Annotated in this window: 434 protein-coding genes, 3 tRNA genes, 1 other RNA gene, 7 pseudogenes, 3 riboswitches and 5 other annotated features (2 of these 453 cut by a window edge); of the genes and pseudogenes, 362 read left to right on the top strand and 83 right to left on the bottom strand. The window is 46.9% G+C overall.

Going from position 1 to position 461,373, the window contains the following annotated elements; all coding sequences use genetic code 11:
• The 8 genes from U2H13_RS13560 to U2H13_RS13525 form a co-directional block, all read left to right on the top strand.
• Positions 1 to 240, top strand: partial view of a TetR/AcrR family transcriptional regulator gene (locus U2H13_RS13560; RefSeq protein WP_007408119.1) — the end only. The gene continues 345 nt to the left of window position 1, outside the view; only the last 240 of its 585 coding nucleotides appear in the window; the start codon falls outside the window, past its left edge; its stop codon occupies positions 238 to 240.
• Positions 241 to 253: 13 nt separating this feature from the next.
• Positions 254 to 1,033: an enoyl-CoA hydratase gene (locus U2H13_RS13555; protein WP_017418311.1), complete on the top strand. Its 780-nt coding sequence runs from the start codon at positions 254 to 256 to the stop codon at positions 1,031 to 1,033.
• Between the two features lie 13 nt (positions 1,034 to 1,046).
• Positions 1,047 to 1,820, top strand: a complete 774-nt coding sequence (locus tag U2H13_RS13550) for an electron transfer flavoprotein subunit beta/FixA family protein (protein WP_007408121.1) — start codon at positions 1,047 to 1,049, stop codon at positions 1,818 to 1,820.
• Between the two features lie 31 nt (positions 1,821 to 1,851).
• Positions 1,852 to 2,829: an electron transfer flavoprotein subunit alpha/FixB family protein gene (locus tag U2H13_RS13545; protein ID WP_021494410.1), complete on the top strand. Its 978-nt coding sequence runs from the start codon at positions 1,852 to 1,854 to the stop codon at positions 2,827 to 2,829.
• Positions 2,830 to 3,042: 213 nt separating this feature from the next.
• Positions 3,043 to 4,533 (top strand): alpha-N-arabinofuranosidase, encoded by a 1,491-nt coding sequence (locus tag U2H13_RS13540; protein ID WP_376700500.1) that lies wholly within the window; start codon positions 3,043 to 3,045, stop codon positions 4,531 to 4,533.
• Between the two features lie 152 nt (positions 4,534 to 4,685).
• Positions 4,686 to 5,000, top strand: coding sequence for a thioredoxin (gene trxA / locus U2H13_RS13535; protein ID WP_003152560.1), 315 nt, complete (start codon positions 4,686 to 4,688; stop codon positions 4,998 to 5,000).
• Positions 5,001 to 5,142: 142 nt separating this feature from the next.
• On the top strand, positions 5,143 to 6,915 hold the full coding sequence (uvrC, locus tag U2H13_RS13530) for an excinuclease ABC subunit UvrC (protein ID WP_376700499.1): 1,773 nt from the start codon (positions 5,143 to 5,145) through the stop codon (positions 6,913 to 6,915).
• A 61-nt stretch (positions 6,916 to 6,976) separates the two neighbouring features.
• Positions 6,977 to 7,156, top strand: a riboswitch (Lysine riboswitch).
• A 125-nt stretch (positions 7,157 to 7,281) separates the two neighbouring features.
• Positions 7,282 to 8,511: an aspartate kinase gene (locus U2H13_RS13525; protein WP_017418306.1), complete on the top strand. Its 1,230-nt coding sequence runs from the start codon at positions 7,282 to 7,284 to the stop codon at positions 8,509 to 8,511.
• A 46-nt stretch (positions 8,512 to 8,557) separates the two neighbouring features.
• On the opposite strand, the gene U2H13_RS13520 is transcribed toward U2H13_RS13525, so the two are convergent.
• Positions 8,558 to 9,004, bottom strand: coding sequence for a YslB family protein (locus tag U2H13_RS13520; RefSeq protein ID WP_376700498.1), 447 nt, complete (start codon positions 9,002 to 9,004; stop codon positions 8,558 to 8,560).
• A 296-nt stretch (positions 9,005 to 9,300) separates the two neighbouring features.
• Here U2H13_RS13520 and sdhC point away from each other — a divergent pair, with 296 nt between their 5' ends.
• From sdhC to U2H13_RS13425, 19 genes and pseudogenes are all read left to right on the top strand, one after another.
• On the top strand, positions 9,301 to 9,909 hold the full coding sequence (sdhC, locus tag U2H13_RS13515) for a succinate dehydrogenase cytochrome B558 (protein WP_003152571.1): 609 nt from the start codon (positions 9,301 to 9,303) through the stop codon (positions 9,907 to 9,909).
• Positions 9,910 to 9,942: 33 nt separating this feature from the next.
• Positions 9,943 to 11,703, top strand: a complete 1,761-nt coding sequence (gene sdhA / locus U2H13_RS13510; RefSeq protein ID WP_121984342.1) for a succinate dehydrogenase flavoprotein subunit — start codon at positions 9,943 to 9,945, stop codon at positions 11,701 to 11,703.
• Positions 11,704 to 11,705: 2 nt separating this feature from the next.
• Complete coding sequence (sdhB, locus tag U2H13_RS13505) at positions 11,706 to 12,464, top strand: succinate dehydrogenase iron-sulfur subunit (RefSeq protein ID WP_003152575.1); 759 nt, start codon at positions 11,706 to 11,708, stop codon at positions 12,462 to 12,464.
• A gap of 59 nt (positions 12,465 to 12,523) precedes the next feature.
• A complete protein-coding gene (locus tag U2H13_RS13500) occupies positions 12,524 to 12,961 on the top strand; it encodes a thioesterase family protein (protein ID WP_012118126.1) in 438 nt (145 codons plus the stop codon).
• Positions 12,962 to 13,081: 120 nt separating this feature from the next.
• Positions 13,082 to 13,306, top strand: a complete 225-nt coding sequence (gene gerE / locus U2H13_RS13495) for a spore germination transcription factor GerE (RefSeq protein ID WP_003152579.1) — start codon at positions 13,082 to 13,084, stop codon at positions 13,304 to 13,306.
• A gap of 186 nt (positions 13,307 to 13,492) precedes the next feature.
• Complete coding sequence (locus U2H13_RS13490) at positions 13,493 to 13,933, top strand: MarR family winged helix-turn-helix transcriptional regulator (protein WP_014418574.1); 441 nt, start codon at positions 13,493 to 13,495, stop codon at positions 13,931 to 13,933.
• Between the two features lie 7 nt (positions 13,934 to 13,940).
• Entirely contained in the window at positions 13,941 to 14,759 is an 819-nt protein-coding gene (racE, locus tag U2H13_RS13485; protein WP_012118125.1) for a glutamate racemase, read from the top strand.
• A 105-nt stretch (positions 14,760 to 14,864) separates the two neighbouring features.
• Complete coding sequence (locus U2H13_RS13480; RefSeq protein WP_014418573.1) at positions 14,865 to 15,950, top strand: GerMN domain-containing protein; 1,086 nt, start codon at positions 14,865 to 14,867, stop codon at positions 15,948 to 15,950.
• 109 nt (positions 15,951 to 16,059) lie between these two features.
• On the top strand, positions 16,060 to 16,797 hold the full coding sequence (gene rph / locus U2H13_RS13475; protein ID WP_007612934.1) for a ribonuclease PH: 738 nt from the start codon (positions 16,060 to 16,062) through the stop codon (positions 16,795 to 16,797).
• 11 nt (positions 16,798 to 16,808) lie between these two features.
• On the top strand, positions 16,809 to 17,405 hold the full coding sequence (locus U2H13_RS13470; protein ID WP_088005422.1) for an XTP/dITP diphosphatase: 597 nt from the start codon (positions 16,809 to 16,811) through the stop codon (positions 17,403 to 17,405).
• A 15-nt stretch (positions 17,406 to 17,420) separates the two neighbouring features.
• Positions 17,421 to 17,930, top strand: coding sequence for a YfcE family phosphodiesterase (locus tag U2H13_RS13465; RefSeq protein WP_007408135.1), 510 nt, complete (start codon positions 17,421 to 17,423; stop codon positions 17,928 to 17,930).
• A gap of 112 nt (positions 17,931 to 18,042) precedes the next feature.
• A tRNA-Arg gene (locus U2H13_RS13460) sits at positions 18,043 to 18,116 on the top strand.
• Positions 18,117 to 18,240: 124 nt separating this feature from the next.
• Positions 18,241 to 18,314, top strand: a tRNA-Arg gene (locus tag U2H13_RS13455).
• Between the two features lie 190 nt (positions 18,315 to 18,504).
• A complete protein-coding gene (locus tag U2H13_RS13450; RefSeq protein WP_053573147.1) occupies positions 18,505 to 18,753 on the top strand; it encodes a hypothetical protein in 249 nt (82 codons plus the stop codon).
• 210 nt (positions 18,754 to 18,963) lie between these two features.
• Positions 18,964 to 22,170, top strand: coding sequence for a type I restriction-modification system endonuclease (hsdR, locus tag U2H13_RS13445; protein WP_061860770.1), 3,207 nt, complete (start codon positions 18,964 to 18,966; stop codon positions 22,168 to 22,170).
• Positions 22,171 to 22,302: 132 nt separating this feature from the next.
• Complete coding sequence (locus U2H13_RS13440) at positions 22,303 to 23,733, top strand: N-6 DNA methylase (RefSeq protein WP_376700497.1); 1,431 nt, start codon at positions 22,303 to 22,305, stop codon at positions 23,731 to 23,733.
• Positions 23,730 to 25,190, top strand: a complete 1,461-nt coding sequence (locus U2H13_RS13435; protein ID WP_376700496.1) for a restriction endonuclease subunit S — start codon at positions 23,730 to 23,732, stop codon at positions 25,188 to 25,190. Before U2H13_RS13440 ends, U2H13_RS13435 begins: the two co-directional genes overlap by 4 nt.
• A 446-nt stretch (positions 25,191 to 25,636) precedes the next feature.
• A pseudogene (locus tag U2H13_RS13430) lies at positions 25,637 to 26,237 on the top strand (recombinase family protein).
• A 731-nt stretch (positions 26,238 to 26,968) separates the two neighbouring features.
• On the top strand, positions 26,969 to 27,154 hold the full coding sequence (locus U2H13_RS13425; protein WP_007408136.1) for a hypothetical protein: 186 nt from the start codon (positions 26,969 to 26,971) through the stop codon (positions 27,152 to 27,154).
• A gap of 39 nt (positions 27,155 to 27,193) precedes the next feature.
• Here the strand turns inward: U2H13_RS13425 and U2H13_RS13420 are convergent, their stop codons facing one another.
• Complete coding sequence (locus tag U2H13_RS13420; protein WP_029973361.1) at positions 27,194 to 27,544, bottom strand: hypothetical protein; 351 nt, start codon at positions 27,542 to 27,544, stop codon at positions 27,194 to 27,196.
• A gap of 422 nt (positions 27,545 to 27,966) precedes the next feature.
• Positions 27,967 to 28,218, top strand: a binding site (T-box leader).
• 119 nt (positions 28,219 to 28,337) lie between these two features.
• Here U2H13_RS13420 and ilvB point away from each other — a divergent pair.
• The 13 genes from ilvB (at position 28,338) to yihA (ending at position 45,435) form a co-directional block, all read left to right on the top strand.
• Entirely contained in the window at positions 28,338 to 30,062 is a 1,725-nt protein-coding gene (gene ilvB / locus U2H13_RS13415) for an acetolactate synthase large subunit (protein WP_376700495.1), read from the top strand.
• Positions 30,059 to 30,577, top strand: a complete 519-nt coding sequence (gene ilvN, locus U2H13_RS13410; RefSeq protein WP_003152598.1) for an acetolactate synthase small subunit — start codon at positions 30,059 to 30,061, stop codon at positions 30,575 to 30,577. The genes ilvB and ilvN overlap by 4 nt, the downstream gene beginning before the upstream one ends.
• A gap of 22 nt (positions 30,578 to 30,599) precedes the next feature.
• The gene (gene ilvC, locus U2H13_RS13405) at positions 30,600 to 31,628 is read left to right on the top strand and encodes a ketol-acid reductoisomerase (protein WP_014418562.1); all 1,029 of its coding nucleotides are present in this window, start codon (positions 30,600 to 30,602) and stop codon (positions 31,626 to 31,628) included.
• Entirely contained in the window at positions 31,615 to 33,171 is a 1,557-nt protein-coding gene (locus U2H13_RS13400; RefSeq protein WP_032870763.1) for a 2-isopropylmalate synthase, read from the top strand. Before ilvC ends, U2H13_RS13400 begins: the two co-directional genes overlap by 14 nt.
• A 20-nt stretch (positions 33,172 to 33,191) precedes the next feature.
• A complete protein-coding gene (gene leuB, locus U2H13_RS13395; RefSeq protein WP_014418560.1) occupies positions 33,192 to 34,289 on the top strand; it encodes a 3-isopropylmalate dehydrogenase in 1,098 nt (365 codons plus the stop codon).
• Positions 34,290 to 34,338: 49 nt separating this feature from the next.
• On the top strand, positions 34,339 to 35,757 hold the full coding sequence (gene leuC, locus U2H13_RS13390) for a 3-isopropylmalate dehydratase large subunit (protein WP_014418559.1): 1,419 nt from the start codon (positions 34,339 to 34,341) through the stop codon (positions 35,755 to 35,757).
• Positions 35,758 to 35,772: 15 nt separating this feature from the next.
• On the top strand, positions 35,773 to 36,372 hold the full coding sequence (gene leuD, locus U2H13_RS13385) for a 3-isopropylmalate dehydratase small subunit (RefSeq protein ID WP_109567096.1): 600 nt from the start codon (positions 35,773 to 35,775) through the stop codon (positions 36,370 to 36,372).
• Positions 36,373 to 36,489: 117 nt separating this feature from the next.
• Positions 36,490 to 37,494, top strand: coding sequence for a DNA damage checkpoint antagonist DdcA (ddcA, locus tag U2H13_RS13380; RefSeq protein WP_021494396.1), 1,005 nt, complete (start codon positions 36,490 to 36,492; stop codon positions 37,492 to 37,494).
• Positions 37,495 to 37,710: 216 nt separating this feature from the next.
• Positions 37,711 to 38,985, top strand: coding sequence for a trigger factor (gene tig, locus U2H13_RS13375; protein WP_003152618.1), 1,275 nt, complete (start codon positions 37,711 to 37,713; stop codon positions 38,983 to 38,985).
• 271 nt (positions 38,986 to 39,256) lie between these two features.
• On the top strand, positions 39,257 to 40,519 hold the full coding sequence (clpX, locus tag U2H13_RS13370) for an ATP-dependent protease ATP-binding subunit ClpX (protein WP_003152620.1): 1,263 nt from the start codon (positions 39,257 to 39,259) through the stop codon (positions 40,517 to 40,519).
• Between the two features lie 150 nt (positions 40,520 to 40,669).
• Complete coding sequence (gene lonB / locus U2H13_RS13365) at positions 40,670 to 42,328, top strand: ATP-dependent protease LonB (RefSeq protein WP_007612897.1); 1,659 nt, start codon at positions 40,670 to 40,672, stop codon at positions 42,326 to 42,328.
• 198 nt (positions 42,329 to 42,526) lie between these two features.
• Positions 42,527 to 44,851, top strand: a complete 2,325-nt coding sequence (lon, locus tag U2H13_RS13360; RefSeq protein WP_014418556.1) for an endopeptidase La — start codon at positions 42,527 to 42,529, stop codon at positions 44,849 to 44,851.
• On the top strand, positions 44,848 to 45,435 hold the full coding sequence (yihA, locus tag U2H13_RS13355) for a ribosome biogenesis GTP-binding protein YihA/YsxC (RefSeq protein WP_003152626.1): 588 nt from the start codon (positions 44,848 to 44,850) through the stop codon (positions 45,433 to 45,435). The genes lon and yihA overlap by 4 nt, the downstream gene beginning before the upstream one ends.
• Before the next feature lie 32 nt (positions 45,436 to 45,467).
• On the opposite strand, the gene U2H13_RS13350 is transcribed toward yihA, so the two are convergent.
• On the bottom strand, positions 45,468 to 45,959 hold the full coding sequence (locus U2H13_RS13350) for a hypothetical protein (RefSeq protein ID WP_017418292.1): 492 nt from the start codon (positions 45,957 to 45,959) through the stop codon (positions 45,468 to 45,470).
• A 193-nt stretch (positions 45,960 to 46,152) separates the two neighbouring features.
• Here U2H13_RS13350 and hemA point away from each other — a divergent pair, with 193 nt between their 5' ends.
• The 8 genes from hemA to ysxE all read left to right on the top strand — a co-directional run bounded on the left by hemA (position 46,153) and on the right by ysxE (position 55,431).
• A complete protein-coding gene (hemA, locus tag U2H13_RS13345) occupies positions 46,153 to 47,520 on the top strand; it encodes a glutamyl-tRNA reductase (RefSeq protein ID WP_003152628.1) in 1,368 nt (455 codons plus the stop codon).
• Positions 47,521 to 47,527: 7 nt separating this feature from the next.
• Positions 47,528 to 48,358 carry a cytochrome c biogenesis protein gene (locus U2H13_RS13340; protein WP_007408154.1) on the top strand — a complete coding sequence of 277 codons (831 nt, stop codon included), beginning with the start codon at positions 47,528 to 47,530 and terminating at the stop codon, positions 48,356 to 48,358.
• 34 nt (positions 48,359 to 48,392) lie between these two features.
• Positions 48,393 to 49,334 carry a hydroxymethylbilane synthase gene (gene hemC, locus U2H13_RS13335; protein WP_012118114.1) on the top strand — a complete coding sequence of 314 codons (942 nt, stop codon included), beginning with the start codon at positions 48,393 to 48,395 and terminating at the stop codon, positions 49,332 to 49,334.
• Positions 49,324 to 50,103 carry a uroporphyrinogen-III synthase gene (locus tag U2H13_RS13330; protein ID WP_014418554.1) on the top strand — a complete coding sequence of 260 codons (780 nt, stop codon included), beginning with the start codon at positions 49,324 to 49,326 and terminating at the stop codon, positions 50,101 to 50,103. Before hemC ends, U2H13_RS13330 begins: the two co-directional genes overlap by 11 nt.
• A gap of 5 nt (positions 50,104 to 50,108) precedes the next feature.
• A complete protein-coding gene (gene hemB, locus U2H13_RS13325) occupies positions 50,109 to 51,083 on the top strand; it encodes a porphobilinogen synthase (RefSeq protein ID WP_029973366.1) in 975 nt (324 codons plus the stop codon).
• A gap of 28 nt (positions 51,084 to 51,111) precedes the next feature.
• Positions 51,112 to 52,401, top strand: coding sequence for a glutamate-1-semialdehyde 2,1-aminomutase (gene hemL, locus U2H13_RS13320; RefSeq protein WP_021494394.1), 1,290 nt, complete (start codon positions 51,112 to 51,114; stop codon positions 52,399 to 52,401).
• Positions 52,402 to 52,533: 132 nt separating this feature from the next.
• Positions 52,534 to 54,375 carry a LysM peptidoglycan-binding domain-containing protein gene (locus U2H13_RS13315; RefSeq protein WP_376700494.1) on the top strand — a complete coding sequence of 614 codons (1,842 nt, stop codon included), beginning with the start codon at positions 52,534 to 52,536 and terminating at the stop codon, positions 54,373 to 54,375.
• Between the two features lie 33 nt (positions 54,376 to 54,408).
• Positions 54,409 to 55,431 carry a spore coat protein YsxE gene (gene ysxE, locus U2H13_RS13310; protein WP_138093663.1) on the top strand — a complete coding sequence of 341 codons (1,023 nt, stop codon included), beginning with the start codon at positions 54,409 to 54,411 and terminating at the stop codon, positions 55,429 to 55,431.
• Between the two features lie 13 nt (positions 55,432 to 55,444).
• On the opposite strand, the gene U2H13_RS13305 is transcribed toward ysxE, so the two are convergent.
• On the bottom strand, positions 55,445 to 55,636 hold the full coding sequence (locus U2H13_RS13305; protein WP_003152639.1) for a hypothetical protein: 192 nt from the start codon (positions 55,634 to 55,636) through the stop codon (positions 55,445 to 55,447).
• Positions 55,637 to 55,808: 172 nt separating this feature from the next.
• Positions 55,809 to 56,030 (top strand) — a binding site (T-box leader).
• Positions 56,031 to 56,088: 58 nt separating this feature from the next.
• Between U2H13_RS13305 and U2H13_RS13300 the strand changes: the two genes are divergently transcribed.
• The 20 genes from U2H13_RS13300 (at position 56,089) to pheA (ending at position 74,060) form a co-directional block, all read left to right on the top strand.
• On the top strand, positions 56,089 to 58,731 hold the full coding sequence (locus U2H13_RS13300; RefSeq protein ID WP_022552877.1) for a valine--tRNA ligase: 2,643 nt from the start codon (positions 56,089 to 56,091) through the stop codon (positions 58,729 to 58,731).
• A 58-nt stretch (positions 58,732 to 58,789) separates the two neighbouring features.
• Positions 58,790 to 60,082: a bifunctional folylpolyglutamate synthase/dihydrofolate synthase gene (locus U2H13_RS13295; protein ID WP_376700493.1), complete on the top strand. Its 1,293-nt coding sequence runs from the start codon at positions 58,790 to 58,792 to the stop codon at positions 60,080 to 60,082.
• 139 nt (positions 60,083 to 60,221) lie between these two features.
• Positions 60,222 to 60,974 carry an A24 family peptidase gene (locus U2H13_RS13290; RefSeq protein ID WP_094296064.1) on the top strand — a complete coding sequence of 251 codons (753 nt, stop codon included), beginning with the start codon at positions 60,222 to 60,224 and terminating at the stop codon, positions 60,972 to 60,974.
• A 126-nt stretch (positions 60,975 to 61,100) separates the two neighbouring features.
• Positions 61,101 to 62,102 (top strand): SPOR domain-containing protein, encoded by a 1,002-nt coding sequence (locus tag U2H13_RS13285; RefSeq protein ID WP_065180394.1) that lies wholly within the window; start codon positions 61,101 to 61,103, stop codon positions 62,100 to 62,102.
• A 140-nt stretch (positions 62,103 to 62,242) separates the two neighbouring features.
• Positions 62,243 to 62,812, top strand: coding sequence for a nucleoside triphosphate pyrophosphatase (locus U2H13_RS13280; protein WP_012118105.1), 570 nt, complete (start codon positions 62,243 to 62,245; stop codon positions 62,810 to 62,812).
• A gap of 31 nt (positions 62,813 to 62,843) precedes the next feature.
• Complete coding sequence (radC, locus tag U2H13_RS13275) at positions 62,844 to 63,539, top strand: DNA repair protein RadC (RefSeq protein ID WP_007408165.1); 696 nt, start codon at positions 62,844 to 62,846, stop codon at positions 63,537 to 63,539.
• 91 nt (positions 63,540 to 63,630) lie between these two features.
• Entirely contained in the window at positions 63,631 to 64,644 is a 1,014-nt protein-coding gene (gene mreB, locus U2H13_RS13270; protein WP_003152647.1) for a cell shape-determining protein MreB, read from the top strand.
• Between the two features lie 30 nt (positions 64,645 to 64,674).
• Positions 64,675 to 65,538, top strand: coding sequence for a rod shape-determining protein MreC (mreC, locus tag U2H13_RS13265; RefSeq protein WP_007408166.1), 864 nt, complete (start codon positions 64,675 to 64,677; stop codon positions 65,536 to 65,538).
• Entirely contained in the window at positions 65,535 to 66,053 is a 519-nt protein-coding gene (gene mreD, locus U2H13_RS13260; RefSeq protein WP_003152650.1) for a rod shape-determining protein MreD, read from the top strand. The genes mreC and mreD overlap by 4 nt, the downstream gene beginning before the upstream one ends.
• A 53-nt stretch (positions 66,054 to 66,106) precedes the next feature.
• Positions 66,107 to 66,787 (top strand): septum site-determining protein MinC, encoded by a 681-nt coding sequence (gene minC, locus U2H13_RS13255; protein ID WP_003152653.1) that lies wholly within the window; start codon positions 66,107 to 66,109, stop codon positions 66,785 to 66,787.
• Between the two features lie 2 nt (positions 66,788 to 66,789).
• A complete protein-coding gene (gene minD / locus U2H13_RS13250; RefSeq protein WP_003152655.1) occupies positions 66,790 to 67,593 on the top strand; it encodes a septum site-determining protein MinD in 804 nt (267 codons plus the stop codon).
• 127 nt (positions 67,594 to 67,720) lie between these two features.
• Positions 67,721 to 68,524, top strand: a complete 804-nt coding sequence (locus tag U2H13_RS13245) for a M23 family metallopeptidase (RefSeq protein ID WP_007408168.1) — start codon at positions 67,721 to 67,723, stop codon at positions 68,522 to 68,524.
• Entirely contained in the window at positions 68,517 to 69,383 is an 867-nt protein-coding gene (locus tag U2H13_RS13240) for a M50 family metallopeptidase (RefSeq protein WP_017418245.1), read from the top strand. The genes U2H13_RS13245 and U2H13_RS13240 overlap by 8 nt, the downstream gene beginning before the upstream one ends.
• Before the next feature lie 58 nt (positions 69,384 to 69,441).
• Positions 69,442 to 69,515 (top strand) — a sequence feature (ribosomal protein L21 leader region).
• 13 nt (positions 69,516 to 69,528) lie between these two features.
• A complete protein-coding gene (rplU, locus tag U2H13_RS13235; RefSeq protein WP_003152660.1) occupies positions 69,529 to 69,837 on the top strand; it encodes a 50S ribosomal protein L21 in 309 nt (102 codons plus the stop codon).
• 2 nt (positions 69,838 to 69,839) lie between these two features.
• Positions 69,840 to 70,181: a ribosomal-processing cysteine protease Prp gene (locus U2H13_RS13230; protein WP_012118103.1), complete on the top strand. Its 342-nt coding sequence runs from the start codon at positions 69,840 to 69,842 to the stop codon at positions 70,179 to 70,181.
• A gap of 12 nt (positions 70,182 to 70,193) precedes the next feature.
• Positions 70,194 to 70,478 carry a 50S ribosomal protein L27 gene (gene rpmA / locus U2H13_RS13225; protein ID WP_003152662.1) on the top strand — a complete coding sequence of 95 codons (285 nt, stop codon included), beginning with the start codon at positions 70,194 to 70,196 and terminating at the stop codon, positions 70,476 to 70,478.
• A 317-nt stretch (positions 70,479 to 70,795) separates the two neighbouring features.
• The gene (locus U2H13_RS13220) at positions 70,796 to 71,374 is read left to right on the top strand and encodes a sporulation initiation phosphotransferase B (RefSeq protein WP_014418543.1); all 579 of its coding nucleotides are present in this window, start codon (positions 70,796 to 70,798) and stop codon (positions 71,372 to 71,374) included.
• Between the two features lie 31 nt (positions 71,375 to 71,405).
• Positions 71,406 to 72,692: a GTPase ObgE gene (gene obgE / locus U2H13_RS13215; protein ID WP_007408172.1), complete on the top strand. Its 1,287-nt coding sequence runs from the start codon at positions 71,406 to 71,408 to the stop codon at positions 72,690 to 72,692.
• A gap of 53 nt (positions 72,693 to 72,745) precedes the next feature.
• Positions 72,746 to 73,189: a transcriptional regulator ThrR gene (gene thrR / locus U2H13_RS13210; protein ID WP_007408173.1), complete on the top strand. Its 444-nt coding sequence runs from the start codon at positions 72,746 to 72,748 to the stop codon at positions 73,187 to 73,189.
• A gap of 13 nt (positions 73,190 to 73,202) precedes the next feature.
• Positions 73,203 to 74,060, top strand: a complete 858-nt coding sequence (gene pheA, locus U2H13_RS13205) for a prephenate dehydratase (protein WP_003152668.1) — start codon at positions 73,203 to 73,205, stop codon at positions 74,058 to 74,060.
• A 25-nt stretch (positions 74,061 to 74,085) separates the two neighbouring features.
• Here pheA and U2H13_RS13200 read toward each other — a convergent pair whose 3' ends face one another.
• Entirely contained in the window at positions 74,086 to 74,628 is a 543-nt protein-coding gene (locus U2H13_RS13200) for a transcription repressor NadR (protein WP_014418541.1), read from the bottom strand.
• On the bottom strand, positions 74,625 to 75,776 hold the full coding sequence (locus U2H13_RS13195) for an IscS subfamily cysteine desulfurase (protein ID WP_109567093.1): 1,152 nt from the start codon (positions 75,774 to 75,776) through the stop codon (positions 74,625 to 74,627). Before U2H13_RS13195 ends, U2H13_RS13200 begins: the two co-directional genes overlap by 4 nt.
• 106 nt (positions 75,777 to 75,882) lie before the next feature.
• Between U2H13_RS13195 and nadB the strand changes: the two genes are divergently transcribed.
• The 13 genes from nadB (at position 75,883) to yajC (ending at position 86,801) form a co-directional block, all read left to right on the top strand.
• The gene (nadB, locus tag U2H13_RS13190) at positions 75,883 to 77,448 is read left to right on the top strand and encodes an L-aspartate oxidase (RefSeq protein WP_095061085.1); all 1,566 of its coding nucleotides are present in this window, start codon (positions 75,883 to 75,885) and stop codon (positions 77,446 to 77,448) included.
• Positions 77,430 to 78,278, top strand: coding sequence for a carboxylating nicotinate-nucleotide diphosphorylase (gene nadC, locus U2H13_RS13185; RefSeq protein WP_095061083.1), 849 nt, complete (start codon positions 77,430 to 77,432; stop codon positions 78,276 to 78,278). Before nadB ends, nadC begins: the two co-directional genes overlap by 19 nt.
• A gap of 1 nt (position 78,279) precedes the next feature.
• Positions 78,280 to 79,383 carry a quinolinate synthase NadA gene (gene nadA / locus U2H13_RS13180; protein ID WP_095061081.1) on the top strand — a complete coding sequence of 368 codons (1,104 nt, stop codon included), beginning with the start codon at positions 78,280 to 78,282 and terminating at the stop codon, positions 79,381 to 79,383.
• A gap of 126 nt (positions 79,384 to 79,509) precedes the next feature.
• Positions 79,510 to 80,700, top strand: a complete 1,191-nt coding sequence (gene safA / locus U2H13_RS13175; RefSeq protein ID WP_121984350.1) for a spore coat assembly protein SafA — start codon at positions 79,510 to 79,512, stop codon at positions 80,698 to 80,700.
• Positions 80,701 to 80,847: 147 nt separating this feature from the next.
• Entirely contained in the window at positions 80,848 to 81,441 is a 594-nt protein-coding gene (locus U2H13_RS13170; RefSeq protein ID WP_014721606.1) for a YhcN/YlaJ family sporulation lipoprotein, read from the top strand.
• A 132-nt stretch (positions 81,442 to 81,573) separates the two neighbouring features.
• Positions 81,574 to 81,693 carry a hypothetical protein gene (locus tag U2H13_RS13165; protein ID WP_007612850.1) on the top strand — a complete coding sequence of 40 codons (120 nt, stop codon included), beginning with the start codon at positions 81,574 to 81,576 and terminating at the stop codon, positions 81,691 to 81,693.
• A gap of 132 nt (positions 81,694 to 81,825) precedes the next feature.
• Positions 81,826 to 82,335, top strand: a complete 510-nt coding sequence (locus tag U2H13_RS13160; protein ID WP_012118093.1) for an intercompartmental signaling factor BofC — start codon at positions 81,826 to 81,828, stop codon at positions 82,333 to 82,335.
• A 134-nt stretch (positions 82,336 to 82,469) separates the two neighbouring features.
• Positions 82,470 to 83,075 carry a Holliday junction branch migration protein RuvA gene (gene ruvA, locus U2H13_RS13155; RefSeq protein WP_021494387.1) on the top strand — a complete coding sequence of 202 codons (606 nt, stop codon included), beginning with the start codon at positions 82,470 to 82,472 and terminating at the stop codon, positions 83,073 to 83,075.
• A gap of 10 nt (positions 83,076 to 83,085) precedes the next feature.
• Positions 83,086 to 84,090, top strand: a complete 1,005-nt coding sequence (gene ruvB, locus U2H13_RS13150) for a Holliday junction branch migration DNA helicase RuvB (protein WP_007408185.1) — start codon at positions 83,086 to 83,088, stop codon at positions 84,088 to 84,090.
• Complete coding sequence (locus U2H13_RS13145) at positions 84,083 to 84,283, top strand: DUF2905 domain-containing protein (RefSeq protein ID WP_003152687.1); 201 nt, start codon at positions 84,083 to 84,085, stop codon at positions 84,281 to 84,283. Before ruvB ends, U2H13_RS13145 begins: the two co-directional genes overlap by 8 nt.
• A 25-nt stretch (positions 84,284 to 84,308) precedes the next feature.
• Entirely contained in the window at positions 84,309 to 85,337 is a 1,029-nt protein-coding gene (gene queA, locus U2H13_RS13140) for a tRNA preQ1(34) S-adenosylmethionine ribosyltransferase-isomerase QueA (RefSeq protein ID WP_017418236.1), read from the top strand.
• Between the two features lie 27 nt (positions 85,338 to 85,364).
• Complete coding sequence (gene tgt, locus U2H13_RS13135; RefSeq protein WP_014305500.1) at positions 85,365 to 86,510, top strand: tRNA guanosine(34) transglycosylase Tgt; 1,146 nt, start codon at positions 85,365 to 85,367, stop codon at positions 86,508 to 86,510.
• A 30-nt stretch (positions 86,511 to 86,540) separates the two neighbouring features.
• The gene (gene yajC, locus U2H13_RS13130) at positions 86,541 to 86,801 is read left to right on the top strand and encodes a preprotein translocase subunit YajC (RefSeq protein WP_007408187.1); all 261 of its coding nucleotides are present in this window, start codon (positions 86,541 to 86,543) and stop codon (positions 86,799 to 86,801) included.
• Positions 86,802 to 86,852: 51 nt separating this feature from the next.
• Here yajC and U2H13_RS13125 read toward each other — a convergent pair whose 3' ends face one another.
• A complete protein-coding gene (locus U2H13_RS13125) occupies positions 86,853 to 87,239 on the bottom strand; it encodes a TIGR04086 family membrane protein (RefSeq protein ID WP_003152697.1) in 387 nt (128 codons plus the stop codon).
• A 167-nt stretch (positions 87,240 to 87,406) separates the two neighbouring features.
• On the opposite strand from U2H13_RS13125, the gene U2H13_RS13120 reads away from it, so the two are divergent.
• The gene (locus U2H13_RS13120; protein ID WP_003152699.1) at positions 87,407 to 88,063 is read left to right on the top strand and encodes a DUF421 domain-containing protein; all 657 of its coding nucleotides are present in this window, start codon (positions 87,407 to 87,409) and stop codon (positions 88,061 to 88,063) included.
• Positions 88,064 to 88,070: 7 nt separating this feature from the next.
• Here the strand turns inward: U2H13_RS13120 and spoVB are convergent, their stop codons facing one another.
• Positions 88,071 to 89,627: a stage V sporulation protein B gene (gene spoVB / locus U2H13_RS13115; protein ID WP_154817584.1), complete on the bottom strand. Its 1,557-nt coding sequence runs from the start codon at positions 89,625 to 89,627 to the stop codon at positions 88,071 to 88,073.
• 115 nt (positions 89,628 to 89,742) lie between these two features.
• Between spoVB and U2H13_RS13110 the strand changes: the two genes are divergently transcribed.
• From U2H13_RS13110 to dtd, 8 genes are all read left to right on the top strand, one after another.
• Positions 89,743 to 90,039, top strand: coding sequence for a post-transcriptional regulator (locus U2H13_RS13110; RefSeq protein WP_021494385.1), 297 nt, complete (start codon positions 89,743 to 89,745; stop codon positions 90,037 to 90,039).
• A gap of 36 nt (positions 90,040 to 90,075) precedes the next feature.
• Positions 90,076 to 92,295 carry a protein translocase subunit SecDF gene (secDF, locus tag U2H13_RS13105; protein WP_021494384.1) on the top strand — a complete coding sequence of 740 codons (2,220 nt, stop codon included), beginning with the start codon at positions 90,076 to 90,078 and terminating at the stop codon, positions 92,293 to 92,295.
• A gap of 131 nt (positions 92,296 to 92,426) precedes the next feature.
• Complete coding sequence (locus U2H13_RS13100) at positions 92,427 to 92,924, top strand: cation:proton antiporter regulatory subunit (protein ID WP_014418529.1); 498 nt, start codon at positions 92,427 to 92,429, stop codon at positions 92,922 to 92,924.
• Between the two features lie 63 nt (positions 92,925 to 92,987).
• A complete protein-coding gene (locus tag U2H13_RS13095; RefSeq protein ID WP_014418528.1) occupies positions 92,988 to 93,314 on the top strand; it encodes a lipopolysaccharide assembly LapA domain-containing protein in 327 nt (108 codons plus the stop codon).
• Positions 93,315 to 93,369: 55 nt separating this feature from the next.
• Entirely contained in the window at positions 93,370 to 95,730 is a 2,361-nt protein-coding gene (recJ, locus tag U2H13_RS13090; protein ID WP_100261918.1) for a single-stranded-DNA-specific exonuclease RecJ, read from the top strand.
• A gap of 5 nt (positions 95,731 to 95,735) precedes the next feature.
• Entirely contained in the window at positions 95,736 to 96,248 is a 513-nt protein-coding gene (locus U2H13_RS13085; protein ID WP_003152714.1) for an adenine phosphoribosyltransferase, read from the top strand.
• 157 nt (positions 96,249 to 96,405) lie between these two features.
• Positions 96,406 to 98,610: a GTP diphosphokinase gene (gene relA / locus U2H13_RS13080; RefSeq protein WP_003152716.1), complete on the top strand. Its 2,205-nt coding sequence runs from the start codon at positions 96,406 to 96,408 to the stop codon at positions 98,608 to 98,610.
• Positions 98,611 to 98,622: 12 nt separating this feature from the next.
• Complete coding sequence (gene dtd / locus U2H13_RS13075; protein ID WP_007408194.1) at positions 98,623 to 99,066, top strand: D-aminoacyl-tRNA deacylase; 444 nt, start codon at positions 98,623 to 98,625, stop codon at positions 99,064 to 99,066.
• A gap of 26 nt (positions 99,067 to 99,092) precedes the next feature.
• On the opposite strand, the gene U2H13_RS13070 is transcribed toward dtd, so the two are convergent.
• Positions 99,093 to 100,655 (bottom strand): SH3 domain-containing protein, encoded by a 1,563-nt coding sequence (locus U2H13_RS13070; RefSeq protein WP_326362900.1) that lies wholly within the window; start codon positions 100,653 to 100,655, stop codon positions 99,093 to 99,095.
• 130 nt (positions 100,656 to 100,785) lie between these two features.
• Between U2H13_RS13070 and U2H13_RS13065 the strand changes: the two genes are divergently transcribed.
• The 5 genes from U2H13_RS13065 to U2H13_RS13045 all read left to right on the top strand — a co-directional run bounded on the left by U2H13_RS13065 (position 100,786) and on the right by U2H13_RS13045 (position 105,471).
• Entirely contained in the window at positions 100,786 to 100,956 is a 171-nt protein-coding gene (locus U2H13_RS13065; protein WP_094247699.1) for a YrzK family protein, read from the top strand.
• 60 nt (positions 100,957 to 101,016) lie between these two features.
• Positions 101,017 to 101,249 (top strand) — a binding site (T-box leader).
• 63 nt (positions 101,250 to 101,312) lie between these two features.
• A complete protein-coding gene (hisS, locus tag U2H13_RS13060; protein WP_003152726.1) occupies positions 101,313 to 102,587 on the top strand; it encodes a histidine--tRNA ligase in 1,275 nt (424 codons plus the stop codon).
• A gap of 14 nt (positions 102,588 to 102,601) precedes the next feature.
• The gene (gene aspS / locus U2H13_RS13055; protein ID WP_376700492.1) at positions 102,602 to 104,380 is read left to right on the top strand and encodes an aspartate--tRNA ligase; all 1,779 of its coding nucleotides are present in this window, start codon (positions 102,602 to 102,604) and stop codon (positions 104,378 to 104,380) included.
• 62 nt (positions 104,381 to 104,442) lie between these two features.
• A non-coding RNA gene (ssrS, locus tag U2H13_RS13050) (6S RNA) lies at positions 104,443 to 104,635 on the top strand.
• Positions 104,636 to 104,706: 71 nt separating this feature from the next.
• Positions 104,707 to 105,471, top strand: a complete 765-nt coding sequence (locus tag U2H13_RS13045) for a ThiF family adenylyltransferase (protein WP_003152728.1) — start codon at positions 104,707 to 104,709, stop codon at positions 105,469 to 105,471.
• Between the two features lie 114 nt (positions 105,472 to 105,585).
• Here the strand turns inward: U2H13_RS13045 and U2H13_RS13040 are convergent, their stop codons facing one another.
• Positions 105,586 to 106,854 carry a replication-associated recombination protein A gene (locus U2H13_RS13040; protein ID WP_167408933.1) on the bottom strand — a complete coding sequence of 423 codons (1,269 nt, stop codon included), beginning with the start codon at positions 106,852 to 106,854 and terminating at the stop codon, positions 105,586 to 105,588.
• 194 nt (positions 106,855 to 107,048) lie between these two features.
• Here U2H13_RS13040 and cymR point away from each other — a divergent pair, with 194 nt between their 5' ends.
• From cymR to U2H13_RS13000, 8 genes are all read left to right on the top strand, one after another.
• Positions 107,049 to 107,465 carry a cysteine metabolism transcriptional regulator CymR gene (cymR, locus tag U2H13_RS13035; protein WP_003152730.1) on the top strand — a complete coding sequence of 139 codons (417 nt, stop codon included), beginning with the start codon at positions 107,049 to 107,051 and terminating at the stop codon, positions 107,463 to 107,465.
• Between the two features lie 18 nt (positions 107,466 to 107,483).
• Complete coding sequence (locus U2H13_RS13030) at positions 107,484 to 108,623, top strand: cysteine desulfurase family protein (RefSeq protein WP_007612815.1); 1,140 nt, start codon at positions 107,484 to 107,486, stop codon at positions 108,621 to 108,623.
• A 36-nt stretch (positions 108,624 to 108,659) separates the two neighbouring features.
• Positions 108,660 to 109,775 (top strand): tRNA 2-thiouridine(34) synthase MnmA, encoded by a 1,116-nt coding sequence (gene mnmA / locus U2H13_RS13025; protein WP_058906210.1) that lies wholly within the window; start codon positions 108,660 to 108,662, stop codon positions 109,773 to 109,775.
• Positions 109,776 to 109,862: 87 nt separating this feature from the next.
• Entirely contained in the window at positions 109,863 to 110,483 is a 621-nt protein-coding gene (locus U2H13_RS13020) for a lipopolysaccharide assembly protein LapB (protein ID WP_088005508.1), read from the top strand.
• Between the two features lie 18 nt (positions 110,484 to 110,501).
• Entirely contained in the window at positions 110,502 to 112,880 is a 2,379-nt protein-coding gene (locus U2H13_RS13015; protein ID WP_071391562.1) for an ATP-dependent RecD-like DNA helicase, read from the top strand.
• A 118-nt stretch (positions 112,881 to 112,998) separates the two neighbouring features.
• The gene (locus U2H13_RS13010) at positions 112,999 to 113,457 is read left to right on the top strand and encodes a PRC-barrel domain-containing protein (RefSeq protein ID WP_017418223.1); all 459 of its coding nucleotides are present in this window, start codon (positions 112,999 to 113,001) and stop codon (positions 113,455 to 113,457) included.
• A gap of 12 nt (positions 113,458 to 113,469) precedes the next feature.
• Positions 113,470 to 113,661, top strand: coding sequence for a hypothetical protein (locus tag U2H13_RS13005; protein ID WP_003152738.1), 192 nt, complete (start codon positions 113,470 to 113,472; stop codon positions 113,659 to 113,661).
• Positions 113,662 to 113,682: 21 nt separating this feature from the next.
• A complete protein-coding gene (locus U2H13_RS13000; RefSeq protein ID WP_003152741.1) occupies positions 113,683 to 113,814 on the top strand; it encodes a YrzQ family protein in 132 nt (43 codons plus the stop codon).
• A 35-nt stretch (positions 113,815 to 113,849) separates the two neighbouring features.
• Here U2H13_RS13000 and U2H13_RS12995 read toward each other — a convergent pair whose 3' ends face one another.
• The 4 genes from U2H13_RS12995 to U2H13_RS12980 are packed head-to-tail and all read right to left on the bottom strand — an operon-like array spanning position 113,850 to position 116,808.
• Positions 113,850 to 114,506 carry an amino acid ABC transporter permease gene (locus tag U2H13_RS12995; protein WP_015417903.1) on the bottom strand — a complete coding sequence of 219 codons (657 nt, stop codon included), beginning with the start codon at positions 114,504 to 114,506 and terminating at the stop codon, positions 113,850 to 113,852.
• Positions 114,507 to 114,524: 18 nt separating this feature from the next.
• A complete protein-coding gene (locus tag U2H13_RS12990) occupies positions 114,525 to 115,175 on the bottom strand; it encodes an amino acid ABC transporter permease (protein ID WP_003152744.1) in 651 nt (216 codons plus the stop codon).
• 56 nt (positions 115,176 to 115,231) lie between these two features.
• Complete coding sequence (locus U2H13_RS12985) at positions 115,232 to 116,059, bottom strand: transporter substrate-binding domain-containing protein (protein WP_121984354.1); 828 nt, start codon at positions 116,057 to 116,059, stop codon at positions 115,232 to 115,234.
• 20 nt (positions 116,060 to 116,079) lie between these two features.
• Positions 116,080 to 116,808, bottom strand: coding sequence for an amino acid ABC transporter ATP-binding protein (locus U2H13_RS12980; RefSeq protein WP_003152746.1), 729 nt, complete (start codon positions 116,806 to 116,808; stop codon positions 116,080 to 116,082).
• Between the two features lie 218 nt (positions 116,809 to 117,026).
• On the opposite strand from U2H13_RS12980, the gene U2H13_RS12975 reads away from it, so the two are divergent.
• The 13 genes from U2H13_RS12975 to U2H13_RS12915 all read left to right on the top strand — a co-directional run bounded on the left by U2H13_RS12975 (position 117,027) and on the right by U2H13_RS12915 (position 130,311).
• Positions 117,027 to 118,088, top strand: coding sequence for an AI-2E family transporter (locus U2H13_RS12975; protein WP_014418518.1), 1,062 nt, complete (start codon positions 117,027 to 117,029; stop codon positions 118,086 to 118,088).
• Positions 118,089 to 118,131: 43 nt separating this feature from the next.
• Positions 118,132 to 118,339: a binding site (T-box leader), on the top strand.
• A gap of 80 nt (positions 118,340 to 118,419) precedes the next feature.
• Positions 118,420 to 121,056, top strand: coding sequence for an alanine--tRNA ligase (gene alaS / locus U2H13_RS12970; protein ID WP_121984355.1), 2,637 nt, complete (start codon positions 118,420 to 118,422; stop codon positions 121,054 to 121,056).
• An 84-nt stretch (positions 121,057 to 121,140) separates the two neighbouring features.
• Positions 121,141 to 121,407: an IreB family regulatory phosphoprotein gene (locus U2H13_RS12965; protein WP_003152749.1), complete on the top strand. Its 267-nt coding sequence runs from the start codon at positions 121,141 to 121,143 to the stop codon at positions 121,405 to 121,407.
• Between the two features lie 8 nt (positions 121,408 to 121,415).
• The gene (gene ruvX / locus U2H13_RS12960; RefSeq protein WP_003152750.1) at positions 121,416 to 121,832 is read left to right on the top strand and encodes a Holliday junction resolvase RuvX; all 417 of its coding nucleotides are present in this window, start codon (positions 121,416 to 121,418) and stop codon (positions 121,830 to 121,832) included.
• Between the two features lie 12 nt (positions 121,833 to 121,844).
• Complete coding sequence (locus U2H13_RS12955) at positions 121,845 to 122,126, top strand: DUF1292 domain-containing protein (RefSeq protein ID WP_003152751.1); 282 nt, start codon at positions 121,845 to 121,847, stop codon at positions 122,124 to 122,126.
• A 110-nt stretch (positions 122,127 to 122,236) separates the two neighbouring features.
• Positions 122,237 to 123,328, top strand: a complete 1,092-nt coding sequence (mltG, locus tag U2H13_RS12950) for an endolytic transglycosylase MltG (protein WP_121984356.1) — start codon at positions 122,237 to 122,239, stop codon at positions 123,326 to 123,328.
• 151 nt (positions 123,329 to 123,479) lie between these two features.
• Positions 123,480 to 124,133 carry an O-methyltransferase gene (locus U2H13_RS12945; RefSeq protein WP_003152755.1) on the top strand — a complete coding sequence of 218 codons (654 nt, stop codon included), beginning with the start codon at positions 123,480 to 123,482 and terminating at the stop codon, positions 124,131 to 124,133.
• Between the two features lie 6 nt (positions 124,134 to 124,139).
• Positions 124,140 to 125,069, top strand: coding sequence for a peptidase U32 family protein (locus U2H13_RS12940; RefSeq protein ID WP_233662338.1), 930 nt, complete (start codon positions 124,140 to 124,142; stop codon positions 125,067 to 125,069).
• Between the two features lie 17 nt (positions 125,070 to 125,086).
• Positions 125,087 to 126,355: a U32 family peptidase gene (locus U2H13_RS12935; protein ID WP_003152759.1), complete on the top strand. Its 1,269-nt coding sequence runs from the start codon at positions 125,087 to 125,089 to the stop codon at positions 126,353 to 126,355.
• Between the two features lie 6 nt (positions 126,356 to 126,361).
• The gene (gene udk / locus U2H13_RS12930) at positions 126,362 to 126,997 is read left to right on the top strand and encodes a uridine kinase (RefSeq protein WP_003152763.1); all 636 of its coding nucleotides are present in this window, start codon (positions 126,362 to 126,364) and stop codon (positions 126,995 to 126,997) included.
• Between the two features lie 253 nt (positions 126,998 to 127,250).
• The gene (gene greA / locus U2H13_RS12925) at positions 127,251 to 127,724 is read left to right on the top strand and encodes a transcription elongation factor GreA (protein WP_121984357.1); all 474 of its coding nucleotides are present in this window, start codon (positions 127,251 to 127,253) and stop codon (positions 127,722 to 127,724) included.
• Between the two features lie 52 nt (positions 127,725 to 127,776).
• Positions 127,777 to 129,531 (top strand): penicillin-binding protein 2, encoded by a 1,755-nt coding sequence (locus tag U2H13_RS12920; RefSeq protein WP_121984358.1) that lies wholly within the window; start codon positions 127,777 to 127,779, stop codon positions 129,529 to 129,531.
• A 63-nt stretch (positions 129,532 to 129,594) separates the two neighbouring features.
• A complete protein-coding gene (locus U2H13_RS12915; RefSeq protein WP_121984359.1) occupies positions 129,595 to 130,311 on the top strand; it encodes a YrrS family protein in 717 nt (238 codons plus the stop codon).
• A gap of 39 nt (positions 130,312 to 130,350) precedes the next feature.
• Here U2H13_RS12915 and U2H13_RS12910 read toward each other — a convergent pair whose 3' ends face one another.
• Positions 130,351 to 130,554 carry a YrzA family protein gene (locus tag U2H13_RS12910; protein ID WP_003152771.1) on the bottom strand — a complete coding sequence of 68 codons (204 nt, stop codon included), beginning with the start codon at positions 130,552 to 130,554 and terminating at the stop codon, positions 130,351 to 130,353.
• A 183-nt stretch (positions 130,555 to 130,737) separates the two neighbouring features.
• Here U2H13_RS12910 and U2H13_RS12905 point away from each other — a divergent pair, with 183 nt between their 5' ends.
• The 5 genes from U2H13_RS12905 to U2H13_RS12885 all read left to right on the top strand — a co-directional run bounded on the left by U2H13_RS12905 (position 130,738) and on the right by U2H13_RS12885 (position 134,524).
• Positions 130,738 to 131,379, top strand: coding sequence for a class I SAM-dependent methyltransferase (locus tag U2H13_RS12905; protein WP_021494370.1), 642 nt, complete (start codon positions 130,738 to 130,740; stop codon positions 131,377 to 131,379).
• A gap of 20 nt (positions 131,380 to 131,399) precedes the next feature.
• Entirely contained in the window at positions 131,400 to 132,095 is a 696-nt protein-coding gene (gene mtnN, locus U2H13_RS12900) for a 5'-methylthioadenosine/S-adenosylhomocysteine nucleosidase (RefSeq protein ID WP_003152774.1), read from the top strand.
• A gap of 47 nt (positions 132,096 to 132,142) precedes the next feature.
• Positions 132,143 to 133,066, top strand: a complete 924-nt coding sequence (locus U2H13_RS12895) for an O-acetylserine dependent cystathionine beta-synthase (RefSeq protein WP_061862423.1) — start codon at positions 132,143 to 132,145, stop codon at positions 133,064 to 133,066.
• A gap of 1 nt (position 133,067) precedes the next feature.
• A complete protein-coding gene (locus U2H13_RS12890) occupies positions 133,068 to 134,210 on the top strand; it encodes a bifunctional cystathionine gamma-lyase/homocysteine desulfhydrase (RefSeq protein WP_022552901.1) in 1,143 nt (380 codons plus the stop codon).
• Between the two features lie 83 nt (positions 134,211 to 134,293).
• Entirely contained in the window at positions 134,294 to 134,524 is a 231-nt protein-coding gene (locus U2H13_RS12885; protein ID WP_012118061.1) for a YrhC family protein, read from the top strand.
• A 40-nt stretch (positions 134,525 to 134,564) separates the two neighbouring features.
• On the opposite strand, the gene U2H13_RS12880 is transcribed toward U2H13_RS12885, so the two are convergent.
• Complete coding sequence (locus U2H13_RS12880; protein WP_121984362.1) at positions 134,565 to 135,056, bottom strand: DUF1641 domain-containing protein; 492 nt, start codon at positions 135,054 to 135,056, stop codon at positions 134,565 to 134,567.
• A 17-nt stretch (positions 135,057 to 135,073) separates the two neighbouring features.
• Positions 135,074 to 138,016: a formate dehydrogenase subunit alpha gene (gene fdhF / locus U2H13_RS12875; protein WP_376700491.1), complete on the bottom strand. Its 2,943-nt coding sequence runs from the start codon at positions 138,014 to 138,016 to the stop codon at positions 135,074 to 135,076.
• A 306-nt stretch (positions 138,017 to 138,322) separates the two neighbouring features.
• On the opposite strand from fdhF, the gene U2H13_RS12870 reads away from it, so the two are divergent.
• The 7 genes from U2H13_RS12870 to U2H13_RS12840 all read left to right on the top strand — a co-directional run bounded on the left by U2H13_RS12870 (position 138,323) and on the right by U2H13_RS12840 (position 145,293).
• The gene (locus U2H13_RS12870) at positions 138,323 to 138,691 is read left to right on the top strand and encodes a DUF2294 domain-containing protein (protein WP_121984363.1); all 369 of its coding nucleotides are present in this window, start codon (positions 138,323 to 138,325) and stop codon (positions 138,689 to 138,691) included.
• 264 nt (positions 138,692 to 138,955) lie between these two features.
• The gene (locus U2H13_RS12865; protein WP_007408225.1) at positions 138,956 to 139,756 is read left to right on the top strand and encodes a formate/nitrite transporter family protein; all 801 of its coding nucleotides are present in this window, start codon (positions 138,956 to 138,958) and stop codon (positions 139,754 to 139,756) included.
• A 389-nt stretch (positions 139,757 to 140,145) separates the two neighbouring features.
• The gene (locus U2H13_RS12860; RefSeq protein ID WP_003152787.1) at positions 140,146 to 140,286 is read left to right on the top strand and encodes a YrzI family small protein; all 141 of its coding nucleotides are present in this window, start codon (positions 140,146 to 140,148) and stop codon (positions 140,284 to 140,286) included.
• Between the two features lie 173 nt (positions 140,287 to 140,459).
• Positions 140,460 to 140,615: a hypothetical protein gene (locus U2H13_RS12855; RefSeq protein WP_162988639.1), complete on the top strand. Its 156-nt coding sequence runs from the start codon at positions 140,460 to 140,462 to the stop codon at positions 140,613 to 140,615.
• 173 nt (positions 140,616 to 140,788) lie between these two features.
• The gene (locus U2H13_RS12850; protein WP_376700490.1) at positions 140,789 to 141,328 is read left to right on the top strand and encodes a class I SAM-dependent methyltransferase; all 540 of its coding nucleotides are present in this window, start codon (positions 140,789 to 140,791) and stop codon (positions 141,326 to 141,328) included.
• Positions 141,329 to 141,537: 209 nt separating this feature from the next.
• Entirely contained in the window at positions 141,538 to 142,104 is a 567-nt protein-coding gene (locus tag U2H13_RS12845) for a TetR/AcrR family transcriptional regulator (RefSeq protein ID WP_060562659.1), read from the top strand.
• A 27-nt stretch (positions 142,105 to 142,131) separates the two neighbouring features.
• Positions 142,132 to 145,293 (top strand): bifunctional cytochrome P450/NADPH--P450 reductase, encoded by a 3,162-nt coding sequence (locus U2H13_RS12840; RefSeq protein ID WP_376700489.1) that lies wholly within the window; start codon positions 142,132 to 142,134, stop codon positions 145,291 to 145,293.
• A gap of 149 nt (positions 145,294 to 145,442) precedes the next feature.
• Here U2H13_RS12840 and U2H13_RS12835 read toward each other — a convergent pair whose 3' ends face one another.
• Positions 145,443 to 146,651: an MFS transporter gene (locus tag U2H13_RS12835; protein ID WP_070082149.1), complete on the bottom strand. Its 1,209-nt coding sequence runs from the start codon at positions 146,649 to 146,651 to the stop codon at positions 145,443 to 145,445.
• A 124-nt stretch (positions 146,652 to 146,775) separates the two neighbouring features.
• On the opposite strand from U2H13_RS12835, the gene U2H13_RS12830 reads away from it, so the two are divergent.
• The 6 genes from U2H13_RS12830 (at position 146,776) to manA (ending at position 154,423) form a co-directional block, all read left to right on the top strand.
• Complete coding sequence (locus U2H13_RS12830; protein WP_014305476.1) at positions 146,776 to 147,660, top strand: LysR family transcriptional regulator; 885 nt, start codon at positions 146,776 to 146,778, stop codon at positions 147,658 to 147,660.
• A gap of 67 nt (positions 147,661 to 147,727) precedes the next feature.
• Positions 147,728 to 148,210: a Cys-tRNA(Pro) deacylase gene (ybaK, locus tag U2H13_RS12825; protein ID WP_013352996.1), complete on the top strand. Its 483-nt coding sequence runs from the start codon at positions 147,728 to 147,730 to the stop codon at positions 148,208 to 148,210.
• Between the two features lie 46 nt (positions 148,211 to 148,256).
• On the top strand, positions 148,257 to 149,174 hold the full coding sequence (locus tag U2H13_RS12820) for an MBL fold metallo-hydrolase (RefSeq protein WP_121984367.1): 918 nt from the start codon (positions 148,257 to 148,259) through the stop codon (positions 149,172 to 149,174).
• Positions 149,175 to 149,397: 223 nt separating this feature from the next.
• Positions 149,398 to 151,350 carry a BglG family transcription antiterminator gene (locus tag U2H13_RS12815; RefSeq protein ID WP_121984368.1) on the top strand — a complete coding sequence of 651 codons (1,953 nt, stop codon included), beginning with the start codon at positions 149,398 to 149,400 and terminating at the stop codon, positions 151,348 to 151,350.
• A 152-nt stretch (positions 151,351 to 151,502) separates the two neighbouring features.
• A complete protein-coding gene (locus U2H13_RS12810) occupies positions 151,503 to 153,461 on the top strand; it encodes a fructose-specific PTS transporter subunit EIIC (protein ID WP_014418450.1) in 1,959 nt (652 codons plus the stop codon).
• A 14-nt stretch (positions 153,462 to 153,475) separates the two neighbouring features.
• A complete protein-coding gene (manA, locus tag U2H13_RS12805) occupies positions 153,476 to 154,423 on the top strand; it encodes a mannose-6-phosphate isomerase, class I (RefSeq protein ID WP_017418205.1) in 948 nt (315 codons plus the stop codon).
• A 95-nt stretch (positions 154,424 to 154,518) separates the two neighbouring features.
• Here manA and U2H13_RS12800 read toward each other — a convergent pair whose 3' ends face one another.
• On the bottom strand, positions 154,519 to 155,244 hold the full coding sequence (locus U2H13_RS12800) for a MurR/RpiR family transcriptional regulator (protein ID WP_007612737.1): 726 nt from the start codon (positions 155,242 to 155,244) through the stop codon (positions 154,519 to 154,521).
• 236 nt (positions 155,245 to 155,480) lie between these two features.
• On the opposite strand from U2H13_RS12800, the gene U2H13_RS12795 reads away from it, so the two are divergent.
• The 9 genes from U2H13_RS12795 (at position 155,481) to U2H13_RS12755 (ending at position 161,624) form a co-directional block, all read left to right on the top strand.
• Complete coding sequence (locus tag U2H13_RS12795; protein ID WP_025649662.1) at positions 155,481 to 156,293, top strand: Cof-type HAD-IIB family hydrolase; 813 nt, start codon at positions 155,481 to 155,483, stop codon at positions 156,291 to 156,293.
• 32 nt (positions 156,294 to 156,325) lie between these two features.
• The gene (locus U2H13_RS12790) at positions 156,326 to 157,129 is read left to right on the top strand and encodes an HAD-IIB family hydrolase (RefSeq protein ID WP_167408928.1); all 804 of its coding nucleotides are present in this window, start codon (positions 156,326 to 156,328) and stop codon (positions 157,127 to 157,129) included.
• Between the two features lie 145 nt (positions 157,130 to 157,274).
• Positions 157,275 to 157,628: a DUF2651 family protein gene (locus tag U2H13_RS12785; RefSeq protein WP_376700487.1), complete on the top strand. Its 354-nt coding sequence runs from the start codon at positions 157,275 to 157,277 to the stop codon at positions 157,626 to 157,628.
• A 217-nt stretch (positions 157,629 to 157,845) separates the two neighbouring features.
• Positions 157,846 to 158,346, top strand: a complete 501-nt coding sequence (locus tag U2H13_RS12780) for a DinB family protein (protein ID WP_003152812.1) — start codon at positions 157,846 to 157,848, stop codon at positions 158,344 to 158,346.
• A gap of 159 nt (positions 158,347 to 158,505) precedes the next feature.
• Complete coding sequence (gene satA, locus U2H13_RS12775) at positions 158,506 to 159,027, top strand: streptothricin N-acetyltransferase SatA (RefSeq protein WP_174747246.1); 522 nt, start codon at positions 158,506 to 158,508, stop codon at positions 159,025 to 159,027.
• A 94-nt stretch (positions 159,028 to 159,121) separates the two neighbouring features.
• Positions 159,122 to 159,202, top strand: coding sequence for a tetracycline resistance efflux system leader peptide (locus tag U2H13_RS12770; protein WP_106080199.1), 81 nt, complete (start codon positions 159,122 to 159,124; stop codon positions 159,200 to 159,202).
• A 33-nt stretch (positions 159,203 to 159,235) separates the two neighbouring features.
• Positions 159,236 to 160,612: a Tet(L)/Tet(K)/Tet(45) family tetracycline efflux MFS transporter gene (tet, locus tag U2H13_RS12765; RefSeq protein WP_022552921.1), complete on the top strand. Its 1,377-nt coding sequence runs from the start codon at positions 159,236 to 159,238 to the stop codon at positions 160,610 to 160,612.
• A 97-nt stretch (positions 160,613 to 160,709) separates the two neighbouring features.
• Positions 160,710 to 160,928, top strand: coding sequence for a hypothetical protein (locus tag U2H13_RS12760; RefSeq protein ID WP_376700486.1), 219 nt, complete (start codon positions 160,710 to 160,712; stop codon positions 160,926 to 160,928).
• A 159-nt stretch (positions 160,929 to 161,087) separates the two neighbouring features.
• The gene (locus U2H13_RS12755) at positions 161,088 to 161,624 is read left to right on the top strand and encodes an AAA family ATPase (RefSeq protein ID WP_014305463.1); all 537 of its coding nucleotides are present in this window, start codon (positions 161,088 to 161,090) and stop codon (positions 161,622 to 161,624) included.
• A gap of 474 nt (positions 161,625 to 162,098) precedes the next feature.
• Here U2H13_RS12755 and U2H13_RS12750 read toward each other — a convergent pair whose 3' ends face one another.
• The 3 genes and pseudogenes from U2H13_RS12750 to U2H13_RS12740 all read right to left on the bottom strand — a co-directional run bounded on the left by U2H13_RS12750 (position 162,099) and on the right by U2H13_RS12740 (position 164,353).
• A complete protein-coding gene (locus tag U2H13_RS12750; protein ID WP_376700485.1) occupies positions 162,099 to 162,656 on the bottom strand; it encodes a GNAT family N-acetyltransferase in 558 nt (185 codons plus the stop codon).
• A 316-nt stretch (positions 162,657 to 162,972) separates the two neighbouring features.
• A pseudogene (locus U2H13_RS12745) lies at positions 162,973 to 163,217 on the bottom strand (hypothetical protein).
• Positions 163,136 to 164,353, bottom strand: a complete 1,218-nt coding sequence (locus tag U2H13_RS12740) for a DUF418 domain-containing protein (RefSeq protein WP_017418195.1) — start codon at positions 164,351 to 164,353, stop codon at positions 163,136 to 163,138. Before U2H13_RS12740 ends, U2H13_RS12745 begins: the two are co-directional and overlap by 82 nt.
• Before the next feature lie 267 nt (positions 164,354 to 164,620).
• Between U2H13_RS12740 and yrkP the strand changes: the two genes are divergently transcribed.
• The 3 genes from yrkP to psiE are packed head-to-tail and all read left to right on the top strand — an operon-like array spanning position 164,621 to position 167,063.
• A complete protein-coding gene (gene yrkP / locus U2H13_RS12735; protein WP_121984376.1) occupies positions 164,621 to 165,316 on the top strand; it encodes a two-component response regulator YrkP in 696 nt (231 codons plus the stop codon).
• Positions 165,303 to 166,601, top strand: coding sequence for a two-component system sensor histidine kinase YrkQ (gene yrkQ, locus U2H13_RS12730; protein ID WP_376700484.1), 1,299 nt, complete (start codon positions 165,303 to 165,305; stop codon positions 166,599 to 166,601). Before yrkP ends, yrkQ begins: the two co-directional genes overlap by 14 nt.
• A gap of 45 nt (positions 166,602 to 166,646) precedes the next feature.
• Positions 166,647 to 167,063: a phosphate-starvation-inducible protein PsiE gene (gene psiE / locus U2H13_RS12725; RefSeq protein ID WP_012118039.1), complete on the top strand. Its 417-nt coding sequence runs from the start codon at positions 166,647 to 166,649 to the stop codon at positions 167,061 to 167,063.
• A 498-nt stretch (positions 167,064 to 167,561) separates the two neighbouring features.
• Here psiE and U2H13_RS12720 read toward each other — a convergent pair whose 3' ends face one another.
• Complete coding sequence (locus tag U2H13_RS12720) at positions 167,562 to 168,818, bottom strand: APC family permease (RefSeq protein ID WP_022552926.1); 1,257 nt, start codon at positions 168,816 to 168,818, stop codon at positions 167,562 to 167,564.
• 131 nt (positions 168,819 to 168,949) lie between these two features.
• Between U2H13_RS12720 and U2H13_RS12715 the strand changes: the two genes are divergently transcribed.
• The gene (locus tag U2H13_RS12715) at positions 168,950 to 169,849 is read left to right on the top strand and encodes a LysR family transcriptional regulator (RefSeq protein WP_376700810.1); all 900 of its coding nucleotides are present in this window, start codon (positions 168,950 to 168,952) and stop codon (positions 169,847 to 169,849) included.
• A 98-nt stretch (positions 169,850 to 169,947) separates the two neighbouring features.
• On the opposite strand, the gene U2H13_RS12710 is transcribed toward U2H13_RS12715, so the two are convergent.
• From U2H13_RS12710 to sigK, 4 genes are all read right to left on the bottom strand, one after another.
• Complete coding sequence (locus U2H13_RS12710; protein WP_376700483.1) at positions 169,948 to 170,820, bottom strand: GyrI-like domain-containing protein; 873 nt, start codon at positions 170,818 to 170,820, stop codon at positions 169,948 to 169,950.
• Between the two features lie 553 nt (positions 170,821 to 171,373).
• A complete protein-coding gene (locus U2H13_RS12705) occupies positions 171,374 to 171,901 on the bottom strand; it encodes a PadR family transcriptional regulator (RefSeq protein ID WP_121984379.1) in 528 nt (175 codons plus the stop codon).
• Positions 171,898 to 172,740 carry a sialate O-acetylesterase gene (locus U2H13_RS12700; RefSeq protein WP_121984380.1) on the bottom strand — a complete coding sequence of 281 codons (843 nt, stop codon included), beginning with the start codon at positions 172,738 to 172,740 and terminating at the stop codon, positions 171,898 to 171,900. The genes U2H13_RS12705 and U2H13_RS12700 overlap by 4 nt, the downstream gene beginning before the upstream one ends.
• Positions 172,741 to 173,216: 476 nt before the next feature.
• Positions 173,217 to 173,939 (bottom strand): RNA polymerase sporulation sigma factor SigK, encoded by a 723-nt coding sequence (gene sigK, locus U2H13_RS12695; RefSeq protein ID WP_007408248.1) that lies wholly within the window; start codon positions 173,937 to 173,939, stop codon positions 173,217 to 173,219.
• 458 nt (positions 173,940 to 174,397) lie between these two features.
• Between sigK and U2H13_RS12690 the strand changes: the two genes are divergently transcribed.
• On the top strand, positions 174,398 to 175,654 hold the full coding sequence (locus U2H13_RS12690) for an MFS transporter (RefSeq protein ID WP_154817570.1): 1,257 nt from the start codon (positions 174,398 to 174,400) through the stop codon (positions 175,652 to 175,654).
• A 211-nt stretch (positions 175,655 to 175,865) separates the two neighbouring features.
• Here the strand turns inward: U2H13_RS12690 and U2H13_RS12685 are convergent, their stop codons facing one another.
• Complete coding sequence (locus U2H13_RS12685) at positions 175,866 to 176,492, bottom strand: TVP38/TMEM64 family protein (protein ID WP_103526738.1); 627 nt, start codon at positions 176,490 to 176,492, stop codon at positions 175,866 to 175,868.
• A gap of 234 nt (positions 176,493 to 176,726) precedes the next feature.
• Here U2H13_RS12685 and U2H13_RS12680 point away from each other — a divergent pair, with 234 nt between their 5' ends.
• From U2H13_RS12680 to U2H13_RS12670, 3 genes are all read left to right on the top strand, one after another.
• Complete coding sequence (locus tag U2H13_RS12680; protein WP_007612700.1) at positions 176,727 to 177,461, top strand: polysaccharide deacetylase family protein; 735 nt, start codon at positions 176,727 to 176,729, stop codon at positions 177,459 to 177,461.
• Between the two features lie 69 nt (positions 177,462 to 177,530).
• Positions 177,531 to 178,262, top strand: a complete 732-nt coding sequence (locus U2H13_RS12675; RefSeq protein ID WP_022552932.1) for an SGNH/GDSL hydrolase family protein — start codon at positions 177,531 to 177,533, stop codon at positions 178,260 to 178,262.
• Between the two features lie 74 nt (positions 178,263 to 178,336).
• Positions 178,337 to 178,471 carry a hypothetical protein gene (locus U2H13_RS12670; protein ID WP_258570278.1) on the top strand — a complete coding sequence of 45 codons (135 nt, stop codon included), beginning with the start codon at positions 178,337 to 178,339 and terminating at the stop codon, positions 178,469 to 178,471.
• A 132-nt stretch (positions 178,472 to 178,603) separates the two neighbouring features.
• Here the strand turns inward: U2H13_RS12670 and U2H13_RS12665 are convergent, their stop codons facing one another.
• On the bottom strand, positions 178,604 to 178,744 hold the full coding sequence (locus U2H13_RS12665) for a sporulation histidine kinase inhibitor Sda (protein ID WP_003152850.1): 141 nt from the start codon (positions 178,742 to 178,744) through the stop codon (positions 178,604 to 178,606).
• 357 nt (positions 178,745 to 179,101) lie between these two features.
• Here U2H13_RS12665 and U2H13_RS12660 point away from each other — a divergent pair, with 357 nt between their 5' ends.
• From U2H13_RS12660 to U2H13_RS12625, 8 genes are read left to right on the top strand one after another with little or no spacing between them, the layout of a single operon-like run.
• Entirely contained in the window at positions 179,102 to 179,620 is a 519-nt protein-coding gene (locus U2H13_RS12660) for a YqeG family HAD IIIA-type phosphatase (protein ID WP_007408254.1), read from the top strand.
• Positions 179,621 to 179,622: 2 nt separating this feature from the next.
• The gene (yqeH, locus tag U2H13_RS12655) at positions 179,623 to 180,723 is read left to right on the top strand and encodes a ribosome biogenesis GTPase YqeH (RefSeq protein ID WP_376700482.1); all 1,101 of its coding nucleotides are present in this window, start codon (positions 179,623 to 179,625) and stop codon (positions 180,721 to 180,723) included.
• 19 nt (positions 180,724 to 180,742) lie between these two features.
• Positions 180,743 to 181,585 carry a shikimate dehydrogenase gene (aroE, locus tag U2H13_RS12650; protein ID WP_015417858.1) on the top strand — a complete coding sequence of 281 codons (843 nt, stop codon included), beginning with the start codon at positions 180,743 to 180,745 and terminating at the stop codon, positions 181,583 to 181,585.
• Entirely contained in the window at positions 181,579 to 181,869 is a 291-nt protein-coding gene (gene yhbY / locus U2H13_RS12645) for a ribosome assembly RNA-binding protein YhbY (RefSeq protein ID WP_003152858.1), read from the top strand. Before aroE ends, yhbY begins: the two co-directional genes overlap by 7 nt.
• A gap of 10 nt (positions 181,870 to 181,879) precedes the next feature.
• Positions 181,880 to 182,449: a nicotinate-nucleotide adenylyltransferase gene (locus U2H13_RS12640; RefSeq protein WP_007408258.1), complete on the top strand. Its 570-nt coding sequence runs from the start codon at positions 181,880 to 181,882 to the stop codon at positions 182,447 to 182,449.
• Positions 182,439 to 183,020, top strand: coding sequence for a bis(5'-nucleosyl)-tetraphosphatase (symmetrical) YqeK (yqeK, locus tag U2H13_RS12635; protein WP_376700481.1), 582 nt, complete (start codon positions 182,439 to 182,441; stop codon positions 183,018 to 183,020). Before U2H13_RS12640 ends, yqeK begins: the two co-directional genes overlap by 11 nt.
• The gene (gene rsfS, locus U2H13_RS12630) at positions 183,017 to 183,373 is read left to right on the top strand and encodes a ribosome silencing factor (protein ID WP_003152864.1); all 357 of its coding nucleotides are present in this window, start codon (positions 183,017 to 183,019) and stop codon (positions 183,371 to 183,373) included. Before yqeK ends, rsfS begins: the two co-directional genes overlap by 4 nt.
• A complete protein-coding gene (locus tag U2H13_RS12625) occupies positions 183,370 to 184,107 on the top strand; it encodes a class I SAM-dependent methyltransferase (protein WP_167408922.1) in 738 nt (245 codons plus the stop codon). Before rsfS ends, U2H13_RS12625 begins: the two co-directional genes overlap by 4 nt.
• Before the next feature lie 68 nt (positions 184,108 to 184,175).
• On the opposite strand, the gene comER is transcribed toward U2H13_RS12625, so the two are convergent.
• Positions 184,176 to 184,997 (bottom strand): late competence protein ComER, encoded by an 822-nt coding sequence (gene comER, locus U2H13_RS12620; RefSeq protein ID WP_015240246.1) that lies wholly within the window; start codon positions 184,995 to 184,997, stop codon positions 184,176 to 184,178.
• A 58-nt stretch (positions 184,998 to 185,055) separates the two neighbouring features.
• On the opposite strand from comER, the gene U2H13_RS12615 reads away from it, so the two are divergent.
• The 3 genes from U2H13_RS12615 to U2H13_RS12605 all read left to right on the top strand — a co-directional run bounded on the left by U2H13_RS12615 (position 185,056) and on the right by U2H13_RS12605 (position 188,658).
• A complete protein-coding gene (locus U2H13_RS12615) occupies positions 185,056 to 185,670 on the top strand; it encodes a helix-hairpin-helix domain-containing protein (RefSeq protein WP_376700480.1) in 615 nt (204 codons plus the stop codon).
• 66 nt (positions 185,671 to 185,736) lie between these two features.
• Positions 185,737 to 186,306, top strand: a complete 570-nt coding sequence (locus U2H13_RS12610; RefSeq protein ID WP_003152868.1) for a ComE operon protein 2 — start codon at positions 185,737 to 185,739, stop codon at positions 186,304 to 186,306.
• Entirely contained in the window at positions 186,307 to 188,658 is a 2,352-nt protein-coding gene (locus tag U2H13_RS12605; protein WP_376700479.1) for a DNA internalization-related competence protein ComEC/Rec2, read from the top strand.
• An 18-nt stretch (positions 188,659 to 188,676) separates the two neighbouring features.
• Here U2H13_RS12605 and U2H13_RS12600 read toward each other — a convergent pair whose 3' ends face one another.
• Positions 188,677 to 188,811, bottom strand: coding sequence for a YqzM family protein (locus tag U2H13_RS12600; RefSeq protein WP_003152870.1), 135 nt, complete (start codon positions 188,809 to 188,811; stop codon positions 188,677 to 188,679).
• A gap of 40 nt (positions 188,812 to 188,851) precedes the next feature.
• Between U2H13_RS12600 and U2H13_RS12595 the strand changes: the two are divergent.
• Positions 188,852 to 189,003 (top strand): annotated as a pseudogene (locus U2H13_RS12595) (hypothetical protein).
• A gap of 39 nt (positions 189,004 to 189,042) precedes the next feature.
• A pseudogene (holA, locus tag U2H13_RS12590) lies at positions 189,043 to 190,138 on the top strand (DNA polymerase III subunit delta).
• On the opposite strand, the gene rpsT reads toward holA, so the two are convergent.
• Positions 190,101 to 190,367, bottom strand: a complete 267-nt coding sequence (gene rpsT, locus U2H13_RS12585; protein ID WP_003152876.1) for a 30S ribosomal protein S20 — start codon at positions 190,365 to 190,367, stop codon at positions 190,101 to 190,103. The pseudogene holA and the gene rpsT overlap by 38 nt on opposite strands.
• Positions 190,368 to 190,569: 202 nt before the next feature.
• On the opposite strand from rpsT, the gene gpr reads away from it, so the two are divergent.
• From gpr to mtaB, 12 genes are all read left to right on the top strand, one after another.
• Entirely contained in the window at positions 190,570 to 191,676 is a 1,107-nt protein-coding gene (gpr, locus tag U2H13_RS12580) for a GPR endopeptidase (RefSeq protein ID WP_014418417.1), read from the top strand.
• A gap of 67 nt (positions 191,677 to 191,743) precedes the next feature.
• Positions 191,744 to 192,937: a stage II sporulation protein P gene (gene spoIIP, locus U2H13_RS12575; protein WP_222884996.1), complete on the top strand. Its 1,194-nt coding sequence runs from the start codon at positions 191,744 to 191,746 to the stop codon at positions 192,935 to 192,937.
• A 16-nt stretch (positions 192,938 to 192,953) separates the two neighbouring features.
• Positions 192,954 to 193,292, top strand: a complete 339-nt coding sequence (locus U2H13_RS12570) for a YqxA family protein (RefSeq protein WP_007408270.1) — start codon at positions 192,954 to 192,956, stop codon at positions 193,290 to 193,292.
• Positions 193,293 to 193,424: 132 nt separating this feature from the next.
• Positions 193,425 to 195,260, top strand: a complete 1,836-nt coding sequence (lepA, locus tag U2H13_RS12565; RefSeq protein WP_014418416.1) for a translation elongation factor 4 — start codon at positions 193,425 to 193,427, stop codon at positions 195,258 to 195,260.
• A 59-nt stretch (positions 195,261 to 195,319) separates the two neighbouring features.
• Positions 195,320 to 196,459, top strand: a complete 1,140-nt coding sequence (gene hemW / locus U2H13_RS12560) for a radical SAM family heme chaperone HemW (RefSeq protein WP_012118022.1) — start codon at positions 195,320 to 195,322, stop codon at positions 196,457 to 196,459.
• An 80-nt stretch (positions 196,460 to 196,539) separates the two neighbouring features.
• Positions 196,540 to 197,571: a heat-inducible transcriptional repressor HrcA gene (gene hrcA, locus U2H13_RS12555; protein ID WP_003152889.1), complete on the top strand. Its 1,032-nt coding sequence runs from the start codon at positions 196,540 to 196,542 to the stop codon at positions 197,569 to 197,571.
• 59 nt (positions 197,572 to 197,630) lie between these two features.
• Positions 197,631 to 198,206 (top strand): nucleotide exchange factor GrpE, encoded by a 576-nt coding sequence (gene grpE / locus U2H13_RS12550; RefSeq protein WP_003152892.1) that lies wholly within the window; start codon positions 197,631 to 197,633, stop codon positions 198,204 to 198,206.
• Positions 198,207 to 198,230: 24 nt separating this feature from the next.
• Positions 198,231 to 200,069 carry a molecular chaperone DnaK gene (gene dnaK / locus U2H13_RS12545; protein ID WP_007408273.1) on the top strand — a complete coding sequence of 613 codons (1,839 nt, stop codon included), beginning with the start codon at positions 198,231 to 198,233 and terminating at the stop codon, positions 200,067 to 200,069.
• A gap of 185 nt (positions 200,070 to 200,254) precedes the next feature.
• A complete protein-coding gene (gene dnaJ / locus U2H13_RS12540; protein ID WP_003152895.1) occupies positions 200,255 to 201,382 on the top strand; it encodes a molecular chaperone DnaJ in 1,128 nt (375 codons plus the stop codon).
• 23 nt (positions 201,383 to 201,405) lie between these two features.
• Positions 201,406 to 202,341, top strand: coding sequence for a 50S ribosomal protein L11 methyltransferase (gene prmA, locus U2H13_RS12535; protein ID WP_014418413.1), 936 nt, complete (start codon positions 201,406 to 201,408; stop codon positions 202,339 to 202,341).
• 22 nt (positions 202,342 to 202,363) lie between these two features.
• Entirely contained in the window at positions 202,364 to 203,134 is a 771-nt protein-coding gene (locus tag U2H13_RS12530) for a 16S rRNA (uracil(1498)-N(3))-methyltransferase (RefSeq protein WP_007408275.1), read from the top strand.
• The gene (mtaB, locus tag U2H13_RS12525) at positions 203,134 to 204,489 is read left to right on the top strand and encodes a tRNA (N(6)-L-threonylcarbamoyladenosine(37)-C(2))-methylthiotransferase MtaB (protein WP_110124265.1); all 1,356 of its coding nucleotides are present in this window, start codon (positions 203,134 to 203,136) and stop codon (positions 204,487 to 204,489) included. The genes U2H13_RS12530 and mtaB overlap by 1 nt, the downstream gene beginning before the upstream one ends.
• A 37-nt stretch (positions 204,490 to 204,526) precedes the next feature.
• Here the strand turns inward: mtaB and U2H13_RS12520 are convergent, their stop codons facing one another.
• Positions 204,527 to 205,453: a Na/Pi symporter gene (locus U2H13_RS12520; RefSeq protein WP_376700478.1), complete on the bottom strand. Its 927-nt coding sequence runs from the start codon at positions 205,451 to 205,453 to the stop codon at positions 204,527 to 204,529.
• Between the two features lie 171 nt (positions 205,454 to 205,624).
• Here U2H13_RS12520 and rpsU point away from each other — a divergent pair, with 171 nt between their 5' ends.
• The 25 genes and pseudogenes from rpsU to U2H13_RS12395 all read left to right on the top strand — a co-directional run bounded on the left by rpsU (position 205,625) and on the right by U2H13_RS12395 (position 228,609).
• A complete protein-coding gene (gene rpsU / locus U2H13_RS12515; RefSeq protein WP_003152957.1) occupies positions 205,625 to 205,798 on the top strand; it encodes a 30S ribosomal protein S21 in 174 nt (57 codons plus the stop codon).
• A 14-nt stretch (positions 205,799 to 205,812) separates the two neighbouring features.
• Positions 205,813 to 206,259, top strand: coding sequence for a GatB/YqeY domain-containing protein (locus tag U2H13_RS12510; protein ID WP_003152958.1), 447 nt, complete (start codon positions 205,813 to 205,815; stop codon positions 206,257 to 206,259).
• Positions 206,260 to 206,381: 122 nt separating this feature from the next.
• Complete coding sequence (locus U2H13_RS12505; protein WP_021494330.1) at positions 206,382 to 207,698, top strand: nodulation protein NfeD; 1,317 nt, start codon at positions 206,382 to 206,384, stop codon at positions 207,696 to 207,698.
• A 24-nt stretch (positions 207,699 to 207,722) separates the two neighbouring features.
• A complete protein-coding gene (gene floA, locus U2H13_RS12500; RefSeq protein WP_014418409.1) occupies positions 207,723 to 208,715 on the top strand; it encodes a flotillin-like protein FloA in 993 nt (330 codons plus the stop codon).
• A 27-nt stretch (positions 208,716 to 208,742) separates the two neighbouring features.
• A complete protein-coding gene (locus tag U2H13_RS12495; protein WP_007408281.1) occupies positions 208,743 to 209,177 on the top strand; it encodes a hypothetical protein in 435 nt (144 codons plus the stop codon).
• Between the two features lie 56 nt (positions 209,178 to 209,233).
• The gene (yqfC, locus tag U2H13_RS12490) at positions 209,234 to 209,515 is read left to right on the top strand and encodes a sporulation protein YqfC (protein WP_003152966.1); all 282 of its coding nucleotides are present in this window, start codon (positions 209,234 to 209,236) and stop codon (positions 209,513 to 209,515) included.
• Between the two features lie 17 nt (positions 209,516 to 209,532).
• A pseudogene (gene yqfD / locus U2H13_RS12485) lies at positions 209,533 to 210,757 on the top strand (sporulation protein YqfD).
• Complete coding sequence (locus U2H13_RS12480; protein WP_007408283.1) at positions 210,721 to 211,680, top strand: PhoH family protein; 960 nt, start codon at positions 210,721 to 210,723, stop codon at positions 211,678 to 211,680. The pseudogene yqfD and the gene U2H13_RS12480 overlap by 37 nt, the downstream one beginning before the upstream one ends.
• 80 nt (positions 211,681 to 211,760) lie before the next feature.
• The gene (locus tag U2H13_RS12475; protein ID WP_053284931.1) at positions 211,761 to 213,893 is read left to right on the top strand and encodes an HD family phosphohydrolase; all 2,133 of its coding nucleotides are present in this window, start codon (positions 211,761 to 211,763) and stop codon (positions 213,891 to 213,893) included.
• Positions 213,894 to 214,367: an rRNA maturation RNase YbeY gene (gene ybeY / locus U2H13_RS12470; RefSeq protein ID WP_053284930.1), complete on the top strand. Its 474-nt coding sequence runs from the start codon at positions 213,894 to 213,896 to the stop codon at positions 214,365 to 214,367.
• The gene (locus U2H13_RS12465) at positions 214,348 to 214,722 is read left to right on the top strand and encodes a diacylglycerol kinase family protein (protein WP_003152974.1); all 375 of its coding nucleotides are present in this window, start codon (positions 214,348 to 214,350) and stop codon (positions 214,720 to 214,722) included. The genes ybeY and U2H13_RS12465 overlap by 20 nt, the downstream gene beginning before the upstream one ends.
• Positions 214,723 to 214,845: 123 nt before the next feature.
• Positions 214,846 to 215,256 carry a cytidine deaminase gene (locus U2H13_RS12460; protein ID WP_003152976.1) on the top strand — a complete coding sequence of 137 codons (411 nt, stop codon included), beginning with the start codon at positions 214,846 to 214,848 and terminating at the stop codon, positions 215,254 to 215,256.
• Complete coding sequence (gene era, locus U2H13_RS12455; protein ID WP_007408285.1) at positions 215,237 to 216,142, top strand: GTPase Era; 906 nt, start codon at positions 215,237 to 215,239, stop codon at positions 216,140 to 216,142. The genes U2H13_RS12460 and era overlap by 20 nt, the downstream gene beginning before the upstream one ends.
• Before the next feature lie 155 nt (positions 216,143 to 216,297).
• On the top strand, positions 216,298 to 216,441 hold the full coding sequence (locus tag U2H13_RS12450; RefSeq protein WP_007408286.1) for a YqzL family protein: 144 nt from the start codon (positions 216,298 to 216,300) through the stop codon (positions 216,439 to 216,441).
• Between the two features lie 36 nt (positions 216,442 to 216,477).
• Complete coding sequence (recO, locus tag U2H13_RS12445; RefSeq protein ID WP_007408287.1) at positions 216,478 to 217,245, top strand: DNA repair protein RecO; 768 nt, start codon at positions 216,478 to 216,480, stop codon at positions 217,243 to 217,245.
• A gap of 301 nt (positions 217,246 to 217,546) precedes the next feature.
• Entirely contained in the window at positions 217,547 to 218,434 is an 888-nt protein-coding gene (gene glyQ, locus U2H13_RS12440; RefSeq protein ID WP_003152984.1) for a glycine--tRNA ligase subunit alpha, read from the top strand.
• The gene (glyS, locus tag U2H13_RS12435) at positions 218,427 to 220,466 is read left to right on the top strand and encodes a glycine--tRNA ligase subunit beta (protein WP_232489625.1); all 2,040 of its coding nucleotides are present in this window, start codon (positions 218,427 to 218,429) and stop codon (positions 220,464 to 220,466) included. The genes glyQ and glyS overlap by 8 nt, the downstream gene beginning before the upstream one ends.
• A gap of 100 nt (positions 220,467 to 220,566) precedes the next feature.
• Complete coding sequence (gene ccpN, locus U2H13_RS12430) at positions 220,567 to 221,205, top strand: transcriptional regulator CcpN (RefSeq protein ID WP_003152989.1); 639 nt, start codon at positions 220,567 to 220,569, stop codon at positions 221,203 to 221,205.
• A 25-nt stretch (positions 221,206 to 221,230) separates the two neighbouring features.
• Positions 221,231 to 222,043, top strand: coding sequence for a pyruvate, water dikinase regulatory protein (locus U2H13_RS12425; protein ID WP_003152991.1), 813 nt, complete (start codon positions 221,231 to 221,233; stop codon positions 222,041 to 222,043).
• Positions 222,044 to 222,298: 255 nt separating this feature from the next.
• Positions 222,299 to 222,805 carry a YaiI/YqxD family protein gene (locus U2H13_RS12420; protein WP_014418404.1) on the top strand — a complete coding sequence of 169 codons (507 nt, stop codon included), beginning with the start codon at positions 222,299 to 222,301 and terminating at the stop codon, positions 222,803 to 222,805.
• A gap of 21 nt (positions 222,806 to 222,826) precedes the next feature.
• Complete coding sequence (gene dnaG / locus U2H13_RS12415) at positions 222,827 to 224,638, top strand: DNA primase (RefSeq protein WP_007408290.1); 1,812 nt, start codon at positions 222,827 to 222,829, stop codon at positions 224,636 to 224,638.
• 192 nt (positions 224,639 to 224,830) lie between these two features.
• Entirely contained in the window at positions 224,831 to 225,952 is a 1,122-nt protein-coding gene (rpoD, locus tag U2H13_RS12410) for an RNA polymerase sigma factor RpoD (protein ID WP_003152998.1), read from the top strand.
• A 350-nt stretch (positions 225,953 to 226,302) separates the two neighbouring features.
• On the top strand, positions 226,303 to 226,665 hold the full coding sequence (gene cccA / locus U2H13_RS12405; protein WP_003152999.1) for a cytochrome c550: 363 nt from the start codon (positions 226,303 to 226,305) through the stop codon (positions 226,663 to 226,665).
• 125 nt (positions 226,666 to 226,790) lie between these two features.
• Complete coding sequence (locus U2H13_RS12400) at positions 226,791 to 227,495, top strand: tRNA (adenine(22)-N(1))-methyltransferase TrmK (protein WP_038460841.1); 705 nt, start codon at positions 226,791 to 226,793, stop codon at positions 227,493 to 227,495.
• On the top strand, positions 227,488 to 228,609 hold the full coding sequence (locus U2H13_RS12395; RefSeq protein WP_015240228.1) for a Nif3-like dinuclear metal center hexameric protein: 1,122 nt from the start codon (positions 227,488 to 227,490) through the stop codon (positions 228,607 to 228,609). The genes U2H13_RS12400 and U2H13_RS12395 overlap by 8 nt, the downstream gene beginning before the upstream one ends.
• A 20-nt stretch (positions 228,610 to 228,629) precedes the next feature.
• Here the strand turns inward: U2H13_RS12395 and U2H13_RS12390 are convergent, their stop codons facing one another.
• Both U2H13_RS12390 and vrrA read right to left on the bottom strand, forming a co-directional pair.
• Positions 228,630 to 229,574: a 4-hydroxy-3-methylbut-2-enyl diphosphate reductase gene (locus U2H13_RS12390; RefSeq protein WP_029973409.1), complete on the bottom strand. Its 945-nt coding sequence runs from the start codon at positions 229,572 to 229,574 to the stop codon at positions 228,630 to 228,632.
• A 122-nt stretch (positions 229,575 to 229,696) separates the two neighbouring features.
• Positions 229,697 to 230,371 carry a VrrA/YqfQ family protein gene (gene vrrA, locus U2H13_RS12385; protein WP_121984386.1) on the bottom strand — a complete coding sequence of 225 codons (675 nt, stop codon included), beginning with the start codon at positions 230,369 to 230,371 and terminating at the stop codon, positions 229,697 to 229,699.
• Positions 230,372 to 230,536: 165 nt separating this feature from the next.
• Between vrrA and U2H13_RS12380 the strand changes: the two genes are divergently transcribed.
• Both U2H13_RS12380 and U2H13_RS12375 read left to right on the top strand, forming a co-directional pair.
• Positions 230,537 to 231,853: a DEAD/DEAH box helicase gene (locus U2H13_RS12380; RefSeq protein WP_121984387.1), complete on the top strand. Its 1,317-nt coding sequence runs from the start codon at positions 230,537 to 230,539 to the stop codon at positions 231,851 to 231,853.
• Positions 231,854 to 231,863: 10 nt separating this feature from the next.
• Positions 231,864 to 232,757, top strand: a complete 894-nt coding sequence (locus tag U2H13_RS12375) for a deoxyribonuclease IV (RefSeq protein WP_014418398.1) — start codon at positions 231,864 to 231,866, stop codon at positions 232,755 to 232,757.
• A 32-nt stretch (positions 232,758 to 232,789) separates the two neighbouring features.
• On the opposite strand, the gene U2H13_RS12370 is transcribed toward U2H13_RS12375, so the two are convergent.
• Positions 232,790 to 233,044, bottom strand: coding sequence for a DUF2624 domain-containing protein (locus U2H13_RS12370; RefSeq protein WP_014418397.1), 255 nt, complete (start codon positions 233,042 to 233,044; stop codon positions 232,790 to 232,792).
• Between the two features lie 118 nt (positions 233,045 to 233,162).
• Here U2H13_RS12370 and U2H13_RS12365 point away from each other — a divergent pair, with 118 nt between their 5' ends.
• Positions 233,163 to 234,044: a YitT family protein gene (locus U2H13_RS12365; protein ID WP_007408296.1), complete on the top strand. Its 882-nt coding sequence runs from the start codon at positions 233,163 to 233,165 to the stop codon at positions 234,042 to 234,044.
• A gap of 123 nt (positions 234,045 to 234,167) precedes the next feature.
• Positions 234,168 to 234,578: a Fur family transcriptional regulator gene (locus tag U2H13_RS12360; RefSeq protein WP_003153018.1), complete on the top strand. Its 411-nt coding sequence runs from the start codon at positions 234,168 to 234,170 to the stop codon at positions 234,576 to 234,578.
• Between the two features lie 31 nt (positions 234,579 to 234,609).
• On the opposite strand, the gene U2H13_RS12355 is transcribed toward U2H13_RS12360, so the two are convergent.
• A complete protein-coding gene (locus tag U2H13_RS12355; protein ID WP_007408297.1) occupies positions 234,610 to 235,191 on the bottom strand; it encodes a nucleotidase in 582 nt (193 codons plus the stop codon).
• Between the two features lie 132 nt (positions 235,192 to 235,323).
• Here U2H13_RS12355 and U2H13_RS12350 point away from each other — a divergent pair, with 132 nt between their 5' ends.
• Positions 235,324 to 235,701, top strand: coding sequence for a DUF308 domain-containing protein (locus U2H13_RS12350; RefSeq protein WP_089072446.1), 378 nt, complete (start codon positions 235,324 to 235,326; stop codon positions 235,699 to 235,701).
• A 33-nt stretch (positions 235,702 to 235,734) separates the two neighbouring features.
• On the opposite strand, the gene ispG is transcribed toward U2H13_RS12350, so the two are convergent.
• The 3 genes from ispG to U2H13_RS12335 form a co-directional block, all read right to left on the bottom strand.
• Positions 235,735 to 236,853, bottom strand: coding sequence for a flavodoxin-dependent (E)-4-hydroxy-3-methylbut-2-enyl-diphosphate synthase (gene ispG / locus U2H13_RS12345; protein WP_169510269.1), 1,119 nt, complete (start codon positions 236,851 to 236,853; stop codon positions 235,735 to 235,737).
• 132 nt (positions 236,854 to 236,985) lie between these two features.
• Complete coding sequence (locus U2H13_RS12340; protein ID WP_095061023.1) at positions 236,986 to 237,288, bottom strand: LysM domain-containing protein; 303 nt, start codon at positions 237,286 to 237,288, stop codon at positions 236,986 to 236,988.
• Between the two features lie 91 nt (positions 237,289 to 237,379).
• Positions 237,380 to 238,144 (bottom strand): DUF1189 domain-containing protein, encoded by a 765-nt coding sequence (locus U2H13_RS12335; RefSeq protein WP_014418394.1) that lies wholly within the window; start codon positions 238,142 to 238,144, stop codon positions 237,380 to 237,382.
• A 158-nt stretch (positions 238,145 to 238,302) separates the two neighbouring features.
• Here U2H13_RS12335 and U2H13_RS12330 point away from each other — a divergent pair, with 158 nt between their 5' ends.
• From U2H13_RS12330 to pstB (U2H13_RS12290), 9 genes are all read left to right on the top strand, one after another.
• Entirely contained in the window at positions 238,303 to 238,785 is a 483-nt protein-coding gene (locus U2H13_RS12330; protein ID WP_014418393.1) for a DUF456 domain-containing protein, read from the top strand.
• A gap of 165 nt (positions 238,786 to 238,950) precedes the next feature.
• Positions 238,951 to 239,556, top strand: a complete 606-nt coding sequence (gene sodA, locus U2H13_RS12325) for a superoxide dismutase SodA (RefSeq protein ID WP_003153025.1) — start codon at positions 238,951 to 238,953, stop codon at positions 239,554 to 239,556.
• A gap of 117 nt (positions 239,557 to 239,673) precedes the next feature.
• Positions 239,674 to 240,963: an MFS transporter gene (locus tag U2H13_RS12320; protein WP_012118002.1), complete on the top strand. Its 1,290-nt coding sequence runs from the start codon at positions 239,674 to 239,676 to the stop codon at positions 240,961 to 240,963.
• 101 nt (positions 240,964 to 241,064) lie between these two features.
• Positions 241,065 to 243,212: a penicillin-binding protein 2 gene (locus U2H13_RS12315; RefSeq protein WP_022552950.1), complete on the top strand. Its 2,148-nt coding sequence runs from the start codon at positions 241,065 to 241,067 to the stop codon at positions 243,210 to 243,212.
• A gap of 155 nt (positions 243,213 to 243,367) precedes the next feature.
• Complete coding sequence (locus tag U2H13_RS12310) at positions 243,368 to 244,270, top strand: phosphate ABC transporter substrate-binding protein (protein ID WP_007408304.1); 903 nt, start codon at positions 243,368 to 243,370, stop codon at positions 244,268 to 244,270.
• A 48-nt stretch (positions 244,271 to 244,318) separates the two neighbouring features.
• The gene (pstC, locus tag U2H13_RS12305; protein ID WP_179156083.1) at positions 244,319 to 245,248 is read left to right on the top strand and encodes a phosphate ABC transporter permease subunit PstC; all 930 of its coding nucleotides are present in this window, start codon (positions 244,319 to 244,321) and stop codon (positions 245,246 to 245,248) included.
• A complete protein-coding gene (gene pstA, locus U2H13_RS12300; RefSeq protein WP_007408306.1) occupies positions 245,248 to 246,132 on the top strand; it encodes a phosphate ABC transporter permease PstA in 885 nt (294 codons plus the stop codon). Before pstC ends, pstA begins: the two co-directional genes overlap by 1 nt.
• 18 nt (positions 246,133 to 246,150) lie before the next feature.
• Positions 246,151 to 246,957, top strand: coding sequence for a phosphate ABC transporter ATP-binding protein PstB (gene pstB, locus U2H13_RS12295; protein WP_014418390.1), 807 nt, complete (start codon positions 246,151 to 246,153; stop codon positions 246,955 to 246,957).
• Positions 246,958 to 246,968: 11 nt separating this feature from the next.
• The gene (gene pstB / locus U2H13_RS12290; RefSeq protein ID WP_014418389.1) at positions 246,969 to 247,751 is read left to right on the top strand and encodes a phosphate ABC transporter ATP-binding protein PstB; all 783 of its coding nucleotides are present in this window, start codon (positions 246,969 to 246,971) and stop codon (positions 247,749 to 247,751) included.
• Positions 247,752 to 247,850: 99 nt separating this feature from the next.
• On the opposite strand, the gene U2H13_RS12285 is transcribed toward pstB (U2H13_RS12290), so the two are convergent.
• Together U2H13_RS12285 and U2H13_RS12280 are read right to left on the bottom strand one after the other, a co-directional pair.
• Positions 247,851 to 248,315, bottom strand: coding sequence for an endolytic transglycosylase MltG (locus U2H13_RS12285; protein ID WP_022552954.1), 465 nt, complete (start codon positions 248,313 to 248,315; stop codon positions 247,851 to 247,853).
• Positions 248,312 to 248,665, bottom strand: coding sequence for a hypothetical protein (locus tag U2H13_RS12280; RefSeq protein WP_003153047.1), 354 nt, complete (start codon positions 248,663 to 248,665; stop codon positions 248,312 to 248,314). The genes U2H13_RS12285 and U2H13_RS12280 overlap by 4 nt, the downstream gene beginning before the upstream one ends.
• 346 nt (positions 248,666 to 249,011) lie before the next feature.
• On the opposite strand from U2H13_RS12280, the gene rpmG (U2H13_RS12275) reads away from it, so the two are divergent.
• From rpmG (U2H13_RS12275) to U2H13_RS12265, 3 genes are all read left to right on the top strand, one after another.
• Positions 249,012 to 249,161 carry a 50S ribosomal protein L33 gene (rpmG, locus tag U2H13_RS12275; RefSeq protein WP_003153056.1) on the top strand — a complete coding sequence of 50 codons (150 nt, stop codon included), beginning with the start codon at positions 249,012 to 249,014 and terminating at the stop codon, positions 249,159 to 249,161.
• A gap of 78 nt (positions 249,162 to 249,239) precedes the next feature.
• Complete coding sequence (locus tag U2H13_RS12270; protein ID WP_017418150.1) at positions 249,240 to 249,794, top strand: 5-formyltetrahydrofolate cyclo-ligase; 555 nt, start codon at positions 249,240 to 249,242, stop codon at positions 249,792 to 249,794.
• Between the two features lie 70 nt (positions 249,795 to 249,864).
• Positions 249,865 to 250,038 carry a hypothetical protein gene (locus U2H13_RS12265; protein WP_094296041.1) on the top strand — a complete coding sequence of 58 codons (174 nt, stop codon included), beginning with the start codon at positions 249,865 to 249,867 and terminating at the stop codon, positions 250,036 to 250,038.
• 75 nt (positions 250,039 to 250,113) lie between these two features.
• On the opposite strand, the gene nhaC (U2H13_RS12260) is transcribed toward U2H13_RS12265, so the two are convergent.
• A complete protein-coding gene (gene nhaC, locus U2H13_RS12260) occupies positions 250,114 to 251,478 on the bottom strand; it encodes a Na+/H+ antiporter NhaC (protein ID WP_076983733.1) in 1,365 nt (454 codons plus the stop codon).
• Between the two features lie 197 nt (positions 251,479 to 251,675).
• On the opposite strand from nhaC (U2H13_RS12260), the gene U2H13_RS12255 reads away from it, so the two are divergent.
• The 5 genes from U2H13_RS12255 (at position 251,676) to U2H13_RS12235 (ending at position 255,522) form a co-directional block, all read left to right on the top strand.
• Positions 251,676 to 251,885 carry a YqgQ family protein gene (locus U2H13_RS12255; protein ID WP_007408313.1) on the top strand — a complete coding sequence of 70 codons (210 nt, stop codon included), beginning with the start codon at positions 251,676 to 251,678 and terminating at the stop codon, positions 251,883 to 251,885.
• A 34-nt stretch (positions 251,886 to 251,919) separates the two neighbouring features.
• A complete protein-coding gene (gene glcK / locus U2H13_RS12250) occupies positions 251,920 to 252,882 on the top strand; it encodes a glucose kinase GlcK (RefSeq protein ID WP_014418385.1) in 963 nt (320 codons plus the stop codon).
• An 82-nt stretch (positions 252,883 to 252,964) separates the two neighbouring features.
• Entirely contained in the window at positions 252,965 to 254,092 is a 1,128-nt protein-coding gene (locus tag U2H13_RS12245; protein WP_154817568.1) for a M14 family metallocarboxypeptidase, read from the top strand.
• Between the two features lie 72 nt (positions 254,093 to 254,164).
• Positions 254,165 to 255,202 carry a hypothetical protein gene (locus U2H13_RS12240; protein WP_154817567.1) on the top strand — a complete coding sequence of 346 codons (1,038 nt, stop codon included), beginning with the start codon at positions 254,165 to 254,167 and terminating at the stop codon, positions 255,200 to 255,202.
• A gap of 5 nt (positions 255,203 to 255,207) precedes the next feature.
• Positions 255,208 to 255,522, top strand: coding sequence for an MTH1187 family thiamine-binding protein (locus U2H13_RS12235; RefSeq protein WP_003153073.1), 315 nt, complete (start codon positions 255,208 to 255,210; stop codon positions 255,520 to 255,522).
• 32 nt (positions 255,523 to 255,554) lie between these two features.
• On the opposite strand, the gene U2H13_RS12230 is transcribed toward U2H13_RS12235, so the two are convergent.
• On the bottom strand, positions 255,555 to 255,728 hold the full coding sequence (locus U2H13_RS12230) for a DUF2759 domain-containing protein (RefSeq protein ID WP_003153076.1): 174 nt from the start codon (positions 255,726 to 255,728) through the stop codon (positions 255,555 to 255,557).
• Between the two features lie 154 nt (positions 255,729 to 255,882).
• Between U2H13_RS12230 and U2H13_RS12225 the strand changes: the two genes are divergently transcribed.
• Positions 255,883 to 256,521, top strand: a complete 639-nt coding sequence (locus U2H13_RS12225) for an MBL fold metallo-hydrolase (RefSeq protein WP_160216926.1) — start codon at positions 255,883 to 255,885, stop codon at positions 256,519 to 256,521.
• A 38-nt stretch (positions 256,522 to 256,559) separates the two neighbouring features.
• Here the strand turns inward: U2H13_RS12225 and U2H13_RS12220 are convergent, their stop codons facing one another.
• Complete coding sequence (locus U2H13_RS12220) at positions 256,560 to 256,805, bottom strand: DUF2626 domain-containing protein (protein WP_003153078.1); 246 nt, start codon at positions 256,803 to 256,805, stop codon at positions 256,560 to 256,562.
• 236 nt (positions 256,806 to 257,041) lie between these two features.
• On the opposite strand from U2H13_RS12220, the gene U2H13_RS12215 reads away from it, so the two are divergent.
• Positions 257,042 to 257,422: a Spx/MgsR family RNA polymerase-binding regulatory protein gene (locus tag U2H13_RS12215; protein WP_003153079.1), complete on the top strand. Its 381-nt coding sequence runs from the start codon at positions 257,042 to 257,044 to the stop codon at positions 257,420 to 257,422.
• Positions 257,423 to 257,486: 64 nt separating this feature from the next.
• Here the strand turns inward: U2H13_RS12215 and U2H13_RS12210 are convergent.
• Positions 257,487 to 257,557, bottom strand: a tRNA-Gln gene (locus U2H13_RS12210).
• Between the two features lie 71 nt (positions 257,558 to 257,628).
• Between U2H13_RS12210 and U2H13_RS12205 the strand changes: the two genes are divergently transcribed.
• A complete protein-coding gene (locus U2H13_RS12205) occupies positions 257,629 to 258,459 on the top strand; it encodes an STAS domain-containing protein (RefSeq protein ID WP_021494316.1) in 831 nt (276 codons plus the stop codon).
• 37 nt (positions 258,460 to 258,496) lie between these two features.
• Here U2H13_RS12205 and U2H13_RS12200 read toward each other — a convergent pair whose 3' ends face one another.
• Complete coding sequence (locus U2H13_RS12200; protein WP_029973873.1) at positions 258,497 to 259,798, bottom strand: hemolysin family protein; 1,302 nt, start codon at positions 259,796 to 259,798, stop codon at positions 258,497 to 258,499.
• Positions 259,799 to 259,943: 145 nt separating this feature from the next.
• Here U2H13_RS12200 and U2H13_RS12195 point away from each other — a divergent pair, with 145 nt between their 5' ends.
• From U2H13_RS12195 to U2H13_RS12155, 9 genes are all read left to right on the top strand, one after another.
• On the top strand, positions 259,944 to 260,894 hold the full coding sequence (locus tag U2H13_RS12195; RefSeq protein WP_014418379.1) for a magnesium transporter CorA family protein: 951 nt from the start codon (positions 259,944 to 259,946) through the stop codon (positions 260,892 to 260,894).
• A 192-nt stretch (positions 260,895 to 261,086) separates the two neighbouring features.
• On the top strand, positions 261,087 to 262,157 hold the full coding sequence (gene comGA, locus U2H13_RS12190; RefSeq protein ID WP_014418378.1) for a competence type IV pilus ATPase ComGA: 1,071 nt from the start codon (positions 261,087 to 261,089) through the stop codon (positions 262,155 to 262,157).
• Positions 262,144 to 263,181 (top strand): competence type IV pilus assembly protein ComGB, encoded by a 1,038-nt coding sequence (comGB, locus tag U2H13_RS12185; protein WP_088461121.1) that lies wholly within the window; start codon positions 262,144 to 262,146, stop codon positions 263,179 to 263,181. Before comGA ends, comGB begins: the two co-directional genes overlap by 14 nt.
• Positions 263,182 to 263,185: 4 nt before the next feature.
• Positions 263,186 to 263,494, top strand: a complete 309-nt coding sequence (gene comGC, locus U2H13_RS12180) for a competence type IV pilus major pilin ComGC (RefSeq protein ID WP_014418376.1) — start codon at positions 263,186 to 263,188, stop codon at positions 263,492 to 263,494.
• The gene (gene comGD, locus U2H13_RS12175) at positions 263,484 to 263,921 is read left to right on the top strand and encodes a competence type IV pilus minor pilin ComGD (protein ID WP_095061019.1); all 438 of its coding nucleotides are present in this window, start codon (positions 263,484 to 263,486) and stop codon (positions 263,919 to 263,921) included. Before comGC ends, comGD begins: the two co-directional genes overlap by 11 nt.
• Positions 263,905 to 264,219, top strand: a complete 315-nt coding sequence (gene comGE / locus U2H13_RS12170) for a competence type IV pilus minor pilin ComGE (RefSeq protein WP_017418140.1) — start codon at positions 263,905 to 263,907, stop codon at positions 264,217 to 264,219. The genes comGD and comGE overlap by 17 nt, the downstream gene beginning before the upstream one ends.
• Positions 264,220 to 264,232: 13 nt before the next feature.
• The gene (gene comGF / locus U2H13_RS12165) at positions 264,233 to 264,628 is read left to right on the top strand and encodes a competence type IV pilus minor pilin ComGF (protein ID WP_025649850.1); all 396 of its coding nucleotides are present in this window, start codon (positions 264,233 to 264,235) and stop codon (positions 264,626 to 264,628) included.
• Positions 264,629 to 265,006, top strand: a complete 378-nt coding sequence (comGG, locus tag U2H13_RS12160; RefSeq protein ID WP_017418138.1) for a competence type IV pilus minor pilin ComGG — start codon at positions 264,629 to 264,631, stop codon at positions 265,004 to 265,006.
• A 56-nt stretch (positions 265,007 to 265,062) separates the two neighbouring features.
• Complete coding sequence (locus U2H13_RS12155) at positions 265,063 to 265,242, top strand: YqzE family protein (RefSeq protein WP_003153093.1); 180 nt, start codon at positions 265,063 to 265,065, stop codon at positions 265,240 to 265,242.
• Positions 265,243 to 265,282: 40 nt separating this feature from the next.
• Here U2H13_RS12155 and U2H13_RS12150 read toward each other — a convergent pair whose 3' ends face one another.
• Positions 265,283 to 265,612 carry a DUF3889 domain-containing protein gene (locus U2H13_RS12150; protein WP_012117979.1) on the bottom strand — a complete coding sequence of 110 codons (330 nt, stop codon included), beginning with the start codon at positions 265,610 to 265,612 and terminating at the stop codon, positions 265,283 to 265,285.
• Between the two features lie 258 nt (positions 265,613 to 265,870).
• Between U2H13_RS12150 and tapA the strand changes: the two genes are divergently transcribed.
• The 3 genes from tapA to tasA all read left to right on the top strand — a co-directional run bounded on the left by tapA (position 265,871) and on the right by tasA (position 267,948).
• Positions 265,871 to 266,542, top strand: coding sequence for an amyloid fiber anchoring/assembly protein TapA (gene tapA, locus U2H13_RS12145; RefSeq protein WP_025649852.1), 672 nt, complete (start codon positions 265,871 to 265,873; stop codon positions 266,540 to 266,542).
• Positions 266,514 to 267,098, top strand: a complete 585-nt coding sequence (gene sipW / locus U2H13_RS12140) for a signal peptidase I SipW (RefSeq protein ID WP_012117977.1) — start codon at positions 266,514 to 266,516, stop codon at positions 267,096 to 267,098. The genes tapA and sipW overlap by 29 nt, the downstream gene beginning before the upstream one ends.
• A 64-nt stretch (positions 267,099 to 267,162) precedes the next feature.
• Entirely contained in the window at positions 267,163 to 267,948 is a 786-nt protein-coding gene (gene tasA / locus U2H13_RS12135; protein WP_007408329.1) for a biofilm matrix protein TasA, read from the top strand.
• A 47-nt stretch (positions 267,949 to 267,995) separates the two neighbouring features.
• On the opposite strand, the gene sinR is transcribed toward tasA, so the two are convergent.
• The 4 genes from sinR to U2H13_RS12115 all read right to left on the bottom strand — a co-directional run bounded on the left by sinR (position 267,996) and on the right by U2H13_RS12115 (position 271,201).
• Positions 267,996 to 268,331: a transcriptional regulator SinR gene (sinR, locus tag U2H13_RS12130; protein WP_003153104.1), complete on the bottom strand. Its 336-nt coding sequence runs from the start codon at positions 268,329 to 268,331 to the stop codon at positions 267,996 to 267,998.
• Between the two features lie 33 nt (positions 268,332 to 268,364).
• Positions 268,365 to 268,538, bottom strand: a complete 174-nt coding sequence (gene sinI, locus U2H13_RS12125) for an anti-repressor SinI (protein ID WP_014418369.1) — start codon at positions 268,536 to 268,538, stop codon at positions 268,365 to 268,367.
• Between the two features lie 176 nt (positions 268,539 to 268,714).
• The gene (locus U2H13_RS12120) at positions 268,715 to 269,509 is read right to left on the bottom strand and encodes a YqhG family protein (protein ID WP_014418368.1); all 795 of its coding nucleotides are present in this window, start codon (positions 269,507 to 269,509) and stop codon (positions 268,715 to 268,717) included.
• Between the two features lie 21 nt (positions 269,510 to 269,530).
• On the bottom strand, positions 269,531 to 271,201 hold the full coding sequence (locus U2H13_RS12115; protein ID WP_021494309.1) for a DEAD/DEAH box helicase: 1,671 nt from the start codon (positions 271,199 to 271,201) through the stop codon (positions 269,531 to 269,533).
• A gap of 144 nt (positions 271,202 to 271,345) precedes the next feature.
• Positions 271,346 to 271,446, top strand: a riboswitch (glycine riboswitch).
• A 178-nt stretch (positions 271,447 to 271,624) separates the two neighbouring features.
• Here U2H13_RS12115 and gcvT point away from each other — a divergent pair.
• The 3 genes from gcvT to gcvPB are packed head-to-tail and all read left to right on the top strand — an operon-like array spanning position 271,625 to position 275,554.
• Complete coding sequence (gene gcvT, locus U2H13_RS12110) at positions 271,625 to 272,725, top strand: glycine cleavage system aminomethyltransferase GcvT (protein WP_061890721.1); 1,101 nt, start codon at positions 271,625 to 271,627, stop codon at positions 272,723 to 272,725.
• Positions 272,726 to 272,739: 14 nt separating this feature from the next.
• Entirely contained in the window at positions 272,740 to 274,086 is a 1,347-nt protein-coding gene (gcvPA, locus tag U2H13_RS12105; RefSeq protein ID WP_103526759.1) for an aminomethyl-transferring glycine dehydrogenase subunit GcvPA, read from the top strand.
• A complete protein-coding gene (gcvPB, locus tag U2H13_RS12100) occupies positions 274,079 to 275,554 on the top strand; it encodes an aminomethyl-transferring glycine dehydrogenase subunit GcvPB (protein ID WP_014418364.1) in 1,476 nt (491 codons plus the stop codon). The genes gcvPA and gcvPB overlap by 8 nt, the downstream gene beginning before the upstream one ends.
• 52 nt (positions 275,555 to 275,606) lie before the next feature.
• Here gcvPB and U2H13_RS12095 read toward each other — a convergent pair whose 3' ends face one another.
• On the bottom strand, positions 275,607 to 275,987 hold the full coding sequence (locus U2H13_RS12095) for a rhodanese-like domain-containing protein (RefSeq protein ID WP_007408335.1): 381 nt from the start codon (positions 275,985 to 275,987) through the stop codon (positions 275,607 to 275,609).
• Positions 275,988 to 276,182: 195 nt separating this feature from the next.
• Between U2H13_RS12095 and U2H13_RS12090 the strand changes: the two genes are divergently transcribed.
• The 3 genes from U2H13_RS12090 to U2H13_RS12080 all read left to right on the top strand — a co-directional run bounded on the left by U2H13_RS12090 (position 276,183) and on the right by U2H13_RS12080 (position 278,537).
• Positions 276,183 to 277,019, top strand: a complete 837-nt coding sequence (locus tag U2H13_RS12090) for a biotin/lipoate A/B protein ligase family protein (RefSeq protein WP_003153114.1) — start codon at positions 276,183 to 276,185, stop codon at positions 277,017 to 277,019.
• Between the two features lie 99 nt (positions 277,020 to 277,118).
• Positions 277,119 to 277,547: a transcriptional regulator MntR gene (mntR, locus tag U2H13_RS12085; RefSeq protein WP_007408338.1), complete on the top strand. Its 429-nt coding sequence runs from the start codon at positions 277,119 to 277,121 to the stop codon at positions 277,545 to 277,547.
• Positions 277,548 to 277,661: 114 nt separating this feature from the next.
• Positions 277,662 to 278,537: a patatin-like phospholipase family protein gene (locus U2H13_RS12080; RefSeq protein ID WP_003153118.1), complete on the top strand. Its 876-nt coding sequence runs from the start codon at positions 277,662 to 277,664 to the stop codon at positions 278,535 to 278,537.
• Here the strand turns inward: U2H13_RS12080 and U2H13_RS12075 are convergent.
• Positions 278,534 to 278,929, bottom strand: a complete 396-nt coding sequence (locus tag U2H13_RS12075; RefSeq protein WP_007408340.1) for an SA1362 family protein — start codon at positions 278,927 to 278,929, stop codon at positions 278,534 to 278,536. The two genes, U2H13_RS12080 and U2H13_RS12075, sit on opposite strands and share 4 nt — an antisense overlap.
• Positions 278,930 to 278,963: 34 nt before the next feature.
• Positions 278,964 to 279,920, bottom strand: coding sequence for a DUF1385 domain-containing protein (locus tag U2H13_RS12070; protein WP_003153120.1), 957 nt, complete (start codon positions 279,918 to 279,920; stop codon positions 278,964 to 278,966).
• A gap of 221 nt (positions 279,921 to 280,141) precedes the next feature.
• Between U2H13_RS12070 and U2H13_RS12065 the strand changes: the two genes are divergently transcribed.
• From U2H13_RS12065 to spo0A, 26 genes are all read left to right on the top strand, one after another.
• Positions 280,142 to 280,672 (top strand): YqhR family membrane protein, encoded by a 531-nt coding sequence (locus U2H13_RS12065; protein ID WP_014418362.1) that lies wholly within the window; start codon positions 280,142 to 280,144, stop codon positions 280,670 to 280,672.
• Positions 280,673 to 280,803: 131 nt separating this feature from the next.
• Entirely contained in the window at positions 280,804 to 281,865 is a 1,062-nt protein-coding gene (locus tag U2H13_RS12060) for a Xaa-Pro peptidase family protein (protein ID WP_007612522.1), read from the top strand.
• Between the two features lie 24 nt (positions 281,866 to 281,889).
• Positions 281,890 to 282,447 carry an elongation factor P gene (efp, locus tag U2H13_RS12055; protein WP_003153123.1) on the top strand — a complete coding sequence of 186 codons (558 nt, stop codon included), beginning with the start codon at positions 281,890 to 281,892 and terminating at the stop codon, positions 282,445 to 282,447.
• Positions 282,448 to 282,593: 146 nt separating this feature from the next.
• Positions 282,594 to 282,875 carry a YqhV family protein gene (locus U2H13_RS12050; protein ID WP_003153124.1) on the top strand — a complete coding sequence of 94 codons (282 nt, stop codon included), beginning with the start codon at positions 282,594 to 282,596 and terminating at the stop codon, positions 282,873 to 282,875.
• A gap of 77 nt (positions 282,876 to 282,952) precedes the next feature.
• Entirely contained in the window at positions 282,953 to 283,876 is a 924-nt protein-coding gene (spoIIIAA, locus tag U2H13_RS12045) for a stage III sporulation protein AA (protein WP_012117969.1), read from the top strand.
• Positions 283,870 to 284,385, top strand: coding sequence for a stage III sporulation protein SpoIIIAB (spoIIIAB, locus tag U2H13_RS12040; RefSeq protein ID WP_007408343.1), 516 nt, complete (start codon positions 283,870 to 283,872; stop codon positions 284,383 to 284,385). The genes spoIIIAA and spoIIIAB overlap by 7 nt, the downstream gene beginning before the upstream one ends.
• Positions 284,386 to 284,407: 22 nt before the next feature.
• The gene (gene spoIIIAC, locus U2H13_RS12035; RefSeq protein WP_003153142.1) at positions 284,408 to 284,614 is read left to right on the top strand and encodes a stage III sporulation protein AC; all 207 of its coding nucleotides are present in this window, start codon (positions 284,408 to 284,410) and stop codon (positions 284,612 to 284,614) included.
• A 12-nt stretch (positions 284,615 to 284,626) separates the two neighbouring features.
• Positions 284,627 to 285,016, top strand: a complete 390-nt coding sequence (spoIIIAD, locus tag U2H13_RS12030) for a stage III sporulation protein AD (protein WP_071392571.1) — start codon at positions 284,627 to 284,629, stop codon at positions 285,014 to 285,016.
• Between the two features lie 32 nt (positions 285,017 to 285,048).
• Positions 285,049 to 286,257: a stage III sporulation protein AE gene (gene spoIIIAE, locus U2H13_RS12025; RefSeq protein WP_003153145.1), complete on the top strand. Its 1,209-nt coding sequence runs from the start codon at positions 285,049 to 285,051 to the stop codon at positions 286,255 to 286,257.
• Between the two features lie 16 nt (positions 286,258 to 286,273).
• Positions 286,274 to 286,894, top strand: a complete 621-nt coding sequence (spoIIIAF, locus tag U2H13_RS12020; protein ID WP_003153146.1) for a stage III sporulation protein AF — start codon at positions 286,274 to 286,276, stop codon at positions 286,892 to 286,894.
• Positions 286,887 to 287,579: a stage III sporulation protein AG gene (spoIIIAG, locus tag U2H13_RS12015; protein WP_014418358.1), complete on the top strand. Its 693-nt coding sequence runs from the start codon at positions 286,887 to 286,889 to the stop codon at positions 287,577 to 287,579. The genes spoIIIAF and spoIIIAG overlap by 8 nt, the downstream gene beginning before the upstream one ends.
• 3 nt (positions 287,580 to 287,582) lie before the next feature.
• Complete coding sequence (locus U2H13_RS12010) at positions 287,583 to 288,233, top strand: SpoIIIAH-like family protein (RefSeq protein ID WP_007408346.1); 651 nt, start codon at positions 287,583 to 287,585, stop codon at positions 288,231 to 288,233.
• 153 nt (positions 288,234 to 288,386) lie between these two features.
• The gene (gene accB / locus U2H13_RS12005) at positions 288,387 to 288,866 is read left to right on the top strand and encodes an acetyl-CoA carboxylase biotin carboxyl carrier protein (RefSeq protein ID WP_007612510.1); all 480 of its coding nucleotides are present in this window, start codon (positions 288,387 to 288,389) and stop codon (positions 288,864 to 288,866) included.
• Between the two features lie 14 nt (positions 288,867 to 288,880).
• On the top strand, positions 288,881 to 290,233 hold the full coding sequence (accC, locus tag U2H13_RS12000; RefSeq protein WP_007408348.1) for an acetyl-CoA carboxylase biotin carboxylase subunit: 1,353 nt from the start codon (positions 288,881 to 288,883) through the stop codon (positions 290,231 to 290,233).
• A 21-nt stretch (positions 290,234 to 290,254) separates the two neighbouring features.
• Entirely contained in the window at positions 290,255 to 290,662 is a 408-nt protein-coding gene (locus tag U2H13_RS11995; RefSeq protein ID WP_003153156.1) for an Asp23/Gls24 family envelope stress response protein, read from the top strand.
• A 264-nt stretch (positions 290,663 to 290,926) separates the two neighbouring features.
• Positions 290,927 to 291,319, top strand: a complete 393-nt coding sequence (gene nusB, locus U2H13_RS11990) for a transcription antitermination factor NusB (protein ID WP_007408349.1) — start codon at positions 290,927 to 290,929, stop codon at positions 291,317 to 291,319.
• A gap of 11 nt (positions 291,320 to 291,330) precedes the next feature.
• On the top strand, positions 291,331 to 292,182 hold the full coding sequence (gene folD / locus U2H13_RS11985) for a bifunctional methylenetetrahydrofolate dehydrogenase/methenyltetrahydrofolate cyclohydrolase FolD (RefSeq protein WP_007408350.1): 852 nt from the start codon (positions 291,331 to 291,333) through the stop codon (positions 292,180 to 292,182).
• A gap of 123 nt (positions 292,183 to 292,305) precedes the next feature.
• Positions 292,306 to 293,652 carry an exodeoxyribonuclease VII large subunit gene (xseA, locus tag U2H13_RS11980; protein WP_109567070.1) on the top strand — a complete coding sequence of 449 codons (1,347 nt, stop codon included), beginning with the start codon at positions 292,306 to 292,308 and terminating at the stop codon, positions 293,650 to 293,652.
• On the top strand, positions 293,649 to 293,903 hold the full coding sequence (locus U2H13_RS11975) for an exodeoxyribonuclease VII small subunit (RefSeq protein WP_007408352.1): 255 nt from the start codon (positions 293,649 to 293,651) through the stop codon (positions 293,901 to 293,903). The genes xseA and U2H13_RS11975 overlap by 4 nt, the downstream gene beginning before the upstream one ends.
• Positions 293,893 to 294,783 (top strand): polyprenyl synthetase family protein, encoded by an 891-nt coding sequence (locus U2H13_RS11970; protein ID WP_007408353.1) that lies wholly within the window; start codon positions 293,893 to 293,895, stop codon positions 294,781 to 294,783. Before U2H13_RS11975 ends, U2H13_RS11970 begins: the two co-directional genes overlap by 11 nt.
• Before the next feature lie 143 nt (positions 294,784 to 294,926).
• Positions 294,927 to 296,828, top strand: coding sequence for a 1-deoxy-D-xylulose-5-phosphate synthase (gene dxs / locus U2H13_RS11965; protein ID WP_160216924.1), 1,902 nt, complete (start codon positions 294,927 to 294,929; stop codon positions 296,826 to 296,828).
• A complete protein-coding gene (locus U2H13_RS11960; RefSeq protein ID WP_021494303.1) occupies positions 296,825 to 297,670 on the top strand; it encodes a TlyA family RNA methyltransferase in 846 nt (281 codons plus the stop codon). The genes dxs and U2H13_RS11960 overlap by 4 nt, the downstream gene beginning before the upstream one ends.
• Before the next feature lie 96 nt (positions 297,671 to 297,766).
• Complete coding sequence (gene ahrC / locus U2H13_RS11955) at positions 297,767 to 298,216, top strand: transcriptional regulator AhrC/ArgR (protein WP_003153173.1); 450 nt, start codon at positions 297,767 to 297,769, stop codon at positions 298,214 to 298,216.
• Positions 298,217 to 298,247: 31 nt separating this feature from the next.
• Positions 298,248 to 299,978: a DNA repair protein RecN gene (gene recN / locus U2H13_RS11950; RefSeq protein ID WP_007408359.1), complete on the top strand. Its 1,731-nt coding sequence runs from the start codon at positions 298,248 to 298,250 to the stop codon at positions 299,976 to 299,978.
• 163 nt (positions 299,979 to 300,141) lie between these two features.
• Complete coding sequence (gene spoIVB, locus U2H13_RS11945) at positions 300,142 to 301,422, top strand: SpoIVB peptidase (protein ID WP_007408360.1); 1,281 nt, start codon at positions 300,142 to 300,144, stop codon at positions 301,420 to 301,422.
• A gap of 280 nt (positions 301,423 to 301,702) precedes the next feature.
• Positions 301,703 to 302,503 carry a sporulation transcription factor Spo0A gene (gene spo0A / locus U2H13_RS11940; protein WP_003153177.1) on the top strand — a complete coding sequence of 267 codons (801 nt, stop codon included), beginning with the start codon at positions 301,703 to 301,705 and terminating at the stop codon, positions 302,501 to 302,503.
• Positions 302,504 to 302,650: 147 nt separating this feature from the next.
• Here spo0A and alr read toward each other — a convergent pair whose 3' ends face one another.
• From alr to U2H13_RS11910, 6 genes are all read right to left on the bottom strand, one after another.
• Positions 302,651 to 303,832, bottom strand: a complete 1,182-nt coding sequence (alr, locus tag U2H13_RS11935; RefSeq protein WP_021494302.1) for an alanine racemase — start codon at positions 303,830 to 303,832, stop codon at positions 302,651 to 302,653.
• Positions 303,833 to 304,006: 174 nt separating this feature from the next.
• On the bottom strand, positions 304,007 to 304,219 hold the full coding sequence (locus tag U2H13_RS11930; protein WP_014418351.1) for a spore germination protein: 213 nt from the start codon (positions 304,217 to 304,219) through the stop codon (positions 304,007 to 304,009).
• Between the two features lie 124 nt (positions 304,220 to 304,343).
• Positions 304,344 to 304,556, bottom strand: coding sequence for a spore germination protein (locus U2H13_RS11925; RefSeq protein ID WP_029973891.1), 213 nt, complete (start codon positions 304,554 to 304,556; stop codon positions 304,344 to 304,346).
• Between the two features lie 126 nt (positions 304,557 to 304,682).
• Positions 304,683 to 305,801, bottom strand: a complete 1,119-nt coding sequence (locus U2H13_RS11920; protein WP_025649857.1) for an NADH-dependent flavin oxidoreductase — start codon at positions 305,799 to 305,801, stop codon at positions 304,683 to 304,685.
• 93 nt (positions 305,802 to 305,894) lie between these two features.
• Entirely contained in the window at positions 305,895 to 306,032 is a 138-nt protein-coding gene (locus U2H13_RS11915) for a hypothetical protein (RefSeq protein WP_014470646.1), read from the bottom strand.
• Positions 306,033 to 306,328: 296 nt separating this feature from the next.
• Positions 306,329 to 306,961 carry a helix-turn-helix domain-containing protein gene (locus U2H13_RS11910; RefSeq protein ID WP_014418348.1) on the bottom strand — a complete coding sequence of 211 codons (633 nt, stop codon included), beginning with the start codon at positions 306,959 to 306,961 and terminating at the stop codon, positions 306,329 to 306,331.
• Positions 306,962 to 307,107: 146 nt separating this feature from the next.
• Here U2H13_RS11910 and ytaF point away from each other — a divergent pair, with 146 nt between their 5' ends.
• From ytaF to prpB, 10 genes are all read left to right on the top strand, one after another.
• Positions 307,108 to 307,731: a sporulation membrane protein YtaF gene (ytaF, locus tag U2H13_RS11905; protein ID WP_017418120.1), complete on the top strand. Its 624-nt coding sequence runs from the start codon at positions 307,108 to 307,110 to the stop codon at positions 307,729 to 307,731.
• Positions 307,732 to 308,040: 309 nt separating this feature from the next.
• The gene (locus U2H13_RS11900; protein ID WP_014721488.1) at positions 308,041 to 308,358 is read left to right on the top strand and encodes a hypothetical protein; all 318 of its coding nucleotides are present in this window, start codon (positions 308,041 to 308,043) and stop codon (positions 308,356 to 308,358) included.
• Between the two features lie 19 nt (positions 308,359 to 308,377).
• The gene (locus U2H13_RS11895) at positions 308,378 to 309,004 is read left to right on the top strand and encodes an N-acetylmuramoyl-L-alanine amidase (RefSeq protein ID WP_007612483.1); all 627 of its coding nucleotides are present in this window, start codon (positions 308,378 to 308,380) and stop codon (positions 309,002 to 309,004) included.
• Between the two features lie 87 nt (positions 309,005 to 309,091).
• Positions 309,092 to 309,829, top strand: a complete 738-nt coding sequence (locus U2H13_RS11890) for a glycerophosphodiester phosphodiesterase (RefSeq protein WP_014418346.1) — start codon at positions 309,092 to 309,094, stop codon at positions 309,827 to 309,829.
• A 141-nt stretch (positions 309,830 to 309,970) separates the two neighbouring features.
• Positions 309,971 to 311,152 (top strand): acetyl-CoA C-acetyltransferase, encoded by a 1,182-nt coding sequence (locus tag U2H13_RS11885; RefSeq protein ID WP_154817559.1) that lies wholly within the window; start codon positions 309,971 to 309,973, stop codon positions 311,150 to 311,152.
• A gap of 19 nt (positions 311,153 to 311,171) precedes the next feature.
• On the top strand, positions 311,172 to 312,023 hold the full coding sequence (locus U2H13_RS11880) for a 3-hydroxybutyryl-CoA dehydrogenase (RefSeq protein ID WP_014721486.1): 852 nt from the start codon (positions 311,172 to 311,174) through the stop codon (positions 312,021 to 312,023).
• Between the two features lie 29 nt (positions 312,024 to 312,052).
• Positions 312,053 to 313,186: an acyl-CoA dehydrogenase gene (locus U2H13_RS11875; RefSeq protein WP_376700477.1), complete on the top strand. Its 1,134-nt coding sequence runs from the start codon at positions 312,053 to 312,055 to the stop codon at positions 313,184 to 313,186.
• 23 nt (positions 313,187 to 313,209) lie between these two features.
• Complete coding sequence (gene mmgD, locus U2H13_RS11870) at positions 313,210 to 314,307, top strand: citrate synthase (protein ID WP_007612474.1); 1,098 nt, start codon at positions 313,210 to 313,212, stop codon at positions 314,305 to 314,307.
• A gap of 25 nt (positions 314,308 to 314,332) precedes the next feature.
• Complete coding sequence (locus U2H13_RS11865) at positions 314,333 to 315,760, top strand: bifunctional 2-methylcitrate dehydratase/aconitate hydratase (RefSeq protein WP_162495990.1); 1,428 nt, start codon at positions 314,333 to 314,335, stop codon at positions 315,758 to 315,760.
• 18 nt (positions 315,761 to 315,778) lie between these two features.
• Entirely contained in the window at positions 315,779 to 316,684 is a 906-nt protein-coding gene (prpB, locus tag U2H13_RS11860; protein ID WP_154817557.1) for a methylisocitrate lyase, read from the top strand.
• 29 nt (positions 316,685 to 316,713) lie between these two features.
• Here the strand turns inward: prpB and U2H13_RS11855 are convergent, their stop codons facing one another.
• Complete coding sequence (locus U2H13_RS11855) at positions 316,714 to 316,956, bottom strand: DUF2627 domain-containing protein (protein WP_014418340.1); 243 nt, start codon at positions 316,954 to 316,956, stop codon at positions 316,714 to 316,716.
• A gap of 153 nt (positions 316,957 to 317,109) precedes the next feature.
• On the opposite strand from U2H13_RS11855, the gene U2H13_RS11850 reads away from it, so the two are divergent.
• The 8 genes from U2H13_RS11850 to U2H13_RS11815 all read left to right on the top strand — a co-directional run bounded on the left by U2H13_RS11850 (position 317,110) and on the right by U2H13_RS11815 (position 327,142).
• Positions 317,110 to 319,179: a sigma 54-interacting transcriptional regulator gene (locus U2H13_RS11850; RefSeq protein ID WP_376700476.1), complete on the top strand. Its 2,070-nt coding sequence runs from the start codon at positions 317,110 to 317,112 to the stop codon at positions 319,177 to 319,179.
• Positions 319,180 to 319,301: 122 nt separating this feature from the next.
• Positions 319,302 to 320,195 (top strand): phosphate butyryltransferase, encoded by an 894-nt coding sequence (gene yqiS / locus U2H13_RS11845; RefSeq protein WP_014418338.1) that lies wholly within the window; start codon positions 319,302 to 319,304, stop codon positions 320,193 to 320,195.
• Positions 320,196 to 320,208: 13 nt separating this feature from the next.
• Entirely contained in the window at positions 320,209 to 321,303 is a 1,095-nt protein-coding gene (bcd, locus tag U2H13_RS11840; RefSeq protein WP_007612452.1) for a branched-chain amino acid dehydrogenase, read from the top strand.
• 17 nt (positions 321,304 to 321,320) lie between these two features.
• A complete protein-coding gene (gene buk / locus U2H13_RS11835) occupies positions 321,321 to 322,436 on the top strand; it encodes a butyrate kinase (protein WP_014721483.1) in 1,116 nt (371 codons plus the stop codon).
• Positions 322,426 to 323,847 carry a dihydrolipoyl dehydrogenase gene (lpdA, locus tag U2H13_RS11830; RefSeq protein WP_014418337.1) on the top strand — a complete coding sequence of 474 codons (1,422 nt, stop codon included), beginning with the start codon at positions 322,426 to 322,428 and terminating at the stop codon, positions 323,845 to 323,847. The genes buk and lpdA overlap by 11 nt, the downstream gene beginning before the upstream one ends.
• Before the next feature lie 22 nt (positions 323,848 to 323,869).
• Positions 323,870 to 324,862, top strand: a complete 993-nt coding sequence (locus U2H13_RS11825) for a thiamine pyrophosphate-dependent dehydrogenase E1 component subunit alpha (protein WP_032874085.1) — start codon at positions 323,870 to 323,872, stop codon at positions 324,860 to 324,862.
• Positions 324,863 to 324,874: 12 nt separating this feature from the next.
• A complete protein-coding gene (bfmBAB, locus tag U2H13_RS11820) occupies positions 324,875 to 325,858 on the top strand; it encodes a 3-methyl-2-oxobutanoate dehydrogenase subunit beta (protein ID WP_014418335.1) in 984 nt (327 codons plus the stop codon).
• Positions 325,859 to 325,879: 21 nt separating this feature from the next.
• On the top strand, positions 325,880 to 327,142 hold the full coding sequence (locus tag U2H13_RS11815) for a dihydrolipoamide acetyltransferase family protein (protein ID WP_128496714.1): 1,263 nt from the start codon (positions 325,880 to 325,882) through the stop codon (positions 327,140 to 327,142).
• A 43-nt stretch (positions 327,143 to 327,185) separates the two neighbouring features.
• Here U2H13_RS11815 and U2H13_RS11810 read toward each other — a convergent pair whose 3' ends face one another.
• Complete coding sequence (locus tag U2H13_RS11810) at positions 327,186 to 328,082, bottom strand: YegS/Rv2252/BmrU family lipid kinase (RefSeq protein WP_022552989.1); 897 nt, start codon at positions 328,080 to 328,082, stop codon at positions 327,186 to 327,188.
• A 178-nt stretch (positions 328,083 to 328,260) separates the two neighbouring features.
• Between U2H13_RS11810 and brxB the strand changes: the two genes are divergently transcribed.
• From brxB to U2H13_RS11780, 6 genes are all read left to right on the top strand, one after another.
• Complete coding sequence (gene brxB, locus U2H13_RS11805; RefSeq protein ID WP_015417784.1) at positions 328,261 to 328,698, top strand: bacilliredoxin BrxB; 438 nt, start codon at positions 328,261 to 328,263, stop codon at positions 328,696 to 328,698.
• Between the two features lie 245 nt (positions 328,699 to 328,943).
• Positions 328,944 to 329,711, top strand: coding sequence for a transporter substrate-binding domain-containing protein (locus U2H13_RS11800; protein ID WP_015240174.1), 768 nt, complete (start codon positions 328,944 to 328,946; stop codon positions 329,709 to 329,711).
• Positions 329,712 to 329,772: 61 nt separating this feature from the next.
• On the top strand, positions 329,773 to 330,432 hold the full coding sequence (locus U2H13_RS11795; RefSeq protein ID WP_003153227.1) for an amino acid ABC transporter permease: 660 nt from the start codon (positions 329,773 to 329,775) through the stop codon (positions 330,430 to 330,432).
• Positions 330,425 to 331,147, top strand: coding sequence for an amino acid ABC transporter ATP-binding protein (locus tag U2H13_RS11790; RefSeq protein WP_094296026.1), 723 nt, complete (start codon positions 330,425 to 330,427; stop codon positions 331,145 to 331,147). Before U2H13_RS11795 ends, U2H13_RS11790 begins: the two co-directional genes overlap by 8 nt.
• Before the next feature lie 76 nt (positions 331,148 to 331,223).
• Positions 331,224 to 332,177, top strand: a complete 954-nt coding sequence (locus U2H13_RS11785) for an aromatic acid exporter family protein (RefSeq protein ID WP_029326084.1) — start codon at positions 331,224 to 331,226, stop codon at positions 332,175 to 332,177.
• A gap of 69 nt (positions 332,178 to 332,246) precedes the next feature.
• The gene (locus U2H13_RS11780; protein WP_017418105.1) at positions 332,247 to 332,777 is read left to right on the top strand and encodes a L,D-transpeptidase; all 531 of its coding nucleotides are present in this window, start codon (positions 332,247 to 332,249) and stop codon (positions 332,775 to 332,777) included.
• Between the two features lie 13 nt (positions 332,778 to 332,790).
• On the opposite strand, the gene prli42 is transcribed toward U2H13_RS11780, so the two are convergent.
• Positions 332,791 to 332,886 (bottom strand): stressosome-associated protein Prli42, encoded by a 96-nt coding sequence (gene prli42 / locus U2H13_RS11775; RefSeq protein WP_007408390.1) that lies wholly within the window; start codon positions 332,884 to 332,886, stop codon positions 332,791 to 332,793.
• 93 nt (positions 332,887 to 332,979) lie between these two features.
• On the opposite strand from prli42, the gene mce reads away from it, so the two are divergent.
• From mce to U2H13_RS11760, 3 genes are read left to right on the top strand one after another with little or no spacing between them, the layout of a single operon-like run.
• The gene (mce, locus tag U2H13_RS11770; RefSeq protein WP_376700475.1) at positions 332,980 to 333,408 is read left to right on the top strand and encodes a methylmalonyl-CoA epimerase; all 429 of its coding nucleotides are present in this window, start codon (positions 332,980 to 332,982) and stop codon (positions 333,406 to 333,408) included.
• Entirely contained in the window at positions 333,395 to 334,918 is a 1,524-nt protein-coding gene (locus U2H13_RS11765; RefSeq protein ID WP_376700474.1) for an acyl-CoA carboxylase subunit beta, read from the top strand. The genes mce and U2H13_RS11765 overlap by 14 nt, the downstream gene beginning before the upstream one ends.
• Before the next feature lie 16 nt (positions 334,919 to 334,934).
• The gene (locus tag U2H13_RS11760; protein WP_376700473.1) at positions 334,935 to 336,050 is read left to right on the top strand and encodes a M20/M25/M40 family metallo-hydrolase; all 1,116 of its coding nucleotides are present in this window, start codon (positions 334,935 to 334,937) and stop codon (positions 336,048 to 336,050) included.
• A gap of 113 nt (positions 336,051 to 336,163) precedes the next feature.
• On the opposite strand, the gene U2H13_RS11755 is transcribed toward U2H13_RS11760, so the two are convergent.
• Entirely contained in the window at positions 336,164 to 337,000 is an 837-nt protein-coding gene (locus U2H13_RS11755) for a membrane protein insertase YidC (protein WP_376700472.1), read from the bottom strand.
• Positions 337,001 to 337,032: 32 nt separating this feature from the next.
• Positions 337,033 to 337,314 (bottom strand): hypothetical protein, encoded by a 282-nt coding sequence (locus tag U2H13_RS11750; RefSeq protein WP_014418326.1) that lies wholly within the window; start codon positions 337,312 to 337,314, stop codon positions 337,033 to 337,035.
• Positions 337,315 to 337,389: 75 nt separating this feature from the next.
• Between U2H13_RS11750 and U2H13_RS11745 the strand changes: the two genes are divergently transcribed.
• Together U2H13_RS11745 and gndA are read left to right on the top strand one after the other, a co-directional pair.
• Positions 337,390 to 338,637, top strand: a complete 1,248-nt coding sequence (locus tag U2H13_RS11745) for a DNA polymerase IV (protein WP_376700471.1) — start codon at positions 337,390 to 337,392, stop codon at positions 338,635 to 338,637.
• A 108-nt stretch (positions 338,638 to 338,745) separates the two neighbouring features.
• On the top strand, positions 338,746 to 340,155 hold the full coding sequence (gene gndA, locus U2H13_RS11740; protein ID WP_003153241.1) for an NADP-dependent phosphogluconate dehydrogenase: 1,410 nt from the start codon (positions 338,746 to 338,748) through the stop codon (positions 340,153 to 340,155).
• A 91-nt stretch (positions 340,156 to 340,246) separates the two neighbouring features.
• Here gndA and zwf read toward each other — a convergent pair whose 3' ends face one another.
• On the bottom strand, positions 340,247 to 341,716 hold the full coding sequence (gene zwf, locus U2H13_RS11735; protein WP_017418102.1) for a glucose-6-phosphate dehydrogenase: 1,470 nt from the start codon (positions 341,714 to 341,716) through the stop codon (positions 340,247 to 340,249).
• Between the two features lie 208 nt (positions 341,717 to 341,924).
• On the opposite strand from zwf, the gene rnz reads away from it, so the two are divergent.
• Positions 341,925 to 342,851: a ribonuclease Z gene (rnz, locus tag U2H13_RS11730; protein WP_017418101.1), complete on the top strand. Its 927-nt coding sequence runs from the start codon at positions 341,925 to 341,927 to the stop codon at positions 342,849 to 342,851.
• Between the two features lie 78 nt (positions 342,852 to 342,929).
• Entirely contained in the window at positions 342,930 to 343,079 is a 150-nt protein-coding gene (gene rpmG / locus U2H13_RS11725) for a 50S ribosomal protein L33 (RefSeq protein WP_003153246.1), read from the top strand.
• A 49-nt stretch (positions 343,080 to 343,128) separates the two neighbouring features.
• Here rpmG (U2H13_RS11725) and U2H13_RS11720 read toward each other — a convergent pair whose 3' ends face one another.
• The 3 genes from U2H13_RS11720 to U2H13_RS11710 form a co-directional block, all read right to left on the bottom strand.
• Positions 343,129 to 343,902 (bottom strand): alpha/beta fold hydrolase, encoded by a 774-nt coding sequence (locus tag U2H13_RS11720; protein ID WP_021494285.1) that lies wholly within the window; start codon positions 343,900 to 343,902, stop codon positions 343,129 to 343,131.
• A gap of 113 nt (positions 343,903 to 344,015) precedes the next feature.
• A complete protein-coding gene (gene namA, locus U2H13_RS11715) occupies positions 344,016 to 345,032 on the bottom strand; it encodes an NADPH dehydrogenase NamA (protein ID WP_003153250.1) in 1,017 nt (338 codons plus the stop codon).
• Positions 345,033 to 345,170: 138 nt separating this feature from the next.
• Positions 345,171 to 345,494 (bottom strand): GlpM family protein, encoded by a 324-nt coding sequence (locus tag U2H13_RS11710; RefSeq protein ID WP_053284913.1) that lies wholly within the window; start codon positions 345,492 to 345,494, stop codon positions 345,171 to 345,173.
• Positions 345,495 to 345,632: 138 nt separating this feature from the next.
• Here U2H13_RS11710 and U2H13_RS11705 point away from each other — a divergent pair, with 138 nt between their 5' ends.
• The gene (locus U2H13_RS11705; RefSeq protein ID WP_012117931.1) at positions 345,633 to 346,511 is read left to right on the top strand and encodes a LysR family transcriptional regulator; all 879 of its coding nucleotides are present in this window, start codon (positions 345,633 to 345,635) and stop codon (positions 346,509 to 346,511) included.
• A 75-nt stretch (positions 346,512 to 346,586) separates the two neighbouring features.
• On the opposite strand, the gene U2H13_RS11700 is transcribed toward U2H13_RS11705, so the two are convergent.
• Both U2H13_RS11700 and loaP read right to left on the bottom strand, forming a co-directional pair.
• Positions 346,587 to 346,820, bottom strand: coding sequence for a cupin domain-containing protein (locus U2H13_RS11700; protein WP_014721476.1), 234 nt, complete (start codon positions 346,818 to 346,820; stop codon positions 346,587 to 346,589).
• Positions 346,821 to 346,855: 35 nt separating this feature from the next.
• Positions 346,856 to 347,386, bottom strand: coding sequence for an antiterminator LoaP (gene loaP / locus U2H13_RS11695; RefSeq protein WP_022552995.1), 531 nt, complete (start codon positions 347,384 to 347,386; stop codon positions 346,856 to 346,858).
• Between the two features lie 734 nt (positions 347,387 to 348,120).
• On the opposite strand from loaP, the gene fabD reads away from it, so the two are divergent.
• From fabD to U2H13_RS11620, 15 genes are all read left to right on the top strand, one after another.
• On the top strand, positions 348,121 to 350,379 hold the full coding sequence (fabD, locus tag U2H13_RS11690; protein WP_121984399.1) for an ACP S-malonyltransferase: 2,259 nt from the start codon (positions 348,121 to 348,123) through the stop codon (positions 350,377 to 350,379).
• A gap of 40 nt (positions 350,380 to 350,419) precedes the next feature.
• Positions 350,420 to 351,400, top strand: coding sequence for an LnmK family bifunctional acyltransferase/decarboxylase (locus U2H13_RS11685; protein ID WP_014418317.1), 981 nt, complete (start codon positions 350,420 to 350,422; stop codon positions 351,398 to 351,400).
• Positions 351,401 to 351,424: 24 nt separating this feature from the next.
• The gene (locus tag U2H13_RS11680; protein WP_003153264.1) at positions 351,425 to 351,697 is read left to right on the top strand and encodes an acyl carrier protein; all 273 of its coding nucleotides are present in this window, start codon (positions 351,425 to 351,427) and stop codon (positions 351,695 to 351,697) included.
• Positions 351,694 to 353,058, top strand: coding sequence for a fatty acid--CoA ligase family protein (locus U2H13_RS11675; protein ID WP_121984400.1), 1,365 nt, complete (start codon positions 351,694 to 351,696; stop codon positions 353,056 to 353,058). Before U2H13_RS11680 ends, U2H13_RS11675 begins: the two co-directional genes overlap by 4 nt.
• A 14-nt stretch (positions 353,059 to 353,072) precedes the next feature.
• Complete coding sequence (locus U2H13_RS11670; protein ID WP_029973905.1) at positions 353,073 to 353,810, top strand: SDR family oxidoreductase; 738 nt, start codon at positions 353,073 to 353,075, stop codon at positions 353,808 to 353,810.
• A gap of 39 nt (positions 353,811 to 353,849) precedes the next feature.
• A complete protein-coding gene (locus U2H13_RS11665) occupies positions 353,850 to 366,443 on the top strand; it encodes an SDR family NAD(P)-dependent oxidoreductase (RefSeq protein WP_376700470.1) in 12,594 nt (4,197 codons plus the stop codon).
• Between the two features lie 18 nt (positions 366,444 to 366,461).
• Positions 366,462 to 372,758, top strand: coding sequence for a beta-ketoacyl synthase N-terminal-like domain-containing protein (locus U2H13_RS11660; RefSeq protein WP_376700469.1), 6,297 nt, complete (start codon positions 366,462 to 366,464; stop codon positions 372,756 to 372,758).
• Between the two features lie 39 nt (positions 372,759 to 372,797).
• Complete coding sequence (locus U2H13_RS11655; RefSeq protein WP_376700468.1) at positions 372,798 to 378,524, top strand: type I polyketide synthase; 5,727 nt, start codon at positions 372,798 to 372,800, stop codon at positions 378,522 to 378,524.
• 51 nt (positions 378,525 to 378,575) lie between these two features.
• On the top strand, positions 378,576 to 394,187 hold the full coding sequence (locus tag U2H13_RS11650; RefSeq protein WP_376700467.1) for an SDR family NAD(P)-dependent oxidoreductase: 15,612 nt from the start codon (positions 378,576 to 378,578) through the stop codon (positions 394,185 to 394,187).
• 4 nt (positions 394,188 to 394,191) lie between these two features.
• Entirely contained in the window at positions 394,192 to 401,910 is a 7,719-nt protein-coding gene (locus U2H13_RS11645; RefSeq protein WP_376700466.1) for an SDR family NAD(P)-dependent oxidoreductase, read from the top strand.
• 22 nt (positions 401,911 to 401,932) lie between these two features.
• Positions 401,933 to 408,088, top strand: a complete 6,156-nt coding sequence (locus U2H13_RS11640; RefSeq protein ID WP_376700465.1) for a type I polyketide synthase — start codon at positions 401,933 to 401,935, stop codon at positions 408,086 to 408,088.
• Complete coding sequence (locus U2H13_RS11635; protein ID WP_376700464.1) at positions 408,085 to 414,300, top strand: beta-ketoacyl synthase N-terminal-like domain-containing protein; 6,216 nt, start codon at positions 408,085 to 408,087, stop codon at positions 414,298 to 414,300. The genes U2H13_RS11640 and U2H13_RS11635 overlap by 4 nt, the downstream gene beginning before the upstream one ends.
• An 81-nt stretch (positions 414,301 to 414,381) precedes the next feature.
• Positions 414,382 to 415,536 (top strand): cytochrome P450, encoded by a 1,155-nt coding sequence (locus tag U2H13_RS11630; RefSeq protein ID WP_029973625.1) that lies wholly within the window; start codon positions 414,382 to 414,384, stop codon positions 415,534 to 415,536.
• Between the two features lie 57 nt (positions 415,537 to 415,593).
• Entirely contained in the window at positions 415,594 to 416,841 is a 1,248-nt protein-coding gene (locus U2H13_RS11625) for a hydroxymethylglutaryl-CoA synthase family protein (protein WP_160216910.1), read from the top strand.
• A 59-nt stretch (positions 416,842 to 416,900) separates the two neighbouring features.
• The gene (locus tag U2H13_RS11620) at positions 416,901 to 417,647 is read left to right on the top strand and encodes a polyketide synthase (RefSeq protein WP_022553005.1); all 747 of its coding nucleotides are present in this window, start codon (positions 416,901 to 416,903) and stop codon (positions 417,645 to 417,647) included.
• 36 nt (positions 417,648 to 417,683) lie between these two features.
• Here U2H13_RS11620 and proC read toward each other — a convergent pair whose 3' ends face one another.
• Positions 417,684 to 418,523 carry a pyrroline-5-carboxylate reductase gene (gene proC / locus U2H13_RS11615; RefSeq protein ID WP_021494272.1) on the bottom strand — a complete coding sequence of 280 codons (840 nt, stop codon included), beginning with the start codon at positions 418,521 to 418,523 and terminating at the stop codon, positions 417,684 to 417,686.
• 386 nt (positions 418,524 to 418,909) lie between these two features.
• Between proC and U2H13_RS11610 the strand changes: the two genes are divergently transcribed.
• The 5 genes from U2H13_RS11610 to U2H13_RS11590 all read left to right on the top strand — a co-directional run bounded on the left by U2H13_RS11610 (position 418,910) and on the right by U2H13_RS11590 (position 423,468).
• Positions 418,910 to 419,869, top strand: a complete 960-nt coding sequence (locus tag U2H13_RS11610; protein WP_160216909.1) for an MBL fold metallo-hydrolase — start codon at positions 418,910 to 418,912, stop codon at positions 419,867 to 419,869.
• A gap of 7 nt (positions 419,870 to 419,876) precedes the next feature.
• Positions 419,877 to 420,653 (top strand): SDR family oxidoreductase, encoded by a 777-nt coding sequence (locus U2H13_RS11605; protein ID WP_017418085.1) that lies wholly within the window; start codon positions 419,877 to 419,879, stop codon positions 420,651 to 420,653.
• Positions 420,654 to 420,669: 16 nt separating this feature from the next.
• Positions 420,670 to 422,019: a D-serine ammonia-lyase gene (dsdA, locus tag U2H13_RS11600; RefSeq protein ID WP_160216908.1), complete on the top strand. Its 1,350-nt coding sequence runs from the start codon at positions 420,670 to 420,672 to the stop codon at positions 422,017 to 422,019.
• A 75-nt stretch (positions 422,020 to 422,094) separates the two neighbouring features.
• Entirely contained in the window at positions 422,095 to 423,054 is a 960-nt protein-coding gene (coaA, locus tag U2H13_RS11595; RefSeq protein WP_003153290.1) for a type I pantothenate kinase, read from the top strand.
• A gap of 24 nt (positions 423,055 to 423,078) precedes the next feature.
• The gene (locus U2H13_RS11590; protein ID WP_029973629.1) at positions 423,079 to 423,468 is read left to right on the top strand and encodes a VOC family protein; all 390 of its coding nucleotides are present in this window, start codon (positions 423,079 to 423,081) and stop codon (positions 423,466 to 423,468) included.
• Position 423,469: 1 nt separating this feature from the next.
• Here the strand turns inward: U2H13_RS11590 and U2H13_RS11585 are convergent, their stop codons facing one another.
• From U2H13_RS11585 to U2H13_RS11565, 5 genes and pseudogenes are all read right to left on the bottom strand, one after another.
• Positions 423,470 to 423,637, bottom strand: coding sequence for a DUF4083 family protein (locus U2H13_RS11585; protein ID WP_007409388.1), 168 nt, complete (start codon positions 423,635 to 423,637; stop codon positions 423,470 to 423,472).
• A gap of 91 nt (positions 423,638 to 423,728) precedes the next feature.
• Positions 423,729 to 424,801, bottom strand: a pseudogene (locus tag U2H13_RS11580) (AI-2E family transporter).
• Positions 424,802 to 424,874: 73 nt separating this feature from the next.
• Positions 424,875 to 425,081 carry a YqzH family protein gene (locus tag U2H13_RS11575; RefSeq protein ID WP_003153294.1) on the bottom strand — a complete coding sequence of 69 codons (207 nt, stop codon included), beginning with the start codon at positions 425,079 to 425,081 and terminating at the stop codon, positions 424,875 to 424,877.
• A gap of 100 nt (positions 425,082 to 425,181) precedes the next feature.
• Positions 425,182 to 425,526 (bottom strand): YolD-like family protein, encoded by a 345-nt coding sequence (locus U2H13_RS11570; RefSeq protein ID WP_017418082.1) that lies wholly within the window; start codon positions 425,524 to 425,526, stop codon positions 425,182 to 425,184.
• A 15-nt stretch (positions 425,527 to 425,541) separates the two neighbouring features.
• On the bottom strand, positions 425,542 to 426,768 hold the full coding sequence (locus U2H13_RS11565; protein ID WP_103526777.1) for a DNA polymerase IV: 1,227 nt from the start codon (positions 426,766 to 426,768) through the stop codon (positions 425,542 to 425,544).
• 215 nt (positions 426,769 to 426,983) lie between these two features.
• Here U2H13_RS11565 and U2H13_RS11560 point away from each other — a divergent pair, with 215 nt between their 5' ends.
• From U2H13_RS11560 to U2H13_RS11540, 5 genes are all read left to right on the top strand, one after another.
• The gene (locus U2H13_RS11560) at positions 426,984 to 427,454 is read left to right on the top strand and encodes a GNAT family N-acetyltransferase (protein ID WP_007612374.1); all 471 of its coding nucleotides are present in this window, start codon (positions 426,984 to 426,986) and stop codon (positions 427,452 to 427,454) included.
• A gap of 12 nt (positions 427,455 to 427,466) precedes the next feature.
• Positions 427,467 to 427,811, top strand: coding sequence for an antibiotic biosynthesis monooxygenase (locus U2H13_RS11555; RefSeq protein WP_007409393.1), 345 nt, complete (start codon positions 427,467 to 427,469; stop codon positions 427,809 to 427,811).
• Complete coding sequence (locus U2H13_RS11550) at positions 427,808 to 428,776, top strand: GNAT family N-acetyltransferase (RefSeq protein WP_022553008.1); 969 nt, start codon at positions 427,808 to 427,810, stop codon at positions 428,774 to 428,776. Before U2H13_RS11555 ends, U2H13_RS11550 begins: the two co-directional genes overlap by 4 nt.
• Before the next feature lie 71 nt (positions 428,777 to 428,847).
• Positions 428,848 to 429,210, top strand: a complete 363-nt coding sequence (locus U2H13_RS11545) for an iron-sulfur cluster biosynthesis family protein (protein WP_014305346.1) — start codon at positions 428,848 to 428,850, stop codon at positions 429,208 to 429,210.
• Positions 429,185 to 429,424 carry a DUF2552 family protein gene (locus U2H13_RS11540; RefSeq protein WP_003153307.1) on the top strand — a complete coding sequence of 80 codons (240 nt, stop codon included), beginning with the start codon at positions 429,185 to 429,187 and terminating at the stop codon, positions 429,422 to 429,424. The genes U2H13_RS11545 and U2H13_RS11540 overlap by 26 nt, the downstream gene beginning before the upstream one ends.
• Positions 429,425 to 429,463: 39 nt before the next feature.
• Here U2H13_RS11540 and U2H13_RS11535 read toward each other — a convergent pair whose 3' ends face one another.
• Positions 429,464 to 430,378, bottom strand: a complete 915-nt coding sequence (locus U2H13_RS11535) for an alpha/beta hydrolase (RefSeq protein WP_025649815.1) — start codon at positions 430,376 to 430,378, stop codon at positions 429,464 to 429,466.
• A 122-nt stretch (positions 430,379 to 430,500) separates the two neighbouring features.
• Here U2H13_RS11535 and U2H13_RS11530 point away from each other — a divergent pair, with 122 nt between their 5' ends.
• A complete protein-coding gene (locus U2H13_RS11530) occupies positions 430,501 to 430,725 on the top strand; it encodes a YqkE family protein (protein WP_007409396.1) in 225 nt (74 codons plus the stop codon).
• A 32-nt stretch (positions 430,726 to 430,757) separates the two neighbouring features.
• Here U2H13_RS11530 and U2H13_RS11525 read toward each other — a convergent pair whose 3' ends face one another.
• Entirely contained in the window at positions 430,758 to 431,678 is a 921-nt protein-coding gene (locus U2H13_RS11525) for an aldo/keto reductase (RefSeq protein WP_072177712.1), read from the bottom strand.
• Positions 431,679 to 431,740: 62 nt separating this feature from the next.
• A complete protein-coding gene (mciZ, locus tag U2H13_RS11520; RefSeq protein ID WP_003153315.1) occupies positions 431,741 to 431,863 on the bottom strand; it encodes a Z-ring formation inhibitor MciZ in 123 nt (40 codons plus the stop codon).
• 78 nt (positions 431,864 to 431,941) lie between these two features.
• Here mciZ and U2H13_RS11515 point away from each other — a divergent pair, with 78 nt between their 5' ends.
• Together U2H13_RS11515 and U2H13_RS11510 are read left to right on the top strand one after the other, a co-directional pair.
• Positions 431,942 to 432,496 carry an NUDIX hydrolase gene (locus tag U2H13_RS11515; protein WP_003153317.1) on the top strand — a complete coding sequence of 185 codons (555 nt, stop codon included), beginning with the start codon at positions 431,942 to 431,944 and terminating at the stop codon, positions 432,494 to 432,496.
• Positions 432,496 to 433,660, top strand: a pseudogene (locus U2H13_RS11510) (TIGR00375 family protein). Before U2H13_RS11515 ends, U2H13_RS11510 begins: the two are co-directional and overlap by 1 nt.
• A 10-nt stretch (positions 433,661 to 433,670) precedes the next feature.
• Here U2H13_RS11510 and U2H13_RS11505 read toward each other — a convergent pair.
• Positions 433,671 to 434,024 carry a helix-turn-helix domain-containing protein gene (locus U2H13_RS11505; RefSeq protein ID WP_021494262.1) on the bottom strand — a complete coding sequence of 118 codons (354 nt, stop codon included), beginning with the start codon at positions 434,022 to 434,024 and terminating at the stop codon, positions 433,671 to 433,673.
• 176 nt (positions 434,025 to 434,200) lie between these two features.
• Between U2H13_RS11505 and U2H13_RS11500 the strand changes: the two genes are divergently transcribed.
• From U2H13_RS11500 to lysA, 24 genes are all read left to right on the top strand, one after another.
• Positions 434,201 to 435,190 (top strand): type I asparaginase, encoded by a 990-nt coding sequence (locus tag U2H13_RS11500; RefSeq protein ID WP_003153321.1) that lies wholly within the window; start codon positions 434,201 to 434,203, stop codon positions 435,188 to 435,190.
• 37 nt (positions 435,191 to 435,227) lie between these two features.
• Positions 435,228 to 436,655 carry an aspartate ammonia-lyase gene (gene aspA, locus U2H13_RS11495; protein WP_376700463.1) on the top strand — a complete coding sequence of 476 codons (1,428 nt, stop codon included), beginning with the start codon at positions 435,228 to 435,230 and terminating at the stop codon, positions 436,653 to 436,655.
• A gap of 141 nt (positions 436,656 to 436,796) precedes the next feature.
• A complete protein-coding gene (gene nhaC / locus U2H13_RS11490) occupies positions 436,797 to 438,203 on the top strand; it encodes a Na+/H+ antiporter NhaC (protein WP_017418075.1) in 1,407 nt (468 codons plus the stop codon).
• 12 nt (positions 438,204 to 438,215) lie between these two features.
• Positions 438,216 to 439,529, top strand: coding sequence for an NAD-dependent malic enzyme (locus U2H13_RS11485; protein ID WP_007409402.1), 1,314 nt, complete (start codon positions 438,216 to 438,218; stop codon positions 439,527 to 439,529).
• 110 nt (positions 439,530 to 439,639) lie between these two features.
• The gene (locus U2H13_RS11480) at positions 439,640 to 439,930 is read left to right on the top strand and encodes a hypothetical protein (RefSeq protein ID WP_003153325.1); all 291 of its coding nucleotides are present in this window, start codon (positions 439,640 to 439,642) and stop codon (positions 439,928 to 439,930) included.
• A 56-nt stretch (positions 439,931 to 439,986) separates the two neighbouring features.
• Complete coding sequence (locus U2H13_RS11475) at positions 439,987 to 440,214, top strand: hypothetical protein (RefSeq protein ID WP_012117898.1); 228 nt, start codon at positions 439,987 to 439,989, stop codon at positions 440,212 to 440,214.
• Positions 440,215 to 440,290: 76 nt separating this feature from the next.
• Positions 440,291 to 440,935, top strand: a complete 645-nt coding sequence (gene spoIIM / locus U2H13_RS11470) for a stage II sporulation protein M (protein WP_007409404.1) — start codon at positions 440,291 to 440,293, stop codon at positions 440,933 to 440,935.
• Positions 440,936 to 441,047: 112 nt separating this feature from the next.
• On the top strand, positions 441,048 to 441,497 hold the full coding sequence (fur, locus tag U2H13_RS11465) for a ferric iron uptake transcriptional regulator (RefSeq protein ID WP_003153330.1): 450 nt from the start codon (positions 441,048 to 441,050) through the stop codon (positions 441,495 to 441,497).
• Positions 441,498 to 441,611: 114 nt separating this feature from the next.
• Complete coding sequence (locus U2H13_RS11460) at positions 441,612 to 441,839, top strand: YqzK family protein (RefSeq protein WP_003153331.1); 228 nt, start codon at positions 441,612 to 441,614, stop codon at positions 441,837 to 441,839.
• Positions 441,840 to 441,846: 7 nt separating this feature from the next.
• Complete coding sequence (xerD, locus tag U2H13_RS11455) at positions 441,847 to 442,737, top strand: site-specific tyrosine recombinase XerD (protein ID WP_007612347.1); 891 nt, start codon at positions 441,847 to 441,849, stop codon at positions 442,735 to 442,737.
• Positions 442,738 to 442,906: 169 nt separating this feature from the next.
• The gene (gene deoB / locus U2H13_RS11450; RefSeq protein ID WP_015417748.1) at positions 442,907 to 444,091 is read left to right on the top strand and encodes a phosphopentomutase; all 1,185 of its coding nucleotides are present in this window, start codon (positions 442,907 to 442,909) and stop codon (positions 444,089 to 444,091) included.
• A gap of 11 nt (positions 444,092 to 444,102) precedes the next feature.
• Entirely contained in the window at positions 444,103 to 444,921 is an 819-nt protein-coding gene (locus tag U2H13_RS11445; protein WP_007612343.1) for a purine-nucleoside phosphorylase, read from the top strand.
• A 136-nt stretch (positions 444,922 to 445,057) separates the two neighbouring features.
• Positions 445,058 to 446,227, top strand: coding sequence for a D-alanyl-D-alanine carboxypeptidase family protein (locus U2H13_RS11440; protein ID WP_021494259.1), 1,170 nt, complete (start codon positions 445,058 to 445,060; stop codon positions 446,225 to 446,227).
• A gap of 95 nt (positions 446,228 to 446,322) precedes the next feature.
• Complete coding sequence (gene spoIIAA / locus U2H13_RS11435; RefSeq protein WP_007409411.1) at positions 446,323 to 446,676, top strand: anti-sigma F factor antagonist; 354 nt, start codon at positions 446,323 to 446,325, stop codon at positions 446,674 to 446,676.
• Positions 446,673 to 447,113, top strand: coding sequence for an anti-sigma F factor (gene spoIIAB / locus U2H13_RS11430; RefSeq protein WP_003153347.1), 441 nt, complete (start codon positions 446,673 to 446,675; stop codon positions 447,111 to 447,113). Before spoIIAA ends, spoIIAB begins: the two co-directional genes overlap by 4 nt.
• Positions 447,114 to 447,124: 11 nt before the next feature.
• Positions 447,125 to 447,892 carry an RNA polymerase sporulation sigma factor SigF gene (sigF, locus tag U2H13_RS11425; protein ID WP_003153348.1) on the top strand — a complete coding sequence of 256 codons (768 nt, stop codon included), beginning with the start codon at positions 447,125 to 447,127 and terminating at the stop codon, positions 447,890 to 447,892.
• Between the two features lie 126 nt (positions 447,893 to 448,018).
• Complete coding sequence (locus U2H13_RS11420) at positions 448,019 to 448,639, top strand: stage V sporulation protein AA (protein ID WP_021494257.1); 621 nt, start codon at positions 448,019 to 448,021, stop codon at positions 448,637 to 448,639.
• Complete coding sequence (locus tag U2H13_RS11415; RefSeq protein ID WP_014418289.1) at positions 448,629 to 449,054, top strand: stage V sporulation protein AB; 426 nt, start codon at positions 448,629 to 448,631, stop codon at positions 449,052 to 449,054. Before U2H13_RS11420 ends, U2H13_RS11415 begins: the two co-directional genes overlap by 11 nt.
• A gap of 12 nt (positions 449,055 to 449,066) precedes the next feature.
• Positions 449,067 to 449,519, top strand: coding sequence for a stage V sporulation protein AC (gene spoVAC / locus U2H13_RS11410; protein WP_007612334.1), 453 nt, complete (start codon positions 449,067 to 449,069; stop codon positions 449,517 to 449,519).
• An 11-nt stretch (positions 449,520 to 449,530) separates the two neighbouring features.
• Entirely contained in the window at positions 449,531 to 450,547 is a 1,017-nt protein-coding gene (gene spoVAD / locus U2H13_RS11405) for a stage V sporulation protein AD (RefSeq protein ID WP_014418288.1), read from the top strand.
• Positions 450,548 to 450,898 (top strand): stage V sporulation protein AE, encoded by a 351-nt coding sequence (gene spoVAE / locus U2H13_RS11400; RefSeq protein ID WP_007409415.1) that lies wholly within the window; start codon positions 450,548 to 450,550, stop codon positions 450,896 to 450,898.
• 3 nt (positions 450,899 to 450,901) lie between these two features.
• The gene (locus U2H13_RS11395) at positions 450,902 to 451,510 is read left to right on the top strand and encodes a stage V sporulation protein AE (protein WP_087920769.1); all 609 of its coding nucleotides are present in this window, start codon (positions 450,902 to 450,904) and stop codon (positions 451,508 to 451,510) included.
• Positions 451,464 to 452,945 (top strand): spore germination protein, encoded by a 1,482-nt coding sequence (locus tag U2H13_RS11390; protein WP_017418066.1) that lies wholly within the window; start codon positions 451,464 to 451,466, stop codon positions 452,943 to 452,945. The genes U2H13_RS11395 and U2H13_RS11390 overlap by 47 nt, the downstream gene beginning before the upstream one ends.
• 124 nt (positions 452,946 to 453,069) lie before the next feature.
• A complete protein-coding gene (lysA, locus tag U2H13_RS11385; RefSeq protein WP_012117893.1) occupies positions 453,070 to 454,389 on the top strand; it encodes a diaminopimelate decarboxylase in 1,320 nt (439 codons plus the stop codon).
• Between the two features lie 44 nt (positions 454,390 to 454,433).
• Here the strand turns inward: lysA and U2H13_RS11380 are convergent, their stop codons facing one another.
• Positions 454,434 to 455,333 carry a DUF1002 domain-containing protein gene (locus U2H13_RS11380; RefSeq protein ID WP_014418285.1) on the bottom strand — a complete coding sequence of 300 codons (900 nt, stop codon included), beginning with the start codon at positions 455,331 to 455,333 and terminating at the stop codon, positions 454,434 to 454,436.
• 284 nt (positions 455,334 to 455,617) lie between these two features.
• Here U2H13_RS11380 and U2H13_RS11375 point away from each other — a divergent pair, with 284 nt between their 5' ends.
• The 8 genes from U2H13_RS11375 to ribE (U2H13_RS11340) all read left to right on the top strand — a co-directional run.
• The gene (locus U2H13_RS11375; RefSeq protein ID WP_003153363.1) at positions 455,618 to 456,049 is read left to right on the top strand and encodes a peptidylprolyl isomerase; all 432 of its coding nucleotides are present in this window, start codon (positions 455,618 to 455,620) and stop codon (positions 456,047 to 456,049) included.
• A gap of 149 nt (positions 456,050 to 456,198) precedes the next feature.
• Positions 456,199 to 456,690 (top strand): CcdC protein domain-containing protein, encoded by a 492-nt coding sequence (locus U2H13_RS11370; RefSeq protein WP_376700462.1) that lies wholly within the window; start codon positions 456,199 to 456,201, stop codon positions 456,688 to 456,690.
• A gap of 80 nt (positions 456,691 to 456,770) precedes the next feature.
• On the top strand, positions 456,771 to 457,346 hold the full coding sequence (lepB, locus tag U2H13_RS11365) for a signal peptidase I (protein WP_024085545.1): 576 nt from the start codon (positions 456,771 to 456,773) through the stop codon (positions 457,344 to 457,346).
• Positions 457,347 to 457,593: 247 nt separating this feature from the next.
• The gene (locus U2H13_RS11360; RefSeq protein ID WP_003153366.1) at positions 457,594 to 457,938 is read left to right on the top strand and encodes a hypothetical protein; all 345 of its coding nucleotides are present in this window, start codon (positions 457,594 to 457,596) and stop codon (positions 457,936 to 457,938) included.
• A gap of 119 nt (positions 457,939 to 458,057) precedes the next feature.
• Positions 458,058 to 458,204, top strand: a riboswitch (FMN riboswitch).
• 131 nt (positions 458,205 to 458,335) lie between these two features.
• Positions 458,336 to 459,451: a bifunctional diaminohydroxyphosphoribosylaminopyrimidine deaminase/5-amino-6-(5-phosphoribosylamino)uracil reductase RibD gene (gene ribD, locus U2H13_RS11355; RefSeq protein WP_376700461.1), complete on the top strand. Its 1,116-nt coding sequence runs from the start codon at positions 458,336 to 458,338 to the stop codon at positions 459,449 to 459,451.
• Positions 459,432 to 460,079, top strand: coding sequence for a riboflavin synthase (ribE, locus tag U2H13_RS11350; RefSeq protein ID WP_121984464.1), 648 nt, complete (start codon positions 459,432 to 459,434; stop codon positions 460,077 to 460,079). The genes ribD and ribE (U2H13_RS11350) overlap by 20 nt, the downstream gene beginning before the upstream one ends.
• A gap of 14 nt (positions 460,080 to 460,093) precedes the next feature.
• The gene (locus U2H13_RS11345) at positions 460,094 to 461,290 is read left to right on the top strand and encodes a bifunctional 3,4-dihydroxy-2-butanone-4-phosphate synthase/GTP cyclohydrolase II (protein WP_071391671.1); all 1,197 of its coding nucleotides are present in this window, start codon (positions 460,094 to 460,096) and stop codon (positions 461,288 to 461,290) included.
• Between the two features lie 32 nt (positions 461,291 to 461,322).
• Positions 461,323 to 461,373 carry the 5' end (the start) of a 6,7-dimethyl-8-ribityllumazine synthase gene (ribE, locus tag U2H13_RS11340; RefSeq protein WP_003153372.1) on the top strand. It continues 414 nt past the right edge of the window, so the window shows 51 of its 465 coding nt (coding positions 1-51); it begins with the start codon at positions 461,323 to 461,325; its stop codon lies off the right edge, out of view.

Here is a 461,373-nt window from a genome sequence, read left to right as displayed (position 1 = left end):
CGCCTGAAAATCAATGATATTTTAAAAGGTTATTTAAACATGCTGGACACCATTTTGACCGAAGGAATCAAGTCGGGGGAATGGAAAGACAATCTCGACGTCCGCCTCGCCCGGCAGATGATATTCGGGACGATAGATGAAACAGTGACAACATGGGTGATGAACGATCAGAAATATGATCTTCCGGATTTGTCAGACAAGGTATTGGAGCTGTTGGTGTCAGGGATTCATCAAAACTAAAGGGGGTTGACGGATGAACAGCCTTTCGATGGCGGTAGAACAATCTGTTGCGGTGATCACCATTAATCATCAGCCGGCCAACGCGCTGTCCGGTGCGGTTTTAGATGAGTTGTCCGGTCTGTTCGACCGGTGTGAAACAGATGACAGCGTCAGAAGTATCATTATTCGCGGTGAGGGAAAATTTTTCTCGGCGGGCGCCGATATAAAGGAATTTACGTCGCTTGAAAATCTTGAGCAATCTTCTGCCATGGCGGATAAAGGCCAGCAGCTGATGGAAAGAATTGAAGGGTTTCCGAAGCCCGTTATCGCAGCGATTCACGGCGCTGCGTTCGGCGGCGGTCTTGAGCTAGCCATGGCCTGCCATATCAGAATCGCTACATTGGATGCAAAGCTCGGCCTGCCCGAGCTGAATCTCGGCATTATTCCGGGCTTTGCCGGGACGCAGCGGCTTCCCCGGTACGTCGGTACGGCGAAAGCGCTTGAAATGATCGGCACTTCAGAACCTGTGACCGGAGAAGAAGCGCTCAGCCTCGGCCTTGTCACGATAGGCGCCGAACATGAGGAAGAGCTGCTGCAAAAAGCGAAAACGCTCGCGGGCAAGTTTGCGGAAAAAAGCCCGCAGTCAATGGCTTATCTGCTTGAGCTCCTTTATTCAAACAAGATCTATTCTTATGACGGCGGCTTAAAGCTTGAAGCAAAGCGCTTTGGGGAAGCATTTGCATCAGATGACGCAAAAGAAGGCATTCAGGCATTTCTCGAAAAAAGAAAGCCTCAATTCGGTGGGCGAAGATAAAGGGGATAAGAATATGAATCTATTTGTACTGATGAAACGGACGTTTGACACAGAAGAGAAAATCGTCATTGAAGCAGGAAAGATTCAGGAGGACGGGGCCGAATTTATCATTAATCCGTATGATGAATACGCCATTGAAGAAGCCATTCAGCTGAAGGAAGAGCACGGCGGAACCGTTACCGCTGTAACCGTCGGCGGAGAAGATGCGGAGAAAGAACTGAGAACCGCCCTTGCGATGGGCTGTGACCAGGCGGTGTTAATCAATATTGAAGATGATCTGAGCGATCCTGACCAATACTCCATTTCAACTATCTTATATCATTATTTCAAGGATCGCGAATATGATCTGATTCTCGGAGGAAATGTCGCGATTGACGGCGGTTCCGGCCAAGTGGCTCCAAGGCTTGCCGAACTGCTAAACATTCCTTGCGTCACAACGATTACAAAACTGACAATCAGCGGCGATGAAGCTGTGGCAGAGAAAGACAACGAAGGGGATACCGAAATCATTAAAACCTCACTTCCTTTAGTCATCACGGCACAGCAAGGCTTAAACGAGCCCCGCTATCCGTCGCTTCCGGGCATTATGAAGGCGAAGAAAAAACCGCTGGAAGAACTTGAGCTCGATGATCTCGATATTGATGAAGATGATGCCGCACCGAAGCTCAAAACGATCGAACGTTTTCTGCCGCCGCAAAAAGAAGCGGGCAGACTGATCGAAGGAGAAGCCGCTGAGCAGGCGAAAGAGCTTGTGTCACTGCTGAGAAAAGAAGCCAAAGTCGTATAAACCGATATTAAAGAAACTGGGGGATGTCAGAATGGGAAAAAAAGTGATCGTACTCGGAGAAATTCGTGACGGCGCCTTACGGAACGTCACCTTTGAAGCCATAGCCGCAGGCAAAACCATTTCCGGCGGAGGAGATGTCATCGGCGTGCTGATGGGAAAAGGCGCGGCTGATGCAGCATCAGAACTCATTCAGTACGGCGCCGACAAAGTATTTACGGCCGATGCGCCGGGGCTTTCTCAGTATACGGCGGACGGATATGCCGCGGTTCTCGGGGATTTGATCGAAAATGAAAAGCCTGATGCGGTCATTTTCGGCCACACTTCTATGGGAAAAGATTTGTCACCTAAGCTTGCGGCCCGGTTTGAAACGGGGCTGATTTCAGACAGCACGGATGTAAGCGTTACCGGAGACAACATCGTTTTTACAAGACCGATCTATTCCGGCAAAGCCTTTGAACAGGTGATTTCAACCGATCCTTTCATTTTGGCGACAATTCGGCCGAATAATATTCAGGCATTAGAAAAAGACGCGAACCGGACGGGTGATATTGAAGAGCTTGCGGCGCCTCCGGCAGATTTGCGGACAGTCATTGAAGAAGTAGTCAAAAAAACGGCGGACGGCGTGGATTTATCAGAAGCGAAAATTATCGTAGCAGGCGGCCGCGGTGTAAAAAGCAAAGATGGGTTTGAACCGTTAAAAGAACTTGCCGAGGTGCTCGGAGCAGCGGTGGGCGCTTCACGCGGCGCGTGTGACGCGGACTATTGCGATTATTCTCTTCAAATCGGCCAGACGGGAAAAGTCGTCACGCCGGATTTGTATATCGCCTGCGGCATTTCCGGAGCGATTCAGCACTTGGCGGGCATGTCAAACAGTAAGGTCATTGTTGCCATTAACAAAGACCCGGAAGCGGAAATATTTAAAATAGCGGACTACGGAATTGTCGGCGATTTGTTCGAAGTGGTTCCGCTTCTGACCCAGGAATTTAAAAATGCCAATATTCATTCATAATCAAAACCCTCTGGCTTAATTTGTCAGAGGGTTTTGATTTGTGTTAATTGGTTCGTACAAATTATAGATTAATAAAACAATAGATTGACATGTACGAACCAATGTAATAAGCTTTTGTAAAGCGCTTACAAACTTATCCATTCAGCATACATTCCAGATACATAGATCGGCTGTAGTGCTTTCATTCTTATTAAGGGAAAGGAATGATCAAGTTTGTCTCACAATACGGCAGTCATTCAAACTGATATCACACGGGGAACCATTAATAAAAACATATACGGACATTTCGCGGAACACCTGGGAAGAGGCATATATGAGGGCATCTGGGTCGGAAAAGATTCCGATATTCCGAATACCGGCGGGGTCAGGACGGATGTTGCCGCCGCCCTCAAACAGCTTCAGATTCCCGTCCTCAGATGGCCGGGCGGCTGTTTTGCTGATGAATACCATTGGGCAAACGGCGTAGGGAAACGCAAAACCATGCTGAATACCCATTGGGGCGGGACGATTGATTCCAATGAATTCGGCACGCACGAGTTTATGATGCTTTGTGAACTGCTCGGCTGCGAACCGTACATCGCCGGAAACGTCGGCAGCGGAACGGTTAAAGAAATGGCTGATTGGATTGAATACATGACGTTTGAAGCGGGCACGCCGATGTCCGACTGGAGAAAAGAAAACGGGCGGGAAAAACCGTGGAAGCTGAAATATTTCGGAATAGGAAATGAGAACTGGGGCTGCGGCGGAAACATGCATCCTGACTATTATGCCGACCTTTACAGAAACTTTCAAACCTATGTCCGTAATTACAGCGGCAATGAAATCTATAAAATTGCCGGCGGCGCGAATGTCGACGATTACCGCTGGACTGAAACTTTAATGAAAAAAGCCGCTGATCTCATGGACGGGCTGAGCCTTCATTATTACACAATACCGGGCGACTTCTGGAAGGGGAAAGGATCAGCGACGGAGTTTACGGAAGATGAATGGTTCATCACGATGAAAAAAGCGGCGCATATGGATGAATTGATCACAAGGCACAGTGCCATCATGGATCAGTACGATCCCGAAAAAAGAGTCGGGCTGATCATTGATGAATGGGGCACGTGGCTTGATCCTGAGCCGGGCACGAATCCGGGCTTTCTGTATCAGCAGAATACGATCCGCGACGCCCTTGTTGCCGCCGCGCATTTTCATATTTTTCATCAGCACGCAGACCGCGTACAGATGGCCAATATCGCGCAAACCGTCAACGTGCTTCAGGCAATGATCCTGACAAAAGGGAAAGAAATGCTGTTGACGCCGACGTATCATGTGTTTGATATGTTTAAGGTGCATCAGGACGCATCTCTTTTGGCGACAGAAACAAAAGCAGCCGGGTACGAAAGGAATGACGGCCGGCTCCCGCAAGTCAGCATTTCAGCGTCCAAACAGCAAAACGGAGACATACATATCAGCATTTGCAATATCGATCATCTGCACAAAGCTGACGTGAAGATTGAACTGCGGGGCATGAAAAAGACAGGGACGCCTTCGGGAACGATTCTGCACGCGGAAAAAATGAATGCCCACAATACATTCAGCAGTCCGGAAAACGTCAAACCGAAGCCGTTTTCCGGGTTTGCTCAAAAGGGAGGAAAACTTGAGGCGGAGCTTCCTCCGATGGCGATTGTATTAATCACGCTGCCTGCGGATCCATCTTAAGTTTTGAACGCCCGCCGCCCGGTTATAATACACTGTATAAATAAGATTATTTCCGGCGGGTTCGGGAGAAAATAATATAAGCATTAAATTAGCATGAACGAATGGGAGATGCTATACTAAAAATCATCATTTGACAATTGGAGGAATAACAAATGGCTATCGTAAAAGCAACTGATCAATCGTTCTCAGCTGAAACAAGTGAAGGTGTCGTATTGGCTGATTTCTGGGCTCCTTGGTGCGGACCTTGTAAAATGATCGCGCCCGTTCTTGAAGAGCTTGATCAAGAAATGGGAGACAAACTGAAAATCGTCAAAATCGACGTGGATGAAAACCAAGAAACTGCCGGTAAATACGGCGTCATGAGCATCCCGACACTTCTCGTGCTAAAAGACGGAGAAGTCGTTGAAACATCTGTCGGCTTCAAACCGAAAGAAGCTCTTGAAGAGCTTGTAAACAAACATCTGTAAGCCGAAAGCTTCCGTTACGGCAGGGCGATTCCTTTGAAAGGGAATCGCCTTTTTTGATCTTCCAAAAGCTGAGAATGGAGAAAAACAAATGTTCGTGATACACTGAATGGACACGAGAAATGAATGTAAGGAAGGGTAACGTATGAATAAACAACTGAAAGAAAAGCTGGCCCTCCTTCCCGATCAGCCGGGCTGTTATTTAATGAAAGACCGTCAAAAAACAGTCATCTACGTGGGGAAAGCGAAAGTCTTGAAAAACAGGGTGCGGTCTTATTTCACCGGTTCTCACGACGCAAAAACCCAACGGCTTGTGACGGAGATTGAGGACTTTGAATATATCGTGACTTCCTCCAATCTTGAAGCGCTTATTTTGGAAATGAATCTGATTAAAAAATACGATCCGAAATACAATGTCATGCTGAAAGATGATAAAACCTATCCTTTTATTAAAATCACCCATGAACGCCATCCTCGGCTGATTGTCACCCGGAATGTCAAAAAAGACAAAGGACGCTATTTCGGCCCGTATCCGAATGTGCAGGCGGCGCGGGAAACGAAAAAACTGCTGGACCGCCTTTACCCGCTCAGGAAATGCTCAAAGCTTCCGGACCGCGTCTGTCTTTATTATCATCTCGGACAATGCCTCGCCCCATGTGTAAAGGATATATCTGAGGAGACAAACCGGGAGATTGTTGAAGACATCACCCGTTTTTTAAAGGGAGGGCATAACGAAATCAAAAAAGAGCTTGAAGCGAAAATGGCAGAAGCGGCCGAAAAGCTTGAATTTGAACGGGCTAAAGAATTCCGCGACCAGCTTGCTCACATTGAATCGACGATGGAGAAGCAGAAAATGACCATGAAAGACCTTCTGGACCGCGATGTGTTTGCATATGCCTACGATAAAGGCTGGATGTGCGTCCAAGTCTTTTTTATACGCCAAGGAAAACTGATCGAACGCGATGTCAGCATGTTTCCGATGTATCAGGAAGCGGATGAAGAGTTTCTGACCTTCATCGGCCAGTTCTATTCCAAAAACAATCACTTTCTGCCTAAGGAAATTCTGGTGCCTGACAGCGTTGACAGGGACATGATCAGCGAGCTGTTGGAAACCGCCGTGCATCAGCCGAAAAAAGGGCCGAAAAAAGAGCTGCTTTTGCTTGCGCACAAAAATGCGAAAATCGCCCTGCGGGAAAAATTCTCGTTAATCGAGCGGGATGAGGAACGGTCAATCGGTGCAGCCGAACGGCTTGGCGACGCACTGAATATTTACACGCCGCATCGGATTGAAGCGTTTGACAACTCCAATATTCAAGGCACAAACCCCGTATCGGCCATGATTGTCTTTATAGACGGAAAACCGAATAAAAAGGAATACCGCAAATATAAAATTAAAACCGTAACAGGGCCTGATGATTACGGCTCAATGAGGGAAGTCGTCAGAAGAAGATACACGAGGGTGCTCCGCGAAAACCTTCCGCTGCCGGATTTAATCATCATTGACGGCGGAAAAGGGCAGATTAACGCGGCGCGCGACGTGCTCGAGAATGAACTCGGCCTTGATGTCCCGGTAGCGGGATTGGCGAAAGATGATAAACACCGGACATCGAACCTGTTGATCGGCGACCCGCTTGAACCGGTGTTTCTGGAGCGGAACAGCCAAGAGTTTTACCTGCTTCAGCGCATTCAGGACGAAGTTCACCGTTTTGCGATCAGCTTTCACAGACAGATCCGGGGAAAAAGCGTCTTTCAATCCGTTCTGGATGATATCCCCGGAATCGGCGAAAAACGCAAAAAAATGCTCTTAAAACATTTCGGATCTGTCAAAAAGATGAAGGAAGCAAGCCTTGACGATATCAAAAAAGCCGGTGTCCCGGCCGCGGCGGCCCAGCTGCTGTTTGAAAAATTAAAAAAATAGTATTGTGCTTTCCTGAAAAATCTGCTAGAATGTGAACTAATTTCATAAGATCGTGTTATATGGTGAAGATAGAGGTGCGAACTTCAATAGTAAGCCTTTGGAGAATGATGGATTCTGCGAAAAAGGCTGAAAGGGGAGCGTCGCCGAAGTGTATCACATCCCATCGGTGTGATTTGCTGGCCTTGCATTAAATAAATGTAAGGCTGTCAAGAATTCATTTTCTTGGAGGGCTATCTCGTTGTTCATAATCAATCGTAATGATATGAAAAAGCAATGAGAGCTATTCCTCTCATTGCTTTTTTTATTGTGGACAAAACGCTCTTTTCTCCTCACCCGCACGAACCAAAATGTAAAGGGTGGTCTAGTATGGGTCTTATCGTACAAAAATTCGGAGGCACTTCCGTCGGCTCTGCCGAAAAAATTCAAAATGCCGCAAATCGCGCCATTGCTGAAAAGCAAAAAGGCCATGATGTCGTAGTCGTCGTTTCGGCAATGGGAAAATCAACCGACGCGCTCGTTAACCTCGCGGCTGAAATCACATCTGAACCAAGCAGACGCGAGATGGATATGCTTTTGTCTACGGGGGAGCAGGTCACGATTTCGCTTTTGGCCATGGCGCTTCAGGAAAAAGGATATGACGCCGTCTCTTATACGGGCTGGCAGGCGGGTGTCCGCACGGAAGCTGTTCACGGCAATGCGAGAATTACGGATATTGATATCACGGCGATTCGTTCGCAGCTTGCAGAAGGCAAAATTACAGTCGTTGCCGGTTTTCAGGGCGTAACGGAAGACGGCGGCATCACGACGCTCGGACGGGGCGGTTCCGATACGACGGCGGTCGCTCTTGCAGCAGCGCTGGATGCGGATAAATGTGACATTTATACAGATGTTCCGGGCGTATTTACGACAGATCCGCGGTATGTCCGGTCAGCGAGAAAACTGGCGGGGATTTCTTATGATGAAATGCTGGAACTTGCAAATCTCGGAGCGGGTGTTCTTCACCCGCGGGCGGTTGAGTTCGCGAAAAACTACCAAGTGCCTTTAGAAGTGCGGTCAAGCACGGAGCATGAAGCCGGAACATTAATTGAGGAGGAATCATCAATGGAGCAGAATTTAATCGTCAGAGGAATTGCATTTGAAGACCAGATCACAAGGGTGTCCGTCACGGGCCTTGCAAGCGGACTGACAACACTTTCAACAATCTTCACCGCGCTGGCAAAACGAAACATCAACGTTGACATTATTATTCAGACACAGTCGGACGATGGGGAAGCGGATATTTCTTTCTCGGTGAAAACGGAAGATGCCGCGCAAACGGTCGCCGTGCTTGAAGAATATAAAAACGCGCTTGACTATGAAAAAATTGAAACCGAAAGAAAACTGGCGAAAGTCTCCATTGTCGGGTCGGGCATGGTTTCAAATCCCGGCGTCGCCGCGGACATGTTTGCCGTACTGGCGGAAAAAAATGTACAAGTCAAAATGGTAAGCACATCCGAAATAAAAGTATCAGCGGTTGTCAGCGAAAATGATATGGTGAAAGCGGTCGAAGCGCTTCATGACGCGTTTGAGCTTTCTAAACAGCCGTCTGCCGTATAAACGGGCAGGAAAAAAGGCGGGACTTGGAGTCACCGCCTTTTTTCAATTATACAGGGTCCTTCATATCCCATTTTACGGTCAGGACGACTTTATCCGCTCTCTTTTTTACCTGTTCATAAGATTCTGCAATCTGATCGTTCATCAATTGAATCTGTTCGGCTATAAAACCGGCTTCAAGCTGGAAACAAGGCTCTTTCTGATGTTTGAGCCTGCTGGACACGAGCTGTCCTTCCAGTTCAAATTCCAATTCTTGTTTTTTTGATCCTGCGTTTGTCAAAGTTCCCCATCCGGCTTTTTCAAAAAAGGCGGGGATTTCTTCCCACGATTGAAGAGGGAATTTGCGGGCGAGGCGTTTTCCCGCCCAATACATCATCGATGAATGATCCGGGCCGAGGATATCCGGAAGCACGATTTCCCGGATTAATTCGTAACCGTATGCGCTGACGTCGAGTTCAGTTAAAGGTTCTAAAGCTGCTTCATAATTATTCTTCATATTATGTATTCCCCTCTCTCCTTCGTTTATTATAGCTTAAACAGGGGGGAGGATTACAGGATGATCCTATAAAACCCGTGAAAAAAAGTGAGAAAGATATCGCAGGAAAATAAAATTTTCCCTCCAGATAATCAATTCCGAAAATTATAATTTATGTACACGTTTTCTTGACGCCCTTTTGAGGGAGGAGTAAAATGAAATTGTCAATAAATTTTAATAAAGTGCTTACAATTGAAACGAAGTGGGGGCAGAGATTTTAGTACATTTCGCACTTAAATCAAACAGGGGGTAAAGTAATGTCTGGGAACAGAGAGTTTTATTTTCGAAGATTGCATTCCTTGCTCGGTGTTATTCCGGTCGGCATCTTTTTGATCCAGCATTTAGTCGTCAACCAATTTGCCGCAAGGGGAGCGGATGCGTTTAACAAGGCGGCCGGCTTTATGGACAGTCTGCCGTTCAGGTATGCGTTAGAAATTTTTATTATTTTCTTACCTTTAATTTATCATGCGGTTTACGGTGTGTACATAGCATTTACTGCGAAAAACAACGCTGGCCACTACAGTTATTTCAGAAACTGGATGTTTGTGCTTCAGCGTGTCACTGGTATTCTCACCCTTATTTTCGTCAGCTGGCATGTATGGCAGACGCGGATTGCCGCGCAGATGGGCGCTGAAGTCAACTTCGATATGATGGCGAATATTTTGAGCTCGCCGTTTATGCTCGGCTTTTACATTGTAGGCGTTTTATCGGTCATTTTTCACTTTTCAAACGGCTTATGGTCTTTTGCGGTCACATGGGGGATCACGGTCACGCCGCGTTCTCAAAGAATTTCGACTTACGTGACGCTGATTATATTTTTAGCGCTTTCATATGTAGGTTTAAAAGCGATTTTTGCGTTTGTGTAAGAGAACTAGATTACTAGAGGGAGAGGGGCTATCATGAGTCAATCAAGCATTATCGTAGTCGGCGGGGGTCTTGCCGGCCTCATGGCGACAATTAAAGCAGCGGAATCAGGCAAGGCCGTTAAATTGTTTTCCATCGTTCCGGTCAAACGCTCTCACTCGGTCTGCGCGCAGGGCGGGATAAACGGAGCTGTCAACACAAAAGGGGAAGGAGACTCTCCGTTTGAGCATTTTGATGACACGGTATACGGAGGCGACTTTTTGGCAAACCAGCCTCCTGTAAAAGCGATGTGTGAAGCGGCGCCGTCCATTATCCACTTATTGGACCGCATGGGGGTTATGTTTAACAGAACGCCGGAAGGGCTTTTGGACTTCCGCCGTTTCGGGGGTACACAGCATCACAGAACCGCATACGCGGGAGCGACGACGGGTCAGCAGCTTCTTTACGCACTGGACGAGCAGGTGCGCAGATATGAAGTGGCGGGTCTCGTCACAAAATACGAAGGCTGGGAATTCCTCGGCGCCGTTCTTGACGATGAGCGCACGTGCCGCGGTATCGTAGCCCAAAATCTGACCAATATGCAAATCGAGTCATTCCGTTCTGACGCCGTTATTATGGCGACGGGAGGACCCGGAATCGTATTCGGAAAATCAACAAACAGCATGATCAACACGGGATCTGCCGCATCAATCGTTTATCAGCAGGGCGCTTATTATGCAAACGGCGAATTTATCCAAATTCACCCGACAGCAATCCCGGGGGACGATAAACTGCGTCTGATGAGTGAATCGGCGCGCGGCGAGGGCGGAAGAGTCTGGACGTACAAAGACGGAAAACCTTGGTACTTCCTTGAGGAAAAATATCCGGCTTACGGAAACCTCGTGCCGCGGGATATTGCGACACGTGAAATCTTTGACGTGTGCGTGAATCAGAAACTCGGCATCAACGGAGAAAACATGGTGTATCTCGATCTGTCGCACAAAGATCCGAAAGAGCTTGACGTTAAGCTTGGCGGCATTATCGAAATCTATGAAAAATTCATGGGCGATGACCCGCGCAAGCTTCCGATGAAAATTTTCCCTGCCGTTCACTATTCAATGGGCGGACTGTGGGTTGATTATGATCAGATGACAAGCATCCGCGGACTGTTCGCGGCGGGAGAATGTGATTATTCAATGCACGGAGGAAACCGTTTAGGGGCGAACTCTCTGCTTTCCGCCATCTACGGAGGAATGGTGGCCGGACCGAATGCGGTGAAATATGTTTCCGGACTTGAAACATCAGCGGAAGACCTGTCTTCTTCATTATTTGATTCCTATGTGAAAAAAGAAGAAGAAAAATGGGCCGATATCATGAAGATGGACGGCGACGAAAATGCCTACGTGCTTCACCGCGAGCTCGGAGAATGGATGACGGCCAACGTCACGGTGGTCCGCCACAACGACAAACTTTTGAAAACGGATGACAAGATCCAAGAGCTGATGGAACGCTTTAAGAAAATCAATATCAACGATACGACAAAATGGAGCAACCAAGGGGCGATGTTCACCCGCCAGTTCTCCAATATGCTTCAGCTTGCCAGAGTCATCACGCTCGGCGCATATAACCGAAATGAAAGCCGGGGAGCGCACTATAAACCGGATTTCCCTGAAAGAAATGACGATGAGTGGCTCAAAACGACGATGGCTAAACATGCCGGTCCGTTTGAAGCTCCGGAATTTGAATATCAGGATGTCGATGTATCACTGATTGCGCCCCGTAAACGCGACTACTCGAAGAAGAAGGTGGCGAAATAATCATGAGTGAGAAAAAGATACGGTTTATCATTACACGTCAGGATACGCCCGAAAGCGCGCCATACGATGAAGAATTCGAAATCAATTACCGCCCGAATCTGAACGTGATTTCCGCCCTGATGGAAATCCGCAGAAATCCCGTGAATGCAAAAGGAGAGAAAACCACTCCGGTCGCATGGGACATGAACTGTCTTGAAGAAGTATGCGGCGCCTGCTCCATGGTCATCAACGGGAGACCGCGCCAGTCATGTACGGCGCTGATTGATAAGCTGGAACAGCCGATCCGTCTGAAGCCGATGAAAACATTCCCGGTTGTCCGTGACCTTCAGGTTGACCGCAGCAGAATGTTTGATTCACTGAAAAAAGTGAAAGCATGGGTGCCGATTGACGGGACTTATGATTTGGGGCCGGGGCCGAGAATGCCGGAAAAACGCCGCCAGTGGGCATATGAATTGTCTAAATGCATGACATGCGGCGTCTGCCTCGAAGCCTGCCCGAACGTCAACAGCAAGTCGAAATTCATGGGGCCTGCCCCGATGTCGCAAGTCCGTCTGTTTAACGCCCATCCGACGGGCGCGATGAACAAAGCAGAACGTTTAGAAGCGTTAATGACAGACGGCGGCCTCGGAGATTGCGGGAATTCACAAAACTGTGTGCAATCCTGCCCGAAAGGCATTCCGCTTACGACTTCAATCGCTGCTTTGAACAGAGATACCAATTTACAAGCATTCCGTAATTTCTTCGGAAGCGACAGAGTATAAGAAAGAGAAAAAGAGCCTCTTCCGTACGGGAGAGGTTTTTTTATAAGGAGCTGAAGATGATGAAACAACCGCAATATATTGATATTCCGTTTGAAGAATGGAGACAGTCGTTTTCTTTCTTTACTGAAGTATCGGTTCGTTTTTCAGAAACGGATATGTTCGGCCATATGAATAATGTAACCCCTTTCATCTATTTTGAAGAAGCACGGATCGCTTATTTTAAACAGCGGGGCATAACGGCGCAAAACTCGGAAACGATGACGGTCGTCGCAAGCCAGCAGTGCGACTATATGCGTCAGGTGATGCCGTATGAAAATCTGCGGATTTATGTGAAAGCAAGCGCTGCCGGAAATGCGTCCGTCACCCTTCATTACCTTGGAGAAAATGAGTCGGGCCTGCCGTGCTTTACAGGTTCCGTCGTTATGGTTCAAGTGTCGAAGAAAAGCGGCAAAGCGGTCAGTTGGACGGAGCGGGAGAAAGGCATTCTGCTCGCCTGAACGGATAACTATTTCTCTAAGAGACGTCACCTCCGAAGCGCCCTTTACATATGATATCTTGACTATATAAACCCATTCGTTTCAGATTCGCTCTCACCTTAGCAAGGAGGGTTACAATACTTGAAGGAGAAAGATTTTCAATCAAAGCCGCTGCTGACCAAAAGAGAAAGAGAAGTATTCGAATTGCTCGTTCAAGACAAGACAACAAAGGAAATTGCAAGCGAGCTATTTATCAGTGAAAAAACTGTACGGAATCACATTTCAAATGCCATGCAGAAGTTAGGTGTGAAAGGGCGTTCGCAAGCTGTTGTCGAGCTTCTTAGAATGGGTGAGCTAGAGCTCTGATTCTTGCCGGTTTTCCTTCTTTTCGAGAAGGAGCCGGTTATTTGCGTTGGCGCCCGGGCTGATGGGCATGCGGTGAAAATCCCGGTTTTTCCTTTTTCTCCGTCAGTCTTGCATTTTCTTAAAAAAAGAAGGAAAATAGACACGGAGCGCATAGCCCAGAAAGATCCTTGAGTGAGGGATGGACAAATGACATCAAAATCTGTAGAGCATGTTGCGGATATCGAAAAATCACTCCGCCATATCGCTGCGATCATTAAACAAAAAGGAAGAGAAATCCTTAACCAATATGCAATTACACCGCCGCAATTCGTGGGGCTTCAATGGCTTTATGAATTGGGGGATATGACAATAGGCGAATTATCAGCCAAAATGTATTTGGCTTGCAGCACGACGACGGATCTGATAGACCGCATGGAAAAAAATAAGCTTGTCGAGCGGGTCAAAGACCCGGCTGACAGACGGGTCGTCAGAATTCATCTTCTCGCTGAAGGAGAGCGCATTATCCAAGAAGTGATTTTGAAAAGACAGGCTTATTTGCGGGATATGTTTGCGACATTTTCCGAAGAAGAAACAGCCGCTTTCGAAAAATCATTATTGAAACTGCAGCATGAAATGAAAAGAAAATGAGGCGATTTTGTTGGAACAGCCGATAGGAGTCATTGATTCCGGGGTTGGCGGGTTAACCGTTGCTAAGGAAATCATGAGACAGCTACCGAAGGAAAATATCATCTATGTGGGAGATACAAAACGCTGCCCGTACGGCCCGCGTCCTGAAGAAGAAGTTCTTCAATACACGTGGGAAATGACCGATTACCTGCTGGAAAACCACCATATCAAAATGCTCGTGATCGCATGCAATACGGCCACAGCCATTGCCTTGGAGGATATTCAGCGCAAAACGGATATTCCGGTTGTCGGCGTCATTCAGCCGGGTGCGAGAACGGCGATAAAGGTCACGAAAAACCAGCATATCGGCGTCATCGGCACGGTCAATACCATTAAAAGCAGAGCGTATGAGCAGGCGCTGCTCGGGTTAAACGCAGAACTTCAAGTTGAGAACACGGCTTGTCCGCTGCTCGTGCCGTTTGTAGAAAGCGGACGGTTTCTTCAGGAATCAGCGGAGGAAGCGGTTGAAGCATCGCTTGAGCCTTTAAAAGGTACATCAATTGACACCTTGATTTTAGGATGTACGCATTATCCGATTTTAAAAGATCCGATTCAGAACTATATGGGGGAGCATGTGAAAATCATTTCCTCCGGAGACGAGACGGCGAGAGAAGTGAGCACCATCTTGTCTTATAAAGGTTTGTTAAACCAATCGAAACATGCACCGGAGCATCAATTTCTTACAACGGGAGAGCGGAACGGCTTCGCAAAAATTGCCGAAGACTGGTTCGGCCACGAAATCGGCCATGTCGAGTGCATCTCCCTTCAAGAGCCGGTCAGAAAATAAATCAAAAAACCCGCTGTTTACGGCGGGTTTTTTTGCGCTTCCCGGTCTATTTCCCGGACAGGGCTCGTATACATCATAGTACAAACAGCCTTAGGAGGGAAAAGTATGCTGAAAAAAGGACCTGCAGTCATTGCTGCAACATGTCTTACTTCGGCTTTTGTGTTATCTGGATGCGGTTTGTTTCAATCCGATAAAACAGCCGGGGAAATTGACCCGCCTCAAGACATTTCATATGTAAAGGATGAAGCGGGAATTCAGGCAAAACCAAAGCAGTCAGAGAAAAACGGCACTTCTAAAGCCGACCAGCCGGCCAATACAGTCATGCGAGAGCTGTATCTGATTGATAAAAACGGCTATGTCGCAGCACAGACACTGCCTCTTCCGAACAGTGAGGGAACCGCAAAGCAGGCCCTTGAGTATTTGGTTCAGGGAGGGCCTGTGTCAGAAATCCTGCCGAACGGCTTCAGAGCGGTGCTCCCTGCGGATACGACGGTAAATGTCGATATTAAAAAAGACGGCACTGCCGTCGCTGATTTTTCGAAGGAATTTAAAAACTATAAAAAAGAAGACGAACAAAAAATCCTGCAATCGATTACATGGACGCTTACCCAATTCAGCTCAATAGATAAAGTCAAAATCAGAATCAACGGGCACGAGCTGAAAGAAATGCCTGTGGGCGGCACGCCGATTACGGGCGACTTAAGCAGAAAAGACGGGATTAATATTGAAACGGCCGGAGTGAATGATCTGACAGACACCCATCCGCTGACTGTATATTATCTGGCGGAAACAGAGACAAGCGAATACTACGTGCCTGTCACAAAGCGGATTGACAATTCGGAAACAAATGACATCACCGCTGCCGTTGAACAGCTCGCTGACGGACCGGGCAAAGCAAGCGGGCTTTTGACGGACTTTAATAACGATGTTAAGCTTCTCAGCAAGCCGAAAGTGAAAGACGGCCAGGTTACACTGGACTTTAACAGCTCTATTTACGGAAGCGCCGACGAAAAAACAAAAATGGTATCATCGGGCGTACTGGACAGCATCGTTCTCACGTTAACCGAACAGCCGTCGATCAAAAGTGTTTCTATAAAAGTAAATGGAAAATCAGAACTGGTGAATGAAAAAGGAGAATCCCTTTCAAAACCTGTTTCGAGGCCGTCACAAGTGAATACGGGTAGTTTTTAATTTGCGATTTTTGATATACTAGTAAAAAAGAGGTTAGCGTTCCGGCTGCCTCTTTCTTTATTCACAATCCGGAACAAAAGGTTTATGTACATATAATCGGAGGTAAAATATGAGACACGACGGAAGACAGCACGATGAGCTGCGCCCTATCACATTTGATTTGGATTTTATCACTCACCCGGAAGGCTCGGTTTTAATTACAGCGGGAAATACGAAGGTCATCTGTAATGCATCTGTGGAAGACCGGGTGCCGCCATTTTTACGCGGCGGAGGAAAAGGCTGGATCACAGCGGAATACAGTATGCTTCCCCGCGCGACGAATCAAAGAACGATAAGAGAATCTTCAAAAGGAAAGGTCTCCGGCAGAACGATGGAAATTCAGCGGCTGATCGGGCGCGCGCTCCGGGCCGTCGTTGATTTGGAGAAGCTCGGCGAACGCACGATCTGGATCGACTGTGACGTCATTCAAGCCGACGGCGGAACAAGAACGGCTTCCATTACGGGCGCCTTCTTGGCGATGGCCATTGCGATCGGCAAACTCGTAAAAAGCGGCGTTATCAAAACCTCTCCTGTGACAGATTATCTCGCGGCCATTTCTGTCGGGATGGATAAAGAAGAAGGCCTTCTTTTGGATCTGAATTATGAAGAGGATTCGGCGGCTGAAGTCGACATGAATATTATCATGACGGGAAGCGGACGTTTTGTAGAGCTTCAAGGGACGGGCGAAGAAGCCACATTCTCCCGTGAAGATTTAAACGGACTGTTAAGTCTTGCCGAAAAAGGAATCCAGACGCTTATTCAAAAGCAAAAAGAAGTGCTGGGAGAAACATTGCCTGAACTGAAATAAGAAAGAGAGGCCTGATCAGCGTGAAAGAAGCCATTATTGCGACACACAATCAGGGAAAAGTGAAAGAATTCAAGGAAATACTCGAACCGAAAGGCTACAGCGTCTCTTCTTTGGCGGAAATCGGATTTACGGAAGAAATTGAAGAAACCGGACATACCTTTGAAGAAAACGCCATCTTAAAAGCGGAAGCCGTGGCAAAAGCCGTCAACAAAATGGTCATTGCAGACGACTCCGGTTTATCGGTGGACAACCTTGGAGGCAGACCGGGCGTTTATTCAGCCCGTTATGCCGGAGAAGCAAAAGATGATAAAGCGAATATGGACAAGGTGCTGTCAGAATTAAAAGGCATTGAAAAAGAGCAGCGCACAGCCCGTTTCCGCTGCGCCCTTGCCGTCAGCATGCCGGGGCAGGAAACAAAAACGGTCGAAGGTCATGTTGAAGGGTATATTGCGGAAGGACCCGAGGGGGATAACGGGTTCGGCTATGATCCCATTTTTATTGTAAAAGATAAAGATAAAACCATGGCCCAGCTGACAAGCGCTGAGAAAAACAAAATCAGCCACAGGGCTGAGGCGCTCAAGAAACTGTCAAAGCTGCTTGATTCATAAGGGGGAGCGTATGCAATGAAAGTGCTGATAATAAGTGACAGTCACGGCCTTGAAGACGAGCTGGAGACGATTGCAAAGCGGCACGAAGACGAAGCGGATCTGATGATTCATTGCGGTGATTCAGAGCTTGACGCCGCACATCCGGCGCTTACGCCGTTTCACACGGTAAAAGGCAATTGCGACTTTGGCGGCGGGTTTCAGGATGAACTTCTTCTGGACGCAGGTTCAAAGAAAATTCTGGCCGTTCACGGGCATCTTCACGGCATTAAACAGTCACTTTTAACTGTTTTTTACCGGGCGGAAGAGCTTGGGGCGGATATCGTCTGCTTCGGCCATTCACATATTGCCGGGAGTGAAGAGCTTCGGGGCAAGCTTTTGATTAATCCGGGCAGCATCCGTCTTCCGAGAGTCCGCAATGTGAAAAGCTATGCCATTCTTACTCTTACAGAAAGAGAAGGCGCCGTGACATTTTACGATGAAACGGGTCGGGAATTGAAGGACTTTGGGAATACAATCAGTTTTTAACAAGTGATGGGGGAGATTTCATTCTTCCCCATCAAAAGTTTTAAAAAAATATTGACTTATGATTTGAACCTGTATATAATAAATCTTGTCGCTGATACATAAAGCAAAAGCTGTCCCAGTAGCTCAGCTGGATAGAGCAACGGCCTTCTAAGCCGTCGGTCGGGAGTTCGAATCTCTCCTGGGACGTATAAAAAAAGAGCTGGTGACATCAGAGTGAAAACTGATGCCGCTGGCCTTTTTTATCGGATGACTATATTGTCAATTCGCTGATATCATGGTAAAATGATCAGCAGAACAATTTGTTTTTCATGTCCCAGTAGCTCAGCCGGATAGAGCAACGGCCTTCTAAGCCGTCGGTCGGGAGTTCGAATCTCTCCTGGGACGCTAAGAAATCGGGTGTAAAGCCCGTCAAATCAACCTCTTATATCGTTTAGTGAAACGGTCAGTATAACGGTCACGTAAGAAATTACACCTGTTATTGGCTTATGTCACTTTCGGTATAGGAGGTTTTTTGTTGTGACCAAAAGAAAATGAAAATGAAGCTGACTATGTGCTAAAACGCAAGGTAAATATCATGAAAAAGGCTGAGAAACGTCACAAGCAAAGGCTTCAGGAATACAAGGAACAGAATATTGGATTTGCCACTGAGGAAGAGGAAATATTTATTAGACTTTTCTACACGCAGCAAGAACTTGAAGATATCTTTGCTGGCTATGACTTGGGAGTTAAGAGGTTACACTTGCAGAATCTATATATGGAGCGGATGCGGCAATTATTCGATTTATATAACCTAAAAGGCACAAACTTTGTAGGAGTCTCTTAATTGAGGCTCTTCTTTTTATCGATCAAATCTGATGTCGCAGCTCCGATATTTAAACAATAACTAATAAAACCCGTCTTTTATTCACTTGGTTAAAGAATGAACCTAAACTAAGGAGCAGAGTAGAAAAAAGAGCGATACATATTATTCCTAATTTTTGCATGATTATAGTATAATAGACACAAACAACCTTTTAGGAAAACGGTGATAACAATGAGTGGCAACTTTTCATTTTTTCAAGGGAAATGGGATGTACTTGCTAACTTGGGAGAGACAGCTGAGAGAAATGTATATCATGACCCCCATACAACAGTAATGAAACTGCGATTGTTCGCTGAAACACTAACTAAATTTATTCTTGCCGCTGAAAATATTAAAGAGGCATATGGTACAACGCAAGTGGATCGCATTAACACTTTGCGTCGGGAAAGGTTACTTGAGCCTGAATTAATTGATATATTAGAGGCTCTTCGTCGCAAAGGGAATGTAGCGATGCATGAAGCGGATTATGGAAAAGTAGAAGAAGCAAAGGCTTTGTTGCAATTAACGTTCCGCTTGTCCATTTGGTTCATGGAGGTATATGGTGATTGGGATTTTCAAGCACCAGAGTATACAGAACTTCAAGAACAAGTAGAACAGAGTACAGAAACACTTCAGCGAGAATATGAGGAGAAAGTCAAAAAGCTTGAAGAAGAATTAGAGGCAATTCGTCGACAGGCGGAAGTGGAACAAGAAGAGGTAAAAATCGAGCGTAAAAAAATATCCAAAAACTTTATACGTCGACAACAATTAACTGAAGCCGAAACGCGTACGATTATTGATGGAAAACTACGTGCTGTTGGATGGGAAGTAGACACAACTGTACTAAATCATCAAAAGAACGGAACGCTGCCAGAGAAAAATCGAAACATGGCAATTGCTGAATGGAAGGTCAATGGCGGCAGGATTGACTATGCGTTGTTTATTGGCTTAAAGCTTGTTGGCTTTATTGAAGCTAAGGCAAAAAAGAAAACGATTCCTGGCGCATTAGAAAGTCAAACAAAAGTGTATGCAAAAAATGTGGCACAAGTCGAAGATGAAGTCATCACACCTACAACAGGTGAATATAAGGTGCCGTTCTTATACGCAACGAACGGCCGACCATACTTGAAACAACTTCAAGAAGAGTCGGGCATCTGGTTTTGGGATTCACGTAAACCGTTAGAACATGCTCGCCCATTAGAAGGCTGGCATTCACCTGACGACTTGCAGCTTCTTCTTAGTCAAGATGATAAGGATGCGAATAAACGATTAGAAGAAGAGGATATTACGAAGTTTGGTTTGCGTCATTATCAGCAAAGAGCGGTACTTTCCGCTGAAGAGGGATTAAAAGAAGGGCAACGAAGAATGCTTATTGCGATGGCAACTGGAACTGGGAAAACTCGTACAGCTATCGCCCTCATGTATCGCTTAATTAAGTCCAAAAAATGTCGTCGTATTCTTTTCCTTGTAGACCGTAATTCGTTAGGAAAACAGACAGAGGATGCACTTAAGGATACAAAAATTGAAGGCTACTCATTTGCTGATATATACGATGTGAAGTCTTTAGAAGACATGTCTCCAGAAGTTGAAACGAAGGTGCAAATTGCGACGGTGCAGGGAATGGTTAGAAGACTTTTCTATAGCGATAACGAAAAGCTTCCAAGTGTCGGGCAGTATGATTTCATCATTGTAGATGAAGCACATCGTGGCTATACAAGTGACAAAGAAATGTCAGAGGAAGAATTGAAATTCCGTGACCAAAATGATTATATTAGCCAATATCGACGTGTAATTGATTATTTTGATGCGGCATGTTTAGGACTTACTGCAACACCAGCTCTTCATACAACAGAGATTTTTGGTATGCCTATTTTTAAGTATTCTTATAGTGAAGCGGTTCTGGATGGCTACTTAGTTGACCATGAACCACCATATCTGTTTAAGACAGAACTTTCACAAGTCGGCATTACTCTTGAAAAAGACGAAGAAGTTGAAGTGTATGATGTTGATAAAGGCGAGATTCAACTAGAAAAAATGGAAGATACCATTCATTTTGAGGTTGAGCAGTTTAATAAACGGGTAATTACTGAACCTTTTAATCGGGCGGTTCTAAACAAACTGGTTGAATACATTGATCCGACAGGAAAAGAGAAAACTCTTATCTTTGCAGCCACTGACCAACACGCAGATTTGGTTGTTCGGTTATTAAAGGAAGCCTTTAAAGAACGTGGCGATGAAATTGAAGATGATGCTATTATGAAAATTACTGGCTATATTTATAAGCCATTAGATGCCATTAAAAGGTTTAAGAACGAGCGGCTGCCAAATGTCGTTGTAACGGTTGATTTACTCACCACAGGCATTGACGTTCCTCCAATAACAAATCTAGTATTCTTACGGCGTATACAGTCTCGTATTCTTTATGACCAAATGCTTGGACGTGCAACCCGTCTTTGTCCCGACATTGGAAAAACACACTTTAACATTTACGATGCAGTGGGCATCTACGATAAATTGCAAAACTATACGGAGATGAAACCTGTTGTAAAGAAACAAAATTACAGTATCGGTGAACTATATGAATCACTTGCCAATGCTACTGCAGAAGATGAAGCTTCGTTTTATCGTGACCAATTGGCAGCGAAAATTCAGCGTCGCAAGCAAAGGCTGAATGAAGAAGGAAAACAAAAGTTTGAAGAATTGTCGAATGGAAAAAATGTGGATGAGTGGGCGAAAGAAATTCAAACGTATACGCCACAAGAAGCAAAACAGCACAACATGTTATTTGAATATATGGAAGCCTATCGGGTAAAAGGCGAGAAACGATATATCTCCAACAAAGAGGATGAAGTAACAGATGTGGTTCGGGGATATGGTGAAGGAAACAAGAGACCAGAAGATTATTTAGAAGGTTTCGTTCGTTTTATCCAAGAAAATATTAATGAAATTCCCGCTCTTCATCTTATTTGCACACGACCGAAAGATTTAACAAGGCAGGATTTACGAGAACTTATTACCATTCTAGAAACGAAAGGCTTTAAGCAATCGCATTTGCAGACAGCTTGGAAGCAGACAAAAAATGAAGACATTGCAGCAGACATTATTAGCTTTATTCGCCAAGCTGCATTAGGTGAAGCGCTAGTTGCCCATGAAGCACGTATTAAACAGGCGATGCAAAAAGTGTATTCACTGCATGATTGGACTCCAAGACAGAAGAAATGGTTAGAGAGAATAGAAAAGCAATTACTTAAAGTGCCTGTATTAGCACCGACTGCAGAAGAGGCATTCTCGGAAGAACCATTTAAAACTCCGGGCGGCTATAAATTGCTGAAGCGGGAGTTCGGTGACTATATTGATACGGTTGTTACCACTATAAATGAGAACCTTTATATTAGTTAATAATGTGCCTCTTCATAGGGGCACTTTTTAAGTTATAATAGATAAGTTACTTTATCCTTGATTTTCACTTTAATGAGGTTTGAATGAGAATCCAACACTAAAATATACTCGGAGTTAGCAGGAGGCTGAAAAATGAACAACCAAGAAATCGTTCAAAAACTATGGAATTTATGTAATGTGTTACGTGATGATGGGATTACCTATCAGCAATATGTAACAGAGTTAACCTACTTATTATTCCTCAAAATGATGAAGGAGCAGGAAACAGAAGGTGTGATTCCAGAAGGGAATCGATGGGATGATTTGTTAGATAAAGAAGGTTTGGAATTAAAGACATTTTATCAGCAATTGTTACTTGAATTAGGAAGCAGTGAAAATGAGCGGCTGCGTCTAATATACAGTGATGCTTCTACAAGTATTGCTGAGCCGAAAAACTTAGAGAAGATTATTAAATCTATTGATGCCCTTGATTGGTACAATGCAAAAGAAGAAGGGCTAGGCAATCTTTATGAGGGTCTATTAGAGAAGAATGCAAGTGAAAAGAAATCAGGAGCGGGGCAATACTTCACACCTCGTGTATTAATTGATGTGATGGTTCAATTAATCGACCCGAAAATCGGTGAGCGGTGCGCTGACCCTGCAGCTGGAACATTCGGTTTCATGATTGCTGCAGACCAATATTTAAAGAATCAAACAGATGACTACTTCGATATAGAACCACAAGAAGCCGAGTTCCAAAAGAAAGAAGCTTTTGTAGGTATGGAACTTGTTAAAGATACGCATCGTCTGGCACTCATGAATGCGTTGCTTCATAATATCGAAGGACGTTTGGAACAAGGCGATACTTTATCGGGTAACGGGAAATGGATGAAGAACTTTGATGTTATTTTAACAAACCCGCCGTTCGGTACAAAAAAAGGCGGGGAACGGGTATCCCGTGACGATTTAACGTTTGAAACATCGAACAAACAGTTGAATTTCTTGCAGTTGATTTATAACGCATTAAAAGATGATGGAAATGCAAGAGCAGCGGTTATCTTGCCCGATAATGTCTTGTTTGAAAGCGGGATTGGCTCACAAATTCGTCGTGACTTGATGAACAAATGTAACTTACACACGATTTTACGCTTACCAACAGGAATTTTTTATGCGCAAGGTGTAAAAACGAATGTCTTATTCTTTACAAGGGGAACAACAGACCAAGATAACACGAAGGATGTATGGGTATATGATCTCCGGACAAATATGACTTCATTTGGCAAACGTAATCAGCTAACAATGGCTCATTTTGAAAACTTCATGAAGGCATATGTAGCTGAAGACCGTTCTAAGATAGAAGATGAGCGTTGGAATGTGTTTACACGAGAAGATATCGCAAAAAAAGATGATAGTTTAGATATTGGATTAATTGCAGATGAATCATTATCTTCATACGACAACTTGCCAGACCCAATTGCATCAGCAGAAGAAGCGATTGTGAAACTTCAACAGGCAATGGATTTATTAAATGAAGTAGTTGAGGAGTTACGTGCTGTTGAAGAGGATGAGGTGGTCATAAAATGAGTAAGAAAAAAAAGACCATTGGGGAATTGTTAGAAGAAGCACTAGTACCAGAGGATGAGCAACCATTCCAAGTACCTGAGAATTGGGTTTGGGTAAGAACTGAAACAGCAAATGGCATAGTTACAGGTTCTACCCCAGCTAAGAAACAGAGTGAGTATTATGGTGGTGGCTTTCCATTTGTGAAGCCAGCAGATTTAGAACAAGGTAGCGAAGTTATTCATGCTTCTGAATATTTGACTGAGAAGGGCAAAGCCGTTTCTAGAATTATACCAAAGGAATCTACGATGGTATGTTGTATTGGTTCTATTGGAAAGGCTGGATTTAGTACTGTTGAATGTACAACTAATCAACAAATAAATTCACTTGTGCCAAATAAGAAAATGATTAACCCAAAGTTTAACTATTATCAAGTTTTAAATGGAACTTACCAAAATGAGCTTTGGAATCGCTCTTCTGCCACAACAGTTTCAATAATTAATAAAGGAAAAATGTCTTTGATTCCTTATGTTTTACCTCCTTTTAATGAACAAAAACGGATTGCTGAGAAAGTGGAGCGTCTTTTAAGTAAAATTGAAGAAGCAAAGCAGTTGATTGAGGAAGCGAAGGATACGTTTGAACTTCGTCGAGCGGCTATTTTGGATAAGGCGTTTAGGGGAGAGTTGACGAGGAAGTGGCGAGAAGAACACCCTGATATAGAAAATGCAGAAGTGTTATATGATAAAATAATTAGTCTAATTAAGCCTGAAAAATTCGAGATTATTGAAGAGCAAAGTGAGTATATTCCATGTAAATGGAAATGGGTCAGACTGGGAGAAGTTGTACAAGTAAATCCTCCGAAGAAAAAGTTAAATGAAGTATCTGAAGAACAAAAATGTACATTTATACCGATGCCTGCGGTGAGTGATAAAACTGGTAAAATCGAAGAACCAGAAGAAAGAGAATATGGAAAAGTTAAAAAAGGCTACACGTTTTTTTTAGAGAATGATGTACTGTTTGCTAAGATTACCCCTTGTATGGAAAATGGAAAATCAGCTATAGCTAGACAATTAAAAAACGGATTTGGCTATGGTTCAACAGAATTTCATGTTTTACGTACTTCTGAGTATGTGAATGAACAGTATATTCACTATTTGGTTCGTTCACAAAGGTTTAGGGCAAAAGCTAAGAGAGAAATGACTGGAGCGGTTGGTCAGCAACGAGTGCCAAAAGAATTTTTATTGAACTATCCATTTCCTCTACCACCTAAAGAGGAACAAGATGCTATTGTAAACATTTTGGATGATATCTTCGCTAAGGACAATTGTTCAAAATTCAATCTTCAACTCGAATCTGAGTTGGACATATTGAAAAAATGCATCCTTTCGAAAGCTTTTCGTGGCGAACTTGGAACAAATGATCCAAGTGAAGAAAGTGCTGTTGAATTGCTAAAAGAAGTGTTACAAGAACAAGTAAGATAGTTATAAGAAGACATCCGATTTAATTGGATGTCTTTTATGGTTGCATAGATGCCAAGTTGTGGTATTGATTTGATACAGAACCACTCTCATTCACAAACTGACAATCGGTAAATTTTCGACACTCACCTTATGAATGTGATTTAGCATGGTAAAGTAATAAGAATTGCAGTGAATCCCTATTCAAGTTCGACAATGGTATCGATAGTAAAGGTGAGCCTTTTAAGTGATATCAAAGGAAAGATAACGCTGCATTTATCATGTTGTTTTCGATAGGTTATGTGTTACAAAAGATACAATTTTTACGATGCGCTTTGTGACTGTAGAATAAGGGTTCAGGGAGTATCATATGGTATTTGATTGACTTTTGGTACGCATCATAATTGAGATTGACCTTTTGATGCAAAGGCGTTGCGATTAGAGTATCAAATAACAAGGCGGAATTAATTATGGACAACAAAGAATTTAAATATGTTAGAGTAAGCAGCAAAGACCAAAACGAAGCACGTCAACTGGATAGTATGTATGCTCTTGGAATCGATGAGCGTGATATACATATCGATAAGCAAATCGGGAAAGACTTCAATAGACCTCAATACCAAGCTTTGAAATTGCGTTTGCGAAAAGGAGATACGTTATACATACATTCATTAGATAGGCTAGGTCGTAACAAAGAGATGATTTTAAACGAGTGGAAAGATATCACACAGAACATCGAAGCACATATTGTTGTAATTGATAAGCCATTGTTGGATACACGGAAATACAATGAATCCATCGGTTCTTTCGTGGCTGACTTGGTGTTACAGGTATTATCATGGGTTGCTGAAGAAGAGAGAACGAAGATTAAGACTCGTCAAGCTGAAGGGATAGCTCCAGCTAAGGCACAGGGCAAACATCTTGGAAGACCTAAAACAACTATTACAACTGAGTTTGAGCAGGCTTATATACAATGGAAACCAGGAGAAATTACAGCGGTTGAAGCAATGAAGAAATCAAGTATGACGAAGGCCATTCTATCGCAGGGTTAAGGAATATGAAGAAAGCTAAAGGATTCCTATTTCTTCTCTCTTTCTTTATATAAAGGATATGGGGGGAGGGATATTTCCACATTTTCACTGGGGACATGAAAGTGATAAACCTATAGTCGGTTCATCCACACACCATGAAAAAAATTGATCTTTTAGAAACGAATCTAATTATAGTCCATCTCAAATTACATTATTTTAAATGATCAATCTCTATCCCATTCTTTGTTATCTCTCATGAAACCACGCCTTTAAATAAATACCTTTACGTTTTAATATAGCAGATTTAACTGTATTACCTTTTCAATAGGGTTGTTTTCTACTATATGAATGCTTGTATTATAAAGTGTAAGCAAATATAATAGAAATTAAGTCAATCGGTCAAAGTTCGGAAAGTGACTGTTATACATGAACGTAACGATAGCAATATGTAAAGGATGAAGGCCGGATAGAGCAACGGCCTTCTAAGCCGTCGGTCGGGAGTTCGAATCTCTCCTGGGACGTATAAAAAACCTCAAGCCCTGACAATGGGTTTGAGGTTTTTTTGTATTTTATTTTTAATTTTACGAAACAAAAGTTCCGTATTTGATGAAAATTGTAAAGTAATTTTAATATAAATGAAACTTAATGTAATATTTACCGTAATAAATATATGTATAAAGATACTTAAGGCGCCCTTGAGTGATAAATTATCTAATTTCTATCATGTGTTTTGTCAATAATTGATAGAAAGACAGCAGGAGGAATTAGCTTTTGAAGTACGCATTTGCATATAAAAATCACAATATAGAAACGATCTTTTGCGGAAAAGACGAGCTGTTTGAGGAACTGAAGCAATTTTTAATCACTCAATGCGGTTTAATCATTGTTGAGGTTTCAAGGGCTGATTACTATACGGAGCAGGAAATGAATCAATGGAATGACCGTTATACTCTGTGAATAAGAAAAGAAACCGGCCGTGTGAGACCGGTTTTTGTATCATCTGAATCCGCTCGGAGCGCTGAAGCCCCCGGCATGGCCGCTGAAACCGCCCCCGAGCGCGCCGGGATGTGCCCCGGCGCCGAGGCTTCCGCCGACGTCACTGAAGGATTGGCCGTAGTACCCGGATGTATAAGGGTATGGGACGAATTGCTGTCCGGCGAATGACAGCGTGCTTTGCGGGGTCTGCTGTCCGTATCCGGATGACGGGAATCCCTGCTGAAAAGAAGGGTCACCTTGATATGGTGCTGTATGCATCGGGGCCGGAGGATAATAAGACTGCGGCGGTAAGACCGGTAAAGGCGGAAATCCGGGAGGCAGGCCCTGCATGCCTGATAACATCTTATTCATGACATCACTCATTTCTTACGAGATAAGAACAGTGTATGCGTATGTCTGTATAAAGAGCCTGTTCAATCGAACGGAATATCTGACAAGCATGCCGGAAGGACAGAGAAAAATCGTGTAATAAAATGTGACATATTCGTATATGAACGGAAAAATTTCATGTAATCTTGAGAGATTAATAAAAAAATGATAAAAACTTTTAATATTTACAGATCCCTTTGTACCAGTAATGAAAGCGTATACAAAGTAGATTGATTAATCTAAATTGTCTAATAATTATAAAAATGCTGTTGACACTGTCTGCAAACGGGCGTAATATGAGTTCAAACAAAAATAAATAAATGATTCACGCTAAAAAGAAAAATCATAAAACACTGAAAAAACAAACAAATGAAGGTTCTTTTTTAATAAAAGAGCTGCCATAATAAAAAGCGCAGAAGAGGATAAGTAGCTTTGCTGAAGTTTTTCACAGAGAGCCGGTAACGCTGAGAGCCGGTAAAACAAATCAAAGTGAACTCCCCTCAGAGTGCCGGTCTGAAATGTAAAGAGTAGGACTCGGCCGAGTGAACGCAATGTTTACTCGTTATCAAAACGGATAATCATTATCCATGAGACGGTCTGCATATGACCGTAAACAAGGGTGGTACCGCGGAGAGCAAAGCCTTTTCGCCCCTTTTGGCTATCGCATGAAATGCTTGGCTGAATGTGGGTGGGAAGGCTTTTTTATTTGCGTCAGCCGGCGCTGCGTTTTATGAATTGGATTTTAGAAGGGAACATTGAAAAGGAGGAACTGAAAATGGGCACAAATGTACAGGCGGATTCTTTGTCTGCCGATTGTACAAAAACAATGAACGGGGCTCTGATGCTGATTGAATCATTAAAGAAAGAAAATGTCGAGATGATCTTCGGCTATCCGGGGGGAGCCGTCCTTCCGATTTACGATAAACTGTATCAATCAGGGCTGGTTCACATCCTGCCCCGCCACGAGCAAGGCGCGATTCATGCGGCAGAAGGGTATGCGAGAGTCTCCGGAAAGCCGGGGGTTGTGATTGCTACTTCCGGACCCGGAGCGACAAATTTAGTTACCGGTCTTGCGGATGCGATGATAGATTCATTGCCGCTCGTAGTGTTTACCGGTCAGGTGGCCACTTCGGTCATCGGCAGCGACGCTTTCCAGGAAGCCGACATTTTAGGAATTACGATGCCGATTACGAAACACAGCTACCAAGTCCGCCATCCGGAAGATCTCCCCCGCGTGATTAAAGAGGCGTTCCATATCGCCACGACGGGAAGACCGGGCCCGGTATTAATTGATATACCGAAGGATGTCGCAGCATTTGAAGGGGAGTTCAGATATGATCACGAGATCAGCCTTCCGGGTTATCAGCCGGTAAAAGAGCCTAACTATCTGCAGATCCGAAAGCTCGTGGAAGCTGTCAGCAGTGCGAAAAAGCCGGTTATTTTAGCCGGAGCGGGTGTTTTGCACGGTAAAGCTTCAGAAGATTTAAAAAATTATGCCGAACAGCAGCAAATACCGGTAGCCCACACGCTTCTCGGTCTGGGCGGTTTCCCGGCAGACCATCCTCTTTTTCTGGGAATGGCGGGGATGCACGGCACATACACAGCGAATATGGCGCTTTACCACTGTGACTTGTTGATCAGCATCGGAGCGCGGTTCGATGATCGCGTGACCGGAAATCTGAAGCATTTTGCAAAATCGGCCAAAGTAGCGCATATCGATATTGATCCGGCTGAAATCGGAAAAATTATCGAAACGCAGATCCCGGTGGTCGGCGACAGTAAAATCGTCCTTCAGGAATTATTGAAGCAAAATGGAAAACAGGGACAGACAGAGGAATGGAAACAGCAACTTTCAGAATGGAAAGAAGAATATCCGCTTTGGTATACAGACAACAGAGAAGAGGGCTTGAAACCCCAAAAGCTGATTGAGTATATTCACCAATTCACAAACGGAGAGGCGATTGTGGCGACGGATGTCGGCCAGCACCAGATGTGGGCGGCTCAGTTTTATCCTTTCCGAAAGGCTGATAAGTGGGTGACCTCGGGGGGACTCGGCACAATGGGCTTCGGCCTTCCGGCGGCTATCGGAGCGCAGCTGGCCGATCGTAACGCCACGGTCGTTGCCATCCTCGGAGACGGCGGTTTTCAGATGACCCTTCAGGAATTAGATGTCATCCGGCAGCTGAATCTTCCTGTCAAAGTGGTTATCTTGAACAACGAATGTCTGGGCATGGTCAGACAGTGGCAGGAAATCTTCTATGAAGAACGCTATTCTGAATCCAAATTCTCGGCGCAGCCTGACTTTGTCAAATTGTCAGAAGCCTACGGCATTAAAGGCGTCCGGATTTCATCGGAAGAAGAGGCGGAAGAAGAGCTTAAAAAGGCGCTTTCATCAAAAGAACCGGCCGTTATTGACGTCCGGGTCGCCAAAAGCGAGAAAGTATTCCCGATGATTGCGCCGGGTAAAGGACTTCATGAAATGGTGGGGGTGAAACCTTGAAACGCATTATCACATTAACGGTGGTCAACCGCTCGGGAGTATTAAACCGGATCACCGGCCTGTTTACAAAAAGACACTATAATATCGAAAGCATCACTGTAGGCCACACGGAAACAAGCGGTGTTTCAAGGATTACATTTGTCGTCCATGTGGAAGGCGAAAATGACGTAGAGCAGCTGACAAAGCAGCTTAACAAACAAATTGACGTCCTGAAAGTGACGGATATTACAAACCAATCGATTGTACAGCGTGAGCTGGCATTAATCAAAGTTGTTTCCGCACCGTCGGCCAGAACGGAAATCAATGGAATCATTGAGCCGTTCAGAGCTTCCGTCGTTGATGTATCAAGAGACAGCATCGTCGTTCAGGTTACCGGCGAATCTAATAAAATCGAAGCGCTCATAGAGCTTCTCAAACCTTACGGAATTAAAGAAATCGCGAGAACGGGCACAACGGCTTTTGCGAGGGGAACCCAGCAGAAGGCGTCATCCAATAAAACAATTTCAATTGTATAACACAAAAAAGGGAGAGATTAAAATGGTAAAAGTATATTATAACGGTGATATCAAAGAGAACGTATTGGCAGGTAAAAAAGTAGCGATTATCGGTTACGGTTCACAAGGTCATGCACACGCGCTGAACTTAAAAGAAAGCGGAATTGATGTCATTGTCGGCGTCAGACAAGGCAAATCATTTACACAGGCCCAAGAAGACGGTCATAAAGTCTTTTCGGTAAGAGAAGCGGCTGCCCAGGCTGATATCATTATGGTTCTTCTTCCGGATGAACAGCAGCAAAAAGTATATGAATCTGAAATCAAAGATGAATTGACGGCGGGCAAGTCATTGGTATTCGCACACGGATTTAACGTCCATTTCCATCAGATCGTGCCTCCTGCTGATGTGGATGTATTCCTTGTCGCCCCTAAAGGACCGGGACACCTTGTCAGAAGAACATATGAACAAGGCGCGGGCGTACCGGCATTGTTTGCCATCTACCAGGATGTATCAGGCGAAGCGAAAGATACGGCTCTTGCTTATGCAAAAGGAATCGGCGGAGCGCGTGCGGGCGTTCTTGAAACAACATTTAAGGAAGAAACGGAAACGGATTTGTTCGGTGAGCAGGCTGTTCTGTGCGGAGGTTTAACGGCGCTTGTCAAAGCGGGTTTTGAAACGCTGACAGAAGCCGGCTACCAGCCTGAACTCGCATACTTCGAGTGTCTGCACGAACTGAAGCTGATCGTAGACTTGATGTATGAAGAAGGATTGGCGGGCATGAGATACTCTATCTCCGATACGGCTCAATGGGGAGATTTTGTCTCAGGGCCGCGCGTGGTCGATGCGAAGGTAAAAGAATCGATGAAACAAGTATTAACAGATATTCAAAACGGTACATTCGCGAAAGAATGGATCGTGGAAAACCAAGTGAACCGTCCTCGCTTCAATGCGATCAATGCAAGTGAAAACGAGCATCAGATTGAAAAGGTCGGCAGACAGCTTCGTGAAATGATGCCGTTTGTCAAACAAGGCAAAAAGAAGGAAGCGGTGGTCTCCGTTGCGCAAAATTAATGTTTTCGACACGACCCTTCGTGACGGTGAACAATCCCCCGGGGTCAACCTCAATTCCCGGGAGAAACTGGCGATAGCCAAGCAGCTTGAAAGACTCGGGGTGGATATTATTGAAGCGGGATTTCCCGCTTCATCCCGAGGTGATTTTTTAGCCGTGCAGGAAATCGCAAGAACGATTAAAAATTGTTCGGTAACAGGGCTTGCCCGATCTGTCAAAGGTGACATCGACGCAGCCTGGGAAGCGCTGAAAGACGGGGCCAGCCCGCGGATTCACATCTTTATCGCCACCTCTGACATTCATCTGAAGCATAAGCTGAAAATGACGCGGGAAGAGGTTAAGGAAAAAGCGGTTGAAATGGTGAAGTATGCAAAAGAACGCTTTCCGATCGTTCAATGGTCAGCAGAAGACGCATGCCGCACCGAACTTCCGTTTCTGGCTGAAATCGTTGAAGAAGTGATTGATGCCGGCGCGAGCGTCATCAACCTGCCGGACACTGTAGGTTACCTGACGCCGGCTGAATACGGAAACATCTTTAAATATATGAAGGAACACGTTCCGAATATCAACCGGGTAAAGCTTTCAGCCCATTGCCACGATGATCTCGGAATGGCGGTTGCCAACTCGCTTTCGGCAATTGAGAACGGCGCTGATCAAATTGAATGCGCCATTAACGGCATAGGAGAAAGAGCCGGGAACGCCGCGCTAGAGGAAATCGCCGTTGCGCTTCATGTCAGAAATGACGCGCATCAAGCCGATTCATCCCTCAATCTTCATGAATTGAAGCGGACGAGTGATCTTGTCAGCAAACTGACGGGCATGGCCGTTCCCCGCAATAAAGCAATCGTCGGAGATAACGCTTTCGCACATGAGTCCGGCATTCACCAAGATGGGTTCCTGAAAGAAAAATCAACATATGAAATCATTTCACCGGAACTTGTCGGCGTGACTGCTGATGCGCTCGTACTCGGAAAGCATTCCGGACGCCATGCGTTCAAAGACCGCCTGAATGCGCTTGGATTCCAGTTTGATAGTGAGGAAATCAATAAATTTTTTACGATGTTTAAAGAACTGACCGAAAAGAAAAAAGAAATCACCGATGATGACTTGATTTCTCTTATTTTAGAAGAAAAAGTGACAGACAAAAAAATCGGCTATGAATTTTTGTCTCTGCAAGTGCATTACGGGACGTCTCAGGTGCCGACTGCAACAGTCTCTTTAAAAAATCAGGAAAACGAACAGCTGATTCAAGAGGCGGCAACGGGGGCGGGCAGTGTAGAAGCCGTTTATAATACGCTCGGGCGCTGCATCGATAAAAATATTGAACTGACAGACTACCGCATCCAATCCAACCGGAAAGGCGAAGACGCGCTGGCTCAAGTTTTTGTCAGAGTGACCGTGAACGGAAAAGAAACATCAGGGCGGGGAATCGCGCAGGATGTTCTGGAAGCTTCTGCTAAAGCTTATCTGAACGCCGTGAACCGGCAGTTGGTGCTGGATTGCAATTTAGACGGATTAAAGAGACAGACTGCGGTCGGCTCGTAATAGAAAGGAGAACGTTTGATTTGAAAAAACGCATTGCTTTGCTGCCCGGTGACGGAATCGGACCGGAAGTGGCGGAATCAGCGGCAGATGTATTGAAAAGCGTTGCCGAACAATTCGGACATGAATTTGAATTTGAAAACGGGCTGATCGGGGGAGCAGCTATTGACGCCCATCAAAACCCCCTTCCTGAGGAGACGGTGGCTCTTTGTGAAAGATCCGACGCCATCCTGCTCGGGGCAGTCGGCGGGCCGAAATGGGACCAAAATCCTCCAGAGCTCAGACCGGAAAAAGGCCTGCTTGGCATCAGAAAAAAACTCGGCCTGTTTGCCAATCTGCGTCCCGTGACCGTATTTGAAAGCCTGTCTGAGGCTTCTCCGCTGAAAAAAGAATATATCAGCGGCGTCGACTTTGTAATCGTCAGGGAACTGACGGGCGGCCTCTACTTCGGAGAACCGAGCAGACAGTATGTCAATGAAGCGGGAGAAAAGGAAGCGGTCGATACCCTTTTTTATAAGAAAGAAGAAATCGAACGCGTTGTAAGAGAAGCCTTTAAGATGGCTGCCGGCAGAAAAGGAAAAGTGACGTCCGTCGATAAGGCGAATGTGCTTTCTTCAAGCAGGCTATGGCGGGAAACAGCGGATGAAATCGCAAAAGAATTTCCTGATGTGACGCTTGAACATATGCTTGTCGATAATGCCGCGATGCAGCTCATCTATGCTCCGAGCCAGTTTGACGTCATCGTAACTGAGAATATGTTCGGCGATATTTTAAGCGATGAAGCCTCCATGCTGACAGGCTCGCTCGGCATGCTGCCGTCAGCCAGTTTATCAAGTTCAGGTCTTCACTTGTTTGAACCCGTGCATGGATCTGCGCCTGACATCGCCGGTAAAGGGATGGCCAATCCGTTTGCGGCGATTTTATCAGCGGCGATGCTTTTGAGAACATCTTTCGGACTTGAAAACGAAGCTCAGGCGGTGGAAAAGGCGGTCGCAAAGGTGCTTGCAGACGGCAGCCGTACACGTGATATCGCCCGGGACGGCCAATATGCCGGAACGCATGACATTACTGAAAAAGTAAAAGCCGCATTAGCCGGCTCGAATACAAAATCTATAGTGTGACGCTTTAAAGAAAGCGGTCTTAGTTCATAGGTAGAGGGAGGAAACAAAGATGATGCCTCGAACAATCATCGAAAAGATTTGGGATCGGCATGTTGTAAAAAGCGGTGAAGGAAAACCCGACCTTCTCTATATTGATCTGCACCTAATTCATGAGGTGACGTCTCCTCAGGCGTTTGAAGGGTTAAGGCAGAAGGGGAGAAAGGTCAGACGGCCGCAGAACACATTCGCGACGATGGACCACAATATTCCGACCGTCAACCGTTTTGACATTAAAGATGAAGTCGCAAAGCGCCAAGTAACCGCGCTTGAACGGAATTGTGAGGAGTTCGGCGTCCGTCTTGCGGATCTTCACAGCGCAGACCAGGGAATCGTTCACGTGGTCGGGCCTGAGCTTGGTCTGACACTTCCGGGAAAAACGATCGTTTGCGGAGACAGCCATACATCGACTCACGGCGCGTTCGGAGCGCTTGCCTTCGGTATCGGCACAAGTGAGGTGGAACATGTTCTTTCCACACAGACATTATGGCAGCAACGGCCGAAAACGCTTGAAATCCGCGTTGACGGAACGCTCCAAAAAGGAGTGACCGCGAAGGATGTCATCTTGTCGGTCATCGGAAAATACGGGGTGAAATTCGGTACCGGATATGTCATTGAATACACCGGGGAAGTATTCAGAAACATGTCTATGGACGAACGCATGACGGTCTGCAATATGTCAATAGAAGCGGGAGCACGGGCGGGACTGATCGCTCCAGATGACACGACGATTGAATATTGTAAAAACCGTAAATACGCGCCAAAAGGCGAGGAATTTGAAAAAGCCGCCGCAGAATGGAAAGCGTTACAAACCGATCCGGGCGCCGTATACGATCATTCCATCGTGTTAGACGGCAGCGAGATTTCTCCAATGGTAACATGGGGCGTCAATCCCGGCATGGTTCTTCCGGTCGATGCCCAAATACCGGCGCCGGAAACCATTGATTCTGAAGACGGTAAAAAAGAAGCCATCCGCGCGTACGAATACATGGGAATCGCACCGAATCAAAAAATTGAAGATATTAAAGTCGAGCATGTGTTTATCGGCTCCTGTACAAATTCGCGGATGACCGATCTTCGCCAGGCTGCGGATATGATCAAAGGCCGAAAAGTCGCTGACAGCGTCAGGGCCATTGTGGTGCCGGGTTCTCAAAGCGTGAAACAGCAGGCCGAGGAAGAAGGGCTGCACCGCGTGTTTCTCGAGGCCGGCTTTGAATGGAGAGAATCAGGCTGCAGCATGTGCCTCAGTATGAACAATGATGTCGTGCCTGAAGGGGAACGATGCGCTTCCACTTCCAACCGCAACTTCGAAGGCAGACAGGGAAAAGGCGCGAGAACACACCTTGTCAGTCCGGCGATGGCGGCAATGGCAGCCATTCACGGGCATTTCGTCGATGTAAGAAAGTTTTATCAAGAAAAAACAGTTGTGTAAGGAGTGCGCGAAAAGATGGAACCTTTAAAAACGCATACGGGAAAAGCGGCCGTCTTAAACCGGATCAACGTCGATACGGACCAGATTATTCCGAAACAGTTTTTGAAAAGAATTGAAAGAACCGGATACGGCAGATTCGCGTTTTTTGATTGGAGATACCTTGAGAACGGTGAGCCTGATCCTGAATTTGAATTAAATCGCAAAGTCTATGAAGGCGCGTCCATATTAATTGCCGGAGAGAATTTTGGCTGCGGATCATCCCGTGAGCACGCTCCTTGGGCGCTGGATGATTACGGCTTCAAAATCATCATTGCTCCGTCATTTGCCGATATTTTTCATCAAAACTGTTTTAAAAACGGTATGCTTCCCATCCGTATGCCGTATGATCAGTGGAAAAAACTCGCCGGTCAATATGAAAATCAGTCTCTTAACATGACGGTTGATTTGGAAAACCAGCTCATTCACGACAGTGAAGGAAAAGAGATTTCATTTGAAGTCGATCCGCACTGGAAGGAAATGCTGATAAACGGTTATGATGAAATTTCATTAACGCTTCTGCTGGAGGACGACATTAAGCAGTTTGAATCGAAAAGAAGTTCATGGCTTCAAGCCTGAAAAAAGCCGCCCGGCATCTGTCCGGCGGCTTTTTTTACCGTGCGCACCATCCTTTCTTGTGTTTCATGACGCGTGTTGATACACTTGAACAAAATAGCGCCTGAAAGGAAATAAAGTATGACGCATGACAAGAAAAAAGCTGATATCATTCCTTTCCCCCGTCTGAAAGAACGCTTGGTTGATAAAGGGATGGCCGCCATGAAGGATAAACAGTATCAGGAGGCCCTCGAACTGTTCTCAGAGGCGGTAAGCCACGGTGATACCGAGTCCGACGTACATTTAGGCATGGCGATTTGTTTTCTGGAACTCGGGGAATTGGAAGAAGCAAAACAAGTTTGCGAGAAAATGCTGAATGAAGGGTACGGCCATTATTTTACCGTACTGCAGGTGTACATGACCATTTTAATTCAGCTGAAACAATATGAAGAAGTCAAAAGCACAATTGAAGCTGTGCTGGAAGAAAATCAGCTGCCCGCAGAAAGTGCGGAGCAATTCTACCGGCTGCTCGAATTCAGCCGCAAAATGACCGATCCCGACCAGCAGGATGAAGCATGGGAGGAGGAATACGAGGACATTCTTGATGCGGAAAAAGTGCTGAACAGCCCCGCTGAACAAATGAATCTGATTCATTCTCTTAAAGACCGCAATATTGCAAAATACACGGGTCTCTTAAAAACAATTCTTCAAGATCCGGCCGCGCATCCGCTTATCAAGACGATGATTTTGACGCTGATGGCGGAGCATGACTACAGCAAGCCGGTCCATATTACAAAATTCGGCGATTCAATGACCGCGGTTCCGAGTGAAACGGTTCAGCCTGATGCGGCTCCGATTTTGCATCGCGTTCTCCGGGTGCTTGATGAAACGCTCGGCAATGAAAACCCTACATTATACGCTGCCGTCGAGGAGCTGTGGAGAAGGCATCTGTATGTCCTGCACCCTTTTATGCCGAAGTTTTTGAACGCAGATTTATGGGCGGCGGCGCTTCATAAGGTCGGTTACGAGATGCACGGCATTGACATTGAGCCGGAGGAACTTCATATGATGTACGAGTTTGACAGCCGCGAACTCGAAGAAGCCTGCACGATGATTAAGGATATTGAAGAAATTTCTTATTTGTAAATCACGCCATATAGTTGAAAGCGGTAGGCGTTATGTTATAATATAGTGGTTGTATTTATGTATAGCGGTTTAACTGAAATGAGAATTACGGTTGGACAGGCTGCCAGTTCATTACATAATGATTCTGATTCAAAGCGGTTTTTTCTTTGACAAAGCCGCGGATTGCTTTAGAATGGAAGACCGACACAACCTGAATAGATTTTTGGAGGGAAACACATGTCTGTAAAATGGGAAAAACAAGAAGGCAATGAAGGCGTATTAACGGTTGAAGTTGATGCGGATACGTTCAAAACAGCTCTTGATGATGCATTTAAAAAAGTAGTAAAACAGGTTTCTATTCCTGGATTCCGCAAAGGGAAAGTTCCCCGCGGTTTATTCGAACAGCGTTTCGGCGTTGAAGCTCTTTACCAGGATGCTTTAGATATTTTACTTCCTGTAGAATACCCTAAAGCGGTTGAAGAAGCCGGCATTGAGCCTGTAGACCGCCCTGAAATCGATGTTGAAAAAATCGAAAAAGGCGAAAGCTTGATTTTCACTGCAAAAGTGACTGTAAAACCGGAAGTGAAACTTGGCGATTACAAAGGCTTAGGAATCGAAAAAGATGACACTGCCGTTACTGACGAAGATGTACAAAACGAACTTAAAGCGCTTCAAGAGCGTCAGGCTGAGCTTGTCGTGAAAGAAGAAGGCGCTGTTGAAAACGGCGATACAGTCGTTCTTGACTTCGAAGGTTTCGTTGACGGCGAAGCGTTTGAAGGCGGAAAAGCTGAGAACTACTCACTTGAAGTAGGATCAGGTTCATTCATCCCGGGCTTCGAAGAGCAGTTAACAGGCCTTGAAGCAGGCGCTGAAAAGGATGTTGAAGTAACATTCCCTGAAGAGTATCACGCTGAAGAGCTTGCCGGAAAACCAGCTGTTTTCAAAGTGAAAATTCATGAAATCAAAGCGAAAGAGCTTCCTGAGCTTAACGACGAATTCGCAAAAGACATTGACGAAGAAGTTGAAACGCTTGCTGAATTAACTGAGAAAACAAAAAAACGCCTTGAAGAAGCAAAAGAAAACGAAGCTGACGCTAAATTGCGTGAAGAGCTTGTTCTGAAAGCATCTGAAAACGCTGAAGCTGATGTTCCTCAAGCGATGATCGACACTGAGCTTGACCGCATGCTGAAAGAATTCGAACAGCGTCTGCAAATGCAAGGCATGAACCTTGAGCTTTACACTCAATTCTCAGGCCAAGACGAAAACGCGTTAAAAGAGCAAATGAAAGAAGATGCCGCAAAACGCGTAAAATCAAACCTGACTCTTGAAGCGATCGCTCAAGCTGAAAACCTTGAAGTAACGGACGAAGAAGTTGAAGCTGAGCTGACTAAAATGGCTGAAGCTTACAACATGCCGGTTGAAAACATCAAGCAGGCAATCGGTTCAACTGACGCGATGAAAGAAGATTTAAAAGTTCGAAAAGCAATTGATTTTCTTGTAGAAAACCGTTAATATGGTTCATAATAATAGACATAATAAAACAGGGCGCGATTAATTCGTGCCTTGTTTTGTACAATTATGATATAACTCTTTTTCTTGGGGCAAGATAGTCATTGCCGGGCTGTTTTTCGTCATACATATAGAATGTGCAAGTGCGAAACACATTGTTACCGTCTTACTGGAAAGTATGGTAAAATGCAATACATACTCGATCGTAGCAAGAACCGTTTTCTTTTGCCCTTCAGGTAAAAGAAAAAGTGAGACAAGATTAAGGGGTGAAAGAATGTTTAAATTCAACGAGGAAAAAGGACAATTGAAATGCTCGTTCTGCGGAAAAACGCAAGATCAGGTTCGTAAGCTGGTTGCAGGACCGGGTGTATATATATGCGACGAATGTATTGAGCTCTGTACAGAAATCGTAGAGGAAGAGCTTGGTACAGAAGAAGAAGTCGAATTTAAAGACGTTCCGAAGCCGCAGGAAATCCGCGAGATTCTGAATGAATATGTCATCGGACAGGATCAGGCGAAGAAATCACTTGCGGTTGCGGTATACAACCATTACAAACGCATCAATTCCAACAGTAAAGTGGATGATGTCGAACTTTCTAAAAGTAATATTTCTTTAATCGGACCGACTGGAAGCGGGAAAACACTTCTTGCCCAGACGCTTGCGCGTATTCTGAACGTTCCGTTTGCGATCGCGGACGCTACATCTCTGACTGAAGCCGGATATGTCGGTGAGGACGTAGAAAACATCCTCCTCAAGCTGATTCAGGCAGCAGACTATGATGTGGAAAAAGCAGAAAAAGGCATTATTTATATCGATGAAATCGATAAAGTAGCGCGGAAATCTGAAAACCCGTCCATTACACGCGATGTATCAGGCGAAGGCGTTCAGCAGGCGCTGCTGAAAATTCTTGAAGGAACGGTTGCAAGCGTGCCGCCTCAAGGAGGACGCAAACATCCTCATCAGGAATTCATCCAGATCGATACGACGAACATTCTGTTCATTTGCGGCGGTGCATTTGACGGCATCGAACAAATCATCAAACGCCGTCTCGGACAAAAAGTCATCGGCTTCGGCTCTGATAATAAAGCGGCAGACCTGGAAAAAGAAGAACTGCTTTCTAAAGTTCTTCCGGAAGACTTGCTCCGTTTCGGTCTGATTCCTGAATTCATCGGCCGTCTTCCTGTCATTGCAAGCCTTGAGCAGCTTGACGAAACGGCACTGGTTGAAATTCTGACTAAACCGAAAAACGCACTCGTCAAACAATACAAGAAAATGTTAGAACTTGATGATGTCGAGCTTGAATTTGAAGGCGAGGCATTATCTGAAATTGCGAAAAAAGCGATCGAGCGTAAAACAGGCGCACGCGGCCTGCGTTCTATCATTGAGGGCATCATGCTTGACGTCATGTTTGATCTGCCGTCCCGTGATGATATTGAAAAATGTGTCATTACCGGAGCGACAGTCGCAGACGGTGAAGCGCCGCGTCTTGTATTAAAAGACGGCACTGTTGTCGGCCAAGATAAAACATCAGCATAACACGACAAAACCTCCTGACCCGATTTGATCAGGAGGTTTTTTTCTTGTCCTGACCCTTCTGAAAATGTTTATTCCGGGCTTTGCTGGGAGATACTAGCGGACAGAGGAATGAATTGGATACATAAATCGTTTTTTTCAGGAGGGACCAGCATGAGTTGGACAGGGATCGCATTATTTGTACAGCTGTTTTTCGGGATAGTCATCGGACTATATTTTTGGAATCTGCTCAAAAACCAGCGAACACAAAAAGTGACGATAGATAAAGAATCAAAAAAGGAAATGGAACAGCTGCGCAAAATGCGCGCCATCAGTTTATCAGAACCTTTATCAGAAAAGGTGCGGCCGAAAAGCTTTCAGGACATTGTCGGCCAGGAAGACGGAATTAAAGCGTTAAAAGCAGCGCTTTGCGGACCGAACCCGCAGCACGTCATTATTTACGGTCCTCCGGGAGTCGGTAAAACGGCTGCGGCGCGGCTGGTATTGGAAGAAGCGAAAAAACATAAACAGTCACCGTTTCAAAAGCAGGCTGTTTTTGTTGAACTTGATGCGACGACCGCGCGGTTTGATGAACGGGGGATTGCCGATCCGCTTATCGGTTCAGTGCATGATCCGATTTATCAGGGAGCGGGTGCGATGGGCCAGGCAGGCATTCCGCAGCCGAAACAGGGGGCTGTGACCCATGCTCACGGCGGGGTATTGTTTATTGATGAAATCGGCGAGCTTCATCCGATTCAGATGAATAAAATGCTGAAGGTGCTTGAAGATCGAAAAGTATTTTTAGACAGTGCGTATTACAGTGAAGAAAATACGCAAATACCGAATCACATTCATGATATTTTTCAAAATGGGCTTCCGGCAGATTTCCGTTTGATCGGAGCGACAACGAGAATGCCGAATGAAATTCCGCCGGCCATCCGTTCGCGCTGTCTTGAAGTATTTTTCCGCGAGTTGGAAAAGGATGAACTTAAAATCGTTGCGAAAAAAGCAGCCGACAAAATTCAGAAAGAGATTTCTGACGAAGCTCTCAGTGTGCTGACCACATATACGAGAAACGGACGTGAAGCCGTCAATATGATCCAGATCGCCGCCGGCATGGCGGTGACTGAGGACAGACAAGAAATTACGACAGAAGATATAGAATGGGTTGTTCATTCCAGTCAGCTTACACCTAAAAATGAGCAGAAAATCGCCGATGAACCGCAAGTCGGCATCGTGAACGGACTTGCTGTCTACGGGCCGAACAGCGGCGCATTGCTGGAAATCGAAGTGAATGTCACACCTGCGCAGGACAAAGGAAGCCTGAATATCACGGGAATTGCAGAGGAAGAAAGCATCGGCAGCCAATCGAAGTCGATCCGCCGCAAAAGCATGGCGAAGGGATCTGTGGAAAATGTTCTGACGGTTCTGCGCACAATGGGCATCAAACCTTCAGACTATGACATTCACGTCAATTTTCCGGGCGGAGGCCCGATTGACGGACCTTCAGCAGGTATCGCGATGGCCGCGGGGATTTTTTCCGCGATTCACCGCATCCCGATCGACCATACGGTGGCGATGACGGGAGAAATCAGCCTGACGGGGCTTGTCAAACCGATCGGCGGCGTCATTCCGAAAATTAAAGCCGCAAAACAGGCCGGAGCAAAAACGGTCATTATCCCATATGAAAATCAGCAGTCCATTCTGAAACGAATAGACGGAATCACCATTAAAGCGGTAAAAACGTTCCAGGAAGTGCTTGACGTCATATTGGTTGACCCTCCTTCAGAACAAAAACCGTTTGATATCCAAATGAATAAAGAATCCGTATAAACCCCATTTTTATAATGGGGTTTTTTTATGGAGGACATCTTTTCCTTTTTCAGAACAGAAAGAAAGGGTATACTACGAAGAGACTGTTTTATATACAGGGCAGGCGGATAAGCCGATTTTGCCCGATCCCGGAATTGTACAACGATGAAAAAGTTGTATTATAATGGTTCATACTAAAGTCACGGAGGTGTCAGTCACATGGCAGAAGATACAAAACGCAGCATCCCGCTCCTCCCTTTAAGAGGCTTATTGGTATACCCGACAATGGTTTTACATTTAGATGTAGGCCGTGACAAGTCGGTTCAGGCTCTTGAACAGGCAATGATGCATGATCATATGATTTTTTTAGCCACTCAGCAGGATATTTCGATAGACGAACCGGGTGAAGAGGATATTTTCGCCGTCGGCACTTATACAAAAATTAAACAGATGCTGAAGCTGCCCAACGGTACGATCAGAGTGCTTGTAGAAGGAATTCAGCGGGCGCAGATTCTTGAATACGCCGAGCTCGAAGATTATACTTCGGTCGATATACAGCTGATGCATGAGGATGATTCAAAAGACGTGGAAGACGAAGCGCTTATGCGGACGCTGCTGGACCATTTTGACCAGTACATAAAAATTTCTAAAAAAATCTCCGCAGAAACGTATGCGGCTGTGACTGATATTGAAGAGCCCGGCAGAATGGCGGATATCGTCGCTTCTCATCTCCCGCTGAAATTAAAGGACAAGCAGGACATTTTAGAAACGGCGGATATTAAAGAACGTCTGAATAAGGTCATCCGTTCCATTCATAATGAAAAAGAAGTGCTGGAGATTGAGAAAAAAATCGGTCAGCGCGTCAAACGTTCGATGGAACGCACTCAAAAGGAATACTACTTGCGTGAACAGATGAAAGCCATTCAGAAGGAGCTTGGCGACAAAGAAGGAAAAACCGGCGAAGTTCAGTCGCTCACGGAAAAGATAGAAGAAGCAGGCATGCCTGAGCGTGTCAAAGAAACGGCGCTTAAGGAATTAAGCCGTTACGAAAAAGTGCCGTCAAGCTCAGCGGAAAGCTCTGTTATCCGCAACTATATTGACTGGCTCATCGCCCTTCCGTGGTCGGATGAAACAGAAGATAAACTTGACATTAAAAAAGCCGGGGAAATCTTAGATAAAGAGCATCACGGCTTAGAGAAAGTGAAAGAGCGGATTTTGGAGTATTTGGCCGTGAAACAGCTGACGAAAACGCTGAAAGGGCCGATTCTTTGTCTGGCCGGACCTCCGGGAGTCGGTAAAACATCTCTTGCAAAATCAATCAGTACGAGCATGGGGCGCCGTTTTGTGAGAATTTCACTGGGCGGAGTGCGCGATGAGTCTGAAATCCGCGGGCACCGGCGTACATACGTCGGAGCGATGCCGGGCCGTATTATACAGGGGATGAAAAAAGCCGGTAAACAAAATCCCGTCTTTCTCCTGGATGAGATCGACAAAATGTCGTCTGATTTCAGAGGCGATCCGTCTTCGGCGATGCTTGAGGTGCTGGATCCGGAACAAAACAGCACATTCAGCGACCACTATATTGAAGAGACGTTCGATTTATCGAAAGTGCTGTTTATCGCGACTGCGAATAACCTTGCTTCCATACCGGGACCTCTCAGAGACAGAATGGAGATTATCAGCCTGTCAGGCTACACTGAAAACGAAAAGCTGGAAATCGTGAAGGACCACCTGCTTCCGAAACAAATCAAAGAGCACGGGCTCACAAAGAGCAACCTGCAGATTCGGGACCAGGCGATTACGGACATCATCCGCTACTATACGAGGGAAGCCGGCGTGAGAACGCTTGAACGCCAGATTGCCGCCATTTGCCGAAAGGCTGCGAAAGCCATTGTGTCTGAGGAGAGAAAACGCATTACCGTTACAGAGAAAAATCTGGCCGACTATCTCGGAAAACGGATATTCAGATACGGACAGGCGGAAACCGAAGATCAAATCGGGGTTGTCACGGGGCTCGCGTATACGACGGTCGGCGGAGATACGCTGTCAATCGAAGTGTCATTGTCACCGGGAAAAGGAAAGCTGATTCTGACCGGGAAGCTTGGAGATGTCATGCGGGAATCAGCGCAGGCCGCTTTCAGTTATGTCCGCTCGAAAGCGGAACAGTTCGGAATCGACCCGAAATTCCATGAGAAGTATGACATTCATATCCATGTCCCTGAAGGAGCGGTGCCGAAAGACGGCCCTTCTGCCGGAATTACGATGGCCACGGCGCTCGTTTCAGCATTAACGGACCGTGCGGTAAAACGCGAAGTCGGTATGACGGGAGAAATCACGCTGCGGGGCCGCGTGCTTCCGATCGGCGGACTGAAAGAAAAGGCGCTCGGCGCGCACAGAGCGGGCCTGACTACTATTATTGCGCCTAAAGATAACGAAAAAGATATAGAGGATATTCCAGAAAGCGTCAGAGAAGGACTGAAGTTTATATTCGTTTCTCACCTGGATGACGTTTTGGAACATGCCTTAGTAGGAGAGAAGAAATGAAAGTCACAAAGTCAGAAATCGTGATCAGCGCGGTCAAACCCGAACAGTACCCTGATGGGGGGCTTCCGGAAATCGCGCTGGCGGGAAGATCAAATGTAGGAAAGTCATCTTTTATCAATTCATTAATCAATCGGAAAAACTTGGCCAGAACGTCATCAAAACCGGGGAAAACACAGACCTTAAACTTTTACATCATCAATGATGAATTGCATTTTGTCGACGTTCCCGGGTACGGATTTGCGAAAGTTTCCAAAAGCGAGCGGGAAGCATGGGGGAGAATGATTGAAACCTATATGACGACCCGCGAAGAGCTGAAAGCCTGCGTGCAGATTGTCGACCTCAGGCACGCGCCGTCTGCTGAAGACGTGAACATGTATGAATTCCTGAAGTATTACGGCATTCCCGTCATCGTTATCGCGACAAAAGCGGATAAGATTCCAAAAGGAAAATGGGACAAGCACTTAAAGGTTGTCAAACAGACGCTTGATATGGATCCTGAAGATGAGCTGATTTTATTTTCCTCTGAAACGAAAAAAGGCAAAGATGAAGCATGGGGAGCCATTAAAAAAATGATCAGCCGGTAATGAAAAACCCAAAACGCAGTGCGTTTTGGGTTTTATCGTATAGTTTTGTTCCGCTTGATAAACAATAATAAAAGGCTGATTCCGATGAAAACATACGGCCAGTATGTTTTGAAGTGTTCCGTCGGAATATGGACGGACTCCAGCCACGCCGTAATTTGTTTAAAGAAGTATAAAAAGAGGGAAAAACCAATCATGGCAGCCGCTTCGTATACATATTCTTTTCTGGCAGCCGCAAATAAGGAGAATCCGAAGACGAAGAGAATCATTTCAAAATCTCCCGGCCACCATGAGAGCTCAGGTTTGGCGAAAAAGTGTAAACCTATGCCGAAAAGAAGCAAGCCGATCAGGACGTGAGGCCCGGCCGCTTCCTTTTTGCCCTGATACAAGAGCACGGCGCCCAAGAGCATAAGGAGCACCGGCCATTCCCCCTGATTCGCAAACAGGTGAACCTGTCCGCTCTGAAGCCATGCGAATAATGAAGCGGCAAGCAGAAGTCCCGGTAATAAAATTGATGTTTTTTTCATCCTGTCACCTACCCGCAGTAAAGGATTTTTAGTATGATGATTAAGTGGAAACGAGCTTTTTATACTATAGCATAACATTTTTGAAATCTGTTCACATTTTCCCGAAGAAACTATGTTATAATTATTATAAATAATAAATTCTATGTTAGAATGATTATAAATAAATTGCGATGTACGGGGGTGCATGAAAGCGATGCATATTCTTGTTGTGGGAGTAGATTATAAATCCGCCCCTATTGAAATACGCGAAAAAATAAGTTTTCAGCCGGATGAGCTTGCAGAAGCGATGCTCCGTTTAAAAGAAGAAAAAAGCGTTCTTGAAAACATTATCGTGTCAACCTGCAACCGCACCGAAATATATGCGGTGGTCGACCAGCTCCATACCGGCCGTTATTATATAAAAACATTTTTATCCGAATGGTTCTCGCTGCCGAAAGAAGAGCTGTCTCCGTTTCTGAAATTTTATGAGAGCGACGCGGCGATCGAGCATTTATTCCGTGTGGCGTGCGGCTTGGATTCCATGGTCATCGGAGAAACGCAAATACTCGGCCAGGTCCGCTCGAGCTTTAAAACGGCGCAGGCAGAAAAGACGATCGGCACCATTTTCAATGAGCTGTTTAAACAGGCGGTGACCGTCGGCAAACGCACGCATGCCGAAACCGATATCGGCGCCAATGCCGTTTCCGTCAGTTACGCCGCCGTTGAACTCGCGAAAAAAATCTTCGGCTCATTGTCAAATAAGCACATTTTGATTCTCGGTGCGGGAAAAATGGGCGAGCTCGCCGCAGAAAACCTGCACGGTCAGGGCATCGGCAAAGTAACGGTCATCAACAGAACGTTTTTGAAGGCAAAAGCGCTTGCTGACCGTTTCTCCGGAGAAGCGCGCAGCTTAAACCAGCTTGAACATGCACTTGCTGAAGCTGATATTTTAATCAGTTCGACAGGCGCAAGTGATTTCGTCGTGTCCAAAGAAATGATGGAGAGAGCGGGCAGACAGCGGAAAGGCCGTCCGTTATTTATGGTGGATATCGCTGTGCCGCGAGACCTCGATCCGGCGCTTAACGATCTTGAAGGTGTTTTTCTGTACGATATTGATGACCTTGAAGGAATCGTTGAAGCTAACTTACAAGAACGCCGTGAAACCGCTGAAAAAGTCGAGCTGTTTATTGAAGCGGCAATTGTTGAGTTTAAGCAGTGGCTTAATACGCTCGGCGTCGTGCCGGTCATTTCGGCGCTGCGTGAAAAGGCGCTGTCCATCCAGTCCGATACGATGCAGAGCATTGAGCGCAAGCTGCCTCATCTGACGGTAAGAGAGAAAAAACTTCTCAGCAAACATACGAAAAGCATCATTAACCAAATGCTGCGCGACCCGATTCTGAAAGCGAAAGAGCTTGCGGCTGAAGCGGATTCAGATGAAAAGCTGAAGCTGTTTATGCAGATATTCGATATTGAGGAAGAGGCCGGCCGCCAGCTGGACAAAAGCCTGGATAACCGCCAGACGGTTCATTCGTTTCAAAAGGCAGAAGCAAAAACGGGCTTACGTCCGCTTGTAAGTGAGTGAGGGCTGTATGATTGATACAGCAATGGCAAGACTTAATGAAGCGACAATTGTTATTTATGCAGTAAGCGTCCTTTTTTACTTTATAGATTTTCTTCAACACAACCGGAAGGCTGGGAAAATGGCCTTCTGGTTGCTTTCTATTGTCTGGACTCTGCAAACCGTCTATCTTTCTTATTTCATGTGGCAGACGGGCAGATTTCCGGTCTTGAATATTACAGAGGCCCTTTACTTTTATGCGTGGGTGCTTGTCACGCTCTCACTTGTGGTCACGCAGATTCTGCGCGTTGATTTTATCGTATTTTTCACGAATGTCATCGGTTTCTCGATGATTGCGATCCATACGTTTTCACCGACGGATCAGCATTCGGCCGCTTTTTCCGGCCAGCTGGTCTCAGAGCTTTTGGTCATTCATATTACAATGGCGATTCTGTCTTACGGCGCTTTTTCCCTTTCTTTTGTCTTTTCGCTTCTTTATCAGTTTCAATATTCTTTATTAAAGAAGAAAAAGTGGGGAAAATGGCTGTTGAGAATTGAAGATTTGTCAAAACTTGATTATATGGCTTACGTTTTAAATGTCATCGGGGTTCCGATGCTGCTGTTGAGCCTGATATTAGGCGTGATCTGGGCGTATGTGTCGCTGGAAACGCTGTACTGGTTTGATTCAAAAGTGCTCGGTTCGTTTATTGTGCTGCTTTTATACAGCTACTATTTATATATCAGAATGATTAAGGAACTGCAGGGAAAAGTGGCGGCGTTATGGAATTCAGCATGTTTTCTCGTGCTGATGATTAATTACTTCCTGCTCGGAAGCCTGTCGCAATTCCATTGGTTCAGTTAACGCACGCGCCCAAACAGATTCGGGAGGAAAGAAAATGAGAACGATTAAGGTAGGTTCCAGACGGAGCAAACTGGCTATGACCCAGACAAAATGGGTGATTAACAAACTGAAGGAATTGAACCCTTCCTATAACTTTGAAATCCGGGAGATTGTCACAAAAGGCGACCGCATCCTTGATGTTACACTGTCAAAAGTGGGCGGCAAAGGTTTGTTTGTCAAAGAGATTGAACAGGCGCTGCTGCATCAGGAGATTGATATGGCGGTTCACAGCATGAAAGACATGCCCGCCGTTTTGCCTGAGGGTCTTGTCATAGGCTGCATACCGAAACGTGAGGATCCGCGTGATGCGCTGATTTCAAAGGGGCATCAAAAGCTGGACGGCATAAAAGAAGGGGGCATCATCGGCACCAGCAGTTTAAGAAGAAGCGCCCAGATTCTTGCTGAACGCCCTGATCTTACAATTAAGTGGATCAGAGGCAATATCGATACGAGACTTCAAAAGCTTGAAACGGAAGATTACGATGCTATTATTTTAGCGGCTGCGGGACTTTCGAGAATGGGCTGGAAAGATGATGTCGTATCTGAATTTCTCGAACCGGACCGCTGTCTGCCTGCGGTCGGCCAAGGCGCTCTTGCCATTGAATGCAGAGAGTCGGATGAGGAGCTTTTGAAGCTGTTTGCGCAATTTACCGATGAGTATACGCAGCGCACGGTGGCAGCCGAACGGGCTTTCTTACACGCGATGGAAGGCGGCTGCCAAGTGCCGATAGCCGGGTATGCGTCCGTCAATGACCGGGATGAGGTTGAATTGGTCGGTCTTGTCGCGTCTCCGGACGGAAAGACGATTTATAAAGAAACAGCGGCGGGACATGATCCGGAAGAAATCGGGAAACGCTGTGCGGCGATGATGTCTGAAAAAGGAGCCAAAGCATTAATCGACAGCGTGAAACAGGAGCTCGATCAGGATGGCAAATGACCTTCCTTTACAAGGAAAGACCGTGCTTGTCACCCGGAACAAAAGACAGGCCGCACCGTTCCGAAAAAAAGTGGAGGCGCTCGGCGGAACGGCTGTTTCCGCTTCGCTGATCGCTTTTCAGGAAGCGCTCCCGGATGAATGTGCGGACAGTCTCCGGGAAGACCTTTCTGAGCCGGGATGGCTTGTGTTTACAAGCGTAAACGGTGTCCGGTTCTTTTTTTCCTATCTTGATCGGCACGGTCTTGCGCTTTCGGGACGGAAAAAAATCGCAGCCGTCGGTGAAAAGACTGCGCGCGCCCTGAAAGAGCGGGGAGCCCGGACGGATGCGATGCCTGACGAGTATGTGGCGGAATGTCTGGCTGATACTTTAAAACGGCACGCATCAGCTGCCGAACCCATTTCAGTGATAAAGGGCAATTTATCACGCGATGTCATAAAAGCGGAGCTTGAGCCGCTTGGCTATCAAATAAGGGAATGGGTGTTATACAATACCATTCAGGATGAAAAAGGCATGGACGAGCTGAGACGGGCTGCATCCCGCTCTCATTTTGATTTTATTACGTTTACCAGCTCATCGGCGGTGCATACGTTTATGCACGCGGTCGGAGACGGAGAAAAAGCGTGGGAAAACAGCGGTGCGAGCTATATCAGCATCGGCCCTTTGACAGAGAAAGCGCTCTTGGAATACGGGATCTCATCCCATGTGCCTGACATCTATACGATTGAAGGCATGCTGGACGTCATGTGCAGCATGTCGGGAAAGGATTGATAATGATGAATCAAACATTTAACAGACACCGCCGTTTGCGCGCGAACGCTGAGATGAGAGATTTAGTAAAAGAAACACGTCTTCACCCTTCAGATTTTATTTACCCGTTATTTGTCGTTGAAGGACTTGAAGGAAAAAAAGAAGTTCCTTCCATGCCGGGGGTTTATCATGTATCACTCGATTTGTTAAAGGATGAAATGGCTGAGCTGATATCGCTCGGCATTAAGTCGGTCATCGTTTTCGGCGTGCCGGAAGAAAAAGACGCCTGCGGAACCCAGGCTTTTCACGATCACGGCATTGTGCAGAAAGGGATTGCTGAAATTAAAAAGCATTATCCTGAAATGATCGTAATCGCTGATACGTGTCTCTGTGAATACACGGATCACGGCCATTGCGGCGTCGTGAAAGACGGAGAAATCTTAAATGACGAGTCGCTTGAGCTGCTGGCGCAGACAGCCGTCAGCCAGGCCAAAGCAGGCGCTGACATCATCGCTCCTTCAAATATGATGGACGGTTTTGTCACAGTGATCAGAGAAGCGCTCGACAAAGAAGGATTCACGAATATTCCGATCATGTCTTATGCCGTGAAATATTCAAGTGAATTTTACGGTCCGTTCCGCGACGCGGCTGACAGCACGCCGCAGTTCGGAGACCGAAAAACATATCAGATGGATCCGGCCAACCGCTTGGAAGCGCTCCGTGAGGCTGAATCAGACGCGGCAGAAGGCGCTGACTTTTTAATCGTCAAACCGTCTATGTCATACTTAGATATTATGCGTGATGTGAAAAACCGCCATCACCTGCCGCTGGTCGCATATAATGTGAGCGGGGAGTATTCCATGGTGAAAGCGGCAGCCCAAAACGGCTGGATTAAAGAAAAAGAAATGGTGCTGGAAATTTTAACGAGCATGAAACGTGCAGGAGCCGATCTGATTATGACGTATCATGCAAAAGACGCAGCAAAATGGCTTGCTGAGTAACGATTTCATTTGACGGGAGCTGAGGCAGATGAGAAGCTATGAAAAATCAAAAGCCGCTTTTAAAGAAGCGCAGAAACTGATGCCGGGCGGAGTGAACAGCCCGGTGCGCGCGTTTAAATCAGTTGATATGGACCCGATCTTTATGCAGCGCGGAAAAGGATCGAAAATTTTTGATATTGACGGCAATGAATATATCGACTACGTCCTGAGCTGGGGGCCGCTCATTTTGGGCCACACAAATGACCGGGTCGTTGAAAGCCTGAAAAAAGTAGCCGAGAACGGGACAAGTTTCGGGGCATCTACTGAGGTGGAAAACGAACTGGCCAAATTGGTCATTGACCGTGTGCCGTCTGTTGAAATCGTGCGGATGGTCAGCTCCGGCACAGAGGCGACAATGAGCGCCCTGCGTCTGGCAAGAGGATATACCGGCCGCAACAAAATTTTGAAATTCGAAGGCTGTTACCACGGCCATGGCGATTCGCTGCTGATCAAAGCGGGATCCGGAGTGGCGACACTCGGCCTTCCGGACAGCCCGGGCGTGCCGGAAGGAATAGCAATGAATACGATTACCGTTCCATACAACGACTTGGAAAGCGTTGCACTCGCATTCCGGGAGTACGGTGAAGATATTGCCGGGGTCATTGTTGAACCGGTAGCAGGCAATATGGGCGTTGTTCCGCCGCAGGAAGGCTTTTTACAAGGACTTCGCGACATGACGGAACAGTATGGCGCGCTGCTCATTTTTGACGAGGTCATGACCGGTTTTCGCGTGGATTATAACTGTGCGCAAGGGTATTTCGGCGTGACGCCTGACTTAACGTGTCTCGGCAAAGTCATCGGCGGCGGTCTTCCTGTCGGTGCGTATGGCGGAAAAGCTGACATTATGGAACGAATCGCGCCGAGCGGTCCGATCTACCAGGCGGGAACATTGTCAGGAAATCCGCTTGCCATGACAGCGGGACTTGAGACGCTACAGCAGCTCACACCTGAATCTTACCAAGAATTTGTGAAAAAAGGCGATATGCTTGAAGAAGGCATTTCAAAAGCAGCTGCAGCACATGGCATTCCGCACACGTTTAACCGGGCGGGTTCCATGATCGGCTTCTTTTTCACAAATGAGCCTGTCATTAACTATGAAGCAGCCAAATCTTCTGATTTAAAGCTGTTCGCCAAATATTATAAAGGGATGGCCGACGCAGGCGTATTTCTGCCGCCGTCTCAATTTGAAGGATTGTTTCTCTCCACTGCGCATACAATGGAGGATATTGAAAAAACCATTCAAGCCGCTGAGAAAGTGTTCCAGGCGATCAGCCGCTGATACCGAAAAGCCGATGCAAGCAAGACTTGTATCGGCTTTTTTCAATGCCTCCATTATCATATTTTTCCGGATTGCGGCATACACCTTTAGTGACATCTAATTGTATGGATTAGATGAAAGGAGGATATGAACTTGCCGCATAATCACCGATTGCAATTTTCTGTTGAAGAATCAATCTGTTTCCAAAAAGGACAGGAAGTTTCTGAATTACTTTCGATTTCATTAGACCCTGACATCAGGGTGCAGGAAGTAAATGATTATGTCTCAATTAAAGGATCATTAGAACTTACTGGCGAGTACAACATAGATCACAGCAGTCATTTTGAAGAGCTTGATAGGGAGCTGAGGCATGTAGAGGAAGTGAGGGCGAGGGAGGATGGCACGGCCGAGCTCATTCATTGTTTCCCGGTGGACATCACGATTCCGAAAAATAAAGTGAGCCACCTCAATGATGTTTTCGTATTTATCGATGCCTTTGATTATCAGCTGACGGATTCAAGGATCTTAACCATTCAAGCTGATTTGGCAATTGAAGGGCTGCTTGAGGAATCCGAGCCAAAAGAGCCGGAGATCCCTTTGTACGTGGCGCCTGAATTTGCCAGAGAAGAAATGATCAATCTTGCCGGACATTATTCTGAGGACGAAAACGAACCAGAATTAATGATACGCCATGAGCCTGAAATACCTTTGACTGTATCAGAAGAAGCAGCACAAGAAACCGAGAAGAACGAGGAAGAAACTCCGCCTTTACTCAGGCAGGAGGAAGAAGAGCCGGAGACTGCCCCGATTTTGAGGGAACGGGAAGAAGAAGAGCAGGAAGCAGCCCCGATTTTGAGGGAGCAAGAAGAAGAAGAGCCGGAGACTGCCCCGATTCTGAGGGAGCGGGAAGAAGAAGAGGAAGCAGCTGCCCCGATTCTGAGGGAGCGGGAAGATGAGGAAGAAGCAGCCCCGATTCTGAGGGAACGGGAAGAAGAAGAGCAGGAAGCTGCCCCGATTCTGAGGGAGCGGGAAGAAGAAGAGCCGGAGACTGCCCCGATTCTGAGGGAGCGGGAAGAAGAAGAGCATGAGACTGCCCCGATTCTGAGGGAGCGGGAAGAAGAAGAGCCGGAGACTGCCCCGATTCTGAGGGGGCAGGAAGAGGTGCCGAAACCTGTTTCCTTTACTGAGCCTCCTCCTCCCGTTTCCTTTCAACATGAAGAAGAGCCGGAAGAAGCTGAGGAGCCTGCAATCATGTCAGCCGTGAGGAATGAACCCGTATTTGAGGATGATTCAGCAGAAGCGCAGGAAGAGCCAAAAGATGATATCGAACCGGTTTTCCCTGCTTTCACTCTGACTCCGCATGCAGAAAAACCAAAAATTGCGGAACAGCCCTTCCTTCAAAAAGAAGAGCAGCCAGAGGCCGAGCCGCTTCTCCGTCAGAGCGATCATAAGGCGGCAGAAGACGAAGATGAGCCTGCGGTTTTTCAAGAAGAGCAGGCGCCCGTTTATCGTGAGTTCGTTCCGGAACGGCAGGAAGAGGAGTTTTACAGCGCTCCTAAGCTGCTTGAAGAAGAGGCTCATGATGAAGAAGGGTTTGAAATTGAGGTAAGGAAGATGGCGCCGCCGGAGGAGGAAACCGGGAAGCCTCTCGATTTGTCTTTTCAGTTTTCCAAACTGCCGCCGGAGGAGCCGGCGCAAGCTGAACAGCCTGAGCCGCTTAAGCCTGAAAGAAAGAATGAAGAAGCGGCACCGGGAACCGAGCAGAAGGAAAATGACAACTCTCATTACTTGACAAAATTATTTACAAGGGAAGAAGAAAAGTTTTCAAGAATGAAAATTTGTATCGTACAGCAGCAAGATACAATCGACCGGGTGTGTGAACGATATGACATTACATCCCAGCAGCTCATCCGAACGAATGCTTTATCGTTTGATGACGAGCTTGAGGAAGGTCAGCTTCTGTATATACCTGAATATAATAACAGCCATGTGTAAGCACAAAGAGGCCGTAAAAATGTGGTGAATGGAATGGAAGCAGTCCAATCAGTGCTTCAGGAATACGGGCTGACGGCTGAGTACATTGAGCCTGTCAGCCCGCATGTTTGGAAGGTCTACTCAAACTACGGCATTTTTGCTTTGAAACAGCTCAAGCCGGCCCGCAGCAGTGAATTTACGGATCTTATGATTGAGATTGAGGAGAAAGGCTACCGATCATTTGTGCCGATCTGCCGCACGTATGCCGGCGATTTTTTTGCGGGAAGACAGACGGAGAATTCTTATTATTTAATGCCTTGGCTTCAGTACGATCAGGAAGAAGAACGGGACCAAAAACATGTTTACCTTTTTAAAGAGGTCGCGAAGCTCCATTCTGCGACTGTGCGGGACATCCAAATCCGGACTGAAGATATCAGCGGCTTTTATGAAGCAACGAAAAGAGATTGGGAAAATGATAAACTTGTCTATGAACAATTCGCCGACCGGGCGGAAAAAGAGTGGTACCTTTCACCTTTTGAACTGCAGGCCGTTACGTATCTTACAGAAACGGTTTCCGCCGTCAATTTTGCTCTCGAACGTCTGGAAGAATGGTTTGACGCGGCAAAGGATCATGACAAGACGAGAGCGGTGATCAACCACGGCAGTTTATCGAGCCGCCACTTTCTGTATAATGATGCGGGATCGGGCTTTTTCACAAATTTCGAGAAAGCTGCGCTGGGCCCTCCGCAAAATGACCTGCTCGGCTTTTACTCCAGAATGTTCAGAAGCTATCCGAAAGCATGTCCGGAATGCCTGGACTGGTTTTATACGTATCACAAATCATTCCCGCTCCGTGAAGCGGAAATCAGCCTGTTTCTCAGCTATATGGCTTATCCGTCCGCCATGTACAAAGTGCTGAAACGGTATCAGACCGGCCAAAGGGGCTCTGAAAAAGAAGAGTGCACGCAATTATTAAGAGCGTTTTGGCAGATGAAAAATGTTGAGCCTTTTCTCATGAAGGTTCATCAGATTGAGCGGGAGAAAAAAATAAAAGCGGAAAACGAGTCCTCTTCATAATGGGACTCGTTTTTTATATCCATTCCAAATGCAGGGCGCACGCTAAAAACAGCAGGATGGCAAGCAGCAGGACATCAAAAGTCGTCGGAAAGAAAATCGTCCTGATCCCCTGAAAGATCGTAATCGGGATAATGACTTGCACCGATACAAGGCGGACCTGTCTGGCCCACTGGGGGAGCGAATAAGAATTGAATTTTTTTCTCACGGGCAATTCCTCCTCACATTCGCCTTTCTATGTATCGTATGTAAGGGGAAGAGCGGGGTGCATGCCCATTTATGTATGACGGCAGCGGTTTTTGGAAAAGATGATTGACGAATCAAAAACACTTTTACTATAATAAAGAACATAATAAATAAGATCATGAGCTGATATAAATACACCTGCTTTGAACGGGAAGAGTACAAGAAAGACGCATGAAGAGAGAGAAGCTACTGTGCTGAAAGGCTTCTTATGCCGTCTCATTGGAAGGTCGCCCGGGAGCATAATTTCTTGAACATACAGTAGAGAAATTCGGGCCGCACCCGTTATCCGTTTAAGTGCATGAACAAATCTGTTCATGAAAAAAGGTGGTACCGCGAAAGAGCTTTTCGTCCTTTATCAGGATGAAGGCTCTTTTTTAGTTGCTCAGCCATTTCTAAACATGCTGGAGGGTTATCATGGATACAAACGAACAAACAATGCCGACAAAATATGATCCGTCTGCGATTGAAAAAGGCCGCTATGATTTTTGGCTGAAAGGAAAATATTTTGAAGCGGGCAGCGATCAAACGAAACAGCCGTATTCTGTCGTCATTCCGCCGCCGAACGTGACGGGCAGGCTGCACCTCGGACATGCGTGGGATACGACGCTGCAAGATATCGTTACGCGTATGAAACGCATGCAGGGCTATGACGTGCTCTGGCTTCCGGGCATGGATCACGCCGGCATCGCCACTCAGGCAAAAGTCGAAGCGAAACTCCGCGAACAGGGCACAAGCCGTTATGACCTCGGCCGTGAAAAGTTTTTAGAAGAAACGTGGAAGTGGAAAGAAGAGTATGCTGATTTCATCCGCAGCCAATGGGCCAAGATGGGACTCGGACTCGATTATTCACGCGAACGTTTTACTCTTGATGAAGGGCTGAACAAAGCCGTGCGTGAAGTATTCGTCAAGCTGTACGAGAAAGGCTTGATTTACAGAGGCGAATATATCATCAACTGGGACCCTGCCACAAAAACGGCTTTATCCGATATTGAAGTGATTTACAAAGACGTACAGGGCGCGTTTTATCATTTGCGCTACCCGTTAGCAGACGGTTCAGGCTCAATTGAAATCGCGACCACCCGTCCGGAAACGATGCTTGGCGACACGGCTGTCGCGGTTCATCCTGAAGATGAGCGCTACAAGCACTTAATCGGCAAAACGGTGATTCTGCCGATTACAAACCGCGAAATTCCGATCGTCGGCGATGATTATGTTGATATGGAATTCGGATCAGGCGCTGTTAAAATCACGCCTGCCCATGACCCGAATGACTTTGAACTCGGAAACCGCCACAATTTAGAGCGGATTCTCGTCATGAATGAAGACGGAACAATGAATGAAAAAGCGCTGCAATATAACGGCATGGACCGGTTTGAATGCCGCAAAAAACTCGTCAAAGATCTTCAGGAATCCGGTGTTCTCTTTAAAATCGAAGACCATATGCATTCTGTCGGCCACAGTGAAAGAAGCGGCGCCGTTGTTGAGCCGTACCTGTCCACACAATGGTTTGTCAAAATGCAGCCGCTGGCCGATGCTGCGGTTGACCTTCAGTCAAAAGAAGAGAAAGTTCACTTCGTTCCTGACCGGTTCGAGAAAACGTACCTGCACTGGATGGAAAATATCCGTGATTGGTGTATTTCCCGTCAGCTGTGGTGGGGCCACCGCATCCCGGCTTGGTATCATAAAGAAACAAAAGAAGTGTACGTCGGCCTTGAGGCGCCTGAGGACAGTGAAAATTGGGAACAGGATTCAGACGTGCTTGATACATGGTTCAGCTCCGCGCTTTGGCCGTTTTCTACAATGGGCTGGCCTGATGAAAACGCTGAAGACTTTAAGCGGTATTACTCAACCGATGTTCTTGTAACGGGATATGACATCATTTTCTTCTGGGTATCCCGGATGATTTTCCAAGGTCTTGAGTTTACCGGCGAGCGTCCGTTCAAAGACGTGCTGATTCACGGCTTAATCCGTGACGAGCAGGGCAGAAAAATGAGTAAATCCCTTGGGAACGGCGTGGACCCGATGGATGTCATCGACAAGTACGGAGCGGATTCCCTGCGCTATTTCCTGGCAACCGGAAGTTCACCGGGACAGGATCTCCGTTTCAGCTATGAAAAAGTGGAATCCACATGGAATTTCGCAAATAAAATTTGGAACGCCTCCCGTTTTGCATTAATGAACATGGACGGCATGACGTATGACGAGCTTGATCTGTCCGGTGAAAAATCAGTTGCTGATAAGTGGATCCTCACAAGACTGAATGAAACGATAGAAGACGTAACACAGCTTGCGGATCGTTATGAATTCGGTGAAGTCGGACGCCACCTGTACAACTTTATCTGGGACGATGTGTGCGACTGGTATATCGAAATGGCGAAGCTTCCGCTGTACGGGGAAGATGAAGCGGCGAAGAAAACAACCCGTTCTGTTCTGGCATACGTGCTTGACCAGACGATGCGTCTTCTTCACCCGTTTATGCCATTCTTAACGGAGGAAATCTGGCAGCACCTTCCTCATGAAGGCGAGTCAATCACGATCAGCTCTTGGCCGGTTCCGGTGCCCGAACATACGGATAAAGAGGCAGCGGCGGATATGAAACTGCTCGTCGAATTAATCCGTTCTGTCCGCAATATCCGGAGCGAAGTCAACACGCCGATGAGCAAGCAGGTTGAGCTTTACATTAAAACATCTACCGAAGACATTGCCGGCCGCCTTGAGAAGAACCGTTCTTACGTTGAACGCTTTACGAATCCGAGCACGCTGAAAATCGGGACGGATATCACTGCGGCAGACAAAGCGATGACAGCGGTCGTCACCGGAGCGGAAGTCATTCTGCCGCTTGAAGGGCTGATTAACATTGATGAGGAGATCGCCCGTCTGCAAAAAGAATTCGACAAGCTGACAAAAGAGGTCGAACGCGTTCAGAAAAAACTCGGCAACGAAGGATTCATTAAAAAAGCTCCTGAGCATGTCATTGAAGAAGAACGCGGAAAAGAGAAAGACTACACGGCAAAACGCGAAGCTGTCCGGCAGCGGATTGCAGAGCTGAAAGGCTGATAAAACAGCGGGGCGGTTTCCTAAGAAACCGCCTTGTCGTATAAAAGAGGGGATTTCATTGTTTAATACGTACAAAGAAGCGATCAGCTGGATTCACGGCAGACTCAAGTTCGGCGTTAAGCCGGGCCTTCTCCGTATGGAAAAGCTGATGGAAAAACTGGAACACCCGGAAAAGAACATTCGCGCTATTCATGTGGCGGGCACAAACGGCAAAGGATCGACCGTCGCTTTTATCCGTTCCGTGCTTCAAGAAGCCGGTTATACGGTCGGCACGTTCACATCGCCTTACATTATTACGTTTAATGAGCGTATCAGCGTCAACGGCACGCCGATTTCTGATGAGGAATGGAGAACGCTCGTTAATGACATAAAACCGATAGTCGATGAGCTTGATAAGACCGATGCCGGGACGGTGACAGAATTTGAAATCATTACAGCGTGTGCATTTTTATATTTTGCGAAGCGGGCTGATATCGATTTTGTCATTTTTGAAGCGGGACTGGGCGGCACATTTGATTCAACCAATATTGTGAATCCGCTTCTGTCGGTCATTACAAGTATCGGACATGACCATATGGCGATTTTAGGCAATACCATCGAGGAGATCGCCGGGCAGAAAGCCGGTATCATTAAAAATTCCATTCCGGTCATTACGGGCGTCAATCAGCCGGAAGCACTCGGCGTTATTGAAGCGGAAGCCGAAAAAAAGCAGGCTCCATATCAGTCACTATATAAAACGTGCAGACTGTCTAATGAAGCGGCGCTTCCGTCCGGTGAAAGCTTTTCGCTGGAAACGGAAACGAAATGCTATGAAGACATTCAAACGTCGCTGATCGGCATTCACCAAAGGCACAATGCAGCATTGGCGATATTGGCCGCTGAATGGATGAATCGTCTGGGAGCCGCAGCCATTTCTGAAGAAGCGATGCGAAACGGTCTGAAAAAAGCTTCCTGGCCGGGCCGGTTTGAACGTCTTCAAAGCCGCCCTTTAGTGTTTGCGGACGGCGCACATAACGAAGAAGGCGTTGACACACTGACAGAAACGATCAGGCAGCGCTTTGCCGATAAAAACGTCCATGTCGTATTCAGCGCATTAAAAGACAAACCGTATCAGGAAATGATTAAAAAGCTTGAAACCGAAGCGGACTCTATTCACTTTGTATCATTTGACTTTCCGCGTGCTTCAAGCGCCGAAGCCCTTTACAATGCAAGCAGTCTTGCGGCTAAGAGCTTCGATGAGAACCCGGACAGTGTGAAAGAATGGATAGAACAAAAAGACGGGGCGGATGATGTCATCATCATTACCGGCTCCTTATATTTTATTTCAGAAATGAGAAAGCGGCTTATCTGACAGCCCCTCGGATGCCCGGCAGACCCTTTTCCGGTTTTGCCGGGTGTTTTTATGCTGAAAATATATTTTCAGCCATTTCAGTCATGGTGTTTTTCTTTGCTATAATCTGAGCCAGATTGATAGTAAAGGTGTGGTCTGAGTGCTTTTGTTTCTGTTTTTTCTCGGCTTGATTTTCGGTTCTTTTTTTTATACAGCAGCGTGTCGTATCCCGCTTCGAATCTCGGTTATTTCGCCGCGTTCAGCCTGTTCGTTTTGCCGCTTGCCGCTCTCCTGGGGGGAGCTTGTGCCCGTCGTTTCCTATATTCTGCAAAGAGGCAGATGCAGAAACTGCCGTGCGAAGCTGTCGGTTATGTATCCGGCGGCGGAATGCTGGACGGCGTGTTTATTCACGGCTGCAGGCATTCATTTCGGTTTCTCAAAAGAACTGTTAGTCGCGCTGTTATTTCTGTCTCTGCTCATGATTGTTACTATGACGGATCTGCAATATATGCTGATTCCTGACAAGGTTCTGCTGTTTTTTCTTCCGCTTTTCATCGCCGGCCGTATGTTTTCTCCGCTGGATACATGGTATGCAGGGTTTGCCGGAGCCGTTTGCGGATTTTTTCTGCTTGTTTTTATCATGTTTGTCAGTAAAGGAGGCATCGGCGCAGGTGATGTGAAACTGTTTGGGGTGATCGGCCTGCCGCTCGGCGTGAAGCTCGTGCTCATTGCATTCTTTCTTTCCGTTATGATCGGAACCGTATACGGTATGTGCGCCGCAGCCCGGGGCAGGCTTGGTAAAAAGCAGCCATTTCCGTTTGCGCCGGCCATCTCAGCCGGGAGCGCTTTGAGTTATTTATACGGAGAAGAGCTGTTTTCGTTTTACATCAAGCTCGCTTCAGGCGGAGCTTAAAAAATTTGGCGAACGTTTTTTGGACAAGACGACAAAAGTCTTGTTCTTTTTTTTTTTGCCTATGCTAAAGTGTGAACCATGATCAGTTCAAGGTACGGCCAAGACGAATGCAAGGGGGAAGAGACGTTGAAAAAAAGGAAGAGCAAAAAGCACAGCAAAGCAAAAAACAATGCCCTTAAAGTAACCATTAACGGACAAGAAGAAACGATGTATGGACAAGAAGATGTGAAAGAAGGCGGGGAGAAAACCGTCACATTTTCAAATTGGGAGGAAACAAAAAAGGCGGAGCAGGAGACCGCCGCATCCCATGAAGATCCGAAAGAAGAAGATTTCAATTGGGATCATGAGAAGAATTCTGAGGTATTTGAAGATGACCCGAAAGTCGTTCCGCCATACCAGAAGAAAAAAACAGGCCCTCATTTTCCGAAAAAAAAGCAGCCGTCTTCTCCAGTTAAAAAAGCGGTCACGACAATTGCCGTTGCGGCTGTTTTAGGCACCGGGCTCGGCCTTGTCGCCTTAAATATGTCGGGAAGTAAAGAAGCCTCCGCTCCGGCATCAGCTGACAAAGGTTCACAAGGGCAGACGGCGAAAGCGGGAGATGTTTCTAAAGACAAATCTGAAACAGCCGGCACAGGAGATGCGGAATCTTCAGAGGGAAACTATAAAACATATGCGGTGCAGGCCGGAAAATTTTCATCAGAAAAAGGAGCGCAAACGCTTGTTGACCAGCTGACTGAAAAAGGATACTCGGCCGTCTCACTGGCAAAAGAAGACGGATACACATACGTGATCGCCGGGCTTGCAGCGGAAAAAAGCTTATCACAGCAATTGGGTCAGACACTGATAGACCATGATTTTGAGGCTTGGGGCGGAAAAGAGCTCAGCTTCGCTGTCGATTCAGGACTGGAAAACTCTTTTAAACAAGCATCTGAGCTCTCCGCCAAAGCGATTACCGGCAAAGATCTTTCAAAAACGGAAGTGGCTGAAGCGGCAAAAGCGGCATCCAGCGCAGACGCTGCTGACAAAAAGCAGAAAGAGGCCGTGCTTCAAGCGCTGAAAGAACTGGAAACGTCGGGTTCGGAATCCGGCTGGAAAGCCCAAAAAGAGCTTTTAAGTGTTGTAAAATAGTATCTCATTTCCCGTCATCCGGCGGGATTTTTTATTTTGTCATCAAAAAGTTATTTTTCTGAAATTGTGGTTGCCCGTTTGATTTGGTAGGATAGACAAGTATCTTTTTTTCTTAAGCAAACCCTGAAAGGATGACAATCATGACAAAACGCTTAATACTCGCATCACAATCTCCGCGAAGAAAAGAACTCCTTAATCTTCTTCAGATTCCTTACAGCATTATTGCAAGCCGCACAGAAGAAAAATTAAATCGAAACCTTTCGCCGGAAGAAAACGTCCAATGTTTGGCCGAGCAAAAAGCCGGTGCTGTATTGGCCGAAAATCCCGATGCAGTCGTTATCGGGGCTGACACGATGGTGTGCATAGACGGCGAATGCCTCGGCAAACCGCATGACAGAGAAGAAGCGGCACACATGCTGCGGAGGCTTTCCGGCCGAAGCCATCAAGTCATTACGGCGGTCAGCATTCAGACGCATGACCGGAAAGAAACGTTCTGTGACACGACGGAAGTGACGTTTTGGCCGCTCAGTGAAGACGACATACAGCTCTACATTGAAACAAAAGAACCGATGGATAAAGCAGGTGCATACGGCATCCAAGGAAAAGGCGCGCTTTTAGTGAAAAAAATAGACGGTGATTTTTATTCTGTCGTCGGGCTTCCTGTCGCTAAAACAATGAGAGCCTTGAAAGAATTTAATATAAAAGCTTGATGTTCAAACCGGGAAGGGGAACAAGGAGGGGTTGATCATCCGTGATCTGCCGTTAAAATTAAGAGATTTCCCCGAAAAAGAAAAACCGAGAGAGCGGCTTCTGCACTTCGGAGCCGAACATCTCTCTAACAATGAATTGCTCGCCATCCTGCTGCGGACGGGAACGAAACATGAGTCCGTCATGAACCTCGCTCACCGGCTGTTGCGGACGTTTGACGGGCTGCGACTGTTAAAAGGCGCCTCTGCCCAGGAGCTTTCCAGCATTCCGGGAATCGGCACGGTGAAAGCCGTTCAGATTCTTGCCGCAATTGAGCTGGGGAGCCGCATTCATAAGACATCCGCCGGGGAGCATTGCGTCATCCGCTCTCCGGAAGACGGGGCGAAGTATGTGATGGAGGATATGCGCTTTTTATCCCAGGAGCATTTTGTCTGTTTATATTTAAATACCAAAAATCAAGTCATTCATAAACGCACCGTTTTTATCGGAAGTCTGAATTCATCTATTGTCCACCCGCGGGAGGTGTTTAAAGAAGCTTTCAAACGATCCGCCGCGTCCTTCATTTGCGTTCACAATCATCCTTCAGGAGATCCTACACCGAGCAGGGAAGATATAGAGGTAACCAGGCGGCTTTTTGAGTGCGGAAATTTAATCGGCATCGAGCTGCTGGATCATTTGGTCATTGGTGACAAAAAATTTGTGAGTTTAAAGGAAAAAGGATATTTGTAACACTTTTTTTTTCGTTGATTTAAGATATAATAGATTTTATGAGTTTTTCCCTTTAGGGTATTTTTGCTTTAAGAAAGGAAGATACATACATATGTTCGGAATTGGTACAAGAGACCTTGGTATAGATTTGGGAACCGCGAATACGCTTGTGTTTGTTAAAGGTAAAGGAATCGTAGTGAGAGAGCCGTCTGTCGTTGCTCTGCAAACGGATACGAAGTCCATCGTTGCGGTCGGTAACGATGCGAAAAACATGATCGGAAGAACTCCGGGCAACGTGGTTGCGCTCCGTCCGATGAAAGACGGCGTTATCGCTGACTATGAAACAACTGCGACAATGATGAAATACTACATTAATCAGGCTGTGAAAAATAAAGGATTGTTTGCGAGAAAGCCTTACGTTATGGTGTGTGTGCCGTCAGGTATTACGGCCGTTGAAGAACGGGCGGTCATCGACGCGACAAGACAAGCGGGCGCACGTGACGCTTATCCGATTGAAGAACCGTTTGCGGCAGCAATCGGCGCGAATCTTCCGGTATGGGAGCCGACGGGCAGCATGGTCGTTGATATCGGCGGCGGAACAACTGAAGTGGCGATCATTTCTTTAGGCGGCATTGTTACGTCTCAGTCAATCCGCGTAGCCGGTGACGAAATGGACGACTCAATCATCAGCTATATCAGAAAAACATATAATCTGATGATCGGTGACCGTACGGCGGAAGCTATTAAAATGGAAATCGGTTCAGCAGAAACCGGTGAAGAAAATGCGTCAATGGAAATCCGCGGCCGCGATCTTCTGACAGGTCTGCCGAAAACGATCGAAATCACGGGAACGGAAATTGCAAATGCACTGCGTGATACAGTTCTCTCAATCGTTGACGCGGTGAAGAGCACGCTTGAAAAAACACCGCCTGAGCTGGCCGCTGACATTATGGACAGAGGTATTGTATTAACAGGGGGAGGCGCCCTGCTCCGCAATCTCGACAAAGTCATCAGCGACGAAACGAAAATGCCTGTTCTTATCGCTGAAGATCCGCTGGATTGTGTTGCGATCGGCACTGGAAAAGCACTGGAGCACATCCATCTTTTCAAAGGAAAAACAAGATAATCAGGAGTTAAATAGAAGAGGTGTATCACGATGCCGAACAAACGGTTAATGCTATTACTTCTGTGTATTATCATATTGGTGGCTATGATTGGATTCTCGCTGAAGAACGGCCGTAATACCACCTGGCCTGAAAAGCTGATCGGTGATACGACGGGAGTATTTCAAAACATTTTTCACACGCCTGCCGAATATTTTGCAGGGTTCTTCGGGGACATAAAAGACCTGAAAAACACGTACAAGGAAAACGAACGCTTAAGACAAAAGCTGGACGGACAGACACAATATGAAGCGAAGCTCCAAGAACTCAAAGATGAAAACAAGAAGCTGCGTGATGAACTCGGGCATGTCAAATCAATTTCCGACTATGATCCGATTTTAGCGACCGTTATCGCCAGAAACCCTGATCAATGGTACAAGCAGATCATGATCAATAAGGGAACGAAGCAGAAAGTGGCCAAAGACATGGCTGTCACGAACGAAAAGGGTGCGCTGGTCGGGAAGATCAAAAGCAGCGGACTCAACAGTTTCACATCCGCCGTTCAGCTGCTGAGCGATGTTGACCGCAATAACAGAGTGGCCACCAAAATCTCCGGCAAAAAGGGAAGCAAAGGCTACGGTTTAATTGAAGGGTACGATAAAAAGAAACAGACCCTGAAAATGACTATCCTTGAGCCGGATGAAAAACGTGAAGTGAAAAAAGGCGACCTCGTGGAGACATCCGGAACGGGCGGCGTATTTCCTCAAGGGCTTACGGTCGGGGAAGTGACCGATGTAGAATCAGATGCTTACGGCCTGACGAAAATCGCTTACGTGAAACCGGCTGCCGACCTGTACGATCTTGACCATGTCATCGTCGTGAACCGAAGCGTAGCAACAGGGGAGGAAGGATCGTGAAACGTTTCCTTCTCCCTTTGATTATGATTTTGGTCTTTTGTGCGGAAAGCATCTATACCGATCTGGTGCGTTTTCCTTTCGTTTCCGTCGAGCAGCAGGTCGTTCCGCATTTTCTTTTGCTTGCGCTGATTTTTATGTCCGCTTATATCAACCAAAAGCATGCGGTGATCTACGGTTTCATTTTCGGATTTCTTTATGACATCAATTATACGGGTGTTTTAGGCGTTTATATGTTTGGTTTTGCCGGTTTATGCTATCTGGCGGCCAAAGCGTTTAAAGTGCTGCAGACAAACGCCCTGATGGTCATTCTGGTCGCGGTGCTGAGCGTATGTGTGCTTGAATTTTACGTCTACGGCATTCAGACGTTAATCCGCAGCGGCACAATGACGTTTAACGATTTTGTCATTCAGCGGTTCTTGCCGACCGCTTTGCTGAATATTGCGGGGGCCGTTATATTAGTCCTGCCCTTCAGGCTGTTTTATATAAGTCTGAAGAAAGAATTAAGAGATGAGTAAAAAGGATTTTATCTTTTTTTGACGAAAAGAGTATGTTGTTGAGGTGAACATTGATGAAGACCAAAAAGCAGCAATATGTAACAATAAAAGGAACAAAAAACGGCTTAACATTGCATCTGGATGATGCATGTTCTTTTGATGAGCTTCTCGATGGTCTTCAAAACATGCTGTCGATTGAACAATATACTGATGGCAAAGGCCAAAAAATCAGTGTTCATATTAAACTCGGGCATCGGTATCTGTATCAGGAACAGGCAGAGCAGCTGACTGATCTGATCGCGTCAAAGAAAGATTTAGTCGTGCATTCAATTGACAGTGAAGTCATCGCCAAAGAAGAAGCGCAGCGGATGAAAGAGGAGCAGGAAATTGTTTCTGTTTCCAAAATCGTCCGTTCGGGCCAGGTGCTTCACGTGACGGGAGATTTGCTTTTAATCGGAGATGTGAATCCCGGCGGTACGATCAGAGCCGGAGGAAATATATTTGTTCTCGGTTCATTAAAAGGGATTGCCCACGCGGGTTATAACGGAAATAACCGGGCTGTGATCGCCGCATCCGAAATGATGCCGACACAATTGAGGATCAATCACGTGTTAAATCGCTCCCCAGACCACATTCAAAAAGGGAACGACATGGAATGTGCTTATTTAGATACTGACGGAAATATGGTCATTGAACGCCTTCAGCAATTGGCTCATTTAAGACCTGATCTAACAAGGCTTGAGGGAGGAATGTGAAATTGGGTGAGGCTATCGTAATAACTTCGGGAAAAGGCGGAGTAGGTAAAACAACAACATCTGCAAACCTCGGTACCGCCTTAGCCATTTTAGGGAAGCGCGTCTGTTTGGTAGACACAGATATCGGACTGCGCAACCTTGATGTCGTAATGGGTCTTGAAAACAGAATTATTTACGACTTAGTAGATGTAATTGAAGGCAGATGCAAGACGCATCAGGCGCTTGTCAAAGACAAACGTTTTGATGATCTGCTTCATTTAATGCCGGCTGCCCAGACAAGCGACAAGACGGCTGTTGTCCCTGAGCAGATCAAATCGCTTGTGCAGGAGCTTAAGCAGGAATTTGATTATGTCATTATTGATTGTCCGGCCGGAATTGAACAAGGCTATAAAAATGCCGTCTCCGGAGCTGATAAGGCGATTGTTGTGACGACGCCGGAAATATCAGCGGTGCGGGACGCTGACCGCATTATCGGACTTTTGGAGCAGGAAGATATTGAACCGCCGCGCCTTATCGTGAACCGCATCAGAAATCACCTGGTGAAAAACGGTGACACGATGGATGTGGATGAAGTTGTTCATCATCTGTCTATTGATCTCCTCGGAATCGTTGCTGACGATGATGAAGTGATCAGAGCTTCAAATATCGGCGAACCGATTGCCATGAATTCCAAAAACCGCGCCAGTATTGCGTACCGCAATATCGCCCGGCGCATTTTAGGAGAATCCGTTCCTTTGCAGGTGCTTGAAGAGCAGCAAAAAGGGATGATGGCGAAAATCAAGTCATTTTTCGGCGTGCGTTCATAATATATACCAGAATACAAAGATCTGATGAAGCCAAGCTTATCAGGTCTTTTTTGTTTTTCAAGAGCGCATATTTGCAATGGACAAGACATAGGATGTACAAACCCAACGATTGCAAAGGATGATGGCGATGAGTCACAGAGCTGATGAAATTAGAAAAAGACTGGCCAAAAGAAGAAAACAGCGGCCTGAATCAAAACGGACTTTCGTTCAAAACGCCCAAACGCAGAATTTTCCCGCGTGGCAGACGGTCAAGGAGCAGGAAAAGCACAAGCTTCTACCGGACTACGAATATCAAACGGAACACCCGCCCGAATTTAACGGACGGCATCCATTGATCAGCGCTCATTCTATTATTTTAAAATGCCTGCTGGCCGCCTGTCTCGTACTGATCTCCGCTATTGCCTATAAAACTGACAAACAGCCGTTGAGTCAGATCAAACCGGCGATCGCACAAACCTTTCAAAAGGAATTTCAGTTTGCTGCCGTAAGCAATTGGTTCGTATCTTCCTTCGGAAACCCGCTCGCTTTTCTTACGCCGGGAACGAAAAAGAAGGACGGTCAGGTGGCGGTCAGTCAGGATATGGCCGTTCCTGCCGCGGGGAAAATCCAGCAGGACTTTCAAAATAACGGAGAGGGCGTCGTCGTCGAAACCGCCAGCGAAGCCATTGACAGCGTAAAAGAAGGCTACATTATGGAAGTGAGCAAAGATAAAAAAACAGGGCTGACGGTGAAGGTGCAGCACGCCGACAATACAAGCAGCATTTACGGCCGGCTAAAAGATGTTAACGTTTCATTGTACGACTTTGTCGATAAAGGGAAAAAGATCGGTTCGATCAAGCTTAACGATAAAAGTAAAGGCCAGTACTATTTCGCGATCCAGGATGGCGATAAATTCATAGATCCGATCCAGGTGATCACTTTTGATGAATAAATGGCTCAGCCTCCTTTTCAAAGTTCATGTCCATCCTTTTCTTTGGATTATCATGGGGCTTGGTCTTATGACGGGGCACATCAAAGCGCTGCTGTGTCTTTTGCTGGTCGTATCCGTTCATGAGCTGGGGCATGCTGCTCTGGCTGTGTTTTTTTCGTGGCGCATAAAACGAATCTTTCTGCTCCCTTTCGGCGGGACGGTTGAGGTGGAGGAGCACGGAAACCGGCCGCTTAAAGAGGAATTCGCGGTCATCCTGGCAGGCCCGCTTCAGCATGTGTGGCTTCAGGCGGCAGCCTGGCTCTTTTTCATGTCAGGTTTTGCAAGTGAGCAGACATTTGAGATGTTTACCTTTTATAATCTCTCTATTCTTTTCATCAATCTTTTGCCGATCTGGCCGCTTGACGGCGGAAAGTTTGTGTTTTTATACTTCTCCAAACAAATGGCTTTTCAAAAAGCGCATCTCCTCAGCCTGCAGACATCGGCCGTTTCCGCGCTTTTGCTCTGCTGCTGGATTGTGCTGGCCGTCCCCCTTCAGGTCAGTGCATGGGTGCTGTTCGTCTTTCTCGCCGCTTCTTTATGGGATGAATACCGGAAGCGGCACTATATTCAGCTGAGGTTTCTTTTGGAGAGATACTACGGCAAAAACCGCGATGTTGCCATGCTGCATCCTTTGACGGTCGCGGCCGATGCCAAAGTAAAGCATGTCATGGCCGAATTCAAACGGGGATGCAAGCACCCCATTATCGTTGAAAAAGCCGGCGAAAAGCTCAGCCAGCTCGATGAAAATGAAGTGCTTCATGCGTATTTTGCCGATAAACGGACAGATTCCTCTATGGAAGACCTGCTGCTGCCTTACTAGAAATAGATTGACATATCCTTTTGGTTCTGATATATTTTTTAATGTTATGGATGTAGCACCAATGCTACAACCGCTCGGGACAGGTGATAAGAGCTTTAAAGCCCCCTGTTGCTGGCGAGTCTTAGTCTAATAGGAGGTGCAGAGAATGTACGCAATCATTAAAACAGGCGGAAAACAAATCAAAGTTGAAGAAGGTCAAACTGTTTACATCGAAAAACTTGCTGCTGAAGCAGGTGAAACAGTGACGTTTGAAGACGTATTGTTTGTTGGCGGAGACAGCGTGAAAGTCGGCAACCCAACAGTTGCAGGCGCGACAGTTACAGCTAAAGTTGAAAAACAAGGCCGTGCGAAAAAAATCACTGTTTTCCGTTACAAGCCAAAGAAAAATGTTCATAAAAAACAAGGTCATCGTCAGCCTTATACTAAATTGACAATCGAAAAAATCAACGCGTAAGCATGATTGAGGCAACAATTCGAAGATCCCGGAATGACGGGGGCATTTTGTCCTTTGAAATGACGGGACATGCCGATTTTGCTGAACATGGACGAGATCTCGTATGCGCCGGGGTCACGGCTGTCGTTTTCGGAGCGGTCAATGCGGTTATCGCGCTGGCTCCTCTCGAACCGATTCTTGATATAGGCGAGGACGGGGGTTATTTCTACTTTGAATTCCCTGAAGCCGCTGATCAGGAAGCTTTGCAAAAAGCGCAGCTGCTGATTGAAGGCATGATTGTTTCTCTTGAAACGATCGAGCGGGATTACAGTGAACACTTACGGTTGACTGCAAACCAAATATAGGAGGTGAGTTACATGCTTAGATTAGATCTTCAGTTTTTCGCTTCTAAAAAAGGTGTAGGTTCTACAAAGAACGGACGTGACTCTGAATCTAAACGTTTAGGCGCTAAACGTGCAGACGGTCAATTCGTAACAGGCGGATCTATCCTTTACCGTCAACGCGGAACGAAAATCTACCCAGGTGAAAACGTGGGCCGCGGAGGAGATGACACTCTTTTTGCTAAAATCGACGGAACTGTTAAATTCGAACGTTTCGGCCGTGACCGCAAAAAAGTGAGCGTATATCCTGTAGCTCAATAATGACACAAAAAACTCCGGTCGTTGACTGGAGTTTTTTTTGCAGTAAGCGGAGTAACATCAAGAATGAAAAGCAGAGGATGCGTGAGTGAACCCCGCCTTGAATGAGGACATCAGCTTCCCATACCCACTGGATATGTTCCCCAAGCAGTGATACCAAAAATGTTTCTGCCTGGCATCCGCATTGTATGCGATCCGAAAAAGGAACATGATGAACCAGGAAAAACAAGTGTTTTTTTAACAAAGCCTTCTCTGTTATAATTCATAGTACACACTTATCAAGACTCCTAAAAAGAAATTAAACGATTGGGAGTGCGAAAATGAAGGATGTATCGAAGAAACAAGAAGAACCTGTAAGCGATGCGGCTCTGATCAATGAGCTGATCCAATTAATGGGCCATTTCCGTCATGATTGGATGAATAAGCTGCAGCTGATAAAAGGAAACTTAAGTTTGCAGAAGTATGACAGGGTCGTTGAAATTATTGACGAAATGGTCATAGATGCAAAGCACGAATCAAAGCTCTCAAACCTGAAAACCCCGCACTTGGCGTTTGACTTTCTTACATTTAATTGGAAGTCCCGTTATATGAGGCTCGAATACGAAGTGCTCGGAGAAATTAAAGATTTATCGGCATATGATCAAAAGCTGTCGAACCTGATGAGAAAACTGTTTCATCTGTTCGGTCTGGCGGTAAACAATGAAAGTGAAAATCATCTGACCGTATCGCTGCAGACGGATCACCCTGACAGACAGCTTATTGTATATCTCGATTTTCATGGAACGATTGCAAATGCAGATGTGTTTGATGAATTTCGCAAATCCCGGTATGAGGACTTTGATGTCATGCAATTTGAGCTGACCGGCCATGAATGTGTGGCCGAAATTGGAATGAACTAGCGGTTTTTTACGGTTTAGAACGGAGGATATTATGTTTGTAGATCAGGTGAAAGTATATGTAAAAGGCGGCGACGGCGGTAACGGAATGGTTGCGTTCCGCCGTGAAAAATATGTGCCGAAAGGCGGGCCTGCCGGCGGTGACGGAGGTAATGGAGGCGACGTCGTTTTTGAGGTTGATGAAGGACTGCGCACGCTCATGGACTTCCGGTACCAGCGGCATTTCAAAGCGATACGCGGCGAGCACGGCATGTCTAAAAACCAGCACGGCAGAAATGCGGACGATATGGTTGTTAAAGTTCCGCCCGGCACAGTCGTAACGGATGACGATACAAAACAGGTCATTGCCGATCTGACTGAGCACGGGCAGCGCGCCGTCATCGCAAAAGGCGGACGCGGCGGACGCGGAAATACCCGCTTTGCGACACCGGCCAACCCGGCACCGCAGCTGTCAGAGCACGGAGAGCCCGGAAAAGAGCGCTATATCGTGCTTGAACTGAAAGTGCTTGCAGACGTAGGTCTCGTCGGCTTCCCGAGCGTCGGAAAATCTACGCTTCTGTCTGTCGTTTCATCGGCAAAGCCGAAAATCGCCGATTATCATTTTACAACGCTTGTTCCGAATCTGGGCATGGTGGAAACGGATGACGGAAGAAGCTTCGTCATGGCGGATCTGCCCGGTTTGATTGAAGGAGCGCATGAAGGAGTCGGCTTAGGCCACCAATTTCTCCGCCATATCGAACGGACGCGCGTCATCGTTCACGTCATTGACATGTCAGCGATGGAAGGCCGTGATCCGTATGAGGATTATGTGACCATTAATCAGGAGCTCAGTGAATATAATCTGCGGCTGACGGAGCGTCCGCAAATTATCGTTGCGAATAAAATGGACATGCCCGAAGCGGCTGAAAATCTTAAAGCGTTTAAAGAAAAGCTTCAGGATGATCACCCTGTCTTCCCGATCAGCGCGGTGACGAGAGAAGGGCTCCGCGATCTTCTGTTTGAAGTCGCCAACCAGCTGGAAACAACGCCTGAATTCCCGCTGTATGATGAAGAAGAACTGGCGGAAAACCGCGTGATGTACACGATGGAAGATGAAGAAATTCCATTTAACATTACCCGTGATCCGGACGGTGCGTTTGTGCTTTCAGGTGACAGCCTGGAACGCCTCTTTAAAATGACTGACTTCTCCCGTGACGAATCCGTCAAGCGTTTTGCAAGACAGATGCGCGGTATGGGCGTTGATGAAGCGCTCAGAGAACGCGGTGCTAAAGACGGCGATATCATCCGGCTTCTGGAATTTGAATTTGAATTTATTGATTAAAAAAACGGAGAGCTTGCAATGCAGGCTCTCTGATGTAAAAGGGAGGGGTGCAGGTGAAAGAAGAGACATTTTATTTAGTGCGTGAAGACGTTCTGCCTGATGCGATGCGGAAAACCCTTGAAGTCAAAAAGCTGCTCGACAGAAAAAAGGCTGAATCGGTTGCAGATGCCGTGCAGAAAGTTGATTTAAGCAGAAGCGCTTTTTACAAATACCGAGATGCGGTTTTCCCTTTTTACACGATGGTTAAAGAACAAATAATCACACTTTTCTTTCATTTGGAGGATCGGTCAGGCGCGTTATCCCAGCTTTTGCAGGCGGTGGCTGACTCAGGAAGCAACGTGCTTTCCATTCACCAGACGATTCCGCTTCAGGGCAGGGCGAATGTCACGCTCTCAATCAGTACGTCCGCAATGGAAGAAAACATTCATACGTTAATGAATAAACTGAGAAAATTTGATTTTATAGAAAAAGTTGAGATCTTAGGGTCAGGCGCGTAAGGAGAGAAGAGACATGAAAGTCGGTTATTTAGGGCCAGAAGCCACATTTACACATCTAGCAGTCAGTTCCTGCTTTCAAAACAGCGTGACACAAGCACCTTATCAAACAATACCGGCATGCATGGATGCGGCGGTTGCGGGAGAAGTTGATCTTGCATTTGTTCCTTTGGAAAACGCGCTGGAGGGCTCGGTTAACTTAACGATTGACTATTTGATTCATGAGCAGCCTCTTGCGATCGTGGGGGAAATGACGCTGCCGATTCACCAGCATCTGCTCGTTCACCCTTCGAGAGAAAATGAGTGGAAAAAGCTTGAGAAAATTTATTCTCATTCCCATGCGATTGCGCAATGCCACAAATTTCTTCACCGGCATTTTTCGTCCGTTCCTTATGAGTATGCGAAGTCAACAGGTGCGGCTGCCAAGTATGTCAGTGAGCATTCGGACCTTCCGATCGGCGTGATTGCAAATGAAATGGCCGCCGCTACATACGGATTGAGCATCGTGAAGCGGGATATTCAGGATTATCAGGACAACCACACGAGATTTGTCATTCTTTCGCCTGAAAAAGACGTCTCATTCGAAGTGAATGCGAAACTGTCTTCACGGCCGAAAACGACGATGATGGTAACGCTTCCTCAAGATGACCAATCAGGTGCGCTGCACAGGGTGCTGTCCGCTTTTTCATGGAGAAACCTGAATTTATCAAAGATCGAATCGCGCCCGACAAAAACGGGTCTCGGCAACTATTTCTTTATTATTGATATTGAACAGGCGATGGATCAGGTTCTCATTCCCGGTGCCGTTCAAGAGATGGAAGCCCTCGGCTGCCGGGTCAAGCTTCTGGGAACATATCAATCCTATTCGATATAAAAAAAGCCCTTCAGGGGGCTTTTTTTTAATCTTTTATTAAAATACCCGCGTCGTCCAGCGCTTGGCAGGCTTGGTCAATCCGCTCTTTTGTCGGGGCGCTTAACGTATGGAGGTGCACGCCTCCGGTCAGCTGTGAAAGGTAAGCGGCATTTGTCGAGTTAATGTGATCCATGAATTGTTTGACTTCTTTCCGTGTGCTGACTCTTATGGCGGCGGTTAAATCGCCGTATACGGGGTGTTCAATAATGACGTCCTTTATGGTGACGCCTTCATCGACAATGAGTTCAAGCTCTTCTTCCGTCCGCTCCGGGCCGTGCAGACAGGCGACAATCCGTTCGGCGTTTTTTTCACCGCCGGCATTCATGCTGATGTATAAGTAGCCTTGGCTCGTCGCGATGATCGGCTCGTTTTTTGCTTTCAAGAGTGATATGTCCTGCACGATCACCTGTCTTGAGACATTTGCTTTTTTGGCTAATTCGCCTCCTGTTAATGGCGAGCCGGCTTCTTTCAGCCAATGAAGCAGCATGTCGCGTCTTTTCTCCCCAGTAAGCTTCGTTCCTTCTGTCAAATTGCTGATTCTCCTTTCTTTTGCTCCCACAGCGCCGTAAATGTATGTATCAGCATATCGAGCTGTTCACATGTTGTTTCGTTTCCGAATGAGATTCGGAAAAACTGCCGCGCTTCCCGTTCGGTTTTTCTCAGCGCCTTCATAGCTGAAGAAGGGCCGTGGCTGCCGGCGGAACATGCGCTCCCGGTTGAGATGCAAATATCGTTACGATTACATTCTAACATAATATATTGTCCTTCAAAGGAGTGAAAAAAACACCCGACAATGTGGGGCAGGCATTCACCGCCGGTTTCTTCCTCTGAAAATGAAATGGGGAGGCCTTGACGCCGAATTTGGTCATACAAATAATTCCTCAGCCTGTCAGCATGCTTACGGTGTTCCTCCATATGTTTCACTGCATACTCCGCAGCAGCGGTAAAAGCGCCGATGGCCGGCACATTCACCGTACCGGGCCTGAACCCGTTTTCATGCACGGTATACGGATAAACCGGGTTCCAGCTGACACCGGGCCGAATGTAAACAGCCCCGGTGCCTTTCGGGCCGTATACTTTATGACCGGAGACGGAAAGGGCGTCGATTCCTGCCTGATCCGCATCAATCGGCAGTTTGCCGAAACTTTGAACACAATCGCAATGCAGCAAAATGTTTCGATGGTGAAGAAAAGCGGCCAGGCGATCCACTGGCTGGATGAGGCCGGTTTCTGAATTGGCGTGCTGTATGGAAACGAGCCCCGTGTCAGGACGGATATGAGCCGCCAGTATGTCCTCGGTTATAAGTCCGTTCTCGTCGGGATATATGATGGTGACATCAATTCCCCGATCAGCTAAAAACGCCGCGGCATTATGGATCGAATGGTGTTCCATTGCGGTCGTAATAAAATGTTTTTTGTGAACGGGCAGACCGTGCAGCAGTGATTGGACGGCCAGGATGTTCGCTTCCGTTCCGCCGCTTGTAAAGTAAATGCCGTCTGCGGCTCCGCCGATCAATTTTCCTGCAGAATGTCTGCAATATTCCAGCACGTCCGCCGCTCTTCCTCCGGCGTCATGAAGGCTGCTTGTATTGCCGTATACCTCTGTGCTGAGATGCTGAAAGACTTTTGCGGCTTCTTTGCTTAAAGGCGCTCCCGCCGCGTAATCAAGATAAATCATACAGCCCGTCTCCTATCCGTTTATGTTAAAAAAAAGCTTGAGTTTATTTTATCGCTGTGTAAATATAGGTGTCAAGACAGGTGTAAATATAACAGGAGGGTGATGTATGTCTGAAAAAACAATTATCGTCATTGGTTCGGGGACGGCGGCCCTTGCCTGTGCTTCCTCATTTCCTCCGTCATATCAAGTGACCGTCATCACAAAGAGAAACGTAACGAACAGCAATTCGCATTATGCTCAAGGCGGGATTGCTGTTTCATACGCAAAAGATGACTCTTTAGAATCCCATGTGAACGATACACTGTATGCGGGATGCGGACACAATGACGTGACAGCCGTGCGGCATTTGCTGAAAAGCGGACAGACCATGATAAACAGGCTGATAGAAGGCCATTTCCCTTTTGATACGAAGTCGGACGGAACGTTTTGTCTCGGCAGGGAAGGGGCTCATTCCAAAAGGAGGATTCTGCACGCCGGGGGAGATGCGACCGGACGGATGTTGGTTGAGTTTCTGGTTCGGCAGCTGAGGGACGGCATACGGATCATTGAACACGAGTCGGTTGTTGATCTGCTGATTGAACACGGACGATGCGCAGGCGTTGCCGTAAAGGATGCTTCAGGCGCCGTTTCTTACAGAAGAGCGGATTGTGTAGTGCTTGCATCAGGCGGCTGCGGCAGTCTGTACCAATATCACACAAATGATTCCGCCATAACGGGAGACGGCATCGCTCTTGCCTTTCGCGCGGGAGCTGAGATCACGGATATGGAGTTCACCCAGTTCCACCCGACCCTCCTTGTGAAAAACGGGACTGTGTACGGCCTGATTTCTGAAGCAGTGAGAGGAGAAGGAGGATATTTAGCGGATCGCTTCGGGCGCAGGATCATGGCTGGCAGACACGCACTAGAAGATTTGGCGCCCCGGGATGTGGTTTCACGGGCGATTTATGAAGAAATGATGAAAGAAAATCCTGTTTTTATAAATTGCAGCCGAATAGCCGATTTTAAGAAACGTTTTCCGACCATAACAGAAATTTGTCAAACAGCCGGTGTTGATCTCGAAAGCGGAATTCCCGTAGCACCCGGAATGCATTTTTTAATGGGCGGAGTAAAAGCCGATACATGGGGGAAAACGTCCGTGCCTGATTTGTACGCTATAGGCGAAACCGCCTGCACAGGCTTGCACGGGGCGAACCGCCTTGCGAGCAACTCACTGCTGGAAGCGCTGGCAAGCGGGCAACGATGTGCTGAACATATCATTCAAACACCGTTAAACGGAAGATATAAAAAAACCCCGAAGAAATTTGACGTCATCTTAGAAGTGCCGGACACAACGCTTCATGTGCTCCAAGCCAAAATGACAACCGGAGCGGGCATCGTCAGGGAAAAAGAAAACATGCAGGCGCTGGCATCCTGGCTTAACAACGTATCTGTGCGTCATATAAATGTGAAGGATATCACAATAGAACAAGCCGAGCTATCCTGCCTATGGAAGACTGCGCAACTTGTTGTGACCTCAGCCCTTATTCGGGAAGAAAGCAGAGGCGCTCATTTTCGCGCTGATTTTCCCGGGACGGAGAAAGAGTGGCACGGAAAACAAATCATTCATTCAACATCTGGAACAGTTATCAGAAAAAACGAAAGGATTGGGGAACTATGGACATTCTGCAGCTGAAACAAATGCTGACTCATTTTTTTCAGGAAGATATCGGAACGGGTGATGCGACGTCACAAGCGATTTTTGCTGATCAGCAATGTAAAGCGCGAATCATCGCAAAAACAGATGGCGTGTTTGCCGGAGAAGCCGTTATCCGTGAAGGATGGAAGCTTTTACACGATGATATCCGCATCCGCTCCCTGAAAAAAGACGGAGAACGGATGAAAAAAGGAGACGTGCTCGCTGAAATGGAAGGCCAGGCGGCGGCTCTTCTTACGGGGGAGCGGGTCATTCTGAATCTCTTACAAAGAATGTCAGGCGTTGCGACAATGACGGATGAGGCCAAAAGGCGTCTTGATGATCCGTCCATTAAGATTTGTGATACGAGAAAAACGACACCCGGGCTCAGAATGCTGGAAAAATACGCCGTTCGGGTCGGAGGCGGCTTTAATCATCGCTTCGGCTTATATGACGGCATCATGATAAAAGATAATCATATTGCCGCCTGCGGATCGATAAAGGCAGCCGTGGAGCGGGCAAGAAAAACGGCGGGGCAGATGCTTGCGGTTGAAGTCGAAATCGAATCCGAACAGCAGCTGCTCGAGGCAATAGAAGCGGGCGCAGACGTTATTATGTTTGACAACTGTCCGCCTGAGTCCGTCCGGCGTTTTGCAGGCATGACACCGGGCCATATCAAAACGGAAGCATCCGGAGGCATAACGCTCGACACATTGCCCGCTTATAAAGGAACGGGCGTCCAATATATTTCACTCGGATTTCTGACTCATTCAGTAAAAAGCGCCGACATCAGCATGGATGTTGAGGCTGCGGAACAGGGGGATTTTTAAGATGTCTATTTTTGACGTGTTAACTGCATCAGCCGAAATGATGCCGAGCCATTATAAAGACATGAGCACCGGAGAAATGGAGAAGCGGGTCGCCGCCATTAAACGGGATTTCGGAAAGCGCCTGTTCATTCCGGGGCATCACTATCAAAAAGACGAAGTAATACAATTCGCCGATACGGCAGGTGACTCCCTGCAGCTTGCTCAAGTGGCAGAAAAAAATAAAGAGGCGGAATATATTGTGTTTTGCGGCGTGCATTTTATGGCGGAAACCGCTGATATGCTGACTGATGATAACCAAACCGTCATTTTGCCCGATATGCGCGCCGGATGCTCGATGGCTGATATGGCAGATATTCAGCAGACGGACAAAGCATGGCAAGAGCTTCAAGAACTGTACGGTAACACCATCATTCCGTTAACATATGTTAACTCGACGGCGGAAATTAAAGCATTCGTCGGACGGCACGGAGGAGCGACCGTCACCTCTTCGAATGCCCGGAGTGTGCTGAAATGGGCTTTTAAACAAAAAGAGAGAATTTTATTTTTGCCGGATCAGCATTTAGGCAGAAATACAGCCTATGATCTCGGCATTCCGCTGACAGAAATGGCTGTATGGGACCCGGGGCAGAACCGATTGCTTACTGACCATCCGGAAAACATTAAAGTCATCCTTTGGAAAGGGCATTGCTCCGTACACGAAAAGTTCACAGCGGAAAATATTTCTCAGCTGCGGCAGCGGGATTCCGGCATCCGCATTATCGTTCATCCGGAATGTTCGAGGGAAGTGGTCTCGCTCAGTGACGACAGCGGGTCTACCAAATACATTATTGATACGATTGAACAGGCTGAACCGGGAAGCAAGTGGGCGATCGGAACGGAAATGAATCTTGTTCAGCGCCTCATTCAATCGCATCCGGATAAACAGATTGAATCATTGAATCCCGATATGTGTCCGTGTCTGACAATGAACAGAATCGATCTGCCGCATTTATTGTGGTCGCTTGAGCAGCTTGAAAAAGGCGAGCCGAAGGGTGTCATTAAAGTTCCGGAAGCGGTTCGGACAGAAGCGCTTCGTGCTTTGAACAGAATGCTGAGTCATACGTAGTTATAAAAATTTCCCCTCCTTCCCAAATTTTTTATCATCATGCCCAGTCCATCGGCATATAGTGTGAAGAAACGTATTGTAATGACAAATGTACCGTTCACGTTTTGTGCATAGGAGGGGAAAACGTTGAAAATTCATATCGTTCAAAAAGGCGATTCGCTCTGGAAAATAGCTGAAAAATACGGAGTTGATCTTGAAGAGTTAAAAAAACTGAATCATCAGCTTAGCAATCCAGACTTAATTATGCCTGGAATGAAGATAAAGGTGCCTTCAGAAGCCGTTCCGGTCAGAAAAGAACCTAAGGCCGGCTTCGGAACGTCTGCGCATAAGCATGAGCATCCATATGCCAAAGAAAAACCGAAATCAGTTGTGGACATTGAAGACACCATACCGGAAGAACCAAAGCCGTCGATTCCGTATGTGCCGCCAATCCCTGAAAAGCATGAAAATGTGCTGCCGGAAGCTGATATGAACCAATATTACCCGTCCAATCAGCTGTTTCAGCCGTGGTCGCCTCCTAAGCCGGAGGAACCGGTGACACATTTTGTCGAGCCGAAAGAAAAAGAGCATGACAATAACATTCCACAACAGGAGGAAATGATCAACATGGAAAACGCGAATTACCCGAATATGCCAAAGGCGCCTGAAGCCGGAAAGATGGAAGAAGAAAACGCCGCTTATCATCTGCCGAACATGCCAAACATTCCGAATGTCCCGTTTCCGAATATGCCGGCCGTTGAACCGCCTTTTGTGCATTACCCGATGCCGTGCATGCCTTGTCCTTGTCCGGTTCCGGTGACACCGATGCTGCCGGGTTCTGGATTATGCCACCCTTGCTTCCCGGTAGGCGGAGGTTTCGGCGGTTTTGGAGGAGGTTTCGGAGGCTTTCCGGTCATGCCGATGCCGTTACCGTACGGATTCCATCATCCGGGATTTGGGCCGCAAGCGGGTTACGGTGAATATGAAAACCAGGCCCATGAAAATGCAGAGCATTATGATGGTTCTGCATCTGGTTTCGGCGGTGCTCCTTACGGTCAAATGCCGTATTACGGCGGATATTCGTCACATTACGCACACGCCCCTCATCATGATGGAAAATATAAGGATGATGATTGCGGCTGCCATGATTCACATCATCACCATCATCACCACCACGGTTCACATCACCATCACGCAAATATGCCTGTGCAGCCGTATCCGAATATGGGTGCAAACGCAGGACATTTTATGCCTTACGGCGGAGCAAATCCCAATGTCGCGCCGAATCAGCCGAGTCCAAATCAAGTATTCGGACGGCCGGAGGAAGAAGAAGATTAATGTTTCGGGACGATGTATGTCGTTCCTTTTTTTATGTCCAACTGAGGAATGGACATAACTGACAAGCTTAAACCCGCCGCCTGACGCACATCCTAAACATGAGCGGAAAACGCTCAAACAGCGATGAATCCACGGGGGGTTTTTCCATTGGGTAAAAAACTGATGACGATCGCGGGCGTTTTAGCCGTGACGGCAAGCTTAACGGCATGCGGAGCAAATAATGCCATGAATGACGGACGCTACAATCAGTCAACACGTCCGGTCGGATATTATTCGAATGATAATGGTAACGGCAGAGGCCAGTACGGAATGGACCATCAAGGACCCGTTTCTGAAATGATGGAAAACCGAAACGGCCGTCATAATACGACAAACGTGTCCGACCAGTACGCCCCTAATGACGGGGTTCCGTTAACGACGGACGGCACATATAACGGCCGAAATGTCAATACGCCGCCGGCAGCAATGTCTTATAATGGGTATGACAACGCCGAAAACATCAGGTTGGCGGCAAAAGTTGCAAACCGCGTGAAAAAAGTAAAAGGCGTACAGGATAGTCAGGTCATCGTGACTGACACGAGAGTCGTCATTGCCGTCAGAACAAATCATCCTTTTACGAAAAATGATGATAAACATGTCAAACATGCGGCCAAAAAATTCGCGGACGGCCGTACAATTCAAGTGTTTACCGACAACGCTACTTTTACAAAGCTGCAAGACATGAACAGAAACAGCCGTTAAACGGACTGCCGGATGATTTCATCCGGCAGTATTTTTATGGATAAAGCTTCATCATTTCTTTACATATTCTTAAAACGCTCTTTATATTGCGGTGTTAACATAAAAATAATAAAACGTAACGGAGGGGCCGGGATGAAAAAAACGGAGCATGACAAAAGCCGCGGAGCAAAAACTGTGTATCTGACCGTAAGGGGATACCGGCTCAAACTGACGCCCGGACAAATGAAACTGATTTCAGCCGGCCGGGCGTAATCATCGGGGCAGCCCTCATATAGAGAGCTGCTTTTTTTCGGCTGAAACAGACAAATGAAAGAAAACGGTTAAGCACCGGCATCTTTGGTCAAACTAGCATCAAGAGTTTGATTGAATAAAGAGGTGTTATTGGTGAAACGAATTTGCGGTGCTCGTCTATTGTTTATGCTTATCTTATCGGCTGCAGTCCTGATTTGCGGAGGAAAAGGCGCATACGGGGCGGAGGTCGAGCATTACGGGCCGCTTCGGGTGCATGTCCAGCTGGAAAAGGTCTATCTTGACGGTGATGTCGGCATTGAACATACGGATGAAACCGTTTTAGCGATGGAGGATTTTTGGGCCGCATATGCCGGCTGGACGCTCGTTGAGCAGAAAAAAGGCTTCGTCCTTTTCCGTAAGCATGTTGATGATATTTCTCCGCTCAGTAAGGTTAACGGTTATATCGGCGTCACGGACGGAGGCGTCATCTCCACTTTTCACGGCCGTCCCGGATCGCTGGCCGAGCCGATTCAGTCTTTCTTCCAGATTGATATAGAAAGGCTGGAAAGCCGATTGCAAAAGCACTTGGAACACGGCATACCGTACAGAACAAAAGCGGAGTTTGAGAGCGTGATCGATCATATTAAGACTTACAGCGGCTGACTTTGACGCAAGACATGTGACACATGTCTTTTTTTTCTGAATGGAAGGTGTCAAAGCGAACATACGTTAACTTTTCTATAAGACTTTGGCTGTTTTTGTGTTACAATGATAAGCAGTCAAAGAGGTGAATAGGTGTGATTGAATTCGTGAAGGGGACGATTGATTACGTATCTCCCCAATACATCGTGATTGAAAACGGCGGAATCGGCTATCAGGTCTTCACTCCGAATCCGTTTATTTATAAGGTAAGCAATCAAGAGACCATTTTTACGTATCATCATATAAAAGAAGACGCCTTTTCTTTGTACGGTTTTTCAACCCGGGAAGAAAAAGCGCTTTTCACAAAGCTGCTGAACGTCACCGGCATCGGGCCGAAAGGGGCGCTCGCCATCCTCGGTTCCGGTGATGCCGGAGCCGTCATCGAAGCGATCGAACAGGAAGATGAAGCCTTTTTGGTGAAATTTCCGGGTGTGGGCAAAAAAACGGCGCGGCAGATTATTCTTGATTTGAAAGGCAAACTGGCCGACGTCGTGCCTGAAATGATTGACAACCTGTTTAATCATGAAGCGCGCATTGAAAAACAAGAGGCTGAAACGGCGCTTGACGAGGCGCTTGAAGCGCTCCGGGTTCTCGGCTACGCCGAAAAAGAAATTAAAAAAGTGCTTCCTCACTTAAAAGAGGAAACGGCGCTTTCAACAGATCAATATGTGAAAAAAGCATTGCAAAAATTATTAAAGTAAGGTGATGTTCATGGATGAACGGCTCGTTTCAAGTGAAGCAGACAGCCATGAATCAATAATCGAGCAAAGCCTCAGGCCGCAGAATCTCGCCCAGTATATCGGCCAAAAGAAGGTGAAAGAAAATCTGCGCGTGTTTATCGATGCGGCAAAAATGAGGCAGGAGACACTGGACCACGTTCTTTTATACGGGCCTCCGGGTCTCGGGAAAACAACGCTTGCGTCTATCGTGGCCAATGAGATGGGTGTGGAGATGCGGACGACGTCAGGTCCCGCCATCGAAAGACCGGGAGATTTGGCAGCCATTTTGACGGCGCTCGAACCAGGGGATGTGCTGTTTATAGACGAAATTCACAGGCTGAACCGCTCAATTGAGGAAGTGCTGTACCCGGCGATGGAGGATTTCTGCCTTGATATCGTCATTGGAAAAGGCCCGTCCGCCCGCTCCGTCCGTCTCGACCTTCCCCCTTTTACGCTTGTAGGAGCGACGACAAGGGTCGGATTATTGACCGCACCGCTCAGAGACCGGTTCGGGGTGCTGTCGCGCCTTGAATACTATACGCAGGAAGAGCTGACAGATATCGTGTCAAGAACGGCTGACGTTTTTGAAGTGGATATCGAAAAAGCTCCGGCTCTGGAAATCGCCAGACGGTCAAGGGGAACGCCGCGGGTTGCAAACCGGCTTCTCAGAAGGGTGAGGGATTTTGCCCAGGTGCTCGGCGACAGCCGCATCACGGAAGAAATCGCTCACGACGCGCTCGAACGTCTTCAAGTCGATGCGCTCGGCCTTGACCACATTGACCATAAGCTGCTGATGGGCATGATCGAAAAATTCAGCGGAGGTCCCGTCGGCCTTGATACGATTTCCGCGACAATCGGCGAAGAACCGCATACAATAGAGGATGTGTACGAACCGTATCTGCTGCAGATCGGATTTCTCCAGAGGACGCCGAGGGGACGGGTCGTGACTCCGGCTGTGTATGAACATTTTCGATTGGAGGCGCCCGCCCGTGACTGACTTTCCGAAGGTTCTCATGGTTCTCGGTGCCGTTTTGCTTATTGCCGGCGCAGTCTGGCACTTTGTCGGAAGGCTGCCCGGAGATATTTTCGTTAAGAAGGGAAATGTTACATTTTTCTTTCCCGTTGTCACTTGTATTGTGATCAGTGTGATACTATCCATTCTGCTTAATTTTTTCGGCAGAATGAAATAACAATAGACAGAATAAAGGTGAAATGATGAAAGTCGATTTATTTGATTTTGAACTGCCTGAACGCCTCATTGCCCAAGTGCCGCTTAAAGAGCGTGACGCATCGCGGCTTATGGTGCTCGACAAACAGACGGGCGGGCTGACGGACAGTTCATTTAAAGAGATTGTAAGCTTTTTTAATGAAGGGGATTGCCTCGTCTTGAACAATACCCGTGTGCTGCCTGCGAGATTATTCGGCACAAAAGAAGATACGGGAGCGAAAGTGGAGCTTCTGTTATTAAAACAGGAAGAAAATGATACATGGGAAACGCTCGTAAAGCCGGCGAAACGCGTAAAAAAAGGAACGGTCCTGACATTTGGCGACGGCCGGCTGACAGCGGTCTGCACGGAGGAGCTTGATCATGGAGGCAGAAAAATAAAATTCCGGTATGACGGGATTTTTTACGAAGTGCTTGAATCACTCGGTGAAATGCCGCTGCCTCCTTATATTAAAGAGCAGCTTGATGATAAAGAACGGTATCAGACCGTCTTTTCAAAAGAAATCGGATCTGCCGCAGCTCCGACGGCCGGACTTCATTTTACGGAAGAGATTCTGGACGAGCTGAAGCAAAAGGGTGTGCGGATTGAATTTATCACACTTCATGTGGGACTCGGCACATTCCGCCCGGTTAGTGCGGATGATGTGGAAGAGCATAACATGCACGCGGAATTTTATGAAATGACGGAAGAAACCGCCGCCTCTTTAAACGAGGTCAGAAAGGCGGGAGGGCGCATCGTGTCGGTCGGGACGACATCAACGCGCACCCTGGAAACCATTGCAGGCGAGCATGACGGCGTATTTACCGCTTCAAGCGGCTGGACGTCCATCTTCATTTATCCGGGATATGAATTTAAGGCGATTGACGGCATGATCACCAATTTTCATCTGCCGAAATCTTCGCTTATCATGCTCGTTTCTGCGCTTGCCGGCAGAGAGCATGTTCTTTCCGCCTACCGTCATGCGGTAGAAGAGGAATATCGTTTCTTCAGCTTTGGCGACGCCATGCTGATTATCTAATTTGAATGACAGGAGGCCTCATACAAAGTGGCTGAACAACCGATACGTTATGAATTTATAAAGGAATGCAAACAAACGGGAGCGCGCCTGGGCAGAGTTCATACGCCCCACGGCTCCTTTGAGACGCCTGTATTTATGCCGGTCGGCACGCTTGCTACGGTAAAGACGATGTCTCCGGACGAGCTGAAATCTATGGATGCGGGCATTATTTTAAGCAATACGTACCATTTATGGCTCCGTCCGGGACACGACATTGTAAAAGAAGCGGGCGGGCTTCATAAGTTTATGAACTGGGACCGCGCGATTTTAACGGATTCCGGCGGTTTTCAGGTCTTTTCATTGAGCAAGTTTCGTAATATAGAAGAAGAAGGCGTTCATTTCCGCAATCACTTAAACGGAGACAAACTGTTTTTATCTCCGGAAAAAGCGATGGAAATTCAAAACGCCCTCGGCTCTGATATCATGATGGCGTTTGATGAGTGTCCGCCGTATCCGGCAGAGTATGATTACATGAAACGCTCTGTGGAACGGACCAGCCGCTGGGCGGAACGCTGCCTGGAGGCGCACGGGCGCTCAGATGAGCAGGGGCTGTTCGGAATCGTACAGGGCGGAGAATACGAAGATCTGCGGACACAAAGTGCAAAAGACTTGGTTTCGCTTGATTTTCCGGGTTACGCCATAGGCGGATTATCTGTCGGCGAGCCGAAGCACGTCATGAACCGAGTGCTTGAGTTTACAACTCCGCTTTTACCGAAGGACAAGCCGAGATATTTAATGGGTGTGGGTTCACCGGATGCCTTAATTGACGGCGCCATCCGCGGCGTGGATATGTTTGACTGCGTACTGCCGACCCGGATTGCCCGAAACGGCACGGTGTTTACGAATGAAGGGCGTCTGAATATGAAAAACGCCAAATATGAGCGTGATTTCCGTCCGATTGACGAAGAGTGCAGCTGCCATACATGCCAAAATTACTCCCGCGCTTACATCAGACATTTGATCCGCTGTAATGAAACGTTTGGAATTCGATTAACAACTTACCATAACCTTCATTTTCTGTTACACTTAATGGAGCAGGTCAGACAAGCCATCCGGGAGGATCGTCTTGGTGATTTCCGAGAAGAGTTCTTTGAGCGTTACGGCTATAATAAGCCAAATGCGAAAAGCTTCTAAATAAAACCATTCTTGAAAGGAGGGAAACAGATGGGTACTTTAGGCACAATCGTTCCTATTATTTTAATGTTTGCAGTGCTTTATTTCCTGCTCATCCGTCCGCAGCAAAAGCAGCAGAAGGCCGTACGCCAGATGCAGGAAGAGCTGAAAAAAGGGGATACAGTGGTGACAATCGGAGGATTGCACGGCACTGTTGATTCAATTGATGAAAGCAAGGTCGTCATTAAAACAGGTGATAACACCCGTTTAACATTTGACCGCCGCGCAATCAGAGAAGCTTCCGCTGAATAACAGCGAAGCTCATACATACAAAAAAAGAGCGGAGAATCCGCTCTTTTTTTATTACGCTGATCTGCTTCCTTTCAAATTCACTCCGAAAATGCCGCCCAGCATGCTGACTCCCAAAAAGCCGAGATGAAACAAAAGCTGACCGGATGTAAACGTTTTTCCGAACCCTAAATATTGAAACAGCAAGATGATTAATGAAAAACAGACGGCGGTTAACGCTCCGATCATCCAGCCTTTTTCCTTCGCTTTGCCGCCCGATATAAAACCGCCCGCAAATAAAGAAAGAAAGGAAAGCGCGGTGATCAGCCAGCTGAAAGATGACTCTTCCATTGAGGTAACCGTCAGTAAAAGCGAAATCGCCAAACTCGTAAGAAGCATCACCGCAAAGATAGCCACTAAGCCATACAAGACGCCTCTTCCCACTTGTTTCGTTTCTTCCATTTTTATCTCCTCTCCGCCCCTGCGGCCTGATATATGACAAGCCGGAGCCCGTCTTTTTCTAAATGTATTCTCTGAATGTTCGAATTAGACGTAAATGCATGATGTTCAGCCCTTTTCTTACATAATTCAGAGCCGGTGGCAAATGCTATGACCGTTGGAGGTGCGATATGGAAGATATTTTCATTATTACGTTTCGTACGATTGTGCTTTATTTTATCATTCTTGTGATTTTCAGACTGATGGGAAAACGGGAAATCGGAGAACTGAGCATTTTAGACCTTGTCGTCTCCATTATGATTGCCGAGATTGCCGTATTGGCAATTGAAAATGTAAAAGATAAGCTTTTGCATACAATTGTGCCGATTGTCGTTTTAATGATTATTCAAGTAAGCCTTGCTTTTATTTCGCTCAAAAGCCAAAAAATACGGCAGCTGCTTGACGGAAAACCCACCATTATTATAAAACAGGGAAAAATTGATGAACGGGCGATGAGATCGCAGCGCTACAATTTTGACGATCTTCTTATGCAGCTGAGGGAGAATAACATCGATAGAATCTCTGACGTGTCATACGCCATTTTGGAGTCTTCAGGCAAACTGTCGATCGTCAAAAAGAAAAACAATAAGGATAAGCAGATGGAAACATCCCTTATCGTTGACGGGGTCATTCAGAACGAGCATCTGGACAGAATCGGGAAAGATAAACACTGGCTCGAAAAAAATTTAGCAAAAAGAGGATATCGCGATCTTTCGGTTATATCATTCTGCACGTTTACGGACGGCGCTTTTTTTATTGATCTTAAAGATGAAAAAGGGGAGCCATAAATCGGTTTTACCGCGTCACGAGCTTGCCGATGACCGGAATCCGGATCAGCTCTTCCCTTTTTATCAGCCTGAATAACAGAAGAAGCGCAATGTACAAAACCGCGGTCATTGCAATCCAGCCTGTGAGATTAACAGCCTCTGACCCTGAAAAATGAACGGCGTGCTTGATGATGCGGCTGACATAACCGCAAATGAATATAACGGCAAAACAGAGCGCGTATTCTTTTATTTTAATGCTGATCGGAAGCACCTTGCTTACGGTGGCCGCATGCAGCAGGGTGACAAGGACCATCCCCGTTACAATCGCAAGTGCGGCGCCCATGATGCCCAATGAAGGCCTGGTCGCCAAAACAAAAATCAGGCCAGTTTTGACAGCGGCGCCGATAAAACTGTTCATCATGGCGGCCCCGGCTAAATTGAGAGCCTGCAGCACCGCCTGAAGGGGCCCCTGAAAATAGTAAAGCAGAAAAAACGGCGCCATCACTTTAACAAATACCGCCGCATTAGTTGATCCGTACATGACGGACATCAGTTCATCAGCGAAAGAGAATAAAATAACCACCGAAATGCCTCCGCTTAAAAGACACAGCCTCATCGCCTGTTCCAGACGGTATTCGACAACTTGCAGCTTTTTTTGCTCCATTCCTTCACTGATCGCAGGAACAAGCGCCGTAGACAGAGAATAGGTTATAAAGCTGGGCAGCGTCAAAACCGTCATGGCAAATCCGGTCAGCTCCCCGTACTGGCTGGTGGCGGCAGCGGTGGCCACTCCTGCAATCGCAAGGCTCTGTGCGACGACAATAGGTTCAAAAAACCAAGATAAATTTCCGATGAAGCGGCTTCCGGTTGTCGGGAGCGACACGCTCATCAGCTGGCGGAAGGTTTCTTTTCCATTTGCAATCGACTTGAAAAATTGTTTTCTGATTCTGATTGTTTTATTTGCTTTAAAACAAATGAATAAATAAATAAGAGAGGCAAGCTCCCCGATGACAGACGAAATCATAGCTCCGGCTGCGGCATATTCAATCCCGTACGGCAGAAACACCGTCGTGCAGACTGCGACAAGTGAAATCCGCACGATCTGCTCAAGCACTTGGGAAAACGCCAGCGGGTTCATATTCTGCCTGCCCTGAAAGTAACCGCGCAGCACGCTGGAGATTGCGATAATCGGCACGACGGGCGTAATCGCCAGAAGCGGGTAAACCGTGCGCTGATCCGTCAGCATCGTTTCGGACATAATCGGCGCAAAGCATAAAAACAGCGGCGTGAAGATGAGACTTAATATCCCGGTGACGGTAAGCGACATCACTAAAATGTGTTTCATTTTCTGCCGGTCCCCCCGCGCGCTTGCTTCAGCGACAAGTTTGCTGATGGCAACGGGGAGGCCGAATTGAGTCAAAGTGGTGGCCAAAAAAAATGTCGGGGCAGCCATCATGTATAAACCGACCCCTTCTTCACCGATAAACCGGGCGATAACCACCCGGTTGACAAAGCCGAGCATTCTCGTAATCATCCCGGCTGCGATGAGAATAAGAGTGCCTCTTAAAAAAGTCTGTTTTGCCATTTTATAAACCCCTGCCTTCTCAAACTACCTGGAATCATATACAATAAAGATATGCGCCGATGTCGTCCGAGCATGACAAGTCTTCGAGAAAAATGGAAAAAGGAGCGAGCGCCCAGTGGAGAAACATCCCGCCGAAATATACAAAGATCATTTGCGGCCTTTTTTGTACAGTAAACTTGAAGAGTTCAAAATCCTCGGATACGATGATGTTGAGCACGAGAGTTTATGGTCATACTTAATACATAAAAAGTGGAAACAGAAAAAGGAACTGCCGCTGCATGAATTGGCCGGTAATATTTTATCAGTTAAAATTGGCGATTTTATGAACTATGCAACCGTTGAAGCTTTTAAGTCGTCTAATTGGCTGGAAAGCGATGAGGGTCAGGAAGCTTTAGATGAACTGCTGAGATAATGATTTGACGGCATAGGTTTAAGGAGGAAATACATAATGAAAAAAGGACGCTTGATTGCGTTTTTCCTGATCGTATTATTGATCGGCACAGGGCTGGGGTATTTTACAAAACCGGCTGCCAATAATATTACGTTAGGATTGGATTTACGCGGCGGGTTTGAAGTTCTGTACGATGTGCAGCCCGTCAAAAAAGGCGATAAAATCACAAAAGACGTGCTCGTCAGCACGGTGCAGGCGCTGAACCGCCGGGCTAACGTTCTCGGCGTAAGCGAGCCGAACATTCAGATTGAAGGAAATAACCGCATCCGCGTACAGCTGGCGGGCGTCACGAATCAGAACAGGGCGCGCGAAATTCTGTCAACGGAAGCGCAGCTCTCGTTCAGGGATACGAATGATAAAGAGCTGTTAAACGGCTCTGATCTCGTGGAAAACGGCGCGAAGCAAACCTTTGATCCGACGACGAACGAACCGATTGTCAGCGTTAAGCTGAAGGATGCGGATAAGTTCGGAGAAGTGACGAAAAAAGTCAAGAAAATGGCGCCTAATAATCAGCTTGTGATCTGGCTTGATTACCAAAAAGGCGATTCATTTAAAAAAGAAGTCGGCAAAAAACATCCGAAATATGTATCCGCTCCGAATGTGAGCCAGGAACTAAATACAAAGGATGTCACGATTGAAGGCCAGTTCACCGTTCAAAAAGCGAAGGACTTGGCCAATATTTTAAACGCGGGCGCGCTGCCTGTGAAACTGACCGAAAAATACTCTACTTCCGTAGGGGCGCAATTCGGACAGCAGGCTTTGCATGATACGGTAGAGGCCGGCATCATCGGTATTGCAATTGTTTTCTTATTTATGCTGCTTTATTACAGACTGCCTGGACTCATAGCGGTAATTACGCTTTCTGTATACGTGTATATTACGCTTCAAGTGTTTGACTGGATGCAGGCGGTGCTGACGCTTCCGGGTATTGCGGCGCTCATTTTGGGTGTCGGGATGGCGGTTGACGCCAACATCATCACCTATGAACGGATAAAAGAAGAACTGAAACTCGGCAAATCCGTCCGCTCAGCTTTCCGTTCAGGGAACAGACGGTCATTCGCGACGATTTTCGATGCGAACATCACGACGATCATCGCAGCGGTCGTGCTCTTTATTTTCGGGACAAGCTCTGTAAAAGGGTTTGCGACGATGCTGATTCTGTCAATTCTGACAAGCTTTATTACAGCTGTCTTCCTTTCAAGATTCCTGCTCTCCCTTCTTGTGGAAAGCAGATGGCTTGACCGGAAAAAAAGCTGGTTCGGCGTCAAGAAAAAACATATTATGGACATTCAAAAAACGGATGAAAATACTGAACCGCATACGGCATTCCAAAAATGGGATTTCACGAGCAAGCGAAAATATTTCTTTATTTTCTCAAGCGCTGTAACCATTGCGGGAATTATCATCTTACTGGTCTTTAAGCTCAACCTGGGAATCGATTTTGCAAGCGGCGCGCGGATTGACGTGCAGAGCAATCATTCTTTGACGGCGCAGCAGGTTGAAAAAGATTTTGATTCTCTCGGCATGGAGCCGGAAAACATCGTGCTTTCTGGTAAAGAGAACCATGTTGCCGCGGCCCGGTTTGTCGGAGAGCCGTCTAAAGAAAAAATCGCTGAAATCAAAACGTACTTTAAGGACAAATACGGATCTGAACCGAACGTCAGCACGGTATCGCCGACAGTCGGAAAAGAACTGGCCCGTAATGCTTTATATGCTGTCGCCATTGCATCAATCGGCATCATTATTTACGTGTCAATCCGTTTCGAGTACAGAATGGCAATCGCCGCAATTGTATCCCTGCTGTATGACGCTTTCTTTATCGTCGCGTTTTTCAGCATTACCAGGCTGGAGGTCGATGTCACCTTTATCGCCGCTGTACTCACCATAATCGGTTACTCGATAAATGATACGATCGTTACATTTGACCGGATACGTGAGCAGATGAAAAAACGTAAGCCGAAGTCATTTGCCGATCTGGAACATATCGTGAATCTGAGCTTGCAGCAAACCTTTACACGTTCGATCAATACGGTCTTGACCGTTGTGATTGTTGTCGTCGTGCTGCTCATTTTGGGCTCATCGTCAATTACAAACTTCTCCGTCGCTTTATTGGTCGGTTTATTGACGGGTGTTTATTCCTCTCTTTACATCGCCGCGCAGCTGTGGCTTGTATGGAAAGGAAAAGAATTTAAAGGGAAAAAATCAATCGAAGAGTAAAATGGGAACAGGCTGTCTTGCAGAAGGCAGCCTGTTTTTTCAGGCCGCATTGAACTTAAAACCTGCATTTGCTATAATGACATACGCTTACATAATCAATCATCATTGTAAAAACATGTAGGAGGGTTCTTATGAACGTTCGTGAGTCGGAGCTTCCGGGCATCGGCCAGAAAGTAGAAGTCATTACGAAAAATCACGATAAAATCAGTATTATTCTTCATGATGACGGCAGAAAAGAGCTCTATTACTTCGATGAGAATGATCATGACGAATGCTTGGCATGCGTTGAATTTAACGACGAAGAGGCGAGGCAGATTTCCGCTATTTTAGGCGGGATGACGTATAAGCCGAAAGCGCTGGAATCTGTGGAAGTCGCGCTTGATGGCCTCGTCATTGAGTGGTTTAAAGCCGAATCTCATGCACCGGCTGTCAGCCGTACAATCGGAGATTTGGAGATCAAGAAACATTACAACGTCCAGATTATTGCGATCGTAAAGAAAAATCGGCAAAAACAGCTGAGCCCCGGCATTGATACCGTAATTGAAGAAGGGGACACCCTCGTCATATCGGGAGAAAGAAGCGGACTGAAAAAGCTGGTCCGCGAGCAGTTAACGGCCCGGATTTCCTGAGACCGGGGTTTACTCCCGGGAAAATGGGGGAAAAGATAAGAGTGAACGATTGGGGGCAGACGCATGAATAAACAATGGACTATTATATTCGCATTACTATTTACTCTGATTGTCGCCATTTTTGCTGTCATTAACGTGCGGGCGGTTGAGGTTGATTATCTGTTCGGAACCGCTGAATGGCCGCTGATTTTAGTCATTTTAGGTTCTGTGTTAATGGGAGCGCTGATCGTGTTTTCGGCCGGCATATTTCAAGTGATGAAGCTGAAGCGCGAAATTAAAATGCTGCGGAAAGAAAACAGATCCGCAGGTGAATTGACGGCTGATTCGGACGGCCAAAAAACAGCCGCGCCGCCGGAAGAAATGCTTGAAGAGAAAAAAGGATCAGAATAACATTTGAAACCCCTCAGTCCGCTCTAGTATAATAGGGTGGTTGAGGGGTGAATTTATGTTAGCGTCAAAAATGCGCTGGGAAATCCAGCAGCCGGATCAGGAAAAAGTCAAATCACTCACAGAACAATTGGACATAACACCTCTTGTGGCATCACTGCTTGTAAAAAGAGGTTTTGATACTGCCGAAAGCGCAAGGCTGTTTTTACATACAAAGGATGCAGACTTTTATGACCCGTATGAATTAAAGGGAATGCGGGAAGCAGTTGATCGGATAAAACTGGCGGTTTCTCAAGGGGAACCGATTATGATTTACGGAGATTACGATGCAGACGGCGTTACAAGCACGTCAGTGATGCTGACGGCACTCAGACAGCTGTCGGCGGACGTTGACTTTTATATTCCCGACCGTTTCACAGAAGGCTACGGCCCGAATGAACAAGCTTTCCGTTCCATAAAAGAGCGGGGATTTTCGCTGATCATTACAGTGGATACGGGAATCGCCGCCGTCCATGAAGCTGAAGTCGCAAAAGAGCTGGGCTTAGACGTCATTATTACCGACCACCATGAGCCGGGACCCGAGCTTCCTGACGTATTTGCGATCATCCACCCGAAGCAGCCGGGCTGCGGCTATCCGTTTAAAGAATTGGCCGGCGTCGGTGTGGCGTTTAAGCTTGCCCATGCGCTTACGGGTTCTTTGCCGGAAGCTATGCTGGACTTGGCGGCAATCGGTACGGTTGCAGATCTGGTGCCTCTTCATGATGAAAACAGATTAATTGCGTCACTTGGGATCGAAAGGCTTCGAACGACAAATCGGCCGGGCCTCAAAGCTCTGATTAAGCTTTCCGGCGGAGATATCGGACAAGCTGATGAGGAAACGATCGGATTTCAGGTCGCGCCGAGGCTCAATGCCGTCGGAAGAATAGAACAGGCCGATCCCGCCGTGCATCTGCTGATGACCGAAGATCAGTTTGAAGCGGAGGAACTGGCTTCGGATATTGACCTGCTGAATAAAGAGCGGCAGAAAATGGTGAAAACCATGACCGAAGAGGCTGTTGAAATGGTTCAGCAGCAAGGCGGAAACCCGTCTGCCATTGTAGTGGCAAAAGCCGGCTGGAATCCGGGAGTCGTCGGTATTGTCGCATCGAAGCTGGCTGAACGTTTTTACCGGCCCGCTGTTGTGCTTGGGATAGATGAGGAGCAGGGCATCGCTAAAGGGTCGGCGCGAAGCATCAGAGGCTTCAACCTTTTTACGAGCCTTTCACAGTGCAGAGACATTCTTCCTCATTTCGGCGGGCATCCGATGGCGGCAGGAATGACGTTGAAGGCTGAAGATGTGGCGGAATTAAGGGACAGGCTGAATCAAATGGCTGAAGAAACCCTTACGGAAGAGGATTTTATTCCCGTTCAGGAGGTTGATCTTGTCTGCGGCGTTGAAGACATAACCGTTGAAAGCATTACAGAATTGAATATGCTGTCGCCGTTCGGCATGCTTAACCCTAAACCGCATGTGATGGTGAAAAATGCCGTGCTTGATGATGTGCGCCTGATCGGAGCGAATAAAAATCACGTGAAAATGACGGTGAAAAGTGATTCCGCCGTCCTTGACTGCGTCGGCTTTAACAAAGGAGAGCTTGAAGCCGGAGTTGTCCCCGGATCAACGATTTCCATTGTCGGCGAGATGTCCATTAATGAATGGAACAACAGAAAGAAACCACAGCTGATGATTAAAGATGCTGCGGTGCCGGAATGGCAGCTTTTTGATATCAGGGGCAAGCGGACGTGGGAAGACACGGTCACCGCGCTGCCGAAGGAAAAACGGGTGCTCATCAGCTTTAACGAAAAAACCGCTCAGAAGCTTCGTGAAAAAGAGCTGTCGGGCGAGCTGGCCGGGATCACTTCGGAATCCGAGGCGGAAGCTCTCCAGCTTGACGGAAAATATGCCGTTTTTCTGGATGTGCCGCCGTCAGCGGATCGCCTGCAGCATTTGCTTGACGGAAAGAAGCCGGAACGGATTTATTTTGTTTTTATCAATCATGAAGAACATTTCCTGTCCTCATTTCCATCGCGGAATGATTTCAAGTGGTTTTACGCATTTCTCTTAAAAAGGGGCGCTTTTGACTTCGGCAAGCATGGTTCAGAGCTTGCGAGACACAGAGGATGGTCAATTGACACAATCAATTTCATGACAAAGGTGTTTTTTGATCTCGGTTTTGTTAAAATAGAAGATGGTGTGCTGTCTGTCGTGAGCGGCGCGAAAAAACGCGACTTGGCAGATTCGCAAACCTATCAGGTAAAACAGCAGCTGATGGAATTAGACCAGAAGCTCAATTATTCCGCAGCCCATGAGCTGAAGGAATGGCTGAATAAGCTGATGAACCAAGGTTCAGAAGCTTATGAAAGTACGAGGAGGACATAGAACAGATGGATCTTAAAAAATACGTAACAATTGTGCCCGATTACCCGAAAGAAGGCGTACAATTTAAAGATATTACGACATTGATGGACAAAGGCGACGTATACCGTTACGCCACTGACCAAATTGTTGAATATGCAAAAGAAAAAGAAATTGATTTAGTTGTCGGGCCTGAAGCGCGCGGCTTTATTATCGGCTGTCCGGTTGCATACGCTCTCGGAGTCGGCTTTGCGCCGGTTCGGAAAGAAGGAAAACTTCCACGTGAGGTCATTAAAGTCGATTACGGTTTGGAGTACGGAAAAGACGTACTGACAATTCATAAAGATGCGATTCTGCCGGGACAGCGCGTGCTGATTACTGATGACTTGCTTGCAACAGGCGGTACGATCGAAGCAACGATTAAGCTAGTCGAAGAACTGGGCGGCGTCGTAGCCGGTATTGCGTTCTTAATCGAGCTTTCTTACCTTGACGGCAGAGACAAGCTTGACGATTACGATATTTTAACATTAATGAAATATTAACCGCATATGGAAAAAAGCACTCGTGTCAGGGTGCTTTTTTCCTATTATTTCATCATCCTGACAGATTCTTTAGGTGTTTTGAACTTCTGCCCTTTACATCTCTCGTTTTTTTCTTGATAATAAACTAATACAGTTTACATTTAAAAAAGGTGATTCCATGGCGAACGAACAAGTATTGACTGCCGAGCAAGTAATAGATAAAGCGCGCACTTATCTGCCGGAGGAGCAGATTGCGTTTGTTGAGAAAGCTTACCTGTATGCGCAAAACGCGCATCGCGAACAGTACCGCAAATCAGGTGAGCCGTACATCATTCATCCGATTCAGGTGGCGGGGATTCTCGTCGATCTGGAAATGGACCCTTCCACAATTGCGGGCGGATTTCTGCATGACGTGGTAGAGGACACGGATGTCACCCTCGACGACCTGAAGGAAGCATTTTCTGAAGAAGTGGCGATGCTTGTCGACGGCGTGACGAAGCTCGGTAAAATTAAGTATAAATCTCAAGAGGAGCAGCAGGCGGAAAACCATCGAAAAATGTTTGTCGCTATGGCTCAGGATATCAGAGTCATATTGATCAAGCTGGCGGATCGCCTTCACAATATGCGGACGTTAAAGCATCTTCCGCAGGAAAAGCAGCGGAGAATTTCAAATGAAACGCTGGAAATTTTCGCTCCGCTGGCCCATCGGCTCGGGATTTCTAAAATCAAATGGGAGCTTGAAGACACCGCTCTTCGTTATTTGAATCCTCAGCAATATTACAGAATCGTCAACCTCATGAAGAAAAAGCGCGCGGAACGCGAACTTTATGTCGAAGAGGTTGTCAATGAAGTGAAAAAACGGGTCGAAGAAGTGAATATCAAAGCGGACTTTTCAGGACGTCCGAAGCACATCTACAGCATTTACCGCAAGATGGCGCTGCAAAATAAACAGTTCAATGAAATATATGATCTGCTCGCCGTCCGTATTCTTGTCGGAAGCATTAAAGACTGCTACGCCGTACTCGGCATTATTCATACGTGCTGGAAGCCGATGCCGGGCAGATTCAAAGATTATATTGCGATGCCTAAGCCGAATATGTATCAGTCGCTGCATACGACCGTAATCGGGCCTAAAGGCGATCCGCTGGAAGTGCAGATCAGAACGTTTGAGATGCATGAGATCGCTGAATACGGGGTGGCCGCACACTGGGCATATAAAGAAGGCAAGGCTGCAAACGAAGAAGCGACATTTGAGAAAAAACTGTCCTGGTTCCGTGAAATTCTGGAATTCCAAAACGAGTCTACCGATGCGGAAGAATTTATGGAATCGCTGAAAATCGATCTGTTTTCTGACATGGTATACGTATTTACGCCAAAAGGCGATGTCATTGAACTGCCGTCAGGCTCTGTGCCGATTGATTTTTCCTACAGGATACACTCGGAGATCGGCAACAAAACAATCGGGGCGAAAGTGAACGGAAAAATGGTGACGCTTGACCATAAGCTCCGGACGGGCGACATCGTCGAGATTCTGACGTCCAAGCATTCATACGGCCCGAGCCAAGACTGGGTCAAACTGGCGCAGACGTCCCAGGCGAAACACAAAATCCGCCAATTCTTTAAGAAACAGCGCCGTGAAGAAAACGTCGAAAAAGGCCGTGAGCTTGTCGAGAAAGAAATTAAAAATCTTGATTTTGAAGTGAAAGATGTTTTAACACTCGAAAATCTTCAAAAAGTTGCCGACAAGTTCAATTTCTCAAATGAAGAGGATATGTACGCGGCGGTCGGGTATAACGGCATTACCGCTCTTCAGGTGGCCAACAGGCTCACCGAAAAAGAACGGAAGCTGCGTGACCAGGAAGAGCAGGAAAAAATCGTTCAGGAAGTCACTTCCGAGCCGAAACATTATCCGCAAGGGAGAAAACGGGAAGCGGGTGTGCGCGTAAAAGGCATTGACAACCTTCTCGTCCGCTTGTCGAAATGCTGCAACCCGGTGCCGGGCGACCATATTGTCGGTTTTATTACAAAAGGCCGCGGTGTATCCGTTCACCGGGATGACTGTCCCAACGTCAAAACGAATGAAGCGCAGGAACGTCTGATCCCCGTTGAATGGGAGCATGAATCACAGGTTCAAAGACGCAAAGAATATAACGTTGAGATTGAGATTTTGGGGTATGACCGTCTCGGGCTTTTAAATGAGGTGCTCCAAGCCGTAAATGAGACGAAAACCAACATCTCCTCTGTCTCCGGCAAATCCGACCGCAATAAAGTCGCTACGATTCATATGGCGATTTTTATTCAAAACATCAACCATCTGCATAAAGTGGTCGAGCGGATTAAGCAGATCAGAGACATCTATTCAGTCCGGCGGGTAATGAACTAAAAGGAGCTTGCTATGAAATTAGTTGTTCAGCGTGTAACAGAAGCAAGTGTGACGGTTGACGGCGCTGTCGCCGGCCGGATCGGACCCGGCATTATGGCGCTTGTCGGCATCACTCATGAAGATACAGAAGAAGATGCCGCTTACTTGGCGGATAAAATCGTGAATCTTCGGATTTTTGATGATGAAAGCGGCAAGATGAATTTATCGCTTTTGGATACGGGCGGGGAGATTTTATCCGTTTCCCAGTTTACGCTTTACGGCGAAACGAAGAAAGGGAGACGCCCGAATTTTATGAATGCGGCTAAACCGGATCAGGCTGTGCTCCTTTATGAAAAGTGGAACGAACTCCTTCGGGAAAAAGGAGTCAAAGTGGAAACCGGAATATTCGGAGCCATGATGGATGTTCAGCTGACGAATTCCGGGCCGATTACATTGATTATGGATTCTAAACAATAAAAAAAGCTGCCGTTCGGCAGCTTTTTTTATGATTGAAAATAATGTTCCAATCCGCTTTCAATTCCGTCTGTCACTTTTTCCTGATAAGAGCCGCTATGTATGATTGTTTCTTCTTGCGGTTGACTGAGATAGCCGAGCTCATACAGCATGGCAGGCCGTTTATTTTCCCTCAGGACGTAATAATCGCCAAACAGAACGCCGCGATCCGGGATAGGGGAACGCTTCACTACTTCAGAATGGACGTCTGAGGCAAGCTGGCGGTCCTTAGACGGACTGTAATAATAAGCCGTGCTTCCTCTCGTTGACGTATCGGCATAGCTGTCATAGTGAATGCTGATAAAGGCATCCGCATTCCGGTAATGAGAGGTTGAAACCCTGGCCTGCAGGCTGATAAATGTATCATCCTGTCTGGTGATATACACGTTTGCACCGGCCGCTCTCAATTTTCCGGCTAACAGCTTAGCTGTTTTAATCGTTACGTTTTTTTCAAACTTTCCGGAGTAGCCGATCGTTCCGCTGTCTTTTCCTCCGTGTCCGGGATCAACGACGATCGTTTTGTTTTTAAGTGAGCCGCTGCCGCCTGACGTGTTGGGAGAAGGTGCTTCGCCTGTTTCCTCACCGCTTTTTGACGTTTGTACGACCCAGTCTGCCACATATGCGGTTTGTCCGTTCTCAAGCCGGACTTCATACCATTTGCCGCTTGAGCGGACAATCGGGTAGGCTGCGCCTTTATCTGCTCTTTTTACGATAGAAGCGGAAGTCGAGGCCGAGCTCCTTAAGTTGGTGCCGCCGTAAACAATATACGCTTTTTTTGAGGAGCCTGAGCCCGCAGAACCGTCTCCTGAGCCCGATGCGCTGTCCGATGAGTCAGAATCCTTTATGATGTAGTGGCTTGCTGCCCAGCCTTTTTGCCCGTTTGCTTCAATTTTCAGCCAGCCGTGGTCTTCACTTAAGATGGAAACCTTTGTTCCGCGTGATAATTTAGTCATAATCGCTGAATCATGTGATGCTGCACTTCTGACATTCAATGAAGAAACGCCGACCGTCCCGTTTTTTGACCCGCTTCGGGCCGAAGTTGCTTTCGTATCCGATCCGCCGCTGTCCGCGGTGACGTATTCGGAAGAAACCCACCCGGTTGTGCCTTGATAAGAAATGTTCACCCATCCGCTGTTCTTGTCCAGCACGGATGCATGCGCGCCTTGCGGAAGTTTGCCGATGACTTCATACGATGTCCCCGGGCCTTTTCTGATGCGGAGGTCAGGATCGGTGGAAGTGACCGTTCCGCTTGTTGCGGATGAATTGTCTGCTCCCCCGGCTGTTTTTGATATCAGCCAGGAAACGACCCATCCGGTTTTACCGGGGCTCAGCTGAAGCTGTACCCAGTCTCCCTCTTCTTTAGTGATCGGGTATCTTTCCCCTTTTTTTACTTCAGCCTTTATTCCGTAGCTCAGGCCGGGACCGCCTCTGACATTGATCTTGTCTGTCGCGATGACCGCTTCTCCCTCTGCGGCGATTGCGGTGTGAAATGACGGAAGAAGCGCTGTGATGATGACGCCGCATAAAATAAGAGCAAGAGTTCTCTTCTTCATGGCTGTCCTCCTTTCTGAACTAACTAAAATACATTCTTGTATAATATCGTATTTTCCTTGCTGAATGTTAAATAAAAATAAAATGGTTTGTTTATACTAGTCATAAATACAGCGAAAAGGTGTGCAAATCATGAAATATCAACCAAAAATGGGACGCGCGCTGCACGATGCGGAAGGAAATCTGCACTTCAGTGATCAGAGCGATAGAGAAAAGGCGGGTTTTCTAGAAGAGACGTCGACGGAGTTCGGTCTCTTATCGAAAGAAGCGGTCGCAAGGAAAAACAGACGGAATAAAACTTGACAGGGGAGTGCAATCCCATTATTATAATAGAAATTGATGTACATAAGTCATGATAACGATTTTGAACCGATAATGGAGAAGAGTAGGTCAGAATGCATGGAGAAGAGAGGAACCGTCCCGGGCTGAAAGCGGATCCGCACTGCATCTTTCTCGAAACAACACTCCGGAGGTTCCCTGCTGAACGCTTTTGCAAGTCATTAGGCAGCGGACGTGAACCTGCGTTAAAGGTCAGAGCGGGGATGCTTCGGCATTCCAACTAGGGTGGCACCACGGGTATAACTCTCGTCCCTACTATACATGTATAGTAGGAGCGGGAGTTTTTTTATTTGAAGAAAGACATTAAGGAGGCCTGTAACATGGCATATCACATTCCAAGAGGCACACAGGACATACTGCCGGGTGAATCAGACAGATGGCAGTTCGTCGAACAAATTATGAGGGAGACGTGCCGCACTTATCAATATAAAGAAATCCGCACGCCGATCTTCGAGCATACGGAATTATTCGCAAGAGGCGTCGGTGAGTCTACAGATATCGTGCAGAAAGAAATGTACACGTTTGAAGACCGTAAAGGGAGAAGCCTGACGCTTCGGCCGGAAGGAACGGCCGCCGCAGTCCGCGCGTTCAATGAAAATAAATTATTTGCGAACCCGGTGCAGCCGACGAAGCTTTATTATGTCGGACCGATGTTCCGTTACGAACGTCCGCAGACAGGGCGTTTCCGCCAATTTTATCAATTCGGAATTGAAGCGATCGGCTCCAAAGATCCGGCCGTGGATGCAGAAGTCATTGCGCTTGCGATGAGTATTTACCGTAAAGCCGGTTTGAAACATGTCAAGCTTGTGCTGAACAGCCTTGGTGACCAGGAGAGCCGCAAATCCTACCGGGAAGCGCTCGTCAAACATTTTGAACCGCGCATCGGAGAATTTTGCTCAGACTGCCAATCGCGTCTGCACACAAACCCGCTCAGAATTCTTGACTGCAAGAAAGACAGAGAGCATGAACTGATGAAAACGGCTCCGTCCATTCTTGATTACTTAAATGAAGAATCAGCCGCTTATTTTGAGAAAGTAAAACAATACTTAAACGGTCTCGGCATCCCGTTCGAAATAGATCCGAACCTTGTCAGAGGGCTTGATTATTATAACCATACCGCTTTTGAAATTATGAGCAATGCCGAAGGATTCGGAGCGATTACAACCCTTGCCGGCGGGGGCCGCTATGACGGGCTTGTTGAACAGATCGGCGGTCCCGAAGCGCCGGGTATCGGATTTGCGATGAGCATCGAACGTCTGCTGGCAGCCATTGACGCTGAGAAAACAGACCTTCCCGTCAATCAGGGGATTGACTGCTACATCGTGACGCTCGGAGAAAAAGCGAAGGATTATTCCGTTTCCCTCGTGTACAAACTGAGAGAAGCGGGCATCTCAAGTGAAATCGATTATGAAAATAAAAAGATGAAGGGCCAATTCAAAACGGCTGACCGTCTCGGCGCACGTTTTATTGCGATTTTAGGGGAAGATGAGCTTGCCCAGAATAAAATCAATGTAAAAGATGCGGAAACAGGAGAGCAGCGTGAAGTGGTGTTAGACGAGCTGATACAAGTGTTAAAGGCAGATCAAAAGCAGTGAAGGAGAGGAACGCTATGTTTGGAAGAACATATTATTGTGGCGAGATAACTGAAAAAGCGATTGGCGAAACCGTCAAACTGAAAGGGTGGGTGCAGAAACGGCGCGATCTCGGCGGCTTGATTTTCATTGATTTGCGGGACCGCTCGGGTATTGTGCAAGTCGTGTTCAACCCTGACGTATCGAAGGAAGCCCTTGCCGCAGCGGAAGCAATCAGAAACGAATATGTGCTTGATATCGAAGGCACGGTTTCTGCCCGTGAAGAAGGCACGGTGAATCCCAACCTGAAAACCGGTAAAATTGAAATCAAAGCTGAAGCGGTGACGGTGCTCAGCACGGCGAAAACGCCTCCGTTTCCGATCAGTGACCAGGCGGCTGACGTTTCTGAAGACGTCCGGTTAAAACACCGCTATTTGGATTTGCGCCGCCCGGCGATGTTTCAAACATTGCAAATGCGCCATCAAGTCACAAAATCCATCCGCCATTTCTTGGATGAAAACGGATTTCTTGATATTGAAACACCGATTTTAACAAAAAGCTCTCCCGAAGGCGCCCGTGATTACTTAGTGCCGAGCCGGGTGCATGAAGGAGAATTTTACGCCCTTCCGCAATCGCCGCAGATTTTTAAACAGCTTCTGATGGTGTCTGGCTTTGAACGGTATTATCAAGTGGCCCGCTGCTTCCGCGATGAAGACTTGCGTGCCGACCGCCAGCCGGAATTTACGCAGATTGATATTGAAATGTCCTTTATGAGTCAAGAGGACATCATGGCTCTGGCGGAAGAGATGATGGCGAAAGTCATGCTTGAAACAAAAGGTGTTGAAGTACGGCTGCCGCTTCCGCGAATGACATATGAAGAAGCGATGAACAGCTACGGTTCCGACAAACCCGATACCCGCTTCGGCATGTTGCTGACGGACGTGTCAGACATAGTGAAAGATACTGAATTTAAGGTGTTCTCATCAGCCGTGGCAAACGGCGGCGTTGTAAAAGCGATCAATGTCAAAGGCGCTGCCGGCGACTATTCCAGAAAAGATATCGATGCGCTCGGCGTTTTTGCCGGAAATTACGGCGCGAAAGGTCTCGCTTGGGTGAAAGTTGAAGCTGACGGCGTAAAAGGCCCGATTGCGAAATTCTTTGATGAAGAGAAGCAGGCAAAACTGGCTGAAGCGCTTAATGCTTCTGAAGGCGATCTGCTCCTGTTCGGCGCTGATAAGTTTGAGGTTGTGGCTCAATCCCTCGGAGCGCTTCGCTTAAAACTCGGCAAAGAACGCGGCCTGATTGACGAAAGCCTCTTCAACTTCCTGTGGGTTGTGGACTGGCCGTTACTGGAGCATGACGAGGAAGAAGGCCGTTTCTATGCGGCTCACCATCCGTTTACAATGCCTGTCCGTGAAGATCTTGACCTGATTGAAACGGCGCCTGAAGATATGAAAGCGCAGGCTTACGACCTTGTCTTAAACGGCTATGAACTCGGCGGAGGCTCAATCCGTATTTTTGAAAAAGACGTTCAGGAAAAAATGTTCGGGCTTCTCGGCTTTACAAAAGAAGAAGCGGAGGAGGAGTTCGGATACCTTCTTGAAGCCTTTGAATACGGCGCCCCTCCGCACGGCGGAATCGCGCTCGGTTTGGACCGGTTGGTTATGCTTCTTGCAGGCCGCACTAACTTAAGAGATACGATCGCTTTCCCGAAAACGGCAAGCGCAAGCTGCCTTCTTACGGAAGCGCCCGGCGAAGTGAGCGACGCCCAGCTTGAAGAACTTCACCTTTCTGTCAAAAGAAAAGTGAAACAGTAAAGATCGGCAGTTTGTTTCTTGAAAATCAAAATCTGCTGTGATATGATTTTGACAAGTTAAATAAAGTCCTGATGTGTTAGTTGTACACCTAGTTTTGACCGAACATTTTTTTGATTTGGGAGCCCGCATTTTTAAATGGCGTACATGCCTCTTTTCATTCGCTAAAGAGGACTTACAAGATTTAAAAAAGGGCACCCACCTGCTGAGAGCGGGTTCAAAACGAAGGAAAGCTGCAACGGCACAATTGGGACTTTATTTTTTGTGCGCTGAAACCAGCGGCTTTTTGACAAGCCGAGTTTATAAAACCAGAATGTGGAGTGAGGTTCTTGTTACATCAGTTTTCCAGAAATGAGCTAGCGATTGGAAAAGAAGGGCTGGACACGTTAAAAAACAGCACGGTGGCCGTTCTCGGCGTCGGCGGAGTCGGTTCATTTGCAGCCGAAGCATTGGCGAGGTCCGGAGTGGGGCGGATCGTGCTTGTCGATAAAGATGATGTTGACATTACAAACGTAAACCGCCAGCTGCATGCGCTCTTGTCGACGGTGGGACAGCCGAAAACAGAATTGATGAAAGAGCGGATCGCTGATATTAATCCGGATTGTGACGTCGTCGCCTTAAAAATGTTTTATACAGAAGAGACGTATGAGCAGTTCTTTGAGTATCCGCTCGATTACGTCATTGACGCGTCGGATACGATTCATTATAAAATTCATCTGATGAAAGAATGTCTGAAACGGAATGTTCCGCTGATTTCAAGCATGGGAGCGGCGAATAAAACAGACCCGACACGCTTTCAGATTGCTGATATTTCAAAAACCCATACCGATCCGATTGCCAAAGTCGTCCGCACAAGGCTTCGCAAAGAGGGCATTAAAAAAGGCGTACAGGTCATTTTTTCTGATGAAAGCCCGATCGTCATCCGTGAAGACGTCAGAAAAGAAGTCGGGAATGATGAAGCGAAAATCCGTAAAGCGCAAATGCCGCCGTCTTCCAACGCCTGGGTTCCGTCAGTGGCCGGTCTGATTATGGGCGGACATGTTGTCATGGAGCTCTTAAAGGACATCGACATTAAACGGGTTAAAGATAAATAAAAAGAAAAACAGCCTTCTTCAGGAAAGGCTGTTTTTTATTTGAATCCGCCGTTTACACGAAAGATTTTGGCCGGTATCAAAAAAGACAAGAACACATAGGGTGTCCTTGTCCGGTTATTTTTTCTGCTTCATCAGTTTTTCATACACTTGCTTTATGGCGGCTTCAAATTTCCCCGTTTGTTTCGGTTTATAGTATTGCTTGTTTTTTAACGGATCAGGCAAATATTGCTGTTCGACCCATCCGTTCTCGAAATCGTGAGGATATTGATAGCCGATCCCGCGTCCGAGCTCTTGGGCCCCTTTATAGTGGGCGTCTTTTAAATGTTTCGGCATATCGCCGATTTTACCCGTCCTGATGTCTTTGAGCGCCTCATCAACGGCTGAGATGGCGGAGTTTGATTTTGGCGAGAGGCATAATTCGATTACCGCATTGGCCAGCGGAATTCTCGCTTCCGGAAAGCCGATCCGTTCTGCGGTCTGAATCGCGCTCAGCACCCGGGGGCCTGCCTGCGGGCTTGCGAGGCCGATATCTTCATAGGCGATCACGAGAAGCCTTCTTGATATGCTTTCAAGGTCTCCGGCTTCGATCAGACGGGCCAGATAATGAAGGGCGGCGTTTGCGTCCGAGCCTCGTATCGATTTTTGGAAGGCGGATAAGACGTCATAATGCGCATCGCCGTTTTTATCATGGGTATAGCTTTTTTTCTGCAGACATTCTTCCGCCGTTTCCCGTGTAATCCGGATCGTGCCGTCGCTTGATTCCTTTGTGGAGAGCACGGCAAGCTCCAGTGCGTTCAAAGCGGAGCGGACGTCTCCTCCGCACCCTTGTGCGAAATGATCCATCGCGTCGTCGTCCACCGAAACGCTGTAGGAACCGAGTCCCCGGTGTTCATCTGTGAGCGCTCTTTTCAATGCCTGTTTGATCAGATCGGGTGTTAACGGTTCGAGCTCAAATATCTGGGTCCGGCTTCTGATGGCCGGGTTAATGGCATGATAAGGGTTGGCGGTCGTCGCGCCGATTAAAATAATCATGCCGTTTTCTAAATAGGGCAGCAGAAAATCCTGCTTTCCCTTATCAAGCCTGTGCACTTCGTCAAGGATTAAAATGACCTGGCCTGACATTTTCGCTTCCTGTACGACAATCTCCATGTCTTTTTTATTATGAATGACGGCATTCAATTTCCTGAATGCGATGCTTGTCGATCCTGCGATCGCTGTGGCGATGGACGTTTTTCCGATGCCCGGCGGTCCGTACAGGATCATGGATGATAAGTGCTTTGCACGCACCATTCTGCCGATGATTTTATCTTCTTTGACCAAATGTTCCTGGCCGATAATGTCTTCGATATTGGCAGGCCGCATCCGATACGCCAATGGTTTCATGAACATCTCTCCTTACATATACAGGGTAACGGAAAACGGACGATTAGAAAAGCGAATTGCGGCGGGCCCCGTGTTTCAATGAAAATTAGGATAAGTTATGTTATAATAACAGTTGGTCTATAAGATACTAAACAGATTATTCATATCCATTTACTTGTATAAATTAACAATTAGAATTGACTGGGGTGTTCATATTGAAAATATCGACAAAGGGAAGATACGGGCTCACCATTATGATTGAATTGGCGAAAAAGCACGGAGACGGTCCGACGTCGCTCAAAAGCATCGCCCAAACAAACAGCCTTTCTGAGCATTACTTGGAACAGCTTGTATCACCGCTCAGAAACGCGGGACTCGTAAAAAGCATCAGAGGCGCTTACGGGGGTTACGTGCTCGGGGGCCAGCCTGAAGAGATAACGGCCGGAGACATTATCAGAGTGCTGGAAGGGCCGATCAGCCCGGTAGAAGTGCTTGAGGATGAAGAGCCTGCCAAGCGGGAGTTATGGATACGCATCCGCGACGCTGTAAAAGACGTGCTGGACAGCACGACGTTAGAAGACCTTGCGAGCTACACGGACGGCGAGCAGGAAGCTTATATGTTCTATATTTAAACCAGAGGTGTACAGACAATGGAACGGATTTATTTAGATCATGCCGCGACTTCCCCGATGGATGAGCGTGTGCTCGAAGAAATGAAGCCCCATTTCTTCGGCAGTTTCGGCAACCCGTCAAGCATTCATTCATTCGGGAGAGAATCCCGGAAATGGGTCGATGAAGCGAGAGCGGACATCGCGCGCGAAATCAGTGCGAAAGAACAGGAAATTATTTTCACAAGCGGCGGCACGGAGGCTGATAATTTAGCGATTTTCGGAACGGCTGCCGCCCGGAAGAATGAAGGAAAGCATATCATTACGACCGCTGTTGAGCATCATGCTGTATTGCACGCCTGCGAAAAGCTGGAAGAAGACGGCTTTGAGGTGACATACCTCATCCCCGGCCCTTCAGGACGGATCAGTGCAAATCAGGTGAAAGAAGCGCTCCGTGATGATACAATCCTTGTTACCGTCATGTATGGCAATAACGAAGTCGGAACCATTCAGCCGATTGACGAAATCGGAGAGCTGTTAAGCGGGCATCAGGCCTATTTTCACACAGATGCCGTCCAGGCATTCGGTTATATGCCGATTGACGTGAAAAAAAGCAGAATTGACATGCTGTCTGTTTCCGGTCACAAGCTTAACGGGCCTAAAGGGACAGGCTTTTTATATGTAAATCAAGAGGTGAAGCTGTCACCGATTCTTCTCGGGGGAGAGCAGGAACGAAAGCGCCGCGCGGGGACGGAAAATGTACCGGGCATCGCCGGCTTAAAAGAAGCGGTCGTCCTTTCAAACCGTGAGAGGGAAGAGAAAACAGCGAAGTATAAGGAGTTTAAGAACATTATCATGAGCACGCTGGAAAAATCCGGCGTTACAGCGGAGGTGAACGGAGATGCCGAGAAATGCCTGCCTCATATTTTAAACCTTTACTTTCCCGGTGTGCCGGTGGAAGCGCTGCTGGTCAATCTTGACATGGAAGGCATTGCCGTCTCCAGCGGATCTGCTTGTACAGCGGGATCCGTTCTTCCGTCCCATGTGCTTACGGCCATGTTCGGAAGTGAGAGCGGCAGGCTGACTTCGTCAATCCGCCTCAGCTTCGGCCTCGGCAATACGGCGGAACAAATCGAAACAGCCGCCGAAAAGCTTGCCGCCGTCGTTAAACGGCTTGCTTAAAACGGCGGACTTATGTTTTTAATGGAGTGAATGCAAATGGAAAAACGGCCGGAGGATACAAGAGTCGTAGTCGGCATGTCCGGCGGCGTGGACTCTTCCGTGGCGGCCCTTCTGCTGAAGGAGCAGGGCTACGATGTAATCGGAATCTTTATGAAAAACTGGGATGATACGGACGAAAACGGTTTTTGCACGGCGACGGAAGATTATGAAGACGTCATCCGGGTCTGCAACCAGATCGGAATTCCGTATTATGCCGTCAATTTTGAGAAGCAATATTGGGAAAAGGTATTTCAATATTTCCTTGATGAATATAAAGCCGGAAGAACCCCCAATCCGGATGTCATGTGCAATAAAGAAATTAAGTTTAAGGCTTTCTTGGATCATGCTCTGTCACTCGGCGCGGATTATCTTGCGACGGGCCATTACGCCCGCGTGGATAGAAGCGCAGGTACAGTGCGCATGCTCCGCGGTCTGGATGAAAACAAGGACCAGACTTATTTTCTGAATCAGCTCAATCAGGAACAGCTCAGCAAAGTCATGTTCCCGATCGGTGATCTGCAAAAAAGCCGCGTGCGGGAAATCGCCAAAGAAGCGGAACTTGCGACAGCTGCGAAAAAAGACAGCACGGGAATCTGCTTTATCGGCGAACGCAACTTCAAAACGTTTCTCAGCCAATATCTCCCCGCTCAGCCGGGCGATATGATGACAATGGACGGAGAAATAAAAGGGCGTCATGACGGTCTGATGTATTATACAATCGGACAGCGCCACGGTCTTGGAATCGGCGGAAGCGGCGAGCCGTGGTTCGCCGTCGGTAAAGATCTTGAAAAAAACATTCTGTATGTTGATCAAGGATTCCATAATCCGCTTCTGTATTCCGATAAGATCACGGCGACAAATGTCAGCTGGACGCGTCCCGGTCTGATGGACAGCGGCGAAATGACATGCACGGCGAAATTCCGCTACCGTCAGGAAGATCACAAAGTAACGGTGAAAATGACGGGTGATGATGAAGCGGAAATCATTTTTGACGGGCAGGTACGCGCCGTTACGCCGGGACAAGCCGTCGTTTTTTATGACGGAGAAGAGTGCCTCGGCGGCGGAACGATAGATGACGTTTATAAAGACGGAACAAAACTGTGGTACGTATAACACATGTAAAAAACCTCAACTCGCATGTTGGGGTTTTTTAGCGAAAGGAAGTTAAAAATGGATTATAATAAAATCGGGATTGATGCCATGCAGGAGGGCGATTTTGAAAAAGCGGCAGAGGCTTTTACGAAAGCGATTGAGGAAAACGGCCAAGACCCGGTGCCGTACATCAACTTCGCAAATCTGCTTTCTTCTGTGAACGAACTCGAACGGGCGCTTGCATTCTATAACAGAGCGCTTGAATTGGACAATTCGGCGGCAGCCGCTTATTACGGTGCGGGAAACGTATATGTGATGAAAGAATCGTTTTCCGAAGCGAAGGATATGTTTGAAAAAGCGCTTCGCTCCGGAATGGAAAACGGAGATTTGTTTTATATGCTGGGGACCGTTCTCGTTAAATTAGAGCGGCCGAAGCTTGCACTGCCGTATCTGCAGCGTGCCGTTGAATTAAACGAAAATGACACGGAAGCGCGCTTCCAGTTCGGAATGTGTCTCGCAAATGAAGAAATGCTGGATGAAGCTCTTGCGCAGTTTGAGACGGTGATCGAGCAGGATCCAGGCCACGCGGACGCATTTTATAATGCCGGGGTCGCTTACGCGTACAAAGAAAATCGTGAAAAGGCGCTTGAGATGCTGGAAGGCGCAATCGGCATACAGCCTGATCATATGCTTGCGCTTCATGCGAAACAGCTTATCACCCAGTCATAACAAAAGGAGGGAAGGCTCGTGGATCAGCTGAACATCGAAGAACAGCCGTATGTAAAAGGCGTCATTCATACGGTCATTTATCATAATGACACCAACCTGTATACAGTGCTGAAAGTCAAGGTTGCAGAAACGTCTGAGGCGATCGAAGACAAGGTCGTATCCGTAACGGGCTACTTCCCTCTGCTGCAAGAAGATGAGACCTACACATTTTACGGAAAAACCGCCACGCATCCTAAGTTCGGCCTGCAATTTCAGGCTGAACACTTTAAAAAAGAAATTCCGACCACAAAAGAAGGAATCATTCACTATTTATCAAGTGATCTGTTTGAAGGAATCGGAAAAAAAACGGCGGAAGAAATCGTCAAAAAGCTTGGAGACGGCGCGCTCAATAAAATTCTGACGGATGCGTCGGTGCTTTACGATGTGCCGAAAATGTCGAAAAAGAAAGCGGATAAGCTTGCCGGAGAGCTGCAGCGGCATCAGGGTCTTGAGCAGATTATGATCTCTCTGAACCAATACGGTTTCGGGCCCCAGCTATCCATGAAAATATATCAGGCCTACGAAACGGAAACCTTGGAGAAAATTCAGGAAAATCCTTATCAGCTTGTAAAAGACGTTGAAGGCATCGGCTTTGTGAAAGCTGACGAGCTGGGCGGAAAAATGGGTCTGTCAGGAAACCACCCGGAGCGGATCAAAGCGGCTATCTTATATACGATTGAATCGACCTGTCTTTCAGAGGGCCATACGTACATAGAAACGAAGCAGCTGATTATCAATACGCAAACGCTTCTGAATCAGTCAGCTGAAGGCGGCCGCGTCACGGAAATGGATGCGGCTGACGGCATCATCGCCCTCGGGGAGAGTAAGGATATCGTCATCGAAGGAGAGCGCTGCTATTTTCCGTCCTTGTTTTATGCGGAACAAAACGTCGCAAAACGCGTGCTCGACATTGCGGCCCAGACGGAGTATGCCGATCAGTTTCCTGAATCGGAATTTCTGCTTGCACTCGGTGAACTGGAAGAACGGATGAATGTTCAATACGCACCAAGCCAAAAGGATGCCATTCAAAAAGCGCTGTCTTCACCGATGCTTTTACTGACCGGAGGACCGGGAACGGGGAAAACGACCGTTATTAAAGGAATCGTGGAATTATACAGTGAACTGCACGGCGTATCCCTTGACCCCGGTGATTATAAAAAAGACGAGGCGTTTCCGGTGCTGCTTGCCGCGCCGACCGGAAGAGCCGCAAAACGGATGAGCGAATCTACGGGTCTGCCGGCTGTTACGATTCACAGGCTGCTCGGCTGGAATGGCGCTGAAGGCTTTACCTACAACGAAGATCAGCCGATTGAAGGGAAACTGATCATTATAGACGAAGCGAGTATGCTTGATATCTGGCTCGCCAGCCATTTGTTTAAGGCGCTTCCTAAGCACATTCAGCTCATTATAGTCGGTGATGAAGACCAGCTTCCTTCAGTAGGACCGGGGCAGGTGCTCAGAGATCTTTTGGCTTCTGAAGTGCTGCCGACCGTGCGCCTGACAGATATTTACCGTCAGGCTGAAGGATCATCCATTGTGGAACTTGCCCATGATATGAAAAAAGGACTGCTTCCAAAGGGGCTGACCGCGCCGACAAAGGACCGCTCATTTATCCGCTGTAATTCTTCACAGATTAAAGAAGTCGTGGATCAGGTCGTCTCGAACGCGTTAAAAAAGGGGTATACCTCCAGAGATATTCAAGTGCTTGCCCCGATGTACAGGGGAAAAGCGGGAATTAACGAGCTGAACATGCTTCTTCAGGACATCATGAATCCGCCTAAAGAAAAAAGGCGGGAGCTGAAATTCGGAGATGTTGTCTACAGGACGGGCGATAAAATATTGCAGCTTGTCAACCAGCCGGAAAACAATGTGTTTAACGGCGATATCGGCGAAATCGTGTCCATTTTTTATGCCAAAGAAAATACGGAAAAAGAAGACATGGTCGTCGTCTCGTTTGACGGCAACGAAATCACCTTTACGAAAAAGGATTTCAGCCAGTTTACCCACGCGTACTGCTGTTCCATCCATAAGTCGCAGGGAAGCGAATTCCCGATTGTCGTCCTGCCTGTCGTCAAAGGCTACTATCGAATGCTCAGGAGAAATCTGCTTTATACCGCCATTACAAGAGCGAAAAAATTCCTGATTCTTTGCGGAGAAGAAGAAGCGCTTGAATGGGGCGTCAAAAACAATGATGCCACCGTCAGACAGACATCGCTTAAAAACAGGCTCACAGAGCAGACTGAAGAGATGGATGCAGAACTGGCCGCCCTGCAAAAAGAGCTGCCGTTCAGTGTATACGATGCGAACATCGGAATGGAAGGCATCACGCCTTTTGACTTTATGGAAGAAAAAGCGTAAATAAAACCCGGCGTATGTTTATGCGCCGGGTTTTCGCCTGTGGAAGTCATTTCAAAGTATGCTGCCCGGCTTCTTGGCAAAACCTATACGTGTTCAACAAAAGGTGGTTGATCACACTTTGAGAACATGCCATGCAGCTGAAGGACGAACAGTATATGACGAAAACACCGGGCGCAGTCTCGGAATGATATCGGATGTATGTTTCTCTCTGGACGGCCGGTTTCTCGGTTTCGTGCTGGAGCAGAAACGCTTGTTTCACAACCGCCATCTTTTTTTAGGGGCAAGTGATATAAAAGAGATGGATCAAGAAGCCGTAGCTGCCGGTCATGCTCATTTGCAGCCTTTGCCGAAGAGCTGTTTCACCTTTGAACAGATTAAAATGCAGCCGGTGAAATCGCCTGATGGTGAAATGTTCGGTTTGCTGGAAGATGTATACTTTTGTTTGGACAGGGGCATAATCGTAGCATATGAACTCTCGGACGGCTTCTTTTCAGATCTGGCTGGCAGACGCCAAGTGCGCCGCGCCGCCGATACGCTTATTGAAGCGGGGAAAGAAGGCATCGTCCTGAACGGATAAGAGGTGTAGTCTGTGCTTGTATGTCCGAACTGCAAAAGTAAAGATATCGGCAAAATCGGCGTAAACCAATACTATTGCTGGGGCTGCTTCATTGAGCTGACGGTGGCCAAAGGCAAAATTGCGACACATCAAGTAGAGGAAGACGGCACGTTAAGCAGTCTTGATGATTTGTTTTCTGAAGACGAACGCAGTATCAATTTTTAAAGTTGAAAGGAGATACGCGCGATGGGCAGAACAATGACCTCTCTGTTGGCTTTAGGAGCTGGAGCCGTTATGTATCGTATGGCTTCTCAGTCCGATATGCTGAATAAAAAAGGTATGAAACGGATGAGAAGACGAGTCATGAAAATGTTTTAAGCGGAAAAAAGGATACTTCTCCGGAAGTATCCTTTTTACGTTTGTCTCGCTTCCAGCCGTCTGGCTGCGAGAGACAGGCTGTAATTGACCGCGAAATACATCAGGGCCGCCAGCAGAAAGATCGGGAAAAAATACCCCCCGTCAGCGCTTTGTCCGTTTAAAATCTGCGCGTTATGAATCAGTTCGGGCAGAGCGATGACGACCGCAAGTGACGTATCCTTTAATAAGGAGATAAACTGGCTCACAATCGGAGGAACCATACGCCTGAGCGCCTGCGGCATGACGACGAGAAAAAGAGTCTGCGTGTACGTCAGTCCTGAAGAACGCGCCGCTTCAATCTGTCCTTTGTCAACGGATTGCAAACCGCTTCTGATGATTTCTGACAGCATGGCCGATTCAAAAATCGTCAGCGCCGTGATGGCGGCCGCGGTAATTTCCAGTTTGATCCCGATTTCCGGAAGGGCAAAAAACGTAAAGAAAATGATTAATAACAGCGGCAGGTTGCGGATGGTTTCCACAATGGCCGCTATAATGCCCGAGACGATAGGAATTTTCGCATAGCGCAAAGTGCCGGCGGCAAGCCCGAAAATAAAACTCAGGACAATGGAGATCAGCGCAACATAAAGTGTGACCAAAAAGCCGTCCCATAAAAACAGCAGATGGTCAGGTGTATAGGCGCCGCTAAAATCCATGTTTTTCACTCTCCTTCTCTAATAACTCTTTCCGAGACGTCTTTCCAAATAGTGAACCCCGATGCTGAGCGGGATCGTTAATATCAAATAAAAAAGCGCGACGAAAATATAGACATCAAACACGACAAGAGTGCTCGAGGACACGAGATCCGCCTGATACATCAAATCGAGTCCCGCCACCACTCCGAGTATTGATGAGTTTTTGACAAGGTTGAGAAATTGGTTTCCGAGCGGGGGAATGACGATTTTTACGGCCTGAGGAAGAATGATATATCTCATCGCCTGACTGTAGGTGAAGCCTGACGATCTGGCCGCTTCCATCTGTCCTTTGGGGACAGTCTGAATTCCGGCTCTGATGGCTTCTGCGATAAAGGCGGACGTGTAAATCGTAAGCGCAATCGTTCCCGCCTGAAAGCCGTCCAGTCTCAGCCCGGCGTTCGGAAGTCCGAAATAAAAAACGAATGTGATGAGGAGAAGCGGGATGTTCCGGATAAATTCCACATATGCAGTGCCGATCCATTGAAGGGGTTTGAAAGCCGTGATTCTCATGACTGCGATCAGAACGCCCAGCGCAAAGCTGCCTGCCAGCGCGATGAAGCTCGCAAGCAATGTGTGCAGGAAACCGTCCATATACATATCGAAGTTTTCCGTTAAAATTGAAAAGTTCATCTATGTCACTCCTTATAAAACGGGGATGAGCATGCATGCTCATCCCGCGGTCCGTCCTATTTTGCCGGTTCTTCTTTTATCCATTTTTTATAGATTTTTTCGTACCTGCCGTCGGCTTTCATTTTTTTCAAAGAGGCGTTGATTTTTTTGACAAGGCCGGATTGGCCTTTTTTGACGGCGATTCCGTAAGGTTCATCGGTGAAGGTTTCGCCCGTCAGCTGATATTGTTTATTTTCATCCGCCATGCCGTATAAAATCGCATTATCGGTTGTGAGCGCATCTCCCTGTCCCGCTTTAAGCGCAGTGAACGCTTCGGCGTAATTTTCAAATTCCAGCACTGAGGCGTCAGGCGCTTTTTCTCTGATGTTCTGTGAGGAAGTGGAGCCTTTTACCGCCAATACTTTTGAGCCTTTTCCCAGGTCTTCGGTGCTTTTGATGCTGCTTCCTTTTTTGACGAGCAGGGATTGCCCGGCTTCAAAATAAACATCTGAGAAATCAACTTCTTTTTTCCGCTCATCCGTTATCGTCATCGTGGCGGTGATGGCGTCGATATCGCCGTTTTGCAGCATCGGAATCCTTGTTTTTGACGTCACTTCTTTAAATTCCGCTTTCTTCTCATCCCCCAGAATATCTTTTGCGAGCTGTTTTGAGATATCAATATCGAAGCCTTCAATATCACCGGAGCTTGGGTTTTTCAGCCCGAATAACCTCGTATCGGTTTTGACGCCGAAGATGATTTTGTCTCTGTCTTTAATAGAGGCTAACGTGTCTTTTCCCGTTCCTTTTGAATCCCCGGACGTTTCTTTCCCTCCGCAGGCTGCCAGCATAAAGACGGCCAGCAGTGATATCAATCCGAATGACAACCATTTTGTTGCGCGTGACATAAGCGCTCCTCCGTTTCTTTTCAGTGATTTAAAATACGGCTTAAGAATAAACGCGCCCTCTCTTCACGGGGGCTTTCGTAAAATTCAGCCGGTGCAGCTTCTTCTAAGATGGATCCGCCGTCGATAAACACGATGCGGTCCGCCACTTCTTTTGCGAATCCCATTTCATGTGTGACGACTGCCATGGTCATGCCTTCCTTTGCGAGTGTTTTCATGACATCCAGCACCTCCCCGATCATTTCCGGATCAAGCGCGGATGTGGGTTCATCAAACAGCATAATTTCGGGCTTCATCGCAAGCCCCCTGGCGATGGCGACACGCTGCTGCTGGCCGCCGGAAAGCTGTGAAGGATAAGCGTCCGCTTTGTCCGGTATACCGACTTTTTTCAAATAGTATAAAGCCGTTTCCTTTGCTTCTTCTTTTGATTGCTTGAGCACTTTGATCGGTGCGAGCATGATATTTTGCAGAACGGTTTTGTGCGGGTACAGATGAAAATGCTGAAACACCATGCCGATATTCCGGCGGACCTGATTGATATCCGTTTTCTTGTCACGGATGGAGACGCCGTTTACCGTTAAGGCGCCTCCATCAACTGTTTCCAGCTGATTAATGCAGCGGAGAAGCGTGCTTTTTCCCGATCCTGAAGGTCCGATGATAACGACGACTTCCCCTTTTTTAATGTGCAGATTAATGTTTTTCAGCACGTGGAAATGTCCGTAGTGCTTATTTACATCCTGAAATGAAATCATGGCCATCCTCCTTAAAAAACATGAGTCATATTGACTGGACAGTTTTGAAATCCTTTAACACATTACGATGGTTATACAGACTTTTATGAATATTATTTAGATTATTTCGTAATTTCTGATAATTATTTCCGTCAAGAGGTCTGCGTCATAAGGCGTAGTTTATGAAACGGGAATAATTCCGGCTTTCTGTCAAAAGATAAAGCAAGAGGTGAAACGTCATGCTTCAAAAACCGCTGCAGCTCTTAATGTGGACGGCTGTATGTCTGCTCGTTTTGTTAACAGTGTATGTCTTTTGCATGCTCGATATGTTATGGTCTCCCATTTGGCTTGTTATAAAATCTCTCTTTATTCCTATATTCATCGCAGTATTTATTGCTTATCTTTTACTTCCGATTACTGAATGGCTTCATAGAAAAGGGATGCCTAGAACTTTAAGCCTGCTTCTGATTTATTGCCTGTTTTTCGGCGGAATCGGCTGGGGGGTTTATAAAGGGGTTCCTGTTTTAATTGAACAGCTGCAGGATCTGTCTGAGAGCATTCCCGGTCTTGCCAAAAACTACAACAGCATGCTGACGCATCTGCATAATCACACGGATCATTGGCCTGACGGCATGCACCATCGGATGGACAAAATGATTCAGCAGACAGAAACGTTTCTTGCCGGCACGATTGAAAGCACGATCAGAAGCATCCGTTTCGTGCTTGATTATATCCTGATCGCGGCGACGATTCCTTTTCTCGTGTTCTATATGGTGAAGGATATAGACGTCATGAAAAAGACAGTCTGGTATTTGACGCCGAAGTCCTGGAGAAAAAGGGGGAGTGAATTTCTGCGGGATGTGGACGACTCTCTCGGTGATTACATCCGCGGTCAGCTTCTCGTTTGTTTTTTGCTCGGGTTAATAGCCGGCGTTTCATTTTGGCTGTTCGGGCTTCCTTACCCGCTGATTTTGGGCCTTGCCATCGGGATTACGAATGTCATCCCGTATTTCGGTCCGTTTATCGGCGCTGTACCGGCGCTGCTCCTTTCGCTGGCGATTTCTGCTAAAGCTGTGATCATCGTAATCGTCACGATTTTTATTCTGCAATTTATAGAAGGAAACATTTTGAGCCCGCTTATTGTCGGGCGCAGTCTCAGAATGCACCCCATCGTGATCATGCTGGCGCTCCTTGCCGGAGGAGAACTCGCGGGCATTCCCGGCATGATTCTTGCTGTTCCGGCGGCAGCTGTTTTAAAAGTGACGGCCATTCACTTTTTGCGGATCAGGACGGAACATTGACATTCGGGTTCTGCTTGTCTATAATTTCGAGTAGAATACATACGAATCTCGAGTGACGGATATGAGTACGCCGAAGCCCTGTTTAAGAGAGAAGCTCCGATACGCTGAAAGGAGCTTCAGCAGAAGATCGGCCGAAGCTAATCCTGAGTGCAGTTAAAGGCTGCCGCAGTCCTGCGTTACGGGATGAAAGGTGACAGGCCTTTTTCGGCCTGTAATCAGGGTGGTACCGCGAGACAGCTCTCGTCCCTGTGTGAACGCATGGTTTGCATAGGGAGAGAGCTTTTTTGCTGTCGCAAAAGAGAATTTCGGGTAGTGATAAGGAGGAATATAGATGAAACACTTAACTTCTGCTGAAGTGCGTCAAATGTTTTTAGATTTCTTTAAAGAAAAAGGCCATGCCGTTGAACCGAGCGCCTCATTGGTTCCGCATGAAGATCCGTCTTTATTATGGATCAACAGCGGCGTTGCGACGCTGAAAAAATACTTTGACGGCCGCGTTGTGCCGGAGAATCCGAGAATTGTAAACGCGCAAAAATCAATCCGCACAAATGATATTGAAAATGTGGGGAAAACGGCGCGCCACCACACGTTCTTTGAGATGCTCGGAAACTTTTCCATCGGTGATTATTTTAAAGAAGAAGCCATCACGTGGGCATGGGAGTTTTTAACGAGCGAAAAGTGGATCGGCTTTGATCCGGAGCTGCTGTCTGTAACGGTTCACCCTGAGGATGAAGAAGCTTATACGCTATGGGCGGAAAAAATCGGCGTTCCGGAAGAAAGAATCATCCGTCTGGAAGGGAACTTCTGGGATATCGGCGAAGGCCCGAGCGGACCGAATACGGAAATTTTCTATGACCGCGGCGAGAAATACGGCAATGACCCGTCAGATTCTGAATTGTATCCGGGCGGCGAAAATGACCGCTATCTTGAAGTGTGGAACCTGGTATTCTCAGAGTTCAACCACAACCCGGACGGCACGTACACACCGCTTCCGAAGAAAAACATTGATACGGGCATGGGGCTTGAACGGATGGTCTCCGTGATTCAGGACGTCCCGACAAACTTTGACACTGATTTGTTTATGCCGATTATTGAAGCGACAGAGCGCATTTCCGGAGATGTTTACGGAAAGGACGCAGTGAAGGATACGGCCTTTAAAGTGATCGCCGATCATATCAGAACGGTCGCATTTGCGGTAAGCGACGGAGCTCTGCCGTCAAATGAAGGGCGCGGGTATGTACTGAGACGCCTCTTGCGCCGGGCTGTGCGATACGCGAAAACCATCGGTATCAGCCGTCCGTTTATGTATGAGCTGGTACCGACTGTTGCAGGAATTATGGACGCTTTCTATCCGGAGGTGAAAGAAAAGCAAGAGTTTATCGCCAAAGTCATCAAAACGGAGGAAGAGCGCTTCCACGAAACATTAAACGAAGGTCTGGCCATTTTATCCGACGTGATAAAGAAAGAGAAGGAAAAAGGCAGCGGCATCATCTCCGGAAAAGACGTATTCAAACTGTACGATACGTACGGATTCCCGGTTGAATTAACGGAGGAATACGCGGAAGATGAGCAAATGAAAGTTGACCATAAAGGCTTTGAAGCCGAAATGGAAAAACAGCGTGAACGGGCGAGAAATGCGCGCCAAGATGTAGGAAGCATGCAGGTGCAGGGCGGCGCATTGCGCGACATTACCGCAGAAAGCACATTTGTCGGCTACAGTGCCGTAAAAGCTGAAGCGAAGGTGATCGAGCTTCTTCATGACGGGCAATTAATCAGTGAGGCGCATGAAGGGGATACCGTCCAAATCCTTCTTGACAAAACGCCTTTCTACGCTGAAAGCGGCGGACAGATCGGTGACAGAGGAGTGCTGAGAAGCGAGCAGGCTGTCGTAATCATTAAAGACGTGAAAAAAGCTCCGAACGGTCAGCATGTACACGAAGGCACGGTGGATAGCGGCACGATTCAAAAAGGCGCAAGCGTGACGGCTGAAGTGGAAGATCAAATGAGAAGCGGCGTGGTGAAAAACCATACGGCTACCCACCTTCTGCACCAGGCGCTGAAAGACGTTCTCGGCACACATGTCAACCAAGCGGGGTCACTCGTTACCGAAAACCGTCTGCGTTTTGACTTCTCTCATTTCGGTCAAGTGACGAAAGAAGAACTTGAACGCATTGAAGAAATCGTCAACGAAAAAATCTGGGAGAGCATTCCGGTAGCGATTGATTTGAAACCGATCAATGAAGCAAAAGAAATGGGCGCGATGGCCCTGTTCGGCGAGAAATACGGCGATATCGTCCGCGTCGTACAAGTCGGAGATTACAGCCTTGAGCTTTGCGGCGGATGCCATGTCACGAATACGGCTGAAATCGGTCTGTTTAAAATCGTATCCGAATCAGGGATCGGCGCAGGTACGCGAAGAATCGAAGCCGTAACAGGAAAAGGCGCTTATCAGGAAATGAACAGCCAGCTCAGCCTTCTGCAGCACGCTGCGGACGAGCTGAAATCAAACGTAAAAGACGTACCGAAGCGAATTCAGTCTCTTCAAGCGGAGCTGAAGGAAGCGCAAAGAGAAAATGAATCATTGCTCAGCAAACTCGGCAATGTGGAAGCCGGAGCCATTCTGTCTAAAGTAAAAGACATCGGCGGCGTAAAAGTGCTGGCTGAAAAAGTAAATGCGAAAGACATGAACCACCTTCGCACTATGGTGGATGATCTGAAAGCGAAGCTCGGTTCTGCGGTCATCATTCTCGGCGCCGTGCAAAATGAGAAAGTCAACCTTTCAGCAGGCGTGACGAAAGACCTGATCGAAAAAGGCCTTCATGCCGGCAAAATGGTCAAACAAGCGGCTGAAGTCTGCGGAGGCGGAGGCGGAGGACGTCCGGACATGGCGCAGGCCGGCGGAAAGCAGCCTGAAAAATTGGAAGAGGCGCTCGCATCTGCGGAAGATTGGATAAAATCCGTTTTATAATCCTTTCAACTAGTGTAGAATGATGATAAGATGAGGACCTCAGGCTGAACTTTGCCTGCGAATTTGGGAAAGAGGTGCAAAACGGTGAGCTCGTTTGATAAAACGATGAAATTTAATTTCTCCGATGATTCTGCTGAAACAAACGTCGAAGAAGTGCTGATTACGGTATATGATGCGCTTCAGGAAAAGGGGTACAATCCTATCAACCAGATTGTCGGATACTTGCTGTCTGGAGATCCTGCATACATTCCTAGGCATCGCGACGCCCGGAACTTAATTCGCAAACTGGAACGTGACGAATTAATCGAGGAATTGGTAAAATCCTATCTAGAACAGCATAAAGAGGCGTAAATACATTCATGAGAATATTGGGACTTGATCTTGGAACGAAAACACTCGGCGTAGCTTTAAGCGATGAAATGGGCTGGACCGCTCAAGGCATTGAGACGATAAAAATAAACGAGGCTGAAGGAGATTACGGTCTGGACCGTTTATCCGAGCTGATGAAAGACTATAATGTAGAGAAGATCGTGCTCGGTTTTCCGAAAAACATGAACGGGACGATCGGTCCAAGAGGCGAAGCCAGCCAAACATTTGCGAAACTGCTTGAAACAGCGTACAATGTCCCTGTTGTGCTGTGGGACGAGCGTCTGACGACGATGGCGGCTGAAAAAATGCTGATCGCGGCTGACGTCAGCAGGCAAAAACGAAAAAAAGTCATTGATAAAATGGCGGCTGTCATGATCCTTCAAGGATATCTGGACAGTTTAAACTAAGAGGTGAAAGAAATGGAACACGGCGAAAAACACATTACAATTGTCGATGATCAAGGAAACGAACAGCTTTGCGAAGTGCTGTTCACATTTGAAAACGACACATTCAACAAATCTTACGTACTTTATTATCCGATTGATGCTCAAGACGATGATGAAATCGAAATTCACGCTTCAAGCTTCGAACCGAACGAAAACGGTGAAGACGGCGAACTGATGCCGATTGAAACCGATGAAGAGTGGGAAATGATCGAAGAAACGCTGAACACGTTTTTAGCGGAAGAAGACGAAGAATAAAATGAACGGAAAAAGCCGGAGCGCATATGCGCTTCGGCTTTTTTTTGTAATAAATTGCCGAATGCACATGAATCATGTAGTATAAGAGCTGTTGGGAGGAAAATACTTGTATGAATATCAATCAGACTAAAAATTCATTTCCGCGTAAAAACAAAAAAACGACGATAATACTGTCCTCCGTGATCGCTCTGCTTATCATCATTGGCGGTGCTTTTTTCTATGGAAAATCTCTGCTGTCCCCGGTTGACAAAGGCAGCAAAACGGCAGTCAATATTAATATTCCGAGCGGTTCTTCCGTTTCGGCAATCGCTGAAATTCTTGAGGATCAGCATGTCATCAAAAGCAAAAAAGCATTTCAGCTGTATGTAAAGTATAAAGGCGCTTCCGGGTTTCAGGCGGGATTTTACCACCTGAATAAAGGAATGGATGCGGATGCGATTATCAAAAAACTGACCGCGGGATCAACGGGATATGCCTTTCAGATCTCCGTTCCTGAAGGAAAACAGCTTACGCAGATTGCGGATGCGATCGCAAAAGAAACATCATATTCAAAAGAAGAGATCATGGCGAAACTGGATGACAAAACATTCATCGGCAAACTGAAAAAACAGTTTCCTGATACGATAACGGACGCGCTTTCAAACAAGAAGCTCAAGCATCCGCTCGAAGGCTATCTGTATCCGGCCACATATCCGTTTAATGATCCGGATGCATCGCTTGACACGATTTTGACGGCAATGGTTCAGGAAACAAACACCCGTATCGAAACGTATAAATCTGAACTGAAAAAAAAGAAACTTTCCGTCCATAACGCGCTGACAATGGCATCACTTATTGAAGAAGAAGCCACCGCCAAAGCCGACCGTCACAAAATCGCCAGCGTTTTTTACAACAGGCTCGAAGAAAAAATGCCGCTGCAGACTGACCCGACGGTATTATATGCGGCCGGTAAGCATAAAAGCCGGATCTACTACAAAGACCTGAAAATTGATTCTCCGTTTAATACGTATAAACATAAGGGGCTGCCGCCGGGACCGATTGCAAATGCCGGTGATTCATCATGGGAAGCGGCTCTCCGCCCTGATAAAACGGATTATCTCTATTTCCTTGCAAAATCAAACGGCGAGGTTGTTTTCACCAAAACATTAAAAGACCATAATAAAGCGAAGGAAAAGTATATTTCCAAAAAAGACAGCGAATAAAAGGAGGGCAAAAGCTCTCCTTTTATTCCATTCTGAAAGGTTTTATGATAAAATATATCGGGTTGTTTACTTATGGATAAAGAAGTGTCTTAAGAGAGTGTCCCCGCGGATTCGTCAGGGGCACTCCTTTTTAGAACGGAGGCTGTTTGCCGTGAATGATCGGTATGAACAAATAAACGAGTATATAAACGCGATGCTGAAGCCTCGGCCTGATAAAGTGAAAAAGCTTGAAGCCTATGCAAAAGAGCACCATGTTCCGATTATGGAAGAAGCGGGCATTGAAGTGCTGCTTCAAATGCTGTCGATTCAACAGGCGAAAAACATTTTGGAAATCGGCGCGGCAATCGGATATTCCGCCATACGGATGGCGCTTGAGCTTCCGGATGCGAATATTTACACGATTGAACGGGACGACAAACGCTATGAAGAAGCTGTGAACAATATAAAAGACTTTGAAATGGAAAAACGGATTCACGTAATGCACGGGGATGCGCTGGAACTTTCTGAGTCTGTCCGTGTCACGGCTCCTTATGATGCCATTTTTATCGACGCGGCCAAAGGCCAGTACACGAACTTTTTTGAGCTCTATGAACCGATGCTTGCGCCGGATGGAGTCATTTTTACGGACAATGTTCTGTTTAAAGGACTGGTGGCACAAAATCACTCGGACATTGAGCCGAAAAGAAGACGGAAGCTTGTTGAAAAAATTGATCAATATAACCAATGGCTGATGAACCGGCCTGACTATCAAACGGTCATACTGCCGGTCGGAGACGGCATCGCCATCAGTAAAAAGAAGAGGTGAATGATCATGAGAAAACCTGAACTTTTGGTGACTCCGACTTCTGTACAGGATATTCTTCCGCTCATTCAAGCGGGCGCAACGGCCCTGTTAGTCGGAGAACAGAGATACGGCCTGAGACTGGCCGGTGAATTTTCAAGAGAAGATATAAAAGAAGCCGTAAAGACAGCTCATCAGGAAGGCGCGAAAGTGTATGCCGCCGTCAATGCTATTTTTCACAACGAAAAAGTGGACGAGCTGAACGGCTATCTTGCCTTTTTGCAGGAGGCCGGCGTTGATGCGGCTGTTTTCGGTGATCCGGCCGTTTTAATGGCGGCGCGTGAAGCGGCTCCCGAGCTTAAACTGCACTGGAGCACGGAAACAACGGGAACCAACTACTATTCCTGCAATTACTGGGGACGCAAAGGCGCACGGCGGGCAGTGCTGGCTAAAGAATTAAATATGGACAGCATCATTGACATAAAAGAAAACGCCGAAGTGGAAATTGAAATTCAAATCCACGGCATGACGTGCATGTTCCAATCGAAGCGTTCACTAGTGGGCCATTACTTCGAATACCAGGGAAAAGTCATGGACATCGAACAGAAGAAAAAAGAAGCGGGAATGTTTCTGCATGACAAGGAACGGGGCAATAAATACCCGATTTTTGAAGATGAAAACGGCACGCATATCATGAGCCCGAACGATGTGTGCATGATTGATGAATTAGAGGACCTGATGGACGCCGGCATCGATTCTTTCAAAATCGACGGAGTTTTGAAGTCTCCTGAATACTTAACTGAAGTGACCCGCATGTACAGAGAAGCAATCGATCTGTGCTTCGAAAGCCGAGAGACATACGAAGAGAAAAAAGAGAGCTGGATAGAGCGGATTGAAAGCATTCAGCCTGTGAACAGAAGCATCGACACAGGATTCTTCTTTAAAGAAACGGTCTATTAAAAAGGAGGGTGCAACGGATGACAGCCGTAAATCAAACCATTTCCAAAGTCGTAAACGGAAAACGCGTCATTACGAAAAAACCTGAACTCCTTGCTCCGGCAGGAAACCTTGAAAAATTAAAAATTGCCGTTCATTACGGAGCGGACGCGGTTTTTATCGGAGGACAGGAATACGGACTCCGCTCAAATGCGGATAACTTCTCAATAGAAGAAATCGCAGAGGGCGTAGAATTTGCCAAAAAATACGGGGCAAAAATATATGTGACAACAAACATTTTCGCCCATAATGAAAATATGGACGGTCTGGAAGAATACTTAAAAGCGTTGGGAGACGCAAAAGTTGCCGGAATTATCGTCGCTGATCCGCTGATTATTGAAACATGCCGGAGAGTGGCCCCGGACGTAGAAATTCACCTCAGCACACAGCAGTCCCTTTCAAACTGGAAAGCGGTGCAGTTCTGGAAAGAAGAAGGGCTTGACCGCGTGGTGCTTGCCCGTGAAACGAGCGGACTGGAAATTAAAGAAATGAAGGAAAAGGTGGATATTGAAATCGAAACCTTTATCCACGGCGCCATGTGTATCGCTTATTCAGGACGATGCGTGCTGAGCAATCACATGACAGCCCGGGATTCCAACCGCGGCGGCTGCTGTCAGTCCTGCCGCTGGGATTATGACCTGTATCAGACAGACGGTGCAAACGCGGTCGCGCTTTATGACGAAGAAGACGCTCCGTTTGCGATGAGCCCGAAAGATTTAAAATTGATTGAATCCATTCCGCAAATGATCGAGATGGGTATCGACAGCCTGAAAATTGAAGGCCGGATGAAATCGATTCATTACGTTGCGACGGTTGTCAGCGTGTATCGTAAAGTCATCGACGCATACTGCGCTGATCCTGAAAACTTTGTCATTCAAAAAGAATGGCTGGATGAGCTGGACAAATGTGCAAACCGGGATACCGCGCCTGCTTTCTTTGAAGGCACGCCCGGGTATGAAGAGCAGATGTTCGGCGAACACGGAAAGAAAACAACATTTGATTTTGCCGGTCTCGTGCTCGCGTATAACGAGGAAACTCAAATGGTGACGCTCCAGCAGCGCAATTTCTTTAAACAAGGTGACGAAGTGGAATTTTTCGGTCCTGAAATCGACAATTTCACATTCACAATCGGCACTATTTGGGACGAAGACGGAAACGAGCTTGATGCTGCCCGCCATCCCCTGCAAATCGTTACATTTAAAGTAGACAAAAAGATTTATCCGAGCAACATGATGAGAAAGGGGAAGTAATCACCAATGGGTAAGAGTCCTGTAGTTATAGGCATCGCAGGAGGTTCCGGATCAGGAAAAACAAGCGTCACCCGTTCCATATATGAACAGTTTAAAGGACACTCGATTTTAATGATCCAGCAAGACCTTTATTATAAAGACCAAAGCCATCTTCCGTTTGAAGAAAGGCTGAACACAAACTATGATCACCCGCTCGCATTTGATAATGACTATTTAATCGAGCATATTCAAGAGCTTTTGAATTACCGGCCGATAGAAAAGCCGATTTATGATTATAAACTGCATACGCGTTCTGAGGAAACCATTCCGGTTGAGCCGAAGGATGTCATTATTCTGGAAGGCATTCTCGTTCTCGAAGATAAAAGACTTCGCGACCTCATGGATATGAAACTTTATGTCGACACGGACGCGGATCTCCGTATCATCAGACGGATTATGAGAGATATTAACGAAAGAGGCCGTTCAATCGATTCTGTCATTGAGCAGTATGTGTCCGTCGTCAGACCGATGCACAATCAGTTTGTTGAACCGACGAAACGCTACGCGGACATCATTATTCCGGAAGGCGGACAAAACCACGTCGCAATTGATCTGATGGTCACGAAGATTCAAACGATCCTTGAACAAAATGCAATTTTGTAATACCATAGCATAGACATAAATAACTCAGACCATATTATGTATAGGCTGGAAGGGAATGAGACAGTTCCCTTCTTTCCCTGTTTATAAACCGAAACATTTGCAGAAAACACACATTCAGTTTAAGATAAACAGTACCTATATGGGAGAGAAGAACGAGGACTGCCCTGTGTTCTCATTCTTGATTTTTTCGTTTATGCTCTCATACATAATCACACGTTATTGTTGAGGGACAACCACCAAGGAGTGAAGGAACATGGCACAAGAAAAAGTTTTTCCGATGACTCACGAAGGAAAACAAAAACTTGAACAAGAATTAGAGCAATTGAAAACGGTTAAACGTAAAGAAGTAGTAGAACGCATTAAAATCGCAAGAGGCTTCGGAGATCTGTCAGAGAACTCTGAGTATGATTCCGCAAAAGAAGAACAGGCATTTGTGGAAGGGCGCATCACGACGCTTGAAAACATGATCCGCAATGCGAAAATCATCGAGGATGACGGCGGTTCAAATGTAGTCGGTTTGGGAAAAACCGTATCATTCATCGAATTGCCGGACGGTGAAGAAGAATCTTACACGATTGTCGGAAGCGCTGAAGCTGATCCGTTTGAAGGAAAAATCTCAAACGACTCGCCAATCGCAAAAAGCCTGCTCGGCAGAAAAGTGGACGAAGAAGTGACAGTTCAGACGCCGGGCGGAGAAATGCTCGTGAAAATTGTGAAAATTTCATAAGATCCGTTTAACAAAGAAACACCTCGTCCAAAATGTGGATGAGGTGTTTTTTATGATCGTATCAAAAAGGCTGAAAACGGCCGTGATTTGTTTTCTGCTCGTGTTTTTCTTTCTGCTTGCAAGGCTGGCTGAAATTCAGCTTTTTTTTACAGAATCTTTTTCAAAATCCAATATTAATCTGATTCAGGAAAGCGTCAAGCAGCGGACGGAAGAAGTCCTTATTTCAGACGGCCGCGGCTCTTTTCTTGATCGGAACGGCAAAGAGCTGACCGGAAAAAAGCAGCCTGCCGTCATACTGTTTCCCTTTCTCGTGACGCAGGATTGGCCGGTTGAACGGGTATCAGACATTCTCGGAATGAAACAGGGGGAGCTCAGGCAGCTGCTCACGGAAGCAAAAAAACCGGTGATCCTGAACAGCAGAAAAATAAAACATTTGACGAAACAATCCGTGGCAAATATCAATTCTTTGAAATATCCCGGCATTTACGGCGTATATATGAAAGACAGCAAAGAAACAAACATAGCCGCTCATCTGTTGGGCGCGACAAACCAGGACCCTGAGCTTTTGAAAAAGAAATACCCCGGGAGGAAGGAACTGCCGATCACGGCAAAAATCGGGACAAGCGGGATGGAGCGGACGTTTGATGAGTTTTTACTGGCGGATCAGGATACAAAACTTTTGTATCATGTCGACGGAAGGGGAAACCCTTTATTCGGAATGGACGTCAAATATACGGCTGAAGCAAACGCGTTTTATCCGCTGCAAGTCAAAACCTCCATCGACCGCAATATTCAAGAAGCAATGGAAGATGTATTGAAAGACCGCGGGTTAAAAAAGGGGGGAGCCGTCCTTTTAGACATTGAAAAAAGCAGTGTGCTCGGAATGGTATCAAAGCCTGACGCCGACATGTCAAAGCAGCAGACACTGCAAAATTACATGCTGACGCCGATTTATCCGGGATCAGTGTTTAAAACGGTGATCGCCGCAGCCGCAATAGAACAAAACGAAGTGAAGCCGGGCACATCCTTTAACTGCAATCTCAACCTGTACGGAGAGCCGGGGGATGACAAAGGCACGCTCAGTTTTGGAGAAAGCTTTGCCCAAAGCTGCAATTATACGTTTACAAGTCTTGCGGAAAAATTGATCAAAAAAGATGATTCCGTTATTGAAAACATGGCGGAAAAACTAGGTCTCACCCAGCGGGCGGGCTGGGAAGGCAAGCTGTACCGGGAAGACGGATTCAGGCAGCTGTATAATGAAAAAAGCGGGGTCATTTGGGGAGATGACAAAGACAAAACCGTAAAAAAAGCCGTCGCACAGACGGCGATCGGGCAAAAAAACGTGAAAGTCACGCCTCTTGAAGTCGCCAATATGATGGCGGCGATCGCGCGCGGCGGTGAAAAGAAACAAGTCAAAATCGCGGACAAAATTGAATACAAAAACAAAACGACGATGGCGTCATTCAAAGATCAGCCGTTAAAAGGGGAAAACATCGACAAATATACGGCGCAGCAGCTTCAAAAAATTCTCAGAGAAGTCGTCACCTCACCGAAAGGAACCGGCCGAAGGTTTCAGGATCTGCCGTATGAGATAGCAGGCAAATCGGGAACGGCCCAGACGGGAATGTTTACAAAAGAAAAACAGACGCTTTACCACAAATGGTTTGCGGGATACTTTCCCGCGGATAAGCCGAAATACGCTCTCGTGGTGCTGCACATGGACACGCCGGGGGATAAGGCTCTGACAAATACAGTGTTTTATGATATTGTTAAAAAGGTACATGAAAATGAAACAAATCAGACATAGAACAACCGCTCAGCCCATGTTAAAATATATGCTGAGCAAGAGGGATAAAGGAGTGCAGAATGATTGAGCAATAAACAATCTCGTTTTGAAAACCGTGATAAGCGCAGAAAAGCAAATATGGTGCTTAACATTTTAATTGCTATCGTATCTATTCTCATTGTCGTCGTTGCAGTCAGCCTCTTCATCAACAGTCCGTCGAGCGACGTGAGCGAAAAAGCGGACACGAGCCAGAAGCAGGAAACACCTGCATCAGGCAAGACGAAGCAGACATCCGATGAAGACATAAAAGACAGCAAAAAAGATAAGGCATCAGACGATGACAAAAAAGATAAACAGGATAAGGACACATCTGATTCATCTTCAGACTCTGACAGCAAAAAAGACGATGATTCATCGAAAAGTGATGACAGCAGCAAAAATGACTCTGATTCAAGCGATCCTTTTAAAGGAGCAAAAATAACAGAGGGCGGCTCATCAAGCGAAGTCGAGAAAACAATTGTTAACCCAAAATGGAAAGCGGTCGGCACAAAGCAGACGGGAGAACATGCGGCGACGTATGACTCAAGCTCTGAAGACTGGTCCGAAATGCTTGACGCCATCTCTTACGCAACAGGCGTGTCAAAAGATCACATGACAGTGCTGTGGCTCGGAAACAATGGAAGCCCGCAAGATGCGAAGGGTAAAGTTTTAGACAAAACGAACGGCAAAAAGTATCAGGTCACCATCACTTGGAAAGACAAAAAAGGCTGGAAGCCGACAAAAGTAGAAACCTTAAAATAACCGCAAAAAAGCAGCTGAGTAATCAGCTGCTTTTTTCTGTCATACGTCAGCTGAAAAATGCACCGACGCACTGTAAAGGATTCTGCCGTCAACGGCCGTCACCTGATGGGATACGGAACGGACGCGAAGCATAATCGCCTGGTTGTTTTCAATCTGAACGTTTATTTTCTTTTCAAGCTCCTGCAAAGATGCCGCTTCGAAAAATTCTACTTTATCTTTGATTAAATCCAATTGAAAATTCATCAGTACAGATCCTCCTGATTTTTCTTCTGAGTCAATGAAAGTATAAGCCTTTCTGCCGTAATTGCGCAATAATCCCAAAGTATTTTAGTACCCTTCCATTCTTTTTTGTGATAGGATAGGAACTGTTCCACGATTAATCCATACTATACTCATAGGAATTATAAATTATGGAGAGTGAAAAATATGGGCCGTGAATTTATTCCTTTATTTGAAGATTGGGCAGCGACTTATGACGCCACAGTGCACGGGGCTGACAAACAATATGCTGCTGTTTTTAAAGGATATGACAACATTCTTGACAGCATTGTCGCACTTTCAGGTTCAAACGTTTTAGAGTTCGGACCGGGAACGGGGAATTTAACGGCGAAATTAGCCGCCGCGAACAAAAAGGTGTTTGGTGTAGAACCGTCTCCGTCAATGAGAAAACTGGCGGCTGACAAGCTTTCTGACAAAGCCGTGTTCAGTGACGGAGATTTTCTGGAGTTTCCCGCTCCGCCTTTTCAAATAGATACCATCGTCAGCTCGTACGCCTTTCATCATTTAACCGATGAAGAAAAGCGAACGGCTGTAAAGCAGTATGGCGCAATCCTTCAGAAGCATGATAAAATAGTGTTTGCCGATACTGTCTTTAAAGATCATGAAGCTTATGATGAAGCCATTCAAAAAGCAAGCCGAAAGGGCTATCATCAATTAGCGGACGATTTAAAGACGGAACATTATCCGACACTCGCGACAATGAAAAACATCTTTTCAGAAGAGGGATTTGCCGCGCGGTTTACGCAGCAAAATGACTTTGTCTGGATAATGGAGGCGATTAAACGGTAAATCGAAGGGATTGTGTATAAATGAAACTGGCAGTCATCGGAGCAATGGAAGAGGAAGTTACGATTTTAAGAAGCAAACTGAAAGACGCAAAACAAGAGATGATCGCTCACTGTGAGTTTACAACTGGCAGCTATGAAGGCGTCGAAGTCATCTTGCTGAAATCGGGTATCGGGAAAGTCAACGCCGCGATCAGCACGACGCTTCTGCTTGACCGTTTCAAACCTGATTATGTGATTAACACAGGCTCAGCGGGCGGTTTTCATCATACATTGAATGTAGGCGACGTCGTCATCTCAACAGATGTCCGCCATCATGACGTGGATGTGACGGCGTTTGACTATGAATACGGACAGGTGCCGGGTCTTCCGGCAGCATACAAAGCTGATGAAAAGCTGATCAGCATTACTGAGGAAGCGGTTTCTGAACTGAACGGCATTCAAGTCGCCAAAGGCACAATCGCTACGGGAGATTCTTTTATGAATGATCCGAAGCGGGTTGAAGACGTACGCGCCAAATTTGCGGATTTGTACGCGGTTGAAATGGAAGCTGCGGCTGTCGCACAGGTGTGCCACCAGTTCAAAACGCCTTTTGTTGTCATCAGAGCTTTATCTGATATTGCCGGAAAAGAATCTGACGTTTCATTTGATAAATTTTTAGAACAGGCTGCCGTTCATTCAACTGAGCTTGTCCTGAATGTCATCAAACGAATTCACTAAGCGGGGGATTCTCGTTCTCCTCCGCTTTTCCAGGAGGAGGACACATATTGAACGTGATAACAGATATTACAGAACTGATCGGAAATACACCGCTGCTCCGTCTCAATCATTTTGATATACCGGAGGGAACAGCGGTTTATGCTAAGCTTGAGATGATGAATCCGGGCGGAAGCATTAAAGACAGGCTGGGCGGGATGCTCATTGAAGATGCGCTTCGCACGGGAAAGGTGAAACCGGGCGGCGTTATCATTGAGGCGACTGCCGGAAACACCGGGATCGGACTCGCTCTGTGCGCCAGAAAGCATCAGCTTCGCGCCGTTTTTTGCGTCCCGGAGCATTTCAGCAGAGAAAAGCAGCAAATTATGAAAGCTCTCGGAGCGGACATCGTGCATACGCCGAGAGAAGAAGGCATGCAGGGAGCCATCCGAAAAGCGCTTGAACTGGAGAGAGAGATTAATAATTCTTATGCCGTTCTGCAATTTAAAAACCGAGTAAATCCATTGACTTACTACAAAACGATCGGACCCGAAATATGGAACGCACTCGGCGGGGATATCCACGCTTTTGTCGCAGGAGCGGGTTCCGGCGGCACCTTTGCCGGTACGGCAGCTTATTTAAAGGAGAAAAATCCTGCCGTCAAAACGGTGATCGTTGAACCGGAAGGCTCGATCCTGAACGGAGGAGAGCCGCATGCCCATAAAACGGAAGGCATCGGCATGGAGTTTATCCCGGATTATATGGACGAGAACCATTTTGACGCCATTTACACGGTGGAAGACGATACGGCGTTTTCGCTTGTCAGAGAAGCGGCCGAGAAAGAAGGCCTCTTAATAGGAAGCTCTTCAGGGGCGGCTCTTTATGCAGCGCTTGAAGAAGCGAAAAAAGCGCCCGCCGGATCAAATATCGTCACCATTTTCCCTGACGGCAGCGATCGATATATAAGCAAAAACATTTTTCAAGGAGGTCAGTAAGATGAAGAAAAAAACGCTGATGGTGCACGGAGGAATTACGGGAGATGAAAAAACAGGAGCGGTTTCCGTACCGATTTATCAAGTAAGCACGTACCGGCAGCCGAAAGCGGGCGAGCACACGGGTTATGAATATTCAAGAACGGCCAATCCGACGCGGACGGCGCTTGAAAGCTTAATTGCGGAGCTTGAAGGCGGCGCGGCGGGATATGCGTTCGGCTCAGGCATGGCTGCGATTACTGCCGTCATGATGCTGTTTGACAGCGGCGATCATGTTATTTTGACGGATGATGTATACGGCGGCACTTACCGCGTGATGACAGGCGTGCTGAACCGCTTCGGCATTGAAGCGGACTTTGTCGATACGAGCAGTGAAGAAAAAGTCCAAAAAGCCATCCGTCCGAATACGAAAGCCATTTATATCGAAACACCGACAAACCCGCTATTGAAAGTGACTGACCTCAAACTGATGTCTGACATCGCAAAAGAAGCGGGCGTATTGCTTATCGTCGATAATACGTTTTACACGCCGTATTTTCAGCAGCCGCTCAGCTTCGGCGCGGACATCGTGCTGCACAGCGCGACAAAATATCTCGGCGGCCACAGTGATGTCGTCGGCGGCTTAGTCGTCACGGCTGATAAAGAGCTCGGTGAAAAGCTTCATTACGTGCAAAACTCAACAGGCGGCGTTTTAGGACCGCAGGATTCATGGCTCTTAATGAGAGGCATTAAAACACTGGGACTCAGAATGGATGCCATCAATCACAGCGCCGGGAAAATCGCCGAGCTGCTTGAAGCGCATGATGCCGTTCAGACGCTCTACTATCCGGGATCTGCGAAACATCCGGGCCATGAGCTGACAAAAGCGCAAAGCTCCGGTTTCGGCGGAATGATTTCCTTTGATGTCGGCAGCAGCGAACGCGTCGACGCGTTTTTAGAAAAATTGAACCTGTTTACGATCGCGGAAAGTTTAGGAGCGGTTGAAAGCTTAATCTCCGTGCCGTCCAGAATGACGCACGCTTCGATCCCGCGCGACCGCCGGCTTGCGCTTGGCATTACCGACGGGCTCGTGCGGATCTCAGTCGGTATTGAGGATACTGAGGATTTAACGGCGGATGTGAAACAGGCGCTTGATTCACTTTTATAAAGAATGGATAGATTTACATTCTCTGTCGGCTGTCAGCTTGTATTATAATGTTGGTAGACTATAAAACTGGCAGGTGACCTTATATGGAGAAGAAAAGACTGAAATCATTAATAGAAGATTTTAAGCATTACGCATTTATTCTGCTTGCAGTCAGCACCTTCATTTATATCGGCGCGGTTCTTCCCGGACAAGGGCTGACTGCGGGCCAGAAAATGCTGATGTTTGTAACGGATTGTGTATTTTTAGCGGGCGCTTATTTCTGCGTTGACCGTTCACTTATTTATAAAAAGAGGCTGGAAGAGGCCGATGAATAAAAAAAAAGCCATTGTCTTTTGACAATGGCTTTTTCGTTTCTTATTCAGACGGGGTTTCGCGTAATTCTTTTCCCATTCCTTTTAAAAACTGCAGCCCGAAGCCGAGCGCGCGGTTAATATCAGGATCACCGACGGCTTTCATCAGTTCAAACATACTGACTTTCCTGTCCTCTTTTAAAAATCTTTGCGCCTGTTCCGTACCGGCCATGGCGCTTTCTAAAAGTCTGCCCATAAATTCGGGATCAGCTTTTGACAGCGCGCCTCCCGCGGCCATCATCGTATTCAGAAGATTGGTGACAGGTTCCCGGGAAATCTGTCCGAGTGCGATTTTGGCAATCTCCTCTTTTGCCTGGAGCATATAGCCGGCGGCATCAAAAATGCCCAAGCCATTCAGCTCTGCCATAATAGACATCGTTTTCGCGACGGCTTCTTCATTTTCTGCGAGAAGCGTCTTCAGTTCTTCCAGTTTTTCAGCTTTCAGCTGTTCCTCTGTTTTCGTTTCTTTTTGAATTTCAGTAATTGGGCTTGCCATAATGTTTCCTCCTTTCCTTAATCAGTTAGGTGCACATAGCCCGGACGGTTCCATTTTCGCTGAGCTTCCACACCGTTTTGCGGATGACGTTTTTTGTTCCGCGGATTCGTTTTCGGAAGCGGCGGTGTATCACAGGAACCGAGCACTTCCATGCGGACTTTTGTCTGTTTATAGGCAGGTGTATGTGTCCGTGAATCATACGCAGGCCCGGTCAGGAAATTAATCGCAGAATCTTTATCTGTAGAGTTCATCGGCAGATAAAGCTCATTTGCGCGGACACGGTCTGTCACAAGCGCATTCAATTTAACCGCCCCAAAAGGAGAGACGAGCCGGATCATTGTTCCGTCGCAAATTCCGCGTTCAGCCGCGAGCTCCGGCGATACTTCAACAAATACATCCGGCACTTTAGACTGAATGCCCTTCGATTTGTTTGTCATGTTTCCTTCGTGGAAATGTTCAAGCATCCGTCCGTTGTTAATATGCAGGTCATATTCTTCAGGGAATACGGCAGGCTCCACCCAATCGCTCAGCGCAAAACGGGCTTTTTTGTCCGGGAAGTTAAAGCCGTCTTCATAAAGAAGCGGAGTGCTTTCTCCCGTAAAGCTTCCCCACAGGAAGCTGTTCCAGCCGCTAAGAACGTCGTAGCTTGCTTTTCCGAACAGCGGAGAAAGGCTTGCCATTTCTGAGAAAATGTCGCTTGGATGCGTGTAATTCCAATCAGCGCCTAAACGATTGGCGACTTCCTGAATAATCCACCAGTCGGGTTTGGCATCGCCTAGTGTCGGAAGCGCCTGATACAATCTTTGCACACGACGCTCTGTGTTTGTAAATGTTCCGTCTTTTTCAAGAGATGGAACTGCAGGCAGGATGACATCCGCGTATTGCGCCGTTCTTGAAAGGAAAATATCCTGCACAACAAAGAAATCAAGGCTGGATAAAATGTCATGAACATGGTTGGCGTTTGAATCGACGAGCGCCATATCTTCACCGACGAGATACATGGCTTTCATGTTTCCTTCTTCAATCGCATGGAGCATTTCAATATTATCAAGACCCGGCTTGCCGTCAATTTCAACACCGTAAGCTTTTTCGAATTTAGCGCGTGCCGCATCATCGGTAATATGCTGATACCCCGGAAGCCAGCCTGGAAGAGTTCCCATATCGCAAGCGCCTTGAACGTTGTTATGTCCCCGCAGCGGATAGGCTCCGGCGCCCGGGCGGCGGTAGTTTCCTGTGGCAAGCAGCAGATTGGAAATCGCCGCTGATGTATCAGAGCCGCCTGTATTCTGGGTAACGCCCATGCCCCAAAGAACACAGGTGCCGTCTGCATCACGAATCATTTCGGCAATGCGGATGATCGTATCCTGAGAAAGTCCGGTGATGCGCTCCGCATATTCTAATGTATACTTTTTCAGCGTTTCTTTATAATCTTCAAAGTAGTTGACATTCTCATCAATAAACGCTTGATCGTGCCAGCCTTGGTCAATCATATATTTTGTCACTGCCATGAGCCAGACTTGGTCAGTCCCTTGTTTCGGGCTGATAAAGAGGTCGGACCGTTCAGCCATTTCATTTCTGCGCAGATCGGCAACAATTAATTTTTGTCCGTGCAGCTTATGGGCGCGTTTCACGCGTGTGGCCAGAACCGGATGTCCTTCTGCCGGATTGGCGCCGACGATGAGCACGAGGCCCGCTTTTGCGATATCTTTAATTGTGCCGGCGTCACCGCCCATACCGACTGTGCGGAATAAGCCGTCCGTTGCCGGTGACTGGCAGTAGCGTGAACAGTTATCCACGTTGTTGGTTTCAAATACTTGACGCGCTAATTTTTGAATAACGTAGTTGTCTTCATTCGTAATTTTAGAAGAAGAAATAAAACCGACAGAACCATTTCCGTGTTCGGCCTTGATCGAACCGAGTCTTGAAGCGACAAGATCAAGAGCTTCTTCCAATGACGATTCAACAAATGCGCCGTTTTTCCGGATAAGCGGTTTTGTAATCCGTTCTTCCGAATTCACGAAGTCCCAGCCGAATTTCCCTTTCACACAAGTGGAAATCGCGTTAACCGGAGCATCGGAAACAGGCTGAATTTTAAGGATGTCACGGCCTTTTGTCCATACTTCAAAAGAGCATCCGACGCCGCAGAACGTGCAGACCGTTTTTGTTTTTTTCGTCCGTTTATCGCGCATAGCCGCTTCCACTTCTGACACGGCGAAGATGCTTGTATAGTCGGGTTCAACATTTTTCACTAAATCAATCATCGGTTCCATGACATCTTCTTTTATTCCTGTCATAAATCCGGCTTGGCCGAGCATTGATTTTTCCATCAGTGCGTTACAAGGGCAGACAGTGACACACTGGCCGCAGCTGACGCAGGATGATTCATTAATGGCGACGCCTTCATCCCAAATGACCCGCGGGCGGTCGCGCTCCCAATCAATTGAAAGGGTCTCATTCACCTGAAGGTTTTGACACACTTCCACACATTGGCCGCAGGCGATGCATTGGTTCGGATCATAGCGGTAAAACGGGTGAGACATATCAACCGCGCACTTTGAATCATCTTTCGGCGTATACGGATATTTCTGATGCTCAATTCCCATCATTTCCGCTGTATTATGCAGTGTGCAGTTGCCGTTGTTGTTATCGCATACCGTACAGTAAAGCAGGTGATTCTCGAGCAGGCGGTCCATGGCCTCTGTCTGAGCCTCTTTTACCCTTCCCGACGTAAGCGAGATGGACATCCCGTTTTCTGCAGCCGTGGAACAAGAGCGCTGCAATTTCCCATTTACTTCAACAATACAGGTGTCACATGTTTGAATCGGATCTACTTCCGGTACATGGCATATTTGCGGAATCTCAATGCCGTTTTGGTTTAAAATATCTAAAATCTTTGACCCCTCTGGTGCTTCATACTCCGTGCCGTCAATTTTGACACGGATAGACTGAACGTCTGTCACTTCCAATTCCCCTCCATCTTTTAAACTCGAAAAAAAGCCATGCACATAGATACCGGCCTCCTGTCCGGAGAACGGTATAAATACGCATGGCGGAATAGTTCACTAGCAAGTCTTACTAACAGACCAATCCTATTTGTATAAAACGATAGACTCGTAACACGTTTCCTATTACAAATCCATCTTCACTGCTTTTATTATAAGGTGATATTTATTATAATACAATACGAAAGGAAAACTTTAACCAGGTGAAATGTCAAAAAGGGGAACCGGGAATGTCTTTCATAGGCTGAAATCGGAGGGGACAATATGTCTAAAAAAATTCATGAATTTAACGATATTATCCGGAAATTGCGCAAAGAATTATTTGGAAAGGGGCCGGAACGAATTCACACCGTTTTTGTGGATAACATGGCGGTATCAACGCTTTACGGCAATCTAAGCGCAAGTGAGCAGTTTATCGCACGCACGCCTGAAGGAAGAGAAATGGTTCATGCGGCGCGGACCAGCTTAATTCAGGAACTGTATTCAAAACAAACGCCTGACGGAATGGAAGAGCTCATCGGAGCAAAGCTCGTGCATCTGTTTTCAGACATCAAGATCGAAGAGAATATTGCGGTGTCTGTATTTGTCTTTGACCGAACCATTGAAGAGCGCAGTGAAGAAATCAAAAGCTGAAAAAAATTCAATTGACACGAAATTGTCACATTTGATATGATATGAACTGCCAGCAGTGGCTTAAGGACGATTTTTTTATGGAATGTGTGCATGATCTGTACATTTTCTATAGCTAATATTTTCATTCTGCTTGATATTGTTGTATGGGTATGCATACAAGTTAGGCAGCATTCAAACCCGTTTTAGACGGGCTGTTTGAATGCTGCCTTTTTTGTTAGGCGTCTTTGGAAACTGCGGGCTGAAATGATAAATGGAGGGGTTATTATGGCTTTTCGTAAACCGGACGAAATAGCGGAGCTTGCGGTCGAATCAGGGGTAAAAAAGGTGCATTCACCGCTTTCAGCACTGATTGTATTAGGATTTTTGGGAGGAGCGTTTATCGCACTCGGTTATTTGCTTGATATCCGTGTCATCGGCGACCTTCCGAAAGAATGGGGAAGCCTGTCGAGTTTAATCGGGGCGTCCGTGTTTCCCATCGGATTGGTGCTCGTCGTTCTTGCCGGCGCGGAGCTGATTACGGGAAATATGATGTCGGTATCTATGGCGCTGTTTTCCAGAAGAATATCCGCCGGTGCATTAGTGAAAAATTGGGTGATCGTGACGTTGATGAATCTTGTCGGCGCACTGTTTGTCGCTTACTTTTTCGGACATGTTGTCGGATTAACCGAAACAGGACCTTACTTGGAAAAAACGATTGCGGTCGCACAAGGCAAATTGGATATGCCGTTTGGAAAAGTCATTGTTTCGGCGATCGGCTGTAACTGGCTTGTCTGTTTGGCCGTCTGGCTTTCTTTCGGCGCAGAAGACGGAGCCGGAAAAATCGCGGGTATATGGTTTCCGATTATGGCGTTTGTCGCAATTGGTTTTCAGCACGTTGTAGCCAATATGTTTATCATCCCGGCTGCGATATTTGCAGGCTCTTTTTCGTGGGGTGATCTGATTGGCAATCTCATTCCGGCCTTTATCGGGAATGTAATCGGCGGGGCAGTGTTTGTCGGCCTTATTTATTTTATTGCATATTCAAAAAAAGATCAGAAAAAGCAAGGGATGAAAAGAGTTTCCTGAGGTAAGAAAGATGCCGGAAAACACGGACAATTGAAGCGGAATGCCAGCACATTTTCCGTCCAAATCTTGAAAAAAATGTTTACAAAATGGAAACTGATGGATATACTTACAAAGTAAGAAAAAAGCAAAGGGAGGTTGAATCACATGACGACGTTAAACGGCAATCAAAATTTACAATTGAACCGATTCAGCCTGTGGAAGAGTTCGTGTCCTTCCTTAACCTCTGCCCGTCAAGGACGTTAATTTCGGAGTATCAGGACATTCGCAGCTCCCCGCAGGGAAAGAAGCTCCGTCTTCTTTTGTCTGCGGATTTAGTCTGCCCGCAGCGCATATGAAGTTTGCTGCGGGTTATTTTCGCTTGTGCGGATATTGAAAGGGGGTGAGCGATAATGACCATTAATCTTTTCTTTTTAACACTGACCATTTCAAAGCGTTTTAAAAGTGCGGAAGAGTATGAACGAGAACAGCAGGTCGAAGAGTTTTATAATGAAGCGAAAGAACGACAGCTGAAACATTTTTATATGAACTGAACGGACACGAAGGGCTAAAACGGAGGAGAAGGAGGAGATCATCATGTTCAGAATTGAACTGCTGAATCATTACACAATGGAGAAGGACCAGGTTTAGCGAGGATGTTGCTGTCACGTCGCAGACGGCCTGCATACCATGGTAAAGAAAGAAAAATTGGTAAGCGGGTGATAGCATGCAAGGCGGTCAGAACAGAATTCCATCCATCGGGCACGGGTATGCGTCAATGCCCCATTCATTTAAACACGGCTACGGCAACCCGTATCGCCGGCAGAGAATGGCGGCGCTTTCCCGGCAGACAAGATATACAGCACCGTATTATTGGTACTAGAGCAGGCGGAAAACCTACGTTTTCCGTCTTTTTTTTTATGAAAACAAATATAAATTTCAAATAAATCGAAACGTTCATGAAGAGAAGTGCGTCTAGTTAGTACCTCATACTAATACGAGGTAATATTATTTCTGAATAATAAATCACAGGAATGGAAAAGCGGGTGTTATACAATGTTGCAACATACATCTTCAGCATTAAAACGAATGCGCGCGAAATACTTTGCTGCATCAGAACCGGCAGAGTCAGTCATTCAGCAAATCTTGATGGACATACAGGAATACGACCGCATTTTGGAAATCGGGACCGGAAACGGCTCAATGTTTAAACAAATCATCGGACAGCTTGAAAAGGGCAGTCTTAAAAGCATAGAAACATCGAAACGTAAAATACGGAAAACACAGCGCGCAAACCGTTCGGTTATAAAAGCCGGGCTCGGAAACATTCAGCAGGGGAGGCCTGAAAACTTACCGTTCCGCGATCGCAGCTTTCATAAAGTTTTCTCATTACATACTGCTGAAACAGTCAGCGATTACCGGACAGCATGTAAAGAAGTGTACCGCGTTCTTCAAATTGACGGATGTTTCTATATGGTTTTGAAACCTTCGCGGATGAGTGAAAAGGATGTGATTGAGGTGCTCTATAATCAGCATTTCAGAGACATTTCAGTTGTCAGCAGAGATTCATTCCATTTTATTACTGCCATTAAATAGAATATTTCTTGGGAAATAAAAAGAGCTGCTTAAGTCACTGCAGCTCTTTTTGTGAAATTGGGCATATTTCCTTATTTTTGGTTATTTCACATATATTTTATATTAAAAAAAGTTTTTTTCTTATACAATGGTAATCAGATGACCGTACATTTTAAATATTTTGAACAAACGGAATGAATATTCATTCCGTATTTAGAAAGGGGGATGAAATGACAGCTTCAAACAAGGTTGAACTCATTATGAAAGCGTCGCTTACTTTGTTTACAGATAGAGGATTTGACGCCACGACGATTCCGATGATTGCCGCTCAGGCCGATGTCGGAACCGGCACAATTTACCGTTACTTTGACAGTAAAGAGACACTTGTGAACGTACTGTATCAGGAAAGTGCGCAGCGTTTTATGAAAAAAGTCAAAACGGACTTTCAGGAGATATCTGTAAGAGAAGGGTTTCATCACCTGTTTTATTGTCTGATTGATTTTACGAAGGAAAGTGAGTATGCATTGTTTTTTCTTGAAACGAATAAGGACGCCTACTTTCTGAATGAAACGAGCCGTAAGCTTCTTGATGAAATAACACAGATGCTTGACGTCTTTTTTCAGCGCGGCAAGTCTGAAGGTGTGCTCCGCAATCTGCCGTCCAATGTGCTGATGGCGCTGCTGCTCGGGGCATATCTCAAACTCTATCAGCTTATCCGGACGGGAAGCGTCGAAATAACAAAACCGTTTCTGAAAGAATTGGAACAATGTTCTTGGGATGCCATCAGAACTCATTAACTATTCGCCGAAGGAAGGAAGATTGATATGAAACAGCTAAGCGCTATACCGCAGCCGAAAACATACGGACCTCTGAAAAATCTCCCTCACTTGGAAAAAGAAAAACTGTCACAATCGCTCTGGAAAATTGCCGAAGAATACGGCCCGATCTTTCGTTTTGAATTTCCGAGCTCTATCGGGGTCTTCGTCTCAGGCCGCGAGCTCGCGGCAGAAGTCTGTGATGAAAAGCGATTTGATAAAAACCTCAGCAAAGCCTTGCTGAAAGTCCGTGAGTTTGGCGGTGACGGACTATTTACGAGCTGGACTCACGAAAAGAATTGGCAGAAAGCGCATCGGATTTTATTGCCGAGCTTCAGCCAGAAGGCGATGAAAGGCTATCATTCAATGATGCTTGATATTGCCATGCAGCTCGTGCAGAAGTGGAGCAGATTAAATCCGAATGAAGAAATTGACGTTGCCGAAGATATGACGCGCCTGACGCTGGATACAATCGGCCTGTGCGGATTTCATTACCGCTTTAACAGCTTTTACCGCGACACACAGCATCCTTTTATCACAAGTATGCTTCGCGCGCTGCAGGAGGCAATGCGCCAATCGCAGAGACACAGCCTGCAGGACAAGCTGATGATCAAAACGAGACATCAGTTCCAGCAGGATATTGAAGTGATGAATGAACTCGTAGACCGGATTATTGCTGAGCGGAGGGAAAATCCGGATGAGAATCTGTCTGATCTTTTAGCATTGATGCTTGAAGCGAAAGATCCTGTAACGGGTGAAAGGCTGGATGATGAGAATATCCGCTATCAAATCATTACCTTTTTGATCGCGGGGCATGAAACCACAAGCGGACTGCTTTCATTCGCGATTTACTGCCTGCTGAAAAATAAAGATAAATTGAAAAAAGCCGTTCAGGAAGCCGAGCGGGTGCTGACGGGAGAGACACCTGAATATAAGCAGATTCAGCAGCTGACATATATCCGCATGGTGCTGAACGAGACTTTGCGGCTGTATCCGACTGCCCCGGCATTTTCCCTGTACGCGAAAGAAGATACGGTTCTCGGCGGGAAATATCCGATTGCGAAGGGACAGCCGGTGACGATTCTGACTCCGCAGCTGCATCGGGATAAAAGCGCGTGGGGAGAAGATGCCGAGTTATTCCGTCCGGAAAGGTTCAGCGATCCCGCGGCAATTCCGGCTGATGCGTATAAGCCGTTCGGAAACGGACAGCGCGCATGCATCGGGATGCAGTTTGCCCTGCAGGAAGCGACAATGGTGCTCGGCCTTGTCCTTAAACACTTTGAACTGATTGATCATACTGATTATGAGCTTACGATTAAAGAAGCTTTAACCATTAAGCCCGGTGATTTTAAAATCCGTGTGAAAAACAAGGATGTGTCCAATCAGCAGTCCGCACAAAACCATAAAGCTGAAGGCAGCGGTCACAAAGAAGAAACGACAGAAATCCCGTCCCACGGAACGCCGCTTCTCATTCTTTACGGTTCAAATTTGGGAACTGCGGAAGGAATCGCGGAAGAGCTGGCTGACATCGGCAGAAGCAAAGGATTTTCAACTGAAACCGGCCCGCTCGATGATTATACGGGGAAACTGCCTGTAAAAGGCGCAGTCGTTATTGTGACGGCTTCTTATAACGGGGCGCCGCCTGATAACGCAGCGGGCTTTGTGAAATGGATGGAAACCCTTGAAGATCAGGAATTAAAGGGTGTTTCTTACGCTGTCTTCGGCTGCGGAGACCGCAACTGGGCCGCCACTTACCAGAGGATCCCCCGCCTGATAGACAAAGTGCTTGAAGAAAAAGGGGCAAAACGGCTGACTTCTATCGGGGAGGGCGACGATGCCGATGATTTTGAGTACAGTCAGGAAGCCTGGGAAGACTCATTCTGGAAGGACATCATGAAGACTTTTCATATAGAGGCCGCTCCAAAACAGGCAAACAAATCACAGTTATCAATCGAATACGTAAGTGAAGCAGCCGAGACGCCGATTGCCAAAACGTACAAAGCATTTGAGGCGGAAGTCATCACAAACAAAGAGCTTCATACCGAAAGCAGCAAGCGTTCAGTCCGGCATATTGAGCTGCGTCTCCCGAAAACCGAAACGTATCGGGAAGGAGACCATCTCGGGGTGCTTCCGCAAAACAGCGGGGAACTGATCAGCCGTGTCATTCGCCGATTCGGTCTTGATCCGAACCAGCACTTTAAGATCAAGGGCCGGCAGCTGCCTCATCTGCCGATGGACCGGCCGGTTAATGCGCCGGAGCTTTTGGCGTCATATGTAGAGCTGCAGGAACCGGCAACGAGAGCCCAGCTTCGCGAACTTGCCGCCCATACCGTGTGCCCGCCGCACCAAAAAGAATTGGAGCATCTTTATTCTGACGATGCGGCATATAAAGAAAACGTGCTGAAAAAACGAATGACCATGCTGGACCTGCTGGAAGATTATCCGGCTTGTGAACTGCCGTTTGAGCGCTTTTTAGAACTTCTGCCGTCCTTAAAGACGCGCTATTATTCAATCTCAAGCTCACCGAAGGCAAACAAAAGGGAGCTCAGTATCACGGTCGGCGTTGTGACGGCTCCGGCGTGGAGCGGCCGGGGAGAATACAGGGGCGTGGCTTCGAACTATTTAGCCGGATTACAAAATGGCGATTCTGCCGTCTGTTTCATCCGCTCGCCGCAGTCGGGTTTCGCATTGCCTGAAAATACGAAAACGCCTCTCATTATGATCGGAGCAGGCACCGGAATTGCACCGTTCAGGGGATTTATCCAGGCGCGGGCAGCAGAAAAAATGTCCGGTAACAGCCTGGGCGAAGCTCATTTATACTTCGGCTGCAGACATCCTGAAGAAGACGATCTGTACAAAGATGAATTCGACCATGCGGAGAAAAACGGCCTTGTCACCGTGCATCGGGCGTATTCCAGATTAGATCAGGACTGTAAAGTTTACGTACAGGATGTCCTGCTTCGCGAGGCTGCACAGATTATTGCGCTTCTTGACCAAGGCGGCCATCTCTATATATGCGGAGACGGAAGCAAAATGGCTCCGGCTGTCGAAAATGTACTGCTTCAGGCGTATGAAAAGGTGCATAACACTGATTCAAAAGTTTCCTTGAATTGGCTTGAACAGCTGCAGGCGGAAGGAAGATATGCGAAAGATGTTTGGGCAGGTGTGTAACAGAAGCGTAAGGCAATTGAAGATTGTGTTTTAATTGAAGAAAGCCGGCACGATATTTGAAATCTACTGAATCAAAAGGAATAGTTATAGGGAGTATCGTGCCGGCCTTATCTTTAGTATCGGACAAAAGACACAAATCTTTAATGTTTTTATTGATTTACATGCAGGCGGCTATGTCCCTTTTTTCTGAATTCCGCCAGAAATAAAACCGGATAAGACAGCAATAGCAAAACCGAAATAAATGAAATGATACCGATCCAATGAAAATGCGTCCAAAAGAAACCGCCGCAAGACCCGGCCACGCTTGACCCGATATAGTATGCAAGCAGATATAATGAAGAGGCTTGCGCGCGCTGATCACCGGCTGCGCGGCCGACCCAGGCGCTTGCGATCGAATGTGCGCCGAAAAAGCCGAAGGTAAAGACGGCAATCCCCGCGATTTTAAGGGCAAGCTGGGGCAAAAGTGTCACCGCTGCACCGGCCAGCATAACAAAAATCGCAATCTTAATCATTTTTGAACTTCCGAAAAGGTCCGCTTTTTTCCCCATATAGACAGAGCTGAACGTTCCCGCGAGATAGACAATAAAAATAAAACCGATCACAGTCTGCGACAAATGATAAGGAGCCGCCATTAAATGAAAGCCGATATAATTATACAATGTCACAAAACTCCCCATTAATATAAATCCCAGAGATATTAACAAAAGCAGCCGTTTGCGGTGTAGAACCGCTCCGTATTCCTTACATGCCGCTTTTACGCCCGCATGCCGCTGAGATGAATGGCGCGGAGCCGGAAGAAAACGCCAAAACAAATAGCTTAATACAATAGAAAGAATGCCGATAATGGCAAGCGCCGGCCGCCAGCCGAATACATCAGTCAGAAGCCCCGTTAACAGCCTGCCGCTCATTCCCCCGATGCTTGTGCCGCTGATATATAAGCCCATCATTTTCCCGAGGCCCTTCGGATCAAACTCCTCGCCTACATATGTCATAGCGACAGCAGGAACGCCCGCCAGAAAAATACCGAGCAGCCCCCTCATCGCCAAAAGCGCCGGAAAAGCCGGACTGAACGCTGTTAATAGACCTAAAACAGAAGTAGCTGTTAACGACAGCACCATTAATTTTTTTCTGCCGAATCCGTCAGACAACGAAGCGGCGGCCAATAATGAAAATGCCAAAACGGCTGTTGAGATGGATAAAGTTAAGCTGGCAGCCGCAGCGGAAATATGAAACTCTTCCGAAAACAAAGGCATAAGCGGCTGTGTCGTGTAAAGCGTGGCGAATGTCACAAAGCCGCTGATAAACAGAGCCAAGCTGGCCTTTCTGTAAGCCTTTGTATGAGGCTGAATAAACGTCATGAATGTCCCTCTTTTCTCACTGTTGGTTATATATGTATCGTACGCTTTTCATTTCAATGTGTCTAATTTATAATAACTATAGAATTAATGCGTATAAGTTATGAAGAAAGGGGAGAAGGAGAAAATGGAGCTTCATCAAATTGACAACTTCATTGCGGCGGCAACTCATCAGCATTTCACAAATGCGGCAAAAGAAAGGATGATTTCTCAGCCGGCATTAAGCCGATCGATTATCAGGCTCGAAGAAGAATTAGGCGCGCCGTTATTTTACAGAGAGACAAAAGCCGTCCGGCTGACAAGGCACGGAGAGCAGTTCTTAATAAAAGCAAAACAAGCGAGACGAGCTTTAAATGAAGGCGTTGAACAAGTGAAAAAAAATATGAGCCTGGAACACGGCGAAATATCTGTATCTTTTCTTCATACGCTCGGGCTGCGCTTGATGCCTCAGCTGATTGCCGAATTTAAAAAGCTATACCCAAACGTGACCTTCCGGCTTTATCAAGGTGCAAATGAAACGCTTCGCAAAATGGTGGAAACGGGAGATGCGGATATCTGTCTCAGCTCCCCGCCGCTTCCAAGCGAGCTTTTACAATGGACAGTGCTGGAGAAAGAGCCTCTTTATGCGGTGCTTCCTGAGAACCACCCGCTTGCAGGAAATAAAAGCATTCAAATGAAAGAGATGCAGGACGAGGATTTTGTCGGATTTAAACCGGGATACGGGCTGAGGTATATGTTTGATCTGATGTGCCGGGATTTGAATATACACCCGCATCTCGCATTTGAAGGAGAGGAAGTGTCAACCATATTAGGGCTGACCGCCGCGGGTCTTGGGGCTGCAGTTCTGCCGAAAACCGCGGAGCATTCATACTTTCCGGTCGTTTTTCTCCCGGTTGCAGATTACCAATGCGAACGCACCATAGCGTTAGCCCAGTTAAAAAACCATGCTCTCTCTCCTGCTGCTGAGCGTTTTAAACAGTTTGCACTTGAGTATTACAAAGGACGCAACTGAGCGGTCATTTTATTAAAATCGAAGTTGAAAATAAAGCAGAAAGAAATACAGAAAACGGAGGATAACCATGGCGAAAAAAACAGTGAAAACAAATGCTGTCCGTATCATTGAGCAGCAAAACATTCCCTATGAGCTATTAGGTTACAAAACAGAAGGGGGACAGCCCGCAGACGGTCTTTCCGTTTCACAAAAAATCGGATACTCTGCCGAATATGTTTATAAAACCTTAGTGGCATCTGCAGGAACTGATCGTTATTACGTCTTTGTCGTTCCCGTTGCAAAAGAACTGAATCTGAAAAAGGCTGCGAAGGCGGCAGGTGAGAAGAAAATAGAAATGATTGCCATGAAGGACCTTTTGGGAGTGACCGGCTATATACGCGGCGGCTGCTCTCCGATCGGAATGAAAAAAAGGTTTCCGACTTTTATTGATAGATCCGCTGAAACACTGGGGTTTATGATTGTCAGTGCGGGGAAAATCGGAATGCAGCTTAAAGTAGCGCCTCAAGATTTAGCCGAAGCAAGCGGAGCGGTATTTACAGACATTGTATAAATGTCCGATGAATCTAATGGAATACACGTGTCAAGGGAGAATGATAATGAAAAAAAGATATGAAAACTTGAATGGCGTGAAGAATGAACATGGATTCAGGGACATGTTGAAATGGATGAAAGAACGAAGAGAGAAAAGTAAAGACTTAAGCGAGAACATTCCGAAAGCGGTCACTAGGGATGTCCGTGATGTTGCCGTCAATCGGACGGAAACCGCCATAACATGGATCGGCCATTCTTCATTTCTGATCCAAATACAGGGGCTTAACATAATGACCGACCCTGTATGGGCGCGGCGGATGGGTTTTCAAAAACGGCTGACAGAGCCGGGATATGAATTGAGCGAACTGCCCGACATTGATGCCGTGCTCATTTCACACGGGCATTATGACCATCTTGATTTTCCGAGCATAAAAAAACTGAGAGGAAACCCGGATTTTTACGTGCCTGCGGGACTGAAAAAGCTGTTCAACAAAAAAGGCCGCAAAAAGGTCCATGAAATGAATTGGTGGGATCGTTTTGAGATGCGGGGGGTGAATATATCATTTGTTCCGGCCCAGCACTGGACACGGAGAACGCTTTGGGATACCAATACCTCTCATTGGGGAGGCTGGGTCATAGAAAGCGAAAACGGCGAGTCCATCTATTTTGCAGGAGATACAGGCTATTTTGAAGGCTTTAAAGAAATCGGAGAGAGGTTTCGTATTAAGGCGGCTCTGATGCCGATCGGAGCATACGAACCGGAATGGTTTATGCAAGTGTCACATATCAATCCGGAAGACGCCGTGAAAGCGTTTTTGGAGCTGAAGGCTGACAGCTTCATTCCGATGCATTACGGGGCATTCCGGCTTGCTGATGATACAGGCCCGGAAGCATTAAGCAGACTGCACGGCGAGTGGAACCGGCTTGCATTACCTCCTGAAAACCTGAAAGCATTAGCGCTTGGCGAAACATTTTGGCTGTAACAGCAGGTTTTCGCTGCCGACACCAATCGTTTAAAAACGGTTGGTGTTTTATTGTCAATGTGAATAGCTCTGTATAAAACATGATTTTTCCGGAACCTGCGGTAAAAAACAAAACTTTTTACTCTTTTGTTTCACTATAAAATGAAAACGGTTTCGTATGTGCAGTATATTTAACCTATCACAATTGCTTCAGCAGAAACGGACAGGAAGGATAGAAAAACAGATGAAATACATGAATTCAAGGCAGAAAAAGATTTTGTATCTGTTGTTATCTGAACCTGATGACTACTTAGTTGTGCAAGATTTCGCAGACAGGGTCCGCTGTTCTGAAAAAACGATCAGGAATGATTTGAAAACGATTGAAGATTTCCTGAATGAACATGCTCAAGCTCAGCTGATCCGCAAACCGGGATTAGGCGTCTATTTACATATATCTGAACAGGAAAGGTCACAGTTAAGCCGGCAAATTTATAATGAGCACTTTACGTGCAGGCACAAGACCGATGAAGAAAGAATACTTCACATCGCTTATGATTTATTAATGAATTCAAAGCCCGTTTCCGCAAAAGAAATTGCCGCACAGCATTTTGTAAACAGAGCTTCCATTAAAAAGGATGTAAGTGCGGTTGAAGAGTGGCTGAAGCGATTTGATCTCACGCTGGTTTCTAAACAGCGGCTCGGCTTAAAGATTGAAGGGGACGAAAAAAACAAAAGAAAAGCATTGGCGCGAATTTCAGATTTGATTGATAATATGGAGTTTACAAGCCAATTTATAAAAAGTAAGTTTTTAAGTCATGAAGCGGATTTTGTGAGAAAAGAAATCAAGTTATTACAAAAAAACCATTCTATCTATTTTACGGATGAAACATTTGAAAGTTTGCTGCTGCATACATTGCTGACGATCCGCCGTATCAAAATGAAACAGCCGGTCGCCATTTCTGCAAGACAGCTGGAAGCAGTAAAAAAGAAGAAAGAATATGAATGGACACTGGCTTGTTTAAAACGGCTTGAGCCGGTATTTGCCATCCGGTTTCCTGAGGAAGAAGCCGTCTATTTAACTTTACATATAATAGGCGGGAAAGTCCGCTATCCATCGCAGCAAGAAAAGAAGCTTGATCTTGAAGATTCTGAGCTTTCCAAAGTCGTCAGGCATTTGATCAATCGTGTTTCAAAACTGCAAATGCTGGATTTTCATAAAGACCAGGAACTGATCAACGGATTGAACATTCATCTCGATCCGGTGTTGAAGCGGCTGAGCTATGATCTCTCTGTTTCAAACCCCATGCTTCGCGACATCAAAAAAATGTACCCTTATTTGTTTCATCTTATCATTGACGTTTTAGAAGACATCAATCAAACATTTGATCTCTGTATTCCTGAAGAAGAGGCGGCCTATTTGACGCTGCATTTTCAGGCAGCGATCGAACGGCTGCGCCGAAGCAGTCATAACCCTAAAAGGACGATCATCGTCTGCCATATGGGCATTGGCATGTCGCAATTGCTGCGGACTAAAATTGAACGCAAATTTCATCACATTACGGTAAAAGAATGTATCGCAAAAGCGGAGCTGACAGAGTATATCAAAAAGCATAAAGATATAGATTTCGTCATTTCTACGATAGGGCTTGGAAATGTAACGATCCCTCATATTGTCGTATCACCGCTTTTGGAGCCTGCTGATGAAAAGAAGCTCAGCGCATTTATGCAACAGCTTGATACATCGCACCGCCGGGAGCAAAAAACGTTTAAAATGCTGAACGATACGACTCCGTTTCTCGTTTTTTTACAGCAAGAGACAGAGCACCGTTATCAGGTCATTGAAAAGCTGGCGCAGGCTTTGTATGAAAAAGGCTATGTAGAAAAAGAGTATGGCATCCATGCAGTAATGAGAGAAAAAATGTCGGCGACAAATATCGGGGCGGGTATTGCCATCCCTCACGCGAACTCTAAATATATCAAACAATCAGCCATTGCAATCGCCACCTTAAAAGAGCCGATTGAGTGGGGGACGGAAAAGGTGTCGCTCGTTTTTATGCTTGCCGTCAAACACGAAGATCAAAACAAGGTAAAGCAATTATTCAGTGAGCTTTCCTATCTTAGCGAGCAGCCGGCATTTATTCAAAAACTGACGGAAGAAAAAAATGTGATGACGTTTTTATCGTATTTAAACTATTAAAAGCAGGGAATGGCTCCCTGCTTTTTTTCTGTTTATAGGGAAAAATGCCGTTATTTCCGGAACTTATGGTAAAAAAACGCGCTTATCACAGGCTGATTTCAGTATAAAGTTGAGACAAGATCTTGAAATTCAGACTGCAAAGGAGGATTTATATGAAACTGTTAGCGATTACATCATGTCCGAACGGCATTGCCCATACGTATATGGCTGCTGAAAATTTACAAAAAGCAGCCGGCAGATTAGGCGTTGAGATCAAAGTGGAAACCCAGGGCGGAATCGGGGTGGAAAATAGGCTGACCGAAGAGGAAATCCGGGAAGCGGACGCAATCATTATCGCGGCGGACCGTTCGGTGAACAAAGACCGATTCGCGGGAAAAAAGCTGCTGGCCGTCGGGGTTCAGGAAGGCATCCGCAAACCGGAAGAATTAATTCAAAAAGCGCTTAGCGGTGAAGTGCCGGTCTATCAATCTGCTTCAAAAGCTGAATCCGCAAGTCAGCAGGGCAAAAAACAAAACCCGATTTACCGTCATTTAATGAACGGCGTTTCTTTTATGGTTCCTTTCATTGTCGTCGGCGGATTATTGATAGCGGTTGCATTGACGCTTGGAGGAGAAAAAACACCAAAGGGCTTAGTCATTCCGGACGAGTCTTTTTGGAAAACGATTGAACAGATCGGCAGTGCTTCTTTTTCATTCATGATCCCGATTTTAGCCGGGTACATCGCGTTCAGCATCGCTGATAAGCCGGGTCTTGTCCCCGGAATGATCGGCGGATATATTGCGGCATCCGGCAGCTTTTACGACAGTGCAAGCGGCGCAGGATTTCTTGGAGGAATCATTGCGGGATTTTTGGCGGGATATGCGGCGCTTGGAATCAAAAAATGTAAAGTTCCTAAAGCAATACAGCCGATTATGCCGATCATTATTATTCCGGTGTTTGCCTCACTGATCGTCGGTTTGGCGTTTGTATTTCTGATCGGCGCCCCCGTCGCTCATATTTTCGCATCATTAACGGTTTGGCTTGCGGGAATGAAAGGTTCGAGCTCAATTCTCCTGGCATTGATTTTAGGAGCGATGATCTCCTTTGATATGGGAGGACCCGTAAACAAGGTGGCCTTTCTTTTCGGATCGGCAATGATCGGAGAAGGAAATTATGAAATTATGGGCCCGATTGCCGTTTCCATTTGTATACCGCCGATAGGGCTTGGGATTGCGACGTTTTTAGGAAAAAGAAAATTCGCCGCCGCAGAAAGAGAAATGGGAAAAGCATCATTTACGATGGGCCTTTTCGGTATCACGGAAGGAGCCATTCCATTTGCGGCCCAAGACCCCCTTCGAGTGATCCCGAGTATTATGGCGGGTTCTATGACCGGCTCGGTGATAGCAATGATCGGCCATGTGGGGGACAGAGTGGCACACGGCGGCCCCATCGTTGCTGTACTTGGAGCAGTAGATCATGTACTGATGTTTTTTATCGCTGTAACAGCAGGCTCTCTTGTCACCGCTCTGTTGGTTAATGTACTGAAGAAAGATATGGCGAAATCCCCCGCGCCCGGCGAGGTGCTGCCGTCTGCTGCACCAAATGAAGCTGCAGCGGCAAAAGAAACAAAGGAACCATCTCAGGCTGACAGCCGAAAAGCCGGGATGACCGAAATCAAAAAACTGACTGACATTATCAGTACGGACTTGATTGAACCGCATTTATCCGGCGAAACGAGGGATGACATTATCGATGAAATGATCGAGAAAATGTCCCGTCAAGGTATGCTGCTGTCTGACAGCGGATTTAAGCAGGCCATTTTGAGCCGGGAACAGCAGGGAACCACGGCGATAGGTATGAATATCGCCATTCCGCACGGAAAGTCTGAAGCCGTCAAAACGCCGGGTGTCGCATTCGGAATAAGACGTTCGGGTGTTGACTGGAACAGCCTTGATGGTTCTGATGCAAAACTGATTTTTATGATTGCCGTACCGAAGGAAAGCGGCGGAAATCAGCATCTGAAAATATTGCAGATGTTATCCCGAAAACTGATGGATGACAGCTATCGGGAAAGGCTGCTCTCCGTTCAGACAAAAGAAGAGGCGTATGAGCTTCTGGAAGAAATCGAATAAAGCGGGGGATGATCATGTCTACTGAACCGATATTTTTCAATCCGGTTTTCAAAGAAAGAATTTGGGGAGGCGCCGCCCTGCGTGATTTTCACTATAATATTCCGTCCGAGCGGACAGGGGAGTGCTGGGCCTTCGCCGCTCATCAAAATGGACAGAGCACAGTTCGAAACGGCATGTATAAAGGATGTACGCTCGGTGAATTGTGGGAGCATCACAGAGATTTATTCGGAAACCTTGAAGGAGACCGTTTTCCTCTTCTTACAAAAATTTTGGATGCGGACCAAGACCTGTCCGTTCAGGTGCATCCGAATGATGACTTTGCCAAAATGCATGAAAACGGGGAACTTGGAAAAACCGAATGCTGGTATATCATTGATTGTGCAAAAGATGCGGAGATCATTTTCGGCCACAACGCAACTACAAAAGAAGAACTGATATCCATGATTAAGCACGGAGAATGGGACGGGCTCCTGAACAGAGTTAAGGTAAAGCCGGGAGATTTCTTCTTTGTTCCAAGCGGCACCGTTCACGCGATTGGAAAGAGCACACTTATTTTAGAGACGCAGCAAAATTCAGATACGACTTACAGATTGTATGACTACGGAAGAAAAGATGCGGACGGCAGGATGCGCGAGCTCCATTTGGAAAAAAGTATAGAAGTGATAGACGTTCCATCTGTCCGTGAACGGCCGACCGTTCACTATAAACAAACAGATGATCTGCTTGCGGCTATTTTAATAGAATGTCCTTATTTTTCAGTCGAAAAGTGGGATGTAAAAGGTGAAGCAAATCTATTCCAGCATCAGCCCTTCCTTCTTGTCAGCGTGATCGAAGGAGACGGAATAATGATTGCAGGCGGGCATGAATATCCCTTTAGAAAAGGAGATCATATTCTCCTGCCTTCCGGTTTGGGAGAATATAAACTGGCCGGCCATGCAAATTGTATTGTGTCTCATCTGTGATCCTCAAAACCCTTCTCTAGCATCAGAGAAGGGTTTTTCATTATTTTTACAAAAAGGACGAAATTTCCAGTGTATCAGTGTTTTCGTTCCTGAACTTATTCTCTCAATTTGTATATCTCCCGAGCCATCGATTCAAGTATGTACATAGCGGGGATTTGGGTGGTGACATTCGCATTTTCAACCCATTCTTCCGTCACGTAATATGAAATATTCACATCGGACATTTTGGCAATGGTTGAATGTTTATGATTTGTAATACTGATGACCCGGCTGCCTTCTTGTTTCAGCTGATTCAGATGAGTCACCGTAGAATCTCCTTCACCTGAAACCGATAATGCGATCGTGATGCTGTTATGACGGAAATGGGAATGGGCCGGAAAGTAAGGATCTTTAATATACATTGAAAGTTTCCCTAAGCACGAAAAATATCTGGCTCCGTATTCGGCGAGGATTCCTGAACTTCCCACTCCGATAAAAATGACGCTTTCTGCATCGGCCGCAAGGGCTGCTGCTTCCTTCAGCTTTTCTTCCATGCCTCCGCTTACTGTTCTTTCAAAAAATTCGGCAACGGAATGATGAGGACTCTTTAAAATCGTTTTTTTATTTGCCTCCGTATACATTTTCAGCTTCACCTTAAACTCCGAAAACCCTTCACAGTTTATTTTTTTGCAGAAACGTAAAATAGAAGCCGTCGATACATGGGTTTCATTTGCCAATTCACGGATTCGCATATAGACGACTTTCTCGCTGTTTTGGGAGATGTAGTTGTATAAAGAAGTTTCAAGCTCATTAAATGAAGCAATCATTTCGTGTGTGAACATGCAGGGGGATTCTCCTTTTTATGAGAATGGTGAATGTACATCTAATCGTAACATATCATTTTTAAAAGAAACATAGTGTTATATTGATGTGACAAATCACTTTTTGTGTCATTCAAAACAAGACGTCATCCAATGATTTACGGCACGGAACACCTGTGGATATAATTCGTTCATACGCTTTATGCATGATCTCTTCAAGGGTCTCTGACAAAAGCGGCCGAAAAAAGGAGGACAATATGAGTATCAAACTGATAGCGGTTGATATGGACGGAACGTTTTTGAATGATGAAATGGCATATAACAAAGAGCGTTTTATGAATCAGTATCGTGAATTAAAAGCGCGAGGAATTAAATTTGCCGTAGCAAGCGGAAACCAATATGCGCAGCTTACATCCTTCTTTCCGGAAATCAAAAGTGAAATCGCTTTCGTTGCCGAGAATGGCGCTTTCGTCGTGAATGCCGGAGAAGAATTATTCGCGGGTAACATGTCTGAAGACACTATAAAAGCAGTAATCCGTGCTTTAGAGCAGTATGAGGTGAAAAACGTCATTGTCTGCGGAAAAAAAAGCGCGTATATTCATGAAAATGCCAGTGAAGATGAATATCTGCATGCCAGTAAGTATTATTATGTGTTAAAAAGGGTGCCGCATTTTGAAAACATCGATGATCACATTTTTAAATTTTCCATCAGCTTTCCCGCCGAACATTGTTCCGTACTTCTGAGCCATTTGAAAAACACCATCGGGTCTTTCGTCACGCCTGTATCAAGCGGGCACGGTGACATAGATCTGATCATACCGGGGCTTCATAAAGCAAGCGGGATTAAGCTTCTCCAGAAACAATGGGGGATAAATGATGAAGAATGCGCGGCCTTCGGAGACAGCGGCAATGATCTGGAGATGGTGTCCGCCGTGAAATACGGGATCGCCATGGATAATGCGCAGGAAAGCATTAAACAGGCTGCCGCGCATATCACGCAATCAAACAATGAAGAAGGGGTCTTAAATGCGATTGATTCCATCCTCAAATGTGAAAAACCCTTTGTCTGAAAAAGACATTTTAACTGCGGAGGTGCTGAACGATGATTAAATTAGTGATTACGGATTTAGACGGCACATTTTTAAATAATCAAGGCGATTTTGACAGAACGTTATTTGAAAAAACAAAACGAGTAATGGAGGAACAGCATGTCGCTTTCGCCCTCTGCACCGGGAAGCAGTGTGAAAGGGTCGAAGCTTTATTCGGAGAAGACGTGAAAGATTTTTGGATTTTAGGAGACAGTGCCACACGTATAAAAAAGAACGGCACATTCGTATATGAATCTTTGATCAGCAATGAAGCGGGACTGTCAATTATAGGCGCTTTAGAAAAAATCAGCTGCGGGCATAGCATTATCGCATGCACAAAAAATGGCGCGATCGTAAAAGAAAATCTGTCTGAAAGTGAGATGAAATATGTAAATGCCTCTTATGCACATGTAACGAGAATAACTGATTTTACCGAGATAAAAGACGATTTTATCAAGATTACGGTTCATGACCCCGACGCCAACTGTCCGGAAACGAGAGAAAAGCTGCATGAATTTTTTCACCAATTATATATCGTAGCATCAGAGGATACCTGGATGGACATATCAAATATCGGAATACATAAAGGAACAACAGTACAAGAACTGCAGCGATTATTAGGGGTTTCGGCTGATGAAACAATGGCATTCGGAGACGGCCGCAATGACAAAGAATTGATGGAAGCGGCATCCTACAGCTTTGCGGTTAAGAATGCCATTGACGAAATAAAAGATGCGGCGCACTTTGTCATCAAATCAAATGAGGAAAGCAGCGTCATGCACACGATTATGAGAATATTAGCGCTGCAAAAACAATGATGGGCTAAAGCCAATGCGGCAGGACTTACTAGGGAAAGAAAAAGCGGGCTATCCTCAGATTTCTCCTGATTTTTCTAAAATATGCTAAAAACGAATAAATATCTATATTTGACTCGATTGAATTGGTATAATATGTATAAAATGAATGAAACTTTGTAATATCAAGATGAAAAAAATCACTTCATATCAGACAAAAAGCAGGAACTGCCTCGTTTTGAAATTGGGAGGTGTTTGTATTAGCCCGCTGTTGAGTCCCGCGTATATCATTCTCATTTTTCTTCCGGCAGCTTCTTTTCTGTTAGGGATATTAGGGTATTTCATCTTTAAAAAAGTATGGATGATGGTTGTTATTGTATTCATTTTGTCCTTGATATTCATGTTTATTGTAATAGGTGCCGAGCCGACATTTTTCATTTGGGTGGCCATGATGACGGGGAGCTGTTTTGTCTCCGGTTCAATCACTAAGACGATATGGACTTTCGCAAAGCGAAAATATTAGACAGAAGAATCCTGTTTGAACAGCTATCCTTTTTTTGTCGATTGAAGAAAAAGAAGTATAGAGTTATCCGTTATGTTCTTATATTTTGTCTGTGGTTGTCAGATCGGGCTTTCTGTTAAAAATGTCTGTCTATCGTTTTGTTCTTTTTTAACTAAACGGAGCACTATAATTGAACTGTAGATACATAGAAAAACAAAAAAGGATAAGGAGGATTTTTATGTTTCAAACCTTAGACCATTTTTTGAAATCTTGGGAATTCGAAGCCGATGCGACACAAAAACTGCTGAATCATCTGACTGATGAATCACTTAAACAAGAAATCACTTCACAACATTGGACTTTAGGCCGTATTGCATGGCATACTGTCGCTGCCATTCACATCATTACCTCAAACACAGATTTAACGTTTCACGCTCCGGCTGAAGATTATCCTGTTCCTGCATCGGCGCGGTTTATTGCTGAGAGTTATCATCAAGCCAGTAATGCATTTGTACAGGCGTTAAAAACGCAATGGACTGACGATACACTTCAAGAATGTGTCAACTTTATTGGTCAGCAATTGCCAAATGGTTCACTTTTGATGTTTTTAATTCAACATCAAAACCATCATCGAGGACAAATGACTGTCCTTATGAGACAAGCAGGTTTACCTGTTCCGGGTATTTACGGACCGGCAAAAGAGGAATGGACAACATTCGGTTTGGAGGCTCCGAAATAGGATATTGTTAAGGGCTCGAATGAATAGATGATACCAATCGATGTTGGTATCTTTTTTGTTTTAGTCCTAGAGTTATTAAACCGGTATCCATGACATGCAGACGAATCAACAGTTCAAAAGACATAAAGTAAGGTCAATAAATGCAGAAAGGTGATTATGATGATAACTAAAATGACGCGATTCAATATGAAAGACTTCAATAAACCAAACGAACCTTTCGTTGTTTCAGGGAGAATCATCCCTTCATTTAAGGACAATGTTTGGACATATACAGAGGAGAAATTTGCTGAACCTTATGTCAAAAAATATGACGATGAAGACATTGATGTCAATTATATTGAAGAAGAGGATAAAGCTGTCTTTTTTTATTACGCAGAGAACGACTGTGTCGGCCGGAGTAAGCTTCGTTCTAATTGGAATGGATACGCACTGATTGAAGACATTGCCGTTGCAAAAGATTATAGAAAAAATGGTGTCGGGACGGCTCTATTACATAAAGCGATTGAGTGGGCAAAGGAGAATCATTTATGCGGTCTTATGCTTGAAACACAAGATATTAATGTTTCAGCTTGTCATTTTTATGCCAAAAATAACTTTGTCATAGGAGCGGTCGATACAATGCTTTATTCCAATTTTTCAACAGCAAATGAAATTGCGGTTTTTTGGTACTGTAAATTTTAAATATAACAGTATTTGATGTTTCGTCATTTAGCGGGTGTGGTCGCAAAGTATTCAAAACATCGGCTTGAAGATTTATAATAAGGTATATCAATCAATGCAGGGGGAGTTATGTATGAAGTGCAAAAAAATGAACAGGGTACAATTAAAAGAGGGAAGCGTATCAATGGCCCTATAAACTGCGTCTGCCCTCATTAATGGAGGGAAATTTGTGAATACGCCTTATTCACAGTCAGCTTTACGGCACAACCAAGTGTTCATTTGGCTTTGTGTTCTGTCATTTTTCAGCGTATTCAATGAAATGGTTTTGAACGTCTCATTACCTGATATCGCCAACGATTTTCATAAACTGCCGGCGAGTGCAAACTGGGTGAACACGGCCTTTATGTTAACCTTTTCCATCGGAACTGCTCTGTATGGGAAGTTATCAGATCAGCTGGGCATCAAAAAGCTGCTTCTATTTGGAATTATGGTAAATGGCTTCGGGTCGATTATTGGATTTGTCGGACACTCTTTCTTTCCTGTACTCATTCTGGCCCGATTTATTCAAGGGGCTGGTGCAGCCGCATTCCCGGCTCTTGTGATGGTTGCAGTAGTACGCTATATTCCGAAAGAAAACAGGGGTAAAGCATTTGGTCTGATCGGGTCGCTGGTGGCAATGGGGGAAGGTGCCGGACCAGCTATTGGCGGAATGATCGCTCATTATATTCACTGGTCATATTTGCTGCTTATTCCGACAGCAACAGTTATCACCGTTCCATTCCTGATGAAACTGCTGGAAAAGGAAGAAAGAATCAGCGGGCGCTTTGATATGGCGGGGATTATATTAATGTCTGCAGGCATCGTATTTTTTCTGCTGTTTACAACGTCATATAGACTATCTTTTCTGATCATCAGTATTCTGGCTTTCCTGATATTTGTGAAACATATTAGGAAAACTCAAGATCCCTTTGTTGACCCTGCACTGGGAAAAAATGTCTTGTTTATGATGGGCGCCCTTTGCGGAGGCCTGATATTCGGCACTGCAGCAGGATTTGTGTCTATGGTTCCTTATATGATGAAAGATGTTCACCATTTAAGTACTGCGGCAATTGGAAGCGGGATTATGTTTCCCGGAACGATGAGCGTCATCATCTTCGGTTACATTGGGGGATGGCTTGTTGATCGGAAAGGTTCTTTATATGTCCTGACCATTGGGATTGCATTGATGTCTTCCAGTTTTTTAATCGCTGCCTTTTTCATAGATGCGACACCTTGGCTCATGACCGTTATCATCGTTTTTGTTTTTGGGGGGCTCTCCTTCACAAAAACGGTTATATCTACAATTGTGTCTGGCAGTTTGGAACAAAAGGAAGCCGGCGCCGGAATGAGTCTGCTTAATTTTACGAGCTTTTTATCAGAGGGAACGGGTATTTCGATTGCAGGCGGTTTATTATCGGTCCGCTTGCTGGATCAAAGGCTGCTGCCTGTTAACGCTGATCATTCCGCTTATTTGTACAGTAATATGCTCATTCTTTTTGCAGGAATCGTTGTTATGAGCTGGCTGGTAACCATGAATGTCTATAAACGTTCGCAAAGAAATGACTAAAAAGGGAAAAGGATCAAACTTGATAAAAGTTTTGATCCTTTTTTTAGGAGCTTCCTTATTCCGAAACCTTTTGCCGATCAATGAAAGGGGAGTTAAAGTGAATTACATTTATAAGAAAAAGGAAAAGAAAAATGGAAATTGTCTCATTTCAATCAGAGATAAATGGGAGAACGCACTTATTGAGTTTGAACAAAAAAATAATCAAATTGAGATCATGATCAATTACCGTAACGAGAAAACAACCAAGTTTTCACTGCCAATCGAGACTTTTGAAAAAGTGTATGAGGATATTAAAATAGGCCGGAGAGAAAGTTAATCATTCTGTTTGAAAATGACCATGAAGTTCGTAAGCGGTATGGTTTTAACCGCATCTGGATTCCCCTGGAAAAGTAAAGGCTTTTGGGGATTTATGTCAAAATAATAGTAAGTACCTTATGCAACAGGGAGTTTGGTTGCTTCATAAGGAGGGGGAAGTATGAAAAATAAGATTCACATATTGGGAGCCTCTGGTGTCGGAACGTCAACATTGGGTGTTGCATTATCAAAGCATTTGCCGCATACGCATCTTGATACTGATGATTACTATTGGACAGATAAATTCACTAAAAAAAGAGAAATCCCTGAAAGAAGAAAGTTGCTTAAAAAAGACTTGACAATAAATGAGAAATGGATTCTTTCTGGCGCAGTGTGCCGCTGGGGCGATGATCTAAAAAGTTATTTTGACCTTGTCATCTTCTTATGGATTCCGCAGGATATACGGCTTGAGAGATTAAGGCATAGGGAATTTCAGCGTTATGGAAACGAAGTGTTAGCCGGCGGCAGTAAATATGAACAATCAAAAACATTTTTAGAGTGGGCTTCTTTATATGATCATGCCGGAATGGAAGTTAGAAGCAAAGCTTTACACGAACATTGGATGGCAGATTTATCTTGTCCATTGTTAAAAATTGAAGGAGATTACTCAGTCAATGAAAGAGTTGATCGTGTCTTGGATTATCTGAATTCTAATTAAACTGACGGATGGAGATAACTGCAAAATCCAAAAGTCAAAGACAGTTCCGGCCATTTTAACGGAGCTGTTTTTTCATACCGCTTTCAGTTTGTCTGTTGTGAAGTGATTTATTTTCGGCAGCATCCCACAACAGAGAAGTGATTTGTTATTCGTTAAGTTCTCCGTTGGAGTATTTCTCTAAAATTCGTATAAATCGTTCATCACCTAATTAATTATTTCTTTGTTTATATTTATTATCCATTTCATTTTCACACCGAATTAAAGCCCTCTCATAACGAGAAGGGCTTTCCGCCTTTTGATACTTTCTCCTCAAAAAGAAGGGGAAGGCTTTATCCGTTTATCCCTCGTATCGTTTATTAATCAACTCTGTAAACATGGGGAATTATTGGTTAACTTAGAATTTTTTTGATCCAAACAAATATCTTTAAAAAAGTTACCGGCAACTTTCTGCGGCATATCGCAGTGTTCGATTGTTTAGTCCTTTTTTTTCATAATCTTTACAAATCTGAAAAAGTCATCATCATCCGGCAGGGGCTTGTCATCTTCGCGTCCATTGCGATGCATATGCGGATCAGAGTGATGTTCATTGTAGAACTCTACGATATGGAATCCGCACTTATTCACATAGAAGTTGATATTTCGCTTTTCAAAATAAGGTGTCACGGTTTCCCAAAGCACAGTATCCGGATACTGTTCTTCTATGGCTTTCCAAGCAGAAAGACCAATCCCCTGGCTGTGATATTCTGGAGATACATAGAATAAATCTAGCGAATTATGATGTGTTTCGTTGTTGATACGTACTACTGCACCACCGACCTTCTTACCATCCCGAAGAATATGATATACGACTGCTCCGGGAGCGTCGAAAGACTCTTGAACATCATTGTCCGATGGAATCGGTCCGCCTTCGCAATCACCGAACGTTTCAATCACGGCGATCGCAAAGGCTTCTTGTAATTTTTTTTGGAATTCTGGCAGATCAGATTCCTTTGCTGGTTCCAGAATAACTTTTGGTTCCTTTTTTGTTTTCATGATTGCTCACTCCTTCATTTGCTGAAATATCGAATTCAGTCGTTCGGTAAAATATTCTAGCTGTTCTGCCGCTTTTTCTTCCGCGGTAAATTTGGCGTTAAAATACTTCAAAAGCTTTCTCCTGTCTTTTTGTATGATGTCTTTTTCTTTGTTTCCTTAGAAAACAAGCTGCATGTAACCCTTATTTACTATTGTTCACTGCCGTATTAAGTGTGGTACGCGGGATTTGCCATCATTCTCAAACTTTTCCTGCGAAAAGTTGCAAAAATAGTCGAATGTGGCGCCTTTGACTATGAACATGCGTAAAAGATTCAATTTAGATTCGGTCATGAGCAATGCACATTGAGTAAACTCTGGTGAATTTATTAGCCCAAAGAAGCCTAAATGATATAAAAATAACTAGTATATATATCAAATCTGTCCGTTTAATGCCCGCTTCTCAACAACTAATTTGAAGTCATGCAATCTGTGCAAGGGGGTTATTTCTGAATAGATTTTTCCGAATGCAGCGGAGTCGCTTTGGGACTCCCGTTTACTTTGCCGTACGTCAGCTTGCGCCATATCAATTCCATCGGACCGTACTTAAATCGTTTCAACCACAATGTACTAAAGCTCATAAGCACGAAGTACACGGCCAGACTGAACATGAACGTGCCGGCGGATTGAATATGATCCGCAAGCCCGAATCCGTACCGGAGGAACAGAACTGTTCCAATGATAGAGTGAAGCAGATAACAGGTCAATGACATCCGTCCGACTTTGGTGAATATCATCATAGGGCCTCGCAGCTGAGGAACGTACAGAAACAGCATTGCAAAAGTGCTCATATAAAACATACTTCCGGTTAAGCCGCCATTTTGACCCAAGACAGAGGAAATGTCCTTCCACAGCATATTCTCAGAAAGATTAAACATGTCTAGTAATATACTGCTTTGTGTTATTAGAAAAGCGATTGTGCTAATGATCCAGATACGCTTCCATATGAACTTTTTCGCTTCCATGTCTTTGAAAAATTCCATCTTAACAAAGTACACGCCCAGCAGAAACATGAGAAACATGGAATAGATCATAGAGAAAGAGCCAGCCGCCATCGTGACCATATCTGTCCACCGAGTGCTGATGGATTCCATGTAAGTAAGGGTTGTGTGGCTAAACAAAGTAAACTCTGAAAAATTCGGGTTTTTTGACCCTGCAGTATTGATGACATTGTACAACATTGTGAAAACAGGGGTCAGGAATTGAAACACGATAAGTGCGATAATCCATCTAAGCACCGTTTTGGCCGTGCGTTTATAGAAGGCGAGTAACAGGAAGCCGCTTACGGCGTAAAAGGTCAATATGTCACCGACCCAAACAAATGTGATGTGCAAAATGCCAAATCCCAACAGGATAGATAACCTACGGGCAAACAGCTTGTTGGGACTATCTACCTTCTGCGCGGCTCGATCCATAAAGATCATAAACCCAACTCCGAACAAGAAGGAGAATAATGTAACGAATTTCCCTTCGGCAAACCAGGAAACCAGATTGTGCAGGACGTCATCGGAGGCCATTTCGAATCCCTTTACTGAATCTACGATCAGGAAATAGTTGACAATAATAATGCCAAGCAAGGCAAATCCACGTACGATGTCCAGAAAATGAACCCGTTCCCGCAGACTTACCGGTTGCCCGCGTCCTTCGTTTTGTACAATCATATCAATACTCCTTTTCCATTTATCATTGCAATGTGCAGTGCGGATCTGAAAAACTTGAGCCTTACAATGGATAAATATAAAGACAGAATCTTAACAATTTATGAAGGTTCATCATTTTTTTAGAAAATGTGACAAATTTGTGGCGAACATCAGCTTTCATAAACTGTTAAGATTTACGTAGTATCTTATAACGTACGTGTTACTTATGAATGATATATAGTAAGGTCACACGAGAAATAACATCAAGAATCATGAGGTGAAAGAGGCATGACCCATCGAATATTAGTCGTAGAGGATGATCATGATATTGGTGATCTTTTGGAGGAATCCCTTACGCGTGCAGGATACGAGGTGCTAAGAGCCAAGGATGGGCAGCGAGCATTGCAACTTGTGAATGATTCGCTCGATTTGGTTATTTTGGATATTATGATGCCAGGCATTTCGGGAATCGAAACCTGTCAGCACATCAGGAAAACCTCTAACGTTCCAATTCTGTTTCTGACGGCCAGATCGAGTACACTCGATAAAACTGAGGGATTACTCGCCGGCGGCGATGATTATATGACTAAACCCTTCTCGGAAGAGGAACTTCACGCCAGAGTGATTGCTCAATTACGCAGATATACAATCTATCAGGAAAAGAAGGAACAGGAAGAAACATTTCTTATCGGGGGCAAACTGAGAGTGAGCGAAGAATTTAATGAGGTTTGGAAAGAGGAGCAGCAAATCAAGCTGTCAGATCTGGAATATCGTATCCTGAAACTGCTGATGAGCAAACGCAACAAAATATTTTCTGCTCAAAATATATATGAGAGTGTGTGGGGACAGCCTTACTTTTACTGTTCCAACAATACGGTGATGGTGCATATTCGGAAGCTGCGCTCCAAAATTGAGGATGATCCGGCACGTCCGGTTTATATAAAAACTGAATGGGGAAGAGGATATCGATTTGGCACATCGTAAATTTACGCTAACCAAAAAACTGGCTTTGCTGATCATGGTTGCTGCGATTGTGAGCGGTGTGATCTTTCTGACGTTGCAAAAGATCACAGATGATCTGATCGAGGGATACCTGAGTTCGGATGAGTATTACCACAAGGAGTCAGCGAGATACATTCAAAAATTCAGTCAGTACGTTTCAGAAAATGAGTTGTCTACATCGGATAGAAAAGCGTTTGGCGAGTGGGTCAAAAAAGAAAATTATATTAACCTCACCATATTCAAGGATCAGGAGCTGCAATATGATTCCGTTTATTCTGAATCGGATTATGGAAAGGAAAAGCTGACTCAGTATGCTCAAAATCATTCACATCCGGTCAAGTTCAGAGATGGTGAAGGACGAGTCATTATCGACGGTTTCTACTCTTCCCGATATTATGATCTGGCCTTTACTTTGGATTTGCTCGGTGCAACCCTCATCTTTTTAATCATTGTTCTCTTGGGCATTCGCCAAAGTCTTCGCTACCTTAAAACGCTTCACCAAGAGATTCATATTCTTGAAGGGGGCCAGCTGGACTACGAGATGACGATAAAAGGGCATGATGAATTAGCGATGATTGCAAAGAGCATTGAGGATCTGCGGAAAGCTTTCCTGGATAAACTTAAAGCTATCGAGGAATTGCAAGCTGAGAGCCGCAGCCTGGTTACCGAAATGTCGCACGATATGCGCACACCGCTGACGTCGCTGATCATGAATCTGGAGTTTGCCAAAAAAGAGGGAGGCGAAGCGGGTTCCAACAAAGATCGGTATGTAGCCAATGCTTATGGTAAAGCACTGCAATTAAAAAGCTTGTCTGACAATCTGTTTGCGTATTTCCTGCTGGACAAGGAATATGAGGCCGATCTGGAGACCGTTGCAGTGAAAGAAGTGATCTACGATCTAATATCAGATCAGATTGCTATCCTTCATCAGGAGCATTTCCGGGTCCATATTTCAGGCGAGCTGCCGGAAACCTATATTAACGTGAATTTGGAGGAGCTTGGGCGTGTATTTGATAATGTGTTGTCAAACTTATTTAAATACGCAGATCCGGAAGAAGAAATCAGCATCACGTTTATATCGGATCAAGAAATATTTGAGATTCATGTTAGCAATACGATTAAACTTGCGGATGTAACACCGGACAGCAACGGACTCGGTGAAAGAAGCATTGCGCGAATGATGTCCCGCATGCAGGGGCAGTTTCACAGTATACAAAAGAATTCCAAGTACTGCATCGTGCTGCGATTTTGGAACAGAAAGATGTAGGCTGCGAATCAAAACGACGAAAATATTGTAATAGGAGACAACAAGATGAGATTTTCCAACAATTTTAAAAAGGCGCCTTACCTGTTACAAGCGCTTCTCAATGTCTGTCTGTTCTTCCTGGCGATAGCCTTAAGCGGACTTCTGATCAGCGAGACATGGTACATCGTGCAATTCGTATACAAGTCACTGTTCAACAAAGTGGACAGCTATTATGAGATGCTTGGGGAACTGCTTATATTCTTCATGTACTTTGAGTTCATTGCTTTGATTATCAAATACTTCAAATCAGACTTTCATTTCCCGCTTCGCTACTTTATTTATATTGGCATCACGGCTGTCATTCGTTTGATTATCATCGATCATGATCAGGCGATCTCAACGTTCTGGTGGGCGATGGCCATTCTTGCAATGATTTGTGCATTCTTTATTGTCAATAGACGAAATTCTGTTGTTGAACATTAATAAATTAGTTCACTTTATACCGATACGCCACTAAAATGTCCCTAATTGTGAATGAGAGCTGGAACAGAATAAAAAAATTGATATCGGTACTTGTCCCAAGGACATGACATGAACTGTCTGGAAATGAGATTGCTTCTTTATTTTACAAGGAAGAGATTAAAATTCTTAATAAATAATGATTAGTCGAATTTCATTGACAGACAGTATGGATCAAGTAGCATCTTACCTTTTACTCACTTTGTTGATGCAGACAGTGCTTCAAATGTTGGTTTCAAAATGGCAGGGGATCAAGTTGGGGCTAAAGGAAGGGAAGAACCCTTCCTTTTTTACTTGGACAGACTGAAAACAGTGCCCTTTTTCTGGTCAAAATGAATATAAAATGATGTAAATGAGCGGAAGGTGTCCGTAAGTAATCATTGTAAAAGAAATAACTATGTCCTATACGAACTGTAAAATCTCCCGTTTTTGTTTATACATCCAAGCTTGGGTGAGAAATTCTTAAAATCGTAATTTGTCTTGAGAATTAGTAGCGGGTTTCTTTAATTGACGCATCCAAATAAAGTGTCGGATCAAATAAAAAGCAGTTATAAGGGCAAGCATTAATAAAACCCATATTGATGAGAAAGAAAGGATAATTAAAAAGCTGATAATAAGCATTAATGATAAACTCTTTGAAAACTTACCAGGTAGCAGTTTATATGCAGACAAAATACCGCAAATCGCATTACTAATAAAGAAAGCATTTGCTATGCCGACAATTTGTTCAACATTAATGAAGTTTATAAATAAAAGAATAAAAACGATTGTATGAATTAATGTTAATAAGCCTATGGCTCCAATTGGTATGTTTGTTTTGGAGCGGAAAGAAATCAAGGTTGTTTTTTTATTCTCTGAGGCTATTAGACGTGATACTCCGCCAGTAACCAATAAATATGTGCTCATACATAATATTGTTGTGATGAAAGCCATTGTCGGTGAAGCAAACGTTCCAAGCAATGGAATTAAAATAATCGTTAATGTGTGTGTGTGATGTAAATCAATCCATTGATAAGAAGCAGCTACAACAATACAAACCGTTGTGATGACCACTGAGCTTATTACTATTGCTTGGGGAATCGTTCTTTTTCTGTTTTTGACATCCAAACTATAATTACCTATAATTTCCCAACCAACTAGAGCCCAAAAAAGTAATAGAATACTATAACCAAAATCATCAAGATGAAATGGTGTTTTAATAAAAGCTTTATCCCTCATAAAGGGAATTGAACTAATTCCGCCACTTAACAATATTGCTGTGGCAATTGTGGAGAACATAAATGACACTTTTCCTACAGAAGAGATATTCAATAATAGAACGAATAAACAAATCATCATCAGAATGATTCCATATGTCTCTAGCGGCCAACCATTACTTTTGAACAAAGCCTTTAGATATTGACTGGCTGTCATGAGAACGGCAACTGGCCCCACACTGCCCGCAATAATAAAAAATACAGAAGTTAATTGTTTTATATGTTGTCCAAATGCAAGATCGACTGTATGCGCAACACCAGATTCATTCGGAAATAAAACACTCAATTTTCCAAACAATGAAGCAAATAGAAAACTAATGATCATCATCATAAACCATGCTAATATGGCATAATCTCCAGTCTTACCATAAATGATTGGTGGAAGCAATATAATTCCCGATCCTAAAATAGGACCAACAATTAATCCGCTTAAAAGTACGGGGCCGAGTTTTCTTTCTCTCACTTTCCATTCCATCCTTTCCTAAACGTGTTTTACGATCATATTCCAATTGTAATTTGTTTCCTTTCATCGGTAAAATAGATATATATGAACTGTTCCATCGGAATTAGTGATGTTCAAAGGGGGGAGACATGATGGAAATACGGCACTTAAAAACATTTATAACAATTGTGGAAAAGGGAGGATTTACAAAGGCAGCTGAATATTTGGGTTATGCCCAATCGACCATAACTTCACATATTAAAGATATTGAGCAAGAAATAGGAAAACCGTTATTTAATCGTTTTGGGAAGAAAATGCTGTTAACTGAAGCGGGGGAACTTTTGTTTCCTTATGCAAACGAAATGATCAGGATATCTGAAAAAGTAAAACAAATACAATCCAACGATGAACCGATGGGGACTCTCGTTATTGGTGCTCCGGAATCTTTAACGGTTTACCGTTTACCTCCAATTATTCACGAATTCAAAAAGCTCTTTCCTAAAGTGAAAATAACATTGAAATCATCGACATGCTGGGAATTAAAAAACGATCTCCGAACTGGGAAGGTGGATTTAGCGTTTCTTTTGGAGTACGAACAAGAGGAAGCTGATTTATATATAGAAAAATTGATAACTGAACCAATGATCTTGATATTCCCTGAACATCATCAGTTGAAAAATATTTCATTTGATGAATTTTATTTTTCACCTGATGAAGTGATTTTATATACAGAACATGGGTGCAGCTACCGTACTTACTTTGAAGAGTATATGAAACACCAAGGACCGGTTTCGGAGAATACCTTTGAATTCTGGAGTGTAGAGGCAATTAAGCAGTGTGTGATGTGCGGATTAGGAATTTCGTTATTACCGTTGATCACTGTACAAAAAGAGTTGAAAGAAAACAAATTAAGTGGATTGATTTTGAATGAAACACGTATTTTAACGCAGATGGCTTATCATAAAAAAAGATGGCATTCCTTAGCGATGGCTGAATTTATAAATATCGTAAAAAAACATGCGGAATTATGGAAAAGAACTCAGACTTTATAGTCGATGTTCATTAAAGTCTTCGAGTCGGTGCAAAAAGAGGAGGGGATGAGACCCCTCCCTTAAAACCTTCAATTCCTCTAATTTCTTTGTAAGATATATTATTTTTTTGAAATGGGGATCCAAATTTCACTTTTAAAAGATGGCGATGTTACATCTTTATGCTCGTTCCACAGGATTTCTGGGCCTTCAATTTGTTCATAATGTGACGATGGAAACCATTCGGAATAAATCCGCCCCCATACTTCCTGCAGTGCATCCGGAAATGATCCGGATGCTTCGAACACAGCCCACGTTGAGGCAGGGACTTCAAGCTGTGATAGGTGATTTGGGCAATGTTTCGTTGTGGCTGCGCCAATATAGTGATCAAGCTCTCCTGTTTCCTCTGTCCGGCCTTCAGAAAAGTTCGTGGATGCACTAATGAGTCCTACAGGCGCTACATTAGAAAGCTCTTTTAGTTGATTGATTGCTGCTTCATCTAAACTTTCCCACATCGATGCAATGTCAGGATTCACGCCTTTAAACAAAATAGGGACTCTTTTTTTAATGCCGACGATGCGAAATGCCTCTTTTTCTTCAATGCGATAGTTCATTTCATTTCCTCCTTTGATTGATAACTGGAAGGTCATTCGCGGATAAGCTTTAAGTGAATGGCCATTATGTTTAGCTTCTGATGGTCTTATGACATGCAGATTTTGAAATGCTCGTGCGAAAGAATCTGGTGAGTGATAACCGTATTTTATCGCAAGATCAATCACCTTTACGCTGCTGTCTTTAAGTTCAAAAGCTGCAAGAGTAAGACGTCTGCGGCGAATATATTCCGATAATGAAATACCTGTAAGGAAGGAAAACATCCTTTTAAAATGATATTCAGAGCAGAAAGCAAGCCTTGCTGCTTCTTTGAAATCAATATCGTTCGTGAGGTTTTCTTCAATATACGTTAATGCGCTGTTCATCCTTTTAAGCGAATCCATTTATTTGACCTCCTTTAACAAAAGAATAACAGGAGCGAAATGTATCTACCCGACATTTCGTGCACAGTTTTGCAGGATAACTTATATGTAATAAATTAAGTTATTCACCTGTATTTGTATAGATAAAGAAAACCACCTAATAACTCTTGGGTTTCATAAGATGAAAGAAGTTATCATTGTTTTATCAATTACCTTTAACAAAACTTTCTCTATTGAAAAGAAAGAGGAAGTGATTCCTCTTTAAGGGAGATCACTTTTACTTATTCGACGAAAGCAGCAGTTTAGCGGACGAAGGAGAAAAATCAGTTGCCTTACTTGAATATTAAATAGGTGTAAAAAAGTGGTTATTCATACGGATTGAAAAAGAAGAATACGCAGCTGATTCACTTGCTCTTGTTGGGGGCAAGTGTTGACAACCCTATACTGGTTTAATTAAAGAAGGAGTATAAAACCTGTATCAATGGTGTTACAAGATATCTGTGACACAGGTTTTATATGTAGGTAACTAATATTTTTGCATATGTAACATTGCATTTTTTTATTATGCAATAGTTCACTCTATTTCTGCTTTCAATTTTTCGAACCACTCTAAATTAACCAAGTGATGTGAACGGGAATTTTCATTCATGCGGCGAAAGTAATTGATTGTGCCGGGAATTTCTTGAGTGATGGACAGGTATTCATCAAGAAGCTCGATTCGAGTTTTAGTCTGATCGATTTGTGATTGGATCAGATCCAGTAATTTATTTTTGTCGAATTCATCGGCAAAGAGTAACGCCCCATAAAATGGCAGGTTCACATATTCCGATTTGGTGCCGTATTTGATCATTAATTTTTCGAATTCTGCCTTTCCCGAATCTGTGACTTTAAAGTTACGGATTTCACGCCCGCTGGTTGAGGGTTTCTGCTGAATCTGTTCAATCAAACACTTTTCTTCAAGTTGCTGCAGATTGTAATAAAATGAACCTTTCGTGAAGTTAACAATGTATTTGTAATGACGTTTTTCCATTAAAGCCAGAAGTTCATAGCCGTGAGCTCCGGGGTTTTGGATGAGCAAGCCAAGGATAAGTAAGGGAATCATGGTTTCATCACCTTCGCCATCCGCGCCTCAAATTCCGCGTACGTGATTTTACCCGAAGCCAAATCCATACTATGAAGGTAAATCTGTTCTGTTTTAGAATAGCCACCATTCACTTTCAGTGATTGCTCCTCTCCCGAAATGGGTTTCAGGATATGGTGCTTTTTCGAAAAAGCCTCGAAATAGCGGTAACCGAATTTGCGTTGTGAAGCTGCGTCTAAATGAATGCCATCAGGATTCGCAGTCAGACCTGCCGCAGTAACAAAATAACAATTCTGTTGTTCATTAGCAAAACGCAGCAATTGTTCATTAACCTGTCGAAATTCAGTCGCGTGCTGTCCAAAACCGGTCTTCCCAAGAAAGTCACCAAGCCCTCCAATAATCAACGGTACCTCATCAAGTTTCAACTCGTTTCTTAGCGTTTCGATGATAAGAGTTAATTTCTCGTAATAAGTTTCATGCAGCGAACGATAACTGTCACTCTCACCTTGGTGCCAAAGGATTCCACAAATTTGACTGGACTGGAGGGCGAAGCGGGCTTCGGACAAAGCATGCTGAAAAAGGATGCCTTCCGGATGCCAGTCATTCAATGAACTGCCGCCTTCCGCACAGGGGATCAAGCCAATTTCTTCATCGGGATGAGCTTTCGACCATGCATCTGCAAAAGATGCCGCCAGGCCAACGCCGGAAACCGGACGGTCGTAATTAATCGGCTCTGTCATCATCTGCCACTGTCCATTGCGCAGCATTTTTATTTTTTCATTATAGATAGGGTCTACTTCATTCAAAAATCCACGGCCCGCCATATTCGACTGCCCCAACATTAAAAAAGACTTTATCATCTAATTTTTTTCACTTCTTTACATCAATATTTTAGTCTAATTAGACTATAGTCAATTCAGCTTGTCTTGTAAAGTTTCAACTAGGTTTTATTTTTATTATTAGTATGTATGAAGAACAAACTAACATTGAACATTTGGTGGATGTATTTGAGAAATAGCAAGTTCTTTTGCTTTAGGTCTTGATAAACAATGAAAAAACAACAAAAACCCTGTCATGTAAGGGTTCCTATGAGGTTCAAAATCATTTTTCATAGGAAATACATTCAATGATGGGGGTGTAGCCCAAATGAAATGGATTGTTAAAAAGGGAGGGCTGTGTTGAAGGGGTTAAATATCAATAAAAAATTATTAAAAAGGTTAACGATTGTACGAATTCTATTCATTTGTTATGTTTTATTTTTAAATCCTGAAGTTATACTAGAAGAGCAATGTCCTAAAATGCAGAAAAAGCCGGGATGTCAGATCCGGCTTTTCGCTCACTTTCCCTTCTTCTTCCGCTTCTCCTTCTCCGCCCGGTAAAACTCATGAAACATTTTCATCAATGCGCGTTTTTCAATCCGCGACACGTAACTCCTTGAAATGCCGAGCTCCTTTGCGATCTCGCGCTGCGTTTTTTCTTTTTTTAGATCAAGCCCGAAGCGGCCGACGATGACTTCTTTTTCGCGGTCGTCTAAAATGTCGATATATTTTTTGACCTTTTCAAGTTCCATGTTGAGCTGAATGGTGTCGATCACATCTTCGCTTTCCGACTTGAGGACATCGATCAGGCTTATTTCATTCCCTTCTTTATCCTGGCCGATCGGATCATGAAGGGAGACGTCTTTTTTCGTTTTTTTCAATGCGCGCAGGTGCATTAAAATCTCATTTTCAATACATCGTGCGGCATATGTGGCAAGCTTCGTGCCTTTTCCGGCTGAATAGCTTTCAATTCCTTTGATCAGCCCGATTGTACCGATGGAGATCAGATCTTCTGCGTCCTCTCCCGTGTTTTCGAATTTTTTCACAATATGGGCGACTAAACGGAGATTATGTTCGATCAGCATGTTGCGGGCGTGTTCATCTCCTTCAGCCATAAGGTCTAAGTATTTTTTCTCCTCATTATTTGAGAGCGGTTGTGGAAAGGCATTATTTTTCACGTATGATACTAAAAACACAAGTTCTTTCACAATAAACCCGAGCGCTGCAAAAACACCTGTCACCGTCCTCACCTCCACAAAGTTATGTAGGCAATCGCCTATATGTAACTGTATGTGTCGGTAGGGCTGTTTGTGTCTGTACAGGGAAATTAATCAAAATCGGGTTTTATTTCTCACAGCCTCTTGATTTTTGCTGATTGAGCCTGTATATTGTTAAAAAAAGTAAGGGTAAAAACAATATAACCGAAAAGCGCTGAAGAGACGAGTAGACAGATATCATTCATGACAGAGAGCTCCGGGAGCTGTGAAGGAGTATGAATGGATGTGTTGAAACAAACCTCTTAGCTTCGCATCGGAATCATGCAACACGAGGATGATGCGGCGGATACTCCTGTTACCGAGTAAGCTTTGTACCCGGCATGGCCGGCACCAAACCGAATTGAGGTGGCATAGCGGGCTGTTTCCCGTCCTCAAGACTTTATTGTCTTGAGGGCGTTTTTTATTTCTAAGGGAGGGATAAGATGAAAAACCTGAAGTCTTGGCGGTACCCGATGTTTCTGTTAACCGGAATCGGGATAGCAAATATTGGTGAATGGATTTATTTTTTGTCTCTTAATCTTATTGTCTTAAAAGAAACGGGGTCTGCTTTTGCGGTTTCCATCCTTTATTTAATCAGGCCTGCGGCTGTTTTGATGACAAATGGGTGGGCGGGCAGCATCATCGACCGGTGCAACAAACGGAATATGATGATGTCGCTTGATTTCATCCGGGCTGCATTCATTGCCGTTCTGCCGCTGATGTTTACTGCACGGTCTTTATTTTCCGTTTATTGTATTGTATTTTTGATTCAAATGGCCAATGCGATGTTTCGTCCGTGTTCCATGGCGTATGTGACGATGCTTATCCCGGCTGAAAGGAGAAAACGATTCAATTCACTAAGGGCTTTGTCGGAATCAGGGGCTTTTCTCCTCGGTCCGGCTGCGGCCGGGCTGCTTTTTATCGCCGGCACGCCGATTTTTGCGATTTGGGTGAATGCGGCGGCTTTAGTGCTGTCCGGGTTCATCACGATGATGCTGCCGAACCTTGAAAATGAGCCTCACGTACATTCTCCCAGACAGAAGCTTTCTTTGGCAGTGTACAAAGAAGATTGGAAGCTCGTCTATCGCTTCAGCCGAACGGCGCGAAACGTCATGATCATTTATTTTTTATTCAGTCTGGTCATGACCGTTATGCCATCCGCGCTTGATTCGCTTGAAGCCGCTTTTGCAAAAGAGGTTCTTCAGCTGACTGATGCCGATTACGGTTTTCTCGTCAGTGTCTCAGGGGCAGGCATTATTGCGGGGGCGCTTGTCAATGTGTTCTTTAATAAAAAAATGCCGGCTTCTTTATTGATGGGAATAGGCTCTTTATTCACAGCGGCCGGATATATGATTTATGCTTTTTCTGACGTTTTTTGGACGGCTGCTTTCGGATTTTTCCTTCTCGCTTTTTTTCTGGCATTTGCCAATACAGGCTTTCTGACGTTTTATCAAAAGAATGTTCCGGTGGACATCATGGGGAGAGTGGGGAGCTTTTATTCATTAGTCGAAGCTGTCTTCATTATAGTGGTAACGGCGGTTTTCGGAGCGGCTTCTGTCAGTTCGTCCGTCCGCGGCATCGTCATCGCAGGCGCTGCTGTTATGCTGGCGTTGGCAGCCGTTTTATGCTCGTTCTTATTTGCGGCCGCAAAAAGGAGGACTCCTGATGTATTTCAAGCGGATCAATGTAAACAAACATAAAGAGACGGCCGTTTCATTTCGTGAGGATTCGTTTTTCGTCAGCTTTTCAGAGCGAAGGGTGTTTCGGAATATCACCTGAGAGTTTCGGGGGCAATAAAGCGGCTCTGTCATTTTACAGAAAGAAAAACATGGAGTGATCGGTTCAGAATGTAACGGAAAAGTTCTCAGAATGAGAGGAGCCGTACCGCCGGAATAGGGGGCGGTACGCGCTTCATTTTTTCGTTGTTTTTAAAAGGCCGTGAAACTTCTTATAAATGACCGCCATTAAGACGAGCATATACATTCCGTAAATCCCGAAAGACAGCAGTTTGTTGCTTGTAAATGAAGCGCCTGCGACTGTCACGATCACAATGTTCGGAATTTTGCCGAGCACCGACGCAGAAAAAAAGATCGGCCATCGGATATGACTCAGCCCGCAGACGGTATTCATGGCAAGCGACGGTATAATCGGAATCAGCCGTCCGAAAAGCACCGCCGTAAACGCGTGCTGATGAAATGAATCTTCATATTGGGCCGCGGCCGGGTAAGCCAGCAACTTTTTTCTGGCCCAGTCTCTGAATCCGTACCGGACGAGAAAAAACAATGCCATTGTTCCGAGCATTGCGCCTGACAATGTAATCCACACCCCGTTTACAATCCCGAAAACCGCTCCGTTTAAGGCCGCGATAATGGCGAATGGAACGATCGGAAAAAATACGTCAGCTGCGACCAGAAGGATACTCATAAGCACGGCGTACATGCCGCCCGCGCGAATCATGCTGAGCCAGACGTCTTTTTGCATAAAGCCGATCATCACGACAGCAATGATGACGGCAAGACTGAATCCCTTTTTTATCATCTGCACGTTCACCTCTTTTCAATTAGTATACAGCACAAATCTATCTCCTTCTATTAAAATAAGCTGTCCGATAAGCTCATTTGTTTATCAGCATTTGCCGTTTGATGAGAAACGGCTGCACCCGGATTTGGACAAAAACAAGCGGGAAGCGGGTGATGTGCATCATTTGATGCAGAGAATGATTTTTTATAAAAGGGGACACGTTAACAGTAGTGTTTACTGGAGGTGTAAACGTTGAGATGCTTTCATCTGATCATCATGATATGCGTCCTCACGAGTCTCACTGCCGTGTCCGCCGATGCGAAATCTTTAAAAAGAAGTGACATGGAGAAGACGGGAAACGTGTACTGGGATATAAGGTCTGAAAAAAAGAAACTATCTTTAACCTTCGATGACGGCCCCCATCCTGTCTATACGGAGGCAGTGTTAGACGTGCTGAAACAGCACAATGTGAAAGCAACCTTTTTTTGTGTCGGGAGCCGTATAGACAAATACCCCATAACGGCAAAACGCATCGTTGAAGAAGGGCATGAAATCGGCAACCATACGATGAACCATGTTTATTTTCACCGTCTGAAACGCAAAGACATTTTACAAGAGCTTCACAGCTCAGCGCATCATATCACATCGCTGCAGCCGGAAGGGGACAAGTTATTCCGCCCGCCGGGAGGGTCGCTGAATCATACGGCTTTCAAAAGCATCTTAAAAGAGGGCTATCATATCATCATGTGGTCATGGAACCAAGATCCGAGGGACTGGAAAAGGCCCGGGAAAGGAAAAATCGTCAGGCACGTTGTTTCACATGCCAGAGATGGAGATATCGTTCTTCTGCATGACGGCGGAGGAAACCGGCGCCAGACGGTTGAGGCTTTGAAAGAAATCATTCCCAAGCTGAAAAAGCAGGGCTACACGTTTGTTAAGGTTTCGGATTTGATCGGACAGGATTCCGGCCCTTTTCATATCCAGTAAAGAGAGCGCCGCGTTGAAAGCCGCCAAAGAGATGTGTACCATAGGAGGTAAGGTTTGGGGGGAGAGAAAATGAAGTTTGCTGTTCTTTTTATTACGATAATCTGTCTGTTATCAGGATGCGCCGCGGGCAAAGAGAAAAGTGTTGTCGCGTTCGGCGACAGCAATACGCGCGGTTCCAACTGGGATTATCGTGATTATCCGAAGGCGCAGCAGTGGGTAAACATGTTAAAAACAGCGGAACGCGGCCGTCTTACGGTTATAAATGCGGGAATAGGCGGCCAGACGACTGAGGATGCGCGCCTGCGCTTTCAAAGCGACGTGCTGGACCGTAAGCCCCAATATTTATTTATCATGTTCGGAACAAATGATGCGGGCATTTTGACGGGCGATCAGCCGCGGGTATCAAAGAAACGGTTTAAAGAAAACCTGACTTATTTCATAAACGAAAGCAGAAATCACGGCATAAAGCCGATTTTAATGACGTGCATCCCGGTTATAGAAGGAAACGGAACGCATCATCTCTATTACTATTCGAGATATAAAGCCTCAGCCTTTAAAGAAAAAGGCGGCGCGAGAAAATGGCATAATTCCTATAACGGCGTTACGAGGCAGGTTGCAGCTGAGTTGAAAGTGCCGCTGGTGGATAACTGGAAACACTTTATACGCGCGGACGGCGGCAAAGATACAGACCGGGCGCTGATCCAATCCGGACTGATAGATCCCTCCGGAAATCATATGACGCCAAAAGGCGCCAGAATCTTAATTGAAGGCATAAAAAATGGGCGGGTTTTGGAACGCTGACGCCGTCAGCTGCCTAAACCGTTTTGCTTCTGCTTCATAGGCTGTAGAAAAAACATCTTTTGGAGGCGATTGCTATGAACCGCGGTTTCCCTCCGCAATATCCTGTATGCCCGCCTCCTCGGGTGAATGCGGGGTACTGGTACGCATTTTTTGTTGTGCTGCTCGTCGTCATTCTCATCCTGGGCGGTCTGTATTGGTTCAATATATAGCAGCCGTCCTCTTAAACACCTCTATTTTAGGGGTGTTTTTTGTTGAAAGTGGTAGTAATGCGCATAACCGAAGTGATATAATATCAGTCATCTGAGTAAAAAAAGGAAATTCGCCCGGGAATTTTTTTCTGTTTAAGAAGAAACGGAAATAATGTGTCCGAGCGATCTTCTTTTGATTTCGTTTTCAATTAACTCGATAAATTCACGGCTCAAATTCATTTCATTGGCTTTGAAATAAGATTCTATTAGTAATTCATCAGAAAGCTTTCTCATGCCGGGGACCCAATTAATGGGAGTGGCACCTCCTTACAATTGTAATCAATCATCAGACGCAAGCATATGATGGAAGGTTGCGTTTCAATCATGGTGAGGTTATCTTTAATCTACCATGAAATACAAATAAGAACAATCGTTCTGTTATCCACACTCGTAAGTGGATAACTTGTTAGTATCTTGTTTATAATCTGGATAAATCCGGATGTAATAAGAGTGGATAATGTGTGTAATTTTATCCACAACTGGTGAAGAAACCCAATTTTTGTCGAAATTTTTTTACTGAGTCCGACTTTGTTTTTAAATCTGACAGGTTTCGACATATAGATGATAGAAAGAAAAGGAAGGGTGCGGGTTTTGTTAAAAAAGTTTTTTTTACCTGACGAATTTGTGAAAAATATATTTCATATCACACCGGAAAAGCTCAAGGAACGCAATGTGAAAGGGATTATTACAGACCTTGACAACACGCTTGTGGAGTGGGACAGACCGAGTGCGACACCTCGATTAATCGAGTGGTTTGAAGAAATGAAGGAGCACGGCATTAAAGTCACGATCGTCTCCAATAATAATGAACGAAGAGTGAAATTATTCTCGGAGCCGCTTGGCATACCGTTTATTTATAAGGCAAGAAAACCGATGGGGCGCGCCTTTAAAAGAGCTGTCAGCAGCATGGATCTGAAAAAAGAAGACTGTGTGGTCATCGGCGATCAGCTGCTTACTGATGTTCTCGGCGGAAACAGAAACGGGTATCATACGATCCTCGTCGTGCCTGTCGCTTCCTCTGACGGAGTCATGACGCGCTTTAACCGCCGGATTGAACGGAGAATATTGAGTTCTTTGAAACGTAAAGGCCATATTCAGTGGGAGGATTAGGAATGGAAAAGGTTGTTTGCATCGGCTGCGGAGTAACGATCCAGACCGAGGATAAACAAGGTCTCGGATACGCGCCAAAGGCATCGCTCACAAAAGAGAATGTCATCTGTCAGCGCTGCTTCAGACTGAAAAATTACAATGAAATTCAAGATGTTTCATTAACGGATGATGACTTTTTAAATATTTTGCACACAATCGGCGATACTGACTCTCTTATTGTCAAAGTCGTTGATATTTTTGATTTTAACGGAAGCTGGATAAACGGGCTGAACCGCTTTGTCGGCGGTAATCCGATCATTCTTGTCGGTAATAAGGCCGATATCCTGCCGAAATCCGTAAAGCGGGAACGGCTCGTCCAATGGATGAAACGCGAAGCGAAAGAATACGGCTTAAAACCCCTTGATGTCTTTTTAATCAGCGCTTCCCGCGGACAAGGGATGAAGGAAGTCATTGACGCCATTGAACATTACCGCGAAGGGCGCGATGTGTATGTGGTGGGGTGTACCAATGTCGGCAAATCCACATTTATCAACCGGATTATTAAAGAGGTCTCAGGGGAAGAGAATATTATTACCACCTCTCAATTTCCGGGCACGACGCTTGATGCGATTGAAATCCCGCTTGATGACGGATCTGCGCTTTATGATACGCCGGGAATCATTAACCATCACCAGATGGCGCATTACGTGGACAAGCGTGACTTAAAGGTGCTGACACCGAAAAAAGAACTGAAGCCGCGCACTTTTCAGCTGAATGAAAAACAAACGCTTTATTTCGGCGGGCTTGCCCGGTTTGACTATGTATCAGGCGATAAAACGGCGTTTGTCTGCTATATGCCGAATGAATTGATGATTCACAGAACAAAGCTTGAAAATGCTGATGCCTTATACGAAAAGCATGCGGGAGAACTGCTTACCCCGCCCGGAAAAGATCATTTGGATGAATTTCCGGAGCTTACGGCCCACACGTTTACGATTAAAGAAGGAAAGACGGATATCGTTTTTGCCGGACTCGGCTGGGTCACGGTGCAGCAAGCAGATAAAAAAATAACGGCATACGCTCCGAAAGGCGTACACGTATTTGTCCGCCGTTCATTAATATAGAGAGAAGGGGAGAGGGAGCATGAAACAATTGTACGGAGTAATCGGAAATCCGATCGGGCATTCAATGTCACCCGATATTCATAACGCGGCTTTGCAAGATAAGAACATCAACGGGCAGTATTTTGCGTTTCAGGTGGAACCTCGTCATCTCAAGGACGCCGTTAACGGAATCAAGGCGCTTGGCATCTGCGGAGTGAACGTCACAGTTCCGCATAAAGTCGCGATCATGGAGCATCTGGATGAAATACATGAAAGCGCGAAAGTACTCGGGGCCGTAAATACCGTCAAAAGAGAGGGAGACAGGCTCATCGGGTATAATACTGACGGAGATGGGTTTTATAAATCCTTAGTCAAAGTATTGGACAAACCGATATCAGAGCTCTCCATCCTCATGATTGGGGCGGGAGGAGCGGCAAGAGCGATTTTTACGACGATCGTCCGCAGAGAGCCGAAACAATTTGACGTTTGCAACCGCACGCCGGAAAAAGCGGAAAGTCTGATTGCTGCTGCTCCCTCTTTTCAGCAGAAACGCGCCCTTACTTTAAAAGAAGCTGAAAATCAGCTTGAACAATATGACGTCATTATTCATACAACATCTGTCGGCATGTATCCGAAAACGGATGCCGTGCCGCTCTCATTGGAACGGGCCAAAACGGGCGCCATCGTTTGTGATATCGTATACAACCCGATTCAAACGGCGTTCTTAAAAGAAGCTGAAAAAAGAGGTTTAACAACCCTTGACGGTGTCGGCATGTTTGTGGAACAGGCTGCACTGTCTTTCAAGCTGTGGACGGAACAAGAGCCTGACAGCGGCTTAATGAGAGCAATTGTTGAAGGAAAACTAGGAGGAACACAATGTTAACAGGAAAACAAAAACGGTTTTTGCGTTCAAAAGCGCATCATTTAACGCCTATTTTTCAAGTGGGAAAAGGCGGAGTCAACGAAAACATGGTGAAACAGATTGCCGAGGCTTTAGAAGCAAGAGAGCTGATTAAAGTCAGCGTGCTTCAAAACTGCGAAGACGATAAAAACGATGTCGCAGAAGCCCTTGTGAAAGGCAGCCGCTCACAATTGGTGCAGACGATCGGAAATACGATCGTATTGTATAAGGAATCAAAGGAAAATAAACAAATCGAGCTTCCGTAAGGTGGTTGACATGAAGAAAATCGGAATATTCGGGGGCACATTTGACCCTCCGCACAACGGACATCTTCTGATGGCTAATGAAGTCCTTCATCAGGCGGAGCTCGATGAGATTTGGTTTATGCCTAATAAAATCCCGCCGCATAAGCAGAATGAAGACTTTACAGACAGCCGGCACCGGGTGGAGATGCTGAAGCTTGCCATCAGCTCTAATTCCGGCTTTAAGCTTGAGCTTGCGGAAATGGACCGGAAAGGCCCTTCTTATACCTATGATACCGTCCGTTTACTGAAGGAGCGGCACCCGAACGACAAGCTTTTCTTTATTATCGGGGCGGATATGATTGAATATCTGCCGAAATGGTACAAACTGGACGAACTGCTCACGCTCATTCAATTTATCGGAGTGCGGCGCCCGGGGTATCATATTGAGACCCCGTACCCGCTGCTTTTTGCCGACGTTCCGGAATTTGACGTTTCGTCAACGATGCTGAGAGAACGTCTCAAAGCAAAAAAGCCGACGCAATACTTAATGCCGGATAAAGTGAGGCAGTATATAGAGGAGAATGATTTATATGAATCGTGAGGAAGCACTTGCCTGCGTCAAAGAACAGCTGACCGAGCATCGCTACATCCACACAATCGGCGTGACAGATACGGCGGTTATTCTCGCAGGACGGTTCGGAGCAGATCCGAAAAAAGCGGAAATGGCGGCTATTTTTCATGATTATGCGAAATTCCGGCCGAAAGAAGAAATGAAGCAGATCATCGTGCGGGAAAAAATGCCGGCTGAGCTCTTGGATTACAATGCCGAGCTGTGGCATGCCCCTGTGGGAGCGTATTTGGCTGAGAAAGAAGCGGGGATCACTGATCCCGAGATCTTGGATGCAATCCGCTATCACACGTCAGGGCGTCCCGGAATGACCCTTTTAGACAAAGTCATCTACGTTGCGGATTACATTGAACCCGGCCGCCATTTTCCCGGAGTGGAAGAGGTGCGCCGTCTGGCGGAAACAGATCTGAACGAAGCGCTCTCACAAGCGATGAAAAATACAATGATATTTCTGATGAAAAAAAACCAGCCGGTCTTTCCGGAGACGTTTGCAACCTATAACTGGCTGGTGTCTCAAAAACGACAGGAGGAATATGGAAAATGAATCAAGCTTCCGTATTAAAAATCGCGGCAAAAGCATGCGACGATAAACGTGCAGAAGATATTTTAGCGCTGGACATGGAAGGAATCTCACTTGTAGCGGATTACTTTTTAATCTGCCACGGGAATTCTGATAAACAGGTTCAGGCAATTGCGCGCGAAATTAAAGATCAGGCAGAAGAAAACGGCATTGATGTCAAAAAGATGGAAGGGTTTGATGAGGCCCGCTGGGTTTTAGTTGATCTCGGCGACGTCATTGTCCACGTTTTCCATAAAGATGAAAGAAGCTACTATAATCTTGAAAAGCTATGGGGCGACGCGCCGCTCGCAGAGCTTGAGCTCGGCTTGAACTCATGATTTACCAAGGCTTCGCCGGCGTATATGACGAGTTAATGTCACATGCGCCGTATGATGAATGGGCGGGCTGGATCGAAGCGTCTCTTCCGGAAAAGGGAAGGGTGCTTGATCTTGCCTGCGGAACCGGAGAAATATCCATCAGGCTTGCTGAAAAAGGCTGCGAAGTCACGGGGATTGATTTGAGTGAAGATATGCTGAGCTGTGCCCAGCAGAAAAAAACGGGAAAGCCGATTCTTTTTCTCCAGCAGGATATGAGAGAGCTTTCCGGTTTTGAAGAACAGTTTGATGCTGTAGTCATCTGCTGTGATTCCCTAAATTACTTAAAAACGAAAAATGATGTCTTAAGCACCTTCAAAAGTGTTTTTCAAGTTTTGAAGGAGGGCGGCCTGCTTCTGTTTGACGTCCATTCCCCATTTAAAATGAAGGAGCTTTTTCCGGACAGCACCCATGCGGATCAGGATGAGCAGATCAGCTATATCTGGCAAAGCTTTGCCGGCGATGAAGAGCTTTCTGTCATCCATGATATGTCCTTTTTCGTATGGAACGGACAATCTTATGACCGCTACGACGAGACGCATGAGCAAAAAACATTTTACATTGAAGAATATGAACAAATGCTTGCAGAGACCGGATTTGAACTGAAGAAGGTGACGGCTGATTTTACAGACCGGCCTCCTTCAACAGAGTCTGAACGTCTTTTCTTCACGGCAGGCAAACCAAAAACCATCGTTTAAACGGAACGATGGTTTTTAAAATGCATTTTTTGCGATTGGCGCGATAAAGCACTTTATGGCATACTCAGTTACACGTGAAATTGCTTCTTCACTAACGATATATCTTCATCGTATTTGTCATGTGTACGCTGAAAGACACGGTTGAACATATCCTGAACACCGCTTTCGAGAGCCTTCAGCCCTTCCCCGGTGACGCCGCCTTTTACGCATACTTTTTCCTGCAAGGCGGGAAGCGTGTAATGCCCCGTTTCAAGAAGCTTTCCGAGACCGACAAGCATTTCTGTCGACATAATCACGGCTTCTTCTTTGGTGATGTCCGTTTCTTCCACTGCCGCGTCAATAAAGCGCTGAACGAGATAACTCATAAAAGCGGGCCCGCAGCTGACAATGTCTGACGCCGCTCTTGTAATGCCGCTGCTGATTTCCACAGGTTTTGAAATATGAGTGAACAGTGTTTGAATATCTGCTTTTGCAGCCTCGCTGCAGCTTTTGCCGAACGTAACAAGCGAGACGCCGGCCAAGGCGCGGTTCGTAATGCTCGGAATGACGCGGGCCGTCTGACACGGAACCGTATGTTCAATCTGATCCGTCTGAACGGGGCTGGTAATGGAGATTAAAATGTGATCTTTTCGTAAATGCGGTGTGAGTTTTTTCAGCAAAGGATATATATCCAGCGGTTTTACACAAATGAATATTATTTCATTGTCCTGTACGAGCTTTTCCTGATCCTCGGTGACATGGATGCCGCTGAAACGTTCTTTTAGTTTTAATGCTTTTTCGATTGTTCTGTTTGTGATGGTGATATGTGAGGGATCGGCAGCGTTTGATTCGATAAACGATTCAATCAGGATCGTTCCCATGTTTCCGGTGCCGATAAAGCCTATTTTCAATGAATTCCCCTCCTTTTTCCCTTAATCCTCTAAACCTTATGCGGGGAGGCAATGCAATATGACGAAAGCGATGATGACGGAGCGGCTGCGGCGGAACCTGAAAATTCTGGGCGCTTGTCTTGCGGCAGGGGCGGTTTTTATCTGCATTTGGCTGTTTCGTTCTGAAAAGGAAGAGCCGGTCAAACAGCAGTCCGTGCTCGGCCAAACAGTCTCAGCATCCGTCGCGGACAAAAAAGACACCGCAGACGATAAGATTATGATTGATGTGAAAGGAGCGGTCCGAAATCCCGGCGTGTATGAAATGAAAGCGGGAGACAGAGTGACGCAAGCCATTGAAAAAGCCGGCGGCCTGAAGAAAAAGGCGGATGAATTGAATGTTAATTTAGCAGAGCAGCTGCAGGACGGGACGATTGTTTATATTCCGAGTGAAGGCGAAGAGGAGAATCGCCCGAAAACAACAGCGGGTGAAAAGGAGAATGCAGCTGTCAATATCAATACGGCATCTCTGGACGAACTTCAGGCGGTTTCCGGGGTGGGGCAGAAAAAAGCGGAAGCGATTATCGCCTACCGAGAAGAAAACGGACGGTTTCAGACTGCTGAAGATTTGATGAATGTATCAGGCTTTGGAGAAAAGTCATTTGAGCGGATAAAAACTTCCATTACGGTAAAGTGAATTGACGGTTCTGCTTAAATCTATGTAAACTTAGGAAAGCAACAAGACTTTTTGGAGGGAACACTTGTGGAACGAATCTCATGGAATCAATATTTTATGGCGCAAAGCCATTTGCTGGCGCTGAGAAGCACATGTCCGAGACTGTCAGTCGGGGCAACCGTAGTCAGAGATAAGCGGATGATTGCCGGCGGATACAACGGCTCAATTGCCGGCGGCGTCCATTGCGCTGATGAAGGATGCCTTTTAATAGATAATCATTGCCAGAGGACCATACATGCAGAGATGAATGCGATTCTGCAATGTTCTAAGTTCGGTGTTCCGACGGAGGGCGCCGAAATTTATGTGACGCATTATCCTTGTATTCAATGCTGCAAATCAATTATCCAGGCAGGCATCAAAACGGTCTATTATGCCGAAGATTACAAAACACAGCCTTATGCAAAAGAGCTGTTCAGCCAAGCCGGAGTCAAGGTGGAGCAGGTCGAACTTGATGAAATGATCATCGATCTGAAAAACCGCGAAAAATTGTCTTTTGTCGCAGGTCTGATTCAGCAATTATCTGATGCGGGAGTTAAGGCAGATGAACTGAAAAAAATTCATGAACAGGCCAATGAGCTGTTTACCAGTTACGTATAAATGAAATATAAATACCTTCTTCTGCCTCTGGCGGCGGTTTCTGCAACTGCGGGGATTGCCGCCGCTCATGTCTTCTGGGTTCTGCTCCTTTTTCTTCTGTATCTTCTCTTTATTATGATAAAAACAAAGCAGCCTGCCCCGGTTATCATCTGCCTCGTTTCTTTTTGTGTTTATTTCTTTCTTTATACGGTTTGTGACGCTGCGAATGTAACGCGATATCAGGCCGGCAGTTATACTGAACAGGCCGTCATCACTAATATTCCGAAGGTTGACGGAGCGAAAATGTCAGCCGTTATCCGTACACATGACAAGGAAAAATGGGCGGCTTCGTATAAAATCCGGTCTCTTGAGGAAAAGAGACTCATTGAACAGCTTGAACCGGGGATGCGCTGCACGTTTACAGGATCTCTGGAACAGCCTGCACATGCGACGATTCCCGGAGGTTTTGATTATAAGGAATATCTTTACTCTCAGCAGATTCACTGGTTATTTTCCGTGACTTCCATTCAGCGGTGTGAAAAATCCAAACAGCCGCTGTTTAAACTGCTGAACATCAGAAAAAATTTGATTTCAATCATTCGGAATCACGTGCCTGAATCTTCCGCCGGAATTGTTGAAGCGCTGACCTTAGGTGAAAGATTTTCTATAGAGGACGATATACTGAGTGCATATCAAAATTTGGGAGTCGTTCATTTAATGGCGATTTCCGGAATGCATGTCGGTCTTATTACGGCGGGACTATTTTATGCTTTGATCAGAATCGGGCTGACAAGAGAAAAGGCGGGGATGTTGCTGCTGCTGTTTTTGCCGGTATATACGCTGCTGAGCGGTGCCGCCCCATCCGTATTGCGCGCATCCCTCATGCTGGGATTTTATATCGCCGGAACTCTTGTTAAACGCGGCATTCATTCCTCTGCTGCATTGTCTCTGTCTTATCTGCTGCTCCTGCTGTTTAATCCTTACCTCCTTTGGCAGGCGGGCTTCCAGCTTTCCTTTGCGGTAAGCGCCTCTTTAATTCTGTCATCCTCCATTTTAAAGAAAGCAGGGAAAAGCAGACTTGCCGGGCTTGCGATGGCCTCATTCATTGCAGAGCTCAGCTCACTTCCGTTTCTTCTCTATCATTTTCAGCAAATTTCACTTGTCAGTTTTCCGATGAACATGGTGATGGTGCCATTTTATACGTTATTTGTCATTCCGGTTTCTGTCATCGGTTTCCTTCTTCTTTTGCTTTCAAGGCAGGTGGGAGAATGTTTGTTTGATATGTTTGACCTTGTGATGAAGCCTGTGCATGATTTCATTACATATGCGGCATCCGTTGATTTATTTACTATGATTGTGTCAAAGCCTGACTTTCTTTCCCTTCTTCTGCTTGCGGTTTCCGTTTTTACGCTTTTTGCGGCTTTGGAAAAGGGAGGTTTTTTAAAACTCAGGAAATCGGCTCTTTTTTTCTGCGCGGTTTTGGCTTATTTAATATGCCGTCCGTATTTCAGTCCATGGGGAGAAGCGGATATGCTTGATATCGGGCAGGGAGACTCGCTGTTTATAAGCGCGCCGCACCGCAAAGGGACCGTAATGGTTGATACAGGGGGAGTGATTGCTTATCCCGGAGAATCATGGAAAGAAAAACGCCACCCGTATTCTATCGGCGAGAAGGTTTTGATTCCGTTTTTAAACGGAAAAGGGGTGAAAAAGCTGGATGCGCTGATTTTAACCCATGCGGATCAGGATCACATCGGAGAAGCCGGAGTGTTAATCAAAAATCATAGAGTCAAACGGTTAATTGTCCCCGTGGGATTCGTAAAAGAACCGAAGGATCAGAACATATTAAAAATGGCGAAAGAAAACAACATTCCCGTTGCCGAAGCAAAACGGGGCGACACCATTACAGCGGGTGATCTTCAGTTTCAGGTGCTGTCTCCGGAGTCATCTGACGGAAAGAGTAAAAATGATTCGTCACTGGTGCTTTGGACGGTTTTAGGCGGAGTGAGCTGGCTTTTGACGGGAGATTTAGAATCGGACGGCGAAACAGAAGTGCTGAAAACGTATCCGAAACTGAAGGCTGATATATTGAAGGCGGGTCATCACGGCAGCAAAAGCTCAACGAGTGAAGCCTTTTTGAAACAGCTTCAGCCGGAAGCAGCGCTGATTTCAGCAGGAAAAGAGAATCGATACCATCATCCGCATGAAGAAGTGCTGGATCGTTTGAAGGCGTACTCTGTCAATGTGCTTCGCACCGATATCAGCGGAACGATTCAATACAGATTTGAAAAAGGCGCCGGAACGTTTTCCGTCTTCCCTCCATATGATATAGAAGAAACCAGGGCGCAAGAAGTAAAAAAGACTGCCGATTGACAGCAGCCCGGAATGCGGCTAAGAGCCGATAAGATGGATGGCTGTTGCCATCACGAACAAAAAGGCGAAAAATCCGAAGGACACGACAAAACCGACAGCTGAGTCAACAGCATCATTTCGTTTGCTTTGAACGTTTTTTTCAAAATCATTCAATTTCATCCCTCCTGACTTCCCTAAGTATACTGGAATTGTTTTGAAAAATCTAGAAGTGATGGTAACGTTTTCTGTTCTTGTGATTATCGCCTTTTTACAAGCAGACCCGGGAGCTTGTGAATCAGGCGTTTATTATAAATGAGGAAGCTGTCCTTAAAGCTTCCTCTTTACTATTTGCCGAACTCAATTTAGGATAGAAGGGGATCAAGAAAGAGAGGAAGTCATACGATCATGGTATTTGATGTTTGGAAAGCCCTGAAAAAAGGGGATGTCCGCTCCGTTTATTGCTTATACGGAAAAGAAACGTATCTGCTCCAAGAGACTGTCAGCCGGATCAGACAAGCTGTCGTTGATGAGGAGACAAAAGATTTTAACCTGTCTGTTTTTGATCTTGAAGAAGATCCGCTTGACCAGGCCGTAACCGATGCGGAAACGTTTCCGTTTATGGGAGAGAAGCGGCTGGTCATCGTAAAAAACCCGTCTTTTTTAACAGGGGAAAAAAAGAAAGAAAAAATAGAGCATAATACAGCCGCTCTGGAGACTTATCTGAAGGAGCCTGCACCTTACACGGTCTTTGTGATTGTGGCTCCGTATGAGAAGCTGGACGAACGGAAAAAGCTGACGAAAGCGCTGAAGCAAAAAGCCCTTATGATTGAAGCTAAGGAGCTGAATGCAAAGGAGACGACTGATTTTACGATTAATCTGGCGAAATCCGAAAATAAAATGATCGATACAGAAGCTGCCGAGCATTTGGTTCTGCTTGCAAACGGCCATCTGTCTTCCATATATCAGGAAATACAAAAACTCTCCGCCTACACCGGTGACAGACATGAGATCACACTTGAAGATGTCCGGGAGCTCGTCGCAAGAAGTTTGGAGCAGAATATTTTTGAGCTGATCAACAAAATCGTGAACCGAAAACGGACGGAAAGTCTTCAAATATTTTATGATCTTTTAAAACAAAACGAAGAACCGATCAAAATTATGGCGCTGATCGCCAACCAATTCCGTCTGATTATGCAGACGAAGTATTTTGCAGGACAAGGATACGGCCAAAAGCAAATCGCTTCCAACTTAAAGGTGCACCCCTTCCGGGTAAAGCTGGCGATGGATCAGGCGAGGCTTTTTTCTGAAGAAGAGCTGCGGCGTATTATAGAAAGACTCGCAGTGATGGATTATGAAATGAAAACGGGGAAAAAGGACAAGCAGCTCTTGCTGGAGCTCTTTCTCCTTGAGCTTCTCCGGACTGAATGAAAAAAACGATCCCCGTTACAGGGATCGTTTTTGTATTATGCAGAAAGTCCGTTCACTTGTTTCGCAAGTCTAGATTTGTATCGAGCTGCGGCATTTTTGTGTACAAGACCTGTTTTCACTGCTTTATCAATGCGTTTCGCTGCTTCAGAAAGAGCAGTTTTCGCTTTATCCGCTTCGTTGTTAGCAACAGAAGCTTCAACTTGTTTGATTGCAGTACGCATAGCAGATTTGATTGTCGCGTTATGAGCGCGGCGTTCGTTGTTTGTTTTTGTACGTTTAATCGCTGATTTAATGTTTGGCATGTGTTTCACCTCCTAAGATACAACCTGTAGCACAGTGTCTTAAGGTTAAATCTTCTTCACAATAGAACAAATTGTATTCTATCAAACAGAACTTTAGATTGCAATATAAATGTAAAGTATTTTTCGTTGATGGGTAAATTCGCATGATTCGTTTTGTAAATGGCCACACTATGTACCACGATGATTGAAGGAGGTCTTCCCTGTGAAAAACAACGAACTGGATGTCAATCAATTTCTGATACGGACGGATTTAGCGGTAGAAACGAAACAGGCGGTAAAAGACGGACAAGCCGGTCAGAAAAAAGAAATAAACGGGTTTATTGAAAAAGAACGCGACAAGGGCGGCATTAAAGTCAGAACCGTCGATATTACCAAAGAAGGCGCCGAGCTATCGGGGAAAAAGCAGGGGCGCTATGTCACGATCGAGGCGCAAGGGGTTCGGGAACACGACTCCGAGATGCAGGAAAAAGTAACGGAAGTGTTTGCCGAGGAATTTTCCGCCTATCTGTCGGCATTAAAGATTCCAAAGGATGCAAGCTGTTTGATCGTCGGTCTCGGCAACTGGAATGTGACGCCGGATGCGCTCGGCCCTCTCGTGACCGAAAACCTTCTTGTGACAAGGCATCTGTTCAGGCTTCAGCCGGAAAACGTGCAGGAAGGGTACAGGCCGGTCAGCGCGCTCGCTCCCGGTGTGATGGGATTAACGGGAATTGAAACGAGCGATATTATTCAAGGTGTGATCAAAGAATCAAAGCCGGATTTTGTGATTGCGGTAGACGCTCTTGCGGCAAGAGCCGTTGAAAGGGTGAACACGACCATCCAATTTTCTGATACGGGCATTCACCCGGGATCAGGCGTCGGCAATAAGAGAAAAGAATTAAGCAAGGAGACGCTCGGCATCCCCGTCATCGCAATCGGGGTACCGACTGTCGTTGATGCGGTTACGATCGCGAGCGATACGGTGGATTATATATTAAAGCATTTCGGCAGAGAGATGAAAGATGACAGCCCGTCAAGATCTCTGGTGCCCGCCGGAATGAACTTCGGCAAAAAGAAGGTGCTGACAGACGAAGACCTTCCCGGAGAAAAAGAACGCCAATCCTTTCTCGGTATTGTCGGCACACTGGACGAAAACGAAAAACGCCAGCTGATTCACGAAGTGCTCTCTCCGCTCGGCCATAATCTGATGGTCACGCCGAAGGAGATTGACACTTTTATTGATGATATGGCGAACGTGCTTGCAAACGGGTTAAACACCGCCCTTCATGAAAAAGTGTCACAAGATAACAAAGGCTCTTATAATCATTAAAATGGTTCTACCTCCTCTAGCTTGTTCATAGAGTAATTACTAGACAAGCGCTGGAGGGATTCAAATCATGAGAAAAAAACGCAGAAACCGTCAAATTGTCGTTGCAGTAAACGGTGGAAATGCGCTCAAGGGCATGTTTTTGTTTATGACAAGCCTTATCGTTATTTTCGTATTATCGGGTGTGCTCACATCGCTTCGCCCTGAACTGAGGCTTTCTTCGGATTCTCTTCACGGAATTGCCGGAGAACTTCCGGGTGACGCGTTTGCACACCTCCTCGGTATGGAAAATCATTATTTCGCCTCAGAGCTTCCTGAAAAAGACTCTTTTCAGCTGTCCCGGCTTTCCTTAAAACTGGCGACAAGTATTAATATGGAAGACCCGCGGAGTTTCTTGGGACGTGAGCTGCCGGGATTTGCCCAATACGATACGGAGATCCTTCTGGCGGGGCAGGGGACGGATTATACGAATATGCCTGCTGAATCTCCGCCGCCGTCGAAGGTGATGGAAAAAGAAAAAGAAGTGAACCTGGCAGAAATCGAAAACAAAACGAAAAAAGAAGAAACGGCGCCGCCGAAACATTCAACAGGCAGCAAAAAAGTCGTTTTTATTTACCACACTCATAATACCGAATCCTATCTTCCTCTGTTAAAGGGGGAAACAAATCCGGATAACGCCCGCCATTCGAAGGCCAATGTCACGCTTGTCGGAGATATGTTCGGAAAAGCGCTTGAAGCGCAAGGTGTAGGAGCGGCCGTAGATAAAACCGACATTCAGGCCCGCCTGAACAAAGACGGCTTAAATTATGCGCGAAGCTATGACGAATCAAGGCCGGTCGTAAAAAGCGCGCTCGCCAAAAATAAAAACCTGCAATATACCATAGACATTCACCGGGATTCCCGCCGCAAGAAAAATACGACAGCCGACATTAAAGGAAAAAGCTATGCCAGAGTCGCCATCGTCGTCGGCAAAAAAAGCGCTAATTTTGAAGAAAACTATAAACTCGCAAGTGAACTTCATAAGCTGATGGAGAAAAAATACCCCGGCTTAAGCGTCGGTGTTTTATCAAAAGGCTCTCCGGGAGATAATGGAGTATACAACCAAGATTTAAACGATCGGTCGCTTCTGCTGGAATTCGGGGGCGTGGATAACAATCTTGAAGAACTGAGGCGCGCATCAGATGCCGTGGCCGATGTGTTCAGCGAACTGTACTGGGATGCAGAAAAGGTCAGTTCGCAATCAGGAGAGAAGAAAAAACAATAGAAATCAGGTGATTCAAATGATCCGTTTTACCGGCAAATGCCTGCTGATCGCCATTGTCATGTTTTTCGGCGTTTTGTTCGGCATGCAGCAGGCAAACAGCGGAATGCTTGATATGAAAGGATACAAAGATCCCTCCTTAAAAGGAGCATTCACGCTCGGCGGCGGAGAAGGACAGGAAAAAGAAGCTTCCATTTTGGGACAAACCGTTACGGCGAAAGATCTGGAAGAAAAACAAAAACAGCTGGAACAGGCGGAAACCTTCAACCTGTTTTCAAAAGCCGGAGAAACCCTTTCAAATACCGTGACGGACTCGGCGCAGGCGATGTATGAGTGGGTTTCGAAACTGAACCGTTAGCATTGATGAAGAGAAAAGCGGATGATTCCTTAAAGGAAGCTTTTCTCTTTCTTGTTTTAATTGAATGTTTACAATCCTATTGATATAATCTAAGCTAGTGTATTTTGCGTTTAATAGTAGGAGTGATAGATTGTGACAGATAAAGAAAAGCGTTTAGAGAGGCAGTCAAGAATCCGGAATTTCTCCATCATCGCCCACATAGACCACGGCAAATCGACCTTGGCGGATCGGATTTTAGAAAAAACATCGGCGATCACCCAGCGGGAAATGAAAGAACAATTGCTTGATTCAATGGACCTTGAACGCGAACGGGGAATTACCATCAAATTAAATTCCGTTCAGCTGAAATACAAAGCAAAAGACGGAGAAGAATATATATTCCATCTCATCGACACGCCCGGACACGTCGACTTTACATATGAAGTATCGCGAAGCCTGGCTGCCTGTGAAGGCGCGATTCTCGTTGTTGATGCGGCTCAGGGAATAGAAGCGCAGACATTGGCGAACGTCTATCTGGCGCTTGATAATGATCTTGAGATTCTTCCTGTCATTAATAAAATCGATCTTCCGAGCGCAGAGCCAGAACGTGTGCGTCAAGAGGTTGAGGACGTTATCGGCCTTGACGCTTCAGACGCCGTCCTCGCTTCAGCGAAAGCGGGCATCGGCATCGAAGACATTTTAGAGCAGATCGTAGAAAAAGTGCCGGCTCCTGCGGGAGATCCGGAAGCTCCGCTGAAAGCGCTCATCTTTGACTCGCTTTATGACGCGTACCGCGGAGTCGTCGCGTATATCAGAGTCGTAGAAGGAACGGTCAAACCGGGCCAGAAAATTAAAATGATGGCAACCGGAAAAGAGTTTGAAGTGACAGAAGTCGGTGTGTTCACGCCGAAAGCAACTCCGACAGATGAACTGACCGTCGGCGATGTCGGCTTTTTAACTGCTGCGATCAAAAATGTCGGTGACACACGCGTCGGTGACACGATAACAAGCGCGGCCAATCAGGCTGCCGAAGCATTGCCTGGATATCGTAAGCTGAACCCGATGGTGTATTGCGGTTTGTATCCGATCGATACGGCCAAATACAACGATTTAAGGGAAGCTCTTGAGAAGCTTGAACTGAATGACTCATCGCTTCAATATGAAGCAGAGACATCCCAAGCGCTCGGATTCGGTTTCCGCTGCGGATTTTTAGGTATGCTTCACATGGAAATCATTCAGGAGCGGATTGAGCGTGAGTTTAAAATCGACCTGATCACAACGGCACCGAGTGTTATCTATGATGTGTATATGACAGACGGCGAAAAGGTTGTTGTCGACAACCCGTCCAACATGCCTGACCCGCAAAAGATCGAAAGAATCGAGGAGCCGTATGTAAAAGCGACAATGATGGTGCCGAACGATTATGTCGGTGCGGTGATGGAGCTTTGCCAAGGAAAACGCGGCAATTTTATCGACATGCAATATTTAGACGCAAATCGTGTCAGCATTGTCTATGACATGCCATTAGCGGAAATCGTCTATGAGTTTTTTGATCAGCTGAAATCAAGCACAAAAGGCTACGCGTCCTTTGATTACGAACTGATCGGCTACAAACCGTCTAAACTTGTCAAGATGGACATTATGCTGAACGGAGAAAAAATCGACGCGCTGTCATTTATCGTGCATCGCGATTACGCGTACGAACGCGGAAAAGTAATTGTGGAAAAACTGAAAGAGCTTATTCCGCGCCAGCACTTTGAAGTACCGATTCAAGCAGCGATCGGACAGAAAATCGTGGCCCGCTCGACCATTAAGGCCATGCGGAAAAACGTCCTTGCAAAATGTTACGGAGGAGACATCTCGCGGAAACGGAAGCTTCTTGAAAAACAAAAAGAAGGAAAACGCCGGATGAAGCAGGTCGGCTCAGTAGAAGTGCCGCAGGAAGCGTTTATGGCCGTTCTTAAAATGGATGACAGCCCGAAAAAATAACGGAAGCCGCCGCAGTCCCGCACTGCGGCTTCTTTCTGTAAAGAAGAAGGTGTTTCAAAATGAAATCAGCTTATATTCATATCCCGTTTTGTGAGCATATCTGCCACTATTGCGATTTCAATAAATATTTTATTCAGAGCCAGCCTGTCGATGAGTACTTAAACTCACTCGAAAAGGAAATGATAAATACAATAGAACGGACGGGACGCCCTGATCTCCGTACGATTTTTATCGGGGGAGGCACGCCGACATCGCTCTCACCCGTCCAGCTGGAAAAATTGATGGATTCCATTCACCGCGTGCTGAAGCCTTCTGACGGACTCATAGAATTTGCCGCGGAAGCGAATCCGGATGATTTGTCCCCGGAAAAATTAAAAATCATGAAAAATGCCGGTGTCAACCGGCTGAGCTTCGGTGTTCAAACCTTTGAAGATGAGCTTTTACAAAAAATCGGCAGAGTGCATAAACAAAAGGACGTATTCACTTCCTTTGAACGTGCGAGGGCTCTCGGCTTCGACAACATCAGTCTCGATTTGATGTTCGGCCTGCCGGGTCAGACGCTGGCCGATCTTGACAATTCCGTCAAAACGGCTTTGTCTCTTGATGCGGAGCACTATTCCGTTTACTCGCTGATCGTAGAGCCGAAAACGGTGTTTTATAATTTAATGCAAAAAGGCCGCCTGCATCTCCCGGCGCAAGAACAAGAGGCCGAGATGTATGAAACGGTCATGAGGCAGATGAGTGAAGCGGGCATCCGTCAATACGAGATCAGTAACTTTGCAAAGCCCGGATACGAATCGCAGCATAATCTGACGTATTGGAGCAATGAAGAGTATTTCGGTTTTGGCGCTGGCGCTCACGGATATATCAGCGGCACGCGCACCGTCAACGCCGGGCCTGTGAAACATTACATGCAGCTCATCGAAGAAAAGGGGCTGCCTTACCGTGACACGCACGAGGTGACACGTGAGGAGCAGATTGAAGAAGAAATGTTCCTCGGTCTCAGAAAAATGTCCGGCGTACAAAAGCAAGCTTTTCTCGATAAATTCGGACGCTCGGTCGACGAACTGTTTCCCGATGTTCTCAAAGATTTAACCGAAAAAGGCCTGATCTGTGACACGGAAGAATCGGTTGCATTAACGCATGAGGGCAAATTATTAGGAAATGAGGTTTTTGGCGCTTTTTTGGGTGAGTTATAATTGACATTTTTCTTTTGGTTTGTTACTTTTGATATAGAATTAGCACTCGCTGACCTTGAGTGCTAACAGGGGTGATGATGATGTTAACAAATCGTCAGCTGTTGATCCTGCAAGTGATTATTAATGATTTTATACAATCAGCGCAGCCTGTAGGATCAAGAACTCTTTCAAAAAAAGACGAGATTACATTCAGCTCTGCAACGATCAGAAACGAGATGGCTGACTTGGAGGAATTGGGCTTTATTGAAAAAACCCATTCATCCTCAGGACGGATTCCGTCGGAAAAAGGGTACAGGTATTATGTCGATCATTTGCTGTCACCCGTCAAGCTGACAAAAACCGATCTGGATTTAATTCACTCGATATTTAAAGAAAAAATCTTCGAGCTGGAAAAAACAGTCCAAAAATCAGCGCAAATCTTGTCCGATCTGACAAACTACACATCGATTGTCCTCGGGCCGACGCTGAGCGAGAACTATCTTAAACAGATTCAAATCGTTCCGATCCAGCCGGATAAGGCGGTCGCCATCCTCGTCACGAACACGGGGCATGTCGAAAACCGCACTATCAATTTCCCGGCTAAAGTGGATCTGGCCGATATTGAAAAACTGGTCAATATATTAAACGATCGATTAGCGGGCGTGCCGATGGACGAACTGAATGAGCGCATTTTCAAAGAGGTTGTCACATATTTAAGGCAGCATATCGCCAACTATGACAGCATACTTGAATCGCTCCGCTCCACATTCCATCCGGCGGCCCACGTTGAGAAATTATTTTTCGGCGGAAAGATCAACATGCTGAATCAGCCGGAGTTCCATGATATTGAAAGGGTCCGCTCGCTCTTATCTTTAATTGAAAAAGAGCAGGATGTTCTGAAGCTGTTTCAGTCATCAAAAGCCGGGATTTCAATCAAAATCGGCAAAGAAAATGACTACGAAGAAATGGAAAATTGCAGTTTAATCACGGCCACCTATACAGTTGATACGAAACAGATCGGATCAATCGCCATTATCGGGCCGACGCGCATGAATTATTCAAGAGTCGTCAGCCTGCTGCAGCACGTGACTTCGGACTTGTCAAAAGCATTCACAAGTTTGTATGATGAATAAGGGAATTTTGGCAATCATTTTCAGTCATCTTTTTACAGCATTTGAGGGAGGTGAACACAATGTCAGAAGAAAAACAAACCGCAGAACAGGTTGAAGCAGCAGAACAAGAAGAAGTGACAGAACAGGCAGAACAAGCCGCTTCACAAGAGCAGCATGAAGAAACGGCAGGTCAGGAAGAAGCCCTTCAGCACCAAATTGATGAATTGCAGGGTTTGCTTGATGAAAAAGAAAACAAACTTTTGCGTGTTCAAGCAGACTTTGAAAACTATAAACGACGCAGCCGCCTTGAAATGGAAGCTGCTCAGAAATACCGTTCTCAAAACGTCGTAACGGAAATCCTTCCGGCTCTCGACAACTTTGAACGGGCGTTACAGGTAGAAGCTGAAAGCGAGCAGACAAAAAGCTTGCTGCAAGGTATGGAAATGGTCCGCCGCCAGCTGATGGACGCACTTGAAAAAGAAGGCGTTGAAGCCATCGAAGCTGTCGGTCAGGAATTTGATCCGAACCTTCACCAAGCCGTCATGCAGGTGGAAGATGAAAACTTCGGCAGCAATATTGTTATCGAAGAACTGCAAAAAGGCTACAAACTGAAGGATCGCGTCATCCGTCCTTCAATGGTAAAAGTGAATCAATAACTACATAGCAGGAGGTAATTCAAAGTGAGTAAAGTAATCGGAATTGACTTGGGTACGACAAACTCATGTGTGGCAGTGCTTGAAGGCGGAGAGCCTACAGTCATCGCCAACGCTGAAGGAAACCGTACGACTCCGTCAGTCGTTGCATTTAAAAACGGCGAGCGCCAAGTAGGGGAAGTGGCGAAACGCCAATCAATCACAAATCCTAACACAATCATGTCTGTTAAACGCCATATGGGTACTGACTATAAAGTGGAAATCGAAGGAAAAGACTACACGCCTCAAGAAGTGTCAGCTATTATCCTTCAGCATCTGAAAGCATATGCTGAAAGCTACCTCGGCGAAACAGTTTCAAAAGCCGTTATCACGGTTCCTGCATACTTCAACGATGCAGAGCGCCAAGCGACAAAAGATGCCGGTAAAATCGCCGGTCTTGAAGTAGAGCGTATTATCAACGAGCCGACTGCAGCAGCGCTTGCATACGGACTTGATAAAACGGACGAAGACCAAACAATTCTTGTTTACGACCTTGGCGGCGGTACGTTTGATGTATCTGTTCTTGAACTTGGCGACGGCGTGTTTGAAGTCCGTTCAACTGCCGGTGACAACCGTCTTGGCGGGGACGACTTTGACCAAGTCATCATCGATCATCTCGTAGCAGAATTCAAAAAAGAAAACGGCATTGATCTTTCAAAAGACAAAATGGCGCTTCAGCGTTTGAAAGATGCGGCTGAGAAAGCGAAAAAAGATCTTTCCGGCGTATCATCCACACAAATTTCTTTACCGTTTATCACGGCGGGAGAAGCAGGTCCGCTTCACCTTGAGCTGACACTGACCCGCGCTAAATTCGAAGAGCTTTCCGCTCACCTTGTTGAGCGCACAATGGCTCCTGTCCGTCAGGCTCTTCAAGATGCGGATCTTTCTGCAAGCGAAATCGACAAAGTTATCCTTGTCGGCGGATCAACACGTATTCCTGCCGTACAGGAAGCAATCAAAAAAGAAACGGGTAAAGAAGCGCATAAAGGCGTAAACCCTGATGAAGTTGTAGCGCTGGGTGCAGCGATTCAAGGCGGCGTCATCACGGGAGACGTAAAAGACGTTGTTCTTCTTGACGTTACACCGCTTTCTCTCGGTATTGAAACAATGGGCGGCGTGTTCACGAAACTGATCGACCGCAACACGACAATTCCGACGAGCAAGTCTCAAGTATTCTCAACCGCTGCTGACAACCAAACGGCTGTTGACATTCACGTGCTTCAAGGTGAGCGCCCGATGTCTGCCGACAACAAAACGCTCGGCCGCTTCCAGCTTACTGATATCCCGCCGGCACCGCGCGGCGTACCGCAAATCGAAGTTTCTTTCGATATTGACAAAAACGGTATCGTAAACGTAAGAGCGAAAGACTTAGGCACAGGAAAAGAACAAAACATTACTATCAAATCTTCTTCAGGTCTTTCTGATGATGAGATCGAACGCATGGTAAAAGAAGCGGAAGAAAACGCTGACGCTGATGCGAAGAGAAAAGAAGAAATCGAAGTCCGCAACGAAGCTGACCAGCTTGTGTTCCAAACGGAAAAAACATTAAAAGATCTGGAAGGCAAAGTGGACGAAGAGCAAGTGAAAAAAGCAAACGACGCGAAAGACGCGCTGAAAGCCGCTATCGAGAAAAACGAAATTGAAGACATCAAAGCGAAAAAAGATGAGCTTCAAACAATCGTTCAAGAGCTTTCTATGAAGCTTTATGAAGAAGCTGCAAAAGCGCAGCAGGCTGAAGGCGGAGCAAACGCTGAAGGCAAAAAAGCGGACGACAACGTTGTCGATGCGGAATACGAAGAAGTAAAAGACGACGAAACGAAAAAATAAGTTCTTTCCCGCATGGCTATAGGCGGAAGAACACACAGCATATTCTGATTCAACAGACAGAAAGTCAAAGTCAGGCATCTCTTGGCTTTGACTTTTTTTCTTGCCCGGGATAAAAGGAATTGAAAAAACATAATTCAAAATGATACAATCTAATTTATGTGAGAAATTCGGGAGAGTGAAGCGAGATGAGTAAGCGTGATTACTATGAAGTGCTTGGGGTAAGTAAGAGCGCTTCAAAGGATGAAATCAAAAAAGCCTATCGGAAGCTTTCAAAAAAATATCATCCTGATATCAATAAAGAATCCGGAGCAGATGAAAAATTCAAAGAGGTAAAAGAAGCGTACGAAGCGCTCTCAGACGACCAAAAACGCGCTCAATATGACCAATTCGGCCATACAGACCCTAACCAGGGATTCGGCGGCGGTTTCGGAGGCGGCGGAGACTTCGGCGGCTTCGGTTTCGATGACATCTTCTCAAGCATCTTCGGAGGCGGCACGAGACGCCGTGACCCGAATGCGCCGCGGCAAGGCGCGGATCTGCAGTATACAATGACCCTGTCATTTGAAGACGCGGCTTTCGGAAAAGAAACGATCATTGAAATTCCGCGCGAAGAGAATTGCGAAACATGTAAAGGGTCTGGCGCGAAGCCGGGAACAAAGCCGGATACGTGCTCGCACTGCGGAGGTTCAGGCCAGCTGAACGTCGAACAGAACACGCCGTTTGGCAAAGTGGTTAACCGAAGAGTCTGCCACCACTGTGAAGGAACAGGAAAAATCATCAAAAACAAGTGTTCTGACTGCGGCGGCACGGGCAAAGTGAAAAAACGGAAAAAAATCAATGTCACGATTCCTGCCGGTGTGGATGACGGACAGCAGCTGCGCGTTCCGGGCCAAGGTGAACCGGGCGTAAACGGAGGGCCTGCGGGAGATCTGTTTGTCGTATTCCATGTGCGCGCCCACGAGTTCTTTGAGCGCGACGGAGACGATATTTATTGCGAAATGCCGTTAACGTTTGCCCAAGCGGCACTCGGAGACGAAGTGGAAGTGCCGACGCTTCACGGAAAAGTGAAATTGAAAATACCTGCCGGCACACAAACCGGCACGAAATTCAGATTAAGAGGCAAAGGCGTTCAAAACGTCCGGGGCTACGGACAAGGCGACCAGCACATTGTCGTCCGCGTCGTCACACCGACGAATCTGACAGATAAACAAAAAGACATCATCCGCGAGTTCGCTGAAGTCAGCGGAAACCTGCCGGATGAACAAGAAATGAGTTTCTTTGACAAAGTAAAACGCGCATTTAAAGGCGAGTAATGATTGGATAGGAGTTGGTAGTTTTGAAATGGTCCGAAATCAGCATTCACACAACACATGAAGCGGTCGAACCCATCTCAAATATTTTGCATGAAGCTGGTGCGAGCGGGGTTGTCATCGAAGATCCGCTTGATTTAATGAAAGAGCGTGAGAATGTTTACGGGGAAATCTACCAGCTCGACCCCAATGATTACCCCGATGAGGGTGTCATTGTCAAAGCGTATCTGCCGATCAACAGTTTCCTCGGCGAAACGGTGGACGGCATTAAAGAGACGATTAATAATCTGCTTTTGTACGACATTGATTTGGGCAGAAATAAAATCACCATTTCTGAAGTTAATGAAGAAGAATGGGCGACAGCTTGGAAAAAGTATTATCATCCTGTGAAAATTTCTGAAAAGTTCACGATCGTTCCCACATGGGAAACGTATACACCTGTTCATACAGATGAACTGATTATCGAAATGGACCCGGGTATGGCATTCGGTACGGGAACGCATCCGACAACAGTTCTGTGCATTCAGGCGCTTGAGCGTATCGTTCAAAAAGGCGACCGTATCATTGATGTCGGCACCGGTTCAGGAATTTTAAGCATCGCGGCCGCCATGCTTGAGGCCGAATCGGTTCATGCGTATGACCTTGATCCGGTCGCTGTTGAAAGCGCGCGTCTGAATGTGAAATTGAACAAAGTGAGTGATACGGCCGAAGTGAAGCAGAACAATTTGTTAGACGGCATCACGGGCGAACATGATGTCATTGTCGCAAATATTTTGGCTGAAGTGATTCTCCGCTTTACATCACAGGCGTACGACCTGCTCAAAGACGGAGGCCATTTTATTACTTCAGGCATTATCGGCCAGAAAAAACAGGAAGTAAAAGAAGCGTTGGAAAAAGCCGGCTTTACCATCATAGAAATTCTGTCTATGGAAGATTGGGTCAGCATCATCGCGAAAAAATAACAGTTAGTAGGTGTCACAGCGTATGCAACGATATTTTATCGAGCTCACGAAGCAGGAGATGGACGAAACTCCTGATTTTCAAATCACGGGGGAAGACGTCCACCATATAGCGAACGTCATGAGAATGAGTGCGGGAGACCGGATTATCTGCTGTTCGAAAGACGGCCATGAAGCGTTATGCCTGCTTAAAGAGGTTTCTAAAGATCATATATCATGCAGCATTGCTGAGTGGACGGGTGAAAACCGTGAACTGCCTTTGAAGATCAGGATCGCAAGCGGCCTCCCGAAAGGCGATAAGCTTGAATGGATTATCCAAAAAGGGACCGAGCTGGGGGCAAGTATGTTCATCCCTTTTCAAGGCGCCAGATCCGTCGTTAAGCTAGACGACAAAAAGGCAAAGAAAAAACGGGAGAGATGGGCGAAAATCGCGAAGGAAGCGGCGGAGCAATCGTACCGCAATGAAATTCCCGAAGTGAAAACCGTTCATACGTTCCGGCAGCTGCTTGAAATGGCGGAGAATGTCGATAAATGTGTCGTTGCATACGAGGAGTCATCAAAGCAGGGAGAAACGGGCGCTTTCGCCGCGGAGCTTAAAAGCCTTCCGCAAGGTTCGTCTCTTTTAATCGTATTCGGCCCTGAAGGCGGTCTGACTGAGTCTGAAGTTCATCAGCTTTCAGAAAAAGGCGCCGTCTTATGCGGCCTCGGACCGAGAATTTTACGGACTGAAACTGCGCCTCTTTACGCGTTAAGCGCAGTTTCCTATCATACAGAGTTATTAAGAGGTGATCAGTAATGGCAACTGTTGCTTTTCATACCCTTGGCTGCAAGGTCAATCATTATGAAACAGAAGCAATCTGGCAGCTGTTTAAAGATGTGGGTTATGAACGAAAAGAATTCGAACAGACAGCAGATGTATATGTCATTAATACATGTACGGTAACAAACACGGGAGATAAAAAAAGCCGTCAAGTCATCAGACGGGCGATCCGCCAAAATCCTGACGGCGTCATCTGCGTAACAGGGTGCTATGCGCAAACCTCTCCGGCAGAAATTATGGCCATCCCGGGTGTTGACATCGTCGTCGGCACGCAGGATCGTGAAAAAATGCTCGGTTACATTGAGCAGTACAGGGAAGAGCGTCAGCCGATCAACGGCGTCGGCAATATTATGAAAGCACGCGTGTTTGAAGAGCTGGATGTTCCCGCTTTTACTGACCGCACAAGAGCGTCGTTAAAAATCCAAGAGGGCTGCAACAACTTCTGTACGTTCTGCATTATCCCTTGGGCGCGCGGCCTGCTTCGTTCCCGCGATCCGGAAGAAGTCATTAAACAGGCGCAGCAGCTGGTGGATGCCGGCTATAAAGAAATCGTCCTGACGGGGATTCATACGGGCGGCTACGGCGAAGATATGAAAGATTATAATTTCGCCAAGCTTCTCCGCGAGCTTGATACACGTGTAGAAGGACTGAAGCGGATCAGAATTTCATCTATTGAAGCAAGCCAAATCACTGATGAAGTGATTGAAGTGCTGGACGCGTCTGATAAAATCGTCCGCCACCTTCATATCCCGATTCAGTCAGGGTCAAACACCGTTCTGAAACGGATGAGACGCAAATATACGATGGAATTTTTCGCAGACCGTTTAAATAAGCTGAAAGAAGCGCTGCCGGGTCTTGCCGTCACATCTGATGTCATCGTCGGCTTCCCGGGTGAAACGGAAGAAGAATTTATGGAAACATACCGGTTCATTAAAGAACATAAGTTTTCAGAGCTTCACGTATTCCCTTACAGCAAACGCACCGGAACACCTGCGGCCAGAATGGAAGACCAGGTTGACGAGAACGTGAAAAACGAACGGGTGCATAAGCTGATTGCGCTGTCTGACCAGCTTGCCAAAGAATACGCCTCCGATTATGAAGGAGAGGTTCTGGAAATCATTCCGGAAGAGGCGTTTAAAGAGTCTGATGAGGACGGCATGTTCGTCGGATATACGGACAATTACATGAAAGTCGTCTTCAAAGGCACGGAAGATGTAATCGGCAAACTTGTCAAAGTCAAAATTCAAAAAGCGGGCTATCCGTATAACGAAGGACAATTCGTCCGCGTCGTTGAGGATGAAATGACCCGGAACATGCGCATGTCTTCATAACAGATAAAAAAACCGGTGCCTTCCCGCATCGGTTTTTTTACGGTTTCGGAGGAATCAGCCTGTCAATCAGCCGGTAAAACAAATGTGTGAACGGCAGAAACAATAACGCGGTGACTACGTTAAATAACAGGCTGAAATGCGCAATCATCTGCGCGGGATCATCAGACAGGCGCTCCGTAATACCTGCTGATGCGGACAGGAAGGGAAAGACGAGCAGCACGCCGAGAATATTAAACACTACGTGAGCACCGGCGGTCTGTCTGGCGGCATAACCGCCTGAAACAGCAGCCATGACGGCCGTGACGCATGTCCCGATATTAGATCCCAGAACGACGCTGACCGCTTGTTCAATGCCGATCACCCCTTCGTTCATAAAACTCATCAAAATGCCGATGCAGGCGGAGCTTGAATGAATGATAGCCGTCAATATCATACCGATAAAAAGAGCGGACCAGCTCGAATCATTCACATGGCGCAAAACCTCCGCCCCCGCCTTCATTTCTGTCAGCGGAACGGCAAGCCGGCTGAAGCATGTGATGCAAAAAAAGATGATGCCGAGACCGAGGAAGCTTATACCGATCTGCCTGAACGGATATTTACGGATGAGGATAAACACAAGGCCTCCGATAAAAAGCACCCAAATGAGCACGTCCATCTTTATGGCTAAAAACTCCGTCGTAAACGTGGAGCCGACATTCGTGCCGAGAATCATCGGAATGGTCCGTTTAAAAGATAAAGCGCCTGCGCTGACAAAGCCGATGACAATGACCATGAAGGCTGAGCTGCTCTGAAGAAAACCGGTGAATACGATGCTTATGAGAAAAGCTTTCAAAGGGTGGTCGGTAAATAAGAGCAGGCTTTTCTCAATTTTTGAATACGTTAATGCGATCAGGCCCTGCCTGAGCAGGCTCATTCCGAGTAAAAAAAACAGGATAAGTGCGGTAAAGAGAATCAGTATTATCAAACGAAACACCCCTTTCCATCATTATATAGACAAGCAGCCTTATTCATGACGGAAAAGTGAGCTCGCTTAGTTGACCTGACTGATGGCTTATATTATAATGTCAAAGTACATGTTTATATATGTATCTTTTTAAAGGTAGTCGATTGGTGTATTCGGAGGGAGGGAAAGAGAATGTCAAAAACGGTCGTTAGAAAAAACGAATCGCTTGAAGATGCTCTTCGTCGCTTCAAACGCAGTGTATCAAAGACAGGTACTTTGCAAGAAGCAAGAAAGCGCGAATTTTATGAAAAACCTAGCGTAAAGCGCAAGAAAAAGTCAGAAGCTGCTAGAAAACGCAAATTCTAAAAGAGGGTGGATTTATGAGTCTTCTTGAGCGACTTAACCAAGATATGAAGCTGTATATGAAAAGCCGTGAGAAAGACAAACTGACTGTCGTTCGAATGGTGAAAGCTTCACTTCAAAACGAAGCAATTAAGCTTAAGAAAGACAGTTTGACCGAGGATGAGGAACTTACTGTCCTATCTCGTGAACTTAAGCAACGTAAAGACTCCCTCCATGAATTTTCAAACGCTGATCGTTTAGATTTAGTAGATAAAGTTCAAAAAGAGCTGGACATTTTAGAAATTTATTTACCGAAGCAGCTTTCTGAAGAAGAGCTGCAGACAATTGTAAATGAAACCATCGCTGAAGTCGGTGCGAGCTCCAAAGCGGACATGGGCAAAGTGATGAGTGCTATTATGCCTAAAGTAAAAGGTAAAGCTGACGGCAGCGTAATTAACAGACTTGTCAGCAGTCAATTATCTTAATTGACAAGAAAAAAGACATCTTTCCTAGAGAGATGTCTTTTTTTATACATAAAAAAATGAAACTAAAGTACATTTGTTACGTATATAAAGAAGAACGAAACGGGAAGGAGGGTATATTTGCCTTGTTCCGAAAAAAAACCGGAATTGCTGTTGCTCTATTGGGCTTATTTGTATTATCTTTATTAGGGGTTCAATTGAACGCGAAAGCTGATCATCCATCGGTTTATGTCATCCCGGTTGAGAAAAATGTCGAACAGGGGCTCGCCTCGTTTTTATCGCGTTCTTTTAAAGAAGCGAAGGAGTCCGGCGCGTCACACATTATTCTTGACATCAATACACCGGGAGGCGCCGTTCAATCAGCCTTGGATATTGCGGATATCATCGGCCGCGCGGATGTGCCTGTTACCGCTTACGTTAATAAACGGGCGCTTTCTGCCGGAGCGTATATAGCGCTTCAGGCAGATGAAATCTATATGGCGCCGGGCGGAAAAATGGGTGCCGCAGCCATCATCGACGGAAAAGGAAACGCGGCAGACAAAAAGGCTCAATCACTGTGGCATGCAGAAATGGAGGACGCAGCGGTTAAAAACAACCGAAATCCGAAATATGCGCTGGCCATGGCTGACCCCGCCATCAACGCAAAGGAAGCGGGCGCCCCAAAGGGAAAACTGCTGACACTGACAGCTGAAAAAGCTAAGGAAGTCGGATATTCGGAGGGCACGGTTTCAGACCTTGATGCTTTATATACAAAGCTCGGTTTTGACAAAGCGGATGTTCACCATGCAAAAGAAGGTTTCGTCGGCAAACTGGGCAGATGGCTGACAAATCCGTTTGTTGTCCCCGTCTTATTAACGCTTGCTTTGCTTGGTTTGACCATTGAATTGTTCTCGCCGGGCCTCGGGATACCGGGTGCCGTCGGACTGACGGCCATGCTGCTGTTTTTTACCGGGCATATCGCTGCCGGATTCGCCGGCTATGACAGCGTATTCTTATTTTGCGCGGGCTTGGTTTTTATCCTTTTAGAGATATTTCTGCCCGGAGGCATAATCGGTCTTATCGGTATTGCAGGCGTCATCGCGAGCCTCTTTCTCGCTGCGGGCAGCTTTACTGTAATGGCGGTTTCTCTCTTGATCGCCTTTGCTGTATCTATTACAGCTTTTATCATATTAACAAGGGTGTTGGGGAAACGAATGAAATTCTTTAAAAAATTAATATTAACTGATTCAACAAGCACGGAGAGCGGTTATGTTTCAAATCAGAACCGGACGGAGCTGTTGGGAAAAGTCGGCATTACCGCTACAGCCCTCAGACCGTCAGGCACCGTCATTATTGATGATGAACGTCTGGATGTCGTCTCGGAAGGATCATTCACTGAAAAAGACAGACAGGTGAAAGTAGTGAAAGCGGAAGGCTCACGCATTGTCGTGAGAGAAATATAGATGATAACCTTGAGGAGGAATTAGATGGAACTGTCAAGTTTGGCGATTTTAGCATTAGTTGCTGCTGCCATTATTGTGTTAGCCATATTCTTCACCTTTGTACCGGTGATGCTATGGATTTCGGCGCTTGCGGCAGGAGTCAGAATCAGCATTTTCACTTTGGTCGGGATGAGGCTGCGGCGCGTCATACCAAGCCGCGTTGTCAATCCGTTAATTAAAGCGCACAAAGCCGGCCTATCCGCAACAACAAATCAGCTCGAAAGCCATTATCTGGCCGGAGGTAATGTCGACAGGGTGGTCAATGCCCTGATTGCGGCACAGCGCGCCAATATTGAACTGACATTTGAACGCTGCGCAGCCATTGACCTGGCCGGGCGTGACGTATTGGAAGCCGTACAGATGAGCGTCAATCCGAAGGTCATTGAAACACCGTTTATCGCGGGTGTCGCCATGGACGGAATTGAAGTAAAGGCAAAAGCCAGAATCACGGTAAGAGCCAATATTGAGCGCCTTGTCGGAGGAGCGGGAGAAGAGACGGTTGTCGCCCGTGTCGGAGAAGGGATTGTCTCAACAATCGGTTCTTCACACAATCATAAAAAAGTGCTTGAAAATCCTGATATGATTTCGCAGACTGTACTTGGCAAAGGGCTGGATTCAGGCACCGCATTTGAAATTCTTTCGATTGACATTGCCGACGTTGATATCGGCAAAAACATCGGAGCGATTCTTCAGACGGATCAGGCAGAAGCAGACAAAAACATTGCGCAGGCCAAAGCCGAAGAGCGCCGCGCCATGGCGGTCGCCCAAGAGCAGGAAATGCGCGCTCGCGTAGAAGAAATGCGTGCAAAAGTCGTGGAAGCAGAAGCCGAAGTGCCGCTTGCGATGGCAGAAGCGTTGCGTGAAGGAAACATCGGCGTCATGGACTATATGAACATAAAAAATATCGACGCGGATACGGACATGAGGGATTCTATCGGCAAGCTGACGAATGACCAGCAAGATGAAGACCAACAATAACCTCTCTATTAAGGAGGGAGCCGCTATATGCACGAGATTCTGACAAATCCGCTCGTCATTGCCGCCGTCATCGGCATTATATCGGCAATATTCGGCAAGAAAAACAAAGATGAAAAACGTCCGCCGGGTACACGTCCCGGAAATCAGGCAAAAAAGCAGGATCAAAAACAGCCGCAGAAAGAGCATAAGCCGGAAGCGGAAGAATTGCCTGCCGTTTCAGAAGAGAACCCTTTTGAGCAAAAAAGAAGGGAAGCTGAAAAGCGCCTAGCGGAGACGGAGCAGATGTTTAACGGGCTTGAACATAAGCTGACATCCGCACGCGCACGAAACGCGTCTCTGAAGAAATCAGCCCTCAAAATAAATAAAGAAACTGCGGTTCAAGGCATTATATTCAGTGAGGTTTTGGGTCCGCCCCGTGCAAAAAAACCGCACCGGACCATGCGGAACATCGGTAAAAAATAAAGTGTTAGAACCCCTTTTCAAATCATACATATGAGATGAAAGGGGGTTCTTTTTTTATGGGGCAAAGAAAGAATCGTGTAAAGGCATGGCTGACAAGAGCATTGGAAATTCCCCCGGACGTTATGATGGATCTGCCTCGTATTACGATGGTCGGCAGACTTCATATCTACATAGAGAATCACAGAGGCCTCCTGCTGTTCAGCGAAGAAGAAGTCAGGCTGATGCTCAAGCAGGGGCAGTGTATCATATCAGGAAAAAACTTGGTCATTAAGGCAATCCTTCCTGAGGAAATCCTTTTGGAAGGCACGATAGATCACGTACGATATGTCGATTCATAAAGCCGGGGGGAAATAATGTGAAAAACAAATGGCTGTCATTTTTTTCGGGTAAAGTCCAAATGGAAGTCAAAGGAAAAGGAATTGAACGGCTGCTGAATGAATGCACGAGAAACGGAATCGCCATCTTTGCGGTGAAAAAAAAGCAAGACTGTGTCCTGCTGATGATTCAGCTTCAGGATGTACATGCTTTCAGAAGAGTCATCAGAAAACATGAATGCAAAGCAAGCTTTACAAAAAGAAAGGGTCTTCCCTTTCTGCTTCTCAAATCAAAATTAAACCTGGGCTTCACTGCGGGATTTGTGATATTTTTTGTTATATTGTTTCTTTTGTCCAACATGATTTGGGAAATTGATATTAAAGGGGCCAAGCCCGAAACCGAGCATCAGATGGTAAAGCACCTTGAAGAAATCGGTGTGAAAAAAGGCCGTTTGCAATTTTTAATGATGACGCCGGAGAAAATTCAAAAATCATTAACAAACGGTATCGATAATATTACGTGGGTCGGTGTGGAATTGAACGGGACAGCCCTTCATATGAAAGTGGTCGAAAAAAACGAACCGACAAAAGAAAAGTACGTGAGCCCCCGCCATATCGTTGCCAAAAAGAAGGCGGTCATCAAAAGGATGTTCGTGCAAAAGGGGCAGCCGATGGCTTTTGTGAACGATCATGTTGACAAAGGACAGCTCCTCGTCTCAGGACTGATCGGAAATGAAGACCGGAAAGTCGCCTCAAAAGCGGAAATTTACGGAGAAACATGGTACAAGTCAGAAGTAACCGTGCCTCTTGAAACATCATTTACGCTATATACGGGTAAAGTAAGGACGAAGCACAAGCTGTCTTTCGGATCATGGGGCGTTCCTTTTTGGGGCTTTGAATTTAATGAGAAGCCGCTGAAACATCCGAAAACAGAGGAAGAAAAGCATCCGTTTCAATTTCTGGGGATGAAGCTTCCGGTTTCTTACGTTCAAGAACAGACAAGAGAAAGTGAAACATCCGTGCGGACTTATACGAAAGGCGAAGCGGTTCAGGCCGGTATCAAAATGGGAAGACAAGATGTAGAAAAGCGATTAAACGGCAGCGGAGAGGTGGAAAGTGAAAAAGTTTTGCACCAATCCGTTGAGAATGGTAAAGTAAAGTTGATTATTCTCTACCAAGTTATAGAAGATATCGTTCAAACCACACCTATTGTTCAGGGAGACTAAAGAATGGCAGAACATTTACTTGCGATTAATCACAAACTGAAAAGCCCGGACGAAGCACTTTCTTTGTTCGGCAGCCAAGATGCTTTTTTACATTTAATGGAGAAGGATCTGGGCATTAGCCTCATCACACGCGGTGAAACCATTTACGTTTCCGGGAATGATGAAACATTTGAGATCGCTGACAGATTATTGGGCTCGCTCCTTACTTTAATTCGCAAGGGGATCGAGATTTCGGAACGTGATGTGCTGTATGCCGTGAAAATGGCAAAAAAAGATGAACTGGACTATTTTGAAAGCATGTATGAAGAGGAAATAACGAAAACGGCAAAAGGCAAACCGATCCGTGTCAAAACCATCGGCCAAAGAGAATATGTGGCGGCGATGAAGAAAAACGACATGGTGTTCGGCATCGGGCCGGCGGGAACCGGCAAAACTTATTTGGCGGTCGTAAAAGCGGTGCACGCTTTAAAAAACGGCCACATTAAAAAAATCATTTTAACAAGACCCGCTGTGGAAGCCGGCGAGAGCCTCGGCTTTCTGCCCGGAGATTTAAAGGAAAAAGTAGATCCTTATCTGCGCCCGCTGTATGACGCGCTCCATGATGTGCTCGGAAGCGACCATACGGAGCGTCTTATGGAAAGAGGGGTTATCGAAATCGCCCCGCTTGCCTATATGAGAGGGCGGACGCTTGACGACGCGTATGTGATTCTTGATGAAGCCCAGAATACCACTCCCGCTCAAATGAAAATGTTTTTGACGAGATTGGGTTTTGGCTCTAAAATGATCATTACGGGCGACGTAAGCCAAATTGACCTGCCGAAAGGCGTCACATCGGGACTTGCAGTAGCGAAGGACATGCTGAAGGACGTAAACGGCATCTCCGTGATTGAACTTGACCAGACAGATGTGGTCAGGCATCCGCTTGTTGCAAAAATTATTGAAGCTTATGATAAGCAAAAGTAATGCAAAAATGACCCGATCTCCCGTTATCGGGTCATTTTTATATGATGTGTTCCTGATGTTTCAGGGAGGAGGTTCTTGTTTTGAAAAAGAAGGGAAAGGGCAAAAGCGCCCGGGAACGGTTCCGCAGTTTCAGACATGCCCGCTCAGCCCATGTGCTGCTGTACCTGCTGCTTTCAGCGATCATGTTTGGTTTGCTCTTTATTCATGTAAAACCTGAATCACTTAATTTGGATTTGTTTTCAGTCAGTGATAAGACGATTTACGCGCCCGCCACAGTGGAAGATCAGCAGGCGACGGAATCGAAAAAGCAGGCGGCCGAAGATGCGGTGGAAGATCAATACACTCTGAAAAAAGGCTATACCGACAACCGGCTTGACCTGATCACTTCCATTTTTGACAGCATCGGCGAAGTGAAAAAAGATGCGGAAAAAGATAAAAAGTCACCTTCGGAAAAATCACTGGTAAAATCGGTGAAAAACAAGCTGACACAGGATGTCAATGAATCCGTCTCGGAAGATGCCATTAAATCGCTTCTCCATGCAAACAATGAAGATTTCTCATTTGTGAGGGATTCCGTCATTACCGCGGTGAATACGGTGATGAGCAGTGAAATTCCTTCTGAAAAGCTTGCCGAAGCGAAGGATAAGGTCGCAAAAGAGCTGAAAAGCGCTTCTGTGCCGTCAAAATATTTAGCGGCTGCGACTGAAATCGGAAAATACGCGGTCATCCCGAATTACGTGTTTGATCCGAAAGCGACGGATGAAAAACGCCAGGAAGCGTCAGACAGCGTCCAGCCGGTACAGATCAAACAAGGACAGGTTCTCGTGGAAGAGAATGATCTGATCGACCGGGAAGTATACAGGAAGCTCGAACTGACGGGGCTTTTGAATAATTCCAACCTGTTAAAACCGATCAGCGGTCTCCTTCTGATGATCGGGCTGTTTATTGCCACGCTTGTCTACTATTTTGAGAAACAGCAGCAGGAGCTTAAGCTGAAAAATAAATCTCTTTTGCTGTTTTCTATCATTACAACGCTTATTCTCGTCATTATGGAAGTCGTCAGTCTCTTTCAGAAGATTGAATACACCAATATCGGCTATCTTGTGCCGATCGCCGCCGGCGCGATTTTAATCAGGCTGCTGCTCAATGAAAGGCTCGCCATTTTAGGAAGCATCATTCTGGCGATCTGCGGCAGTATGATGTTTAATCAGGGTGTGACGGGAACATTTAATTACGTCATCGGCATTTACTATTTAATCAGCAGCATTTCAGGCATTCTGTTTTTGGGAAAACATAATGCGAGATCAAAAATATTGCAGGCGGGACTGTTCGTCTCATTTATTAATATGATTATCGTGCTGTCGCTTTTATTAATACAAAATACGGCGCTGTCACCGGTTGAAATCGGAACGCTGATGCTGATGGGGGCCGTCTCGGGACTTGCTTCATCCGTTCTGATTATCGGTCTGATGCCGTTTTTTGAGACGGGATTCGGCATTCTTTCAACGATGAGACTGATTGAACTGTCTAATCCGAATCATCCCCTGCTTCGAAAGATTTTAACGGAAACACCCGGTACATATCATCACAGCGTCATGGTGGCAAATCTGTCGGAAGCGGCTTGTGAAGCCGTAGGGGCAAACGGTCTTTTAGCACGGGTCGGAGCGTATTATCACGATCTCGGCAAAACGAAACGTCCGCAATATTTTATTGAAAATCAGATGAATATGGATAATCCGCATGACAAGCTGTCTCCGCAGCTCAGCAAAAATATCATTATCGCACATACGACAGACGGTGCGAATATGCTCAGAAGCTATAAGTTTCCGAAAGAGCTTGTGGATATCGCGGAGCAGCATCACGGAACGTCCCTTTTGAAATTCTTTTATTATAAAGCGAAAGAAAAGGGCGACCAGATTACAGAGAAAGAGTTCCGCTACCCGGGGCCGAAGCCGCAATCGAAAGAAGCGGCTATTATCTCAGTGGCCGACAGCGTTGAAGCCGCCGTCCGTTCCATGCATAATCCCAATCCCGAGCGGATCGAAAAACTGGTGCGGGGAATTATATCCGATAAGCTTCAGGACGGACAATTCTCAGAATGTGATCTCACGTTCCGAGAACTGGATACGATCGCAAAAACACTATGTGCGACTTTAAAAGGAATTTTCCACTCCCGGATTGAATATCCGGAGGCTACGAAGAAGGTGAAATAAATGGGTTTACTCATAGATATTGTTGATGAAACGAACAGCGTCTCAGCTGATGCGCTCCAAGAAGTGGAGAAGCTGCTCCAATTCGCGGCGGAAAAAGAAGGCGTTCAGGATCAGGCTGAAGTATCGGTCACGATTGTGACAAATGAAGAAATCAGAGAAATCAACAGAGACTACCGGGGAAAAGACACTCCGACTGACGTCATTTCGTTTGCGCTTGAAGAAGAAGGCGAAGACGAGGTTGAAATCGTAGGCGCCGACATGCCGCCTGTTTTAGGAGATATTATCATCAGCGCAGACAGAACGGAAGAGCAGGCGGAAGAGTACGGCCATTCGTTTATGAGAGAGCTCGGTTTTCTGGCCGTGCACGGCTTTTTGCATTTGCTTGGCTATGATCACATGACAAAAGAAGAAGAGGAAGAAATGTTTTCAAAGCAAAAGGATTTGCTGGATGAGTATGGACTCACGAGATCATAAAAACGAGTGGAGCAGGTTCCTGAAGAGCTTTGTCCATGCATGGAGGGGAATCTGGAAAACGGCGCGGTCAGAGCGGAATTTTCAATTTCATATTACCGCGGCCTGCGCCGTTATCGTTTGCGGTTTTCTCACCGGGCTGAGCACAGCCGAATGGGCCGTTGTTTTGGTGCTGATCGGTGGGATGCTTGCTTTGGAGCTTTTAAATACGGCGATAGAGCATGTTGTGGATTTAGTTACCGATCAGTATCACCCGCTCGCAAAAGCGGCAAAGGACGCGGCCGCCGGAGCCGTTTGCGTCTTTGCCGTGATATCGTGTATCATTGGTTTACTCATCTTCTTGCCGAAGATATGTTAGCAGAAGATTCTTACAATTATTTTACATTGCCAAAAATGGGCGTGAAAAACCAATCATAATTATGTAAAATAAAAGTGACAGCGGTATCATACAGGATAAAGGTAAGAGAGGAATTAAGTACACATGAACAGACAAGAATTGATTGCAGAAGCATTAAAAGCGCGGGACACAGCGTATGTGCCGTATTCAAATTTCAGAGTGGGAGCCGCTCTTCTTACCAAAGACGGAAAAGTGTACAGAGGCTGCAACATTGAAAATGCGGCATACAGCATGTGCAACTGTGCTGAACGCACGGCGATATTCAAAGCTGTTTCCGAGGGGGATACGGAATTTGCGATGCTCGCCGTGGCTGCGGATACTCCGGGACCGGTTTCGCCGTGCGGAGCCTGCAGACAAGTAATTTCCGAGCTGTGCTCAAAGGATATGCTTGTTATTCTGACCAACTTACAAGGACAAATAAAAGAAATGACTGCGGAAGAATTATTGCCGGGCGCATTTTCATCGGAGGATTTACATGACGAACGAAAGCTTTAAATCAGGATTTGTATCTATCATCGGAAGGCCGAATGTAGGGAAGTCTACCTTTTTAAACAGGGTCATCGGTCAAAAGATCGCCATCATGAGCGACAAACCCCAGACGACAAGAAATAAAGTCCAAGGGGTGCTGACAACCGGCACGTCGCAGACCATTTTTATTGATACACCGGGCATTCACAAACCAAAGCACAAGCTTGGCGACTTTATGATGAAAGTGGCCCAGAATACGCTGAAAGAAGTTGACTTGGTGTTATTTATGATTAACGCCGAAGAAGGGTACGGAAAAGGCGACGAGTTTATCATTGAAAAGCTCGGACAGACGTCCACGCCGGTCTTTCTGATCGTAAACAAAATTGATAAGATCCACCCCGACCAGCTGCTTCTTTTAATTGATGAGTACCGTACGCGCTATCCGTTTAAGGAAATCGTGCCGATCTCAGCTTTGGAAGGGAACAACGTCGAAACCCTTCTCGCGCAGATTGAAGCGTATTTACCGGAAGGGCCTCAGTTCTATCCGAGCGATCAGGTGACTGACCATCCCGAGCGGTTCATTATTTCTGAACTGATCAGGGAAAAGGTGCTCCATCTGACAAGGGAAGAAGTGCCGCACAGCATCGCTGTCGCTATCGAGTCCATTAAAGGGCAGGAAAACGGCTCTGTCCATGTCGCCGCCACGATTGTGGTCGAGCGGGATTCTCAAAAAGGCATCGTCATCGGCAAAAAAGGAGCGCTTCTGAAAGAAGTCGGCAAAAGAGCGCGGGCTGATATTGAAGCTCTTTTGGGCTCACGCGTTTACCTGGAATTATGGGTGAAGGTGCAGAAGGACTGGCGGAATAAAATGTCTCAGCTGCGTGATTTCGGCTTCAAAGAGGATGAATATTAATTCATCTAAGGCGCATGCCTGAGGTGTGAGATTACCTCACAGAAGCAGGGATTCGTTAGCAAAATTTGTTTAACATGAAAAGGAGGACATCAGGTCAAGATAAGGGTAAGAATTTGGATTGCAAAGCTAGTTTAATGATGAAAGGTGGGTTTTTTGTGTTGAATTTTACCTGGAACGTATTTTCTCAAACAGGAAGTGTTGATACGTACCTTCTTTTTAAAGAACTGGAAAAAGAGAACCTGGAAAGACCCGAAGAACCGGAAGATGAGCTAGCCCGAATTGATTTTCCAATTTTGTAAACCTCTTGGCCCCTCCCGTTGTTGGAAGGTGCGGAAATGCTGACTAAATGTGAAGGAATCGTGCTCCGTACGAATGACTACGGGGAGACGAATAAAATCGTGACATTGCTGACGAGGGAACACGGCAAAATCGGCGTCATGGCAAGGGGCGCCAGGAAGTCAGCCAGCCGGCTGTCAGCAGTCAGCCAGCCGTTTTTGTACGGGTCATTTTTAATGCAAAGAACATCCGGACTCGGCACGCTCCAGCAGGGTGAAATGATTCTCAGCATGAGAACGATCAGAGAAGATTTATTTTTGACGGCGTATGCCGCTTTTATCGCTGAACTCACTGACAAAGGAACGGAAGAGAAGAAACCGAACCCCTATTTATTCGAATTGATTCTCGAATCCTTTAAGAGGCTGAATGACGGGACTGACCCGGACGTGATCACCTTCATCGTGCAGATGAAAATGCTCGGCGTCATGGGGCTGTATCCGGAGCTGAATCATTGTGTCCACTGCAAAAGCGGGGAAGGGACGTTTCATTTTTCGATAAGAGATAACGGGTTTATCTGCCACCGCTGCTTTGAAAAGGATCCGTACAGAGTTCCGATTTCGCCGCAAACGGCAAGGCTGCTAAGGCTTTTTTATTACTTTGATATCGGAAGGCTCGGCAGCGTCTCGTTAAAACAGGAAACCAAAAACGAAATTAAACGGGTCATTGATCTGTATTACGAGGAATATTCAGGACTTTATTTAAAGTCAAAACGGTTTTTAGATCAGATGGAAAGCATGAAGAACCTTTTGGATGAAAACAAAAGTTGACATTCTGCCCATCTTTTTATATGATCATTTATTATAAAATATGTTGCAGTGACAGAAAGAAGTACTTGCGTCCAACTCATACAAGCGACCTTAGGGCAGTGTAAGCTAAGGATGAGCGCGCAACGAAAGGCATTCTCGAGCAACCCTTTAAAAAGAGGCTGAGTGATTCACATCCTCAGCAACTAGGGTGGAACCGCGGGAGAACTCTCGTCCCTATGTTTGCGGCCGGCAAGCATAGAGACGGGAGTTTTTTGGTTGCCGCCGCACTTGTAAAAGAATGGAGAAAGTGGAGGTGCTTGAAATGAACATTCAAGATATGATTTTAACCTTGCAGAAGCACTGGTCGAATGAAGGCTGTGTGCTCATGCAGTCGTATGATGTGGAGAAAGGCGCAGGCACAATGAGCCCGTATACATTTTTACGAAGCATCGGGCCGGAACCGTGGAGAGTGGCTTACGTTGAGCCGTCCAGACGGCCTGCGGACGGACGGTACGGTGAAAACCCGAACAGGCTCTATCAGCATCACCAATTCCAAGTCATTATCAAGCCGTCGCCTGATAACATTCAAGAGCTTTACCTTGATTCATTGCGTGCGCTCGGCATTGACCCGCTTGAACATGATATCCGTTTCGTAGAAGACAACTGGGAAAACCCGTCTTTAGGCTGTGCAGGTCTCGGCTGGGAAGTATGGCTTGACGGGATGGAAATTACACAGTTTACATACTTCCAGCAGGTGGGCGGAATTGAATGTAAACCGGTATCCGTTGAGATCACATATGGTATTGAACGTCTCGCGTCATATATTCAGGATAAAGAAAACGTCTTTGATCTTGAATGGACGTCAGGATTTACTGTGAAAGATTTATTTATGATGGCTGAATATGAGCATTCCGTTTATACTTTTGAAACATCTGACGTGGATATGCTTTTCCATTTGTTCAGCACCTATGAAAAAGAAGCGATCAGACAAATGGATAACGGGCTCGTGCATCCGGCCTATGATTATGTGCTGAAATGCTCTCACACATTTAATCTGCTCGATGCAAAAGGCGCGATCTCGGTGACGGAGCGGACGGGTTATATCGGCCGTGTCCGCAACTTAGCGAGAAAAGTGGCAAAAACGTATTATGAAGAACGGGAAAAATTAGGGTTCCCAATGCTTAAAGAGGAGGGCTCTTCCCATGAGTAAACAAGACTTGCTTTTAGAGATCGGACTCGAGGAAATGCCGGCGCGGTTTTTACATGACAGCATGGTGCAGCTCGGTGAAAAGCTGACCGGCTGGCTGGCTGAAAAAAATATCGCCCATGGCGAAGTGAAACTTTTTAATACACCGAGACGTCTGGCAGTATATATAAAAGACGTAGCAGAAAAACAGGCTGATATTCAGGAAGAAGCAAAAGGCCCTGCGAAAAAAATCGCTCTGGATGCTGACGGAAACTGGACAAAAGCCGCTATCGGATTTTCAAAAGGCCAAGGCGCCGGAGTGGATGACCTGTATATAAAAGATGTAAACGGCACGGAATATGTCTTCGTTCAAAAATTCCAGGCGGGACAAGAGACGAAGACACTTTTACCGCAGCTGGAAAATTTGATTGCCGGAATGCATTTTCCGAAAAACATGCGCTGGGGCACGCAGGATTTGCGCTATATCCGTCCGATCAAATGGATTGCCGCCCTCTTTGGAAAAGACGTCATTCCGTTTGAAATCACAAATGTCGAGACGGGCCGGAACACGCAGGGACACCGCTTTCTCGGCCAAGAAGTATCTGTTGATGCGCCGTCATCATACGAAAAGCTGCTGAAAGAACAAAGCGTCATTGCTGACCCGAAAGAACGCAAACAAATGATCCAAAGCCAGCTGGATGCGCTTGCGGCCGAGAAGAAATGGAACATTCCGATCGATGAGGACCTGCTGAACGAAGTCAACCATCTGGTGGAATACCCGACGGCGCTTTACGGATCTTTTGAATCCGAGTTTCTTTCTATCCCTGAAGAAGTGCTTGTGACAACAATGAAAGAGCATCAGCGCTACTTCCCGGTAAAAGATGAAAACGGGAATCTGCTGCCTCATTTTATTACGGTAAGAAACGGGAACAGCCATGCAATTGAAAATGTTGCCCGCGGAAACGAGAAAGTGCTGAGAGCAAGGCTTTCAGATGCTGCGTTCTTCTACAAAGAAGACCAAAAGCTGAACATTGATGAAAACGTGAAGAAACTGGAAAATATCGTTTTCCATGAAGAGCTCGGCTCCCTTGGAGATAAAGTAAGAAGAGTGGCCGCCATTGCGGGCAAACTTGCCGTCCGCCTGAAAGCGGATGAACAGACGCAAAAACTTGTGAAGCGCGCCGCAGAGATTTCTAAATTTGACCTGGTTACACATATGATCTATGAGTTCCCTGAGCTTCAAGGCGTAATGGGAGAAAAATATGCGCGCATGCTCGGTGAAGATGATGCCGTCGCTGCCGCTGTCAATGAGCACTATATGCCGAGAGCGGCCGGGGGAGAAGTGCCTTCAACCTTTACCGGCGCGGTCGTGGCGTTAGCTGATAAACTGGATACGATTGCTTCCTTCTTCAGCATTGACGTAATTCCGACAGGTTCTCAGGATCCGTACGGATTGCGCCGTCAGGCAAGCGGCATCGTTTCCATTCTGATCGACCGCAATTGGGACATTTCGTTTAAAGAGCTTCTGTCATTGACAGAAACGGAAAAAGAAAATGAGCTCCTCGATTTCTTTACACAGCGTCTGAAATACGTCTTAAACACTGAAGACATCCGTCATGACGTTATTGAAGCCGTTCTGGACAGCACAGAGCTTGAGCCGTATGCAGCCGTTCATAAGGCAAGAGTGCTTGAGAAGCACCTCGGCGCACCCGGCTTTAAAGAAACGGCTGAATCACTCGGCCGGGTTATCTCTATCAGCAAAAAAGGCGAGAGCCGGGATATCAAGCCGGATCTGTTTGAAAATGAACAGGAGGAAAAGCTGTTTGACGCTTATCAAAAAACAAAAGACAGTGTCGCGGAAAGCTTTGCCTCCAAAAACTATGAACAGGCGCTTGATGTGCTCAGCGGATTAAAGGAGCCGATTGAAGACTACTTTAATCACACGATGGTAAATGCGGACGATGAAGCATTAAAAACCAACCGTTTAGCGCAAATGACCGCTCTTGCAGATGTGATCAAGTCTTTTGCTAATATGAATCATCTTATTGTAAAATAAAGAAAAAGACGGTTGCTGTGTGATCGGCAATCGTCTTTTCCCCTTTTACATAAACATCACAGAATGAAAACATAGATAAAGAAACCCTTCCATAAAGGTGGTGAGTACGATCGAATTAAATAAACGGCAAGAACAAATTTTACAGATTGTAAAGGAAAACGGCCCGATTACCGGCGAGCATATCGCAGAACAGCTCAATTTAACGAGGGCCACGCTGCGGCCGGACTTGGCCATACTCACCATGTCAGGCTTCTTAGAGGCCCGTCCGCGGGTCGGTTATTTTTATACGGGGAAAACGGGAAATCAGCTGCTTGCGGATAAACTGAAAAAGCTGCAAGTGAAAGATTTTCAATCGATCCCTGTTGTCATCAATGAAAATGTCTCGGTATACGATGCCATCTGCACCATGTTTTTAGAAGATGTCGGCACGTTATTTGTCGTAGATCGTGATGCTGTCTTAGTCGGTGTGCTGTCACGCAAAGATTTGCTGCGGGCGAGCATCGGCCAGCAGGAACTTGCCTCAATACCGGTTCATATTATCATGACAAGAATGCCGAATATCGCCGTCTGCCGGCGTGATGATTATGTGATGGACATCGCCAAGTATTTAATTGAAAAACAGATCGATGCCCTGCCCGTTATTAAAGATACGGATAAAGGCTTTGAGGTCATCGGCCGGTTTACCAAAACGAATATGACTAAGATACTTGTCAGTTTATCAGAAAATGAAATCATATAAGCTTGAAAACTAACGGGGGGATAACATGGACAATCGCATCATTTATGTAGTATCAGACTCAGTCGGAGAAACCGCCGAACTCGTTGTAAAAGCCTCGCTCAGCCAGTTTAACGGCTCAGCCGATGATACGCATATCAGAAGAATACCTTATGTGGAAGATATCGGCACCATTAATGAAGTCGTGTCTCTCGCCAAAGCGGACGGCGGCATTATTTGTTTTACGCTCGTTGTTCCTGAAATGCGCAAATACCTGGTTGAACAAGCTGAAAAAGCGAATGTGCTGTATTACGATATTATCGGTCCGCTCATCGATAAAATGGAATCGGCTTACGGTCTGACCGCCAAATATGAACCGGGCCGCGTCCGCCAGCTTGATGAAGATTATTTCAAAAAGGTCGAGGCGATCGAGTTTGCCGTCAAATATGACGATGGCAGAGATCCAAGAGGCATTTTAAAAGCCGATATCATCCTGCTCGGAGTATCCAGAACGTCTAAAACCCCATTATCACAATATCTTGCCCATAAGCGTCTGAAAGTGGCCAATGTGCCGATCGTTCCTGAGGTCGATCCGCCGGAAGAACTGTTCAGCGTTGATCCGAAAAAATGCATCGGCTTAAAGATCAGCCCTGATAAACTGAACCATATACGAAAAGAACGGTTAAAATCTCTCGGCTTAAATGACAAAGCCATTTACGCCAATATCAACAGAATTAAAGAAGAGCTGGAGTATTTTGAGAAAATCGTGGACCGGATCGGCTGCCAAGTCGTTGACGTTTCGAATAAAGCGGTCGAGGAAACAGCGAACATCATTCATCATCTCAAAACAAAGGGCCGATAACTCAGGACGCTTTATCCTGGGTTTTTGGGTATGTAAATAGGGAATAAACAAAAAGGATGGCATCTTCGCGAAGTTTGTATTATAATAAAAAATTGTGATAAAATGTTTATTTTTAGGTTTAAGCTTCGTGTGATACGAATAAACTATTATGGGTAAGATGTCAAGAATAACTCCCGGAAATTTTTCGACAAAGCTCAAAATAGATCCGCAGTCATGGAGCATATGCGATTTCGCTTGTTTTTATGCAGGAGATTGATGGAGGGATGGAGAATTAGTCTTCTAAATGAAAAAGAAAAGACGATTTTTGTCGATGCAGACGCATGCCCCGTAAAAGAGGAAATAATGCTCATTGCATCGCAATTCAGCGTTCGGGTTATTTTCGTCGCATCATTTGAACACTACCAGCTTTCCAGAAGCAAAGACGAGAACTGGGTATACGTTGATCCTCATAAAGAAGCGGCGGATTTATATATCGCAAACCATGTGAGATCGGGAGACGTCGTAGTCACGCAGGATATCGGTTTAGCCTCTCTTTTGCTGAACAGAAATATTGCCGTCTTATCGGAAAGGGGCCGTTCTTATACTGAAGACACGATTGACTTCGCTCTGATGAGCCGTCATATGTCAGGCAAAATGAGAAGAAGCGGCATTCATTCCAAAGGACCTAAAAAATTAAATAAAGAAGATCGGAATCGATTTGTTACCCTGCTTAAAAAAATCCTGTCGAATGATGAAGGGATTTCAAATCAAAACATCGAATAATGTACGACGGAGTGTTATAAGATGGGAAACCGCATACCAGATGAAGTAGTTAATCAGGTGCAGCAGTCAGCAGACATTGTTGAAGTCATAGGTGATTATGTCCAATTGAAAAAGCAAGGCCGCAACTACTTTGGGCTCTGTCCGTTTCACGGAGAAAACACGCCCTCGTTTTCCGTCTCCAGCGATAAGCAGATCTTTCATTGCTTCGGATGCGGTGCGGGCGGGAACGTTTTCTCTTTCTTACGGCAGATGGAAGGCTATTCATTTACGGAAGCTGTTTCTCACCTTGCGGATAAATATCAGATTGATTTCCCTGATGATATAACGATTCACTCTGCATCCAGGCCGGAATCTTCCGGAGAGCAGAAGATGGCGGAAGCCCACGAGCTTCTGAAGAAATTTTACCATCATTTGCTAATAAATACAAAGGAAGGCCAGGAAGCGTTAGATTACCTTTTATCAAGGGGTTTTACGAAAGAGCTCATAGATGAGTTTGAAATCGGCTACGCGCTGGATTCCTGGGATTTCATGACGAAATTCTTGAAAAAGCGCGGTTTTGAGGAAGAACTGATGGAAAAAGCGGGTCTGCTGATCAGAAGGGAAGACGGCAGCGGGTATTTTGACCGTTTCAGAAACAGAATTATGTTTCCCATTCATGATCACCACGGAGCCGTGGCGGCTTTTTCAGGAAGGGCGCTCGGAAGCCAGCAGCCGAAATATATGAACAGCCCGGAAACGCCGCTGTTTCATAAATCTAAGCTTCTGTATAACTTTCATAAGGCGCGCCTGCCGATCAGGAAAGAGGAGAGAGCCGTTCTGTTTGAAGGCTTCGCTGACGTCATATCCGCCGTCAGCTCAGGCGTAAAAGAAAGTATCGCCACAATGGGGACGTCGCTCACCGAAGAACATGTGAAAATCCTCAGGAGAAATGTTCAGGAGGTCATTCTCTGTTACGATTCGGATAAAGCCGGGTACGAAGCTACGCTGAAAGCGGCCGGCCTGCTCCAGAAAGCCGATTGTAAGGTAAGAGTAAGCATGCTGCCTGACGGGCTTGATCCTGATGATTATATCAGAACCCGGGGCGGAGAAAAATTCCGGACCGATATCATTGATGCAAGCGTTACGGTCATGGCTTTTAAAATGCAATATTTCCGCAAAGGGAAAAACTTATCTGACGAAGGAGACCGGCTCGCTTACATGAAAGAAGTGCTGAAAGAAATCAGCGCTCTTTCCGGGTCGCTTGAGCAGGAAATGTATGTGAAGCAGCTCGCCTCGGAATTTTCTCTTTCGGTAGAATCTTTGACGGAACAGCTTTCCATCTACGCCAGACAAAACGCCCCCGGCGACAAAAACGCTGAACCGCAGACAAGACGGGCCCGGGTGACGACAAAAGCGAAACGGCGCCGTCTCCGTCCCGCCTATGAGAACGCGGAAAGACTTCTGCTCGCTCATATGCTGAGAGACCGAAACGTCATAAAGAAAGTGATTGAGCGTGTCGGCTTTGAATTTAACATTGACGGACATCGTGCGCTGGCAGCATACCTGTACGCTGTTTATGAAGAGGGTGCTGACATGACGCCGCAGCATCTTATGGCGAGAATGCAGGATGAGGAAATCAGCCAGCTGCTTTCAGATATAGGGATGCTCCAAGTAAACGAGGAGCTCTCAGAGGCCGAGTTATCCGATTACGTAAAAAAAGTGTTGGATCACCGAAAATGGTCAATGATAAAGGAAAAAGAAGCAGAAAGAGCGGATGCGGAGAGGCAGAAAGACTTCGTGAAAGCTGCGTCTCTGGCTCAAGAAATTGTTGCATTGAACCGATCATTAAAGTAACACCAAAAAGAGGCTTGCGTTCTGATTGGCAATGATTCCTTGCGGAGGAGCAAATAGATCGCTTAACCTCATCATGAATTGTCATTTATTATCCGCAGCCCTGCATGCTGAAAAAGAGAGAAGGCTTCCGGGTCGGATAAGAAACATACCGCTTTTAGAATTCGTTGCAAGCTTTGGAAGGAGGGATCCATAATGGCTGATAAACAAACCCACGAAACAGAAACAGAACTTACATTAGACCAGGTAAAAGAACAGCTTACTGAAACTGGAAAAAAACGTGGCGTTTTAACATATGAAGAAATTGCTGAACGCATGTCCAGCTTTGAAATTGAATCAGACCAAATGGATGAGTATTATGAATTTTTAGGAGAACAAGGTGTTGAATTAATTAGTGAAAATGAAGAAACGGAAGATCCTAATATTCAACAGCTTGCCAAAGCCGAAGAAGAATTTGACCTTAATGACCTCAGCGTACCGCCTGGCGTAAAGATCAATGATCCAGTCCGCATGTACCTTAAGGAAATCGGACGGGTAAATCTTCTTTCTGCTAAAGAAGAAATCACCTACGCTCAAAAAATTGAAGAGGGTGACGAGGAATCTAAACGCAGACTGGCTGAAGCAAACCTTCGTTTAGTTGTCAGCATTGCTAAACGGTATGTCGGCCGCGGCATGCTTTTCTTAGACTTGATCCAAGAAGGAAACATGGGTCTCATGAAAGCCGTCGAGAAGTTTGACTACCGTAAAGGATATAAATTCAGTACGTATGCGACTTGGTGGATCAGACAGGCGATTACACGCGCCATCGCTGACCAGGCGAGAACAATCCGTATCCCGGTTCACATGGTGGAAACCATCAACAAATTAATCCGGGTGCAGCGTCAGCTTCTTCAGGATCTTGGCAGAGAGCCGACACCGGAAGAGATTGCTGAAGACATGGATCTTACGCCTGAAAAAGTCCGTGAAATATTAAAAATTGCTCAAGAGCCTGTTTCTTTAGAAACGCCGATCGGTGAAGAAGACGACTCACATCTCGGTGACTTCATCGAAGACCAGGAAGCGACATCTCCGTCGGATCATGCGGCATATGAGCTTTTAAAAGAACAGCTGGAAGATGTGCTGGATACGTTGACAGATCGTGAAGAAAACGTGCTGCGTCTCCGTTTCGGTCTGGATGACGGACGCACAAGAACTTTGGAAGAAGTCGGCAAAGTGTTTGGAGTAACGAGAGAGCGTATTCGCCAAATTGAAGCAAAAGCGCTTCGCAAATTGAGACATCCGAGCAGAAGCAAACGTCTGAAGGATTTTCTCGAATAGAATGGAACGGGTCTTTTTGATCCGTTCTTTTTTATGTATAAGATATATGGATAATATACCTTTATTTTACTGGATAAGCATATGTTTTGCAAATGAGTTCGGAAAAAATGCGGCATGTCCTGAAAGGGGGAAAATGAGATAAGTTTATTTATATTCTTTATTGTAAGCGTATACAATTCATTATACAATAGAATAAAGATAATTTTGTGATAAACAAAACAGTTATTTTTGCTTTTTGTATAAATTGTGAAATCAATGAAATTGCTGAGCAAGACCATTTACTTTTTGTAAAAATAAGTTAGAATTAGAAGTGTTTACATAGGGGGAGAATGAAAAAGGGGGATGGAGATATGAAGTGGAATCCGCTGATTCCTTTTTTGCTCATTGCAGTGCTGGGAATAGGGCTGACTTTCTTTTTAGCTGTAAAAGGCAACGGAGATGCGCATCAGATCGCAAGCGGCGGTGAAAGCAAAAATGCCGAGAAGGAAACTGCAAACGCTTCACCTGAAGAGATTTATAAAGCGAACTGCATCACCTGTCACGGGGAAAACTATGAAGGTGTGTCAGGGCCGAACTTAAAAGGCGTCGGCAAAAGAAAAGATGTCGCTGAGATTAAAACAAAAATTGAAAAAGGCGGCAACGGGATGCCCGCGGGCCTTGTGCCGGCCGAAAAGCTGGATGACATGGCAAAATGGGTTTCTGACATTAAATAAAGCTTTACCGGTCCCTATATAAAAGACATATGAAAAACTCTATCCGCCGCTTGGATTCCGGGCGGTTTTTTTATATGATAGTAAAGGAAAAAGAACCTGAGAAAAGTTGTGATATTGTGAATGAAATGAAGTTATCTAAAAGATTGCAGTCTGTGGCGGAATATATCCCTCCGGGTGCCCTGGTTGCTGATATCGGGTCGGACCACGCGTATCTTCCTTGCTATGCCGTTTTGAATCATTTGGCAAGCCGGGCAATCGCCGGTGAAATTACAGACGGGCCGTATCTATCCGCCAAACAGCAGGTGGAAAAACTGGACTTAAGCACTCTTATCTCCGTAAGGAAAGGTGACGGGCTGAGCGTCCTTGAAAAAGGAGAAGCCGGCGCCATTACAATCGCCGGCATGGGCGGAGCACTGATCGCTCATATTTTGGAATCGGGGAAAACGAAATTGACGGGGCGTGAACGGCTGATTCTGCAGCCGAATATTCATGCCGTTCATATAAGAGAGTGGCTGTATCAGGAAGGCTATGAACTGCTTGATGAAGTGATTCTCGAAGAAGACGGAAAGTGTTATGAAATCCTCGTTGCGGAAACTGGCGACCGTGATGCGCCTTATCGGGACGTGCCGATGGCTGCCGGAATGCTTGCGGGTCCGTTTTTATTAAAAGAGAGGAATGAAGTGTTTCTTCGGAAATGGAGCCAGGAACTTAAGCATACTGAACAAATTTATGAACAGATCAGCCGCAGCGCAAAGCATGAAAATCATGAAAAATTAGCTGAATTGAAAGAGCGGATCTCTCTGCTGAAGGAGGTAATCGGACATGCCTAAACATGTGAACGGACAGGAAATCATCCAGCTGTTTGAACAATTTTCACCGAAGGCTTTTGCGGTGGAAGGAGACAAAATCGGCCTGCAGATCGGTACATTGAATAAGCCGGTGAAAAATGTCATGGTGACACTGGATGTTCTGGAACAAACGGTAGATGAAGCCATTGAGAAAAAAGTTGACTTAATTATCGCCCACCATCCGCCGATTTTTCGGCCGCTTAAACAGATCACCACTGATCAGCCTGGCGGAAGACTGATTGAGAAATGTATAAAGCATGATATTGCCGTATATGCGGCTCATACGAATCTTGATGTAGCGGACGGCGGTGTTAATGACCTGCTTGCCGAAGCTCTCGGTCTGACAGACACAGAAGTGCTCGTCCCGACATATTCGGACCCGCTGAAAAAGCTTGCCGTATATGTTCCGAAAGACTATGAAGAAGCTGTAAGAACCGCACTCGGCAACGCCGGAGCGGGACATATCGGCAATTACAGCCATTGCGCGTTCTCCTCTGAGGGAATCGGCAGCTTTAAGCCGCTGGACGGGGCAGAACCGTTTATCGGGCAGACGGGAGAACTGGAGCTCGTCCATGAAGTGAGACTTGAGACCGTTTTTCCGGCAAGTATGGAGAAAACCGTCGTAAAAGCGCTGAAAAAAAGCCATCCGTATGAAGAAGTGGCATATGATATTTATCCGGTGGAGCAGTCTCCGCTTGAAAAAGGGCTCGGCCGCATCGGAAAACTTCAGCAAGACATGACGCTTGAAGAGTTTGCTCTGTTTGTGAAAGAAAAGTTTGACGTTAACGGAGTCCGGATGGTCGGAGAGCGAAACAGCAAGGTGAAAAAAGTCGCGGTTCTTGGCGGTGACGGAAATAAATATATTTATCAGGCAAAGCGGAAGGGTGCAGATGTTTACGTGACGGGCGATCTTTATTTCCATGTAGCGCATGATGCGATGATGATGGGATTAAACGTTGTGGACCCTGGGCATTATGCTGAAAAGATCATGAGAAAAGGCACGGCTGAGAAGCTTACGGCAATGGCCGGAGAGAAAAACTATGACGTGCGCATTTTCGCTTCCGAAACAGATACAAACCCATTTACCTTCTTATAAAAAAACTGAGGCCCCGGGCCTCAGTTTTTTATTTTTACTTTCGGAAGGATTTTTTTAAGCGGCACACTGTGTTCAAGCTGCCATGTCGATTCATCGTTGTGGTCAAACTGCTCTAAAAAGCGGATGACTTCCTTTGTAATCGGTGTCGGTGTTGATGCGCCTGCGGTAATGGCGACGGTATTGACGTCTTTCAGCCATTCGAGCTTCAGTTCACTGATGTCTCCGATTCGGTAGGCTTTTGTTCCGGCGATTTCTTCTGACACTTGCGCCAGTCTGTTGGAGTTATTGCTTTTCGGATCACCGACAACAATGGTTAAGTCCGCTTTTTTTGCCTGCTCTGATACAGCTTCTTGACGAACCTGTGTGGCCAGGCAGATTTCCTGATGGTATTCCACGTACGGGTACTTTTCTTTGACTGATTCCATAATATCGTGGACGTCCCACTGGGACATTGTCGTTTGGTTTGTAACGATTAATTTCTCAGCCTGAATATCGAGATTTCTCACGTCTTCCTCTGTTTCAACGAGATGAACGATTTCAGGAGCGACGCCGACGGCTCCTTCAGGCTCGGGGTGGCCTTTTTTGCCGATGTATATGACGTGATAGCCTTCAGCTTTTACTTTCCGGATTAAGTCATGTGTTTTCGTGACGTCCGGGCATGTGGCGTCAATCGTAACGAGCCCTTTTTCCTCAGCGACTTTTCTTACTTCCGGAGATACCCCGTGAGCCGTGAAAATAACGGTTCCTTTTTCCACCTGCTTTAAAATCTCCAGACGGTTTGTGCCGTCAAGCGTGTAAATGCCGTCTTCCTCAAACGCATCTGTGACATGCTTATTATGAACAATCATTCCGAGTATATATATAGGTCTTGGCAGTGTTTTATCGAGTGACGCGTTTTTAGCTATGACCATGGCATCAACAACGCCGTAACAGTAGCCGCGCGGCGATATTTTGATAACGTTCAATGTAGATGTCCTCCTATCAAAAGTGAGTGTAGAGGCAATATAAAAAGCCGTAGTTAAACGGCTCAAATCTTGCATTCTTCTGATCTCATTATAGCTAATCTTTCGTGAGATATCAAAGAATGTTAAATATATAATTTCGGCTTTGATCTGCCCGATGTTCTTTTTGGACGCGGCTGTTCCGCTGAGTCTGCCTGTGCGGCGTCTTTTTCTTTTGAAGCGGATGCTTTTTCAGACGTCTTCTTTGATGTTTTGGATGAGGCGTCTGATTTGTTTTCATCTTCTGTTTCATCTGTTTTTTCAGCTTCATCCTTTTTGTCCTGTTCGTCTGTTTCTTTCGTCTCGTCAGATTCATTCTCGTCATCACTGCTGCTTAATTGGCTGTAAAGCTTCATCATGGCGGGCAGACTCCGTACTAAAGGACCGTACTGCTGGATCATCGGCGTAACCTGCTGCGCCACGCCGAGCACCTTCTGAACATTGCCGAGCATGCTCGACAGGGATGCCGGACTTGCCAGGTTCTGTATTCCCTGCAGTCCTGCACCTGCTCCTCCGCTGGCCGCCGCCGGTGCCGACGCGGCAGCGCTTCCTCCTCCTGAACCGGGTAAAAAACGGGAAAGCATCCCTTTTAAGCCCCCTCCGCCGCCCGTGCCTGCGTTTCTCAGGCCCGCTCCGGCAATCTGCTGCTGAGGGAAAAGCTGCCGGCCCGGCAATGACGGTCTTCCTCCCATCATCATACGCGGATTCATAAACGGCCGGCCCTGCTGCGCCATATTTCTCATCGGCTGCTGTGGAAACATACTTGTACCTCCTTTCTGTCTCTCTGCTATTACAATATGCATCGGAGGGGGCATTTGCTTTTCTGTCTCGAAAACAGGATTCCCCCGAGACATGGTGTTTTTAAGTAAAATCGGTTATAATGTGATGATGGACACAGAATGTGCCGCTTTAAGGAGCTGGGAAAAATGAAAGAAACTAAATTTGATGGATACAACTTAAAACCGTTTATTATAGATGCAGTTCACCGCCTTGGTTTTTATGAACCGACAGATATTCAAAAGCGTCTGATACCTGCCGTACTGAAAAACGAAAGCGTGATCGGGCAGTCCCAGACGGGGACGGGGAAAACCCACGCCTATTTATTGCCAATTTTGAATCAGATTGATCCGGGTTCTGATACGGTACAGGCTGTTATCACGGCGCCGACGAGAGAGCTTGCCAATCAGATTCATCAGGAAGCGCTCAAAATCACACAGGGTGCGGAAGATGAGCCGATCCGGACAAAATGCTTCATCGGCGGGACGGACAAGCAAAAATCAATTGATAAGCTGAAAACACAGCCTCATCTCGTCGTCGGAACGCCGGGCCGGATCGCGGATCTGATTAAGGCGCAGGCATTGAACGTCTATAAAGCGCAGTCTCTCGTCATTGACGAAGCTGATCTGATGCTTGACATGGGCTTTTTAGAAGACGTTGATTTCATCGGATCGCGTATGCCGGAAGAACTTCAGATGCTAGTGTTCTCAGCTACGATTCCGGAAAAGCTGAAGCCGTTTTTGAAAAAGTATATGGAAAATCCGAAGTACGCGCATGTTGAGCCGAAAAGAATCACAGCCGAAAAGATTGAACATGTTTTGGTTCCTTCTAAACAGCGTGATAAAGACAAACTGCTTTTTGATATGATGTCTCATCTGAACCCTTATCTGGGCATTGTGTTTGCAAATACGAAAAACACGGCTGACCATATTGCGAAATATCTGACTGAAAAGGGCATGAGGATCGGTCTTCTGCACGGGGGATTAACGCCGCGTGAGCGTAAGAAGGTAATGAAGCAGATTAATGATCTGGAATTCACTTATGTCATTGCGACAGACCTTGCGGCAAGAGGAATTGACATTAAAGGCGTAAGCCACGTCATCAACTATGAGCTTCCGGACGATCTGGATTTTTATGTTCACCGCGTCGGTAGAACTGCACGCGCCGGTTCATCAGGTCAAGCACTGACCATTTATGAGCTTTCTGACGAAGATGCGCTCGTAAGACTCGAAAAGATGGGTATTGTGTTTGACTATGCGGAGCTTGTAAACGGCGAATGGAAGAAAGGCGATGACCGCCACCGCCGCAAAAAACGCAAAAAATCGGAGAATGAGGCCGACCAAATGGCGAAGCGCCTCGTGAAAAAACCGAAAAAAGTGAAGCCGGGCTATAAAAAGAAAATGAGCTACGAAATGGAAAAGATAAAAAGAAAGCAGAGAAGAAACAAATCTAACAAAGGAAAGTAGGGGAATCGGGTTGCTGAAAATAGGTTCACACGTCTCAATGAGCGGAAAACATATGCTCCTTGCCGCAAGCAAGGAAGCTGTTTCGTACGGGGCGAATACATTTATGATCTATACGGGCGCTCCCCAAAACACGCGCCGCAAAAAAATTGAAGACTTGAATATTGAAGCGGGCCGCGCCCATATGAAGGAAAACGGCATCGACGAGATTGTCGTGCATGCGCCGTACATCATTAACATCGGAAATACGACAAATCCGGCAACGTTTGAGCTGGGCGTTGATTTTCTGCGTTCTGAAATTGAAAGAACGGCAGCGATCGGCGCGAAACAAATCGTGCTTCATCCAGGAGCGCATGTCGGAGCCGGGGCTGAGACGGGCATCAAAAAAATCATTGAAGGTTTAAACGAAGTGATTGTTCCCGGTCAAAACGTGCAGATTGCGCTGGAAACAATGGCGGGCAAAGGATCAGAATGCGGAAGAAGCTTTGAAGAGCTGGCCGAGATCATTGCGGGAGTCACGCATAATGAACATCTATCCGTCTGCTTTGACACTTGCCACACCCATGACGCCGGGTATGATGTCGCTAATGATTTTGACGGTGTTCTTAACGAGTTTGATAAAATCGTCGGCATCGATCGGATAAAAGTCCTTCATGTTAACGACAGTAAAAATATCAAAGGCGCCCGGAAAGACCGCCATGAAAATATCGGGTTCGGAGAGATCGGTTTTGACGCTCTGCAGTACATCGTTCATCACGAGCAGCTTGCCGATATTCCGAAAATCCTCGAAACACCGTATGTAGGCGAAGACAAGAAAAATAAGAAGCCGCCGTACCGTTTTGAAATCGAAATGCTGAAAGAAAAGCAGTTTGATAAGGAGCTTCTTGAAAAAATATCAGCTCAATAAGAAAGAAAGGAGGGGCGGGTGTCCCTCCTTTCTTACCCTGAGAATTGATTGAAAAGTTCGTCAACTTTCCGCGCCGTTTCTTTTGAGGTTATCGTTTCCACTTTTTTCAGCAGGCGCAGCCGCTCCTGATCATCAAAAATATTGATGTTTTTTCCGTGCATCAGAGCCGCTACCTCAGCCGCTTGACTCCTCGTAATGCTGATTCCGTATTGCTTGGAATACTTCAGCAGATCGTCCGCAGTGACTTGATTGAGCCGCTGCAAAATAATTCTTTGTATTAAAATCATCGATACTTTCACCTCTTTAGACATAATGTATTGAGCAGATCATTAAAATGTTACAGCTTTTAATGGTAAAATAAAGTTGCTTACTGTTTAAAATAGTTATTATAGGAAAGGAGATTTTATGACCCCAAATAAACAGCATAAAAGAGAATCATTTTTACACTTTATCTTCAGGGTCATTATGATTCTGATCGGGGCGGGTTCAGCCGCCGTAAGTATTGAATTGTTTCTGGTCCCTAATAATTTTATCGACGGAGGCATTATCGGTGTTTCATTAATTTTAGACCACCTCTTTATGTCCAATCCCCTCCTCAATTTTGCCTTATTCGTTGTGTTACTCAACATTCCATTTATGATTTTCGGATATAAATATATCGGAAAAACATTTCTCATCTCTACTGTTATCGGAATCGTCGGTTTAGCGCTGATTGAATCCTCATTGCACCATGTGGAGGCCATTACGACCCAGCCTATTTTGGCGACGGTATTCGGGGGGCTTTTGCTCGGTTTCGGGGTAGGCCTTGTCATCCGAAACGGAGGCTCGATGGACGGTACTGAAATCCTCGGTATCCTTCTCACGAAAAAGCTGCCCTTTTCAGTCGGGGAATTCGTTATGCTCATCAATGTGTTTATTTTCATTTGGGCCGGTTTTGTGTTCGGTCCGGAGCAGGCAATGTATTCTTTCATGACCTATTATATTGCCATGAAAACGATTGACGCCGTCATCCAGGGGCTTGATGAAACAAAAGCGGTCATTATTGTTGCAGAGCAATATGCTGAGATCTCAGATGCTATATTGCACCGGCTTGGACGGGGAACCACCAAGCTTCAGGGAAAAGGCGGATATACGGATGAAACCAAAGAAGTCATTTACGCGGTCGTGACAAGGCTTGAAGTGACTAAATTGAAATCCATTGTGTTTGAAATTGATAAAAACGCCTTTATTACGATCATGAATACCCATGAAACGAGGGGCGGTAAGTTCAAAACCGCGATTCACTAGGCTTTCATTTACTTTTCATCATTTTATAGGTATAATTTGATACATCATAAGAAAATGGCCTGCTGTTCAGACAGCTGCCATTTTCTTTTTGGAGCGATACCGTGTTGTAAAGGGGAGGTCCTCATGAACGTACAAGAAGCGTTGAACCTGCTGAAAGAAAAAGGGTATAAATATACGAGTAAGCGAGAAGACATGCTGCAGCTTTTTGCTGATTCTGATAAATATCTGACCGCCAAAAACGTGCTTGCCGCATTAAATGACGACTATCCGGGTCTGAGCTTTGATACCATATACAGAAATCTTTCGTTATATGAAGAACTCGGCATTTTGGAAACGACGGAGCTTTCCGGAGAAAAACTGTTCCGTTTTACATGCTCTTATACCCATCATCATCACCATTTTATCTGTTTAACCTGCGGGAAAACGAAGGAAATTGAGTCCTGTCCGATGGATAAGCTGCACGATGATTTGGAAGGGTATGAAATCAGCGGCCATAAGTTTGAAATTTACGGCACCTGTCCGGCGTGCCGATAAAAAACCTCCTGCTTATACAGGAGGTTTTTTTTCAGCTTTTCACATGCTGAAAGCTATGTTTGTTTTTATTAATCCAGGCGACGGCTTCAAGCCAATTCTGCACCCTGATAATATTGGAATCGATGGGGAGCTGATTATATGGGGAGTTAAAAAGGATAACCGGAATGCCTGCTTCTTTTGCGATCATTGTCGCATTGCCGTGGTGATCTTCGAAAAATAAATCAATGCCGTGTTTTTTGACGGCTTCCACTTTGTGATGGCCTCCGACAAGCTCAATGTGATCGTAATGAATGTCCCGGTTTGCAAACCAGTCCAGCGTAACATCTTCTAAGTGGCCGCGTCTTGCCGTAATGTAGATCAGACGGTGCTCTTCTTTCAGTCCGTCCAGTGCCTGCTTGGCAAATTCCGCGAGCTTCGCTTCTTTATATATGGCTGCTTCATGAACGTTCATCCATTCCCAAAATTCCTCGTCTGTAATGTTCAAAAGCTTCGTCAGATCATAATCAGTCATATCATCCAAGGTAATGGAAAGATGAAATGAGCGGTTTAAATAAGGGACAAATGTATCCTGTGCCGTAACTGTGCCGTCAATATCTATACCTAACCGTAACATGTCCACACTCCTTAAATTCATCCCTTCAAGTGTAACATAAACAATTAACAATACCAGAAAAGTTTAGCAAACATGAATCCGTAAAAAACGCGGAAACTAAAAAAGCTCCTTTCATAAAAGAAAAAGGGGGAATTGAAGGTGGCATACGATTACGAAAATCGAAAAGGCAACGAATACTATGTGGATCATGGATCGGAAGGAACCGATATCACGCGTGATGTTTATTCAGAAGAAACAGCGGCTGAAATTTCAGAGCCATATCGTGCTTCTGACCGGGCAGCAGACCGTGATGATAACCGGGACGGAGTAAGTGAAGGCCGGGGGATAGGGTATGCAGCATTGGCTATTTCTATCATTTCCCTGTTTGTGCTCCCTGTTTTATTAGGGGCATGCGGCATTATCGTCGGCTATATCGCCAGAAGAAGAGGAGCAGGCGCTTTAGGCGGATGGGCGATGGGAATCGGTATTGTTTCCCTTGTGCTCGGCATCTTCATTACACCGTTTTTTTAACACAACGCAAAAAAAAGCTTGGCGGAATATCCGTCAAGCTTTTTGTGTTTCTTGTTCTGCTTTTGCTTTTTCCGCTTCAAGCTTTGCGTAGTGTTCTTCTGCCAGCTTGTCGATTTCTTTTTTCAGCTCTTCGACCATGGTTTCTTCAGGAACTTTGCGGACGATTTGGCCTTTGCGGAAAAGAAGTCCTTCGCCGCGCGCGCCGGCAATCCCGATATCGGCTTCTCTTGCTTCGCCCGGTCCGTTAACGGCACATCCGAGAACCGCTACTTTAATCGGCGCTTTAACTTTAGAAATATATTCTTCCACTTCATTGGCGATGCTGATAAGATCAATTTCGATCCGTCCGCATGTCGGGCATGAAATAAGCGTAGCCGCGTTTGAAGCAAGACCGAATGATTTCAGCAGTTCTCTGGCTACTTTTACTTCTTCAACCGGGTCGGCGCTCAGAGAGATCCGGAGCGTGTTTCCGATTCCTTTGCTTAAAATCGCTCCGAGTCCGGCCGCGCTTTTTACCGTTCCGGCAAACAGCGTGCCCGATTCTGTAATTCCGAGGTGGAGCGGATAATCAAATGCTTTTGACGCTTTTTCGTATGCTTCTATGGCTAGATTGACGTCAGACGCTTTCATGCTGACGATGATGTCATGAAAGTCAAGGTCTTCCAGGATTTTGATATGATGAAGCGCACTCTCAACCATTCCGTCAGCAGTCGGATAGCCGTATTTTTCTAAAATGCGTTTTTCCAAAGAACCCGCGTTTACGCCGATCCGGATCGGAATTCCTTTTTCTTTCGCCGCTTTTACGACGGCTTCCACTTTTTCGCGGCGGCCGATGTTACCCGGGTTGATTCTGATTTTGTCGGCGCCGCCCTCAATTGCTTTTAATGCAAGCTTGTAGTCAAAATGAATATCGACAACGAGAGGGATGGAAATTTGTTTTTTGATGTCGGCAATCGCGTTAGCGGCGCGTTCGTCCGGACATGCCACCCGGACAATTTGGCAGCCGGCTTCGGCTAAACGGTTGATTTCCGCAACTGTTGCTTCTACGTCGTGTGTTTTGGTCGTCGTCATACTCTGAATGACGACTTCGTTATTTCCGCCTATTGTTAAAGGTCCCACTTTGACGGGACGCGTTTTTGTACGATGTGTGATTTCACTCACTTGTCAATCGCTCCTTAATTGTAGTTACCGCTTTTGCAGGCTGAGCCTTTTACATGTCAGGCAACTTCTATTTACATGTTATATTGTAACAGTGTATTTGCCGAACTGACAAGAAATTAACGTTTAATTGCGGTAGACGGGGAATTTATAAGCGGTGCCTGCCTGAATGGCGTTTGCTTTTACATTCGGATTCAGCGCTTCAAAATCTTGTGCAATATCATCTGGCGCTTTATGTGCGCCGACTATCGACATCACCGTATCGCCTTTTTTGACCGTAACCGTTCTGTATGAAGATTCCTGTTGGGCTGGCTGTGCCGCCGCTGCGTATGCCGGAAGGTCTTGAGAAGGGATCGTGCCGATTTTAAGATCGTAAAAGATAATGAATATCACAAATAAACTGCCGAATACAAAAGTAAGCCGCTTCATTCCAACCGCCTCCCGCATACATTTTTACTTCATTGTATGCTTGTCCCATTTTGTTCATGACAAAAAAGAAGACCGCCGGGGGCAGTCTTTGTTACACAGCTGTTTTTCTTGGCGGTATCTCTTTTAAGACGAGGAAAAGGATGATAAAGTTTACAAACCAATTCACTAAAAATTCACTCGGCACCGTAATAACAAGCGCGCGCATGATCGTAAAGAATATGGTCGAAAGTGTAATGGAATAAGCCGAAAGCTTCCAGAGCTGCTGGTAATTCAATGTCTTTCTTTGCGCATTTTTCAATATCAGGCCGATGACGGCGAGAAATGATACTTCAATGAATTTTCCGGCCGCTGTCATGATGAACAGCAGAACGGACAGGACGGTGACGATCATCGTTTTATTTTGGTTTAATGCAGATATGATTTCTTTTTTTGTGATATCAGCAGGCATCAGCGAATAATTCATTTCTGTCGCCTGTCCGTCTACAGCAAGCACCATTTTATTTTTCAAAATGCCGATCGCATTTTGTTTCGCCGCTATTTGTTTAGCGCCGTAAGCATCCGTCGGATCAAACACGATGACGAACCCGTTCGCTTCCGTTTCCTTAGAGGCGGACGCTTTCGTCTGCAATTCTCCGTTTGAAATGCTGAAATCAGGGAAATCTTTCTTTAACACGGTTTTGAAACCGTTCATTGAGTTTACGGTGCCGGAGCAAAGGTAATAAGCGCTTGGCAGCGTAAAAAGGACAGACAGCAAAAATACATAAAGGATCGCTTTTCCTATCCCCTGAAACCGTGTTTTTGCAATATCTGCCGGAGAGTATGTACTTTTCAATAAAGCCGTAAATATGTTCAACATCTTCACTTCCTAGCCTAAACTGGTATATGTTGCTTATTGTATCGTTCACAGGGGATGAACACAAGTGAGAGTATTTAAAGCAGTGATAAGGAATCATACATAATAAGATAAAGCGGGAAACGGTGATCGCCCGCAAAACAAAGGAGGGTGTTTTTGTCATGAGTGTTTTGTATTGGCTGATGATCATTGCGGTCTTCGTCATTGCTTTTATCGGGCTTGTATATCCGGTGATTCCAAGCGTTATTTTTATTGTGGCCGGTTTTCTTCTCTACGGATTTTTGTTTTCCTTCAGTCCTTATTCTTACCTGTTTTGGCTCATTGAGGCGGTATTTGCGGCCGTTTTATTCGCAGCTGACTATGTGTCAAATTTACTTGGCGTTAAAAGGTACGGAGGAAGCAGGGCGGCAATCTGGGGAAGCACGATCGGATTATTGATCGGGCCCTTCGTTATTCCCGTGGCAGGCATTATATTAGGCCCATTTATCGGTGCTGTCTGCGCTGAGGTGTTTGTTCATCAAAAGGATATCAAGTCCGCGGCAAAAGTGGGGCTCGGCTCGTTAATCGGCTTTTTAACAAGCGTGGCGGCAAAAGGCGTCATTCAGCTCTTTATGATCGGATATTTCTTATGGACGGTGCTTTAGAAAGGTTTAATTTCGGCCGTGAACGGATAAAGTGTAATATGTCTGCTGGAATCGCCGGATTGTGAGCTTTTTCATTGATTACCACGCTTTCTTTTGTTACATTGAGATTAGAAAAGTTCGCGTTAAGCGGCATTTCAGTACATATATTTAAAGGAGGAAAAAATTATGGCTTACAAACTTCCAGAATTGCCTTACGCTTATGATGCTTTAGAACCTCATATCGATAAGGAAACGATGACGATTCACCATACGAAGCACCATAACACATACGTGACAAACCTCAACAAAGCGATCGAAGGATCAGCGCTTGCAGAGAAATCTGTAGATGAGCTTGTTGCTGATTTGAACGCAGTGCCGGAGGACATCCGCACGGCAGTCCGCAACAATGGCGGCGGACATGCAAACCACTCTTTATTCTGGACTCTTTTATCTCCGAACGGCGGAGGCGAACCGACTGGTGAGCTTGCTGAAGAGATCAAAAGCACGTTCGGAAGCTTCGATCAATTTAAAGAAAAATTCGCCGCAGCAGCTGCAGGCCGTTTCGGTTCAGGCTGGGCTTGGCTCGTTGTAAACAACGGCAAACTTGAAATTACAAGCACGCCAAACCAAGATTCACCGCTTTCAGAGGGTAAAACACCTGTTCTCGGTCTTGATGTTTGGGAGCACGCGTACTACCTGAACTACCAAAACCGCCGTCCTGATTACATTTCAGCTTTCTGGAATGTTGTGAACTGGGATGAAGTTGCCCGTCTTTACAGCGAAGCAAAATAAATAGTTCGATCAAACAAGGTCTCCCGCGGGAGACCTTGTTTTTTTATTGACTTTGATTCCTTTTACATATCTCAGTTTGAGTGAGACAAACTAATGTGTAGTAAAGGGGAGTCAATGATGAGCAAAATAAAAAAAATTATCGGCGACATCGAAATAAATAAAGGGCTGCTGCTGTTATTGACGATTGGCGGCCTTTACTCATTGGGCATCGCGCTGTCAAATACTTTTGTCAACGTGTATTTGTGGAAGCAGTCGGGAAAATTTATTGATTTGGCCATATACAATTTGTCGGTCGTGACGATGCAGCCGGTTACCTTTCTGCTGGCGGGCCGGCTGGCTAAAAAAATTGACAGAGTGTTTATTCTCAGGTTCGGCGTTATCTTTTTGGCCGCTTTTTATTTAAGTGTGCTGCTTGCCGGAGAAACTGCGGCTTCCCGTCTTGTTTTGATAGGGGCCGTGCTCGGAGTTGGATACGGCTTTTACTGGCTGGCTTTTAATGTGCTGACTTTCGAAATCACGGAACCGGAAACGAGAGATTTTTTTAACGGGTTTTTAGGCATTTTGTCTTCATCGGCGGGCATGATCGGTCCGATTGTGGCCGGATATGTCATTTCAAGACTTGAAAACAATACGGGTTATACAATCATTTTCAGCCTGTCGCTCGGCTTATTTGCCCTTGCCGTGGTCATGAGCTTTTTTCTGAAGCGGAGGGAGTCGAAAGGCCGGTTTATGCTGAAAAAAGTTTTTGATGAGCGCCACACGAATCTGAATTGGCGCCGGATTACCAACGCGCACTTTTTTCAAGGCTTGAGAGAAGGGATTTTTGTTTTTTTAATCAGCGTATTTGTATTCATTGCGACAAACAGTGAGCTGGCGCTCGGAACATTCGGCCTCGTCAATTCCGCGGTTTCTTTTTTTGCCTATTATTTTGCATCAAGGCTCATCAAAAAAAGAGCGCGGAAAAAGGCGATTCTTATCGGCGGATTGATCTTGTACGGCGCTCTGTTTCTCATTATTTTTAAAATGAGCTTCACGACGCTCCTTTTGTACGGAGTGTTTATTGCGATCGGCTATCCAGTTCTGCTCGTGCCGTATGTCTCGCTTACATATGATGTGATAGGCCGGGCGCGGCTTGCCAGAAAAGCCAGAATTGAATACATTGTGCTCAGGGAGTTATTTTTAAATGCGGGCCGGATCGTTTCCATCCTTTGTTTCCTTGTAATCGTTACATTGTTCAAGGAAAAAGTGGGGATACCGGCGGCGCTCGTGCTGCTCGGAGCCGGGCATCCGCTGATTTATTACTTTATAAAAGACATCAAACTGGATACGGAAACTTCTGATGAAACAGTAGAAGAAGACCGACAAAAACAGGCGGCGGAACCGAATTTTATAAAAGGAGAAAGATAAAAGGGTTATCTGTAGAAAAATATCGAAAAAACCTTTAGAATGAAAAATGGCACCTGAACAGAAGGTGTCATTTCTTTCTGTAAATAAGAAAAGGTGATGTCATGAGGAGAAATAAAAAGAAAATAGCTGTAAACAAAGAAAAGAAAAAATCACTGCCAATCCGGCTTAATTTTTTGTTTTTGGTTGCGTTTCTTATTTTCACTTGGATTATCGTCGAGCTTGGCATCAAGCAGATCGTTCAGGGTGATGATTATAAAAACGCCGCTAATAAGCAAGAGGAGTCTGATGTCAGCACGGCGGTTCCGAGAGGGAAAATATACGACCGGAACCTAAATCCCATCGTAACGAATAAAGCATTAAATGCGATTACATATACACGTTCAGCCTCAACCACCCAGGCGCAGCGTTTAAAAATCGCAAAAAAACTGTCGGGTATGATTAAGGTAAGCACCAAAAAGGTGACTGAGCGGGATAAAAAAGACTATTGGATGTTAACAAGGCCTGATGAAGCGAAAAAACTGATTACGGCCGAAGAAAACCAAAAAGCTGAAGACAAAAAACTGTCTGACGATGATTTATATCAGCTTCAGCTGAAACGCATCACAGACAAACAGCTGAATGAGCTCACTTCAAAAGACATGCAGATCCTTGCGATCAAAAGACAGATGGATTCAGGATACTCCCTGACGCCTCAATACATCAAAAATGAAGGCGTGTCGGCAAAAGAAATGGCCGTCGTCAGCGAACATTTAGATGAACTGCCGGGGGTTGACGTGACGTCTGACTGGGAACGGTCTTATCCAAATAAAGGGTTGTTAAAATCAGTTCTCGGCAGTGTCTCGAGCTCCAATGAGGGACTTCCTTCAAATCTTCTTGAGCATTATTTGTCACTCGGCTACAGCAGGAATGACAGAGTAGGAAAAAGTTATTTAGAGTATCAATATGAAAATCTGCTGCAGGGCCAAAAAGAGAAAGTGAGAAATGTGACAGATTCCTCTGGAAACGTAACAGATACAGAAACGGTATCAAAAGGTAAAGCCGGGGATGATTTAGTGCTTACTATAGATACCGAATTGCAAAAAGACGTTGAAAAAATTATTGAGAAAAATTTAAGGGCTGCAAAGGCAAGACCGAGTACACAGTTGCTTGACAGAGCATTTGTCGTAATGATGGATCCCCGTAATGGAGAAGTGCTTACAATGGCGGGTAAACAGATTAAACAAGTAGACGGCAAATATAAAATTGACGATTATGCACTAGGAACAATGACTTCCTCTTACAACATGGGCTCAGCTGTAAAAGGGGCAACACTGTTAACAGGTTATCAAACAGGTGCTATTAAAATCGGAAATATATTTACGGATGAAGTTTTAAATATTAAAGGCTCTCCTCCTAAAAAATCGGTAAGTGTAATGGGGCCAATAAATGATTTAACTGCACTTGAGCGTTCATCTAACGTTTATATGTTCAAAACGGCAATTGCAATTGGTAAGGGTAAATATATATCAGGACATTCACTGCCGCTTGATTACAGCGCATTTGATAAATTTCGTTATTACTTCAGTGAATTCGGTTTAGGGGTAAAAACAGGAATTGATCTGCCTAACGAAGCTACAGGATATGTGGGAACTAAAAGGCAGTCAGGTTTCTTGCTTGATTTTGCGATTGGCCAATATGACACATACACTCCGCTTCAAATGGCTCAGTATGTATCGACCATTGCTAATGGTGGCTATCGTATGAAGCCCCAAGTCGTGAAAGAAGTAAGAAAACCTTCAAAAAAAGGTATCGGGGCCGTCGTTGAATCTGTTAATCCGGAAGTGATGAACCGTCTTGATATGACGGAAAGTGAAATTAAACGTGTTCAACAAGGTTTTAAACTTGTTATGAATGGAGCTCAAGGGACTGCGAGAGCAAATTTTGCTAATAAAAGTTATAACCCTGCCGGTAAAACTGGAACAGCACAAGCTTTCTATGACGGACCTATAAAATCAAGAACTGGTGCTTATACTTATAACACAACCTTGGTGGCTTATGCTCCTGCAGATCATCCTGAAGTTGCTATTTCGGTAGTGGTTCCATGGGCTTATGAAGATTATAATGACAGGTATTCTATAACTAACGACATAGGGGAAGCAGCTCTGGACAAATACTTTGAGCTGAAAAAGAAACAAGAAGATAATAATACGAAGCAGAAAAACGAAGATAAAATTCAGGAAGACGCTGAAAACGGCAATACAAACAACTAACAGAAAAACGCTCACAACTTGTGAGCGTTTTTTTTATACAAAAAAACATCCGGATTTACAAAACCTTAACACTTGATTTATACGCATTTTACAAGAACCCTTTACTCTATACGTGTAGGACAAATTACACATTAAATGCAGGGGGAATTCAGGAAATGAAAAAAAACAAATGGATGCTTATGCTTCTGATGGCTGCTGTTATGATTGTTGCTGCAGCATGCGGAAATGCAAAGGAAAGCGGCAAGACAGACAGTCAATCTGCAAGTGAGGATAAAAAAGCATCAGGTTCTTTAACCATTTCTGGTTCATCAGCCATGCAGCCGTTAGTACTGGCAGCGGCGGAAAAGTTTATGGAAAAGCATCCGGATGCTGATGTGCAGGTGCAAGCGGGAGGTTCAGGAACAGGTCTTTCGCAAGTGTCTGAAGGGGCAGTGCAAATCGGCAACTCAGATGTCTTTGCTGAAGAAAAAGAAGGCATTGATGCAAAAGCCCTAAAAGACCACCGAGTAGCGGTAGTGGCGATGGCGGCTGCGGTCAACCCCGGTGCGGGCGTAAAGGATATAACCAAAAAACAGCTGACAGACGTCTTTACAGGAAAAATTAAAAACTGGAAAGAGCTTGGCGGTAAAGATCAAAAAATTACACTCGTGAACCGTCCTGATTCATCAGGAACACGCGCTACGTTCGTCAAATACGCGCTTGACGGAGCAGATCCTGCTGAGGGCATTACAGAGGATTCCTCCAATACAGTCAAAAAAATCATTGCGGAAACGCCGGGAGCAATCGGTTATCTGGCATTCTCTTATATAAACGATGACAAAGTAACGCCTTTATCGATCGGAGGCATCAAACCGGAAGAGAAAAACGTCGTCACAGGCGAGTATCCGATTTGGGCTTACGAGCACTCTTATACGAAAGGTGAAGCGTCAGGCCTTACAAAAACGTTTCTTGACTATATGAACAGCGATGAAGTACAGAAAAGTATCGTAAAAGATCAAGGCTACATTCCGATCTCTGATATGAAAGTCACACGTGACGCAAACGGCAAGCAAAGCTGAGGGGAGGGCGGGCTCCCCGCCTCTTCTTCTTTATAGGAGTGTAAACAAATGATAAATCACAGAGAAAAAGAGTCTGTAAGCGAACGCTTAATAAGCTCAAAACAAAACAGGCAATTGGATGAAGTCCGCGGAAGGGTGATTGTGTCTGTGTGTGCCGCGATTATCATTGCGGCATCAGCGGCGATCACAATTTTTCTCGGCATAAAGGGGCTGCAATCTTTTTTTGTAAATGGTGTAAGCCCGATTGAGTTCTTAACAAGTCTGAATTGGAATCCAGCCCAGGCAAAACCTGAGTTCGGCGCGCTGCCTTTTATTTTCGGATCATTTGCGGTCACCGTTCTGTCCGCTCTGATCGCAGCGCCCCTCGGTATTGCGGGTGCCGTGTTTATGACGGAAATTGCGCCGACTTGGGGAAAAAAGGTGCTGCAGCCAGTAATTGAGCTGCTTGTCGGCATTCCGTCCGTCGTTTATGGATTCATAGGTCTTACAGTATTGGTTCCGTTTATCGGCTCTTTTAAATCAAGCGGAACGGGTCACAGCCTTCTGGCGGGGACGATCGTACTCTCGGTAATGATTCTGCCGACTGTTACATCGATTTCCGCTGATGCGCTTGCGTCACTTCCGAAACACCTTCGCGACGGTTCATATGCGCTTGGTGCGACGAGGTGGCAGACAATCAGAAAGGTGCTTATCCCGGCGGCGTTTCCGACATTGCTGACCGCTGTCGTGCTCGGGATGGCAAGAGCGTTCGGAGAAGCACTCGCCGTACAGATGGTTATCGGAAATACAAAGCTTCTGCCGGAAAGCCTGCTTGATACGGCGGGAACATTAACGACGATTATTACGTTAAACATGGGCCATACCACATACGGCAGTATTGAAAATAATACGTTATGGTCTATGGGGCTCGTTCTTCTCATCATGTCGTTTCTGTTTATATTGCTCATACGCTACTTGTCATCTAGGAGGAAAGTGTAATGAACCGGAAAATAACGGATAAATTGGCCACCGGTGTATTCGGGTTATGCGCCGCTGTAATCGCGGCGATTTTGGCAGGATTGTTTTTGTACATTCTTATTCACGGCGTCTCTGAAATCTCCTTGCATTTTCTTACGTCAAAATCGAGCGCCATTGCGTCAGGCGGCGGAATACGGGATCAGCTTTTTAACTCCTTTTACATTCTGTTTATCACCATGCTGATCACGATACCGCTTGGTGTGGGGGGCGGCGTCTTTATGGCAGAATATGCGCCCCAAAATAAAATCACTGATTTTATCAGAACGTGTATTGAGGTGCTGTCTTCGCTTCCGTCCATTGTCATCGGGATGTTCGGCATGCTGATGTTTGTCAACCTGACCGGATGGGGCTACACGATTATCGGAGGCGCGCTCGCATTAACCGTCTTTAACCTTCCCGTTATGGTCCGGGTGACAGAAGGCGCGCTCACTGCAGTTCCTAAGGAGCTGAAAGAAGCTTCTCTCGCTTTAGGTGTATCGAGATGGCATACCGTCAAAACGGTGCTGATTCCGAGTGCGATTCCTTCGATTTTAACCGGAGCCATTCTCGCATCAGGAAGAGTATTCGGAGAAGCAGCCGCATTGTTATTTACAGCAGGACTGACAACGCCGCGGCTGAACTTTACGGATTTGAACCCGTTTTCTGAATCATCTCCTTTCAACATTTTCAGGCCGGCTGAGACGCTGGCGGTTCATATATGGAGTGTCAATACGCAGGGAATCATCCCTGACGCCGAAGCGATTGCAAACGGCGGCTCGGCGGTGCTGGTGATTTCGGTGCTCTTGTTTAACCTTTGTGCAAGATGGCTCGGATCTGTCATTTATAAAAAGCTTACGGCAAATTAATCGGAAAGAGGCGAAAACATGATTGATCACATCATCAGGGAACATGCGGAACAGACAAAGCGTTCGCCGGAGTCTTCAATTTTGGAAGTGAAGCATTTATCAATTTATTACGGTGACAAACAAGCGGTTAAAGATGTAAACATGGATATTGAAAAACATGCGGTGACGGCTCTGATCGGTCCGTCCGGCTGCGGGAAATCAACATTTTTGAGACAGATTAACAGAATGAACGATGCCATTCCTTCGGCAAGAAGCGAGGGAGAGATCCTATATGAAGGGCTGAATATTTTGGGGGAAGCGATTAATGTCGTGTCTCTCAGACGGGAGATCGGTATGGTGTTTCAAAAACCGAATCCATTCCCGAAATCCATTTACAATAACATCACACATGCGCTGAAGTATGCGGGGGAACGCAGGAAAGCCGTTTTGGATGATGCGGTCGAGGAAAGCTTAACGAAGGCTGCGCTTTGGGATGAAGTCAAAGACCGGCTTCATTCATCGGCTCTTTCGTTATCAGGCGGCCAGCAGCAGCGCCTTTGCATCGCCCGTACGCTTGCGATGAAACCTGCCGTGCTTCTTTTAGATGAACCGGCTTCAGCTCTGGACCCTATTTCAAATGCCAGAATCGAGACGCTTTTGACAGAACTGAAAAAAGATTATTCGATTATTATCGTTACGCATAACATGCAGCAGGCGCTGAGGGTGTCTGACCGAACGGCTTTCTTTTTAAACGGGGAAGTGGTGGAATACGGGCAGACAGAACAAATTTTTACGAGTCCTAAAGCGCAAAAGACAGATGACTACATTAACGGAAAGTTCGGATAGGGGGAAGGACTGTGAGCCTTGTGAAGGAAGCGGTGCACACACAGAATTTATTTGATATTCACGGCATGAACGTATGGTACGGAGCCCATCAGGCTTTAAAAGACATTACGATCGGTTTTGAGGAGCGGAAGGTAACTGCGATCATCGGTCCGTCCGGCTGCGGGAAATCCACTTTTATTAAAACATTAAACTTAATGCTGCAAATGGCTCCGAATGTCAAAGTGACAGGCGACATGATCTATAACGGGCGCAATCTGCTGAAAGAAAAGACGGATGCGGCAGAATTAAGAAAACAAATCGGTATGGTGTTTCAAAAAGGAAATCCGTTTCCGCAGTCAATATTTGAGAATGTCGTGTACGGTCCGAGAATTCACGGCGAAAAAAATAAAAAGAAACTGCTTGAAATCGCCGAGGAATCTTTAAAGGCAGCTGCGCTCTGGGATGAAGTGAAAGATCGCCTTCACCACCAGGCGCTTTCACTGTCAGGCGGTCAGCAGCAGCGGCTGTGCATCGCAAGGGCGCTCGCCACCAAACCGGACGTCCTTCTGATGGATGAACCGACGTCCGCTCTCGACCCCGTATCCACACGGAAAATAGAAGAGCTGATTTTGACATTGAAAGAAAAGTATACAATCGTCATTGTGACGCACAACATGCAGCAGGCTGCGAGGGTCTCTGATCAAACCGCGTTTTTCTATATGGGCGAACTGGTAGAGTGGGGGGATACGGACAAAATATTTTCTCAGCCGGATCATCAAAAAACACATGATTATATCACCGGAAAATTCGGATGAAAAAAACGGGCCCGGCCATTGACCGGGTCCGTTTTATATTGCTTATTAAAAAAGCCTGCCGGCCGTATCCATCTGAATGGACGATGCCTGCAAGCTTTTTTAGCGGGTTAATGTTTTGACGATTTTTTTAAAGCTCATATCTGAGTCGACTTTGAAATGGCCGGCGCGGATTTCTTTATGGTAGCCTGCGTCAATGACGTAATCATTAAAGTCCTTCGCTGAAGGAATAATCCCTTCTTTTTCAAGAATGGATGACACATCAGCAGTGCTCATTCCGTTTTTAATCGTCAGTTTGTATGTTACTTTTTTCTTTTTGTCGTCTGTGTTTTGGTCGTTGTTTAACGATTTTTCTTTAGAATCAAGAAGTTTTTGATAGTCATCCCGGTTGACGGAGACTTTTTGCTGATCGTCGAGGTAGCTGTTTACTTCTTTTTCTGTCAATGCTGTTTTTTCGGTTTTAACGGCGGCTGCCTGGTCATGGTCAGTCAAATAGAAGACAGCGGCGAGAACGGCCGTCGCTAAAATCATGCCTGCTGCAAAAGCCTGAATGCCCCGTTTTGTCATACGAGCACCTTCTCATTATCTTTAATAATGGTATTGACGTCCTCGACAGACACGTGCTCCGCTTTTGCGATGGCTTCCGCAGACATTCCGTTGTTATATTTTGAAATGATTTGTTTGGCGATTTTTTGGTTAATGCCGCTGCTTTTGGCTTTGCGGATCACGAGGTTGGTTTCCAGCAATTCTTCTTCAAGCACCGTCATTTTCTTTTTCAACTTGTAAATTTCCTGCATGGCGGAAAGCTGAAGCGTTTCAAGCTCCTGTTCCACGTCTTTCATCGGATCTCTTTGAGAATATGAGAATGCAATAAGCGCTATACTGACGATAAACAACGCAATAATAGCAATTTCCACGTTTCATCACCTTCTATTATTAATTTGCCCTTCTTTTTTATACCATAAAACGCCGCCATTCTAAAGGAAATAGAGAAAAAAACGGAATTTTGTCGGGAAATCTTTTTTATTCGGGGAGCAAACGGTTATTTCTCTATAGATTTCGTATCAGAAAGTCCTTTTTTGTCCTGTTTCGTCATATTTTCCCTTCATCTGACGCAGGCTCATTCAGAGGATCAGAAGCGTAAACTGATGTTTTCTGCACTTAAACAACATTTCATGTAAATCACTCTAGCATTCCGTCCATTATAGTGGTATTATATATAAGTCTGAATAAGTAAATGATATTTAGTTTGGAGGGAAAATAATGCGCGTTAATATTACTTTGGCTTGCACTGAATGTGGTGAGCGTAACTATATTTCTAAAAAGAACAAACGCAACAATCCGGACCGCGTTGAATTTAAAAAATATTGCCCACGTGATAAAAAATCTACGTTACACCGTGAAACAAAATAAGCTGTTTAAAACAGCGGAAAAAGCTGGAGCTTTCAATAAAGTTCTGGCTTTTTTGTCTTTCAGGGAGGTTTGAGGAACGTGAAAGCACAAATCAGAACCGATATAAAAGCAAAGCTTTCTGACATGACAGAAAGTGAATGGGAGAAAAAATGCCGCAGCATGCGTGAAACGCTGTTTTCTTTAAAAGAATGGAAACAGGCCCGCGTGATCGCCGTTACCATCTCGACACGCCTGGAAATTCCGACACGGCCGATTATTGAACAGGCCTGGAAAGAGAAAAAACAAGTCTGTATCCCAAAATGCTTTCCGCAGACGGGAGCGATGGAGTTCCGTACATTTTCTGCGTATGATCAGCTGGAAACCGTATATGCGGGCCTCAGTGAACCGATCGAGAGCCTGACGGAAAAAGCCGCCCAAAAAGACATTGACCTTGTGATTGTGCCCGGCGTGGCTTTTGACCGGGAAGGCTTCAGAATCGGATACGGCGGAGGATATTATGATCGGTACCTCTCCGGTTATAAAGGCCGTACCGTGTCGCTTCTCTTTGACTGCCAGCTGACAGACCGCATTCCCCGCATGCCCCACGATATTCCGGTCGATATGATCGTGACTGAATCTGAAACCATCGCTTAATCGCATAAAAAACTTCTTGCACCGGAATAATTCTCGCTGTTTGACAAACGATAGGGGCAGGAGGGATAAGATGAAAAAAATGTTGATCTACTCATTATGCGCCGTATCTGTTTTAGCCGTTTACCAAAACCGCTACCGTCTGATGAACAGCGTGCTCAGCCAGCCGGGGATCAGACGGTCATTCATTCATTTCTTTTTAAAAATACCGTTTATCAGAAATAAATTCATTCAGCAGGCATTTTAAACAAATCCCGTTTTTCAGCGGGATTTTTTGCATAAGAAAACCTGCCGGTAAAAAACGGCAGGTTTTCTCGTATTGTCAGCTTTTTTTCAGGAAACCGAGCAGAATTGAGATCATAGGAGAAATGTACAGGAAAAAGGTAAACGGCAGGTAGTCGATGACGGAAACCCCTAATGCGCTTGCCATAAAAGCGCCGCTTACTCCCCAGGGAATCAGCGGGTTGATCAATGTTCCGCCGTCCTCAAGCGACCGCGCAAGGTGAATCCGCTTAATGCTGAGCTTGTCATATAAAGGTTTATAAGATTGGCCCGGAATTAAGATCGACAAATACTGCTCACCTGTCGCAAGGTTTACGCCTATACTTGAGAAGACGGTCGCCATGACAAGACGTCCTTTCGTATGCACGCCTTTTATCAATCCTTGAAGCAGCGCCGCGATCAGGCCCGTTTTTTCCATCAGGCCGCCGAGCGCAAAGGCGATCATGATCAGAGAGACTGATCCCATCATCGATTGGAGCCCGCCTCTGTTGATAATGCTGGCCACAGCCTGGTCGCCGGTTTTAAACTCCGTCCCGCTTTGCAGGGCGGATATAAATCCTTGAATGCTGCTGTCAGGAATAAAAACAGCAGTCAGAAGCCCTGCGGAAATAATACCGGCGGTAAGCACCGGAATCACGGAAACCCGTCTCACAGCTAAAATGATCACCAACAGAGGTGAAAGAAGCGACCAAGGCGTAACGTGCACGGCCTCTTTCATTCCGGAAATGACCGCCTCAATATTTTGCGTTGAAGCGGCATTTATTGAAACCGATGAACCGAGAATATAAAAAAGAACAATCGTGATCAGCAGTGCCGGAACGGTAGTGCCCATCATATGGCGAATATGCTTAAAAATCGGAATTTCGCCGATTCCGGCGGCAAAATTCGTCGTGTCGGACATCGGTGACATTTTATCACCGAAACAAGCCCCGCAAATGACTGCTCCCGCCGTCCATTCGAGCGGAACTCCCGCCGCGCTTGCTACCCCTAACAGCGCGACGCCGATTGTACTGACAGTTGTCAGACTTGAGCCGACAAGCGTGCTGATAATCATGCAGGAAAATAATGCGGTCAAAAGCAGCTGACTCGGCTGTATAATTGACAAAGCGTAAACAGTGACGGTGGGAATGGCGCCGCTGTACATCCAGGCGCCGATCAGTACACCGATCAAAGCCAGCACGATAATCGGCTGCACACCGTTTTTCAATCCGCTGACAATTCCTTTTTCAAGACTGTCCCACGAGAAACCGAGCCACAAACCTGCCAGAGACAGAATAATGACGCAAAAGAACAGCGGCATATGCGGCTCTGTATGAAAGAAAAACAGGCAGGAAATAATGACTGCTAACATCAAGACAAATAAACTGATGGCTGAGATGAACGTCAGCCTTTTTTCTTGTTTCAAAACAACACCCCATCAAACTTTAATCCTTTTGTGCTTTTGGGCACGAAAGTATTGTAACAGAAAAACGCATAAATGAGTGTTTTTTTACAATTTTGAATATACAATTTATGAAAATAATACAAGGATATTTTCTCCAATCGTTTTTTGCTTGACGCCCGGATCAGTGATGAAATACGCTTATACTAAGAAGAGTAGAAATGGTGAAGAAGATGAATTCATTTTATGACGTGCAGCAGCTGTTTAAGTCATTCGGACATATCGTTTATTTCGGTGACAGACAAGCCGAAATTGACTTTATGAAAGATGAATTAAAGGAAATGTACTTGTCAAACGTGATTGAAAGAGAATTATGGCAAAAAGCCGCCGGAGTTCTTCAGAGAGAATCGGAGCGGATCAAAGGCAGATAACAAAGCAGGATTTTAATAAGAAAAGGAGATTATTATGGAAGATACATGGTTTGCGGGGATTGATCTTGGCGGAACAACCATCAAGCTGGCCTTTATCAACATGTACGGTGAAATTCAGCATAAATGGGAAGTTCCGACCGATAAATCAGGAAACACAATTACGGTCACGATCGCCAAAGCGCTTGACCAGAAGCTGGAAGAACTGAACAAGCCGAAACGGATCGTAAAATGGATCGGAATGGGAGCGCCCGGACCCGTGGAAATGGCGACGGGAATGGTCTATGAGACGACAAATATGGGGTGGAAAAACTATCCGCTGAAAGACCATCTCGAGGCGGAAACGGGTATTCCGGCCGTCATTGAAAACGATGCCAATATCGCGGCGCTCGGAGAAATGTGGAAGGGTGCAGGTGACGGGGCCAAAGATGTCATTTTAGTGACGCTCGGAACCGGAGTCGGCGGAGGCATCATCGTCAACGGAGAAATCGTTCACGGTAAAAACGGGGCCGGCGGAGAAATCGGTCATATTTGCAGTATTCCGGAAGGAGGAGCTCCGTGCAACTGCGGAAAATCCGGCTGCATCGAAACGATTGCGTCCGCAACAGGCATCGTCCGCATCGCGAAAGAAAAGCTTGCGGCGGTTTCCGACTCTTCGCTCTTACAAGTGGATGATCTGACGGCACGTGACGTGTTCGAAGCGGCTAAACAGCAGGATAAGACAGCGCTTGAAGTCGTCGATTATGTCGCAAAACATTTAGGCCTCGTGCTCGGAAACCTGGCAAGCGCCATGAACCCGACGAAAATCGTGCTCGGCGGAGGGGTCTCTAAAGCGGGTGAAATCCTGCGGTCAAAAGTGGAAGAGACCTTCAAAATCACCGCGTTCCCGCGTTCTGCGGAAGCGGCCGATATTTCGATTGCGGCACTTGGAAATGACGCCGGAGTCATCGGCGGGGCGTGGATTGCCAAAAATGAATGGCTCAAACATCAAAACTGCTGAAGAAAGTCTGCCTGCCCATATCGCGGGCGGCTTTCTTTTTTTATCTCCCCTGTCATATAGTTTTTAAAAAAGGGGGATGAACATGGCGGGAATTCGTGTCAAACCTGAATTGAAACAGCATATGAAAGATATCGCAAAGGTGCTTTCAATTGATGAAAAACTGTTGAAAGCCGCTGATAAAACGGCGGAAAACGATGAATTGTTTTGTCCCGGCTTTGCCGTGAGCGGGCAGTCAGAGGGTCCGCCGCTTGAGACGCTGAGCGGGCTTTCGCGATACATCCGGCACTGTGAAAGGATTCTTTCCGCTGATCAATGGGTGAAGGAAGAAAAGGTGTACGGCTCCCAATCGGTTTATGAAGAAATTGAGAAAATAACGGATGTCTTTCCGTTTGTCACGTGCCGTAAAATCGGCAGTTCCGTATTGGGAAAGCCGCTTTATGAGCTGAAAATAGGTGCGGATACGGCCGAAAGAAAAGTCCATGTAAACGCCTCATTTCATGCCAATGAATGGATCACCACCTCGGTCGCGCTTAAATGGTGTAAAGAATATTGCGCGGCATTATGCGAAAATAAAACTGTTTTCGGGCACTCTGCGCTTGATATATTCAGCCGGACATCATTGTCATTCGTTCCGCTCGTAAATCCCGACGGTGTTGATCTCGTACTTTACGGATGTGAAGATTTATCAGAAAAAAATGAATTTCTTAATCAATTAAATGAGCATCGCCCGGATTTCCGCGAATGGAAGGCGAATATAAACGGTGTGGATTTAAATAAACATTTCCCATCCAATTGGGATATTGAACAGAGGCGCAAACCGAAAGCCCCTTCATACCGTGATTTTCCGGGGACGGCGCCGCTCACTGAACCGGAGGCGCAGGCGATGCACCGGCTGATAACGGAGCAGCCGCCTGACAGGCTGATCGCGCTCCATACGCAGGGAGAAGAGATTTATTGGGGATACGAAGGATGTGAACCGGAGCAATCATCCCGGATGATTCGGGAGTTTGAAGCGATAAGCGGAAACTGCTATCAAGGCGTTAAAACCATTGACAGCCATGCCGGTTTTAGGGATTGGTTTATACAGCAGTATGGAAAAGAGGGCTATACCATTGAGCTCGGGAAGGGAAAAAACCCTTTGCCTTTTCATCAGTTTGCTGATATTTATCAAGCGACGGAAGGTATTTTGTGGAGGTCGCTTGTTTTTTGAGACATCTGTGAAATTTCTCATTTGTTTACATAAACAAATATGGGACAATAGAAAAGAATGGAGGGAAGGCTGGTGAGATACTTGGTTTGTGTTCTGCTGTCCGCATTCGTTCTGTGTTTAGCGGCCTGTGAACCATCTCATCAGCAGCAAGACACAGGCGTTTCGGCAAAATCGGCAGAACAGAAAATCGTTCCGCTCAGTAAAAAGGAAGCGGAGAAAACGGAAGGATGGCTGGATAACAGAACGATTCTGTATACAGCACATCATCAGCTGATGAAATATGATCTTTTCAGCGGAAAATCCGAACGGCTCTATGAAACAAAGGGCCATATTGTCAATGTAAAGATCAGCCGGAAAAAACAGCTGATTCTCGTACAGGTGACAAGCAGCGGTCAGACTGAGCTTGTGCTTATGAACAAGCAGGGGAAAAGACTTTATCACAAAGCCTTTAACTCTTATGAGCTGGAGACGGCTTGGAATCCGTATGACCCGTATCAAATGATGATTACCGTTTTTACTGAAACATGGGACTTCACAGCCTATACGGCCGATATGAAAAACGGCATTTTAAAAAAGAGTCCCGTTCAGGCCCCTTTTGTCCATTGGACCTCCACTGATGAATTCCAATATATTAAGCAAGGAAAAACGGAGGAAGAGGGTCCTTTATATTCTTATGACTTGCAGACAAAAAAAGAAAAAAGAGTGCTTCATCACGTCATCTGGACCGATTCCCGCCCGGGCATGACGATTGCCGTCAGACAAACGGATCAATCGGACGGAGACGGCGAGTTCCTTTTCCAAAAGCCGGCATCCGTGACACACCGATTTCCTCTCCAAGAAAAGTATAAGAGCTTTGCGCCGATGGAATATGATTACGATCAGACACACAAGCGGTTTTACATATTTAAGCCTGAAGGCCGCTCTTACAATCTGATCAGCTTTGACTTAGGAGACGAACGGGAGCGGACGGTGCTCAAAAACACGGAAATGGAGCCGATTCAGATCTCTCCGAACGGGGAATACGCTTTATACGGCTTTACGTATGACCGTCTGATTTCACTGAAAACAGGCATGACAGAACCAATCATAACAAATGAAAAAGGAGTTTGAACCAAATGGCAATTGCAGATGTGACAATCATTCCGATCGGAACAAAAACACCGAGCGTCAGTGAGTATGTAGCGGATGTGCAAAACATTTTGGAGGGTTACAAAGCTGCTGGCAAAATCAAATTTCAGCTCACGCCGATGAACACGTTGATTGAAGGTGAGCTGAGCGACTTATTCGCAGTCATTCAGGACATTCACGAAGCCCCGTTTCAAAAAGGGCTGCACAGAGTGGCGACAAATATCCGCATTGATGACAGACGTGATAAAGAAACGACGCTGGAGAGCAAAATCAAAAGTGTCAGCAAACATTTGCAGCAATAAAAAATAAGCCTGTATCCATTGGATACAGGCTTTTAATGTGCAGTCGGATAGCCGCTGGTTACAACGGTCATAACGGTAAACCAGCCAAACACGCCCAGCGTGGCGGCGGCTAACAAAAATCCCAGGATATTTCTCTGTCTGACAGCCCGCAGGACTCCTAATACAGCTAATAATGCGACAAGGCCGAAGATTACAACAAGTAACATGATGCTCCTCCTTTGTCATTGGAACCTGAAAATCTTTCCATTTCATTTTAACCGTTTTCATTTTGTTTGTCGATAGCGTTTTCCCGGCCGCATTCATTGAATCTTCCGCAGAAAACCTACATAATAAGGGCATATACATAAAGAGGTGATGAAAGTGAAATGGAGACGAATGCCGGCCGGTCCGATTCAGGCAAACGCGTATTTTCTTGTCAGTGAGGATCAGTCCTGTCTTATTTTTGATCCGGGCGGGGAAGCGGACAAAATCAACAATTACATAAAAGAAAACAATCTGAAGCCGCTGGCCATCTTACTGACGCACGCTCATTTTGACCATATCGGCGCGCTTGACGAAGTAAGAGACAGATGGGATGTTCCCGTATATCTTCACAAAAATGAAGAAAAGTGGCTGGAAGGCTCTTCCTTAAACGGATCAGGCATATTGCGGGGCATCGCCGTAACGGCACGGCCCGCCGAACGGCTGATCGAAGGCGACGGCATTTTGGACATCGGGCCTTTCCATTTGGAGACATTGTTTACGCCGGGACATTCACCGGGAAGCGTTTCTTATTATGTGAAGGACGCGGATCTGGTGATTTCAGGTGATGTGCTCTTTCAGGGAGGCATCGGCCGCACTGATTTACACGGCGGAAGTCAGAACGTATTGCTTGATTCCATTCATCAAAAACTGCTCACGCTTCCCGGACATACACTTGTATTAAGCGGACACGGGCCGGAAACGGATATCCAGACAGAGCAGGAGCGAAACCCGTTTATTAATGGTTTTTCACTGTAAATGAAAAAAGACAGACCTAATCGGTCTGTCTTTTTCTGTCAGTGGGTTCCGCCGCCCGGTGTCATAATAAAAATTGAGTAATATGTAAATCCGGCGAAAAATACGGTTAAGTAAGCTCCGAAAATATAAATATACATCCGCTCAGTCAGATTCAAATAAGAAAGAAATACGAAAAAGATCGTCTGTCCAAAAAACAAAAGAGAAGCGTCTTTCATGCCCCCTAAAAAAAACATGACTGCAAATATCCCCGTCCAAAATCCTAACACCCGGAACATGCGATTCATTCCTTATCCCCTCCCGAGAGTCTATCTGAAGTTTATTATAATAGATCGGCACTCGAAATGTAAACATTTTCATGATTATATTTATTGTGGAATTTATGTCTATCCCTGTGTTTTATATCTTATGCCGCTCTCTGAAAAAGATCCGAAAAATTTTTTTGAAATATGTTTAATGAAAAAAAGTTCAGGGTACTTATGTTAACAAAGAGACGGATTATCCGAGGGAGGAATTTTTAAAAATGAAAGAACTTATTTTTTATTCATACCCGAGCTGCACATCATGCCGAAAAACGAAACATTGGTTAAAAGCCCACAATGTTGACTTTCAAGAGCGCCATCTATTCAGGGAGACACCGACAATTGATGAATTGAAGCAGATCTTATCATTAACGACCGAAGGAATTGATGAAATATTGGCGACGAGAAGCCAAACATTTAAAAATCTCAACCTGAACATTGAAGAAATGACTGTAAATGAAGTGCTGAAGCTTTTGACTGAGAAGCCGAAACTGCTGCGGCGTCCGATTCTGATCGATCGCAATAAGCTCGTTATCGGATACAATCCGGGAGAACTGATGAAGCTGACGAAGAAAAAAACGGTACATCAATCTGTATCATAAGAGAAAAACGAAGATCCGCTGATCAAAATTTATCAGCTAATCTTCGTTTTTTGCGGTTGCGGGACTGGGCTAGCTGGATTCGAACCAACGATCACGGAGTCAAAGTCCATTGCCTTACCGCTTGGCTATAGCCCATCGGATGTAATTACAGTATGTGCGTCCGGCGCCGATTTATACATACAAAGGAATTTGAATGGAGGAGACCCGTGAAACATTTGAACGAAACATTATCTCGAACCTTAATTGAAGAATCAGGTGAAATCACACGCCAGTGGCTGCTCATACCAAAATCGGGGCGGCCTTCAGATGATCAGAAAGCGGAAATGCAGCACCGTCTGTTAATTGAAATCGTTGCCGGCATTCTATCGGAAAAAGACGGCGGGGAAGAGGAGCTGACAAAATGGGCGCTTCAGTTCGCAAGGGACCGGGCCGTCCATGAAGTACCGGTCTATGAAAGCGTCACGAGCTTTAAAGAATTCCGGAGATTAGTCTGGAACCGCATACAGACATGCTGTGAAAAAATGTCTGAGAAGCCTGGGGCGAATGCGGTATTCTATTGGGGAGAGAAGCTGAACAAAGCAATTGACCATATGATTGAAGTATTTACAGAGGAATATTATAAAGTGACGGTTACACAATTAAACGCCCAAAAAGAAATGATTAACGAACTAAGCGCGCCGATTATGCCGATTGCCGACGGTATTGGAATTTTGCCGCTCGTCGGCGAAATTGACACCTACCGGGCAAAAATGATTTTGGAATCGGTGCTTGATCAATGTTCTTCACTCCGGCTTTCTTATTTATTTTTAGATATATCAGGTGTGCCGATTGTGGATACAATGGTCGCTTATCAGATTTTTAAAGTGATTGACAGCACAAAACTTCTTGGCATAGAAACGACAATCTCAGGCATCAGGCCGGAAATCGCGCAGACCGTCGTGAAGCTCGGCATTGATTTTTCTCAGGTGAAAACGGAGCAGAGTCTGGCGAAAGCGCTGGCAAAAAACGGATTTATCGTAAAAGAATCATTAAGATGATAAAAAGCTGAATGGCCGGGAGGGATTTCTCCCTCAGCTATTCAGCTTTGTCAGCTTCAATCGTAATGATATGATGGCTGTCGATTTCTTTTACCGTAAATGTGTAGCCTTCAAAATCTATGGTGCTCCCGGGCTTCGCGTCAATATGCTGAGTAAGAAACCAGCCCCCGAGTGTATCGACTTGATCAGCCGTAATCTCTGTTCCGAGTACATCATTGACGTCACTGATCAGCAATTTGGCGTTCAGGAGATAGCGGTTCTTCCCAAGCTTTTGAACGGAAGGTGTTTCGTCCGTATCAAATTCGTCGCGGATTTCGCCGACGATCTCTTCAATGATATCTTCCGCCGTTACTAATCCCGCAGTTCCGCCGTACTCATCAATGAGAATGGCCATATGGGCGTGTTCCCGCTGCATTTTAACGAATAATTGATAAATCGGAATCGTCTCAATCACGTGGATCGCCGGCTGGATGTAAGGGCTGAGTTCGTGTTTTGTAAACGCCGCTCCTTCTGACAGGAATCTGAATAAAACTTCTTTTATATTGATGATGCCGACTACATGATCTTTATCTCCTTTTACTACGGGATACCGGGTATATTTATTTGTTTTGATAATGTCCCGGAGCATATGTCCCGATCCGCTGTCTAACGGCAGGCTCACCATTTCATTCCGGGGCACCATAATTTCTTTGGCAGTGCGCTTATCAAATGTAAAAATGTTATTTACGTAATGGAGCTCGCTTTTTTTAATCATGCCGCTTCGATAGCTTTCGGCAAGGAGCACCCGCAATTCCTCTTCCGTATAAGCCATTTCATGTTCGGAAGCAGGCTTCAAGCCGAACATTGCTGTAATCAGGCGGGCGGAATGATTGAGCAGCCAGATGAACGGAAACATTAACTTATAAAACAAAATCATCGGTCTGGCAGACAAAAGTGTAATCCGCTCGGCTTTTTGGATAGCAAAACTTTTCGGGGCGAGTTCGCCGATGACGACATTCACATATGTAACCAGCAGAAAGGCGATGATCAATGACAGGACTTGGGCAACCGCTTCGTGAACTCCGGTCTTTAAAAATAACGGCTGAAGCATTGCTTTGACTGTCGGTTCACCCAGCCAGCCGATTCCCAAAGCGGTGACGGTGATACCCAATTGGCACGCCGATAAATATTCATCAAGGTGTGTAATGACATGCTTGGCTGCTTTTGCTCCTTTTACATTTTCCTCAATGAGCTGATTAATGCGGGAGCGCCTTGCTTTAACGATTGAAAACTCTATGGCGACAAAACACGCCGTTAATAAAATAAATAGTACGATGGCAGATAGTTTGATGATATACAATGTAACGCCTTCCGCGAAGGAAGGCTTGCACCTCCCTTTTTTCGGAATAATACCACTGTAGAAGGCTGCTCAAACATCGAACCTGGTTTAGCCTGCTTCATTTACGGTAATAAAACAAGAAAGCGATACTGGAGGATGACAAGAGATGAAGGTACATTCGGGTGCGGACTGGCTGTGGTACCAGCTCGGTCCGCATGAAAAAACAGAAGCGAAAAAAATGATCCATCACAATCACTGGCCGCAATGCGAAAAGTGGTTTGAACATGAAAATCATATAAACTTTCTGCGCTCAGATACAAATGATCAGAATAATGAAGCGGTTTTCGGTTCTTTAATCTATCATCAAGGATTAGATGATGAAAAAAACCATACCGTATTTCACTTTTATATTACGAGAGACTTCTTTTTTACAATTAATTTTGATTTTTCGCTGCTGCGCGGTGTAAAAGAAAAGCATGCCACACAGCAGATTCAAACCTGTGAAAATCCGATTGAAGGCTTTTTCGTTTTACTCGGAGAGCTGATGAATTCCTATCTGATCGGACTGGATGAATTTGAAGTCAAGCAGCGGACGCTGAAATGGCAGATTCATGATGACAACAGCAAAGGAATCTTGGAAAATGTGCATAAACTGCGCCATGAGCTGTTCATTTGGAAAGGTCTTACACTGGGGGCTAAAAAAGTAGAAATGGCTTTAAAAGAAGCTTTTCTTCCGAAAAATGACAGGCAGAAAGATTACCTCAGAGCTCATCAAAAGATGGAAAGAGGAATTACATATATCAATGAGTTTGATCAGGAATTGAGCAATCTGCTGCACGCCGAGGAAGTCATTACCTCCCAAAGAGGAAATGAAATTGTGAAAGCCTTGACGATCTTTACAACACTCTTTACACCGATGACGGCGCTTGGAGCTCTCTGGGGGATGAACTTTGATAACATGCCGGAGCTTCATTGGAAATATGCGTATATCTGTTCCATCGTGCTCATTATTGTATCAACCCTGCTGATTTATATTTATCTGCGGCACAAAGGCTGGACAGGGGACATTTTGAGGGAGCATCAAAAAAAATATTTGCGGAAAGAAAAGAAACGCTAAGAAGAGCAGGCATTCGCCTGCTTTTTTTGATGGCTGAAAATGGCCGAATGGTTCCGGATTTCATTCGGTAAATCAATGTCAGGGGGCTTGTTTTTTATTTTTTTGCGTTTTACACAGTGTAAAACGCATAATCTCTCCTTTGCCGGCTTTTGTGTATCTGATTTACAATACGTGCGGAAGGAGGGAAGTCTTGTGAAAAATATTGAAACATACAGCAGGAACATCATAAACGAGGCCTATACGGCAAGGGCTTCAGATATACACATTGTGCCGAGAGAAAGGGATGCTTTCATTCATTTTCGCATCGGCCATGCTCTTGTGAAAAAAAGAGTCTTAAAAAAAGAGGAATGTGTAAGGCTTATTTCTCATTTCAAGTTTTTATCGGCCATGGATATAGGAGAAAGACGAAAGCCGCAAAACGGGTCATTGTCTCTGCCGCTTCCGACAGAAACCGTTCATTTGAGAATGTCAACCTTGCCGACAATGAATGATGAAAGTCTTGTCATCAGGCTTTTGCCTAAGCAGCAGATTCCCCCTCTGGATAAACTGTCCTTATTTCGGGGGGCAGGCGCCGCACTATTGTCCTTTCTGAAGCATTCGCACGGCCTGCTTCTGTTTACCGGCCCGACCGGATCTGGAAAAACGACCACTCTTTACTCGCTTGTCAACTATGCAAAACGGCATTTCAACCGGCGGATTGTCACGCTTGAAGACCCCGTAGAAACAAGAGATGAGGATGTGCTGCAAGTTCAGGTGAATGAAAAAGCCGGAGTCACATATTCCGCCGGTTTAAAAGCGATTTTAAGACATGATCCCGATATGATCATCTTAGGGGAAATCAGGGATGCCGAGACGGCTGAAATCGCAGTCCGCGCGGCAATGACGGGACACCTCGTTCTTTCAAGCCTGCATACAAGAGATGCTAAGGGCGCCATATACAGGCTGCTGGAGTTTGGCGTGAACATGACAGAAATTGAACAAACCGTCATTGCCATTGCCGCTCAGCGTCTGGTTGATTTAACATGTCCGTTCTGCAAAGAGGAAAACTGTTCCGTGTACTGCCGGATGTACAGGCAGACACGCCGTGCGGGCATTTATGAACTGCTCTACGGGAAAAACCTCACCCAATGCTTTCAGGAAGCAAAGGGAGAGCACGCCAATTTTCAATATCAGACGCTCCGCAGGCTGATCAGAAAAGGAATCGCGCTCGGCTATGTCACGACCGACAATTACGATCGGTGGGTGTATCATGAAGCGGATTAAACGAACCTGGCCGTTGAAGGATCAAGCGGCTTTTTTGAAAAGGCTCGGTGAAATGACGGAAAAAGGATACAGTCTGATTGAAGGGCTAAGACTGCTGAAACTCCAGCTGCATAAACGTCAGCTTGCAGAGCTGACGGACGGAATCCGCCGGCTGAGGGAAGGTGATGCGTTTTACCAAGTGCTTGAGGCACTGTCTTTTCACAAAGAAGCCGTCTCTATCTGCTATTTCGCTGAGAAACACGGGGAATTGCCGGGGGCGATGAAACAAAGCGGCGACTTGTTACAGAGAAAGCTCATGCAGACGAATCAAATCAAAAAAATGCTCCGGTATCCGATGTTTTTAATATCTTCCGTCTGTGTCATGTTTTATATCCTGCAAAGTTTAATCATTCCGCAGTTTTCTGGGATTTATCAATCAATGAATATGAATACATCCGGTGCGACTGCTTTCATCTTTGCATTTTTTCGGCATTTTCATGAAGCCTGCGCACTGGCGCTGTCCGCCGCTTTCTGCTTGTTTTTGTACGTTTGGTTCTTATGTAAGAAAAAATCCCCGCAAGATAAAATGCTGATTGTTGTGAAAATCCCCCTATTAGGAAAAGCGGCCGTTCTTTTTAACAGCTACTTTTTCTCTTTACAGCTCAGCAGTCTTCTGAAATCCGGCCTTTCTATCTATGACAGCTTAACAGCTTTTAAAGAACAATCTTTTCTGCCTTTTTATCGTGAAGAAGCAGAGATGCTCATTACACGTCTGAAAGCCGGAGAAACCATAGAATCCGCTCTTTCTGGGCATCCGTGCTATGAAAAAGACCTTGCGGCTGCAGTCAGCCACGGACAGGCAAACGGCCTGCTTCACCGCGAACTTTATACGTACAGCCAGTTTATGATGGAGCGTCTTGAACAAAACGCGGCGAAGTATACCGGCATTCTCCAGCCTGTCATTTACGGTGTTGTGGCCGGTATGATTTTAATTGTCTACATGTCAATGCTGATGCCGATGTACCAGATGATGAACCAAATGTAAGGGAGTGCTTCGTCTGAAAAATCAAGATGGATTTACTTTAATTGAAATGCTGATTGTTTTATTTATCGTTTCCATTCTGCTTTTAATCACCATTCCTAACGTTACAAAACATAATCAAAGCATTCAGCGTAAAGGCTGTGAAGGACTGCAGAATATGGTGAAAGCCCAAGTGACGGCGTACGAAATCGACCATGAAGGTAAAATGCCGGATATGAACGATTTACAATCAGAGGGGTATATCAAAAAGAATACAGCCTGCCCGAATGGTAAACAGATCTTAATTAGTGGCGGAGAAGTTACAGTTGAACAATAACAGGCGGACAGAAAATGGGTTTACCCTTCTTGAAAGCCTGATTGTGTTAAGCCTGGCGTCCGTCCTGCTGACGGTTTTGTTCACGACGGTTCCGCCGGTCTGCACCCACCTTGTCGTGCGGCAAAAAACAGAACAGCTCCAAAAAGATATTCAGCTTGCTCAGGAAACGGCTATCGCAGAACATAAAAGAACAAAAATCACTTTTCTTCCAAAAGAGCATAAATACAAACTGCAGTCAGGCGGAAGGATTGTCGAGCGTTCTTTTGATTCGCTTCACATTACGCTTGTGACTTTACCGGAGAGCCTTGAATTTAACGAAAAAGGCCATCCGAATTCGGGAGGAAAGATTCAATTGAAGAGCGCCGGGTTCACCTATGAGATCACAGTTTACTTAGGGAGCGGAAATGTCCATGCTAAACGGAAATAAGGGGTTCTCTACTATTGAAACGCTATCAGCAATGGCCATTTGGCTGTTCCTTATGACGTCTATCATTCCGGTCTGGACGGGCATGCTGACAGATGGCCTGAAAATAGAAGATCGCCAGGAAGCGTACCAGCTTCTTCAGAAACATATCAGCACTTATATGATGACCGGAAAAAAGCCGCCGTCTCCCGGTGTGAAGTGGAAGGAGGATGGTGAGTATTACAAAGTGTGTGCGGCTGACCCCGGCGAAAAAGAAATGTGCCTCAGCATTCTCAAAACAGACTGGCTTTACGCTTCTTAATGTTTTGTTCTCCTTGGCAGTCTGTCTTTTCCTATCAGGCACCCTGGGCCCGATTTTACATCTGTTCTTATCAAACCGGACCGATAACGGCGGATTAGACAGCCGGGAGCATCAAATTGCCGTTCAGCAGATCATGAACGAATGTAAACAGGCTGAGACTGTGAAGCCGGCGGACGGCGGACGGGCGTTAGCATGCCGGAAAACAGGAGGCGAAGAAGTGCGTTTTGAAATTTATCATAAGATGATAAGGAAAAGAGTAAACGGAAAAGGCCACGTGCCGATCCTGCAAAACGCGGCATCATTAACGGCTGATGTGAAAAATGGCCTGCTCTTATTAGAGATCTCAAGCGTTACAGGTAAAAAGAATCAGGCGGTCATTCCGGTTTACAGCTCTTTTAAAGGTGATTAAATGTACAAATCTGACGGTTTTATATATCCCGCGGTTCTGTTTGTTTCTGCCGCAGTTTTACTTGTCATCAGCTATACTTCATCTGATTTCATCACCCGAAAAACATTTGCAAAAGAGGCCGGGGAGTACTGGATCGGAGAGAACCTGCTCCAAAACGGCGCGCTGCTGTCAAGCCGCCATATGACACAGGGACAAAAGGGCCAAACTGGTACACAGCGTTTTCCGTACGGCACCGTTTCTTTTCACATCACCGGGAGTGATCGAAGGGAAACGGTTCAGGTTACAATTCAGGCGGAAACCACGACAGGCACGAGACGGGAGGCTCACCTTTTGTTCGATCAGAAGAAGAAACAGCTGATTCAATGGACGGAAGTATAAAAAAGAGGCGGCGGGACAACACTTCATAGTAAAGACAGCACTATGAGGTGAGAGCCGTGAAAACAAATGATTATGTAAAATATATGACTGAGCAATTCGTTAAATATTTCGATACGCCGAAACAGGAACGGAGAGAGCGAAAAGAAGTGCGGAAAGAAAAGAAAGTGCCGGCTTCTCAGCACTGGTTCGGAATATTGCCGTACAGTTTTAAGCTGTGGATGCAGCGGAAAAAATAAAGTTGAATCACACGAAAGGTCCTCCTGATACAGGAGGGCCTTATTGGTATTCCTCAATGACGGCAATTTTATTTACTTTTTGGCTGTAGGGATTAAAAGAAATCGTAACGAACACACCAAATTCTTTTGCGCCATCCCGCAATGTCAAGTGGTATTGCTTGACTGCTTCATCCGTTCTTTTCCGGTCCCACACCTTTTGAATAAATAACGTTTGGGCGAGCGGATATCTTTTTTTAGCTTCTTTTTCTGCTAACTTTTCCCATTTTGATTTATGGTGAACAGCATAATAAGGCACCGTTTCCGCCTGAGCTGTTCCTGAAACCCCGAAAACAAGAAGAGAAAGGCAAATCAGACTTTGTTTGATCATCATTCTTCGTCCTTTCGCTGTATATACTTTCCATTTTGTGCTAGGCACCTCGTTATTTTCTCACGTTTTATTAGAAAAAATTCCAAAAAGGTGTGTAATTTGAAGCAAAACGATGTTTTTGAAAGATACCATTCTCAAAAACGAACAATTTGACCGAATTTGACATTTTTCAAGACGATAATCCTTGATTATACTTTGTTCATACAGTTCTTTAAAGAGAACGGTTGTCATATTTATTAACAGTTTTACAGGGGGTAAGGCATGTTCCGATTGTTGCGAATGGAAAAAAAGGGCAAGGTGAGATGGCGGATGATGCTATTTTTACGGCTTTCGTTCATTTTTTGCCTGTCCGTGATGATATGTGCTCAGTTCACAGGTGATACAAGTTCCTCCTTCAATGATGTGAAAAGCTTCAGTCTCCCGGTTCAAACTTGCGGAGATTTTCAATATACGGATGACGATTGCCGTTATGACGAACGCTGGGATCAAAGTGATTTACATATAACAAATCAAACTGATACGTCAGGCACCGTGTGTGCGCCGCTTCAGCTCTATGCCGAGCTGGAGAATAAGGGAAAAGAGCGGACTGTTTCTGACTGGAAATGGGAGCTCCATAAAATCACTTCTCAGCAGCAGCCTTTACGAAACGGCAATGTTGTGGATAAAGGGCTTATTACTGATAAAAAAAGCAAAACGATTTATAAAATTGAGTCAAAACGGTCTTTGCAGCCGGGCATATACGCATTCAAGGTTTACAAGCCTGAAGGGTACCCGGCCGACGAAGAAAAATTTGAGTGGTCAAAACCGATGAAACTCGTCAAATGCCGGGAACAGGCGACCGTTTCCGATCTAAAGAAAACGGAGAAAGAGCCGGCTGAGCCGGTAAAAGAAAGCGGGGAAGAACATGAAAAAAACGCTGAAACTGATCAGTAATATTTTGTATGCCGTCATCTTCAGCTTGATTATTGTGCTGACGTTAACGGTGATTTCGACCCGGGCTTCCGGGGGTGAGCCGGCCATTTTCGGCTATACGCTGAAATCCGTGCTGTCGGGTTCAATGGACCCGGAATTTAAGACGGGTTCGCTCATAGCGGTAAAGAAAATTTCTGACGTGAATGACTTAAAAAAAGGGGATGTGATCACCTTTACGCAAGATGACGGAACAGCCGTCACACACAGAATAATCGGGATCACAAAAAAGGACGGGAACCTGCTGTTTGAGACAAAAGGGGACCATAATGCCGCCCCGGATGCCGCACCCGTTCAAGCTGAAAAAGTGGCGGCCCAGTATACGGGATATCAGCTTCCGTATGCCGGATATGTCATACATTTGGCCAGCCAGCCGATCGGAACGGCGATTCTGTTAATCGTTCCCGGCGTCATGCTTTTGATTTACTCAATAACAGTCATTGTCAGCGCCCTCCGCGATATTGAGCGGAAAACGAAAGCGCTGGAAGAACATGCGAAAAAGGGAACCATCTCCACATGAATACGGTTGCAACCTGGCGACAGGATTTGATAACAAAAATAAAAAGTAAGGGGAGAGTACAAACATGGGTATGAAAAAGAAATTAAGCTTGGGCGTTGCCTCAGCCGCACTCGGTTTAGCATTAGTAGGAGGAGGCACATGGGCCGCATTTAATGATGTGAAGTCGACGGACGCTACATTTGCGTCAGGAACACTTGATTTATCGGCTAAAGAACAATCAGCCAATGTCAATTTGTCAAACTTAAAACCAGGCGATAAATTGACGAAAGATTTCGAATTCAGAAACAACGGTTCACTTGCCATTAAAGAAGTGCTGATGGCTTTGAATTTTACTGACTTTAAAGGAGCAAAGAAAGGAAATGAATCTGCGGAGGATTTCCTCAGCCAGTTTGAAATTACGGTTCTGACAGTCGGTAAAGAAGGGGGCAACGGCTATCCTAAAAATATCATTTTGAAGGCGGCCAGCCTGAAAGACTTATACTTAATGTCAACAAAACAGGATAAAGCAGCTGCCGAAGCGATCAGCAAGCACATTGATCCGAAATTCCTGAGTGAGAGCGGAAAAGTCAATGTAGCAACCATTAACGGCAAAACAGCTCCTGAGTACGACGGAGTTCCGAAAACGCCTGCTGATTATGACCAGGTGAGAATGGAAATCCAATTTAAAAATGACACCGCAAAAACTGCGGACGGATTAAGTGTGCAAAACAAGTTCCAAGGCAATGCGATTTCTCTTCAATTCTCTTTTGAAGCAACGCAATGGAACGGCTTGACCATTACGAAAGATCATACGGATAAAGACGGTTACGTCAAGGAAAATGAAAAGGCTCACAGTGAGGATAAAAACTAATCCGAAAGTCGGACAGTTAAAAGAGGAGTTGTGCACATATGGCGGCACTACTCCTCTTTTTGCGCTTTTCTCCATTTTTGATAATCTAAAAATTCACGAAATTGTTTTTTTGATACCCCGGATGTCATTGCATCGCGAACTAATTTCTCCCATTCACTATCTAATTGACCATCGTATTCGGTTTCATGTTTTTCATCAAGTAAAGTATGAACCGAGACGTCCAGAACAGCGGAGACTTTTTCGAGAAATTGAATGGAGGGGTTCGTCTGTAAATTTCGTTCTATTGAGCTTAAATAAGACTTCGCTACCCCAGCTTTTTCAGCTAGTTCTGATAGTGAGTAGCCTTTTTCTTTTCGGTATTGTTTAATACGCTGGCCAATCAATGTCATCACCTTCCTTGTGATATTATAGCACATTCAGAAAGGATTTACGGTATGACTTCTGGCTGCCTGGATATGTTGAGAAGACTTTTTATTCGAAAGCAGGTATTTGCGTATTTCTTCTAGGCTGATATTTGCTTTTTGGGCTTCTAATATCAGCTCAACCCATTCCTTATCTAATTGCGAAAATTCTGTTTTTGCATTTTTCATGCATTTTCTCCTCCTAAAATACTTGTTTATGTATTTCAGCCAATCCGGCCATGACCTTATCTTTACATGTCTGGAAGTGATTCATCGCATGCGAAACGCCAGAAATTTTTTCTATATACTTTTATTATAATATAGAATTTCCAGAAAAAACGGGAAAGGTGTCGAATGGATAACGCTTATCCAGAAAAATTACTTTGCAGGAAAAATAAACCGCCGTTTTCAATCTGAATGTGAATTTTCGGCTGATATAAGGCTTTCAGCGCTTGTTTTTCCAAATGATATTCCTCAGGTTTTTCCTCTGTCTGCTCATAAAACTGATCGAGCAGCCTGAGGTCCTTTTTCCATCTGGCGATCGCGCTGTCAGCCCAGTCTGATGGCTCTTTGGCGGCAGCGTCTTTTAAGTAATGCTCCATCCTTTTAATCCCGCTTTCCGGCTTAATCATCGGCGATATGGTAAAGCAATAGTCTGATATTTGCGAGGTCAGCGGAAGCGGTGCAAGCTTCTGCTGAAACCCTTCTATAATTGTTCCAGAAACAAGATGCAGGCCTAAAGACAAAAGTCTGTCTTTTTTCATGTCGGATTGGTATGAAATCACTACATTTAATCCCAGCCAGGGCTGAAGCGGCACTCTGGCTCCGGCTGATACAATTTTCTCATATATTCTTGTAAATCTCCCATTTTGTTTAACTGCTTGAAAGATTTGAAAGAGGCGCGGGGCTCCAAAGTAAATAAATTCGCCGTCCATATCCTCCGGAGCCGTTTCTTTATCAGTGATGAACGTGATCTTCATCGGGTTCGGTTCGCCGCCCGTTTTTTCACGCCAATGCCAATAAAACGGGCGGTTCATAATTTGTTTGTCCATCTCGACCGTCAACTGAACCGTCATAAAACCCGGCCCGTGTTCTGTAATCGGACAGTGGTTCGCTTCAAAAAAGCGCAGTAAAAATTCGTGAACCTCCTGCTGTCTCATGTCGCGCTTCCTCCTTTTAGATTAAGATCCTTTTTTTCTGGCGGGCTTGTCCGTACCGTACGACAGAAAAGAGGTGAGATTGTCCATTTTGATTCTCATTTCTTCCTCTGTCAGCGAATGGCATAAAATATCATGCAAATGGTCTTCAAAATTGCTCACTTTGATTTTTGTTAAAATGTCATCTAATTCTCCGACGACATTTTCAAATAAATGAATTTTGTCATACAGAAGTTTTAAGATATGCTCTTCCACCGTATGTTTTGTCGCCATATTGTAGATATGGACATCTCTTTCCTGACCGAGTCTGTGAATCCTTCCGATTCTTTGTTCAAGCCGCATCGGGTTCCACGGGAGGTCATAATTGATAATATGGTTGCAGAATTGCAGGTTGATCCCCTCGCCTCCGGCTTCTGTAGCGATCAGCACCTGCACTTTGCCGCGGAAGAGATCCTTCATCCAGTCTTTTTTTCCGCGTTTAAATCCGCCTCTGAACGGAACGGAGCTTATGCCGTTCTGCTGAAGGAACCATTGCAGGTAAATCTGTGTCGCCCTGTATTCAGTAAAAATAATGACTTTATCATTAATCTTTTGGATCAAGTCAACAACTTGAATTGCTTTTGAGTTTTGCGTGACTTGATTGATGCGGTCCATTAAATTAGCGATCGTCTGGTCATCGAATGCGGGCGCATGTTTGTCTTTTTGGTCAAGCATTTTTTTGAGCGTCATATACACGGCTTCCCTGCTTGAACAGCACTCTCTTTGCAGCGTCATAATGGAAAATGCGCTTGCGGGCTTTTCCGTGCCGTTTTTCAGTGCGGCAATGTCATCGTAAAGCGCCTGTTCCGTCGGTGAAAAGGTGATCGGCACTGTTTCCACGTGGCGCTTCGTCCATGTAAGGCCGGTGTCGCTCCGCGTGTTGCGGATCATCACCTTATTGACGAGCTCTTTCAAATGCTCATGAGCGTCAATCCCGTCCTTCTGATTGAAGGTTTCTTGAAATCCGCTTTCATTTCCTAAATGGCCGGGCTTTAACAGTGACACTAAATTGAAGATTTCTTCGATCCGGTTTTGAATCGGCGTCGCCGTCAGAAGCAGGCAGTATTTCTTCACAAGACTTCTCGCAAATTCATAATTTTTCGTTTTGCTGTTTTTGAGCTTGTGCGCCTCGTCAATAATGACGAGATCATACGGAATAGAAAGCACAATGTCCTTGTGAGGCGAGCGTTTGGCCGTATCAATAGAAGAAACGACGATATCGCACTGTTCCCACACATAGCTTTTCTTCTGTTCAACAGCGGGTATCAAAAACTTCTCCTGAAGCTCTTTGACCCACTGGGAAACGAGTGATGCCGGCACAAGAATCAGGATTTTTTTGGCCAGCCCGCGAATCATGTATTCTTTTAAAATCAGGCCCGCTTCCACCGTTTTTCCGAGCCCCACTTCATCAGCTAAAATCGCCTTGCCGTTCATTTTTTCAACGACTTTCTGCGCGACTTCAAGCTGATGGGGAAGCGGAGTGAAATCGGGCAGGTATAAAGGAGCCCTCAATCCTTCAAATTCAGGAATGGCAAGGGTCTGCTGGACTTCAGCCGACAGTTTGTACATCTCCCAATTTGACCAGGGACCGTCCGTTTTCAGCCGCTCAGAAAACTCTCCCGGCCAGTTTGCATCAAATATGATCTCTGCTGTCATATGTAACAAAACCGCCTTTCTTTTAAAAAACTGATTTATCATAATTTTTGTTGCCGGACGTAAGTGAGGGTGGTAGGATATAAGTAATGATTTCACTAAAAGATATTGCTTTAGTATGTCCATAAAATTGGTAAATATGAGCGAATGACAGCAAGGGGAGAGACTCGGACGAAAGATGGGCGTCCGGGCGCCGAAGGAGCAAACTGCGGAGTGAATCTCTCAGGCAAAAGAACTCTTGCTCGACGCAACTCTGGAGAGTGTCTGCACTTAGAAGAAGCAGGCCACCAAAGGGGACGTCTTTATGATATGTTCATAAAGTAAACTTTCAGGTGCCGGGACAGAGAAACCTTCATTTTCATGAGGTGTTTCTCTGTCCTTTTTTATATGTTTTTACAATGCGCCAATGACTGAAGGGGGAAGATGATGCTGAAACGAACACCGCTTTATGACGTGTATAAAGAATACGGCGGAAAAACGATTGATTTTGGAGGATGGGAGCTGCCGGTTCAATTTTCTTCTATTAAAGAGGAGCATGAAGCCGTCCGCACAAAAGCGGGCCTGTTTGATGTGTCTCATATGGGGGAAGTTGAAGTATCCGGTAAAGACGCCCTGTCTTTTCTGCAAAAAATGATGACAAATGACGTTGCCGATTTAAAGCCGGGAAACGCGCTCTATACCGCCATGTGTTATCCTGACGGCGGTACGGTGGATGACTTGCTGATCTATCAGAAAAGCGAGAGCTGCTATCTGCTCGTGATTAACGCGTCCAATATTGAAAAAGACATCGCTTGGCTGACGGAACATGCAGAAGGCGATGTCACGCTGACGAATCAGTCTGACGGGATTTCACTGCTTGCCGTTCAGGGGCCGAATGCTCAGTCGGTTCTTGCGAAGCTGACTGAATGTGATTTGTCCTCCTTAAAGCCGTTTACGTTTATTGATGGGGCGGACGTTGCCGGACGACAAGTCCTGCTTTCAAGAACAGGCTATACCGGTGAAGACGGGTTTGAGTTATATTGCCGCAATGAAGATGCAGTTCATCTATTTAAGGAGATACTTGCAGCGGGAGAGTATGAAGGTCTCGTTCCGTGCGGCCTCGGCGCCCGTGATACGCTGAGATTTGAAGCGAAGCTTGCTTTATACGGTCAGGAATTGACGAAAGATATTACACCGATTGAAGCCGGAATCGGATTTGCCGTGAAACACAAGAAAGATTCCGATTTTTTCGGGAAGTCTGTATTGCGCGAACAGAAAGAAAAAGGAGCCCCGCGAAAGCTGGTCGGACTTGAGATGATTGAAAAAGGGATTCCGAGACACGGGTACGCCGTGAAAAAAGACGGTGTTCCGATCGGTGAAGTCACGACAGGCACGCAATCTCCGACTTTAAAGAAAAATATCGGCCTTGCCTTAATCAAAACGGAATTCAGTGAAGTCGGAACGGAAGTAGAAGTGGAAATCCGTAAAAAAACGGTAAAAGCGAAGATTGTCCGCACACCGTTTTATAAACGTCCAAAACAGAGCTGAAAAAGGAGAGTCATATGAAGCATCGATATTTGCCCGCGACAGAACAGGATAAAAAAGAAATGCTGAAAGCCATCGGCGCAGAAACAATTGATGAACTGTTTGCCGATATTCCGGAAAATGTACGGTTTCAAAAAGACTACCGCATTAAACAAGCAAAGTCAGAAACTGAGCTGACGAGAGAGCTGACAAAGCTTGCGGCGAAAAATAAAGACGCTGTTACATATGCATCTTTTCTGGGTGCAGGAGTGTACGATCACTACCAGCCGGTTATCGTCGATCATGTGATATCCCGATCAGAGTTTTACACGGCATATACGCCTTATCAGCCTGAAATCTCACAAGGAGAGCTGCAGGCGATTTTTGAATTTCAAACGATGATCTGTGAATTAACGGGAATGGATATCGCAAACTCCTCTATGTACGATGGGGGAACGGCGCTGGCGGAAGCGGCGATGCTTGCGTCGGGCCATACGAAAAAGAAAAAAATCGTCATTTCCGCAGCCGTTCATCCGGAATCACGGGATGTTTTGAAAACATACGCAAAGGGCCAATATATTGAGGTTGTAGAGGTTCCCGCGAAAAACGGCGTCACAGATCTTGAAGCATTGGAACATGCCGTTTGTGATGAAACGGCCGCCGTGATCGTCCAGTATCCGAACTTCTTCGGACAAATCGAGCCGTTAAAGGACATTGAGCCGCTCGCACATAAAGGAAACAGCCAGCTGATTGTTTCTTCAAACCCGCTCGCGCTCGGTATTTTGACACCGCCCGGGGCATGCGGAGCTGATATCGTCGTCGGGGACGCGCAGCCTTTCGGCATACCTGCGGCGTTCGGCGGCCCGCATTGCGGCTATTTTGCAGTAACGAAAAAACTGATGAGAAAGGTGCCGGGCCGGCTTGTCGGCCAAACGGAAGATGAAAACGGGCGAAGAGGCTTTGTTCTCACTCTTCAGGCGCGCGAGCAGCATATCAGAAGAGACAAAGCCACGTCTAACATTTGCTCAAATCAGGCGCTGAATGCTTTAGCGGCTTCAGTCGCGATGACGGCGCTCGGAAAAAACGGCGTCAAAGACATGGCCCGCCAAAATATATTGAAAGCTGATTACGCGAGACGCCAAGCGGAAAAAGCCGGCTTGCACGTAGCATTTGACGGCCCGATATTTAATGAATTTGCCGTCAGGCTGAATCTTCCCGTCAAGGAAGCAAACCGGCGGCTCCTGCAAGACGGCATAATCGGCGGATATGATTTAGGCCTTGCGTATCCGGAACTGAATCAGCATATGCTCATTGCCGTCACAGAGCTGAGAACAAAAGAACAGATCGATTCGCTTATTGCGGGATTGGGGGATCAACATGAATAATCAAGATCAGGCGCTTATTTTTGAAATGTCCCGCGAAGGGCGTATCGGTTACAGCCTTCCGGAGCTTGATGTGCCGGAAACAGAGCTTGAAAGTCTTCTTCCCGGTGACTATATCCGCGATGAAGACGCAAAGCTGCCGGAAGTATCAGAGCTCGATATTATGCGGCATTATACCGCTCTTTCTAAGAGGAACCACGGAGTTGATTCAGGCTTTTATCCGCTCGGCTCCTGTACGATGAAATACAATCCGAAATTAAATGAAAAAATTGCCCGGATCGCAGGTTTTTCCGCTATTCATCCGCTTCAGGACGAGGACACGGTTCAGGGGGCGCTTGAGCTTTTATACGATTTAAGCGGACACTTGGAGGAGATTACGGGCATGGACGAGGTGACGCTGCAGCCTGCGGCGGGCGCTCACGGCGAATGGACCGGTCTGATGATGATCCGCGCCTATCACGAAGCGCGGGGAGACTTCGGACGGACGAAGGTGATTGTCCCTGATTCAGCCCACGGCACGAATCCGGCATCCGCCACGGTCGCCGGTTTTGAAACGATTACCGTCAAGTCAAATGAGCACGGGCTGGTTGACATTGAAGATTTGAAAAGAGCGGTAAATGAAGAAACAGCGGCGCTGATGCTGACGAATCCGAACACCCTCGGGTTATTTGAGGAAAACATTACGGAAATGGCTGAAATCGTCCATCAGGCCGGCGGAAAGCTTTATTATGACGGAGCGAATTTAAATGCCGTTTTAAGTAAAGCAAGACCGGGAGATATGGGATTTGACGTCGTTCACCTTAATCTGCATAAAACATTTACCGGCCCGCACGGCGGGGGAGGACCTGGCTCAGGGCCGGTCGGCGTAAAAAAAGAATTCATTCCGTATCTGCCGAAACCCGTTCTCACGAAAAAAGAGGGCCGTTTGACTTTTGACTATGACCGGCCGCAGTCGATCGGGCGCGTAAAACCTTATTACGGCAACTTCGGCATTAATGTCAGAGCCTACACGTATATCCGGTCCATGGGGCCTGACGGCTTAAAAGCTGTGACCGAAAACGCGGTTTTAAATGCAAATTATATGATGAGAAGACTCGCGCCTTATTATGATCTCCCGTATGACCGTCATTGCAAGCATGAATTTGTGTTATCGGGTAGAAGGCAGAAAAAGCTTGGCGTACGAACGCTTGATATTGCCAAACGGCTTTTGGATTTCGGCTATCATCCGCCGACTGTGTATTTTCCTCTCAATGTTGAAGAAAGCATCATGATCGAACCGACGGAAACGGAATCAAAGGAAACGCTTAATGCGTTTATAGATGCCATGATTCAAATTGCGCGGGAAGCGGAGGAATCGCCTGAAATCGTTCAGGAGGCGCCGCATACAACAGTTGTCAAAAGAATGGATGAAACCAAGGCGGCAAGAAAGCCGGTTTTAAAGTACGAACATACACCTGACGTCAGCCGCTGACACGGTGTAAAAAAAGAGCTTCCGTATAAAACGGACAGCTCTTTTTTTATGATTAGTTTTTTGCTTTAATTTTTCCGCCCCATTTTTTAAATCCGCCTTTCAGGTTGTAAATATCTTTACAGCCGTGTTTGCGGAGCGTCTGTGCCGCGCGTCCACTGCGGACATTGTTTTGGCAGTACAGATAAACGGGTTTATCAGGACGGATTTCACTTTTGCGCTGTTTCAGCTGTGACAGCGGAATGTTGCGCGCGCCGAGAATATGGCCGCCTTCAAATTCATTCGGCTCACGGACGTCAATCAGCTGCGCTTTTCTGTAGCCCGCGCGGAATTCCTCTTCCGTAAGTGTTTTCATTAAACGCTGCTGGTAAAAATACGACACGATCATATAAACGATAAACGCCGCAACAATAATTAAAGCAATCATATTAGACAATGCGATTCTACTCCTTTAGCTTATAAAATCAAAACCCTGCTTCCTGAAAACAAGGCTTACCGGACGTTTTGGGACAAATACTATTATAGTAAAGCATGAAGCGATTGTCATCCTTAATGAAACGAAATATTTTTCATTTTCGCGGCAGTTTGTTAAACTAATTTTATTAAAACGATAAAGAAGGGTTCAAGGTGTATGGAAAAAGAAACATGGCGGTTTATTGACTCAGGGAATGAAAGCCCGGCATTTAACATGGCGCTGGATGAAGCGCTTTTATATTGGCACAGCCAAAAAAAAATTCCTCCGGTGATCCGTTTTTACGGCTGGAATCCGGCAACTTTGTCTGTCGGGTATTTTCAAAATATTAAGAAGGAAATTAACTTTGACGCAGTACATAAACACGGCCTCGGGTTTGTCAGAAGACCGACAGGCGGACGGGGTGTTCTGCATGATAAAGAATTGACATACAGCGTAATCGTTTCAGAGGATCACCCGGAAATGCCGGCCACGGTGACAGAGGCGTACCGGGTGATTTCAGAAGGTATTCTGCAGGGATTCAGAAACCTTGGACTTGATGCCTGCTTTGCGATTCCGCGAACGGAGAAAGAAAAAGAAAGCTTGAAAAATCCGCGCTCGTCCGTCTGCTTTGATGCGCCTTCGTGGTATGAACTGGTCGTCGAAGGACGGAAAGTTGCCGGAAGCGCACAGACACGCCAAAAAGGCGTCATTCTTCAGCACGGTTCCATCCTGCTTGACATTGATGAGGATAAGCTGTTTGATCTGTTTTTATATCCGAGCGACAGAGTCCGTGAGCGCATGCAGCGGAATTTCAAAAACAAAGCGGTAGCCATCAACGCCTTAGCGCCGAAACGGGTAACGATGGATGAGGCCAGAATCGCTTTTAAAGCCGGTTTTGAGGAAGGGCTGAACATTCATCTTGAGCCTTACACACTCACGTCTGAAGAGCTTGCATTTGTCAATGAGCTGGCTGAGACGAAATACGCGTCTGATGAATGGAATTATAAGCGCTGATAAGGCTTGACAGACCGGAAGCATCCTTGTTTTTTCATGACCGTTAGTGTAAACTTGTAATGGTTTATAAAGTTAAGGTGCTTTTTGGGAGGGTTACTTATGACAACACCAAGTATGGAAGATTATATTGAACAGATTTATATGCTGATAGAAGAAAAAGGATATGCACGGGTTTCTGATATCGCGGAAGCTTTGGCAGTCCACCCCTCCTCTGTAACGAAAATGGTTCAAAAACTAGATAAAGACGAGTATTTGATTTATGAAAAATATCGCGGGCTCGTATTGACGTCAAAAGGCAAAAAGATCGGCAAACGGCTCGTATACAGACACGAATTGCTTGAGCAGTTTTTAAGAATCATTGGTGTTGATGAAGAGAAGATTTACAATGATGTTGAAGGAATCGAACATCATCTGAGCTGGAACAGCATTGACCGCATCGGCGACCTCGTTCAGTATTTCGAAGATGACGAAAGCCGGAAAAAAGAATTGAAATCCGTACAGAAAAAAACCGAAAATCCCGGTGAATAAAGGGCAGCCCGAAATGGGGCGCCCTTTTTTTAATGTCTTCATTCTTTGGTCTATTTCGCCCAGCCGTTTCTTAAAATAATAATACACCTTGAGATGGAAGGGAGAGGGCGCGCTATGCAGATTGACGGCGTATTTTCGGGCGGGGGGATAAAAGGGGTGGCGCTTGCCGGCGCTTATGAAGCGCTGGAAGAAAAGGGCTTTCGCTTTGAAAGGCTCGCCGGAACAAGCGCCGGCGCAATTATTGCCGCATTTATCGCTGCGGGCTATACGAGCAGAGAGGTTCATTCCATCATAGATGAGGTGGACGGAAGGCAATTGCTTGATCAGAGATACTCATTCCTCCCGCTGAAAATCCTGCAGTGGGTGTCGATATATTGGCGCCTCGGACTATACAGAGGCGATATGCTGGAAAAATGGATTGCGGATAAATTAAAAGCGAAGGGCATCATCGCGTTCGGTGATTTGAAAAAAGGTTCGCTCCGTCTCATCGCTTCAGATCTGACGAACGGAACGATGATCGTGCTTCCTGACGATCTTCCCCGCTACGGATTAAATCCGGAAATGTTCCCGGTTGCCAGAGCCGTCAGAATGAGCTGCAGCATTCCTTATTTTTTTGAACCGATAAAACTGAAAACCGAAAAAGGCACCTCGACGGTCGTTGACGGCGGCGTGTTAAGCAATTTCCCGATTTGGCTGTATTCAAAAGAACGCAAACGGCCGGTCATCGGAATTTCACTTTCGCCCAACGAAAAAGAGCGCCCGAAAAAATCAATCCGCAACGCTTTTGAGCTGTTCGGGGCTTTGTTTGAAACGATGAAAGACGCTCATGATGCCAGGCATATCGCGACAAAGTACGAACAGAATATTATTTTTATTCCGGTGGAACATGTGATGGCGACGGAGTTTCATCTCACACCGCAAAAAAAACTAGCTCTCATTGAGCTAGGAAAAAGCAGAACAGAGCAATTTTTGAAGCAATGGAGCTATTAAAAAAGCGCTCTGTTTTTCTTTTTATTCTTTTTGCCTTCTATGACGGTAAGCTGGGTCTGGCTTTTTTTCTTAAGAATCATCGGCTTCGGTCTGCTGCTGCTCGGCACGCTCCGCAAATGGCTGACCCGGCCTCTGTGTCCGGCGCGGTGCTTCGCTTTTTGCTCCTTCATTCGGAGCCGCGATTGTCTGGCCGCTTTTCTGAAAGCGGTTCCGTCACGGCCGGTGCGGCGGTTCAGGACCGTCCTCACGATAAAATAAATAATGATGCCTGCGATAATAACGGTGATCGCTCTTGAAATCATCTGCCCGGGGTTGGTTACCGCGGCATAAATGAAACCGAATGCGCCAAGCGCTATCAATACAGCAAAAAAAGGTTGTACACGATGATTCATAACTGCCCACCTCCAAAATAATAACGGTAACGGTTCAGATTACGTTGTGAGACGGCTTTTCGCTCTGTTCTGAAATGTCTTCCAGTCTGAGAAGCTCGTTAAAGCTTTCTATGGCAACCTCGACCTGGTCATCCGCCGGTTCCTTTGTCGTTAAAAGCTGCAGCCACAGGCCGGGATAACCGAGCACTTTCAAAACGGGGATATTCCGCACTCTGTTCGTCAGCTGGAGCACTTCAAAGGAGATGCCGAGAACGACCGGTATAAGCGCAATCCTGTCTAAAATCCGCACCCAAAGCGGATCTGTCGGAACGAGTAAATAGACGAACATGCCGACAATGATCGTAAATAAAATAAAGCTTGAACCGCAACGGTAATGAAGCCGTGACTGTTTCTGAACATTTTCTATTGTAATTGGCAAATTCTGTTCATAACAGTTTATGACCTTATGTTCGGCTCCATGATATTGAAACACTCTTTTAATTAACGGCGTCATTGATAAAAAATAAATGTAGCCGAGAAGCAGAATAAGCTTAAACAGACTTTCGATTCCGATCTGCGCGGCGTCTGAGGAAAATACGGGCCTTACAAGCTCCGCTAAGAAGACCGGGACGAGCGTAAAAACGAATTTGCTGAACAAAAACGACAGAACGCCGATCACCGCCAGGCTGAAAAACATCGATAAGCCCGAACCCTTCTTATCTTCCTGCTCCAGCTTGGCGTCATCTTGAGGATCAAGCCCGTATCGTTCGCTGGAAAAGTTTAAATGCTTTGTGCCGTTGGCGCTCGCCTCAATGATGGCGACGATTCCCCGCAAAAAAGGAATCTTTTTTAAAGCCGAAAGCTTGGCGTTCGGCACTCTGGGAAGCTTGAAAAAATCAATGCTTCCGTCATTCCTGCGGATGGCGGTAACATAATTCTTTCTGCCGCCGAACATGACCCCTTCAACGACAGCCTGCCCGCCGTATGCAGGGGGCGTTTTTTGTTTGGACATTGTTTATCAACCTGCCTGTTTTTTTAGGATTTACTAACCATTTCCTTTCACTCTATTGTACAGGAAACCGCGGTAAACCTCTAGTTAGACAGTTGGGAAATCAATGCTTTTTCTACATGCAGTATACCCCGTTTCTTTAGATTTTACTCATTGAATGAAAATATGGCGCAGCTTTTTATGACTTTTCAATTTTGGGGCAGTCTATGACTGGAGGTGCCATGATGACAAGCGAAAAACATTCAGAACAGGAAGAAAAAAAGAAGCGGGATGATGATCAGCAGCCTGTTTCATTTACCGGCAGAATTTGCGGTATCGGATTTGCCGGCGGTGTATTTTGGAGTTTGATCGGCTATCTCGGGTATGTCTTTCATTTTTCAGAGATCAGCCCCAACATGATTCTTCAGCCGTTTATGATCGGAGAATGGAAAAAACAATGGCTCGGCACGATGGTCAGCATCGTTGTCATCGGATTCATTTCAATTGCCGGGGCGTTTATTTATTTCGTCTGCCTGAAGCGTTTTAAAACGATGTGGCCGGGGATGGTGTACGGCGTCATTTTATGGTGTGCGGTTTTTTTCTTATTCAATCCGATTTTCGAAGATGTGAAATCCATCACTGAATTGAAATCAGATACAATCGTGACGACGCTTTGCCTTTACATTCTGTACGGTTTGTTTGTCGGCTACTCAATTTCCTTCAACTACAATGAACTTACGTCAGACAAGCTTGCAAGGGCGCTCGGCAACAAGTGAATAAGTGTATAAACCCTGTCCGGTATGGTAAAATGTTCACGAGAAGTGAACATTTTTTATGCTGAAAACCGGGCGGGGATGCTCCCGCGTTGTCAGGCGGCAGTCAAGAATCGGCGAGGAGGAGAAAGGGAATGAAACTTGAGAAATTGCGAAATCTTTTCGGTCAGCTGGATATAGACGGAATGTTGGTGACAAGCTCCGCCAATCTGCAGTATATGACGGGATTTACGGGTTCGTCAGGCCTTGCGGTCATATCGAAAGAACGTGCGGCATTTATCACGGATTTCCGTTACACCGAGCAGGCGAAGACGCAAGTGAAGGGTTTTGACATTATCGAGCACGGCGGAAGCTTAATCCAAACGGCTGCGGATACGATTCTTGAGTACGGCATTAAAAAACTCGGCTTCGAGCAAAACAGCATGACGTACGGAACATATGCATCCTATCAAGCGGTGCTGCAGGAAGCGGAGATGGTTCCCGTCGCGGATTCGGTTGAAAAGTTGCGCTTGATTAAGTCAAGTGAAGAGATTAAGATATTAGAGGAAGCTGCGAAGATTGCGGATGATGCGTTTGAACATATTCTGACGTTTATCAAACCGGGCATCTCAGAGATTTCAGTTGCAAACGAGCTTGAATTTTATATGAGACGTCAAGGAGCGGACGGCTCTTCCTTTGATATGATCGTCGCCTCGGGAGTCAGATCCAGCCTTCCCCACGGAGTGGCAAGCGGCAAATTGATTGAAAAGGGAGACTTGGTCACGCTCGATTTCGGCGCTTATTATAAAGGCTATTGTTCTGATATCACACGCACCGTCGCGGTCGGAGAGCCAAGTGATAAACTGAAAGAGATTTATCAGGTCGTATACGATGCCCAAGCGCTTGGTGTCCTGCATATTAAACCCGGCATGACGGGGAAAGAAGCGGACGCTCTGACGAGGGATCACATCACCGCGAAAGGCTACGGACAGTATTTCGGCCATTCGACAGGACACGGGTTCGGAATGGAAGTCCATGAATCACCGGGGCTGTCTTTCAGGTCATCGGCCGTTCTTGAGCCGGGCATGGCGGTAACGGTCGAGCCGGGCATATACATACCGGATGTTGGGGGCGCAAGAATCGAAGATGATATCATCATCACTGAGGACGGCAACCGGACAATTACGCATTCCCCTAAAGAATTAATTATTTTGTGATCGGAATATAGGAGGACATCAAACATGATTTCAGTTAACGATTTTCGTACAGGACTAACGATTGAAGTAGACGGCGGCATTTGGCGCGTCGTTGACTTCCAGCACGTAAAGCCGGGAAAAGGAGCGGCATTTGTCCGTTCTAAATTGCGTAACCTGCGCACGGGCGCTATTCAGGAGAAAACATTCCGTGCAGGTGAAAAAGTCGCGAAAGCGCAAATCGAAACAAAAACGATGCAGTATCTTTATGCCAACGGCGATCAGCACGTGTTCATGGATACAAGCTCATATGAACAGCTTGAATTGAACGAAAACCAAATCGAAGAAGAATTGAAATACCTTCTGGAAAATATGTCTGTGCACATCATGATGTATCAGTCTGAAACGCTCGGTATTGAACTGCCGAACACAGTTGAACTGAAAGTTGTTGAAACAGAGCCGGGAATTAAAGGCGACACGGCGTCAGGCGGCACAAAACCTGCCAAAACGGAAACAGGTCTTGTCGTAAACGTACCGTTCTTCGTGAACGAAGGCGATACGCTTGTTGTAAATACATCAGACGGTTCTTACGTGTCAAGAGCGTAGTTAAAGAAATTCGGAGTCTGCTCCTTTTACGGGGCAGGCTTTTTTTGCGTTCTGCATCAAATCTTTCTTCTATATGAAAATAGTGAGACTACTTCCGTCAGCTAGAGCATATAGTGTAACAAAATGCTTGAAGTTGGGGGATTGCAATGAAATTTTTGTTTGGTTCAATCAATTCTACTGTTTTAACGATGGCCGGTTTACGAGTTTTGTCCTCGCTCATTGAATTATCGGCCGCTATTATCATGCTTTTGACAAACGACATCAGAAAAGCGGTTGTGGTGAATAGTATTTTGGCAATCGTCGGCCCGCTGATCTTTATCATCACAATGACGATCGGCATTTATCAGATTGCCGGACAGCTCTCATATGCAAAGTTAATATTGATTTTTGCGGGAGTGGTGCTGATTTTGGCCGGTGTGCATAAATAGAGGGCCGGGGTGTCATAAAGTCTGTCCCGGATCATACATTTTAAAGAAGCCAATCGGTAAAAAAGGAGGAGACTCTATTGAATGAGATTACAGAGGTTCTCCCTGAATTATTGAGAGATGCCATCTCCGCCGTGCCCGAAGAAGCGAGGCGGGATACAGAAGAAATCAGAATCCGCGTCGACAGGCCGGTTGAACTGATCCAAAAAGGACAACCTTTGTATTTGTCATATGTGTGCACGGCCGGCGACGCACAGCTGATCCTCAGCCGGCTCAGCAATTACAGTATGTACACGCTGGAAGAAGAGCTGAAAAAAGGATACATCACAATCAGAGGAGGCCACCGTGTGGGGCTGGCCGGAAGAGTCATCGTCGAAAACGGAGCCGTCAAAGGACTCCGGGATATTACTTCTTTTAATATCCGAATCGCCCGGGAGAAGCTGGGGATCGCAGAACCGCTCATTCCTTTCTTATGGAAAGAAAACTGGCTGAACACGCTGATCATCGGTCCTCCGCAAACGGGGAAAACGACCTTGCTTCGTGATTTGGCCCGGCTTTCCAGCACCGGATCAAAACGCATTCCTGCAAAAAAAACAGGTATCGTAGATGAACGGTCGGAAATTGCCGGCTGCCTGCGGGGCATTCCCCAGCACAGTTTCGGCCGCAGAATCGATGTCCTTGATGCCTGTCCGAAGGCGGAAGGGCTGATGATGATGATCCGCTCTATGAGTCCTGATGTCATAATTGTGGATGAAATCGGGAGAATGGAAGACTCACAAGCGCTGCTGGAGGCGCTCCATGCGGGCGTATCCGTTATCGTATCTGCGCACGGGTGGGACATGAAAGACTTGGTAAAGAGGCCGTCGCTGAAAATGCTTTGGGAGGAAAACGTGTTTGACCGGTATGTTGAACTGTCAAGGCGCCGCGGTCCGGGAACGATCAGCAGGATGTACGGAAAGGACGGGGAACCTGTTCCGCATGCTGAAAGCGTGATGACATGCTGAAGCTTTTGGGTGCCGTGTTTATTCTGACAGCGACGACTTGGACCGGATTTGAGATCGCCAAAATGTATATTGAAAGGCCGAGGCAGATCCGTCAGCTGCGCGCGGCGCTCCAATCGCTTGAAGCGGAAATCATGTTCGGGCATACACCGCTGCATACCGCCTCGGGACAAATTGCCGCACAGCTTTCCAAACCTGTATCGTTATTGTTTCAAGCTTTCAGCAGAAGGCTTGAGCAGGGAAGCGATTCCGCCAAAACGGCTTGGGAACAGAGCTTGAAACATAACTGGTCTTCCATGGCGATGAAAAAAAGCGAATATGATGTGCTGAAGCAATTCGGAGAGACGCTCGGGCTCCATGACCGTGTTTCTCAGCAGAAACATATCAAGCTTGCGCTTACACATTTGGAAGCGGCGGAAGCGGATGCCGGACGGGCGCAGGCGAAAAATGAAAAAATGGTGAAAAGCTTAGGATTTTTAGCCGGACTGTTACTCATTCTTCTATTGATGTAAACATGAGGGGAGCAAACATAAAATGGGAGTCGACGTAAATGTCATTTTTCAAATCGCCGGAGTCGGTATCGTGGTTGCGTTTCTGCACACCATACTTGATCAAATGGGAAAAAAAGAATACGCCCAGTGGGTGACGCTGCTTGGCTTTATCTATATTTTATTTATGGTGGCGACGATTGTCGATGACCTGTTCAAAAAGATCAAAGCTGTGTTTCTATTCCAAGGATAGGGGGGCTTACAGATTGAGATTGTTCAAATTGTAGGTTTAGGCCTGATCGCCACATTTCTCTCCCTGATCGTAAAAGAACAGAAACCGACTTTCGCGTTTATGATTGTCGTCTTCAGCGGCTGCGTGATCTTTCTTTATCTCATCGACCAGATTTACGACATTATCAGAATGATAGAAAAAATAGCCGTCAATGCAAATGTCAATATGGTCTATGTGGAAACCATTTTAAAAATTATCGGCATCGCCTACATCGCTGAATTCGGAGCGCAGCTTACAAAGGATGCGGGCCAGGGAGCGATTGCTTCGAAAATAGAGCTGGCCGGAAAAATTTTGATACTGGTAATGGCCGTGCCGATACTCACCGTCATTATTGAAACGATTCTCGGACTTATTCCTTCTTGATCATAAATAAAATGGAAAGGGGGGCACAAAAAATGAAGCGCTTTCGGTGGGCGGGAGCTTTTTTGTTCATCCTCTTATTTTTTCAGACTGAATGTGTACAAGCTGCCGGAACAGACGGTGCGTCGCAGGAAACCGCAGTTCACCAAGAATCCGCTGATGAAGTGGCGAAAAAGCAGGCCGAAGCGCTGAAAACAGAAGGCATCGGAAAGTTTTGGGACGACATCATGACAGAATACGGCGGTCTTCTGCCTGAAAGCCAAAAGGGAAGCATCATCGACTTTATTAACGGAGAAAAAACGTTCTCACCGGAGGCATGGCTGAAGGCTTTATTTTCATACTTGTTTCATGAAGTGCTCGCAAACGGAAAGCTTCTGGGAACTTTGATTCTTCTCACCATTTTTTGTGTCATTCTGCAGCTCCTGCAAAATGCGTTCCAGCAGAGCACCGTCAGCAAAGTGGCTTATGCAATCGTCTACATGGTGCTGATTATTCTCGCTTTAAACAGCTTTCATGTTGCTGTCAATTATGCCAGTGAAGCGATCCAGACGATGACAAGCTTCATTCTCGCGCTTATCCCGCTTTTACTCGCGCTTTTGGCGTCTTCCGGGGGAGCCGTCTCCGCAGCTTTTTTTCACCCCGTTATTTTATTTCTGATGAATACGAGCGGCCTTCTCATTCAAAACATTGTCATGCCGCTTATCTTCCTGTCAGCGATTTTAAGCATCGTCAGCACGATGACGGATCAATATAAAGTCACGCAGCTTGCCAATCTGCTCAGAAATATCGCGATCGGCGCGCTTGCCGTATTCCTCACCGTGTTTCTCGGCGTCATCTCCGTACAGGGGGCTTCGGCTGCCGTGACGGACGGGATTACGCTCAGGACTGCAAAATTTATAACAGGCAATTTTATTCCCGTGCTCGGCCGGATGTTTACGGATGCGACGGATACGGTCATCAGCGCCTCGCTCCTATTAAAAAACACCGTGGGAATCCTCGGAGTCGGAATTTTGATCTGCATCTCCGCGTTTCCGGCGATCAAAGTGCTCTCGCTCGCTTTTATTTATAAGCTCGCGGCCGCTATTCTGCAGCCGCTCGGAGGCGGGCCCGTCATTACGTGCCTCGGCGTCATCAGCAGAAGCGTACTGTATATTTTCGCGGCGCTCGCCATCGTCTCTCTCATGTTTTTCCTCAGCATCACAGTCATTATTACAGCAGGCAACCTCACCATGATGATGAAATAAAGGAGGCCCATTGGATATGAGCTTTTTAACAGAATGGCTGACAAGCATTATTTTATTTATCTTATTCGCCATCGTCATCGACATGCTGCTGCCCAGCTCCAGTATGCAAAAATACGCAAAGATGGTTGTCAGCCTGCTGTTAATCATTGTCATGCTCAACCCGATATTCAAACTTTTCAAAACAGACCCGGAAATCATCTTCGATTATTTGACAAAACAAGAGCAATCTCAATCCGCTGATATAAAAAATCAAATCAAATCAGAAAAAAAAGAAATACAAGCATCAAACCGCGCATATGTTTTAGAAGAAATGGCTGTCCAACTAAAAAAGAAAGCGGAGGAGATGTTCAGTCATGACGAATACAAAATAGACGACATCCGCCTTACAGCGGAAGAACAGGTTCGTTCAGAAGAAGATGTAAAAACGATCAGCGTGTATATGGCCCCATCTTCTGAAAAAACCGTGCAAACCGTCGCACCGATCGACATCCGCACAGACCGCAAATACGAACCGGAAGGCGCAGCCGACAAAAAAGAGGCCGCAGACATCAAAGAAAAACTTGCGGATATATGGGAAATCGGCAGTGAGAAAATTACGGTTTATATGGAAGGCGGGGAGAAAAACGGCCATGAATAAAAACGGACTATGGACCATACTCAAAAAACAGCTGATGATCGGACAGGCGAAAGACGGAGAAAAACCAAAACTGACAAAATATCATTACTTTCTGTTCGTGTTTGTGCTCGGGGTATCTTTTATGCTGGTCAGCCAGCTGTTCTCTTCACCGGAGAAAACCGGGAAGGACCAAACGGCGCAGACCGTCATGTCCGGCCGAACGGAAGACAAAAGCGGGCAAAAAAGCGCACCCGTTTTTAAGGCATCGAAAGACGGCAGCGCAAAAACCACGATCGATGATTACGAAAGAGACTATGAAAACCAGCTGAAAGAAATCCTTGAAACGATTATCGGCGTGGAGGATGTCTCAATTGTCGTAAACGTAGACGCAACATCTTTGAAAGTGTTTGAGAAAAATAAAACGAAAAAAGACACCACTACTGAAGAAACCGATAAAGAAGGCGGCAAAAGAAGCGTAACCGATCAAACCTCTGAAGAACAAATTGTCATGATTCGAAACGGGGACCAGGAAACCCCGGTCGTCGTCCAGACGAAAAAGCCCGATATCCGCGGTGTACTCGTTGTCGCTCAGGGAGTGGACAACGTTCAAATAAAAAAAACCATCATTGATGCCGTCACAAGGGTGCTCGATGTTCCGAGCTATCGTGTAGCGGTTGCCCCTAAAAAAATCAAGGAGGATTCATAAATCATGCTGAAAAAACAAACGGTTTGGCTTTTAACAATGCTCAGTCTCGTCGTGGTATTAAGTGTTTATTATATTATGTCGCCGGAAAGCAAAAATGCCGTGCAGATGAAAAGCGAAAAAAGCAGCGGAGAAGTCGCCACTGAAAAAACGCCGGCTCCTGAAACGAAAGATAAGAGCGGAAGCGGCACGGAAAAAGAAGACGGCACAAAAGGAACGAAAGATTCTAAAGGCACAAAAGAGGATAAAGAAACATCAGCCGAAGCATCGGACAAAGACGGATCGGTCGCCACAGAAACAGCTGATGAAAACTTATTTACCGCATACCGTATGGAACTTGAAGACGCGAGAAGCAAAGAAAGGGAACAGTTAAACAGCATTGTTTCAAGCGATGATGCGACCGCAAAGGAAAAAAGCGAAGCCTACGATAAAATGACGGCGCTGAGCAATGCTGAAGGGACGGAAAAACAGCTGGAAACGCTGATTAAAACACAAGGCTACAAAGATGCGCTCGTGGATGCTGAAGGAGACAAAATCAACATTACCGTCATGTCTGACAAACATTCAAACGCAAAAGCTTCCGCTATCATTGACCTGGTGGAAAAAGAAATCAAGACGATGAAAGACGTCGCCGTCACGTTTGAACCGACAAAGTAAGAGACCTGAACCGCCCGCACCCGCTGCGGGCTTTTCTGATGTCATTTTAGATCAGTGTTGAATTTACACAAGCGCTCCTGTAAGATAAACATAGTATGTACTTTTAGTAGCAACCCATAAATTTCTATTTTTTATACATAGGAGTGGAAACTGATGTTAAAAATCAACGAAATTCATGAACTGATAAAAAGAATCGATGAATCTTCCATCGACGAATTTGTTTACGAAATTGAAGGCGTAAGCCTCAAACTGAAAAAAAATGAAGCGCCGGCAGTGAATGTAACGGGACAAGCCCAAGCCGTTCCCGCCGCTTACGCACCTGCTCCGCAGGCTGCAAAACCGGAAGCGCGTGAAGCCGCTCCTGCTCAGGAAGCGCCGAAACAAGACGAAAACCTGCACAAAATTACGTCTCCGATGGTCGGAACGTTTTATGCTTCTTCATCGCCGGAAGCCGGCCCTTACGTAAACCAAGGTTCAAAAGTGAGCGAAAATACAGTTGTTTGTATCGTAGAAGCAATGAAACTCTTTAACGAGATTGAAGCCGAAGTAAAAGGAGAAATCGTTGAAGTGTTAGTTGAAAACGGCCAGCTGGTCGAATACGGACAACCTCTATTTCTTGTAAAAGCTGAGTAAGGAGACCTGCTATTATGATTAAAAAGCTATTGATCGCCAACCGAGGAGAAATCGCCGTCAGAATCATCCGGGCCTGCAAAGAGCTGGGCATTGAAACTGTAGCCGTTTATTCTGAGGCAGATAAAGACGCCCTGCATGTCCAAATGGCCGATGAGGCTTTTTGTATCGGGCCGAAAACATCAAAAGAAAGCTATTTAAATGTAACGAACATCGTCAGCGTCGCAAAGCTGACCGGCACGGATGCGATTCATCCGGGATACGGGTTTTTAGCTGAAAACGCCGACTTTGCCGAGCTGTGCGAGGAATTAAACGTAACGTTTGTCGGCCCTACGGCTGACGCCATTTCAAAAATGGGAACAAAAGATATCGCGCGCGACACGATGCAGCTGGCGGGCGTGCCGATTGTGCCCGGTTCAAAAGGAATCATAAAAAATACGGAAGAAGCGGTTTCGCTTGCAGGTGAAATTGGGTATCCTGTCATTATAAAAGCCACTGCGGGCGGAGGCGGAAAAGGCATCCGGGTCGCACGCACAGAAGAAGAACTGATCAAAGGCATTGAGATTACCCAGCAGGAAGCCGCTACGGCATTCGGAAATCCGGGTGTGTACATCGAGAAGTACATCGAAGATTTCCGCCATGTTGAAATTCAGGTGCTTGCGGATAATTACGGAAACACGATCCATCTCGGAGAGCGTGACTGTTCTATCCAAAGACGTCTGCAAAAACTTCTTGAAGAGTCACCGTCACCTGCGCTTGATTCTGAAATCAGGGAGCAGATGGGCGAAGCAGCGGTAAAAGCAGCTAAGGCCGTCGGTTACACGGGAGCCGGCACAGTAGAATTCATCTATGACTACAGAGAACAGCGCTACTACTTCATGGAAATGAACACGCGTATTCAAGTAGAGCACCCTGTCACAGAAATGGTGACGGGAACAGATCTGATCAAAGAACAGATCAAAGTGGCATCCGGACAGGAGCTTTCGCTCAGACAGGAAGACGTTGAATTTAACGGCTGGGCGATTGAATGCCGCATCAACGCTGAAAATCCTGCGAAAAACTTCATGCCTTCACCCGGTAAAATTAACATGTACCTGCCGCCGGGCGGACTTGGCGTACGCGTGGATTCAGCCGCATATCCCGGCTATTCGATCCCGCCGTACTATGACAGTATGATTGCTAAAGTCATCACATACGGAACAACGCGTGATGAGGCAGTCGCACGGATGAAACGCGCGCTGAGCGAATTCGTGATTGAAGGTATTGAAACGACGATTCCGTTCCATTTGAAACTGCTTGAACACGAAACATTTGTCAGCGGAGAGTTTAATACAAAGTTTTTAGAAACATATGATGTAATGGGCTCATAATTTTTGCGGGAGGTGAATTGAATGGAAGACAACAGTGTGCTTAAAATGGATCATGATGAGGCTCATTTAGGCAAGGTTGAAATTGCTCCTGAGGTCATTGAAGTCATTGCCGGCATCGCCGCTTCCGAAGTTGAAGGAGTTGCTGAAATGCGCGGCAATTTCGCCACGGGCGTCGTAGAACGCTTCGGCAAAATCAATCACGGCAAAGGCGTAAAGGTCGATTTAGCCGATGACGGGATTACCATCGACGTCTATTGCGTCGTTCAATTCGGGATCTCGATCCCGAAAGTGGCGGCAAGCGTTCAGGAGAATATCCGCCAAACCTTATTAAACATGACGTCTCTGACCATTAATGAAATCAATATTCATATCGTCGGCATTCAATTTGACACGAAAGCCCAAGAAGTCGAAATCGACGAAGAAATGTAATGAGCGTATAAAAACCAAGGGGATGGGCAGCCCTTTGGTTTTTTATACGTTTCCCGTCATTTCAGGCATGAAGAAAGCCGGCTTACAAACGGCAGCCGAGTTTCTTCATGCTGTGAAATCCGAATGAAATTAATACGGTTTGTGAAAATATTCGGCATTAGGGTGAAAAAACCTAAATTTCGACATGCGATTGAGAAAAAAATATGTTATGATCTCTTTAAGCTTAACGACAAGCGGATAAAGCGGATCTGAAGGAGAAAGAAAATGAAAAGAAGAACAGCTAGAGAAAAAGCTTTGCAGGCACTTTTTCAGATTGATGTCAGCGATATTGCACCGAACGATGCCATTGAGCACGCGCTCGATGGTGAAAAAACAGATGCCTTCTTTGAACAGCTGGTGTACGGAGTGATCGAACATCAGGTTCAGCTTGATGAAATGATTTCCGGCCATCTCGTCAATTGGAAGCTTGACCGGATTGCAAACGTAGACCGCGCGATCCTGCGTCTGGCGGTGTATGAAATGGTTTATTCTGACGACATTCCTGCTAACGTGTCATTAAACGAAGCAATCGAGCTGGCAAAACGGTTCGGCGACGATAAAGCTGCAAAATTCGTAAACGGGGTTCTTTCTAACATTAAAACTGATATCGAATCATAGGAGGAAAGAAAATGACTGCAACAATCATCGACGGAAAAGAAACGGCTAAAGAAAAACGCGAACAATTGGCAAAAGAAGTAGAAGAGCTGAAAGCACAAGGCGTAGTGCCTGGCTTGGCGGTCATTTTAATCGGAGACGATCCCGCTTCTGTTTCATATGTGACAGGCAAGAAAAAAGCCGCTGAAACAATGGGAATGAAATTTAAGCTTGACCGCTTTGACTCAAGCTTAACCGAGGCGGAGCTTTTAACAGTGATTGATCAGTATAATCAAAATCCGGAATTCCACGGCATTCTCGTCCAGCTGCCGCTCCCGGATCATATTTCTGAAAAAGCCGTAATCGAGCGGATCTCCCCTGATAAGGATGTTGACGGTTTCCACCCTCTCAACGTCGGGAAAATGCTGCTTGGCGAAGATACATTTCTTCCATGCACGCCGCACGGAATTGTCGAGTTACTGAAAAAGACGAACGTAGATCTTTCCGGCAAAGAAGTTGTTGTAGTCGGACGAAGCAATATAGTCGGTAAACCGGTCGGCCAGCTGCTGCTGAACGAAAACGCGACCGTCACATATTGCCATTCCCGCACGAAAAATATGTCTGAGCATACGAAAAAAGCAGATATTCTTGTGGTAGCGGTCGGTAAAGCGAACTTCATCAAAGCCGATCAAATCAAAGAGGGCGCCATTGTCATTGATGTCGGCGTCAACCGTCTCGAAAGCGGAAAACTCTGCGGAGACGTTCAGTTTGATGAAGCGAAAGAAAAAGCATCTTTCATTACGCCGGTGCCGGGCGGAGTAGGTCCGATGACCATCACAATGCTTGCGCATAATACTGTTAAATCTGCCAGACGTACGTTATCATAGATAACCGGAGACAGTCACAAAAAGTGTGACAATGAGCACGATACCCGCTTCTTAAGGCTCCTTTCAGCCAGAGCGGGTTTTCTTAGTTTAGGGCAAAAAGCCTTTATGAAAGGAGTGCAGGATGTGAGTGAAGCGGCATATGTCACGGTTTCCGCGCTGACCAAATACATTAAACGAAAATTCGATGTGGACCCTCATCTTGAAGACATTTGGATTAAGGGTGAGCTCTCCAATGTTAAAATCCATACGAGAGGCCACATTTATTTTACATTAAAAGATGAGCATGCCCGCATGCAGGCCGTCATGTTTCAGAGGCAAAGTTCGAGGCTTGCGTTTAAGCCCGAGGACGGAATGAAGGTCATCGTAAGAGGCGGCATCTCCGTCTATGAACCGAGCGGAAGCTATCAGCTGTACGCGAAAGAAATGCAGCCGGACGGTGTGGGGGCGCTCTACTTAGCATATGAAGAATTAAAGAAAAAACTTGCCGGCGAAGGGTTGTTTGATGACCGGCATAAGCAGGCCATCCCCGCTTTTCCGGCTACGATCGGGGTCGTCACGTCACCGACGGGAGCAGCCGTCAGAGACGTCATTACCACACTCAAAAGAAGATACCCCCTTGTGAAAGTCATTGTGCTTCCCGCGCTCGTTCAAGGTGAAAATGCCAGCAGATCGATTGTGAAGCGCATTGAAGAAGCCAATGCACAAAAAATGTGTGACGTCCTGATCGTCGGAAGGGGAGGGGGCTCGATCGAAGAATTGTGGGCATTTAACGAAGAAATCGTGGCCCGGGCGATTTTTGCTTCCGCCATTCCGACTATATCAGCCGTCGGACATGAAACAGATTTTACAATCAGTGATTTCGTCGCGGATATCCGGGCGGCAACGCCGACAGGAGCGGCAGAAATCGCCGTTCCCCACACGACGGACTTAATGGAACGGACAAAAACGGCGGAAGTCCGTCTGACAAGAGCGATGCAGCAGCATATCAGCAAGAAAAAAGAACGGGTTCAATCGCTCCAGTCATCCTACGCGTTCCGTTTTCCGAAACGATTGTATACCCAAAAGGAACAGCAGTTTGACCTTTTGTATCAGCAGTTCCAATCACAGCTCACAGGGCTTACGGACATGAAACAAAGGCAGCTGGAGCGGAATACGTACAGATTAACGGCGCTCCACCCTGAAACCCAGCTGAAACAGGCGAAAAAACGGTACGAGGAGCGCTCAAATCAGCTCGCCCGAAGCATGAATGTCCAGCTGAAGCAGCTTCATTCGCAGTTTCAGACGGTTCTTGGTAAACTGAATGCATTAAGTCCCCTTCAGGTGATGGAGAGAGGATACAGTCTGGCCTATAAAGACAAAGAGCTGATCAAAAGCGTTGATCAAGTGGAACAAAATGATACGCTTGAAGTAAAGATGACAGACGGCGTTCTGACGTGTGAAGTATTGCAAAAGAGAGGCGAACGAAAATGACAGAAACCAAAAAAAGTGAAGAGCTGACATTTGAAGAGGCGATGAAAGGCCTTGAAGGCATTGTGGCAAAGCTTGAAGAAGGAGACGTGCCGCTGGAGCAGGCGATTAACTATTTTCAGGAAGGGATGGCTCTTTCAAAAATGTGCCATGAAAAGCTTCAGCATGTCGAAAAGCAAATGGACTTTATTTTAAAAGATAACGGAGAACTTGCACCTTTCAGCGTTCAGGAGGAAGACGAAGGTGACAAATAAACTGGACGCATTTTTAGCATCGCGCAAACAACTGATTGAACAGCAGCTTTCTTTATATACAGAACGGCTTGCGATGCCGGAAACCCTCAAAAAATCTATGCTGTATTCTTTGGAAGCGGGCGGAAAGAGGCTGCGCCCCCTCGTCGTCTTAGCCGTTCTGAATGCTTACGGAAAAGATGAAAAAGACGGGATTCCGGTTGGGTGCGCTGTCGAAATGATTCATACGTATTCTTTAATCCATGATGATCTTCCTTGCATGGACGATGATGATCTGCGCCGGGGAAAGCCCACAAACCATAAAGTCTTCGGAGAAGCGGCGGCCGTATTGGCCGGAGACGGGCTTCTGACAGAAAGCTTTAAATTGATCACATCCCACGTGTCTGAGGCGGTTTCAGCAGAAAAACGCCTCCGTCTCGTCGATGAGCTGATCAGTGCGGCAGGAACGGAAGGAATGGTCGGCGGGCAGGCTGCCGACATGGAAGCGGAACAAAAGCGGATAACGCTTGAGGAGCTGGAATCCATCCACGAGCGGAAAACGGCCAAGCTCCTCGGTTTTTCCGTGACGGCGGGCGCCATTTTGGCAGATGCGCCGGAGGATGAAGTCGAAAAGCTCCGTTTGTTCAGCAGCCATATCGGCATCGGATTTCAAATCAGAGACGACATCCTTGATATTGAAGGGCATGAGGAGAGGATCGGCAAACCGGTCGGCTCAGACACGTCGAACGAAAAATCAACGTATCCGTCGCTTTTAACGCTTGAAGGCGCGAAAGAAAAGCTTGCGTATCATATCAGCGAGGCGAAACAGATCATCAGCGGCCTTTCTCTTCAGAAAGAATTGCTGCATGACCTCTGTGATTTAATCGCGGCGAGAGATCATTAAAAACGGTCCTGATTTGAAGGGGCTGCCGCTCCTATGGTAAAATGTAAGCAGTTTCGATGAAAATACAAAGGGAGTCTTTTTCTTTTTTCAAAAAGACACTGTTTAATTTGCAGAAATTCATGCTGAAAGTGAGTTGATCCGCTTTGGATCTTTTATCAATACAGGACCCGTCATTTCTTAAAAAGATGTCAATTGAAGAGCTGGAAGAGCTGAGTGAGGAGATCCGCAATTTCCTCATCACATCGCTGTCTGCCTCTGGCGGCCATATCGGGCCGAACCTCGGGGTTGTCGAGCTGACAATTGCGCTTCACAAAGAATTTGACAGTCCGAAAGATAAATTTTTATGGGATGTCGGACATCAGTCCTATGTTCATAAACTGTTAACCGGACGCGGCAAGGAGTTTGAAACCTTGCGCCAATATAAAGGGCTTTGCGGTTTCCCGAAACGCAGCGAAAGCGAACATGACGTATGGGAAACAGGCCACAGCTCAACCTCGCTCTCAGGCGCGATGGGAATGGCTGCCGCCCGTGATATTAAAGGATCGAAAGAATATATCATCCCGATTATCGGAGACGGCGCTTTAACCGGAGGAATGGCGCTTGAAGCGCTGAACCATATCGGTGATGAGAAAAAAGACATGATCGTCATCCTGAATGATAATGAGATGAGCATTGCGCCGAACGTCGGGGCGATTCATTCTATGCTGGGACGGCTTCGCACGGCTGGCAAATATCAATGGGTAAAAGACGAGCTTGAATATTTATTTAAGCGCATCCCGGCCGTCGGCGGAAAATTGGCCGCCACAGCTGAACGTATAAAAGACAGCTTAAAATATATGCTGGTGTCAGGCATGTTTTTTGAAGAGCTGGGCTTTACGTATTTAGGCCCGGTTGACGGTCATTCTTACCACGAACTGTTTGAAAACCTGCAATACGCCAAAAAAACGAAAGGCCCTGTCCTGTTACATGTCATTACGAAAAAGGGCAAAGGCTATAAACCGGCTGAGACCGACACAATCGGCACATGGCACGGAACGGGTCCGTATAAAATCAATACGGGTGATTTCGTCAAGCCGAAAGCCGCGGCGCCTTCATGGAGCGGACTTGTCAGCGGCACCGTGCAGGAGCTGGCGCGTGAGGATGACAGAATTGTCGCGATTACACCGGCTATGCCGGTCGGCTCTAAACTGGAAGGGTTTGCGAAAGAATTTCCTGAACGCATGTTTGACGTCGGAATCGCAGAACAGCACGCGGCGACGATGGCGGCTGGAATGGCGCTCCAAGGCATGAAGCCGTTTCTTGCGATTTATTCGACCTTTTTGCAGCGGGCGTACGATCAGGTCGTCCATGACATCTGCCGTCAAAACGCGAATGTATTTATCGGCATTGACCGCGCCGGTTTGGTCGGCGCTGACGGGGAAACGCATCAAGGCGTTTTTGACATCGCCTTTTTGCGGCATATACCGAACCTCGTTTTAATGATGCCGAAGGATGAAAATGAAGGCCGCCATATGGTCAATACAGCCCTTTCCTACGAGGAAGGTCCGATTGCGATGCGCTTCCCGCGCGGAAACGGACTCGGCGTAAAGATGGATAAAGAGCTGAAAACCATTCCGATCGGAACATGGGAAGTGCTCCGTCCCGGAAAAGACGCGGTCATTTTAACATTCGGTACGACCATTGAAATGGCGCTGGAAGCGGCTGAAGAACTGCAAAAAGAAGGCCTGTCCGTGCGTGTCGTGAATGCGCGGTTCATAAAACCGATTGATCAACAAATGATGAAGGCCATTCTTAATGATGGTCTGCCGATTTTAACGATAGAAGAAGCCGTGCTTGAAGGCGGATTCGGCAGCACGATTCTCGAATTCGCTCATGACCTCGGCATGTATCATACACCGATTGACAGAATGGGCATCCCAGACCGGTTTATTGAACACGGCAGCGTAACCGCCCTGCTTGAAGAAATCGGTCTCACGAAGGCTGAGGTTATGAACCGGATCAAACTGCTGATGCCGCCGAAGACACATAAAGGAATTGGATCATGACAGCAAAAAAAGAACGATTAGATGTACTTCTTGTAGAAAAAGGCCTTGCGGAAACGCGGGAAAAAGCGAAACGCGCCATTATGGCGGGCATCGTATACTCAAATGAAAACCGATTGGACAAACCGGGTGAAAAAATCGCCCGGGATCTTCCGTTAACGGTAAAAGGAAACCCTCTTAAATACGTCAGCAGAGGCGGATTAAAGCTTGAAAAAGCCCTGGAAGTGTTTCCTGTCTCGGTAAAAGGCAAAACGATGATTGACATCGGCTCGTCTACAGGGGGATTCACGGATTGCGCCCTCCAAAACGGAGCTGAGCGGTCCTACGCAGTGGATGTCGGCTATAATCAGCTTGCTTGGAAGCTCAGACAGGACGAGAGGGTCGTCGTCATGGAACGGACGAATTTCCGCTATTCTGAGCCTTCCGATTTCACAGAGGGTTTGCCGGAATTTGCGACAATCGATGTTTCTTTCATCTCACTCCGCCTCATTCTGCCGGTTTTAAAAACGCTGCTTGTACCGGGGAGCGATTGTATCGCACTGGTGAAGCCGCAATTTGAAGCTGGACGGGAATCCGTCGGAAAAAAAGGCATTGTCAGAGATCCAGACGTTCATACTGACGTTCTCCGCCGCATGAATCAATTTGCCGCTTCTGAAGGATATACAGTGAAAGGACTGTCCTTCTCACCGATTACAGGGGGAGACGGCAATATTGAGTTTCTGCTTCATTTGGAATGGGGCGGAGAAGACGGAAACGGCGCTGAACTGCCGGAAGAAGACATTCTCCGTACAGTCCGCGAAGCACATGAAACATTAAAAGCCAAAAAGACAGATGTACCGGAATAATAGGGGGCTATTATTCCTTTTTTCTGCCATCATGTACTTTTTATCAAGAAGCGGTTAACATAATGACAAGAACAGCTTGAAAACAGAGGTGCTTACATGACAAAAGGCCAAAGGCATATAAAAATCAGAGAGCTTATTACAAGCCATGAGATTGAAACACAGGATGACTTAGTTGACATGCTGAGAGAAGAAGGGTATAAGGTAACCCAGGCGACTGTTTCCAGAGACATTAAAGAGCTGCATCTCGTAAAGGTGCCGACGAATAACGGCTCCTATAAATACAGCCTGCCGGCGGATCAGCGGTTCAATCCGCTGTCAAAACTGAAGCGTTCATTAATGGATGCGTTCGTAAAAATTGACTCAGCAAGTCATATGATCGTATTAAAAACGATGCCGGGGAATGCTCAGGCAATCGGCGCTCTGATGGATAATCTCGAATGGGAAGAAATCATGGGAACGATCTGCGGAGATGACACGATCTTAATCATCTGCAGGACGCCTGAAGATACGGAAGGCGTACAAAGCCGTCTTTTGGAGCTGCTGTAGCGTAATTATCAGATAAAAGGTGGAATGCTGTTTGTTAGCTGAACTATCAATAAAAAACTTTGCCATTATAGAGGAACTGACGATTTCGTTTGAGCGGGGGCTCACCGTCCTGACGGGAGAAACAGGGGCCGGCAAGTCAATTATTATAGACGCCGTTTCCCTATTAGTCGGCGGCCGCGGCTCGTCTGAATTTGTCCGTTACGGTGAAACAAAGGCCGAGCTTGAAGGACTGTTTCTATTGGACAGCGGTCATCCCGTGTTTGAAGTATGCCGTGAGCAGGGAATAGACGCATCTGACGACATGATTGTCATGAGAAGGGACATCAATGCCGGAGGAAAAAGCGTCTGCCGTGTCAACGGAAAATTAGTGACGATTGCGGCTTTAAGGGAAATCGGCAGACTTTTATTAGATATTCACGGACAGCATGATAACCAGCTGTTAATGGAAGATGACAAACACTTGGAGCTTTTGGACAGGTTTGCGGGCGCTGAGGCCGAATCCGCGCTTCAGGCTTACCATGAAGGCTATGAGCGTTATATGAAGCTGCTCAAAAAAGTGAAGAAGCTGTCAGAAAGCGAGCAGGAAATGGCGCATCGGTTAGACCTGATTCAATTTCAGCTTGAAGAAATCGAGTCGGCGAAGCTTGAATTGAATGAAGACGAGCTTCTACAGGAAGAGCGGAAGCAGATATCCAACTTTGAAAAAATTTATGAATCATTGCAAAACGCCTATAATGCGCTCCGCAGCGAGCAGGGTGGGCTTGACTGGGTCGGAATGGCCTCTGCCCAGCTTGAAGATATTTCGGATATCAATGAACCGCTGCAAAAGCTGTCTGAAAGTGTGTCAAGTTCCTATTATCTGCTGGAGGATGCCACCTTTCAGATGCGCAATCTGTTAGATGATCTGGAATATGACCCGGAACGGCTGAATTTTATTGAAACCCGTTTAAACGAGATTAAACAGCTGAAGCGCAAATACGGAGCGACGGTAGAAGACATTTTGGAATACGGCTCCAAAATAGAAGAGGAAATCGATCAAATCGAGAACCGCGACAGCCACCTTGAAGCGCTGAAGAAGGAACTGGAGTCGGTCGGCAAAGATGTGGCCGTAGAAGCCGCCAATTTATCAAAAATCAGAAAAGCTTGGGCTAAGAAACTGGCGGAAGCGATTCATCAGGAATTAAAAAGTCTGTATATGGGCAAATCAACGTTTGATACGGAATTTCTCGTGAAAACCGATCCGTCAGCCAGTGAAGCACCGGTTGTCAACGGGCAGCCCGTGCAGCTTACCCAAAAGGGGATTGACCTTGTGAAGTTTTTAATTTCAACAAACACCGGTGAGCCTTTAAAACCGCTGTCAAAGGTCGCTTCCGGAGGCGAGCTTTCACGGGTGATGCTGGCGATGAAGAGTATTTTTTCTTCCCAGCAGGATGTCACCTCCATCATCTTTGACGAAGTGGACACCGGTGTAAGCGGGCGGGTTGCCCAAGCCATCGCGGAAAAAATCCATAAAGTATCGACCGGTTCACAGGTGCTCTGCATTACACACCTGCCGCAGGTTGCCGCCATGGCGGATACGCACCTTCTGATCGCAAAAGAATTCAAAGACGGCCGGACGACAACGCATGTCACGCCGCTTTCCAAGCAGGATAAGGTAGCGGAAATCGGCCGTATGATTGCGGGTGTTGAAGTGACCGATCTGACAAAACGGCATGCACAAGAGCTTTTAAAACAGGCCGGACAGGTAAAAACGACAGGATAAGCTGCTGATACAGGCAGCTTATTTTTTTGTTCCATTTCTCTAACAGTGTATCCAATGTTTTTCTTCGTATGCCGGTTATAAATCAAGCGCAGGAAGGCAAAAGTATAGATGTAGCAGAAAAAGAAAGTGGTGTGGGATAGGAGCGAGGAGAGTGAAGGAATGAATGCACGATAACATGAGGAAAGCAATAGGTGTAATTCTCCTTGTTTCTTTACTAAGTGTAGGCTTTTTTAAGCCGTTTAAAGAATATTTACTGATACCGTCAGAAATGAGCGTCTTTGAAAACCAGACTCAGGCCGTTCCGGTCAATGCATCAATAAGCGCTGAAAAGGGCGAATTATCAGAAGCCTTTACGCTGAAAGAAGAGCACGGTCATGCAAACATAACAGGGCAAACACAAGGCCGGTCAGAAGTAGTATATGATCTTGCCGGGTTTCCCATTAAAAAAACGAAAGTGCGTGTCCTTCCAGAATTGAAGGTCATTCCGGGCGGACAGTCCATCGGTGTAAAACTGCATTCAGTCGGTGTTTTGGTCGTCGGTTTTCACCAGGTGATGACAAAGGATGGGAAAAAGTCTCCGGGAGAACAAGCGGGTATTGAATCTGGCGACATCATTATTAAAATGAACGGACATAAAATTGAAAAAATGAGCGACATCGCCCCGTTTATTCAAAAAGCGGGCAAAACCGGTGAATCTTTGGATTTATTGGTGAAACGCGATAAGCAAAAAATCAAAACAAAGCTGATTCCGACAAAGGACGAAGCCGAGGGGAAATATCGAATCGGCCTTTATATCCGCGATTCGGCAGCCGGCATCGGCACCATGACATTTTTTGAACCGAAAACAAAAAAATACGGCGCATTGGGCCACGTCATCTCTGATATGGATACAAAAAAACCGATTGTTGTAGAAGACGGAGAAATCGTCCGTTCTACTGTAACATCGATTGAAAAAGGAAAAGGCGGCAATCCCGGCGAAAAACTGGCAAGGTTTTCGTCAGAACGGAAAACGATCGGCGATATTAACCGCAACAGCCCGTTCGGCATTTTTGGGACACTGCATCAGCCGATTAAAAACAACATTTCCGACAAAGCGCTTCCGATTGCTTTGTCAAATGAAGTAAAAAAAGGACCTGCGCAAATGCTGACGGTTATTGAAAACGATAAAGTAGAGAAATTTGATATTGAAATCGTCAGCACCACGCCGCAAAAATTCCCGGCGACAAAGGGAATGGTGTTGAAGGTGACAGATCCGAAACTGCTGAAAAGAACAGGCGGAATCGTTCAGGGGATGAGCGGAAGCCCGATCATCCAGAACGGAAAGGTCGTCGGAGCCGTAACCCACGTATTTGTCAATGATCCGACAAGCGGCTACGGCGTTCATATCGAATGGATGCTGTCTGAAGCGGGTGTTGATGTTTACGGGAAAGACAAAGCAAGCTGACTGCCGGATGATCCGGCAGTTTTTTTATGTGATGCGTTCTTCACTTCTTTCCTGGATTCATGTAAAATAAGACATGAAGATTTTTCGACAAATTCACGTTTCCTGATTTGTCAAACTTAATTTTTAGTCGAAAAACCTAGAAAATGCTAGAAAAACAAAGATATACCACTATTATTGGTAAATATGGATTTTTTAAAAGGGGAAGTAGTGGTTTTGTCGAATGTAACATGTAGCAGTCAAATGGGTTGCGTCCTGTTAATACATTGGGGGAGGAAGAAACGTGGAGAAAATTAAAGTTTGTGTTGCTGATGATAATCGAGAGCTTGTAAGCCTGTTGAGTGAATATATAGAGGGACAGGATGATATGGAAGTGATCGGTGTTGCTTATAACGGACAGGAATGTCTTTCTTTGTTTAAAGATAAGAATCCCGATGTGCTCGTTTTAGACATTATCATGCCGCATCTGGACGGACTTGCGGTTTTGGAGCGTCTGCGGGAATCAGAGCTCGAGAAGCAGCCGAACGTCATCATGCTGACGGCATTCGGTCAGGAAGACGTTACGAAAAAAGCCGTCGATTTAGGCGCGTCCTATTTCATCCTGAAGCCGTTTGATATGGAAAACCTTGTCGGCCATATCCGCCAGGTAAGCGGAAATGTCAGCAGTGTCACACACCGTGCGCCGTCCGCGCAAAGCAGCATTATCCGCAGCCAGCCGGAGCCGAAGCGGAAAAATCTCGATGCCAGCATTACAAGCATTATCCATGAGATCGGTGTGCCTGCCCATATCAAAGGCTATCTTTATTTGCGGGAAGCCATTTCCATGGTGTATAACGATATTGAACTCCTCGGCAGCATCACAAAAGTCCTTTATCCCGACATCGCCAAAAAATTCAACACGACCGCAAGCCGTGTAGAACGGGCCATCCGCCACGCCATTGAAGTCGCATGGAGCAGGGGAAATATTGATTCCATTTCTTCACTGTTCGGATATACGGTAAGCATGACAAAAGCAAAACCAACCAATTCAGAATTCATCGCGATGGTTGCTGACAAGCTGAGATTGGAGCATAAAGCTTCGTAACAAAGCTTTTGGCTAAATGTCTTTTTCGCGCCTTCTATTCCGTGCATGAACGCGGAATAGAAGGCGTTTTGAAATTTTGCTGACGAAAACAATGGGAATCACCCACGCCGGTACTTGTTTTATACATAAAAGCGGGGTCTATGACGTCTACACATATAATACCGGAGCTGATATTTTAATGATTTTGCCGTCTCTGAAATAAAAGCGGGGGACGCGGCGGCTTAACACAGATAAGACTTCGTAGCTGATCGTACCGAGCATTTCGGCAATTTCATCAACGGAAATCTCGGCTCCTTGTTGTTTACCGTAGATGACGACTTCTTCTCCTTGTTTGCCCTCATTCTCACCTAAACTGACCATGATCATATCCATTGTCACTCTCCCCGCCACCGGCACCCGTCTGCCGCGGTGAAGAATAAACCCGCGGTTGGACAGGGCGCGGGAGTAACCGTCAGCATAGCCGATCGGAATCGTCGCGATGATTTCACCCGGTTCGGCGATATATGTGGCGCCATAACTGACGGTTCGGGGATCTGTCACCATGGCTTTCACATAAGCGATACGCGCCTTTAAACTTAGTGCGGGTGTGAGATCCACGAGGTTCAGTTCCTTTATCGAGGCGGACGGATATAAACCATATAACCCAATGCCTAAACGGATCATGTCGGCGCTGAATTCCGGGAATGCGATAGCGGCGGCTGTATTGCACATATGCACGGTAGGCAGCGTAATGTCCTGATTTTTTAAAAAGCGGAGAAAGCTGATAAACTTTTCATGCTGCAGCATCGTCAGCTCAGTGTCCGGTTCATCCGCTGTTGAAAAATGTGTAAAGATGCCATCCCATGATAGGTATGTACTCGACTTGAGTGCTTTCACCACTGCTAAAAGTTCTTCTTCCGTACGCACACCCAGCCGGCCCATTCCGGTATCCACATTGATATGAATGGACAGCCGTTTCGAATCTGCTTCTTTTTCCAATATCCGATTCGCTTTTTTGATCCAGCTGACCTGAAACGCTGATAATGTTATGTTCCAAACGGCAGATTTTTTCACACAGCTGAGAGCTGTGAAGCCGAGCACAAGAATAGGTGCCGTAATTCCCGCTCTCCGTAACACAATTCCCTCTTCGACGCTGGCGACAGCGAGCTCGCTCGCCCCGCTTTCCAGTGCCTGCCGCGCTACTTCCACAGACCCGTGGCCATAAGCGTTCGCTTTTACGACGGCCATAATTTTAGACGTATTCGGAATATGGCGGCGAATCGCCCGTACGTTCTTTTTTATCGCATCAAGGTCAACTTCAATCCAAACTTCCCGGCAAAGTTTTTTCATCACGATTCCTTCTTTCCTTAATGAGATTCAGTACTCGCTTTCAATCTGCATTCTATTCATCTTGAACTGAAATCATTCAAAACAAGGGAAGGTGATCGCTGATGTTTAAAAATCTAGCTTTCGGGAAATCAGTGAGCCTGCTTTATTTATGCTGAAAGGGCTGCTTGTCAGCCCTTAAATTGACTTTACAATATTCTGATCTGAAAATTGATGTTCAAACATTTTGGTGTGGCTCACAGCATTGTTTTGAATGACAATGCCGATATTTCCCCCTCCGGCACCGAAAACGGTTTTTGATGCAGTCAGCGGACTGATGGATATGGCGCCGCCAACATTGACAACTCCGTTTCCTGATACGTTGTTTATCGTAATCGGGCAACCGCTCATTCTATTTTTTCTCCTTTCTCTCACAGTCTACTAACTATATGTACGCTGTGATATGGAATAAGATTAAACAAAACGGCAAAAAGAATCCGGCTGCTGCCAGCCGGAAAGGGAGGGAAATACGATGTCATAGTGTTTTCGTTACATTTTGATCAGAGTATTGAGAGCTTGAAGATTGAGATGTACTGGATTGATTCATTTGCAGGACCAACCCTGTATTTCCCCCTCCTGAGCCGTAGACGGTTTTTGATACGGTTAAAGGACTTATCGAAAACGCACCGCCGACATTGACAACCCCGTTTCCGGAAAGACTGTTAATCGTAATAGGAAAACCAGCCATCATATACGGTCTCCTTTCTATTAATCTATTTACTATATGTACGCTGTGTGTTAGAAATAGGAGTAAACAAAGCGGTAAAAACTTGTGAATCAAAAAAACTGCCGGACATCCGGCAGTTTTTTTAGTCTACTTTTCAAACGGCACCCAGCCGCCTGTATTCTGAATCATTTCCCATAACGGTTCAGGAAGTCGGTATTTCTCAATTTCAGATGCTTGAATGGCTTTTTCGATTTCCTGTTCGCGGCCTTCTTTGACCAGCACCGCCCATTCGGGGTTAATCAAAATGACACGTCCCAGAGCCACCAGCGGAATTCCGCTTTCTAATACGGCAAGCGCTTCGTCCGCGGTATAGATGGAACCGACGGCCATCAGCGGCACTTTATGGCCGACGCGTTCGTTTAATAAGTCCATCCGGGTCCGTGAAGTATCCGCCCCGCGGCGGGCTTTGGAATTGACATCCATCAGTGAAATATGCAGATAATCCAAGTTCTCTTCCGCAAGCGCGTCGGCGAGCATGAATGTTTCTTTCATTGTAAGCCCCGGTGTTTCCGGCTCTTCCGGTGACAGGCGGTAGCCGAGAACGAATGGATTTTCAGCGTGTGTATCAATTGCCTGTTTGACAGCGTTAACGACTGCAAGCGGGAACGCAAGGCGCTTTTCATCGCTTCCGCCCCAGCGGTCTGTGCGCCGGTTTGTTTTCGGTGAATAAAATTGGTGAATCAGGTACCCGTTTGCCCCGTGAATTTCAACACCGTCAAAGCCGGCTTCAATCGCTCTGCGTGTCGCTTCGCCGAATGCTTTCACGATGTGCTCAATTTCTTGTTCGGTGAGAGCCCGGGACGTTTGTCTCCCGTCTTCTTCTGAGCCGCTCGGACTGACGACGTCGTTGTTTGGCACGAGTTCAGGAGGGCATTCCAATCCTCCGTGGTGAATCTGCACAACGGCTTTCGCTCCTTGAGACTGGATCGCCTGAGCGAGTTTTTTCAAGCCGGGAATGTGAGAATCATCATAGATGCCGGGCTGGCCTGGAAACGCTTTGCCGTCTGGCGTTACGTTTGCACATGCCGTAATGACCATGCCCATTTCTTTTGAACGGGGAGTAATGTAGCTTAATTCACGGTCGGAAATCGTTCCGTCATCATTTGATGAATAGTGTGTCATGGGTGCGACTGAAATACGGTTTGGTATGGTGACGCCGCTTTCGAACGTAAAAGGTTCAAACAGCGGTTTATAAGTTTGCTTCATCATTTCGCCTTCTTCCTTAGGAGTTTAACTCGTCCGTATTCTAGCTTATGTTTTAATTGTGTGCAATTATTTTGCTTGTTCTTCTTCCTGAGGTTATGACCGGCTGAACCATTTAAACGAATGAAACGGTTTTCTCCGTTCCTTTTCAGGATCTTTATATCCTCCTGAAATTTGATGGCCGATCGAGCTGAATATGACAGCGGCGGCGAAGAGGAGAATGATTTTTTTCATATGCATATCTTCTTTCTTATCTTTTACAAGGTTATTTATAAGCATACGCTTGTGCGAAAAAACCGTCAATTTGTTTTTATTTATTCTTTTTTCCACTTTCCTGCGGCGAATATCGTTCCGATCTGAATCACAACACTTAACAGAGCGCACACTGCCACAACTGTGTTGCTGTCCATAGAAGACACCCTCCTTTTTGTTAGGTTGATGTATCATATGACAGCTGTCTCTGTTTTGACAAAACCGTAATGCGGTGTTTCATATTTTTCAACACAAAAAGGGCGCTTTTTTAAGCGCCTTTACTTTTTTTTCAGCCGGTTCAAAGCGATTTGAACGGCGATGGCATCATCCAGGTAGCCGATCGGAAACATGTAATCCGGAATGACGTCGGTCGCTAAAATATAATACAGCAGCGCGCTCCCGAGAATCGCGCGGTCTTCAGCCGGTGTTGATTCATCCATATACTGATGATGCATGTTTTTCAAATGATCAATAAAAGGGCCGACGCTTTCTTCATTGTCCATTTTCTTTTGAAACTCATCGCAAATCAGGCGATGGCCCTGCTGGGTTTTGGCATATTGTTCATATCTGGTCAGTTCGCGCTCAATTTGCTCCCGGGAAAAAGGCTGATCAAACATCTCGGCCATATTCAGCATATCCTGAATCGCGTGCATCGGGTCTTGCGGCGCAGCTTCTTTTTCATGGCCGATGTCTATGCCTGACGCCTCAAGCAATTCCTCCAGCGGGGTGCGGAGATGTTTTGAAAATTCCTGAAGATGCTTTAAATTGGCCTTCTGCTTGCCGTTTATAATCCGGGAGATGGTGGCCGTATCAATGTTTGTTAAGGCGCCGAGTTTTCTCATGGAGAGCGAGTGCTTATCAAGCAGTGATTTTAAAAGGGGCCCCAGTGTCTTATTTTTATTTTCTGTCAAGGGTGTCACCTCGTTTCCGCCGGAATGATGATCATTAATCAATAATTTTTGCAGAAAAGGTACCTTTTCTGTGCGGCTGAATAGGATAGTGTAGATTCAACGGCACAACATGTTGAAAAGAAATCAAAGAATGGAGAGAAACGAACATGGCTTGGTTATTGATTTTAGGTTTGGCAGTGTCCTCGAGCATTGATAATTTAGGAGTGGGGATGTCATACGGCATCAGAAAAATCAAAATATCGCATGCGTCGAATATGATGATCGCTTTTATCTGTTTTGTATTCAGTTATATCGGAATTTATTTCGGCAAATGGATTTCAGCCGTTTTACCGGGCTTTCTTCCTGTATTGCTGGCGGCGTTTATTTTATCTGTCATCGGTATCCGCATCATTCTGCTGGCTGTGCCGAGAAAAACAGCGCGTGTTGGCGCGTCAGGAAAAAAAGGCCGTTTTGCCGGTCTGCTGCAAAATCCGGAGGCAGCGGATGCCGACGGTTCGGGAGAAATCGGTATATTGGAATCCATGGTTCTCGGGGTGGCCGTATCCGCAAATGCGCTGACCAACGGATTAAGCGCGGGGTTGATCGGGCTTTCTCCCGCTGCCATTTCCATCACTGCGGCGGTCGGAAGCTTTTTGACCATATGGGTCGGCTGCTCGCTTGGAAAAAAAGCCGCATCATTGCGCATCGGTTCTTTTCACGTCGGACAGTTCAGCACGGTGCTGAGCGGAGTGATTATTCTCATCATTGCCGCCAATACGCTGCTCTTTTAAGTTGTCCCGTTCATTTTATGAAAAGCTCAAAATAAATATGAATGTTTCTATTCGGGAGAGCGCATGACGCGGCTCTCTTTTTTTTGCCGATCTGATATTTTTTCAAAATGAACAGAAAGTCGTCCGTTTCCGTTAAATTCTGCATATTCGGCCTTCAGACAGAACCTTTTTCATAGACTGATCAGCTTGTTTTCTTTCTAAGTTCAGGTAAACAGCAGGTCAGATAGCCTTCATTCCAAATATGGAAAAGCGCTGGAGGAATGAAGGCTCCCTTTACAAATCGGCCATTCTGTTCAAAGATAAAGCCGAATGAGAAAACGTGAGGTGATCTGTGTGAAGTCTGTCATACTTCTGATCTTCACCGCATGGCTGTTATCAGGCTGCGAGTATACCGCGGAGGCTGATGCGGCGCCGTCATTTACACAGGAAGGAACATTTATAAAAGCGGCCGGAAACGATACAATCGCGGTCGAAATTGACGGAGAAAGGCAAGAGGTGAAGGTGCCTTTCGCCAAGCGGTTTGAATGTCAGTCTCTGCCTGAACATACGGCGGTGCAAATCACCTATAAAAAAGAGAGCAACGGACAATTACGGCTTGAGGAACTGAAAAAAGAAACAGATATGTGAAAACGGGGAGGAAAAAAACGTGGGTTTACTGACAAAAAGCGCTGCTGCCTTCGGTGCCGCTCTGCTTCTGCTTGCGCCGTCTGCTTATGCAGCTGAACCTTTGCAAGGGAAAACCATTTATATCGATGCCGGACATGGCGGAGAAGACAGCGGGGCCGGCGGAAATGGACTGCTTGAGAAAAACATCAATTTAGCGGTGTCAAACAAGGTGATCGCCAAATTGGAGACAGAAGGCGCAAAACCTGTAGCTTCAAGGACTGACGATACTTTTTTACGTTTGGACGAGCGGGTGGCGAAAGCAAGCGCCAGCCAATCCGATTTATTCGTCAGCCTCCATACGAATTCAGCCGTATCAACGGCATCGGGCACGGAAACGTATTTTAATTCGACATATGAAGGCGCAGACAGCGAAAGGCTTGCTTCCGACATCCAGCAGCAGCTTGTCACGTCTTTAGGGATGAGGGACAGAGGCGTAAAAGAAGCTCCTTTTTATGTCATTACATATTCAAAGATGCCGAGTGTGCTGGCTGAATTAGGTTTTATCACAAATCCTCAAGATGCGGACAAGCTGAAAAGCGATAACGGACAAGAGCACGCCGCGGACGCCGTTGTAAACGGAATCGAAACCTATTACAGCGGCCGGTAATTATAAAATATGTGTAAATAGCGCCCTCCTTATGTGCATAACGATTATAATAGAGAAAACCGATGACAAACACCTGAGGTGACACATATGACGAATATTTTTGCCCACCGGGGGGCGTCGGGCGACTGCCCGGAAAATACGATGCCCGCGTTCAAAAAAGCGATTGAGGACGGGGCTGACGGAATTGAACTTGATGTACAGATGACAAAAGACGGCCGGATCGTGGTCATTCACGATGAAACCCTCGACCGCACGACGTCTTTGAAAGGATTTGTGAAAGATACGGCGTATGACAAAATCAGAACCGCCGATGCCGCCGGAAAATGGAAAGATGCTTTTAAAGGTGTCAGAATTCCGCTTTTGTCAGATGTGCTGCGTTTTGCGGAACGTGCTGATTTTCTGATAAACATTGAGCTGAAAAACAGTGTATTCCGTTACGAAGGAATGGAAGAAGAAGTGATTAAAAAAGTCAGATATTACGGACTGGAAAAGCGCGTTATTTTTTCTTCATTTAATCATGAGAGTCTCGCGGTTTGCCACGCCCTGGCGCCTGAAATTGAACGGGCGGTGCTGACAATGGATGTGCTGTACCGGCCTGAACGGTATCTTGCAGCCATTCCCGCTTCGGGTTATCATCCGAAGCTCGGTACGCCGGCGGTCAGCGCTGAAGTGATCACACATCTTGCAAAACACCAAGCGGCGCTCCGTCCGTTCACCGTCAATCGTCCTGAGGATATGAAGCAGCTGATGAAAGCGGGAGCAGACGCGATTTTTACCGATTATCCAAAGCTGGCTGTTTCTATAAAAGAAGAATGCCGCAGCTGAGAAGACTGTTCAGACAGTCTTCTTTTTTTTATGGGCGGGAAAAAGGCGGTGCAATCATAACTCGGTCAGCCGGTTCATATATTGTAACAGGGCGTTTTGTGTAAGCGTTATCTTTTATCTTATTGAAAGTGAGGCAAAATTGTGGGAAAAACGGTTATCGTCAGTGCGGCAAGAACGCCGTTCGGAAAATTCGGCGGCGCATTAAAAGAGGTAAAGGCAGCCGAGCTTGGCGGCATTGCCATAAAAGAAGCAATCAAGCGCGCCGCTATCAGTGAAAGCGAAGCGGAAGGAGCGGTGATGGGAATGGTCGTCCAGGCGGGTGCCGGGCAGATTCCGGCACGGCAGGCTGCAAGATATGCCGGGCTTCCATGGTCCGTTCCGGCTGAAACCATTAATAAGGTCTGTGCATCAGGGCTCAGGGCCGTTACCATCTGTGATCAAATGATCCGGGCGAAAGATGCGGACGTGCTGATTGCAGGCGGAATGGAAAGCATGAGCAACATTCCGTACGCCATTCCGGCCGGCCGCTGGGGTGTGAGGATGGGGGACGGGGTGTTTCAGGATTTAATGGTTCATGACGGGCTGACCTGTGCGTTCGACCAGGTGCATATGGCTGTCCACGGAAGCACTGCGGCCAAAAAGTACGGCATTTCCCGGAATGAACAGGATCATTACGCTCTTTTGAGCCAGAAACGCGCGGCTGAGGCGGCCGAGGCGGGCAAATTGCGTGAAGAAATCGTCCCCGTCACCTGGACCGGTAAAAAGGGCAAACAGCATACTGTTGAAGCGGATGAGGGGCTGCGCCCTGATACGAGCCTTGAGCAGCTCGCAGCGCTCAAGCCTATTTTTACAGCCGACGGAACGGTTACAGCCGGAAACGCTCCCGGTGTAAATGACGGGGCCGGAGCATTTGTGCTGATGTCAGAGGAAAAAGCCGTAAAGCAGCATGTCAGGCCGCTCGCAGCGATACTTGGCTTTGCGTCAGTCGGACTGGAAGCGTCCGAGCTGGCAAGCGCCCCGGGAGAGGCCATCAGCCGGCTCTTGACAAAAACCGGACTGTCCGTTGACGATATTGATTTGTTTGAAGTAAATGAAGCATTTGCGTCCGTCGTGCTCGTGAGTGAAAAAATAGCCGGGTTCAGCCGGGAAAAAGTGAATGTAAACGGAGGGGCGATTGCGTTCGGCCACCCGATCGGCGCAAGCGGAGCGAGAATCATCATGAGTTTAATATACGAATTAAAGCGTCGCGGAGGAGGTTTAGGCATAGCGGCTATATGCAGCGGAGCGGCTCAAGGAGATGCCGTCCTGCTGGAGGTGTACTGATCAAAGGAGGGAGCGCCGGATGAAGATGAAAACAATCATGGTCGCAGGTGCCGGTCAGATGGGAGCAGGCATCGCTCAGACGGCTGCAGAAGCCGGGTTTGCCGTCAAGTTATACGATTGGGAGCCGGAAACGGTAAAAAAGGGTCTTCACCGCATAAAGGCAAACCTGGAGAAAGAGCAGGCAAAAGGACGGAAGTCACAGCAGGAGACAGATGCCGTTTTCAGCCGTATTTCTCCGGCAGAGCTCACAGAAGCGGGAGATGCTGATTTTGTAATTGAAGCCATTGCCGAAAACAAAAAAGCAAAAGCGGAATTGTTTGACACACTTGATAAAATCTGTCCCTCTCATGCCGTATTGGCAAGCAATACGTCTTCTCTTCCCATTACGGAGCTTGCCGCGGCCACAAAAAGGCCTGAAAAAGTAATCGGCATGCATTTTATGAATCCGGTTCCTGTCATGGAGCTTGTCGAAGTCATCAGAGGACTCGCCACATCGGAAGAAACAGCGGAAACAGTAAAGAAGCTTGCCGTCCGGATGAATAAAACCCCTGTCGAAGTCAATGACTTCCCGGGCTTTATATCTAATCGCATATTAATGCCGATGATTAACGAAGCCGTTTATTGCCTTTACGAAGGAGCAGCTTCAAAGGAAGCGATTGATGAGGTGATGAAGCTCGGCATGCGGCATCCGATGGGTCCTTTAACATTAGCTGACTTCATCGGTCTAGATACGTGCCTTTCCATTATGGAGGTTCTCTATGCGGGGCTCGGAGATCCGAAATACCGCCCATGCCCTCTGCTCAGAAAATATGTCAGCGCCGGCTGGCTCGGCAAAAAAAGCGGGCGCGGTTTTTATGAGTACGGCAGATGACGTAAAGATCATGAGGGGAGACGGCAGCCATGCATTTTACAGAAGAGCACATCATGATGAGAAAAATGGTGCGTGATTTTGCCCGAAAGGAAATCGCGCCGATGGTTGAGCTCATGGAATCAACAGATGAATTTCCGGAGCGGCTGATTAAAAAAATGGGCGAAGCGGGATTGATGGGCATTCCCGTCCCGGAAGCTTACGGCGGGGCGGGTGCTGATACAACATCTTACATTTTAGCGATTCATGAAATATCAAAAGTCAGCGCGGCCGTCGGCGTCATTTTATCCGTCCACACATCGGTAGGGACAATCCCGATTTTGCATTTCGGGACAGAAGCCCAAAAACAAACGTATATTCCGAAGCTGGCAGCGGGCGAATATATTGGGGCATTTGCGCTTACTGAGCCTCAATCCGGATCTGATGCGGGAAGCCTGAAAACAACGGCTGTGCGAAAAGGCGGTTCATATATTCTGAACGGTTCAAAAATCTTTATTACAAACGGCGGAGCGGCAGATCTGTATCTGACATTCGCCATAACCGATCCGGGTAAGGGGAGAAAGGGGATTTCCGCGTTTATCGTTGAAAAAAACACACCCGGTTTTTCTATCGGAAAAAAAGAAAAAAAGCTCGGATTGTTAGGTTCCAATACTGTCGAATTGCAGTTTGACCAAGCGGAAATTCCGATTGAAAACCGGCTCGGCGAAGAGGGCGAAGGCTTTTCAATCGCCATGAAAAACCTTGACGTCGGACGGATCGGCATAGCGGCTCAGGCGCTCGGGATTATCGAAGCGGCGCTCGGCTGCTCGGTGGAGTACGCCAAAACCCGCAGCCAGTTCGGCAGACCCATCGCTTCGAATCAGGCCGTTTCATTTAAATTATCTGACATGGCGACGAATGCGGAAGCTGCCAAATTATTGGTCTATCATGCTGCTGATCTGTATCAGCGAGGGCTTCCGTGCGGAAAAGAAGCATCTATGGCGAAGCAATTCGCGTCCGATGCGGCGATGAAAGCGGCGGTGGAGGCTGTGCAGATTCACGGCGGCTACGGCTATATGAAAGAATATCCCGCGGAGCGTTTATTTCGGGATGCGAAAGTCACGCAAATCTATGAAGGAACCAATGAGATTCAAAGGCTGATTATTTCTAAGTATCTTCTTCAATAAAAAGTGCGCAAAGGAGCGAAACCATGGAATCTTATTCTCCCGGTTTAGATGGCGTCATTGCGGTGGAAACGGGGATTTCTTTCCTGGATACACAGCAGGGCAGTATTTTAATCAAAGGCCACGATCTGATTGAGCTTTCTAAAACGGCCGGCTATATGGACATTGTTCATCTCTTATTGGAAGACAGACTTCCTGATGCGAAAGAGAAGGCGGCGCTTGAAGAAGACGTTCGGCGCGGCGGACACCTTCCCGAGGAAATCTTGCACATATGCCGTCTGCTGCCCGAACATACTCACCCGATGGACGGACTGAGGACGGGTTTGTCCGCCCTTGGAGGCTTTGACAAGGACATCGATGACCGTTCATCTTCCGTAAATCAGCACCGCGTACGCGGACTGATAGGCAAAATGCCGAATCTGACGGTCAACAGCTATCGAGTCATCAACGGGCTGGAGCCTTTGGCGCCGGTCGGAACCTTATCATACAGCGCAAACTTTTTATATATGATTACCGGAAAAACGCCGTCATCTTTGGAAGAAGAAATCTTCGACCGGTCGCTTCTTTTATACAGTGAGCATGAATTGCCGAACTCAACGTTTACGGCCCGTGTCATTGCTTCGACGCAATCGGATATTTACGGCGCGCTGACCGGAGCCGTCGCCTCGCTTAAAGGAAATCTTCACGGCGGCGCGAACGAAGCGGTTATGTACATGCTTGAAGAAGCGAAGGATACAGACGGGTTTACGCAATTGTTAACTCAAAAACTCGCAAACAAAGAAAAAATCATGGGCTTCGGCCACCGTGTCTACATGAAAAAAATGGACCCGAGGGCGCTCATGATGAAAGAAGCGTTAAAAAAGCTGTCTGATCTTTCAGGTGATTTCCGTCTTTATAATATGTGTGAAGCTGGCGAAACCGTCATGAGGGAGAAAAAAGGCCTTTATCCGAATTTAGATTACTACGCAGCGCCGGTCTATTACATGCTTGGCATCCCGATCCCGCTGTACACGCCTATATTCTTCAGTGCACGGACGGTCGGACTGTGCGCCCACGTTATTGAACAGCACAGCCGAAACCGGCTTTTCCGCCCGCGTGTCCGCTACACCGGAGCGCGCCTGTAAACAGATGAGAAAGGAAGATGAAAACATGACAGAACCCCGCCGAATGGACGCTGTAATCGAAGAGATTTCTGACTACGTGCTCCATCAGGAGATTGACAGTTCAGAAGCATTCACTACGGCAGGACATGTGCTTCTTGATACGATAGGCTGCGGAATTTTGGCGCTCAGCTATCCCGAATGTACAAAGCTGCTCGGCCCGATTGTCCCGGGAACCTCCGTGCCCAACGGCAGCAGAGTCCCGGGCACGCCTTTTGTTTTAGACCCGGTCACGGCTGCTTTTAATATCGGCTGTATCAACAGGTGGCTCGATTATAATGATACGTGGCTTGCTGCGGAATGGGGTCATCCGTCTGACAATCTCGGAGGCATATTAGCTTGTGCGGATTATATATCCAGAGTGCGGATTTCAGAAGGGAAAGAACCGCTTACCGTGCGCGATGTGCTTTGCGCAATGATCAAAGCGCACGAAATTCAAGGGATTCTCGCTTTGGAAAACAGCTTAAACAGAGTGGGGCTTGACCATGTGCTGTTTGTGAAAGTGGCGACTGCGGCTGTTTGCGCGCAAATGCTGGGCGGATCAAGAGAGGAAATCAATAACGCCGTATCTCACGCTTGGATTGATAATTCAAGCCTCAGAACGTATCGTCATGCGCCGAACACCGGATCACGCAAATCATGGGCGGCCGGCGACGCGACGAGCAGAGGCGTATATTTGGCCCTTATGGCGCAAAAAGGTGAAATGGGGTACCCGACGGCCCTGACTGCATCTGGGTGGGGATTTCAAGACGTACTGTTTAACCGGCAGGAAATGAAGCTTGCCCGCCCGCTTGGGTCCTATGTGATGGAGAATGTTTTATTTAAAGTATCCTACCCGGCTGAATTTCACGCCCAGACAGCGGCGGAATGCGCGGTCCGGCTTCATCCGGAGGTGAAAGACCGCATTGAAGACATTGATAGGATCACGATTATGACCCATGAGTCGGCAATCCGGATTATCGATAAAAAAGGGCCGCTTCACAATCCGGCTGACCGGGATCACTGCCTCCAGTATATTACGGCAATCGGGCTGCTTTTCGGAGATATCACGGCGGATCATTATGAAGAGGAAACGGCGTCTGACCCGCGAATTGATACATTGCGGAGCAAAATGGAGGTGACGGAACACAAAGCGTACTCAAAAGATTACTTAGACCCGAATAAGCGATCCATATCAAATGCCGTACAGGTGCATTTTACAGACGGCACGGCTACGGGACGGATTGAATGTGAATACCCGCTCGGACACCGGTTCCGCAGAAAAGAAGCCGTTCCGAAGATTCTTGCCAAGTTTTCAGCAAACATCAGCACTCATTTTTCATTGAAGCAGCAGCGAAAAATCGAAGAGGCCTGCGAACATAGCGGCCGAATGCAGAAGCTCAGCGTTAGTGAATTTATGGACTTATTTCTCGTATAAAATAGGAGGGTGACAAACATGACGTGGATCGTCAGCGAGCAGTCGTCTCAAGAGGAGCTTGCAGAGCGGTTCCGTACGCTGATGGCAGCGCCGGATCTATTGCAGATCCCCGGCGCTCACGATGCGATGGCCGCTCTTATCGCTAAGAAAACGGGGTTTTCGGCTCTTTATTTATCAGGCGCGGCTTACACGGCGAGCAGAGGGCTGCCCGATTTAGGGATCATCACGTCGGCGGAAATGGCTGAACGGGTTAAAGATCTGGTCCGCTCGTCTGATCTGCCCGTCCTTGTCGATATTGACACGGGTTTCGGAGGAGTGCTGAATGCCGCCCGGACGGCGAAAGAAATGTATGAAGCGCGCGCGGCCGCCGTCCAGATGGAGGATCAGCGCCTGCCGAAAAAATGCGGACATCTGAATGGGAAGCAGCTCGTGCCGATTGAAGAAATGGCGCAAAAAATCCAAGCGGTCAAGCGGGCCGCGCCGACCCTTCTTGTTGTTGCGAGAACAGACGCCAGACAGCAGGAAGGGCTGGAGGGGGCATTAACAAGGGCGTCCGCTTATATAAAAGCGGGTGCTGACGCTGTTTTTCCAGAAGCGCTCCAATCCGAAAGTGAATTCAGAGCGTTTTCCAAACAAATCAGTGTGCCGATTCTCGCAAACATGACTGAATTCGGAAAAACGCCGTATTACAGTGCTGATAAATTTTCCGATATGGGCTGTCAGATGGTCATTTACCCGGTCACGTCACTCAGAACGGCGGCCAAGGCTTTTGAGCGTATTTTCCGCCTTCTGAAAGAAGAAGGCTCGCAAAAAGAGGGGCTTTCAGATATGCAGACGAGAAAAGAATTATATGAAACGATCGCTTACGATGACTATGAAGAACTGGATCAATCCATTGCCAAAACGATACTGCCGGACGACTGAAAAAGCCCTTTTTTTTGCAAGGGCTTTTTTTACAGCTTTTTTTTCCTGAACCGCGGGCTGACTTGATTGCGTTTCCGATCTCTGTACAAAATAAACCCGGCCAGAACATAAAGGCCGAACAAAAAAAACGCCAATCCGGCCGCCCCCTGAAGAAAAAGGGACGGAAACGGGGAAAACACATGCCCGAATAATGCATCTCTCATCAGCTTAATGCCGAGCGCCGCGACAGCGCCGGGGAGGACCAGAATCAAAAGCGCAACAAGCCGGCTCATATTCAGAAAACCCCTTTACGATATGTTTTCCTTTATTGTCCAATCGAAAAAATATTTTGTCAAGAGATCAAAACGTGGTAACATAGGGGTTGTGCAAATTATTGCAACGGAAAATACAGGTGTGCAAATTTTTTCATATAAAGGGGTATCGGGATGCAGAAGGTGCTGATTATAGGTGCTGGTAAAGGAGGCACGGCGCTCCTACAGATTTTGATGAAAACAAAGCTGATCCGGATTATTGCGGTGGTTGATCAAGATCCGGAGGTGCAAGGGCTGCAAGAAGCCCGGAAATATGGAATTGCAACCTCATCAGATTGGAAACCTTACATAACCGAAGATATAGATATTATCATCCATACAACAGGCGATAAAGCGGTCATGGATGAGCTGCTCCATGAGAAAAAAGAACAAACCATCGTCATGCCGGGAAAATTGGCGTACATGGTGTTTCAGCTGATGGAGGAAAAACAGCAGCTTATCCAAATGCTCAAGTCGCAGACGTATAAGCATGACCGGATTTTTAATTCAACGCACGACGGCATGATTTTTATAGACGTCAACGAAACGATCATTTTATTTAATCAGATGGCAGAAAAAATGGTCGGCCAAAAACGGGAGGATGTCATCGGCCGCCAAATTAAAGACGTAGTGCCGAACACAAAGCTGCCGCGGATTCTGGAAACGAGAGAGCCGGAATATAACCAGAAGCAGCTTCTCGGAAAGCACCTGCAGATTGTCACGACAAGACTGCCGATCATTGATGAAGGCGGAAAACTTCTCGGCGCGTTATGCGTGTTTAAAGACATCACCGATGCAGTTGAACTGGCGGAAGAGGTCACGAACTTAAAACAAATCCGCACCATGCTTGAAGCGATTATTCAATCCTCAGACGAGGCCATTTCCGTCGTTGATGAAAACGGCATCGGAATGTTAATCAACAAAGCGTATACAAAAATGACCGGGCTGTCAGAAAGCGAAGTCATCGGAAAACCCGCTTCCACCGATATCTCAGAAGGGGAAAGCATGCACCTGAAAGTATTGGGGACAAGGCGGCCCGTGCGGGGTGTGAGGATGAAGGTCGGCCCCAATAAAAAGGATGTCATCGTAAATGTTGCCCCTGTTATTGTGGACGGTATTTTAAAAGGCAGCGTCGGCGTCATTCACGATGTGTCAGAAATTAAAACGCTGACTGCTGAGCTGAATCGGGCGCGCCAGATCATCCGCACGCTTGAAGCGAAATACACGTTTGATGACATTATCGGCACGAGTGAACAAATGCTGGTCGCCCTTGAACAGGCGAAGCTCGGGGCGAAAACGCCGGCGACGATTCTGCTGCGGGGAGAATCCGGCACAGGAAAAGAACTTTTCGCCCACGCCATCCATAATGAAAGCGACCGAAAATACAATAAATTCATCCGGGTCAATTGTGCGGCCCTTTCTGAATCCCTGCTAGAATCCGAGCTTTTCGGCTATGAGGAAGGCGCGTTTACGGGCGCGAGGCGCGGGGGCAAAAAAGGACTTTTTGAGGAAGCGAATAACGGCAGCATTTTCTTAGATGAAATCGGAGAGCTGACCCAAAGCACCCAGGCAAAGCTGCTCAGAGTTCTGCAGGAAAAAGAAATTATCAGAGTCGGCGGCGCTAAAGCGATTTCTGTCAATGTCAGAATTATCGCAGCGACAAACGTCAACATCGAAAAGGCCATGGCCGAAGGCGCGTTCCGTGAAGACCTGTATTACCGGATTAACCGCTATCCGATCTCAATCCCGCCGCTTCGGCAGCGCAAAGAAGATATTGAAGCGCTGAGCATTCGGCTCATTGAAAAAATCAATCAGGATTACGGCCGCAATGTAAAGGGGCTCGCGCCGAACGCGCTGCGTGCTTTATCAGCCTACAGCTGGCCGGGAAACGTCCGGGAGCTTGAAAATGTTCTCGGACGGGCAATGATATTTTTAGAGCCGCACATGGAACGGATCGAACAGCAGCATCTGCCTGTTTTTGAATCAGAGCTGAATGAAAAAAACGGCACCCAAAGTGATTTTCCGGATGTGGAAGGGGAAAAGCTGTCTCAGGCTGTTGAAAAATTTGAAGCACACGTCATTCAAAAAACGCTTGAAAAGCATAAATTCAACCGAACCAAAACGGCAAAAGCGCTTGGTGTCAGCATTCGGAATCTGTACTACAAAATGGACAAGTACGGCCTTGCAAATGACGGCATGCAATAAATTGCAGAGAAAGCGCAAACAGCTGCATGTTTTCTTGAAAAAAGCCGGAATAAACCCTCCCGCATATTTGGCACGGAACTTGCATTGTTAAAAGCGGATTCGCACAAGGAAGGTGGTACAAAATGAAGCTGAGAGACCTAGTTGAAAAAGCCGCGGCAAAAAACGCAAAAACCATTGCAGTGGCCCACGCAGCAGATAAAGAAGTGATCCAGGCCGTCAAAATGGCGGCAGAACACTTGTCGGCACGATTTTTACTGACGGGTGACAGCGGAAAGCTGAAAGAGCTTCTGGCAAATGAGCCGAAGTTCAATGCTGAAATCATCCACGCCGATTCACCCGAAGAATCTGCGGCAAAAGCAGTGCGCGCAGTGCGTGAACAAGAGGCGGACATTTTAATGAAAGGGAATCTCCCGAGCTCAACTCTTCTGAAATCGGTTTTAAACCGCCATGAAGGGCTTCGTTCAAAAAGGGTGTTATCACATGTAGCCGTTTTTGAGGTGCCGGACTATGACCGGCTGATGTATGTGACTGATTCAGCGCTGAACATTGCCCCGTCTCTTGAAGAGCTCGGGCATATTCTGCAAAATGCGGTTCATGTCGCACATTCAGTAGGGAACCCTATGCCGAAAGCCGCAGTCCTTGCCGCTATTGAAACGGTTAATCCGAAAATGGAGGCGACGCTGAACGCGGCTGCGATCGTCCAGATGTGCAACAGAGGACAGATTACCGGCTGCATTGCGGACGGACCGCTTGCTTTGGATAATGCCGTATCCCAAGCGGCTGCGCTGCAAAAAGGGATTTCCGGAAGCGTAGCGGGCCAGGCGGATATTCTCTTGGTTCCTTCAATCGAGGCCGGAAATATGCTTTATAAGTCAATGATTTATTTTGCGAAAGCAAATGTTGCTGCCGTCATCGCCGGTGCAAAAGCGCCGATCGCATTAACGAGCAGAGCGGATACCGCAGAAAATAAACTGTATTCAATTGCGCTTGCGATTTGCGCATCACAAGAACAGTAGGAGGAACGAACCTATGGAAATTTTTAAATATATGGAGACTTATGATTACGAACAATTGGTATTCTGCCAAGATGAACAATCCGGATTAAAAGCGATCATCGCGATTCATGATACGACGCTCGGCCCTGCACTCGGCGGAACAAGAATGTGGACATATGACAGTGAAGAAGCGGCGATTGAAGATGCACTAAGACTCGCAAAAGGCATGACTTATAAAAATGCGGCTGCCGGTTTAAACTTAGGCGGCGGGAAAACCGTTATTATCGGAGACCCGCGCAAAGATAAAAATGAAGAAATGTTCCGCGCGTTCGGCCGGTACATCCAAGGCTTAAACGGAAGGTATATTACGGCGGAAGACGTCGGCACCACCGTGGAAGATATGGACATCATTCATGATGAAACAGACTATGTAACCGGAATTTCTCCGGCATTCGGTTCATCAGGAAATCCGTCCCCGGTTACGGCGTACGGCGTCTATAAAGGGATGAAAGCCGCAGCGAAAGCGGCGTTTGGCACTGATTCACTGGAAGGTAAAACAATTGCCGTGCAAGGCGTGGGAAATGTGGCTTATAATCTATGCCGCCACCTTCACGAAGAAGGCGCTTCTTTAATCGTAACGGATATCAATAAAGAATCTGTTAAACGTGCTGTTGAGGACTTCGGCGCCCGCGCAGTTGATCCCGACGACATTTACTCACAGGCGTGCGATATTTATGCCCCATGTGCTCTCGGCGCCGTCATTAACGATGACACGATTAAACAGCTGAAGGCGAAAGTCATTGCGGGAGCGGCCAATAACCAGCTGAAAGAAACACGTCACGGCGATACCATTCATGAAATGGGAATCGTGTACGCTCCGGATTATGTCATCAATGCAGGCGGCGTCATCAATGTAGCCGATGAGCTTTACGGCTACAATGCTGAGCGGGCTTTGAAGAAGGTTGAGGGCATCTATGCAAACATTGAGCGGGTGCTCGATATTTCCGCGCGTGACGGCATTCCGACATACTTAGCGGCTGACCGTTTGGCTGAGGAACGAATTGAGCGCATGCGCCGTTCAAGAAGCCAGTTTCTGCAAAACGGCCAAAGTATATTAAGCAGAAGATAGAAATTTGATCTGGAGGTATGAAAATGTTCGAAAAGGAAAAACGCATTCTCATTCTGAATCCAGGCTCAACATCAACGAAAATCGGTGTCTTTCACAATGAACGCTGTATCTTTGAAAAGACGCTGCGGCATCCCGAAGAAGAGCTGAAAACATTTAACAGTATTATCGACCAATACGAATTTCGAAAAATAAGCATTCTTGAGTCTTTGCACGAACAGGGCATCAACATTTCAAAGTTCGATGCCGTTTGTGCCAGAGGCGGCCTGCTCAGACCGATTGAGGGCGGCACATATGAAGTGAATGACGCCATGATCACTGATTTGAAAAACGGCTACAACGGCCAGCATGCTTCTAATCTGGGCGGAATTATTGCCAGGGAAATAGCTGACGGATTAAATATTCCCGCGTATATCGTCGATCCGGTCGTGGTGGATGAGATGACTCCGCTCGCTAAAGTATCAGGAATGCCTGAAATCAAGCGGAAAAGCATTTTCCATGCTTTGAACCAAAAAGCTGTTGCCCGTCAGGCGGCGGCATCCCTCGGCAAACGGTATGAACAGATGAAGATGATCGTCACTCATATGGGCGGCGGCACCACAGTCGGTGTCCATGATTGCGGACGGGTGACAGATGTCAACAACGGGCTTCACGGAGAAGGCCCCTTCAGCCCGGAGCGCGCGGGAACCGTTCCGGCGGGTGATTTGGTGGAAATGTGTTTTTCCGGCAAGTATTCAAAAGCCGATATGATGAAAAAACTTGTCGGCACGGGCGGACTCTCCGGCTACCTGGGGACAACGGACGCGGTCAAAGTGGAAAAACGCATTCAGGCCGGAGATGAAAACGCGCGTCTCATTTATGACGCCATGGCTTATCAAGTAGCAAAAGAAATCGGGGCGGCAAGCGCCGTTTTAAAAGGAAAAGTAGACATTATCGTCCTGACGGGCGGATTGGCGTACGGGAAAAGTTTCGTATCCGCTATCAGATCGTACATAGATTGGATTTCGGATGTACTGGTGTACCCGGGAGAAAATGAACTGCAATCTCTCGCGCAAGGCGCGCTTCGGGTTTTAGCCGGTGAGGAGCAGTCAAAGCAATATCAGATCGGCGAAGGAGTGAAAACAAATGGCGACTGAGTATGATGTGGTCATTCTGGGCGGCGGCACAGGCGGTTATGTAGCCGCCATCAGAGCGGCCCAGCTCGGCTTAAAAACGGCCGTTGTAGAAAAAGAAAAGCTCGGCGGAACATGCCTGCATAAAGGATGTATTCCGAGTAAAGCGCTGTTAAGAAGCGCGGAAGTGTACCGAACCGCAAAGGAAGCGGCAGCATTCGGCATTGAAACGGAAGGTGTCTCCCTCCGCTTTGACAGCGTGCAAAAACGAAAGCAGGGAATCGTTGACCGGCTGGCCGGCGGTGTCGCCCACTTGATGAAAAAGGGGAAGATTGATGTATTCAACGGGTACGGACGTATGCTCGGCCCTTCCATCTTCTCACCTCTTCCCGGTACAGTTTCCGTCGAATACGCAAATGGTGAAGAAAACGACATGCTGATACCGAAACAATTGATTATCGCAACCGGTTCAAGGCCGAAAATGCTGCCGGGTTTAGAAGCAGACGGTACATATATTCTGACATCAGATGAAGCGTTAGAGCTTGAACGTCTGCCCCAATCCATGATGATCGTCGGCGGCGGTGTCATCGGAATTGAATGGGCATCCATGCTGAACGATTTCGGCGTCAATATCACTGTGATTGAATATGCGGACCGCATTTTGCCGACTGAAGACCGTGATATTTCAAGCGAGATGGAAAAACTGTTAACGAAAAAAGGAATTAAAATCGTGACGGGTGCGAAAGTGCTTCCGGATACATTGGAAAAAGCGGACGGCGTTTCAATTGCCGCTGAAAAGAATGGAAAAAAAGAAACGTATCACGCGGAACAAATGCTTGTTTCCATCGGCCGCCAGCCGAACATTGAAGGGATCGGCCTTGAAAACACGGACATTGAAGCGGAAAACGGTTCTATCATCGTGAACGAAGCCGGGCAGACGAAGGAATCGCACATTTATGCGATCGGTGATGTTGTCGGCGGGCTGCAGCTTGCGCATGTGGCCTCCCGTGAAGGCATCATTGCCGTTGAGCATATGGCGGGTCTTAATCCGGCTCCGCTTGATGCCGCTCTTGTGCCGAAATGCATTTATTCAAATCCGGAAGCGGCGAGCGTCGGTCTGACAGAAGAGGAAGCTCTTCGAAAAGGGCATGAACTGAAAATCGGGAAGTTTCCGTTCATGGCGATCGGAAAGGCTCTTGTATACGGAGAAAGCGACGGCTTTGTCAAAATCGTCGCCGATCGGAATACAGATGATATTCTCGGTGTTCATATGATCGGCCCGCACGTCACCGATATGATCTCTGAAGCGGGGCTTGCCAAGGTGCTCGATGCGACGCCTTGGGAAATCGGCCAGTCCATACATCCGCATCCGTCGCTGTCAGAAGCGATTGGAGAAGCTGCGTTAGCCGCAGACGGAAACGCGATTCATTTTTAAAAGGAAAGAAGGAGGGGTTTGAATGACTACAAACCGCCATCAAGCATTAGGGCTCTCTGACGAAGAAGCCGTTGAAATGTATAGAACCATGCTGTTAGCCAGAAAAATCGACGAAAGAATGTGGCTCTTAAACCGCTCGGGCAAAATTCCGTTCGTTGTTTCATGTCAAGGACAGGAAGCGGCACAAGTAGGCGCGGCCTATGCCTTAAACCGTGATACCGACTATGTACTTCCTTACTACAGAGATATAGGGGTTGTGCTTGCATTCGGTATGACTGCAAAGGATTTGATGATGTCCGGTTTTGCGAAAGCGGCTGACCCGAACTCAGGCGGAAGGCAGATGCCGGGCCACTTCGGGCAAAAGGAAAACAGAATCGTAACGGGCTCATCCCCTGTTACGACGCAGGTTCCTCATGCGGTCGGAATCGCGCTTGCGGGACGCATGGATAAAAAGGATATCGTCTCTTTTGTTACCTTTGGAGAAGGATCTTCCAACCAGGGGGATTTTCACGAAGGGGCAAACTTTGCCGCCGTGTATAAACTGCCGGTCATTTTCATGTGTGAAAACAATAAGTATGCCATTTCTGTCCCGTATGACAAACAGGTGGCGTGCGAGAAAATATCCGACCGGGCGGCAGGCTACGGCATGCCGGGAGTCACTGTTGACGGAAACGACCTGCTGGAAGTTTACCGAGTCGTAAAAGAAGCGCGCGAACGGGCGTCTAAAGGCGAAGGCCCTACATTAATAGAAACGGTTTCCTACCGTTTGACGCCGCATTCCAGTGATGACGACGACAGCAGCTACAGAGAACGCGAAGAAGTAGAAGAAGCGAAGAAACAAGATCCGCTTCTTTTATACAAAGCATACTTGCAAGAAGCCGGGCTTCTAGGTGAAGAAGAAGAAAAGACCATGCTGGATGACATCATGGCTATCGTAAACGAAGCGACAGACGAAGCGGAGAAAGCGCCATACGCATCTCCTGAATCAACGCTTGATCACGTTTATGCGAAGTAGGGAGGAATACTTATGTCTGTAATGTCTTATATTGACAGTATTAATGCAGCAATGAAAGAAGAAATGGAAAGAGATCCGCGCGTGTTTGTTCTCGGGGAAGACGTCGGGAGAAAAGGCGGCGTGTTTAAAGCAACGGCGGGTCTCTATGAACAGTTCGGAGAAGAGCGCGTGATGGATACGCCGCTTGCTGAATCAGCGATTGCCGGTGTCGGGATCGGCGCCGCGATGTACGGCATGCGTCCGATTGCCGAGATGCAGTTTGCCGATTTCATTCTGCCTGCGGTCAACCAAATCATTTCAGAAGCGGCAAAAATACGCTACCGTTCAAACAATGATTGGAGCTGTCCGATGGTCATCAGAGCGCCTTACGGCGGCGGCGTGCACGGCGCGTTGTATCATTCCCAATCTGTGGAGGCCATTTTTGCCAACCAGCCGGGCCTTAAAATTGTCATGCCTTCAACTCCTTATGACGCAAAAGGGCTGTTGAAAGCTGCAGTCCGTGACGAAGATCCGGTGCTGTTTTTCGAACATAAGAGGGCGTACCGCCTGATTAAAGGCGAAGTCCCTGCGGATGATTACGTCCTTCCGATCGGAAAGGCGGATGTAAAACGCGAAGGCAGCGACATTACTGTCATTACGTACGGATTATGCGTCCATTTTGCTCTGCAGGCTGCCGAGCGTCTTGAAAAAGACGGAATTTCCACGCACGTATTAGACTTGCGTACGGTTTATCCGTTAGATAAAGAAGCCATCATTGAAGCCGCGTCTAAAACGGGAAAAGTATTGCTGATCACGGAAGATACGAAAGAAGGCGGTATTATGAGCGAGGTCGCCGCCATTATTTCTGAAAACTGCTTATTTGATTTAGACGCGCCGATCAAGCGGCTTGCAGGTCCTGACGTTCCGGCAATGCCTTATGCGCCGACAATGGAAAAATACTTCATGATGAATCCTGACAAAGCAGAAGCCGCGATGAGAGAATTAGCGGAGTTTTAAAGACGTAAGGAGGTTTTTGACATGGCGATTGAACAAATGGCTATGCCTCAGCTCGGAGAGAGCGTGACGGAAGGGACGATCAGCAAGTGGCTGGTATCCCCCGGTGATCAAGTGAATAAATATGACCCCATCGCGGAGGTCATGACAGATAAAGTGAACGCGGAGGTGCCGTCTTCTTTTACCGGTACGATTACAGAACTTGTAGGAGAAGAAGGCCAGACTCTTGCAGTCGGCGAGATCATCTGCAAAATTGAAACAGAAGAAACGGAAACCGAAGAGGCGCCGAAGCGGGAAGAAGAGCAGAATACCCCTTCAGACACCGATGCAAACCTCCAAGGTAAAGATCAGTCAAATAAAGCGCGTTATTCGCCGGCCGTGCTCAGATTAGCGGGAGAACACGGCATTCAGCTTGAAGAAGTTGAAGGAACGGGTGCAGGCGGAAGAATTACGCGAAAAGACATTCAAAAGATCATTGATTCGGGAATGAAGCAGAAATCGGAAGCACCGGCGCCGGCTGCTGTTCAAACAACGCAACAAGCGCCGAAACAACAGCAAAAACAAGCACCGGCACCCGCTCTGTCAGCCGGTGATATTGAAATTCCGGTTACAGGCGTCAGAAAAGCCATCGCCGCCAATATGCATAAAAGCAAAACAGAAATTCCGCATGCCTGGACGATGATGGAAGTCGACGTCACGAACATGACGGCGTACAGAAACAGCATTAAAGACTCATTTAAACAAAAAGAAGGCTTTAATTTAACGTTTTTCGCTTTCTTTGTAAAAGCGGCGGCGCAGGCTCTCAAAGAGTTCCCGCAGATGAACAGCATGTGGGCGGGAGACAAAATCGTCCAAAAGAAAGACATCAACATCTCCATTGCCGTTGCCACGGAAGATTCGCTGTTTGTTCCGGTTATTAAGCATGCTGATGAAAAAACGATTAAAGGCATAGCCAGAGAAATAACGGACCTTGCGAAAAAAGTGAGAAACGGAAAACTTACCGCGGAAGATATGCAGGGCGGCACATTTACCGTCAATAACACGGGATCTTTCGGCTCAGTTCAATCTATGGGCATTATCAACCATCCGCAGGCGGCGATTCTTCAGGTAGAATCTATCGTCAAACGTCCGGTTGTCATGAATAACGGGATGATCGCCGTTCGTGATATGGTTAATCTTTGCCTGTCTTTAGATCACAGAGTGCTCGACGGGCTCGTGTGCGGCCGATTCCTCGGACGCGTCAAAGAGATCTTAGAAAACATTGATGAACATACGTCAGTCTATTAAAAAAACTCCTTTTGCCCGGGCGGCAAAAGGAGTTTTTTTATTTTCATTGTGAATCCTCGGGAACAAGCATAGTGAGATGATGTTTTTTCACTTCGATCGTACAAGGTGTTGTTCCGTATACCTCGCCATCTGTATCCGCGTCCATTTCACGTCCGGTTTCGATTTCAATCCTGGAGGCCTGAATATAGGACAGCTCCCCTTTGAAATCATCAAATGAACCCTGCTCCATCGTCATCAGCTCCCGCAACGCGGCAAGGCTTGTGTTACGGCAGATTAACACATCGGCTAAGCCGTCCCGGAGGCTGGCATCAGGCAGGGGAACTCTGTTTGTCCCGATATAATGCCCGTTCATGACAAGCACCATTACGGCTTCGTCTTCTTTCACCTCGCCGTCAATCGTCAATTTGACAGGAAACGGGTTCGCGCTTGTCATCGTCCGCAAGGCGCTCGTGAAGTAGCTGATTTTACCAAGCCATGCTTTTTCAGTTTCATTAATATGGCTTGATGCTTCGGTGATCAATCCGATGCCCCAGAAGTTCAGAAAATAGCCGTCATCCGTTTTACAGACGTCAATCATCTGTTTATGTCCGGCCGCGAGCGCTTCAGCGGCCTTTTGAAGGTTTTGCGGGATGCCGAGCGCCCGGGAGAAATCGTTGCACGTTCCTCCCGGCAAAATGCCGACAGCGGGTCTGTGATCAAGCTTGCTGATGCTGTTGATGCATTGATGCACAGTGCCGTCCCCGCCTAAAATATATAAATGGTCAACTGAACTGTCGAGATTTTCACAATACTGACGGGCATCATCCTGATGTTTGGTCGGTTTAATCAAAAGTTCGTCAGCTGACTGGGCCAAAATGGGGACGACCGTGCCGAGGGTTTTATCAATCTGTTTTTGACCGGCGTTTCCGTTATAAATTAATACTGCTTTCCGTTGGCTCATACGACTGCTCCTTTATTTCAGACAATCTCCTTAACAAGTTTCCCGTTTTTAAAAGGTCATAAACTTACATCGGGAACATAAAAGGGTCAAAAAACAATTGGTTATGAGCGGTGTCATTTGCCGATAGGGAGGTTCCTTGCTATCATAAGAAGAGATGATCAAAAAGGAGAGGTCCCAGTTGAATATGGATTTTAATTTATTTATGAATGATGTCGTGCGTCAAGCCCGCCAGGAAATCACGGCCGCGGGGTATACAGAGCTGAAAACCGCTGAGGAAGTGGACGATGCGCTTTCGAAAAAAGGAACGACACTCGTTATGGTCAACTCTGTGTGCGGATGCGCAGGCGGTATTGCACGGCCTGCCGCGTACCATTCCGTACATTACGATAAACGCCCGGATCAGCTTGTGACGGTATTTGCCGGACAGGATAAAGAAGCGACAGCCAAAGCGAGAGAATACTTTGAAGGCTATCCGCCGTCCTCTCCGTCATTTGCCATTTTAAAAGACGGGAAAATCATGAAAATGGTGGAACGCCATGAAATTGAAGGCCATGAGCCGATGGCCGTCGTCACAAAACTGCAGGAAGCATTTGAAGAATATTGTGAAGAAGTATAAGTGAAAGAAAAACCCCGGAGCCAAGCGCTTGCGGGGGTTTTTTATATGGAATCTGTATAAATATAAATATTTATACATCGGCGTTCAACTGTCACTAATCTGAAAAACAATGACTATAATAAACACAGAAAGGAAAATATATTTTTCAAAAATAGTATTGCATCACACTTAAAAAGTGTTTAAAATACAAGTTAACGAATAAATATTCAATTTTAAGAGATCAGTAGATATGGGGGAAATGAATCATGAAGAAATGGCTGTTGGTATTAGCTGCCGCATGTATCACCTTTGCGCTGTCCGCCTGCGGATCAGGCAATTCAGGATCAGAGGGCGGAAAGAACAAGCTGATTATGGGTACATCGGCTGACTATAAACCATTTGAATATAAAGACGGCGATCAGATCACCGGGTTTGACGTTGATCTGGCGAAAGCTCTGGGCAAAAAGACCGGCTATGACGTTGAGGTGCAGGACATGGACTTCAACAGCCTGATTACAGCCTTGAAGTCCAAGCAGGTAGATATGATTTTATCTGGAATGACACCTACGCCGGAACGGAAAAAGCAAGTTGATTTTTCTGATATTTATTATACTGCTAACAATATGATTGTTACGAAAAAGGGAAGCAGCATTAAATCCCTGAATGATCTGAAAGGCAAAACCGTCGGTGTGCAGCTCGGCTCCATTCAAGAGGAAAAAGGCAAGAAGCTCGCTTCGAAATACGGTTTTCAGCTCGAAGACCGCAACCGGATCTCAGATTTAACCGAAGAGATCAAATCCGGGCGTTTTGATGCCGCGATTATCGAAGACATCGTAGCACAAGGCTATTTCAGTTCAAATCAAGATCTGCAGGGCTTTGCGTCAGCAGATGCGAAATCAGACGAATCGGGCTCCGCGATTGCGTTCCGCAAAGACAGTGATCTGACAGCGAAGTTTAACAAAGCGCTGAAAGAAATGGAGAAAAACGGAGAAATCGAAAAACTGAAGAAAAAATGGTTCACCAACGAGAAATAAAAGAAAGCTCAACTTTTCGTTGAGCTTTTTATCTTGAATAAAGACAAAGGAGATCACACGTATGAATTTGGATTTCTCAGCGACAATCCCCCAAATTCCTTTTATATTGGAAGGCCTTGCGGTCACATTGAAAATTGTGCTCGTTTCAGCGGTCATCGGTCTTGTATTAGGAATCGTGCTCAGCTTATTTAAAATCAGCACGATCAGTCCGCTGAAATGGATTGCGGATTTTTATACTTCGATATTCCGCGGCACGCCGCTCGTGCTGCAGCTGATGATCATCTATTTCGGCATGCCGCAGCTCCTCGGCTTTCAGATCGATCAATTTTGGGCGGCAGTCACCGCATTATCGCTCAATTCAGCCGCTTACGTCTCTGAAATTATCAGAGCGGGAATCAACGCAATTGACAAAGGACAAAAAGAGGCTGCCGTCGCTCTCGGCGTGCCGTACGGAAAAATGATGAAAGATCTGCTGCTGCCGCAGGCGTTTAAAAACATTTCTCCGGCTATTATTAACGAATTAATCACCTTAACGAAAGAATCGGCGATCGTCACAGTTATCGGTCTCGGCGACATTATGAGACGGGCCTACCAGTCCGGCGCCGCAACATACAACTATTTAGAACCTCTTATTGTGGCGGGCTTAATCTATTACGTGCTCGTTTTGATCTTAGCATTCATCGGAAAAGGCGTAGAAAGGAAGCTGAAAGCCAATGATTAAGGTCGACAACCTGTCAAAATCATTCGGGAAACATGAAGTACTGAAAAACATTTCAACACAGATCGAAGAAGGGGAAGTCGTCGCTGTCATCGGCCCTTCAGGTTCCGGCAAATCAACGTTTCTGCGCTGCTTAAATCTGCTGGAAACCCCGAGCGGCGGAACGATTGCCATTAAAGAAAACGAAATTACCGCAGCTAAAACGAATAAACTGAAAGTGCGGGAAAATATCGGCATGGTATTTCAGCATTTTCATTTGTTTCCTCATAAAACGGTGCTTGAAAATATCACATACGCGCCGGTCAGCGTGAAGAAAGAGTCTAAAAAGGAGGCGGAGGAAAAGGCGTGCGCTCTCCTTGAAAAAGTCGGACTGCTTGACAAACGGAACGACTATCCGAACCGTTTGTCAGGCGGACAGAAGCAGCGGGTCGCCATCGCGCGGGCGCTTGCCATGAATCCTGACATCATGCTGTTTGATGAACCGACCTCGGCTCTTGACCCGGAAATGGTCAAAGAAGTTCTTGAGGTGATGAAAGAGCTTGCGCAGACGGGCATGACAATGGTGATCGTAACGCACGAAATGGGATTTGCCAAAGAAGTCGCAGACCGCGTATTATTTATGGATGAAGGGACGATCGTGGAAGACGGGCACCCGGAAGAATTTTTTCTTTCTCCGAAGTCAAAAAGAGCACAGGACTTTTTAGAAAAAATATTATAAAATATAACTGGAAGAAAAGAAGAAGAATGCTCTTCTTCTTTTTTTTGAGAAAGAAACAAACAGAATGGAGCAAGCAATGTTTAAAATCGGTTACCGCACACTAAAGACCGCACTTGGAACGGCGCTGGCCATTTATTTAGCCCAGCTGTTGCATCTGCAAAACTTCGCATCCGCAGGAATCATCACCATATTGTGCATCCAGATTACGCAAAAGCGGTCGCTTCAGGCCTCGTGGGCCCGATTTGCCGCCTGTTTATTGGCGATCGTCTTTTCATATGTCTTTTTCGGGCTGATCGGCTATTATCCGTTTGCGATCGGAATATTGCTGGTGCTGTTCATTCCGACTACAGTCGTTTTAAAAATAAACGAAGGGATCGTCACCAGCTCAGTAATCATTCTTCATTTATATATGTCCGGCGGCATTACGATGGCGTTTATCTGGAATGAGTTCCAGCTGATCACCGTAGGTATCGGCGTCGCGCTGTTAATGAATCTGTATATGCCGAGCCTCGACAGAAAACTCGCGGCGTACCGGAAAAAAATCGAGGACAACTTTTCCGTCATCTTCGCCGAAATCGAACGGTATTTGTTAACTGGTGAGCAAGATTGGTCGGGGAAGGAAATACCGGAGACGCATCAGATGATTCAAGAGGCGAAAAACCTCGCCTATCGGGACGTGCAGAATCATATTTTGCGCCATGAAAATCTTTACTATCATTATTTTAAGATGAGACAGAAACAATTTGAAATCATTGAACGGCTACTGCCGAAGATTACCTCTATTTCAATAACGGTGGAGCAGGGCAAAATAATCGCCCATTTCATCCGTGAATTAAGGGAAGCCATTCATCCCGGCAATACCGCTCATAAATTTTTAAAAAGACTTGCAGAAATGAGAACGGAATTTGAAGAAATGCCGCTCCCGGCAACGCGCGAGGAGTTTGAAGCGCGGGCGGCTTTGTTCCACCTCCTCGGTGAGATGGAACAATATCTCGTGATTAAAAGTTATTTCAAAGGCATAAAGCTGTAAAAAACATATGGATCAATCGCATGAGTCCTCCTTTCATTGGTCATTCTAATGAAAAAAGGAGGGGAGCCCATGCGATTTTTTTTATTGTCAGCCGCCCTGCTGCTGTCTCCGCTTTGGCCGCTTGGCGCAAACCCTTTGCCGGGTGACCCTTATATTATCGTCAATAAAGCCACAAATGCGCTTGCTGTTGTGAAGGATAACCGAATAGAAGGCATTTATCAGGTGGCGACGGGAAAAACGGATGATTTGACGCCTGAAGGAGAATTTACGATAACGGTCAAAGCCGTCAATCCGTATTACCGGAAGAAAAATGTAAAGGGAGGCGCGCCGGAAAACCCGCTCGGCGTCCGCTGGATCGGTTTTGACGCGAAAGGCACCGACGGCAGGATATACGGCATTCACGGAACAAACAGAGAAGAGCTGATCGGGGGGTTTGTATCGAACGGCTGCATCCGTATGAAAAACCGGGATGTCATCCGTATTTTCCGGATTATCCCTCCCGGAACGAAAGTATTGATTACAAAAGAAAACCGCTCATTCGAGGACATTGCAATAGAGCGGAAAGCCCTCATAAAAAAGCAGGAAACCCCCTTGCAATGAGGCGCCTGCTTTTTTACCGCAAATACATCATAATGCCTGAGAGGAGGGTTGAAAGTATAAATACGCCCAAAATGACGATGACGGCGCTTTTCATAAATTTTTGAGACATTGTTTCACTCCTTAAGATTACTGTCTATCATTTTAACGTGTTTTGCTTGTATGAACAAGCCATATCCTATGGCGGAAAGCAGGTGGCCGCGCTATGAAAAAACTTGATCATGTCGGCATTGCCGTCAGCTCTATTGATGCCGCGAGAGGATTTTACGAACGGATGCTCGGGTTTACGTATATGGGAGACGAGCTGGTAAGCGGCCAAAATGTGAGAGTTGCTTTTTTAGAAGCGGGAGGCACAAAGCTTGAGCTGATTGAGCCGCTGTCGGACGCGTCTCCCGTCAGCTTTTTTTTACAGAAAAGAGGCGAAGGACTGCATCATTTGGCATTCCGCTGCGCCGATATGAAGGAAACGATCAAGGAGCTTGAATCATGCCGCATGACCTTGATTCATCATGAAACGCAAAACGGAGCGGGCGGGAAGAAGATCGCATTTCTCTCTCCAAAAGAGGCGAACGGGGTCCTGATTGAGCTTTGTGAAACAATTGAAAAAGGAGAAACTCAAGATGAGCATGAGTGATCATATCAGACACTTAAACGAAAGACGTTCCTTTTTAACAAACGGCGGCGGAGCGGAAAAAAATGAAAAACAGCACAAAAAAGGCAAGCTGACGGCAAGAGAAAGAATTGACTATCTATTGGACGAAGACAGTTTTTCAGAGCTGCAGCCGTTTGCCAAAAGCCGCACGCCCGGGTGCCAGAATGCTCCGGGAGACGGCGTTGTTACCGGATACGGCACAATTGAAGGACGGCCCGTGTATTTGTTTGCCCATGACTTTACCGTACTCGGCGGGACGCTCGGCGAGACACATGCGGAAAAAATCGCGGCGGTAATGGATCTGGCGGCGAAAAACAAAACCCCGATCATCGGGCTGAACGACTCAGGTGGTGCGAGAATTCAAGAGGGTGTGGTATCATTAAATGGATACGGTCATATCTTTAGGCGCAACGTCCTTTACTCGGGAGTGATTCCGCAAATTTCTGTCATCCTTGGGCCGTGTGCCGGCGGTGCTGTTTATTCACCCGCTTTGACGGATTTTGTGATTATGGCGGAACATACGTCGCACATGTTTATTACAGGCCCGAAAGTCATTGAACAGGTGACGGGTGAACAGATTGACGCGGAAAGTTTAGGCGGTGCGGGAATACATAATGTGATAAGCGGAAATGCCCACTATTCCGCACGAACGGAAAAAGAGGCTCTTTCCGCTGTGAAAACCCTGCTTTCTTATCTCCCGCACGGCGGACAGACGGCATTACCCGTTAAAAAGGAAGACGCCAGACCGTTATTAAACACCCTCGTTCCCGCGGACAGTTCGAAACCTTACGATGTGTTACAGGTAATAAAAGAGCTGGCGGATGACGGAACGTTTTTTGACATTCAGCCGTATTTTGCCAAAAACATTGCTGTCGGTTTTCTGAAACTCGGACGGCGTACAGTCGGTGTTGTCGCAAACCAGCCGAAACACTTGGCGGGGAGCCTCACGATTGATGCCGCTGACAAAGCGTCGAGATTCATCCGTTTTTGCGACGCGTTTCATATTCCGCTATTGACGATCGCTGATGTTCCGGGATTTCTTCCGGGCCTTCAGCAGGAACATGCGGGAATCATCCGTCACGGAGCAAAATTGCTGTATGCTTTTGCCGAAGCGGCGGTGCCGAAAGTGACGCTCATCATCAGAAAAGCTTACGGAGGCGCCTATGTCGCCATGAATTCGAAAGGGCTCGGGGCAGATCTTGTATTCGCCTGGCCCAATGCGGAAATCGCCGTGATGGGAGCGGAAGGCGCGGCGTCGATTTTATACCGCAGAGACATACAGGCTTCTGGCGACCCGGAAAAAACGAAGCGCGAAAAAAAAGCCATATACGAAAAGGAAAACGCCGGTCCGTATAAAGCGGCGGCCTGCGGAATGGTGGATGATATCATCCGGCCGGAAGACTCGAGGAAAAAATTGATTCAGGCATTTGACATGCTTGCGCATAAGGAAGAGGAAAGACCGAAAAAAAAGCACGGTAATATACCGCTTTAAACGGAGGGAACTGAAAATGGTAAACGAAAAACGTCTGCTTGAAGAATTTCTTGAACTCGTTCAAATTGATTCAGAGACAAAACATGAAGCGGAAATCAGCAAGGTGCTCAAACAAAAACTCACTGATTTAGGATTGAGCGTAAAAGAAGATGATACAAAAGAAGTGACGGGGCATGGAGCCGGCAACTTAATCTGTACGTTAAAGGGCACAAAAGATGCGGATACGATTTATTTCACATCCCACATGGACACGGTTGTTCCGGGCAAAGGCGTTAAGCCGATTGTGGAAGACGGCTATGTAAAATCCGACGGCACGACGATTCTCGGCGCTGATGATAAGACGGGTCTTGCCGCAATGTTTGAAGCCATTAAAGTGCTGAAAGAACAAAACATCGAGCACGGCACCATTGAATTCATTATCACGGCCGGAGAAGAATCGGGATTAGTCGGGGCAAAAGCAATGGATCGTTCAGACATTACCGCGAAATACGGTTTTGCGCTTGATTCAGACGGAAAAGTCGGCAACATTATTGTAGCCGCGCCGACACAAGCGAAAGTGAGAGCAACCATTTTCGGGAAAACGGCTCATGCGGGAGTGGAACCGGAAAAAGGCATCTCCGCGATTACCATCGCATCAAAAGCAATCTCTAAAATGCCGCTCGGCCGTATTGATAAAGAAACAACGGCTAATATCGGCCGTTTCGAAGGCGGCACGCAAACCAATATCGTCTGCGACCAGGTTGATATTCTGGCTGAAGCGCGTTCATTAGTGCCTGAAAAAATGGAGGCGCAAGTGCAGAAAATGAAAGAAGCTTTCGAATCTGCTGCAGCTGAGATGGGAGGCCGCGCGGAAGTGGACATCGCGGTCATGTATCCGGGTTTCAAATATCAGGACGGCGATCAGGTTGTGGAAGTCGCGAAAAAAGCAGCGGCAAAAATCGGCCGTCCGAGCGAACTTCAGACAAGCGGCGGCGGAAGTGACGCAAACGTCATTGCCGGCCACGGCATTCCGACAGTCAACCTGTCAGTAGGCTATGAACAAATCCATACGAAAAATGAAAAAATGCCGATTGAAGAGCTCGTCAAAACGGCGGAAATGGTCGTTGCCATTATCGAAACAGCGGCCAACTAAAAACGAAGCACCCAGTTGATTGGGTGCTTTTTTCATTCTTCATGATATTAGGCTTAAAGCTTTGCAGATACAAGAAAAAACCCTGCCGGATAGGTTCCGGCAGGGTTTCAGTATTATGATTTGGCGGGCTCCGCCTGAGCCGCAGCCTGTTTCTTTTTATGATGCGTCTGCTGTAAAAGTACGTTCTGCACTGTCAAAAACAGTCCGCTTGTAAACCAGTAAAGCGGCAGCGCAGCCGGTACGTTAAGCGAGAAAACGGTCATCATGACAGGGAAAATAAAGACCATGATTTTTGCTGACTGCATCGCGGCCGGATTTTGAGCAGCCGGTGAATATTTCTCGTTTAATTTTTGGGAAATATAAGCCTGTAAGAAATACATGGCCCCCGCGCACAGTGATACAAGAATATCAGAATGCCCTAAGCTGAACCACAGAAATGAGTGTGAAGCAATTTCCGGCGTTGAGCGGATGGCGTAATAAAAACCGATCAAAATCGGGAATTGCACCAACATCGGAAGACATCCCATTGCCATCGGATTCAGATTGTGCTCACGGTAAAGCTTCATCATTTCCATTTGCAGTTCTTTTTGTTTTTCCGCATCTTTCGTTTGTTTCATTTTAGCCTGAATGCTGTCGACCTGCGGTTTGATCACAGCCATTTTTTCCTGGAACACCCGCTGTTTCTTAAATTGGTTCACAAACAAAGGCAATACAACGATCCGGACGATAATCGTCACCAGAATAATCGACAGTCCGTACTCACCGTGGAACAGGCCCGCCACACCTTTTAAAAGTGCCGAAAACGGCTCGATCAGGTAATCGTGGAAAAAACCGATATTCCCGAGGCCTCCCGTCTGAGTCTGAGATGTCGCCGCAAAAGCCGAGCGGCCTGTGCACAGTACGATAAAAAATAATCCGAATGCGATCCATTTTTGATATGTTTTAGTCAATTATGTCTCCTCCTTTTTATCTTCACTTGCCGTTATAAAAGGAGGGAGCTGACATCTTCATCATCATTCGCCGGTGAATTCATGCGGATGACTTTACGTATCCAAGTTGTAATGCGATGATATATAATAATAAGAAAGTCTGTTCGGTTCAGCTGAACGACTGCTTGATGTTCATCTATTCGTTTCGTTCTCCAATGCTCGCCTGCGCGGCGCTCACGCAAAAGAAAAGCGATGCCGATCGCGGTCAGAGCGGGAAGAATAATTGTGAAAAAATCGACTAAAAATAAAAAGTCATTCATTGACTCAAGAATCATTTTATCACATCCATTCAGCTCTTATTTTACTACATATATATAAGGTTGTCTATGAAAGGAAAGGAGGCGCCGGGAGTGGCCGGAAAAGGGAGAATTATATTTCATATCGATATGAATAGTTTTTATGCCTCCGTAGAAATGGCGTATGATCCGTCTTTAAGAGGAAAACCTATCGCCGTTGCCGGAAACGTGAAGGAACGGAAAGGAATCATCGTCACCTGCAGCTACGAAGCGAGAGCGCGGGGCGTAAAGACCACCATGCCGGTGTGGCGGGCAAAACGCCTCTGTCCGGAACTCATCGTCGTGCCTCCGAATTTTGACCGCTACCGGAGTTCGTCAAAAGAAATGTTCAGCATTCTGAGGGAGTATACGGATTTAGTCGAGCCTGTTTCTATTGATGAAGGATACATGGATATTACGGACACACCGCACAGACACAGGGCGTATGAGACAGCCGAAGACATTCAGGCGAGACTGCAAAAAGAGCTTTTGCTTCCGTCAAGCATCGGCATCGCCCCGAATAAATTTCTCGCCAAAATGGCGTCTGACATGAAAAAACCGCTCGGCATCACCATTTTAAGAAAAAGAGAGCTGCCGGACGTCTTATGGCCTCTTCCGATTGAAGAGATGCACGGTATAGGAACGAAAACTGCGGAAAAAATAAAAACGCTCGGCATCAAAACGATCGGTGATTTGGCAAAAGGAGATGAACATGCGCTGAAAACGCTTCTCGGCATAAACGGCCCGAGGCTGAAGGATAAAGCGAACGGCATCCATCCTGCAGAAGTCAATCCCGAGCGGATTTATGAATTTAAAAGCGTCGGCAACTCATCCACCCTGTCGCATGATTCGGCTGACTGGGATGAATTAACGGGCGTGTTTGACCGGCTCGCGCTGTCTGTGAGCGAAGAACGGCTCCAGCGTAAGGAGGTCATGGCCTGCCGGCTGTTCATCATGATTCGGTATGCGGATTGGAAAACGGTCACAAGAAGCATGACCCTCAGCAATCCGGCTGATCAGAAAAAAGACATCATGGAAGCGGCGATGGAACTGTTTGACAAGCACTGGAACCAAAATCCGGTAAGGCTTCTCGGCATCACCGGGACGGAACTGGTTGAAAAACAGCAGGCGTATAAACAGCTTGATCTGTTTTCATTCAAGGAGGACGCAAAGGATGAGCCGATTTTTCAGATGATGAACGAGCTGAATGAAAAGTACGGCCAAAACCTGATCAGAAAAGGCGCCGTTATAAAAAAAGAAGAAAGCAAAACAAGGGGAACGAGCTTTAACAGAGACTTTTTTCAGGATGAAAAGAAAAGGTGAATAACTTGAAAAAAGGGGTTATGTATGATAATTTCTTTAGTATAAATATCATTTTATTTTAATTTAAATTTTAAAATGGTTAAACGTTTGAAGAAGGGACGTTAGAATATGTCAAAACAACAAATCGGAGTTATCGGTCTTGCGGTAATGGGTAAAAATCTGGCTCTTAACATCGAAAGCCGGGGATTTTCTGTGTCTGTATACAACAGATCAAGCAGCAAAACGGAAGAGTTTTTAGAAGAGGCAAAAGGCAAAAATGTTGTCGGTACATACAGCATTGAGGAGTTTGTCCAGTCTCTTGAAACACCCCGTAAAATTTTATTAATGGTTAAAGCGGGAACTGCAACGGATGCGACGATTCAATCTCTTCTTCCTCATCTGGAAAAAGACGATATTTTGATTGACGGCGGAAATACATACTATAAAGATACACAGCGCCGGAACAAAGAGCTTGCCGAAAGCGGCATTCACTTTATCGGAACGGGTGTATCAGGCGGTGAAGAGGGAGCGCTGAAAGGGCCTTCTATTATGCCGGGCGGCCAAAAGGAAGCGCACGAACTCGTGAAACCGATTCTAGAAGCCATTTCTGCTAAAGTGGACGGAGAAGCTTGTACGACATACATCGGCCCGGACGGAGCGGGGCACTATGTAAAAATGGTGCACAACGGTATCGAATACGGTGACATGCAGCTGATCTCTGAGTCATATTTCATTCTGAAACAGGTGCTCGGATTGTCTGCCGAAGAGCTTCACGAAGTATTCGCTGAGTGGAACAAAGGAGAGCTTGACAGCTATCTGATCGAAATCACGGCTGACATTTTCACTAAAAAAGATGAAGAAACGGGCAAACCGCTTGTTGACGTTATCCTTGATAAAGCAGGCCAAAAAGGAACGGGTAAATGGACAAGCCAAAGTGCTCTTGACTTAGGCGTGCCGCTTCCGATTATCACTGAATCTGTTTTTGCGCGTTTCATTTCCGCAATGAAAGAAGAGCGTGTGAAAGCAAGCGGCCTTCTGTCCGGACCAGACGTTAAGCCGGTCACTGAAAATAAAGAAGAGCTGATTGAAGCGGTCAGAAAAGCGCTCTTCATGAGTAAAATCTGTTCTTACGCACAAGGCTTCGCCCAAATGAAAGCCGCGTCTGAAGAATATAACTGGGATCTGAAATACGGTGAAATCGCGATGATCTTCCGCGGCGGCTGTATCATCCGCGCGGCGTTCCTGCAAAAGATCAAAGACGCATATGACCGTGAACCGGAGCTTGACAACCTGCTGTTAGACAGCTACTTCAAAAACATTGCAGAAAGCTACCAAGGCGCCCTTCGCCAAGTGATTTCACTTGCCGTAGCCCAAGGCGTGCCGGTACCTTCGTTCTCAAGCGCACTTGCGTATTACGACAGCTACCGTACGGCAGTGCTTCCTGCAAACTTGATTCAAGCGCAGCGTGATTACTTCGGCGCGCATACGTATGAACGCACAGATAAAGAAGGCATTTTCCATACTGAATGGATGAAGTAATGAAGAAGCCCCCGCATTGATTGCGGGGGCTTTTCCTGATATTAAAAACCGCGGGCCGTCATGAACGGCGCCGCGGTTTTTTAATTTTTTCTTATATATTCCACCAGTGGAGGCCGTCTTTTTCAAGAAGATCGTCCGAAGCTTTCGGTCCCATTGACCCGGCTTCATAATTCGGAGAAAGGGTTTTGTCGGCTGCCCACGTTTCGGAAATCGCATCGACGAAATTCCAGGAAAGCGCCACTTCGTCCCAATGGGCAAAGTTTGTCGCATCACCGAGCAGACAGTCATGGATTAATTTTTCATAGGCTTCCGGTGTGTTCATTTCATCACTGCAGTTGCTGCAGTAGTCCAGCTTAATCGGCTGAGCATGAGCGGCTCCGCCTAATTTTTTAGCGTTCAGAAATAGTGTGATGCCTTCATCCGGCTGAATATGGATGACAAGCAGGTTCGGATTTACATTCGTTTCATTGCCGTAATAAAGGTTCATCGGAATGTCTTTAAATTGAACGACGATTTTCGTTGATTTTTCTTTCATCCGTTTCCCTGTGCGGATATAAAACGGAACGCCGGCCCAGCGGAAGTTATCGATTAACAGCTTTCCGGACACGAATGTTTCCGTATTGGAATCCGGTGCTACATTTTGTTCATCTGTATAGCTCGGTACAGCGTTTCCGTCAATCTTTCCCGCTTGGTATTGTCCGCGGACGAAGTAGTCACTCACTTCGTTTGGAGCGACAGGGCGGAGAGCTCTCAGCACCTTCACTTTTTCGCTGCGGATTTCTTCCGTGTTCAGTTTAATCGGCGGTTCCATTGCCAAGAGAGCGACCATTTGTAAAATATGGTTTTGAACCATATCACGGAGTGCGCCTGATTTTTCATAATATCTCGCGCGATCTTCAACGCCGAGATCCTCACTTGATGTAATCTGGATGTTTGAGATGTAGCGGTTATTCCACAGCGGCTCAAACAGCGCATTTGCAAACCGGATGACTTCGATATTTTGAACCATTTGTTTGCCTAAGTAATGGTCGATCCGGTAAATTTGATCTTCCGTGAAAGCTTCGCGTATTTCTTTGTTAAGCTCTTTCGCACTCGGCAGATCATGGCCGAACGGTTTTTCAATGACGAGACGGGACCAGCCATTTGTCGCTGTGACACCTTCGTTTTTAAGTGATTTTGCGATCGTGCCGAAAAACTCAGGAGCCATCGCCAAGTAAAACATTCTGTTGTTCGGGATTTCATATGTATGTTCAAGCTGATCAAGCAGGACATTCAGCTCCTGATAGGAACCCGGATTCGTTACATCAAACGGATGGTAATAAAAATGAGATGTGAAATCGTCTATGTCTTTTTGCCCGGCAGAAGAAACAGACGTTTTAACCGTTTCCCGGAGGTCCTCGTTTGACCAAGGTCTTCTTCCAACACCTACAACTGCAAACTCTTCACCAATTTGACCATTTTTATATAAACGGTGAATGGATGGGTAAAGTTTTCGTTTTGCCAAATCCCCTGTGGCACCAAATATTACAATTACTGCTTTTGGTTTGTCGTTTGTTTTCACTTAGAGTACCTCACTTTATCTGAAGCATGGTTTAAAACCCCGCATATTTCCTTCATTTTAAATCTAAAATTCGTTGAAAGCAAACATTTCAGCCTGTTTTTTGCGGTTTGCGGAAAAAAATTAATCAGGCCGGAGAAGGCCCGGGTGAATTCACATTTTCAGTCTGATCCTGTATCCTTAGTAGTACAAAGATCTAGGAGGAAGCATTGTGGAATTATTATTTTTAGGGACGGGGGCCGGCATGCCGGCAAAGACGAGAAACGTAACGTCCGTCGCGCTGAAGCTTCTTGAAGAAAGGCGTTCCGTATGGCTGTTTGATTGCGGAGAAGCCACTCAGCATCAGATATTACATACAACAATCAAACCGAGGAAAATTGAGAAGATTTTCATCACCCACCTTCACGGCGACCATGTTTACGGTCTTCCGGGTCTGTTGGGGAGCCGTTCATTTCAGGGCGGTGAAGAAGAGCTGACGATTTACGGGCCAAAAGGCATTAAAGCCTTTATCGAAACAAGCCTGCACGTGACGGCGACTCATCTGACGTATCCTCTTACCGTACATGAAATCGAAGAGGGGACGGTTTTTGAAGATGAGCAATTCATTGTTACCGCAGCATCCGTCATTCACGGCGTGGAAGCGTTCGGCTACCGGGTTCAGGAAAAGGATATTCCCGGCGCGTTGCAGGCCGGCAGATTGAAAGAAATGAATATCCCGCCCGGACCCGTCTATCAGAAAATCAAAAAAGGCGAAACGGTCACACTTGACGATGGCAGAATCATTAACGGGCGGGATTTTTTGGAACCGCCGAAAAAAGGGAGAATCGTCGCTTTTTCCGGGGATACGAGGGCATCAGAGCGGGTAACGGAGCTGGCGCGCAATGCGGATGTGCTTGTTCATGAAGCGACGTTTGCCAAGGAAGATGCAAAGCTCGCACATAATTATTATCACGCAACGACAGAACAGGCTGCGCAAACGGCAAAAAAAGCAGGCGCCAAACAGCTGATTTTAACTCATATCAGCGCAAGGTATCAGGGTGAATCGCCGATAGAGCGTCTCGAACATGAGGCGAAAGCGGTATTTGAAAACAGTAAGATCGCATTTGACTTCATGGAGGTCACTGTGGAGCGGTCTTAAAAAATGGACGCTTGACATTTTTTTCTGATGAGATATAATAAAACGAAATAATTACGATTTGTATAAGGGGTGAAAATGATGCGTGTGAATGTTACATTGGCCTGTACAGAGACAGGGGACAGAAATTATATCACGACGAAGAACAAACGGACGAATCCGGACCGGTTAGAAATGAAAAAGTATTCACCCCGGTTGAAAAAGTATACTTTGCATCGTGAGACCAAATAGATCACGATAACAAAAGCCATTGTGCCGTTGCACAATGGCTTTTGTTTTATCAGTTTACCGCCTGATAGGCAGGAGCATTCATTTGCTGGCGCACCGCGCACCAAACATCATAAATGGCAAGGTGGACGATGTGCGGTTCATCGTGGTGAATGGCATGAGAACTGTTTTTGGCCTGAATCCATCCGCTTTGATAAGAGACATCAAGCATGCTTCTGTGCAGTTTCACCCATTGTTCATGAGCGTGCTTTAAGCGCTCATCCCGCTCTCCCGATGATAAAATCAACAGCGGCATATCGCCGAAGTGAATCTGCTGATGCTTGATCTGCCTAAGGCTCGTCAAAAATTCCGCGTGTGATCCTTCCAATTTGAACTGTTTCAAATAGGCGGCTTTCATTTCTTCGGGAAGAAGCGGAAACACTTTCGTCTCCTGATCCTCAGAAACCGGATCAAGCAGCACCATCCCGAGAATATCCCGGCGGTTCCGGCTCGCCCAAAGTCTGCTGATAATCGCGCCGTATGAATGCGAGACGACAAGGTAAGGAGGCTTGACGCCGGCCTTCAGAAGAAGAGCGTTTAATTCCTGTACCATATGGTCCGCCGTTCTCTTGTTTCGGCTTCGTCCGCTTTTGCCGATTCCGGCTCTGTCATATGTGAAAACCCCAAATTCTTCATCTATGTCAGCGAGTAATGATGTCCATGTTTCAGAAGAAGTGCCGTAGCCGGCTTCAAAGACGATCGTCACTTCGCCGGCGCCTTTACGGTGTTTCGTATAAAACGGACACCCGTCAATCAGATATGTCCTTTCCATCCATGCTGCTTTCATTGGAGTCATCTCCTCTAATTGGTTCTATAGGGAAGACGGAGAAGCTTCGGCAATCGTTTCTCGAAAAATAAAAAAAGAGACAGCCGGATCGAAAAACTCCGGCTGTCACTTCATCACCATGCTCTGTCGTATTGAACCGGTGACGGTATTTCAGTATTCAGCTGCTTCGCTGCACTCCTTGCAAAATGCGGATCGCGCAGAAGTTCTCTCGCGACAAAAATAAGGTCAGCGCGGTTGTTTTGCAGAATTTCTTCCGCCATTGTTCCCGTCGTTATCAAACCGACGGCGCCTGTTGCGATTTCGGCCTGTTCACGGATTTTCTCCGCAAAGCTCACTTGGTAGCCTGGGAAGACGTTAATATCAGCTTGAACGAGTGCGCCTGAGCTGCAATCAATGAGGTCGACTCCCTGTTCTTTCATCCACTTCGCAAAACCGATATGATCCGCAATGTCCAGCCCTTTGTCTGTATAATCCGATGCAGAAATACGGACAAATAACGGGCCGTCCCAGACTTCCTTGACGGCTTCAATGGTCTCGCCTAAGAAGCGGTAGCGATTTTCATGTGAGCCTCCGTATTCGTCTGTACGGTGATTGGACAGAGGGGACAAAAATTCGTGCATTAAGTAGCCGTGTGCCGCATGAAGTTCAATAATGTCAAAGCCCGCTTCTTTCGCGCGCGCCGCTGCCTGTTTGAATTCCTGAATGGTTTCTTTAATTTGTTCTGTCGTCATTTCAGCCGGTGTTTTGGACTGCTCATCGAACGGAATGGCTGACGGAGCGTAAATGTCTCCCTCAAGCTCAGCTTTACGTCCGGCGTGCGCAAGCTGAATGCCGATTTTAGATCCTTGCGCTTTCACTTGTTCCGTCAGTTTGGCAAAACCTTCGATATGATCATCGCTCCAAATGCCTAAATCCTGATCGGAAATGCGCCCCTGCGGATTAACGGCTGTCGCTTCCACGATAATCAGGCCGACCTGGCCGATTGCACGCGATATATAGTGCGCCATATGAAAAGGCTGCAGTTTTCCGTCCTTCTCATGTGAGGAATACATGCACATCGGTGCCATAACAATACGGTTTTTGATCGTTACATCTTTAACGGTCCATGGTGTGAATAATTTTCTGGCCATTTATTTCGCCTCCCGGAATGTTTTAGACATTGATTATAACAATTCATGATCATTCAGTCATATAAACTGCTCACGACTGAGCGCATTGTTATTATTGTTCTGGAAGGGCATTTTTTTATACACATCGGTGCCGTATCTTCATAACAGGTATTTACAGCCGATCATATAGCAAATATAGATGAGAAACGCACCGATGACTGCGTGGCCACCTTTGAACCAGTTTGTCAGGATGAAAATACTGCTGATGAAGATCACCGCGCCGAAGGCACCGAATATTCCGTTTTTTTGAGCGGCTCTGAAATCGTCGGGGCTCATATTTTTCAGCTGCAAGTGAATATTCAGTAGCGTCATGATTGGCAGCAATGTAATAACGCCGGATAAAAATAAGTATTTCGATTTGCTTAAATACGCGGCGGCCACCATAACAGTGCCGCCGATAAAAAATTGAATGAGAAAACTCATGCTGAAACGCTCACCTTCTGTTTGTTATCAAGTATAATGATGGAGACATTGCCATTTTATTTTTGATTGATGTATAAGTAAACTAAATATAACTAATGCATTGGATAATAAAGAATGATATCTGGGAGATGAAGCCGGTTGGATTTAAAGAAGCATTTAGCCTTTATTAAAACGGTTGAAAGCGGCAGCCTGACCCAAGCCGCTGCCATATTGAATTACACACAGCCGAACATCAGCCAAATGATCAGTAAATTAGAGGAAGAGTACGGTTTTCCGCTTTTGATCAGACAGCGGCATGGAGTGAGGCCGACCGCAAATGGCTTGAAAGTGTTACATATTATGAAGGAAATTCAAAAAAACTATGAAAAACTGTCTGAAACCGTTGATAATATTAATGGGTTAGAAAGAGGGGAAGTCCGGCTCGGCACTGTTACGAGCGTGGCGGTAAAATGGCTGCCGAAAATTTTGAGGGAATTTAATGAGCTGTATCCTTCCATTAAGGTGCATTTGTTTGAAGGAAATTCTACTGAACTGGAAGAATGGCTGAAAGATGACCGGATTGATGCGGCGATCGGGACATCCCACAGCGAGAAGTGGCATTTTTACCCGTTGGCAGAGGACCCGATTGTAGCGGTGATGAGCCCGCAGCATGAATTGGCGCAATGTGAAACGGTTCCGTTACATGTCATGGAGTCCGTCAAATGTATCGTGCCTTATCCGGAGACACATTTTGATGTGCTGAAAGTGCTGAAGGAAGAAAAGATCACGCCGCGGGTCGCTTATCAAATCAGAGGGGATGAAGCGATTATTGCAATGGTGCGGAACAATCTGGGGATCAGCATCTTGCCGCAGCTTTTGGTGAATGATTGTGATGTGCTCATCAAACGGTTCGACCGGTATGTCTCCAGGCAGCTCGGCATTTTGACAGCTCATGCAAAGGAGACGCAGACACCTTCTGTCCAGAAACTGATTCAATGTATACAAGAATGGGTTGCGGTCCATCAGGCTTCTGTCTGAAGAAGCCTGATATGCGTTTAAGCCGGTTCAGCATAATAGACCTGTATAAAATATGTCACCGGTTCATCCGAGGAATTAAAATAACTGTGCGGCATCGCCCGAAGTCAGCACATGCTTTTCGTCATAAAGCTCAACCGTCAATTCACCGCTTTTGATTAAAATGTATTCTTCCCCTAAATGTGATTTTGCCTCATGGGCGCAGCCCGGCTTCAGGTCAACTATGCCTTGAAAACAAAAAGTCTGACCGTGACGGTGGTGAGCGAGATTATTTTGATGGCGGGCTTTCGCTTGTTTATATAAAAAGGGCATCAACGGCACATGCTGTTGATGCTTTTTTTGACATGCTAGGGTTTGGAGAGCACTTCAATTCCGACGTTGACCATTTTGTCCAGTCCCATAAAAGACAGGCAGATTTTGGCGCGTCTTTTCCTTTTATCGATCTTTTTAATAATGCCTTCCATTCCTTTAAGAGGCCCTGAGGCAACGGTTACTTTTGAATTTTCAATATAGACTTTTGAATAATCTACAGTGTCTCCTTCTCCGATCAGCCTGATAATAGGGAGGATTTCTTCATCCGTAATTGTCGTGAAATAGGTTTTACGCTCTTTGGAATAATATGCGCCGTTATTCACGATTCTGCATGAAATGGGGAGTTCTTTGATTTTATGAAATGTCCGCTCTGTCATCTTCGTTTTAAACAGCACATATCCCGGAAACATCTTTTTGAGTGCCTCGTATTTGATTCCGGCTTTTCGTTCTGTGACTTTTTTCTTGGGTATGATTGAGTAGAGAGCCTGCTCATCAAACTGCAGACGCAGAAATTTTTGAACTGTTTCTTCTTTTCCCGACTCTACAAAAAGTGCGTACCATTTCATGACTGGATCCTCCTTAGAATAATAAGAAATTATTATACAAAGAAAGTATTTAATGGATAGTATTTAAAATGATTAAAAATTTTTCTAATTCGTCTTTTTTTTACATAATATATGAAAATGAAAAATAAGTATAGACCCAATTGACAGAGAAGCGATGAATTTTCTTTGACATGAAAAGGGTTCAGGGAATTATCTGACATTTATCCCGAAACAATTATGCCGACTGTCCACCGAATATAAAACTGTGGAATAAATGTCAGAAAATAACGAAATAAAGCCTTGACATTATTATCTATAAATTGATATTATTCTCTTTAAATAGCAACTATTTGTTAAATTTATTAAATTGATGTAAAGCACCTATTAAATTTCAATCGCTGTTTCGGCACGTTGAAGAGGAAATAGGGATTATAAAAATGATTGTAGTGTATATATCTACATATACATGATAAGGGAGAAGTGTGCCGTCATCGCTGTTTTCGGGCATATTGGCACTGCAGCTTGTCATGAGAAACATTCAGTAAACAAGCAATATGTTTTAATATAAATTATGTTAGAAAAGGAAAACACAATGCGTTTGCGATTTTTAAACCTGTGCTGAATCGCAAACGCGTTTGTGTTTTTATTTTTATGCCGGTGTTTACACCAGTCAATATATGAAAATAAGAGACGTTTTTGTATGGAGAACCACATGTGATGTACAAAATTGGCGATGCGGAAAGGATGAGGATAAGATGCTTACGTTTGTGTTCCCGGGGCAGGGTTCTCAATTTAAAGGAATGGGAGCCGGACTGTTTGATGAATTTCAAGATCTGACACGTCAGGCTGATGACATATTAGGCTACTCTATAGAAGAATTGTGTCTGGAGGATCCGAATCACCAACTGGGGAAAACGCAATTTACCCAGCCGGCGTTATATACGGTGAGTGCACTCAGTTATTTAAAGAAAATGAAAGAGTCCGGCAGAGAGCCTGATTACGCCGCAGGGCACAGTTTAGGAGAATATAATGCGTTATTTGCGGCCGGCTGCTTTGATTTTGAGACCGGTTTGCAGCTTGTAAAAAAAAGAGGGGAGCTCATGAGCAAGGCAGCTCCCGGAGGCATGGCGGCGGTTTTGGGGTTTACGGCTGAACAAGTAAAAGAGGTTCTATCCGATTATCATCTGACCGGCATTGATATCGCTAACCACAATTCACCTTCACAAATTGTGATCGCCGGAACGAAACAAGACATTGAAAAAGCGGGCCCCGTCTTTGAAAAAGCCGGCGTGAGAATGTACCTTCCTTTAAATGTGAGCGGCGCCTTCCATTCCCGCTATATGAAAGATGCTGAAAAAGAGTTTGCAGATTATTTAGAAGAAACGGCGTTTTTGCCTCTTCGTTTTCCGGTGATCTCAAATCTTCATGCCGCACCTTATAAGAATGATGAAATCAAAACAAATCTGACTCTGCAAATGACCAATCAGGTAAAGTGGACGGACACGATACGCCGTCTGATGGGACTTGAAAATAATGAAATTGCAGAAGTCGGGCCCGGGGAAGTGCTGACAAAACTGACGCGTCAGATTAAAAAAGATGCCGTCCCATTACCTATGCCGAAAGAAGAGTCTGATACTGCTGATGTTAAAGCATCGGCAGCTGATTCGCAAAAAACGGCGGGAATGAGATTAGGGAATGAAGATTTAAAAAAAGATTATAACATCCAATATGCTTACATGACGGGCTCCATGTACAGGGGAATTGCTTCGGAACAGATGGTCATTAAAGCGGCAAAAGCGGGAATGCTGGGCTTTTTCGGAACGGGCGGATTGAGTATCGAACGGATCGGACAGGCCATCGGAACCATCCGGTCTGCACTGCGGCAAGGGGAAACATTCGGAATGAATCTTCTTCATCATATGATGTCACCTGACAAGGAAGTCAGAATGATAGATTTATATTTGAAAAACGGCATTCATCTTATTGAAGCATCGGCATTTATGGGCATAACCCCCGCTCTCGTGATATACAGGGCAAAGGGATTAAGCAGGAATCATGACGGGTCGGTGTCAGTTCAAAACAGAATCATCGCGAAAGTATCCCGGCCTGAAGTCGCTGAGGCCTTTCTAAGTCCGGCTCCGGCTCATGTGCTGGAAAGACTTGTGTCTGATAATCGGCTGACAGCCGGGGAAGCGGCGCTTGCCAAAGAAATTCCGATGGCTGATGACATTTGCGTTGAAGCGGATTCAGGAGGGCATACCGACCAAGGGATTCCGTATACATTAATGCCTGCCATGATCAGACTCAGAGACCGCATGATGGAGAAGCACGGTTATGCGAAAAAAGTAAGAATCGGCGCAGCCGGGGGCATCGGCACTCCGGAAGCGGCTGCTGCGGCGTTTCTGCTCGGCGCCGAATTTATCGGAACCGGTTCTATTAATCAATGCACGGTCGAAGCCGGGACAAGTGATTCAGTGAAAGATCTGCTTCAAGAAGCGAACGTGCAGGATACGTCATACGCTCCCGCGGGAGATATGTTTGAAGCGGGAGCAAGGGTGCAGGTGCTGAAAAAAGGCCTGTTTTTCCCGGCAAGAGCCAATAAACTTTTTGACTTGTACAGACAATACAATTCTTTAGATGAAATAGATGAAAAAACGAAAACATTAATTGAAGAAAAGTATTTCCAGCGCAGTTTTGAAGAGGTGTATGAGCAGTTGAAACGTGATAAATCTCCTGCACAGATCGCCAAAGCCGAACAGAATCCGAAACACAAAATGGCGATGGTATTTAAATGGTATTTTTCTCATACGACAAGGCTCGCTCTGGAAGGAAAAAGCGAAAGTAAAATAGATTACCAAATTCATTGCGGCCCTGCGCTCGGCGCGTTTAATCAATGGGTGAAAGGAACCCCGCTTGAAAATTGGAGAAACAGGCATGTCGATCTGATCGGCAAACAGCTCATGGAAGAAACAGCCGGCCTTCTTGCGCAAAGGCTGGTATCGATTACAGGCTGAGTATGACCAGCCATTACATTTTTTCTGCGGAGGACAGACCATGCTGATTGAAAATCATGAATTAACGATGAGCCATGTCGGGTTAGGGAATTTGAATGAGTACGCGCTGCTGCTGTTATTCGGCAACGCACACAGTCACCATTTAACGGACGGAACGGGATTCCGGCCTGATCAGATGGCCGATCACCAAGGGCTGATTTTGTATCCGGCTTATTTTATGACACATCTCAAAGTTCCTTCAGATAAGCCTCTTGATCAGTACCGATTATGGGACGAGGTTTCCGTCGGAGTCGATATCTCCCGGTTTGGAGAAACCATATTAGAATCTGATTATTTGTTCGGGCCGAAAGGAGCGGTCAGCTCTGATAAAAGCGAGTGGGACCGGGGACGGTTTCCTTCTATGAAAGCCAATAGTTTAATTGTCGTCGACGTCACACAAACAGAAGGTTCGACCCGAAAAGTCTCAGCGCCTAAGGCTGAATGCATTGCGGAACTTTCTAAGCTAGCCAAGCCGCCTTACGCGCTGATGCGGTCAAAGAAAATCAGAACGGACGCCTTCGGTATGAAGCCGGGCAATCTCAAAACAGCAGACCCCGTTTCATATCGGGTTCCTGTTGATCAGGATGCTGCGCCGGGGCATGCCATGGTGTTTGCGAAATTCAGCAAGATAATGGATGCGGCGGAATTTGAATGGATGACGCGCCGGTCGAAGCCGGGTTTTCCGGTTTCAATCGCGCGGCATTTATTTTTGCTTGAAAGAGAGACGTATTATTACGGAAATTGTTTTGCAGATGAAGAGCTTGATATTTATATGACGGGACACATTGAAGAATGCGATCCCGACTTTCACGGTGAGTCCCTCGGTATGATCTCAGTGGCGAAAATCAGCTATCAGATTGAAGTCTATATGAAAAGAAATCATACATTGCTGGCCATTTCCAAGGTGGATAAGCTGCTGGCGGTGCCGACCTCTTCACAAGATCATATTCCGGATTATAAACGGGTCATCAGGAGTTTATAAAATGAAGAATGGAGCTGAAAGCAAATGGAACAAACCAAGGAAATGAAGCAGATCATCGCTCAAATCATTCAGGACATTCAAGAACAGCAGTCATATCGGGCCGTCGAAGCGGGAGATGATGTGAGAGTCATAGAGGATCTGGGCTTCTCATCACTGGATATCGCTCAATTAGTCGCACAGATGGAGATGGAAACCGGAGTAGATCCTTTTTCCCAAGGAGAAACGATTTCCAGCATTACAACCGTCGGCAGCATTTGTGATATTTATCAAAAATATATGGACAGTGCTCAATCATGAAAACAGAAAGCGGGGGAGATATCAGCTGGGTGACTGATAAGCTTAGGGAAACGCAAGACAGTGAGTTTCTCATTTTTAAAGGGCAGACTTTTACGTATGATGATTTGCTGACACGAATCAGCTTTTTTCAGAAAGAGCTTGAACAAAACGGAATACGTGAAGGAGAATGTGTGGCGCTTATCGGGGATTATTCCCCGAACGCCATTTTTTTGCTGATGACGCTTTTGTTAAACCGAAATATCGTTGTCCCTCTCAGTAATGAGTCAAGGGAAAAGCATCTCGATATGTTTGAAGACGCGAAAGTGAATCAAATCATTGAAATAAATGAAAATGACAGCTGGACGCTTCGTGAAGGTTCTGAAAGCGCCGCTCACCCTCTGCTTGATGATCTGCGCGAGAGAGGGGAGTCAGGCATTATTATTTTCACATCGGGAACCTCCGGCAAAAGCAAAGCATCCGTGTTAAGCGCCGGCCGGCTGCTTGAAAAATATAAAACGGCGAAGAGAAAACCGCTGCGTACACTTATTTTTCTGAAATTGGATCATATCGGCGGCATTAATACGCTGTTTGCGATTCTGTTTAACGGGGGGACGATCGTCACATCAGACAGCAGAACGCCGGAGTCCGTTTATCAGGCGGTCGACAAACATGCTGTCCAAGTGCTCCCCGCCACCCCGACCTTTTTAAACATGCTGCTGATGTCCAAGGCGGATGCCGGATATAACCTCTCTTCACTCCGGCTGATCACTTACGGCACAGAGCCGATGCCCCAATCAACGCTGCGCGGCATCCACCGGCTGTTTCCGGATGTACGGCTGAAACAAACATACGGATTAACTGAACTGGGTATATTCTCAACGAAATCAAAAGACAGCCAATCCACTTGGATGAAAGTGGGCGGTGCCGGAACAGAGACCAAAATTACCGGAGGCACGCTTTGGGTCCGTTCTGAGTCGGCGATGCTCGGCTATTTAAACGCACCGTCACCTTTCGATGAAGACGGCTGGTACGACACCGGTGACCAGGTGGAAACAGACGGCGAATATATAAGAATTCTCGGAAGAAAGAGTGAAATCATTAATGTGGGCGGAGAGAAAGTGTTTCCGGCAGAGGTGGAAAGCGTCTTTCTGGAGATACCGAATGTCCGGGATGTTCTCATAACGGGCAGAAAAAATCCGATTACGGGCGAGATTGTCGCGGCAGAGGCCGTGCTTGAAAAAGAGGAAGATATCAAATCTTTCAGAAAGCGGGCCGTAGCTCATTGCAGACAGAAGCTGCAGCCATATCAGATACCGCAGATCATCTCTGTTACAGATCGGAAACTGTCTAATGATCGATTTAAAAAAATAAGAAACGTGTAAAACAGGAGGCAAATATGAATAACGGAAAAGTAGCGGTCGTCAGCGGAGGAAGCCGGGGGCTGGGAAAAGCGATTGTACAGACGCTTTTGGATGAGGATTACAAAGTAGCCGCTTTCAGCCGCAGTGAATCTGATTTTATTAACACATTGAGAGAGAGTGAAAAGTACCGCGGCCGCTTTTATTGGGAAGCGGCGGATGCGGCGGATGCCGCCGCCATGAAACAGTTTGTTCTTCAAGTATACCGCAAGTTTTCCAGAATAGACGGCTTGGTCAATAACGCCGGTTTGAACCTTGATCAGCTTCTGCCCCTGACCAATGATGAAGACATTGACCGCATCCTCAATCTGAATATCGGCTCAGTCATCAAGCTGACCCGAAACGTTTCCCGGGTCATGCTGAAACAAAATTCCGGATCAATCGTTAACATAAGCTCCATTATCGGCTCAAGAGGATTTAAAGGCACTTCAGTCTACAGCGCATCCAAAGCGGCTCTTGACGGCTTGACGCGAAGCCTGGCCAGGGAGCTCGGGTCTAAAGGAATCCGTGTCAATTCACTTGCGCCCGGTTTTGTGGACACCGATATGACGAAAAATATGCCGGAAAAACAAAAATCGCAGATTATCAGAAGGACGCCGATGGGACGTTTAGGCGAAACAGACGATATGACCGGACTCGTTCGTTTCCTGCTTTCTCCTGAATCGTCCTTTATGACCGGACAGACAATGGCGATAGACGGCGGATTAACTTGTTAAAGCACAGAAAAATTCTTTTGTACAAGGGATGGTATCCTCATGAAATGTATTAACGAATTTTTAAGAACGGTAATAGCGGAAAAGCTGGGTGCCGAGGTGACCGAAGCAGAAGATAAAACCGCTTTTTTTACTCTTGGCGTGACGTCTCTCATCAGTGAAGAAATCATGACCATATTGCATAAAGAATTTACCGGCCTTTCTGAAACGCTGCTGTTTGAATATCCGAACATTGAGAAATTGAGTGAGTTTTTAAGTGCGCAGAAACGAAATCCCGAAAGCGTTCTTGAATTCAAAGAAACGGAGCCTGATACGGGAAGCCGGCAGGAAGAAGTGCTTCCTGTACAGGCGGCTGAAAAGGTGCCCGAACCGGGAACGGACAGGAGTTCTGATATTGCGGTTATCGGAATGAGCGGGACGTTTCCGAAAGCGGAAAACCAGCATGATTTTTGGAACAATTTAATGGAAAATAAAGATTGTGTCTCCGAAATCCCTGAGGACAGATGGGACAGCTCTTATTACTCGGAAGAGAAAACGGCAGAATACGCGTCATACAGTAAATGGGGAGGTTTTATTGATCGTCCGGATCGATTTGACCCGCTGTTTTTTTCTGTTTCCCCGTGGGAAGCTGATTTAATGGACCCTCAGCAAAAATTGTATGTCACGTGCTGCTGGGAAGCGATGGAGGATGCCGGTTACGGGAACCCGGCGGCGAGGCCGACGGATCAAATCGGTGTATTCGCCGGAGTGACCTGGAATGAATATTCATTAATTGCACACGAAGAAGGTTTCCTCAAAGATCAGTATAAAGGCCCCGGCTCCTTATATTGGGGCATTCCGAACCGGGTTTCTTATTTCCTTGATCTCCATGGGCCGAGCATCGCTGTTGATACGGCGTGTTCTTCATCGCTTGTCGCCGTCCATCAGGCTTGTCAGGCCATTATGTCGGGCGACTGTGAAATGGCGCTTGCCGGAGGCGTCAACCTCAGCTTACATCCGCAAAAATACATGTTTTTAAGCCAATCGCATTTTCTGTCTTCTGAAGGAAAATGCCGCAGTTTCGGTGAAGGCGGAGACGGTTACGTGCCCGGTGAAGGCGCGGGAGCCGTTTTGTTAAAACCATTGAAAAAAGCGATTGCGGACAACGACCACATCTACGGTGTCATTAAGGGGTCCGCCACTAACCACGGCGGCAAAACGACCGGGTATACGGTGCCGAATCCGGAAGCGCACCGGGACCTGATTTTATCCGCTATAAACAGAGCCGCGGTAAGTCCGGCGGATATCAGCTACATTGAAGCTCACGGTACCGGCACGGCACTCGGCGATCCGATTGAGATACGCGGTCTGTCTATGGCATTTGAGAAACAGGCCGATGAGAACAATGACTGCGGAATCGGCTCGGTGAAATCCAATATCGGACATTTGGAAGCGGCTGCAGGGATCGCCGGTTTAATCAAGGTGCTTTTAAGCATGAAACATGAAACGCTTCCCGCCAGTCTGCACGCCGAGGAACTGAACCGCAAGATTACTTTTTCTGATTCGCCATTTTATGTTGTCCGAAACAACCGTCCGTGGCCGGCTGAAGGAGATAAACCGAGAATCGCCGCAATCAGTTCGTTCGGCGCAGGAGGCTCTAATGCCCATCTGATCGTAGGTGCTTATCAGCCAAAACGGCAAGCGGACGGGAATACTGAGCAAAAACCGCATGCCGTCGTACTAAGCGCACATTCCGAACAGCAGCTGAAAGAATATGCCGGGAAATTGAGCTCCTTTCTTGCCCGATTGGAAAACTCGCCTTCTGCCGGCGGATACAGCCTGGAAAATATCGCTGCCACCCTATTGTCAGGCAGAGAGCCTTTCTCCTTCCGGCTTGCGGTAATCGCATCATCTCTTTCTGAGCTGAAACAGCGATTGGACGGATTTGTGAGCGGTCACAGCGGCGGCAGGCATATTTACTTCGGAAAAGCGTCACCCGGGCGGCCGGACGTTTCTGGCCAATCCGTTTCAGATCCTGAAAAATTTGCCGCGCTGTGGGTGAAAGGCTTTCAAGGTTGCAAAAAGCCGGAAACGCCGTATCAGAAAGTTCCGCTTCCTACGTATCCGTTTTTAAAGGAAACGTCTTGGCTGACCGATCAAAAAAAGCGGTATACAAAAAAGCCCCAAAATACCAAAAGGCGTGAAGCGCTGCATCCTCTGCTAGATGAGAATGTTTCATCCGCCCGGAAAGGGACGTTTCAAAAGATATTTTCCAAGGATGAATATTTCTTTAAAGATCATTTAGTGAACGAAAAATACGTGCTCCCCGGAGTCTGTCATCTGGAAATGGCGGCATACGGCGCGGCATTGTGGGGAGAACGCCCGGCCGTCTCTCTCCAAAATGTGTGGTACATGGAGCCGATTGTGACAGGTACAGACCTAAGATCCGTCATGATAGAGTTTGAAGCGGAAAAAGAGCGTATAAGCTATGTCATTAAAGAAAAAGGAGCGGACGGCATCCTCTTTTCGCAAGGAGAAGTGATTTGTAAAGAAAAAGGAGCGTCTTTTGAGGCCCCGGCTTTTCAGCTCCCGGCGCCATTTGCGCAGAGAACGGAGCCGAAAGACATCTATCACTCGTTCTCTGAGGCGGGAATCGTGCAAAAGGACAGTTTTCAGGTCATCCGCGAATTCTCTTATACAGAAAGGAAAGCACTGGCCAAATTAACGCTCCCGTCACACTTGGAAGCCGATTTTAAACAGTACATCCTACATCCGTCCTTAATGGATGGCGCTGTTCAAACTGCAATGGCGCATGTGCTGCAATTTCAAAAAGAGCCTGCGCTTATCGTACCGTTTTCCTTCGGAGAAATACAGCTGCTTGAACCGTTAGCGAAAACCGTATTTGTGCATGCGGAGGTAAAAGCGGCCTCCGTTCACCAATTTGATCTGCATATTTGTGATGAGCGCGGCGCGCTGTTGGCGGCAGTGAAAGATTTTATCATAAAAGAGGTGCAGGAAAGCGCCGGGTTTAACCAAAAAGCCGGCGTCACGCCGAAGAAAAGCCGTGAAACGGAATTGCTTATGACACCGGTTTGGAACACCGTCACCATTCCGGAAACCGGCATGCCTTTCATGCGTGAAGAAAAAATAATCGTCATCGGGGCCGGGCCGGATGTTCAGCAGGCTTTGAAAGAGATGTATTCCGATGTCCGTTTTCCGGACATCACTTCTTTGGACAGCGCGGAACAAATGGCTGAAACACTGAAAGCGCAAGGCTCTTTTCAACACATGATATGGGCGGCGCCGGATCATCCCATTCCATCCGTTTATGATGCGGATACGGCCGAGGGACAGGAGCACGGGGTCATGCAGCTTTTCCGGCTGGTAAAAGCGCTTCTGCTTCTGAATTTTGACACGGAACAACTATCATTGACAATCTGCACGTTTCAAGCACAGCCGATTCATGAACATGATGAGGTCAATCCGAGTCATGCAAGCATACACGGATTAGCGGGGTCGCTCGCAAAAGAATACACCAATTGGAGCATCCGGCTTCTTGATTTGGAATCTCAAAGGGGAGACCGGCATCTTCCTGATGTCTTCTCTTTACCGGCGGACCCCGAGGGAAATCCGTGGGTCTTTCGCGCAGGTCAGTGGCACCGACAGCAATTGGCCGTCTGCCGGCCTCATGCAGATGAGCCTTCATTATACCGGCACGGCGGGGTTTATGTGATTATCGGCGGAGCAGGCGGAATAGGAGAAGTATGGACTGAATATATGATTCAGACCTATCAGGCGAAAATTGTCTGGATCGGGAGACGGAAAAAAGATACACAGATTGAAAGAAAGCTGAAAAGACTTGCAGCTTTAGGTCCCGCACCGCAATATTTCAGCACGGATGCTGCGGATTTTGACTCTCTCAAACGGGCGTATGACACCATTGTGAAGGAAAATGGAAAGGTCCGCGGAATCATTCATTCCGCCATCGTGTTATCAGACCGAAGTTTTGCCAATATGGAAGAGGATCAGTTCCGCGCTTCACTTTCTGCAAAAACTGATGTGAGCTTGCAGATTGCCCGGGTAGCTGAAGGGGAACCCCTGGATTTCTTGCTGTTTTTCTCTTCGATGATGTCGTTTCAAAAAGCGCCGGGACAGAGCAATTATGCCGCCGGGTGCACGTTTAAAGACGCTTTTGCTAAGCGGATCTCACAGAAAGCGCCGTATGCCGTAAAAGTTGTCAATTGGGGTTTTTGGGGAAGTGTCGGCGTCGTGGCTTCAGAACAATACCGGAAACGAATGGAGCGGGACGGAATCGCTTCTATTGAGGCGCCCGAAGCGATGAAAACGCTGGAAACCCTGCTTTCCGGACCTCATGACCAGCTGGCGCTGATTAAAACGACAGATCCGCTTTTTATGAAGGACGATCTGAAAGAACAAGTAACGGTTTATCCGGAAAAGATTCCTTCCGCACTCGGACAATTAGCGGTTAACATCACGCAGAATGACGAAGCTGAGCGGTTAAAAGCATCAAGTGTCATGAGCTGCATGAGAGATATGGAATCCCTTATTGAAAAAATGCTTGTATCAACCCTTTATGAGATGGGAGCCGGGCTTGACCAGGCTTTGCCGTTATTTCAATCGGCTGCCGGCATAACGGAACAATACAGCAGATGGCTGAAAGAGAGCTTTGTCCTCCTGAATACATTAGCGCTTGCTCCGGAAAAAACGGATTTAGGGCAGGTGTGGGAGGAATGGGAGCGGAAAAAAGAGACTTGGCTGCGCCAGAAAGACATGAGGGCGCATGTCAGATTGGCGGAAGAGACATTGCGTGTGCTTCCAGACATTTTAACCGGTAAGCTTCCGGCAACGGAAGTGATGTTCCCTGACTCCTCCTTCCGTCTTGTGGAAGGCATTTACCGCAATAATATCATTTCTGATTTTTTCAATGACAAGCTTGCTGACACATTGATTGCAGTTCTGCGGGAACGTCTGGAAAAAGACCCGCAGGCGAAAATCCGCATCTTAGAAATCGGAGCCGGAACGGGCGGGACGAGCGCCGTGGTCATGAGAAAATTGAAACCGTATGAAGCGCATATTGCCGAATATTGTTTCACGGATATTTCTAAAGCATTTCTTTTACATGCAGAAGACATATTCGGTCCGGAATATCCTTATGTCACTTATAAAATATTCAACGCTGAGCAGCCGGTATCAACAGAAGCGCCGGACATCGGCACGTATGACGCAGTGATCGCGACCAATGTGCTTCATGCGACAAAAAATATCCGCTCTGCGCTGCGCCATGCGAAAGCAATGCTGCAAAAAAACGGCCAGCTGTTTATAAATGAGATCAACAGCCGCACCATATTCAACCATGTGACGTTCGGCCTTCTTGAAGGCTGGTGGCTGTATGAGGATCATGATTTACGGATTCCGGGCTGTCCGGGGGTTGAGCCGGCCGGCTGGGCGGAAGCGCTTTCGCTTGAAGGGTTCGTCCATCCTCTGTTTCCAGCTGAAGCCGCACACGACTTAGGCCAGCAGATTATAGCGGCTGAAAGTGACGGAACGGTCAGGCTTGCCCTCCCGCAGGCGTCAGAAGAGAAGCCGGAGCGCCGTCCGTATGACGCAGATGGTCTTTCGGATGATACTTTGCATTTCAGCCTGAGAGAAAAAAGCGTTGAACTGATGAAGAAGGTAATCGGTGAAGCGCTTAAAGTGCCGGCGCATCGTCTTTTATCCCATGAACCTTTAACCGCATACGGATTGGATTCCATACTGGTCGTCAGACTGACCAACGCGTTAAAAGACGTCTTCGGTTCTGTCAGCAGCACTTTGTTTTTTGAATATCAAACCATTGATGAGCTTGCTGATTACTTTCTGTCTTCCCGTAAAGAAGCGCTCGAGCGGCAATTCGGGAATGGACCGGCTCATCCCGAAAACGCCGGACGGGTGCAGGCTCCCGCAGAAAGCGCCGCGCCGATTCCAAACGTAAGAGAACGGGGCATCACATATCTGACGGAATTAATAGGAAAAACGCTGAAGATTCCGAGCGGGAGAATGGATCCGTCGGTTTCCTTAACCGCATACGGTTTGGATTCTATTCTGGTCGTCAGGCTCACGAATGCTTTTCGTAACGTATTTGACCAAATGACCAGCACCCTCTTTTTTGAATATCAGACGATAGAAGAAATCGCGGATTACCTGCTTCTTTCTCAGCGGGGAGCATTTATGAAAGCGATGGGTGTGCGTGAGGAGCAGCTGTCTGATCACACAGATAACCTGAATGTAAAACAAAACAAGATTCCTCAAAACGAGGAAGGCAGCAGGACGAACGGAGATCCCTCTATCCAGGATATCGCTGTCATCGGTCTGTCAGGCCGGTATCCGGGCGCCGATCACGTTGATGAGCTGTGGGAAAATGTAAAAGCCGGCAGGCATTCTATTACTGAAGTGCCGAAAGATCGCTGGGACTGGAAAACGTTTTATAACGAGGAACGCGGAAAATGGGGGTCCATTTATTCAAAATGGGGCGGTTTTCTCGATGACATTGATACATTTGATCCGCTGTTTTTCCGTATATCTCCCGCGGAAGCTGAAAGGATGGATCCGCAGGAAAGGTTGTTTCTGCAGACTGCTTATTCAAGCATTGAAGATGCGGGGTACACCCCGGCCACGCTTTGTGACAGCCGGAAAATCGGAGTCTTTGCCGGTGTGATGAACAGCAATTACCCGACAGTTCCCAGCGACTGGTCTATCGCAAACAGAGTATCGTTTTTGTTCAATTTCCAAGGGCCGAGTATGGCTGTGGATACAGCCTGCTCTTCTTCTTTAACAGCTGTCCATCTCGCCGCAGAAAGCCTGCGGAGCGGAATGAGTGAAACAGCGATTGCCGGCGGAGTCAATCTTATCGTTGATCCGGCTCACTATGAGCGGCTGTCCGCTTTTTCAATGCTGTCTCCCGGTGATAAATGCAAATCTTTCGGAGACAGGGCGGACGGTTTTGTTGACGGTGAAGGAGTAGGGGCGATTGTGTTAAAGCCGCTTGCTCAAGCGGAGAAAGACGGCGATCATATTTACGGCGTTATCAAAGGAAGCATGCTGAACGCAGCAGGCAGGACAAACGCTTATATGGTGCCGAATCCGAAAGCGCAGTTTGATCTGATCGCAGAGACATTGAAACGGACAGACATTCACCCGAGAACGGTCAGTTACTTGGAAGCCCACGGAACGGGCACTGCGCTCGGTGATCCGATTGAAATCGACGGGTTAACGAAAGCTTTTCGCCTGACAACAGAAGACCGGCAGTTTTGTTCCATCGGTTCAATTAAATCAAATATCGGACATTTAGAAAGCGCTGCCGGGATTGCGGGAATCACCAAACTGCTTCTCCAATTGAAACATAAGAGGATTGCCCCTTCATTGCATGCGGCGGAATTGAATCCGAATATTGAGTTTGAGCACACTCCGTTTTTCGTACAGCAAAAAGAAACGGAATGGAAACGACCTGTCTTGAATATCACGGGTGAAATGAAAGAATATCCGAGAATTGCCGGTATTTCCTCATTTGGAGCAGGAGGTTCAAACGCGCATGTCATCATTCAGGAATATGTGCCGTCTGACAGCCTGAAACCAATGGAAAACGCGTCTGTTTCTCCGCAAAAACCGGCTGTTATTATTTTATCAGCACGAAATGAGCAGCAATTGAAAGAGCGCGCCCGCCAGCTTCTGGATGATGTCATAAGAAAAAAACGTTCTGACGGGGATTTGGCCAAGATCGCTTACACGCTTCAGGCGGGAAGAGAACCGATGGCTGAGCGGCTTGCATTTACGGCCGAGTCGATAGAAGAACTGAAAATGAAGCTTATGAGCTCCTCAAACGATTATAATATCGACCATGCTCATATCTGGCGGGGCAGGACAGCCAAACATCATTCATTGGCGGCTTCGCTCACTTCTGATGAAGATATGGCGCTTACCATAAATGCCTGGCTGAAAAAAGGGAAATACGGAAAGCTGCTTGACCTTTGGGTTAAAGGACTTGACGTCGATTGGTCAGCTCTTTATCAGCGCAACCCGGGCCGCATCAGTCTCCCGGCTTACCCTTTTGCCAAAGACCGATATTGGGTCACAAAAGCTGATGTGTCACTTGACAAAACAGGCTCAGCGGAAAGTGAGAAAGCGGCCAGACTTCACCCGCTGCTCCACGCGAATACATCGACCTTTACCGCCCAGCGCTTTACTTCTGTTTTTTCAGGGCGTGAACCGTTTTTTGCCGATCACATCGTCAATGGAAAACCGGTGCTTCCGGGCGCGGCTGCTTTAGAAATGGCCCGGGCCGCCGTTACGCTTGCCGCTGAAGACTTGCCGGGCGGGAAAGCGGGTGTCCGGCTCAAACAGATCGTTTGGCTCCGTCCGGTGACGGCGCTTTCTGAAGGAGTGACCCTTCATGTAAAGCTTCAGCCGGAAGAAAACGGAGACATCGCTTTTGAAGCGTATGCCGAAGGGGAAGAGCCGCTTGTCTTTTTCCAGGGAAAGGCCGTGCTCGAAGAGACGGAGCGTGCTCCTGTACTCGATGTGGAAGCGGTTCAGGCGCGCTGCGGCGGCCGGCGTATGTCAAAGGCTGAGTGCTATGAAGCATTCGACAGTCTCGGCATCACCTACGGACCGTCTCATCAGGCGCTTGACGCCGTCTATGCCGGAAGCGGAGAAGTGCTCGCGAAGCTCACTCTTCCGCCGTCCGCCCGCGAAGAAAAGGAGCCGTTCATCCTGCATCCGAGCATGCTGGACGCCGCCCTTCAGGCTTCTATCGGTCTCGTGCTCTCAGACGGTTCCGCGTCCGGACGGCCGTTTCTGCCGTTTGCCCTCCGGGATATGCAGGTGTTTTCTGCATGCCGTGAGACGATGTGGGCGGTGCTTTCCTCAGCGGACGGCGCCTATCATATTGAGCTGTGTGATGAAAACGGCGAGGTATGCGTCCGATTGACGGGGCTCACCGCCCGTTTTCTGGAAGAGGAAACGGAGGGAAAACCGCTCTTGCTTCAGCCAAAGTGGCAGGAATCACCGCCGGATGAAGGCGGCGGACAAGAAGAGTCTTTCAGATACGTGACGCTGTATGGCGGAATGAACGCTGAAGACATAAGCGGCGCAGTATGTGCGGCTGACGGCGAAGGTCCGATTGAAGACCGTTATGACGCCTGCGCGGCGGAGCTGTCAGCGATCGTCAAGCGTCTTATCAAAGAAAAACAGAAGGGAAAAACGCTGATCCAGCTTCTTGTCCCCGACAGGGGGGAAGACAATGTATTGGCGGGGCTGGCCGCTTTTCTGAAAACGGCTCACCTTGAACATCCGAAGCTGTACGGCCAAGTCATCCAAGCCGATCCGGACGAGTCAGCATCATCGCTTCTTGCCAAGCTGAAAGAAAACCGGGCGCATCCTGAACAAGCGGAAATCCGTTATGAAGGCGGCAAACGTTTCGTCAGAAACTGGCGTCACCTGCCTGCGCTTCAAAGCGGCGCCGTTCCGTGGAAAGACGAAGGGGTTTACCTCCTTACCGGGGGAGCGGGCGGCATCGGGCTGATTTTCGCTGAAGAAATAGCCTCCCGCGTCAAAAATGCCGTCCTCGTATTAACGGGGAGGGCGGAAGCGCTAGATGAAGAGCGCTCCGCCCGCTTACGGCGCTTGGAAGCGACGGGTGCCCGCGTACTGTATCAACCGGTTGATGTGACAGACAGGGCGGCGGTCATCGCCCTCATCCGCGGCATACAGGAGGAGCACGGAACACTCGACGGGATCATTCACGGCGCAGGCGTGATCGCCGACAATTACATTCTGAACCAGACAGAAAACGAACGGAAGACCGTCATGGCGCCGAAAGTGAAAGGGCTTATCAATCTTGATGAAGCAGCGAAAGATGTGCGGCTGGACTTTTTCATTCTGTTTTCTTCCTTGGCGGGAGGCATGGGAAATCCGGGGCAGGCCGGTTATGCGGCAGCCAACGCATTTATGGATGTTTATGCAGCCCGTCGAAATCGTCTCGTGCGGGACAACAAGCGGAGCGGGCAGACCCTGTCCGTCAACTGGCCGCTTTGGGAAGAAGGCGGTATGCGCGTGGACAAAGAGACAGAAAGGCTGATGTATGAACAGACCGGAATGAAAGCCATGCGATCGGCTTCAGGCATCCAGGCGCTTTACGCCGCTTTTGCCTCCGGAGAACACCAGGTCATGGTGGCAGAAGGCGACGAGAAACGGATTCGAAAAAACCTGATGCCTGAAGCGTCAGAACCGTCCCATAGCATTCATGTGTCAAGGAAGACGCACGTCCATCTGCCAAATAAAGTACAAGCGGAACTCAAACATATGATATCAGGCATTCTGAAGGTGAAAGAAGAAGAAATAGATGCTGAATCAGAGATGAGAGATTATGGCTTTGATTCGGTTTCATTCACGCAGTTTGCAAATGAACTAAATAAAATGTATGGGCTTGAACTGACGCCGGCCGTGTTTTTTGAATACCCGACAGTCTTTAGTTTTGCCCAATACTTGCTGACGGAACATCCGGATACATTCGGCTCACAGGAAGAAACAGAAACGGAGAAACCGGTTGAGCATAAAAAAATGAAGACGGAGCCATTCTCGATTCCGTCCCGCCTTCCTAAAACAAAAACCGCAGCTGCACCTGAAGAGCCCGTGGCGATAATCGGAATCAGCTGTGCATTTCCAATGGCTGAAAATCCGGAAATGTTTTGGGAGAATTTAGCCGGAGAAAAAGACTGCATTTCTGAAATACCGCCGGAGCGCTGGGACTGGAGACAGTATTACGGAGATCCGCAGAAAGATAAAAATGCGAGCAATGTAAAGTGGGGCGGCTTCATTGATGAAACCGCTCAATTTGATCCTTTATTCTTCGGTATTTCTCCGCATGAAGCCGAAATGATGGATCCTCAGCAAAGACTTTTAATGATGCATGTATGGAAAGCGATTGAAGATGCCGGCTGCTCTGCCAAAAGCCTGTCAGGTACAAATACAGGCATTTTTGCAGGCACGGCAAACAGCGGTTACGCCCAGGAAGCTTCAAAGTTCCATATAGAGATTGAGGGTTCTTCCGCCGCCGGGACGGTTCCGTCAATCGGTCCGAACCGCATGAGCTATTTTCTGAATATACATGGGCCGAGCGAACCGATTGAAACCGCCTGTTCAAGCTCATTGGTCGCTGTCCACCGTGCGGTCAGGGCAATTCAGGCCGGAGACTGCGGCATCGCGATTGCAGGAGGCGTCAATGCTATTGTGTCGCCGGATATGCATATCAGCTTTAATAAAGCGGGAATGCTCAGTGAAGACGGGCGCTGCAAAACATTTTCCGATCAAGCGGACGGGTATGTCAGAGCTGAAGGTGCCGGCATGATTGTTTTGAAAACATTATCCGATGCGGAACGTGACGGCGACCGTATTTATGCCGTTATCCGCGGAACGGCGGAAAATCATGGCGGAAGGGCTGCTTCCCTTACATCGCCGAATCCGAAAGCACAGACAGAAGTCATGATAAAAGCGTATCAGCAAGCGAACATCGACCCCCATACAGTGAGTTATATTGAAGCCCACGGCACGGGAACGGCGCTCGGAGATCCGATAGAAATCAACGGACTCAAAGCGGCTTTTGCAGCGCTTTATCAGAAAGCCGGAGTAACGGCACCCGAGCAGCCTCATTGCGGCCTCGGTTCCGTCAAAACGAATATCGGCCACACAGAGCTTGCCGCCGGCATGGCCGGGCTTTTAAAAATTATTTTGCAGATGCAGCACAAAACGCTCGTTAAAAGTCTGCATTGTGAAACCGTTAATCCGTATATCAGCCTAGACGGAAGCCCGTTTTATTTCGTCCGCGACACTCAGCCGTGGAAAGCGGCGACTGATGATAGCGGAAATGAACTGCCGCGGAGAGCGGGTGTCAGCTCGTTCGGATTTGGCGGTGTCAATGCTCATGTCGTGCTCGAAGAATATGTTTCTCCTGTTGAAGAGAAACAATGGACGGCCGGTGAACTTCAGCCGTCCTTATTCATTCTCTCGGCAAAGACGGCGGAACAGCTGAAGGAACGTGCGGAACAGCTGCGCAGATATTTGGAAAAGTCACATTCAGCTGACGGAGCTCTTGCGGATATCGCTTATACGCTTCAGCTTGGCCGGGATGAAATGGAAGAGCGCCTTGCCGTCATTGCTGAAACAAAAGAAGAGCTTACGAACGCGCTGAATGATTTCCTCAGCGGCAAGGAGACGGGGCAGAATTTCTTTACAGGCCGGAACAAAGCGATGAAACAGCTGTTTACAGAGATGACGGACAACGCAGAAATGAGCGGGGCCGTAGATCAATGGATTGAAGCAGGAAAGTATGCAAGGCTTGCAAAATTATGGGTGCAAGGCTTGCATATTGATTGGAGTAAATTATATCCGGACGAAAGACCGAAAAAAGTCAGCCTGCCCGTCTATCCTTTTGCGAAAACACATTGCTGGATACCGCACAGTGCGCAGCATATAAGGCACCGGGAGACTTATGAGACTGATACGTCCCCGCTTGAGACTTATGAGCGCCTGCTTGATGAATTGGAGAAAAACGAAATAAGCATAGAAGCCGCTGTAAAAAGAACGATCGGTTTTTACAGGGATTAGCGTAATGGAGGAAACCATATGAAAGAGTTTCTGCACCGGGTTTTTTCTGACGTCAAAAATAAAAAAATGACAAAACAGGATGCGATCGGCATTTTGCGCGATTATGATATGCGGATGGGACTTCGCCAAGCGGATTCCCTTCATCCGCTTGCTCAGCAGCATATTTCCGATGAAACGGGACAGGGATTCTCGGCAGCTTTCAGCGGCCGGGAATTTTTTCTCGCTGATGTTTCTTTACAGCATAAAAAGCTTATGCCCGGAGAACTTCTTTTGGAAATGGCGAGAGCTGCGGCTGTTTTGACAGTAAAGGAGACTGCGGCTGTCCGGCTGACGCATATCGTGTGGTCAAAGCCCATTTTGACTGAGGCTGAGCCGTTCCATATCGAGATCAGGCTGATACCCGCAGAGGGTGAAGCCAAAAGGTTTGAGATTTATAATCCATTTTCTGCTGATTCCAGTCATTATGATGTGTACAGCCAAGGGACGATTCAGCCAGTTGATGCTGCGCCCGGCATGCTGGATATCAGCCGCTTGAAGGAAAACAGCGGTTCCCTGATGGATAAGCAGCAAATTGAAGCCATCACTCAGAACGATACCGTTCAATACAGTGAGCACATGAAAGGAATTGAGCGTATTTACGCCTCAGCAGGACGGATGCTGGCAGACATAACAATTCCATTGACAGACCAAAAAGAATCCGCCCGATTCGGCCTCCCACCCTGTGTGATGCAAAGTGTGACAGAGGCATGCGCGCTGCTTGGCGGCAAAGAATATAAAACGCTCGCCCCGGTTTCATTGGACGAGCTTTTGTTTTATGAATCTTGTCCTGACAAGGTATGGGCCGAGATACAAGAGAAGGCGGGGAGCTTTTATATTGATTTATGTGACGAAGAAGGAAAAATATGGGCTTCTCTGTCGGGGTTGAAGCTGCAGCCTGTCATCAAGACGGGCGCTTCCGGAAAAACCAATGCCGAACACCGCAGTGAACGTTTGTATGAACAAACGCTTCTTCAGCTCAAAACGCTTTTTGGCCTGACTGCAAAAATTGCTGTTTCCAACATAGATACTGAAGAGCCGCTGGAAACCTACGGAATAAACTCAGTCACTGTGACGAAATTAAACCGCGAATTGTCTCTGCTTTTCGGTGACCTTTCCAAAACGGTTTTTTACGAATATAAGACACTGGGCTCCCTGGCAGCTCACTTTGTCACGGATTATCCGAATGAATGCCGAAAATGGACAAATGATGATGAGCACCGTTCAGGCATATCAGAACAGGTTTTGGCAAATGAAGATTTTCCGGTGCTTCCGTCGTTTATCAAGCGAAAGAAACGGTCTGCTTTTTCCAATGAGAAACAGACAAAAGAAGGGATTGCGATTATCGGAGTCAGCGGACGTTATCCGCAAGCTGAAACACTTGAAGAGTACTGGGATAACTTAGCGGCCGGAAAAGACTGTGTGACCGAAATTCCCGAAGAGCGCTGGGAAAAGGACAAGTACTACAACCCTGATCCCGAAGCGGCCGTGAAAGCAGGGAAAAGTTACAGTAAGCGGGGCGGGTTTCTGAAAGATGCCGCTTTCTTTGATCCGCTGTTTTTTCAAATTTCACCCCGTGATGCTTTGAATATGGACCCGCAGGAGCGTCTCTTTATTGAAATGTGCTGGCAGGTGCTGGAGGATGCCGGTTATACGAAGGAACAGCTTGAGAATCTGTATAACGGCCGGGTCGGCGTTTTTGCTGGCATTACGAAAAACGGGTACGGAATGTACTGGAAAAACGGCGGCACCCTGCAGCCAAAAACGTCGTTCAGTTCAGCGGCCAACAGAGTTTCCTATTTTCTTAATCTGAAAGGGCCGAGCATGCCGGTCGACACGATGTGCTCGTCTTCGCTGACTGCAATTCATGAAGCGTGTGAAAACATCCTTCGCGGCGAATGTGACATGGCGATTGCCGGCGGTGTGAATGTGTATACGCATCCTTCGGCTTATGCGGAGCTCAGCGCCTATCGAATGCTTTCAAAAGACGGAACGTGCAAAAGTTTCGGTGAAGGCGGGGACGGATTTGTTCCCGGGGAAGGCGTCGGGGCCGTGCTGTTAAAGCCGCTGTCAAAAGCGATGGCTGATAAGGACCATATTTACGGGGTGATTCGCGGCACTCATATCAATCACGGCGGCAGAACAAACGGGTATACAGTGCCGAGTCCGAGCGCCCAGGCTGACGTGATTTCCGGCGCGCTTGAAAAATCAGGAATACATCCGCGGATGATCAGCTGTATCGAAGCCCACGGCACGGGCACTGAACTCGGAGATCCGATCGAAATTGACGGTTTGACCCGCGCATTTCAAACGAAAACGTCAGATAAAGGCTTTTGCGCCATCAGCTCAGTTAAATCCAATATCGGGCATTTGGAAGCCGCGGCAGGCATCGCCGGTGTAACAAAACTGCTGCTCCAGTTTCAAAAACGAAAGCTGGCCCCTTCATTACATTGCCGAAAATTGAATCCGAATATTGCATTTGACCGGACGCCGTTTGCGGTGCAGCGTGAATTGGCAGACTGGAAACGGCCGGTCATTGAGGAAAACGGAGCGCAGAAAGAGATTCCGAGAATCGCGGGAATCTCTTCTTTTGGCGCGGGCGGGGCAAATGCCCACATATTGATAGAAGAATATATTGAACCTGATAGGGAGATTTCTGAGCCATTCACAGATGAAGATCCCGCAGTCATTTTATTATCCGCCAAACAGGAGGCCAGCCTGAAGCAGCGGGCGCAGCAGCTTCTTCAAGCGATCAGAAAAAATGACGTCACAGACCGCAGCCTCCGGGATGCGGCTTACACCCTTCAAACCGGAAGAGAAGCGATGGAAGAACGTGCGGCGTTTATTGTGACGTCGACAGAGCAGTTAGCGGAAAAACTGCAGCGTTTTATTGACGGCGGAACAGACGGCTGCTTCAGGGGAAAAAGCAAACAGTATAAAGATATTCTAGCCGTTTTTAAGGATGAAGATATGCAGGAAGCCGTCCGTAAATGGATGAAAAGAAAAAAATTCGCGAAGCTTCTGGAACTTTGGGTAAAAGGGCTGAAGATTGATTGGTCAGAGCTTTATAACGGCAGCCTGCCGCATCGCGTCAGCCTTCCCGGTTATCCATTTATAAAGGATCGTTATTGGCCGGACGATGCAGCGCCGGACAATGTTCGTGATGCTGAAACACATTCTGAAACATTTCGTGAATTCCGCTTTTTACAGAAAAGCTGGGCAGAAAGCAGCCGTGTTCCGGCTAAGGAAGTGCGGGGCGTCATCGGAATAGCCGCTGATCACCAGACAGGAAATTTGGCCGTTGAGCTGTCCCGTTATTTCCCCGAGTCTGAAATCATTGACGCTGCATCACCGGAAATATCCGGGGACGCGGCCCGATTTGGCGGTCTGATTGATGTGACGGGGTGCGGGACGGAAATCAAGCATGAGGACGGCTGGATTCATCGTCTGCAGTCTCTCGTTGACAACAGAAACCGCGGCCGAAAGCTTCAGCTGCTTTGTGTGACAAAGGGGCTTGAACCTTTTGCAAATGAAACGATAAATCTCTCAGGTGCAAAAAAGGCCGGATTGTACCGTATGCTCCAAAGTGAGTATAAGGATATCCGCTCGCGGCATATGGATGCAGAACGGACTGCTGAAGATTCCGAGCTGGCAAACCAGATCGCAGAGGAGTTTTTTCGCGATTCTGCAGACATCGAAGTGTGTTACCGAAACGGTGTGCGCTATCACGCGCGGTTAAAGGAAACAAACAGCTTAGCTGAAAAAGAATTTTCATTTCCGAAAGACCATGTGCTCTGGATCACCGGAGGGACCCGGGGACTCGGATATTTATTCGCCCGGCATTTTGCCGAACGTTACGGAGTCACGAAACTCGTGCTTACCGGAAAAGAAACAATGCCTCCGAAAGCGGAGTGGGATGATCATATCAAACGGAATTCCCCGTTTTCCGATAAAGTGAGAAGAATCAGAGAGCTCGAACAAAAAGGTGTCCGGACGGAAGTGCTGTCTGTATCTTCCGGCCCTGAATATGAGCAGGCCGTCAGCCGGGTGAAAGAGAAGATGGGGCCGATAGGAGGCGTGATACACGCAGCGGGAGCCGTAGATCTCGATCATCCAGCCTTTATCCGCAAAACGAGAGAACAGATGATGCCCGTGCTTGAACCTAAAACAGACGGGCTGGACCTTTTGTATCAAGCGCTGCACAAGGAGCCTCTCCGGTTTTTTGCGCTGTTTTCTTCAGTGTCCGGCGTGATGCCGGAATTAGGAGCGGGACAAAGCGATTATGCCATGGCTAACGCCTATATGGATTATTTTGCGGCCGCAAAAGGTTTTCCGGTGCTGAGCATCCAATGGCCGAGCTGGAAAGAAACGGGTATGGGCGAATCAAAAAGCCGGGCCTATCTGAAAAGCGGTTTAAAGAGCATCACTGACAGAGAAGGGCTGAGTCTGTTTGATGCCGTTATGGCAGGCGATTGCGGATCTGTTATTATGCCGGCCGTCATTCACCCGGAAAAATGGGAGCCCGACCGTCTGATGCTTTCAACCGGCCTTACCGAAACAAAGCAGCATGTACAGGGTGAGACAGAAAGCGTAGAGGAGTGGCTGACGGGCATTTGCTGCCGGGAATTAAGACTGGAGCCGTCAAGATTTGAATCTGATACACCGTTTCAAGATTACGGAGCCGATTCCATCATGCTTGCCCAAGTGTCCAGAGCGATCGGAAAGAGGATCAAAGCTGACCTTGACCCGGCGGTGCTGTATGAATACCCTACGGTTGCTGCGCTGGCGGGATGGCTTGAAACAGCATATCCGGAAATCAAAGATGCCGTTTCAAAACCGGTTCAGCCTGTAATCCCGGACGTTCCCAAACAAACAGCAGCCGCTGTCATTCAGCCTTCTGGCGCTGCAGCGGCGCAAGACATCGCTGTTGTCGGAATGTCCTGCCGTTTTCCTGGAGCTGAATCAATTGAAGCTTATTGGAAGCTGCTGTCTGAAGGAACGTCGGCCATTCAAAGGGTGCCGAAAGAGCGCTGGAAAACGGAGAAGGCGGATTATGCGGGCCTTTTAAAAAATGTAACGCATTTTGACCCGGAGTTTTTCCTTATTCCCGAAGAAGACATCAAGGCAATGGATATCCAGTCCTTTCTTATATTAGAAGAGGCGCTTCATCTGTTCAGAGACAGCGGTTACTCTTTACAAGAAATGAAAGGCAGGTCAGCCGGTGTCTATTTAGGAGGACGCGGCGGCAGTATGCCTGACGAAAACCGTCTGAAGCATGCAAAAAATCCGATAGTCGCCGCCGGCCCGAATTACTTGGCGGCCAATCTTTCTCAGTTTTTTGATTTGAAGGGGCCGAGTCTTGTTTTGGATACGGCCTGTTCTTCAGCGCTTGTCGGTATGAATATGGCGATACAGGCGCTTTCTTGCGGTGAAATCGACTCAGCGGTGGTCGGGGGAGTCAGTCTGCTGGAATCCGGTCAAACCCACCGGATGTTCGAACTTCGCAATCTGTTAAGCGAAGAGCCTGCGTTTCATATTTTTGACCGCCGCACCGGCGGCATCGTATTGGGAGAAGGCGTCGGAATGGTGTATTTAAAAACAGCGGCCCAGGCTGTAAAAGACGGGGACCGGATTCATGCGGTCATTAAAGGCATTTCCGTAAACAATGACGGCAGAACCGCGGGGCCTGCCACACCGAATATACAGGCGCAGAAAGAAGTGATGGCCAAGGCGCTTGCCAAAAGCGGCAGAAAAGCGGAGGATATCAGCTACATTGAAGCAAACGGTTCAGGCTCTGAAGTAACAGACCTTTTGGAACTGAGGGCGATTGAAGCGGTGTACCGTATGCAAAACAGCGCGCCTTGCGAATTGGGGTCGATGAAGCCGAATATCGGACACCCGTTATGCGCTGAAGGGATTGCCGGATTCATTAAAACAGTGCTTATGCTTTCGCGCCGAATGCGTGTGCCTTTCCTTTCGGGCAAAGAGCCGATGACGCATTACGATCTGTCCGCCTCGCCGTTTTATTTTTCGCACGTTCTGCGTGAATGGACGGATTCACCGCGGATTGCCGCCGTCAGCAGCTTCGCTGACGGAGGGACGAATGCCCATGTCATAGTGGAAGCCTGGGAGCAAGAGGCGTATACCCCGGTCAGAAAGCCTTTGCCGAGACAGGAATTAAAACGCCGGCCCATTCGTCCGGACAAAGCCGAAAGCCTGCATGAAAACGCACATAAGTCCCGTCCGAATACGTTTTGGAAACAAATGAAGACTTACTGATTGCGCTGAAAATTGAACGTCGATATGGAGGAAGTTCATATGCAAGAGCAGCTTCTTATTAACAATCAGCATCCCGTTCTGAAACATCATAAAGCCTATGGAAAGGAACTGCTGCCGGGTCTGGCTTATATTGACCTGATCTATCAGACTTTCAGAGAAAACGGTTTTTTTCATGCCGGCCTTGAACTCAGGCACTTATCGATTTTTCACCCTTTAGCTCCTGAACAGGGAGAATCAATCCTGCTTTCCGTTGACTGTACAGAGAACGGCGAAGAGCAGTGGAAGGTGGAGGTGAAAGGGCAAAAACAAGGTGACGAAGCAGCAGAGACAAAGGTATATGCCGCGGCGCAAATGCATTCCGTCAAGCCCGCCGGCTTCCAAGAGAGCGTCCGGATGGATGCCGTAAAACAAACGGCGGCAGAAATACCGCTTGAGGACATTTACGCGGAATGCAGGGATCAAGAACTGGTTCATTCAGGAATGATGAAAGGCTGCGGAAGCGTCTACCAAACTGAAAAAGAGATTTATATTGATCTGTCGGTGCAAAAGGATCAGCTGGAACATGCAGAAGAGGCGATGTTTCATCCCGCATTGATAGATGCGAGCAGCATCGGCTCCAATGTATACCTCGCTCCTTTGACGAGGAAGGAGGGGCAATTATTTCTGCCGCTGTTTTATGAATCGTTTTATTGCGCCGAATTGCTGCAGACAACATGTATCACCAAGATAAAAAAAGAATCCGTCACCCGTAAGAAAGATCTCGTTTACGTGACAATGGAGTTTTTCAATGAGGAAGGCAGAAAAGTCGGCGAACTGAAAAACTTCGCCAATAAACTGGTGAGGGACCCGGAACTGATCAATCAGAAACGGCAAAAGAAAGAACCTGACGGGCGGAATGCCGTCCCGGCTCCGCAAGCGGAACCGGCGCCTTCTGAGCCCCGCCGTGCGGAGGCTTCCGCCGGCCTTACTGAACAGTGCATCCTTTATTTAAAAGAATTGCTTGCCGCCCGATTGAACAAACCTGTGAAAGAGATTGACCCGGATATCGGCTACTATGAAATGGGGCTGGATTCTCCGGGGCTGTTGGACATGGTGAAGGAAATTGAACAAAAAATCGGAACGCAGCTACTGCCGACGCTGTTATTTGAATACACGACAATCGCGGAATTGGCGGGATATTTGTGCGAACATTACGGAGCCGGTTTCGGCCATGCTCAAAGCGGACATTCAAGTGCTGAGCCTTTGCCCCGGGAAAAAAAGAGGACGACCCAAATCCGCGTGAAAAAGTCGGCATCAGCCGGAACGCAGAATGGAGATATTGCGATCGTCGGGATGGCGGGACGGTACCCCGGCGCCAAAAATCTTCGTGAATTTTGGACAAATTTAAAAAATGGAGAAAACAGCGTAACGGAAGTGCCTCGTTCCCGCTGGGATACGAGGACATATGAGCATTTGCGATCGCCGTCCGGCAAGCCGATTTCCAAATGGGGCGGTTTTATAGACGATCCGGATTGTTTTGATGCGAAATTTTTCCGGATTTCTCCGCGGGAGGCAGAAGCTAAAGATCCGCAAGAACGATTGTTTTTGGAAACATGCTGGGAAACGATTGAGGATGCGGGCTACACCCCGGAAACAATCGTTCAGCCGAAAGGGCCGAATAAGAGAATGAACGTCGGTGTGTTTGCCGGGGTGATGCATATGGATTATTCTCTCGCCGGCGCTGAAGCTGCGGCGAAAGGGCTGGTCTTTCCTTATCCCTTGAACTATGCGCCGATCGCAAACCGTGTTTCATATTTTTGCAATTTTCACGGGCCGAGCATGGCGGTTGACACGGTGTGTTCGTCATCTTTGACGGCCGTCCATATGGCGGCGGAAAGTCTGAGACGCGGTGAATGTGAAGCAGCTCTTGCCGGAGGCGTCAATTTATCATTGCACCCGACAAAATATATCACATACGGCTTAATGGATATGCATTCGAGTGACGGGCTGTGCCGCACGTTCGGTGAAGGCGGCACAGGCTATGTCTCAGCTGACGGCATCGGGGCCGTGCTGCTGAAGCCGCTTCACAAAGCCGAAGAAGATAAGGATCATATTTATGCGGTGATAAAAGGCAGCGCCGTCAATCACGTGGGAACCGTCAGCGGGATTACCGTGCCGAGCCCCGTGGCGCAGGGGGATATGATAGCTGAATGTCTTGAAAAGACGGGGATCGATCCCCGGACGATTTCTTATGTGGAAGCGCACGGAACCGGAACTTCTTTAGGAGATCCGATTGAAATACAAGGTCTTGTCAAAGCTTACCGCACGTTTACGGAGGATCGGCAATTTTGTGCGATCGGTTCCGTTAAATCGAATATCGGACATGCGGAATCAGCCGCCGGGATCAGCGGGCTTCATAAAACGGTTTTGCAGCTGTTTCACAAAACGCTTGTCCCTTCTTTGCACTCAGAGACGATTAATCCGTATCTCCGTTTAGAGGACTCGCCATTTTACGTGCAGCAAAAAACCGAGTCATGGAAAAAGCCGGCGTATACAGAGAACGGCAGTGAACATTCCTGTCCGAGACGCGCAGGCATCAGTTCATTCGGGGCGACGGGTTCAAACGTTCATCTCATTTTAGAAGAGTACAGGCCCAAAAACCCCGGCATTACGGAGAATCAAGAGAGACCGTATATCGTGCCTCTATCAGCGAAAAATCCGGAGCGGCTGAAGGAATACGCTGCCCGCCTGCTGATGTTTCTCAAAGATAAAGCGGTTGAAGGAAGCGGGCCGCTTCATGACAAAACAGATACAATGCAAAATCAGCTGGAAAATGTGCTGCGCGGTGCTCTGGCCGAAGTTCTGCATGTAGAGGCCGGCTCGGTAGATGGTGAACAGGATTGGAAGGAATTCGGCTTGGATGTCATGCAGCTGACACAGTTTTCTGAGCGGCTGACGGATCAATACGGGCTGGCAATAGACATGACTGATCTCATACAGCATACTTCCGTCCGGACTTTAGCAGAATGTCTTACAAACGATGAGAAACATAAGGATATTCTTTTCGGTCTTTTCGGCCAGTCCGGTTTAGATAAGCAGCCTGATGAATCTTTTTCCCTGCGGTCACTGGCGTATACGCTGCAAACGGGACGGCTGGCAATGGAAGAACGGCTTGTTTTTTTAGTGAACGATCAAGCGGACCTGATCAGGAAATTAACTGAATTTACAGAACGAAAACGGCAGATTGACGGCAGCTTTCAAGGGCGGTCTGATAGCGGAACGGAAATCAGGGGTTTCCTGAATGATGATCAGGATACGGAGGAGCTGATCCGAAAATGGACGGACAGCGGCACTTACAAAAAACTTGCGGAGCTGTGGTCAAAAGGGTTTGAGATAGACTGGACGCGGCTGTATCAGGAGGAGAAACCGCGCAGGATGAGTCTGCCGACGTATCCGTTTGCAAAGGAACGATATTGGATACCGGAGCCCGATCATCCCGTCACTTCCGTAAATACAGAAAGCAGGCTTCACCCGCTGCTTCACCGCAATACATCAGATTTGTTAGAACAAAAATTCAGTACGATACTGAACGGAGATGAATTCTTCTTAGCCGATCATATCGTCCGAAACAAGCGTGTTCTCCCCGGGGCGGCTTATCTTGAAATGGCGAGAGCCGCGGCTGAACTGGCTGCCGCGCCGTTAGCCGCTGAATACACGGCTAAAACCGGCATTTCGCTGCGGTATATCAGCTGGATACGCCAGGCCGTTCATAAAAAAGAGCCGCTGGGTATGACGACAGGGCTTTCCTTGGAGGATAACGGCAATGTTTCATTTCAAGTGTACAGCAATGAAAATGATTCAGACATTTATTGTGAAGGCAGTGCTGTGATTGAGCCGCTGTCTGAGGCGCCGTTTTTGCATATTGAACAGCTGAAAGCGCGCTGCCGCAAAAAAGTGCTGTCAAAAGAAGACTGCTATGCGGCGTTTGCAAAGGCGGAAATTGTATACGGACCTTCACATCAAGGAATTGATCACATTTATTGCGGGGAAAAAGAAGCCTTGGCTAAATTGGTGCTCCCTGCTTCCGTTTCTGATGAAGCCGAACAGTTTGTGCTCCATCCGAGTCTGATTGATTCCGCTTTTCAGGCGGCCATCGGCGTTATGAATGAAGATAAAGCGGGTTATCCGGAGCAGCCGTTAATGCCTTTTGAATTGCATGAACTGACCGTTTTTCATCCGTGCAGTCCAAACATGTGGGCGGCCGTATTTGTGACGCATGAAACACCGGCCGTGCGAAGAATGGACATTGATATATGTGATGAACGCGGCAATGTGTGTGTAAGAATAAAAGGATTTTCTGCCCGGATGGCCGAAAGTGCGCCGGCCGTAACCGATAATAAGCAATACGATCTGCCGGGTAACCTTACCGGAGCCGTCAAACTGATGCAGGTATGGGACGCGGAACCGATAGACAACCAAACCGGCTTCCCCATTTCTGAAGCAAAAGCTGTCATCATAGGCGGTACAGACGGGCAGGCGGACGCGGTTTTACGATTGTTTCCTAAAGCTGTGCGATTTGATAGCAGCCAAAGTGCTTCCGTTGAAGTGATATCCGATCGGCTCCGCCGTCTCGGTGAGATTCAGCATATGATCTGGTTTGCACCTCAGCCGGCTGATTCTTACATCCATGATCAAAAAAGCGGGGTGCTGCAAATTTTCAGAGCGGCCAAAGCTCTTATCGGTCTCGGGTATGGAAAAGAGCAGCTCGGGATGACGGTGATTACGCACCAAGCACAGCCTATCACCCAATATGATGAGGTGCGTCCCGCTCATTCCAGTGTGCACGGTTTCGTCGGGTCTCTCGCAAAAGAACATCCGAGCTGGCACATCCGTCTGGTCGATCTTGAAGACGGGGGGGATTTCCCCGCAGAAGACATATTCAGCCTGCCCCGCGACCGTACGGGTAAGGCATGGGTGCGCAGACATCAGGAATGGCACCGGCCTCAATTGCTTCCGGTCCAAAGCGGGCCGTCTGAAAGTGTTCCTTACCGATATGGAGGCGTATATGTCATCATCGGCGGTGCGGGAGGCATCGGCGAGGTTTGGACAGATTATATGGTGACGACGTATAAAGCCCGAGTCGTCTGGATCGGGAGGCGGCCGCTGGACAGCCGGATACGCCAAAAAATAGACCGGTACCGGCCATCAGGCCCGGCTCCCGAATATATAGCAGCAGATGCTTCTGATCTTCCATCGCTTCAGCGCGCCTATGAACAGATTAAAAACACATACGGCACCATCAGCGGCGTCGTTCATTCAGCGATGGTATTTGCGAATGAAAGCGTAAAAGATATGGAAGAATCACAGTTTCACGCCGGCCTTGCGGCGAAAGTGGATATTTCCGTCAACATTGCCGAAGTATTTGCGAAAGAGTCTTTGGACTTTATTCTCTTTTTCTCTTCGGTTATTTCATATATTAAGAATCCGAATCAAAGTCATTATGCGGCGGGGTGCGCATTTAAAGACGCATTTGCCCATGAGCTTTCCGGACGGCTGTCATGCCCGGTCAAAGTGATGAACTGGGGGTATTGGGAGCGGGCTGACAATCACATTTCTGAAGAGTTTGACAGACTGAGTGCAATCGGTCTCGGACTGATCAGCCGGGCGGAAGGGATGCAGGCGCTGGAAACTCTGCTGACGCAGCCGATCTCCCGCATGGGGCTGATGAAGCTGACCAAGCCGATTCCGATCGAGGGAATGAACCCTCATGAATTTGTGACTATCTGATTGCCTGTCAAAATGACGGAGCAAATTTAATTTTCTTAGGAGGATAAGGTTTTGGGTAAGGGAGACAAACAAAAAGACCGTACACAGTTATCCTTAAGAACAGAAATAAGCAATCAAATGAAAGAATTGAATCGGCTTTTGCTGCAAGTGCTGCGGGTGACGCTGCGTTCAATGGGTCTGACCGGCGAAGCGCCGGCAGCTTCCTGTCTGCCTTTATATGAGCGCTGGCTGGAAGAAAGCATACGTCTTTTAGACAGCGATTTTAAAAGCAGTGAAACGGCCGCGGTGTGGGAAGAGTGGCATAAGAAGAAAAACGAATGGCTGAAAGATCCGGATATGAAAGCGCAGGCTCTGCTGGCGGATACCGTCATTCAAGCTTTACCTGACATTTTAACAGGCAAAATAAAAGCCACTGACGTGATGTTTCCCGATTCTTCAATGGAGCTTGTTGAAGGAATCTATAAGCATAACATTCTCGCTGATTATTACAACGATGTGCTGGCAAATGAAGCGTGTATTTATGTGGAAAATGTAATTAAAAACAATCCTGAGGCAAACATCCGTCTGCTGGAGATCGGAGCGGGAACCGGCGGAACGAGCAGCACACTGTTTAAAAAGCTCCGCCCCTATCAAAACCATATTCAGGAATACTGTTATACCGACTTGTCAAAAGCTTTTTTAATGCATGCCGAAAAGGAATACGGCGCGGACAATCCGTATTTGACGTATCAGCTGTTTAATGTGGAGAAGCCTGCGGCGGGCCAGGGATTACATCTGAAAACCTACGATATCGCTATCGCCGCAAACGTGCTGCATGCTACCAAAAATATCCGGAAAACCTTACGTACGGCAAAAGCTGTATTGAAAAAAGACGGTTTGCTGCTCGTTAATGAACTGGGCGGGCATACGCCGTTTACACATGTTACATTCGGCTTATTAGAGGGCTGGTGGCTGTACGAAGATGAGGCGCTGCGGATTCCGGGGTGCCCCGGTCTTTATCCGGAAACATGGAAATCCGTTTTAATGGCTGAAGGCTTTCATTCCATTCAATTTCCGGCTGAAAACGAACGTCTGCACACCCAGCAGATTATCACAGCGAAAAGCAACGGAGTCATCAGGCAGAGCAGGGAAGCTTACACCGCGCAAAAGCGCCAATCAAACGTACCGCGAACATCCTCTGATCGTCAGCTCCCCATCAAACAAGCGGGAGAGGGGCTTTCGGAAAAGACAGCGGCTTTTCTGATAAGGGCTGCGGCAAAAGTATTAAAAATGCCGGCAGAAGAGATAAACCCGCTGGCTCCTCTGGATGAATACGGCATTGACTCTATTCTGATCGTTCAGCTGACGAATGAGCTGCGGGATCTCGTCCCTGATATCAGCAGCACGCTGTTTTTTGAATATCGGACGATAGAAGAGCTTGCCGCATACTTGGCTGAAACGAAGGAGCGCGAACTGCATGCGCGATTTTCTGAAGAACTCCCTCATACTGAAGCGGTATCATCCGGCTCTTTGCTTGAAAAAAGCACAGAGTACCTGAAACAGATCGTCAGCGTCATCTTAAAGATGCCGATTGAGGACGTTCAAGCCCATACGCCCCTTGAAGAATACGGAATCGATTCCATCTTAATCGTACAGCTGACCAACCGCGTGCGGGAAGACGTTCCTGATATCAGCAGCACATTGTTCTTCGAGTATCCGACAATCGGCGGATTAGCGGAATATCTCGTCAGCTCAAGACAGGAAGATATGGCCGGGATTTTCAAGACAAATAAAGAAGCCGAAAAGGCGCAGCACACTTTAGAGAAAAAGCAAAGCCGCAAAAAAAGCGCCGGATTGACGAAGCGCCAAGCATCATCTTTTTCTGAAAAAGCGCCGCCCGCTTCCGAACCGCCGTCAAAACACCTTGAAGTGGCCATTGTCGGTCTTGCCGGGAAGTATCCCGGAGCTGAAAATGTTAATGAGTTCTGGGAACGGTTAAAGACCGGTGAACACGGAATCACCGAAATTCCGAAAGACCGCTGGGATTGGCGGGACTACTATGATGAGACAAAAGGTAAGGAAGGCCGGATGTATACAAAGTGGGGCGGCTTTTTAACAGACATTGATAAATTTGATCCGCTGTTTTTTAAAATCTCCCCGAAAGAAGCGGAGCGCATGGACCCGCAGGAGAGACTGTTTCTGGAAACCGCTTATGCGGCCCTTGAGGATGCCGGGTATACCCCTGATTCACTATGCGCCGGTAAAAAGGTTGGTGTCTTTGCGGGTGTCATGAACGGCAATTATCCGACAGGGGCCCACTACCACTTTATCCCGAACCGCGTATCCTATGTGTTTGATTTTCACGGTCCGAGCATCGCGGTCGATACCGCATGCTCCTCATCCTTAACCGCCATTCATCTCGCCGCAGAAAGCATCAGAACAGGTGCATCTGAATGCGCGATTGCCGGCGGCGTAAACCTGATTACAGATCCGGTTCATTATATCGGACTTTCTTCTATGAGAATGCTGTCACCGTCAAACGCGTGCAAAGCGTTCGGTGATAAGGCTGACGGGTTTGTTGACGGAGAGGGCGTCGGCTGTATCGTGTTAAAGCCGTTGAAAAAGGCTGTTGAAGATCATGATCATATATACGGTGTCATTAAAGGAAGCGCTCTGAACGCCGGCGGCAAAACGAACGGGTTCACCGTTCCGAATCCGAATGCACAAGGAGAAGTGATCGCAGAGGCGATGGAGCGGGCAGGGATTGATCCGAGAGCGATCAGCTATCTGGAAGCCCACGGCACCGGCACTTCCTTGGGAGATCCGATTGAAATCGCAGGGTTAACCAAGGCTTTCCGACGCTATACGGATGCAAAGCAATTTTGTTCCATCGGTTCTGTTAAATCCAATATCGGACACCTGGAAAGTGCGGCGGGCATTGCTGCGGTCACCAAAATTCTTCTTCAGATGAAACACGGATATCTGGTGCCGTCGCTGCATTCAAAGCAGCTGAACCCGGAAATTGATTTTGAAACTTCTCCTTTTATCGTGCAGCAGGAAACGGCGGAATGGAGACGGCCGGTCATAGAATCTGAAGGAGTAACACGGGAATATCCGAGAATCGCGGGTACATCTTCTTTCGGAGCGGGCGGAGCAAATGCCCACTTGCTGATAGAAGAGTATGAACCGGCTGAAATGACTTCGGCAGACACCGGCCGTCCGGCGCTTTTTGTTTTATCGGCAAAAGATAAAGACCGCTTGCGCGAGCGGGCTCTGTTGCTGTCGGATGCCGCCGGAAACGGAACAATTACAGATGCGAACCTGCTTGACGCGGCATTTACCCTTCAAGTCGGCAGGGTTCAGATGGAAGAACGGCTGGCGATGACAGCGGACTCTGTTTCTGAATTGGAACAGAAGCTGACTGCTTTTCTGAATCATGCTGGTTCTGTAAGCGGGGTGTTTACAGGCCGGGGTGATGATGCTGGCACAGAAACGGAAGGCACAGTCAGTGATTGGACGGAAAAACGTCAATTTGACAGTCTTTTGAATGCCTGGGTTCACGGGACGCCCGTCGATTGGGCATCTTTATATAAAGGCGCGCTGCCGCATCGTATCAGTCTGCCGTCTTATCCATTTGCAAAAGAAAGCTACTGGATGAAGCGGGAAGAACAAAAAACAGGAACAACTGAATATGTGCATCCTTTCCTGCATGAAAATACGTCAACCTTGGCGGAGCAAAGCTATCATACATCTTTTACAGGCCGGGAACACGTTTTCCAGAATGTGAGAGGGGAGCGGGTTCTGTCGGCAGCCGTTTATTTAGAAATGGCGCTTGCGGCTTATCATCATGCGGCAGACAGCTCTGAAGAAAAAGAGATATGGATCCGAACGGCGGCATGGACTGACCCGATTACCGGCGGACATCACGGTGCGGGCGTCAATCTCTCCCTTCTGTCTGAAGACGAGGAAGGCATCCATTATGAAATATACAGTGACGAAGAGAAGCTGCATCATTATGGAATCATCGGACAAGGGAACATACAGCCATCCCGCGTGCTTGATATTGCCTCCTTACAAAAAGACTGCCGCCCGCTGTCATTCGATTATGAAACACCAGGCACATCAGGTGTAACGATCAGTAAGGAGTTCCGCACCGTTGAAAAGCTTTATGCGGGAGAAAATGCGGTTTGGGCGAAGCTTGCTCTCACAGATGAAAGCGGTCGTAATCCGGGATATCATCTGCCGCCGGAATTTCTGGACGCAGCTTTTCATGTCCTGGCAAAAACGGAGCCGTCAGTCCATATCGTGCCTGAAGCGGTTGAAGAACTCCGCGTCATGCGTCTGTGCTCATCCGGCATGTGGATGTATATTAATAAAAAGAATCAAACCGGCTGTGACATTCAATTTTGTGACGAAACCGGCATTGTCTGCGCAGAAATCAAAGGGATAAGAATGAGACAGCCGTCTCAGCAGGATCACGGGCAAGAGGAACAATCCGAGATGATGATATTTGAAGAAATATGGACGCAGCAGCCTCTGAAGAAATCCATTCATGAAGAGCTGAAAACGGTCATCTGTTTTCTTACGGGAGAAGCTGCCAGAAAGCATGCTTATCAGTCTTTACAATCCCTTTATCCGGGAGCCGGCGTGTTTTTTATTTCACAGGGTGAGGAAACTCAAAAGCTTTCAAACACGCATTATCAAATTAAAATCACTGACGGACAAGCATATCAAGAAACATTTCGGCATATTGAAACGGCTGCAGGCAAAGCGGATGCCGTTTTATATGGATGGCCGCTTGAAGATGAAAAGGCCGTGAAAGACTATTCCATTCTGTATCATGTGATCCGCGCAGCTGCTTCTTTGCGTTTTAAACCGGGGCGAATCCTTCTTTCCGCTCAGTGCGGGACCGATACCGATATCAGTTACGCCGAGTCATGGATCGGGCTGGAACGGTCGCTGAAACTGATCTTGCCGGAGACGGATACGGCCGCGGTTTATTTTGGACAAAAAGGACCGTTAGAAAAACTGATCCATAACGTATGTGAAGAGCTTCACAGTGAACCATTCCGCAGTGTCATGTACAGTGGGGAAATCCGTCACGTCATGGAAATGAAGCAGACGGATATTGCCCCTGTTGAGAAGCGTGTGATAAAAAGCGGGAAAACGTACTTGATTACCGGCGGATGCGGGGGATTAGGCTTGTTATTTGCCGGATATTTCGCTGGAAAAGGACCGGTTACGCTCATTTTGACAGGGAGATCAGCGGCAGGCGGCCCGGTGCTGAACAAGATAAAGAGATTGGAAGAATCGGGCGCCAAGGTGTTTTACGTGCAGGCGGATGCCGCAGATCAGGCTCAGATGAAGAAAGGTTTGCAAGAAGCGAAAGAGAAAGGATGCGGGCCGATTCACGGTGTCATTCACGCTGCAGGTCTTCAAGGCACTGAAAGTATTCTGGAGAAAGATCTGCAAACCTTTCAGCAAGTCTTATCGCCAAAAGCGGACGGCACCGCGGTGTTAGATCAGGTTCTGTCACGGGAGCCGCTTGACTTCTTCTGTTGTTTCTCTTCTTCTTCAGCGATTTTAGGAGACTTCGGTTCTTGTGACTACGCGATGGGGAACCGCTTCCAAATGGCTTTTGTCCGTCACCGGGATAAACTTGTGAGCCTCGGACTCAGAAGCGGCAAGTCACTTGCAATCAATTGGCCGCTTTGGAAAGAAGGGGGGATGCATGTCGGCACGGCGGAAAGCACCGATATGTATTTAAAATCAAGCGGACAGCGTTATTTATACACAGAGGAAGGACTCGAAGCTTTTGAAACATTGTTAGTCCAGCCGTCCAGCCAGTATCTCGTCCTGGCCGGTTTTCCGTCGAGGGCCAAACGCTTCCTGCAGATAGATCAAGGCGAACGGCCGATTTCGGGTTCTGTAAACAGGAATGTCCCGTTTTCAGGAAGGCGGAGTGAAATGAAAGGCTTCACGCTGGAAGAATGCGTAAGCTGGGATGTGAAAGAACTGGCGGCGGGGCTTTTGAAAATAGACAAGAACAGACTGACGGACGCTGACAATCTGGCTGATTTCGGCTTTGATTCTATCAGTTTGGCGGAATTCGCCTCTTCTTTGTCCGCTCACTACGGAATTGAAGTGACACCGGCCCTGTTCTTTGGACATTCCACACTGGAGAAGGTCGTCCGCTATTTTCTGACGGAACACAAGTCCGTCATGGAGCATGTCTATGAAGAAAAGAAACCTGAATCCGCAGATCAATCTGTCTTTGAAAAGGCAGGAACGGAAAAGCGAAAGAAGCAGTGGGGAAGAAATAAGCTGAATGCCGGAACCGAAGGCAGTCAGGCAGCTGATTCCATTGCCATTATCGGCATGAGCGGCCGATTTCCTCAGGCGCGCACGGCGGACGAGCTATGGGACATTCTGTTTCAGGAAAAGGATGTTGTCGCACCGGTCGCAAAAAAAGGCTTCACAAGTTCAAAATGGAAACTCGGCGCTGTACCGGGGGCGGACGAATTCGACCCTTTATTTTTTGAAATATCGCCGAGGGAAGCTGAAACGATGGATCCGAAGCAGCGGCTGCTTCTTCAGGAAGCGTGGAGGGCCCTTGAGGACGCCGGCTACGGCGCCAGTCACATCAGGCAGCAGACGATCGGTATGTTTGTGGGGGCGGAAGAAGGAGATTATCACCTTTTAACACGGGACAAAGGCAATGTCACGTCTCATCATAACGGTATTTTGGCGGCGCGGCTGGCTTATCACTTGAATTTATCAGGTCCTGTGATGGCGATAAATACAGCATGTTCTTCGGGACTCGTTTCTGTCCATCAGGCAGTATTAAGCCTGCAGAATAAAGAGTGCACAACAGCTGTTGCGGCCGGGGTGAATATCATGAATACCCCGGACTTTTTTGAAACGATAGATAAAGCCGGAATGCTGTCGGAAAACGGGAAATGCTTCGCGTTTGATAAAAGGGCTGACGGCATGGTTCCGGGGGAAGCGGCCGCGGCGGTTGTTCTGAAGCCGCTGAGAGAGGCGGAAGCGGATGGTGATCCGATTTACGGGGTGATTCGGGCGAGCGGCATCAATTATGATGGGAAAACAAACGGAATTACCGCTCCGAGCGGCGTCGCGCAGACCCGGCTGCTTACTTCCGTTTATGACCGGGGCCGTATCAACCCTGAAGATATCGAATATATCGTCACACACGGCACAGGTACAAAACTCGGTGATCCGGTGGAAATTAACGCGCTTTATGACGCATTTTCTGCCTATACAAACGAAGAAGCATTTTGCGCGCTCACATCAATTAAAACCAATATCGGCCACACGTTTGCCGCATCAGGCATTGTCAGTTTGATCAGTCTTTTACAGGCGTTTTCCCGTGAAATGATTCCCGCCAGTCTGCATTGCAGCGGGGAAAACCGCTATATCAACTGGGAGAAGAGTCCTTTTTATGTGAATAAAACGGGTAAACCGTGGCCTTCTCTGCCGGGTAAAAACCGAATGGGGGCAGTCAGCGCATTCGGGATGAGCGGAACAAACGCCCATGTCGTTATGGAAAGCTATAAGCGCAGCGCTTCACCTCATCGTGATGCCCCTGCATATTTACTGACTTTGTCTGCAAAAACAGAGGAGGCCCTTCAGGAAAAAATCGAAGATATGATCACTTGGGCGGAAAATGGCGGACTGAAAGAAAATGATCTGGCCCAGCTTAGCTATACGTTGTTAAAAGGACGGCATCACTTTAATCATCGCGCCGCTATCGTAGTGCAAGATGCTGATGACGCAGTGTATGTATGGAAGCAGGCAAAGCTTAATGAACATCATCCTTATGTGTTTTCGGGAAAAGTACCGCAGCACTTTGCAGGCCGTCAGCATATTCAGGAGCACATAATAGAAGTGCTCGGCAAGTGCAGCGCCTCATATTCTGACCATAGAAAGTATCAGGAGCTGTTATGCGTGCTGGCAGATTTTTATTGTCAAGGTTATGAAATCGAAGGGGACTTGCTTTATGGCGGACCTTTGCCGCGAATCGGCAATTTGCCGGGCTACCCGTTTGCCAGACAGACGTATTGGGCGTCCGATCGTCTTCAGAGAGAGCTTGAAAGCCGGAATTCAGCTGAACGTGAAAAGCTCCACCCGCTGCTCCATGCGAATACATCGACCTTTACCGCCCAGCGCTTTACTTCTGTTTTTTCAGGGCATGAACCGTTTTTTGCCGATCATATCGTCAATGGAAAACCGGTGCTTCCGGGCGCGGCTGCTTTAGAAATGGCCCGGGCCGCCGTTACGCTGGCTGCTGAAGACTTGCCCGGCGGGAAAACGGGTGTCCGGCTCAAACAGATTGTTTGGCTCCGGCCGGTGACGGCGCTTTCTGAAGGAGTGACGCTTCATGTAAAGCTTCAGCCGGAAGAAAACGGAGACATCGCTTTTGAAGCGTATGCCGAAGGGGAAGAGCCGCTTGTCTTTTTCCAGGGAAAGGCCGTGCTCGAAGAGACGGAGCGTGCTCCTGTTCTCGATGTGGAAGCGGTTCAGGCGCGCTGCGGCGGCCGGCGTATGTCAAAGGCTGAGTGCTATGAAGCGTTCGACAGCCTCGGCATCACCTACGGACCGTCGCATCAGGCGCTTGACGCCGTCTATGCCGGAAACGGAGAAGTGCTCGCGAAGCTCACTCTTCCGCCGTCCGCCCGCGAAGAAAAGGAGCCGTTCATCCTGCATCCGAGCATGCTGGACGCCGCCCTTCAGGCTTCTATCGGTCTCGTGCTCTCGGACGGTTCCGCGTCCGGACGGCCGTTTCTGCCGTTTGCCCTCCAGGATATGCAGGTGTTTTCTGCGTGCCGTGAGACGATGTGGGCGGTGCTTTCCTCAGCGGAAGGCGCCTATCATATTGAGCTGTGTGACGAAAACGGCGAGGTATGCGTCCGATTGACGGGACTCACCGCCCGTTTTCTGGAAGAGGACACGGAGGAAAAACCGCTCTTGCTTCAGCCAAAGTGGCAGGAATCACCGCCGGGTGAGGGAGGCGGACAAGAAGCGTCTTTCAGATACGTGACGCTGTATGGCGGAATGAATGCTGAGGACATAAGCGGCGCCGTATGTGCGGCTGACGGCGAAGGACCGATTGAAGACCGTTATGACGCCTGCGCGGCGGAGCTGTCAGCGATCGTCACGCGTCTTATCAGAGAAAAACAGAAGGGAAAAACGCTGATCCAGCTTCTTGTCCCCGACAGGGGGGAAGACAATGTATTGGCGGGGCTGGCCGCTTTTCTGAAAACGGCTCACCTTGAACATCCGAAGCTGTACGGCCAAGTCATCCAAGCCGATCCGGACGAGTCAGCATCATCGCTTCTTGCCAAGCTGAAAGAAAACCGGGCCCATCCTGAACAAGCGGAAATCCGTTATGAAAACGGCAAACGTCTCGTCAGAAACTGGCGTCATCTGCCGGCCCCTCAAAGCGGTACCGTTCCGTGGAAAGACGAAGGGGTCTACCTCCTCACCGGGGGAGCGGGCGGCATCGGACTGATTTTCGCTGAAGAAATAGCCTCCCGCGTCAAAAACGCCGTCCTCGTATTAACGGGGAGGGCGGAAGCGCTTGATGAAGACCGCTCCGCCCGCTTACGGCGCTTGGAAGCGTCGGGTGCCCGCGTATTTTATCAACCGGTTGACGTGACAGACAGGGCGGCGGTCACCGCCCTCGTCCGCGGCATACAGGAGGAGCACGGAACACTCGACGGGATCATTCACGGCGCAGGCGTGATCGCTGACAACTACATTCTGAACCAGACAGAAAACGAACGGAAGACCGTCATGGCGCCGAAGGTGAAAGGGCTTATCAATCTTGATGAAGCAGCGAAAGATGTGCGGCTGGACTTTTTCATTCTGTTTTCTTCCTTGGCGGGAGGAGTGGGAAATCCGGGGCAGGCCGGTTATGCGTCAGCCAACGCATTTATGGATGTTTATGCAGCCCGCCGAAACCGTCTCGTGCGGGACAACAAGCGGAGCGGGCAGACCCTGTCCGTTAACTGGCCGCTTTGGGAAGAAGGCGGTATGCGCGTGGACAAAGAGACAGAGCTTCTGATGTACGAACAGACCGGAATGAAAGCCATGCGATCGGCGTCAGGCATCCAAGCGCTTTACGCCGCTTTTGCATCCGGAGAACACCAGGTCATGGTGGCAGAAGGCGACGAAAAACGGATCCGCAGCCATATTTTCGATCTGGGCGAAGAACAAAGCGCCGCCGGAAAAGCTCCGGCAGTGGCAGATGCAAGAGATCTGAAAGATCAGGTGCAAGAGAAACTAAAGCGGCATGTATCAGATCTTTTAAAGGTAAGCATGAAAGATATTGAGGCTGACAGCGAACTGACGGAATACGGATTTGATTCGATCATTTTCACTGAATTTACAAATCTATTAAATCGGTCTTATCAGCTTGAGCTCAGCCCGACTATCTTCTTTGAATTTCCGACATTGCGCAAACTGAGCGGCCATTTGATATCTGAATGGAAAGAAGCATTCAGCGGCTTAGAAAGAGAGAGTTTAAAAACCGCTCCAAAAGCCGGAATAAGAAAAGCTGAAGCTCCGGCGGCCGTTCATGTCAAGCGGGAAACGCCCGTATCCGTAAAAGGAAAATCAGAAGAAAAAACCGAACCGATAGCCATTATCGGAATCAGCGGTATTTTTCCGCAAGCGAAAGACATAGATGAATTCTGGACACGTTTACAAAAAGGAGAGCATTGCATTACAGAAATTCCACGAGATCGCTGGGATTGGCGCGAATATTTCGGCGATCCGGCAGCGGATGCAAATAAAACGTCAATTAAATGGGGCGGTTTTATAGATGGAATCGCCGGGTTTGACCCGCTGTTTTTCGGGATATCTCCGAAAGAAGCTGAAATGATGGATCCTCAGCAGCGTCTATTAATGATGTATGTGTGGAAAGCCATTGAAGACGCGGGGTACTCAGCAAAACGGATTGCCGGAACAAAAACCGGCATTTTCACCGGCACATTGGGAAGCGGATATCAAACCTTAATCAATAAGGCGGGTCTTCCTGTCGAGGGGTATACGATGACCGGAATCGTGCCGTCCGTCGGGCCGAACCGGATGAGTTATTTTCTTGATATCCACGGGCCGAGCGAGCCGGTAGAAACCGCTTGTTCAAGCTCTTTAGTCGCCATTCACCGCGCGGTAAAAGCCATTGAAACGGGAGATTGTGATATGGCGGTCGCAGGGGGCGTCAACACGATCGTCACGCCTGAAGGGCATATCGGTTTTCAAAAAGCAGGCATGCTCAGTGAAGACGGGCGCTGCAAAACATTTTCTGATCAGGCTGACGGTTATGTCAGAGGAGAAGGTGCCGGCATGATTGTCTTGAAAAAGCTTTCAGAGGCTGAGCGTGACAGGGATCACATCTACGGCCTCATCCGCGGTACAGCGGAAAATCACGGCGGACGCTCAGCGTCACTTACCGCGCCGAATCCGCAGGCTCAGACGGATGTACTGAAAAGCGCTTATCAAAAAGCCGGTATTCACCCGTCAACGATCACTTATATAGAAGCGCACGGAACAGGAACGGCACTCGGAGACCCGATTGAAATCAATGCATTGAAAAAAGCTTTCCAAACAGACGGGGCTCCGGGCGGATATTGCGGGATAGGCTCAGTGAAGACAAATATCGGACATTTGGAGCTCGCAGCAGGCATTGCGGGCGTTATCAAAGTATTGATGCAGCTGAAACATCGGACGCTCGCCAAAAGTCTGCATTGCGAGAACATCAATCCCCATATCAAATTGAAGGACAGCCCGTTTTACATTGTGACAGAAACAAAGGAGTGGGAAGCGCTGCGTGATGAAAACGGCCGGGTCCTGCCCCGCCGGGCGGGTGTAAGCTCATTCGGTTTCGGAGGCGTCAATGCGCATATCGTTATTGAAGAATACATGGGCAGAAGTGAGACGGAACAGCAGGAAACCCGTGAGAAAGCGTCATCTCTTTTTGTTTTGTCAGCTAAAAATGAAGAGCGGCTGAAAGAAAGAGCGCGTCTCCTTCGCGATTTTATCCAAAACGGATCATTCCGCCATATCGATCTTGCAGATGCCGCATACACACTGCAGACCGGACGGGATGCGATGGAAGCGAGGCTGGGAATCATTGCAGGCTCCGCAGAGGAACTGACTGAAAAACTGAACGCGTTTCTGTTGGGAAAAAACAGCGAAGATATCATCAGCGGCCGTAAAAAACGCGAGAATAACACGATTTCCATGTTCTCAGACGATGAAGACGCCGCTGACCTCGTCAGCGCCTGGCTTGAGAAAAAGAAATACAAGAAAGTGCTGCGGCTCTGGGCAAACGGATTTGACACGGATTGGGAGCAGCTGTATACGGACAGTAAGCCGCGCCGCATCAGCCTGCCCTCCTATCCGTTCAGAGCAGACCGCTATTGGGTGCCGAAACGGGAGCAGCTGCCGCTTTCGAATCAAAAAACAGTAGTATTGCAGAAAACATGGGAGCCTTGCGAGGCAGTGTCTTCATCCGAGCCATTCAGCAAAATAGCGCTCATCGTCTCTGAAGATACAAAAGACCTTGCCGCCGAGGTGAAAAAACAGCTGAATGATGCTGACATTGTGCAGGAAAATCAGCTCATCTCTTTCTTACAGGATGCGAATGCGGCCGTCTATTCGGGGTTTATTGACTTCACCGGCTGCGGCTCCCGACAAAAGCGGCAGGACATCAGCTGGGTGGCATCGCTGCAGCAGCTGATTGAATACGGCCGCGGACAAGAAAACATGAAAATGCTTTATCTTACAAAAGGGCTTGAATCCTTCAAAAATAAGGCGGCCGCTATGCATGGTATTGAAAAAGCGGGGCTTTATCGCATGATGCGGCATGAATACAGCCATATTCTCACCTGTCACGCCGATATTGATCCTGAAGAGCCGCTGGAGCAGACAGCTGCTTTTATTAAACAAGAAATTGAATCAGACTTAACGGAATCTGCTGTTTGCTATAGGGAGGGCATGCGCTTCAGCTATGTTCTTCGGCAGACTGATCAGATTGAACCTGAAGCCGTGCAAACAGACCGGACTGTGTTTCCAAAAGACGCCGTCCTGATGATAACCGGAGGAACGCGCGGTCTCGGCGCTTTATGCGCCAAGCATTTCGTTTCAGTGTACGGTGTGAAGAAACTGCTTTTGACAGGCAGAAAGGAGCTGCCGTCGAAAACCGAGTGGGATCTTGAGCAAACAGACCCTGTCGTTTCGGAAAAAATACAGCTTATCCGGCAGCTGGAATCACAAGGCGTAAAAGTGTGCGTCTCAGCAGTTGATCTGACGGATAAGCAGGCCGTCGGACGGCTTATAAAAGAGGTAACCTCAACGCTCGGACCTGTCGGAGGCATTCTGCATTGCGCAGGAATTGCAGACCGTGAAAACCCTGCTTTTCTCCGCAAATCCAAAGACAGTATCGCGCGGGTGCTCGCCCCGAAAGCAGACGGCCTTCACAGTCTGTATGAGAGTGTAAAGGATGGTGCGCCGGCATTTTTCGTCCTGTTTTCATCTGTCTCGGCAGCCGTCCCGATTCTTGCGGCGGGACAGAGCGATTATGCGATGGCGAATTCTTACATGGACTATTTTGCAGAAAACAATGAGAGCGGCATCATCAGCATACAATGGCCGGCATGGGATGAGACGGGCATGAGCAGGGATACAAAAAGCGGGATTTATGAGCAAACGGGATTGCTGCGGCACTCTGACGCAGAAGGTCTCAAGATGCTTGATTACATTTTAAGAGAAAGACCCGGAGCTGTCGTGCTGCCGGCACAAGTGAAACATGATTGGGACATCAAAGCGCTGGAAAACGCCAAGCCAGCCGCCCATAAAGGAATGAAAGCAGCTTCCAAACCTCCTGAAACAAAAAAGCGGGGACATAACCGGACTGATATTCAATCTTGGCTGAGGTCGCTTTTGGCAAAAGAGCTGAGTATCGATGAAACGCATATGGATATCGATGTGCCTTTTCAGGAATACGGAATGGATTCTATCTTTCTGGCGCAAGTGCTGACAAAGATTGATCAAAAACTGCCGTCCGTTTCAATTGATCCGACTGTCCTTCTGGAGCATCCTACCATTGAACAGCTCGCGGATTATTTAGCCGCACATTGTCCGGAAGCTTTTTCGGCAGATGCAGCGGTTCCCGCGGAGAAGTTCCCTTTGCAGAAGACGCCGAAACGGAGCAAAAAAACGGCAGATAAGCCCGGGAAACGGGGAAAGGTTGCGATCATCGGCATGGCCTGCCATTTTCCGAAAGCGGGGGATATAAAAGAATTTTGGAAGAATCTCCGCAGCGGAACGGATGCCGTCATTGAAGTTCCGCCGGACAGATGGGACACCGGGGAACACTATCAGCCGGGTGAATATCAAGAAGGAAAAAGCATCAGTAAATGGGGCGGTTTTATTCACGATATTGATCGATTTGACCCGGAGTATTTTAATATTTCAGAAACGCTGGCACCGATGATAGACCCGCTGCAAAGGCAGTGGCTCGAGGTGAGCGCGGAAGCTTTAGCCGATGCCGGTTATCAAAAAGAGGATCTCTGGGGCCGCCGTATCGGCGTTTTTGCCGGTGCAAGGGCAGGTGCGTTTCATCAGAAATTTCAATATTTGCAAAAAGACGCGATTATTGGCGCGGGGCAAAACTTTATTACCGCACACATGGCGCACATTTATAACTTTACAGGACCCAACCTGGTCGTGGATACGGCCTGTTCCAGTTCGCTTACGGCAATTCATTTGGCCGTACAGGCTATTCAAAATGGAGAAGCGGAAGCGGCCTTTGCGGGCGGGGTTGACATTTTGCTTGATGAAAAACCTTTTCTCACAATGAGCGCGGCGAGAATCTTATCGCCAAACGGCCGTTCAAAATCTTTCGATGCCGGTGCGGACGGAACAGGAATCGGAGAGGGCTGCGGTGTGCTGATGCTCAAGCCGCTCGAAAAAGCGATAGAAGACGAAGATAAAATATACGGCGTTATTGACGGCTCTGCGATAAATAACGACGGCAGCACAATGGGTGTGACGACGCCGAATCCCCGGGCGCAGCAGGACTTGATTGAGCAGGCGGTTCAATCAGCGGAAATCGAGCCGGACACCATGACATACGTAGAGACGCACGGAACCGGTACATTGATCGGCGACCCGATTGAATTAAAAGGATTAACCAATGTCTTGTCTGCTTATTCCGATGAAAAACAATTTTGCGGTGTAGGAAGCGTCAAAAGCAATATCGGCCACTTGCTGAGTGCGGCGGGCGCGGCGGGAATCATCAAAGTATTGCTGGCGATTGCCAATGAAGAACTGCCGCCGACTTTGCATTGCCATAAACCGAACCCCCGGTTTCAATTTAATGATTCGCCGCTTTATCCTGTGCTTGAGCTGAAGCGGTGGGACGGAAAAAAAGAGATACTCAGGGCCGGGGTCAGCGCGTTCGGTTTGGGCGGGAATAATGCCCATATCATTGTCAGCAACGAAGGAATACCGAAAGAGCGAAAAGCGACCATGGAACCGAAAGGCGGCCAGACAGTATACCGAAAACAGCGGTATTGGCCTGAAAAAGCACAGTTGTCCGAAGCGGAAGAAAATAAGGCGGGCACAGAAGCAATGTTTGAAATAAGCGAGGTGTGATAGATTGGCAGTTGCCACCGATCAAGTCAAAACGTTCCTGCAGAAAATCAGCCATACGAATTATATCGTCCGGGATCATCGCGTTCATCAAATCCGCGTCCTCCCGGGCGTGACTTTAATAGATATGCTGTATCGGCTCGCCGCCGGGTATCTCGGTGAAAGGCCTATAGAATTAAGACAGATTATTTTTAAGCAGCCTGTTGTAACATCTGAAGAGTTTGATAAACACCTGTATGTCACCTTTACGCCGGCGCATGACAGCTGGAAAGTTGAGATCACAAGCGAAAAAGCAAAAAACGGCACACCGCTTGGCGGAAACCGGGATGAGAATATGGAATGCCAGCTTTATTTGCAAGAAGACACGCCCCGGGCAAAAGAACTGAATATTGAAGCGTTCATGAAAAACGCAAGCCGAAAATGGGACATGCATGACATTTACGGAATTGCAAGAAGAAGCCATATTGAGCATGGCGAGTTTATGAAAAATGAAGGGGCCGTTTATCAGCTTCAGGATAAAGAAGAATTAATGGAGCTCACTCTGAGTGATTTGGCTGAAGGATTCCGGGAGAAATTTAAGGCGCATCCGGCTTTTTTAGATGCGTCCACCCTTGCCGGCTCTTCCTTTGCATTGTCGGCCCAAAAGCAAAATGACACACCTTATATTCCTTTTATGATCAATCGTTTTTGCATGTATCAGCCGTTTCCGAAAACGATTTACACTTATTCTATGAAAAACAGCCGCACTGAAAGCGGCGTATCAGACAGCGAACCTGATGTTTATTCGGCCGACTTCACGATTTACGACAGGGCAGGGAACGTATTGGCCGAATGTGAGAAACTGACAGTAAAAAGGGTCAGACAAGCGAATATGATTACCCATCTGATAGACAAAGAGAAGCCGCCTCAGCAGAACAGAAGCGGCCGTGGAGAGCCCGAAAGTCCTGTGGCCGCAGAAGACGTGTCTGAACAGCAAACGCCGGAACAAAACATGGTGACTTACATAAAGTCGGAAATCGCCAGGCTGATCAATCGTCCGGCACAGGATATTGATGTGCGGAAAGGCTTTTATGATATGGGGCTTGACTCGGCGCATTTGCTGAAGCTTGTAAAGATATTAGAGCAGACTTTTCAGCAGCAGTTTTATCCGACACTGCTTTTTGAATATTCATCTGTCCGCCGCCTTGCGGATTACCTTATCAATGAAGCGGGCTGTGTGCTGAAAGATTCGGCCGAAGAACGGCATACATCAGATGCTGACATCGCTGATGAGGTTCTGTTTTTTGAACCCGCCTGGAAAGATCATCCGCTGGAAACGGCGGTGCAGAACGGGCAAAAACACACCCGTCATCTCATTATCGCTGCCGATGCAGAACCCCGTCTCACCGGTGAACTCGGCATACATTGCCCGGAAGCGGAAGTGATAGAACTGAAAAGGGAGCATGAGGCTGCAGATGAGCAGTTTGGAGCAGATGCCGAGCGTATATTTCGTATGCTCAAACGGGAACTGACAGACCATCCGAAAGAACATACATTGATTCAGCTTGTATGCGCCGTTGAGAATGGAGCGGCATTGTCTTCCGCTCTCGGGGCTATGCTGAAAACGGCACATCTGGAAAATCCGGCTCTTCGCACTCAGGTGATCACCTTCTGTGACAAGAATGAGAGATTGCCAAGTGAGACGGCCGCAATCATTAGAACAGAAGCAGACTGCTCTTATGCAGGCTGCACAGACATTCGGTATAAAGACAATATGCGGCAGATCAGATTGTTCGAACGTATTGAGAAACTGGACGGGCAGACACAGTCTCCTTGGAAACAAAACGGTGTATATGTCATTACAGGAGGCCTCGGCGGTCTTGGATTTCTGCTTGCCCGTCATCTTGCAGAAAAAGAAAAGGTGAAGCTCGCACTCATCGGCCGTTCGCCGGAACAGTCTGAGAAGATCAGCAGACTGAAAGCATTGGGAGCAGAAGTTCTTTACGTTCAAGCGGACATCGGCAGCAAAGCCGAAACAGAGCGGGCATTTGCTCAGATTACAGAGACTTTCGGCCGGCTGACGGGCATTTTTCATTGCGCCGGTGTTTTAAAAGATCAATTTATCATCCAAAAAGACAGTTCTGACTTGAAGCAGGTGTTCCTGCCGAAAATCAGCGGCCTGATTCATGCGGACGAAGCTTCACGGCATGAACCGCTTGAATTTTTCGCCGTTTTTTCCTCATTCTCGGCGTTGGCCGGAAATGCGGGCCAGACAGATTATGCCGCGGCGAACGCTTTTATGGATGAATATATGAAATATCGCGATTGCAAAGCGGAAAAAGGCGAACGGAACGGGGCTTCTATGACGATCAACTGGCCGCTTTGGGAAGATGGCGGCATGCAGGTTGACAGCCTGATGAAAGAGATCATGAATGATGCAACAGGCACCAGCCCGCTACCGGCCGGGGAAGGGATGGCTTCACTAGAATATATGCTGCGACTCGGCAAACTGCAATCCGTTATTTTATACGGGAAAGAGCCGGCTGTAACTGAAAGCATGGGCCGATTGGGTCCAAAGGGAGACAAGAACGGATCTTCATTATCCAACGCAGCTGTCAAGAGAAGAAGCCGAAAACAAGAGAGACATACAGAAGAGCATGATATTGCGGTAATCGGATTGGCGGGAAGATACCCGCAGGCGGGAAGCAATGATGAATTTTACCAAAATCTGCGCTCAGGTAAAGACTGCATTACAACAATGCCGAAAGACAGATGGAAAGGTTATTCTTTCTCATATGAAGCAGATCAGTTCTACCGTTACGGAGGATTTTTAGATCGCATAGACAGCTTTGACCCGCTGTTTTTCAATCTGACTCCGCGCCAGGCTGAAATGATGGACCCGCAGGCGCGGCTGTTTTTAGAGACGGCTTGGGAAGCTTGTGAAGATGCCGGTTTTTATCAGGACAGAACGGCGCGCGGGCCATCTTCACAAAAAAGAAAACGCGTCGGGGTATTCGCAGGTGTGTTTTGGAGCCATTATGAGCTGTTCGGCGCTGAAATTACACAGCGGGGCACACCGCTGTCTATGGGCGTGACGCCTGCCTCTGTTCCGAATATCGTGTCTCACTGCCTGAACTTTACAGGGCCGTCAATGGCTGTTGATACGATGTGCTCTTCTTCGCTCACATCCATACATTTGGCATGTGAAAGCATTAAAAGGGGGGAGTGCGAATTCGCCATTGCCGGCGGTGTGAATGCGGTCACACACCCGCATAAATATGCGTTTTTGGCGAATGCCGGATTTCTGTCTTCAGAAGGCGTCTGCAAAAGCTTCGCCGACGGCGGTGACGGTTATGTGCCGGGAGAAGGCGTCGGCGCGGTGTTACTGACAACCGTTCAAGAAGCGGAAAGAATGGGCTGTCCGATATATGGCGTCATAAAAGGCTCCGCTTTAAACCATGTCGGAAAAACATCCGGTTTGACCGTGCCTGATCCGGCATCACAGGCGGAAGTCATTACAGATTCTTTTCAGAGTGCCGGCATTGATCCGGAGACACTGGGCTATATTGAAGCCCACGGAACAGGCACGTCTCTGGGTGATCCGATTGAAATTGAAGGGCTGAGCCGCGCATTCCGCAAATGGACAAACAAGAAGCGGTTTTGCGCCATCGGCTCTGCCAAATCAAATATCGGCCATTTAGAAGGAGCCGCCGGGGTCGCCGGATTAACAAAGGTGCTTTTGCAGCTGAAGCATGGAGAAATCTTTCCGTCATTGCACGCGGACACGCTGAATCCCCATATTCCGTTTCCGGACACGCCGTTTTATGTGGCGGATCGGCTGGAAGAATGGGAACGGCCGTCACACCCTGACCAGCCGAGAAGAGCGGGTTTAAGCTCTTTTGGCGCCAGCGGGAGCAATGCCCATTTTGTCATAGAAGAATATCTGCCGCCGCAGGCTGAAAAGAAATCAGTAAGTATACGGGAAGACGAGCCGGTTCTGTTTCTGCTTTCGGCAAAAAATGAAGAACGCCTATTAGAATATGTCAAACGGTATGACCGCTTTTTACGGGAAAAAGAAGTCAACCTTAAAGACCTGGCCTACACGCTTCAAGCTGGCAGAGAAGCGATGCCTGAACGGCTGGCATTGATCGTTACATCCGTTTGCGGCCTGCAAGCGAAACTGAAGGATGTGCTTGAACGGAAAACAGAAATTGAAGGATGTTTCCGCGGACGTGCTCAAGATGATATTTCATCAAGTGGAATGGCCGAGCTGCTGAAAAACAAGCAATATTCCAGATTGCTCACTGAGTGGGCAAAAGGAGCCGCCGTTGACTGGAGCCTGTTATACGAAGGAGAGAAGCCGAAACGGGTCAGCCTTCCTGTATATCCGTTCGCGAAGGAGCGGTATTGGGTGCCTGTGCCCGCGGATATCCGGAAACAGACAGACGAACCGGCGGAAAACCAAAAGATCATTCTTCAAAAAGACTGGAAGCAGCAAGATCCGGCGGAATCTGAAGCATTATCAGGAACAGTAATGATACTTGCAACGGATAAGACGCGCCGATTGGCCGATGCTCTTTTTAAAGGAAACAGCCATATTGAAACGATCTGTTTCATCCATCAGGCAAAAGACGGCGCCGATTATTACGCCGCCGCATCGGGGCGAAACCTTTACGGCAGAGTGCGGGAGTCTCTTCAAAACAAACAGATACTCGGGGTCGTCGACATAACCGCATATGACGCGGAATATGAACGGCAGGAAGAGATAGAACACGGAAAGCTTGCCTTTTTACAGCAGGCTCTTGAATCATTCCGTCATAGCGGCGCTGTGTTCAGCCAAGTGACACACCGCCTCCAGCCTTTCAAAGAAAGTAAACCTCTAATGCAAGGGGCGAAAACGGCGGGGCTGTACCGGATGCTGGGCGCTGAGTATGCCAACATTCATTCTTTTACGATAGATAGCGATTGTGCGATTGAGCATACAGAAGAATTAAGCAGACAGATTGAGACTGAATTTTTACAGCCGCGGGCCAAAAGCGGCAGTGAATGCTGCTACAGGCTGAATCGCCGTTATGTGCCGTTTCTGAAGCAGGGTATGAATGTTTCGGCGGCGCCTGAGCTTTCCTATTCGTCTGATGATGTGCTGTTAATAACGGGCGGATCGCGCGGGATCGGCGCAATTGCGGCGGAGCATGCCGTTTCACGCGGATGCAGGAAACTGGTCATCATGGGGCGGGAGCCGCTTCCCGATTCCTCAGAGTGGGCAGACATGAAAAAGGACGGCATTCTCCCGGAAAAAGCCGAGCGGATGCAGAGGTTAGCCGAGCGGGGCGCGGAGATCCGTTATTACAGCGTTTCTCTTACGGATCAAAAGGGGCTCCGGAACATGACGGACAGCATCCGCGGCACGATGGGACCGATTACCGGCGTTTTTCATTGCGCAGGTGCAATGGGAGAACACCCCGCTTTTTATAACAAAACCGAAACTGAAATCGAAAGCGTTTGCACGCCGAAAGTAACAGGGCTTCGCGGTCTCTATGAAGCCGTTCAGAATGAGCCGCTGTCGTTTTTTATTTTGTTCTCATCCGTTTCGGGTCTGATCCCTTCGCTTGCTGCGGGGCAAAGTGACTACGCGATGGCTAATTCATTTATGGACTCTTTTGCAAATCATCAGGCAGGTAAAGGAAACGTGTTTGTTAAAGCCGTTCAATGGCCCGTCTGGAAAGAAACCGGCATGGCTGAAGGCCTGCCGGAAACTCCTGCTTATCAAAAATCAGGACTTTCCAGGCTGTCTGCCGAAGACGGACTGAAGCTTTTAGATTACATCATATTAAACGGACAAAGCTGCGGAATTCCTTGTGTTCCAGAAGACAGTGAGGCTGATTTTGGTGATCTTCTGAAGGTGAAGAAATCTGAAGCTCCCGTGAAAAAAAGCACTGCCGGTGACCAAAAGGTGAAGGATACGATTCGTCAATGGGTGCGCACCGTTTTCAGCGAAGAACTGAAAATGACGGATGAGCAGATAAAAGATGATATGCCGTTTGATGAATACGGGATTGACTCAATACTCTTTGCGGAATTGGTTCAATCACTGCAAAAACGGATCAGCATAAAGTTAACACCGTCCTTAATGCTTCAATATCAAACGATTACAGAAATGGTTGACTATTTCGCAGCGCATCATGAAGCCGATTTTGTGACAAAAGAAAATGGTTTCGTTCAAGACAGGGACGTACAGCCTGATTTAACCGCCGCTGCTGAAGAGAGAACATCCATGAAGCCGAAAGCGGATACCGAAGACGATATTGCCGTCGTCGGCATGTCCTGCCGTTTTCCGGGGGCGGGCGGAACGGATGCTTTTTGGGAGCTGCTGATGAAAGGAAACACCGCCATCCGGCCTGTCCCCGCAACGCGTTGGCATGCAACAGCACATGCAAAGGATTATGCGGGGTGGATTGATGATATCGACATGTTTGATGCGGGCTTTTTCGGCATCTCTGAAAAAGACGCGGCAATTATGGACCCGCAGGCGCGGATCATATTAGAAGAAGCGGTTCATTCCGTTTATGATGCCGGGTACGGCCAAAAGGATTTATCGGGCCGGAAAGTCGGCGTGTACATCGGCGGCAGGGCGCAGCCTTCAGCCGGTATGGAACATATCCTGCAGGCGCCTAACCCGATTTTGGGGGCGGGGCAAAACTATTTGGCGGCCAACATTTCACGATTTTTGAATGTCACAGGGCCGAGCCTTGTCGTGGATACAGCATGTTCCTCGGGGCTGATCGGGCTGTCCTTTGCAAAAGACGCCCTTTTGGCCGGAAGGATTGACGCGGCCTTAGTCGGTTCGGTGAGTCTGCTCTTATCTCCGTCCGCGCACCGGTTATTCGGAGCGCGCCATATTTTAAATGAGAACGGCGTGTTTCATATATTCGACCGTGAATCAGCGGGAGAAGTGCTCGGAGAAGGAGCGGGGGCGGTTTTTATCAAACGATTGAGCGATGCGGTGCGGGACGGAGACCGTATTTACGGCGTCATAAAAGCCGTCTCGGTAAACAATGACGGCCGGACGCTCGGTCCCGGTTCACCGAATATAAGAGCGCAGAGAGACGCCATTCAAACTGCGCTTGACATGGCGGAAAAGTCGCCCGAAGACATTGGATATATAGAAGTGAACGGAGGCGGTTCCCCAATCGTTGATTCGGTGGAAATCAAGGCGCTCTCAGATGTCTATCAGCTGAACCGGAAAACGCTTCTGCCCTGCCGGATCGGATCGGTGAAACCGAATGTAGGGCATTTGCTTCTGTCTTCAGGTCTTGCGGGCTTCATCCGATGTGTGCTGAGCGTCTATCATAAGCGGATTCCGCCTTTCTTATCAGCGCGTGAGCCATTTGAACATTATGACTTTGAAGCGTCGCGTATTCATTTTAATCGTGAACCCGTTGATTGGCATTCAGAGAAGAAACCCCGCGTCGCAGCTCAGAGTTCATTTCCTGACGGCGGGACAAATGCTCATATCCTCGTTGAAGAATACAGAGGTGAAAGGCAGCGGGAACATCACCGGGCGCCTCAGCCGCCGGAATTCAGAAAAAAACACTACCCGCTTTTGGGCGGCTGGAACAGCACGGAGAGTGAAACGGAAAAAACAAGTAATGAAAAAACAGACATCGCGGATCTTTTAAAGAAATATGAGAAAAAAGCAGAGACAAGCACTGCACCTGCAGACTCGTTTTGGCAGGTGACAACGTGACGTTTTTAAAAGGGGACTAACCATGAAAAAAACAGTGAATCTGCGCCTGACGGCAGAACATCCCATTATGAAAAACCATCTTGTTCACGGAGAATCTGTCATGCCCGGTCTGGCCTATATTGATATGCTGTATCAGCTGGCAAAGCAAAGCCTTGATCTTTCATTCCGTTCCATCTGTCTGAAACGGGTGACCATTTATCATCCTTTATCAGTGAAACGGTCAGAGCGGCTTGATGTGAGTGTCATATTCAGTAAAGAAAAGGAGTTCTGGACAGCCTCGATTTGCGGGGCGGATTCCGGGACGGTTTTCTTATCAGCGGAGGTGCATGAAGGAGTCTTCTCATCAGATGGGCGCCTTGACGCAGAGGAGAAAAAACAACAAGCCGCACTTCCATCAGTCTCTTTGCATACGGTTTACGAAGACGCGAGAAGCCGCGGACTGTCGCATGACGGGCTGATGAAGCCGGAGGGAGAGATCTATGCAAATGAAGAGGAATGTTTCCTTGATATTCGGCAGTCTGATTCATGCCAGGAAAATCTCCCCGGCACTCTCTTTCATCCCGCGCTGATGGACGGTGCCGCCATGGCCTCCGGCGTATTGCAGACAGCTGCAGGCGCCGGTTTGTTTTTACCGATTTATTATGATTCGTTTATTGCCGCTGAGACGGTTACGGAGCGCTGTTACGCGGTGATTTCGAAAAAATCCGGCACGCCTTCTGAAATGGTGAAAATGGATATTGACTTTTACAACCCCAGCGGTGCGCATATTGCTTCACTGCTCGGCCTGACAGCCAAAAAGGTGCGGACAGACCGGCAGCTGACACCAGGCGTTCAGCAGATGGAGGAAACCTTATACCGCATTTTCTCAACATACGTAGGCCGTCCTGTCACAAGAAATGATGCGCACACCGTATTTTTTGAATTAGGCCTTGAATCGTCACAGCTTCTGGCCATTATTAAAGACATCGAAGAGGCGTTTGATCTGCGGCTGAATCCGACTCTTTTATTTGAGTGCAGCAGCATATCCGAACTGCTTGAAGACATAAAAACAAAAGGAACAGATGAATCATCCGGCCTTGTCGCGGATGCAGCACCGGTCTCTGAAACGCAATCAGGCAGTCAGACATTTACTTTCTATGAACATGAAGCATTCCTTCAGGATCATCTGGTTTTCGGCAAACCGGCACTGATGGGTGTAGTGTATCCGTGTCTGGTGCTTGAAGCATCCGGAACGTCTCATTCCGGCACGTATCCCGCCGGGCTGAAAGATATCCGTTTTACGGGCGGGCCCGTCACGCTGGAGCCGGGAGAGGCCGCACATGTTGACATTTCATTTGCGGCAGAAAAGAGTGCCGAACGCTTTACCGCAAGCTGCACTGTCTCCGGTAAAGAAAGCCGGAAGACGTGTGCCGAAGGAGAAATAAGCAGAGGTATAGAGGCACCCGTAAAAAAATCATATGACGTTGAACAAATGAAGGCGCATGCACAAAAGGTAGCACCGGATGTCATTTCCCGTCTGTACGATTCGGTTGCCGACTTCACGATAGGCCCGATGCTGAAAACGGTAACGGCGGGATACAAAATGAGTGAGAGCTCCTTTTTATTGCAGCTGGACTTATCAGGAAAAAAAGAAAAAGGCGATCTGCATCACTTTGCATTTGACCCGCTTATATTGAATTCATGTTATATGTCGCTCGGTGAAGAAGAATTGCAGCTGAAAAAGCGGATTCACGTCCCGCTCATGATTGAGAGGCTGACGCTTTACGGACCTGTCATGTCTGATACCGTCTATGTGGTGAATACAATCAAACATAAAAAAGACGGGTTTCTCTCATTTGATGCCGCAGTCCTCAGCCATACCGGGGAACAGCTGGCGGAATTGAAAAACGCGTCTGTGAAAGAAGTGCTTCAGCCAAATCGGCTTGAAAATGCGTCTTTTGCCCCGTCCGGGAATCAAAGCCGTCAGAAAACGAAAGGAAACCCGCTGGATATTGCCATTGTCGGGATTTCCGGCAAGTATCCGCAGGCCGATGATATCGATGCGTTTTGGGAAAATCTCAAACAAGGAAAGGATTGTATTACCGAAATTCCGAAAGAACGCTGGAAATGGGAACATTACTTTTCCGAGGACCGGACGGCGCCGGGAGCGATCTACAGCAAATGGGGCGGATTCATTGACGGGATCGCCGATTTTGATCCTGAGTTCTTTAAGATTTCCCCCCGTGAAGCGGAACACCTTGATCCTCAGGAACGGCTGTTTTTGATGCATGCGTGGATGGCCATGGAGGATGCGGGATATACGAGGACATCGCCTGAACTGGGCCGTCAGGTAGGTGTGTATGCCGGAGTCATGTATCAGGAATACCCGTTATTCGCGGCTGAAGCGGGAGTGAAAGGACGGCATATCGGGCTCCCCGGCGGGATTTCATCCATTGCTAACCGTGTCTCCTATTTTTGCGATTTTCAAGGGCCGAGCATTTCGGTCGATACGATGTGTTCGGGTTCGCTGACTTCATTGTACATGGCGTGCCGGGATCTGCGGGATCATCGGATTCGCGCGGCGCTTGCCGGCGGAGTGAATCTCACCGTTCATCCTAACAAGTACTTCATGCTGAGCCAGGGGCAGTTCATCTCATCTAAAGGACACTGCGGGAGTTTCGGCGCCGGGGGTGACGGCTATATTCCGGCAGAAGGAGTCGGGGTGCTGCTTCTTAAACGTTTAGAAGACGCCGTACAAGACGGAGATCGGATTTACGGCGTCATTAAAGGAGCTGCCATTAATCACGGCGGAAGAGCGAGCGGTTACACCGTACCGAACCCCAAGGCGCAGAGCGAAGTCATTTCTCAAGCTTTACAGGAAGCGGGGGTATCTCCGGGCCAGATCAGCTATGTGGAAGCGCACGGGACAGGGACGAAATTGGGCGATCCGATTGAAATCCGGGCTTTAACCGATGCATTCGGTGATGTTCCTGAAACATGTCTCATCGGGTCTGTCAAATCAAATATCGGACATGGGGAATCGGCAGCAGGCATCGCCGCTGTCACAAAAGTGCTGCTGCAGATGAAGCACAAACAAATCGCCCCATCTTTGCATGCGGATGTTTTAAATCCGAATATCCAATTTGACGAAGGTCCGTTTTCCGTCTGCCGGGAATTAACAGATTGGAAACGGATTGCAGCAGACGGAGCAGAACAGCCGCTCAGGGCGGGGATCAGCAGCTTTGGTGCGGGCGGTTCTAACGCGCATATCATTATTGAAGAATATGAGGCTCCTGTAAAACAAGCAATCAGCAGCCAAGAGCCGGCTGTCATTCTGCTGTCTGCGAAAAATGGGGAGCGTCTGACAGAATATGCGGAGCGCCTTCTTGCTTTTCTTCAAAAGAAGCATACGGATAAGCCGGACTTATTTGATGTCGCATACACTTTACAAGCGGGGCGGGAAGCGATGGATGAGCGGCTGGCTTTCATTGCGGACTCCCTTAAGGAGCTGGAGGACAAGCTCAGATCGTACTTGGAAAATGAAAACGCACCGCATCTTTACAGGGGGCGGGCGAAGCGAAATCATGAGACAGTGGCTGTGTTTGAATCTGATGAAGATTTGCAGGAAGCCATGGGCAAATGGCTGAAAAAGAGAAAGTACGGTCATTTGCTGAACATGTGGGTGCAGGGAGTCGATGTGGACTGGAACTTGTTATATTCGGGACAAAAACCCCGGAGAATCAGCCTTCCCGCCTATCCGTTTGCAAAGGTCAGATGCTGGATTCAAGATGAAGCCGAGGCGGTTTCAAAAAGGGATGACGGCAAAACGGTGATCCATCCGCTGCTTCATGAAAACACATCTGATCTGTGGGAGCTGAAATTCACCTCTGTTTTTACCGGACGGGAATTCTTTTTCACTGATCACACAGTCAATGGGGAGAAAGTGCTCCCGGGAGCCGCCGTGATCGAAATGGCCAGGGCGGCCGTTGAGCGTGCCGCATACGCTGTGCCGGACGGACGTAAAGGACTGTATTTGAAAGATCTCATATGGATGAGGCCTGTTGTTCATAAGGGGACGGATGTAAAAGTCCATATCAGCCTTATCCTTAAGGAAAATGAAGACATTGAATTTACGATTTACAGCCTATCGGAAGAACCCGGGGGAGAACGGATTATATACAGTAAAGGCACCGCGGTATCAGGAGAGATAGCAGCGGTTCCGTCAGTTCACTTAGAGGGCTGGCTGTCCGGCTGCAGCCAATCGGTTATGACGTCTGATGAGGTTTATCAGGCTTTCCGGCATGCGGGTATGATATACGGGCCGAGCCATCAAGGAATTGATCAGCTGATGATCGGAGAGAGGGGCGCTGCAGCCCGGCTGTCGCTGCCGGAAACGGCAGACAGTACCGCCGATCAGTTTGTCATCCACCCGAGTCTTCTAGATGCCGCGTTTCAGGCGTCACTGGGTGCCGGTTCAGATACTGCCGGAGACACTCCGATGCTGCCGTTTTCCCTGAGGCAGGCAGAAATATTTCAGCCGACTCAGAAAACGATGTGGGCGCTTGTCCGCAAACAGAGCGATCGGTCAGATAACGGAGCGCTGACGCTGGATATTGATTTATGTGATGAAAACGGCGCTGTTTGTATGAGATTGACAGGCTTCTCCTGCCGGGCTGTCCGGCAGACAAACCAAACCGAAAGCAAGCGGCAGGAAGTTCAGACAGCGATGCTTGCCCCTGTTTGGGACAAAACTTTCTTTTCTCTGGAAGAAAATCGAGCGGTTGATCAGGAACAATTGCTGATCATCGGAAAGCCGGGACATACCATAAAGGCTGCGGCAAAAATGTGGCCCCGCGCCCATCTGGCGGAGACGCCGGATCATTCAAGCGAGCAAACATTACGTGAATTGACAGCCGGGTATCAGGATATCCGCCATTTCTTATGGATTGCGCCGGATCGTTTCGCACCCGCATCCGTCAGTCAGGAAATGCTTGATGAGCAGGAGAATGGGGTGATTCAATGTTTCCGTTTCATCAAAGCGCTGCTGTCACTCGGGTATGGAAACCGAAACATCAGCTTTACGGCGGTCACCCGGCAGACACAGTCCGTGTATCCGGGTGATCTGCCGCAGCCTGAGCATGCAGGTGTACACGGTTTGATCGGTTCATTGGCAAAAGAATATCCGAACTGGGACATCAGGCTGATTGATACAGAAGAAGGCAGTGATTCGTCTGAGATGAAAAACATCTGGCGCCTTCCTCCAGATCCGGACGGAAATGCTGCTGCGTACCGTAACGGAGCTTGGCACAAGCAAAAAACAGTCCGAGTGCTGACAAGTTCCGCTCCGCGTATGTCGTACAGAGAAGGCGGCGTTTATGCTGTCATCGGCGGAGCGGGCGGCATTGGAGAAGCATGGAGCAAATACATGATCACCCGTTACAAGGCACGAATGATATGGATCGGCAGGCGGCCGAAGGATCAGGAGATTCAGAGCAAAATAGACAGGCTGGCGCTAGCAGGCCCCGCGCCGCATTATATACAGGCTGATGCTCAAGATGCCGCAGCGCTTAAGGCTGCCGTCCGTTCCGTAAGAGAGCAATACGGCAATATAACGGGAGTCATCCATTCCGCGATAACGCTTGCCGACAAAAGTATGGCGAATATGGATGAAGCTTCTTTCAGAAACGCTTTTTCAGCTAAGGTGAATACGAGCGTCCGAATGATCGAAGCTTTTAAGGGAGAACCGCTTGATTTTGTGCTGTTTTTCTCATCCGTTAATTCTTTCACAAAAAATGCCGGGCAAAGCAACTATGCGGCAGGGTGTACATTTCAAGACGCCTTTGCCCGCCATATCGCTTCCTTGCTTGATTGTGAAGTGAAAGTCATGAATTGGGGATATTGGGGCAGTCTGGGCGTTGTATCAGACCCGTCTTACAGAAAACGGATGGAGGCGTCAGGGATCGGTTCTATTGAACCCGATGAAGCAATGGAGGCGCTGGAAGTCTTACTATCAGAACCGTTCAGCCAAGCGGCATTCATTAAAGCTGCTCCGCACGGCTTAGCCGCGCTGACGGATCAAGATGCAATATCGGTTGTATCCGGCCCGAAGCCTTCATTTATGGAAAGCGTCAAGCGGCAAAATCCGGATCGGAATGAACGGCTTGAGACTTTAAAACGAGAAATGGAGTTGCGCATATGAACAGCCTTCTTTGCAAACTGCTCTTTTACCAATTACAGTCAATCGGGTTTTTCAGCGAGCCTGTCACCACAGCTTCAGCATCCATGCGGAGCGCCGGTGTGATCGGCACATACGGCAGATGGCTGGAAGAAAGCCTGAATCTATTAAAAGAAAACGGATATATCGCGTATGACGGATACACGGTCACCCTCCTCACGGATCAGCGCCCGGACGGCCGCACAGTCTGGAATGAGTGGGATGCCCATAAACGCCTGCTTCCCAATGGGGAGCTTGCGCAAGCTGAATTGGCCGAGGCGACGATAAAAGCGATGCCTTCTATTTTAAAAGGAGAACGTCCGGCTACGGATATCGTATTTCCCGATTCATCAATGCGGCTCGTTGAAGGTGTTTATAAGCATAATCCTGTCGCGGATTATTTTAATGAAGTGTTGGCAGATTCCGCGGCCGCTTACTTGAAAGCTTATCTTACAGAACACCCCGATGCCCGCATCAGGCTGATAGAAGTAGGGGCCGGGACGGGCGGAACGAGCGCCATGCTGTTTACAAAACTGAAACCATTCGCAAAACAGATTGCGGAATATTGTTATACGGACGTTTCTAAAGCTTTTTTAATGCATGCCGAACAGGAATACGGACCTGATGTGCCGTATTTGACAACAGCCTTGTTTAATGCGGAGGAGCCTTGCGAATCACAAAATATCAAAACGGGTGTTTACGATATTGTCATCGCCGCCAATGTGCTTCACGCCACAAAAAATATCGGTTTGACACTTCGCCGTCTGAAAGCGCTCCTGAAATACAACGGGATGATTCTGATAAACGAAATCAGCGATCGTTCTGTTTTTACCCATTTAACCTTCGGGCTGCTTGACGGGTGGTGGTCCTATGAGGATGCTGAGCTTCGGATTCCGGGAAGTCCCGGCTTATATCCAAAATCATGGGAGTGTGTGCTGCATTCGGAAGGATACAGAGCGGTTTGTTTCCCTGCTGAAACGGCTCATGATTTAGGTCAGCAGATTATCGCAGCTGAGAGTGACGGACTCGTCCGGATGCAAGGGATCAGAGACGGCAGAAAGCCATACGCCGCCCCAGCCGAAGTTTTCCGAAAGCCCGCGCAGCCTGTTTCCCGCAGCCGCGCGCCAGAGGAGCATCAAGCTGTAAAGGCTGATGGGGAATCGGTCGCTTCCCATGTCCGCTCTGTCATCAAAACAAGTATTGCCGATGTATTAAAAATGAAAGAAGAGGATATTCAGGAAGAACTGAATTTCTCTGAATACGGCATTGATTCCATTTTGGCCGTCAATGTGATTAATGAGATGAATAAGCGATTGAATCTTACACTGCAGACAACGATTTTATTTGATTACTATCATGTGAAACTGCTGACCGGTTATATCTCGGCAGAATATGAAACCATCATAGCCTCATCTCTGGAGACCGAAAGAGCGAAAATCCGCCCGGCGCTTCAAGAAGAACGGCCTGCTGAAAAACCTCTGCAGACGGAAAGAAAGGAAACCGGTTATCAGAAACCGAAACAAGAACGTATGCCGCCTTCTTTTGCAAAGTCCGGTGACTCGGGAATGTTCCGGGTTGTGATTGACCGTCCGGGCGGCATTGAAGATCTGATGATTGCCCGCAGTGAAGTGCCCGAGACAAAAGATGACGAAGTTCAAATAGCCGTCCGCGCCTTTTCTTTAAATTTCGGAGACTTGCTTTGTGTCAGAGGGCTGTACCCGACGATGCCGCCTTATCCGTTCACTCCGGGATTTGAAGCAAGCGGCGTCGTGATCAAGACAGGGAGGCATGTAACATCCGTCATTCCAGGTGATGAAGTGATTGTCGGCATGGGAGAGGAATTTGGATCTCAGGCGAATCTCATCACATGTAAAGAACACCAAGTCTATCATAAACCGGCCCGGCTGACCTTTGAAGAAGCATGCGCTCTTCCCACCGTGGCGGTGACAATGATAGACGCCTTCCGGAAAGCCGGACTTAAAAAAGGCGAAAAAATATTAATTCAGACCGCGACGGGAGGAACGGGGCTGATCGCGGTGCAAATGGCTCGGCATATCGGCGCGGAAATATATGCCACGGCCGGATCACAGAAAAAAATTGAGTATTTGCATTCGCTCGGGGTCCACAATACCATTTGCTATTTAGAAGAAGATTTTGAAACGGAAATCATGCGAATGACCGGCGGCCGTGGGGTGGATGTTGTCATTAATACCCTGGCCGGTGATGCCATGCAAAAAGGAATGAATTGCCTGGCGCCGGGCGGAAGATATATCGAAATTGCCATGACTGCGCTGAAATCCGCTAAATCAGTCGACTTGTCCGTCCTTCATAACAATCAATCGTTTCACAGCGTGGATTTGCGGAAGCTGTCCCTTCAAAATCCGGATCAGGTCAAGGACTATCAATTGGAACTGCAGCGGCTGGCGGAAGAGGGAGTCATTCAGCCTGTCATCTCAAAAATCTTTTCCTTTGAAGACATAAAAGAAGCGTATCACTGTCTGGATGACCGCGGAAATATCGGGAAAATCGTCATCAGCGTTTCTGAGCCGTATCAAATGACGTACCGCCCCGAACAAAAGGATCCGGCCGATACAGTAAAATCAGCAGCTGTGTTACCTGAAAAAGAACCGATCGCGATTATCGGGATGAGCGGGCGGTTTGCTGAATCGGAGAATGTCCATGAGTTTTGGGAACACTTAGCCGCCGGACGGGATCTGATTAAAAAAGCAGACAGATGGGATGTCTCTGACAGCCAATGCCAGTATGGCAGTTTTATAGAGGACATTGAATGTTTTGACCCCGTTTTCTTTCATATATCGGGACGTGAAGCGACCTATATGGACCCTCAGCAGCGGCTGTTTTTGGAAGAATCATGGAAAGCGCTTGAAGATGCGGGATATGCGGGAGACTCGGTAAGAGGCCGGGAATGCGGCGTGTATGCCGGCTCCTGCGGCGGAGATTACCAGGCCATTTTTAAACAGCAGGGGCCCGCGCAGGCGTTTTGGGGCAATCATAATTCCGTCACTCCGGCAAGGATCGCCTATCACCTTAATTTACAAGGTCCGGCGATCACTGTTGATACAGCATGTTCCAGTTCGCTGACAGCCATTCATTTGGCATGTCAGGGGCTTTGGACGAAAGAAACGGAAATGGCGGTGGCGGGCGGGGTTTTCATTCAATCCACTCCCGCTTTTTATCAGTCGTCAAATAAGGCGAATATGCTGTCACCGACCGGACGCTGCCATACGTTTGATCAAAGCGCGGACGGGTTCGTGCCGGGTGAAGGCGTGGGAGCGGTGGTGCTGAAACGTCTTAGCGACGCCGTTAGTGACGGAGATCATGTGTACGGCGTCATAAAAGGCTCTGCAATGAATCAGGACGGCGCTACAAACGGAATCACCGCTCCAAGCGCGCTATCTCAAGAACGATTGGAACGGCATGTCTATGACACTTTTCACATTGATCCGGAAACCATTCAAATGGTGGAAGCTCACGGAACGGGCACTGCACTGGGCGACCCGATCGAATTCGGCGCCTTAACGCGCGCTTTCCGCCGCTATACGGATAAAAAAGGATATTGCGCCATCGGCTCTGTGAAAACCAATCTCGGACATGCCGCTGCGGCCGCGGGGATGGCCGGACTGTTTAAAATCCTGCTGTCGCTGAAGCATCGGCAGATTCCGGCTTCCCTGCATTTTCACCAAGCCAATCAGCATATTCAATTTGAGGACAGCCCGTTTTTTGTGAATGAAAAGCTGATACCGTGGGAACGGAACCCGGATGCACCGCGCAGAGCCGCCATCAGTTCATTCGGATTCAGCGGAACAAATGCCCATCTTGTGATTGAAGAGGCGCCGCAAACCGTGCGCCGGTCACCGGCAAAACCGGCCTGCCTCATTCCTTTATCTGCGCGGACGGAGCGTCAGCTGGAAATTCAGGCAGAACGCCTGCTGGATTCACTCAGCAAGAACAAAGACAGCGATCTGGGAAATATAAGTTATACGCTCCTGCTCGGCAGAAAGCATTTACATCACCGGTTTGCCTGTATCGTAAGCAGTGCGGACGAACTGAAGCGGGTATTATCGGAGTGGCTTGTAAAAAGAGAGTTTCCGGGTGTGTTTGTGTCCAATTTGAAGGATCAGAAGCCGGCAGAAGAAGCCGGAATGAAAACATTCGGAATGGAATGCATTGAACAGTGCCGCTCAGTGGCTTCGCCAGCACAGTACAGAGAAAGCCTGGCACATATCGCTGACCTTTTTTGCAGAGGATATGATCTTCCTTTTAGACGGCTTTTTGACGGAGGGAAATATTATAAAACGCCGCTGCCTGCCTACCCATTTTTAAAAGAAAGGTATTGGGCGGCTGATGTAAACAGTTCTTTACCAGGCCAAGCCATGAAAAAGTCTGAAACGCAAACCGTTCTCCCGTCTTCGCCGCAGCCTGAACATGAAGGGCTGATTTCTCTGAGTCCTTTAACTGAGATCGAAATGACAGCGTTTGAACCGGAGACATTGCAAAAACCGATCGTGTTACAGCCTTTGGATTGTTCTGTTTCTGTCCGGCAGCCAGAAAAAGCCGTTTTCGAAGACAATAGAACATTGCTTGAAGAATTGAGGATAAGCCTGGCAGATATTTTATTTTTGTCACCGGAAGATATTGATGCTGATGAGCCTTTCATCGACATGGGGCTTGACTCCATTATCGGGGTTGAATGGATACAAACAGTAAATAAAACGTACCACACTGAGATTACTGCCAATAAGGTGTATGAACACCCGACGCTTGAGGAGCTTGCGGAATATATAGCGGGGCAAATAAAGAAACCCGAGTATGCTGAAGCGGAGGAAACAGCGGTACGTCCGCAAATCCCGGAAGCAGAAACGCCCCTTGCCGGCATCTCTGACGGCACTTTGCGCAAAGAGCTCAAAGAAAGCCTTGCGGACATCCTGTTTCTGAAGCCGGAAGATATTGATGAGCATGAAGCATTCATTGAGATGGGGCTGGATTCTATTATCGGTGTGGAATGGGTTCAGTCCATTAATAAAACCTATCAAGCGTCTATTACGGCAAATCTGGTCTATGAATATCCGACAATCGCAACATTAGCCGGGTATCTGACCGGTTCTGTCCAAAAAGACACCGAGGAAGTACATGAGGAACATACGAAACAAAACGATATATCAGAAGAGACAGATGATCAAGAACCGCCCGAGCTGATCTGTCTTAACCCGGGTGGAAAGGGAAGACCGATTTTCTGGTTTCATTCCGCGCTGGGGGCAGTGGAGCTGTACCAGCCTGTTGCCGAACGGACCGGGCGTCCTTTTTACGGAATTCAGGCAAGAGGATGGATGACAGACCGGGAACCGATCCGCGGCATTAAAAACATGGCCGAATATTACGTTAAGCTCATACGTACCGTGCAGCACCGGGGTCCTTACGATGTAGGCGGCTATTCATTAGGGGGCATGCTCGCTTATGAAGTCACCCGGCAATTGCAGCTGGCTGGAGAAATCGTTGAGTCAATCGTCATGCTTGACTCTTTTGACTCGGCGGGTGCGCGGGAAATCAACATTCCTGATGAATTATTTGATAAAAATATGATGCTGCAGACGGTGAACATGGCTTTATTTGCACCAATCTATCAACATCCGGAACGTATTTCTGAAACCTTGATTCATCGTGATGAACTAGATGCCGATCTTCATGAAGACATATTTTTAGAGCAATTAATCGCAAAAGCCAAACAGCGGGGGTTAACGAAGACGGACGCGTTGGTGAAAAATCTGATCAGGCAGAATATAAATGTTCAGGACGCTTACGAAATCACTGATTACGAACTCCTGCCGCTTCCGGATCCGAACGGGGTGACATGCTATTATTTCCGAAATAAAAACGGTATTTTCTTGGGTGAGCTTGATCCGTATTTTACGATCAGGGCTGATATTTTATCCGCTGATTTCGTCAACTACTGGAGCCAGTGGGAAGAGCATATGACAAACATCGCCATCATGGATGTGGCGGTATCCAACCATATGACGTTATTGGCTGAAGACAGCGCAGCCGAAACGATTTCTGAATTTTGCGGCATTTTATATTCGGCTGACGGAATGGCAGAACACAGCTTCCTGCAGCTGCAGGAAAAGATACTGAACGTGCATGGTGAGATGCTGAAGCAGCCCGCCAAAACAAGACCGTAAATTCACATATCCGCCCGCCGGGTTTACTCGTAAGCTTTGGCGGGTCATTTCAAATCTTGATCACATCTTGGAGGAATGAAAATGACCAGTTTAACAAAAATCAGACAGCAGCAGCCGTACAAGTGGTACCAAACGATGAGAGAAACCTCTCCCGTTCATTACAATGAAAAGGAAGATTGCTGGGAAATCTTCACCTATGATGAAGTGAAGCGGGTGATTTCTGACTACAGTCATTTTTCTTCCGATCATAAATACTTAAGTGCGGACAAGCAGGAAAAAATGATCCGGCATATTAACAAAGACAGCCTTTTGAAAATGGACCCGCCTGAACACACCGTCTTCAGAAAATTGGTCAATCAGCCGTTCATGCCGAAATCGGTCGAGTCTCTTGCACCGCGTATAGCCGCTATCGCTGATGACCTGCTTCAGGCCGTCCGTTCAAAAGGCAGGATGGACATTATTGAAGATTACGCATTTCCGCTTCCGATTATCGTGATCGCAGAGCTTTTAGGATTCCCTCCGAAAGACAGGGATATCTTTAAAAGCTGGGTCGACCAAAGCCAGAATGTAAAAGATGAAAAGAAAATGAATGAAGTGCAAAAGCAGATGATTGGATACTTCATGCAGTTTATTTTACAGCGGAGAAAACAGCCGCAAAATGATTTAATCAGCCATTTAATTGCAGCTGATTTAGACGGAGAGCCGCTGTCAGACAAGCAATTAATCGGTTTTTGCGGCTTGTTGATCGTCGCGGGGCACGTAACGACGGAAAATGTGATCGGAAATTCATTTCTCAGTCTCAAGGAGTTCCCGGATATTCTGCCCCGGCTGCTTGAAAATAAGGCGCTCCTTCCTGACTTTATTGAGGAAGTCATCCGCCTCAGACCTTCCATTCAGCGGGTAACCCGCTACACCGCGGTTGAGAGCGAGATTGGCGGAAAAACGATTCCGGCCGGAGAAAAAGTGTATGCGTGGATTGGATCGGCGAACAGAGATGAAAAGAAGTTTGAAAATGCCGATCAGATTGACTTGGGACGAAAGCCGAATCAGCATCTGTCATTCGGTCAGGGCAGCCATTATTGTTTAGGGGCGCCGCTGGCCCGGCTTGAAGCGAAAATCGCGCTTTCCCACTTTTTTGAACAGATGCCCGCATGGCGTTTTACTGAGGATCAAGAGCCGAATCTGGTTCCGAGCCCTGTATTTCACGGCGTTGACAGGCTGCTTGTTGAGTTTTGAACGAAAAAATAAAAGAGGCTTCCACAGGAAGCCTCTTTACTCTGGGGGCTTGGAGAAATGAATGTAGGAATCGAAGCAATGAACGTGTTTGGCGGAACCGCGTATGTAGACGTCATGGAGCTTGCGGAACATCGGAACCTGGATAAAAAAAGGTTTGAGAACCTGCTGATGAAAGAAAAAGTGGTGGCGCTTCCGTTTGAAGATCCGATTACGTTCGCCGTAAATGCCGCAAAACCGATTATCGACTCTCTGTCAGAAGAGGAACGGAATCAGATTGAAATGGTGATCACCTGTACGGAATCCGGGATTGATTTTGGCAAATCCATCAGTACATACGTCCATGATTATTTGCAGCTGAAGCGGAATTGCCGGTTATTTGAGGTGAAACAGGCTTGCTATTCTTTAACGGCCGGGTTTCAAATGGGCGTGAATTTCATCTTATCGCAAACATCGCCGGGAGCGAAAGCGCTCATCATCGGAACGGATATTTCCCGCTTTTTAGTGGCTGAAGGCGGTGACGCGTTGACGGAGGAATGGTCCTATGCCGAACCGAGTGCGGGGGCGGGAGCTGTGGCGCTTTTAGTCAGCAGCACCCCTCATGTCTTTTTGCTTGATCAAGGCGCAAGCGGGTATTACGGGTATGAAGTCATGGATACCTGCCGCCCGATTCCGGATAGTGAAGCGGGGGATGCTGATCTTTCGCTCATGTCTTATTTGGACTGCTGTGAAAAATCATTTCAGGAATACCGAAAGCGTGTGAGCGGGGCGGATTATAAGAATACATTTCAATACCTTTCTTTTCATACTCCGTTTGGCGGAATGGTAAAAGGAGCGCATCGGACGATGATGAGAAAATTGGAAAAGGCTAAGCCGCAAGACATTGAAGCGGATTTTCAGCAACGCGTGCTGCCTGGGATTCAATACTGCCAGCGCGTCGGCAACATCATGGGGGCCACCGTATTTTTATCTCTTGCCAGCACGATTGATAACGGCTCTTTTGAAACGCCGAAACGCGTCGGCTGTTTTTCATACGGTTCGGGCTGCTGCTCTGAATTTTACAGCGGTGTCGTTATGCCGCAAAGCCGGACGCGGCAGAATCAATTTCAGATCAGCCGGCATTTGGATGAACGCGTCCGTTTATCGATGGCTGATTACGACCGGCTGCTCCAAGACAGCGGCATCGTAAAATTCGGCACAAGAAATGCCGCGCCCGCAGCAGACATCCCGAATGCGCATCAAGGAAAAGCGCGATTGGTGCTGGCTGAAATAAAAGAGTTTCACAGAAAGTATGAATGGACGACCTAGTATCAGAAACACTCAGAGCCGGAAAGGCTTGAGTATTTTTAAAGAAACGGAGAATAAACATGAATCCAATGATTGATGTACAGGAAACAGAACCGGGCATTGTGCAGGTCACAATGCAGGATACGGCCGGGAAAAACGGGCTGTCAGAAGAGTTTGTCAGAGAGCTGCACCGGGTATTCCAAGACATCAATGCCCATCCGTCCTATAAAACCGTCCTTCTGACGGGTTACGGAAATTATTTCTGCACGGGAGGAACGCAGGAGGGGCTTTTGACCATTCAGAGCGGAAAGCTCCAATTTACAGATTTAAAGCTTCACAGTCTTTTATTGGATTGCAGGATTCCCGTGATTTCCGTCATGCAGGGGCATGCGATCGGAGCCGGCTTTACGATCGGTCTGAGCTCGGATTTCGTGATTTTAAGCAGGGAGAGTTTTTATTCTTGTAATTATATGAAGTACGGATTTACACCGGGAATGGGCGCGACGTATATTGTGCCTGAAAAACTGGGAATTGTCCTCGGGGAAGAAATGCTGTTTACGGCCGCGAATTTCAGCGGCGCCGCTCTGGAAAAACGGGGAGTTCCGTTTGAAGTGCTGCCGAAAAAAGACGTCCTTCAAAGAGGCCGCGAATTAGCCCGGCTGCTGGCGGATAAACCGAGAGCCTCACTGGTTGCGCTGAAAACCAATGTGACCGCACGGATGAAAAGAGAGCTGACAAAAGCGGTTGAGGAAGAGGTGAACATGCACGAAGCCACATTCCATCTTCCTGAAGTAAAAGAGAGAATCAGCCGCTTATACGGCAGTTAAACAGAATGAAAAAAGCATGGGAAGCCCCATGCTTTATCACTGGTCCGTCTTTTGCAGAACGGAGCCTGCGAATTGTTCTTTAATTTCGGCGCTCCGGGCTGCGGTTTCTGCGATGCAGTGCATGATGGCTTCTTCAAAGCGGCGCTCGTCTAATGCGCGAAGGCCTGCTTCAGTCGTGCCGCCCGGGCTTGTGATTTCCTTGCGCAGGCGTTCAGGCCGTTTGCTGCTTGTTCTGAGCATTTCCGTCGCCCCGGCCATGGTTTGTAAAATCAGCTCTTTTGCCGTTTCTTCCGGCAGGCCGGCTTGAAGGGCGGCCTTTTCCATTGCTTCGACATACCGATACACATAGGCGGGACCGCTTCCGGCAATGGCTGTGACGGCGTCAAGGTGTTTTTCTTCAAAGCGCGTCGCTTCTCCGATTGTTTCCAGAAGCTCTTTTGCCGTCCGGATTTCAGCTTCACTCGCCTCGGAGCTTGCGGAAAAACCGGTCGCCGATTGCTGAATGGCCGCGGATGTATTCGGCATCGCCCGGATGATGGTGAGCTTTCTGCCGAAATATTGCTGAATCGTGTGAATCGTCAGCCCTGCGATGACAGAAATCACAAGCTGATCTTTCACGTATTCGCGAATGTTCTCAATGCTTTCTGCCGCATCTTTCGGTTTAAAGGCGAGAACGATAATGTCGGTATTGCTGAAAAATTCTTCTTTATCCCGGCACGGTTTCACTCCGTACGTTTTTTGGAGCTCTTCAAGCCGGCTGTCATTTGACCGGTTTGTCATATATATATGTCCGGGGGCTGTCATTCCGCTTTGCAGCAGTCCGTTCACCATTGCTTCCGCCATTGATCCGGCCCCGATAAAACCGATTTTCTTCATATAAATCCTCCTTCTTCTCAAAACACAAAAAAACCTTCCCGTCAAAAAGGACGAAAAGGTTTCGCGGTACCACCTTACATTAGCACGAATCAGCCGTGCTCAGCTCAAATCCCGTAACGAGGGGATACGTTTAGGTTTTCCTAACCGCTCTGAGGGCAGGTTCTGTAAACAAGAGGGCCGCAATGTCTTTCAGCCGGGGACATTGCTCTCTGCTGCCGTTGTTTATATACTAGTTCCTCGTCATCGCGTTCCGTGTTTTCTAGTTTGTTGTTCATTATGCTATGCGCAAGAGCGGGATGTCAATCTTTTTTTCTGATAATGACACAGTGAAAAGAAAACGCTAAAATATGATTATTCAGGAATGAAAAGAACGAAGGAGCGTAAACATGGCAGCGAGAAAGATCATTCCGATACGTGTGCCGACTCCGTTTGCAGTCGGCGACGTTATCGTTTATTTAATAAAAGATGAAGCCTTAACCCTTATTGATTGCGGCCCGAATACAAAGGAAGCGGCTGAATCGCTCTCATTGCAGCTTAAGGAACACGGGGTTTCTGCGGCGGATATAGAACAGGTGGTGCTCACTCATCATCACGCAGATCATTCAGGTCTGCTCCACCTTTTTTCTGAGGATGCGGAAGTGATCGGGCATCCGCTGAATGACAGGTACATTACTCAGGATCAGTCGTATATCGCCCGGCAGGAGGACTTTTTTCTGTCGCTTATGACTGAAATGGACGTTCCCCTGACGCCTGAAGACATACATAAAACAGTTAAGCTGTCATACTTATTTTCTGCAAACCGTCCGTTAACGAAAACAGTGGGAGAAGGCGGAAAAATTGACGGGCTTAACGGCTGGACGGTGCTCGAAATCCCGGGCCATGCCGCTTCTCACATTGCGCTCTACCATGAAAAAAGCGGTGAAATGTTCAGCGGCGATCTGCTTTTGTCCAACAGCTCCACCAATCCGATTCTGGAAGCTCCGGAAAAGGGGGGCGTGCGCGCGGCCCCGATGCTCGAGTACTTGAACTCAATGAAGCGGCTGTATGACTTAAACCCGTCCTTTTTATATCCGGGACACGGCGATCTGCTGACAGACGTAAAGCCTGCTTTTGACAGGCGGCTTGAAAAACAGAGAAACCGGTCGGAATATGTGCTGCGCCTGTTGTCAGAGGAAACGCTGACGGCTTTTCAGGTATGCCGGCGGCTGTTTCCGGCTGTTTATGAAAATGAAATGTTTTTAACGATGTCAGAAACGATCGGCCATCTTGACGTGCTGGCCGCCGAAGGGAAGGCTGTATCCTTTCAGTCGGGAGATATTCTGAAGTTTAAAGCTGTGAAGGGGTGAAGGAGAAATGGGCAGATTAACGGATAAGCGGATTTGGATCACCGGAGCATCCGGCGGACTCGGAGAACGGCTTGCATATTCCTGCGCGGCAGAAGGAGCTCATGTTTTTTTATCCGCGCGGCGGGAGGACCGCTTGCAGGAAGTGAAAAAGACGATTACCGCGCGCGGCGGGCAGTGTGATGTCATTCCGTTTGACGTCCGGCATGCAGAAGAGGCTGAAAACGTAAGGCGTTTGATCGGTCATGTTGACGTATTAATCAACAACGCCGGCTTCGGCATTTTTGAAACGGCCGCTGATTCATCTTTGGATGATATGAAGGCAATGTTTGAAGTCAACGTCTTCGGATTAATCGCCTGTACGAAGGCCTGTCTTCCTGTGATGCTTCATGCGAAAAGCGGCCATATTATCAATATCGCCTCACAGGCCGGCAAATTGGCGACGCCGAAATCAAGCCTTTATTCTGCAACGAAGCACGCCGTGTTAGGGTATTCCAATGCGCTGCGGCTTGAGCTGGCCGGTACGGGTGTAGCTGTGACAACGGTTAATCCCGGTCCGATCAAAACAGACTTCTTTACAATTGCAGATAAAGAGGGCGGTTATGTGAAAAGCGTCGGCAGATGGATGCTTGATGCCGACCATGTGGCAGAGCGCATTACATCCGTGATTCTGACGGATAAACGGGAAATGAATCTTCCGCGATGGATGAGCCTCGGGACGAAGCTGTATCAGCTTTTCCCATCGTTTACAGAAAAACTGGCCGGCCGCGCATTAAAGAAAAAGTAACAAGGGGGAAAAAGGAATGTCCGACCGGGATATACACAAGACATTGATGGCAGAGCCTTTCGTCAGGCAAATGGCGGAGGCGCGTGAAGTATTTTGGATCAACCCGCATAAAACCGATGATCCAGTAAAGCATGGTGCTGAATGGAAACAGGAGATTGCCGAAGCGGAAGAAAGGCTGCGCCGGTTTGCGCCTTATATCGCATCGGCTTTTCCGGAGACGGAAGCGGAGGGAGGCCTCATTGAATCTCCGCTTATCTTGATTAATGAAATGAAGAAGCATCTGGAACACAGCGCCGCTCAGGCTTTCCCCGGGCGTCTGCTTTTGAAATGCGACGACGAACTTCCGATTTCCGGTTCCATTAAAGCGCGCGGCGGGATTTACGAAGTGCTGAAGCATGCCGAAGATCTCGCGGTGAAAGCGGGAATGCTCTCAGCAGACGACGATTACAGCATATTGACTGAAGAACGGTTTACCGCTTTTTTCTCAAAATACTCTATAGCCGTCGGCTCTACGGGCAATTTAGGTCTGAGTATCGGCATAATCGGCGCGAAGCTCGGCTTTTGTGTGACCATTCATATGTCCAGTGACGCAAAGCAGTGGAAAAAGGAGCTGCTCCGGGAAAAGGGGGTTCGCGTCATCGAATATGAAGCAGACTACAGTCTGGCTGTCAAAGAGGGGCGCATGCAGGCGAAGCAGGACTCTTATTGTTATTTTATTGATGATGAGCATTCCCGGGATCTGTTTTTGGGGTATGCCGTTGCGGGAAGCCGTGTGAAAAAGCAGCTCGATCAAATGAACATAAAGCCTGATGCAGATGAACCGCTTTTCGTTTATTTGCCGTGCGGGGTCGGAGGAGGCCCGGGCGGCGTCGCGCTTGCGCTAAAGCTGATCTATGGCGAGCATGTCCATATTTTTTTCGGTGAGCCGACGCATTCACCGTGTATGCTGTTAGGACTGTTTTCCGGCTTGCATGACGGAATCAGCGTGCAGGATATCGGTCTTGATAATCAAACGGCCGCCGACGGACTCGCGGTGGGAAGGCCGTCCGGACTGGCCGGCCCTCTGATGGAACCGATACTCAGCGGCTGCTATACCGCCGATGACGGCACGCTTTTTTCGCTGCTTTTTCAATTAAGGGCGGCCGAGAATAAGAGCCTTGAACCCTCTGCACTCGCCGGACTGGCCGGAGCCGTCAAGGTCGTTCAGACCGAAGCCGGAAACCGTTATATAAAAGAACGGGGGCTTGAGATGGAAAATGCCGTGCACCTTGTGTGGAGCACCGGCGGAAGCATGGTTCCGGAGGAGGAAATGGAAGAGTACAGCCGGATCGGTTCCTCATTTGTGAAAAAAATGGGCAGACAGTGAAGCGGTTTTCCGTTACAATCTTTGTAAGCGTTTGTTTTTTTATCGGAAAGCCATACAGAGAGATTGGTGTGAATTGTGAAAAGTAAAGAATTGAACTTACATACATTGTATACGCAGCACAGCCGCGAGTCGTGGGCCGGATTCGGCGGCCACCTTTCCATTGCCGTTTCAGAGGAAGAAGCCAAGGCCGTAGAGGGGCTGAATGACTACCTGTCGGTGGAAGAAGTAGAAACGATTTACATTCCGCTTGTGCGCCTGCTCCATCTTCATGTCACGTCTGCCGCAAGACGGAATCAGCATGTCAACGTGTTTCTGAAGCATCCGCATTCAGCCAAAATCCCGTTTATCATCGGAATCGCGGGCAGCGTCGCCGTCGGCAAAAGCACGACGGCGAGAATTTTGCAAAAGCTTCTTTCCCGTCTGCCGGACAGGCCGAAGGTGAGCCTGGTGACAACCGACGGTTTTTTGTATCCGACAGCGGAATTAAAAAGGAAAAACCTCCTGTCCAGAAAGGGATTCCCGGAAAGCTACGACGTGAAAGCGCTGCTTGAATTTCTGAACGATATAAAGTCAGGGAAAGAGAGAGTGGAGGCGCCCGTATACTCCCATCTTACGTATGACAGGGAAGAGGGCGCCGTCGAGGTTGTCGAAGGTGCGGATATCGTTATTATCGAAGGAATCAATGTCCTGCAGTCGCCGACATTAGAGGACGACAGGGAAGATCCGCGGATTTTTGTATCGGATTTCTTTGATTTTTCGATCTATGTGGATGCCGAAGAAAGCCGGATTTTCACGTGGTATTTGGAGCGTTTCCGCCTCTTAAGAGAAACCGCTTTTCAGGATCCGGCTTCTTATTTTCATAAATTTAAGGATTTGTCTGATGCAGAAGCGGATACCATGGCCGCCTCCATTTGGGAGAGCGTCAACCGTCCGAATCTGTATGAAAATATCCTGCCGACAAAATTCAGATCGGATTTGATTTTGAGAAAAGGTGACGGCCATAAAGTTGAAGAGGTGCTGGTAAGGCGGGTGTGATGTGAGGAGGAAGCGAATATTATGATGCATCATATTGAATTGTATGTATCTGACTTGAAAGCCTCCGCCCGGTTTTGGGGATGGTTTTTAGGTGAGCTCGGTTATAGGGAATTTCAAAATTGGGACTCCGGCATCAGCTGGAAAAACGCAGGATTTTATGTTGTGCTTGTACAGACAGAGGAGCGTTTTTTAACACCGGAGTACCACAGATGCCGGGTCGGGCTGAACCATCTGGCTTTTCATGCTGCATCAAGAGAGCAGGTTGACGAGATGACAGAAAAGCTGCTTGCCAGAGGATGCCCCGTGCTTTACAGGGACCGCCATCCATATGCAGGCGGAAGCACGCATTACGCCGTATACACGGAGGACCCGGATCGGATAAAAGTGGAGCTCGTTGCTCCTGCTTCTGAATGAACTATAACTTTTCGTTTTTTTCTTCGCGCAGCGCGTCGAGTTTCTTTTCGATTCTGTCCAATTGTATGCGGCGCTTGTTCAAGCTTCTGAATACGTATATCACGGCAAACAGGAAAAACGCGGCTGCAATAAATGAAATCAATTGAAAAATGACATCACCGATGTTCATCTTTTTTACCTCCGTGTGCGGCGGGCTTCTTCAGCCCGCCGTTTTTTCATTTTGACCGATGTGAAGACATGGGGGATGAATCATTTCTCTCCTAGCTTTGTGTTTTTCTGAGAATGAATAGTTTCTGCATGTGGCTTATGACCACTTTTGCGGCCGCATATCCCGGAATGGCCAGCAGCATCCCTGCAATTCCTGAGAATTTGCCGGCGGCAAGCAGAAGAAAAATAATGGTCAGCGGGTGAATGTCCAGCTTCCGTCCCATAATTTGCGGGGAAATCAGCTGGCTTTCAAGCTGCTGGACAATGACGACGACCGTAATCACCAGCACCGCCTCGGTCGGTGAATCGAACAATCCGACAATGACTCCGGGAAATGTGCCGATCCAAGGCCCGATAAACGGAATCAGGTTTGTCACCATGGCGAACGCGCCCAGAACGAGCGGATAATCGAGCCCGATTATAAAATAGCCGATTGTGACGAGTACGCCGACACAAAAACTGACGAGCAGCTGTCCTTGTATGTATGAACTGAGAGCTTCATCCATGTCCTGAAGGATTTGTTTTCCTTCTTTTTGATGTTTTTCCGGAAGAAGCCGCAGCAGTCGCCGGGGGGCTTTGTGTCCTTCTTTTAACATGTAATACAGCGCAAACGGAATAATGGCGGCGGTGATGGCGGCATTGGCAGCCGTACCGGCCAGGCTGCTGAGAGAATCAGCGATTGAACCGGAATAATTTGCGGCTTTGTCTGCTAATTTTTTAAAGGAATCCCCATGCTGAAGCCGGGAGAACCATTCCCGCTGTCCTGAAGATGCCCGATCCAATTTTCAGCTTTTGCGGAAAGCTCCGGAATATGATCTGTGAAGGCTGTAAACTGTTTTTGAACGGCAGGGCCCGCCGTATAAAGGAAGAGGACAAAAAGGCCGGCTGTTCCCGCATAAATCGCTAAAATCGCGATTCCTTCGGGCAGCTTTAATTTCGCATGCAGCACTCTGACGAGCGGGCGGCACAAATAGTAAAGGACGCCCGATAATACAATAGGCGGAAACAAGGTTTTAACCGTAATCACAACAGGTTGGAACAAAAAGTCTATTAATGTTCCGAGATAAATGATGAGAAATAACAGAAGAACGGCATAGCCGATCCTGAAATAAGGCCCGACAGGCATATCCTGCACCACGCAATCTTTAAGGGTTTACTCTCGGACGTTTCCCTTATCGCCCGGTGCATAAACGTCCGTGTCAGGAAAACTGCCCCTGATTGGTGACGTAATCGTAGATAATATCTTCTACATGGGCATGGAGATCCTCATCGGGTTCTTCATTCCTTCTTTCTTCTAAAGCTTTTTTTAAACTCTGTTTTTCATAGGGGCTCAGCGGATCTGTCGACACATTCCGTCCATACTGGCGGAGGGCTTGTCCCAGCATTTTTTCTATAAATTGATCCATCATATATTCTCCTATTCTTGTCATTCATCTTTATTCTACTAAATATCATGTGATCCTCCCACTCTTCTATCATATTTTCTGTCAGGCCGGGGTGGGGATTTTATTCCAATTCAGCTGAGAGAATACGATGAAACGGCAGCGTTAACGCATCTTCATCGTTTATGATTTTTAAACGTTTTTCGTCATGCATCACTTGTTTTACCCAGCCCCAAAAGCGGCGGGGGCCGTGTGCGGAAGCGTAGGTGACCGAAATGGCCCTGTCTTCTTCAATTGACGCCGCAATGATGCGGTTCATGTCGTTCAGTTGCTCTTCGCTCAGTTCCGGAGGCCGGAATTCCCGTTCTTTTCGTTTTTTCGCAAGCAGCTGCTCCCGATGTTCGGGCAGCATCATCCGGCTTGATTCCCACATGACATTATACCCGGGTGTTAATTTGTTCGGATTCATGTATATCACCTCAAGTTATTTGTAATGCCCGCCGATTTTTTCAGCCCGGTGAAAGGCTTGGCCGGCCTCTGTCAGTGAAGCGGCATGGAGGAGCGACGCAGGGCCGTACCGCTCATGAATATCATCCAATACTTTGCCGAGACTGATCTTTTTTTCCTGGGCATCGAACAGGCTCAGCTGAACATAATCACAAGGCTCCAGCTGGGAAAGGGAGACGCCGGCGCTGCGGACGGGCTCACCGTTCCAATGCTCTTTGAAGAGCTTGACCGCCGCTTTAAAAATATCCATTCCGAAATTAGTCGGAGACACCAGCTTTCTCTGTCTGTGAAAACCTGAAGGGAATTCAAAATCAGCGCCTCTGATGCTGACCGAAACCGTATGGCCGATATATTGTTTGAAACGGGCGCGGCGGGCCACTTCTTCGCTTAACTCCAGCAGCACGACTTTAATATCCTCAAAGCGGCTGTAGTCTCTCGGGAGGGTCATGTTATGGCCGATCGCTTTTTGCCGGCTGTGCGTGTTGACGGTGACCGGAGAGGGATCGATGCCGCGGGCTGTCCGCTGAAGCAATTCGCCGTTAATGCCCCAGCGTTTTTTCAGCAGTTCGGCTGGGTGCCCGGCAAGCCCGCCGATTGTGCTGATGCCCATCCGTCTTAAATGATGCTCCATCCGTTTTCCGATGCCGAATAATTTTCCGACCGGCAGCGGCCACAGATCCTGCCTGATATTTGACATATCCAATCTGTGGATGCCGGATGCGTTTTTTTTGGCAAAATGGTCGCAAGCCATTTTCGCGAGCGCCTTATTCGGCCCGATGCCGACACGGGCATAAATTCCGAATTCACGCATAATCGCTTGCTGAATGCTTTTGGCAATTGTAAAAGGATCACCGAACAGCCGCCTGCTTCCGGTCACGTCGAGAAACTGCTCATCGATGGAGTAGGGTTCTACAAGATCGGTATACCGTTCAAACAGTTCGGTAATCATGACGGATACATCAATATACCGCTGCATCCGCGGACGGACAATAACGGCGTCGGGACATTTGGCCTGCGCTTCCCACAGCCGTTCGGCATTTTTTACGCCGTATCGTTTGGCGAGCGGACAAGCCGCAAGCACGACGCCGCTGCGTCTTTCGGGATCTCCCGAGACAATCACGGGCCGGTTTTTGAGATGAGGCGCTTCCGCTTTTTCCACAGACGCATAAAACGATTGCATATCAACAAGAAGAATATCAGCCATAAAAAAACCTCCGGGAACGTTTGTTCTGTTTTTCATTGTACCCGAACAATGATCACGTTTATACTGGTAAATCATTCCCCGGCTGGAAGACGTGCTGATTCGTTTGCTTGAAAAGAAATCATTTACAATTGCAAACAACCCACATATAATTTTTTATATTCCAATGAGAAGAGCTGACATTCATTTTGCCGGACGAAAAGGAGAGTCAATCGATAATGGATATTCGAACAATTACCTCTGAAGACTATGAAATGGTTACGTCTGTTTTGAATGAATGGTGGGGCGGCAGGCAGATGAAAGACAAACTGCCGCGCTTGTTTTTTGAACATTTTCAGGACACAAGCTTTATCACGTACGGGCCGGAGGGAATGACCGGTTTTTTAATCGGTTTTCAGTCACAATCAGACCCTGAGACAGCCTACATTCATTTTTCCGGTGTGCATCCGGATTTCAGAAAAATGCAAATTGGAAAACAGCTCTACGACCGATTTATGGAGACGGTGAAGAAAAGGGGCTGCACAAAAGTCAATTGCGTGACGGCGCCTGTCAATAAAGTATCAATCGCTTATCATACAAAATTAGGCTTTGAAGTTGAAAAAGGAACCAAAACCGTAAACGGAATCCCTGTTTTTGCGAATTATGACGGCCCGGGAGAAGACCGGATTCTGTTTGTGAAATATATATAGAGGGGGATGAATATGGGTTTTTTAGCTGACACGCCCAAACCGCCCTATTATGCGGTCATTTTTTCATCAATAAAGGGAAAATATGATGAGGAATATGAACATACGGCAGAGCGTATGATGAATTTGGCAGGCGGACAGCCGGGCTTTTTAGGCGCGGAAAGCGTTCGGGAGGAAAACGGCTGCGGCATCACGGTTTCCTACTGGGACAGCCTGGAGGCGATTAAAAGGTGGAAAGATCATACGGACCACCAGGCGGCAAAACAAAAAGGAAAAAGCGCCTGGTATGAAGCGTACGCGGTCCGCATTACGAAGACGGAGTCACAGCGGATGTTTGCGTCAAAAGGGGCGGAAGATTGATTACATTTTTACAGCATACACAAGAACAGACCGCGCGGGAAATTGCGGCGGTTCAGCGCTGCTCTTATCAAAAAGAAGCCGAGCTGATCGGCTTTTTCGGCATTCCCGCCCTGCATGAAACACCCGATGATATACAGCGGTCACGGGAGACGTTTGCCGGTTTCAAGGAAAAAGATCAGCTTGCAGGCGTCATTTCGTATGAAAAAAGGGGATATGACCTTGTCATATGCAGGCTGACGGTGCATCCGTCCGGCTTTCGGAAAGGGATCGGACGGGCGCTTCTTCAATTTGTGATAGACGAGAACCGGGACGCCCAAAAAATAGAGGCGGCTACCGCCAGCCAAAACGTTCCGGCAGTCTCTCTCTATTTAAAAACCGGGTTCACGGAAGCCGGACAGATTGAGACGCCGGAAGGGCTGACCCTCTCGTTTTTTCATCTTTATCCGAAGAGGAAAGCGGAAGTTGTTCCGTACAAGCCGGAATGGAAAGAAATGTTTGAAAGAGAGAAGGCGGACTTGATCCGAATTTTCGGCCCAGCACTTCATTCTGTCAGCCACATCGGCAGCACCTCCATCCCGCAGATGGCCGCCAAACCCGTCATCGATATACTGGCGGAGGTCAAAGATATTTTGGATGCCGACCGATTCAGTCCGCAGCTGGAAGCACTCGGCTATGAGGCGAAAGGGGAAAACGGGATAGAGGGCCGGCGTTTCTTTCAAAAAGGCGGCAACAAGCGCACACACCACGTTCACATATACGAAACAGGCCATCCGGACGTGAAGCCTCATCTGCTGTTCCGGGATTACCTCACTGCAAAGCCTGAAAAAGCGGCTCAATACATGGAACTGAAACGGCACCTCGCTGAGACATACCCATACGATATGGCAAAGTATAGTGAAGGGAAAAATGACTGGATCAAGGCGGCTGAACAAGAGGCAAAGGACTGGGAGAGCGGGCTGCTGTAAAGAAAGCAGAAACAATGCATACAGCGGCTCGGTATGCTACAATGGCGAAAATGAAAAACGGAGGATCATCTATGCAAATACATGTGACGGATGCGGCGAAACACACACTTCAGCAGGCGATGGACGCCAACCCGGGGAAAAAAGCGCAGCTCCGCTATGACGCAGAAGGCTGCGGGTGCGCGGTGAGCGGCGTGCCGACCATCTGGCTGGCGGACGAATTAACGGGACAATGCGAAGCTATTGAAACCAACGGACTTCCGCTTTACATCCAGACCTCACAAAAAGTGTTTTTTGACGAGGAAATGACAATCGATTACAATGAAAAGGCAAAAACGCTCGTCTTAAAAAGCCCGGCAGAGATGCTGAGCCCGAGAATGAGCATATTAGTAAAGCAGGGAGAAACGGAAAGTGAATCAAAAGCTGAAAGCCATTAAACAGACGGCACAGCATAAAACGTGGGTATCCTTTCTGAACAACAACCACCCGTACAGTCTGCTGCACTGGTCCATCGGAGGCGCTGAATCCGTTCAGAAGGATGTCTGGCTGCTTCAGGATGAGATGACCTTCAAAGCGCAGGAGTTTACGACAATCGACCTCGCCATTGACTGGATCGGAGAAAATATGGACGGGATTACCGACGTTTTATGACGGGAAAGCGAAAGAACCAGCATACGTTCTTTCGCTTTTTTACGTTTGCGTCATGGTATCTAAAAAGGTTTGAACGGCTTTGCGGTAGCTCTCCGGATTTTTGGTGTACGACATGGCATGCCCGCCCGATTCGGCCAGATAGAGCATCTTAGGGCCGCGTTTTCTGCGGTGCAGCAATTCGGAAGAAGCGGGAGGTATATAATCATCTTCCTTACTGTGAATAAACAGCACGGGCTGCCGGATGCGGCTGATAACCGATAGAGGAGATACATCACGGATACGGTATCCTTCTCTCATCCGCAAAAAGAAATCAGCCAAAGGCAGAAGCGGCCACGGAGGCAGCCGGAACTCCCGCTTCAGCCTGTAGGCGAGCTGATCGCGAAAGCTTGCGAACGGACAGTCCGCAATATAAAAATCAGCGCCGTTTTCATCCTGATGCCCGCCCGCGTATAATAAGGCCGTCACCGCTCCCATCGATTCCCCGTGGATGCCGATTTGACCGCCGTCTCCGGTTTTGTGTCTCACCCAATTCACGGCTTCTTCCAAATCATCTTTTTCAAAATAGCCGTAGCTCGTCGTTCTGCCGCCGCTTTTTCCGTGCCCGCGGTGGTCATATACGAGCACATTCCAGCCTAAATCTAAAAATAAATCCATGTATTTCAATGAATTGAACGAATTTACGGTAACGCCGTGACAAATAATCATGGTGTTTGCCGTATGATGCGGGGCGACGTAAAAGCCTTTGATTTCATACCCGTGGCGTGACAGGATGACGGCCTCTTCTTTTTCCATGGCCTGAAAGGAATCAAATCTATCATGCCCGTCCGCCGTTTCTTTTTTCATGATATCTTCATCCGTCTTTTTCTTCATAAACATAATCAGATTCGTAAAAGCGAATCCGGCAGCCAAAAAGACTGCGCAAGCCGAACCGAACACCGCCAGCCATTTTTTCACACAGGCACCCTCCTTTAATATGAAAAATCCTTCCTCCGGCTTTTTGGGACCGTGAACGTTGCCGGCCTCCGGCGCTCCGTGGTACACTTGCTTCACCATATTCAGATACGGGGGGCGTAATGATGAAAAAGCAGCTGCCTAAAGAAAAACACAGCTTAAAAGACGATCTGGAGGAAGATCTGAAGGCCAGGCTTTTGCAAATGAAAAGTGAGCTGAAGGAAGAAGACGAGAAAAAGCAGGCGCAGCAAAAGGCGGAACAAATCAGAAAACGAAAAGAAAAAGAAAAACATAAAAGCTTTGAAGAGCTGCTGAATGAAAGCAGTCTCGATTGGCACAAATATAAATAAACCGGCATCTGAAAAGGTGCCGGTTTTATTGTTTAAGAACGATGGGCTTCGTATACGTCCCGTTTTGTATGATATTGCAGGGCTTTGATTTCCTGGCTGCTTAAACGACGGGCCTCTGCAGCCGAACAGTTTTCTCTCAGCTGCTCAAGTGAGCTGGCTCCGGTGATGACAGAAGCGACGGCCGGCTGTGACAGCAAGTATTGAAGAGAAAGCTCCGTCATGCTCAAGTCAGGTGCGGCAGCGCTGATCGCTTTTTTGGTTTCTGCCAGTTCTGCAAAAGAATATGTTAAATAGCCGTTCTCTTTTACGCTTGCGGCCGCTTGATCAAGCGGTTTTTCCGTAAGAAGCCCTTTAGCGACAGGCCCTCTTGCGACTACGCTGATTCCGTTCTCCTCTAAAAGGGGAAGCCACTCCTCGGGACGCCGGTCCAGCAGGCTGTATTGCATCATAATGCTGGTGATAGTTGATTTTTTCACATATTCTTTAATAACATTCGGACGAATCGAGGAAATGCCGTAATACCGGATGACACCTTCCTGTTTTAAGTCCTCAAATGCTTCGATCGTTTCGTCAATATGGTCTTCCATCGTGCCGCCATGCAGCTGATAAAGGTCGATATAGTCCGTTTTCAGCCGGCGCAGGCTGTTTTTGACCGCTTCTTTTATGTATCCTTTGGAAGCGTCCCAATGCCAGCCGTCTTTATCATCATTCCAGCGGTTTCCGGCTTTCGTGGCTAAAATGATGTCGTGCCTGCGGTTTTTGACGGCCTCCCCGACAATTTCCTCATTTCTGCCGAAATCATAAAGATCAGCGGTATCTAAATAATTGATTCCAAGCTCGATCGCTTCATCCAAAATAGACAGCGCTTTAGCTTTATCCGTACCCAGCGACATACAGCCGAGCCCGATTTCGCTTATTTCTAAATCAGAATGTCCCAGTGTGCGTTTTCTCATCGTTTCGCTCCTTTTTATAGTCTTTTATTGACCGTAATATAAAGGCGCGAAGTTTTCAACTGTTAAGGCCCGGTGATCCAATCTCCGACATAGCGGAATGTCCGTCCGTATTCTTTCAGTTTAGCCCGCACTTCCCACGCCTTTCCGACCAATACGATACTCTTATCCTTCCGGTACACCTTCAATCGAAAAGCACCTCCCTCTCATGCATGTATGATAAAATATATGAGGCATAATAGAGAGACAGAACGGGAGATGACATGATGAAACATTTAGAAGAAAAAACACTTGCGAAAAAAAAGCTGTATGACGGGAAAGTCATAGATCTTTACTTAGAGGATGTAGAGCTCCCGAACGGAAAAACAAGCAAGCGGGAAATCGTCAAACATCCGGGAGCGGTGGCCGTACTTGCGGTGACCGAGGAAGGAAAAATCATTTTGGTGAACCAGTTCAGAAAGCCGCTGGAACGGACAATCGTTGAAATTCCGGCCGGGAAGCTTGAAAAGGGAGAAGAGCCGGAACATACGGCGTTAAGAGAGCTCGAGGAAGAAACGGGATATACGGCGGAAACCTTGACGAAAATCACCGCTTTTTATACATCACCCGGGTTTGCTGATGAAATCGTGCATCTCTTTCTTGCGGAAGGGCTTTCGCCGCTGGAAGAAAAACGAGAGCTGGATGAGGATGAATTTGTCGAAGTTATGCAGGTCACGCTTGAAGAGGCCGTGAAGCTGATTGAATCCCGCAGGGTGTATGACGCAAAAACGGCGTACGCGATTCAGTATCTCCAGCTGAAAGAAGCGCTGAAGGAAAAATGATGAAAACCATCTATGCGGATCTGCATATTCATATCGGCCGCACCTATACGGGAAAACCGGTCAAAATCACCGGGGCCAAAACGTTGACGCTGCACCGGATTTTAGAAGAAGCCAGTGAGGGGAAGGGAATTGAACTATTGGGCATCATCGACTGCCATTCCCCGGAAGTCATAGAAGAAATCGAGCGCGGAATTGATGAAGGCGGATACCGTGAGCTGAAAGAAGGCGGCATCCGGTATCGGAATACGACGCTTCTGTTGGGCAGTGAGCTTGAAATCTATGATCACACATGCCGCGGGCCGATTCACGTTCTCGTCTTTATGCCGTCTCTTGCCGAAATGAAGATGTTTTCTGAGTGGCTCGCAAAAAGGCTTAAAAATATCCATCTCAGTTCCCAGCGCATTTATGAAACCGGTTTGAATCTTCAGAGGAAAACAAAGGAATTGGGCGGGCTGTTTATTCCCGCCCATATGTTCACCCCGCATAAAAGCCTGTACGGAAAAGGGGTCAGATCTTCTTTGACAGAAGTTTTCGACCCGGCGCTCATTGATGCGGCGGAACTCGGGTTAAGCTGCGACACCGACATGGCTTCGCGGGTAACAGAACTTGATCCGTATACATTTTTAACAAATTCTGATGCGCATTCCTTAGGAAAAATCGGCAGAGAATATAATGAAATGCTTCTTAAAGAGGCGAATTTCACGGAATTTTCGCTGGCTTTAAAAGGGAAGGACGGAAGAAAAATCACGGCGAATTACGGGCTGAACCCGAAGCTCGGGAAGTATTACCGGACGGCTTGCGACCGCTGCGGCAGCCAGGTTGAAAAAGGAGCTTCCGCATGTCCGGAGTGCGGGGGGAAAACAATGACAAAAGGGGTCAGTGAACGGCTGGAGGAACTGAGCGGCCCGAAAAAAAGCCGCGTGCCGCGGCCGCCGTATATTCATCAAATTCCGCTGCAGTTCATTCCCGGCGTCGGGCCGAAAACGTTAGAAAAACTGAAGCGGGCCTTCGGGACGGAGATGGCGATTCTACATCAGGCGCAAGAAGAGGAATTGGCGCGTGTCGTCCAGCCTAAAATAGCGGCTGTCATTCATAAAGCGCGCACCGGGCAGCTTGTCCTTGAGGCCGGGGGGCGGAGGGACGTACGGCCGAATCAAGCCGTAAAAGCCGGTTTTTAGCGGAGCTCCTCCTGCACCTTCTTTTTCGTGCGGACAAACGCAATCAATTCGATGATTTCATCCTGATTCAGCGGCTGTCCGTCAACGGTCAGTGTGCCGCGGCCTTGTGCGGCGTTTGTTAATTCGATGATCTGGGTAAACGGCTCCGCTTTTTTTTCAGTGCGCCCCAGTAAATCGTCGCACGTCGTGTCAAACAGATCGGCAAGCGTGCCCAACGCCTCGAATGACGGACGCCGGTATCCTGATTCATACCCGGCGTACGTGCTTTTGGCGATGCCGAGACGGTCAGCCGTATATTGAAGAGACCAATTTTTCTTTTTTCTCAGTTCAGTTAAACGATCTAAATTCATATTCAAAACCGCTCCTTTTCACTTGAGCAAATTATATCATATCGATATGCAAAAGTGTACGCGAATTGAATAATAATCACTTGATTAATTTCATTCGTCTGTCTATAATTTGATTAAAAGTATGCGAAAAGCGAATGCTTAACACATCTTGAGAAATGGATGAAGAGGTGCAGGGTATGAAAAAATTATTGCTGTTAACAACCGGAGGAACAATCGCCTCAGTCGAAGGAGAAAACGGGCTTGCACCCGGGGTGAAAGCAGACGAATTGTTAACCTACGTATCAAAACTTGATAACGATTACACGATGGAAACCCATTCGTTAATGAACATCGACAGCACAAATATGCAGCCTGAATACTGGGCCGAAATCGCAAATGCTGTCAAAGAAAAATATGACGCATATGACGGGTTCGTCATTACGCACGGGACAGACACAATGGCTTATACATCAGCGGCACTGTCTTATATGCTTCAGCATGCTGATAAACCGATCGTCATTACGGGTTCGCAAATCCCGATTACATTTCAAAAAACCGATGCCAAAAAAAATATCACGGACGCGATCCGCTTCGCATGTGAAGGGGTGGGCGGCGTATACGTCGTATTTGACGGCAGAGTCATTCAAGGCACACGCGCCATTAAATTGAGAACGAAAAGCTATGATGCATTTGAGAGCATTAACTATCCGTATATCGCGTTTATTACCGAAAACGGAATTGAATATAACAAACAAGTGCATATGCCAAAAGACGATGCTTTTACGGTCAATACTTCACTTTGCACGGACGTGTGCCTGCTCAAGCTCCACCCGGGGCTGAAACCGGAAATGTTTGACGCATTAAAGGGCATGTACAAAGGAATCGTCATTGAAAGCTACGGCAGCGGCGGCGTGCCGTTTGAAGGAAGAGACATTCTCGCCAAAGTCAATGAAATGATTGAAAGCGGCATTGTCGTCGTCATTACGACACAATGTCTTGAAGAAGGAGAGGACATGAGCGTCTATGAAGTCGGTCGAAGAGTCAATCAAGATCTCATTATCCGCTCCAGAAATATGAACACGGAAGCCATCGTGCCGAAATTAATGTGGGCGCTCGGCCAGTCTCACAACTTGGCTGAAGTCAAAAACATTATGGAGACACCGATCGCAGACGACGTTGTACTGTAAAAACATGACTACCACAAAGAGAAAGTAGGGTTTTAGCATGACAAACGCGCAAAAAGAATATCGTCAGGAAAAAGATTTCCTCGGAGAAAAACAAATTGAAGCTGATGTGTATTACGGAATACAAACGCTGCGCGCGAAAGAAAACTTTCCGATTACCGGATACCGCATCCACGAAGAAATGATTAATGCGCTCGCCATCGTCAAAAAAGCGGCGGCGCTTGCCAACATGGATGTAAACCGGCTGTATGAAGGAATCGGAAATGCGATTGTACAGGCCGCAGATGAAATTCTTGAGGGAAAATGGCATGACCAATTTATCGTCGATCCGATCCAAGGGGGAGCCGGAACGTCCATGAACATGAATGCCAACGAAGTAATCGGCAACAGGGCTCTTGAAATCATGGGCCATAAAAAAGGTGAATACATTCACCTCAGCCCGAACACACACGTCAACATGTCACAATCGACGAACGACGTGTTCCCGACGGCAATCCATATTTCAACCTTGAAACTTTTGGATAAGCTCCTTGATACGATGGCGCATATGCTCAGTGTCTTTAAAGATAAAGCGAAACAATTTGATTCTGTCATTAAAATGGGGCGCACACACCTTCAGGACGCTGTGCCGATCCGTCTCGGACAGGAATTTGAAGCATACAGCCGCGTGCTTGAGCGTGACATAAAGCGAATTAAACAATCCCGCCAGCATCTGTATGAAGTAAACATGGGGGCAACGGCCGTAGGTACGGGGCTTAACGCCGATCCGCGCTACATAGAACAGGTTGTGAAGCACCTGGCTGACATCAGCGGACTGCCGCTTGTCGGCGCCGGCCATTTGGTTGACGCCACACAAAACACTGATGCGTATACGGAAGTTTCAGCCGCGTTGAAAGTATGCATGATGAACATGTCGAAAATCGCCAACGATCTGCGCTTAATGGCTTCAGGTCCGCGCGCGGGACTTGCGGAAATTTCACTGCCCGCCCGTCAGCCGGGATCATCCATTATGCCTGGGAAAGTCAACCCTGTAATGGCAGAGCTGATCAACCAAATCGCCTTCCAGGTCATCGGGAATGACAATACGATCTGCCTCGCTTCAGAAGCGGGCCAGCTGGAGCTTAACGTAATGGAGCCGGTACTTGTATTTAACCTGCTTCAATCCATCAGCATCATGAATAACGGTTTCCGCTCATTCACCGATCATTGTCTGGCGGGAATTGAAGCCAACGAAAAACGTCTGAAGCAATACGTGGAAAAAAGCGTCGGCGTCATTACAGCGGTCAATCCGCACCTCGGGTATGAAGCGGCTGCGCGAATTGCCCGTGAAGCCATCATGACGGGGCAATCTGTAAGAGATCTTTGCCTTCAAAATGATGTACTGACAGAAGAAGAATTGGATATCATTTTGAATCCGTATGAAATGACAAAACCGGGAATTGCCGGAAAAGATCTATTAGAAAAATAAATTTTAAAGCAACAACAGCCGCCTTTTCACGTTTTTTAGTGAATAGGCGGTTGCCATACAAAGGGATGAGGCAGTATAGTATAATTTGTTATATCATTTGATGAAAGCGTTTTAGCTTTTTTCTTCTAGGGGGATTTTCTTGTGAAAGAGGTCAGATTGCCAAATTTATTGGAAATAATTATCTTATTATTCGGGTTTTTAGCACTTGTCTTATCGTTCACAGTGTTTTTAGACCTGCCGATCCAGCTAGCTCTATTAATATCCTGGTTTTTCGCTATTATTCTCGGAGTCAGGCTGGGATATTCATATAAAGACTTGCAGGATTCGATTGTCACCGGGATATCAAACGGTCTTGAAGCGGTATTGATTCTCGTTTCGGTCGGTGCACTCATCGGGACATGGATTGCCGGCGGCGTTGTGCCGACGTTAATTTATTATGGTTTAGAGTTTATTAATCCTCATGTTTTCCTTCTGGCTACACTGGTTATTTGTTCCGTTATGTCCGTTGCGACCGGAACGTCGTGGGGAACCGTGGGAACCGCGGGGATCGCCATGATTGCTATCGGAGAGGGAATGGGTATACCGCTTCCGATCGTAGCGGGAGCCGTTTTGTCCGGCGCTTACTTCGGAGACAAGCTTTCACCGCTGTCTGACAGTACAGTGCTTGCCTCCACGCTTTCTAAGGTGGATGTGCTGTCACACGTCAGAGCGATGATGTATCTGTCAATTCCGTCCTATATTATTACGGCCATTCTATTTACCGTAACGGGATTTATATACGGCGGAAAAAATATTGATCTCGACAAAGTGGAATTTTTAAAATCTTCATTGCAGAAAACGTTTGACATTCATATATGGATGCTCATTCCGGCTGTTGTCGTCGTTGTCCTTCTGATTTTGAAAAAGCCGTCTATGCCCGTTATCGTCATCGGTGCTTTGCTTGGCGCAATCTGGGCTTCCGTCTTTCAGGGAATGAATTTTGCCAGTGCCATCGCGACTGCTTATAATGGTTTTTCCATAAAAACGGACGTCGAATTTTTAAACGGCCTGTTAAACCGCGGAGGCATTACCGGTATGCTAGATACGTTAGTCGTTATCCTGTTCGGTCTTGGTTTTGGAGGAATTCTTGAGAAGCTCGGCGTATTAAAAGTGATTGTCTCAACTTTTGAGAAAAAGCTGACCACACCGGGAAATGTGACGCTTTCGACATTGATCGTCGCCCTTTTAGGAAACATTTTCGGCTGTGCGATGTACGTGTCATTGATTCTGACGCCGAAAATCATGGAGAACAGTTATGATAAACTGAAACTTGACAGAAGAGTTTTATCCCGGAACGCAGAGGTGGGCGGCACGCTTACTTCAGGGATGGTGCCGTGGTCTGATAACGGCATCTATATGGCCGGCATTCTCGGCGTATCCACATTTTCTTATCTGCCGTTCATGTGGCTCAGTTTTGTATCTATCGGACTGGCAATATTGTACGGATACACGGGGAAATTCATTTGGTACACGAAAGAAAAATCCTTGCAATCTCAAAAGTTGGGTTAGGAGGTTCATTTCATGATTACAAAGCATATGATTCGGACGTTAATGATTGAAACGCCGACTGTTCCCGGAAATCTCGGAAAAGTGGCAACCGCCATCGGAGTGATGGGCGGAGATATCGGGGAAGTTGAAACCGTTAAAGTCGGCCCGAACTACACAATGCGCAACATTACGGTGCAGGCTGAAAATGAAGAGCAGCTGCAGGAAATCATTCAAGCCATTGAAGCTCTCGGTGAAGGCATCCGGCTTCATACAGTCTCAGATGAAGTGCTCTCTGCTCATGAAGGCGGCAAAATTCAGATGAAAAGCAAAATGCCGATCCGGACATTGGCTGAGCTTGGCCGTGTTTATACGCCGGGCGTCGCCGATGTGTGCAGACTGATCGAAAACGAGCCTGAAAAAGCATCCATCTATACGACAATCAGCAATTCTGTCGCCATTGTCACCGACGGCACGGCGATTCTCGGCCTCGGCAATATCGGCTCTGTCGCCGGAATGCCCGTAATGGAAGGGAAAGCCGCGCTTTTTGACCAGCTGGCGGGTATCAGCGGAATTCCGATTTTGCTCGATACCTCTGATCCGGAAGAAATCATTCGCACGGTAAAACATATTTCTCCGGGGTTCAGCGGAATTCTGCTTGAAGATATCGGTTCGCCCCACTGCTTTGACATTGAAGACCGCCTGAAAGAAGAACTGGACATTCCGGTTATGCACGATGACCAGCACGGCACGGCGGTCGTCACGCTCGCCGCCGCCATTTCCGCTTGTAAAAGCGCCGGTCTTGATTTAAAAGAAGCGAAGGTCGGTCAGATCGGTCTCGGCGCGGCAGGCGTCGCCATCTGCCGCATGTTTATGGCATACGGAGTCAAAGCGGTCTGCGGAACGGACAAGTCAGAAGACGCAATGAACCGCCTCGCTCAGTACGGAGGTCAGCCGCTTGGAAGCATCAAAGAATTAATGGACACGTGTGACATTGTGATCAGCACCACAGGAGTTCCGGGTCTCATTAAAAAAGAGGATGTCAGAAAAGGACACGTCATTCTGGCTTTATCTAATCCGAAGCCGGAGATTGAACCGGAAGAGGCATTACAAGCCGGAGCCGCTTATGCAGCTGACGGCCGTTCAGTCAATAATGTTCTCGGCTTCCCGGGGATTTTCCGCGGCGCGCTGAACGCCAAAAGCAAGAAAATCGACCATGAAATGCTTGTGGCGGCCGCAGAAGCCATCGCCTCTTGCACAAAACACGGCGATCTCGTGCCTCAGCCTTTGGATGCGGACGTGCATCAGGCCGTATCAGCAGCCGTAGAACGGGCCGCGGCAGGAAAATAAACAACTCTTACAGTACCGGACATGTGCCGGTGCTGTTTTTTTCATGAATAGGAAGCGGAATTCTTAGGCAGGCTAACAGATAGCAAAAGACGGAAAAAAGAGGTGGCAATGTGGATTATTTTCCGCTGATCCATACAAATATTTGGGATGCTGTGATCGGCGTGCCGGTCGTCTTATGCGTTACACAGCTGATCAAAGTGTTCTGCCGGGTTCCGGGCATATTCGTTCCCACGATTGCCCTTGCTGCCGGAAATGTTGTGTCTATCGTTTTCGGTCATCATGAACACGTGTATGCGGGGATTTTTATGGGGTTTTTTTACGGATACGCCGCAATGGGGAGCTATTCATCTGCCAAAACGTCTCTGCGCGCTTACCGGTCGAAACATGAGCCGTATTCATGAACACATCTGGATTTTTTTGTTATGATAAAGAAAAGGGAAAAAGGAGCGATTGGCACATGGCGAAGAGCAAAACGAAAAAAATGCGGGAGCATCTCAAAAGAAACGGGATGCGTGACGCAGTCCTGTCAAGGGGGACGGCGCCGTCTTTCAGCACCCATGAAAGAGTGACGAAAACCAAAAAAGACAGGCTTGAAAGAATAAAGCATAAAAAAAGGAACCCCTATGATCACCGGAGTGATGACGGGGGTTCTTTTTTTATGCCGGAATCTCGCGCCTTTCTATGATTTCTCTGTCATGTTTTCTCTTTTCTTTCATACAATCTACTAAATCAAGTCAATAGATTAGCGGGAGGAAAGCGGTATGAGAAAACAATCGTACAAAGAACTGTTTTTTCGCCATGTAAAGGATCATCTGTCACTTTATATATTTGTGTTTGTCTTGTTTTTGATGGGGGTCATTTTCGGGGCGATCATCGTCAACAGCATGACCATCACGCAGAAAGAAGATCTGTATTACTATTTAAGCAAGTTTTTCGGACAGCTGTCTGACGGAAAACATGCCGGCGCTTCAGAAATGTTTTGGCAGGCCGTCTTTCATGATGTAAAATATTTGGGGCTGATGTGGATTCTCGGTATTTCCGTGATCGGTCTTCCGGTTATTTTCATTATGGTGTTCTTAAAAGGAATCGTCGTCGGCTTCACGGTCGGTTTTTTAGTGAATCAAATGGGGATGAACGGGTTTTTCCTGTCATTTATTTCGGTTCTGCCGCAAAACATCGTTCTCATTCCGGCATACCTTATCATGGGGACATGCTCCATCGCTTTTTCCCTGAAATTGATCCGGCAGCTGTTTGTCAAACGCAGCCTTCATGACGCGCCGATCCAATGGTTCGGACGCTACGCCTTCGTGCTGATTCTCATCGTTTTCTTCTCGGTCATCGCTTCGCTGCTCGAGGCGTACGTGTCTCCGCTGTTTATGGAAAAGCTGTCATCACGCATATTTTAGAATAATTATCACAAAATAATACTTTTATTTATCAGTTTATAATAATTATAGTTGGAACTCTGCGCGTATTTTGTTATAATGAGTCATGGAATGCGGCGTAGGAGGGAAAGACATGGAAAACCGTATTGATCGAATTAAAAAGCAGCTGCACTCGTCAAGCTACAAGCTTACGCCACAGCGGGAAGCAACGGTAAGAGTGCTGCTTGAAAACGAAGAAGACCATTTAAGCGCAGAAGATGTATACCTCCTCGTAAAAGAGAAATCTCCTGAAATTGGTCTCGCTACAGTATACCGTACATTAGAATTATTAACAGAATTAAAAGTCGTTGATAAAATTAACTTCGGGGACGGCGTATCCCGCTACGACCTTCGCAAAGAAGGCGCGGCTCACTTTCATCACCATTTGGTGTGCATGGAGTGCGGAGCCGTCGATGAAATTGAAGAAGATCTGCTTGAAGACGTTGAAGAAGTGATTGAACGTGATTGGAAATTTAAAATTAAAGATCATAGATTGACTTTTCACGGAATCTGCCACCGCTGCCGCGGGGATGAAACAGAGTAAAAGCCTACGAACCTTTTCTGCCAGGAAAGGGTTTTTTGCTGTTTTTATGTATAAAAGCCTTTGAAATTGGCATAAGGTGTACTAACAGCCGCCAAAGAAAGGGTCGATAGAAAGATGGGCAGATTCTTAAAAACAGCCGCGGATACGATCAAAGTGTTTATACTGTTCACAGGTTTTACCGCGCTGTTCTATTATGCTATGATATGGGTGAATTCAGAGTATGAAAACTATCATCGGTACGATAAACCGGAAGGCTCCGCCGTCAAAGTGGCCAAAACGGAACATGAGGAGAAAGACGGCTGGTTCGGCCGATTGATCTTTTTTTACCAAAACGGGGAGTAGATCGAGAGTGAAGGATCAAATTAAGGATTTCATCCATTACGTGAGGGTTGAAAGAGGGCTGTCCCAAAATACGATGATGTCCTATGAGCGTGATCTGAAAAGTTATTCTCTCTTCTTAACTGAAAGCCTTCAGATCACTTCATGGAATGATGTGACCCGTCTTCATATTATTCAATATTTAAAGCATATAAAGGACTCCGGGAAATCCGGCAAGACGTCTGCCAGGCATTTGGCGTCAATCCGGTCTTTTCATCAATTTCTGTTAAGGGAAAAAGCCGCGGATAAAGATCCTTCGGTACATATTGAAACACAAAAAACAGAGCGGACGCTTCCGAAAGTATTGGCGCTTCACGAAGTTGAGCGGTTATTGGACACGCCTAAGCTTGACAGCCCGTTCGGTCTCAGGGATAAAGCCATGCTTGAACTGCTGTACGCGACCGGCATCAGGGTCAGCGAGATGATCGAGCTGAAATTATCCGACGTCCATTTGACGATGGGATTTGTCCGCTGCTTCGGAAAAGGGCGGAAAGAGCGGATTGTGCCGATTGGTGAAGCCGCTTCTCATGCGATAGAAGCGTACATTGAAAAAGCCAGAGGGAAATTATTAAAGAAAAACGTAACCGAAGCGCTTTTTCTGAATCATCACGGCAGGCAGATCAGCCGTCAGGGATTCTGGAAAAACCTGAAAAAAATCGCCCTTGAAGCGGGGATTAAAAAAGAGCTGACACCGCACACGCTCCGGCACTCCTTTGCAACGCACCTGCTCGAAAACGGGGCGGATCTGCGCGCCGTGCAGGAGATGCTCGGACATGCCGATATTTCCACGACGCAAATTTATACGCATGTGACGAAAACAAGGCTGAAGGACGTGTACAAACAGTATCATCCGCGCGCTTAGGAGCCGCTGCCAGAGGGGCCGCGGCTTTTTTTTGCCGGATTGGCGGAATACAGAGAAGGTTCTAATTATTTGAATCGGCATTGTCAACGAGAATGTAAACGGTTTATACTTGAGTTGTCTGACCTCTGTAAGCTACAATGGACAAATGGAAGAAAAGGAGGCTTTTATGATGTCTGAATACAAATATAACCGGGTATTTTTGATCGTAATGGATTCTGTCGGAATCGGTGAAGCGCCGGACGCCGCCGATTTTAATGATATAGGCGCAAATACGCTCGGACACATCGCAGAGCACATGAACGGCTTACATATGCCCCATATGGCGCAGCTCGGTCTCGGACTGATCGGAGACATTAAGGGCGTGGAAAAAACGGAGCACCCTCTTGCGTACTACGGAAAAATGCAGGAGGCGTCAAACGGGAAAGATACGATGACGGGGCACTGGGAGATTATGGGCCTCTACATTGAAAAACCGTTTAAAGTGTTCCCGGAAGGATTTCCGGATGAACTTCTTCAGGAACTTGAGCGGCGTTCAGGACGGAAAATCATCGGAAATAAGCCGGCTTCAGGCACGGCGATTCTGGACGAGCTCGGAAAAGAACATATGGAAACGGGTGCGCTGATCGTTTATACATCAGCAGATTCCGTGCTGCAGATTGCGGCTCACGAAGATGTCGTTCCGCTTGACGAGCTGTACAGCATCTGTGAAACGGCAAGAGAACTGACGCTTGATCCGAAGTACATGGTCGGCCGGATTATCGCAAGACCGTTCGTCGGAGAACCGGGCAGCTTCAAACGCACGCCGAACCGTCATGATTATGCGCTCAAACCGTTCGGACGCACGGTAATGAACGGAATGAAAGACAGCGGATTAGACGTCATTTCCATCGGCAAAATTTCTGATATTTATGACGGAGAAGGCATTACATCTTCCCGCCGCACGGTATCTAATATGGACGGCATGGACAAAGTGATTGAAACGCTCGGTGAAGAGTTTACGGGCCTGAGCTTTGCCAACCTCGTTGATTTTGACGCGCTGTACGGACACCGCCGCGATCCGGAAGGGTACGGAAAAGCGCTCGAGGAATTCGACGCGAGGCTTCCGGAAGTGTTTGAAAAAATGAAAGAAGACGATCTGCTTATCATCACTGCGGATCACGGCAATGATCCTGTCCATCACGGCACGGATCACACGCGGGAGTATGTGCCGCTTCTTGTTTACAGCAAAAAGCACAAACACACTGAACAGCTGCCGCTTGCGGATACATTTGCCGATATCGGCGCAACCATTGCGGATAATTTCAAAACGGAAAAGCCGGAATACGGAAAAAGCTTTTTATCAAGATTACAGTAGGGGGACTTTTTTTGAAACAAAAGATCGAACGTGCTGCTGCATTTATTAAAGAACACGTGAAAGAAACACCAAAGATCGGTCTGATTTTAGGGTCAGGGCTCGGCGTATTGGCCGATGAAATTGAAGGAGCTGTCAAGCTTACATATGAAACGATCCCTGATTTTCCGGTCTCAACGGTAGAAGGCCATGCCGGCCAGCTTGTGATGGGAACGCTTGAAGGCGTGCAGGTCATCGCGATGCAGGGCCGCTTTCATTACTATGAAGGCTACTCAATGGATCAGGTCACATTTCCCGTCCGCGTGATGAAGGCGCTCGGCGTTGAATCTCTTGTCGTGACGAACGCAGCCGGCGGTATCAACACTGAATTCCGCGCCGGCGATCTGATGATCATTACAGACCACATCAACTTTACGGGCACCAACCCGTTAATCGGGCCGAACGAAGCTGAATTCGGACCGAGATTCCCGGACATGTCAGAAGCCTATGACAAAGAGCTGTCAAGCTTGGCTGAAAAAACGGCCGATGAGCTGGGCATTCCTGTTCAAAAAGGGGTGTATACAGCTGTTACGGGGCCGTCTTACGAAACGCCTGCTGAGGTTCGGTTTTTAAGAACGATGGGTTCTGACGCTGTCGGCATGTCGACCGTGCCGGAAGTCATCGTCGCCAACCACGCGGGGATGCGCGTGCTCGGCATCTCATGCATTTCCAACGCAGCGGCAGGTATTCTTGACCAGCCGTTATCCCATGAAGAAGTAATGGAAATGACGGAAAAAGTAAAAGGCGGCTTTTTGAAGCTTGTAAAAGCCGTAGTCGCACGATCTCAAAAATAAGTCAGCATAAGTCAGCTGTTTCTTCGGAAGCAGCTGTTTTTTTATGCCCTCAACACGAAACATTTTCCAGATGAGGCGTATAAAACCACCGGATTTGGAAAAAATAAAAAGGATTATGAAATGGAGGGCTTTGGAGATGAAACGTCTTATATCCACTTTGTTGATTGGCATTTTATTAACGGCATCAGCACCGTCCGCTTTTGCAAAGCCGGACGGAAAACATACATCGGAGCTCGCTCATGAAGCCAAAAGCGCCGTGCTGATTGAACGCGATACGGGAAGCATTCTTTATAACAAGAACAGCCGGGAGCGTCTGGCGCCGGCAAGCATGACAAAAATCATGACCATGCTTTTAATCATGGAAGCGCTTGACAAAGGGAAAATAAAGATGAGCGATAAAGTCAGGACGAGTGAACATGCTGCGTCCATGGGCGGATCACAGATTTTCCTTGAACCCGGAGAAGAAATGACGGTAAAAGAAATGCTCAAAGGAATTGCGATAGCTTCCGGAAATGACGCATCTGTCGCAATGGCGGAGTATATCGCCGGTTCAGAAGAGGATTTCGTCAGCCGGATGAACAAAAAAGCAAAAGAATTGGGATTGAAAGATACCTCCTTCAAAAACCCGACGGGACTGCCCGAAAAAGACCATTACAGCTCTGCTTATGACATGGCGAAAATGGCGAAGGAATTATTAAAGTATGATAAAATCACTCAATTTACAGGAACGTATGAGGATTATTTAAGAGAAAATACAGACAAAAAGTTCTGGCTCGTCAATACAAACCGGCTGATCAAATTTTATCCGGGTGTAGACGGCGTGAAGACGGGCTTTACAGGCGAAGCGAAGTATTGTTTAACCGCCACCGCTAAAAAAGGAAATATGAGGGTCATTGCTGTCGTTTTCGGAGCCAGCACTCCGAAAGAAAGAAACGCCCAAGTGACCAAAATGCTTGATTACGCCTTCAGCCAGTTCAAAACACACCCGCTGTACAAACGGGATCAAATCGTCGGAACGGTAAAAGTAAAAAAAGGAAAACAGAAACTGGTTAAGCTGACCACATCTGAGCCGATTTCTCTTCTGGCCAAAAAGGGAGAGAACATGGACAAAGTAAAAAAAGAAGTGAAAATCAACGGCAATGTAACGGCTCCGGTTAAAAAAGGAGAGGTGCTCGGCAGCCTCGTTCTGAAAAAAGACGGAAAGGTGCTCGTTGAAAGCCCGGTCACGGCAAAAGACGACATGGAAAAAGCGGGTTTTCTCACTTTTCTGAAGCGCACGATGGGAGATTGGACAAAATTTAAATAATCGTGGCGAACGGGCACTAGTTTTGTCATAGTGAAGGAATTGCTTTCCCGAAAATCGAAACACTCATTATCCGATCATATCAAGGAGGAATGAGCATGAGCCTTGGAATTGACTTTCATGTCAAAGAATCCGTGCTTTGTATTCGATTAACAGGTGAACTCGACCATCATACGGCAGAATCATTAAAACAAAAGGTTACTGAATCGCTGGAGGCTGACGGCATCCGTCACATCGTGCTGAACCTTGAAGATCTTACCTTCATGGACAGCTCCGGCCTCGGCGTGATTTTAGGGCGTTATAAACAAATTAAACAGCTCGGCGGAGAAATGGTCGTGTGCGCGATTTCGCCCGCGGTGAGACGTCTGTTTGACATGTCCGGCCTGTTTAAAATCATCAGGTTCGAACAATCAGAACAAAAAGCGCTTTTAACGTTGGGGGTGGCATCATGAAAAACGAGATGCATCTTGAATTTTCAGCCCTCAGTCAGAACGAATCGTTTGCGCGCGTAACAGTTGCTTCTTTTATCGCACAGCTCGACCCGACGATGGATGAGCTGACGGAAATCAAGACCGTCGTATCAGAAGCGGTAACAAACGCGATCATCCACGGCTATGAAGAAAACTGCGACGGAAAGGTGTACATCTCCGTTACGCTGGAGGATCATGTCGTCTATCTGACCATACGTGACGAAGGCCTCGGGATCACGGATCTTGAGGAAGCGCGCCAGCCGCTCTTTACGACAAAACCCGAGCTTGAGCGCTCCGGAATGGGCTTTACCATTATGGAAAACTTCATGGATGATGTCACGATTGATTCCTCGCCGGAGATGGGAACGACGATACGCTTAACAAAACACCTATCAAAAAGCAAAGCGCTTTGTAATTAAGGAGATTTGTTATGGATGTGGAGGTTAAGAAAAACAGCAAAAACGCGCAGCTCAAGGACCATGAAGTCAAAGAATTGATCAAAAAGAGCCAAGAGGGCGACCAGCAGGCAAGAGACCTCCTCATAGAAAAAAACATGCGTCTTGTGTGGTCCGTCGTTCAAAGGTTTTTAAACAGAGGCTATGAGCCGGACGATCTGTTTCAGATCGGCTGTATCGGATTGTTAAAATCCGTTGATAAATTCGATTTGTCCTATGATGTCCGTTTTTCAACTTATGCCGTGCCGATGATTATCGGAGAAATCCAGCGCTTCATCCGCGATGACGGAACCGTCAAAGTATCAAGATCTTTAAAAGAGCTCGGCAATAAAATACGCCGGGCGAAAGATGAACTGTCAAAAACATACGGAAGAGTGCCGACCGTCCAGGAAATCGCGGACCATTTAGAAATTGATGCGGAGGATGTGGTGCTTGCGCAGGAAGCGGTGCGGGCGCCTTCATCCATTCATGAGACCGTGTATGAAAATGACGGAGACCCGATCACCCTGCTTGATCAGATCGCCGATCATTCAGAAGAGAAGTGGTTTGACAAAATCGCCCTCAAGGAAGCGATCAGTGATTTGGAAGAACGGGAAAAACTCATTGTCTATCTGAGATATTATAAAGATCAGACACAGTCGGAGGTAGCCGAACGGCTCGGGATTTCCCAAGTCCAGGTATCGAGGCTGGAGAAAAAAATATTAAAGCAGATTAAAGTGCAGATGGATCATACGGAAAGCTGACCTTTTACGGGCCGGCTTTTTTTATTTGTGCATCGGTGGTAATTTATGGTCTTTTGCCGCTGATGAATGAGAACAAAAGTGAACCACATACTACATATATAACCACCCGAAAGATGGTGATGCAAGATGGAAAGACGAATATTTCTCAGACTTCGCCACCGCGTGAAGGCTCATACCGGAGATATCATCACAATCGGCGACGCCGCGCAGATCGCGGGACAGCAAAAGCTGAAAAAAAAACTGTCGGCACTGCCGCTGTATAAGGTCACGAAAAAAGACAAAAATATCGTCGTGCTGGACATTATAAAAGTGCTGAAAACCATTCATACCGCTTTTCCTGCGCTTGATGTACAGACCGTCGGCGGCGCTGAAACGATAGTGGAAATCCATTACCAGAAAAAGCGGCTGTCAGCCGTTTTGTTCGTCGGTGTCTGGCTCCTGCTTTTTATCGGTTCATGTCTTGCCATTATGAATTTTCATGAAGATGTCAGTATGAGAGAAGTTCATATCGCCTTATATGAAATCATAACGGGCGAACGGAATGAATACCCGTATCTGCTTCAGATTCCATACAGCATCGGCCTCGGTCTCGGTATGATCGTCTTTTTTAATCACATCTTCAAAAAACGCCTGAATGAAGAGCCAAGCCCGCTGGAAGTCGAGATGTTTAATTATCAGCTTGATCTCGATCATTATGTCGCAATGCACGAAAATGAAGAGACGATGAAAGATCTGCATGATCGTTAGCATTCTTTTCGTTATGTTTGTCGGGCTTGGCGGAGGGCTGACCGTGGGGGCAGGCTTTGTGGCTTTTTTAACCGTTATGGGAATCGTCCCCCGCCTTATGCAGCTGACAAAAACAATGCGCTTTGTACAGGCCTACGAAGGAGCTGTTATTTCAGGAGCTGTGTTCGGCGGCTGGGAAACCTTAAATATGAATCATTTTTTTTTATCTGAATGGCTGGCCGTTCCGGTCGGGCTTTTGGCCGGCATGTTTGTCGGCATGCTGGCCGCCGCGCTTACAGAAGTGCTGAATGTGCTTCCCATTCTTGCCAAACGGATCGGCTTCGGCAGCAAAATCATCATATTGCTGATGGCCATTGTGTTCGGCAAAATAGCCGGCTCTTTATTTCATTGGCTGTATTTTATCCATCATTCATAAGGAGGAACCGACGTGACAAACTTAAAAGAAAATTACAAAACAAAAGTGAAAGACTATCAGCCGAAACCGCCATATGTTTGGAATTGCGTCAAAGCCTTTCTGATCGGCGGTTTGATCTGTCTGATCGGGCAGGCTCTTCAAGACTTTTACATCCACTTTTTTAATTTTAATGAAAAAACAGCGGGCAACCCGACGTCCGCCACTCTTATTTTAATTTCCGCCCTTTTGACCGGATTCGGCATTTATGACAGACTCGGGCAGTTTGCCGGAGCGGGTTCAGCCGTGCCGGTGACGGGTTTTGCAAACAGTATGACAAGCGCGGCTCTGGAACACAGAAGTGAAGGACTCGTGCTCGGAGTAGCGACAAACATGTTTAAATTGGCGGGAAACGTCATTGTATTCGGCGTCGTGGCAGCCTATATCGTAGGCCTGATACGGTTTGCTTGTGAAAAACTGTTTTCGTAGGAGGAGAAAAAATGAAATTGACCGGAAAGCAAACCTGGGTATTTGAAAACCCGTTATTTGTAAATGCGGCGGGGACGGCAGCCGGACCGAAAGAAAAAGACGGCCCGCTCGGTTCGCTGTTTGATAAGACATACGATGAAATGCATTGCAATCAGAAAAACTGGGAAATGGCGGAACGTCAGTTAATGGAAGATGCCATCAACTCCGCTTTGCAAAAACAGAATTTGAAAAAGAGCGATATTGATTTGTTACTCGCGGGGGATCTTTTAAATCAAAATGTGACCGCCAACTACGTCGCCAGACATCTGAAAATTCCGTTCCTCTGTCTGTTCGGCGCCTGTTCGACATCAATGGAAACGATTGCGGTCGCATCCGCGCTCATTGACGGCGGTTTTGCGAACCGGGCGATCGCAGCCACTAGCAGCCATAACGCGACGGCAGAACGGCAATTCCGCAATCCGACGGAGTATGGCGGGCAAAAACCGGATACCGCCACTTCAACGGTCACGGGGGGCGGGGCGGTCATCATCAGCCAAAACCCTTCTGATATCAAGATTACAAGCGCAACAGTGGGAAAAGTAAGCGACCTCGGGATTACGGACCCGTTCGATATGGGATCCGCCATGGCGCCCGCCGCTGCCGACACAATCAAACAGCACCTGCAGGACTTAAACCGCACGGCGGATGATTATGATCTGATTTTAACGGGAGACCTTTCAGGCGTCGGCTCGCCGATCGTGAAAGATTTGCTCAAAGAAGAAGGCTATCCCGCCGGAACGAAACACGATGACTGCGGTCTTCTCATCTATACGCCGGACCAGCAGGTGTTTGCGGGCGGAAGCGGCTGCGCCTGCTCCGCGCTTGTTACGTACACACATATTTTTAATCAATTAAAAGCAGGGACTCTAAACAGGGTACTCGTTGTCGCGACAGGAGCGCTTTTAAGTCCGACAATGATCCAGCAGAAGGAAACCATTCCGACCATCGCGCACGGTGTGGTATTTGAGCGGGCGGGAGGTGCATCATAAATGGAATATCTGTTGGCTTTTGTTTGCGGGGGAATCATATGCATTATCGGTCAGCTGCTGCTTGACATTTTTAAACTGACACCCGCCCATGTAATGACAACTTTTGTCGTCATCGGCGCCTTGTTAGATGGGTTCGGAATATATGACAAATTTATCGAATTCGCGGGCGCGGGCGCGACGGTTCCCATCGTCAGCTTCGGTCACAGCTTATTGCACGGCGCCATGCATCAAGCTCACGAGCATGGATTTATCGGGATCGCCATGGGGATTTTTGAACTTACTTCCGCCGGTATATCTTCAGCGATTTTATTCGCATTTCTTGTAGCCGTTATTTTTAAACCGAAAGGATAATGCCTGATGACGAAACGGAAGGTCATTCTTGTGACAGACGGGGACGTATACGCCGCCAAAACAATTGAATATGCCGCGGAACAAGCAGGCGGACGGTGTATTTCCCAATCAAAAGGCAATCCGTCAACGAGAAGCGGCCCCGAACTTGTTCAGCTGATTAAAGCCGCGCCGAATGACCCGGTGTTTGTCATGTTTGACGATTCAGGCCTGCAAGGGGAAGGGCCGGGCGAAACGGCGCTGAAATATGTCGCCTCACATCAGGACATTGAAGTGCTGGGGGTGATTGCGGTCGCTTCTAAGACCCATCAGGCTGAATGGACGAAAGTCGATGTCTCCATTGACCGTGATGGAGAAGTGACGGAGTTTGGCGTCGATAAAACCGGAATGAGAGAAATGGACGAGCACAGAATGAACGGAGATACGGTGTATTGTCTGGATAAATTGGACGTTCCCCTCATTGTGGGAATCGGCGACATAGGAAAGATGGGGAGAAAAGATGACATATCCAAAGGCTCGCCGATTACGATGAAGGCGGTCGAATTCATTTTAGAAAGGAGCGAAAGCCATGCCGGAAAAACCGGAAAACATGATCAAGGTGTACCGGGATCCTAGAAAAAATGAACAATTTTTTAAAGACCGCGTCGGTATGGGAACGAGCTATGATGTCGGCGTCCGCAAAGTTCGAGTATTAGACCGGGAAGTCCAGATTTACTTTGTCAACGGATTAACCGATACTTTGTTTATCATTCATTTAATGGAACAGCTCGTCGACGTCAATAATTATGACGAAAATGCGGATGAAGCGATTGACGTTGTTGAAAACAGGCTTGTCAATCAGCAGGTCCAAAAAGTCAAAACGCTCGACGAAGCAACGGATCAAGTGCTTTCCGGACTTGTCGCCGTTATCGTTGAAGGCGCGGGCTTCGCTTTCGTCGTCGACGTCAGAAGTTACCCCGGACGCACACCTGAAGAACCGGATACGGAAAAGGTCGTCCGCGGGGCAAGAGACGGTTTTATCGAAAATATCGTCATTAATACAGCATTGATCAGAAGACGAATCAGGGACGAAAGGCTCCGCGTCAAAATTACGAAAGTCGGCGAGCGCTCTAAGACCGATCTTGCGATTGTGTATATAGAAGACATCGCGGACCCGGACCTTGTCAGCATCGTCGAAAACGAAGTGAATGCGATTGACATTGACGGATTGACGATGGCTGATAAAACGGTGGAGGAATTCATCGTCAAACAGGGCTACAACCCGTTTCCGATGGTCAGATACACGGAGCGGCCGGATGTGGCCGCCAATCACATTTTAGAAGGGCACGTCATCATCGTCGTTGATACGTCACCGAGCGTGATCATAACGCCGACCACGATTTTTCACCATGTTCAGCATGCGGAAGAATACAGGCAGGCGCCTTCAGTGGGAACATTTTTAAGATGGATCAGGTTCTTCGGTATTATCGCTTCAACTGTTCTGCTTCCGATCTGGTTCCTCTTTGTTCTTGAACCGTCTCTTCTGCCTGAAAGATTGGATTTTATCGGTTTAAATAAAAATACGCATATCCCGATCATTCTGCAAATCTTTTTGGCCGATTTGGGGATTGAGTTTCTCAGGATGGCCGCGATCCATACGCCGACCGCTTTATCCACCGCCATGGGTCTGATTGCGGCGGTGCTGATCGGTCAAATCGCCATAGCGGTGGGGCTGTTTTCAGCAGAAGTGATTCTGTACGTATCGATCGCCGCCATCGGATCATTTACGACGCCGAGCTATGAGCTCAGCCTCGCCAATAAAATGATACGCCTCATCTTAATGGTGCTCGTGGCCATTTTCCAAGTGAAAGGCTTTGTGATAGGTTTTACATTGCTGCTGATCATAATGGCGAATATCCGCTCGTTTCATACGCCGTATTTATGGCCGTTTTTACCGTTTAACGGTAAGGCGCTGTGGCAGGTGCTCGTCCGGACGACAGTGCCGGGAGCGAAAGTCAGACCGAGCATTGTTCACCCGAAAGACCGTCAAAGACAGCCAAGCGGTTCATAATCGCATTGAAACCGACAGAAGATTATGATATTGTATGTCTTAACTTATACGGGACTTGTATAAGGACAGCTCAAAAGAAGCTGTCCTTTTCACCCATATGCGGATCAGAAAGAGGGAATGAGCATTGTTCTTACATGGCACAAGCAGACAAAACAAACTAGGTCATTTGGAAATCGGAGGTGTGGACGCGCTGTATTTAGCGGAGCATTACGGCACGCCTCTTTATGTTTACGATGTGGCTTTAATACGTGAGCGCGCTAAAAGCTTTAAACAGGCATTCATTGACGCGGATTTAAAGGCGCAGGTCGCGTACGCAAGCAAGGCGTTTTCTTCCGTTGCGATGATACAGCTCGCTGAACAGGAGGGGCTCTCATTGGACGTTGTATCCGGCGGAGAGCTGTTTACGGCGGTTGCGGCTGGTTTTCCGGCTGACAGGATTCATTTTCACGGCAATAACAAAAGCGAAGAAGAGTTGAAAATGGCGCTCGATCATCAAATCGGCTGCATCGTCGTGGATAATTTTTATGAAATCTCCTTACTCGCGGAACTGTGCCGCAAATCAGGGCGCACAATGGATGTTCTTCTGCGGATCACTCCGGGGGTAGAGGCGCATACGCATGATTATATTACGACGGGACAGGAAGATTCCAAATTCGGTTTTGATCTGCATAACGGGCAAATAGAAAAGGCGATTGAACAAGTATTACAGTCGGACCATATCCGCCTTCTCGGCGTTCACTGCCACATCGGATCGCAAATTTTTGATACGGCGGGCTTTGTGCTGGCCGCAGAAAAAATCTTTGCAAAACTGAATGAATGGAGAGAATCATTCGGCTTTGTCTCTGAAGTGCTGAATTTAGGGGGAGGCTTCGGCATCCGCTACACGGAGGAGGATGAACCTCTTCATCCCGCCGTTTATGTGGAAAAAATTATCGAAGCGGTAAAAGAAAACGCAGCGCTGCACGCTTTTGACATTCCGGAGATCTGGATTGAACCGGGACGCTCGCTCGTCGGAGACGCCGGAACGACGCTTTATACCATCGGTTCGCAAAAAGAAGTGCCCGGCACCCGTAAATATGCAGCGGTTGACGGGGGCATGAGCGATAATATCCGTCCTGCGCTGTATCAGGCGAAATATGAAGCCGTATCGGCAAACAGAATCGGAGAACACCACGATAAAACGGTATCCATCGCGGGCAAGTGCTGTGAAAGCGGGGATATGCTCATTTGGGATATAGACCTTCCGGAAGTGAAAGAAGGCGATCTTCTAGCCGTTTTCTGCACGGGAGCATACGGATACAGCATGGCTAACAACTACAACCGCATTCCGCGTCCCGCCGTCGTTTTTGTGGAAGACGGCGAAGCGCATCTTGTCATTAGAAGGGAAACTTATGAAGACATTGTAAAACTGGATCTGCCATTTAAGACGGGGGTCAAACAATAAATAAAAAAGAGACCGGAACAATGGCGTCCGGTCTCTTTTTGCATTCAGCTGTTAGAACTTGATCCGCTGTCTCCTGTGAATACAGACACGATCGCATTCCAAATCGAAGCGAAGAAATCAATGACTTTTTGAACAAAGCTTTTGCCTTCATCGGATTGAATGAACTTCGTGATTTTGTCTTTTGCCTTATCGAGCTGGCTGCCGACTTGGCCCCAATCAATCTTGGCGTTTTTCATTTTATTAAACAATGAAACGAGCTGGTCTTTTTGAGCGTCAGTCAGTGTAATATTAAGGTTTGAAGCCGCATCATCGACCTTTTTCTCGATTCCTTCTTTTGTATCGGGCACACCGTTTTTCGCGAAATCATCTTTAATGTTTGCGATAAGCGCGGAGGCGTTTTTATCCCCGATTTTATCCCCGAGATTTGAAGTGGTGACAAGCTCTTGGTTGGCGACCTGTTTTACATCTTCTGAAATCGCTTTGTCTGATGAGACTTCATATGCCTTGATGATTCCCGTTAATGCTGCGGTGCCTGATACCTCAAACGGCGCCGTCACGTATACTTTCGCATCTTTCACTCCTGCTGTCATCAGGGCGTTTAAGTACATTTCATCCGTAATGGAATCGATATTATGGGTCTTAACGTCAAGCCCGGACCCTTTCTTTGCCACCGTGATGGATGACGAAGAGATGGCTCTTGTGCCGATTTGGGCATTCGATATATATTTTCCCAGATATTCATGTTCTTCTTTATTCGTGACCGTCACTTTTGTCGCGTTATCAGGGACATTTAATTCGTCAAGCACTTTCTGACGGTTTTCGTTTGACAGATCCGCCCCCAGTGTGACGATGACATCTCCGACTGCGGCATCGGCCAGGCTGATTTTCGGTATTGTGCACAATACAACGGCCGCCGCCAGCAATCCAATCCACATTTTTTTCAAAGCGGTTAACCTCCTTCTTTTCACAATTGCCGTTTTGAAGCGGTTTGTGAGGACCTGCGTGAAGCAGTTCCGATACATAGACGGCTGTGAAGCTGTTCTGGTTTCATTTTCTTTCTGCGGAAGCGGGGAGATTCGTTTTCCGGCTGAAGGTGTGGTATAATAGCCGCGAAAAGAAGAGCAGAGGCCTCTTCCTTCAAAAGAATATCAAAAAGAAAGCCGGCTTACAATTGAAATTCATATTAAAGAAGGCTTTGACAAAAAACAATACGGAAGTAGGAATGAGAATGAAAACTGGTTACATCGAAATGGAAAACGGCAGCAGAATCGAATTTGAACTTTATCCGAATGAAGCGCCTAATACAGTCGCTAACTTTGAAAATCTGGCGAATACGGGCTTTTATGACGGCGTTATTTTCCACCGCGTGATTCCGGGCTTTGTCAGCCAAGGCGGAGATCCGACTGGGACAGGCATGGGCGGAAGCGGAAAAACGATCAAATGTGAAACAGAAGGCAATCCGCATAAACACGAAGCCGGTTCTTTATCAATGGCGCATGCCGGTAAAGACACGGGTTCAAGCCAATTCTTCATCGTACATGAGCCGCAGCCGCATTTAAACGGCGTTCATACTGTATTCGGAAAAGTGACAAGCGGTTTAGAGCATGCGAAAAACATGTCTAACGGAGACAAAATGAAAGAAATCCGTGTAGAAGGATAATGACGGAAAACCCGCCTTTTTCAGGCGGGTTTTTTTATGTATATGAAAATTCTCATGTGTAAATCATGAAAAAATACATATATGAACATCGGTGATCATTCTGGTATAGTGAAAAAGACCGATTACAACAATGAAAAGAGGTAGAAACGTTGGTTCAATTGGCAACCGTTTTATTTGTCATTATCATTCTCGCACTTATGATTTGGTTCAGGGTGAAAAAGGGAAACAGGCCGATTAAAGGCGGCGGCTTCGGCATCATTCTCCCGCTTTTGATTATCGCCGTCATTTTCACATTCAGTATCAGCCAGCTCATGAATATCCCGGGAAAGCCGTTTCATTTTCCCGCTCTTTGGGAGCTCGCCATCGCCGGACTGTTAGGCGCGGTATTCGGTGTCATCATGCTGTCGCAAACCGCCTATGAAATCCGGGAAGACGGCTTTGTCTACTCCAAGCGGAATAAAAACTTTAAATATGTCATTATCGCGATTATTGCGATCCGTATCGCGCTCAGCCAATATTTCAAAAACATTGACGCGGCGGAATTCGCCGTTTTAACGATGGAGCTTGCTTTTGTGTATTTGTGCATTTGGCGGATCGGAAGTTTCGTGAAATACCGTAATATCAGCAGATCCGGCTTATAAAATGAAAAAAATGGATGGGGTGCGGGGCTTATTTGCCCTCTGTGCAGGGATTCATGGTAAAATAAAAACGACCATGGCTAATGGGAGGAAATCACTTGAAATCAGAAAAAGAAAAAACTTCTAAAAAAAGCGCCGTACTTGATTGGGCGAAAGCCATTATCATCGCTGTCGTTCTGGCACTGCTCATCCGAAACTTTTTATTTGCTCCTTATCTCGTTGATGGAAGATCAATGGATCCGACGCTACATGACCGCGAGAGAATCTTTGTCAATATGACGGTCAAATACATAAGCGACTTCAAACGCGGCCAGATCGTCGTGCTGAACGGAGAAAATGAGCACTATGTCAAACGGATTATCGGACTTCCCGGCGACACGGTTCAAATGAAAAACGATCAGCTGTATATCAACGGCAAAAAAGTGTCTGAACCGTATTTAGCGGCAAACAAGAACAAGGCGAAGCAAGGCGGCTTTGACCGGCTGACGGAAGACTTCGGCCCGGTGAAAGTGCCGGACGACAAATATTTCGTCATGGGTGATAACCGCAGAGAATCTATGGACAGCCGCAACGGCCTCGGTCTTTTTACGAAAAAACAAATAGCGGGCACATCAAAATTCGTCTTCTTCCCGTTTAACGAAATTCGAAAGACGAAATAAACCGTACAGGCAGTTTTCTTCATGAGAAAACTGCTTTTTTTATATAAATTTATCTCTCCACCCTCAAAAACAGAACATAAATTCGTATATCTATTTAATAGATAGAAAGTTTTACAGATACATGAAACATCTTCCCTTAATGAAACGTTATATGAATAACTCACGCAGGGAAGAACGGTTTTCTATTCATGAAAAAAAGGAATATGACATAGTAATGAATAGATTGATACGGGCTGGAGGTAGAAAAATGGGAAGAATTAAAACAAAAGCAGCCATTTTACTTGTACTGCTGCTGTTATTAGCGGGCGGTTATATGGTCATAAACGATATTGAACTGAAAGACGTGCCGACTGCAATCGGACAAACCCTGTCCCAGGAAAAAGAAGAATATACAGTCAAAACATATAAAATTACGAAAATCGAAGGAACTGAGTATCACGGTACGGCAGCGAACGGCACAAAAATTATTTTTAACGGCGACAAGCTGAAGCAGGATCTCTCCGATGTGAAAAAAGGTGATAAGATTAAAGCGTATTTCAGCAAATCAAACCGGATTGACGGCTTATTGAAGGTCGTCAAAGTGAACGAATAAATAAAGACGCCTTTTATGGGAAAAGGGCGCTTTTTATTTTTCTGAATAATGAGGTGCAAATTCATTGCGCCTGCCGCAAAGGATGTTATAATAGCGGATAAGGACAAAAAAATATTGATTGTATCCTTCGGGGCTGGGTGAAAATCCCGACCGGCGGTAATAAGGCGCTTTGCGCTTTACAGCCCGTGACCCGTATGCATCTGTATACGGTGGATTCAGTGAAAAGCTGAAGCCGACAGTGAAAGTCTGGATGGGAGAAGGATGAGAGAAGCTATGCAAAAAATAAACTTGCTGTATAGTCTTATTTCCTATGGATTAAAACTGGCAAAGCCCCGAACTGTGTAAACATTCGGGGCTTTTTTGACGCCAAATTGCGTGGAAGAAGGGAGGGATAACGATGGATGAATATTATATGAATACGGCAATAGAACTTGCCAGACGCGGTGAAGGACAGACACAGTCCAATCCTCTTGTCGGCGCTGTCGTCGTCAAAAACGGACAGATCGTCGGAATGGGCGCCCATTTGCAATACGGAGAAGCACATGCCGAGGTTCACGCGATTCATATGGCCGGCAGACACGCAAAAGGCGCCGATTTGTATGTGACGCTGGAGCCTTGCAGCCATTACGGAAAAACACCGCCATGCGCCGAACTGATAATAAAGTCGGGGATAAAAAGGGTGTTCATTGCTGTGAAAGATCCGAATCCGCTTGTAGCCGGAAAAGGCATCGGAATGCTGGAAGCAGCGGGCATCGAAGTGAAAACCGGACTTCTCAGGCAGCAGGCAGAAGAGCTGAATAAAATGTTTCTTCACTTCATGCGGACCGGACTTCCGTATGTCACCTTGAAAGCGGCCGCGAGCCTTGACGGGAAAACAGCGACCGAAACCGGTGACAGCAAATGGATTACATCAGAGGCGGCAAGGCTAGATGCCCAGCAATACAGGAAATCGCATCAAAGCATTCTTGTCGGAGCAGGCACAGTCAAAGCCGATAATCCGAGCCTGACCTGCAGGCTTCCTGATGCGGTGAAGCAGCCGGTCAGAGTGATTCTCGATACAAAGCTGACCATTCCTGAAACGGCAAATGTGCTCACTGACGGCGCTGCGCCGACATGGATATTTACGGCCAAAGGTGCAGACGTGCAAAAGCAAGATCGGCTGACCGCACTCGGAATAAAAGTTTTTCCGCTGGAAACAGACCGCATTCACATCCCTGAGGTGCTCAGTATTCTCGCTGAAAACGGCATAATGTCCGTTTATGTGGAAGGCGGAGCATCCGTACACGGAAGTTTTGTCAAGGAAGGCTGTTTCCAAGAGCTTCATTTCTATTTCGCCCCTAAATTAATCGGAGGAACGCTTGCTCCCAGCTTGATCTCCGGTGAAGGTTTTCAATCAATGAAAGATGTCCCCCATTTGCAATTCACACAAATCACCCAAATCGGGCCGGATATAAAACTGACGGCCATACCTAAAGATGGAAAGGATGGTGACGATGTTTACAGGAATCGTTGAAGAAACAGGCACGATCCAAGCAATCAAAAAGACAGGCCTTTCCATGGCATTAACCATCACCGCTTCAAAAGTGACAAGTGATGTGAAACTTGGCGACAGCATTGCGGTAAACGGCATCTGCCTGACCGTAACCGGATTTTCTGACAATCAATTTACGGTTGATGTTATGCCGGAAACAGTGAAAGCCACTTCGCTGAACGGCTTGTCAAAAGGCAGTAAAGTAAACCTGGAAAGAGCGATGTCCGCCAACGGACGGTTCGGCGGCCACTTTGTATCAGGGCATGTGGACGGAACGGCGGAAATTACGCGGATCGAGAAAAAAAGCAACGCGGTCTATTACGATTTAAAACTTTCGCCGGAATTGACAAAAACGCTCGTATTGAAAGGTTCAATTACGGTAGACGGCGTGAGCCTGACGATTTTCGGTCTATCAGACGAAAGCGTGACGGTATCCATCATTCCGCATACCATCTCAGAAACGATTTTTCAGACGAAAACAGTCGGATCGACCGTAAATATTGAGTGTGACATGATCGGCAAATACTTATACCGCTTTTTGCACAAAACAGAACAAACGAAAAGCAATCAAACTATCACGGAAGCCTTTTTAAGCGAGAACGGCTTTTAGAAAGGAAGATCGATATGTTTCATCCGATAGAAGAGGCGTTAGAGGCGCTGAAAAAAGGTGAAGTCATCATTGTTGTCGATGATGAAGACAGAGAAAACGAAGGAGATTTCGTAGCGCTGGCTGAGCATGCCACGCCTGAAGTGGTGAATTTTATGGCGACCCATGGGAGAGGCCTGATCTGCACGCCGCTGTCTGAAGACATCGCCGGCCGGCTGGATCTTCACCCGATGGTCGATCATAATACGGACTCACATGAGACCGCGTTTACGGTCAGTATTGACCACAGGCTGACAAAAACAGGCATCAGCGCTCAAGAACGTTCTTTTACGATTCAGGCGCTGTTGAACGAGGAATCTGTGTCTGACGATTTTCAGCGTCCGGGCCACATTTTCCCCTTAATCGCAAAAAAAGGAGGCGTCCTGAAGCGGGCGGGCCATACGGAAGCAGCCGTTGACCTTGCAAAAGCCTGCGGATCTCAGGGAGCGGGCGTCATTTGTGAAATTATGAATGAAGACGGCACAATGGCCAGAGTGCCGGAGTTAGCCGAAATCGCCGAACGCCACCAGCTGAAAATGATTACGATAAAAGACTTAATAGAGTACCGTTACAACATTACGACACTTGTGAACAGAGAAGTTGATATTACGCTGCCGACTGACTTCGGCACGTTTAGAGTTTACGGATATACAAACGAGGTTGACGGAAAAGAACATCTCGCCTTTGTCATGGGGGAAGTTCCGTTTAACAGCGAACCCGTTCTTGTCAGAGTGCACTCAGAATGCCTGACGGGCGATGTGTTTGCATCCCATCGCTGTGATTGCGGACCTCAGCTTCATGCCGCGCTTGCGCAAATTGCTGAAGAAGGCCGCGGCGTTCTATTGTATTTGCGCCAGGAAGGCAGAGGAATCGGTTTAATCAATAAGCTGAAGGCGTACCGATTGCAGGAACAAGGGTACGACACGGTTGAAGCGAACGAAGCGCTCGGCTTTCTGCCTGATCTGCGCAACTACGGCATCGGCGCCCAGATTCTCCGCGACTTAGGGGTTCAGCATATGAAACTTTTAACCAATAACCCCCGGAAAATCGCCGGCCTCGAAGGATACGGTCTCAGCATTTCAGAACGGGTGCCGCTTCAAATGGAAGCGAGTGAGCATAACAAACAGTATTTACAGACCAAAATGAAAAAACTTGGACATCTGCTTCATTTCTAAAAACAAATCTCACAAAAAAGGATGGATAACATATGAATATCATACAAGGAAACCTAGTAGGAACAGGACTCAAAATCGGAATC

This window comes from Bacillus sp. A1, from assembly GCF_042296235.1.
Classification (GTDB): domain Bacteria; phylum Bacillota; class Bacilli; order Bacillales; family Bacillaceae; genus Bacillus; species Bacillus velezensis.
This window is presented reverse-complemented; position numbering and strand designations above follow the sequence as displayed.

Coding starts and splice junctions, on each gene's coding strand:
- vrrA (WP_121984386.1), bottom strand. CDS start 230,371: ATGTTTCCACAGCAGCCGATGAGAAATATGGCGCAGCAGGGCCGGCCG.
- U2H13_RS11560 (WP_007612374.1), top strand. CDS start 426,984: ATGGATATTCGAACAATTACCTCTGAAGACTATGAAATGGTTACGTCT.
- U2H13_RS12380 (WP_121984387.1), top strand. CDS start 230,537: ATGAAAGAAACTAAATTTGATGGATACAACTTAAAACCGTTTATTATA.
- secDF (WP_021494384.1), top strand. CDS start 90,076: ATGAAAAAAGGACGCTTGATTGCGTTTTTCCTGATCGTATTATTGATC.
- U2H13_RS13525 (WP_017418306.1), top strand. CDS start 7,282: ATGGGTCTTATCGTACAAAAATTCGGAGGCACTTCCGTCGGCTCTGCC.
- U2H13_RS11585 (WP_007409388.1), bottom strand. CDS start 423,637: ATGAACATCGGTGATGTCATTTTTCAATTGATTTCATTTATTGCAGCC.
- U2H13_RS13450 (WP_053573147.1), top strand. CDS start 18,505: ATGAAAAAGGCTGAGAAACGTCACAAGCAAAGGCTTCAGGAATACAAG.
- U2H13_RS12195 (WP_014418379.1), top strand. CDS start 259,944: ATGAAGGTACATTCGGGTGCGGACTGGCTGTGGTACCAGCTCGGTCCG.
- namA (WP_003153250.1), bottom strand. CDS start 345,032: ATGGCCAGAAAATTATTCACACCATGGACCGTTAAAGATGTAACGATC.
- sdhC (WP_003152571.1), top strand. CDS start 9,301: ATGTCTGGGAACAGAGAGTTTTATTTTCGAAGATTGCATTCCTTGCTC.
- U2H13_RS12335 (WP_014418394.1), bottom strand. CDS start 238,144: ATGTTGAACATATTTACGGCTTTATTGAAAAGTACATACTCTCCGGCA.
- spoIIIAE (WP_003153145.1), top strand. CDS start 285,049: ATGAAGCGCTTTCGGTGGGCGGGAGCTTTTTTGTTCATCCTCTTATTT.
- U2H13_RS12510 (WP_003152958.1), top strand. CDS start 205,813: ATGAGTCTTCTTGAGCGACTTAACCAAGATATGAAGCTGTATATGAAA.
- U2H13_RS12320 (WP_012118002.1), top strand. CDS start 239,674: ATGAGCAAAATAAAAAAAATTATCGGCGACATCGAAATAAATAAAGGG.
- alr (WP_021494302.1), bottom strand. CDS start 303,832: ATGAAAAAACTTTGCCGGGAAGTTTGGATTGAAGTTGACCTTGATGCG.
- recO (WP_007408287.1), top strand. CDS start 216,478: ATGCTGACTAAATGTGAAGGAATCGTGCTCCGTACGAATGACTACGGG.
- minC (WP_003152653.1), top strand. CDS start 66,107: ATGAAGACCAAAAAGCAGCAATATGTAACAATAAAAGGAACAAAAAAC.
- U2H13_RS12770 (WP_106080199.1), top strand. CDS start 159,122: ATGCAGGGGGAGTTATGTATGAAGTGCAAAAAAATGAACAGGGTACAA.
- U2H13_RS13490 (WP_014418574.1), top strand. CDS start 13,493: ATGACATCAAAATCTGTAGAGCATGTTGCGGATATCGAAAAATCACTC.
- tapA (WP_025649852.1), top strand. CDS start 265,871: ATGTTCCGATTGTTGCGAATGGAAAAAAAGGGCAAGGTGAGATGGCGG.
- rpmA (WP_003152662.1), top strand. CDS start 70,194: ATGCTTAGATTAGATCTTCAGTTTTTCGCTTCTAAAAAAGGTGTAGGT.
- U2H13_RS12150 (WP_012117979.1), bottom strand. CDS start 265,612: ATGATGATCAAACAAAGTCTGATTTGCCTTTCTCTTCTTGTTTTCGGG.
- pstB (WP_014418390.1), top strand. CDS start 246,151: ATGATTGATCACATCATCAGGGAACATGCGGAACAGACAAAGCGTTCG.
- U2H13_RS11570 (WP_017418082.1), bottom strand. CDS start 425,526: ATGAATCCGAACAAATTAACACCCGGGTATAATGTCATGTGGGAATCA.
- U2H13_RS12940 (WP_233662338.1), top strand. CDS start 124,140: ATGAGAAAACCTGAACTTTTGGTGACTCCGACTTCTGTACAGGATATT.
- U2H13_RS12120 (WP_014418368.1), bottom strand. CDS start 269,509: ATGAGACAGCAGGAGGTTCACGAATTTTTACTGCGCTTTTTTGAAGCG.
- manA (WP_017418205.1), top strand. CDS start 153,476: ATGTCTACTGAACCGATATTTTTCAATCCGGTTTTCAAAGAAAGAATT.
- U2H13_RS11795 (WP_003153227.1), top strand. CDS start 329,773: ATGAATTTGGATTTCTCAGCGACAATCCCCCAAATTCCTTTTATATTG.
- U2H13_RS12215 (WP_003153079.1), top strand. CDS start 257,042: ATGAAAGAACTTATTTTTTATTCATACCCGAGCTGCACATCATGCCGA.
- U2H13_RS11850 (WP_376700476.1), top strand. CDS start 317,110: ATGCAGAAGGTGCTGATTATAGGTGCTGGTAAAGGAGGCACGGCGCTC.
- clpX (WP_003152620.1), top strand. CDS start 39,257: ATGTTTAAATTCAACGAGGAAAAAGGACAATTGAAATGCTCGTTCTGC.
- U2H13_RS13100 (WP_014418529.1), top strand. CDS start 92,427: ATGAACGTTCGTGAGTCGGAGCTTCCGGGCATCGGCCAGAAAGTAGAA.
- yrkP (WP_121984376.1), top strand. CDS start 164,621: ATGACCCATCGAATATTAGTCGTAGAGGATGATCATGATATTGGTGAT.
- pstA (WP_007408306.1), top strand. CDS start 245,248: ATGAACCGGAAAATAACGGATAAATTGGCCACCGGTGTATTCGGGTTA.
- ahrC (WP_003153173.1), top strand. CDS start 297,767: ATGACAAAAGGCCAAAGGCATATAAAAATCAGAGAGCTTATTACAAGC.
- sdhA (WP_121984342.1), top strand. CDS start 9,943: ATGAGTCAATCAAGCATTATCGTAGTCGGCGGGGGTCTTGCCGGCCTC.
- U2H13_RS11720 (WP_021494285.1), bottom strand. CDS start 343,902: ATGAAAGCAGCATGGATGGAAAGGACATATCTGATTGACGGGTGTCCG.
- spoIIIAG (WP_014418358.1), top strand. CDS start 286,887: ATGAATAAAAACGGACTATGGACCATACTCAAAAAACAGCTGATGATC.
- gcvPB (WP_014418364.1), top strand. CDS start 274,079: ATGAATAATCAAGATCAGGCGCTTATTTTTGAAATGTCCCGCGAAGGG.
- U2H13_RS11865 (WP_162495990.1), top strand. CDS start 314,333: ATGACAGAACCCCGCCGAATGGACGCTGTAATCGAAGAGATTTCTGAC.
- mnmA (WP_058906210.1), top strand. CDS start 108,660: ATGGAAAAACGGCCGGAGGATACAAGAGTCGTAGTCGGCATGTCCGGC.
- U2H13_RS11620 (WP_022553005.1), top strand. CDS start 416,901: ATGAATCCAATGATTGATGTACAGGAAACAGAACCGGGCATTGTGCAG.
- lpdA (WP_014418337.1), top strand. CDS start 322,426: ATGGCGACTGAGTATGATGTGGTCATTCTGGGCGGCGGCACAGGCGGT.
- U2H13_RS11525 (WP_072177712.1), bottom strand. CDS start 431,678: ATGAGAAAACGCACACTGGGACATTCTGATTTAGAAATAAGCGAAATC.
- U2H13_RS11880 (WP_014721486.1), top strand. CDS start 311,172: ATGAAGATGAAAACAATCATGGTCGCAGGTGCCGGTCAGATGGGAGCA.
- U2H13_RS13195 (WP_109567093.1), bottom strand. CDS start 75,776: ATGATTTATCTTGATTACGCGGCGGGAGCGCCTTTAAGCAAAGAAGCC.
- U2H13_RS11825 (WP_032874085.1), top strand. CDS start 323,870: ATGACTACAAACCGCCATCAAGCATTAGGGCTCTCTGACGAAGAAGCC.
- U2H13_RS11545 (WP_014305346.1), top strand. CDS start 428,848: ATGCAAATACATGTGACGGATGCGGCGAAACACACACTTCAGCAGGCG.
- U2H13_RS12080 (WP_003153118.1), top strand. CDS start 277,662: ATGCAGATTGACGGCGTATTTTCGGGCGGGGGGATAAAAGGGGTGGCG.
- U2H13_RS11765 (WP_376700474.1), top strand. CDS start 333,395: ATGAGCATGAGTGATCATATCAGACACTTAAACGAAAGACGTTCCTTT.
- U2H13_RS11610 (WP_160216909.1), top strand. CDS start 418,910: ATGGCAGCGAGAAAGATCATTCCGATACGTGTGCCGACTCCGTTTGCA.
- trxA (WP_003152560.1), top strand. CDS start 4,686: ATGGCTATCGTAAAAGCAACTGATCAATCGTTCTCAGCTGAAACAAGT.
- U2H13_RS12075 (WP_007408340.1), bottom strand. CDS start 278,929: ATGAATCATCGTGTACAACCTTTTTTTGCTGTATTGATAGCGCTTGGC.
- hisS (WP_003152726.1), top strand. CDS start 101,313: ATGGCATATCACATTCCAAGAGGCACACAGGACATACTGCCGGGTGAA.
- U2H13_RS12955 (WP_003152751.1), top strand. CDS start 121,845: ATGGAACACGGCGAAAAACACATTACAATTGTCGATGATCAAGGAAAC.
- U2H13_RS12685 (WP_103526738.1), bottom strand. CDS start 176,492: ATGATAAAAAAGGGATTCAGTCTTGCCGTCATCATTGCTGTCGTGATG.
- spoIIAB (WP_003153347.1), top strand. CDS start 446,673: ATGAAAAACGAGATGCATCTTGAATTTTCAGCCCTCAGTCAGAACGAA.
- U2H13_RS12425 (WP_003152991.1), top strand. CDS start 221,231: ATGGACAATCGCATCATTTATGTAGTATCAGACTCAGTCGGAGAAACC.
- aspA (WP_376700463.1), top strand. CDS start 435,228: ATGACAAACGCGCAAAAAGAATATCGTCAGGAAAAAGATTTCCTCGGA.
- spoVAE (WP_007409415.1), top strand. CDS start 450,548: ATGGAATATCTGTTGGCTTTTGTTTGCGGGGGAATCATATGCATTATC.
- U2H13_RS12010 (WP_007408346.1), top strand. CDS start 287,583: ATGCTGAAAAAACAAACGGTTTGGCTTTTAACAATGCTCAGTCTCGTC.
- proC (WP_021494272.1), bottom strand. CDS start 418,523: ATGAAGAAAATCGGTTTTATCGGGGCCGGATCAATGGCGGAAGCAATG.
- fur (WP_003153330.1), top strand. CDS start 441,048: ATGGAAAACCGTATTGATCGAATTAAAAAGCAGCTGCACTCGTCAAGC.
- ytaF (WP_017418120.1), top strand. CDS start 307,108: ATGGCTTGGTTATTGATTTTAGGTTTGGCAGTGTCCTCGAGCATTGAT.
- U2H13_RS11630 (WP_029973625.1), top strand. CDS start 414,382: ATGACCAGTTTAACAAAAATCAGACAGCAGCAGCCGTACAAGTGGTAC.
- U2H13_RS12810 (WP_014418450.1), top strand. CDS start 151,503: ATGAAACTGTTAGCGATTACATCATGTCCGAACGGCATTGCCCATACG.
- U2H13_RS11515 (WP_003153317.1), top strand. CDS start 431,942: ATGAAACATTTAGAAGAAAAAACACTTGCGAAAAAAAAGCTGTATGAC.
- U2H13_RS12060 (WP_007612522.1), top strand. CDS start 280,804: ATGAAACTTGAGAAATTGCGAAATCTTTTCGGTCAGCTGGATATAGAC.
- U2H13_RS12830 (WP_014305476.1), top strand. CDS start 146,776: ATGGAGCTTCATCAAATTGACAACTTCATTGCGGCGGCAACTCATCAG.
- U2H13_RS11605 (WP_017418085.1), top strand. CDS start 419,877: ATGGGCAGATTAACGGATAAGCGGATTTGGATCACCGGAGCATCCGGC.
- mtnN (WP_003152774.1), top strand. CDS start 131,400: ATGAAACTGGCAGTCATCGGAGCAATGGAAGAGGAAGTTACGATTTTA.
- U2H13_RS11900 (WP_014721488.1), top strand. CDS start 308,041: ATGAGAAAACGTGAGGTGATCTGTGTGAAGTCTGTCATACTTCTGATC.
- U2H13_RS12340 (WP_095061023.1), bottom strand. CDS start 237,288: ATGAAGCGGCTTACTTTTGTATTCGGCAGTTTATTTGTGATATTCATT.
- prli42 (WP_007408390.1), bottom strand. CDS start 332,886: ATGTCTCAAAAATTTATGAAAAGCGCCGTCATCGTCATTTTGGGCGTA.
- U2H13_RS11420 (WP_021494257.1), top strand. CDS start 448,019: ATGGAAAGACGAATATTTCTCAGACTTCGCCACCGCGTGAAGGCTCAT.
- yqeH (WP_376700482.1), top strand. CDS start 179,623: ATGGAAAAGGTTGTTTGCATCGGCTGCGGAGTAACGATCCAGACCGAG.
- U2H13_RS11790 (WP_094296026.1), top strand. CDS start 330,425: ATGATTAAGGTCGACAACCTGTCAAAATCATTCGGGAAACATGAAGTA.
- era (WP_007408285.1), top strand. CDS start 215,237: ATGACGAACGAAAGCTTTAAATCAGGATTTGTATCTATCATCGGAAGG.
- U2H13_RS12710 (WP_376700483.1), bottom strand. CDS start 170,820: ATGGATTCGCTTAAAAGGATGAACAGCGCATTAACGTATATTGAAGAA.
- U2H13_RS12840 (WP_376700489.1), top strand. CDS start 142,132: ATGAAACAGCTAAGCGCTATACCGCAGCCGAAAACATACGGACCTCTG.
- U2H13_RS12815 (WP_121984368.1), top strand. CDS start 149,398: ATGAAATACATGAATTCAAGGCAGAAAAAGATTTTGTATCTGTTGTTA.
- rplU (WP_003152660.1), top strand. CDS start 69,529: ATGTACGCAATCATTAAAACAGGCGGAAAACAAATCAAAGTTGAAGAA.
- sodA (WP_003153025.1), top strand. CDS start 238,951: ATGGCTTACAAACTTCCAGAATTGCCTTACGCTTATGATGCTTTAGAA.
- spoIIM (WP_007409404.1), top strand. CDS start 440,291: ATGAGAAAACAATCGTACAAAGAACTGTTTTTTCGCCATGTAAAGGAT.
- U2H13_RS12795 (WP_025649662.1), top strand. CDS start 155,481: ATGAGTATCAAACTGATAGCGGTTGATATGGACGGAACGTTTTTGAAT.
- queA (WP_017418236.1), top strand. CDS start 84,309: ATGAAAGTCGATTTATTTGATTTTGAACTGCCTGAACGCCTCATTGCC.
- floA (WP_014418409.1), top strand. CDS start 207,723: ATGGAACTGTCAAGTTTGGCGATTTTAGCATTAGTTGCTGCTGCCATT.
- prpB (WP_154817557.1), top strand. CDS start 315,779: ATGACGTGGATCGTCAGCGAGCAGTCGTCTCAAGAGGAGCTTGCAGAG.
- U2H13_RS12750 (WP_376700485.1), bottom strand. CDS start 162,656: ATGAAAACAAAAAAGGAACCAAAAGTTATTCTGGAACCAGCAAAGGAA.
- fabD (WP_121984399.1), top strand. CDS start 348,121: ATGCTTACGTTTGTGTTCCCGGGGCAGGGTTCTCAATTTAAAGGAATG.
- U2H13_RS12935 (WP_003152759.1), top strand. CDS start 125,087: ATGACAGCCGTAAATCAAACCATTTCCAAAGTCGTAAACGGAAAACGC.
- dsdA (WP_160216908.1), top strand. CDS start 420,670: ATGTCCGACCGGGATATACACAAGACATTGATGGCAGAGCCTTTCGTC.
- U2H13_RS12855 (WP_162988639.1), top strand. CDS start 140,460: ATGCAAGGCGGTCAGAACAGAATTCCATCCATCGGGCACGGGTATGCG.
- U2H13_RS13280 (WP_012118105.1), top strand. CDS start 62,243: ATGACAAAACGCTTAATACTCGCATCACAATCTCCGCGAAGAAAAGAA.
- U2H13_RS11555 (WP_007409393.1), top strand. CDS start 427,467: ATGGGTTTTTTAGCTGACACGCCCAAACCGCCCTATTATGCGGTCATT.
- ribD (WP_376700461.1), top strand. CDS start 458,336: ATGGATGAATATTATATGAATACGGCAATAGAACTTGCCAGACGCGGT.
- ribE (WP_121984464.1), top strand. CDS start 459,432: ATGTTTACAGGAATCGTTGAAGAAACAGGCACGATCCAAGCAATCAAA.
- U2H13_RS11875 (WP_376700477.1), top strand. CDS start 312,053: ATGCATTTTACAGAAGAGCACATCATGATGAGAAAAATGGTGCGTGAT.
- U2H13_RS11920 (WP_025649857.1), bottom strand. CDS start 305,801: ATGAAGCAAACTTATAAACCGCTGTTTGAACCTTTTACGTTCGAAAGC.
- nadA (WP_095061081.1), top strand. CDS start 78,280: ATGTCTATTTTTGACGTGTTAACTGCATCAGCCGAAATGATGCCGAGC.
- U2H13_RS11680 (WP_003153264.1), top strand. CDS start 351,425: ATGGAACAAACCAAGGAAATGAAGCAGATCATCGCTCAAATCATTCAG.
- mmgD (WP_007612474.1), top strand. CDS start 313,210: ATGGAATCTTATTCTCCCGGTTTAGATGGCGTCATTGCGGTGGAAACG.
- U2H13_RS11505 (WP_021494262.1), bottom strand. CDS start 434,024: ATGAATTTAGATCGTTTAACTGAACTGAGAAAAAAGAAAAATTGGTCT.
- loaP (WP_022552995.1), bottom strand. CDS start 347,386: ATGAAATGGTACGCACTTTTTGTAGAGTCGGGAAAAGAAGAAACAGTT.
- U2H13_RS12790 (WP_167408928.1), top strand. CDS start 156,326: ATGATTAAATTAGTGATTACGGATTTAGACGGCACATTTTTAAATAAT.
- U2H13_RS11925 (WP_029973891.1), bottom strand. CDS start 304,556: ATGGCTGGTTTTCCTATTACGATTAACAGTCTTTCCGGAAACGGGGTT.
- lepB (WP_024085545.1), top strand. CDS start 456,771: ATGGGAGGAAATCACTTGAAATCAGAAAAAGAAAAAACTTCTAAAAAA.
- U2H13_RS13440 (WP_376700497.1), top strand. CDS start 22,303: ATGAACAACCAAGAAATCGTTCAAAAACTATGGAATTTATGTAATGTG.
- U2H13_RS11530 (WP_007409396.1), top strand. CDS start 430,501: ATGAAAAAGCAGCTGCCTAAAGAAAAACACAGCTTAAAAGACGATCTG.
- U2H13_RS12990 (WP_003152744.1), bottom strand. CDS start 115,175: ATGAACTTTTCAATTTTAACGGAAAACTTCGATATGTATATGGACGGT.
- U2H13_RS11915 (WP_014470646.1), bottom strand. CDS start 306,032: ATGAAAAAAATCATTCTCCTCTTCGCCGCCGCTGTCATATTCAGCTCG.
- U2H13_RS12315 (WP_022552950.1), top strand. CDS start 241,065: ATGAGGAGAAATAAAAAGAAAATAGCTGTAAACAAAGAAAAGAAAAAA.
- hrcA (WP_003152889.1), top strand. CDS start 196,540: ATGTTAACAAATCGTCAGCTGTTGATCCTGCAAGTGATTATTAATGAT.
- U2H13_RS12285 (WP_022552954.1), bottom strand. CDS start 248,315: ATGACAAAACGGGGCATTCAGGCTTTTGCAGCAGGCATGATTTTAGCG.
- U2H13_RS11800 (WP_015240174.1), top strand. CDS start 328,944: ATGAAGAAATGGCTGTTGGTATTAGCTGCCGCATGTATCACCTTTGCG.
- U2H13_RS11855 (WP_014418340.1), bottom strand. CDS start 316,956: ATGAGCCGGCTTGTTGCGCTTTTGATTCTGGTCCTCCCCGGCGCTGTC.
- U2H13_RS12395 (WP_015240228.1), top strand. CDS start 227,488: ATGCCTAAACATGTGAACGGACAGGAAATCATCCAGCTGTTTGAACAA.
- U2H13_RS12885 (WP_012118061.1), top strand. CDS start 134,294: ATGGAGAAGAAAAGACTGAAATCATTAATAGAAGATTTTAAGCATTAC.
- tasA (WP_007408329.1), top strand. CDS start 267,163: ATGGGTATGAAAAAGAAATTAAGCTTGGGCGTTGCCTCAGCCGCACTC.
- rsfS (WP_003152864.1), top strand. CDS start 183,017: ATGAATCAAGCTTCCGTATTAAAAATCGCGGCAAAAGCATGCGACGAT.
- nadB (WP_095061085.1), top strand. CDS start 75,883: ATGTCTGAAAAAACAATTATCGTCATTGGTTCGGGGACGGCGGCCCTT.
- U2H13_RS12245 (WP_154817568.1), top strand. CDS start 252,965: ATGGCGGGAATTCGTGTCAAACCTGAATTGAAACAGCATATGAAAGAT.
- U2H13_RS12670 (WP_258570278.1), top strand. CDS start 178,337: ATGAACCGCGGTTTCCCTCCGCAATATCCTGTATGCCCGCCTCCTCGG.
- U2H13_RS12980 (WP_003152746.1), bottom strand. CDS start 116,808: ATGATTTCATTTCAGGATGTAAATAAGCACTACGGACATTTCCACGTG.
- dnaJ (WP_003152895.1), top strand. CDS start 200,255: ATGAGTAAGCGTGATTACTATGAAGTGCTTGGGGTAAGTAAGAGCGCT.
- U2H13_RS11415 (WP_014418289.1), top strand. CDS start 448,629: ATGATCGTTAGCATTCTTTTCGTTATGTTTGTCGGGCTTGGCGGAGGG.
- mltG (WP_121984356.1), top strand. CDS start 122,237: ATGAATATCAATCAGACTAAAAATTCATTTCCGCGTAAAAACAAAAAA.
- U2H13_RS13330 (WP_014418554.1), top strand. CDS start 49,324: ATGGCAAATGACCTTCCTTTACAAGGAAAGACCGTGCTTGTCACCCGG.
- nadC (WP_095061083.1), top strand. CDS start 77,430: ATGGACATTCTGCAGCTGAAACAAATGCTGACTCATTTTTTTCAGGAA.
- ilvB (WP_376700495.1), top strand. CDS start 28,338: ATGGGCACAAATGTACAGGCGGATTCTTTGTCTGCCGATTGTACAAAA.
- U2H13_RS11440 (WP_021494259.1), top strand. CDS start 445,058: ATGAAACGTCTTATATCCACTTTGTTGATTGGCATTTTATTAACGGCA.
- U2H13_RS12890 (WP_022552901.1), top strand. CDS start 133,068: ATGAAGAAAAAAACGCTGATGGTGCACGGAGGAATTACGGGAGATGAA.
- U2H13_RS11750 (WP_014418326.1), bottom strand. CDS start 337,314: ATGATTCTTGAGTCAATGAATGACTTTTTATTTTTAGTCGATTTTTTC.
- U2H13_RS13085 (WP_003152714.1), top strand. CDS start 95,736: ATGGATCTTAAAAAATACGTAACAATTGTGCCCGATTACCCGAAAGAA.
- satA (WP_174747246.1), top strand. CDS start 158,506: ATGATAACTAAAATGACGCGATTCAATATGAAAGACTTCAATAAACCA.
- rpmG (WP_003153246.1), top strand. CDS start 342,930: ATGCGTGTGAATGTTACATTGGCCTGTACAGAGACAGGGGACAGAAAT.
- U2H13_RS12495 (WP_007408281.1), top strand. CDS start 208,743: ATGCACGAGATTCTGACAAATCCGCTCGTCATTGCCGCCGTCATCGGC.
- pheA (WP_003152668.1), top strand. CDS start 73,203: ATGAAAGTCGGTTATTTAGGGCCAGAAGCCACATTTACACATCTAGCA.
- rpmG (WP_003153056.1), top strand. CDS start 249,012: ATGCGCGTTAATATTACTTTGGCTTGCACTGAATGTGGTGAGCGTAAC.
- U2H13_RS12065 (WP_014418362.1), top strand. CDS start 280,142: ATGACAAGCGAAAAACATTCAGAACAGGAAGAAAAAAAGAAGCGGGAT.
- U2H13_RS12400 (WP_038460841.1), top strand. CDS start 226,791: ATGAAGTTATCTAAAAGATTGCAGTCTGTGGCGGAATATATCCCTCCG.
- U2H13_RS13000 (WP_003152741.1), top strand. CDS start 113,683: ATGGGCAGAACAATGACCTCTCTGTTGGCTTTAGGAGCTGGAGCCGTT.
- lonB (WP_007612897.1), top strand. CDS start 40,670: ATGAGTTGGACAGGGATCGCATTATTTGTACAGCTGTTTTTCGGGATA.
- U2H13_RS12755 (WP_014305463.1), top strand. CDS start 161,088: ATGAAAAATAAGATTCACATATTGGGAGCCTCTGGTGTCGGAACGTCA.
- U2H13_RS13230 (WP_012118103.1), top strand. CDS start 69,840: ATGATTGAGGCAACAATTCGAAGATCCCGGAATGACGGGGGCATTTTG.
- U2H13_RS11975 (WP_007408352.1), top strand. CDS start 293,649: ATGACAGAAACCAAAAAAAGTGAAGAGCTGACATTTGAAGAGGCGATG.
- gndA (WP_003153241.1), top strand. CDS start 338,746: ATGTCAAAACAACAAATCGGAGTTATCGGTCTTGCGGTAATGGGTAAA.
- U2H13_RS12820 (WP_121984367.1), top strand. CDS start 148,257: ATGAAAAAAAGATATGAAAACTTGAATGGCGTGAAGAATGAACATGGA.
- U2H13_RS13520 (WP_376700498.1), bottom strand. CDS start 9,004: ATGAAGAATAATTATGAAGCAGCTTTAGAACCTTTAACTGAACTCGAC.
- U2H13_RS11760 (WP_376700473.1), top strand. CDS start 334,935: ATGGTAAACGAAAAACGTCTGCTTGAAGAATTTCTTGAACTCGTTCAA.
- U2H13_RS13065 (WP_094247699.1), top strand. CDS start 100,786: ATGAAATATCAACCAAAAATGGGACGCGCGCTGCACGATGCGGAAGGA.
- glyQ (WP_003152984.1), top strand. CDS start 217,547: ATGAACATTCAAGATATGATTTTAACCTTGCAGAAGCACTGGTCGAAT.
- U2H13_RS13095 (WP_014418528.1), top strand. CDS start 92,988: ATGAATAAACAATGGACTATTATATTCGCATTACTATTTACTCTGATT.
- spoIIIAF (WP_003153146.1), top strand. CDS start 286,274: ATGAGCTTTTTAACAGAATGGCTGACAAGCATTATTTTATTTATCTTA.
- U2H13_RS12800 (WP_007612737.1), bottom strand. CDS start 155,244: ATGTTCACACACGAAATGATTGCTTCATTTAATGAGCTTGAAACTTCT.
- U2H13_RS12570 (WP_007408270.1), top strand. CDS start 192,954: ATGATCCGTTTTACCGGCAAATGCCTGCTGATCGCCATTGTCATGTTT.
- U2H13_RS11685 (WP_014418317.1), top strand. CDS start 350,420: ATGCTGATTGAAAATCATGAATTAACGATGAGCCATGTCGGGTTAGGG.
- U2H13_RS13350 (WP_017418292.1), bottom strand. CDS start 45,959: ATGAAAAAAACATCAATTTTATTACCGGGACTTCTGCTTGCCGCTTCA.
- U2H13_RS11460 (WP_003153331.1), top strand. CDS start 441,612: ATGGGCAGATTCTTAAAAACAGCCGCGGATACGATCAAAGTGTTTATA.
- U2H13_RS12985 (WP_121984354.1), bottom strand. CDS start 116,059: ATGTCACGCGCAACAAAATGGTTGTCATTCGGATTGATATCACTGCTG.
- U2H13_RS11780 (WP_017418105.1), top strand. CDS start 332,247: ATGCGATTTTTTTTATTGTCAGCCGCCCTGCTGCTGTCTCCGCTTTGG.
- U2H13_RS12870 (WP_121984363.1), top strand. CDS start 138,323: ATGTCTAAAAAAATTCATGAATTTAACGATATTATCCGGAAATTGCGC.
- rpsU (WP_003152957.1), top strand. CDS start 205,625: ATGTCAAAAACGGTCGTTAGAAAAAACGAATCGCTTGAAGATGCTCTT.
- greA (WP_121984357.1), top strand. CDS start 127,251: ATGGCACAAGAAAAAGTTTTTCCGATGACTCACGAAGGAAAACAAAAA.
- U2H13_RS13420 (WP_029973361.1), bottom strand. CDS start 27,544: ATGAATAAGATGTTATCAGGCATGCAGGGCCTGCCTCCCGGATTTCCG.
- ddcA (WP_021494396.1), top strand. CDS start 36,490: ATGACGCATGACAAGAAAAAAGCTGATATCATTCCTTTCCCCCGTCTG.
- bfmBAB (WP_014418335.1), top strand. CDS start 324,875: ATGTCTGTAATGTCTTATATTGACAGTATTAATGCAGCAATGAAAGAA.
- U2H13_RS12230 (WP_003153076.1), bottom strand. CDS start 255,728: ATGTTACTTGTTGTAATCTTCGGCCTTGTCGCATTATTAGCTGTATTA.
- U2H13_RS11640 (WP_376700465.1), top strand. CDS start 401,933: ATGAAAAAAACAGTGAATCTGCGCCTGACGGCAGAACATCCCATTATG.
- gcvT (WP_061890721.1), top strand. CDS start 271,625: ATGCTGAAACGAACACCGCTTTATGACGTGTATAAAGAATACGGCGGA.
- U2H13_RS11675 (WP_121984400.1), top strand. CDS start 351,694: ATGAAAACAGAAAGCGGGGGAGATATCAGCTGGGTGACTGATAAGCTT.
- U2H13_RS11390 (WP_017418066.1), top strand. CDS start 451,464: ATGCCGGAAAAACCGGAAAACATGATCAAGGTGTACCGGGATCCTAGA.
- dnaG (WP_007408290.1), top strand. CDS start 222,827: ATGGGAAACCGCATACCAGATGAAGTAGTTAATCAGGTGCAGCAGTCA.
- U2H13_RS13340 (WP_007408154.1), top strand. CDS start 47,528: ATGATTGATACAGCAATGGCAAGACTTAATGAAGCGACAATTGTTATT.
- U2H13_RS13070 (WP_326362900.1), bottom strand. CDS start 100,655: ATGAAGAAGAGAACTCTTGCTCTTATTTTATGCGGCGTCATCATCACA.
- U2H13_RS11655 (WP_376700468.1), top strand. CDS start 372,798: ATGCAAGAGCAGCTTCTTATTAACAATCAGCATCCCGTTCTGAAACAT.
- mreC (WP_007408166.1), top strand. CDS start 64,675: ATGCCGAACAAACGGTTAATGCTATTACTTCTGTGTATTATCATATTG.
- U2H13_RS12360 (WP_003153018.1), top strand. CDS start 234,168: ATGAACGTACAAGAAGCGTTGAACCTGCTGAAAGAAAAAGGGTATAAA.
- U2H13_RS13550 (WP_007408121.1), top strand. CDS start 1,047: ATGAATCTATTTGTACTGATGAAACGGACGTTTGACACAGAAGAGAAA.
- U2H13_RS12420 (WP_014418404.1), top strand. CDS start 222,299: ATGGAGGGATGGAGAATTAGTCTTCTAAATGAAAAAGAAAAGACGATT.
- U2H13_RS13300 (WP_022552877.1), top strand. CDS start 56,089: ATGGATACAAACGAACAAACAATGCCGACAAAATATGATCCGTCTGCG.
- psiE (WP_012118039.1), top strand. CDS start 166,647: ATGAGATTTTCCAACAATTTTAAAAAGGCGCCTTACCTGTTACAAGCG.
- mce (WP_376700475.1), top strand. CDS start 332,980: ATGAAAAAACTTGATCATGTCGGCATTGCCGTCAGCTCTATTGATGCC.
- U2H13_RS12070 (WP_003153120.1), bottom strand. CDS start 279,920: ATGTCCAAACAAAAAACGCCCCCTGCATACGGCGGGCAGGCTGTCGTT.
- U2H13_RS12460 (WP_003152976.1), top strand. CDS start 214,846: ATGAACAGACAAGAATTGATTGCAGAAGCATTAAAAGCGCGGGACACA.
- aspS (WP_376700492.1), top strand. CDS start 102,602: ATGTTTGGAAGAACATATTATTGTGGCGAGATAACTGAAAAAGCGATT.
- U2H13_RS13220 (WP_014418543.1), top strand. CDS start 70,796: ATGAAGGATGTATCGAAGAAACAAGAAGAACCTGTAAGCGATGCGGCT.
- spoIIIAC (WP_003153142.1), top strand. CDS start 284,408: ATGGGAGTCGACGTAAATGTCATTTTTCAAATCGCCGGAGTCGGTATC.
- U2H13_RS11590 (WP_029973629.1), top strand. CDS start 423,079: ATGCATCATATTGAATTGTATGTATCTGACTTGAAAGCCTCCGCCCGG.
- U2H13_RS13500 (WP_012118126.1), top strand. CDS start 12,524: ATGAAACAACCGCAATATATTGATATTCCGTTTGAAGAATGGAGACAG.
- sipW (WP_012117977.1), top strand. CDS start 266,514: ATGAAAAAAACGCTGAAACTGATCAGTAATATTTTGTATGCCGTCATC.
- pstC (WP_179156083.1), top strand. CDS start 244,319: ATGATAAATCACAGAGAAAAAGAGTCTGTAAGCGAACGCTTAATAAGC.
- hemC (WP_012118114.1), top strand. CDS start 48,393: ATGAGAACGATTAAGGTAGGTTCCAGACGGAGCAAACTGGCTATGACC.
- U2H13_RS12975 (WP_014418518.1), top strand. CDS start 117,027: ATGCTTCAAAAACCGCTGCAGCTCTTAATGTGGACGGCTGTATGTCTG.
- U2H13_RS11575 (WP_003153294.1), bottom strand. CDS start 425,081: ATGGATCAATTTATAGAAAAAATGCTGGGACAAGCCCTCCGCCAGTAT.
- ilvC (WP_014418562.1), top strand. CDS start 30,600: ATGGTAAAAGTATATTATAACGGTGATATCAAAGAGAACGTATTGGCA.
- U2H13_RS11485 (WP_007409402.1), top strand. CDS start 438,216: ATGATTACAAAGCATATGATTCGGACGTTAATGATTGAAACGCCGACT.
- U2H13_RS11375 (WP_003153363.1), top strand. CDS start 455,618: ATGAAAACTGGTTACATCGAAATGGAAAACGGCAGCAGAATCGAATTT.
- ruvB (WP_007408185.1), top strand. CDS start 83,086: ATGGATGAACGGCTCGTTTCAAGTGAAGCAGACAGCCATGAATCAATA.
- lon (WP_014418556.1), top strand. CDS start 42,527: ATGGCAGAAGATACAAAACGCAGCATCCCGCTCCTCCCTTTAAGAGGC.
- aroE (WP_015417858.1), top strand. CDS start 180,743: ATGAAACAATTGTACGGAGTAATCGGAAATCCGATCGGGCATTCAATG.
- U2H13_RS12860 (WP_003152787.1), top strand. CDS start 140,146: ATGACCATTAATCTTTTCTTTTTAACACTGACCATTTCAAAGCGTTTT.
- U2H13_RS12845 (WP_060562659.1), top strand. CDS start 141,538: ATGACAGCTTCAAACAAGGTTGAACTCATTATGAAAGCGTCGCTTACT.
- U2H13_RS11475 (WP_012117898.1), top strand. CDS start 439,987: ATGGCGAAGAGCAAAACGAAAAAAATGCGGGAGCATCTCAAAAGAAAC.
- U2H13_RS12050 (WP_003153124.1), top strand. CDS start 282,594: ATGAAATTTTTGTTTGGTTCAATCAATTCTACTGTTTTAACGATGGCC.
- U2H13_RS11635 (WP_376700464.1), top strand. CDS start 408,085: ATGAACAGCCTTCTTTGCAAACTGCTCTTTTACCAATTACAGTCAATC.
- U2H13_RS12865 (WP_007408225.1), top strand. CDS start 138,956: ATGGCTTTTCGTAAACCGGACGAAATAGCGGAGCTTGCGGTCGAATCA.
- spoIVB (WP_007408360.1), top strand. CDS start 300,142: ATGCACGATAACATGAGGAAAGCAATAGGTGTAATTCTCCTTGTTTCT.
- U2H13_RS13125 (WP_003152697.1), bottom strand. CDS start 87,239: ATGGAAGAAACGAAACAAGTGGGAAGAGGCGTCTTGTATGGCTTAGTG.
- U2H13_RS12615 (WP_376700480.1), top strand. CDS start 185,056: ATGACGAAAGCGATGATGACGGAGCGGCTGCGGCGGAACCTGAAAATT.
- U2H13_RS13120 (WP_003152699.1), top strand. CDS start 87,407: ATGGAAGATATTTTCATTATTACGTTTCGTACGATTGTGCTTTATTTT.
- U2H13_RS12640 (WP_007408258.1), top strand. CDS start 181,880: ATGAAGAAAATCGGAATATTCGGGGGCACATTTGACCCTCCGCACAAC.
- ysxE (WP_138093663.1), top strand. CDS start 54,409: ATGGAAGCAGTCCAATCAGTGCTTCAGGAATACGGGCTGACGGCTGAG.
- U2H13_RS12355 (WP_007408297.1), bottom strand. CDS start 235,191: ATGTTACGGTTAGGTATAGATATTGACGGCACAGTTACGGCACAGGAT.
- hsdR (WP_061860770.1), top strand. CDS start 18,964: ATGAGTGGCAACTTTTCATTTTTTCAAGGGAAATGGGATGTACTTGCT.
- U2H13_RS11670 (WP_029973905.1), top strand. CDS start 353,073: ATGAATAACGGAAAAGTAGCGGTCGTCAGCGGAGGAAGCCGGGGGCTG.
- cccA (WP_003152999.1), top strand. CDS start 226,303: ATGAAGTGGAATCCGCTGATTCCTTTTTTGCTCATTGCAGTGCTGGGA.
- U2H13_RS12370 (WP_014418397.1), bottom strand. CDS start 233,044: ATGATTTTAATACAAAGAATTATTTTGCAGCGGCTCAATCAAGTCACT.
- U2H13_RS13480 (WP_014418573.1), top strand. CDS start 14,865: ATGCTGAAAAAAGGACCTGCAGTCATTGCTGCAACATGTCTTACTTCG.
- U2H13_RS12115 (WP_021494309.1), bottom strand. CDS start 271,201: ATGACAGCAGAGATCATATTTGATGCAAACTGGCCGGGAGAGTTTTCT.
- U2H13_RS11815 (WP_128496714.1), top strand. CDS start 325,880: ATGGCGATTGAACAAATGGCTATGCCTCAGCTCGGAGAGAGCGTGACG.
- accC (WP_007408348.1), top strand. CDS start 288,881: ATGATTAAAAAGCTATTGATCGCCAACCGAGGAGAAATCGCCGTCAGA.
- tig (WP_003152618.1), top strand. CDS start 37,711: ATGTCTGTAAAATGGGAAAAACAAGAAGGCAATGAAGGCGTATTAACG.
- yqiS (WP_014418338.1), top strand. CDS start 319,302: ATGAAGCTGAGAGACCTAGTTGAAAAAGCCGCGGCAAAAAACGCAAAA.
- U2H13_RS12265 (WP_094296041.1), top strand. CDS start 249,865: ATGAAAAAAATGTTGATCTACTCATTATGCGCCGTATCTGTTTTAGCC.
- efp (WP_003153123.1), top strand. CDS start 281,890: ATGATTTCAGTTAACGATTTTCGTACAGGACTAACGATTGAAGTAGAC.
- U2H13_RS12715 (WP_376700810.1), top strand. CDS start 168,950: ATGGAAATACGGCACTTAAAAACATTTATAACAATTGTGGAAAAGGGA.
- accB (WP_007612510.1), top strand. CDS start 288,387: ATGTTAAAAATCAACGAAATTCATGAACTGATAAAAAGAATCGATGAA.
- folD (WP_007408350.1), top strand. CDS start 291,331: ATGACTGCAACAATCATCGACGGAAAAGAAACGGCTAAAGAAAAACGC.
- hemB (WP_029973366.1), top strand. CDS start 50,109: ATGAATCAAACATTTAACAGACACCGCCGTTTGCGCGCGAACGCTGAG.
- U2H13_RS11665 (WP_376700470.1), top strand. CDS start 353,850: ATGAAATGTATTAACGAATTTTTAAGAACGGTAATAGCGGAAAAGCTG.
- U2H13_RS12785 (WP_376700487.1), top strand. CDS start 157,275: ATGAAACTTTGTAATATCAAGATGAAAAAAATCACTTCATATCAGACA.
- U2H13_RS13040 (WP_167408933.1), bottom strand. CDS start 106,854: ATGAAACCATTGGCGTATCGGATGCGGCCTGCCAATATCGAAGACATT.
- rpoD (WP_003152998.1), top strand. CDS start 224,831: ATGGCTGATAAACAAACCCACGAAACAGAAACAGAACTTACATTAGAC.
- U2H13_RS11995 (WP_003153156.1), top strand. CDS start 290,255: ATGGAAGACAACAGTGTGCTTAAAATGGATCATGATGAGGCTCATTTA.
- U2H13_RS12530 (WP_007408275.1), top strand. CDS start 202,364: ATGCAACGATATTTTATCGAGCTCACGAAGCAGGAGATGGACGAAACT.
- U2H13_RS12880 (WP_121984362.1), bottom strand. CDS start 135,056: ATGGCAAGCCCAATTACTGAAATTCAAAAAGAAACGAAAACAGAGGAA.
- U2H13_RS12090 (WP_003153114.1), top strand. CDS start 276,183: ATGGAAAAAGAAACATGGCGGTTTATTGACTCAGGGAATGAAAGCCCG.
- U2H13_RS11710 (WP_053284913.1), bottom strand. CDS start 345,494: ATGAGTTTTCTCATTCAATTTTTTATCGGCGGCACTGTTATGGTGGCC.
- deoB (WP_015417748.1), top strand. CDS start 442,907: ATGTCTGAATACAAATATAACCGGGTATTTTTGATCGTAATGGATTCT.
- glyS (WP_232489625.1), top strand. CDS start 218,427: ATGAGTAAACAAGACTTGCTTTTAGAGATCGGACTCGAGGAAATGCCG.
- U2H13_RS12850 (WP_376700490.1), top strand. CDS start 140,789: ATGTTGCAACATACATCTTCAGCATTAAAACGAATGCGCGCGAAATAC.
- obgE (WP_007408172.1), top strand. CDS start 71,406: ATGTTTGTAGATCAGGTGAAAGTATATGTAAAAGGCGGCGACGGCGGT.
- relA (WP_003152716.1), top strand. CDS start 96,406: ATGGCGAACGAACAAGTATTGACTGCCGAGCAAGTAATAGATAAAGCG.
- U2H13_RS12700 (WP_121984380.1), bottom strand. CDS start 172,740: ATGATAAAGTCTTTTTTAATGTTGGGGCAGTCGAATATGGCGGGCCGT.
- U2H13_RS12780 (WP_003152812.1), top strand. CDS start 157,846: ATGTTTCAAACCTTAGACCATTTTTTGAAATCTTGGGAATTCGAAGCC.
- U2H13_RS11625 (WP_160216910.1), top strand. CDS start 415,594: ATGAATGTAGGAATCGAAGCAATGAACGTGTTTGGCGGAACCGCGTAT.
- bcd (WP_007612452.1), top strand. CDS start 320,209: ATGGAAATTTTTAAATATATGGAGACTTATGATTACGAACAATTGGTA.
- U2H13_RS13545 (WP_021494410.1), top strand. CDS start 1,852: ATGGGAAAAAAAGTGATCGTACTCGGAGAAATTCGTGACGGCGCCTTA.
- buk (WP_014721483.1), top strand. CDS start 321,321: ATGAAAATGTTCGAAAAGGAAAAACGCATTCTCATTCTGAATCCAGGC.
- U2H13_RS13465 (WP_007408135.1), top strand. CDS start 17,421: ATGAAAGTGCTGATAATAAGTGACAGTCACGGCCTTGAAGACGAGCTG.
- U2H13_RS12705 (WP_121984379.1), bottom strand. CDS start 171,901: ATGATTCCCTTACTTATCCTTGGCTTGCTCATCCAAAACCCCGGAGCT.
- U2H13_RS11360 (WP_003153366.1), top strand. CDS start 457,594: ATGGGAAGAATTAAAACAAAAGCAGCCATTTTACTTGTACTGCTGCTG.
- sinI (WP_014418369.1), bottom strand. CDS start 268,538: ATGAAAAATGCAAAAACAGAATTTTCGCAATTAGATAAGGAATGGGTT.
- U2H13_RS13435 (WP_376700496.1), top strand. CDS start 23,730: ATGAGTAAGAAAAAAAAGACCATTGGGGAATTGTTAGAAGAAGCACTA.
- U2H13_RS11565 (WP_103526777.1), bottom strand. CDS start 426,768: ATGGCTGATATTCTTCTTGTTGATATGCAATCGTTTTATGCGTCTGTG.
- yqfC (WP_003152966.1), top strand. CDS start 209,234: ATGGGGCAAAGAAAGAATCGTGTAAAGGCATGGCTGACAAGAGCATTG.
- leuC (WP_014418559.1), top strand. CDS start 34,339: ATGATGCCTCGAACAATCATCGAAAAGATTTGGGATCGGCATGTTGTA.
- U2H13_RS11660 (WP_376700469.1), top strand. CDS start 366,462: ATGAAAGAGTTTCTGCACCGGGTTTTTTCTGACGTCAAAAATAAAAAA.
- sdhB (WP_003152575.1), top strand. CDS start 11,706: ATGAGTGAGAAAAAGATACGGTTTATCATTACACGTCAGGATACGCCC.
- yihA (WP_003152626.1), top strand. CDS start 44,848: ATGAAAGTCACAAAGTCAGAAATCGTGATCAGCGCGGTCAAACCCGAA.
- U2H13_RS11785 (WP_029326084.1), top strand. CDS start 331,224: ATGTTTAAAATCGGTTACCGCACACTAAAGACCGCACTTGGAACGGCG.
- nusB (WP_007408349.1), top strand. CDS start 290,927: ATGAAAAGAAGAACAGCTAGAGAAAAAGCTTTGCAGGCACTTTTTCAG.
- U2H13_RS12480 (WP_007408283.1), top strand. CDS start 210,721: ATGGCAGAACATTTACTTGCGATTAATCACAAACTGAAAAGCCCGGAC.
- U2H13_RS13240 (WP_017418245.1), top strand. CDS start 68,517: ATGAATAAATGGCTCAGCCTCCTTTTCAAAGTTCATGTCCATCCTTTT.
- yqeK (WP_376700481.1), top strand. CDS start 182,439: ATGAATCGTGAGGAAGCACTTGCCTGCGTCAAAGAACAGCTGACCGAG.
- dtd (WP_007408194.1), top strand. CDS start 98,623: ATGAAATTAGTTGTTCAGCGTGTAACAGAAGCAAGTGTGACGGTTGAC.
- U2H13_RS12835 (WP_070082149.1), bottom strand. CDS start 146,651: ATGACGTTTATTCAGCCTCATACAAAGGCTTACAGAAAGGCCAGCTTG.
- U2H13_RS12665 (WP_003152850.1), bottom strand. CDS start 178,744: ATGAGAAAGCTTTCTGATGAATTACTAATAGAATCTTATTTCAAAGCC.
- recJ (WP_100261918.1), top strand. CDS start 93,370: ATGTTAGCGTCAAAAATGCGCTGGGAAATCCAGCAGCCGGATCAGGAA.
- U2H13_RS13030 (WP_007612815.1), top strand. CDS start 107,484: ATGGAACGGATTTATTTAGATCATGCCGCGACTTCCCCGATGGATGAG.
- rph (WP_007612934.1), top strand. CDS start 16,060: ATGAGACACGACGGAAGACAGCACGATGAGCTGCGCCCTATCACATTT.
- sigF (WP_003153348.1), top strand. CDS start 447,125: ATGGATGTGGAGGTTAAGAAAAACAGCAAAAACGCGCAGCTCAAGGAC.
- U2H13_RS12330 (WP_014418393.1), top strand. CDS start 238,303: ATGAGTGTTTTGTATTGGCTGATGATCATTGCGGTCTTCGTCATTGCT.
- U2H13_RS11345 (WP_071391671.1), top strand. CDS start 460,094: ATGTTTCATCCGATAGAAGAGGCGTTAGAGGCGCTGAAAAAAGGTGAA.
- U2H13_RS12920 (WP_121984358.1), top strand. CDS start 127,777: ATGATCGTATCAAAAAGGCTGAAAACGGCCGTGATTTGTTTTCTGCTC.
- U2H13_RS12235 (WP_003153073.1), top strand. CDS start 255,208: ATGGCAATTGCAGATGTGACAATCATTCCGATCGGAACAAAAACACCG.
- ruvX (WP_003152750.1), top strand. CDS start 121,416: ATGAGAATATTGGGACTTGATCTTGGAACGAAAACACTCGGCGTAGCT.
- spoVAD (WP_014418288.1), top strand. CDS start 449,531: ATGAAATTGACCGGAAAGCAAACCTGGGTATTTGAAAACCCGTTATTT.
- U2H13_RS11930 (WP_014418351.1), bottom strand. CDS start 304,219: ATGAGCGGTTGCCCGATTACGATAAACAACGTATCAGGAAACGGAGTT.
- udk (WP_003152763.1), top strand. CDS start 126,362: ATGGGTAAGAGTCCTGTAGTTATAGGCATCGCAGGAGGTTCCGGATCA.
- uvrC (WP_376700499.1), top strand. CDS start 5,143: ATGAATAAACAACTGAAAGAAAAGCTGGCCCTCCTTCCCGATCAGCCG.
- U2H13_RS12905 (WP_021494370.1), top strand. CDS start 130,738: ATGGGCCGTGAATTTATTCCTTTATTTGAAGATTGGGCAGCGACTTAT.
- yajC (WP_007408187.1), top strand. CDS start 86,541: ATGGGTACTTTAGGCACAATCGTTCCTATTATTTTAATGTTTGCAGTG.
- ybaK (WP_013352996.1), top strand. CDS start 147,728: ATGGCGAAAAAAACAGTGAAAACAAATGCTGTCCGTATCATTGAGCAG.
- U2H13_RS12995 (WP_015417903.1), bottom strand. CDS start 114,506: ATGGATTTTAGCGGCGCCTATACACCTGACCATCTGCTGTTTTTATGG.
- U2H13_RS12690 (WP_154817570.1), top strand. CDS start 174,398: ATGAAAAACCTGAAGTCTTGGCGGTACCCGATGTTTCTGTTAACCGGA.
- mreB (WP_003152647.1), top strand. CDS start 63,631: ATGTTCGGAATTGGTACAAGAGACCTTGGTATAGATTTGGGAACCGCG.
- spoIIAA (WP_007409411.1), top strand. CDS start 446,323: ATGAGCCTTGGAATTGACTTTCATGTCAAAGAATCCGTGCTTTGTATT.
- ybeY (WP_053284930.1), top strand. CDS start 213,894: ATGGGTTTACTCATAGATATTGTTGATGAAACGAACAGCGTCTCAGCT.
- comGB (WP_088461121.1), top strand. CDS start 262,144: ATGAAGCGGATTAAACGAACCTGGCCGTTGAAGGATCAAGCGGCTTTT.
- comGG (WP_017418138.1), top strand. CDS start 264,629: ATGTACAAATCTGACGGTTTTATATATCCCGCGGTTCTGTTTGTTTCT.
- spoIIP (WP_222884996.1), top strand. CDS start 191,744: ATGAGAAAAAAACGCAGAAACCGTCAAATTGTCGTTGCAGTAAACGGT.
- U2H13_RS13555 (WP_017418311.1), top strand. CDS start 254: ATGAACAGCCTTTCGATGGCGGTAGAACAATCTGTTGCGGTGATCACC.
- U2H13_RS12910 (WP_003152771.1), bottom strand. CDS start 130,554: ATGAATTTTCAATTGGATTTAATCAAAGATAAAGTAGAATTTTTCGAA.
- U2H13_RS11810 (WP_022552989.1), bottom strand. CDS start 328,082: ATGAGCCAACGGAAAGCAGTATTAATTTATAACGGAAACGCCGGTCAA.
- U2H13_RS12465 (WP_003152974.1), top strand. CDS start 214,348: ATGGACTCACGAGATCATAAAAACGAGTGGAGCAGGTTCCTGAAGAGC.
- hemL (WP_021494394.1), top strand. CDS start 51,112: ATGAGAAGCTATGAAAAATCAAAAGCCGCTTTTAAAGAAGCGCAGAAA.
- U2H13_RS13165 (WP_007612850.1), top strand. CDS start 81,574: ATGAAAAAAACGGAGCATGACAAAAGCCGCGGAGCAAAAACTGTGTAT.
- U2H13_RS11960 (WP_021494303.1), top strand. CDS start 296,825: ATGACAGCAAAAAAAGAACGATTAGATGTACTTCTTGTAGAAAAAGGC.
- glcK (WP_014418385.1), top strand. CDS start 251,920: ATGGAAGATACATGGTTTGCGGGGATTGATCTTGGCGGAACAACCATC.
- leuD (WP_109567096.1), top strand. CDS start 35,773: ATGGAACCTTTAAAAACGCATACGGGAAAAGCGGCCGTCTTAAACCGG.
- U2H13_RS11700 (WP_014721476.1), bottom strand. CDS start 346,820: ATGCCCTTTTTATATAAACAAGCGAAAGCCCGCCATCAAAATAATCTC.
- U2H13_RS12605 (WP_376700479.1), top strand. CDS start 186,307: ATGAAATATAAATACCTTCTTCTGCCTCTGGCGGCGGTTTCTGCAACT.
- U2H13_RS12675 (WP_022552932.1), top strand. CDS start 177,531: ATGAAGTTTGCTGTTCTTTTTATTACGATAATCTGTCTGTTATCAGGA.
- U2H13_RS12625 (WP_167408922.1), top strand. CDS start 183,370: ATGATTTACCAAGGCTTCGCCGGCGTATATGACGAGTTAATGTCACAT.
- U2H13_RS12255 (WP_007408313.1), top strand. CDS start 251,676: ATGGTGAAGAAGATGAATTCATTTTATGACGTGCAGCAGCTGTTTAAG.
- mtaB (WP_110124265.1), top strand. CDS start 203,134: ATGGCAACTGTTGCTTTTCATACCCTTGGCTGCAAGGTCAATCATTAT.
- hemA (WP_003152628.1), top strand. CDS start 46,153: ATGCATATTCTTGTTGTGGGAGTAGATTATAAATCCGCCCCTATTGAA.
- U2H13_RS12220 (WP_003153078.1), bottom strand. CDS start 256,805: ATGAATCGCATGTTCCGGGTGTTAGGATTTTGGACGGGGATATTTGCA.
- U2H13_RS11890 (WP_014418346.1), top strand. CDS start 309,092: ATGACGAATATTTTTGCCCACCGGGGGGCGTCGGGCGACTGCCCGGAA.
- U2H13_RS11500 (WP_003153321.1), top strand. CDS start 434,201: ATGAAAAAATTATTGCTGTTAACAACCGGAGGAACAATCGCCTCAGTC.
- mntR (WP_007408338.1), top strand. CDS start 277,119: ATGACAACACCAAGTATGGAAGATTATATTGAACAGATTTATATGCTG.
- alaS (WP_121984355.1), top strand. CDS start 118,420: ATGAAACACTTAACTTCTGCTGAAGTGCGTCAAATGTTTTTAGATTTC.
- U2H13_RS13245 (WP_007408168.1), top strand. CDS start 67,721: ATGAGTCACAGAGCTGATGAAATTAGAAAAAGACTGGCCAAAAGAAGA.
- yhbY (WP_003152858.1), top strand. CDS start 181,579: ATGTTAACAGGAAAACAAAAACGGTTTTTGCGTTCAAAAGCGCATCAT.
- U2H13_RS12740 (WP_017418195.1), bottom strand. CDS start 164,353: ATGATTGTACAAAACGAAGGACGCGGGCAACCGGTAAGTCTGCGGGAA.
- gcvPA (WP_103526759.1), top strand. CDS start 272,740: ATGAAGCATCGATATTTGCCCGCGACAGAACAGGATAAAAAAGAAATG.
- U2H13_RS12310 (WP_007408304.1), top strand. CDS start 243,368: ATGAAAAAAAACAAATGGATGCTTATGCTTCTGATGGCTGCTGTTATG.
- spoIIIAB (WP_007408343.1), top strand. CDS start 283,870: ATGCTGAAGCTTTTGGGTGCCGTGTTTATTCTGACAGCGACGACTTGG.
- grpE (WP_003152892.1), top strand. CDS start 197,631: ATGTCAGAAGAAAAACAAACCGCAGAACAGGTTGAAGCAGCAGAACAA.
- U2H13_RS13020 (WP_088005508.1), top strand. CDS start 109,863: ATGCAGGAGGGCGATTTTGAAAAAGCGGCAGAGGCTTTTACGAAAGCG.
- spoVB (WP_154817584.1), bottom strand. CDS start 89,627: ATGGCAAAACAGACTTTTTTAAGAGGCACTCTTATTCTCATCGCAGCC.
- rpsT (WP_003152876.1), bottom strand. CDS start 190,367: ATGCCAAACATTAAATCAGCGATTAAACGTACAAAAACAAACAACGAA.
- U2H13_RS12365 (WP_007408296.1), top strand. CDS start 233,163: ATGACCCCAAATAAACAGCATAAAAGAGAATCATTTTTACACTTTATC.
- comGE (WP_017418140.1), top strand. CDS start 263,905: ATGCTAAACGGAAATAAGGGGTTCTCTACTATTGAAACGCTATCAGCA.
- hemW (WP_012118022.1), top strand. CDS start 195,320: ATGAAATCAGCTTATATTCATATCCCGTTTTGTGAGCATATCTGCCAC.